The sequence below is a fragment of the Ruegeria sp. CJ3 genome, assembly GCF_056536725.1.
Window position 1 is genome coordinate 111,435 of sequence record NZ_JBQFQE010000003.1, and the last position, 399,877, is coordinate 511,311.

Genomic DNA, 399,877 nt, shown 5'->3' on the forward strand with positions numbered 1-399,877 from the left:
GGATCGGGCTTTTGACCCCCTGCTTGCGCATCAGGCGGCACAGTTCGCGCCCGTCAGTGTCGGGCAGGCCAACGTCCAGAATGACCAGATCATAAATCGCCTCACGCGCGCGCTCCATCGCAGAGGTCCCGTCTGACGCTTCGAACACATCAAAGTCCTCGGTCATCACGAGTTGCTCACTGAGCGCCTCGCGCAGATCCTCGTCATCATCCACCAGCAGGATTTTCTTGAGCTGTGCCATGTCCGGTCCTCCTAAGCCTTTTCCATCACTTGCGCGCGAATGATGCAATCAGCAAGATTTGCTGCAATCGTCTCACGCCCTCGTGTCCAGGCGATAGGAATTGTTTCACATTCCGTGATGATCAGAGTAGGAAAAGAGCCGGAACGTTACAGGGTAACATGCATGAGTCTCTTTCCCGACATCACCGAACTGCTGGCGCGTGCGCGGGCTGACCAGCGCATGGGCGTGCCTGTTGTGCTGACCGATGACAGCGGGTTCAGCGTTCTTGCGTTGGCCTCAGAGACACTGAGCCCGCAGCGCTTGGCTGATCTGCGGGGCTTGGGGGGCGAACCTGTCGTCGCCATCACTGTCCGACGGGCCGAGACATTGAAGGCGCGGGCTTATGACGGTGATCTGGCGCGGGTTCTGATCCCGGCGGATGTGGATCTGGGCTGGGTGCAGGCGGTGGCCGACCCTTCGGATGACCTGAACGCGCCGATGAAAGGCCCGCTGATGACCGAACGGCAGGGCAATGCAAACCTTCACCGCATCGCCATTGCGCTGACGAAATCGGCGCGCCTGCTGCCTGCCGCCATCGTCGTGCCGATCGAAGATGGCCGGTCTTTTGCCACCGCGCATGGCCTGACATGCATTGATCACACAAGCGCAACGCCCCATCTGGCCGATCGCAGCACCTTGCACCCCGTGGTCGCCGCGCGCCTGCCGATGGAAGTGTCCGAGGCAGGCCGCTTGCATGTCTTTCGCCCCGAAGACGGTGGCGAAGAGCACTATGCCGTCGAAATCGGCCGCCCCGACCGCGACAAACCCGTGCTGGCCCGGCTGCATTCGGCCTGTTTCACCGGCGACCTGATGGGCAGCCTGAAATGCGATTGCGGGCCACAATTGCGCGGCGCTCTGGCCCAGATGGGGGCTGAGGGATCGGGTGTGCTGCTTTACCTCAATCAAGAGGGGCGCGGGATCGGGCTAGCCAACAAGATGCGCGCCTATTTCCTGCAGGATCAGGGTTTCGACACCGTCGAGGCCAACCACCGGCTGGGGTTCGAGGATGATGAGCGGGATTTCCGGCTGGGTTCGGACATCCTGAAATCTCTGGGCTTCGGCTCGGTGCGGCTGCTGACCAACAACCCGGCCAAGATCGCGATGATGGAGCGGACCGGGATCGCCGTGACCGAACGCGTGCCGCTGAAGGTGGGCGAAACCGATCACAATCGCGGATATCTGGCAACCAAGGCGGCCAAATCCGGCCATCTGCTGTGACCCCCGGTGATCTGGTCCTGACACCGCTTGGCGTCCGGTTTCTGGGGCGTATTTTCCCCTGCGCCATTGGTAAGGGAGGTCGAAGCCCCCGGAAGCAGGAAGGCGACGGTGCGACGCCGGTCGGGACCCATCATATTGTCGGGATGCTCTATCGCGCGGATCGTATGGTCCGGCCAGCGTCGTGGGCCCGTCCCATAGGACCCGGTGATCTATGGTCTGATGATGTCCGGGATAGCGCGTACAACCATCTTGTCCGGGCACCTTATAAATACAGTCATGAAAAGCTGCGCCGCGCCGATCCGCTTTATGATCTGGTGCTGATCACCGATTGGAACTGGCCAGACGCGACCCCCGGGCGCGGTTCTGCGATCTTCCTGCATCAATGGCGGCGCCCACGTTATCCGACCGAAGGCTGCATCGCCTTTCGCCGCGATCACCTGAAATGGATTGCAAGCCACATCACGCCCGGCACACGCCTGGTTATTCCTCAGGTCTGACGCGCGCGCCGAAGATCGCCGACCCGACGCGAACATGGGTAGCCCCTAGCGCGATGGCGGTCTCGAAATCGCCGCTCATTCCCATCGACAGGCCGGTCAAACCGTTGCGCTCGGCGATCTTCGCCAGCAGGGCAAAATGCAGCGCCGGTTCTTCATCGACGGGCGGCAGGCACATCAACCCGCGCAGCGGCAAATCAAGGCCCCTGCATTCCGCAATGAAGTCATCCGTTTCAGCCGGAAGAATCCCGGCCTTCTGCACCTCTTCGCCAGTGTTGACCTGAACGAACAAATCCGGGCAACTGCCGGTTTCCTGCGCCAACCGGGCCAGCGTCCGCGCCAGTTTGGGACGGTCGACCGAGTGGATGGCATCACACAGCTCCATCGCCTGCCGCGCCTTGTTCGTCTGCAGCGGCCCGATCAGATGCAGATCGACATCGCCATACCGCTCCCGAAAGGTTGGCCACTTGCCGGCGGCCTCCTGCACCCGGTTTTCGCCGAAACACCGATGGCCCTGCTGCAAAACGGCTTCGACCCGGTCATCGGGTTGGACTTTGGACACCGCGATCAGCGAAACCGACCCCGCAGCGCGGCCCGCTTTGGCTTCGGCTTTGGCAATGCGGTCGGTGATTTCTTGCAGCGACATGGGGCCTCTCAACTATGGGATTCGCCGCAGGAAAACACCATGTCGGCACAAAAGAAAAGGGCAGGTCCAAAGACCTGCCCTTAAAACTTGGTGCTTCAGATCAACTTAGAAGTTGAAGTTGACACCGAAGTCTGCACGAACTTGGCCGTCTGCGTCGCCAACTTCAGTGTTGCCAACGCCGCCTTTCAGCGAAACGCCGCCGCCCAGGTCGTAGATGGCGCCGATGCCATACTGCTGGGTGTCGCCGTCAGCCGAACCGTCGCCGTAAGCGGCCAGAACGGTCAGAGCCGAGTTCACGTTGTAAGCAGCCGACAGACCCCATGCGGTGCCGTCAGTTTCTTCACCAGCGTCGTTCAGCGGAGTGTCGTCGTCGTCAGCAACAAACGCGGTCACGTTCCAGTCGCCAAAGTCAGCACCCAGGGTGAGGACCAGCAGGCTCGGATCGTCAGCACCAGAAGCAGCCGAATCGGTCTGACCGTAGGCCAGCGCTGCGGTGATGTTGTTGAAGGTGTAGGTCAGGCTCAGATCCCACGAGTCGGCGCCAGCCAGAGCTGCGTTGCCGTTCAGAGTGGAGTTCTGGTCATACGACGCACCAAATGCGAAGTCGCCAACTGCGTACTGGAAGAACACAGCGTTTGCGCCTGCGCCGGTCGACGAGAAGGCCAGGAATTCATAGTCAACACCGGAGTACTGACCGATGAAGAATTCCAGACCGGGCTCGTTACCGTAGTAGTTTGCCAGGTTGTCGATGGCACCCGATACGTTGCCCGCGTCAACACGCAGACCACCGTAGATGGCCGAGAAGCGTGCACCGCTCAGTGCAGCTGCGCCAGCTTCGCCGGTGCCGGCGTCTTCGTCAGCCTGCAGACGAACACGAGCCGAGAACTCAACGCCGCCATCGGTTTCTGCGGTGCCGTCGATGTTCAGACGGAAGCGCGAGATCAGGATGGTGTCGTCGATATTGTCGTTGGTTTCCGAACGATCTTCCAGGTAACCGATACCAAAACGGCCATAGCCGCTGAATTTGATGTCGGCTGCAGCAACGCTTGCAGTTGCCAGCAACGCGGTCGTTGCGAAGAGAACTTTTTTCATCTTGTTTCCCTCGGTTTCAAAGATTTTTCTACTCGACACATGCAAGGCACGCGTCTCAGCACGGACACCGTTTCGCTCTTTTTGCCCCCATTGCGCAAGCTTGGCATAAACGCCCTGCCGTCATTCGGCCCAAATTGGTGCAAGGATGCCACAGTCGGAAATCGGCCGGATCGCGGGGTCCGCTCACGCCCATATGTAAAGAATAGGCTTGTTGCTGCACGGGTCCTTGTCTAGGAGTATCATCCGACAGTGCAAAACAAGTGATACGGGGCTTTTCGACAATGCGCCTGCTTACGATTCCGGGTTTAATCATGGCGATGGCCGCCGTCTCGGCCTGCGGGGGAAAGCCGCCTCCGGGCAATGCCAGTATCCTGACTGCCGATGGCAGTTCATCCGAAGAACGGGAACTGAACGATCCGAATCGCTCGTCGATCTGGGATGTGTTCGGCCCCGACACATCGGAACAGGTCACGCAGGTGAATCGCTACCTGTGGTCGGCCTCTCTGGATGTGTTGAACTTTCTGCCCGTGCAAGAGGTCGATCCGTTTACCGGTGTTATCGTAACGGGTTACGGCACCCCGCCGGGCGGCGGACGCCAATATCGCGCCACTGTGCATATCAGCGACCCGGCGCTTGCCGCGCGGTCGCTTTCCGTCTCGCTGCAAACCAGCGGGGGCGGCGCGGTCAGTGCGGCAACCACCCGCGCGGTCGAGGATGCGATTCTGTCACGCGCCCGACAGCTGCGGATTGCGGACAACAAGCTCTAGCCACCCGCCGAAAATCACAATATTACCACGCCGGGCTTTGACCCGGCGTTTTCATTCACGAAGGACCGCACGATGTCGCGCTACTCGGCCACCGAAATCGAAGCAAAATGGCAAGAGGCCTGGGACAAGGCTGGAATCTTCGCCGCCAACCACAAGGCGGACAAGCCGAAATACTACGTGCTTGAGATGTTCCCGTACCCGTCCGGCCGCATCCACATGGGGCATGTGCGCAACTACACGATGGGCGATGTGATCGCGCGGCACAAGTTGGCGACGGGCCACAACGTGCTGCACCCGATGGGCTGGGACGCGTTCGGGATGCCTGCCGAGAACGCCGCGATGGCGATTGGCGGTCATCCCAAAGACTGGACCTATGGCAACATCGCCGACATGCGCGGGCAGATGAAACCGCTGGGCCTGTCCATCGACTGGTCGCGCGAATTCGCCACCTGTGACCCCGAGTATTACGGCCAGCAACAGGCTTTGTTTCTGGATATGCTCGAGGCCGGCTTGGTCTATCGCAAGAACGCCGTGGTGAATTGGGACCCTGTCGATATGACCGTTTTGGCCAATGAACAGGTGGAAAACGGGCGCGGCTGGCGCTCGGGCGCTTTGGTGGAACGCCGAGAACTGACGCAGTGGTTCTTCAAGATCTCAGATTATTCCGAGGAACTTCTGGACGCGCTGGATACTCTGGACAACTGGCCCGCAAAGGTCCGGCTGATGCAGGAAAACTGGATCGGCAAGTCGCGCGGGCTTCAGTTTTCCTTTGATCGCACGGATGGCGCAGACCCGATCACGGTATATACGACTCGCCCCGACACGCTGCTGGGTGCATCGTTTGTCGGTATCTCGCCGGATCACCCGATTGCCAAGCAGCTTGAGGCTGAAAATCCAGAAGTCGCTGAATTTGTTGCCGAATGCCGCAAGGGTGGCACCACCGAAGAGGCCATCGAAACGGCTGAAAAGCTGGGCTATGACACCGGTATCCGCGTCAAACACCCGCTGGACCCGAATTGGGAACTGCCGGTCTGGATCGCGAACTTCATCCTGATGGATTACGGCACCGGCGCAATCTTTGCCTGCCCTGCGCATGACCAGCGCGATTTGGATTTCTGCCGCAAATACGGCTTGCCCGTGGTGGACACCTTCTTTGCGCTCGACGATGACACGCCCGTCGACAAAATCGCTTTTGTTCCGCCGAAGACCGAGAAAGTTCGCTGGGTGAACCATTTCGCTGGCCTGACCGAAGCGACGGGTGAAGAAGCCATCAACGCCACCGTCGATTTCGCCGAAAAGGCCGGTTGGGGCGAAGGTGTCACCAAATATCGCCTGCGCGACTGGGGCCTGAGCCGCCAGCGCTATTGGGGTTGCCCGATTCCCGTTGTGCATTGCGATGCCTGCGGCGTGGTGCCTGAGAAGAAAGAAAACCTGCCGGTTCGCCTGCCCGATGATGTCACATTTGACAAACCCGGCAATCCGCTGGATCGCCACCCGACATGGCGTGATTGCGAATGCCCCTCCTGCGGCGCCGCAGCCAAGCGCGAGACCGACACGATGGACACGTTCGTCGATTCGTCATGGTATTTCGCCCGTTTCACCGCCCCGCGCGCCGATACGCCCACCGATCTGGCCGAGGCCGAATACTGGATGAATGTTGACCAGTATATCGGTGGGATTGAGCATGCGATTCTGCACCTGCTCTATTCCCGCTTCTTTGCACGGGCCATGCAGATCACCGGCCACCTGCCACAAAAAGCCATCGAACCGTTTGATGCGCTGTTCACGCAGGGCATGGTGACGCACGAGATTTACCAGACCCGCGACGCTAATGGCCGCCCGGTCTATCACCTGCCCGAGGACGTGACCGACGGCAAACTGGCCGACGGTACCGAGGTCGAAATCACCCCCTCGGCCAAGATGTCGAAATCCAAGAAAAACGTGGTGGACCCGGTCAGCATCATCTCGGCCTTCGGCGCAGATACAGCGCGCTGGTTCGTCTTGTCCGATTCGCCGCCTGAGCGCGACGTGGAATGGACCGCGTCCGGCGCGGAAGCTGCGTTCAAGCATCTCAGTCGCGTGCACCGCATCGCCTCAGAAATTGCAGAATCAAATGTTCCAGCCAATGCCGAGGACGAAACGCTGCTGCGCGAGATGCATAAGGCGATCCACGATGTCTCGGGTGGGGTTGAATCCTTTGGCTTCAACGCCTCAATCGCTAAACTCTATGCTTTCACCAACACTCTGGCGAAATCCAAGGCAGGCACCGGCGCCAAGCGTCAGGCAGCCAAAACGCTGGCCCAGCTGATGTCACCGATGACGCCGCATCTGTCCGAAGAGCTTTGGCAATTGCTCGGCGGCGAAGGTCTGGTGGCAACCGCACCATGGCCGGTAGCAGACGAAGCGATGCTGGTTGATGACACCGTCACCCTGCCCATCCAGATCAACGGCAAGCGCCGCGCGGAAATCAGCGTCGCCAAGGATATGGACAAGGCAGAGGTTGAAAAAGTCGCGCTCAGCACCGAAGCTGTGCAAAAGGCGCTGAACGGTGCCACACCGAAGAAAGTGATTGTCGTACCGGGCCGGATCGTGAATGTCGTCGTTTGATCGCAGAACCCTGTTGCTGATGCCGCTGGCGCTGGCCGCCTGCGGTTTTCAACCGGTCTATGCGCCCGGCGGATCGGGCGCGGCTCTGGACGGCAAAGTGGCGGTCTCGGCCCCGAAGGATGTCGACAGTTTCCTGCTGGTTCAGAACCTTGAACGCCGACTGGGTCGCAGCGCCACATCGGGCAGCGACTATGCGCTGGACGTACAGGTCTCGACCGTGACGCGGCGGGCGGCAATCACCACCACAAACGAAACCGACCGCTATACCATCGACGGACGCGCCACCTATGCGCTGAAATCCAACAGCACCGGGCAGGTTCTGTCGTCGGGCACGGTGACCGAGTTTGTGGGCTATTCGGCTGCCGGCTCGACCGTCTCGACGCTGGCGGATGAGCGGGACGCCAAAGAACGGCTGATGGTGATCCTGTCGGACCAAATCGTGACCCGCCTCTACGCCACCCCGGGACTGACTACATGAAGCTGAACCCGCGCGAGGCCGACGGCTATTTCGCCAAGCCGGACGCGAGCAAGACCGGTCTGCTGATCTACGGGGCCGACGCGATGCGCGTGGCGCTGAAACGGCAACAGGTTCTTGCGGCCCTGCTAGGCCCCGGCGCAGAGGAAGAGATGCGCCTGACCCGCATCCCCGGGGGAGACCTGCGCGGCGACCCGGCGCTGTTGCTGGACGCGGTCAAGGCTGTGGGCTTCTTCCCCGGGCCACGCGCCGTCTTTGTCGAAGACGCAACCGAAACCGCCGCCCCCGCGATCCTTGCCGCGCTGGAAGACTGGGCCGCGGGCGATGCGCAGATCATCGTCACGGCAGGGCAGCTCAAGCCCAGCTCGAAAATCCGCAAGGCGTTTGAGGGGCACGCGAACGGCTATGCGGTGGGTATCTATGACGATCCGCCTTCGCGGGCCGAGGTTGAACGGATCGTCTCGCAGGCCGGGTTGCAGAACATCCCACGCGATACGATGTCGGCGCTGAGCGAGTTGGCTTTGTCGCTCAGCCCCGGAGACTTCGCGCAAACGGTTGAAAAACTGGCGCTTTACAAGCGCGGGGATACGTCCGAACTGAGCCTTGAAGATATCGAAGCCTGCGCCCCGCGCTCGACCGAAGCCGCTTTGGATGACGTTCTGAACGTGGTTGCCGAGGGTCGCGCCGGTGAGATCGGGCCGCTGATCCGGCGGCTGCAGGCACAGGGCACCAATGGGGTGACGCTGTGTATCGGGGCGACGCGACATTTCCGGACGCTTTACGCCTGCGCCGCCGATCCCGGCGGTGCCGCGCAAGGCATCGGCAAGCTGCGCCCGCCGGTCTACGGCAAACGGCGCGACCGCATCCTGCGGCAGGCGCAGGGCTGGGGTGCGGCCAAATTGCAGACGGCGCTGACGGTGCTGACGGATACCGACCTGTCGCTGCGGTCCGCCGGTCAGACCGCGCCTGCGATGGCGTTGGTTGAACGCGCGATGATCCGTCTGGCGATGCTGGCACGCTCAGGCTGAGCGCGCGTCCAGCCAAGCCGCCGCCGACCGTCCGGCCCAACGCCCCGTGGCCAGGCAGGCAGTCAGCAGATAGCCTCCGGTCGGGGCGTCCCAGTCCAGCATCTCTCCGGCGCAGAACACTCCGGGCATTGCATTTAGCATCAGGCGATCGTTCATGGCAATGCGAGTAACGCCGCCTGCGGTCGAGATCGCCTCGTCCATTGGTCGCAGCCCTGCGTGTCGGATCGGCAGGTGTTTTAGCGTCGTGATCCAATCAGCTTGGGTCAGCGTCTGGCCGTTGGTCATCTCATGAAACAAGGCAATTTTCTGCGGCGGCAGGCGCAGAGTGTTCTTCAACCAATGCGACATGGTCGCCTTCGGCTTTTTCGCTGCCAGACGTGCTTGCAACGTCTCAACAGTGACATCCGGGACCAGATCGACGAACAACGCCGCGGCATCCCGCAGGGCGGGTGTCAGCGAATACACGCCGCCGCCTTCCAGGCCCTTGGCCGAAATCGTGGCCTCACCCCGGCCGGCCAGATCACCGGCCATCCAACGCAACGATTTCAGCGCGGCCCCGAAATGGGGCCGCATGTAGGGGCTCCAATCCACCGACAGCGCCGAATTCGACGGCGCAAAAGGGGCCAGATCGACGCCCTTTTCCTGCAGGGTGGGGGCCCATGCGCCATCCGACCCCAACCGCGCCCAGCTGGCCCCGCCCAGCGCCAATATCGTAGTGCCTGGATTAAGCGCCTGCGCGCCATCCGGCGTGTCAAACACCAGCGCGCCATCTTGCCAACCGACCCAGCGCCAGCGGGTGCGAATCCGCACTCCACCAGCCTCCAGCCGCGCCAACCACGCGCGCAGAAGGGGTGACGCCTTCATCGCTTTGGGAAACACACGGCCCGTCGAGCCGGTAAACATCTCCTGCCCCAGTTCCTGCGCCCAGGCGGTCACCGCCTGCGCATCAAACTCCCGGATCATGGGGTGCAACCATGCCCCAGCTTCACCATAGGCAGTCATCAACGTGTCAAAGGGTTCATCTTTGGTCAGGTTCAACCCCGATTTCCCCGCCATCAGGAACTTGCGCGCGACCGAGGGCTTTGCGTCGGCCACCAGCACCTGATGCCCGGCGCTGGCCAGTTGCTCAGCCGCCATCAGACCCGCCGGGCCTGCACCGATCACCACTGCTTGCGCCATTGCGCCCCTCTTGCCCTGCCCGCGCATAGGCGCGAAATTACACCTATGGCGAATCCTGATCCGATCTGCCCGCTCTGCGACCGCCCGATCCCCGAGGGCGGCGGCAGCCTGCACCATCTGATCCCAAAACTCAAAGGAGGCAAGGGCGGGCCGACCGTCCTGCTGCATCAGATCTGCCACAAAGAGGTGCACGCGACCCTGACCGAGGCCGAACTGGCCCGCAGTTTCAACACGGTCGAGGCCCTGCGCGGCCATCCGAGGCTTGAAAAATTCCTGAACTGGGTCCGCAAACGCCCGCCCGGGTTTCGGTCCAAGGTGCCCGGCAAACGGCGGGGGCGCTGATCAGGCAGGCAGCAATGGATCGCCGAAAGCGTCTTGCTGTTCGGCCTCCAGCCCCTCGATTTCGATCCCAAGATAGTCTGGAACCGGCGCGAATTGCGCCCCGGCGATGTGCTGGAACTCAAGCGTCGTATAGGGGCGTTTCCACAGCCATTCGCGGTTTTCCACGGCCCAAGGATCGGGGTTAGGCGGGGTCTCATCCGTGAAGGCGTAGAAATGCAGGTCGAACCCATAGGGCGCGACGTCCTGCATCGACAGCAAGCGCATCCCGAGTTCGCGGCACAAGGAATCCTCGGCGGTGATATCGCCGGTGCGCAGGGTGATCTGACCGATACATGCATCCGCAAACGGCGCATCGGCTTTTGCGGCGCCCGCGGGCCGATTGCCTTCGAAATCATGTTGCAGCAATTCGATTGAAAAGCCTTCGGGATCGCTCAGGTGGCACATATAGCCGATGTCCAGAAACTGACGCGGATCGCTGACCGCAACGCCCCTCTGGCGCAAGTGCGCGGCAGCCATATCCACGTCCGGCAGGGTGATCCCGATCTTCCAGTATCGTTGCCCGCGATCAGACGCATAGCCACCGCCGCCCGGGATCAACAGGAGTGCAGCCCCTTGCCCCGGATAGCTGAGGCGACGATTGGCCCCTTCGACCTGAACCGACATGCCAAGGGCATCGCGATAAAACGCAGCGAGGCGGTCCGGATCGACCACCCGCAGATGCAACGCCGCAATCCTCATGGGCAGAGCCTCGCGATCCCCGCAGCAATCGCGGGGTCGGCGGCCACAGAATCGGCCATCAGTTCGCGGGCTGTTGGCATCAGTTGGTCCGGCTCGACCACCCGGTCTACCAACCCAAAGGAATAAGCCTCATCGGCAGCGATCTTCTGCCCCGCCATCAGGATCAACTTGGTCCACGCCGGGCCGATCAGCGCCGCCATGCGTTTCGGATCAGAGGGTTGCGGCAGAAAGCCCAGCTTCATCACCGGATAGAAGAACTTGGCCGAGGGCACCGCAATGCGCAGGTCGCAGGCCAGCACCATGCCGTTGGCCCCGCCGGCCAGCGTGCCATTCAGCGCGGCGACGGTCAGGCAGGGTAGCGCTGCGATGGCGCCCGACAAACGCTCCCACAGATCAGAGGTGGCGAGCCCGGCGCGCGCTTCGTCCAGATCAGCACCGGCGCTGAATACGCGGCCCGCGCCGGTCAGGATCAGGGCACGGGCTTCAGTGGCGGCCTCGGCGATCCGCAATAGCTCGGTCAGCATCGCACCCGTCAGTGCGTTGGCCTTGTCGGGGTTGTTCAGCGTAACAGTCCACAGACCATCCTCTTGCGTCAGGTCAATCACGTAAGGCCGATCCTTTTGCGAATGTCTTCGTTGCGTAGCGAGATCTCGGTGCCCTGGAATTCATCCGCATCCGCCGAACACATCCACAACAGCGCCCGCGCGGGCCAGTCGGCGGGGATGTGATCGTCCCAGTCCAGCTGGCTGACCGGATTTATGCCGCTGGCCTTGATTACCCGCTGCATATCCGTGGCCACTGTCCCCGGCGACAGGCCCATGGCGCGGATGCCATGATGCGCCTCTTCCAGATGCAGGCATTCGGTCAGCATCTTGGCCCCGGCCTTGGAAGCACAGTAATGGCTCCAAGCCTCAACCGGGTTCGAGGCGGCACCAGATGAGATAGTCAGCACAGTACCGCCGCCCGCGGCGCGCATGATGGGCAGGGCGGCGCGCATGCCGTAGAACACCCCCTTGAGGTTGATGTCGATTGCTGCGCTCCAAGACGCGACATCGGCGTTGGACATATGAAAGATCGGATCGATCACACCCGCGTTGCCCACCAGCACATCCAGCGATCCGAACCGGTCAACACAATCGGCCACCACCTGTTCCACCTGCGCAAAGTCGCTGACATCGCACGCCAGTGCGATTGCAGTCTCGCCAAGCGCTGCGGCCAAAGCCTCGATCTGATCGCGGCTGCGCGCGACCAGCACGACATTGGCCCCGGCTGCGGCAAATACGCGCCCGGCTTCGGCGCCTATGCCCCGGCTGGCCCCTGTGATCAGTACGGTTTTCCCTTGCATCTGCATCGCTTAAACCCCTGTGTCTGAATTTGAATAAAGTCGTACAGCGGAAATGGGGAACTGGTCCACCCCTTGCCCCTTGACGCTGACCGCCGCAGGCACGACGATGCCCGCAAAATTGATCAAGAAGGGTTCTCTTATGACTGTTTTCCTTCGCCGGAGCTGCGGCCCGGCGCTGGCCTATGCCGTTGCCACTCAGGGCGCATTTGCCGATATCACCGCCGCTGACGTTTGGGCCGACTGGCAGGCTTATCTGGGCGGCATGGGCTACGAGGTGACCGGCGACCAGAGCACATCTGGCGATGTCACCACCATCGCGAACATGACCATGGGCATGGCGCTGCCAGACGCCGAAGGTCAGTTCAACATGACCATCCCCGAGATGACCCTGACCGAGAACGGCGATGGCACCGTCAATATCGGCTTCCCCGACAGCTTCCCGGTGTCGATTTCGGGCGAAGCCGATGGTGAGGCGTTCTCGGCCGAGCTGCTTTACACGCAAGACGCGCTGGACATGGTCGTGTCCGGCACGCCCGAAGAAATGACCTATGACTACACCGCAAACAGCCTGACACTTGGGCTGGATTCGATGAAGTTCGGCGAGGAAACCGTGTCGAAAGACATGCTGGCGCTGAATGTTCACATGGACACGGTCGCAGGCTCGTCGCAGATGAAAATCGGCGAGATGCGCGACATTGCCCAGCAGTTCACCGCAAGCAAGCTGACCTATGATCTGGCCTTTGACGAGCCCGACAGCGATGATACCGGTCGCATCAGCGGCAAGCTGAACGATCTGACCTTTGACGGCGACACGATTATCCCGCCCGGCTTTGACGTGGCCAACGTGCAGGACATCTATGGCGCGGGCTTCGCCGCCTCGGGCACCTTCACCTATGGCTCGGGCAACACCGAAGTGGCCGGAACCGCCGAGGGTGAGGCGTTTTCGATGAGCAGCAGTTCCGAAGGCGGCAAGTTCATCGGCAGCATCGATGCCGAACGCCTTGTCTATAACCTCGTGCAGAACAGCTCGAAACTGGCGGTCACGACGGCTGACCTGCCTTTCCCGATCGAGATCGCGATGGCCAATGCCGGGCTCAAGCTTGAGGTGCCGGTGCAGGCATCGGAAGAAATCCAGCCCTTCGGCTTTGGCATGAACCTGACCGATTTCACCATGTCCGACGTGTTGTGGAGCCTGTTTGACCCCGCAGGTGCCCTGCCCCGCGATCCGGCAACCATCGCGCTGGACGCCACCGGCACCGCCAAGGTTCTGGTCGATTTCATGGACCCCGAAGCTGTGGAAGAACTGGAAACCTCGGACGCCGCGCCGGGTGAGCTGCATTCACTGAAGATCAACGAATTGCTGATCTCGCTGGTCGGCGCAGAACTGACTGGCGATGGCGATTTCAAGTTCGACAACACCAATACCGAGGCCTTTGACGGTCTGCCCGCCCCGGCGGGCATCGCCAATCTGAAGCTGGTGGGTGCAAACGCCCTGCTGGATACGCTGATCGGCATGGGCTTTGTCTCGGAAAACGACGCACTGGGCGCTCGGATGATGATGGGTCTGATGGCCGTTCCGGGCGAAGAACCCGACACGCTGAACTCGACCATCGAGTTTACCGAAGATGGTCAGATTCTGGCCAACGGACAGCGGATCAAGTGACGCATACACCGGGGCGGGCCGCAGCGGCGGCCTGCCCCACCCATAGCGGGCCGCTGAAATGGGCCGCAGCCCTTGCGGCACACCCGCTCCGAGGCTAGGTCAAAGGCATCAAGACCCCCGGAGGCCTCATGAACAGAACACCCCAAGATATCAGCCATGATCTGCTGGACGCCGCGCACAAAGCCGGGGCCGAGGCGGCGGATGCCATTGTTATCGATGGCTCATCTGTATCGGTCGAGGTGCGCGGCGGTGCTTTGGAACATGCCGAGCGGTCCGAGGCCACCGATCTGGGGCTGCGCGTCTTTCTCGGCAAACGTCAGGCGATCGTCTCAAGTTCCGACAGCCGCCCCGAGACACTGGCCGCGATGGCCGAACGCGCCGTCGCCATGGCCGCCGAAGCGCCCGAGGACCCGTTCACCGGCCTTGCCGATCCCGATCAGCTGATCACCAGCTGGGATATGGACGCGCTTGAGTTGTTCGATCCGACCCCCGAGCCCAGCGCCGATGCGCTGATGCCGGATGCGCTGGCTGCCGAGGCTGCGGCGCTTGAGATTGACGGGGTCAGCCAGGTCTCGGACGCGGCGGCGGCTTATGGCACCCATCGCGTGCATCTGGCCGCAACCAACGGCTTTTCCGGGGGGTATGCGCGCAGCAGCCGGTCGACCTCATGCGTGGCCATCGCGGGCGAAGGCACGGGGATGGAGCGGGACTATGACGGCGACAGCCGCAGTTTCCAATCCGACCTGCGCAGCCCGTCCGAGATTGGCCGCACCGCCGGCGAACGCGCCGTTTCACTTGTGGGCGCGCGCAAACCGCAGACCGGCAGCTTCCCGGTTCTGTTCGATGAACGCATTTCTTCGTCGCTGATCGGGCATCTGCTGGCGGCCAGCAATGGGGCCGCCATCGCGCGCGGGGCCTCGTGGCTGAAGGAAAGCCTTGGCGAGCAAGTCCTGCCCGCGCATCTGTCCCTGATCGAAGACCCGCATCGCCCGCGCATTTCGGGCTCGCGCCCGTTTGACGCCGAAGGTCTGGCGACCGGGCGCCGGGCCATCGTGGAGGACGGGGTTCTAACCGGCTGGACTCTGGATCTGGCCAGCGCCCGAAAACTGGGCATGGCCTCGACGGGGAACGCTGCGCGCGGAGTGTCCGGGCCTCCGTCCCCCAGCAATTGGAACCTCAGCCTGACGCAAGGCACCCACAGCCGCGCCGACCTGCTGCGCGACATGGGCACGGGGCTGCTGGTGACCTCGATGATCGGATCGACCATCAACCCCAATACCGGCGACTATTCCCGCGGGGCCTCGGGCTTTTGGGTGGAAAACGGAGAGATCACGCATCCGGTCAACGAATGCACCATCGCGGGCAATCTGCGGGACATGCTGATGCGGATCGTGCCCGCTAATGATGCACGGCCTTACCTGTCGCGCGTCGTGCCCTCGTTGCTGATCGAAGGGATGACACTTGCCGGCAACTGACCTGCCCTTACTGATCGACGCCGCACTTGAGGCCGGAAAGATCGCCACACGCTATACCGGCCCGCAGGCCCAGCGCTGGGACAAACCCGATGGCGCAGGCCCGGTGACCGAGGCCGATCTGGCCGTCAACGCCATGCTGGAACGCGACCTGCAAGCGGCGCGGCCCGACTATGGCTGGCTCAGCGAAGAGACCGAGGATACCGACGACCGCCTGTCCCGCGACCGCGTGTTCATCATCGACCCGATCGACGGCACCCGCAGCTTTGCCGAAGGCTCGCGCACATGGGCGCATTCGCTGGCCATCGCTGAACATGGCGAGGTCACAGCCGCCGTCATCTACCTGCCGCTGCGCGATCTGCTATATGCAGCCGCACGCGGCCAAGGGGCCACATTGAACGGGACCCCGATCCGGGTCTCGGGCCAGACCCAAATGTCCGAGGCCGAGATACTGGCCGCAAAACCCAATCTCAAACCGCATCACTGGCTGGCAGGCGAACCGCCCGCGTTTCAACGTGTCTATCGCCCCTCGCTGGCCTATCGCATGGCGCTGGTGGCCCAAGGCAGGTTCGACGGGATGCTGACCCTCCGGCCCAGCTGGGAATGGGACATCGCCGCCGGAGACCTGATCCTGCGCGAAGCGGGCGGGCTGTGCACCGACCGCATGGCACAACCCCTGCGCTTCAACAATACCCATCCACGGCTTGACGGCGTCGTCGCCGCAGGACCTGCCCTGCACGCAAGGCTGCAAACGCGCCTTGACCCCGACAGCGCAGGCATCCCGGCATGAGCAAGGCGCGGTCTCTGAGCCTCGCGGCCTATCGGGTCCTGTCCTGGGGTGTTCCGCGAGGGGCCCAACGCCCGGACGGCCCCCGGCCCGAGGGAGAGGTTCTGTGGATTCATGTCAGCACGCCTGACCGGCTGCGCGCGGTCGATGATTTCTGCCGCCGCCTGTTGCCCACCCGCCCGGGCCTGTCGCTGTTGCTAACCGCACCGCCGGATGCCGATCTGTCCGTGTGGGACGGCTGTTCAGGGCCGATCACCAAACTGCCCACCGAACAGGCCGGAGCCGCCCGCAGCTTTCTGGAACACTGGAATCCTGACATGGGCCTATGGTTCGGCGGCGGGCTGATGCCCAACATCATCACCCGCGCGCAGGAACGGGGCGTACCTATGATCCTGGCCGAGGCTGTGGTCGACGTCAAAGCGGCCCCCGGCGGGCGATGGTTGCCCGATATCACGCGGTACACGCTGGAGTGTTTCACCTCAATCCTTGCGACCAATGACGATATCGCGCGCCAAATCCGGCGGCTGGGCGTCACTTCCTCCAAAGTATCCATCGCGCCTGCGCTGCATCTCAGCCCCAATCCCCGGCCCTGGCCCGAGGACGAGTTGATCGAAACCAATCACGCGCTGGCCGGACGCCCGGTCTGGCTGGCCGCCTGGGTACAGGACAAAGAGTTCATCTCGGTCCTCAGCGCCCACCGGCAGGCGCTGCGAATGCTGCCACGACTGGCTCTGGTTCTGCATGTGGCGGATATGTCCGAGGCTGCCCCACTGTACAAGCGGCTCGCGGCGATGGACCTGCGCTGTGCCAACTGGGACGACGGCCACCCGATCGAGGACACCACGCAGGTCATTTTGTCGGCCATGCCCGAAGATCTGGGCCTATGGCACCGCGTCTCGGCGGTGACGTTCATGGGCAGCACGATGGAACGGGGCGCGGGCGGATATGATCCGCTGATCGCCGTTGCCCTTGGATCGGCCGTGATCCACGGCCCGCATGTCAACCGACACCGTGCGGTCTATGACAGGCTGGATCACGAGCGCGCCGCGCTGACGGTCAAATCCGCCACCGAACTGGGCGACAGCGTTGTCGAGCTTCTGGCCCCGGATCGCACCGCCGATATGGCGCTGGCGGGGTGGCAGATCGTGACCGAGGGCGCCCCGCAGGCCGACCGGCTGATCGAGATGGTGCAGGACATGCTGGACCAGCGGAGGGCACCCGATGCGCGCACCTGAATTCTGGAATACCGCACCGGACCAGCTGGACCTGCGCGCACGGCTTCTGGCCCCTCTGGGCCGGATCTATGCAGCCGCCACCGCGCGCCGGATGGCAGGCGGTGGTGGTATCTCCCCCGGCGTGCCGGTCATCTGCATCGGCAATCTGAATGCGGGCGGCACTGGCAAGACACCCACCGTGATCTGGATGCTGGAGCATCTGCGCGACCGCTGGCACCGCCCCCATGTGGTCACCCGCGGCCATGGTGGTTCGCTGGAAGGACCGGTGCAGGTCGATACCGGAAAACACACCGCCGCGCAGGTGGGGGATGAACCCCTGCTACTGGCCGCCTTTGCAGATGTCTGGGTCGCCAAGGACCGCGCGGCCGGGGCCCGGGCCGCAGCGGCTGGTGGGGCGACGGTCATCGTTCTGGACGACGGGTTTCAGAACCCGGCGGTGACCAAGGATTTCTCGATCATCGTGGTCGATGCCGGACGTGGCTTCGGTAATGGGCTGTGCCTGCCTGCTGGTCCCCTACGTGAACCCGTCGCCGTTGGCCTCAAACGCGCCGATCTGGTGTTGTCCCTCGGACCCGCCCACGCGCAGGATACGTTCTCAGACCACTGGGAGTCCGTGCTGGGCCTGCCTCGGGCCCAGGGCGAGGTTCGCCCACTGCAAACCGGCATGGACTGGAGCGATACGCCGGTTCTGGCCTTCGCCGGGATCGGCCACCCCGAGAAATTCTTTGCCACGCTGCGCCAGCAGGGCGCCACGCTGTTACGGGCCGAGGCGCTGGACGATCACCAACCGCTGACGACGGCCCTGATGACACGGCTGGAAAACGAAGCCCGCGCGATGGGCGCGCAGATGGTCACGACCGAAAAGGATGCCGTGCGCCTGCCTACGGCCTTCCGCAGCAAGGTGCTGACGCTTCCGGTGCGCTTACAGATCGATCAGGATGACGAGATCACAGAGATGCTGGCGCGGGTCGCGCCATCTCCGTAATGCAGAGGCCAGCCCGGCAGAGGGCTGGCCGCGCGGATCTTAGCTGCCCAGTTCCGCTTCGATCAGTTTCTTGAAGTCGTCATAGGACTGGTTCTCGACCTTCTTGCCGTTCACGATGAACGAGGGCGTTGCCTGAATCCCGTCACGCTCGGCGTTTTCCTGATACCAGGCCACCAGCGTCTGCGCACGGGTACCGTCCTGCAGACAGGCCTCAAGCTGGTCATTGTCGATCCCGGCCAGACGCCCGATCTTGCGCAGCTCGTCCACGATCTCGGCAGGGCCGCCGGCGCGGGTCCATTCGGACTGACCGCCATAGATCAGGTCGGTGATGCCAAAGAACTTGTCGGGCCCCGCACATCGCGCCACCATCGAGGCCCACAGGCCATAGCGGTCGAAATAGACCTCACGATAGGTGAACTTGACCTTGCCGGTGTCGATGAACTCTTCCTTCAGTTGCTTGTACGGCCCCATGTGGAAATTCGCGCAATGCGGGCAAGTGTACGACGCATATTCGATGATCTCGACCGGCGCGTCCTCGGCCCCCTGCACCATCTCGACGATGGTCGAGGTGTCCAAATCGGCCTCCTGCGCCTCGGCGCTGCCAACCAGAGGGTTGGCGGTGTTCGACTGTGCCAGCCAGTAACCACCGGCGGCCACGGCAACAGCCGTGCAGATTACGGTTGCGATACGGCTCATTCCTCAGCCCTTTCTCAGCTTTTGTGTTTGGATAAAACGTTGCGGCCCAGACGTTCAAGGGCCGCGCGCAGATCCGCGTTATGAACATCGCGCGACACTTTGTCTGCCTCGGCGACGATTTCGGGTGCAATGCTGGGTTTCGCCTGCTTCGGCTTGTGGTCGAAACTGGCCTGCCCCTCGGCAAATCCGGTCGGAGCGGTCTGGGTGATGCGGATGCGGCTGATGGCGTTAAAGCCGTAAACGGCGTTCACCTTGCTGCGCAACTGTTCCTTCTGCATCTCAAGCATCGGGGCCTGCGGCCCGGTGGTCAGCACCGTCAGCGTCGCCCCGAATCCGCCCTTGCCATAACCCACATTGACGGGTCGGGCGATGGCGGCGATGTCCTGCCCCACGATCTCGGCCCAATGGGTCAACAAGCGCGACACGGCGAACCCCCGGCTTTCACCGGCGCGCCTGATCTGGTCGTTCAGCAAGGTCGCGGTGCGTTTGAACCCGCGGGTCGAGGACCGTTTGCGCTGCATCTGGTTTCCAACTCCTGTCCCGCTATTGTAATGGGCACGAGGCAGGGTGCCAGCGAAACCCGACAGAGAGATGTATAAAACTTGCGTGACTTTGGTGACATTGATGTGAGCCGCGTTTTGTTGGGCTGGTATGACCGCCACGCCCGCACGATGCCGTGGCGAGTGGGGCCCGCGGACCGCGCCGCAGGCGTGCGGCCTGATCCCTATCGCGTCTGGCTGTCCGAGGTGATGTTGCAACAGACCACCGTGGCTGCGGTGCGCGATTACTTCATGCGGTTTACGGCGCGCTGGCCGGATGTTGCCGCGCTGGCCGCCGCGCCCGATGATCAGGTCATGGGCGAATGGGCCGGTCTGGGCTACTACGCCCGCGCCCGTAACCTGCTGAAATGCGCCCGCGTTGTGGCGCAGGATCACGCGGGGCAGTTCCCAGACAACTATGAGGCGCTGCTGAAACTGCCCGGCATCGGGCCCTATACGGCCGCAGCGATCTCGGCCATCGCCTTTGATCGGCCCGAGACGGTGCTGGACGGCAATGTCGAGCGCGTCATGTCGCGGCTCTATGACATCCACGACCCGCTGCCCGGCTCGAAACCCCTGCTCAAAGAAAAGGCCGCCGGTCTGACACCCGCAAAACGCCCCGGAGACTACGCTCAGGCCGTGATGGATCTGGGGGCGACGATCTGCACGCCGAAATCCCCGGCCTGCGGGATTTGCCCTCTGCGCGATCCCTGTCTGGCGCGCATTGCGGGAACGCAGGCCGATCTGCCCCGCAAGACGCCGAAACAGCCCAAACCCACCCGTTTAGGGCATGTCTACATCGCCCGGCGCGCGGACGGGGCGATGCTGCTGCAGCGCCGCCCCGACAAAGGGCTGCTGGGCGGGATGCTCGGCTGGCCCGGCTCTGACTGGTCCGACGCGCCGGATCCCGCGCCGCCCTTTGCGGCGGATTGGCAGGTGCTGCCCGGCGAGGTGCGGCACACTTTTACTCATTTCCACCTGATCCTGCGCCTCTGGACCGCCGAACTACCTGGCGGATTGACGCCCGAGAACCTGACCATCATCGACAAACACGCCTTTCGCCCCAGCGACTTGCCGACCGTGATGCGCAAGGCCTATGACTTGTGGCGCGGCCAATAGCCCGATGGGCAAATCCCGCGCGCGGAGCTAGCTTGCCCATACTCGCCTCCGGAGCACCCCGATGATCGCAAACACCACCCTATCCCGCTGGCAATCGGCCCTGCCGTTCTGGATTTCCTATCTGCTGGTCCCGCTGATCTGGGTCACCTCGGCCGCCGGGGGATGGTGGGTCCTGCTGGTGCCCCTTTCGACATGGTGGGCCTTTGCCGCGCTCGACCGCTTGACCGGCCTGAACCTTGAAAACGCCGACCCCGAGACTCCAGACACCGACCTGCGCTGGTACATCCTGCTGACGAAGCTCTGGGCACCGGTGCAGTTCCTCACGCTCTACGGGCTGATCTGGTACGTGACCCGGTCCGAGACGTTCTCGACCGCAGAAAAGATCGGCATTTTCTTCGGCATGGGCGTGATCTCGGGCACGATCGGCATCAACTACAGCCATGAGCTGATGCACCAGAAAGGCCGGTTCGAACGTTGGCTGGGCGATGTCCTGCTAGCCATGGTGCTGTATTCCCATTTCCGGTCCGAACATCTGCTAGTCCATCACCGCTACGTCGGCACACCCCGCGATCCGGTGACGGCGCGCTATAACGAAGGGTTTCACCGTTTCTATCCCCGCGTCCTGCGTCAAAGCTTGCGCTCGGCCCTCCGCGCCGAGGCCGACAAGCTAGCCCGCAAAGACCGGCCCTGGACCGACCGCGCAAACCCGTTCTGGCGGTACTGGGTGCTGCAAGGGGCCATGCTGCTGCTGGCGCTGCTGATCGGAGGCTGGTCGGGGCTTGGCCTGTTCGTGCTGCAGGCCGGGGTGGCGATCTGGCAGCTGGAACTGGTCAACTATGTCGAACATTACGGGCTGACGCGCAAATATCTGGGCGACGGCAAATACGAACACATCCGACCGTGCCATTCGTGGAACGCGTCGCAAAAGGCCTCTAACTGGCTGCTGATCAACCTGCAGCGCCACTCGGACCATCACTACAAGCCGAACCGCCGCTTTCCCCTGCTGCAACACCACGCACAGGACGCCGCACCGCAACTGCCCTATGGCTATCCGGTCATGACCATCGCCGCGATGATCCCGCCGCTGTGGCGGCGCGTGATGAATCCCCGCGTTCGCGCATGGCGGCGGCAATACTACCCCGAAATCACCGACTGGAAGCCCTATAACAAGGCGCTGAATCCCCAGTCCGCGTAACCCGCAGCGCGCTTGCGCGCTGCCCGGCCCAACGGGAGGTGCTGCATCTTCGATGCTGCGCCGACAGGCGGGAGCCGCTACAGCACCCAGATATCCATCGGCTCGGCCACGCCTCGCACTGTTTGCCCGGCCTTGGCGGAAAAACCTGACATCAGGCCCTTGACGTCCGTCTCCTCACTCTGAACCTGCGCCCGCACCGCCTCGCTGATAACAACGCGCGCGCTGAAGTCGCGGGTCAGCGCCTCGAGCTTGGCGGCGACATTGACCGCATCACCGATCACCGCAAATTCCAACCGGTTCGCGCCGATATCGCCCAGAACAACCGGCCCGTAATGCACCCCAATACCCACGTGAATCTCGGGCTCACCTGCGCGCCGACGCTCGAGGTTCCAGCGGTCGATCACCTCGACCATCGCCCGCGCGCAGCCCAGTGCGTTGCTGGCATCCAAGGGCGTGGGCACCGGCGTTCCGAAGGTCGCCATCAGCCCGTCGCCCAGATATTTGTCCAGCGTGCCGTGATGGCGAAACACCTCTGTTTCCATCCGCGCGTGAAACCCGCGCAGCACCTCGATCACCTCATAGGGATCGCGCCCGGCCGCAAAGCGGGTAAAGCCCACGATGTCGATGAACAGAACCGCCACATCCTCTTTGCGGACCTGCTTGAGCGGTTCGTCATTCTGACTCAACTCCTCCACCACGTTGGGCGAGAAATACCGCGACAGGTTGGCCCGTTCCCGTTCGAGCCCGGCATTGGTCATCAGCAACCGGTTAAGCCGCTGCATCGACAGGCCCAGTGTCACCGCGACCATGACAAAGACAATCACCTGCTGGATGCGCTGCGGCACCATGAAGCTGTTGGGATCCAGTAACTCGGCCACATCTGGATAGCCCTGCAACGCCTCCGCAACGCGCTCACTGATCCCGGGAATGGGGGTCGAGACCCACCACGCGATGATCCAACCCGCCGTCCACATTCCCGCGGTCCATGTGCCTAGGGCGATCACCGTGCGCCAGGAATAAGCCAGCGTTCCTGCCGCAAGAATGATAAAGAAATACTGGAAATTATCGAACCGGTATTGCATCGCCAAAGGCCGCACATCATCGCTGAACGGGTTTGGCACGATCATGCCCAGCGTCATGATCAGCAGGTCGACGAAGATCAGCAGCAGCTCGGTCCGCGACTGCCCCACGCGTCCTGCCCGACGGATCAGCCAGCCATTGGCGCAGATCAGCAGCAGGATGAAGTGATACCACAGCACCTCGAGGTGCGGGTTCAGATAGATCAGCAGCACCGCCGTCAACCCCATGGCGATCCATCGGGCGCGCACGGCAAGCTCCAGCCCTTCACGCTTGTGCCGTTCCAAGGCGGCCTCGGTGTATTTGTTGTCCAGATCGAAGTTATCCGGCTGTGTCAGGAACATCCTGTCTATGCGGGGTCTGCGCGCGGTGGTCTCGGTCATGGCCGTGATCTTTCTTGCGACATATCGGGGTGCCCCATGCAATCATTCCTGACGCAAAAACAAAAGACCCCGCCGGATCATCGGCGGGGCAAGGCATAGTGCCTTGTGTCAGGCCACAGGCACCGGCGGTATTCAGTTGTGCATCTCTGCACGGATCTGCTGGCGCAGCACGTCGATGGGCACGGTCTTGCCATCGCGTTTGAAGCACCAATAGGTCCAGCCATTGCAGGACGGCGCATTTTCCAGATGCGCCCCCACCTGATGGATCGAGCCCTTTACGTTGTCGCCCACCAGTGTGCCATCGGCGCGCACCTTGGCCTTATGGCGCTGGTTCACGGAATACAGCTCTTCGCCCGGGCGCAGCATGCCGCGTTCGACCAGTTGGCCGAAGGGCACACGCGGCTCGGCGCGTTTGCTGGCGCTGACTTCCAGCGCCTCGCGGTCGAATTTGCGGACCTTGGCGATGCGTTTCTCGGCCACCTTTCGATAGCTTTCCTCGCGCTCGATCCCGATGAATTCACGGCCCAGCATCTTGGCCACGGCACCGGTCGTACCGGTACCGAAGAACGGGTCCAGCACCACATCACCGGGATTGGTCGAGCCGATTAGAACCCGATGCAGCAGCGATTCCGGTTTTTGCGTCGGATGCGCCTTATCGCCGTTTTCATCTTTCAGGCGCTCATGCCCGGTGCAGATCGGCAGAACCCAGTCGCTGCGCATCTGGACACCTTCGTTCAGCGCCTTCAGCGCCTCGTAATTGAACGTGTATTTCGCTCCTTCACGCTTGGACGCCCAGATCATCGTCTCATGCGCATTGGTGAAGCGTTTACCGCGGAAGTTCGGCATAGGATTCGACTTGCGCCACACCACGTCGTTCAGAATCCAGTAGCCCGCATCCTGCAGGGCAGACCCCACGCGGAAGATGTTGTGATAAGATCCGATCACCCAGATCGCCCCGTTGGGTTTCAGCAGACGATGCGCCGCCTTCAGCCACTCGCGGGTGAACTGGTCATAGGCCCCAAAGCTGGAAAACTGATCCCAGTGATCATCGACCGCATCAACCTGAGAGTTATCGGGCCGATGCAACTGCCCTTTCAGCTGCAGGTTATAGGGCGGATCCGCAAAGATCAGGTCAACCGATGCCTCGGGCAGACTGTTCATCACGTCGATGCAGTCCCCGGATAGAATCGTGTTTAACGGGGGCGCCTTTGCGCCCTTTTTGGTGGTCGTAGTCATATCACTGCCTCAAGTGTCCACGGCGCTTTTGCGCTCATTTGGTTGAGACAAGGATGATTCAAACCTGATTCGCCGTCAAATTCTTTTTTGAATCAGCGACTTACGATTTACTCTTGATACAAGATATTGTGGACCGGCTTGAACGAACGTCTATGGTGTGGGGTCACGCCAAGATTTCGCAACGCTTCGCGATGTTGTTTGGTCGGATAACCTGCATTTGCCTCCCACCCATAGCCGGGATGCTGTTGCGCCAAATCCACCATCACCCGATCGCGCCAGGTTTTCGCAACGATCGAGGCCGCCGCAATAGACATCGACCGGGCGTCTCCCTTCACCACCGCTTGCGAGGGCAGCTTCATGCCGCGCGGAATCAGGTTGCCATCGATCAACAGGAAGTCGGGGGCCGGGTCCAGCGCCTCAACCGCACGCAGCATCGCCAGATGCGAGGCACGTAGAATGTTGTGCTGATCAATCTCGGCGACCGTTGCTTCGGCCACCGCCACCTCTGCCCGGGCGCGCAACGCCGCGTCCAGCGCATCGCGACGCTTGGCGGTCAGCTTCTTGGAATCGTTCAGACCTTCGGGAATATCCTCGGGGTTCAGAACCACAGCCGCCGCCACAACCGGCCCAGCCAGCGGGCCGCGACCGACCTCATCCACCCCGGCGATGCGAAGATATCCACGCGTTAGCAAGGCCCGTTCGAGTTCAAAATCAGGTGTCGACATGCCTCTGGCAAACCGCGTTTCTTGGTCGGGCGCAAGACAAAAGAAGAGGGCAGCTTGCGCCACCCTCTTCCAGCGCGGCGCTTCTTTGGCGCCACTCCTGCTCGAAACCGGTTACTGGTAAACGACGCGGTATCCTTTCTGGCGCAGGCAGGCGGGTTCGTATGCCCGTTTTACCTTTTTGCCATTCCAGAAACCAACCTTGCATTGGTGAGGCAGGCTATTGGCATATTTGTAGTGCTTCTTGAGGCAGTTCGGCCCAAGCAGCGGGTGTTTTTTCGAATAGGCGTTGAACGTGCGCAAGCAACGCTGCGGAAGATTGTAACGAGCGACTCGATTGGGTAGCGGGCGAACGTGGGGCTTATGGACCTTCTTCTTGGCGTGCTTCTTCTTGTGTTTGTGGCGCTTCTTCTCTTCTTCGCGCTTTTCATCCTGATAATGATGTATCGCCGCACCGAGAATGGCCAATGCGGCCAACCCGCCGAGAATATCTCTGGTATCCGCCGCCCGCGCCTGAGATGCGGATATGCCGGTGATGGCGACGGCGGTAGCGACGATCAGAGCGATGAATTTGCGATGCATGATGCGTGTCCTTTCGGATGATGGGCAGGCCCGGATCGGACCGCGTATTTGATGCCCCGACCCTGCGATCACCCCGCTCAGACAAGCAATAACGGCACAATGTTATCGAATATCAGGGCTGCAAACCCCTTGTGGTTATTGAATATCCGCCCAACCCATGCGCAGGATGCAGCCCATGAAACAGATCCTCTCTTCTCTGGCTCTGACGGCCCTGATATCGGTTGGGTCGCAGGCCGTCGCGGCAGATTGCTATGCCGATTACAAGGCCAAGCAGGACAATCCCCTGCGGCTGCATTATGGCGTCATGCAGGTTTCAAGCTGCAATAAAGGGTCGGCCCAGAAAGAGGTCGCGAAGCGGCTGAAATCGAATGGCTGGACCCTGTTGAACGTCATGTCCGTATTCGAAGCGGACGGGTTGGATCAAAGGAAGGCCAATGCCGGAAAATTCTATCTCCGTTACTGAAGCGCGTCGTTCGGGGGTTCGGCTGGTGGGTGCGGGGATCGCCGCCATCGTGGCCATTCTGGTGACCGCCGCCGTTTTCCTGTTCTGGACCCTGCCCGACGCCAACGCCTTCAACGCGCGCGTCGAGCGTCTGTTTGTCGAGGCTGACCTGACCTCCCAATCCGAAATCCGCCTGCTTGAGATTCTGGCCCAGTCCGGCACCGCCTTTGCCGACACGCTGTCCAGCTATCGCATGGTCATCTTCGTGCTGCTGGTCTTTGCCAGCGCCATGCTGATCGCAGCGCTGGTCTTTCTGGTCATGCTGGTGCTGTTCAACCGCCGCATGGCCCAGATCGAGCGCACTGGGATACAGGTCACCTCGCTGCTGATCAGCCGCGAGGAGAACACGGTGTACCTCAACAACATGGATTTCAAACTGACCCCGGCCGCAATGGAAACCCTATCGGTTCTTGCCGAATCCCGGCTGGATGACGAGGTTCTGTCGGGCGTGCAGATCGAGGCGATGATATCCGGCAAAAACGCCGCCGACTGTGATGAGGCCGCAGGGGCCACCCGGATCAAACGCCTGCGCGATGCACTGGGCAATCAGATGGTCAGCGAGTTGCTGGTGAAGAACATCGCCAAAAAGGGCTATATGCTGTCGATCGAAAAAGACGTCATTCAGATGGTCTGAGACGCGCTGGCTGCTGAAATTTCAGGCTTACCCTTGGAATTCCATCCGTCAGGGCCCATCCTATAGGGGCTTGGCCACGGGAGGTTGCCCATGAACGTCCACGCCACTCCGAATGTCAAAGGCTATGGGATTTCCGTCGAACCGCTGCACGGGCGGGTAGCGATTTATCGTGGCGAAACCCTGCTGGCCGAAAGCCAAAACGCCAAGGTCATGTATGAAACGCGACTGCCACCGGCGATATACATTCCGCGCGAAGACCTGTGCGTTGACCTTAGCCCCGAGACCGAGCTGCAGACTTTCTGCCCCTTCAAGGGCACCGCGACATATCACGACATCAGCCTGCCCGAAGAACGCCTGACCAACTCGATCTGGGCCTATGAAGACGCCCTGCCCGAAAGCAAGGCCATTCAGGGCCATATCGGTTTCATGCCTGACACCGCCACCCGGATCGACCTTGGCGACAACACGCTGCAGCAACCCGATGACGGCAATATCAGCGGCCCCCTGATCGACTGGCTGATGCGCGGCGCGTCCGAGGTGGACACCCCCGATGGCTTTACCAAAGCGCTGGCCGAGAAGATGCTGGAACACGGCATCGCCATTCAACGCCTCAGCATTCTGGTTTGGTCGCTGCACCCGCTGATCGCAGGCAAGCACTATGTCTGGGAAAAGGGAGAAGATGAGATCTCGACCTTCACCCCCACTTACGAAATCCACGACCACCCGGCCTTTACCAACAGCCCGCTGCGCCATGTCTCGAACGGGCTGGGGGGTGTGCGCCAACGTCTGAATGACGACAACCCGCATAACAGTTTCCCGATCATCGAGGACCTGCGCGCCAAAGGGGCGACGGACTACGTCGCCATGCCGCTGCCCTTCTCGGACGGGCGGACCAACGTACTGACCCTGACCTGCGATCACCGCGATGGTTTCACGACCGAAAACCTCGGGCTGGTTTTTGAGTGTTCCTCGGTCATCGCGCGGTTCTACGAAGTATTCATGCAACGCGAAAATGCGCAGGTTCTTCTGGAAACCTACGTGGGCAAACGCTCGGGCGCGCGGGTTCTGGGCGGCGAGATTCGCCGCGGTGACGGCGACGATATCGATGCCGCGATCATGTTCTGCGATCTGCGGAACTCGACCGCGCTGGAAGAGGAATTGGGCCGCAGCAGCTATATCACGGTCCTGAATGCCTTTTTTGAAACCGTCTCGGGTATCGTGCACGACCATGATGGCGAGGTGCTCAAATTCATCGGCGATGCTGTGTTGGCGGTGTTCCCCGCTGGCGATGAAGACGCGGCCACCGCCCGGTCTAACGCGCAACAATCGGCTGTGAAGATTGTCGAAAAGCTGGCCGAGTTGCGCAAAGGTGAGAGCGATCACCATTGCGACTGCTCCATCGGCGTCGCTTATGGGCGCGTGACCTATGGCAATGTCGGCTCGCAAGAGCGGCTGGACTTCACGGTGATAGGACAGGCGGCCAATGTCGCAGCGCGATTGGGCGAATACGGCAAAACGGTGGGCCATCGGATCGTCGTATCTCGGGATATCGAACCAGCCTGTCAGCACACGATCCCTTTGGGGGCCGTTAAGCTGCACAATGTTTCGCAACCGGTTACGTCCTTCGCCATCCGAGCGCCCGCAGACACGATATTGGACCGCTGACCAGTCCGAACTCTGAGCCCATGACGATCCAGCAGTGTGCGGCGGGCTGCTCTCGATCACTGTTGAAGCCGAGGAGCACCATCCGGCAAGAACCCTTCTTTGCCCCTCAGCCAGCCGCGCCAAGCAATATCAGCGCCGTCTGCGCCGGAGAAACTGTCGCCTGAATCTGCGCGATCTGACTACGGGCCAGATAAGTATCCGTCAGTTTTTCGATGGCATCGGCATTCGAGAACTGCGAAAGGTCCGAAGACCCGGTCAGTCGATGCAGCCGGTCCTGAAACACCTCAAGCTGCTTGTCGATATCCAGCTGGGCAAATGTCGCAGGCAGACCCAATGCCGTTTCCATCATGTTGCGCAACGGAGGTGAGCCCATCAGATCGAACCATTTTCGATTCTCGCTGCCATCCTGAGATGCGATTTCAGCCAGCGCGTGCTGCGTAAACAATGCGATCCGCATGGTGTCATCCACGTCACCCACGGCGATCTCAAACCCGGCGACAAGACTGGCTTCGGCGATCTTCTTCATGGCGTCCGGCGAACCGTTCTGACGCAGCTCGCCCGGCCCAAAGCCAAAGGCATCGGCAAAATCTCGGTACCTGCTGTCCGCCAACCGGTTTGCCAGCGCATCATCTGCCCGGGTGCCGTCCGAGAGGACCTTCTGGATGAAAAAGCGGTTATCAAGATCCTGCTGCAAACCGAACGCTCCCAGAGCCACCTGCAACAGGCGCCGGTCTGACACCAGATCCTCGACGGATCGGACCTTGCCGATATTTTCAAGGAAATACTCCGACTCTCTTTGTCGGACGGCAGAGGCAGAGTAGGTTTCAAACTGCGCGTCATATGTGCGCTGCAAAAAGCGCCAGCCCACCAGCCCGCCCGTTGGCACGACTGGCTGAAACGTCATCTTTGATACGCCATCAGGCGCTCCTCTCGTGGGAGCAGGGATCGCAACGCTTTCAGGCATTTATAGTACTGTTCAGCAACCAGAGCTTCGGTCGCCTCGGACAACACCCGGCGGCTGTCGGCGTCCGTGAAGACCTGGCTTAGCTCCTCGACCCGGCGCAGCAATTGCTGGCGCGCCTGCCCCGGTTCGGTATCACCGGACAACACCAGCTGAGCAGCATAACACACCCGGCGCACCGGGGTGTTCGCCTCTTCCGGATGGATTGCATCGCGCAGGCGCAGCACGTTAGCTTGCGGGGTCATGATCGAAAACCGGCTGCGGCGATCTCCGTTTTCAATGACCACTCCGTTGATCAGGACCCGCTCTTTCGGGGCGAGTTTCAGAACCAGTCCTCCCATCAGGTGCCCCTCATCTGACGCAGGCCGCGCAGAACCGCCATGTTGATCTCCAGCAGGGGTTCGATCGCTGCCTTGTTGCCTAGTACCTGACTGCTGTGCTGCTCGGTAAACTCGGCGAGATAGAAGATCCTAGCGCGCAGATCGTTGGGCAGTGCGTTGTCTGTATCCGCGACGCCGGTTGCCAGAACGCTCCACAAGCGGCGGTTTTCGTGCAAAGCCTGCACGAACCCCCCATAATCCGCCGCCTTGCGGGCCGCGGCCGCTTTCAGACGATGGGTGATTCTCGAGATTGCCTCATATTCCGTATCCCGCGGCGTGCGCGTCGGAGCGGCGGACTGCGCGTATGCGCGTTGAGCCAGCGTTTGCGGTGTCACTTGAAATCCTTCCAATGGTCCATCAGGGGGCGGTCAGTGCCGGGGCGCGATGGCCGCGCCCCGGGTCAGAGTTCCAATTAGCGGAACAGCGACAGGATAGACTGCGGCGCCTGATTGGCGATCGACAGTGACTGGGTCGCCAATTGCTGCTGCACCTGTAGCGCCTGCAAGCGGGCCGAAGTCTCTTCCATATCGGCATCCACCAGCGAACCGATACCCGACTTAAACGAGTCCGCCAGGTTCGAGATGAACTCTTTCTGGGTCTCGATCCGGCCCTGCGACGAACCAAAGGCCGCCGACGCGTCAATGGCCGTGTCGATCAGGGTTTCGATGGTACCCAGTGCTGCCAGGGCGCCCGCATCGGTGGAGACATCAATCGAGTCCAGAGCTCCAAGGCCACCTGCGCCCGCATTGGTGAACTGGGCCGCGACGGTGACATCACGATCCGCATCCGCGCCCGCAGCTGCGGCGCCGGTCACGAAGCTCAAGCGCCCCGGATCGCCCGAGTCATAGTCAACGGCAACACCTGTCACACCCAGAGAGTCGATCTTGTTCTTCAGACCCACAGCCACAATCGCGTCGGTATAGGCTGCGTCATAAGTACCCGACGGATCCAGGTCTGCATCCTGAATGGTGTAGGTTGCCACCTGATCGCCAACGGTAATGGACACCTTGTCGCCCGCTTCAAAGTTGTCGGTCGAGCTATCGATTACGATATCACCGGTACCGCCGGCCTTATCCATCGTGAAACCAGCCGTGTCGTTGTCGGTGGTCACGTTATCCGAACCCGCAAGAACACCTTTGGCCGTGTATCCGCCAACCGAAAGGTCCTGTGCAGCAACGCTGATCGACGAGGCCGTGACGTCACCGGCTGCATCCCGATCGAGCGACGACAAGATAGAAGCCGGACCCGAAGACCCGTTTACCAGGTTCAGACCGTTGAACTGGGCCGCTCCGACAACAGATTCGATCTGGTCCTTCAACGCGCTTACGTCTGCGTTGATCTTGCCACGATCCACGTTGTCTTCCTGCGCCGCGACGATCTTGCCTTTCATCTGGTTCAGCAGATCGGTCACGGTTTCAGACGCGTTCCGGGCCACCGCAACGGTCGATTCACCCAGCGCCAGGCTGTCCTTGATCGCGTTGAAACCATTGACATCAGACTCCATCACTTTCGAAATCGCCCAAACGGCCGAGTTGTCCTTGGCCGTGGCGACGTCCTTGCCGGTCGAGATCGCGTTCTGGGTCTGCGCGAGGTTCTTGTTGACCGATTTCAGTGTCTGCAGCGCAACCATCGCGCCGTTGTTTGTCAGAATGCTGGACATATTTGTCATCCTTTTCGTGTTCGGGCGCATTTGACGCCCATGTTGGACCCGCCACACCGGCAGGCATTCTGTCGTTCTGACCTTTGCGTTATGCCTTGCGGCCCTCGCGCCATCCGCTGATTTCGGATGCAACGCCACCTTGACCCCCGATCCCCTAACGGAGTGCTAAGACACCTCCGCGCGAAATTTCGGATTTGAATCAAACCTGGCCTAGGCGCGCTTTTCCAATTTCGCTCGATCGCGCATGGCAAACCCCTGACGTTGGCCCGAGGCATCATAGGTGCTGAATTCCTGCCGAACGCGGCGCAGCTCCGACATGCGTCCCGCCACTGCGCGGATGCCTTCTGCCGCGCTATCCAGCAAGGCCTGATTGCGCTCGACCTTTTTCTGCACCCGGATCAAATCAGCGGTTTCCAGAACATCCAGCACGCCGATTTCTTGTATCAGCCTCTCCTTTTCGGGCGTTGTCTCACCCAGAACATTAAGGTCGCCCTGCATCAGCGCCACGCGCTCGGCATCCAGAAGGGTCTCGAGCGCGTCGATCCGATCATTGCTCATCCGGTCTCTCCATCATTGCGTTGAAAAGAAGTTCCGACAGGCCGATACCGCCCGCCTGTGCAATCTGCTGCGCCTGCTGCTGCACCAGGAACGAGGCGAACTGATCCTCACCCGCGCCGCCACCAAAAGAGTCGCGTGCAGCACCAAGCCCCGCAGATTTCAACATCTCGGCCAGAAAAACAGCCTCGAGCCTGACAGAGGCGGCTTTCATGCTCTGCGCCGTTATCGCCGGTTGAGGTGCGGCCGCCGTGTTTGAACTGATCATCGGTTTCTCCGAAAATTGCTTCGAACTTTCGTGATCAAAGGGCAAAGCGGTTAAAATAAACGTAACCTCCGTGGCTGCATGATGCTGGGCAGATTGAACGGAGCCCGAGCAAGAATGCCCAACGCGCTGACATTGACAATGACCGCCACAAGAGCCGGAACCGCGACCTCCCGCAGCACCGAACAGGGCAGCGACGGCACATTTGCTTTCGAGGATGCGTTAAATGAAGAGGCCGGATCGCAGGATGCCACGCCCGACACCGAAGCGGACGTTTCGACCAATCCCGATTCGGTAACCCCGCAGACCCAGGACGAAACCGGGATCGTACCGAGCGCGCCTCTTGATTCGAAACTGGTTGAGCCTGTCCTATCGCAGGCTCACAACTCTGCGGCGCACGTGCCGGGCAGCCAACCGGACGTCACGGTGGAGGAAACTGGCCCCGCTGGTGCGCATGCAGACAGGGCGCAGCCAGCGGTGACCCAATCCCCTGCCGCACAACCCTTTCGCACCGCTGAGCCCCCGGTCGCAAAGCCAGAGCCGCTCGTGCCTGACAGGAATCCGGCCATCAACGATCCGCCCGACCATGGACCTGTTGTTGTCGGCGCTCAGAATATGCGTGAACCGGTGACTCCGCAGGCCCTGAGTCTGACATCCAAGCTGCAAGCGTCGTCGAACCAGATCGAACGGCAAGCAAATCGTTCCATCAGCGTTGAAGCCGTCGGGAAAATCGCTGTCGCAAGCCGGGTCACGCCGCAGACCTTGGTTCCGCCGCCTGCAGGACAGGCTGTGCTGGCTCAGGTTTCAAGTGCAGCGCAGACCAGAGATGCGGTCGAGGCGCTTTCATCCCCGGAAAGCGATGAACTTCCCCCGCTCAGGGACGGGCCCTCCGGACAGACCATGCGGGATATGCCCTCTGGTCTTCCACCTGCCGCCGCGCGGGCCGAGACCACGCGCGCCGTTGCTGGTCAACTGGCCGCCGTTATCTCGGCGCGACCAGGTGCGGGCGGCGTGGAAATCGCCCTGAACCCCGAAGAACTTGGTCGCGTTTCGATCACGCTGAATGGCCGGGATGACGGGATGCATCTGATCATCATGGCCGAGCGGCCGGAAACTTTGGACCTGATGCGGCGGCACATGGCAATTCTGTCCGCCGAGTTCGAGCGGCTGGGTTATGGCGACCTTTCCCTTGATCTGGGTATGTCCGGAGATGCGCCGCATGACGGCGACACATCCCAACAAGACCCTGCGTTCTCACCAACCGAGGCAGGGGACACCGCCGAAACCCTTGCCCGCCCGATTCCCACCAGCCCCGAACAGGGCCTGGATATGAGGCTTTGACCCATGATCCCAGCAATCTCTGCTGCCGGGCAGACCGGCGCACCCGTCAATGCGGAACAAAACACGCAACGCTCGGCACTCGCCTCGGATTTTGAGACCTTTCTGCGCATGTTGACCGTACAGGCACGGAATCAGGATCCGCTTGAACCACTGGATTCCTCGGAATACGCCTCGCAACTGGCGCAATTTTCGATGGTTGAACAGCAGGTTAAGGCCAACGAGCTTCTCTCTGGGCTGACGCAGGTTCTTGGCGCAGTTGATCTGAACCAACTGGCGGGCTGGGTCGGAATGGACGTGAAAGCTGCAGCGCCGTTTCGGTTTGAAAACAGCCCCATCACCCTGTTTGCACAAGCGAACCCCGCAGCGGACCGAGCCGAGCTGGTGATCCGGAACGCACAGGGCACAGAGGTCGACCGCATCAAAGTCCCAACCGATCAGAGCGCATTCGACTGGGCCGGAGCCGATGGCTCGGGCCAGCCCCTGCCCGCCGGCACCTATGCCGCCTCGCTGGAAAGTTTCAGCGGAGACAAGTTGCTATCTAACGCACCCGCAGCGGTCTTCAGCCGCGTGGTCGAGGCTAAAACGGATGACGGCACCGTGGCACTGACGCTCGACAGCGGGGCCGAGGTGCTGGTCAGCGAAGTCACGCAAATCCGCACGGGCGCTTGATCTGGGCGACAGAGCGGGCCAAAGCTTGGCCCAGCGCGACTCACCCACAGAACCGGGGCCTCTTCTGTCTGATCGAAACCAACCCCCAATTGGCCTGATCCAGCAACTTGGCGCCGAAGGGCTGATCAGGCCCGGTGCTCGGTTCAGAACACTATATGGCGGACGGACCAATCAGGTCTGGAGGGTACTCTCGGGCAACAGCGACGCAGTGCTCAAGCTTTACACTTCAGCCCTGCGCAACCCGCTGTTTCGCAACGACGCAATGCTCGAAGCCCGGTGTCTGACCGCGCTCGGCGACACTGGCTTTGTGCCCAACCTCCGCGGAACCGGCACGTTCGAGGCCGCCGATTGGGTCTATTACGATCACGCACCGGGCACGCCATGGCAGGATCGGGTTGAAACCGTCGCACAGTTGCTGAGACGTCTGCACCAGTCACGGGTTGAGGTCGACGCCCCGCCCGGATGCAATGGCAGCGATGATCTCGACCAGCACACGCAGCGAATCCTGGCCGCCTGTCCCTCAGGGGAAAAAACGCGGCTGATGGCGGCGCGACCGCAAACCCCGGTCGGGCCTCTGGCGCAAAGATGCCTGATCCACGGCGACCCCGTTGCGGGCAACATTCTGCAGGCCCCTTTGGGTCTGACGCTGATCGACTGGCAATGCCCCGCCTTTGGCGATCCCTGCGAGGATCTGGCGATGTTTCTGTCACCTGCAATGCAACAGCTTTACCGCGGCGCGCCCCTAACTGACAGCGAGATGCGGGACTTCCTTGTGGCCTACGACCGCCCGGACATCACCGAACGCTACCTTTCGCTGCGCCCCTGGTACGCCTGGCGCATGGCTGCCTATTGTCTCTGGCAGATCGAACACGGGGCCCCCGACTATGCCCGTGGCTATGAGCTCGAAATCACCGAGCTCACGACATACTCAGTCGGCTGATGGCCCGCGCGATCGGTCAGCGCATCCTCTCCAGCAGCATCAGCGACGGATAGCCGTCCGGCACCAGCCCCTGCGCTACCTGATAGGCCCGCACCGCATTGACCGTGTTCGGGCCGGTGCGCCCGTCGATGCCCTGCGTGTCAAACCCGGCACGGGTGAGGCGTTGCTGCAACTCCTTGCGCTCGGTGAAGCTGAGGATCCGGTCGCCGCGCGGCCATCCGGCCTGAAATGGCCCGCTTCCGGCAAGGCGGTCGGACAGGTGGCCGATCCCGATGACATATGCGTCGGCGCCGTTATAGGCCTCAATCACTTGGAAATTTTCGAAGACCATCAGCGCGACACCCCGTCCACCCGCGGGCAGCAGGATCGCAGCCGGGCCATGATCCGGGATCGCCCGGCCATTATGCGCCACCACCCCGCGTGCGGCCCATTCCGACGGCAGCCGCAGATGATCCCGCCGCGCAGTGGCGTAATCGAACCCCTCAGGCAAAGTCACCTCAACCCCCCATGGCTGACCCTTTGTCCAGCCATGCCGCGCCAGATAGGCTGCCGCCGAGGCCAGCGCATCCGTGGGGTCATCCGACCAGATATCGCGCCGCCCGTCGCCATCGAAATCCACCGCATGATCCAGAAACGACGTCGGCATGAACTGCGTATGCCCCATCGCCCCGGCCCAACTGCCCATCATGTTTCCCGCACCGACATCCCCGGCCTGCACGATCCGCAGGGCCGCAATCAGTTGCGTTTCAAAAAACGATGCCCTCCGTGCATCAAAGGCCAGCGTCGCAAGCGAACGGATCGTCTGGTTGCTGCCTCGGAAGGATCCGAACGAGGTTTCAAGCCCCCAGATGGCAACGACGACCTCTTTTTCGACGCCATATTGCGCCTCGATCCGGGTCAGCGTCTCTTGGTGCCGCTGCAGCCCCGCGCGACCATTTGTGACGCGCGTGTCCGAGACGGCGGAATCCAGATACTCCCAGATCGGTTTGGAAAACTCGGCCTGGTTGCGGTCACGCCGGATAACGTCCTTGTCGTATCGCAAGCCCGCAAGGGCGTGATCCAGCGTGGCCGCCGAAATACCCTGGGCCATGGCGCGTTCACGGAACGCACCCAACCATGCCTGAAACCGCGCGTTGCCCTCAGCCGACACGGGACGCGCCTTTACTTCGGGTCGCACAACCGGCCGGATCGACACTGTCACATCCGCCGAGGCCAGTTGTACGTTTTCGACCTGAGGCCGGGCCAGAGGTCGTATGGATTTGTCCGCTATATCCGCCTGCACTATGGATGCCCATAATGCAGCGGTCATGACGCCGCTTGCGCATTTATGCATTCCGTTTTTCCTGATTACTGCTCGGGTTCAGGATAGCGCAGTTTGGCGATTTCACAAAGCGCTCAAGTCTGCGCTGCCTGGTCCTGTGCATCGCGTTCGGCACGAATACGCGCAATGGCATCCCGCAGCAGAGGCACACGATTGGGACGAAAGCTGTGATCGGTGATGGTCATCTCGTGCATGCGGTCCAGCCGGAACACCCGGAAATCACGCCGCAGATGGCACCAGCTGAGCAGAACGCTGGCGCGATCCATGTAAACGATGCTTAGCGGATTGACCTTTCTGCGGGTGGCCGCGCCTTTGGCATCGGTATAGGCAAACTCGACCGCACGCTCGTCCCACGCGGCCTGCCGCAGCTCGGCAACCTCGATGGTTGGCGTTGCAGGCCGGTCGAAACGCGTTGCGGTCAGCACCGCATGGCTCAGCCGGTGCGACTGGCGCGGCGGCAGCCGCCCCTGCAACTTCCGCAGCGCCGCGCTGGCCGCGTCCGACAGGGCCGGATCGCCGATCAACTGCACCTCACGCAGACCCAGAACCAGCGCTTCCAGTTCGTCATTGGTAAAGCCAAGCGGCGGCAGAGTGGCGTCTTCGATCAGGGTAAAGCCAAACCCCGCCTCGCCATCGATCACCGCACCGAGCCCACGCAATGCCTCGATATCCCGATGGATCGTCCGCGGGGATACGTCCAAGTCCTGCGCCAGTTGAACCGACGTTCTGGGCGACGGGCCAGAACGCAGGGCTTGCATCAATTGGAACAGGCGGGCGGTGCGAGACATGGTGACAGTTAACCTAACTCTGATGACGGAAACTGTCATCAGGTCGATGTATCCATCCCTCATCCCTATGATGGAGCACAACATGCTGACCCTACTCACCTTCCCCTCTGCCTTTGGCCAGTTCAGTGCCAGCCCGTTCTGCGTCAAGACCGCCCTGATGTTGCAAAGCGCAGGCCAACGCTGGAAGCGGTCCGATATGCTGGACCCACGCAAGATGCCGCATCAGAAGCTGCCGGTCCTGCGCACGCCCGAGCGGCTGGTCCCCGACAGCGACCTGATCCGCGAGTGGCTGGAGGCACAGGGGGCCAATTTCGATGCCGGTTTGAGCGACGTACAGAAGGCCCACTCCCGCGCGCTGATCCGTCTGGCCGAGGAACATCTGTATTTCCACATCGTGCAGGACCGTTGGGCCAATGATGAGGTCTGGCCGATCCTGCGGGATACGTTCTTCACCATGATCCCGGCGCTGATCCGCAAACCTGTGGCCAATTCGATCCGCAAATCGGTGCTCAAAGGGCTGTCATTTCAAGGCGTATCGCGGTTTTCACCGGCCGAACGGCACGACAGGCTGGAACGCGATCTCGACGCGATTTCGGCCTATCTGTGGCAATCCCCCTATTTGGTGGGCGATTCCCCGACCTCGGCTGACATGAGCGTCGGTCCCATGCTGGCGGCGATGCGCGCGACGCCTGCGGATACTCCGCTGACCCGCCGGATCAAACAGGATAAGCTGCTGGACAGTTACGTGACCCGGATGGAGCAGGCGATCCCCCTATGACGCCCTTTGAAAACCCCGAAGTGGCCGCCGCTTATGATGCGCTGCCGGAGAAAACCCGCGCCGGGGCCTTGGCCCTGCGCGGACTGATCTTCGAGACTGCGGCGGCCCTGCCCCGCGCCCAGCCGCTGCAAGAGGCGTTGCGCTGGGGCCAGCCTGCCTATCTGGCACCAAAAGGCTCCACGATCCGGTTGGGCGGGCATAAGGCGGCGCCTTTTGCGCTGTTCGTGCATTGCCAGAGCCGGTTGATGGGCGAGTTCACCTCGGCCTTTCCCGGCGAGGATCGGATCGACGGCAACCGGGCGGTGTTGTTTGACGATCCCGCGCAGATCGACGCCACGCGTCATGGCTGGCTGATTGCGCGGGCGCTGACCTATCGCGTTAAGGGGAACGCCTGAGAAAGACGCATCACCTCTGACGGCGTTTGCGTTCGACCTTGCGCTTGATCTTGTCTTTCTTGCGCTTGTTGCTGGCCGCCTTGCGCCGCGTCGCCCTTTTGGCCGGTCCCCGCCCGCGCGGCAGGGCCTGATCGTCGATGGACAGCAATTCCAGCTCCAACCCACCGGTAACCGGTGTCGCCGCAGTCAGCCGCACAGTGACACGCTGGCCGATGGCGATAATCAGGCCGGTGTCCGACCCCATCAGCGTCCCGGCCTCGCGGTCGAAATGGAAAAACTCGCGCCCCAAAGACCGCACCGGAACCAACCCATCCGCGCCGGTTTCATCCATCTTCACGAAGGCCCCAAAGCGCGCTATGCCGCTGATCCGGCCCGAGAACTCGTTGCCCACCCGTTCGCTGAGATAGGCGGCCAGATAGCGGTCGGTTGTATCCCGTTCCGCCATCATGGACCGGCGTTCAGTGTCCGAGATATGCGTGGCGGTTTCCTCCAGCCGCCCGATTTCATCCTCGGTCAGCCCGTCCTTGCCCCAGCCATGGGCCGAAATCAGCGACCGATGCACGATCAAGTCGGCATAGCGGCGAATGGGAGAAGTGAAATGCGCGTAATTCCGCAGCGCGAGGCCGAAATGGCCAAAATTCTCGGGGTTGTAATAGGCCTGCGCCATCGAACGTAGCGTGGTCAGGTTGATCAGCTCGGCATCCTCGGTCCCCGCAGCAGCGTTCAGCAGCGCGTTCAGGTGGCGGGTCTGCAGCCCCTGCCCTTTGGCAAGATTCAGCCCCGCCGCCTGAGCCGTTTCCCGCAGGCTCTCCAGCTTTTCGGGCGCGGGTTCTTCGTGGACGCGGAACAGCAGCGGGTGGCGCTTGGCGATCAGCGTTTCCGCAGCGGCCACGTTGGCGAGGATCATGAATTCTTCAATCAGCTTATGCGCATCCAGCCGGTCGCGGAAGGCCACACCGGTCACTTCACCGGTGTCGCTGAGCACAATCTGGCGCTCGGGCAGGTCCAGTTCCAGCGGCTGCCGCTCGGCCCGCGCCTTTTTCAGCGTGGCATAGGCGGCGTAGAGCGGCCTCAAGACCGTCTCCAACAGTGGCCCGGTGCGGTCGTTGGGCGTACCGTCGATAGCTTCCTGCACCTCGGCATAATGCAGAGACGCAGCCGAGCGCATCAGGCCGCGCACAAAGCGATGGCCGATTTTGTTGCCGTCTGCGTCGATCTGCATCCGCACCGCGATACAGGCACGCGGGACGCCTTCGTGCAGTGAACACAGATCACCCGACAGACGATCCGGCAGCATCGGCACAACACGGTCCGGGAAATAGCTGGAATTGCCCCGCTTGCGCGCCTCGCGGTCCAGCGCGGTGCCGGGCTGCACATAGGCAGCGACATCGGCAATAGCGACCCAGATCACATGGCCGCCGGGGTTCTTGGGGTCATCATCCGCATGGGCATAGCACGCGTCGTCATGATCCCGCGCATCCGAGGGGTCGATGGTCAGCAGCGGCATGTCCCGCAGGTCCTCGCGGCCCTTCAGGCCGACGGGTTTGGCCTTATCGGCCTCATCGATCACCTTGTCAGGGAAGTCATCGGGGATACCGTGCTGATGGATCGCGATCAGCGAGACCGCCTTGGGCGCGGTGGGGTCACCCAGCCGTTCGACAATCCGCGCGCGGGGCAAGCCCATACGGTTCTTGGGTCCGGCCTGCTCGGCCTCGACAAGTTCCCCATCCTTGGCACCCAGCAAAGCCCCTTCGGGCACCAGCCATTCGTTTTGGCCGGCCTTGTCGATGGGCACGATACGCCCACCCTCGGCCCCTTTGCGGAAGATGCCGACGATCTTGCGCGGGTTGGTCCCGATGCGGCGGATCAGGCGGGCTTCGTAGTTGTGGTCTTCCTCATGCACCACGGTCAGGCGGGCCAGAATACGGTCGCCCTCGCCCAAAACCGGGTCGCTGGCGCGGGTGATCAGCAGGACGATGGGCTCAACCCCTTCGCCATGCCATTCCAGCGGGCGGGCAAACAGATCCCCGTCGGCGTTCGGGGCCTTCACCTGCAGCACACTGACCGGCGGCAGCCTGTCCGGATCGCTATAGCTGCGTTTGCGCTTTTCCAGATGGCCGTCCGCCTCTAGCTCGCGCAGAATGCGCTTCAGGTCGATCCGCGCCGCGCCCTTGATCCCAAAGGCCTTGGCGATGTCACGTTTCGAGGTCAGGGTGGGGTTCGCCGAGATCCAGTCCAGGACCTCCTGCTTCGAGGGGATGCGAGTCATATCTTCGGCCTAGCACGGGTCTGCGACGGCGTCATGACCAAAAAGCGCTCAGGGGTTCAGATCGGCCACCGTATCCACGTCGCGCAGATGATCCAGCAGCGCCACCCGAAGGCCGGGCACCGAGGCCAGCGTGTCCGCCAGCGCATCTTCGGTCGACCAGCGCACATTACTGAACAGGCTCGAAGGCAGCGCGGCGTACCGTTGCGCACCGACCAGCCAATAACCGCCGTCAGGTGCCGGGCCAAACACCATCTGGGCTTGACCCAACACACCAAAGGCACCCGCGATATGATCGCGCGTGATATCTGGAATATCTGCCCCGATCAGGCAAACCGGCCCCTTCGGCATGCCGCGCAGCATCCGCCCCATGCGGTCGCCCAGATCACCCGGCCCTTGCGCCGCGCGCGGCAGGTCGGCAGGCCAGATACGGCTGCTCAGCCCCTCGCGATCCGGTGAAACCGCCAGCACGATCTGCCAGCGCGGGTCACGCAATCGGCGGATCAGCCTGCGCGTCTGGTGACGAAACCACCACGCCGCACCGACCATGCCGATGTCGCGGCCCAGCCGGGTCTTCACCCGCCCCGGGCGTGGTTCCTTGACCATGATGACAAGGGTGCGCCTCACCCCAGATCCAGCGCCATGTCGCGGTGATCGATCCCGGCATCGTCATAGACCGGGCCATAGGCGGTAAAGCCCAGCTTTTCGTAGAACCCGATCGCATCGACCTGCGCGCCCAGCTTGACGGTGCGGATGCCTCCCTGCGCTCGGGCGACCTCGATTGCCCTCTGGATCAGCGCGACGCCCAGCCCGGTTCCGCGCGTCATCTGCCGGACGCACACCCGGCCGATTTTGGCGGTGTCGTCCAGAAACACCACCCGCGCCGTGCCCACCGCAGCCCCATCAAGATGCGCCAGAAGATGCGTCGCCGTCTCATCCAGCGCGTCGCGCTCCTCTTCGATGGGCACATTCTGTTCCAGCACGAATACCTCATGCCGCAGGGCATAGCAGGTGTCATGGTCGCGGGTGATATCAACGGTGGCTGTCATCGGAAATACTCCTGCAGGATGCGGGTATAGACCGCCTTGAGCTGATGAATGTGGTCAACCTCGACGCATTCATCGACCTGATGCATGGTGCGGCCCACAAGGCCGAATTCGACAACCGGGCAATGCGCCTTGATGAACCGCGCATCCGAGGTGCCGCCTGTTGTGGATAGTTCGGGCTGAAGGCCGGTTTCCGCCTCGACCGCGCGGGCCACCAGATCCGACAGCGGGCCGGGCGGTGTCAGAAAGCTCTCGCCTGAGATCTTGATGCGGGTATCGACTGTAACGCCAAAGGTCTCGGCCACTTGTGCAGCCTCGGATCTCAGCCAGTCACTAAGGCTGGCCCCCGAATGCAGGTCGTTGAACCGGATGTTCACCGCACCGCTGCATTGGGCCGGGATGACGTTGGTCGCCGCGTTACCGGTGTCGATGGTCACCACGGCCAGCGTCGAGGCATCGAAATGCGCCGTCCCCTGATCCAGTTCATGACTGGCCAGCCGGTCCATCAGTCGCGCCATCGCCGGCAGCGGGTTCTTGGCCCGGTGCGGATAGGCCGAATGCCCCTGCACACCGGTCACCGTAAACCACGCGGTCATCGAGCCCCGCCGTCCGATCTTGATCATCTCGCCCATGCGCTCGGGACAGGTGGGTTCACCCACCAGACAGACCGACATCCGCTCGCCCGTCTGATCCATATGATCCAGCAGAGCGGTTGTGCCGTCCAATGCATCGCCTTCCTCGTCTCCGGTGATCGTCAGGATGACAGCCCCGTCGGGCGGCGTGTCTCGGACGAAATCAATGGCGGCCGCGGCAAAGGCCGCCACGCCCGATTTCATATCTGTCGCCCCGCGCCCGTACAACACGCCTTCGTGGATTTCGGCCCCGAAGGGCGGACGTGTCCATGCAGCTGCATCGCCCACCGGAACAACATCCGTGTGGCCATTGAAACCGAAGCTGCGCGCGTGGTCCTTCCCGCCCCAGCGCGCAAACAAATTGCTGATGCCGCCGCGATCCACGCGCGTGCACTCGAACCCCGCCTCGGACAGCACACGGTCCAACAACAGCAGGGCGCCGCCTTCCTCGGGTGTGACCGATGGGCAACGGATCAGGTCTGCGGTTAGCTGGACAGGGTCGATCATGGCGGGCCTTTCATGGCTGGGGGTGCCGGTGTTCCCGCACAGATTCAACGAATTGACCGGATTGCCAACCCCGAAGCGGCAAAATTCCGGGGCAAACGGGCCGTGATCTCGGTTTGACACCCCAACAAAACATGCGACCTGACCCGGCGATCATCTTGCCGCGCTGTGATAAATTGCGATAAGGGGCCGCGAAACAGGTGCCGACCCATGACCCGCAGCCTCTTCGCATTGATCTGCCTGACCTTCGCCGTCTTCGCGCAGCAGAGCCAGGCCCAGACCCTGACGGTTACCACGGTGACCCGCCCTCCGTTCTCTTCTGTTGAAGACGGAGCGCAAACCGGATTCTCGATGGACCTTCTGGCCGCGCTGGCCGAGTCGCTGGGCTGGGACTACGACATCAACCGCGTCGAAACCTTCGGCGAGATGCTGGGCGCGGTGCAGGATGGCAGCGCCGATCTGGCAATCGCCAATATCTCGATCACGGCGGCGCGCGAGACGCAGATGGATTTCAGTCAGCCGATCTTTGAAGCGGGGCTGCAGATTATGGTCCCCTCGGACGCCGCGCGCAGCCCGTCGCTGCTGCAGGCGTTACTGTCGCGCGAATTGTTCATCGCCATCGGGCTGGCCTTTGCCATCCTGCTGGGCGGCGGGATGCTGATGTGGGGGTTCGAGCGCCGGGCGCAGCCCTATTTCGACCGCAAACTAAACGAGGCCTGGTTCCCTTCGTTCTGGTGGGCGTTGAACCTTGTGGTCAATGGCGGGTTCGAGGAACGTATGCCGCGCACCCCGTTTGGCCGCCTGCTGGGCGTGGTGCTGGTGGTGTCTTCGCTGTTCATCGTGTCGGTCTTTACCGCGCGCATCACCTCGGTCATGACGGTGGATGCCATCACCGGCAACGTGAACTCGGTCAATGACCTCTATGGCAAACAGGTTGGCACCATCAACGATTCAACCGCGGCCAGCTTTCTGAACCGGCGCGAGATCGACTTTACCGGCTATGCCGGACTGCAGGAGATGCTGGAGGCCTTCCGAAACAAGGACCTGGATGCGGTGGTGTTCGACGCGCCCATCCTGTCTTACTTCGCCAGCCATGATGGGCGCAGGATCGCCTCGATGACCGGTGGGATTTTCATGCGCGAAAACTATGGCATCGCCTTTCCGACCGGTTCGCCTCTGGTTGAGGACGTCAATCAGGCGCTGCTGTCGCTGCGTGAAGATGGCACATATGACGAAATCTACCGCAAGTGGTTCGGCAGCCGGAACTAGGCCTGCGCCTCGTCGCCGAAAAACGGTGTCATCTGCGCGACGATCACCGCATTCTCGTCCAGTGCGCGTTGCATCAGGGCGCGCTCGTCCGGGTCGATCTCATGCCCCTGCGCCTCACGCTCGGCCAATGTGCCATATCCCGTGACATCCAGCGGCGCGGTGTCGGCCTGTTTCAGGATCGCCACCGTCTCGCGCACCGCCTCGGCCTCGTCCACGCCGCTGGCAAAACACATCAGCGCTGCCCCGGTGGCGCCTTCGGGCAGCCCGTCGCCCTCTTTCCGGCCGATCTGGACGAGAAGGGTATAGACTTGCTGGCGCGACAGTTTCTTTTTCTTTTCCATAGTTGGGGCCATAGCCCTGCGCCCTTGCCCGGTCAAGCAATTGCGCGAACGCAGACAGGTCGTCATAGTGACCACGCCGCGAATGAGCAAAGGTGCCATATGACCTATCCAGATTTCATCACTGACTTTCCCAGCCTTGACGTCCCCTTTCCCGAAGACGTGGTGCAAACCGCCGTCATCCGTTCGGACGCCGGGCTGGTGGCGTTTTTCACCTTCCTGCAGGACTTTGAACTCCCCATACATTCGCACAAAGCGCAATGGGGCACCGTGGTTGAGGGTGAGATCGAACTGACCATCGGGGATGAGACCAAAACCTATGGCCCCGGCGACAGCTATTCGATCCCATCAGGGGTTGAGCATGGGGGTAAGATCAAAGCGGGGTCGCGGGTGATCGATGTGTTCGAGGAACCCGATCGTTACCCAGTCAAAAGCTGAAAAAAAGGCCGCAGCACTAAGCTGCGGCCCCACATTCGGATACTGGCGGTTCAGTCGCGCAGCAGCTCATTGATCCCGGTCTTGGACCGGGTCTTTTCATCCACGCGCTTCACGATCACCGCGCAATAGAGGCTGATGTTGTTCTTCGATGGCATCGAGCCCGCAACGACCACCGAATAGGGTGGCACCTCGCCATAGGTGACCTCGCCGGTTTCGCGATCGACGATCTTGGTGGACTTGCCGATGAACACGCCCATGCCCAGGACCGAGCCTTCGCGAACGATGCAGCCCTCGACCACTTCGGAGCGGGCACCGATAAAGCAGTTGTCCTCGATGATAGTCGGACCGGCCTGCATGGGTTCCAGCACGCCACCGATGCCGACGCCGCCCGAAAGGTGCACGTTCTTGCCGATCTGCGCGCAGGACCCGACGGTGGCCCAGGTGTCAACCATGGTGCCCTCGTCCACATAGGCCCCGAGGTTCACGAAGGACGGCATCAGCACCACGCCCGGGGCAACATAGGCCGACTTGCGCACCACGCAATTCGGCACGGCGCGGAACCCGGCGGCCTGCCATTGGTTCTCACCCCAACCGGCGAACTTGCTGTCCACCTTGTCCCACCAGCCACCAGCCTGCGGGCCTCCGGTCTGGATTTCCATGTCCTTGATACGGAACCCCAGCAGAACCGCCTTCTTGGCCCACTGGTTCACATGCCAGTCACCGCTGTCCAGCTTTTCGGCCACCCGCAACGAGCCGCTGTCCAACGCGTTCAACGTATCCTCGATCGCCTCTCGCGTCTCGCCCTTGGTGGCGGGGCTGATGGTGTCGCGCGCCTCCCAGGCGGCTTCGATGGCGGCTTCCAATTGGGCGTTGGACATTTCGGGGCTCCCTGAAGAATCTGTTCACGTTCGTTTGGCGTATAAGCAAGGCCAAGCCGTGCTGCAATGCGACGTAGAACGCGCGAATTGCGTCTGTTTCCCGGATCGTCAGCCTGCAAACGGGTCCGGCGCGATGTTGCCGCCACAAACCAGCACCGCCACACGCTCGTTCGGTGCGGGCTGATACGCGCCCGAAACAAGTGCCGCCAGCGCGGCTGCGCCCGCGGGTTCCACGAGGATGCGGTGCGCCTGCCACAAGCGCTTTTGCGCCTCGGCGATAGCTGCATCCGACACCAGAACCGACTCCATCCCCTGCGCCAAGTCAAAACAAATCGACCCGATCCGCCGCGCGCCCAGCGCATTCGCGGCAATGCCCGAGACCGAAACGTCAACCGGCTCACCTGCCTGCAACGCGGCATTCAGTGCGCATGAAGTCTCGGGCTCGACTGCCACAACCTTGCGCGCGCCCTGGAACCACGCCAGCGCTCCGGCGATCAGGCCGCCACCACCGACTGCGACCAGAACGGTATCGGCCTGTAGCCCCTGCGCCTCCCATTCGGCAAAGCAGGTGCCCTGCCCTGCCACGGTGGCAGGGGCGTCATAGGCATGGATCTGCATCGCGCCGGTCTCGGCTTCATGCGCCTGCGCGCCCATCAATGCATTGGCATATTCACCGGATACAACGCTCAGATCGGCACCGGTTTGCTCGATCAGAGCGATCTTGGATGGCCCCGCCAATTCCGGAACGAATATCTTGGCCGGATGGCCCAGCGCCTTCGCTGCATAGGCCGCCGCGGCCCCATGATTGCCGCCCGAGGCCGCCACGACCCCGGCCTCGGGCACATCGGAACTCAGCAACGTATTAAACGCCCCACGCGCCTTGAAGCTGCCGGTGTGCTGCATATGCTCCAGCTTCATCTCAACCGGATAGCCCAGCATCTGGCTTTCCATTACCGGCGTCACTTGCGCATAACCGGCGATACGCGCACGCGCAGCGGATATTTCACTCTTCCAATCCATTACTTGTCTTTCCGTGACTGGCACTCTGCCCGCGAACCCTATAGCTGTTTGGGAAACACGCAAGCAGGGATCGATCACCCATGAGAGAAGACCGCCTCAGCCCCTTCCGCGACGCGCAGACCGACCGTTCGACCGCCAGTGAGGTGCCAGACACGCCGCAGACCCGTTCCCCGGCCTATCGCCTTGCCTTCGCCGATGACGATTTCCTGTGCCGGGACGAGCTGCGCCCGGTACGCCTGCAGCTCGAGCTGCTAAAACCTGAGATGATCATGTCCGAGCGTCAGATCACCTCGACCATCGTCATGTTCGGCGGCGCGCGCATCCCCGAGCCATCGCAGAAACACACCGCGCGGACAGAAACGCTGGCAGGGCTGTCGCAGTATTACGACGAAGCGCGCGAGTTCGCCCGGCTGATGACCGAAAAGTCGAACGAGACCGGCTGCCGCGAAAACGTTATCGTCACCGGTGGCGGCCCCGGTGTGATGGAGGCCGGAAACCGCGGCGCGCAGGACGCGGGCGGCTGTTCCATCGGGCTGAACATCGTACTGCCGCATGAGCAGGCGCCGAACCTGTATGTGACGCCCGATCTCAGCTTCAACTTCCACTATTTCGCCATCCGCAAAATGCACTTCCTGATGCGCGCCCGCGCCATCACCATCTTCCCCGGTGGCTTCGGTACCATGGATGAACTGTTCGAATCGCTGACCCTGATCCAGACTGGCCGGATGGAGCGTGTGCCCTTCCTGCTGTTTGGCCGCGAATTCTGGGAAAAGGTCATCAACTGGGAAGCGCTGGCTGACGCTGGAACGATTTCCGAAGAAGACCTCGATCTGTTCCGGTTCGTAGATACGGCGCAAGAGGCGGTTGAGATCATCGAGAACTGGGAACCCGCCCCGCCCCGTGACGAAATCCCAGGGCGCTGAGTCATGGCCCCCAAGACCGGAGAGATGCTGCACCTGCGCGGGAACGCTCTGAACAAGGGTGAGCCGGTGGCGCTGCCGCTGACCCAAAGCAGCATGTACCACCTGCCGGGTGCACCGGACGGGCACGCGACCTATGGCCGGGTCGACAATCCCACATGGGTGCAGCTGGAACACGTCCTCTCGCATCTGGAGGACGCGCCCTGCCTCAGCTTTCCGTCCGGGATGGGGGCGATTTCGGCAGCATTGTTTGCCACTCTGCAGGCAGGGTCGCGTCTGCTGATCCCATCGGACGGCTACTATGTCACCCGCCTGCTGGCTGATCGCTTCCTGTCGCGTCTGGGTGTCGAGGTCGAGGAACGCCCCACCACCGCCTTCACCCAAGGTGGATTTGACGGGTTCGATGTGGTCTTTGTCGAAAGCCCCTCGAACCCCGGTCTGGACATGATCGACCTGCGCGCCGTGGCGGATCAGGTTCGGGCCACCGGTGGTGTGACGATTGCCGACAACACCACTATGACTCCGTTGGGGCAGCGCCCGCTTGATCTGGGCATCGACGTGGTTGTGTCCTCCGACACCAAGGCGATGGGCGGGCATTCGGATATGCTGATGGGCCATGTCGCCAGCCGCAACCCGCAGATCATGGAACGGGTTGAGGAGTGGCGAAAGGTCTCGGGCGCAATCCCCGGCCCGCATGAGGCATGGTTGCTGCATCGCGGGCTTGAGACGCTGGACGTGCGGTTCGACCGCATGTGCGCCTCGGCGCAGGTACTGGCGGAACGGCTGGCGGCACATTCCGCCGTCAAACACGTGCGCTATCCCGGCCTGCCGGGTGATCCGTCGCACGAATTGGCCAAGGCGCAAACCACGCGGTTCGGGTTCCTGCTATCCCTGACACTGGACAGCGAAGAAAAGGCCGAAGCCCTCATCAACACCTGCCCTCTGCTGCGCCCCGCGACCTCCTTCGGCGGCGTCCACAGCTCGGCCGAGCGTCGTGCGCGCTGGGGCGACGATGTCGATCCCGCCTTCATCCGCCTGTCGGTCGGATGTGAGCCAGTCGAAGAACTGTGGCAGGCGATCGAAGCGAGCCTGAACGCGTTATGATTTCTTCCGGGGCTCACGCAGTTCGGTGAATACATAGATCGGCAGCACCACGCTGGCGATCAAAGCCCCCAACCAGACCAGCAGCGTTGCCGCCAACAGGTTCGAGAGACCGCCAATGGTCAGCCCGTTTGTCACCAGATCGGTAACCAGCAGGCCCACAAAGGTCACGATCAACGCAATCCCGCCCTTGATCGACGGCGCGCGTTTCTCGCCCAGCTTCAGGATCAGCGGCTCGGCCACAACCTGCACAAGGGTGAAAACAATCACCACCACGATGAACGAGATCGGACGGATCGCAAATTCCGAAAGCAGCAAAGCCGCCAGCAACAACCCGATGGCATTCCCGGCCAGCAGGGCCAGAACCGACTTGAGTCTGCGCGTCATGAAAACACTCTCCGTCAATGAACACTCTCAAACATCCTGATATTAACAGGGCCTGCGGATTTTGCGAGGCATTTCAGCCGCCTCTTCTTTTTGACCTGTTGAAATCGCATGATAAAATACCTTCATCAGGATAAGCCCTTCCCCCATCCGCGAGAGGTGAGATGAGCGACGATCCCTATACCATCCTCGGAGTCGCCAAAGACGCCAGCGAGACCGAGATCAAGAAAGCCTATCGGCGCATCGCCAAGGAGTGCCACCCGGACCTGAAACCGGGCGATGCCGAGGCCGAAGCGAAGTTCAAAGCCGCAGCCGCAGCCTATGACCTGCTGAAAGACCCTGAGAAGCGGGCGCAGTATGACAGAGGCGAGATTGACGCCTCGGGTCAGGAACGCCCGCAGCAGCAGTATTACCGCGACTATGCCGAGGCCGCCGGAAACCCCTATCGTGGGCGGCAGGCAGACCCGGACGATATGTCCGACATCTTTGCCGAATTCATGCGCGGACGCGGTGGGTTTGGCGGCCAGCGCACACAGGAATTCCACGCGCCCGGTCACAACCTGAACTACTCGTTGCGGATCAGCTTTCTGGATGCGGTCTTTGGAGCAAGCCAAAAGCTGACCCTGCCCGATGGCGACCGGATCGAGGTCAAAATCCCCGCAGGGATCACCGATGGCCAAACCATCCGCCTGCGGGGCAAAGGCGCGCCGGGCTATGGTGAGGGGCCGCCGGGCGATGCGCTGGTCACCGTGTCCGTCGCGAACCATCCGGTCTTTGACCGGCAGGGTGACGACATCCATATCTCGCTGCCGATCACGATTGATGAGGCTGTGCTGGGCGGCAAGGTCCCGGCCCCAACTATCGATGGCGGGGTCAATGTCAGTGTCCCGGCTGGCACCAGCAGCGGCAAAACCCTGCGTCTGCGGGGCAAAGGGGTCAAGAAACGCGGCTCGTCCGAGCGCGGTGATCAGTTGATCGAACTGACCGTTACCCTGCCCGACACGGTGGACGAAGACCTCAAACAGTTCATGGAGACGTGGCGCGAGACCCACCGCTATGATCCGCGGAAAGGAATGCCGTCATGAGCCTGACCGAAAAGCAACTGATCGAAACAGTCACCCGCCTGACCTCGGACCGGCTGACCGAGTATCTGGCCGCCGAGATCGTGATCCCCGAACAGTCAGACGATGGGCTTGTGTATCAACGGATCGACGTTGCCCGCCTGGAACTGGCCTGCGAGTTGCATGACCAATACGACATGGAGGCCGATGCGCTGTCGATGATGATCTCCCTCATCGACCAAATGCACGGGTTGCGCGCGGAACTGCGAGAGGTGTTGAACGCGGTCGAGGCACAACCGGAACCAGTACGCCAGCAACTGGTCGAGGTCATCGGCACAGCGCGGTTCCGTCGCAGATAACGGGGTTTTGGCGGCGCGGGATTTGGCGTAGAAGGCGCGCTTGATCCAATGCCCGGTAGTCCGATGCCCCAGTCCCGATCCGAATTGCTGATGCCTGCGGGCAATCTGCGCAAGCTGAAACTCGCCATCCTCTATGGGGCCGACGCAGTGTATCTGGGCACACCGGATATGTCGCTGCGCACGAAATCCGAGTTCTCGCTGGAAGAGGTGATCGAAGGGGTCGAGTTCTGCCACAGCCATGGACGGCGCGCCTATCTGACGCTGAACCTGTTCTCGCACAACAAGGACATCCCGAAACTGGACGAGTACATCGACACCGTCCGCAAGGTGAAACCCGATGGCCTGATCATCGCCGACCCCGGTGTGTTCCAATATGTCCGCGAACGGGCACCCGAACTGCCGCTGCATATCTCAACCCAGGCCAATATCTGTTCGTGGCTATCGGTGAAATTCTGGCAGGATCAGGGGGCCGAGCTGGTGGTTCTGGCGCGCGAGGTATCCTATCCCGAACTGGTCGAAATTCGCGAGAAATGCCCTGACATCAAGCTTGAGGCGTTTGTGCACGGGGCTATGTGCATGACCTATTCGGGACGCTGCCTGCTGTCGAATTTCATGGCCGAGCGTGGGGCGAACCAAGGCAACTGTGCCAATTCCTGCCGCTGGAACTATGGCGTGAAGCTGCGCCTCAAGGACGGTACCCATCAGGAACTGCGTATTACCGAAGACAACGCCGACCTGTTCGAATTCCTTCTGGAAGAGGGCTGCCGCCCCGGTGATCTGATGCCCATCGAAGAGGATGATCGCGGCTCTTACATCCTCAATTCCCGCGATCTGTGCATCATGCCCAAGCTGGATGAATATCTGAAGATCGGGGTCGATAGCCTCAAGGTCGAAGGGCGTGGCAAGTCGGAATATTACGCCGCCATCGTCGCGCGGGCCTACCGGATGGCCATTGATGACTATTTCGAAGACCCCGAAAACTGGGACCCCAAGCCTTACATGCGGGAACTCGAAACCGTCGGAAATCGCGGCTATACATTGGCGTTCCACGAAGGGCGATTGACCAATTATGCCCATGATTACGAGCACACCGCCGCCATCGCGCAGTGGGAATATGCCGGGATCGTCACCGAGGTTACCGAGGATGCCTTTCTGGTCGAGGTGAAGAACAAGCTGGAACCGGGCGACGTGCTGGATTTCGTCTCACCCATCTCGCGTAAGACGGTTCTGCTGCGGGTCTACGATTTCGAACGGGCCCAGGACGGTGCGCGGCTGGAGGTGGTGCATGGCAGCACCAAAACCGTGATCCGCCTGCCCTTTACCCTGTTCGATCACGAGGACCCGGATGATCTGCGCGCCCGTTTCCCGGTCTATTCAGTGCTGCGCAAGGAACGCGCGCTGACGGACGAACATTGGAGCCGCATCCGCTTTGACAAGCTGGTACAGGGGCTTGAAACCTCGGGCCGTGACAATCCCAAAGCCTATGCCCGCCGCCGGGATGAGCTGGTCGAGAAGATTGGTGAGGACGGCAACGAACGCCGCTTCAAGACCAACCGCATCGGCACCGAGGGCTGCTGCGGCAAGGGGTGCAACGGTTGCCTGATCTTCTGGCAGGATGAGAAATACGCACTGGCCCGCGACGTACTGTCAAAACGCAAACAAGGCGAACAGCTCAGCCGCAGCGAAGCAACGGCATTGAAACTGCCTGACGCGATCTGAGGATCAGTCGGTGCGATACTCTTCGGCGATGTAATCTTCGGGCACGTAAAAGGTGTAATCCCGGTCCGCCACGGCCTCGTGACAGTCATGGCAATAGGCCACGGCCCCCGCGCGAAACCCCATCGTATCGCCGAACAGCGACCCGTCTGGCATTACCATGATATAGCGCCAATCGGCGGTCACGGGGCTGGTTCCGGCGGCCAGTTTCTCCATCACGAACAGCGCGCCGGGGTGGATGTTGCCTTCGTCCGTCACCGTCATGCTGTCCTTGGCCAGAACCGAACCAGGAGGCAGCACCTCGCCCTCGGCCAAAGTGGCATAGTTATGCGCCATCCGGTTGGCATAGCTGTTCACATAGCGCTGCCCGTGCGTGGCCGAGATATAGGGCGCATCGTTGAACAACGGCCAGTTCTGATAGTTGCGCAGGATATCCAGCTGCGCCGCCGCATAGCCACGCGCCATACGCCGGATCAGCCCGCGATAATGATCCCGCGCCTCATCCTTGGACAATTCAGCCGGATTTTCGATCGCCAGATGCGCCTCTTGATCCGTGGTCTGCGCCAAAGCGCCTGTGGCCAGCGCACAGAATACTGCGCCGACAAGATAGTTTTGTGTTCCAATCATTTTCATGGCCCATCCGATAAACGGTTTCGCCCGAACGCCCCCATCATTCCCTGAAATAAAGGATAGGGCGCTTGAAATAACTTGCTATGAGCCGGATCACAGGCTCACCGTCTTGTGCGTATTGGTGAGCTTCCATCCCCGCCAGTACGGGAACAATCATATCAAATTAGCGCGGAATGTTCACATTAATTCTTAATGTTCAGCCCAAACCGGCCTCGGATTCAATCTGTTTGCGCGATTTCCGGGCACGTTCGGTGGCTGATTTCAACTGACCGCAAGCGGCCATGATGTCCTCGCCCCGCGTCTTGCGGATCGGTGAGGCATAACCCGCCTGATAAATGATGTTCGCAAAAGCCCGGATACGGTTGTTCGAGCTACGCTTATACGGCGCACCGGGCCATTCGTTGAACGGGATCAGGTTGATCTTGGCCGGGATTTTATGGCGCTTGATATGGTCGATCAGACGATGCGCGTCTTCGTCACTGTCATTCACACCGTCCAGCATCACGTATTCAAACGTGATCCGTTCCGAGTTCGACACGTTGGGATAGCTGGCCAGCGCGCCCAGCAATTCCTCGATGTTCCAGCGCTTATTGATCGGAACCAGCACGTCTCGGGTCTCATCCGTAGTGGCATGGAACGAGATCGCCAGCAGACAGCCGATTTCCTCAGCCGTGCGCGCAATTTCGGGTACCACGCCAGATGTCGACAGGGTGATCCGGCGGCGCGACAGAGAAATCCCCTCGGGGTCCATCGCGATCTTCATCGCATCGCGGACGTTTTCGAAATTATAGAGCGGCTCGCCCATGCCCATCAGCACGATGTTCGACAGCAGGCGGGTTTCATCCTTGGGCGCGCCGGGTACGGGCCATTCCTCAAGGTCATCTCGGGCCATCATCACCTGCCCGACGATTTCCGCGGCCGTCAGGTTGCGCACCAGTTTTTGCGTGCCGGTGTGGCAGAAGGAACAGGTCAGCGTGCAGCCCACCTGAGACGAGATACACAGCGTGCCGCGATCCTCTTCAGGGATATAAACCACCTCGACTTCATGCCCGCCAGCGATACGGCACAGGTACTTGCGGGTGCCGTCCTCGGACACCTGACGGGTCACCACCTCGGGGATTTCGAGCACGAAATTCTCTGCCAACTGCGCGCGGTAGGCTTTGGCCAGGTTGGTCATCTCGGCAAAGTCGCGCACGCCCCACTGATAGATCCACTGCCATATCTGCCCGGTGCGCATCTTCGCCTGTTTCTCGGGCGTACCATGTTCGATCAGCACTGCGCGCAGCTGGTCGCGGGTCAGACCGACAAGGTTCACCTTCCCCTCAGCCAATTTGCGCGGGATGGTCATGACGTCTTGAGTGATCGGCGCTTTGGGCGACATGGGGCTATCTCGAGTGGATTCTGGCTTGGGATGCGCCTCTATATAGGACTGCGACGAAAGATCAAAAGGAATCGTCAGAGTCAGGTGCCATATCGCAGCAATTCATCCACCCGGGCGCGGCCCAGATCGATGCGACAGGCCGTGATGCCGATACCCGTGCCTGATCCTCCGCCGAACATGGCCCCGACTGCATCGCAATGGGCATCCCGATAGGCGAGCCATGCGGCTTGCGATGCTTCGATGGCGGGCAATGCCACGGGCCGGCCCGTCGCATCATCCAATTGCGTGGCCGCTTGCACCGCAAAGCCATATGCCACGTCCAAAGCTGCATTTACGCGGTTTTCCATATCCGCAACGCAAGCCCCAATTTCCACCTGAGATCCAGCATCCGGGCATTCCAGTGTGGGATCGGCGAAACCGATGGCGGGACAAAGGCAAAGCAAGGCGGCATAGCGCATCTGGAACCTCCTATGGATAACCCGTTCAGGTTACCACAGGAAACAGCCACCGCGTCAGGAAAACCGGATCAGTTGGTGCAGCGTTTCTCGGCGTCTTCAATGGCTGCGGTAAAGCCCAGCAGCGAGAACGTATCCTTCGTCTGGGTGCCGCGTTCCGAACGCGCGGTTAGAACCGCCTCGGTGCCGCGCTTCATGGCGGTGACGATCTTGGCATCATCAGCGGCGGTAGCGGGCCAGGCCCATTCGCCATCGGTGAACAGCTCAAACTCGCTGCCGTCGACCACCAGATTGACGGTCGAGCCCCCGGCAAACGGATAACCGCCGGTGAACGTCACCTGGCCTTTGACCTCGGCATTGGGGCGATAGAACACGAACAGCAAAATATCACTGCGTCGGACCGAAACCACACGACCGCCACGCGTATTCACGGTTTCCTTGGGGGCCGAGACGCTCCAGCATTCGGTCGGGTCTTCCTCGACGAAGACGCTCCAGTCGGTCTTGGCCGCGACGCGGTTGGTGCTGGTCGCCTGCTGAGCGGTTGCAGTTGTGGCTATCCCCGCCACGCACAGGCCCGCGATCACGCGGACGAGCTTTGATCCCATCTGTCCAGCCTCCTAGCCCGACCAATACCTCATACCCATCGGAACCGCCTGCGAACTCTGCCGGTTCGTCTGTAAGTTGCGTCTTCCGATGATTGTCGACATACACACACTAACGCAGGTTTCGCCACAGGCGAAAGGGCGATTGGCAGATTTTTGCGCATCCCGCAGGAGGTGGACATGACACAACCCGTAGCAATGACCGAACTGTGGCGCGGGCCGCTACTGGAAAGCCTGCATCTGGGCCATGCGGTGATCTGCGATGACACCGGGCAGATCGTGCGCAGTTGGGGTGATCCGAATGCGGTGATCTATCCGCGATCCTCAGCCAAGATGATACAGGCGCTACCGCTGATCACCTCGGGCGCTGCCGCGAAATACGGCCTGACATCTGAACATCTGGCGCTGGCCTGCGCCTCGCATAGCGGCGCGCATATCCACACCGACCGCGTGTCTGCTTGGCTGGATCACCTTGATCTGGCCGAGCCCGACCTGCGGTGCGGCCCGCAGGAGCCTCAGGACATGGCGGCCCGCGACGGGCTGATTCTGGCCGATGACACGCCCTGCCAGATTCACAACAACTGTTCCGGCAAACATTGCGGTTTTCTGACCGTGGCGCAGCATATGGGCGCGGGGCCGGAATACCTTGAGATCGACCACCCGGTTCAGCAGGCCTGTCTGTCGGCGTTAGAGGACACCACAGGCGAGACCAGCCCGTGTTACGGCATCGACGGGTGTTCCGCGCCGAACTTTGCCACCTCGTTGGTGGGGTTGGCGCGGTCGATGGCGTGGTTCGCCTCGGCCGCTGACCGCTCGGACCGGGCCAGCGATGCAGCGCAGCAGCTAACAGCGGCGATGATGCAGCACCCCGAACTGGTCGCGGGCGAAACCCGCGCCTGTACCGAGTTGATGCGCGCCATGGATGGCCGCGCCGCGATCAAAACCGGGGCCGAGGCCGTTTTCGTTGCGATCATCCCGGAAAAACGCATGGGCGTCGCGCTCAAGATCACCGATGGCACCACTCGCGCCAGCGAATGCGCCATCGCCGCCATTCTGGTCAGCCTTGGGGTGCTTGAGGCCGATCACCCGGCCACGCGCAAGTTCCTGAATGCCACGCAATTCAGCCGTCGCGGGCTGGAATGTGGCGTGATCAAGCCTGCACCGGGTTTCCCCGGTTAAGGCTCACATCTCGATCTCATGCACCTCGGCCACTTCGACCGAGCCTGATCCGTTCACGACCATCGGGCAGCCCTTGGCCATCTCGGTTGCAGCATCGATGCTGTCGGCCTTGATGACCGTAAAGCCCGAGGCCGGGTTCGCGCCGCCATTGTCGACCACACCGGTGCTGCTGACCGTATAGGACTGGCCCACCGGATTGCCGGGGATGTCCAGCGCCGCGCCCATGCCGCCAAACCATGCGCCCCAGGCGGCCATGGTCGCCTCGATGTCGGCGGGGTCGGTGGGGGTGTGGCCCCCGTGATAAACAAACAAATATTGGGGCATAACGCTCCTCCCTGTTGAAAATCTATTTTGCCAGCGCTTCGAGCTTGCGCAGCGAAGACGTCCAGCCCTGATTGTGGTTTGTCGCCGCCTCGGCATCCGCCAACTCGCGGTGATCCAGCGTCAGGCGCGATCCGGACTCTGTGGCGACCACCGAGAAGGTCACATGGCTTTCGGCCCCGCGCTTGTCCTGATCGTCATGCCAGCCCCATGTGAACCCCACCGAATGCGGCGGATCGACATGGGTTACATGGCCCGAAACCTTGAATTTCTGGCCTTCACCGTTCTTCATCACCGAATACCACGGGCCCGTGCGCGAGAAATCCAGATCATGTTCTGGCACATGCAGCCCTTCAGGCCCCCACCATTGCAACAGTTTTGCCCCATCGCTGATCCATGCAAAAAGCACCTCGGGGGTGACGGGGAAATCCCGTTCGAGTTTCAGGTCGGCCATGAATTTTCCCTTTCGATAATCTCGCTCAGACGGTCGAGGCTGTTTTCCCAGAATTGCCGTTTCGAAATGGTCCATTCGGCAATCGCGCGCAGCCCCTCGGGCCGGATCGAATAGATCCGCTGCGTACCTTTCACGCGCTGTTGCACCAACCCGGCCTCGCGCAGCACTTTCAGATGGCGCGAGATCGCGGCACCGGACATGCCCCGCCCTTCGATCAGGTCACCGGCAGGCAGCTCTCCGTGCTCCATCAATTGCTCGACGATCGAGAATCGTGTGGCGTCGGACAAGGCAGAAAAACTAGTCAGAAGCGTGTTCATGACCATTATTTAACAGAAATGTTAAATTAAAGAAAGCCCGTTAGCTATCGACGAATTCAGAACGGGCATATCCCTGTACATACAGCAGTGCGGTCAGGTCTCCGTGGTTGACCCGCACATCGCATTCCGCCGCGACCGAGGGTTTGGCATGTAGCGCAACCCCCGTCCCCGCACGGCCCAGCATCCCAAGATCATTGGCCCCGTCGCCGACGGCGATCACGTCCGCCTCAGCGATGCCTAAACGTGTGGAAATCTGCTCCAGCGCTTCGATTTTGGCCTGCCGTCCCAGAATGGGGCGCTGCACGTCGCCAGTCAGCTTGCCATTTTCGACCAGCAACGTATTGGCCCGGTTCTCGTCAAAGCCCAACCGTTCAGCCACGCGCGCGGTGAACGCAGTGAACCCGCCCGAAACCAGCGCCGCATAGGCCCCATTTGCGCGCATCGTCGCCAGCAAGGCCTTGCCGCCGGGCATCAGCGTGATCCGGTCGTTCAGAACTTTGCCAATCACGCTTTCATCAAGCCCTTTCAGCAAACCAACCCGTTCGGTCAGCGCGCCTTCGAAATCCAGCTCGCCATTCATCGCGCGGGCGGTGATGTCCTTGACCCGGTCGCCGACACCGGCTTCATCGGCCAGTTCGTCGATGCATTCCTGCTGGATCATCGTGCTGTCCATGTCGGCCAGCAGCATCTTCTTGCGGCGCCCTTCGGCGGGCTGCGCGATCAGGTCCACGCCCATCTGCTGCAGATCGGCCCAGACCTCCCACAGGTTGCCGGGCATCTCGGACAGCGTGAACTCTGCCGCCTCATCGGGGCTGAGCCAGGCTCCATCGCCCCCGCCCCACGCGTTGCGCAGCGAGTCGACCAGTGCCTGATCCAATGTCGGCGCGGTCGGGTTGGTCAGCAGGGTGGCAACGTACATCTTCGATCTCCGGCAAGCTCACCTGCGGGATATCGCAGGTGCAGCATTTTCGCCAGAGACAGTTTGATCTAGCCCAGAATACCCGGCAGCCGCAGCCCGTGTTCGCGGGCGCAATCCTTCGCGATCTGGTACCCCGCATCCGCGTGCCGCCAAACGCCTGACGCCGGATCGTTCCAGAGCACCCGTTCCAACCGCCGCGCGGCATCCTCGGTCCCGTCGGCGCAGATCACCACGCCCGCGTGTTGGCTAAAGCCCATGCCGACGCCTCCGCCATGGTGCAGCGACACCCATGTCGCGCCGCTCGCGGTATTGATCAGCGCATTCAGCAGGGGCCAGTCGGACACGGCATCGGAACCATCCAGCATCGCCTCGGTCTCGCGGTTGGGGCTGGCGACCGAGCCGGAATCCAGATGATCGCGTCCGATCACAACCGGCGCTTTCAACTCGCCATTTGCGACCATCTCGTTGAACGCCAACCCGGCGCGGTGGCGGTCCCCCAGCCCGATCCAGCAGATCCGCGCAGGCAGGCCCTGAAAGGCAATCCGGTCCTGCGCCATATCCAGCCACCGATGCAGGTGCTCGTTCTCGGGGAACAGCTCTTTCATCTTGGCGTCGGTCTTGTAGATGTCCTCGGGGTCGCCAGACAGGGCGCACCAGCGGAACGGGCCGATCCCCTTACAGAATAGCGGGCGGATATAGGCGGGCACAAAACCGGGGAAGGCAAAGGCGTTCTCAAGCCCTTCATCCTGCGCCACCTGACGGATGTTGTTGCCATAATCCAGCGTCGGAACGCCCGCATTCCAGAAATCGACCATCGCGGCGACGTGTTGTTTCATCGAGGCGCGGGCGGCCTTTTCTACCGCTTTAGGCTCTGTTTCGCGTTTCTCGCGCCATTGCGCCATGGTCCAGCCCAGTGGCAGATAACCGTTAATCGGGTCATGGGCGCTGGTCTGGTCGGTGACGATATCAGGGCGCATGCCGCCCTCGGCCATGCGGCGGTAAATCTCGGGGAAGATGTCCGCCGCATTGCCCAGCAGACCGACGGATTTCGCCTCACCCGCCTTGGTCCAGCGGTCGATCATCTCAAGCGCTTCATCCAGCGTTTCGGCCTTTTCGTCGAGATACTTGGTGCGCAAACGGAAATCGATCGAGTCCGGATTGCATTCCACCGCCAGACAGCAAGCCCCGGCAAAAACAGCAGCCAAGGGTTGCGCGCCGCCCATGCCGCCCAGACCGCCGGTCAGAATCCACTTGCCGGTCAGGTCGCCGTCATAGTGCTGACGCCCGGCCTCGGCAAAGGTCTCATAGGTGCCCTGCACGATGCCCTGCGTACCAATGTAAATCCACGAGCCCGCGGTCATCTGGCCGTACATCATCAGGCCCTTGCGGTCCAATTCGTTGAAATGATCCCAAGTCGCCCAATGGGGCACGATGTTCGAATTCGCAATCAATACCCGCGGCGCATCCTTGTGCGTGCGGATGATCGCAATCGGTTTGCCGGACTGGACGATCAGCGTTTCGTCCTCTTCCAAATCCTTCAAACCCGCGACGATACGGTCGAAATCATCCCATGTGCGCGCGGCACGCCCGATACCGCCGTACACAACCAACTCATGAGGGTTCTCGGCCACATCGGGGTGCAGGTTGTTCATCAGCATCCGCAGCGGCGCCTCGGTCACCCAGCTTTTGGCGTTCAGTTCGGTGCCGGTCGGTGGAAAGATGTCGCGGGTGTTCTTGCGGGGATCGGTCATGAGGTCAACTCCAATGCGGTGTCTTGGATCGCGTCCAGAATGTCGTGCAGCCAGCGGCGCAGGCGCGCGGCTTTGTCGGTGTCATAGGCCCACGGCGCGGTCTCCGCGCTTAGATAGGTGGATTGGGCCAGTTCCATCTGAATGGCGTGCAGCCCTTCGGACGGGCGACCATAGTGGCGGGTCGTCCAGCCGCCCCGGAAGCGACCGTTCAGCACCGTGCTAAACGGCGAGGACGCGGAGAATTCGTGGGTAATAGTCTCGATTTCCGGCGCGCAGGTCGCGCCCCCATCAGTACCGATGTTCAGATCGGGCAGCGTGCCATCGAACAGGAACGGGATGCGGCTGCGGATCGAGTGGCAGTCGAACAAAACCGCAATCCCGTGCTTGGCGCGAACCCGTTGCAACTCCTGCTCCAGCGCGGCGTGATAGGGCGCGTGATAGGTTTGGCGGCGGGTCTCGATTTCGTCGACCGAGGGGTCCTGCCCCTCAACCCAAATCGGTTGCCCGTCGAAATCGGTCAGCGGTACCAGCGTGGTGGTGTTCTGTCCGGGGTACAGGGATACTCCCGCCGGGTCACGATTGCAGTCGATCACATAGCGGTGGATATGCGACTGCACCACGGTTGCACCGCCCAGAAGACCGCCATAGAGCCTGTTTATGTGCCAATCCGTGTCCGCCAGCGCCCGACCGTTCCGGTTCAGGCGGGCGGCGATTTCATCAGGCACGATGGTGCCGCCATGGGGCTGACCCAGAACAATCGGCCCGTCGCCTTGGGAAACGCTGAACACCTGCATCAGACCAACCCGGGCAGCGGCAGGTCTACTGCATCCAATAGGGCCGCATCAGCCACTAAGGCCCGGGCAGTTTCCAGATCGGGGGCCAGATAGCGATCCTCGGCCAGCGCGGGCACATCCGCACGCAGCCGCGCGATCACGCGGGCCAGCGGGGCGCTGGTCGACAGCGGCGCGCGGAACTCGATGCCTTGCGCGGCGCAGAGCAGTTCGATCCCCAGAATATAGTTCAGGTTCTCGACCATCCGCGTCAGCCGCCGCGCGCCGTGGGCAGCCATCGAAACGTGATCCTCCTGATTGGCCGAGGTCGGCGTGCTGTCGGTGGCGCAGGGGTTGGCCAGATGCTTGTTCTCGCTCATCAGCGCGGCGGTCGTCACCTCGGCGATCATCAGGCCCGAGTTCAACCCCGGTTCGGGCGTCAGGAAAGGTGGCAGATCGAAGCTGAGCGTCGGGTCGACCATCAGGGCGATCCGTCGTTGCGCAATGGCACCGATCTCGGACAGCGCCAGCGCGATCATGTCGGCGGCAAAGCCCACCGGCTCGGCATGGAAATTGCCGCCCGAGACGATGATATCGGCCTCAGTCAGCACCAGAGGGTTGTCTGTGGCGGCATTCGCCTCAACCTCGAGCGTCGCGGCGGCCTGCCGGATGATATCCATCGCCGCGCCCGTCACCTGCGGCTGGCAGCGGATGCAATAGGGGTCCTGTACGCGGGTATCGCCGTCTCGGTGGCTTTCGCGGATCTCGGACCCGTCCAGCGTGGCGCGCATGGCGGCGGCGGCCTCGATCTGGCCGCGATGACCGCGCAGGGTGTGAATTTCAGGTTGCAACGGTGCGGTCGAGCCCATGATCGCGTCAGTCGAAGCGGCAGAGATGACCAGTGCATTCTGTGCCGCGCGCCATCCCTCGAACAGCCCCGCCAGAGCGTAGGCGGTGGAGAACTGGGTGCCGTTGATAAAGGCTAGCCCTTCTTTGGGGCCCAACTGAATCGGCTCTAATCGGGCACTTTTCAGCGCTTCGGCCCCCGGTAGGATCGTGCCGTTTACCTCGGCCTCGCCCTCACCAATCACCACCGCCGTCATATGTGCCAGCGGGGCCAGATCGCCGGACGCGCCGACAGAACCCTGGGCTGGGATCACCGGCGTCACACCACGCGCCAGCATCTGTTGCAGCAGATCGACCAACTCCCACCGAACGCCCGACGCACCGCGCCCGAACGAGAGCAGCTTGAGCGACATCATCAGCAGCGCCAGTCGCCGGGGGACCGCAGGGCCAACGCCGCAGCAATGGCTGAGGATCAGGTTGCGTTGCAGGGTCGAGGTATCTTCAGCCGCGATCTTGTGGCTGGCCAGCTTGCCGAAGCCGGTATTGACGCCGTAGACCGCCTCGGACCCCTCGGCGGCGCTTGCGATACGGGCGGCGGCAGCGTCGATCCCGGCGCGGCAGCCATCGTCCAGCGTGATCGGGGCCTCGGACCAGTAAATCTCGGCCAGTTGCGCCAATGAGACCTGACCGGGTGTAAGCGACAAAGGCGTCATGCCTGACCTCCGAAGATACGTGTGTGCAAGGGGTTGAACCCGATGCGATAAGACAATTCAGCCGGGTGGGTCACATCCCACACGGCCAGATCGGCGCGCAGACCGGCTGCGATCTGACCGGTATCGGTCAGGCCCAGCGCCTGTGCGGCGTTGCGGGTAACGCCCGCCAGCGCCTCTTGCGGGGTCAGGCGGAACAGGGTGCAGCCCATGTTCATCGTCAGCAGCAGCGAGGTCAGCGGCGACGAGCCCGGATTGCAGTCAGTCGCAAGCGCCATGGGCACGTTGTGCTGCCGCAGGGCGTCGACCGGCGGGGCTTGCGTCTCGTGCAGCGTATAGAACGCGCCCGGCAGCAGGGTGGCGACGGTGCCCGCCTCGGCCATGGCCGCAACCCCCTCGGCGTCCAGATATTCGATATGGTCGGCGGACAACGCGCCATAAGACGCGGCCAGTTTTGCGCCACCCAGATTAGACAATTGCTCGGCATGCAGTTTGACCGGCAGGCCCAACTCGGCGGCCACGTCGAACACGCGGGCGATCTGGGTCGGGTCAAACGCAATGCCTTCGCAGAAGCCATCCACCGCATCGACCAGACCCTCGGCATGGGCCGCGCGCAGGGTCGGGATGCAGACCGTGTCAATATAGGCATCTGCGCGGTCGGCATACTCGGGCGGACTCGCGTGAGCGCCCAGAAAGCTGGTCCGGACCCGCACGGGCCGGTCCTGCGCAATCCGGCGCGCAGCGCGCAGCATCCGCAGCTCGGTCTCAGTGTCCAGCCCATAGCCGGACTTGACCTCGATGCAGCTGACACCCTCGGCGATCAGAGTGTCAACGCGCGGCAGGGCATCGGCCAGCAAGGCGTCTTCGGACGCGGCGCGGGTCGCGGTGACGGTGGACAGGATGCCCCCACCGGCGCGGGCGATCTCTTCGTAGGTGGCGCCGTTCAGACGCATCTCGAACTCGACAGCGCGGTTACCGCCAAAGACCAGATGGGTATGTGCGTCAATCAGCGCGGGGGTGATCAGTCGGTCGCCGTAATTCTGCTGCGGCCACCCGGCATATTCAACGGGCAGCTCGGCCAGCGGCCCGACCCAGCGGATCTGCGACCCGTCGACGGCAATCGCGGCCTGTTCGATCAGACCATAGCCCGCGCGCCCGGTCATGGTGGCAACCCGCGCACAGCACAGAACGGATTTTTTCGTCATGGCGATTCTTTTGGGCTCCCCTTGGCTTTGGATTTTTCGTATACGTATAAAAAATTAAAGTCTACACAAAATGGAAATGCGATGACGATCCACGCCAAAACCGCCTTGTTGGGCTCTGACTGGGTGATAAACCTGAGAGTCGAGGTCGATCAGGGGCGGATCACGGGGCTGCATACCGGGGCTCAACCGCACCCTGATGACGTGCGTGTCGACGTGCTGCTGCCTGCGCTGGCGAACCTGCACAGCCATGCGTTTCAGCGCGCCATGGCCGGCATGACCGAGGTCCGCGCCGCCGGACGCGAAAGCTTCTGGACCTGGCGCAACCTGATGTATCGCTTTCTGGATCGCCTGACGCCCGAGCACATGCAGGCCATCGCCGCGCTGGTCTATATGGAGATGCAGGAGGCCGGGTATGCCTCGGTCGGAGAGTTCCACTATGTCCACCACCAGCCCGGCGGTGCCCCCTATGCGCGCCTGTCCGAGCTGAGCCAGCGCATCTTTGCAGCGGCCGAACAGACGGGAATCGGCCTGACCCATCTGCCGGTGCTCTATACCTATGGCGGCGTCGCGCAAGAGCCGCTGGCGGGTGGGCAACAGCGGTTCGGCAACGATGTCGACCGGTTTCTGGACCTGATCGCTGACAGCCGGGGGGCGCTGCCACATGCGGACTCGGTTCAGGGCATCGCGCCACATTCGCTGCGGGCAACCTCGCCCGATGACTTGCGGCGGGTGCTCCAGCAGGTCTCGCAAGGCCCCGTGCATATCCACATCGCCGAACAGACCAAAGAGATCGTCGATGTGCAGGCCGCCCTTGGTCAGACCCCGGTGGCATGGCTGCTGGACAATGCGGATGTGAATGACCGTTGGTGCCTGATCCACGCGACCCACATGACCGATGCCGAGACCATTGCGCTGGCCCGCTCGGGCGCGGTGGCCGGTCTGTGTCCGATTACCGAGGCCAATCTGGGCGACGGTATCTTCAACGGCGTGCCTTATGTGAAGCACGGTGGGGCCTTCGGGGTCGGGTCAGATTCGAATGTGCGGATTTCGCTGCCCGAAGAACTGCGGATGCTGGAATACTCCCAACGTCTGCGCGACCGGGCGCGGACCGTTCTGGTGCAGGGCGAAGGCTCGGTCGGGCATGCGCTCTATACCGGCGCGGCGCTTGGCGGGGCGCAGGCGCTGGGGCGCGACGGCGGAGAGATCGCGGTCGGCAAGCTGGCCGATCTGGTGGCGTTGGACCCAGGGCACGCCACGCTCTGCGCGCTGCGCGACGATCAGTTGCTGGACGGGCTGTGCTTTGCCGCGCCAGACGGGCTGGTGACAGACCTGTGGTCAGCGGGGCGGCATATGGTGCAGGGCGGACGGCACGTGGCGCGGGATGCGATCCTGCCCGCCTATCGCGCCGCGCTGGACGACCTGCTGGCTGACGCCTGAGATACCTGATGTTAGAGACGATATGACCCAGCCCAGCGATACCACCAGCTACAAGGACATCAAGCAGACGGTGCTTCATCGCATCCGCTCGGGCCAGTGGCGGCCCGACACGCTGTTGCCCAATGAACAGGAGCTTGCGGTCGAGTTCTCGTGCACCCGCACCACCGTCAACCGCGCCCTGCGGGAACTGGCGGATGAGGGGTTCCTGGAACGCCGCCGCAAGGCCGGCACCCGCGTGCTGAGCGCGCCCCAACGGCAGGCGCGGTTCACCATCCCTCTGGTCCGGGACGAGGTCGAGGCGGCGGGCGGCACCTATCGCTATGCGCTGGTCTCGGCCGAAACCAAGCCCGCCCCGGACTGGCTGCGCGCCCGGCTGGCGCTAAAGATCGGGCAGGATGTGATGCAGGTGCGCTGTATGCATTACTCGGGGAATACGCCGTTTCAGTATGAAGACCGCTGGGTCGTGATCGACAGCGTACCCGAGATCACGCAGGCCGATTTCTCAACGACCGGCCCGAATGACTGGCTCGTGCAGACGGTGCCCTTTACCAATGTGGAACTGACCTTTCTGGCCAGCCGCGCCGATGCCTCGGTCGCCGGATTTCTGGACGTCCCCGAAGGTGAGCCCATTTTCACCGCCGAGCGGATCACCTGGTTGCAGGGTCAGCCGGTGACGCTGGCCAAGCTGTATTTCGCGGCAGGCTACCGGATGACAACACAGATCTAACCACAGCGCGGTTTTGCGCATTGGGGGCTTTACCCCTCGCGATTTCCCCGACAGGGTCAGGGCAAACGGGTCTGTGAAAAGGGGAAAGATGGGCAACCTGCTATATGATCGTCTGTTCGGCATTCATGCAGGCAAAGAAACGCCGTTTCTGCACCTGCCCGACGGCCAGACCCTGACCCATGCCGCGTTTCTGGACATGGCCTCTCGATTGGCCAACACGCTGACGGGGTTCGAGCTTGAGCCCGGCGACCGGGTCGCCGTTCAGGTGGAAAAATCACCCGAGGCGCTGGCGCTCTATGCTGCTTGCGTGCAAGCGGGGTTGATCTTTCTGCCGCTGAACACGGCCTACAAGACCGCCGAACTGGCCTATTTCATCGAGAACAGCGGCGCATCCGTCGTGGTCTGCGATGCGGCGCAGCAGGACGGGCTGCAGCCCATCGCGCAGGCGCAGGGCGCGCGGCTTGAGACGCTGAACGCCGATGGTTCGGGCAGTCTGATGCGCCGCGCGCTGGGAATGCTGCCCGCGTTTGAGCCGGTGCGGCGCAGCTCCGACGATCTGGCCGCGTTCCTTTACACCTCGGGCACCACGGGGCGGTCCAAGGGCGCGATGCTGTCGCAGGGCAACCTGCTGTCCAATGCCGAAACGCTGGTGCAGGAATGGCGGTTCACCGATACAGACGTGCTGCTGCACGCGCTGCCAATCTTTCACACGCACGGGCTGTTTGTGGCCACCAATGTGGTGCTGGCCTCGGGCGGATCGATGATCTTTCTGCCGAAGTTCGACACAGACGAGATGCTACGCCTGATGCCGCAGGCCACGTCGATGATGGGTGTTCCGACCTTCTACACCCGCCTGTTGGACGACGACAGGCTGACGCGCGACCTGACCGGGCACATGCGGCTGTTCATCTCGGGCTCTGCCCCATTGCTGGCCGACACCCATGCGCAGTTCGAAGCCCGCACCGGCCAGCGCATCCTCGAACGCTACGGCATGACCGAGACCAACATGAACACGTCGAACCCCTATGACGGCGACCGACGGGCAGGCACGGTTGGCCCACCCTTGCCGGATGTCGAGCTGAAGATCACCGATCCTGAAACCGGCGCGCCGCTGCCCAACGGCGAGACCGGCATGATCGAGGTACGCGGCCCCAACGTGTTTCAGGGCTATTGGGAAATGCCCGAAAAAACCGCCGCCGAACTGCGCGAGGACGGGTTCTTTATCACCGGCGATCTGGGGCGGGTCGATGCGGATGGCTATGTTCACATCGTCGGGCGCAGCAAAGACCTGATCATTTCGGGCGGCTACAACATATATCCCAAGGAAATCGAGCTGCTGCTGGACGACCAGCCCGGCGTGCTGGAAAGCGCCGTGATCGGTGTGCCGCACCCGGATTTCGGAGAGACCCCTGTGGGTCTACTGGTGCCCGAGCCCGGCCAGACGCCGGATACGGACGCGATCATGGCGGCGGTCCAGGCCGATCTGGCGCGGTTCAAACATCCCCGGCACCTGATCGTGCTGGACGCCTTACCGCGCAACACCATGGGCAAGGTACAGAAAAATATCCTGCGAGACCGGTACAAGGACCTGTTTACGCCGGATTAGGCTCTAATGGTACCCGCCCCGCCTCGGTCAGCTGCCAGCAGCTGCGCCCTTCGAACACGGCCACGCCTGCCGCGCGGCCATAACCCGCGCCGCTGTCCAGATTGACGTGATTGCCGAAATGCGTCACGCGATCGACCGGGGTATGACCGTGCACGATCAGCTTGGGGTGCGCGCCGCTATGAGCATTGAAGGCCTGCCTGATCCAGACCAGATCATTCTCGTGCTGTTCGTTTAGCGGCACGCCGGGTCGGATCCCGGCATGGGCAAAGGCCAGATCGGGCGTCTGGTGCAGATTGGTCAGATCGCGCAGAAACGCCAGATGCGACGGAGGAACCGCCGCGCGCGCCGCCGCGTGGACGTCCTCAAGCCGGACTTGCGGACCAACCTCGACGCCATAGCTCAGCAACGTCTCAACTCCGCCCAGCCGCTCGTGCAGCCAGTGGTAGCCCACCAACAGATGCGGATCGTGACGCGGCGTGTTCTCCATGAACCAGGCAAACATCCGGTCGTGATTACCCCTGAGTGTCACCCATGGCCGGCCCGCATCGCGCCCGGCAATCAGCGCGTCCAGCACGCCGCGGCTGTCGGGCCCACGATCCACATAATCGCCCAGAAACACGATCTGCGCATCAGCACCGCCATCGCGCCCGATCAGAGACAGGGCGCGATCCAGCTCGGCCGGGTGTCCGTGTATGTCTCCGACCGCGTAGATAGGTGTATTCATCGGACCCTCCGCAACATTGCCCCTGTTCTGACGTAAAATCCCGTGCCGCGAAAGACACGACCCGCGCCGGTGCCAGCGCGGGTCGTGATTTGTTTCACAAAGGCGACAGCCCGGATCAGGCCACGTCGAACTCGAGCGGTTTGATCTGGGTGAACAGCCCGGTCTCGGCCAGCTTGGCCCGCGCCTCGGCCGGAACCGGCTCGTCGACATAAAGCAACGCAATCGCCTCGCCGCCCGCTTCGGACCGGCCAAGGGTAAAGTTGGCGATGTTGACGTTGTTCGCCCCCATCGTCGCGCCCAGCGCACCGATGATGCCCGGCACATCTTCGTTGGTGGTGTAGAGCATGTGCGCGCCCACCTCGGCATCAATGTTGATCCCTTTGATCTGGATGAATCGCGGCTTGCCATCGGTGAACACGGTGCCCGCAATCGAACGCTCGCGTTTGTCCGTCACCACCGTCACCTTGACATAACCGTCAAAAACGCCGGACTTGTCCTGATTGGTGGTCGAGATCTTCACACCCCGTTCCTTGGCCACCACCGGGGCCGAGACCATGTTCACCTCGGGGTTGACCTTTTTCATGATGCCCGCAACGACCGAGCAATTCAGCGCCGCAAGATTCATATCCGCTGCAACACCGTCATAGAGGATGTTGATCGCCTTGATCGGCTCGTCCGTCATCTGGCCGATAAAGCTGCCCAGATGGCCCGCCAGCTTGATCCATGGACCCATGACCTTGGCTTCCTCGGCGGTCACGCTGGGCATGTTCAACGCATTTTCCACCGCGCCCGTCAGCAGATAGTTCGAGATCTGCTCGGCAACCTGCAGTGCCACGTTCTCCTGCGCCTCGGTCGTGGCCGCGCCCAGATGCGGCGTGCAGACCACATTTGGCAGGTTGAACAGAGGGTTGTCCTTAGCCGGTTCAACACTGAACACATCGAAGGCGGCACCGGCCACGTGACCCGATTGCAGCATCTCGGCCAGAGCCTCTTCATCGACCAGACCACCACGGGCGCAGTTGACGATGCGCACGCCTTTCTTGGTCTTGGCGAGGTTCTCACGGCTCAGGATGTTGCGGGTTTGATCGGTCAGTGGCACGTGCAGAGTGATGAAATCGGCGCGCGCCAGCAGCTCGTCCAGCTCGACCTTCTCGACACCCATCTTGGCGGCTTTCTCTTCGCCCAGAAACGGATCATAGGCGACGACCTTCATCTTCAGGCCAAGCGCGCGTTCGCAAACGATGCCGCCGATATTGCCCGCACCGACCACGCCAAGGGTCTTGTTGGTCAGCTCGATGCCCATGAACTTGGACTTTTCCCATTTGCCCGCATGGGTCGAGGCACTGGCCTCGGGGATTTGCCGCGCCACGGCGAACATCATCGCAATGGCGTGCTCGGCGGTGGTGATCATGTTGCCATAGGGCGTGTTCATCACGATCACACCCTTCTTCGAGGCCGCATCCTTATCGACATTGTCAGTGCCGATCCCGGCGCGACCGATCACTTTCAGATTGTCAGCCTTTTCCAGCAGGGTAGGCGTGACTTTGGTGGCCGAGCGGATGGCAAGGCCGTCATACTGCCCGATCACTTCGGCCAGTTTTTCCTTGTCCTTGCCCAGATCGGGCATGAAATCCACGTCAATGCCGCGATCGCGGAAGATCTGCACGGCGGTTTCGCTAAGCTTGTCAGATACGAGTACTTTGGGGGCCATACCTCTGGTCCTTGAATATTTGGGAGATGTCCGGGCCACAGACGGGCCCAGATTTTTCGTCGAAAAATCTTGTCAGGCAGCTGCCGTTTGCGCAGCGATCTCGGCCTCGAAGGCCCATGCGAGCCAGGGTAGCATCGCTTCGATGTCCGAAGTCTCGACCGTGCCGCCGCACCAAATCCGCAGACCTGCAGGCGCGTCGCGATATGCACCGATATCCAGCGCGATATTCTCGGCCTCCAGCCGTTTCGCAACGGCTTTGGCAAATGTCGCACCATCCCGAATGCGTGCATCGGTGAATTTCAGGCACACCGATGTGTTCGACCGCGTCGCCGCATCCTCGGCCAGATTGGCGATCCAGTCATTCTGCGCACAGAACCCATGAACCGCACCGGCATTGGCATCCGCGCGGGCAATCAGGCCCTGCAGCCCACCAACCGAGCGCGCCCAGTCCAGCGCAAACAAGTAATCCTCAACCACTAGCATCGAGGGCGTGTTGATCGTGGCACCGGTAAAGATGCCATCGATCAGTTTGCCACCTTTGGTCAGGCGGAAAATCTTGGGCAGAGGCCATGTGGGTGTATAGCTTTCCAGCCGTTCAACTGCGCGGGGGCTCAGGATCAGCATCCCATGGGCCGCCTCTCCACCCAGCACTTTCTGCCAGCTGAAGGTCGTCACATCCAGCTTGTCCCACGGCAGGTCCATCGCAAAGGCGGCGCTCGTCGCGTCGCAGATCGTCAGACCCTGTCGGTCATCCGCGATCCAGTCGCCATTAGGCACCCGCACGCCCGAGGTCGTGCCGTTCCACGTGAACACCACGTCATTGGCGAAATCGACCGAGGCAAGATCCACGATCTGTCCATAGTCAGCAGTCTTCACCTCGGCGTCGATTTTCAGTTGTTTGACCACATCGGTCACCCAGCCGGCACCAAAGCTCTCCCAGGCCAGCATCTCAACCTTGCGCGCGCCTAGCAACGACCACAAGGCCATCTCAACCGCGCCCGTGTCCGAGGCCGGCACGATGCCGATTTTGTAATCTGCCGGAATGCCCAGCACCTCACGCGTGCCTTCGATGGCCGCTTTCAGCTTGTCCTTGCCGACGGCGGCGCGGTGCGAACGACCCAGCGCAGCATCGGCCAGTTTGGACAGCTCAAATGTGGGGGGTTTGGCACAAGGGCCCGAGGAAAAACGCGGATTCGCCGGCCGCGTCGCCGGTTGTTGAGTGCTCATCTGTATTACCCTTCCAGATACACGCCCCTCGTTGGGGAGGGGTGTCCCACGGACAGGGGTATGGGGCGTTTCTTCAGGCGGCAAGCAAAAAAGACCCTTGGCCGCCAAAAAACGACACCATGCAGGGCCGCAGATCGGAACACAGGTTTCCGATAAGCGAAAACCCCGCCGATCTCTCGGCGGGGTTCTGGGATTATTCTGCGGCCTCTTCGTATTCCGACATCGGCGGGCATGTGCAGATGAGGTTTCGGTCGCCGTATGCGTTATCGACGCGGTTGACTGGCGACCAGTATTTGTCGACGCCCATGGATCCCGGAGGGAAGCAGGCCTGTTCGCGGCTGTAAGGCCGGTCCCAGTCGCCAACCAGATCGCGCACCGTGTGGGGGGCGTTTTTCAGCGGGTTGTTTTCCGCGTCGATCTTGCCGTCGATGATGTCCTGCGCCTCGGCCCGGATGGACAGCATCGCGTCGCAGAAGCGGTCCAGCTCGTCCTTGGGTTCCGATTCCGTGGGCTCGACCATCAGGGTTCCGGCGACAGGCCAAGACATAGTCGGGGCGTGGAAGCCTGAATCGACCAGGCGCTTGGCGACGTCATCCACGGTCACATGCGCCTCGGCATCCAAGGGACGGGTGTCGAGGATACATTCATGCGCCACGCGGCCGGTCTCGGACGTATAGAGGATCGGATAAGCATCCTGCAGACGTGCCGCGATGTAGTTGGCGTTCAGGATCGCCACTTTGGTCGCCTGCGTGAGACCCGCGCCACCCATCAGCAGCACATAGGCCCAGCTGACCGGCAGGATCGAAGGCGAGCCAAAGGGTGCGGCCGAGACCGGACCCACGGCGGTGCCGTATTCCGGGTGGCCGGGCAGATGCTCTTCCAGATGCGCCTTGACGCCGATCGGACCCATGCCGGGGCCACCACCGCCATGCGGGATGCAGAAGGTCTTGTGCAGGTTCAGGTGGCTGACGTCGCCGCCAATGTCACCGGGGCGCGACAGGCCGACCATGGCGTTCATGTTGGCGCCGTCGATATAGACCTGACCGCCGTGGTCATGGGTGATCTGGCAGACCTCCTGCACGGTGGTCTCGAACACGCCATGGGTGGACGGATAGGTAATCATGCAGCCGGCCAGATGGTCCGAGTGCTTTTCCGCCTTGGCGCGGAAGTCATTCAGGTCGATATTGCCGTTCTCATCCGACTGCACCGGCACCACCTGCCAGCCCACCATCTGCGCCGAGGCCGGGTTGGTGCCATGGGCCGAGGTCGGGATAAGGCAGACATTGCGGTGCCCTTCGCCGCGCGCGAAGTGATAGTTGCGGATGGTCAGCAGCCCCGCATATTCGCCCTGCGCGCCCGAGTTGGGCTGCTGGCTGATCGCGTCATAGCCGGTGATCTGGCACAGCTTGTCGTTCAGATCGTCGATCATCTCGTGATAGCCCTGCGCCTGATCTTCGGGGCAGAACGGGTGCAGGTTGCCGAACTCGGGCCAGGTGACCGGGATCATCTCGATCGTGGCGTTCAGCTTCATGGTGCAGGATCCCAGCGGAATCATCGCCCGGTCCAGCGCCAGGTCGCGGTCGGCCAGACGGCGCATATAGCGGGTCATCTCGGCCTCGGCCCGGTTCTTGTGGAAGATCGGGTGGGTCAGATACGGCGTTTCGCGCAGCGCGTAGTCCGGCAAGCGATAGGCCACGTTCGAACTGTCATCCTGACGGTCGATGCCAAAGGCACCCCAGACGGCCTCGATGGTCTCGGCCCGGGTCTGTTCGTCAAGGCTGATGCCCACTTTCGTGTCACCCACCTTGCGCAGGTTAACACCACGGGCGACGGCGGCCTCCATGACGGTGGTCTGCAAATGACCGACCTCGACCGTGATCGTGTCGAAGAAGACCTCGGGCTCAACCGAGAAGCCTGCCTCCTCCAGACCGGCTGCCAGACGCGAGGTCTTGCGGTGCACCGATTGCGCGATGGACTTGATCCCGTCGGGGCCGTGATAGACTGCATACATCGAGGCAATGACGGCCAGCAGCGCCTGCGCGGTGCAGACGTTCGAGTTGGCCTTCTCACGGCGGATATGCTGCTCGCGGGTCTGCAAGGCGAGGCGGTAGGCTTTGTTGCCCCGGCTGTCGATGCTGACACCGATGATCCGGCCCGGCATGGCCCGCTTCAGCTTGTCGGTGGTCGCCATGTAGGCAGCATGGGGCCCGCCATAGCCCATCGGCACACCAAAGCGCTGGGTCGAACCGATGGCGATATCCGCGCCCATCTCACCCGGTGACTTCAGCAACGCCAGCGACAGGATGTCGGCGGCGACAACGGCAATCGCTTTGTGTTCATGCAGCGCCGCGATCTCGGCGGTGAAGTCGCGCACATGGCCATGGGTTCCGGGGTACTGGAAGATCGCGCCAAAGACAGCACCCGCGTCGAGGCTGTCGGGATCGCCAACCTGCACATCGATGCCCAGAGGCTCGGCCCGGGTCTTGATCACCGCGATGGTCTGCGGGTGGCAGTTGCGGTCGACGAAGAAGGCCGCGTTATTTGCCTTGGACCGACCGCCGCGCTTGGCCATCGCCATCGCCTCAGCCGCTGCGGTGGCTTCATCGAGCAGCGAGGCATTGGCCACGTCCAGCCCGGTCAGGTCGCTGACCATGGTCTGGAAGTTCAGAAGCGCTTCAAGACGACCCTGGCTGATCTCGGGCTGATAGGGCGTATAGGCCGTGTACCAGGCCGGGTTTTCCAGGATGTTGCGCAGGATCGGCGCCGGGGTGGTGGTCCCATAGTAACCCTGCCCGATCAACGAGGTCAGAACGGTGTTTTTCTTCGCCACCTGCTTCATGTGGAAAAGCGCATCGCGTTCGGTCATCGCAGGACCCCAGTCCAGCGGCTCGGTCTGCCGGATTGCGGGCGGCACAGTGGCGTCAATGAGTTCGTCCAGCGTCTTGAAGCCGATCACCTTGAGCATGTCGCGCATCTCGGTCGGGCTGGGCCCGATATGGCGGCGGTTGGCGAAGTCATAGGCTTCGTAGTCGGTCAGTTTGAAAGCCATCGTTGCGCTCCTCACGGATAGGTCAGACCCGGCGGAGACTGCGGGAGCCTCCGGCGGGGATATTTTTGGCCAGATGAAGGGTGGATCCGCAAAGGGACCCACCGTTTGGTTTTAGCCGATGAAAGCCTTGTAGCCGGCTTCGTCCATCAAATCTTCGAGCTGCGACGCGTCGGTGATCTTGATCTTGTAGATCCACGCCTCGCCTTCGGGGTCTTCGTTCAGCGCACCGGGATTGTCGGCCAGCGCCTCGTTGACCTCGATGATCTCGCCATCGACCGGGGCGTAGAGTTCCGACGCGGCTTTGACCGATTCAATGACGCCGATCTCGCCGTCTTTCTCGAATTCCTCGCCCGCTTCCTGCTGCTCGACAAAGACCACATCGCCAAGCTGTTCTGCCGCGTGTTTGGTGATGCCGAGCGTCGCGGTATCGCCATTGACGTCGATCCATTCGTGTTCTTCGGAATAATAGGTTGCCATGTTGTCTGTCTCCTGGCTTCAACGCTTGTAATTCTGGGTGACGAAAGGCAGCGCCACGATCTGCGCGGGTTGCGGCTTGCCCCGGATGATCAGGTTCACCTGAGTGCCGGGCGCGGCGTGTTCTGACGCGACATACCCCATCGCCACCGGGCCGCCGACGGTGGGGCCGAAACCGCCCGAGGTGATCTGACCGATCATATCGCCGCCCGGGCTTTGAATGTCCACACCCTGACGAGCGGGGGCGCGGCCTTCGGGCTTTATACCGACCAGCTTGCGTGCGGTACCTTCGGCCAGTTCGCGCTGGATGCGGGCCGCGCCCGGGAAGCCGCCCTCTTCCTTGCGGCGCTTCTGGATCGCCCAGCCGAGGCTGGCTTCGATGGGTGAGGTGCTCTGGTCGATGTCATTGCCGTAAAGGCACAGACCCGCCTCGAGCCGCAGGCTGTCGCGCGCGCCCAGACCGGCCGCTTCGCAGTCTTCATGCGCGAGGAAGGCGCGGGTTACTTCAATCGCCTTGTCCTCGGGGATGGAAATCTCATAGCCATCTTCGCCGGTGTAGCCGAGGCGCGAGATGCGGCAATCGACCCCCAGGATCGGCGCCACGGTGGTTTCCATGAATTTCAGATCGCGGGCGGCGGGGCACAACGCCCCCACCACATCCTCGGCGCTGGGGCCCTGCACGGCGACAAGGGCACGGTCGAAAATCTCGGTAACCTCGACGCCGTCGAGATTGTCGCGCATATGCGGGATGTCCTGATGGCGCAGCGCCGCGTTCACCACCACAAAGTAATGATCGCCGGCGTTCGACACGATCAGGTCATCCATGATCCCGCCATCGGCGTTGGTAAAGAACCCATAGCGCGCTTTGCCGTCTTTCAGGGTCGCATAGGCCTGCGGACACAGAGCTTCCAGCCTATGGCCCACATCTTCGCCCCGCAGGATCACCTGCCCCATATGGCTGACGTCAAACAGAGCGGCCTTCTGACGGCACTGATTGTGTTCGCCCATGATCCCCAGCGGATATTGCACCGGCATTTCCCAGCCTGCGAAATCCACCATCTTGCCGCCGAGCTCAACATGCAGATCATAAAGCGGGGTGCGTTTCGGGGCGTCGGTCATGATGGGTACCTTCTTTTGTCAAAGTGTCAGAGGGCATGGTCCGCAGTCTGAAGCAAGCCACGTATTTTGCAACGGTCCTGTCCCCGCAGCCGGGGCGCCACGAGACGAGTCAGCGGCGGGCCGTATACGGGCGTATGCCGCAATAATGTCTCCTATAGGAAACTTTTTTCCCTTACGCAACACCTGAAGCAGGCCTCTGATCCGGTTCTGGTCGTGGGGTCGATGCGTGGCCGTACCACGAGAATCGCGGCCAAACTAATGACCTTTGTTTTGTGCGACTTAACAAAAGTCATGCCCCATCAACCAGGCAGGCTTTTTATTGCGTATTCCAACGCCTTCAACCCGGCGATCAGGTCGCCCTCGGCCGTGTCCTCGGCAAAATCGTGGCTGATTCCGTCGATCGAGGGGACAAACAGCATCGCCACCGGCATCAGGCGCGACACGTTGGTGGCGTCGTGCAGCGCCCCCGAAGGCATCCGGCGCCAGCAGCCCGGCGCGATCCGTTCCGCGCCTTGCTCAAGCGCCTGTTGCAACTGCGGGTCCATCGCAACGGGTTCCAGCCCCAGCATCGGGCCGAACTCCAGCGCCATGGCGCGCTGATCCGCCACTTCCTGCGCGGTGGTTCGGATAATCTCCTCGATCCGGGCCAGGCGCCCGGGATCACCGTCGCGCCATTGCATCGAGAACCGCGCCCGGCCGGGCACGATAGAGGACGCATTGGGGTGCAGATCGACATGCCCGATGGTCCAGACCGTCCGCGGTGTGACCACGTTGCGCAGCCGGTCGTTGATCAATTCGCTGAACGCCGCCAGCGCCTGAAACGCGTCGCGGCGCAGGTGCATCGGGGTGGTGCCTGCGTGGTTCTGCTGGCCTTCAAAGGTGATCTTCATGTCGCGGATACCGACGATATCGGTCACGACGCCGATCTGTTCGCCTTCGGTATCCAGCACAGGACCCTGTTCGATATGCATCTCGATGAACCCCGAGAACCGGCCCGGATCGACAAAGGGCTTGGCCAGATCAGCCATAGCGGCCCGCGCCGTGCCAAACGTGATGCCCGCGTGATCGCCAAGGCCATCCGCCTGCGCCAGATCAAGCCCCCCGGACCAGACGGCCGAGCCGGTGGTGACGCCGAACCGCCCCTCCTCATCCTGAAAACTGACGACCGAGACAGGGCGGTCGCTGCTTCGCGCAACCTCAAGCGCGGCGATCACGCCCAGGGCACCATCCAGCCAGCCGCCCTCGGGCTGGCTGTCGGAATGGGATCCCAGCAGCAGAGAGGGCGCATCACTCAGCCCGAACAGGTTTCCAACCGGGTCGAAATGTGGCTGCAGCCCGGCCTCTTCCATCCGTCCGGCCAGCCAGCGGCGCGCAGCAATATCGGCCTCGGAATAGGCTGGGCGGACAACGCCCTTGTCGGCGCCAGAGGCGCCGAATGTGCGCAGCTTGTGCAGATCGGCCAGAAACCGGTTTTCATCGACCGCCATGACATCCCCCATTATGCCTTGGTCCAACCATACGCCCCGGACATGAACCCGCAAGCCATCGCGGCGGCGTCAGGGCCGATTTTTCGCCTGCCCCTCTGGCACCGGTCCCGAACCTGCCCTAAGACATCTGCGCAAGAGGGATCGCCATGTCACATATCACACTGGTCCGCCACGGGCAGGCCAACACCGCAGCGCGCGACGAGGTCAGCTATGACCGCCTCAGCCCGCTGGGCCACCAGCAGGCGCAATGGCTGGGCGCGCATCTGCACGATACGCGGGCGCATCATCCGCGGGTCTATTGCGGCACGCTGAACCGGCATGTGGAAACCGCCGCCAGTATGGGCCTGACCGCCCCGGTGCGCGACGCCCGGCTGAACGAGATCGAATACTTCACCCTCGCCCAGCTTTACCAGCAGCAGCACGGGGTCAAGATTCCGACTGACCGCGAGGGCTTTGTCGAACACCTGCCCCGCACTTTCACCGCCTGGGCCAATGGCGAGATCGAGGGCGCGCCCGAGACATTCGAACAGTTCGAATCCCGCGTCCGCGACGCCCTGCACGAGATCGGGACCGATGGTGGGGCTGCCATCGTTGTGACCTCGGGCGCGCTGATCTCGATGGTGGTGCGGCAGGCCATGGGGCTGGACATCCCGTCTATGGCGCGGGTGGCCCTTGCCATCATGAACACGTCGATGCATCGTCTGCACCCGATTGGCGCACAGCTGAGCCCGGTTCTGTTCAACGCGGTGCCCCATCTGGAAGCACCCGACCGGCAATACGCACAGACCCACCTGTAAGGAGGCCTTGAATGCAGCTTTATTACGCCCCCCGTACGATCTCGGTTGCCGTTGCGATTGCTTTGGAAGAGGCCGGGCTGGAATACGAAGCCATCAGGCTGGACTTTGCCGGGGGTGAGCAGACCAAGCCCGCTTACAAGCAGATCAACCCCAAGGGCCGGGTTCCGGCGCTGGTGGTGGACGGAGGTATCCTGACCGAAACCGGCGCGCTGCTGGACTACATCGCGGCAGTTGCGCCGCAAGCCGGGCTGGTCCCCGATGATCCGGTGATGGCAGCGCGGATGCGCGAGGTGATGTATTACCTCGCCTCGACCATGCATGTGAACCACGCCCACAAGCTGCGCGGCCACCGTTGGGCGGACAATGAAGCCAGTTGGCAGGACATGGCCGGAAAAGTGACCGAGACGATGACCGCCTCCTGCAGCTATATCGTATCCGGCGGATTGCGCGGGCCGTTTGTACTGGGAGACGCGTTCTCGCTGGCGGATGCCTATCTCTATGTGGTGTGCAGCTGGCTGGAAGGCGACGGCGTAGATGTCTCGGCCTTTCCCAAGATCATCGCCTTCCGCGAGACGATGGAGGCGCGGGCTTCGGTTCAGGCGGTGCGTGCCGCCGGAATGCTCTGACATAAAGGAATAGCAATGACACATCTCTGGGTCCGGGCCGAGCAGCGCCAGAACGAGGAACGGGTCGGGCTGACCCCCGAAGGGGCCGCCGCACTGATCGCGGCGGGTCTGCGGGTGACGGTCGAGGAAAGCCATGTCCGCGCCATTCCGATTGACGGCTACAGGGAGGCGGGCTGCGAGATTGCGGCTGAGAACAGCTGGCCCGAGGCTCCGCTGGACGCGGTCATTTTCGGCCTCAAGGAACTGCCCGAGGATGGCACGCCCCTGCCCCATCGCCACATCATGTTCGGCCATGCGTTCAAGGGTCAACATTCTGGCCGCGCGCTGCTGCAGCGGTTCAAGGCCGGGGGCGGCACACTCTATGATCTGGAATATCTGGTGGACGAAGATGGCCGCCGGGTCGCTGCCTTTGGCTATTGGGCCGGGTATGCGGGGGCCGCCGTCACCCTGAAAACATGGGCTGCGCAGCAACGGGGCACGCAATGCCCTGCGGTTGGCGTCTACCCCAGTCAGGATGCGCTGAATGCCGAACTTCGGGCCGAGCTTGACGCCATCGGCGCAAACCGCCCAACCGCCATCGTCATCGGAGCCCTGGGCCGCGTCGGCTCGGGTGCCGCCGATCTGTGTCAGGCGATGGGTGTTCACGTCACCAAATGGGACATGGCTGAAACCGCCAGCGGCGGGCCGTTTCCCGAAATCCTGAATCACAATCTGTTCCTGAACTGCATCTTCGCCCGCCCCGGCACACCCGTCTTTGTCCCGCGCGAGGCTTTGACCGCCCCGCGCACCCTGACGGCCATCGGCGACGTGGCCTGCGACCCGGACAGCGACTACAACCCGGTTCCCGTCTATGACCGCGCAACCACATGGGACGCGCCCGCCCTGCGTGTGGCGGCTGATCCGGTGATGGATGTCATGGCCATCGACAACCTGCCCTCAATGCTGCCGGTCGAAAGTTCGGAAGACTATGCCGCGCAGCTGCTGCCGTCCTTGCTGTCCCTGACCGATCCGGGCAGCGGCGTCTGGGGCCGGGCAGAGGCAACCTATAACACCCATATGAGAGGGATCTGAGCGATGACGATTCACTGGTGCGGCACCGGCCTGTCCGCCATCCCCGGCCTGCGCCGTCTGATCGAGGGCGGGCATGATGTCACCGTCTGGAACCGGACCATCGACAAAGCCCGCGCCGAGGTCGGAGACCTGACCGGCGACATCCGCGCTTTCGACATCGACGCTCTGGGCGCGGTGCTGGCAAAGGGCGATGTCATCGTCTCGATGCTGCCCGGCGACTGGCATGTGCCTTTGGCAGAACTGGCCATCTCGAAACAGGCCAATTTCGTGTCATCATCCTACATCGCCCCCGAAATGCGCGCGCTGGACGCTGCCGCGCGCGCGGCTGGCGTGGCACTGGTCAACGAGGTCGGGCTGGACCCCGGCATCGACCACCTGATGGCGCATGCTCTGGTGGCGGATTACCGCGCCTCAGACGCGTTCGACGCGCAAAACCACCTGAGCTTCATTTCCTATTGCGGCGGCATCCCCAAGAACCCGAACCCGTTCCGCTATAAGTTCAGCTGGTCCCCGCTGGGCGTGCTCAAAGCACTGCGCTCGCCGTCCAAGTCCATCCGCGATTATGCCCCGCTGGACGTCGCCCGCCCGTGGGACGCGATCACCAGCTACATCGCGCCGCTGCCAACCCCGGAAAGCTTCGAGGTCTATCCCAACCGCGACTCGCTGCCCTTCATGGCCGAGTACCAGTTCGAGGATCACTGGACCGTCAAGGAATTCGTCCGCGGCACCCTGCGCCTGAACGGCTGGGCCGATGCCTGGTCGGACATTTTTGCCGAAATCGAAACGTTGTCCGGCCCAGAGGGCGATGCCCGCCTCAAAGAGATGTCGGATCAGTTCTGGGCAGAAAACGCCTATGACGAAGGCGAGCCGGACCGGGTGGTTCTGTGCGTTGGCCTCAAAGCCGAACGCGGTGGCACCGAAGTATGGCACAAGACCTATGTCATGGATGCCTGGGGCGACGCGCGCGGCACCGCGATGGCGCGCTTGGTATCGGTCCCGGTCTCTTTGGCCGTCGAAGCAGTGCTGACCCGCGCCATCCCGGCGGGCGTTCACGCCGCCCCAAGTGACCCGAAGCTGGTGCAGGGCTGGATGACCCAGATCGACCGGCTGGCACAGCACCTGCAGATCGTGGATCACCTTGGTTAAAACAAAAAACAGCCATTCCAGCTAATCTGGAATGGCTGCTGCTGCGATGCGCGCTCAGATGAATTGCGCAATCACCGCTTCGATATCGACGCGATTGATCCCCAGCTCCGACAGCTCGCGGTCAGATAACCGATTCAACTCCTGAGCCGCGCTGACGATGTCTCGCCTGATCGCACGCATTTGCATCGCCCGGTCGAACAACACCAACGCACTGCTCAAAGGGCACTGATCCCAAGTCTGGCTTGTATCCAGCATGGTTCACCTCCTCCTGTTGGCAACGGCAAGGCCGCAGGCTCAGCCCTGCGCCCGATAGGGTCGGTTATGATATACGCTTTGATAGGCCTGCTGCCGGATTTCACCCCGCGGGACACCAATATCTTGCAGCTGGCGATCGCTCAGACGTTCCAGATCGCGAATGGTCTTAGCCAGCCGCTTGCGGCGAAAGGTTTCAACCTTCGCTTCGGCATAGGTGTCGAACAGCCCCCAAAAGAACGGTTTCTTCTGAACCTCAGCAGTTTGTGCATATGTCATCAGACGTCCTCCAAATCTGAATTGTGTTTCCCTTCACACATCAGATAAAGGAGGCCCGCGTTAACGGCACCCGACCGATAGATTAAGGTTCGTTAACCTTGCCCGCCCGATCCACCAGCCGTTTCGAAAGCCCGCGCCAAGTAAACAGACCTCAACTGCAAGCAACAAAAAAGACCGCAAAAACGCGATCCTTCATCTGGCCATAAATATCCCGGGGAGCGCGAGGGGCTGGCCCCTCACTCCGACACGCGCCCGCAGGTACCTACATCAAATCGTTCTCGACATCCTCTGCCGAGATTCCCAAGGCATCCAACCCGTTCTCAAGGTGATCCGACAGATGCGGCGTGCCGATCAGATAATCCGCGCAAGGGGTCGAGGCCTCGGATTTGGCGGTGGCGATGGCTTCGGCCAGGTCTTCGGCGAAAAAGCTCTCGCGACCGATCCACATGACTGCGACCAGTTCCGCCTGCTCATCCTCGCCCATCCGATCGATGAACGCACGCAATTCGCCCTCGGCCCGATCCAGCTCGCGCCCCATCATGGCGACCTGGGCGATTTTTCTTGCCGAGATTTCCAACATCTGTCCCAACTCCTCGTCTTCGCGGTTCAGACTTATCTGAACCACGCCAGAAGACACCCGTCTTTGATCTTACGCAAGCCGGCGATGTTTACTGGCGCGAGCGTGAAACAGGCCGATCCGGCACCGGGGCCGTGCGAAACGGGCTGAACCGCGCCTTCTTGAGCCACAGCTTCAGCGCCTGCCAATGGATCAGGAACACCGCCCGCCGCGCCCCGAAGGGCCGCCGCCAAAGCGAGCGCAGGATCACCCGGTCGCTCAACGGCGCACGCACCCCGGTCAGCGTCGCGATCAGCCCGCCCCGTTCGCGGCCATAATCAATCCAAACCCCCACCCGGTCCGGGCGATAGTCGAAACGGAAGGTATAGGTGCCTTCGATCTGCTGAAACGGCGAAACGTGCATCAGCTTGTCGGCCAAAATCCGGTCGGTCGGCTCGATCGGCGACAAATCAGGCTTGTGGCACAGATAGCTGTGGCGCGTGCCGTAGGTGTTCGTCACCTCAGCCACCACCGCATAGAGGTGATCTGCCTCATCGAAGCAGAACCAGAAGCTGACCGGGTTGAACACATGACCCAACACGCGCGGCTGCGTCAGCAACGCCATTCGCGCAGGTTGCGGCACCGCCTGCTCGTCAAACCGTTCACGCAGCCAGACCGCGCCGCGGCCCTGACCGGGCTCACCGCCATGATCGCGGTCCCGCCAGTTGGTCAGGTTGCGGCGGTTGAGCGAAAACAGCGCCGGGGTCTCGGGCCGCGCCTCGGGATCGAACAGGATGTAGTCGACCGAATAGCGAAACGCATTTTCGATCGCGCCTTTGCGCCCGTGATAGGTATGACCCGCTATATGATCGACCCGGTCCATGTTTTCCGATCTGCCCGTAAACTGTTCAAACGGCGCTGTTTTCCACACATGCACCTGTTCTATATTACGATACCTAGCGCAGTTTGGATGAAAATAAGCCTGCAAACTGATCCGGCTTGGGCTGCGCCGCGTATTGTGATTATGTTTACCGAGACTGACACCGTGACTCTGGACGAACCGGCGGCCGAGGCTGCTCCGAAACGTGCCATGCGCGGACCCAGACGCAGCAGGGGCAGGCCGGTGAACGGATCGAAGAACATATGTGACACGCGGCAGGACTGGGCGGATCATGTAAAACGCATCCGCGATGCGCAGGATCAGGCGGCGTTTGCCGAGCTGTTTCAGCATTTCGCGCCCCGGATCAAGGCGTTCCTGATGAAGTCAGGGTCCGACGCCACGATGGCCGAGGAATGCGCGCAAGAGGTGATGGCGACCCTGTGGCACAAGGCGCATCTGTTCGATCCGACACGGGCCACCGTGGCCACATGGGTGTTCACAATCGCGCGGAACAAGCGCATCGACGTGATCCGCAAACAACGCCGCCCCGAGCCCGAAGATCTGGGATGGGGCCCCGAAGCCGAGCCGGAACAAGAAGACGTTCTGGCACTACGACAAGAAACAGCGCAGTTGCGCACCGCGTTGACCGCGTTGCCAGAGGCGCAAAGACAGCTGATCGAGAAAGCCTATTTTGGTGATCTGAGCCATCGGGAAATCGCATCTCAGACCGGATTGCCACTGGGCACGATCAAATCACGGATACGGCTGGCGCTGGACCGCCTGCGCCATGCGATGAACTGAGATGAAGATGATGGAACAAACGATCAAACATCACCTGACAGATGACCTGTTGATGGCCTATGCCGCAGGCAACCTGCCCGAGGCCTTCGACCTGATGGTCGCCACGCACCTGTCGCTCTGCGACCATTGCCGCGCCCGGGCCGAGAGCTTTGATGCGGTGGGCGGCTGCGTGCTGGACGAACAGCCCGGTTCGGCCCAAATGGGGCAAGATTCGCTAGCAGCGACCATGGCGCTGATTGCGCAGGGCGCGCCAACACCCAGACCCACACGCCCCGCCTGTTCGGTGCTGCCCGCCCCGCTGCGGGATTATGTCGGCGGCGATGTGACCGCGATCAAATGGAAGCCCATCGGCATGGGCGTCAAACAGGCCATCCTGCCCACCACGCGCGAGGCCACCGCCCGGCTTTTGTTTATCCCCGCAGGCGCGGCTGTGCCCGATCACAGCCACCATGGCACCGAGCTGACCATGGTCCTGCAGGGCGCGTTCTCGGACGAGGTCGACCATTTTGCCCGCGGCGATGTCGAGATCGCCGACGAGGACCTGCACCACACCCCGGTCGCGGACATGGCCGAGGATTGCATCTGTTTCGCGGTTACTGACGCACCGCTGAAGTTCACCAAACTGATGCCGCGCCTATTCCAACCGTTCCTGCGCATCTGATCGACTGTGATAGACTGCAGCGGACGTATCTGATCGTACGGAGGTCGCTGTCATGATCAAACCCCTGACCCTGTCATGCTGTCTGTTGTTTTGCGCCAGCAGCGTGTCGGCCCAGATGACCGCCGACGTAAAGTTCCAGCCCGGCAATTTCGGGACGATGGTGAACGGAACTATCATCGGTGACGAATATTTCGACTACAAGCTGGGCGCGAAGGCGGGGCAAGAGATGTTTGCCGACCTCAAGGTAAGCGACACCAACGGCAATGGTGTAATCTATTTCAACATCCTGCCACCGGGCAGCGACGGTGTTGCGATCTACAATGGTTCGATTGACGGCAATACCGCCCGGATCGACCTGCCCGAGGATGGGGATTACACGATCCGCGTCTACCTGATGGGCAATGATCGCGATACCGGCAAGACGGTCGGTTACAATCTGGACCTGTCGATCCAGTAGCGCCTAACCCTCGGTCTTGCCCAGTGGCACCACGTTTGTGTGATCCTCGGGGGCCAGTTCCTCGAAATCGAAATTGTCCAGCCGCTGCGCCCGACGCCCGGCCTTTTCGGCGCTGATCTTGATTTCAGAGATATCCTTGGCCGCCTGCCCGAAATGCCGGTCAAGGTTGGACACACGGTCGCCCAACCGGTCCACATCCTTGTGCAACATGCCCAGCTCTTTACGGATCGCGCCCGCCTGTTCCCGCATCCGCGCGTCTTTCAGGATCGCGCGCATGGTGTTCAGCGTCGCCATGCAGGTGGTCGGCGACACGATCCACACCCGCGCCGCAAACCCCTCGCGCACGACATCCGGTAAGCGCGCGTGCAGCTCGGCATAGATCGCCTCGGACGGGACAAACATCAGCGCGCCGTCGGCGGTTTCGCCGTCCAGGATGTATTTCTCGGATATCGCCTTGATATGCACCTTTACCGCCGCCCCAAAGGCGCGCAGGCATTTGTCGACCTCTTCACGGGTTTGGGCCGCGGCCAGCGCCTCAAAATCCTCGAGCGGGAATTTGGCGTCGATGACGATGGGTCCCGGCGGGTTGGGCAGGTGAATCAGGCAATCGGCACGCTTGCCGTTCGACAGGGTGGCCTGCAGCGAATAGCTGTCGGCGGGCAGTGCCTTGGAGACGATATCGTTCAGCTGAATCTCACCAAACATACCGCGTCGCTGCTTGTTCGACAGGATATCCTGCAGAGACAACACATCGCCCGACAATTTGGTGATATTGTCCTGCGCCTTGTCGATGGCCGCCAGACGCTCCTGCAATTGCGTCAGAGACGTCGCAGTCTGTTTTGACGAGCCATGCAGGGTCTCTTTCATCCGCTCCTGCATCTCAGCCAAGGCGCGCGCCGATTTCATCGCATTATCCGCCAGCCGGTCGTTCATCTGCTGCTGCACCGAGGACAGGCGCGATTCCACCGTCTGGATCACCTGCACCTGTGCATTGGCCTGCGTGTCCGAGACATGCTGCAACCCGCCGCGCAACTGCTCCTGACCCTGACCCAATTGCTGCACATGCTGACCCAGATGGGCCATCTGCCGCGCCAGAGGTTCCGCCATCCGGGCCGAGCGATTAGCCGCGCGCAGAGACAGAAACAGCAGCAGCAGGATCAGCGCCACAACGCCGCCTGCGGCCAGGATCACAGGGTCGTTCAGCGCCACTTGGGTTCCAGCAATCTCGATCATGTCGCCTCAGATGTTCTTGTTTTATTCTTCATAGCCCGGTCGCGCGCCGGGATCAACTGCGCCCGAACAGACGCTCGATATCGCTGAGCTTGAGTTCCACATAGGTCGGGCGCCCATGGTTACATTGGCCGGAATGGGGCGTCGCCTCCATCTCACGCAGCAGGGCATTCATTTCTTCGGCCCGCATCCGGCGGCCCGACCGGACCGAGCCATGACAGGCCACGCGGCTGAGTATCACCTCGATCCGTGCCTGAACTGTCTGGCTTTCGCCCTGATCCGCCAGCTCGTCGAGGATATCGAGGATCATCGCACGCGCATCGACTTCGCCCAGAATGGCCGGAGTTTCGCGCACGGCAATGGCTCCGCCGCCGAAGGGTTCCAGCGTCAGGCCGAGGCGCGACAGATCGTCGGCAACAGCCATCAGACGGGCACAGTCGCCTCCGGACAGTTCCACGATTTCCGGGATCAACAACGCCTGCGCCGCGACGCCGTTTTGGGCCATTTGGGCCTTCAGCTTTTCATAGACCAAACGCTCATGTGCTGCGTGCTGGTCAACGATCACCATGCCATCGGCGGTCTGGGCGATGATGTAATTCTCATGCACCTGCCCGCGCGCGGCCCCCAAGGGCAAATCATCCACCGGAGCCTCGGCGACGGGTGCGGGGTCTGGCGCGGGTTCGACAATGCGACCGCTGTAATCCTGCGACAGTTCGGCAAAGCCAGGGGACTGGGCCCGGTACGCTGCCTGCCGTGCGGCAGGCGAGGGGCGGTCCATCTGATAGACCCGCGCGGGGGCGGTCGGTGCGGTCTCGGGCCGCATCGCGCCCAAGGTCGCATTGGCCACGGTCGAGGACGCCCGGTGACCGGCCTCGGCCAGCGCATGCCGCAAGGCCGAAACGATCAGCCCGCGCGCGATGCCGGGATCGCGGAACCGAACCTCGGATTTGGCGGGGTGAACGTTTACATCCACCAGCGTCGGGTCACAGTCGATGAACAGCGCGGCCGCCGGGTGGCGGTCACGGCTGAGGAAATCGAAATATGCCGCGCGCAGCGCTCCGGTCAGCATCTTGTCCCGCACCGGGCGGCCATTGACAAACAGGTATTGCGCCACCGCTGCGCCCCGCGAATAGGTCGGCAGCGCAGCGTAGCCATACAGCCTGATCCCCTCACGCGTGGTGTCGATGCGCAGGGCGTTCTCGGCAAACTCGCGTCCGATCACCCGCGCCAGGCGGGCGTGCAAGGCGTCGAACAAATCTCCATTCTCGCGGTCGGCGCGGAAGGTCACGCGCCCCTCGCCCCCGCCCGATACATCACGCAGGGTGAAGGTGATCGCAGGTTCAGCCATCGCCAGACGCTTGACCGTATCCGAGATCGCCTGCGCCTCGGCCCGGTCGGTGCGCATGAATTTCAGCCGCGCAGGCGTAGCAAAGAACAGATCGCGCAGTTCGACCACCGTGCCGGAGCGCAGTGCAGCGGGTTTCACCGCTTCCATCTGCCCGCCAGCCACGCGAACCTGCGCCGCCTCGGCACCCGGCACCCGGCTGGTGATGGTCAGACGGCCCACCGCGCCCAGCGACGGCAGCGCCTCGCCCCGAAAGCCAAATGTGTGGATATTGAGCAAATCCGAGCCATCGATCTTGGACGTCGCATGGCGCGACAAAGCCAGAGGCAAATCTTCGGCCGCAATGCCACACCCGTCATCGGTGACGCGAATCAGGGTCTTGCCGCCGTCGGCGATGTCGATGGCGATGCGCGTAGCCCCGGCATCGATGGCATTTTCGACAAGTTCCTTGACCGCCGAGGCTGGGCGTTCCACCACTTCACCGGCGGCAATGCGGTTGATCGCAGCATCGTCAAGCTGCCGGATCACCGGGCGATTTTCGCTGATATTGGGGTTTGCCTGCGCCATACCACCAGACCTAGCACAAGCCTGTGCGATTCTGCCACCGGTTTGATAAGGAGTGAGAGCCCGAAAATGAGGCGTCCGGACAGTTTCACCATGCCAATAAGGGGGTCGCGGCAACGGTCAGAACTGCCCGGACAAGCCAAAGTGAGTGGTGGTCATCCATTTAACAATTGAAGGACTTGTAGCATGTAAACCGGAATAAATCTTGTTAAGATTTAACGATTGTTTCCATCCGGCAGAGTTTGGCCGATCTCCTGCGCGCGCAATTGGCACAAAAATGCCGGGTCAAGCCGCCCCGGGTGCACCGGATCGGGTGCGGCAGGGACCGAAGACCGCCGTTGCCGCCAGTATCAGCCCCGACACCGTCGCAATCATCCCCGCCGCGCTGACCGCATCAGCGCCACCCAGCCAGAGCGGCCCGTAGCCGGCCAGCACATAACCCAATACGGCGGAGAGGATGGCAAAGAGGACGCTCCAGGCGATCTGCGCCTCCAGCCGGTTGGTCATCATCCGCGCGGCGGCGGGCGGGCAGATGAACATGGCGATAACGATGATCGAGCCGACGGCGTCAAACGCCGCCACCGCAGCGATCGCCGCGGTGAGGATCAGCGCCAGACCCAGCGGGCCGGTGCGGATACCAATGGTGCGGGCAAAGCCTTCGTCGAACGTGGATATCTTCAGGGGCCGCCAGAACAACCAAGTGAACAGGATCACGCCCACCAGCGTCAGCGCGATGCGTGGCAACTCGGGCGGCAATCCGGCCAGCGCCTGCAGGTCCAGCACCGAGGCCCAACCGGTTGCGTCCAGCCAGATCAGGCTCTCCAGATTGCCATACAGCGCATGTTCCACATCCAGATGCACGGTCGAGGTGTCGGTCTGCTCCAGCAGCAGCACACCGCCTGCGAACATGGTGGTGAACACAACGCCCATCGCCGCGCCGGGCTCGATCCGGCCCAGCCGCCGGATTGCCTCGATCATCACCACGGCGACCACGGCAGCGCCCGCCGCGCCCAGCATCATGGGCCAGGTCGAGATCGCTCCGGTCAGCAGAAAGGCCACGACGATGCCCGGCAGCACCACATGGCTTATCGCGTCACCGATCAGGGCCTGTTTGCGCAGCACCAGAAAGTTGCCCGGCAGCGCGCAGGCGATCGCCGCGAAGGTGCCGATCAACAGGGGCGTCAGCGACAGAGGGACGAATTCTTCACCACTCATGGCAGAACCCCTTGCGGGCCGCCGATGCGGCGGTCGATTTCGGCAATCTGGTCGCGGGTCAGTACGGTCTCGATATCGCGCAACCCGTCATAGAGCGCGGCGGTCGCCTCATGCGCCTGATCGGTGCGGACGATTTCCCAGCGCTTCTCATCCCGCAGGGCCTTGGCGGCGCGGGCCTTGCCCGTCTCGGTCGCCACGCCGTCGGCACGGGCCAGCCCGGCGCGGCGCAGCAAGCGGATGGTCAGCGGTTCATAGATCGTCTGCCCCTGCGCCAGCGCCAGCAGCCCCTGCCGGATATGCACCCGGCGCTGGAATCGCAGGTGGCGTAGCACGGCGGCCAGCACGCCGCGCACCGGGGCCAGCAGCAGCGACAGGGCAAAGAAACCAAAGCTGACCAGCACGATGATCGGCCCCGTGGGCAGGTTCGGGGCCGAGGCCGATAGCGCCGCCCCCAGATACCCGGCCAGACCGCCCGCCAGACCGGCCAGCAGCACCACCCGGTCCGAGCGTTCGGTCCAGAAGCGCGCGGTCACGGGCGGGATGATCAGCAGCGCGACGATCAGGATCAGGCCGACGATCTTGAGGCCCACCACGGTCACCGCCATGACCAGCCCCATCATTGCCAGATCGATCCGGTGCACCGGCAGCCCCCGGGCGGCAGCATATTCGGGGTCGAACGCCACCAGCGTCATCGGACGGCGCAGGATCATCACCAGCGCCAGCGTCGCCGCCCCTCCGATGGCGATGACCAGCGCATCGGCCCACAGCATCCCGGCGGTCGAGCCCAGCAGGAACCCTTCGAGCCCAGCCTGACGGCCCACGCCCATGGTCTGAATGATCGTCAACAAAACGATGCCAAAACCGAAGAACACCGACAGGACCGCTCCGATCGCCGCATCTTCGGCCAGACGTGTGCGGCGGGTCAGCCAGTTCAGGCACAGCAACCCGACCCATGCAGACAGGGCAGATCCCGCCAGCAAGCCCGGCAGATTGCGCCCGTCACCGCCCAACGCGACCAACACCATGAAGGCCAGACAGACCCCCGGCAGGGTCGCGTGGCTGATCGCGTCGCTGACCAGCGCGCGTTTGCGCAGAAACAGGAATGTGCCGGTCACCCCGGCAGAGACGCCCAGCAAGCTCGCACCGATGGCGACCAGCGTAGCGTTATAGCCAAGCTGCTGGGTCAGCGCGTCCCACAACATGACCTAGCCCAGCGCGCGCGAAATCTGGTCGATCTGCGCGGTGGCTAGACGGCCTCCGTACGCGGCTTGAAGGGTCTCGGCGGTGAAGGCCTCGGCTACGGGGCCTTCGGCTACCTTGCGGGTATTGATCAGGAACACATGGTCGAAATAATCGGTTACCGTGGCCAGATCGTGATGCACCACGACAACGGTCTTGCCCGCCTCTTTCAGCGATTTCAGGACCGCGATGATGGCCTTTTCGGTGGCCGCATCGACCCCGGCAAAGGGTTCGTCCAGCAGATACAGATCGGCCCCCTGCGCCAGTGCGCGGGCCAAGAACACGCGCTGCTGCTGGCCGCCGGACAACTGACCGATCTGGCGGTCGGCGAAATCATGCATTCCAACGCGGTTCAGGCAGTCTATCGCGCGCGCCATGTGCCGGGCACGAACGCGGCCCAGCAGACCCAACTCGCGCGACAGGCCCATCAGCACCACGTCGATCACGCGGGTCGGGAAATCCCAATCCACACTGGCACGCTGCGGCACGTAAGCGATGCGGGCGCGCTGCTGCCCGAGCGGTTTGCCATCAACCGTCACCTGTCCGGACAGAGGTTTGACGATCCCCAGCGCCGCTTTCAGCAGCGTCGACTTACCCGCACCATTGGGGCCGATGATCGCGGTCATCGCGCCGGGCTGCACGGTCATGTCGACCGAGAACACTGCGGGTTTCTGACCGTAGGAAACAGTCAGGCCACGAATGGCCAGCGGGCTGGTTTCAACGCCCTGCCCCGCGACCGCTACGCCCTGATCCGATGCCAGTTTCAACATGGCCTAAAACCCCGCCGACAATTTGCCGTCCATGCCACCGCCCGGCGCGTCCGCGCCCAAAGCGCCCGCAATCACGGTGATATTATGGTCCAGCATCCCGACATATGTGCCCTCGTAAGTGCCAGGCTCGCCCATCGCGTCCGAGAACAGCTCACCGCCCACGCGGACCTCATGCCCCTTGGCCGCAGCCCCTTCGATCAGCGCGCGGATGGAACGATCAGAGACCGAGCTTTCCACAAACACAGCCGAGACCTGACGGTCGACCAGCAGATCGACCAGTTCGCCGATCCGGTTCAGACCGGCCTCGGACTGGGTCGAGATGCCCTGAATGCCCATCACCTCGAACCCGAAACTGTCGCCAAAATAGCCGAACGCATCATGCGCCGTGACCAGCACCCGCGCATTGTCCGGCACTGCGCCCAGCGTCTGCTGTGCATAGGCCGACAACCGGTCGAGATCAGCCAAATGCGCCTGCGCGTTGGCGGCAAAGCTGTCGGCGGCCTCGGGGCGGGCCTCGGTCAGGGCGGTTTGCACTTCGATCACCACATCGCGCCACAGGTCGGGCGTCATCCACAGATGCGGGTCGTATTTGTCGGCGTAATCGTCATGAGCGCGCAGTTTCGACGTGTCGATACCTTCGGCCACGGCCACCACGGCGCGTTTGCGGCCGAGGTCATGGAAGAAGTCCTCCATCTGCGCCTCAAGATACAGGCCATGCCACAGAACCAGATCGGCGCGGGTCATCGCCACGATGTCGCTGCGGGTCTGGCGATAGGCATGGGGATCGACGCCGGGGCCCATCAGGCCCTTGACCTCGACCAGATCGCCGCCGACCTGACGGGCCGCATCGGCAATCATGCCGGTGGTGGCGACCACTTTCAGCGGCGCCTCGGCCCACCCGGTCACGGGCAACGTTACGGCAAAGGCCAAAGCCGCTATGAAGCTGCGACGAATCATGTTCAACCCCAAGTCATGTGATGTGGTAAGACTGAATATGCGAACCATTCGCAACTAAGTCAATGCTATTGAGAATTATTCGCAATAAATCGCCTGTTTTTGTCCATTTGGTCAAAAAAGATGCCCATCGGTGGTGCCCTGTGTCTTCCATTCCACGGCATGTCATGCGATTTTGGCGCAAACCTCCCAAAGGATGTGAAGATGGAAACGCAGAGCTCAGAAAGCCCCGTGCGCACCGCGCATCTGCCACAAGTGACCGAGCCCCGCAATCCGGGCATGGCGCTGGATGTGGACTGGGTGCGCGCCGTTCAGGCCAACACCTCGGCCATTGAACGCCGCGCGGCGACCCTGCCGGGGCGGCGGTCGGTGAAGAAAGACTATCAGGCGGCGTGGCTGCTCAAGGCGATCACGATGATCGACCTGACCACGCTGGCGGGCGATGACACGGTGGGCCGCGTGCGCCGTTTGTGCGCCAAGGCCCGCCAGCCCGTTTCGCCCGCGCTGTTGCAGGCGCTTGACATGCCGCCGATCACCACCGGCGCAGTCTGCGTCTATCACGACATGATTGAACCCGCCGTTGCGGCGCTAAAGGGCACCGGCATTCCGGTGGCCGCCGTCTCCACGGGTTTCCCGGCCGGTCTGTCACCGTTCCACCTGCGCGTGGCCGAGATCGAGGAAAGCGTGAAAGCCGGTGCCGAGGAGATCGACATCGTGATCTCGCGCCGCCATGTATTGTCGGGCGACTGGCAGGCTTTGTATGATGAGATGAAAGCCTTCCGCACCGCCTGCGGCGATGCCCATGTAAAAGCCATTCTGGCGACCGGAGAGCTGGGCAGCCTGCGCAACGTGGCCCGCGCCTCGGTCGTGTGCATGATGGCGGGGGCGGATTTCATCAAAACCTCGACCGGCAAGGAAAGTGTGAACGCGACGCTGCCGGTGTCGCTGGTGATGATCCGGGCGATCCGCGATTATTATGACCGCACCGGATACCGCGTGGGGTACAAGCCCGCAGGCGGGATTTCGAAAGCCAAAGACGCACTGGTCTATCTGTCGCTGATCAAGGATGAACTGGGCGACCGCTGGCTGGAACCGGACCTGTTCCGGTTCGGTGCATCATCGCTGCTGGGCGATATCGAGCGGCAGCTGGAACATTATGTCACCGGGGCTTACTCGGCTGGCTATCGTCACTCCATGGGCTGAGGGCAAAACAATGACAGTCAAAGAAATCTTCGACACCATGGACTATGGCCCCGCCCCCGAAAGCGCCGCCGAGGCGCTGGCCTGGCTGGTCGATCAGGGCGACCGGTTCGGGCATTACATCGATGGGGCCTTCACCAAGCCCGGCAAGGGCTTTGACAGCCGCAACCCGGCAACGGGCGAGGTTCTGGCCACGCTCACCCAGGCCACGCAGGCCGAGGTAGATGCCGCCGTGGCCGCCGCGCGCAAGGCGCAGCCGAAATGGGCCGGGCTGGGCGGCGCGGGCCGGGCGCGGTATCTTTATGCGCTCGCAAGGTTGCTGCAGAAACATGCGCGACTGTTCGCTGTGCTGGAAAGCCTCGACAACGGCAAGCCGATCCGCGAAGCGCGGGATATCGACGTGCCCTTGGTCCAGCGGCATTTCTACTATCACGCGGGCATGGCACAGCTGATGGAGAGTGAGCTACCCGATGCCGAACCTCTGGGCGTGTGCGGCCAGATCATCCCGTGGAACTTCCCGTTGCTGATGCTGGCGTGGAAGGTTGCGCCTGCGCTGGCGATGGGCAACACGGTGGTTCTGAAACCGGCTGAATATACCTCGCTGACCGCATTGCTGTTTGCCGATATCTGCACACAGGCCGGGCTGCCCAAGGGCGTGGTCAACATCGTCACCGGCGACGGCGCGGTGGGCGAGATGATCGTGGCCTCGGATGTCGACAAGATCGCCTTTACCGGCTCGACCTCGGTCGGGCGGCGTATCCGCGAGGCGACCGCCGGGTCAGGCAAGGCGCTGACGCTGGAGCTGGGCGGCAAGTCGTCCTATGTGGTGTTTGACGATGCCGATATCGACTCGGCCATCGAGGGGCTGGTCGACGCGATCTGGTTCAATCAGGGTCAGGTCTGCTGTGCGGGCTCGCGCCTGCTGGTGCAGGAGGGCATTGCCGAACGGTTCTATGACAAACTGCGCGCGCGGATGGACAAGCTGCGGGTGGGCGATCCGCTGGACAAATGCATCGACGTGGGCGCGGTTGTGGACCCGATCCAACTGCAGGCGATCACGCGGATGGTTGACGGCAACACCGTGGGCCAGATGCACCGCGCCGCCTGTGACATGCCCGAGAACGGGTGTTTCTATCCTCCGACGCTGATCACCGGGCTCGAGACCTCGGACCCGCTGATGCAGGAGGAGATCTTTGGCCCGGTGCTGGTATCGTCGACCTTCCGCACCCCGGCCGAGGCGGTCGAACTGGCCAACAACACCCGCTATGGGCTGGCCGCGACCGTATGGACCGAGAACGTGAACCTGGCGCTGGACATCGCACCCAAGCTGGTTGCGGGCGTGGTCTGGGTCAATGCCACCAACCTGTTCGACGCCGCTGCCGGGTTCGGCGGCGTGCGCGAAAGCGGCTTTGGCCGCGAGGGCGGTTGGGAAGGGCTGGCGGCCTATACCCGGCCCAAGGGCAAGGCCAAAGCTTTGACCAAGGTCGAGGCGGCTTCGGGTCAGGGGGCCTCGGTTGATCCCATCGACCGGACCGCCAAGATGTATGTCGGCGGCAAGCAGGCGCGGCCCGATGGCGGCTATTCAAAACCTGTCTGGAGCAAATCGGGCCTGCTGGGTCATGTCGGGCTGGCCAACCGCAAGGATGTGCGCAACGCGGTCGAGGCCGCGGCGGGCGCAAAAGGCTGGGCCAAGACCACGGGCCATTTGCGGGCGCAGATTCTGTATTACATCGGCGAGAACCTCTCGGCCCGCGCGGGCGAGTTTGCCGCGCGCATCGACGCGATGACCGGCAAGAAGGGCGGCGCGCAAGAGGTCGAGACCGCAATTCAGCGCCTGTTCACCGCTGCGGCCTGGGCCGACAAGTATGATGGTCAGGTGCATGGCGTTCCGATCCGCGGCGTGGCGCTTGCGATGAAAGAACCAGTGGGCGTGATCGGTGCGCTTTGCGCCGATGACGTACCGCTGCTGGGTCTGGTCTCGGCCCTGGCTCCGGCGATTGCGATGGGCAACCGGGTGGTGCTGGCCGCATCCGAGCCCTACCCGCTGGCGGCGACCGATTTCTATCAGATTCTCGAGACGTCGGACGTGCCCGCAGGCGTGGTCAACATCCTGACCGGCAGCCATGCGGAACTGGCCGGACCGCTGGCTTCGCATCTGAATGTGGATGCGGTCTGGTCCTTCTCGTCCACCGACCTGTCGGCGCAGATCGAAAAGGCATCCGCCGGGAACCTCAAGCGCACATGGGTCAATAACGCGACGGCATTTGACTGGACCGTGGACCATTCGCGCCGCTTCCTGCAGGCTGCGACCGAAGTGAAGAACATCTGGGTGCCCTACGGCGAGTAGGGCTCCCGTCAGGGAGGCCCATATGGATTTTTCAGGACAGACAGTCATCGTCATCGGCGGCACCAGCGGCATCAACCGAGGCATTGCCGAGGCCTTTGCCACCGCAGGCGCGAAGCTGGCCGTGGCCAGCCGGTCGCAGGACAAGGTGGACGATACCATCGCCGCGCTGAAAGCCGCCGGCGCGCAGGATGCGACCGGTGCGGCGTTTGACGTGCGCGAGCCGGACGCGGTGGCCGCTGGCCTGAAGCAATTCCATGATGTGTTTGGCGATTTCAACGTGCTGATCTCGGGCGCGGCGGGCAACTTTCCGGCGCTGGCGGCGGAGATGTCGGTCAATGCGTTCAAGACGGTGATCGACATCGATCTGATGGGCACGATCCACGTAATGAAGGGCGCCTATCCCTATCTGAAACGGCCCGGAGCCAGCATCATCAACATCTCGGCCCCGCAATCCTATCTGCCTTATGAAGGTCAGGCCCATGTCTGCGCCGCCAAGGCCGGGGTCGATCAGATCACCCGGACGCTGTCGATGGAATGGGGGGTCGAGGGCATCCGCGTGAATTCGGTCGTGCCCGGTTTCATCGAGGGTACCGAAGGGGCCAAACGCCTTGCGCCCACACCCGATGCGGGCGAGGCGCTGCGCCGTGACGTGCCCTTGGGCCGGTGGGGGCAACCGCAGGACGTCGCCAATGCCTGCCTGTTTCTCAGCTCGGACATGGCCAGCTATGTCAGCGGTACGGTACTGGCGGTCGATGGCGCGCTGTATCAGCGCGGGTCCGGCAAGTTTGGCCAGATGATGGGGCAGATGCTGCGCGAGGCAAAAAAGGGCTGAGCACCGGCTCAGCCCCTGTTGGTCAGTTCGTGGTTTCCAGCCCTTCGGGCTTGCCCACGACGGTGAAATGCAGTCCCTCGGGATCCAGCAATTCCGCGGCCACCCGGTTCACCTCATCCAGCGTTACCGCGTTCACCTTGTCATTGCGGGTGGCGATGTAGTCGATGGGCAGGTCTTCCATCTGCATCCCCACCATGATCCCGGCGATCTGGCCGTTGCCATCAAACCGCAGCGGATAGGCTCCGGTCAGATAGGTCTTGGCATCGTCCAGTTCCTTCTGTGTCACGCCCTCGGTGGCGGCACGGGCCCATTCGGCGCGGATCACCTCAACCGCGTCGGCAATCCGGTCATTGGCCGAGGACACCGAGCCCAGATAGACCGAGGCCAGATCCTTGGGCACAAGGAAGGTCGAAACGCCATAGGTCAGTCCACGCTTTTCACGCACCTCGTGCATCAGACGGCTTTCGAACCCGCCCCCGCCCAGAATGTGATTCAGGATGAAGGCGGCAAAGAAGTCGGGGTCGTCGCGGTCGATCCCCGCATGACCGAACAGAGCCACCGATTGCGGCGTGTCGAACTCGACCACACTGACGCCGCCGGGAATGTTGACCTCGGCCTTGCCGGGGATCGGCTTGCCGGTATCGGGCAGATCGGCCAGCAGCGTATCCAGCAACGCGCCCAGTTCTTCGGCGGTAATGTCGCCCACGGCGCCCACATAGAGCTGGTCCTTGGCAAACACGTCGTTATAGGCGGTCACGATATCGTCGCGCGTCAGGGCCGAGACGCTTTCGATCGTCCCCTTGCCCTCGGTCCCATAGGGATGATCGCCATAGGCCATCGCCGCGAAATTCCGCCCGGCAATGTCATTCGGATCGGTCCGGTCCGACCGCAGGCCCGAGATCACCTGTGCGCGCACCCGATCAATCGCATCCTGATCAAAGCGCGGTTCGTGGATGGTGATGCGCAGCAGGTCGATCACCGCGTCCCGGTTCTCGGTCAGAAACCGCGCCGAAATCGACACGGTGTCATCCGTCGCGCGATAGCTGAACGAGGCGGCCAGCGATTCCAGCTGGCGCGCATAGGTACGGGCGTCCATCTCGCCCGCGCCCTCTTCGATCAGACCGCTCATCAGATAGACCGCACCGCGCTTGTCCGGATCGTCCAGCGAGGTGCCGCCGCGGAAGCGCAGCTCCAGCGCGGTGAAGGGGATGGCGTGATCCTCGACCAGCCAGGCGGTGATGCCGCCGGGCGAGGTGACCTCTTGAATCTCGATCTCGGCCCAGGCGGGCAGCGCGATGACGAAAGCAATCAGGGTTGCGAAAATCCGTTTCATTGCGTCACCTCATCGTCGCGCATCAGCCAGCCGGTGACGGATGTTTCGGGTTGCAGCACGTCGCGCGCGGCGGCGATGATCTCATCCCCGGTCACGGCCTGCAGGATATCGGGCCAGGCCTGCACATCCTCGACCGTCAGACCGCTGGTCAGCGCCCGGCCATAGCGGTTGCCGATGCCGTCCACATTGTCCCGTGCATAGGTCTGCGCAGCGCGCAACTGCATCTTGATCCGGTCCAGATCATCGGGGTTCACCCCTTCGGCGATGAAATCCGCCACCACCTGATCCATCGCATCCTCGGCCTCTTGCAGGGAAACCCCTTCGGCCGGAACAACCAGCAGATCAAACGTCGTGTCATCCAGCGACACGCCGCGATAGAACGCCCCGGCATAGACAACCTTCTGCTGCTCGAACTGCAGTTTCTCGTTCAGATACGAGGTCGTGCTGCCGCCCAGCAACTCGGCCAGCAGAAACAGCGCGGCGGCTTTCTCTTGCGCGCCCGCGTCGCGTTCGGGGGCCAGATAGCTGCGCTGCACGTAAGGCTGTGCCACGCGCGGGTCCTTGAACGTCAGACGCCGCGCCGAGGTTTGCGGCGGTTCCTGCGACCGCACCCGTTCCGGCAGGTCTGGGTTGGCCGGGATCACGCCATAGTACTTCTCGGCCAGGGTCCGGACTTCATCGGGGTCCACGTCTCCGGTGACGACCAGAATGGCGTTATTGGGCGAATAGTGGATCTGGTAGAAGGACAGTGCGTCCTCCATGTCCAGCGTCTCCATCTCGTGTTTCCAGCCGATGATCGGCACGCCGTAGCGGTGGTTTAGATATTGCGCCGCATTCATCTGTTCACCGAACAGGGCGCGGGGATTGTTTTCGGTGCGCTGGTTGCGCTCCTCCAGAATGACGTCGCGCTCGGTAGCGATGTCGTCCTCGGTCAGGCGGATGTTGCGCATCCGGTCCGCCTCCATCCGCATCATCAACTCCAGCCGGTCGGCGGCGACGCGTTGAAAATAGGCGGTGTAGTCATACGAGGTGAAAGCGTTGTCATTGCCACCATTGGCCGCGACAGTGGCCGAAAACTCTCCGGCCTCAAGATCGTCGGTGGCCTTGAACAGCAGGTGTTCCAGAAAATGCGCCACGCCGGACGATCCGATCGGTTCATCCGCCGATCCGGCCCGATACCAGACCATATGCTGCACAACAGGCGCGCGGTTATCCTCGACCACGACGACATCCATGCCGTTGTCCAGCGTGAAGGTTGTGACCGCCTCGTGGCCTTCCTTGGCCCACAAAGGGGTCGCGGTCAGCAGGGCAGCCGACAGGGCAAGGGCCCGAACCATGGGGCATCCTCCGTTTGTTTCCTGACGTTCAAACTACGGTGGTGCAGGCTGCGTTCAAGACCGATGACGGAAAGTTAAGAAGATTTCATTCCAGCGGCGGGGCCGAAGGTGTCTCGATCCCGCGCTGGCGCGCGGCCTCGTTGGCGTTGTTGGCATCGATGGCCTGACGCCGATAGGCCTGCGCGTAGCGATCAACCGGGAACAAGCGCAGGCGGGTGAAACGTTCCTGCCGCTTGCGGAAGGCCGCATCCTCTTCAGCCAGCACCTGCCGCGTATCGGCGGCAACACCATAGCGGCTGGACGCCGTCACCAGCGCCGCATCACCCGAGGGGATCGCCCCATTGGGGTTCAGCGCCGTTTCCTTGCCGCCCAGTGCAACGACCGCATCCGCCTTGGGGTTCGGATCGGTCAGATTCGCACCGCCCGGCGTGGGAGCTGGCAGAAAGGCGTAATCCTTGGGCTCGGTCAGCGGCTTCACCGGCAGCACCGAGAACTCATCCGGGCCCTGCCCCGGCGCGCGCAGATTGCGCAGACCGATATCGGAACAGCCCGCAACCGCAAGCGTCAGGATCAGAATGGCGTGCGGCGTCCGCATGAGTGTCTCCAGCCAGTTTCCACGCGCTTTTATCCCATTTGAACGGGCGCGTCACGAGGGCTTTTTGCCCTCAAACAGCACCAGCCCGATTGCGCCGGCAAAAATGAACACATCCGCCAGATTGAACACAAACGGGTTATTGATGCCGCAGCAGGACATATTGAGAAAGTCCAGAACATAGCCGTAAAGCACCCGATCCACGACATTTCCCAGCGCCCCGCCGATCAACAGGCCGCCGCAGATGGCCATCAGCTTGGTCGGGGCGGTGCGCCCCAGCCAGATCAGAACACCAACGCAGATTGCGACAGAAATCCCGATCAGCACCCAGCGCGCAGCCTCGCTGTCGCCCTGAAACAGGCCGAAATTGATGCCCCGATTCTCGCCGTATTTGAACACCAGAAGCGGCGGCAACACATCGATATCGCCCTGCGCCACGCGCATTACGTGCACGACCAGATATTTGCTGATCTGGTCGGTCGCAAAGGCAGCCAGCGCAGCCCAGAGAAGCAGCGGATTGCGCATCAGTGCCGGAAATGCCGCATGCCGGTGAAGACCATGGCCAGTCCGGCCTCATCCGCAGCGGCAATCACCTCGTCATCGCGCATCGATCCGCCGGGCTGGATCACGCAGGTCGCACCGGCCTCAGCGGCCTCCATCAGACCGTCGGGGAAGGGGAAGAACGCATCCGACGCCACCGCCGAGCCGATGGTCAGCGGTTGCGGCAGGTCCAGCACATCGGCCATGCGTTCGGCCTTCTTCGCGGCAATCAGGGCCGAGTCCACGCGGCTCATCTGCCCTGCGCCCACGCCCACGGTTGCGCCGTCTTTTACATAGACGATGGCGTTGGATTTGACGTGTTTCGCAACTTTCCACGCAAACAGCAGGTCGCGCATCTGCTCGTCGGTCGGGGCTTTCTTGGTGACGACCTTCAGGTCATCCATGCCGACAAAACCGTTATCCTTGTCCTGCACCAGCAGACCTCCGGCGACCTGACGCACGGTTTTGCCACCGGCGGTCACATCCGGCAGGCCCTCGGTCGTCAGCAGGCGCAGGTTCTTCTTGGCGGCAAAAATCGCCTTGGCCTCGTCTGAGGCACCCGGAGCAATCACCACCTCGGTGAAAATCCCGGTGATCTCTTGCGCGGTTTCCGCATCCAGCGGCTGGTTCAGCGCCACAATCCCGCCAAAGGCCGAGGTGCGGTCGCAGTCGAAGGCCGCTTTGTAGGCGTCCAGCAGGGTTGCGCCGTTGGCCACACCGCAGGGGTTGGCGTGTTTGATGATGGCACAGGCGGCACCTTCCGCCGGGTCGAATTCGGCCACCAGTTCGAACGCGGCATCGGTGTCGTTGATATTGTTGTAGCTGAGTTCCTTGCCCTGATGCTGCACGGCGGTAGCAACGCCGGCGCGGCCCGAGCCATCGGTGTAGAAGGCTGCCGTCTGATGGCTGTTCTCGCCATAACGCAGGGTCTGTTTCAGCTCTCCGGCAAAGGCGCGGCGTTTGGGGGCCTCAAGTTCCAGCGCCTCGGCCAGCCAGTTCGACACGGCGGTGTCATAGGCGGCGGTACGGGCATAGGCCTTTTGCGCCAGCTTGCGGCGGAATTTCGGGCAGGTTGCGCCGTTGTGCTGGTCCATATCGCCCAGCAGCTTGTCATAATCCTCGACATCCACAACCACGTTTACAAAGGCATGGTTCTTCGCCGCCGCGCGGATCATTGCCGGGCCGCCAATGTCGATATTCTCGACACATTCGTCATAATCGGCACCTTTGGCCACGGTCGCCTCAAACGGATAGAGGTTCACCACCAGCAGGTCGATCGCACCGATACCGTGTTCCTCCATCGCAGCGATGTGCGTGTCGTTGTCGCGCAGCGCCAGCAGGCCGCCATGCACCATCGGGTGCAGCGTCTTGACCCGGCCATCCATCATCTCTGGGAAGCCGGTGACCTCGCTGACATCCTTAACGGCAAGCCCCGCATCCCGAAGCGCCTTTGCCGTGCCACCGGTCGACAACAGCTCGACCCCGCGCTCTGCCAAGGCCTTGCCCAGCTCGATCAGCCCGGTCTTGTCGGAAACGGAAAGCAACGCGCGGCGCACGGGGTGAAGATCGGTCATGGGTCCAAAGGTCCTTTTGGCGTCAGTCGAATACGGGCTCATCCCGGTGCGTGTCCCGCACGGCATAGGCTGTATCCTGAGCCTTCCGCAGCGTCCACCGGATGCGCGTCGCATACTCCATTGCGCGGCCAGAGAGAACGATCTGTTTTGTCGCGCGTGGCTTCAGGCGGCCCTTTTCAAGATAAACACTTGGTTCGACTGACAACTTTCCGATGTTGTCATGGCGAAAAACCCAGATCTCGCCGCTTTTGAGTGCCATCGACACCGCAGCACCCCCCAGATCCAGCGCCGCATCCACGTCGGGATGCAGGTGAAAACGGATATCAAAGCCGATCCCTTTGAGGTTCGCCGCGTCCATCGCCCGGTCAAACTGCCGCTTGGCCTTGTCAGTGGCGGTCAGCAGAATATCCTCGCCCACCAATTCGCGCCCGTCAAAACGCAGTTCAAGCGTCCGGGCGTGGGTCAGGCCGAAGACCTTGGCGTACCCGTCGTGACCGGCCATGAACCGGGTGCCTTCGAAAGCGTCCTCGAAATCTACCGGCACGTCTTGCGGGCCATCGACCATCGCCTCATGCGCGGCACCTTTCATCGGCGCGGCAAGGCGGGCGCTGGAATATCTGTCCACGCACAATGTCGAATGTGAGGGCGTCGCCCGGCCCGCCCGGCGCCAATCCTGTCCGAAACTGCCGCCCGAGCCGCAATTCACGATCAGCGGACGGCGGCCCGAGGTCAGCTCGAACGCAAGGGTCGAGGCATGGGCGTTGTAAGACGCGGCCCCTTTGGGTGGCGCGCTGGCATCCACCAGAACGGTGGTCCGCGACGCCGCCAGCCGTGCGAAGCCCATCGACAGGTCCGAATGGTCCTGCGGTTTCACCCCACTGTGGGCCAACGCCTGATCCAGCCGCCCTTCAAGCCCCCGCCCACCACCATGGAACCGCGCCAGCGCGCCATCCGCATGGCGTAGGTTGCGCAGAGTCGGCGCGATCCGCCGGATCGCCTCGGTCTGGGCCGCAGGTGTGCCACGCCCCACCTCGCTCAGCGCGGCAGAGGTCCAGGCTAGCAGCGTGAAAACCTCAAGCAATTCTTCAGGGTTCCGGGTCGGGATACCCCCTTCGGCATCAATCTGACGCTCGCATTCACGGGCCAGCGCCTTGAGCGCGGGGTCCGCCATCTGCTCCAGCCCGTCCAGCGCCAAGCCGGCCTGTACCAGACCGCCCAGCGCCTCGAACCGCGGCAGACCCGGCGTGGCCGAGGTCCAGCGTTTGGACAGGAACCATGTCTGCTGCGCCAGCGACCGGAAGAACAACTTGCTGTGCGCCTCATCCATCCCGCGCAGCAGGAACAGGGCGTGGTTGATCCAGCGCATCACACGCCGCCCGGTCAGATCGGGGGCCCAGCCGGGGCCATGCCCCCGCCCATGCGCCTCGATCCAGCCCCAGACCCAGCGCTGCGCCTTTTCGCGCGCGCGGTAGTCTCCGACGGCGGCCAGATCGTCGAGCCATGCGAATCCGTGGCGCTCATTGTCGAAATCGGCGCTGGGGGCGATGACGTCCCAAAGCTCGGTATCTTCGGCCTCGACCAGATAGCCCGCAAACAGCAGGTTGCCGGCCACCAACTGCCGCCCGCGCGCGAATGAGCCGACCGTGCGCGGCTCGGGCTGGCCGACGAAACCGGCGACCGGCTTTCGCCTTTGGCTCAGACGCGCGTAGAGACGGTTCTGAAACCGTGTCCAGCGATTGGCCATTGGGTCCGAGTTTGACATGACGCTTGCGATTCTGCCCCTTGCGCTCTGCGGGCGCTTGAGCACACGATAGACCGGTCCGTTCGTCAAGTCATCGAAAAGCGTCGCCTCAGGCGGATTTGTTCAGACAGGCGATATAGAAGCCGTCCATGCCGCCTTGCTCGGGCCAATAATCAGGTCGCAGGCGCAACCCGCCTTCCTCGGTGATCCAGTCGCTTTCAATGCCCGCAATATCCAGCGCGGCACGGTCAGTTTGCATATCAGAATGCTGGTCCAGCGCCTCTTCGATCTGTACCTCGCCCTCGTCGGGCAACAACGAACAGGTGCAATAAACCAGCCGCCCTCCGGGTTTGAGCAAAGACCACGCATGGGCAAGCATCCGCGCCTGCAGATCCATCAGCCCGCCGAATTCCGAGCCGTCCTTGGCAAAGGGCAGGTCCGGGTGGCGGCGAATGGTGCCGGTTGCCGAACACGGCGCGTCCAGCAGGATGGCGTCGTACTCGCCCTGATGGTCCAGCGCATCACCGGCGATCACGGTGGCCTTCAGGCCCGTGCGTTTCAGGTTCTCATGCACCCGCGCCAGCCGCGCCTCTGAGATATCCAGCGCCGTGACCTCGGCCCCCGCAGCCGCCAGTTGCAAAGTCTTACCCCCCGGCGCAGCGCAAAGGTCCAGCACCTTTTCCCCCGCCTTCGGGGCCAGAACCCGCGCAGGTAATGCCGCCGCCGCATCCTGCACCCACCAATCACCCCGGTCATATCCCGGCAAGGTCGACACCTGACCGGCCTCGTGCAACCGGACCGAACCGGTGGGCAAGGCGTCTCCGCCCGGGGCCTCAGCCCCCGGTTTCAGGGTCACATCCAAAGGTGCGCCGTGGAATTGGGTCTGCTCCATGCCCTTCACGGCATCCTCACCCCACGCCATAATCAACGGATCGCGCAGCCACTCCGGCAGGCGAGGCACGCGCATCTTGGGCCATGCCTCGGGGCCGTCGGCCGCGATCTTGCGCAGAACTGCGTTCACCAGCCCTTTGAGCCGCCCATGCTTGCGTGACCGCCCGATGATCTCGACCATCGAATTGACGACCCCATGCGCCGCCTCGCCCTGACACAGCTCGACCGTGCCCAGCCGCAAGGCGTTGTGAACGGTCAGCGCAGGTGTCTGCCGCAGGTGATCCGCCAGCAGCCGGTCGGCGCGTTCCAACCCGCGCAAGGTTTCGATGGTCAACCGTTGCGCCCGCGCACGATCTTCAGGAGCCAGTCGATCCAGCGCGCCCGCGGCCAGACATTCGGGCAGCAGCCGCCCCTCGCCCAGTATCTGATCCAGCAGATAGATGGCGCTGCGGCGCGCGGCGGTTGCGGAATTTGACATGATGCTGGTTGCCCCTGATGACCTTTGCCCGCATTGCCTTGGGCGGACGAGGGCGTATATCAAGGCGCGGAACGGAAAGGAACCCGATCTCATGAGTGACGCGCACCAAGACCTGCCCCCCGCCGCCCAGCGCGCCTTGGCCGAGGCTGAAGCCCGTCGTAAAAAAGCCGAGGCCGAGGCGAAAGAGCAACCCAAAGAACTGGGCGGGCGCGACGGTCCCGATCCGGCCCGCTATGGAGATTGGGAGAAGAAGGGCATCGCCATCGACTTCTGATCAGTCCGCGCCCCGCAGCGCCTGCAGAAAATCGTCAATCAACGCCCGCTGGCGTTTCGACCGCACCCGATCCTCGGGCCAAGTCAGCCAGTAGCCATCTTTGGTCTGCAGCTCAGGCAGGTCCAGACGGCACAACCGCCCCGTCTGCAGGTTGCCCGCTGCCAAAGGCACCGAGCCCAACACGATCCCCATCCCTTGCCGCGCTGCCGTGATCGCGTGGCCAACGGAATCGAAACTCAGCCGCCCCGTCGGCAAATCTTCGACCCCCGCCACCCGCACCCAATCCTGCCATCCCGGGCGCTCCCCGCGCAGATCGATCAGCGGTGCACCCCATTCGACACCAGGCGCAGCCATCGGGGCCAGTACCTCAGGCGAGATCAGTTTCGCCTCGCGACCAGCCCACGACCCGCGACCATAACGTAACTGCAACCATGTCCGCTCTTCCTCCAACGACGATCGGCGCGCCATGGAATCGGTCATCACCCGCACCTTGGGCCGTACATCCAGAAACGCGGGCAACGCAGGCAAGACCAAAGCATGGATGTGCGACGACAACCCCGCCACCCGCAACTCGCGCGGGGATTTGCCGAACAGGTCCTCGGTATTGCGCTCCAGCGCCTGCAGGCTGTCCTGCACCAGCGGCAGATAGCTTTCGCCCTCGATAGTCAGCGACACCCCGCGCGCCTCGCGCACGAACAGCGACCGGCCCAGCCATGCCTCAAGGTTCCCAATCCGCTGGCTGACTGCCGCCTGCGTCAAGCCGAACTCGCGCGCGGCAGCCGAGAAACCGCCCAAACGCCCAGCGGCCTCAAACACACGCAGCCAATCCAGCGGCGGCAATCCGATCTGTTTCTTAGCCATAAGATTTTCCAAGCCTCAGTCGCAATAAGGATTAATTGTGGTAATGCCACGAACCGCGTATCTCCTCAACCAAAGCCGCGCTGAACAGGAGAGACCCCATGCTGCGCACCGCCACCTTCGATCCGTCCGTTGTCACCGTAGACTTCGCCGATGGCACACGCTCCCGCTTTCACGCCATCTGGCTGCGCGACAACGCGCTGGACCCGGAAACCCGCGCGCCGGGCAATGGCCAGCGCCTGATCACCATCGGTGACATCCCCGCTGATACTGCGATCAGTGCTGTCGAGATTACCAATGGCGATCTGCAAGTCACCTTCCAACCCGAAGACAAGACCGTCACTTTCCCCGCCGACTGGCTGGCCGCGCACCGCTATGACCGCGATCAGAGCACCGAATTCGGGCGCATTGCCCCCGGCATCACTACATGGGCGCAGGGCATCGACGCCCCAAGCGGCGACTGGACGCAGGTTCACACGGACCCCGCCGCCAAGCGCAACTGGCTGGCCGCCGTCGCCGAATACGGCTTTGCCAAGCTGACAAACGGCCCGACCACGCCGGAATCGCTGCTGCAGGTGGCTGACCTGTTCGGCTATGTGCGTGAAACCAATTACGGCCCCTATTTCGAAGTCCGGACCGAGGTGAACCCGAACAACCTCGCCTTTACCGGGTTGGGCCTGCAGGCGCATACCGACAACCCTTATCGCGACCCGGTGCCGACGCTGCAGATCCTCTATTGCCTCGAAAACAGCGCCGAGGGCGGCGATTCCATCGTGGTCGACGGGTTCCGCGCCGCCGAGACGCTGCGCGATCAGAACCCCGAGGGCTTCGCCCTGCTGGCGGGCTATCCCGCCCGGTTCGAATACAAGGGCTCGGACGGAGTCTGCCTGCGGTCGCGCCGCCCAATGATCGAGTTGTCACCCGATGGAGAACTAATCGGCATCCGCTTCAACAATCGGTCCTCGGCCCCGTTCGTGGACGTGCCGTTTGACAAGATGGAGGCCTATTACGCCGCCTACCGCCAACTGGGCGACATCATCGACGACCCGGCGATGGGCGTGTCGTTCAAACTGGAACCAGGTGAGAGCTTTATCGTCGACAACACCCGCGTGCTGCATGCCCGTCTGGGCTATTCAGGCGCAGGCTCTCGCTGGCTACAGGGATGTTATGCTGACAAAGACGGGCTGCTTTCGACGCTGGCGGCAATGGAGATGACGCAAACGGAGGCGGCGGAATGAGGCCCGATTTCTCAACCCTGAACCGAGACAACATCGTGGCCTTCATCGGCGATATCTTTACCCGCCGCGGCGGCGAGGAATACCTGGGCGAACCCGTCACCATGGCCGAGCACATGCTGCAAGGCGCAACCATCGCCGAACAAAACGGCATGCCCGAGGAAATCATCGTCGGCGCGCTGCTGCATGACATCGGCCACTTCACCTCGGAATTCGGCACCTACCAACCTGACGACACCGAAGACCGGCATCACGAAGATGCAGGGGCCGAAGTGCTGGAGCAGTTCTTTCCCTCTGTCATCACCGATTGCTGCCGATACCATGTGGCGGCCAAGCGATACCTCTGCGCCACTAAGCCCGAGTACTTCAACCGCTTGTCGACCGCCTCGGTCCACACGCTGGAACTGCAGGGCGGCCCGATGAGCGCCGAAGAAGTCACCGCCTTCGAGGCCAACCCGAACCTGAAAGAGATCATTCAGGTGCGATATCTGGACGAGGCCGGAAAGCGCGCTGATATGGAAACCCCCGATTTCGCTCATTTCGCCCCGATGGTGCAGCGTATGGTCGACAAACATATGGAGGTCGCATGAACGCCCCCGAATATATCTTTGAAGCCAGCACCAAGCCCTCACTGCCCTGGCACGAGGTGCCTCTGATCCGCGCCACCGACGAATCTGTCAAAGGCTATGGCTGTCTGGTCGATGACCCCGAGGGGTTCGAGATCGAAATCACCCGCTGGCCGCAACAGGGCTGGCGCCCCATAGATGAGGGCACCGGGGATGAAGGCGGCTGGGTCGAGGGCACCTTTCACGGTGAATGGAAGGGCGATGTGCTCTATGGCAAGAACGAGGCGGTCGGTGGCCACTATGTTCTGGGCTGGTCCACCGACCCGCAGCAGGCGCAGGCGGACCGGCAAACCGCGCCCCGGGATCAGGTCCTGCTGTGGCATATGAATTACCACCCCGATGGCGGTCAGATGTTCTGGCCGTTAGACAACAAACCCTTCATCATCCCCGCTGCCCTGCCGGGTGACAATCTGACACCTGAAAAGGTGGTGGCTTTCTGGTGCGACGGCTCCAAAGGCCTCTATATCCATCCCGGCATCTGGCACGAGGGGATTTTCCCGGTCGAAGACACCCAGCGGTTCCTTGATCGCCAGGGCGCAGTTCACGCTCGGGTCAGCGCCGATATCGGCAAAGAGTTCGGCGTCTATCTCGCCTGTCCGCTGCGTGCGAACAAGATCAGGGATCTCTAAGGATACATCCTTCGGGGCGTGTTTTCAGATTCCCTTAACCTTTGCGCCAAACTTCTGCGATACTCTCCTTGTGCGTGTTGTGAGGAGGCGCAGATGGCTTTGAATCGACGGAAACTGGTGCAATTGGGAACCGCAGCCACCGCAAGCGCGCTGGTGCCGCAAATTGCACTTGGCGCAACCGGTCAGAATGAGGCCTTCGAAGCGCAGTTTGCCGATACGCTGAACCGCCTGCGCGCGGGTTTTGCCGCGCTTGGCTTTGCCGAGGCACAGCCGCTGCCGATCAGCACCGGTGATACGAGCTATAACGGCGGGCTGCGGCATGATTTCGATCAGAGCACGCTGCCCACCGAAGCATTCATCATTCAACCTCTGGCCCGCGTCGGCGATGTCGCCGAGAAAACCCGCCCCGATGTCCTGCCCCTGTTTCACGAGGTCGGCTGCCATCCGGGCGGCTTGATTACCGGTCAGGACACGACCCATCTGATGCTGCACCTTCTGACCGAGACCTTCGGCCTCGACCCCGCGCGCATCGCCTTTGTCAGCGTGCCGCAGGCAAACGATATGCGCCCCGTTCTGGACGGCCTGAACCTACCCTTTGCGGAAAAGGTCCTGCTGCGCGACGAGGCCGAAGCGCTGGCCGCCCGCGATGCCTCGGGCTATTTCTTTCCCGACCCGTTTGGCGACGACTATCTGGTCACGATGGGCGTCTATTACCGCGTCGGTGACCAACCCGAACCGGCACCTGCCGCCTATCCCCCTTCGGCCAACTGGACCGAGATCGGAGAGATCATCATCGGCGGTGAGGTCGCACCTTTGGGCATTTCTATCGGAGCTGAACGCCTCACATATGCTCTGACCGGTCAGTTCCCGACATGGGATCAGCGGTTGGGCGCATTGTTTGCGCAGGTCGAGCAGGAGGGTGCCGAACCGCCCGGTCTGACCGCGTTTCGGTAATCTGCATTTTGCGAAGGGTATGAGGAATCTTATTTGCTGACTTTGTTCTTAATTATGTTTGGGTTTGTGTTCATCATGAGCCTGACATGCTGGATCGCCACGATTTTTCTGACTTCGGTTTTCCCGATATTCAAATTTAAGGACGAGTTTATCGAGTTCTGGATCAGAACAAGAGGCGAGCCACCATCACGCAAGCGATTGCTTCTGAACGCTCATGGAGCATGTAATATTTGGTTCAGGACTGAAATATGTGACGATCTGAACGTACCCAATGGGATACGGATTATCCCGAATGCCAACTACTTCCATTTTTTCATGATACACTTTCTATCGCTTTTCGCAGCTGTGGTATTTTGGATCGTGATGTTCTTTCTTTATGTTCTTGCGCGCGCTTACATCTAGCCGTAGCCCCTACAACCCCAATACATCCACCATATCATACTGACCCGGCGCCTTGCCCTGCCCCCACAGCGCCGCCTTGAGCGCGCCGCGGGCAAATATGGCGCGGTCGGTGGCCAGATGGCGCAGGACGATGCGCTCGCCGGGGGCGGCGAACAGGACGTCATGCTCGCCCACGATGTCTCCGCCGCGAATGGCGTGGAAGCCGATATGGCCGCGCTGACGCGCGCCGGTGATGCCGTCGCGTGCTCGGTCGGACACGTCCGCCAGATTGACCCCGCGCCCTTCGGCGGCGGCCTCACCCAGCATCAGCGCCGTGCCCGAGGGCGCATCGACCTTGTGGTGGTGGTGGCCCTCAATCACCTCGATATCGAAATCTTCGTCCAGTGCAGCAGCGACCTTTTTTGTTAGCTGAACCAACAAGTTGACGCCTAGACTCATGTTGCCCGCCCGAACGATCACCGCATGGCGCGCGGCTGGTTCCAGCGCGGCGATCTGTTCGTCACTCATGCCGGTGGTGCCGATCACATGCACACAGCGCGCCTGTGCCGCCAGCGCTGCGAACTCCAGCGTTGCCTCGGGCGCGGTGAAATCGATCACCGCTTGCGCCCGCGCAAAGGCTTCCAACGGGTCGTCAGTGACCGTGACGCCCAACGCCTGACCACCCATCGCCGTGCCCACATCCTGACCGATCCAGTCATGCCCCTTACGCTCGACCACGCCGACCAGACGCGCCTGATCGCTCTCAGACACGGTCTTGATCAGCATCTGCCCCATCCGGCCCGAAGCCCCTGTGATGACGATCCCCGGAATATGGGTCATTACGCTGGTCCTTTTCGCTAAGTCGGCTCAAAGCCTCCTACCCCGTTCGCACCCGCTTGGCAAAGCCCAGCTTTGCGCTTAGATCGGGGATTATGGCAAAGAACAAATTCCACGATGGCCCCGGCCCGTCCCAACGGCAACTGCGCGTCGGCGAACTGATCCGCCGCACCCTGTCCGAGGTTCTGGCGCGCGGAGATGTCCACGACCCCGACCTGAACCGCATGTCGATCACCGTGGGCGAGGTGCGCACCTCGCCCGATCTGAAAATCGCCACCGCCTATGTGCTGCCCCTGGGCGGCAAGGGTCAGGAGGACGTGATCGACCTGCTCGCCCGTAACAAGGGTGAATTGCGGCGCGTGATCGGCAAGAAGCTGAATCTGAAATTCTCACCCGATCTGCGGTTCCGTCTGGATGACACGTTCGACCGTCTGGACGACACCCGCCGCATGTTCGATCAGGACGCGGTGCGCCGCGATCTGGACGAGTGATCCGGGCATTCGCCACATTGGGCGCGGTCCTGTGGGCCGCGCAGGCTGGTGCGGTGACCTGCGAGAAGGTTACCCATGAAGACAAGCGTTTTACCATCTGCGAGGCAGATGCGTCCGAAGATCTGCGTCTGTTTTTGAACGGCGCGGACGGCGACGTACTGGGGCATTTTTCCTCAGTAAACGAGGCTCTGGCCCCGGAAGGCAAGCGTCTCGCCTTTGCAATGAATGCGGGCATGTATCACGACGACCGTTCGCCTGTCGGTCACTATGTGGAAAATGGGCAAGAACAGATGCGCGTCATCGCCAACCCCGGCCCCGGCAATTTCGGCCTGCTGCCCAACGGTGTGTTCTGCATCCGCGACGGGCGCGCCGATGTATTCGAGACGCTGGATTATGTCGACCAGGCCCCAGATTGTCGTTTCGCCACCCAATCCGGCCCCATGCTGGTGATCGACGGAGAGTTGCACCCCCGGTTCCTGCCCGATTCGACCTCGCTTTTCGTGCGCAACGGCGTGGGCACCAGCGATGATGGCAAGCTTGTGGTGTTTGCGATCTCTGAGGACTACGTCACATTCCACGAATTCGGCCTGCTGTTTCGCGACGTGCTGCAAACCCCGAACGCGCTGTTCTTCGACGGCAATATCTCGCGCCTCTACGACCGCGCGGGCAACCGGTCGGATATCGGGTTCTCGCTGGGGCCGATCGTGGGTGTGGTCGAAGACGTCCCTGCAAATTGACAGGGCTGAGGCGATCCGTTACCCCGCGCGCCTTGGCAAGATTCTGGGTGTGACATGGGACGCAAACGCAAGGGCCGCGATATCTCGGGTTGGCTGGTGGTGGACAAGCCTGCGGGCATGACCTCGACCGCGGTGGTCAACAAGGTGCGTTGGGCGATGGACGCGAAGAAGGCGGGCCATGCAGGCACGCTGGACCCCGAGGCGACGGGTGTTCTGGCGGTGGCCTTGGGTGAGGCGACCAAGACGGTTCCCTATATCACCGACGCGCTGAAGGCTTACACCTTCACCGTGCGTCTGGGGCAGGCCACCAACACCGACGATGCCGAGGGCGAAGTGATCGCATCCAGCGATCTGCGCCCTTCGGATGACGACATCAAACAGGCGCTCAGCCCGTTTCTGGGTGAGATCATGCAGGTGCCGCCGAAGTTCTCGGCCGTGAAGATCGACGGCCAGCGCGCCTATAAACTGGCCCGCGATGGCGAGGATGTGGAACTGGCCGCCCGGCCCCTGTGGGTCGAGGAACTGATCCTGGTTGACCGTCCCGACACCGATCATGTGGTGCTGGAGATGACCTGTGGCAAGGGTGGCTATGTGCGGTCCATCGCCCGCGATCTGGGTGAGGCGTTGGGCTGCCATGGCCATGTCCGGGAACTACGCCGCATCTGGTCCGGCCCGTTTGAGGCCGAGGATGGGCTGAGCATTGAGCAAATCGACGAGATGGCCAAAACCACCGCGCTGGACGACTATCTGCACCCGCTGGAAACCGGTCTGTCGGACCTGCCCGAGCTGAAATGCACCCCCGAAGGGGCCACCCGCCTGCGCAATGGCAATCCGGGCATGGTGCTGGCCTCGGACGTGGAATATGGCGATGAGGCTTGGGCCTCGCTGGATGGCAAGGCCGTGGCCGTGGGCATCTACAAATCCGGCGAATTGCATCCCAGCCGGGTGTTCGTCGCCTAACCCTCGTGATAGGCGATAGGGCATGATCACCCGAACGCATACCAAGGGCGACGCGCCCTCGACCGCCATCTATTCCGACTGCGAAAAGTATCGATATAGCCTGACCCGTGTCTGGGATGCGGCGGGGCGAAAAGCGCTGTTCGTGATGCTGAACCCGTCAACCGCGACCGAGGTGCAGAACGACCCGACCGTCGAACGCTGTGAGCGCCGCGCAAGGGCGCTGGGGTTCGGGGCGTTTCAAGTCACCAACATCTTCGCCTGGCGCGACACCGACCCACGCAAGATGCGCGCCGCAGCCGATCCGGTCGGACCCGCCAACGACGCGGCCATTCTGGACGGCGTTAAATGGGCCGATCAGGTCATCGCCGCATGGGGCACCCATGGCGCGCATCTGGATCGCGGCCCGGCGGTCGAATGCCTGCTGCGCGGCACCGGGCAGCCGCTGTTCCATCTGGGGCTGACCAAGGACGGGCATCCGAAACATCCGCTCTATATCGCCTATACCCAACAGCCCGAGCGCTGGTGACGAAGGGTTAACCACACCTCCAACTTGGCTTTGACCAAGCACCTGACAACATGGGATATTTCACACTCGGAGCATTCTGCGTGCGGAGGGGTGTCATGTTTCTGATCGGGTTGTTTGGACTGGCTGCCGTTGGCGGCGCAGCTTACGCGATGGGGGATATCCTTGCCCCCGTGGAAGAGGATGAGGATGACCACATCGAAGAGACGCCCGACGAGGATCTGCCCGAAGGCAACCTGTTGGATCCGGACGAAAACATCGAAGAACCAACTGACCCCGAAGAGGTCGGCACGGGTGAAGTGATCTCGGACCACGAGGGCGATCTGATCCTTGCAGGCAGCGAGGGCACCGACGCGCTGACTGGTCAGGATGGCGACGATCAGATCAACGGATATGGTGGCGATGATCTGATTGACGGCGGTGCGGGACATGACGTTTTGCATGGCGGTCAGGGCGATGACATCGTGGCTGGCAACGCGGGAAATGACCTGCTGCACGGCGAGGCGGGCGCGGATGAATTGCTGGGTCAGTCGGGGGATGACACGCTCTATGGTCATTTCGGCGCGGATCATCTGATGGGCGGCGAAGGGGACGATCAGCTTTTTGGCGGGCAGGATGACGACAGGCTTGACGGTGGCGACGGCGACGACGCGTTACAGGGCGGCAAGGGCGCGGATTATCTGGCGGGCGGAGAAGGTGAGGACGCGCTGTTCGGCGGCGATGGAGACGACGTTCTGACCGGCGACGATGGTAAGGGCGAGGAAACCCGCGATTTCCTCAATGGCGGCGCGGGGGATGATGTTCTGCTGGCCTATGGCGGCGATGTGGTAACGGGCGGAGAAGGCGAGGACGACGTCGTCATCCAGGCCGAGCCCGCGCAAGACAGTGTCACGATCATGGACTTCCAGTTGGGGCAGGACAAGCTTCTGGTCACCTGGGAGGGGCCCGGTGAACCCGATATCGAGATCGAAAAAGACAGTGAAAATAGCAGCTTGACCCATGTGAGCCTGAACGGGGAGCAGATCGCCCGGCTGCATGGAGTTGATGGTTTGACCATCGAGGATATTCAACTGGTGACCGAGGCGCATCTGGCCCAGCTGACCGCCACCGGCTGAGCGGGCAGAAACCCTTTGCCATCCGCGCCAAAAGCGCCTATACGCGCCCATCCGCATCGGAATCGGTGCGGTTTTCTCCATGGGCCTGTGCTGGACGACATCCCGGCCTGCGCCATCAACCTCAACCTTTTTAAAGGAGACCCCGATGTCGATTACTGCCGCTGAAAAAGCACGCGTCATGAAAGAATTCGCAACCAAGGACGGCGACACCGGTTCGCCCGAAGTCCAGGTTGCCATCCTGACCTCGCGCATCACCACCCTGACCGAGCACTTCAAGACCCACAAGAAAGACAACCACGGTCGCCGTGGTCTGCTGAAGATGGTCGCCCAGCGCCGTAAGCTGCTGGACTATCTGAAGGGTAAAGAAGAAGCACGGTACCAGGACCTGATCAAAAAGCTGGGCATCCGCCGCTAAGCGCGTTTTGTCCGGATTGTACAAGCTCTGAGAGCAACTTTGTGCAATTTGTACGTTTTTACGCCCGCCATTTTGGCGGGCGTTTTTCGTTTGCTGGGGTCCCGGTTTCATAAACCCAGCGGCGACCGGTGCCCACACATTGCGCGCGCAACGACGTTAACCTTTCATTAACGATTGCCCTGCCACCATCGGGTGCTATCCATTACTCAAGTGTTGATTTCGGGACATTGATTTCATGAAGCTTAACAGATTCCTGTGTACCCTGCTGGTGGCCGGGGCGGGGCAAATCGCGTCGGCACAATCGGAACCCACGCCCGAACCGGGGCCGAACCTGACGCGGCAGACGATGGAGCGGATCACCCTGAATCCGAACGCCTTCACGGAAGAGGCGATCCGGCAGCTGTTCCACTACTCCCCCGATGGAGAGCTGACCCGAGACGCCATCGCGGTGCACGAGGCGATGCAGACAGCGCGGCAGCGGGCCAGCGCCTTGGGTCGTGTATTTGCGTTCGATCTGGATGGCGACATGGAGGTCTCGACAGCTGAGGTCGAGCGGCAGCTGCCCTATCTGAACCAAGGTCAGTCGGTGGCGCTGCAGACCCTTCTGGCAACCGCAGATCGCAACCGCGACGGCAGTTTGTCGCTGACCGAGCTTTGGCAAGACGCGATGTCGCGCGAGGCGCGGATGCGGCCGGACCGGAAACGGATGGAAGAGCTTTTGCAGTTTGACGCCAATCAGGACGGCAAGGTCACCCCGGACGAGATCGCGCAGACCGTCGAAAAGATTGCAGCCAACGAAGTGTCACCGAACGTCACCCCGCCACAGTCCCTGCGCCAACCCGTAGCCGGACAGTCTTGCGAATTTCCCGAACCATCGGCAGAGGCCGAAATCCTGCTGCTCGGCGGGTATGAGGGCTATGCCGTTTCCAACATGGCAATGTCGGGGCTGGACCGAGAGACCTCGGCGGCGGTGATCCATATCGAAGAGGGCGATGCGCCGCTTTATATCCTAGCGACGGCATTCGACTCGATCGTCTGGAAAATCACCGGCGACACGGACCGGGTGGAACGGTTTGTTGCGCCGGCCACCGCGCGGGGTGTCGGCGTTGCCGGGCTTGCGCCCGAGGTCGTTCATTTCGAACCCGGGCGCAACTGTTTGCCCAAGTATTTCAAGGACCGCGACTCGGGCGAAGCGATCGCCGCCAAAGGACGGGTCTCATCCAAGCTGAAGCGCAGCGTGGACCATATGTTCGGGGCCTATACGCTGGGCGAGATTCACCTGCCCTCGGGCGCACATAAGGGCATCACGGGCGGCGGCACCAAGGCGAACGGGCTGACCATCATCAAGAACAACCGGCGTTACCTTGTGACCGATGACGGGGTGCAGGTTCTGGACCCGCCCAAGGACCAACAGGTTGGCGATCTGGAGCGCAAACTGCAGAAGCTGTTGCTGCGTTATTACAGAGGGGGGATTCTGGAATTTGCCGAGGGCGAGGTTGTGGCCTCACATCAAGCCCAGCCCTATGACGTGCTGCCGCAACAGGCAGGGTTGCTGCAACTGGCCCGACAAGGCGCGCTGAGCCAGACGCCGGATGGCTATTTCAAGATCGACAAGCCGATCCCGCGGTTCCCGGCGGGTCTGAACGGCGGGCATTCGGTCCGGTTCATCTTGTCGACCGGCGTACCGATGCCGGGCGGTTCACCCGGGCATTCGACCGTGATCCGCGAGGAAGACGGAACCTGCGTCGCGGGGCACAGGTGCCCCTGAGCCGGAGGGCTCAGTCGGGGTGGGCGCGCTCATACTCCATACGCGCGGTTTTGACCTGATCCATCTGCTCGTGCGACCAGTAGACCAGCGGCTTGAGCAAGCCTAACAGGCTGCGGCCCAGAGGGGTCAGCGCATAGGACACCGCAACCGGCGGGCCGGGGTCGACGGTGCGGGTCAGATAGCCGTCGCGCTGCAACCCGCGCAGGTTTTCGGTCAGCACCCGCTGGGTGACGTCGCCGATGCAGCGCTTGATCTCTCCGAACCGTTTCGGTTCGTCCTCAAGCGCCAGAATGATGATCATCCGCCATTTGCCGGTGACGTTCGACAGAACGGAACGGATTGAGCAGTTTGACGCTTCGGCCTTGCTGTTGACGCCGATGGGAAGCATGGGGACCTCTGGTTCGATTTAGATACTTGCAGCGATCATAATACTATTAGTCGACAGCGCAAAGCATTGTTTTGCATGGCAGTATCCTGAAAGTAACTACGTGATTTTAAAGTGCGTAATTGTAATGTGGTGCGTTTTTAATACTTACTATCGCCACAACACGAATCATCAGGAATTGACCCATGACCCCCAAAGAGCTTGTCCTCGCCCTGTTCTCGGCCGCCTTTGTCGAGCATGACCCCGACGCCGCGCGCCAGATGGTGAGCCCCGACTATATCCAGCATAACCCGCAGGTGCCCACCGGTGCCGAAGGGCTGATGGGTCTGATCCCGCTGGTTGCACAGTCGGGCATGACAGCCACCACCCATCGCGTGATCACCGAGGGTGACATGGTTGTGCTGCACAACACCTATGACAATGCGGATGCGTTCGGGGCCTCTTCGCTGGCGGCGTTTGACATCTTCCGGGTCGATGACGGGAAGGTTGTCGAACATTGGGACAACCTGCAGCCCATCCCAGACACCACTGCATCGGGGCGCGGCATGACGGACGGGCCCACTCAGATCACCGATCTGGACAAGACGCAGGAAAACAAGGCGCTGGTGCTGGGTTTTGTGCGCGATGTGCTGGGCGGTGCCGCGCCCGAGAATGTCGCGAATTACATGGACCCCGAAGTTTACATGCAGCACAACCCCTCGATCGAGGACGGGCTGTCGGGCCTGATGGCCGCAATTGAAGCCTTTGCCGCGCAGGGTATGGTGATCACGAAGTTCGAGCCCCAGTTTGCGGTGGCCGAGGGCAATTTCGTCTTTGTGGCGACGGACGCGATTATGGGCGGTGAGCCTTGGGCGTTCTTCGATCTGTGGCGGGTCGAGGACGGCAAGATTGTCGAGCATTGGGATGTCGTCTCGCCCATTCCGGCGGAGATGGCGCATGGGAATGGGAAGTTCTGAGGCGTAGGCGCAGGGGCTAAAGCCTTTATTCTTTACAACTAGGGAAAACGCCCGCCAATTCGGCGGGCGTTCTTCATTTGGATGATCTCCAAGCAGTCATTCGCTGGGCTTGCAGCGCAGAGCCCAAGACCCGCACCAACGAAAACAATGCGGACGTCGCAAGATAAAGTGCAGGGCATGATCCGGACCTTCTGTGCCACCACATTTGCTGTGTTGCGGCTTTCCTAACGCACACATCCAAGAACGCACCTTACTCTAGCCTGCTACGAGAGCCATGCAACGAGCAGGATAGTGCTTTTGATAGTCGCCTAATTGAAGCTACTTTAATCTTCTCAAGTCTTGTGGTCGGGCTGCAATCAACCACCAACGCTGAGAACCCCCCCCTAGGGAAGAACATTTCGGGATCAAATGCCATCTCAACCATAACAAATAGGCCATCACAGCATTGACTCACCCTCTCCGATGCTGCATTAACTGAGATATGGAAATCTCAGCATCACAGATTCAGGGTCGGCGCAAAAAATTAGAGCAAGATATCTCTGATTTAATGAAGCGCATTGAAGACAAAAAGACGGAGCTTAGTGAGCTTGAAATCGCTGAGCGCGTGTTCAGAAGCTTGTCTGCTCCATCAACAGTTGATGGCCGCTCAAGTAAGCCTCGAACGCCCGTTTATGCCCAGACGCCAGCTGTGGAAAAGTATTCGGCTCCTTCGACGCCGACATTGACAGTAAGACAAATTATCTTTGAGGCACTGAAAGTTGCACAGCAACAAGGCAAGCCTGGATTGGCTCCTAAAGACTTTAGAGAATACGCTCGAGAGAAGTATGGACGTGATATCGGGCCGCAGGCAAATACCGTATCTTCACGTATGTGGCGTGATGCAAAGGAAATCGACAAGAACGTAGAGACTGGGTTGTTCAGTTTACTGCCTAGGAATGAAGACGCTGACAGAAACCTTGGCCGGGATACATCAGCGCCTTCTCTTTTCCAACCACCTGCGAAAGACCGTGAAGCCGGTTCGGGAGGTGGTCCATGATAATAGACTAGCTTCTCACCATGGCGGCTCTCGCGAAAGCGGGGGCCGTTTCAAAACCTTGAGCGGCAACTCAAGGAAAAATTAGACCGTTGTGCAGCCCAACTTCTCTTAGGAATATGCGATTTTTCGCTGAATCCGTCAACTGTATAACGGTCGCAGCATCATGGAGATATTGATGCACGACTGCAAAGTGACGCCTGCCATGGCGTCCGTAATCAAACTGGCACGCGAACAGCGCATCCCCTACTCGTGGATTACTGGGTACTACACTGGCCTCAATTTTGGTCGGATCGCGGACGTGATGAAGGGGCGCTTGTTTCCTGACGTACCGCCAGCTCAGGCGCTTCCACCTGACTTCCCAACGTCGGTGTAAACTACGAGGGCGGCTCATAGGCCGCCCTCTTTCGGCACCCAATGCTAGTAAGGACCGTTTCATTCCATCGTGGTCATCTGTCAAACTGACCGCAGTACTAACTACCGCTCTCTGAGATGGCAAAGTCGGAAATTGGACTAATCTATCTGACTGCCTGCAGTACGTTGTCTACACTGGAACGGCGGCACAGGGCTCATGGCATTCCTCTACCTCTGAAAAAACGCCCGCCAAATGACGGGCGTTTCGTGTTGGTACAACCAAGGCCTACATCTTGGCCCGCTCTGATTTCAGCGCCAGCCACAGGCAATAGCACATCACCAGAACAACCAGCGTGAACGGGATGCCGGTCGAGACCGCAGCCCCCTGCAACGCGGCGAGGCCTCCGCCCAGCAGCAGCGCGATGGCAACCAGACCTTCCAGCGTACACCAGAACACCCGCTGTACCACCGGCGCATCCATCTTGCCGCCTGCGGTGATCGTGTCGATCACCAGCGAGCCCGAGTCGGACGAGGTGACAAAGAACACCACGATCAGCACCAGTGCGATGGGTGCGACAATGCCGTAAAGCGGCAGTTCTTTCAGGAAGCCGAACAGCGCGCCCTCGGGGGCGTAGCTGTCGATCACCGTGGCGCGAACGCCTTCCGCTCCGCCTGCGTTCAGCATGTCGATGGCGGCACCGCCGAAGGTCGACATCCACAGCGCGCAAACTGCCGTGGGAGCCAGCAGGGCGCAGAGAATGAACTCACGCACTGTGCGGCCCTTGGAGATACGGGCGATGAACATGCCGACAAAGGGCGACCACGCGATCCACCAGGCCCAGTAGAAGGTTGTCCAGCCGTGGAAATAGCTGGTGTCTTCTCGTCCGAACGGATTCGACAGCGCCGGAAGGTGCGTCACGTAATCTACCATCACGTTGAAATACCGCGCGATGGCGGTGCCGACGCCGGTGACGACGATGACAAAGATGAACAGGCCCACGGCCATGATCATGTTGATCTCGCTCAGCCGTTTGACACCTGCATCCATGCCCATCAGGACCGAGCCCAGCGCGATCAGCGTGATGCCGATGATCAGCAGGACGGTCACGGTCGGGCTGGGTTCGATGCCGAACACCTCGTTCAGGCCTGCCGCAACCTGTTGCGCGCCAAGACCCAGCGATGTGGTCAGGCCAAAGAGCGTAGCAAAGACCGCCAGCGTGTCGATCATGTGACCCCACCAGCCCCAGACACGCTCGCCCAGGATCGGATAGAACGCCGAGCGCAGGGTCAGCGGCAGATCCAGGTTATAGGCAAAGATCGCAAGGCTCAGGCCCACGGCCGCATAGACCGCCCAGCCTTCGAGGCCCCAATGGTGGATGGTGCCGACGATGCCTGCATATTCATTGCCCGGCACCGCGATATCGATGCCCAGAGGCACCGCGTTGCCGCCTTCCGCAAAGTTGTAATAGACCGGCTCCATCACGCCGAAGAACAGCAGCCCGATGCCGATACCGGCGGCGAACATCATCGCGATCCAACCAGCATAGGAATAGTCTGGCTTGGCGTCCTTGCCGCCGATCCGCACCTTGCCCACTGGCAGGATGATCAGCACCAGACAGAACAGGGTGATTGCATCGACCGACAGGACCAGGAACCAGTCAAACGTGCTGGTCAGCCAGGGCCGGAGCCAGCCAAAAAAGGTTGCCGCGGCCTCCTGATTGGCGAGTGCGATCAGAACGAACGCAAAGATCAGGATGCTTGAGATCAAAAAGACCGGGTTGTGAATATCCAGACCGAAAGGCCGGACGTTATCCTGCCCAAGCTCATATTCGGTCTCGAAGTCATAAATCCGGGGATCCGGATCCAGCATTTTCTTGGTTTGTGCCATTCGTCTGCCCTTCTGTTCGACAAGTGCAAACGCCAAGGTATTCGGCCAGCGGACGGAGAGGAGAGTATTGTCCCTTGGCGCATTTCCGTCATATCGACCGCAAGCTTCGTGGTAACAGCCTATACCGACATGAAAATTTCACAAAATATATTCCTCACTAGGAATGTTAGCGAGCAAAACACATCCGTACTGTCTGACCGTCCCGCGCTGGACCAGCTTACCTCTTTCAAAGAGTCTCACAGGTCGCTAAGTCTTCGACGCTGATGTCGTTCCCCATTTCAACCGTTCGATCCCGCCCAAAACTGCAGCATTCTTAGGCAAGTTGAGGACTCTGATGCGTGTCTTATTCTCTTTTGTGATAGTGCTTTTATCTGCGTGCTCCGCTGATCTTCTTTCACCTGAAGCCCTATCCTCCAAAGTCGCTCAGGCATCGACGTCAGAATTGTGCGCTGCCTATTTTCAGCCGCGAACCACATCCCGTGGCAAACTCATGATCGAAGCGGAACTGGCCGAGCGCAAGGTCAACCAATGTGCTTTGGGCAACTATGGTCAGTTCAGTCTGTCGAACGCTGGAAAGACGATCTATTCAAGGCCCGCTGCCGCTGGCTTGGACCAATACGACTGTGACGACTTTCCAAATGGCGCAGCAGCTCAGAAGTTCTTTCTGGCTTCCGGTGGTCCAATCTCAGATCCGCATAACCTTGATGGTGATGGCGACGGTCTGGCCTGCGAGTGGAGCGCACAGATCCGAAGGGTGTCGACGTACCGCCGACCTGTACCTAGCGCCAGACGATCCTATTCCAGATGCTATACTGGTCCACGCGGTGGGACCTACACGATAACCGCTAGTGGCAACAAGAATTACAGCGGTTGTTAATCGGCACACCTTCCGCCGTCTTGTCCCTTCCCTTCGCGCGCATTCTCATGTATGCGCGCGGGTATCTGAGACGTTGTGCCCTGACCTCGGCACTCGAATGGAAGATAAACTGGGGTCGGCGGCAATGGGGCCGCCATGCAAACCGGAGACCCGCAGGGGCGGGAGTGCTCCGTTCTAGGATACGCATATGTTTGATGTAACGAAGAAATCAATGCAGTGGGGCGAAGAGACGCTGACACTGGAAACCGGCAAGGTTGCCCGTCAGGCTGACGGCAGCGTGATTGCCACGCTGGGTGAAACCAGCGTCATGGCAAACGTGACCTTTGCACGGGCGCAAAAACCGGGTCAGGACTTTTTCCCGCTGACCGTCCACTATCAGGAAAAATACTATGCCGCCGGTAAGGTTCCGGGCGGCTTCTTCAAGCGCGAGGCGCGCCCGACCGAGAAAGAGACGCTGACCGCGCGTCTGATCGACCGCCCGATCCGCCCGCTGTTCGTTGACGGCTTCAAGAACGAAGTTCTGGTGATGTGCACCGTGCTGTCGCACGATCTGGTCAACGATCCCGATATCGTGGCGATGATTGCTGCCTCGGCTGCTCTGACCATTTCCGGCGCGCCCTTCATGGGCCCGATCGCCGGTGCCCGCGTTGGGTTTGAGGATGGTGAATACGTTCTGAACCCGACCGTCGACGACATGCAGGACCTACGCCTGAACCCTGAACAGCGTCTGGATCTGGTTGTGGCCGGCACCAAAGACGCCGTGATGATGGTGGAATCGGAAGCCTACGAGCTGTCCGAGGCCGAAATGCTGGGCGCGGTGAACTTTGCGCATGCGCAGATCCAGCCGGTGATCGACCTGATCATCTCGCTGGCTGAAGATGCCGCGAAAGAGCCGTTTGACTTCCAGGCCCCCGACTATTCGGACCTGTACGCTGCCGTCAAAGCTGCCGGTGAAGAGCAGATGCGCGCCGCCTTCGCGATCACCGACAAGCAAGAGCGCACCGCCGCTGTTGCCGCTGCCCGTGAGGCGATCAAGGAAGCGCTGACCGAAGAGCAGCTGGAAGACGGCAATCTCGGTTCCGCGATGAAAAAGCTGGAAGCTGGCATTCTGCGCGGTGACGTCGTCAAAGGCGGCAAGCGGATCGATGGTCGTTCGACCACCGATATCCGCTCGATCGTTGCGGAAACCTCGATGCTGCCGCGGACCCATGGTTCGGCCCTGTTCACCCGTGGTGAAACGCAGGCGCTGGCCGTGACCACGCTGGGCACCGGTGACGATGAGCAGTTCATCGACGCGCTGCACGGCAACTTCAAATCGAACTTCCTGCTGCACTACAACTTCCCGCCCTACTCGGTTGGTGAAGTTGGCCGCGTGGGTGGCCCGGGCCGTCGTGAAATCGGCCACGGCAAGCTGGCATGGCGCGCCCTGCAGGCGGTTCTGCCTGCGGCAACCGACTTCCCCTACACGATCCGCATCGTGTCCGAGATCACCGAATCCAACGGCTCCAGCTCGATGGCGTCGGTCTGCGGCGGCTCGCTGTCGATGATGGATGCGGGCGTTCCGCTGAAAGCACCGGTTGCCGGTGTGGCCATGGGTCTGATCCTGGAAGATGACGGCAACTATGCCATCCTGTCGGACATTCTGGGTGACGAAGACCATCTGGGCGACATGGATTTCAAAGTGGCAGGTACCGAAAACGGCATCACCTCGCTGCAAATGGATATCAAGGTCGCGGGCATCACGCCCGAGATCATGGAGAAAGCCCTGGCGCAAGCCAAGGACGGCCGGATGCACATTCTGGGTGAGATGGGCAAAGCCCTGTCCGAGACCAACGAATTCTCGGTCCACGCCCCGCGCATCGAAACCATGAACATCCCAACCGACAAGATCCGCGAAGTGATCGGTTCGGGCGGTAAGGTCATCCGTGAAATCGTTGAAGTGTCGGGCGCCAAGGTCGACATCAACGACGACGGCGTTATCAAGATCGCCTCGCCCGATGGTGAATCGATCAAGAAGGCATACGAAATGATCCACTCGATCGTTGCTGAGCCGGAAGAGGGTCAGGTCTACACCGGTAAAGTGGTCAAGATCGTCGACTTCGGTGCCTTCGTGAACTTCTTTGGCAAGCGCGACGGTCTGGTCCACGTGTCCCAGATCGAAAACCGCCGCCTGAACCACCCTTCGGATGTTCTGAAGGAAGGTCAGGAAGTAAAGGTCAAGCTGCTGGGCTTTGACGATCGCGGCAAGGTCCGCCTGTCGATGAAAGTGGTCGATCAGGAAACCGGCGAAGAGATCGTGCCTGAGAAGAAAGAAAAGAAAGAAGACGCAGAGTAATCTGTTCTTCCCTCTCAAATTAAGAAACAAACCCCGGCTTCGGCCGGGGTTTTTTCATGATCTCGAATAAACCCACGCAGGATCAGCGGCCATCCGGTCCGATGTTGCGCGGTTTCCGGATTCCTCGTTATAGTCAACCACAAGTGTTTTAATCGTTTTCTCAAGAAACGCCGGGGCCACCCGGTGGAGTCGTTTAATGGTCCTTCGGTGCTTTAGCCAGATTTCTTCCCCAAAGCTGAATTTCGACATCATCATCGTTGGCTCGGGTCCGGCGGGCCTTTCCATCGCCACCGAACTTCTGGGCTCGGGGCTGAACGTTGCGGTGCTGGAAAGCGGCGACACCACCCGCAGCGCATCTGGCGACGAGTTGAACGCATTCGAACAGGTCGGACAGACCAGGGCCCCCCATGCCGAGGTGTCCTGCCGCGGATTCGGCGGCACAAGCGCGCTGTGGACTGGGCGTTGCGGCGCATTCGACCCCATAGACTATGCCCGGCGGCCGTGGCTGCCCGGCACGGGCTGGCCAATCGGGCGCGAGACACTGGCGCCGTATTACCAGAGAGCGGGCCGGTTCCTTGGCCTCGCCCCGACCCGGTCGGCAGAAAAGGCACAGCACGAACTGGGCAAGGCCTTTGACACGCCGCCCTTTGCGTCCTCGATGTTCAAACCCGTCATCTGGCAATTCAGCAAGTCCAACACCGGTGATGCCTCGGACATCAGACATTTCACACCCGAGGGCGACATGCCCGGCGACATGCTCCAGCACACCGGAGCGCCGACATCCATCAATGTCGGCGAACGCCACCGGGCCGAGTTGGAGGCCAGCGAAACGGTTCAGATACTGACCTCAGCCACCGTGACCGAAATTCTCACCACCCCGGACCAGGGTCAGGTGTGCGGCGTGCAGGTGATGAACGACGCCGGGGCATCGGTCGAGATCGCAGCGCCGCGCGTGGTGCTGGCCTGCGGCGGCATTCAGACCCCCCGGCTGTTGCTGGCATCACGATCCCGGAACCCCGCAGGTCTGGGCAACGCGCATGATCAGGTCGGGCGTTACCTCGCCGATCACCACTTCACCGAGGTCGCCGCATTCGACAAGGGGAAAGGCACCCAAGTGCGCAAGCGTCTGGGAAACCGCTGGCACCCCCGGTTCGGATCGCATCATGTTCATTGTCTGGGTCTACGCCTGTCGGATGACATTCAACGCGAACAAGGCCTTCTGAACGCCGCCCTGCATCTGGCCGAATTCGGGTCCGAGGTGAACCCTCTGTCCACGCTGGCCCGCGGCTTGCGCGGCCTGAAGGGCGGGACCGGAGGGCTGGCCGATGTCGCAGCGGCCTTGCGGCATCCTTACGGTCTGGCCACCAGCGCTCATGCCCGGCTGGTCACGAAGGTGCCGCCCCTGAACCGCCCCGACCGCAGCGTCGTCGGCTGCGTTGTCGAACAAGAGCTGCAACCGGACAGCCGTGTCAGCCTTTCCGACCAGACCGACCGGTTCGGGGTCCCGCTGGCACGCATCGACTGGCGCATTTCAGAGCGCGAATACCAGACCGTACGCGCCGTCGAAAACGCCTTTCATTTGGAAACCCGGCGTCTGGGCATTGACGATGCCTATCAGCGCCCCGCCTGGCTGGAACAGGGGTTCGACGCCTGGCGCAGCGGCCTTCTGGACCTGGCCCACCCTGCCTGTTCCGCCCGCATGGCGCTGGATCCGTCCGATGGTGTTGTCGACGTCAATTGCCAGGTTCATGGTGTCGAAGGCCTGTTCATCGCAGGCAGTTCCGTGTTCCCCACCAACAGTCACATGAACCCGACGCAAACGCTGGTCGCCCTGTCGCTGCGGCTGGCTGACCATATCCACGTCTCTGCGCGGAAATCGGCAGCCGCGGCAGTTGCACATCAACCAGATCGCTGCCGCGTCGGCTTTGTAGGCGGCGGTGACCGCGTCCGGTCGATCTATGCGCCAGCCATGCAGGCGCTGTCGCACGAGGCTGATATCTGCGGCGCGGTCACGGCAAGCGACGCAGGGGCGGAGCGGTTGGCCGACTTGACGGGGTGGTCCGTGGGCACAGATCTTGACGCTTTGATCCGGGACAAAAACCCCGAGCTTCTGATCGTCGCGGTGCCGCCGGATCAGATCGACTGGTTCTATCCGGTCATGGCCGACCGGGGTATTCCGCTGTTGCTCGAGACGCCATTTTGCTGGAACGAACGCGCAGGCCGCAAACTACTGAGCAAAATCGAAAACCACAACGCGCTGGTCGGGATTGCCGAACAGTTTCCTTTCCTGCCCGAAATCCGCCTGCAGAAAAAGATGATTTCTCTGGGTCTGATCGGAGACATCACGTCGGTCGTCAACGACTTCGCCGTGTTCGACTATCACGGCATCGGCCTGATGCGAGAGCTGCTCGGACGGGATCGCCAACCGCAGTCCGCGCAGGCCGTGCGTTCGCACATGGTGTCGGATGAATGCTGGATGCGCGGGACGGTGACATTTGACGATGGCAGCTTCTTTATCCATCGGTTCTCGCCCGACTACGAAAAGTCCCCGCACCGTAATGCGCCGCGCATGATCACCTATGGTTCAAGCGGCACCTTGCTGCCGGGTGAAGCCAGGTTTGCCGCGGGCACCGGGCCGGCCATGGTCAGCACGTTTCAGCGCTTCGAAGACGCCGCAGGGCTCAAGGCCATCCGCGTCGAGATGCCGGACGGGGTGGTTGAATGGACCAACCCATTGGCGGGCCACAACCTAAATGACGAGCAGATCGCCGTCGGATGCCTGGTTCAGGCCATGGTCCGGGCCGTCCGGGATGGTGGCGAGCCCGCATACCCCGCATGGGCAGGCCTCGAAGATGTGGAAATCCTGAATGCGCTCGGCTATTCCGCTGACCGGGGCGGCGCGCGGATTGGCCTGCCTGCCTCGCGCCTGTTTCAAAGGGCACTCATCAAAACACGCAACCGGCTTGCCATCTGAACGCAACCTCGGCGTCAGTTCGCGCGTCCATAAGGCCTGCGCACCGCAAAGCCCGAAAACCGCCCGCCTGCTTCATCTGGCCAAAAATATCCTCGGGGGGGATCGCGCCCATCCGGGCGCGATGGGGGGCAGACAGCCCCCCTGACCAGCTTTCAAATCAAACCGGTGCCTTGGTTTTGCGCAAGTAAGGAAAGATCGTCTCGAACTCTCCGAACTTCTCCTTGGCATCCTCATTCGACACCGCAGGAGGAATGATCACATCCTCACCCGGCACCCAATTGGCAGGTGTCGCGACTCCTTTGGACGACATCTGCAATCCGTCCAGCGCGCGCAGGATCTCGGCAAAGTTGCGGCCCACGGTCATCGGATAGGTCATCGACAGCTTCAGCTGCTTGTCCGGCCCGATGATGAACACGGACCGCACCGTGGCGCTGTCGGCGGGGGTGCGGCCGTCGGGCAGGTAAGCTTCGGCAGGCAGCATGTCGAAGGCTTTCGACACGGCCAGACCATCATCGGCGATGATCGGGAAGCCGGGGTTGGCGTTGCCATAGGCTTCGATGTCTTTCTTCCACTTCTTGTGGTCCTCAACGCCATCGACCGAGACGCCGATCACCTTGGTGCCGCGTGCGGCCCATTCGTCATTCAGTTGCGCCACCGCCGAAAACTCGGTGGTGCAGACAGGGGTGAAATCCTTGGGGTGCGAGAACAGGATGGCCCAGCTGTCGCCGATCCAGTCGTGGAACTGGATGGTTCCCTGATCGGTTTCTGCTGTGAAATTCGGGACGGTATCATTTATGCGCAAACCCATGGGGCGTCTCCTCTGTCTTGGTTCTTGGCCGACTCGGCTGCTGCCAACTTAGTCACTTTGCGGTCAGGTTAAACCTCTCATTCCTGACGCAAGGTAAGTCTGCCCCCGGCTCGCAGGCCCGAAGCTTTCCCCTTGCCCCGGAGCACCGGCGATGACACTGTTGGAAATAAACCGACCAGACGGTCGATTTCTTGCGATGCGGAGGCACAATTCATGATCGAAAAGCGCGATTTCTACATCAACGGCAAATGGGTCCCGGCGGCAGAGCCAAATGATTTCCACGTCATCGACCCGTCAACCGAAGAGCCCTGCGCGGTGATCTCGCTGGGTACGCAGGCCGATACCGATGCAGCGGTCGCGGCAGCCAAGGCCGCCCTGCCCGGCTGGATGGCAACTCCGGTCGAGGACCGCATCGCGCTGGTGGAAAGGCTGGTCGAAGTCTACAGCACCCGGACTGAGGATCTGGCACAGGCCATGTCGCATGAGATGGGCGCGCCGATCGATATGGCGCGCACCCAGCAGGTGGGCGCGGGCATCTGGCACCTGAAGAACTTCATCCGCGCCGCCAAGGCGTTTGAATTCGAGCGCCCGCTGGGCGATCACGCCCCTAATGACCGGATCATCTATGAGGCCGTGGGTGTGGCCGCCCTGATCACGCCCTGGAACTGGCCGATGAATCAGGTCACGCTCAAGGTCGGTGCGGCGGCGATTGCGGGCTGCACGATGGTTTTGAAGCCGTCGGAGCAGAGCCCGCTGAACGCGATGATCTTTGCCGAGATGATGGATGAGGCGGGTTTCCCTGCGGGCGTGTTCAATCTGGTGAACGGCGATGGCGTGGGTGTCGGTTCGCAACTGTCCGGCCACAAGGACGTGGATATGGTCAGCTTCACCGGCTCGACCCGCGCGGGGACGGCGATTTCCAAGAATGCCGCCGAGACGCTGAAGAAGGTGCATCTGGAACTGGGCGGCAAGGGCGCGAATGTGGTCTTTGCCGATGCGGATGAAAAAGCGGTGAAACGCGGCGTGCTGCATATGATGAACAACACCGGCCAAAGCTGTAACGCGCCCAGCCGGATGCTGGTGCAGCGCCCGATCTATGACAGGGCGGTCGAGACTGCGGCTGAGGTGGCCAGCAAGGTCTCGGTCGGGCCTGCCATGGACGAAGGTCGTCATATCGGACCCGTCGTAAACGAGGTACAGTGGACCAAGATTCAAGACCTGATCCAGAAGGGCATCGACGAAGGCGCGCGGCTGGTTGCGGGCGGCACCGGACGGCCCGAAGGTCTGAACAAGGGGTATTTTGTCCGCCCCACGGTTTTTGCCGATGCCAACAACCAGATGACAATCGCACGCGAGGAGATCTTTGGCCCGGTCCTGACCATGATCCCCTTTGATACCGAAGAAGAAGCGATCGAGATCGCCAATGACACGCCTTATGGGCTGACCAACTATGTCCAGACGCAGGACGGCGCGCGCGCAAATCGTATGGCGCGGCATCTGCGGTCAGGAATGGTCGAGATGAACGGGCAATCGCGCAGCGCGGGGTCTCCGTTCGGGGGGATGAAGCAATCCGGCAACGGGCGCGAGGGCGGTGTTTTCGGGCTGGAAGATTTCCTTGAGGTCAAGGCCGTCGGCGGCTGGGCTGCCGAGTAAGCGCCCTTCGTGATCCAGTTGTGAGGCACCCTGCAGGGTGCCTCGCTTTATTATTTCAGGCGGGGCGGACCACCAGCTGCGGCTCTCCGTCCGAGGTGCGCCGAGTCGAGCGGCCGTCCCAGCCGATCTCTCCGGTCACGCGCTGGCGCAGCGATGAGAAACTGTCGAACCGCACCACATCCACGGGCGTGTCGAACTGCAATGTCACCCGGCGCTGTTCCCCATTGCTCAGCTTTGTCATCCCGCGAATTTCCGCTGTGAAGGGCTGCCCCAGATACCGGCCTTCGACGCGGTTCCCGACCTGCAGGTCCACCCGGTTGGCCGCCATGGCGCGCAGGGTGTTCCAGTCGCGCAGCCCGTGCTGATGGGCCAGCAGTTCAAGCGCCGCGCTATGCGACAGGGCAATGCCTTCGGTCTGCAATCGGGCACGCAGCCGTTTGGCCTGCGTTTTCAGCTTCGCCACCGGAGCGATATCGTGTGATTTGGTCATGGTATGCCTCGTTTCCTTGAACGGGCGCGACATCAGGACGGGGTTCGCATTGCCATCCGCGCGCCAGGAAAGGGCAACAGATGTGGTGTCATCGGGTTTCACCAAAGCCAAAGGGCCGCGAACGGCAGGAGACCCGAACCTGCGGCGGCTTCTGACACCGATGGCCCATGTTGTCAATCAAGCCTCGGCCTGCGCTGCCTCGTAGGCCAGCATGGCGCGTTTGACCGGCAGGCCCCAGTGATAACCACCCAAACCGCCGGATTTGCGCAAAGCCCTGTGGCAGGGGATCAGCCAACTGACCGGGTTTCGACCCACCGCCGTGCCTACGGCGCGCACCGCCTGCGGCGAGCCCACGCGCTGCGCAATCTCGGAATAGGTGGTCACTTGACCCGATGGGATATGCATCAACGCCTCCCACACCTTGATCTGCAGGGGTGAGCCGATCAGATGCAGCGGGGTTTCGGACCGGTCGGCGCCAAACGCGCCTTGCACCCATGGGTGCAGGCGCGCGGAATTTTCCAAAAATTCCGCTTTCGGCCAGCGTGAGACCATGTCCTCCATCGCCGCCGCTTCGCCGGTCTCGGACCCGAAGGCGATACCGCAGATGCCCTTGTCGGTGCCCATGACCAGAGCGGGGCCGAAGGGGCAGTCGAACCAGCCCCAATAAATCGTCAGCCCTTCGCCCTTGCGGGCGTATTCGCCGGGGCTCATGGATTCCCATTTCAGGAACAAATCATGCAGGCGACCGCTGCCCGAAAGACCCACGTTATGCGCTGTCTCCAGCGTGGTGAACCGTTCACGCAGCAACGCCTTGGCGTGGCCCAGCGTCAGGTATTGCTGATACCGCTTGGGCGACACACCAGTCCAGCGCGAGAACAGGCGCTGGAAATGGGCGGGGCTCATGTCCATCTGGCGGGCCAGCTCATCCAGGCTCAGCCCCTCGCCGCCCTGATCGATCAGGTCGATGGCGCGGCGCATGACGTTATAGTGATAACCGCTTTCGGGTGTCTGGACATTCATGGCGTTCACCTCGGTTCGTTTCCAAAAACCATAGCGCGCGCACCGGCCCCCTGCGACCCGGAACTTGCGCATTGGCTTTGGGCTTGTGTCACGGCCCCTTGGTCGGCATTAAGGCGCGCATGGCAAAGCAACTTGATTACCACACGATCCGCGAGATCTTTACGCGTTTCCACGACGCCGACCCCGAACCCAAGGGTGAGCTGGACCATGTGAACGTCTATACTCTGGTCGTTGCCGTGGCGCTGTCGGCGCAGGCCACCGATGCGGGCGTCAACAAGGCCACGAAAGAGCTGTTCAAGATCGCCGACACGCCGCAAAAGATGCTGGATCTGGGCGAAGAGGGTCTGATCGAGCACATTAAAACCATCGGCCTGTTCCGCCAGAAGGCGAAGAACGTGATCAAACTGAGCCGCATTCTGGTCGAGGACTATGATGGCGAGGTGCCAAACTCGCGCGCCGCCCTACAATCGCTGCCGGGTGTCGGGCGCAAGACGGCCAATGTGGTGCTGAATATGTGGTGGCGTTATCCGGCGCAGGCGGTGGACACGCATATCTTTCGCGTCGGCAACCGCACCGGCATCTGCCCCGGCAAACACGTGGACGCGGTGGAACGCGCCATCGAGGATAACATCCCGACCGACTTTCAACTCCATGCGCATCACTGGCTGATCCTGCATGGGCGGTACCATTGCAAGGCGCGCAAGCCGCAATGCCCGACCTGCATCATCCGTGATCTCTGTCAATTCGAGGACAAGACCCAATGAAGACCTACCAACTCACCGGTATCGGAAACGCCGTTGTGGACGTGATTTCCCAGGCCGATGACAGTTTTCTGGAACTGATGGGCATCGAAAAAGGCATCATGCAGCTGATCGAGCAGGAGCGCGGTGAGGTGCTGTATGCCTCGATGGAGGGTCGGGTGCAGACACCCGGCGGCTCGGTTGCGAACACGATTGCCGGGGCCGGTGCGCTGGGGCTTGACGCCGCGTTCATCGGGCGTGTGCATGATGACGCTTTGGGCCGGTTCTATGCGGATGCGATGAACGAGGATGGGGTCGATTTCGTGAACCCGCCGGTGCCGGGGGGCGAGTTGCCGACCTCGCGTTCGATGATCTTCGTCTCGCCCGATGGCGAGCGGTCGATGAATACCTATCTGGGGATTTCGTCCGAGCTGTCATCGCAGGACGTTTCCAGCGAGGTGGCGGGCAACAGTCAGATCATGTTCCTTGAGGGCTATCTGTTCGACAAGGAAAAGGGCAAGGCAGCATTTCTTGAGGCGGCGCGGAACTGTCACGCAGGCGGCGGCAAGGCGGGGATCGCGATTTCCGATCCGTTCTGTGTGGAACGTCACCGGGTCGATTTCCTGCTGCTGATCGAGAATGAACTGGATTTCGTGATCGGCAACGAGGCCGAGATCAAATCGCTGTTCGAAACCGACGATCTGGAAGAGGCGCTGGCAAAAACCGCCGCGATCTGTCGGCTGGTTGTGTGTACGCGGTCCGGGGATGGAGTGACCGTGTTGTCGGAAGGGCAACGCATTGATGTGCCCGTCGAAAAGGTGGTGCCGGTGGATGCGACCGGCGCGGGCGATCAGTTCGCCGCCGGGTTCCTGTTCGGCATGGCCACGGGGCGCGACTACGAGACCTGCGCGAAGATCGGAAATGTCTGCGCGCGCGAGGTGATCAGCCATATCGGCCCGCGCCCCGAGGCGAATATGCAAGAGTTGCTGCGGGCGGAAGGGTTGCTGTAAAGCGCTGACGCGGCGGCCTGCGGCCTTGATTCCGCGCCGTTAAGAACCCGCTGCCGCGTCGTTCAGGGCCCAGTTGTATTCATAGGCGCTCACGCGGGCTGTGTCCTGTAGGCGGGCGCGCAACTCCGGCTCGGCCGCCGTTTCCAGATAGGCAAGCACGGCCTTCTCATTCACCCCGAAATCCTCGCGGAACCAGATGTAGATTTTCGACAGGATCAACCTGCCCCGCTGATCGAACCGCACCCCGCGCGGGTCGTTGACATAGGCGCGCTCGGCTGCGGCAAGGTCGCGTTCCAGCGTCTGCGCCTGCCATGCGCGATCCATCAGGTTGGGGCAACCCACAGCGGCGCAGTTCAGGGCATAATGGATGCGCGGTTCCTCAAAACTGGGGCGGATGATGCGGTGTTCGATATCGTTCAGCGTCAGGCTCTGCCCCGCGACCATCGCCAGAGGGCGGCTCCACGGGCCGATCGATAGCGGCCCGTCCCTGATGTCGCGGATCGAGGCGACGGGGTAGTTCTCCAGCACCACATCCACGGTCAGCGCATTATAGAGGTTGATCCAATAAGCCAGTTGCTGATCGCGGGTCAGTACGGCGGGATCAACCGATTGCAGCCGCGTCAGATATCCGTCCAGCCGCGCCCGGTCCGCCTGCGAGACCTGCCCGTAGGCCACCCGGTTCACCCCCTGCGCATCCGGCGCGACATAGCGGTTCAGAAACGCGGTCCAGTCGCGGTGATCGACCCGCTCGCCGGGGGGCGATGCGGTACGGGTCAGGGCCGTGTTTTCAAGCGGGGCGGCGGCGGGCAGGGCCAGACGCTCGACACTGGCGCAGGCGGCCAGAAGCGGCAGCAAAAGCAGGATCAGCAGCACCCTCATGACGCGGCCTTTCGGGCGGTCTGTTGCGCGCGCAACTGACCTTTGAGCTTTTTCAGCGGCGCCCGCGCCGGATCGCGCAGGCCGGGCAGATCAGGGCTGTCGGACAGATCGCGAGAGGCCGCGTTCCACCACTGGGGCCCTTGGTCGCCCTCGATCCGGTCGGGGGCGGTCAGATGGCGGTCGCGCTGCGCGTTATGGGCGCACATCGACAGAGGGCCATTGGCGGTGGCGACCATGAAGACACAAGACGCGCAGCGGTCCTGATCCAGCGCCTCGGCGGACATGAAGTTGTGAATGAACACCGCCTGCCGCCGCACCCGTCCGCGCAACAGCCCGGGGCCCAGTCGCAGGGCACAGGCGGCCAGATGCGCACCCGCGCGCAGGGCAACGAGCGGGTGACGCAGCACCAGCCGACGCAGCCCGTCGCGGATGTTCAGATGCCCGTCCTGCGAGCGATCCTCGTGCTCCAGCGTGTCGATCACGCGGTGCACAAGGCGGCGGTTCGACAGCACCGATTTCGCCCTGCCTCCGGCGGTCAACACGCTGGCATAGCGGTTGCAGCGGGAATGGCCCACCGCGGCGGTGTCGAAATGCAGCGGGGTCTCGTACCCCGCTTCGACCGCGCGCATCACGCTGTCCTGCGTGATCATCTCGGGGCGTTCGCGCAGCACCCCGCGCCCGGTATCGGCCTGCATCTGGAATGAGACAAAGGCGACCTCGGGCCGGTCGCGCAGGAAACGGGCCAGGGCAGGCAGTTCGTCGAAATTGCCTGCAAAGACGGTGGTGTTGAACAGAATGCGCAGCCCCAGCCCCCGCGCGCGGCGGATATAGGCGCGGCGAACGGTGTTCAGATCAGCCTCGGTGTCGAACCCGCGACGCTCCTGCGTCAGATCGACATGGAAGGCCACATCGTCCAGCCCCGCCGCCGCCAGCCGTGTCAGCTTGGCCCGACTGGCGCGGATGCCGTTGGTCATCAGGCAGGACCGCATCCCCAAGCGGCGAATCTCGCGGCACAGCGCCTCTAGGTCTTCGATCTTGCGCAGGGTCGGATCGCCGCCCGTCAACTGCACCGAGACGCCGGGGCCATAGTGGCTGTGGATCGTCGCCAGCCGCGCGAACAGGACCGAGAGCGGGGGGTCATAGGTCATCTCGGCCCGGTCCGAGAGGTAACAGAGCGTGCAATCCAGATTGCAGCGCTGTGTCACCTCAAGCGCAACGCAGGCGATGGGATAAAACCGGCCTGCAGTCTGGCCGGGGCCGTATTCGCCCGCGGACCAAAGCCCGTCCCGCAGCGGCGCGCGGCGGTCAGAGCCATGAAACCGGCGACCGGCAGGGGTGCATTGCGTGAAGGTCGGGATGTGGGGATCAACGGTGTCTTTCATACCCCCGAGGCTAACCACACCCAAAGCCCCGCGCCACGGCCCCTCACGGCGATTTGTCGCGCGGTGAGTGTTCAGCAAACCGTGTTGCAATTCTGTGCGTAGCCTGCACTCTGCAGGCAAGGTCAGAAAGTGAGACGTACGGATGCAATGGCTGCTTCAGGAGTTTGAAGACACCCAAAAACTCTCCCATGCGCTGGATCAGCTGGACATCCCATATTCGTGGCACAAAGTCGTGCCGTTTGTAGGCGACTTGACCCCCGAACCAGATATTGCAGACCGGAGTGCCGTTGTTCTGTTCGGGTCCTATACTCTTTGGCGGTATGCGGCTTCTCGGAACCTGAAGCCCGGAGTATTCAAGCTGCGGCCTTATGTGCACGAGCAAGCGTGGCACCCGCATTTGTTGAACGGGGCGGGCTCGGTGTTTCTCACGCTCCGCGACATCCCTGACGCGCTATCCGATGACGGGCAGTTGTGGTTCTTTCGCCCCGTGGATGACAGCAAAGAAATCGCAGGAACCGTCAAATCTGCTGACGAAATCATCACACTTGCACAAACCGTGCTGGCATTGAATGAAGATGTGATACCAAATGGATCGCTACGCCATGACACTCAACTGATGCTGAGCCGACCAGCCCGTATCCTCAAGGAATGGCGGCTCTGGGTGGTCGATGGGAAAGTGGTCACATATTCCCTGTATAAAGAGGGTGCGCGCGTTGTGTACCGACATGAGATCGACGCCGATGCGTTAGTTTTTGCGCAGAGGATGGTGGACCTCAATCCCAGCTACTCACAAGCTTACGTGATCGATATCTGCCGCACGGGTGATGGACTGAGAATGCTTGAGACGAACTGCATCAACGCAGCCGGGTTTTATGCGGCAGACCTGATGCGGTTGGTTACGGCCATCGAAGCCTTGGGCGAATAGCCCTCAGCTCAAGTGTTCCGCAAACGCGGCCACGACCTGTTTATACACTTCGCGCTTGAAGGGGACGATTTCGGCGATTAGGCGCGAGGGGTCCTGCCATTTCCAGCGGGCGAACTCGGGGTGGGCAGTGTCGATGTTGATGTGATCGTCGCGGCCGGTAAAGCGCAGCAGGAACCATTTCTGTTCCTGCCCACGATAGCGGCCTTTCCAGATTTTCGGCACGATGTCGTGGGGCAGATCGTAGGGCAGCCAGCCGGGGGTCTCGGCGATGATCTCGACCAGATCGGGGGTGACGCCGGTCTCCTCCCACAGCTCGCGCAGGGCGGCATCGCGGGGGTCTTCGCCCTTGTCCACACCCCCCTGGGGCATCTGCCATGCGTCCCGGGGGCCGTCGTTGCGCAGGCCCGTGAATATCCGGCCTTCCGCATTCATCAGCATCAGCCCGACGCAGGGGCGATAGGGCAGTTTGGCGATCTGGTCGGGGGTCATGCGCGGCCTCTTGGGTTGTTTGGCCCCTCTGTATCAAGCACCACCCCGGCGGCAAAGGGGATGACGTTAGGTTTCGCGTGACAAAGGTGACGCGCGCGTCAATCTAAGCGCCGAAACAGGGAGAGTTCGCCATGACCGCGTACCCAAACATGCTGGCCCCGCTGGATCTGGGCTTTACCACCTTGAAGAACCGCGTGCTGATGGGCTCGATGCATACCGGGCTGGAAGAAACCGGCGACTGGAACCGGGTGGCCGAGTTCTATGCCGATCGGGCGCGCGGCGGTGTGGCGCTGATGGTGACGGGCGGGATTGGCCCGAACCTTGAAGGCTCGGTCCTGCCCGGCGCGTCGATGATGACCAATGACACAGAGGTCGCGAACCATTCCATCGTGACACAGCGGGTGCATGAGGCAGGCGGCAAGATCGCGATGCAGATCCTGCATGCGGGGCGGTATGCCTATGGTCCGAAATGCGTGGCGCCCAGCCCGGTGAAATCTCCGATCTCTCCGTTTCCGCCGCATGAGCTGGATGAAGACGGGATCGAAAAACAGATCGGCGACATCGTGAATGCGGCCCGGCTGGCACAGAAGGCGGGGTATGACGGCGTCGAGATCATGGGGTCCGAGGGGTATTTCCTGAACCAGTTCCTGGTGACCCACACCAACAAACGCACCGACCGCTGGGGCGGGTCGTATGAGAACCGGATGCGCCTGCCCATCGAAGTCGTGCGTCGCACGCGCGAAGCGGTCGGGACGGATTTCATCATCATCTATCGGCTGTCGATGATCGATCTGGTCCCCAATGGCTCGACCCATGATGAGGTGGTCGAGCTGGCGCAGCGGATCGAGGCTGCGGGGGCCACGATCATCAACACCGGCATCGGCTGGCACGAGGCGCGGATACCGACGATTGCCACATCTGTGCCGCGGGCGGCGTTCGCATGGGTGACCAAGAAACTGATGGGCAAAGTCGGGATTCCGATCATCACCTCGAACCGGATCAACACGCCCGAGGTCGCCGAAGAGGTTCTGTCGACGGGTTGCGCCGACATGGTGTCTCTGGCCCGCCCGATGCTGGCGGACGCGGATTTCGTGAACAAGGCCATCGCGGGTGAGGCGGCGCAGATCGCGCCCTGTATCGCCTGCAATCAGGCCTGTCTGGATCACACGTTCAGCGGCAAGCTGACGTCTTGCCTTGTGAATCCGCGCGCCTGCCATGAGACCGAGTTGGTGATCACCAAGGCCGAGATTGCCAAGACTGTTGCCATCGTTGGGGCTGGCCCGGCTGGCCTGTCCACCGCGATGACCGCCGCCCAGCGCGGCCATGACGTGACCCTGTTCGACCGGGCGGCTGAAATTGGCGGTCAGCTGAACATGGCCAAACAGGTGCCGGGGAAAGAGGAATTCTGGGGGCTGGTCGACTGGTACCGCACCATGATGGACGACCTGGGCGTCAAGGTGGAACTGAACCGCGAGGTCCGCGCCGATGACCTGACCGGTTTTGACGAGGTGGTCATCGCCACCGGCGTCACCCCGCGCGATCCGCAGATACCGGGGCAGGATCGGGACAATGTGCTCAGTTATATCGAGGTGCTGCGCGACAAGGCCGAGGTCGGCAAATCCGTGGCCGTGATCGGCGCGGGTGGCATCGGGTTCGACGTGTCCGAGTTCCTGCTGGAGGACGGCCACAGTGCGACCACGGACCTGCTGCTGTGGATGAAGGAATGGGGGGTCACCGACCCGTCCGAGCACCGCTCGGGTTTGGCATCGGAAGGTCCCCAGCCCGCCGCCCCGGCGCGGCAGGTCTCGTTGCTGCAGCGCAAGGCTCAACGGCATGGCAAGGGCTTGGGCAAGACCACAGGCTGGATTCACCGCGCCACGCTGAAGATGAAAGACGTCAACTTCGTAGGTGGCGTGAATTACGAGCGCATCGACGAAGATGGCCTGCATGTCAGCTTTGGCGAGACCCGCGCCGATCCGACTGTGATCCCGGCGGAAACGATTGTCTTGTGCGCGGGTCAGGTCTCGGACCGGTCGCTGGCTGATGAGCTGAGCGCGCGCGGTATCGCCTGCCATGTGATCGGCGGCGCGGATGTTGCGGCAGAACTGGACGCAAAGCGGGCGATCAATCAGGGCACACGGCTTGCGGCAGGGCTGTAGCGGTCATTCAACGGTAATCGTAATCACCTCGGACACGATCGGCGTCGCGTGGGGCACATGGCCCGCATCGCCCAGCACCAGCTGCAGCGTGTGTTCGCCCGGCGTCATATCCAGCGTGACCTCGGTCTGGCCGCCGCCAAAATGGATGTGGTTGTCATCGGCGGGCAGGCCATAGGCCAGCTCATCCGCGCCATCCTCGCCCTGCCCGATCGGCGGGCGGTCGATCAACAGGTGGTGGTGGCCGGTGTTTTCAGCTTCGGTGCCGGCCGGCGCGACGCCCATACCGCTGAGGCCAAACACAATTGTTACGGGTGATTGCACCGTGTCCCCGTCCGACAGGTTGACGAAATAGAGCTTTGCGTCGGGATTCGACGGTGTCTCGCCCCCGGCCCAGGCAAGCGTGGCGGTCAGACACAGGGCGATGGCTGTAAAAAGGGCTCTCATACTCTCCTCCGTGGTCACAAAATTGCCATCCTGATCATAGCACAATCGGGAAAAAGTCCAGAAATCGGGGATTTGCAAGGGAAGGCATGATCCGCCACACGTTCATCTTAGCGTTTCCCAGTCGCAAACGATCCGATTCAAAACCCTGATATTATCCCATGTCTGCCCAGTTCTCGCCCAGATTGATCGCGATAAAGAGACAACGAACAGAAGACCTGGGGAACGAGAATGGATCGACTGACCGAAATGGAGGCCTTTTCCAACGTGGTGGACCAGGGTGGTTTCACCGACGCGGCCAAGAAAATGGGGATCTCCAAATCGGCCGTATCCAAACACGTGTCGAGCCTTGAGGCGCGGCTGGGTGCAAGACTGCTGAACCGCACCACACGCCGCGTATCACCGACCGAGATTGGATTGGCCTATTACGACCGTGCCCGCCGCGTGCTGAACGACGCGGGTGAGGCGGATGCGCTGGTAACGTCGATGCAATCGGCGCCTTCCGGTCTGCTGCGGATCAGCGTGGCGACGGATTTCGGGGTCAATCACCTGTCGCCGGTGCTGTCGGAGTTCCTGTCGGTCTATCCCGACATCACCGTGAACATGGTACTGAACAACCGCTATGTGGAGTTGATCTCCGAAGGCTTCGACGTGGCCGTGCGCATCGGAGAGCTGGAAGACAGCACCCTGCGCGCCCGCAAGCTGACTGAGACGGTCAAGCGTCTGGTTGCCTCGCCGAAATATATCGAACAGTTCGGACGGCCCCAAAAGATCGACGATCTGAACGAACACAAGCTGCTGCATTATTCCAGCCAGTCCTCGGGCAGCGTCTGGAAACTGACCGCGCCGTCCGGTGAAAAGCGCCAGGTGCGCACGGCCGGCTGGCTGAGTGTGAATGACGGGCAATCGTTGCTGAACGCCGCGATCTCGGGCCTGGGGATCGCGCATCTGCCCAGCTATCTTTATGCGGACGCACTGAAGTCTGGTGAGGTCGTAGATGCGATGCCGTCGCTGCCCGATGAGGTGCAAGGCGTCTATGCGGTCTACCCGCCGGGCCGGTTCACCCAGCCCAAGGTCCGGGCTTTCATTGATTTTCTCGTCGCGTCCTTTGCTGAAAAAGGCCCGATGGATTGGTAGAATTCTCCCTGTGGTACCTTGATGGCCCGTGTTGAAAGACACGGGCCTTTTTTTACTCGATCACCGGCAGACCCATGGTGCGGGCGACGGCGCGCAGGCTTTCGGTCAGGACGGTTTGACCCGGCAGCGGGGTCTCGGCGGGGCGGGCCAGCAGGGCGATGTCGCGGTTGGCGTTCGGGATCGACAGGGGGCGCAGGCGCACTTCGTCGCGGTAGATGCCCTGTCTGCGGGCATAGAGGTCGGGCAGAATCGCCACGCCGACGCCCGAGGCGGCCATCAGGACGATGGAATCGAGCGTCGTGCCCTCGTATTCATCTGACACCACGCCGCCGCATTCCGCCGCCAGCGCATAGACGATGCGCGACAGGCGGTGGCTTTGGTCCAGTGTCAGGAACAGGCGGTTTTGCAGGTCACCGGCGCTGACGCCCTGCAGGTCCTGCGCCAGCACGTCGTCGACGGCCACCGCAACCCAGAGGGATTCGTTGAACAGGCGGTGCTGCAGGGTGTTGGGGTGGTCCTCGGGCGTGGACAGGATCAGGTCAAAGCGCCCGGTCTTGAGACCCTGTTCCAGATCGCGGGTGTTTTCCTCGCGCACGATGATGCGCAGGCCGGGGCGCAGGCGGTGGACCTCTTTGATCACCTGCGGCAACAGGTAGGGCCCGATCGACGGCAGCACGCCCAGCCGCAGCCGCCCGCCCACCGGCGTGTCGCTGGACATGGCGTGGCGCAGGTCTTTGACATCGGCGAGGATTTTCTGCGCCCGGGCGATGAAGTCTTCGCCCTTGGCCGTCACCTGCACGCCGCCACGATTGCGGTCGAAGATGCGGACGCCAAGCTCCTGTTCCACCGTCGCAATCTGGGCTGACAGGCTGGGCTGGCTGACATTCAGCACATCGGCGGCAAGGCTGAACCGGCCCAGGCGGCTGACGGTGACGATATATTCCAGTTGGCGCAGGGTTGGGCGCATCTCATAGCCTGAAACTAAGCAAAACTTAGCAAGATAGTATTGGGCGAAATCAATTTTGCAAGGCACCTAGCCCGAAACCCGAGGGAACAGGAGCGCAAAATGCCCGGAGTGATCGAGACGCTGTCCAGCAATCTGCTGGTGCCGACCATATTGTTTTTCGCCCTCGGGCTGCTGGCGGCCTTTGTGCGCAGCGATTTGTCGATCCCGGCGGGGGCGGCGAAATTCATGTCGCTTTACCTGCTGCTGGCCATCGGGTTCAAAGGCGGGGCCAGTCTGGCCGAGCATGGGATACATCTGCAGCTGTTCCTGACGCTGATGGGCGGGGTTGTCCTGTCCTTTGCGATACCGTTTGTGGCCTTTGGCCTGCTGCGGGTGATGACCCGGCTTGATCCGCTGAACGCAGCAGCGGTGGCAGGGCATTACGGCTCGATCTCGATCGTCACCTTTGTCACTGCCACCAGCCTGCTGGATCTGGTGGGGCTGACCCATGACGGGTTCATGGTGGCCGTCGCCGCCGCGATGGAGGTTCCGGCGATCCTGTCGGCGCTGTGGCTGGCGCACAAGGCGGGCAACACCGGTGTGAAAGATGACAAGCTGTGGCGCGATCTGCTGGCCAATGGCTCGATCGTGTTGCTGACCGGCGCGTTCCTGATCGGGGTGATCACGGGCGGCGAAGGGATGCAGATGATCGCGCCCTTCATCGTGACACCCTTCACCGGCATCCTGTGCCTGTTCCTGCTGGATATGGGCCTGTCGGCGGGGCGTAGCCTGATCACCAACCGGGACAAGCTGTCGGTGGGACTGTTTGCCTTTGGGGTGCTGATGCCGCTGATCGGGGCGCTGATGGCCTGGGCCGTGGGCGCGCTGATCGGATTGCCGCAGGGCAGCCTGTTTTTGTTCATGGTGCTGGCGGCCTCGGCCTCTTACATCGCGGTGCCTGCGGCGATGAAGATCGCGCTGCCCAAGGCGGAAGCCGGGATTTACCTGACACTGTCGCTGGGGGTGTCGTTTCCGTTCAACATCACGGTCGGGCTGCCGCTGTATCTGTGGTGGGTCAGTTGACCAGCAGCACCGCCTCGACCCGGCGGTTGATGTCGCGACCCTCGGGCGTGGCGTTCGAGGTGATGGGGGCGAGATAGCCCGCGCCCTGCGCCTCGACCCGGTCGGCGGCGATGCCGTGGGCCTCGATCAAGCGAGCGCGCACGGCGTCGGCACGCTTGGTGCTAACCGCGATATTGGCCTGCAGATCACCGGTGTCATCGGTGTGCCCGACCAGCGCAAGGCGGGTATCAGGGTTCTCGGACAGATAGCCCGCCAGCAGGGCCAGCGAGGCAAAGGGCCCCTCGCCCAGCGCGACCTCGCCGGTGCGGAAATGCAGGTCATCAAGGATGACATGACCTTTGCTGCTCAGCTCGGTCAGCAACCCGACGGCACCGTCCACGGTTTCCTCGATCACCAGCGGCGGGGCGGGTTGGGTGCCAACGGGCGTGACCCGGATCATCTGTGCATAGCCGTCGGGCGGGTTGCGGCTGATCAGCAGGCTGATCACGTTGTTGCCGCGGATGGCGGTCAGAAAGCGGTAATCATGGATCGCCACATACATATCGGGGGTTGGCACGACCTCGGTGCCAAAGCGGAAATCAAAACCGCCGCAGCTGCGGGCCTCGCATTCAAAGATGATCTCATACCCCTGCGCCAAAAGCTGGTCACGCAGCGGTGTGAGGATTTGCAGCGTGGTGCTGGACCCGGCTTGCAGCCGCCATGTCAGGCGTTCGACCTTGCCTTCAACCGTGCGAGAGGGCACCGCGTTGTCAGCAAATACCGCAATCGGCACGTCATAACTGTCAAACGCGCTGGTCCGGTCCGAAATCTGACGCGCGCTGGAGGGCAGCACCAGTTCCTGCGCGAGGGCCGGAGCGGCCAGCAGAACAAAGCAGAGAACAAGAGGTCGGATCATCGGGACTGGGCGTGATATTCGGGGTTCGGGGCCATCGCGGTGGCGCTGGCCACGCGGTTGGTCATGTTGAAGAAACCAGTGACATTGGCGATGTCCCAGATATCACGATCCGAGAATCCGGCATCGCGTAATTGCTGGCGGTCGGGTTCTTCAATCGTTGTGCTGGCGGTGGTCATCTTGGCGGCAAAATCCAGCATCGCGCGCTGGCGGTCGTCCAGCGGAGCAACCCGGTAATTCATCACCAGCATCTCGCCCAGTTGCGGATCACCCGAAAGCTGACGCACCGCCGCGCCATGGGCTACGAGGCAGTAGAAGCACTTGTTGATGGACGAGACCACAACGGCGATCATCTCGCGTTCCAGCTTGCTCAGCCCGCTGTCGGCCAGCATCAGGTCGTTATACATCGCCGTGAACGCGTTCAGCTTGTCGATATCGAAGGCATAGGCGCGCAGCACGTTGGGGACCATGCCCAGCTTTTCGACGCAGATATCGAAGTACTTCTGCGTCTCGGGCGGCAGCGGGTCCGCCATCGGCAGGTTCAGGGCGGTGGGCATATCCTGTGTGGTCAATTCGCTCTCCTCAGACCTGCTGGCGATAGTGGTACTCGCCGACAATCTCCATCCCCAGCGCCTGATAGAGCCCGTTGGCCCCGACATTCGCCTTGGTACAGATCACGCTAAGGGTCTCAGCGCCATTGTCCAGCGCCCAGAAGGCCGCAGCGCGCATCGCCCATGCACCCATGCCCTGACGGCGGTGATCGGGCAGGATTTCCAGCGCGTGCACCATGGCGATGCCATCATGAATAGCGACAAACCCGGTGCCCGCAGGTTGATCGCTGCGGCGCATCAACTGGCCGGTTTTGGGCCCTTGTGCCCGGTCCATGATGGCCAGCCGTTCCGGACCGATGCCGCCCTGCGCCCAGATTTCCCGCATGATGGCCAGCGGTTCCCAGACATTGAACACGGTCACGCGCGGGATCGGGATGTCGGTCAGATGTCTCGCCGGGCAGGCATAGATGTTGACCGGATCAAGGATGTCATAGCCACGATCCGCAAGTTGGACGTCCAGCGCCTCATCCCCGGGCCAGAGACAAAAGAGGCGTTTTTGATCCATCGCCTGCATCGCGGTCTCGGCAGCGTCGATATCGGCGTCCGTGACCTCGCCCATTCGGCTGGCTGCGGACACGCGCGACCCGCCACCCTGCCCCTGCCGCAGCCGAAACGGCCCCAGCCTGTCATAGCCAGCGGCGGGCCAGGTGCCGTCGACAATCGCGGACCAGTTGGCGTTCAAAGTTCAATCTCTTTCGCGAGACGGGTGATGGCGGCATCGACACGCGCGCCATCGGTACCGCGTACAACAACATTGGCGCCAAACACGCCATTGGTCTGGAACGGGTAGCAGCCGATCGACAGATCATCGAAATCCTCGGCCAGCGTGGCCAGAGTTGCTGCGATATCCCCTTCGCCCCGGTCGACGCGCAGGGTTTGCGACAATAGCGGGCTGCCACCGGTCAGCGCAGGCAGGACGCTGGCGACCATAGCCTGAAACACCAGCGGCACCCCGGCCATAACGTGCACATTCCCCAGCGTGAAGCCCGGTGCGGTCGAGACCGGATTGTCGATCAGCGCCGCCCCATCGGGGATGCGCGCCATGCGCAGGCGAGCGGCGTTCAGTTCCAGCCCGGACTTGTCGTAATGCGCCTCGAGCAGGGCGCGGGCATCGGCGCGCACGTCAATATGCGCCCCAAAGGCGCGAGCAATGCAATCGGCGGTGATATCGTCATGGGTGGGCCCGATGCCGCCACTGGTGAAGACATGGTCATGCGCCTCGGACAGCGCCTTGACCGCAGATTCGATCGCCGAGGCATCGTCGCTGACGATCCGTACCTCGTTCAGATCGATGCCCTGTTTGGTCAGTTCTCCGGCCAGAAAATGCATGTTGGCGTCGCGGGTGCGGCCCGAGAGGATCTCATCCCCGATCACCAGCATTGCAGCGGTTGGATTGGCCATGGCGCGCCCTCCCTCTTGATCGGCCCTTAGGGCAGGTATAGGCCCTTGGCCATGCGATTTGAAACCCCCCTTGTTCCCGCCCGCCTGATCCGCCGCTACAAACGCTTTCTGGCCGATTGCACGCTGGAGGACGGGCGCGAGGTGACCGCCCATTGCGCCAATCCAGGATCGATGATGGGGCTGGCGGAACCGGGCGAGAAAATCTGGCTGGAGCCCAATGACGATCCGAAAAAAAAGCTGAAATACGGCTGGCGGCTGGTCGATCATGAGAACGGGCATTTCACCGGGGTCGATACCTCGCTGCCGAACCGGGCGCTGCGGGCGGCGCTGATGGCGCGCGACATCCCCGAACTGGCCGCCTATGAAACCGTCCGCCCCGAGGTGAAATACGGTGAAAACAGCCGCATCGATTTCCTGCTGACCCAACCCGGCCTGCCGGATGCTTATGTCGAGGTCAAAAGCGTGACGCTCTCGCGCCAGCCCGGTCTGGCCGAGTTTCCCGACAGCGTGACCGCGCGCGGCACCAAACATCTGGGCGAGTTGGCGGCGATGGCGGCACAGGGGCATCGGGCGGTGATGCTGTATCTGGTGCAGCGCACCGATTGCGACCGGTTCACGCTGGCCGCCGATATTGATCCGGCCTATGCGGCCGCGTTCGAGGCGGCCAAGGGGGTTGAGCGGCTGGTCGTCGGTACGCGGATCTCGCCAGACGGCGTTTGGGCTGATCCCATGCGACACTGGGAATTTTCCTGAGTTCAGTCCTCAAACCGAAAATTCCCGATCAACGCGCCCGATTTCGGAAACTGACCGCGATATCCGCCATCCGGCAGCCGTCCGACCCGCGCGCAAAGCTGGCGACCCTGCTGAAACGATTTCCAGCGACTGCACAGCTTGTCACCATCCAGCCACCAAACGCCACTATCCTGTCCCAATCGCGGGATAAGGACCTTAAAGGTTTCATCCGCCCTAAGGGTTGCCGTCCCGGAATAGTGGAATCTGTCAAACGCGATCTTGCGATCTTTGGCCAGCAGCGCCTTTATCTCGGACCCCGACAGAAGCGTCACCTCATCCCGGCAGCCGGATAGTGTCAGAACCAGCAAAACCGCGATCCATTTCTTCATCACATTCCCTGCATCGATTCTGAGGCGTTTCGTCACCCTATCCGAGATTTCGATCAGTCAAAGATTGAACCCGGCCCGTTCAACGCCATTTGAACGGTCGAAAACCGCACCCTCTGGAACTTTCTGCACAAGCAGCGTAAAAGGGGCGCTGCGCGAAATATTTGGAGCTTGGCGTCGATGAAAGAGCATCGTGGCCGTCTGACCAAGGACGGTATCCGCATTTACGAACAGGGGGACTTTGCCGGGATGCACGCGGCAGGGGCCTTGGCTGCGCGGATATTGGATGACATTGCCGATCATGTGTTTGTGGGCCAGACCACAGGAGCGATTGACGGGCTGATCACGCAGATGGTCGAGGATGCTGGCGCAGAGTCTGCCACCATCGGTTACAAAGGGTACAAGCACGCCAGTTGTATCAGCGTGAATCACGTAGTCTGCCACGGCATTCCCGGCGACAAGAAGCTGAAGGATGGCGATATCCTGAATATCGACGTCACCGTCATCGTCGATGGCTGGTTCGGCGATACCTCGCGCATGTATGTGGCAGGTAAACTGCCCCGCAAGGCGGAACGGTTGATTCAGGTGACCCATGACGCGCTGTTCAAGGGCATCGAGATGGTCAAGCCGGGCAATACATTCGGCGATATCGGCCACGCCATTCAGGCTTATGTCGAGGCACACCGGATGAGCGTTGTGCGCGATTTCTGCGGTCACGGGCTGGGCCGGGTGTTCCACGCGCCACCGAATGTGCTGCATTACGGGCGTCCGGGCACCGGCGCGGTGCTGGAAGAGGGCATGTTCTTCACCATCGAGCCGATGGTTAATCTGGGACGGCCCGAGACCAAGACGCTGGCCGATGACTGGACCGCCGTAACCCGCGACAAATCACTGTCGGCGCAGTTTGAGCATTCGGTGGGTGTAACGGCAGATGGGGTCGAGATTTTCACCCTGTCACCGGGCGGTAAGTATCACCCGACCTATTCGTCCTGATCGCGCAGCAGTTTCAGCAGCAATGTCTCATCCCGCCACGGGATCACCGCGTCGTGGATGAACACCGGCGCGCGCATCGGGTTGGGCGGCGGCCCTGTGGTGGTGTCGGTATCCTTCGAAAAGGCCCAAAGCGGAGGTGAGAGAGCGCGGTCCATGGCCGGACCTTACCATGTTTCGCGCTCAGAGTCCCAAAAGCCCGGGCACTTGTGACATATCCGTGAAGACCTCGGCCCCCAGCGCGGCCAGACGCGCGCCGTCGTCATGGGCGGCGTAAGCCAGGCAGCGCATATCGGCCCGGATCGCAGCGGTGACGCCGTTTTCGCTGTCTTCGATAACCACCGGGTGCTGCGCGCCGAAATGCTGCGCGGCGGTCAGGAACAACGTGGGTTCGGGCTTGCCGGCGCCCAGTTCATGGGCCGAGAACATCACGTCCCTGAACCGCTCCCACAGCCCATTCTGACCAAGGGTGATCTGCATCTTCTCGGGTCGGCCATTCGAGGCGACGCAATAGGGGATGGCCTGCGCGTCCAGTTGCGCCAGCAATTCGGGAATGCCTTCGACCAGCGGCGTGCCTGCTTTCAATGCCGTATAGATTTCCGCGTAAATCTGCTCGGTCCAGTCATCCGGCAGATCCGCCCCCAACGCCCGCGCCTTGTCGCGCACGCCGGTCATGGTTCCGCCGACAAACAGCGCCATGCATTCGGTGAGGCTCAGGTGCAGGCCATAGCGGGCGAAATTGTCGACCATGACCTGATTGGACAGAACCTCGCTGTCGACCAGAACGCCGTCACAATCGAAGATGACCAGATCATGCATTCGGATCGTCCCTCCACATCAACGAGATATGCGTGTCGCCATATTTGCGTGTGTCGCTCAGGGTGAACCCGTCGGGCGCGGCCATGGGGGCGTTTTCCTCCCAGACGATCAGGGCGTCGTCGGCCAGCCAGCCGCCGGACAGGGCGGCGATTGCTTTCTGGCCCAGCGCCTTGCCGTAAGGCGGGTCGAGGAAGATCAGATCATAGGGCGCGCCGGGGTTGTCGCCCAATCGGGTTGCGTCGCGGCGGATCATTTCCGTGCGAGTCTTGCATCCCGTCAGGTCGATATTCTTGCGGATCAGACCCTGCGCCACGCGCCCGTCATCGACAAAGGTGACGTGCGCCGCGCCGCGCGACAGCGCCTCGAGCCCCAACGCGCCGGTGCCTGCGAACAGGTCCAGAACGCGCAGACCGTCGAAGTCGATCTGGTGGCTGAGCACATTGAACAGGCTTTCGCGCACCCGGTCCGTGGTGGGGCGCAGATGTGCGCCCGCATCGCCTTTGCCGACCGAGGCCAGCGCCCGACCCCGGAAGTCTCCGGCGATGATCCTCACGCTTTGAGCAGCGGTTTGAGGTCCGCATCCGGGTCGGCGACCACCGCCGGATCAGCGGTTTTGCCCGCGTCGATCAGGCGCTTGCCAACCATATAGGCGCGCGGGTCGTTCATCGCGTCCACGGCAATCAGCTGATCGCCCTTGTAGTACCAGAAAGACACCGTCGCGCCCTGCCCCTTGCGGGTCACGACGCGGTCATAGCCGGTGTTCAGGCCAGCGATCTGCAGCTTGACGTCATACTGATCCGACCAGAACCATGGCGTCGCCACGTAGTCCTTGGCCGCGCCCAGCATGTTCTGAGCCACAATCTCGGCCTGATCGATTGCGTTGGGCACGCTTTCCAGACGGATGCGGCCTTCGCCATGCGGGAAGGACGCGCAATCGCCTGCCGCCCAGATCGAGGGATCCGAGGTGCGGCCATGGGCGTCGGTCTTGATCCCGTTATCCAGCTCCAGACCCGCCATCTCGGCCAGTTGGGTCGCGGGCGCGATGCCCACGCCGACAATGACGAAATCCACCGCCAGTTCCGAGCCGTCCGTCAGGACGGCCCCCGTCACATGGCCATCTTCCCCGATCAGACGATCCAGCCCGACCCCTTCGCGGATATCGGCGCCGTATTCGGAATGCAGAGCGCGGAAATAGTCGCTGGTCTCGGGTGCCGCGACCCGCTGCAAGATACGCTCGGCCATCTCGACCAAGGTCACCTTGACCCCGCGCTTGGCGCAGACGGCTGCGGCCTCAAGTCCGATATAGCCGCCGCCCACGATCAGCGCGCGCGCGCCGTCTTTGACACCGGGCTCCAGCGCGTCGATATGGGCCAGATCGCGGACCACATGGACGCCCTCCAGATCGCCGCCGATCGCCGCTGGCAAGCGGCGCGGATCGGACCCGGTGGTCAGGGCCAGTTCGTCGTATGAGATGACCTCATTGCCCAGCGAAACCGTCTTGGCCTGCGGGTCGATGCCGGTGACGCGCTGACCCAGACGCAAGGTGATATTATTCTCGGCATAAAAGCTTTCGGGCCGCAGGAACAGGCGGTCCAGCTCCATCTCACCCAGCAGATAGGCCTTGGACAGCGGCGGGCGCTGATAGGGCAGATGCGGCTCGGCCCCGATCAGGGTGATGTCACCCGCGAACCCGTCCTTGCGCAGCCGCGCCACCAGCGAGGCTCCGGCCTGCCCGGCACCGATCACGACAATATGGCTCATGTTTCACCCGCTCTGCAGAATTCACGTGGTCACTTTGTTTCGACCACCTATATTGCGGCAAAGCCCGACTCTGCAAATCCAAATGACAGGAGCATAAAAATGATTTCAACAGGTGACATGCTGCCCGAAGCGACCCTGATCCAGATGGGCGCGGAAGGCCCTGAGGAGGTTCGGATTTCAGACAAAACCAAAGGGCGCAAGGTTGTGATCTTTGCCGTGCCCGGTGCGTTTACCGGAACCTGCACAACCGCTCATGTTCCAAGCTTCATGCGCACCAAGGACCAGTTCGATGCCAAGGGTGTCGAGGAGATCATCTGCATCTCGGTCAACGATCCGTTCGTAATGGGAGCGTGGGGGGAAAGCACCGGCGCAACAGCCGCCGGGTTGACCATGCTGGCCGATGCCGCGTCCGAATTCACCAAGGCCATCGGCATGGATTTCGACGCCCCGCCCGTAGGGCTGATCGCGCGTTCCAAACGCTATGCGATGCTGGTCGAGGACGGCAAGGTCGTGGCGCTCAACCTCGAAGACAACCCCGGCGCCTGCGAGATTTCGGCAGGTGAGGGCCTGCTTGAAACCATCTAAGATGTTCGGCCCCGGCAAGACCGGGGCCGCATGAAGCGCAATTAACTTGATGCAACATCCCGATGTGCCAATACTTGGCGCATACAACCCGGGAGTTCATTGATGCGACTTAGATTTCTGACTTTGCTTCTTGGCGCAACAGGCGCGTTGGCCGCCTGTGGACCAGCATCCACACCACAGCAACAGGCCGCGCGACAGCACGAGATTGCGTGTTTGAGCGGCACATTGGGCGGCGCCCTGATCGGCGGCGCAATCGGCAATCAGTTTGGTGGTGGCTCGGGTAAAACCATTCTGACTGCAGCGGGCGCAGCAGCGGGTGGCTTTGAAGGCCAGAGATACGCGTGCTGAGGAGAGGTAAGATGAAACATGCATTTATCGTAGTCGCCGCGCTGGCGATGGCCGGGGTGGCCCATGCCGAGAGTGTCTCGGAGCTTAACGAAGCCGAGCTAAATAATATCGACAAGAACAATGATGGGTTCCTGTCGAAGGACGAGTTCAATGCTTTCTCGGACTACGCCTTTCAGGCGATGGACGAGGACAAGAACGGCACACTGGGCCTGAACGAGGCCAAGCCGTTTCTGGATATCGAACAGTTCCAAGCGGTTGACCGGGATGGAGACAGCCTTATTTCCAAGGCAGAGTATGCCGCGCAAATGCAGAACGATTTTGAGGCGGCGGATCAGGATGGCAATGGCCGGTTAGATTAGCACCCGGCCCGAACATGCAGGAGGCATCATGCGGATTTGGATCGGTTTGGGGGCGTTGGCGGTACTGGCGGCCTGTGATGTGCCGCAATCTCCGGTGGTGACGGGCCCGGACGGGCAGGCGCGCATTCAGATCAACACCAGCGGGCTGACCTGTTACGAGACGCGCTGTCTGGACATCAACCCGGCCAGGCGCAGCGTCCGGTCCATCGGCAACCGCACGATCCGCATTCCGAGCAATATCGATGTCAGCAGCGGCACCGTCACAGTGGCCGAGTTCAAACAGCTTGGGACAGCAGCCCTGCTGGCTGGTGGTGTGGGATCACAAAGCGACCGCGGCTAGATCAGGCTGTCCATCTTTCGGGCCAGCTTGGCATCCTGCGCAGACAGGCCGCCAACATCATGGGTGGACAGAACGACCTCGACCGTGCGGTAGACGTTGGACCATTCCGGGTGGTGGTTCCACTTTTCGGCAAAGATCGCCACCTGGGTCATCCAACCAAAAGCTTGCACGAAATCTTCGAAGATGAAGGTCTTGGTGATCGCATCGCGGTCCTCGACCATGGTCCAGCCATTTCTGAACAGCGGGTCCAGCAGCGGGCCGCGGGTCTCGGTCGACAGAAGTTCGGTCATTGCTGTTCCTCCGGGTTCGATTTCCTGAACGGGCCGTAATCCGTCAGAATCTCGATCTCTTCTCCCACCGCGTGGGCCTCGGCGTCCAGAAATTTCTGAACGGCATCAGCAAAACCCGGATCACCGACCCAATGCAAGCTATGCGTGCGCGTGGGCAAATAGCCGCGCGCCAGCTTGTGTTCGCCCTGCGCCCCGGCCTCGACCCGGGCCAGCCCGTGAGCAATGGCAAAATCGATCGCCCGATAATAGCACAGTTCGAAATGCAGGCAGGGGTGGTGTTCGACGCAGCCCCAATAGCGGCCATAAAGCGTTTCGCGCCCGATGAAGTTCAGCGCACCTGCAACCGGATGCCCGTTGCGCTCGGCCAGCACCAAAGCCATGTCATTGGCCATAGTTTCTTGAGCGATATCAAAGAATTGCCGCGTCAGATATGGCGCACCCCATTTGCGGGCGCCAGTGTCCTGATAGAACTGCCAGAACGCATCCCAATGTTCAGGGCACAGATCGTCGCCGGTGATGGTGCGAATCTGGCCGCCGAAATCGCAGGCCTGCGCGCGTTCCTTGCGGATATTCTTGCGTTTGCGCGAGGATAGCGCGGCCAGAAACCCGTCGAAATCCGTATAACCATCATTCAGCCAGTGGAATTGCTGTGAATGCCGCACCATCAGGCCCATCTGTTCACCTGCCAGCGCCTCGGCCTCGGTGCAGAAGGTGGCGTGCAGGGACGAGATACGGTTTTCAGCCGCCAGCTGTACCGCGCCCTGAACCAGCGCCGAAATGCCGATGGCGTCATAGTCGGGCCGCACCAGGAAGCGCCGTCCTGTGGCCGGTGTAAACGGCGCCGCGATCTGCAGTTTCGGATAATAGCGCCCGCCTGCGTTCTCGTAGGCATGGGCCCAGCTGTGGTCGAAGATATATTCCCCCTGCGAATGCGATTTCGCATACATGGGGGCAGCGGCAATCAGCATCCCGTCCAGATAGGCGGTCAGGTACTGAGGCTGCCATCCGGTGCCCCGCCCGACGGATCCGCTTTCTTCCAGTGCAGACAGAAACCGATATGTGGTGAAAGGATCAAGGGGTCGCCCACCATCTGACGCCTCAGGGCAGGCGCAGCTGTCCCAGTCGCTCGCCGAGATTTGCGAGAGCGATGTCAGAACCCGAACCTCGATCTGTGACTGATCCATGTGCCCTCCGCCTAACCTTTATCTGTGATCAGGCGCGCCGGGATCAAGCGGGATGTGCGGCCATGTACCCTTCGAAGGTCACATTGTCGGCAACCTTGCGCGCCTGCGCCTCTTGTTCAGGCGAGCGGACGGTCCAGCACAGGATGGGTACGCCCTGCGCCTTGATCTCGGCGACGCGGGGGCGGGTCAGATCGGCGGCCTCATGGCTGATGAAGCTGGCTTTGGCGCGGTCGAAATCGGGGATGGTGCGCAGGTGATCGCAAATCTCGGTGAGCAGCAGTTCCACCTTTGGATCATAAGAACAGGTGACAAGCCCGCGCGGCAAGCCCGGCGCGATCCGCGCCAGTTCAACCACCGAGTTGGGGTTGAACGACATCAGCGCCACCGGACCGTCATAGCCCTGCAAGGCACGCACAGTATCCGCTTCGAGTGCGCCGACATTGAGACCCATCGCGCCGTCCTGATCCTTGAGTTCGATCAGCAGGGGCACGCGGCCTGCGACAATGTCCAGAATCTCGTCCAGAGTCGGGATGCCTTCGCCGTCGGATTGCAGCAGCGTCAGCGCCTGCGCCTGTGCAGCGGTGATCTGCTGGATCGGGCCGGGCTGGCCGGTCAGACGCCGCAGATCATAGTCGTGAAACACCATCGCACGACCGTCCGAGGTGAGCTGCAGATCGATCTCGATCCCGTAACCGGCGTCAATGGCGGCGCGAATGGCGGCCCGGCTGTTCTCGGGTCGCTGATCGGTAACATCGTGCAGCGCCCGATGGGTTATCGGGCGCTGCAGGAATTCGGAAGGCAGGGGCGGCGTCATTGAACCTCGAAGATACCTTCGATTTCGACAGCAACACCCAGCGGCAGCGAGGCCGCGCTGACGGCGGAACGCGAATGACGACCGGCCTCGCCCAGTGCTTCGACAAGGAAATCGGATGCGCCGTTGATCACCTGCGGCTGCGCGGTGAAGTCGGCGGTCGAGTTCACGAATCCGGTCAGCTTGATCACGCGCACCAACTTGTCGATATCGCCGCCACAGGCTGCCTTAACCTGTGCCAGCAGGTTGATGGCACAGACCTTGGCCGCCGCTGCGCCCGCATCCACATCCATGTCATCGCCCAGCTTGCCGGTGATCAGATCGTCCGCTTTGGAAATCTGACCCGAGACATAAACGATATTGCCGATCCGCACGAAGGGCACGTAATTCGCCGCAGGGGCGGGCGCGTCCGGCAGGGTGATGCCGAGGCTGTCGAGTTTTGCTGCGATGCTCATGAATAAGGTCTCCCACGGTTTGACTTTGGCCGGACGCTAACCGGGAACGGCGGTTTCGGAAAGCGGGAAAGCGGCATTTTTCCGATTGCCCGCGATCTGGGCATCTCTCCTCTTATTCAGGATGTGTTGATATCGTGTCACTTTACCCGGCCCTATCGGCTGGGGTAGATGCGAGTTGTTGTTTCAAATCGCGCGCGAACGGTCTATGTCGGACCAATTGCAGCGCAAAGACCGCAAAGGCCGTATTGATTGAAGGCCCGGCCCCACCACCGGGTAGTTTTTTGGAGTACCGAAGACCGTGCCACGCCCCATCCGCCTGACGCACCTGATCATTCTGACCGCCATGACGGTCCTGTCCGCCTGCGCATCGCAGCCACAGGATGCCGCGGCCCGTGGAGAGATTTTCGATCCCTACGAGAACGCAAATCGCGGTGTTCACAAGTTCAATCTGGGCGTTGACCGATTCCTATTCCGGCCGGCCTCGAAAGGCTATGTGAAGATCGTGCCCGATCCGATGGTCACCAGCTTCAGCACCTTTGCCGAGAATATTTCATTGCCCGGGCAGGCGGTGGACTATCTTTTGCAGGGCAACCCCAAGCAGATGGGCAACGCGCTGCTGCGCTTTGTGGTCAACATGACCGTGGGTGGTTTTGGCCTGTCGGCCCCGGCGGATGAGCTGAACCTGCCGCCCGTCGATACCGATTTCGGCGAAACGCTGCATGTCTGGGGCTTTGGTGAAGGAGCCTATGTCGAACTGCCCTTCTATGGCCCCTCGACCACCCGCGATGCCGTGGGTGTGGTGGTGAACCTGTTCTCGAACCCGATTAATTTCAGCCCCACGCGGCCCGCCGACAACCTAGGCGTCTATGCCGAGGTGGTCCGGCGCATGGGCGACCGGGGGCGGTTCTCGGATACGGTCGATTCGATTCTGTATGACAGTGCCGACAGTTACGCGCAGGCGCGCACGATCTATCTTCAAAACCGCCGCTTTGAACTGGCGCGCGACGACGAGGATGCCTATCTGGGGCTGTATGACGACCCTTATGCCAATACCGGGACCGACCCTGTCAGGGACCCTTTCCTAGACCCCTACGAGGACCCCTATGCCGAGTAATCTGATGCACCGCCGCCAGTTTGTCACCACCGCCCTGACCGGGCTGACGGTAGCTGCCCTGCCCCTGCCCGCCTTTGCGCTGACCGAAGCCGGGGCGACGCAGCTGGTCAATTCCGTGGTGTCCGACATCACCCGGGTGATCGAATCCGGCAAATCCGAAAAGGCCATGCTGCGCGATTTTCAAAAGATCTTTGTGCAATATGGCGATGTGCCGATCATGGCGCGCTATGCGCTGGGTGTCGAAGCCCGCAGCGCTTCACCGGCACAATTGCGCCAGTTCACCAAGGCCTTCGAAGGCTATATCTCGCGCAAATACGGCCGCCGCTTCCGCGAATTCATCGGCGGCGAGGTCACCGTGCGCAACGCCCGCAAGATCAAGGCAGGCTATGAGGTGCGCACCTCGGTCAAACTGCGCGGCTCGTCGCCCTTCGAGGTGACGTTCCTGGTGTCGGATAAATCCGGCAAGGGCAAGTTCTTCAATATGTTCATCGAGGGCGTGAACCTGCTGCTGACCGAACGCACAGAGATCGGCGCAATGCTGGATGCACGCGGCGGCGATCTGAACCGGCTGATCAAGGATCTGGACAAGGTGGGCTGAGCCTTTCGGCACCATCGCGGGATAGGTGGATCTGTGATTCAGTCCGGATCGCGCAGCGGAAGGATGCCTTCGATATCGGCATAGTTTGACCGCGGGAACCAGCGGTCGATGCTGCGTTCCAGAACGGTGTCGCCGGTCATGAAGAACCGGCCCGCGTCGGTCTCGCGTGCAAATGTCGAGCGGCCAAAGAAGATCGCGTTCAGCGACAATTGCGAGGTCTCAATAAACAGATCAACCTCGCTGCCGGGCAGGTCGATGCACAACTCGACATCCTTGCCCGGTTCATGAATCAGCCAATAGGTCGATACCGCTTCGGGCTCATCCGGAAAGCGAAACCGGATGACGGTCCGCTTGGCCGGTAACTCGGACGTGTTCACCGCTTTGCGAAAGCCCCACATCAGATCGCCGATATCGGCCCCGGTCATGGCGATTTCCGCCTCGATATTGCGCTGCGCCCATCGGGACAGGGCGTTCATCGCCTCTTCGAGGTCCTTGGCCTTGTCGGTGCGCACATAATCGACGGTGCCGCGCGCGCGGTCTTCGATCCGCTCGACCAGCCCGTTGCGCTCCATCTCTTCCAGCCGTTTGGACAGCACCCCGGGCGAGACGCCGCCCACGGCGCGGCGTATGTCGTTGAACCGGCTGTACCCGTTCCACAGCTGGTTCAGAATCGGCAGGGTCCAGCGGGGTTCGAGGATCTGACAGGCCTTCGAGATCGAGCAGATATTGCCATAAGGCTTGGCGGACATGGATGCATTCCTTTCCGGGCGCAGGATATCGCACCCGCCGCGCCTGCATCCAGTACGAAAAGCGTACCACCTCGCTTCTGTTCGCTCACTATCCGGTTCGGTCTGTGCCGGGCGAGACTGTCAGCACATGCAGAAGGAGGACGAACATGGCCCAGACAGACACCATTCTTCATCGCCCGAACGCGCAGCAGCCACAGGCCTTCGGATGGTACAGAGCGCTTTGGTCCAGTTGGAAAAACCGGCGCAAGAGACGACAAGGGGCGCAGGCCCTGAACGCGCTGCCCGGGCGGGCGCTCAGGGATATTGGCCTGACGTGCGCGGATGCTGAGCGGGCGCTGCACGACACCGCATCTCAGACGCAATCCGGCCGGCTGTACCGGGCAGCGAAACAGCAATCGGGCAACTGGTGAGGCTGCCCGACCGGATCAAGTTGCGGCGGCTCAGTTCAACCGCTCGCCCGTTTCCTGGGCAAAATACGACACCTTGCTCATGTCGAAAGCCAGATTCAGCATCTGACCCGCCTGCGCGCTGGTTTCGGCATGCAGACGCGCGGTGACCTGTTTGCCGCCCAGTTCCGAGACCACATAGGTGTCCGCCCCGGCGGGTTCGACCATATCGACCATGCAGGCGGCCTCTTGCACGCCTGCGCCGGCGCGGAAGCCGGCCTCGGCGATATCTTCGGGGCGCAGGCCGAGGATGACGTCCTGCGGCAAGCTTGGCGCGCGGGTGTCGGTCAGCACGATGGTGTCACCGGTTTCGCGCGTGATCGAGATTTGCGTGCCCGACCCGTTGCTGGAGGCCGTGGCCGGGATCAGGTTCATCGCAGGTGAGCCCATGAAATCAGCCACGAACAGGTTGGCGGGGTTGTTGTAGATCTCGGCCGGGCTGCCGATCTGCTGCACGATCCCGCCTTTCAGCACGACGATCTTGGTGGCCAGCGTCATGGCCTCGATCTGGTCATGGGTGACATAGACGATCGAGGCATCCAGCGTCTGGTGCAGCTTCTTGATCTCGGTCCGCATCTCGACCCGCAGCTTGGCGTCGAGGTTCGACAAAGGCTCGTCAAACAGGAACAGCTTGGGGTCGCGCACCAGCGCCCGGCCCATCGCCACCCGCTGGCGCTGACCGCCAGACAACTGGCTGGGGCGGCGGTTCAGCAACTGCTCGATCTGCAGCAGCGAGGCGACCTCGTTCAGTTTGGCCTCTTGCGTGGCGGGATCGACCCCGCGCACTTTCATGCCAAAGGTGATGTTCTTGGCCACCGACATGGTCGGGTAGAGCGCGTAGGACTGGAACACCATGGCGATGTCGCGGTCCTTTGGGCTGACATGGGTCATGTCCTTGCCGCCAATGGCCAGCGTGCCGCCGGTGATCGGTTCCAGCCCCGCGATACAGTTCAGCAGGGTGGATTTACCACAGCCCGAGGGGCCGACCAGAACCAGAAAGTCGCCCGGCTCAATCGAGATGTTGATGTCCTTCAGAATTTCGACATTGCCGTAATTCTTGTAAAGGTTGTTGATGTCGAGAATAGGAGCCATGGGTCTTATCCCTTCACTGAACCGGCGGTTAGGCCGCGGATGAAATACTTACCGGCAACGACATAGACGAGCAGCGTCGGCAGGCCCGCGATGATCGCGGCGGCCATGTCGACGTTGTATTCTTTGACGCCGGTGGTTGAGTTTACGATGTTGTTGAGCGCAACGGTCACGGGCTGAGTCCCGGCCTCGCTGAAGGACACGCCAAACAGGAAATCGTTCCAGATCTGCGTGAACTGCCAGATCACGGTCACCACGATGATGGGCAGCGACAGCGGCAGGAAGATCGACCAGAAAATCCGCAAAAATCCGGCCCCGTCGACGCGGGCCGCTTTGACCAGTTCCACCGGGATCGTGACATAGTAGTTGCGGAAAAACAGTGTGGTGAAGCCAAGGCCATAGACCACATGGACGAAGATCAGGCCCGGAATGGTTCCCGCAATCTCCATCAGGCCAAGCACGCGGGCCATGGGCAGCAGGACGACCTGAAACGGAATGAAGCAGCCAAACAGCATCAGTGAAAAGATGATGTTGGCCCCTTTGAACTTCCATTGCGCCACGACATAGCCGTTCAACGCGCCCAGCAGGGTCGACAGCGCCACCGCAGGCACCGCGATCAGGACCGAGTTCCAGAAATAGGGCCGCAGGCCTTCGCACTGGATACCTGTGCAGGCGCCGGACCATGCGGTTTTCCAGGCCTCAAAGCTGACCTCTCGCGGTAGCGACATGAGGGAACCGGTGCGGATTTCCTCAAGGCTTTTGAGCGAGGTCGTGAGCATCACGAACAGAGGCATCAGGTAATAAAGCGCAAACAGGCCCAGCATGATGTACAGCAGCCAGCGCAGGGCAATCTTGCTTGTGGCGCTTTGGGTGCGGGTTTCGCTTTGGGGCATCGACAGATCAGTCATTTTTAGCCCTCAATTCTGAGTAGAGATAAGGAACCACGATGGCAAAGACGACCAGCATCATGATCATCGCAGACGACGCCGCCTGACCGATATCGCCGCGCGAAAACGCCATGGCGTACATATAGGTGGCGGGCAGATCGGTCGCGTAGCCCGGACCGCCGCCGGTCAGGGCGATGACCAAATCAAAGCTTTTGATCGCCAGATGCGCCAGCACGATGAAGGCCGACAGGAAAATCGGAGCCATCGAGGGGATGATGATCGCCGTGTAGATGCGCCATGTGGGGATACCATCGACCTGCGCGGCCTTGATGATCTCTCCGTCCACCGACCGCAGACCGGCCAGAAACAGCGCCATCACAAAGCCCGAGCTTTGCCAGATCGCGGCAATCACGATGGTGTAGATCGCGTAGTCCGGGTTCACCAGCCAGTCGAATTCGAAGTTTGGAAAGCCCCAGCCCTGCACCATGGCCTCGATCCCCAGACCGGGGTTGAGGATCCATTTCCACGCAGTACCGGTGACGATCATCGACAGCGCCATCGGGTACAGGTAGATCGTGCGGATCGCCCCTTCGACACGGATTTTCTGATCCAGCAGGATGGCCAGCAGCAATCCCAGAAGCATCGCGATCACGATGAACAGCGCGCCGAACAGGTACAGGTTGTTGATCGCCGTATCCCAGCGGGGCGAGTCAAACAGGCGTTCATATTGGATGAAGCCCTTGATCTCGTATTTCGGCAATAGTTTCGATCGGGTTAGCGACACCCATGCGGTCCATCCGATAAATCCGTAGACAAAGATCAATACGGCGATGAACGACGGCGCCAGCACCACCTTGGGCAGGTGGTTTTCCAGCCATTCAGACATTTCAGCCTCCGGGGAAAGATGCTCTGCCCCGCGTTATCCGGGGGCAGAGCGTATTGGATCAGTAGCTGTTGGCCACTGCGTCCGCCAGTTGCTGAACCGCGTCAGCCGAGGACATATCCGAGTTGAAATGCGCGGTCACAACATCGGTGATCGCACCGGCCTGCGACCCGCGCAGCGCCATGCCATGGGCATAGGACGGCAGCAGCGAACCACCGGCCGAAGTGGTGCCCATATCTTCAGCCGAGATTTTGGCACAGATGTCGAATGCATCCAGCGCCACATCGGTCCGGGCCGGGATTGAGCCTTTGTTGAGGTTGAACACCTCCTGGAAGTTCGGACCGACGATCAGCTTGGCCAGCAGTTCCTGACCGGCGCGGTTGTCGTCGCCTTCCACTTCGAACATGGCAAAGCTATCGACGTTATAAAGATAGCCATCGCCGGGGGTCGAGGCACACAGGAAATCCTCGCCGGGCTTCTTGCCTGCGGCCAGGAATTCACCCTTGGCCCAGTCACCCATGATTTGGAACGCCGCTTCGCCATTCATCACCATGGCGGTGGCAAGGTTCCAGTCACGACCCGAGAAGTTTTCGTCCACATGACCACGCAGGACCCGCATCTGGTCAAAGACCTGCACCATCGTGTCCGAAGTCAGCGCCTCGGGGTCAAGATCGACAAGCGCTTTCTGATAGAACTCAGGCCCACCTAGACCCAAGGCAACCGCTTCGAACACGGTCGCGTCCTGCCACGCCTGACCGCCATGGGCCAGCGGGATCACACCGGCGGCCTGCAGCTTCTCGGCAGCGGCGTTGAACTCATCCCATGTGGTGGGCATCTCGATGTCATTGGCGGCCAGAATGTCGGCATTGGCCCAGATCCAGTCGATGCGGTGGACGTTCACCGGCGCCGCGCACCATGTGCCTTCACATTTCATGTGACCGGCGATCGACGCAGGCAGGACATCGGCCCAGCCTTCAGCCTCGGCTACGCTTGAAATATCGGCCAGAACGCCCTCTTCATACCATTCCTGAATTGCAGGGCCCTTCAGCTGAACTGCGGTGGGCGCGTTACCGGCCAAAACGCGGGCGCGCAAAGCGGTCATCGCAGCATCACCGCCGCCGCCCGCCACAGGCATGTCGGTCCATGTGCCGCCGTTCGAGGCGAATTCTTCCTGCAGAACGCCAACCGCCTTGGCCTCACCACCAGATGTCCACCAGTGCAGAACCTCGGCCTGCGGCTCGGCCACAACGGACGACCCCGCCGCGACGGCCAGTGTCGAAACGGTGGCAAATGCAAAACGCTTCATAATCAGTCTCCTCCCTGAGAACTCACATGCCGCCCTTTGGGCAGCGATGCGGGATATTCTGCGGCTCGAACGCCCGCTGGCAACGCGAAATCAGGGGCAAGGCGCGGACAGGGTAGAAATTTTCAACAGTTTTGTTACCGCGTGTTACGTTGGCCTTGAATCCGTTTCCATTCGTTACAAACGAGGACAACGGAGAGGGATGAGGAGGACAGGCAGAGTGGGCATTCCCCGACTTCTGGTGGTGGACGACGATTCGGAGATGCGGTCGATGATGACCCAGTTCTTTCAACAGAACGGGTGCATCGCCTTACCTGCCAGTTCAGAGCACGAGATACGCTCGCATCTGACCTCGGGCCGGATCGATCTGATCCTGCTGGATGTGATGCTGGGGGATGAAAACGGCGTCGAAATCTGCGCACGGCTGCGGCGAGAACAGGATGTACCGATCATTCTGGTCTCGGCCCTGTCGGCGGATCATCAGCGCATGGCAGGCTATGAGGTCGGCGCGGATGACTATATCGCCAAGCCGTTCAACCCGCAGCTTCTGCTGGCCCGCGTCCGGGCCGTGATGCAGCGGGCGCAGCGCACGCCCTCGCTGGCCTATCGCCGCCGCACCCGGACCTTTCGTTTCAACGGCTGGCTCTATGACGGCAAACGCGATGAGGTGCACTCGCCCGAGGGGTTTCAGGTTGCGCTGTCGCAGCGGGAATCCGCGCTGCTGAAGGTGTTGCTGGCCAATCCGCACATCCCGCTGACCCGGGATGAGATCGCCGCCGCACTGGATGTGACCGGCGAGACCGACAAGCCCGAGGCACAGGGCCGCGCCATCGACATGCTGGTCGGGCGGCTGCGGTCCAAGATCGAGGCCAACCCCAAAGACCCGCAGATGCTGCGCACCGAGCGCGGGGTCGGCTATGTCTTCACTGCCGACATCACGGTGGACGAAGACGAATGACCCTGCGCCTGCGTAGTCTTGGCTGGCTGTGGACCCTGTCCGCCTTTGCCGCCGGTCTGCTGTCTGCCGGGATGTGGTTTGCCTCGGCCGACGCCTGGAACCGGTATCTGACGCAGTCATTCGTGGCCGGGTTCGCGGTTTATGAAGAGCTGCGCACCGGCATGGCCCCGCCGCCCGGCCTTGTGATCACACCGCTGAACGCCGAGGCCGCCGCGCTGGCGAATACGGGCGCGTTTCAGCAGATGCAGGGTTTTGCGGGCCGCCGCTTTGTCACCAACCTGTCGATCCTGACCGATAGCTCGGCCCCCTTAAGCGGGCGCGAACTGACGCTGGCGGTGCTGTCGGATCGACTGGTCTATCCGGTGTCGGACATCGTCTCGGGCAGCGACCAAACGGGCCCCGAGAAGATGGGCAATCTGACCCGCCTGCTGGCCACCTATTGCAGCGAGCCGATCCTGATCGCGCGGTTCGGACGCGGCGCGTGGCAACAGGTCGACGGGACGCAGATCTGGGGCTGCGGTGCCGCACCGACCGACCTGCGGCTGCCCGCCATCCTGATAGGGATTGTGGCGCTGGCGGTGCTGCTGACTTCGGTCGGCAATGTCTCGGACAGTTTTACGCGCTTTGCCCACGCTCTGCGCGACCGCAAGCGTCGGGGCGGGCCGCAAAGCTACGACGCCGACGGCCCGGAAGAGCTGCGCGATATCGTGTCGGCGGTGAACGACCACCTTGAGGCCGAGCGCGCACAGCTTGAAAAACGCGCCATCGTGCTGTCAGGCGTCAGCCACGATCTGGGCACACCCGCCACCCGCGTCCGTCTGCGCGCGGCGCTGATCCCCGATGCTGAGCTGCGCGAAAAGCTTGAGGCCGACGTGGATCAGATGACCGGCATGATCGAAAGTGTACTGACCTATACACGCTCGGAGCTGAGCGTTGAGGAGCCGCGCCAAATCTCGCTGACCTCGCTGGTTGAATCGCTGGTGGCCGACTATCAGGATATGGATCGGCCGGTGACGCTGAAAGCCGTCGATCCGGTGGCGATTGAGGGCGCGCCGTCGCTGTTCATGTCGCGCCGGGGCCATGGTTCCCTACCCGAGACGCGGCGCATTCTGGTGATGGGACGCCCGATCTCACTGAAGCGGGCGCTGACCAACCTGATCGACAACGCCCTGAAATACGGACGCCGGGCCGAGCTTGCTTTGGAAACCGATGCCCAAACCGCCTCGATCATTGTCGAGGACAAGGGCACCGACCTGTCTGTCGCCGATATCGAGGCGCTGTTGACCCCGTTTCAGCGCGGCTCGAACACCGGCTCGTCAGACGGGTTCGGGCTGGGGCTGACCATCGCCAGCACGGTTGCCGAACAACATGGCGGCACGCTCAGCTTCGAGGCCGGGGATCAGGGTCTGCGCGCGCGGCTGCAGATCACCCGACACTAGGATCAGGGCACATAGCTGCGCACCAAAGCGCTGGCGATCAGCGCCCAGCCATCCGCGATGACGAAGAAGGCCAGCTTGAACGGCAGCGATACCGTGGCGGGTGGCACCATCATCATGCCCATCGACATCAAAACCGCCGCGACCACCAGATCGATGATCAGGAAGGGCAGGAAAATCAGAAACCCGATCTGAAACGCCCGCGCGATTTCAGACAACATGAACGACGGCATCAGAACCGACAGCGGCGCATCGGGCGACAATTGCATCCCTGCCCCATCAGGCCGCAGCGCCGCCATGGCTTGAAACGTCTCAGCATCCAGACGGGCGGCCATGAAACTGCGAAACGGCTCTAACGCGCGCTCCAGCGCCGGTTCTACGTCCAGCGTTTCATTAACCATGGGCTGGATGCCAACCTCCCACGCTTGGGTAAAGACCGGCTCCATTATGAAATAGGTCAGAAACAGCGCCAGACTGACGATCAGCATATTGGGCGGCGATTGCTGCAACCCGATCCCCTGCCGCAGGATCGCCAGCACGGTGATCAGGAACGGAAAACAGGTGATCATGATCGCCAGCCCCGGCGCGAGGCTGAGCACGGTGATCAGCAGGATCAACTGAATGGTCCGGGCCGAGATCGACCCATCATCGCCCAGCGACAGAGACAAGTCCTGCGCGCCCGCAGCCGATGGCAGCAGCAGGATTGCCAACCAAAGCGCCAGACGCATCAGCCGATCCCGTTCTGCAGGTCCGAGATTTCGGTCAGCCGCACGGCCAACTGCCCGGCCTGATCGCCCTCCATCTCTTCCAGCAGACCGCGGGCAACCAGTTGGTCGCCGACATAAAGGTCCACCGGATCCTCGATCCTTCTATCCAGCGTCAGAACCGCATTTTCACCCATGTTCAGCAAGTCCCGGATCAGGGGACGTGCGCGCCCGACTGAAACGGTCACTTCGATCGGAACAGCCTCGAACGGGTTGGACTTTTCGGATTTGGGTTGGGGATCACTCATTTGACAAAGCCTCTTTTGCTTCAAACAGATATGCGTCGAAGGCCCCGGCGATGGCTGTCAGCAGGGCGGCGCAATCCACCTCGCGCCGGGAAATGCCGACCTGCAGGCGAGCCTGACCGGGGTTCAGCGCGGGATCTTCTACGACCTGCGGCGCAGGCGACAGGTCCGGGGGCAACAGCGCCTCGATCTGTTGCGCCAATCCGGCAGGCACCAGCAGTTGCATCGGCTGCCCGATCTGTTCGCACGCCATTTCGGTCAGCTGTTCGGTCAACCGGGTGGCAAAGCTGCGTTCGACAGCGTCGGGTAACACGACATTGATCAGGCTCTGAAACAGGGGTTCCAGCGACAGGGTCATGCGGCTGAGCGCCTCTTGATAGGTAAACGAGAGGTCGGATAGGGTGGCCGCCAGATCGGCCCCCAGCTGATCGCGCCCCTGTTCCTGCGCCTGAACCGCATCGTCCCAGCCCGCGCCATAACCCTTTTCGAACGCGGCCAGGCGTTGTTCCTCTAACGCGTCCTCATCCAGCAGATGCACCGCGCCGCCGCCGGTATGGAGGGCGAAATCTTCAAGGAGATGGGCAATCGACATCACACCTTCTCCTCGCTTTCCTCAAGCCAGCTGCGCAGGATTTCGACCGTTTCCTCCTGCTTGTCGCCGATCATGGCGCGCAGCCGGTCGACGGCCTCTTCCCCCGGCGCGCTGGCGATTGCCGGAACCGAGCCCTGCAATGGGTCGGCAAGCGGGGCAAAGTCAGAGGACTCCGCCGTCGCAATCTCGCCGGTCAGATAGGCAGCCTCGGCCTCGGGCGTGGCTGCTGCAGGCAGCAAGGCCGGGGACGTTGTCACATTTGTCAGGATTGGCCGGATGACAAACAGGCCCAGTACCAGCGAGACCAGCGCCAGCACCGCCATCTGGATCAGCGACATCGCGTCCAGATGGATCTTCGACCAGATCGAGGCCGCCGCGACCGTGCCCTGCGGCTCAACCACCGGCAAATCCAGCGATTTGAGCGTGATCACATCCCCCCGGTCGGCGTCATACCCCACCGCCGAGGCGACCAGCTCCTCCAACGCGTCCAGCTCGGGCTGCGGCATCGGCACAAATGTTTCGGTGCCATCCGCGCCAGCCTCGCGTGCGCCATTGACCAGCACCGCAACGGTCAGGCGCTTGATCGCGCCGGGTGCGCGGTGCACCTCCAACTCGGTCTCGGAGACCTCGTAGTTCACCCGCTCACGGGTCTGCGTGGCGTTCGAATTCGATTCGTCCCCGCCCGCGCCATCGCCATCGGGCAGGTTCGAGGCCACTGTCACATCCGCAGACTGGTTGCGGGCGCTGTCCGAGCGTTCCTCGATATCCGTGCTGATCGCGACGCGGCCCTTGGGGTCAAAGCGACGTTCGCGGATCGATTCGGTTTCGGTCACCGTATCAACACTGACCTCAACCACCGCATTGCCCGCCCCGACGCGTGCCTCGACCAGCCGCAGCACACGGTCGCGCAGCTGGCGTGCCTTGTCATCGGCAGTGTCAGCCGCCACGGTCGTTTCCTGCGCGCCGATCACAGTCCCGTTCGAATCGATCACCGCGACGTTTTCAGAAGCCAGCCCGCTGACCGCCGAGGCCACCAGAAACCGGATCGCCTTGGCCTGATCGCCGGTGATCTGCGCCCCCGACGGTACCAGATAGACCGAAGCCGTCGGCTCGACGCTGCGCTGAAACGGGTTTGAAGCGCTATTGGCGATATGCACCCGCGCCTGGCTGACATGCGGGCTGCCGACGATGGTGCGGGCCAGTTCGCCCTCTTTCGCACGCCAATAGGCGGCATCGAACATCTGCGAGGTGGTGCCAAAGCCGCTGAGCGAATCCAGCAGCTCGTACCCGCGATTACCGTTCGCAGGCAGGCCCTCGCTGGCCAGCGTCATGCGCAGCTCATCCCGCTGCGCGCCGGGCACATAGATCGAGCCACCGCGGATCTCATACGCCACGCCGCGCTGATCCAGCGCCCGCACGATATCCCCCGCCGCGCCGCTTTCGAGCCCAGCATAGAGCAAAGTCATCGACGGCGCGGTCACGATCCGCGACATCGCAAGCACGCCCAGAAACACCAGCGCCACGGCACCGGCCACGATGATTTGTTTACGCCTGTCCAAACTTCCCCAGACAGTTCCGATCTGCTGCACGCTCACCTCCGACTCACCGACATTCTGTTCGGCTCAGCCCCTGTTTGGACGATTGCCCTTAACAATCGGTTAGTCCCTGCGGGGTTATGACAGATGCAGAACGGATGGATGAGGACGTCATGACCGACGCAACTGCAGATGAAGCCGAAGCCCCTAAGAAATCAGGGAAAAAGGGCCTGATACTTGGGCTGATTCTGGCCGTCGTCGGGGGCGCGGGCGGGTACTTCACAACCGCATCTGGCTTGCTGCCCATCGGCGGGGGCGAGGCGGTGAAAACGGCGGAAAAGAAGGGCGATATGGCCTCTGTCGGGGCCTTGCCCGAAGTCACCTTCGTCGACCTTCCGCCAGTAATCGTCTCTGTCAACACGGGCGATTCGCGGCATCTGAAATTCCACGCTCAGCTTGAGGTGAACGCAGGCTACGCCGCCGATGTTGAGAAGATGCAGCCGCGAATCATGGACGTGCTGAACAGTTATCTGCGGGCGGTCGAACTGTCTGATCTTGAGGATTCGCTGGCACTGATGCGCATTCGCGGCCACCTGCTGCGGCGCATCGGGATCGTCACCGGCGAGGGCCGTGTGCGGGACGTTCTGGTGATGGAATTCGTATTAAACTAGGAGGCGAAGTTGGAGCTGATTGCCGATATTCTGCTGGTCGCTGGCGCGCTTGGGGCGGGGCTGTACTGCTTTGTCCTTGCCCGCAGGCTTAGGCGCTTTACCGATCTGGAAAAAGGCGTGGGCGGGGCCGTTTCGGTTCTGTCGGCGCAGGCGGACGAGTTGAAGAAAACCCTGGATACCGCGCGCGCGGCATCGGACGAGTCGGGCACGGCCCTGCAAGGCCTGACCGAACGGGCCGAGACGGTGGCCCAGCGGTTGGAGCTGATGATGGCCTCGATGCATGATGTCGTGCCAGAACCGCCGGTCGAAGCCGAAGCCGCGGCCAAGGGTTCTGAGGCCGTTGAGGATGAAGTCAAAGATCAAAAGCCCGAGGACGAGGAACCGGCCGGTAAAGACGAAACTTCGACCGCCGAGGCTTCAGCCGCGGCACCCGACGCACCGGCCCAGAAACCCGAAGGGTTGATGTTTTTCCGCCATGCCCGCGCGTCGGGCGGAGCGGCATCATGAAGCGCGCACCGGTCAAACCCGGGGACGCGCGGGCGCGCAGCGGCGTGCTGACTGTGATCTCTTTGCTGATGATCGGCTCTGCCGTCATTCGCATCGGGTTAGAGGCCGGGCCCGCGCTCGCGCGGGGCGCTGAACCTGCCGCCCCGCAGGACCAACCCGCCGAGACCGGCCCCCAAGCTGCAGATCTGCAGCTGGTATTGAACGAATTGTTGCGCCGCGAGGACGACCTGAACCGGCGCGAGGCCGCGATCGTGGACCGTGAGCATGCACTGAAAATCGCCGATCAGGCCATCGAGACCCGTCTGACCCTGCTGCAAGAGGCCGAGCAGTCGTTGCGCGAAACCGTCACGATAGCCGAGAAAGCTGCCGAAAACGATCTGACACAGCTGACCGATGTCTACCAAAACATGAAGCCAAAGGATGCCGCCGCCCTGTTCGAGACGATGGATGCGGTCTTTGCCGCCGGCTTCCTGTCACGAATGCCACCCGAGGCGGCGGCCAATGTGATGGCCGGGCTCAGCCCAGAGGCTGCCTATACCATTAGCGTCGTCATGGCCGGGCGCAACGCCCGCGCCCCGCAGGAGTAGCCATCATGCGCCCCACCCTTCACAACCTTGGAGATCGCTCATGATCGGGATCATTGGAATTGCCGTCATCTTTGTCATGGTGTTCGGCGGCTATCTGGCCGCGGGCGGAAAGATGGCCATCATCCTGAAGTCGCTGCCGTTCGAAATGATGATGATCGGCGGGGCCGCTGTCGGGGCTTTCCTGATCAGCAATGACATGGGAGGCGTCAAGCACACGGCCAAGGATATGGCCAAGGTTTTTAAGGGGCCGAAATGGAAGCCCGAAGACTATCGCGACCTCTTGTGCCTGCTGTTTTCGCTAATCCGGATCGCGCGGGCCAACCCGGTCGAGGTCGAGCAGCATGTCGAGGACCCCGGAAACTCGCCCCTTTTCTCGGCCTATCCCAGGATTCAGGCCGATAAAGAGGCGGTGGACCTGATCTGCGACACCATGCGGTCGGCGGCCATGAATTATGACGACCCGCATCAGGTCGAAGAGGTTCTGGAAAAGCGGATGGAGGCGAACTTCCATCACGCCATGCATTCCAGCCACGCCTTGCAAACCGTCGCAGATGGCCTGCCGGCGCTGGGGATCGTGGCGGCGGTTCTGGGGGTGATCAAGACCATGGGCTCGATCGATCAGCCGCCCGAGGTGCTGGGCAAGCTGATCGGCGGTGCTCTGGTCGGCACCTTTCTGGGCGTGTTCCTGGCCTATGGCCTGGTGGGTCCGTTCGCGGGCAAGCTGAAGGCGGTGGTTGAGGAAGACAATCATTTCTATCAGCTGATCAAAGAGGTGCTGGTCGCCAATCTGCACAACCACAACGCCGCCATGTGTATCGAGGTCGGGCGTCAGAACACGCCGACGCATAATCGCCCCGGGTTCTCTGAGCTGGAGGACGCGCTGAAACAGATCAAGCAGGCGGCGGCATGATCCGGAGTCTTACGGCGATCCTGATTGTTCTGGGCGCATCTGCTTCGGCGGAAACGCTCCGGGTGCGGTCGGGCGAACATGATGGCTATACGCGCCTTGTGGTGCAGGTTCCGCCGGGAACCGGCTGGAGGCTGGATCAGCACCAGGGCGGCGCGCGGCTGAGCATCGCGCTGAACGATGTCACATTCGAGACCCGCTCGGTCTTTGACCGGTTGTCCGGCGACCGGCTGGCGGCGCTGTCGCAACCCGCTCCGGGGGCTCCGCTGGATCTGACATTCGGATGCGAATGCACTGCCACCGCATTTCTGCACCGCCAGACCATGGTGGTCGTAGATATCGCGCCCGGCAGATTTACCGGGTCGGGCATTGCTGCAATGGACCTGCCCGTCACGCCAACGGTGCCGGTGGCCGTCGACCTGCCAGCAGATGCGCTTGCGCTGCCGCTGCTGGAATTGGATCGTCAGGGTTTCGAAGATCGGCTTCTGTCGCGTATCTTGCAAAGTGCCGACCGTGCCGTGGTCGATCTGGAACTGGCTGGCGTGGGGCGCAGGCCAACGGCGCGTTACGGCCCGGTGCGGGTACCACCGGACGGGGCGTCGAACCTGCGCTTATCCTCGGTTCTCGACGATATTCGGGGCCTTGACCAGCTTGCGCTGCCACAGCTCGACACGCAACCCACCTGTATCACCGACAGCGAGCTTGCGTTTGAGACATGGTCCGGGCCTGCGCCCTTCTCCACTCAGGTCGCGGAATTGCGGGCAGGGTTATTTCAGGAGTTCGACCGGATCGACCAGCGCCGCGCGCTGCGACTGGCGCGGCTCTATGCGTATCACGGATTTGGGGCCGAGGCGCTCCAGGTTCTGGCGATGTTGCCCAAACGCCCCGCCGAGGCGGACCGGCTTGCGGCCATCGCCTTTGTCATGGATGGGCTGCCCAACCCTGCACCCAACCCGTTCGAGGGGCAGCAGCACTGCGATTCAGCGGCCGCATTTTGGGCTGTTCTGACCGAGGGCGCACTGTACTCCGACGCACGACTTAATGCGATTGAGCAGGCATTCGCACGGCTGCCCCGGCATCTGAGGCGTCAATTGGGTCCGTCTCTGTCCGATCTGCTGGTCGCGGCCAACCGGCCTGAGGCCTCCCGACGTGTCTTGCGGGCCACCGAGCGGGCGCTGGACACGCCGCCTGCGGACGTCACTTTGGCCAAGGCGGGAGTTGCGGCGGCGGCGGGTGGTCCCGCGACCGCCGAGACCCTTCTGAACGAGGTCACGTCAGACCCCGCCGCGATGATCGAAGCGCCACTGGCACTGGCCCGGCTGGTCGAGAAACGCTGGGCCGATCGCGGCGCGATATCCCCGCGCGATCTGGACCTGGCCGCCGGTTATGCACGAGAGTTCCGCCGATCCGAACTGGGCCCGATGATGGCACAGACCCACGTGCTGGCGCTGGCTCTGTCGCAGGATTTCGGCGGCGCGCTGGACCGTATCGAAAGGGCTGAGAGTCCCAAAGACTGGCGCAGGACGCATGATCAGGTTCTGCACCTTTTGACCGAAAGGTCCAGCGACATAACGTTTTTGCGGCATGTCCTCGGCCTGCAGGATGAGGGGCGTGACGCTATAGCGATCGACGCGGCAATCAAGATCGCAGACCGCCTGGCGGATCTGGGCTTTGCGGGCCATGTTCACGCGCTGGCAAACCGACCGCAAGATCGGACCCACCGTCGCGACCGGGCACGGTTGCGCGCTCGCGCAGCCCTGTTGGGCCAGCGCCCGAACCAGGCGTTGCTGGAAATAACGGGGGACGCGTCGCCGTCCGCTCAGGGCCTTCGGGCACAGGCCATGATGCGCCTTTCGGATTTTGAGGCGACCGCTCAGCTATTACAGGCGATCGGCCAGACAGAGGCTGCAGATCGCCATTTCTGGCTCGCTGGAGCCACGGAAGACGCGGCGGGACGAACGGGCGATTTTGGCGATCTGATCCGGATCGCGGCTTCACTCACAGGGCCGGTCGCGCGGCAGACGGACAAACCGCTGGCGGACGCCGTCGCATTGCTACAAGACAGCGCGACGGCGCGAGACCGGATCGTCGACATGCTGAATATCGTCGGTGAGCCATAGCTTTATCGGTCGCTGCGGCGTTCGACCGGCACCCCAGCGGGGAGCGCAGGGCCAACTCGCCCTACCAGGTATCGGACTGTGACGGTTGGCGCCCGATGATGTCCCGGAAACCGCCGGACCGACGCGGACCCTATCCGGCGGGCCGATCATATAGCAGGTTGGCAAGAGGCCGGAAGCGCGCGCCGGAGGTATCCAATCCAAGGGTCGCATCGGCGATCTGGCTTGCGCGGTCAGGGCCCAGAACGGGGGCCGCAAAATCGGTGAACTTGTCGATCACCTCCTGCCGGCTGAGTGGCAGGTCAGGACCACCGCGCGCGTTGAGGTCACCGGAATGACAGCGTGTTCCGTCCTGTGTCTCAATCTCGACATCGGCCCAACGCCCTTCGGGAAACCGGGCCGAGTGGCGTGGGTTTTCCGACACCTCGACCCGGGTCAAAACATCAGCGACGGTTCGGTCGGTCAGGCCGGACCCCGAGATATGCTCAACCCCGATCCGGCCATGGACGGCCTGTATAGCCACCGCAAAAGGCAACGAATACTGCGCCTGCGATGTCGTCTGGGGAAGACCGGGAAAAAGACAGGCCGCCTCATGGAAGCTTTGGACGCGGATCGCTTTGATCTGCTGGTGCGACAGGTCGTACCGCTGCATCAGTAACCGGACACCATCAATCGCTGCGTGGGCCCAGCGGCAGATCGGGTAGGGTTTGATATATTGCTGCCCGGTCTGCCAGACTTGGCCGAGGTCTGCCCAGAACGGCTGGGCCTCTGGGGCCTCGATGGTGATGGCAGGGGCTCCGGTGAAACCGCGCTCGGCCAGAATGGCGGCGGAAAGCCCAACCAGAGCGCCCCAGCCCGACCCGTCATGCAACATTGTGGGATTGGCAATTTCGCGCATCATCTGACTGCGTGGGCCGTGATATTCGGCAATCCCCAGCGCCTGCCTGAACTGCGCAGGGGCATGACCCCGAAGGCGCGCGGCCATGGCCGCCACGCCCAGCGCGTTCCACGCGCCTGAGGTATGATAGTCGCTGACGGTCGCGTGCAGGGCAAGGCCCGCGCGGCCCGCAATCTCATACCCTGTGATCAGAGCCATAAGGGCCTGAGAGCCGCTCAGGTCCGGGCGCTGTTCGGCCAGCGCGGCCAATGCCGGGACAATGGCAACGCCGATATGGCCTTTGACCGGGTTGAACCCGTCATGAGCATCAAGATTGTCGGTCTGCGTGGCCCCCGCATAGGCCGCCCCGGCAAGGCTGACACTACGGCCGTCAAATAACATGCGCGCGCTATATTTAGACTCTGAACTGGCATAAAGCAGCGCGGCGGTGTCGCGGGCGATCCGCCCGGCCTGCATCGGACCAGCGGCGATCACGACGCCGAGCGTGTCCAGCAACAGCAGGGCAGCGGTAGTACGTATGGCTCGCGGTGTGTCATCAGGCCCAAGTTCCAGCGTGAAGGCGGCAACGCGGTCGAACGTATCGGTCATCGGGCGGCTGCTACGGAGGGGGATGCGCCCCACAGGCGGGTACCGGCGGGATCGAAAGGTGGCGCGCTCAGAATGCGGGCCGTGTGGGGGCGGCCCAGGATGAAGATATCCACCACGTCGCCGGGACCCGCGACATCGGGATCGGCAAAGCCCAGCGCCAGCGATTTGCCCACCGAATAACCGTAAGCGCCCGAGGTGACCCGGCCGACGGGGCGGCCATCTGGGGTGAAGATCGGCTCACCCCCCGCAGCGTCGGCGGTGTCGGCGTCAACCTCGAAGATCGACAGGACCTCTCGGGCGGGGCGGTCCTTGACCGCCAGATAGGCCTCTTTGTGCAGGAAATCCTTGTCGAGCTTGATCAGACGGTCCAACCCGACCTCTTGCGGCCAATACTCCTGCGAATACTCACGCCCCCACGAACCATAACCCTTTTCGATGCGCAGCGATCCCAGCGCGCGGCTGCCGACCAGGCCGCCGTCAAGATGCGTAGAAGCCTTTATTAGAGCCTGATACAGGGTGACCTGATCCCGTTCGTGACAATAAACCTCCCATCCCAAATCGCCGGTATACGACACCCGCAACGCAGCGCATTGCACACCTGCGATCTCAAGCGGTTTGGCGTGCATGAACCGGAAATCTTCTGCCGCCAGAGAGGTATTGGTCAGCGATTGCAGGGCTTCGCGGGATCGGGGCCCGGCGATGTTAAAGCCGCAGGTTCCGTTAGTGCGGCTCTCGAAAATGGTGCCGTCCGGCAGGGGGACCATATCGAAGAAGCGTTTATGAAAGCGTTCAGCCATGCCCGAGCCGATGACCCAGAATTCATCGGGGGCCATTCGGGTGACCGTAAAGTCTCCGGCGATGCCGCCGCGTTTGCTGATCATCGGGGTCAGGCAGGCCCGCCCGACCTCGGCGGGCATGGTGTTCGCAAACACGCGGTTCAACCAGTCTGCCGCGTCGGGGCCGCGGCAGACATATTTGGCAAAGTTCGAGATGTCGATCACGCCGACGGTTTCCCGCAGCATCCGCGCCTCGCGCCCCACCGGGTCCCACCAGTTCTGACGGGTGAAGCCTGTGGTCTCGACCGCGCCGGGTTCATCGGCAAACCAGAGCGGGTGTTCCCAGCCGCAGTTCAGGCCAAAGACTGCGCCCATGGCCTTTTGCAGCTCATATGCGGGTCTAACGCGAGCCGGACGGCCCGCGCTGCGTTCTTCGTTAGGGAAATGAATGGCAAAGCGGTGGGCATATTGATCCTGCACCCGCGCCTTGGTGAACGCCTTGTCCGCCCAGTCGTCAAACCGCGCCAGATCCCAGGCGAACATATCGTATTGCGGCTCGCCCTCGATCATCCATTGGGCCGAGAGCAGCCCAAGGCCGCCCGATTGCGAAAAGCCCGGAATGATGCCGGTGCAGCAGAAATAGTTCCGCAGTTCCGGCACCGGCCCCCAGAGCGCATTGGAATCCGGTGACCAGATCATCGGGCCGTTGATCACCCGTTTGACGCCCGCTGTCGCCGCAAGCGGCACCCGTTCGGTGGCGCGGATGACGTTTTCCATGATCCGATCCAGATCGTCGGGAAACAGGTCATGGGCAAAATCCAGCGGCGTGCCGTTTTCGGCCCAAAACCGCATGTCTTTCTCGTAGGCGCCGATCAACAGCCCGTTGCCTTCCTGCCGGAAATAATACTCGCCATCGCGGTCAGCGATCGAAGGCAGGCGACGGCCAAGGGCTGCAACTTCGTCGATGGCTTCGGTGACGAAATACTGATGCTCGGTCGGTTGCAGCGGCAGTTCGATCCCGGCCATCGCCGCAACCTCGCGCCCCCAGAGACCGCCTGCGTTCACCACCCATTGCGTGTGAATATCGCCCTTCGCTGTGCGGACAATCCACGACCCATCAGGTTGCTGTTCAGTCCCTAACACAGGGCAGAACCGTTCGATCGTAGCACCCAAAGCGCGGGCCCCTGCAGCATAGGCATGGGTCACGCCGGACGGGTCGACATTGCCGCCATCGGGTTCGAACATGATGCAGCGGATGTCGTCGAACTGCGCAAGCGGGTGCAGCGCCCGAGCCTCATCGCGGCTGATTTCATGGAAGTTCAGGCCGTAGAATCGGGCCTTGGCCTCTTGCAGGCGCAGCTGATGTTCGCGGTCCTCGGACTGCGCCAGATAGAGCGAGCCGGGCTGGAACACACCGCAGCCCTGCCCGGTTTCTTTCTCCAGCTCTTTGTACAGGTTCATCGTATAGTGCTGGATGCGGGTGATGTTGTTGTTGTCATGCAGCCCGTGGATGTTGGCCGCCGCGTGCCAGGTCGAGCCGCTGGTCAGTTCATCACGTTCCAGCAGCATCACATCGGTCCAGCCGAGCCGCGCCAGATGATAAAGGATCGAACAGCCGACCACGCCGCCTCCGATCACCACGGCTTGTGCATGGGTTTTCATGGCTGTGCTCTCCTCATGCTGATCATCGCCCTTTGGCAAAGTCAGCCACAGGACCGGAGCGGGAGATGCTCTGTTCCCGACGCGAAATGTCGGTAACGCGCGTCAGAGCGGCGGAAATATACGCAGCGTCGGCGGATGATCGCCGCCCGGGACCCTGCGCGCGATGTCGTGAGCATCTGTGTATTGAATTGAGACCCACCGATTCTTTCATTGAGTCCAAGGCCCGAAAAATGGGCCAGACAGGTCGAAAAGCGACGGGACAGGCTGATCTGAAACGCGGAGCAATCCGCCCCGATCAGCGGAAATCTTGAAAAAGTTCCTAAAATGTTCTATATTTGTTCTGCGGAGAGTCTGACGCGGAACGGAGGTATTCGAGCCATGACCCACGCTGCCCGTCAAAGCTGGTATGACGCACCCAGCAACGATTATCACATGCTGCCTGTCACCGACCGGCAAATGCGCTATGCCCGCGCGATCGCCGAGAAATCCGCGCTGGAAATCCCGGTCGAGGCGCAGCGCGACCGCCGGTCCTTGTCGAACTGGATTTCGGCCAACAAGCCGGATGATCCGTCGCCCTTTGCCAATTATCCCACCGGCAAGCAGGTGGCCTTTGCCGAGCGCATCTCGCGCAGCAAGCGCCGTCCGATCCCGGCGGAATGTTTCCGCGACAAACAGATGATGTCGCGCTGGATTGATCAGAACAAATAGGGCGGCATCATTTGCCGTGGTTGCGCGCATAAATCGCGACCGCGGCAGCGACGAACAGGCCCAGCAGGATATAGCCCGTGACCGCCTCGGCCACGGCCAGCGCACGGCAGAGACCGGTTGGCGACATATCTCCGTAGCCGACGGTGGTGAAGGTCACATACGAGAAATACAGGATATCAGCCGGCCCGTTGGCCCCGATCACGCAATGATCGTTATATCCGAACGCGCCATAGACCGCCGCGAAGAGGAACGGCACCACCTGAATGAAGGACACCCCCATCAGGAACAGCAACCGGCGCGGAGATTTCACCTGGGTCATGTAATACCAGGCTTGCGATACGATCCAAATCAGCAAACCAACTGATGCAATCGTGCCGATCGTGTCGCCCGCCGTCGCCTCGCTGAGGCGTGACAGACCATACCACGCAAGAAAACTGGCCAGAACAAGACCCAGCGAGGCCAGAAAGGTCGATTTCCATTCGTTCAGAGTTCGGGGTTCGTGGGTCATGGGCGCTCCGTCAGACTGACCTGAGCGTGATCATCCGAATTCCGGCGTGGCCTGCAAGCGGAATTCAGTCGGACCCCAGATGCGCCCCGCCCCGGGCGCGGGCCAGCTGGATCTGTTTCTGACGTTCGCGAAAGCGTCGCTTGTCCGCCTCGGAGGTCTGATCAATGCACTGATGGCAGGACACGCCATGTTCGTATTCCGGGCGCTTCATATCCTCGGGCAGGATCGGGCGGCGGCAACCATGGCAGAGCTTATGTGGTCCCTCGACCAGCCCGTGCCCGACCGAGACGCGGTTGTCGAACACGAAACACTCGCCCTGCCACGCGCTGTCTTCGGGTGGCATGTCTTCCAGATAGCGCAGGATGCCACCTTTCAGGTGATAGACATCCTCGACCCCCTGCCCCAACAGGTAGTTGGTGGATTTCTCGCACCGGATACCACCGGTGCAGAACATGGCGACACGCTTGTTGTGAAAGCGGTCCTTGTTCTGTTCCCACCAGGCGGGAAAATCGCGGAAACTGGCCGTATCAGGGTCTATTGCGCCTTCGAACGTGCCGATTGCCACCTCGTAATCGTTGCGGGTGTCGATCACCACCACGTCGTCCGAGCGGATCAGGTCGTTCCAGTCCTCGGGCTCGACATAATGGCCGACGCTGGCGCGCGGATCGACATCGGGCTGGCCCATGGTGACGATCTCTTTCTTTAGCCGTACCTTCATCTTGCCAAAGGGTGGGTGATCCGACGACGCCTCTTTCCAGTCCAGATCGGCGCAGCCCGGCAGCGCGCGGATATGGGCCAGCACCGCATCGATCCCGGCGCGGGGGCCGGCGATGGTGCCGTTGATCCCCTCGCCCGCCAGCAGCAACGTCCCCTTGACGGACTGGGCCCGGCACAGGTCCAGCAACGCGGGGCGCAGCGCGTCGGGGTCGGCAAAGCGCGTGAAATGATAGAGGGCAGCGATCGTATACATGGGCGCGATCTAATGCGACGGGCCGGAACTGGCAAGAGATCGCATTGACGGCCCCCGCCCCACGCCATACCGATAAGGCAACTGAAGGAGGCCCCATGTCCCACGCCCTGCTTGTCATCGATGTCCAGAACGATTTCTGCCCCGGCGGCGCGCTGGCCGTGCCCGGAGGGGACGAGATTGTCGCCCCGATCAACGCGCTGATGCAGGATTTCGACGCGGTGATCCTGACGCAAGACTGGCACCCGGCGGGGCATTCCTCATTTGCCAGCGCCCATCCGGGCAAAGCCCCGTTCGACATGACCCAGATGCCCTATGGCCCGCAGGTTCTGTGGCCCGATCATTGTGTTCAGGGCAGTCAGGGTGCCGCATTCCATCCCGATCTGCGCACCGATGGCGACTTGATCATCCGCAAGGGCTTTCGCCCTGCCATCGACAGCTATTCGGCGTTTTTTGAGAACGATCAGACCACCCCAACCGGCCTGAAGGGCTATCTTCAGACGCGCGGAATCGAGCGACTGACGCTGGTCGGGCTGGCGACGGATTTCTGTGTGCATTTCTCGGCGGTGGATGCGGCGCGGCTGGGCTTTGATGTCAGCGTACGCACCGATCTGTGTCGCGCCATCGACATGGACGGATCGCTGGAGGCCGCCAACGCGGCGATGCGCGCCGCTGGCGTTACGTTGGTTTAGGGCGCGGCCCCTCTTTCAGCCAGATATTTCAGGATCACGAACACGATCACTGCCAGACCCAGCGCAAAACCGATGCGCCCCGGGACCGAGCGGCGCTCAGGCGGCTTGGCAACGGGCCGTGGCGGCCGCAACGGCCGCGGCTGTTCCTTGGCCGGGGCGGCGCCCGGCTTTGCCTCCCGAACATGGTTCAGAAACTGGTGAAAATCGAACTCGCCGCTATATTCACCCTGCACCCCCATGTTGCGGATATTCGCAAACAACCGTTTTAGAATCAGATCGCGATCCACCATATCCTCGGGTGAATAATATCCACGCGCGGTATCCCCCTCGCGCGCGTCCAGACTGAACCCAGATTCCAGAAAAATCCTGCGTATCTTCGGCGAGGCCGCCCGCAGCGCATCCGCAGTTTTCACATCCCGAAACAGCGCCCGCACCGGAGGCCGCCCCGTCACCGCAGAATGACCATGTTCCGGATCATGCTGATCCGGCGCAACCGCCACTATGTCAAAATCGTACTCGAGCCCCATTCACTACATTCAACCTTCGCTACCATCCCACCCCCTCACTAAAACGTGAGGGATACTCATAATATGCCCGCAATGTGACTTGTCATGGGCATTGTTACCAATTCCGCGACTCTTGCCAATCAGCGCGCCGATTGATCTAACAACGGAAATCGCAGGAGGTCCCCATGGTCGACATCGCGACGCGGGTCTACAATCATAAATGGAAAATTGACCCGATTATCCGGTCACTTATCGATACAGACTTCTACAAACTGCTGATGTGTCAGTCAGTGTTTCGCAATAAGCCCCAAACAGACGTGGTTTTTTCACTGATCAACCGGTCGAATCACGTGCCATTGGCGAAATTGATCGACGAAGGCGAGCTGCGCGAGCAGTTGGATCACATCCGCTCGCTCAGCCTCAGCCGGGGGGAAAGCACGTGGCTCAGGGGCAATACGTTCTATGGAAAAAGGCAGATGTTCCGCCCCGATTTCATGGAATGGTTCGAGAATCTGCGCCTGCCGCCCTATCATCTGGAACGCAAAGGCGACCAGTATGAACTGACCTTTGAAGGCAAATGGCACGAGGTCATGCTTTGGGAAATCCCGGCGCTTGCGGTGTTGATGGAGCTGCGCTCACGCGCGGTTCTGAACGACATGCGCCGGTTCGAGCTGCAGGTGCTCTATGCCCGCGCGATGACCCGGGTGTGGGAGAAGATTGCCCAGCTGCGCCAGATCGACGGGCTGGGCATCGCGGATTTCGGTACCCGGCGGCGGCATTCCTTCCTGTGGCAGGATTGGTGTGTGCAGGCGATGATCGAAGGGCTGGGCCCGGCCTTCACCGGCACCTCCAACTGCCTGATCGCCATGCGGCGCGAGGTTGAGGCCATCGGCACCAACGCGCACGAACTGCCCATGGTCTATTCCGCACTGGCTGAAGACGACGACGCGCTGGCGCAGGCTCCGTACGATGTTCTCAGCGACTGGCATGACGAACATGATGGCAACCTGCGCATCATCCTGCCTGACACATACGGCACGCAAGGTTTCCTGGACCGCGCGCCGGATTGGCTGGCTGGCTGGACCGGTATTCGCATCGACAGCGGCGACCCCGCCGCCGGGGCTGAGATCGCCATCGCGTGGTGGAAATCGCGCGGTGAGGACCCCAGACAGAAGCGTATCATTTTTTCGGACGGGTTGGACGTGGACAAAATCCGCGAGTTGCACGCCCAGTTCGCGGGGCGGGTCAATGTCTCGTTCGGTTGGGGCACACTGCTGACCAATGACTTCCGCGGGTTGGTGCCCGATGAGGCGCTAGCTCCGTTTTCGCTGGTGTGTAAGGCGGTCTCGGCCAATGGCCGTCCGACGGTGAAGCTGTCGGACAACCCGGAAAAGGCGATGGGCCCGGCGGATCAGATCGCGCGGTACAAGCAGGTGTTTGGCGTTGGCGCACAAGAGGCGATCGAGGTGATCGTCTAGCCGTGATAGGCGGCCACCGTTTTCAGTTGCGAAAAACCATACAGCGCCTCGAACCCCTTTTCGCGGCCATGGCCGGATTTGCCGACGCCGCCAAACGGCAGCTCAACCCCGCCCCCCGCACCATAGTTGTTAATGAACACCTGCCCCGAGTGCAGCGCCTTGGCCAACCGCATCTGCCGCGCGCCATCGCGGGTCCAGATGCTGGCAACTAGGCCATATTCGGTCGAGTTGGCTATTGTTAGAGCCTGTTCTTCGGTGTCAAACGGGATCAGCACCTGCACCGGGCCAAAGATTTCATCCCGCGCGAGGACGTGATCGGGCGGCACGTCGGCAAACAATGTGGGCCGCACATAGGCTCCGTTTCCGGGCGCATCCTCAACGATCTGCCCCTGCCCGGCGATGGTCAGGTCGCGGCCTTTGTCCAGAAAGCCGCTCACAATCTGCCGCTGCCGGTCCGAAATCAGCGGCCCCACGCGCAAATCCTGCATCGCCGGTCCAACGGTCAGTTGCGCATAGGCCTCGGCCATGCGGGATTTGACCTGCTCATAGACTCCGCGCTGCACCAGAATCCGGGACGATGCCGAGCAGGTCTGGCCCGCATTCTGGATGCCCGCATTCACCAGGAACGGCAGGGCGGCGTCCAGATCGGCGTCGTCGAACACCAGTTGCGGAGATTTCCCGCCCAGCTCCAGCGTCACGGGCACCACATTGCGCCCCGCCGCCTGCTGCACCAAAGCGCCGGTGGCAACTGAACCGGTGAAAGAGATATGGTTTACGCCCGGATGCCCCGACAGCGCCGCGCCCGCCTCTGCCCCCAGACCGGGCACCACGTTCAACGCACCCGCCGGCAAACCGGCCTCGACCGCTAGATGCGCAAAGGCCAGCGCGGTCAGGCAGGCCTCTTCGGCGGGTTTCAGCACGCAGGCATTGCCCATCGCCAGCGCCGCCCCAACCGAGCGGCCAATGATCTGCATCGGATAATTCCACGGCACGATATGGCCCGTCACCCCATGCGGTTCCCGCAGGGTATAGACGGTGTAGCCCTCTAAATAAGGGATCGTCTGTCCCATCACCTTGTCCGCCGCACCGCCGTAAAACTCGCAATACCGCGCCAGTGCGACCGCATCGGCCCGCGCCTGCGTGAGCGGCTTGCCCACATCCATCGCCTCCAGCCGGGCCAGATCGTCAATCCGACCCGCCACCAGTTGACCCAGCCGGGTCAGGATGCGCCCGCGCTCGGTCGCGGTCATGCGACCCCAGGCTCCGTCGCGGGCGGCCTGAGCGGCCTGGACTGCGGCGTCGATATCGGGGGGTATGCCGCGGGCGATGCGGCAGATTTCTGTTCCATCCGACGGATCCGTCAAGGGCAGGGTTCCGGCGGAGGCCGGCGCGGACCATGTGCCGCCGATCAGACACAGGCCGGGGTCAAACCAGATTTCGTCTCTCATGCGGGCTCCTAATTTAGGGTCTAATTCGGGAAATCATGCCGCCCCGATCCGGGGCAAGACCGGAGCGGCGGCGATCAGGTTTTGGGTATAGGGGTGCTGCGGATCGGTAAAAACGGCCTCGGTTGCGCCTTGTTCCACGATCCGCCCGGCGCGCATCACCATGACGCGGTCGGTGATGGTGCGCACCACGCTCAGGTCATGGCTGATGAACAGATAGGTCAGATCATAGGTGGCGCACAGCTCGGCCAGCAGATCGAGAATCTGCGCCCGGACCGAAACATCCAGCGCCGAGACCGCCTCGTCAAACAGGATCAGTTCGGGGCGGATGATCAGGGCGCGGGCGATGGCGATACGCTGCCGTTGGCCGCCCGAGAATTCGTGGATGTACTTGTTCGCATCGTCGGGGCCGAGGCCGACGGCGATCAGCATTTCGGCGATCCGGTCCTGCCGTTCGGACCCGATGGGCGGCTTATCCAGCAGGTGAAACGGTTCGGTGATCAGGCGGGCGACGCGGTGGCGGGGGTTGAAGCTGCCGAACGGGTCCTGGAACACAACCTGCATCTTGCGGCGCACCGCCAGATTGGGCGTGTGGCCCGAGAAAACCGGCTGACCGTCCAGCTGGATCTGGCCAGCCTGCACGTCTTCCAACCCCAGAATTGCCCGCGTTAGGGTCGATTTACCACAGCCGGACTCTCCGACCAGACCCAGACGTTCTCCCTTGTTCAGAGTAAAGCTGACCCCGTCCACGGCGCGGTGGTGACCCGGTCGGGCGAACAGCCCGGTGCGGGGCAGACGGTATGCGCGCACCACATCCTCAACCTGCAGCAGCGGGCGCGGCTGCGTCGGGTCTGGCAGGGCGACCTGATGGTCCGACGCCTTGAACAGCATCCGGGTATAGGGGTGCTGCATGTGGCGCAGCAGATGGTCGGTGGCGCCGGTCTCGACCACTTCGCCCCGGCGCATCACAACGATCTGATCGGCCATATCCGCAACCACCGCCAGATCATGGGTGATCATCAGCAGGCCCATGCCGTATTCCGTCACCAGCCCCTTGAGCAGGTCCAGAATCTGCGCCTGCGTGGTGACGTCCAGCGCGGTTGTCGGCTCGTCCGCGATCAGCAAGCGGGGGCGCAGGGCGATGGCCATGGCGATCACCACCCGCTGACGCTGCCCGCCCGACAACTCGTGCGGATAGCGAGACAGGGGGAAGCGGTCTGGGGGTAGGCCGACCCGGGTCAGGACCTCTTGCGCGCGCTGACGCGCGGCGGGGGCGGGCATGGCCTTGTGGATCAGGATGGTTTCGGTCACCTGATCGCCGATGGTCTTGACCGGGTTCAGGGCCGTCATCGGTTCCTGAAACACCATGCCCACCGAGGCCCCACGCAGGGCGCACATCTGCGACTCGGACGCGGCCAGCAGGTCCTGCCCGTCCAACCGTACCGCGCCCTGTGTCTGCGCCCCGTTGGGCAGCAGCTGCATCACCGCCAGCGCGGTCATCGACTTGCCGGAGCCGCTTTCCCCCGTGACGGCGACGATCTGGCCGGGTGCGATGGACAGGCTGACCCGGCTCAGGATCGGCGCGCCGTGGATCGTCAGCGACAGGTCTTCGATCTGCAGCAAGCTCATGCGCGGGCCACCCGAATGCGGGGATCCAGCCAGTCGCGCAACCCATCGCCCAACAGGTTCAGGCCCAGCACCGTGACAATGATCGCAAACCCCGGAATCAGAGCCAAATGCGGGGCAAAACTGACCATTGTCTGCGCGTCGGCCAGCATCCTGCCCCAGCTGGGCGTCGGAGGCTGCGCGCCGAGGCCGACATAGGACAGGCCAGCCTCGGCCAGTATCCCCAACGAGAACTGGATGGTGCCTTGCACGATCAGCAGATTGGCGACATTGGGCAGGATATGTTCCGCCGAAATCCGCGCCGCGCCCTTGCCTGCGACACGGGCGGCAAGGATGAACTCACGCTCCCACAGAGACAGCGCGGCGCCCCGGGTGATGCGGGCGAAGACCGGGATGTTGAAGATGCCGATGGCGATGATGGCGTTTATGGCGCCTGCCCCGAAAACGGCGGTGATCAGGATGGCAATGACCAACGAGGGGAAGGCAAAGACCAGATCATTGCCGCGCATGATGACCTCGTCCAGCCACGACCCCTTGCGCGCGGCAGCGGTCAGGCCCAGCGGTACGCCGATGCCGATACCGATCCCCACCGCGACCAGCGCCACAGCGATAGACGTCCGCGCGCCGACCATGATCATCGAGAACATATCGCGCCCGAAATGATCCGTGCCGAACCAGTGCTGTGCATTGGGCGGCTGCAGCTTGGCGGGGATGTTCAACGCCGCATGATCGTAGGGCGTCCAGACAAAGGACACCAGCGCCGCAAGCAGCACCAGCGACGACAGCGCCGCGCCCAGGATCAGGTTGCGGCTCATGTCCGGCCCCTCAACCTAGGGTCGACGGCAGCATAGGCGAGATCGACAAGGAAATTCACAGTGATCACCGCAAAGACCAGCAACATCACCACCGATTCCACTACGATCAGGTCACGGGCCGAGATGGCCTGAAACACCAGTCGCCCGAGACCGGGCAGGTAGAACACCTGCTCGATGATGATCGCCCCGGCCAGCAGGAAGGAAAACTGCAAACCGATGATGGTCAGCACCGGGATCAGCGCGTTGCGCACCCCATGCCGCCACAGTGCCTGACGGCGGGTCAGACCCTTGGCGCGGGCGGTGCGCATGAAATCCTCGCCCAAAATATCCAGCAACGATGACCGCATCACCCGCGCCAGAATCGCGGCCTGCGGCAGGGCCAGCGCGATAGCGGGCAGGGTCAGGGAATGCAGGCCGGTCCAAAGGCCATTGTCCCAGCCCGCGAACCCGCCGGCGTTGAACCAACGCAGGTTGATGGCAAAGATCAGCACCAGCATCATGGCGAACCAGAAATTCGGCACTGCGATGCCCAGCTGGGTGGCCCCCATCACGGCCACATCCCCCGGTTTGCCCCGGCGTGCGGCAGCATAGATCCCGGCGGGCAAGGCAATCAGCGTCGATAATGTCAGCGCATACAGCGCCAGCGGTAGCGACACCCACAGCCGGTCGCTGATCATCTGCGCCACCGGCGTACGATAGGTGTAGGAGGTGCCGAAATCCCCAACCAGCATCCCCGAAACCCAGTTCAGATAGCGCTGTGTCTTGGGCACATCCAACCCCAGCTCGGCCCGCAGCGCGGCCAGCGTGTCGGGCTGCGCATTCACCCCCAGCATGAACGAGGCCGGATCGCCGGGTGCAACCTCGATCACCGCGAAAATCACCACCGAGGCAACCGCGAGGCTGACAAGCAATGATATCAAACGTTTGAGGGCGTAACGAAGCATCAAAGCCACGTTAGGGATGCGCGTGGGGCGGGTCCAGCGTTAAGACCCGCCCAATCGGGCCTATTCGCTCCAGCTGATCGCGGTCAGGTCGATGGCAGCCGTTGGCGCGTTTTCCCACAGGCCCTGCACCCCGGCGCGGGCGACCCCCAGCTTGGCCAGCTGGAACAGGTAGCCGTTGACATAATCGTTCGAGATCAGCCGCTGCGCCTCGCCCATCAGGCGGGCGCGCTCGTCCGGGTCGGTGGTGGAATTCAGCGTGTCCATCAGCGCCTGAAAATCGGTGCTGTCATATTGGAAGTAATAATCAGGCCGGGCGTAGATGCCGATATCCATAGGCTCGGTATGGCTGACGATGGTCAGGCCGAACTCTTTGCCCTTGAACACCGATTCCAGCCATTGCGCCCATTCGACATTGATGATCTCGGCGGTGATGCCGACCTCGGCCAGTTGCGCGGCAATGATCTCACCACCACGGCGGGCGTAAGAGGGCGGCGGCAGGTGCAGCGTGGTCTCGAACCCGTCGGCGAACCCGGCCTCGGCCAGCAGCGCGCGGGCCTTGTCGGGGTCATATGCGGATTGGCCGGTCAGATCGACATAGGCCGGGTTATGCGGTGCGAAATGCGTGCCAATAGGGGTGCCATAGCCGAACATCGCACCATCGACGATGGCCTGCCGGTCAATTGCGTGGGCCAGCGCTTGCCGCACGCGGATATCGTCGAACGGGGCCTGTTTGTTGTTGGTGGACAGGATCGTCTCGCCTTCGGTCGAGCCGACAAGCACCTGAAAGCGCGGATCGGCCTCGAACTGGGGCAGGTTTTCCGGCGCGGGGAAATTGTCGAACACATCGACATCCTCGGCCATCATGGCGGCGAAGGCAGCTGTCGGGTCCGAGATGAATTTGAACGTCGCAGTCTCTAAACTGGGCTGATCGCCCCAATAGTCGGGATTACGGTTCAGGGTGATGCTGTCGCCCTGAACCCAGTCGCCAAAGGTATAAGCCCCGGTGCCCACCGGGTTGGTCTTGATAGTCTCGATGCTTTCGGGCGCGACAATCACGGCATCGCCCCAGGCCAGGTTAAACAGGAAATTGCCGTTGGGTTCCGCCAGCGTGACCTTGACGGTCAGCGGGTCCACGACCTCGACGCTTTCGATCCCGGCAAACAGCGCCTTTTGCGCGTTGGCACTGTCTTCGGCGCGGGCGCGGTCGAGGCTGAACTTGACGTCCTCAGCATCCATGGTGCTGCCGTCGTGGAAGGTAACGCCATCCTGCAACGTGAAGGTATAGACCTTTCCATCGTCCGAGATTTCCCAGCTTTCGGCCAGGGCGGGCACCACAGACCCATCGCCCATGAACCGGGTCAGGCCTTCGAAGATGTTGGTGTAGACCACCGAATCAATCGCCTGAGCTGCGGCGCTGGTGGGGTCCAGATGCGGCGGTTCAAGCTGCATGGCGATGGTGATGTCGGATTTGGCCAGCGCCGGGCCGCCAATCAGCCCTGCAACAACTGCCAGAACCGACGCAAAGGACCGAAACGTCTGCTGTGTCATGTAAATCTCTCCCCGCTGATGATGCGTGGCCCGTTGTTTTTTGGGCCATTCGAGGACCAATGTCCCTTTAAACCCAAGGTCAATCAAGGAAATGTTCGCGCAACCGGGGTTCCTCAGACCTGTTTCGATCTGTTATGCCGCGCTGCAACATGACCCCCGCAAGGACCAAGCATGAGCGCCACAGCCCGCAAAACAGCCCCCAACGCCCAGGACATCCGCGCCCGCAAAGGCGGTGCTCCGCTGGTTTCGCTGACCGCCTATACCACGCCGATGGCCCGGCTGATGGACGCCCATTGCGACTTTGTTCTGGTCGGGGACAGCGTCGGCATGGTGCTGCACGGGCTGACCTCGACGTTGGGCGTGACGATGGAAATGATGATCCTGCACGGTCAAGCCGTCGCCCGCGGGCTGGAGCGTGCGATGATGGTCATCGACATGCCCTTTGCCAGCTATGAGCACGACCAAGCGCAGGCCTTCCGCAACGCGGCCCGGCTGATGTCAGAAACCGGCGCGGGCGCAGTCAAGCTGGAAGGCGGCGTTGAGATGGCCGAGACCATCCGCTTTCTCGTCAATCGCGGCATCCCGGTGATGGCCCATATCGGCCTGACGCCGCAATCGATCAACACGCTGGGTGGCTACAAGGTGCAGGGCCGCGATGAACAGGCCGAGACCGTGCTGGCCGACGCCCGCGCGGTGGCTGAGGCGGGTGCGTTTTCGGTCGTGTTAGAGAAGATTCCGCAAGGCTTGGCTGACCGGATCACGCGTGAGGTTTCGATCCCAACCATCGGTATCGGTGCATCAGTAGGATGCGACGGCCAGATTCTGGTGGTCGACGACATGCTGGGCTTTTTCACCGCGTTCAAACCGAAATTCGTCAAACGCTATGCCGATCTCGGGCCGCAGGCCGAAGCGGCCATCGCGGAATACGCGGCAGAGGTCCGTACCCGCAGCTTCCCGGCTGATGAGCATGTTTTTGCAGATCAGGCCCCTGCCAAAGGCAGCAAGTCATGAGCGCGCCGATCCTGCGCAAGCTGGCCGATCTGCGCGCGCTGACCGCCGACTGGCATCGGGGCGGTGCCTCGATCGGTGTGGTCCCAACCATGGGGGCCCTGCATCAGGGGCACCTGTCGCTGGTCGAGGCAGCCAAAGCGGGCACGGATCGCGTCATCGTCACGATCTTTGTGAACCCCAAGCAGTTCAACAACCCCGAAGATCTGGCCAGTTACCCCCGCACCGAACATGACGATGCCGAAAAACTGGCCCCCTATCAGGTCGACGCGATCTATGTTCCCGACCCGGATGAGATCTACCCGCAGGGCTTCGCCACCACCGTCTCGGTCGCCGGGCTGACCGATGTGATGGAGGGCGAATTCCGCCCCGGCCATTTCGACGGCGTGGCCACGGTTGTGGCCAAGCTGTTCCTGCAGTCGCAGGCGGATCGAGCCTATTTCGGCGAAAAAGACTATCAGCAGCTGATGGTCGTGCGGCGCATGGCGCGCGATCTGGACATCCCCATCGAAGTGATCGGTTGTCCCACCGTGCGCGAGCCTTCCGGGCTGGCGATGTCGTCGCGCAATCAGAGGCTCTCGGCCGAGGGGTTGCGGATTGCCGCCGAAAAGCACCACATCATGCGCACGCTGGCCGAATCTCTGGCAAATGGGGCCGGTTTCAAGGCGCTGGCCGCGCAGGCGCGCATCGATCTGCTGGCCGCCGGTTTTGCGGATGTTGAGTATATCCAACTGCGCTGCGCCGACACGTTAGAGCCACTGACCCATGCAGATCGTCCCGCGCGGCTGTTCGTGGCGGCCTGGGCCGACGGGGTTCGGCTGATCGACAACATTCCGGCCTGAACACTCTGGCCCCGGCGCCACTGTTTGCGCTAAAGTCCCGCAAAACCAATGCAGGAGCAGTGCGGGCATGACCTATATTCTGGCCATTGATCAGGGCACGACCTCGTCGCGTGCCATTCTGTTTGACGCGCAGATGCAACGTGTCGGCACGGCGCAGCAAGAGTTTCCGCAGCATTTCCCGCAGGAAGGCTGGGTCGAACACGACCCCGAGGATATCTGGAACAGCGTTCTGCATGTCTGCCGCGAGGTGATCAAGACAACCGGCGTCTCTGTTGATCAGATCGCCGGGATCGGCATCACCAACCAGCGTGAAACCACTGTGATCTGGGACCGCGTCACCGGCCAGCCCATTCACAACGCGATTGTCTGGCAGGACCGCCGCACCGCCGAGATTTGCGCCCGTTACAAACAGGCGGGCTGCGAGGATGACGTGACCGCGCAAACGGGGCTGCTGCTGGATCCGTATTTCTCGGGCACCAAGGTCAAATGGTTGCTGGATACCGTCCCCGGGGCCCGCGACCGCGCCGCCGCCGGAGAATTGCTGTTCGGCACCATCGACACCTTCCTGATCTGGCGCCTGACCGAGGGCCGGGTCCACGCCACCGATGCCACCAACGCCGCCCGCACCCTGCTGTTCGACATCCACAAAGGTGAATGGAGCGCCGAGATCTGCGACCTGATGGACGTCCCCATGACCCTGCTGCCGAAGGTGCAGGATTGCGCGTCAGACTTTGGGAATACGACCCTGTTTGAGGGGAATATCCCCATTCTGGGCGTCGCGGGCGATCAACAGGCGGCCACCATCGGGCAGGCCTGTTTCAAGCCGGGGATGATGAAATCGACCTATGGGACCGGCTGTTTTGCCTTGCTGAACACCGGGGCCCAGCCGGTGATCTCGCAAAACCGTCTGCTGACCACGATTGCCTATCAGTTGGACGGGAAGCGCAGCTATGCGCTTGAAGGCTCGATCTTCATTGCCGGGGCTGCGGTGCAGTGGCTGCGGGACGCGCTGCAGATCATCGCATCAGCCCCCGAAAGCGGAGAGCTGGCGCAACAGGCTGACCCCAATCAGCACGTCGTGCTGGTGCCCGCCTTCACCGGTCTTGGCGCGCCCTATTGGCAGCCAGATTGCCGGGGGGCCGTGTTTGGCCTGACGCGCAACTCGGGCCGGGCGGAATTCGCCAAGGCGACGCTCGAAAGTATCGCCTTCCAGACCCGCGATCTGTGGCACGCCATGCAGGGCGATTGGGGGGCCGAGACCGATGTCACCCTGCGCGTGGATGGCGGGGCCAGCGCGTCGGACTGGGCGATGCAGGGGCTGGCCGATTATCTGGGCGCGGCGGTCGATCGCCCCGTGATGCAGGAGACCACGGCTTTGGGGGCTGCGTGGCTGGCCGGGATGAAAGCCGGCATCTACCCCGATCAGGCCGGTTTTGCAGCAACCTGGGATCTGGACCGCCGGTTCGAGCCGGAAATGACCCAGACAGAGCGCGACGCCGCTTATGCCCGCTGGCAGCGGGCGGTTCAGGCAGCGATGGCGTTCTGAGGCAGAGGAAGGATCAGCTGTGATCTTTCATCAGGCGCTGCTTTTGGCGTGACCAATCGCGCTTGGCCTGCGTCTCGCGCTTGTCGTGCAGCTTCTTGCCCTTGGCGATGCCGATCTTTAGCTTGGCCCGACCCTTGTGGTTGAAATACAGCACCAGCGGCACCAACGTCATGCCCTTGCGCTGAGTTGCATTCCACAGGGTCGACAATTCCTTGCGTGACACCAGCAGCTTGCGGCGGCGGCGTTCGTCATGTTTGAACACCTTCGCCTGTTCATAGGGCGCGATATAGCTGTTGATCAGCCACAGCTCTCCGCCATCGACCGAAGCATAGCTTTCAGCGATGTTCGACCCGCCCGCGCGCAGAGACTTGACCTCGGACCCTTCCAGCACGATGCCGCACTCGATATCGTCTTCGATCGCGTAATCGAAGCGCGCGCGCCGATTTTCGGCGATCACCTTGTAATTCGGGTCTGTCTTCTGCTTGGCCATGGGGCGTTGATTTAGGCCGCTTCGGCGCCCCATGCAAGACGGGGTCAGGACTTGGCCGAAATAATCAGGTCCGGGCCAAAGATCGTGTCGGCGTGATTATGCAGGTAAATCTTCAGCCACGGCGTAAAGCGTGTCGGGTGACGCTGCACCTCGGCCAGCAGATCGTGGTAGTCGATCCAGCGAATCTCCATCACTTCGTCCGGATTAGGCTCGATTTTCAATGACCCGCGCACATGGGCGAGGAAGACGTCGACCACCTCATTCTCGACCAGCCCGTTGCCGACATCCGCGTGATATTCCAGCCGGTGCCGGTATTCGGGATAGAGCCCGGTAATTCCCAACTCTTCGCGCAGACGCCGTACCGCGCAAGCCGAAGCGCTTTCGTTCCAGTCCGGATGGGTGCAGCAGGTATTCGCCCATAGGCCCGGCGTGTGATATTTGCCCAGCGCCCTACGCTGCAGCAAAATCTCGGTACCGCGAACCAGAAAGACCGAAACCGCCTTGTGTTTCAGGCCCTTTTCATGCGCCTCCAGCTTGTCGACCGGGGCCAGTTCGCCCTCGACCCAGGCCGGGATCATGATGCCCATCTGTCGTCTCCTGTTGTCGCTGGACCGTCTGGGTCCGCACCTTGCTGCCGTGATCCCAGAGTGGCGTTGATGCAGGTTCGGATCAATCGCACGAAAGGCCGCAGGGACTGCGGCCTTTTGCACCTGACAACAGGGTTTGCCTGCGGGTGTTATTCGCCCGAGACGCTTACGATATAGGCATAGACGTCCTCGCCACCCTTCTTCAGCTTGAAGGTCATCTTGGATTTGGCGGCGGTGTCATCCAGATAGGTTTTCAGGAAGGCCTTGGGGTCCTGCGCATATTCCACGAATGTGGTTTCATCCCAGACCAGACCGTTCTCACCGGCTGCCACGATGCTGTCGCCGTATTTGAACCCTTCGACGGTTCCCGCGGTGCGGCCAGCGATTCCATAAAGGTTCGGGCCGGTCTTGCCGCCCTTGACGATGACCTCACCGGCGGGATCGGCGATCATGTGGCAGGATTTGCATTTGTTGAAGGCTTTCTTGCCCGCTTCTGCGTCACCTTCGGCATAGGCAGGAAGGGCCAGCAGGCCGGCAATTGCGGTGGCGAGGATACGATTCATAGCTTTTTGCTCCGATACGAATTGGCTGCGCCGAATGGACCGTCGCCGCAGCAGAGAGTCAACGCGCAGATTGCCGCGCGAGGGCACTGTGTCACAGACCTGTTCCGGTCGTCCTTAACTTATGTCATGGACCTGCGACCAGCAGGGCAACAGGTCGCCGGGCGCCGGGGTGGCCAGAAAGATAGCGCGGGCGATCGCCCGAGCAAGGCAGATCGATGCGGCATGACCGATCATCGCCATCGCGCCGGGATCGGCGGTGCGCCCGCCTGTGCTGACCCCGAAGACAAGATCTCCGTCCCCCGGCGTGTGGGCGGGAACGATGGCCCGGGCGATGCCGTCATGGGCCGCCATGGCCAGGCGCTGACATTGCGGCTTGGACAGGGCGGCGTCGGTTGCAACTATGGCGATGGTGGTGTTGGTGCGATCCGGCGGGGCCGGATGCATGGCCTGCGCCTTGCGGCTGGGCTGTACATGACCAAGGTTCGACGCTGGGTCAGGTCCAAGACCGCCGAACTCGGCATCAATCTCGAACGGCGCCGCCCAGAAATGGCGGTCGCCGGGGGTAGTCACGCTGCCCAGAGGGTTGGCCGCGACCAGAGCACCCACCGTGATGCCATCGTCCAGCACCAGCGAGGCCGAGCCCAAACCGCCCTTGTGCATCGCAGCCAAGGCTCCGGTGCCCGCCCCGGCGGTGCCCAATTCAAACTGTTGTGCGGCCGCCAGATAGGCCGCCTTGCCCAGCGCGCGGTAGGGATTGTCGGCCCAAGACTTGTCGCCACCATTGAGAAGGTCGAACAGGATCGCACCCGGCACGATGGGAACGATGGCCGGGCCCACCTGAAACCCGCGCCCGTCGGCTCGCAGCGCATCCGAGACGCCGGAACAGGCGTCGAGCCCAAAGGCCGAGCCACCCGAGAGGGCAATGGCGTCCACCCGGTCGACCGATTTATCGGGGGCCAACAGGTCGGTTTCACGCGTTCCGGGCGCACCGCCCATCACATGCACCGAGGCGGCAAAGGGCTGGTCTGCGGTCAGGACGGTGGTGCCGGATTTGAGCCCATCATCCTGTGCGTTGCCGACCTTGAGGCCGGGGATATCGGTGATCAGGTTTCGCGGTCCGGGGGTCATGTCGGTCTTTGGCGTTGGCGGGGGAGCGCGCTGGCGCGCGCTGCCTCCGGCGGGGATATTTTTGGCCAGATGAAGGATGGATCAGATACAGCGGCCACCGTCCACCTCTAGGGCTGTGCCGGTGATCATGCTGGCTTCGTCCGAGCACAGGAACAGGGCGGCGTTGGCCATGTCTTCGGGGGTGGAGAAGCGGCCCAGCGGGATGGTCGACAGGAATTTGGCCCGGATTTCGGGGGTGTCCTCGCCCATGAAGGATTTGAGCAGCGGGGTTTCGCCCGCCACCGGGCAGATGGCGTTGACCCGGACACCCGAGGGGGCGAGTTCGACGGCCATGGTTTTTGTCGCCGTGATCATCCAGCCTTTGGAGGCGTTATACCAGTTGAGATTGGGGCGCGGCGACAGGCCCGCCGTGGAGGCCACGTTCAGGATCGCACCTGCGCCGCGCGCTTTCATGTGGGGGACAAAGGCGCGGGCGGTCAGGTAGACGGATTTCATGTTCACGGTAAAGACGCGGTCGAAATCGTCCTCGCTGACGTCTTCCAGCGGGGTCGGCAGATGGGTGACGCCCGCGTTGTTGACCAGAATGTCGAGTTGGCCATAGGCGGCATAGGCTGCGTCGGCCATCGCCTGAACCGAGGCCCTGTCGCCCACATCCACCTGCTGCGCGATGGCGTTCGAGCCCAACTGAGCGGCCATATCCTGCGCGGCGTCGCCGTTGATATCAGCAATCATCACGCTGGCCCCTTCGGTCAGGAATTTCTGCGCGATACCTGCCCCGAAACCAGACGCACCGCCGGTGACGATTGCGGTTTTGCCCTCTAACCTCATGATCTTGCTCTCCCTTGCCGGGGTCAGACTAGCAAGGCCGCGCAAAGTTACCAGATTATTCTTCCGAGACTTTGCCCCGCAGCGCCTTGACGTCTCCGCGCGCCTTTTTCGCCGCAAGCCGCCGTTTGACGGATCCATAGGTCGGCTTGGTCGCGATCCTGCGCTTGGGTTTGACCAATGCACGGGTGATCAATTCGGCCAGACGGGCACGAGCGATCTCGCGGTTGCGGGCCTGAGACCGGGTTTCCTCGCATTGTATGATGATCGCGCCGTCCTTGGTCCAGCGGCGACCGGCCAGACGTTTCAGCCGCGATTTCACCGGGTCGGGCAAGGAGGGTGAGCGCGCGGCTTCGAACCGCAGTTCGACGGCAGTCGAAACCTTGTTCACATTCTGCCCGCCGGGGCCGGACGACCGCACGAAGCTTTCCGTCATTTCCCAGTCTTGCAGGGCGATATCGTCGGTGATGTGCAACATAGGCGCGACCTTAACCGGCGTGGGTAGAAACAAAAAGGGCCGCCCCGGCGGGACGGCCCTTCGAAAGTTCAGGAGGTCGGGTCGGTTAGATCAATCGACCAGCCAGAGCGAGTGCTCCGCCAAGGGCTGCCCTAGCAGGCGATCCCCCCGGTTGTTCCGACACCTCTCTCCAATCTCTTTCTCGACACTGGATCACCTCCTTTTCTATCTGTTGCGGTTGAGAAGGATGGTGACACAAGATGCGCCATTCTCAAAGAACTTTTTTATGCGGGCTGTACGGCCGTCAAACGGGCGACAATGACCTTGAAGGGGATCAGGGCGATGAGCGCCAGCGACAGTTTCACCAGCCAGTCTGCAAATGCCAGTGTCACCCACAGCGGTACCATCGGGCCAGACAGCATAAACGGCACCGGCTCCCACGCCCAGTTGATCGCGGCATCGGCGTTTGCGCCGAAGAAGGTGACCGAGGCCGAGAAGGCCAGCGTGAAGAAGATCGCGGTATCCAGTGCCGAGCCGACCAGTGTCGAGACCAGCGGCGCGCGCCACCAGCGGCCCCCGCGCAGCGAATTGAACACGGTCACGTCCGTCAGTTGCGCGATTAGGAAGGCAGTGCCGGATGCCACGGCGATGCGCAGCGGCACGGCGGCATAGGTGAAGCCGTCGCCCTGCAGCATGATCTGGCTGCCGATCAGCGAACAGATGATGCCGGTGATGAAACCTGCAAACACCACCTTGCGGGCGGTGGCCACGCCATAGACGCGGTTCATGATGTCGGTGACCAGAAAGGCCAGCGGATAGGTGAAGGCACCCCAGGTCAACAGCCCGTCAAAGATCAGGAATTGGACCAAGATGTTCGAGGCCACGACGATGGCGGCCATGGCAAGAATGCCGGGAATAAAGCTGCGTTGCATGTTTTGATGCCCGTTTTGACAAGGTAGCGGCGACTTGGCCAAGGGATCGTCCCAAGGCAGGCCGTGCGTTTAGACCTTTGGCCGCGCCCTGTCAATCGGGCAGCAGATATTCCACCAGTTCGGTCCGTTGCAGGGTCAGGAAGTTGTCGTCCGAGATCATGGTGGCCCGCAAACGGCCCTGATCGTCGCGCCAAACCGACAGGCCTTCGAGGTTGTCATGGGTGCCGGTTGTGGTCTCGAACAGGGTTTCTTCGGCATGGGGGGCGTCGTCGGCGATCTGCCAGCGGCGCAGGCGGGATCGGAAACCGGTCACCGACACCGCGCGTTCCAGCAGATAAAACCGCCCATCTGGGCCGAAATCAGCCGAAACAGGTCGGAAACTGCCACGCGGCGGCAGCACGAAAGGGGTCGACCAGCGGGTGCCGTCCCAGCGATAGACCGGGATGGCGCCCTGTCTGGTCCGGTTTTCCTCGGGCAGCGTATACACGCGCCCTGCAGCATCGATGGCTAGTGCTTCGAGGGATCCGTTGCCGTCAAGCTGACGGAATTCGCGGGGCCTTGGCAGAACACGGGCCCGGTCCCCGGGGGCGGCGTAGCGTGCTACCCGGTGGACGCCCTCGAACGAAATGTAGATGCCGCCGTCAGGGGCAACCGCGATTCCTTCGGAATCCCCCACGTAGCCCGGTAGCCGACGGCCTTGGCTGGACAAAACGGGCCAATGCCCCTGCACCTGCACGCCCGAGACCTGATCATCACGATCAATACGGGCCTGAACAAGCACCGCGCGGTCGCTCAGCACGATCATCTGCCGGCCATTCTCCGAGATATGGAGGGCGGAGAAGCCGCCAAACCAGTCAGCGGGGTGGTGCCAGGTGAAACTGCTCAGATGCGTCGCGGGCCTGCGGTCGACAGCGCCCGCAGAACCAGCCAGCAGCAGCGCCGCGATCAGTTGGACTGCAAAACGGCAGTGCATTGCTGCGGCAGGTCAGCCAGACGATATTCGCTGCGTTTCTTCGGTGGCGGCGCGTTCGGATCCGGTGGCGGCGGGTTGAGGATATTCTTCACCCATTGCTGCGCCTCTGCACAGCCATCACCTTTGGGCGGCGCATCCTGATTGACGCATCCGCGCGACCCTTTGGGACACTTCAGACGGACATGGAAATGATAGTGATGCCCCCACCATGGCCTGATTTTGCGCAGGTAAGCACGGTTGCCGGTCTCATCATTGCACATCTGCACCTTGGCACCGGGAAAGACAAAAATCCGCGCCACACGCTTGTCCTTGGCCGCTTCGCGCAGCACAGCATGGTGTTGCTTGGTCCAATTGCCGTTCACGTAGGCCCCATTGGCGCGACGCAGGGAAATGGACGAGATATTTTCGCGCGCCTTGCGGGAAAGACGCATATTGTCGCCCGGCAGCATCCAGATATCGATATCAAGCCCCAGTTGGTGCGAACGATGACCCGAGGTCATCGGCCCGCCCCGCGGTTGGCTGATATCTCCGATATAGAGACCATTCCATCCGGGCTGTTTCGCCGCGAACCGGCTAAGGTCCTGCACGTAATCGATCGCCTGCGGATGCCCCCAGTTGCGGTTGCGTGACAGGCGCATGGCCTGCCATGTGGGTCCCGTCTCAGGCAGTTGCACCGACCCGGCGGCGCAACCGCGCGAATAACTGCCGAACGCGGCTGATTTTTGCTGCGACCCTGCCTTTTGCGCCCCGAACAGTTGCTTGGCCAGGGGCTGAGCCGTGGCTGTACCAGCCAGTGTCATTGCGGCCAGAACGGCCAAAAAACGTAATATAATCATCTGCTCTGATCCCCTTCCGGTTTCACCCAGCGCATCAGGAATAGGCCCAGAATAAACAACAGAATGATCGGTGACACCCCCAGCCGTGCGCTGCCGGTGGCCGCGGTCGCGATGCCGATCAGCATCGGCGCTGCAAAAGCGGTAGCCCGGCCCGACAGGCCGTAAAGGCCAAAGCTTTCGACCGGGGTCGCGGGATCGGTATGGCGCACCATCATCGAGCGACTGCAGGATTGCAGGATACCGCCCATCCCGCCGATCAGAACGCCGCAGCCGAAGAATACCAAATCCGACAGGCTCGACCCCGCCGGCAGCGACAGGCCAAAGACCTGCGTTCGGTCCATCGACACCACGGTGATGCAAACAAAGATCAGCACCCAGATCGACACCAGAATGACCGGTTTAGGGCCGAATTTTCGATCCAGCTTGCCTCCGACCCATGCAAAGACGGCCGAGGCCAGAACGCTGACAATCCCGAACACGCCGATCTTGATCAGATCCCATTCCAGCACCAGTCGCGCATAGACTCCGCCGAAACTGTAAAGCCCGTTCAGCGCGTCGCGGTAGAACATGGACGAGCCCAGATAGCTGGCCAGACTGACTCGGTGGCGCAGCGCAGCCACGGATTTACCGAGCAGCCGCAACGCCTCACCCACGCTGCCCTGTTTCTGGGTGTCCGGGTCATCGCGCACCCAAAGGAAATAGGGCACCATGAACAGCACGAACCAGCCCGCCGTGAACGGCCCGACAAAGCGCGTACCCTCTTGCGCGGCCGCATCCAGCCCAAAGATCGGCGCGATCCCGATCAGCGTCTTGCCATTGGGCTGTTCGACAAACAGCGTCAGCATGATCGCCAGTGAAATCAGCCCGCCGAAATAGCCAAAGGCAAAGCCCGAGCCCGAAATCTCACCCACTTCGCTGTCATCCCCAAGGTCAGGCAGCTGAGAATTGATGAAGATCAGCGCATATTCCGCACCCACAAAGCCCAGACCAAAGGCCGATAGCATCAGCCACATATTCGAGCCGTCGGGCAGCGTGTACCACAGTGCGGCTGAGCCCACCGCGTACATGACCGAAAAGCCAAAAATCCAGGGAATGCGCCGCCCCGATACATCCGCCATCGCCCCCAGAAACGGCGCGCCAAAGGCAATGATCAGCCCGGTGATGGTCAGGCAGTTCGCCCAGACCGTTTGCGCCTGCGCGGCGGCGGTTTCAGTGTCTAACCCGGTATTTGCATAGTATTGCGCCGCCACCCCGGCGAAATAGGGGCCAAAGACAAACGTCACCAGCAGAGTATGAAACGGCTGACTGGCCCAGTCGAAGAACCACCAGCCCCAAATACGCTTGCGCTTGGAAATCTCTGCCATCTCTGCCCCTGTTTTTGTTGCCTTCATAAGACGGAGCTTTGAGCAGTTTCGCAAGCGCTGAGTGCGCCGCTCTTGCTCTTTGCCGCCCCGGCGCTTAGGTCTCAGCCAACAAAGATACGGAGTGCCCATGCTGTCGCTGATCCAAATCCTGCTGCTGATCCTGGACATTGTCTGGTTCATCATCCTTGCCCATGTGATCATGAGCTGGCTGATCAATTTTCAGGTGCTGAACCTGCATCAGCAACTCGTGGCGCAAATCTGGTACGGGTTGAACCGCATATTAGAGCCTATCTATGGCCCGATCCGCCGCATCCTGCCCAATATGGGCGGGCTGGATCTGACACCTCTGGTGGTGCTGATTGGGGTCTATGCACTGCGGATCATCCTGATCAACAATGCGGTCTATTTCTACTGACCACTTGTTCACCAAATCTTAGTATGTGATGGTTCTGTCTTAAGAGCAGATAAACCTTAATACAGGGCCTTCCGACGCATGTTCGACTCCGCACCCTTGTTGCGAGACGTCTTTGGATTCGACGCCTTCCGGCCCGGGCAGGAAGAGATTGTCGATGCCGTGACGGCGGGTGAAAACGTGTTGGCAATCATGCCCACGGGCGGCGGGAAATCCCTTTGCTTTCAACTGCCTGCGCTACTGCGCGACGGGGTGACGGTAGTGATCTCTCCGCTGATCGCCCTGATGCGCGATCAGGTGCGGGGGCTGCAGGAGGCCGGGGTTGAGGCCGGGGCTCTGACCTCCGGCAACACGCCCGAAGAAACCGATGCGGTGTGGGAGGCGTTGGAGGCCGGGCGGTTGAAACTGCTTTACATGGCCCCCGAACGTCTGGCTGCCGGGTCGGCCTTGGGTATGCTGCGGCGGATCAATGTTAGCCTGATCGCCGTCGATGAGGCGCATTGCGTCAGCCAATGGGGCCATGATTTTCGCCCCGACTACCTGCGGATCGGAGAGCTGCGGCGCGCGCTGAACGTGCCTCTGGCCGCGTTCACCGCGACGGCAGACGGCGAAACGCAGGACGAGATAGTCGAGAAACTGTTCGACGGCTCAGCACCGCGCAAGTTCCTACGCGGATTTGACAGGCCCAACATTCATCTGGCCTTTGCCGCCAAGGACGGGCCACGCAAACAGATCCTCGATTTCGCCGCCGCCCGCAAAGGTCAATCCGGCATCGTCTATTGCGGCACCCGCAACAAGACCGAGGTGCTGGCGCAGGCGCTACGCGCTGAGGGTCATTCTGCCTGCCACTATCACGGCGGCATGGACCCCGAGGATCGCCGCATCGTCGAAACCCGCTTTGCGCGCGAGGATGGCCTGATCGTGGTCGCCACTGTGGCCTTTGGCATGGGCATCGACAAACCAGATATCCGCTGGGTCGCTCATGCGGATCTGCCGAAATCGATCGAGGCTTATTATCAGGAAATCGGACGCGCCGGGCGCGATGGCGGACCCGCAGAAACGCTGACCCTGTTTGGACCGGACGATATCCGTTTGCGACGCTCTCAGATTGACGAAGGCCTCGCCCCGCCGGAACGGCGCATGGCCGATCATGCGCGCCTGAATGCCTTGCTCGGTTTGGCCGAAGCGTTGGTCTGCCGCCGTCAGACGCTGTTGGGATATTTTGGCGAGCAGACCGAGCCTTGTGGCAAATGCGATCTGTGCGATACCCCACCCGAGGTGTTCGACGGAACCACGCCCGTCCGCATGGCGCTTTCCGCGATCCTGCGCACCGAGGAATGGTTTGGTGCAGGACACCTGATCGACATCCTGTTGGCCAATGAAACTGACAAAGTGCGCGCGCGTCGTCATGATGCCTTGTCCACATGGGGCATCGGCAAGGACTGGTCGCGCCCGCAATGGCAGGCGATTTTCCGGCAGATGATGGGCCACGATCTGGTCCGTCCCGACCCTGACCGCCACGGTGCGCTGCGCATGACCGAAGCCGCGAAGCCGATCCTGAAAGGCGAGGCCCAGATCAACCTGCGCAAGGATACGATCCGCAAAGCCACCCGCCGCCCTGCGGTGAAGGCGATGGTCGCCGAAGAAGATGCGCCGCTGCTGTCTGCGCTCAAAGCTAAACGCCGCGCGCTGGCGGAATCCGCCCGCGTTCCGGCCTATGTCATCTTCCCCGACCGTACCCTGATCGAAATGGCCGAGAAACGCCCGATGACATTGGACGACATGGCCCGGATCGGCGGCGTGGGCGCGAAGAAACTGGAACGCTATGGCGATACCTTCCTTGAGGTGATCGCCGGAGAGGCCGAGGCCTTGCACCCCGCCCGCCGCAAGCTGGCCGGGCGCGAACAGGGTGACATCTATGATCAGTTGCTGGCCGTTCAGAACGACCTGGCGCGCGGACCGGAAGGGATCGACAAACCGCTGACCTGCTCGGCGTCGCTGTTGGCAAAGGTCGCACAACTGCGTCCCGACGACCCGCGTAGGATGGAACAGGTGCTGGGTGATCAGCGTCACGAAAGGTTTGGCGCCGCCTTTCTGGACGTGCTGCGGCAAGCGGGCTAGATACCGCTTATCAGGCAAGGAACGAGGGCGGATATGCTGGTAGTGATTTCCCCGGCCAAAAGGCTGGACTGGGTCGAGCGCGACGTTGATGTTACGCAACCCAATTTTCAGGATGACGCGATCCGGCTGTCGAAAACCGCCCGCAACCTGACGCTCGGTGATCTGAAAAAGCTGATGGATCTGAGTGACGATCTGGCGCGCCTGAACCGCGACCGGTATCGCGCTTTCTCGGATGCGCCCGAGGCCGAGGCCACACGTCCCGCCGCACTGGCCTTTGCGGGTGACACCTATCAGGGGCTTGAGGCGGCTTCGCTGGATGCGGACGAAATGGCGTGGGCGCAGGATCATCTGCGTATTTTATCGGGGCTGTATGGCGTGCTGCGCCCGCTGGATGCAATTCAGCCCTATCGGCTGGAGATGGGAAGCAGACTTAAGACCCGCCGTGGCAAGAACCTGTATGAATATTGGCGCGATCAGCTGAGCAAGGCGCTGAATGCGCAGGCCGAAGAGGTCGGCTCGGACATTTTGGTCAATTGCGCCAGCCAGGAATATTTCGGCGCGGTTGATCCCAAAGCGCTGAAACTGCGAGTGATCACGCCGGTGTTCATGGAAGACAAGGGCGGCACCCCGAAGATCGTGAGTTTCTTTGCCAAGAAAGCACGCGGCGCGATGGCGCGCTATGTCATTCAGCGCCGATTGACCGACCCTTCGGGTTTGCTGGAGTTTGACACCGGGGGCTATGCCTATCGTCCTGATCTGTCTGAGAGCGATAAGCCGGTGTTTGTGCGCCCCTATAGCGCATAGACGCGGTCAACCTTGTTAGTTTTGGCGAGGGCCGGAGCGAGGGGCCAGCCCCTCGCACTCCCCGGGATATTTTTGGCCAGATGAAGCGGGGGACCACGGATAGTCCTTCGGGCTTTGGGTTAGCTGGTGGTTTCCGTGGATTCCATGATCGGGTAGGTGCCATCCGGGTGGTGATCTTGGATCATCTGATGGATCAGGGTTTTGTGCAGTGGTTTGGTCAGGTAGTGATCAAGGCCCGCGGCCAGAATGCTCTGGTCGTCTCCGGCCATAGCGTGCGCGGTCAGGGCCACGATTGGGACACGGCGGTTGGTTCCGATTTCGCGGCGGCGGATTTCGGTGGTTGCCTCTTTCCCGTCCATCTTGGGCATTGAGATATCCATGAAGATCAGATCAGGGTCGAACTCGGCACTGAGTTTGACCGCTTCGAGCCCGTTAGAGACGAATCTGAGGTCGATGTTCAGGTCTTTTGTCATCTTCTTCAGGATCAGTTGGTTGGTCCGGTTGTCCTCGGCGGCGAGAACGCGCATCAGCCTTTGATCCTGCGGGGCCTGTTGCGGTTGCTTTATGCCGGATTCCGGAGGGGCTTCGCGCGTGGGTTTGAAAGCCGGAGCACCCAAAGCGGTCAGGCGAGAGTAAAGCTCGGCCCTTGGGATGGGTTTTTGCAACACACCTTCAATCAGGTGCCGGGCCGGATCGGCGTGGATGACACCGGGATTGGCGGACATCACCACGATCGGCACATCGCCCCAGCCCTTGTCTCGCAGGGTGGTGGCCAATTCCAGCCCGTCCATGTCCGGCAGGTCGTGATCGCACAGGATCATGTCGACGGTATTATCCACCTGCGTCAGCGCTTCGGCCCCCGTGGCGCAGACCGAGACGCGCGCGCCAAGGCGCCCCAGTTGCTTGGTCAGGATGGCGCGATTCACCGCCAGATCCTCGACCACCAGAACGTGGCGCAACTTCCCGTCCAGATCGGGCGGGGAGGGTTGAGGGCCCCCGGCTGTGGGCAGAGTGATGCGGAACCCGAAGCACGAGCCTTTCCCGGCCTCGCTTTCAACCCAGACGCTGCCGCCCATGATGGTGATCAGGCGTTTGGTGATAGCCAGGCCCAGACCGGTGCCTTCGAATTGGCGGTTCTGGGCGTCTTCGACCTGATTGAATTCCCCAAAGATATGGGCAACCTTGTCGGCCTCGATACCGATGCCAGTGTCCTCGATGGCCACATGGATATCGCAGATTTGCGTGGTTGCATCGGGCACGCCGGTGACGCGGATCAGCACATGGCCCGTCGTGGTGAATTTGACCGCATTACCCACCAGATTGGTCAGAATCTGACGTATCCGCCCTGGATCGCCGACAAACAGCGTGGGCAGGAACAGGTCGTAATCCACCAGCAGGGTCAGCCCCTTATCGCGGACACTGGGCTGCAGCAGCATCGCCACCTCAAGGATGCAGCGTTCGAGATCGAATTGCTCGGGGTGCAGGGTCAGCTTGTCGGCCTCGATCTTGGAATAATCCAGGACGTCGTTGATGATGACCAGCAGCGCCTCGCCCGAGTTGCGGATCGTGTTGACGTAGAGCCGTTGTTCCTCGTTCATCGGGGTCTCGGTCAGCAGTTCGGTCATGCCAACAATGCCGTTCATCGGCGTGCGTATCTCGTGGCTCATGTTGGCGAGGAAGGCGGATTTGGCGCGGTTGGCGGCCTCGGCCCGTTCGCGAGCGGCGTTCAGTTCAGCCTCGTGCCTGACCGAGGCGGTGATGTTCAGCGCCAGGCTCAGCACATCGCCGCCATGGCCACGCTGGTCGATCAAGCGTATATACTGGCCGTTCCAAAGCTGGATCACCTCGGGCTCGGGGTGCGGCTGCGCCCAGCGGTCCAGCATGCGGGCCTGCCAGCATTCGATCGCCTCGGCACCGATATCAACGATCCCTTCATGTGTCAGAATTTCGAGAATGCGGGGATAAGTGATACCGGGCGCGACCTCTTCCAGCCCGTCAAACACGCTCAGATACGCGGCATTGGCCCCGATCAGCGCGTTGCTGCCATCGAAAAAGGCAAACCCGTCGGGGATGGTCTGAATCGAGTGCCACAGGCGGCGTTCCGCCACCTCGATCTTGGCGTTCGCCACGGTCAGGTCGGATTTCACCTTTTCGTTCTCGACACGCACCGTTGCGACCTCGGCCTGCGTTTCATCGATCTGACGGGTCAGGGCGATGGCGTGGCGGCCCAGTTTGCGATTGGCCGCCGACAACTCGGCCTGTTTTTGTTGCAACAGGCGTTCAGCGGCCAGACGCGCGCGCCGTTCCTGTGCCAGTTTTTCCGCAAGACTCATGAGACTTTCCGCACTGCTTCGGGCACAGCATCGCGGCAGAGCGTGAAAAAGTGCTTAAACGCGGTTAGTGCCGCCCCTCGCGCAGCCAACCGCCCAGCAGGAAACCACCGGCCAGCAGCAGCACGAGCCATGGAGGCAGCAATCCGGCCTGCGTGACATCGCGGGTCTCATAGGCGTTGCGCGGGGTCAGTCCGATCCAGCCGCGCCCGGCTGCGGGACGTCCGGCACGCACATTGCGGATCACGGGCAGACCGTCTTCGACGCGGATGGTGCCGCCACGCAGGGCGGCCAGCGTCGGGTCCAGAATCTCGTCCGTGGCGATGGTGCGTTCGAATTCTTTCGGGGCTGCCGGGCCCAGACCGATGACGGCCGAATGCTCACCCTCCTGCAGGCGATAGAGACCGATTTCGGGGCCGAAATACTGCGCTTCGAACCGACCGGGGGACACCTCGTCCAACGTGATCTCAAGCGTGTCGCCATTGGGGCGCGTCACGGTGACCGGGCCGACCTCGTCCGAGAGGGTCTGGCGGATGATGCGCATCGACTGGCCATTGGCCTCGGCCCACAGGGCCTCTTCCTCAAGCTCCGGCTCTTTCATCATCCAATGGGCCAGTCTGCGCAGCAGTTCCAGCTGCGGGCCGCCGCCTTCGAACCCACGACTCCAGAGCCACGCGTGATCCGAGGCAATCAGCGCCACGCGCCCCTCGCCCACACGGTCCAGCACCAGTAGCGGGCGGTCATCAACACCGGTCATCAGCATCTCGCCGGACCGTTGCCGCACGTCCACCTGCCGCAGCCATGCGCCCCAGTGTTCCGCATCGCCCAGATCTGTGGTCACCGGATGGCGCTCCCCCAGGTCAGAGACCATCGGCACATAGCGTTCCTCGATGACACGAGCGGTGGGTTGCGCAGGGATCATAGGACCCAGCGGGGACCGAAAGATACTGTCGGCAGTTGCGAAATCCGGCCCGGCATTGACCAGCACCGCGCCACCGCCTTCGATATAGTTGGTGACATTGTCCAGATAGATCGCAGGCAGGATGCCGCGCCGCTTGTAGCGGTCAAAGATGATCAGGTCGAAATCGTTGATCTTTTCCAGAAACAGCTCGCGCGTTGGAAAGGCGATCAGCGAGAGTTCGTCGACCGGTACGCCGTCCTGTTTCTCGGGCGGGCGCAGAATGGTGAAATGGACCAGATCGACCGAGCTGTCGGATTTCAGCAGGTTGCGCCATGTGCGCCCGCCCGGATGCGGTTCACCCGAGACGAGCAGAACACGCAGCCGGTCCCGTACGCCGTTCATCTGGATCAGGGCAGTGTTGTTGCGGTCGGTCAGCTCGCCCTCGGCCTCGGGGACGGTGAACTGGATGACGTTGCGCCCGCCATGGGGCAGCGTGATCGGCAGTTCCACGTCCAGACCGATGGGGATGGTAAATTGCTCTGGCTCGGCCCCGTCGACCGAAATCTCAAGCGGCGCGGTTGTGGTACCTGTGGGGGCTGCTCCGGTGTCCTCGACCCGTAAAGTCAGGGTCACGGGTTCGCCGATAATGGCGAAGGCGGGGGCGTTGCGGACGATCAGGTGGCGGTCCCAGTCGGTGGTCCGTCCGGTTTGCAGCAGGTGCATCGGAGCAGGCAGATCGGGGGCCTGATCGGCGTCGTGGACGATACCATCCGAGACCACCAAGACGCCCGCAATCCGCGCGCGCGGTTCTTCGGTCAGGGCGGCGTTCAGGGCGGCCATGATCTGCGTTCCCTCGTCTCCATCGCCATCGCCGACCTTGATCCGGCGCAGTTCGGTGTTGTCGCGGGACTCGATCTCAGCAGCGAGGGCATCGGCTGCCTGCACCGTTTGCTCGGCCCGGTCCGAGAGCGTCTGACTGGCGCTTTCATCCTCGATCATCAGCACGATGTCTGTCAGCGGTGCGCGATCCTCGACCTGATAAACAGGACCGCTGAGCGCCCCAAGGACCACCAAAGCCGCCAACCCGCGCAGGGCCCAGCCCGACAGGCCGCGCCACAGCGCCAGCACGACGCCCGCAAGCGCAATTGCGGCCACGGCGACCAGCACGGGCCATGGAATCAGCGGATCAAAGATGACGGTTCCGGTCATTGTCCCAGCCTGTCCAGAAGGGCGGGCACGTGCACCTGATCGGATTTGTAGTTCCCCGTCAGCACATGCATCACCAGATTGACGCCAAAGCGATTGGCCAGTTCCCGCTGCCGTTCCCCGGCATAGCCCCGACCCACAGGCAGCAAAGATTGACCATTGCGATCCACAGCCCAAGCCCCGGCCCAGTCATTGCCGCCGATCACCACCGGGGTCACGTTGTCGTTGAGGTTGCGGAACGGCATCCCCTCGATCTGTTCGGCATCGGGCGGCGCGGCCTCGACCCAGACCTCGGTGCCGGAATAGCGACCGGGGAAATCCTGCAGCAGATAGAAGGCACGGGTCAGGACATGATCGCGTGGAACAGGCTCTAACGACGGGATATTCAGCGGCCCGGCCAGTTGCTGCAACTTGCGTCCGTTCGGGCTGGAGGCACCAAAACCGGCGATATCGGCATCGCGCGTATCGAACAGGATCATCCCGCCCGAGCGCAGATAAGCGTTGAGCTTGGCATAAGCCTCGACCGAGGGTTGCGGCTGATCGGGCGTGATCGGCCAGTAGAGCAGCGGGAAAAAGGCAAGCTCATCGCGTTCCAGATCGACGCCGATTGGGTCGGCGGGCTCGACCGAGGTGCGGAAATGCAGTGTCTGCACAAGCCCCCGCAGCCCGGCCAATGCGATATCATCGACCTGAGAATCTCCGGTCAAAACATGCGCCAGCACCAGTTCCTGCGTTGCACTCAGCGCGAAATCGGTATCGTCGGGCGTCTGCGCCTGCGCATCCGGTGCGATCAGCAACGCGCCCAACGCCACGGCTGTTGCGCGCGCCAAGCCCAACCGCCCGGACAGCGCCAGCGAAGCGATGACATCGATCGTCAGCAACACCAGCGCGAGGCTCAGCAACAGGCCCGCCAGCGGTGTTTCGGTCGTCACCTCCTGCCCCCGGATCGGGACATCGGCGGGCCAGACCGCAGGCGTCAGCACCGCATCCTCGGCGAGCACATTTCGCGCAAGCTTCTGCTTGCCGCTTTCATACAGCCCTGGACGCAGGTCTGGCCCAATCTGGCCCGAGACCAGATCAACCCCATCGACCCCGGCCAGCGTTCCCGCGTCGGTCAGGGTGCCGAAGCCGTCCAGTATCTGAACAGGTTCCCACACGGTGCCCTGCATCTGCGCCTCTTGTCGCGATTTGGCCGCCGAGGCCACAGCCAGCCGGTCCAACATTTCGACAAACAACCCGGACAACGGCAGGCTGGACCATTCCGCATCCGCGGTCACATGGAACAGCACCACCTGCCCCAGACCCAGCGGTTTACGAGTCACCAGCGGCGTACCATCGGAGAGCGACGCGATCACCCGATCGGCCAGATTAGGGTCTGGTTGTGCCATCACCTGCGTGGTCACGGCCACATCTGCGGGGATATCTAACCCATAGAACGGTGAGTTTTCGGGGAACGGCGCCAACCCTTTGGCCTCGCCCCAACTCATGGCCCCGCCGACCGAACGACCACCGCTGCGCAGTCGAACCGGCAGCAGCGTGTCTTCCTCATCGCGACCCAGATCGCTCGCCGCCATGCGCGGGCCGGCAAAGCGCAGCAGCAACCCGCCCTGCTCGACCCATTCGATCACCCCCGCCTGTTCCGTGTCAGACAGCTTGGCCACATCGGCCAGCGCAATGACATCGGGGTTGGCGGGCAAGACCTCGGCCAGACCGCCTTCGACAAAGTCAGCGGTCGGGATCAACACCTGTGTCAGGTAATGCAGCGGCGACAGCAGCTCCAGCCCCTCGCGGTTCAGGCTGCCTGCAATCAGCGCTACCTCGCGCCGCCGCAGGCTGTCATCGGTCAGAGTAACAGCACCGGCCGAGCGTTGGCCCTGCAGTTCGAACCGGGTGATCCGCGCGCGCAATTCCGAAGGCAGCGCAAGATCAATTTGCGCCTGTGTAGAGCCACTTTCGAACTCCAGCGGTGTGGATTGCAGCACCCGCATCGCACCCGCCGGATCGCGCCCCTGCGCCAGAACGGTGACGGTTTCTGCGGGGCCCGGATTGGCGCGCAGCACGCTGAGCTGGATCGCGCCATCCTGATAGCTGGCCGGCAGAATCGCGGTGACGGGACCGGAGGATTGGTAGACGATCACATCTCCACGCTCTTTCAGGGCTGCGGTCAGGCGATCATGCCCGGCATAGTCCAGCCGGTCGCTGAACCAATGGGTATCAAAGCCGCCCTCAACCTGCGCAAGCGTTGTCATTGTCTGGTCAATCTGCGCATCGGTGGGTTGCCACGGCATCGGAGTCAGGCCGGGCAAACGCCCGCGCCACGCCTCGGCGGCCTGAAAGACAGGGGTTTCCGGTTCGGTCAGGTTCAGGATCGAGACCGGGCGGCCCGCGCGTCCGGCCTCGGTCAGTTGCGCGTCGATCTGATCCAGTGTCGATGACCAGCGCGTCGCCCCTGCCCAGCTGGCATCCAGCACCAGCAAGAGCGGCCCCGACCCGGTTTCATCGCGCGAGGGGTTCAGCACCGGACCCGCCAGCCCGATGATGATCGCCGCTGCCGCCAGCATTCGCAGCAAGAGCAGCCACCATGGCGTGCGGTCCGAGACGCTTTCGTCATCCTTCAGACCCAGCAGCAGGGTCACCGCCGGGAACAGGCGACGGATCGGAGCGGGCGGCACCGCGCGCAGGATCAGCCACAGGATCGGCAGGGTCAAAAGCCCCAGCAGCACCCATGGCGCGGTAAAGCCGATGCCTGCCAAAACCGTCATCGCGAACCCCCGTCGAGCGCGCGATAGAGCCACAACAGAGCCGATTGCGCGCTGTCGCCGGTGTGGTGCAGACCCATTTGCCAACCCGTCGCGCGGCACAGCTGCGTCAGCGCATCCTTGCGCTGTGCAAGGCGATCCAGATAGCGATCACGCAGGTCTGCGGCTTTCAAGGTTTCATGGCGGGCGGTGCCGCCGACGCTTTCAAAGATCGTGCGCCCGGCATAGGGAAAGGATTCCTCGCTGGGATCCAGAACCTGCAGCAACACCCCGCGCACGCCCCGGTCAGCAGCCTTGGTCAGCGCCAGTTCGACCTCATCCAGCGGGCCGAGAAAATCGGATATGAACACGGCGCGGGCATGAGGGATCATGGCGCGGTGTTCGGGCGGGGCATAATCCGTCTGTGAGTCCTCGGACCATGCCTGCGCCAGACGGATGATCTGCGCATTACCGCGCCGAGGCGGCAGGGTGGTGCCTGTCAGGCCCACACGTTCTCCGCCCCGCACCAACAGGATGGCGGTGGCCAGCCCGAGCAGACGCGCGCGCTCTGCCTTGGTCGGTAGGTCCTTTTCGGACGCAAACCGCATCGATGCGCCCTGATCGACCCACAGCATGATCGACTGGGCAATCTGCCATTCGCGTTCGCGCACAAACTGCTGATCGCCACGGGCCGAACGCCTGTGATCAATCAAACGCCGACTGTCACCGATCTGCGCCGGGCGGTATTGCCAGAAATCATCCCCCAGACCCGAACGCCTGCGCCCATGGTCACCAAGTAACACGGTTCCGGCCAGATGCTCGGCGCGCGCCAAAAGGGGCGGCAGCCGGGACGCTTCGGCCTCAGATCGTTCGCGTAGGGTCTGGGCGGCGTTCACGCCGCGGCCTCGGTGCGGATCAGGCCCATGGCGGTCGAGTCGATCAGATCCGCCAGACTGTCACCGCGCGCCCGCGCCGCAAAGTTCAGCGCCATCCGGTGGCTGAGCACCGGACGGGCCATCGCCAGCACATCCTCGGCATTGGGGGCCAGACGCCCTTGCAGCATCGCACTGGCACGAACGGTCATCATCAGCGCCTGCGCTGCGCGCGGACCGGGGCCCCAGGCAACGGTTTCTTTCACCCGTTCGGACACGCCCGCCTCGTCCGGGCGGAAAGCTCGGACGAGATCGAGGATCAGTTCCACCACCGACTCACCCACCGGCATCCGGCGCAACAGAACCTGCGCGGCCAGCAGCTCTTCTTTGGTGAAAATCTGATGCGCCTCGTCTTCCTCGACGCCCGTGGTCGCCAGCAGAATGTCGCGCTCGGTATCGCGGTTGGGATAATTCACATCGACCTGCACCAGAAACCGGTCCAGCTGCGCCTCGGGCAGCGGATAGGTGCCCTCTTGTTCGATCGGGTTCTGCGTCGCCAGCACGTGGAACGGCACGCCCAGTACCCGGTCCTCACCCGCCACGGTCACGGTACGTTCTTGCATCGCCTGCAGCAGCGCAGATTGGGTACGGGGGCTGGCACGGTTGATTTCGTCCGCCATCAGCAATTCGCAAAAGATCGGGCCGGAAATGAAACGGAAATGGCGACTGCCGTCCTCGGCCGTATCCAGAACTTCGGAGCCCAGAATATCGGCAGGCATCAGGTCCGGCGTGAACTGGATGCGGTTGCCATGCAGGCCCATGACGGTCGACAGCGTTTCCACCAGCCGCGTCTTGCCCAGCCCCGGCAGGCCGATCAACAAAGCGTGACCGCCACACAAAAGCGCGGTCAGGGTCAGGTCCACCACCCGCTCCTGCCCAATGAACCGGCGGGTGATCGAGGACTTGGCCTCTTGCAGCTTATCTTCCAGCGCTTCGATCTCGGCGACGAGGTCGGCGGGTTCGGTCATGACTTTCCCTTCCGTGGACTATTATGGTTGAAGTGTATCGCGCTGAGAGGAAATGGCAAAAGCAATGAGCGGACAAAAACCTGTGAAACCTTCTGCCGATGATCTGGCAGCCTCGGTCCGGGCGGCCAAAACGCGGGGCTTGCCGCCCGTTCACCTGTGGACTCCTCCGTTTTGCGGCGATCTGGACATGCGGATCGCCAAAGATGGCACATGGTTCTATATGGGGTCGCCAATCCGGCGGGTCGAGCTGGTGAAGCTATTTTCCTCAATTCTTAAGAAAGAAGAGGGCCGCTATTACCTCGTGACCCCGGTCGAGAAGGTGGGAATCACCGTCGAGGACGCCCCGTTCGTGGCCGTCGATTTCGATATCGCGGGTCAAGGCACGGCGCAGGCGCTGAGCTTCACGACCCATGTGGGCGACACGGCCGTCGCGGGTCCCGATCATCCGATCCGCATTGTTACCGATCCGGCAACAGAAGAGCCCTCACCTTACATACTGGTGCGCGCTGATCTTGAGGCGCGGATCGACCGCAAGAGCTTTTACCGCCTTGTCGATATTGGCACGCATCACGACGGCTGGTTCGGCGTCTGGTCGGGCGGGCAATTCTTCGGGCTGATCCGATCAGAGGCACTGGGCTGAACCATCCGGCGGTCCTGCGCCAGCAGCACCGCCAGCGCCACGATCCCGGCGCCCAGCGCGCGAGTCCAGTTCCACTCATCCCCCAGCACCACCATGATGACCATCACGTAAAAAGGCGCGACGTTGATGTGAAACGACGCCAGCGCCACGCCCAGCCGCCCGACCGAGGCGACGAACAGAAACTGGCTGAGACCAAAAGACACCAGCGCATAGATCATCAGCATCCCCAACTGCGGCGCATCCACCGGGCGGTCGGGCCGGATGTCCAGCCCCGCCAGCGCCGCGCCCGAAATCAGGACGACCGCGGTGACCAGCCCTCCGGCCAGGGTGATCGTGCTGCGGCCCATCGGGCCGAGCTCGGGGAAATCCCGCGCCGTGGCCATGCTGGCCCAGCAGAACAGCGCCGTCGACACTACGGCACAAAGCGCACCCAGCCCCAGTTGCGCCGGAGCCACTGCGCTGGTCGCGATCAGGCCGCCAAGGATCGAGACCCCCACGCCCAGCGCAAACCGCCACCGCAGCCTCCGGGTGCCCGCCATCAGTTCCAGCAATGTTGCAATCAGCGGCGCGCAAGAGGCGATGATGGCGACCGTCACGGGATCAGTAAATTTCTGCGCCAGAATGATCAGGAACATGCCCGTCCCCAGCACGCCGCCCACAAACAGCGCGTGGCCCCACCGCGCCCGCAGCACCCGCGCAGGCCCGTCCAGCCACAGCCACAGCGGCACCATCACCGCCACCGCCAGCACCAGCCGCGCGCCAAACAACGCAATCGGCGGCCAGCTTTGCAGCAGGATCTCGGCCGCCGGAAAACCCGCCGCCCATGTCAGCATCGATCCCACCGCCAGACCATTGCCCGACAGCGCCGAGGACCGCCCGGCAGGCGCAGCAAGGGCGTGCCCGCGCGCGGGTTCAGGGCTCATCGCCATAGTGTTCAGACCTTCTCGTGGGCGCGGCATCCGTGAAATGACCTGCCGCGATGGCCAGAGCCTGACTGATTCGACCCACCCGATCTGGCCGATTTTCGACAATCTGTCGTTTTCAGTCCCTTTCGCCACCCTCGCCCGGCGGCTAGACTTACCGCTGCACCAACCGGGACCACTCATGCCCAGATATGCCGCCAATCTCTCGCTGCTCTTCACCGAGTTGCCCTATCTCGACCGGTTCACCGCCGCCACCCAAGCGGGATTCGAGGCGGTCGAAATCCTGTTCCCCTACGATCTGGCCGCCAAGGAAACCCGCCGCGCCCTGCTGGCCAGCGGGCTGGATCTGGTGCTGATCAACGCGCCGCCCCCCAACTACACCGGAGGCGAGCCCGGCTATGCCGCCGTTCCGGGTGGCGAGGGCCGGTTCAGGTCCGATATCAAACGCGTCCTGCGCTATGCTGAAGTGTTGCGACCCGGCCTGATCCACATAATGTCGGGCTACGCCTCAGGCCCCGAGGCGCTGGAGTGTTTCGTCGAAAACCTGCAATGGGCCGCCGACAACGCGCCACATCAGCGGTTCACGATCGAACCGCTCAACCCCGTCTCTCAACCTGGCTATTTCCTGAACGATTACGATCTGGCAGCACAGGTGTTGGACCGGGTGAACCGCCCCAATCTGGGCCTGCAATATGACAGCTTCCACGCCCAGATGATCCACGGCGATGCGCTGGCGGTCTGGGACCGCTTTTATGACCGCGCTCTCCACGTCCAGATCGGCGCAGCCCCCGACCGCGCGGAACCCGGTTCCGGCCCGACCGATTTCCCTGCGCTGTTTACCGCCATCGACGCCAGCGGCTATACCGGCTGGGTCAGCGCCGAATACACGCCCTCGACCCCACGCACCGAGGCCTCGCTGAGCTGGATGCGACACTAAGGCTCGACGCCGCACTGGCCATCACATATCGCATACCGCATATGTGCGGGGTGCCGACCGAAGGAGACGCCCATGATTCCCGCCCGCTTTGCGACCGCCCTGTTCGGTTTCATCATGTCCGGGCTGATGTCCTGCATCGTCACCGGCATCGCCACGGTCAAGGCCATCGGGTTCGGCCCCTCCACCTTTGGCGACTGGATGGCGTCATGGGCGTTCTGCTGGCCCATCGCCTTCACCGTAATCCTGACGCTGGGCCCTGCCGTCAAACGTCTGGTCGCACACCTTGTCAGGCCCGAGGCCTGACCGCTGCGAAGAGGGCCCGCCGGGCCTGATGAGCAGCGACCCTAGTGCGCCTCGGCCCAGTTCGCGCCCTGCCCTGCATCCGCGACCAGCTTGATATCCAGCTTCACCGCCGGGTCTGCCGCCCCCTCCATGACATCCCGCGCCACGCCGATCACCTGATCCACCGCGTCTTCGGCCACTTCGAACAGCAATTCGTCATGCACCTGTAACAACATCTTTGCGGGTAGGCCCTCAATCGCCCCCGGCATCCGCACCATCGCCCGCCGGATCACATCCGCAGCCGTTCCTTGTATCGGCGCATTGATCGCGGCACGGCGCGAGAAACCCGCATGGGGGCCCTTGGCATTGATCTCGGGCGTGTGGATTTTGCGTCCGAACAGGGTCTGGACGTAGCCATTCTCCTTCGCGAAGGCGACCGTGTCGTCCATATAGGTCCGAATACCTGGGAAGCGTTCGAAATAACGGTCGATGAACCCCTGCGCCTCGGCGCGCGGGATGCGCAGGTTCCGCGCCAGACCAAAGCCTGAAATGCCGTAGATCACACCAAAATTGATCGCCTTGGCCTGCCGCCTGATTTCCGGCGTCATCTCGTCCAGCGGCACGTCGAACATCTCGGACGCGGTCATGGCGTGAATGTCCAGCCCATCCGCAAACGCCTGTTTTAGGGTCGAAATATCGGCGATATGGGCCAGAATCCGCAACTCGATCTGGCTATAGTCCAGACTGACCATCACATTACCCGGCTCGGCGATGAACGCCTCGCGAATGCGCCGGCCTTCCTCGGTCCGCACCGGGATGTTCTGCAGGTTAGGATCAGTCGAGGCCAGTCGCCCCGTGTTCGCGCCGGTGATCGAATAAGACGTGTGAACCCGGCCCGTATCGGGGTTGATATGGGTCTGCAGCGCGTCCGTATAGGTCGATTTCAGCTTGGACAACTGCCGCCAATCCAGCACCCGGCGGGGCAACTCGTGCTCGGTGGCAAGGTCTTCCAAAATATCCGCGCCGGTCGAGTACTTCCCGGTCTTGCCCTTCTTGCCGCCCTCAAGCCCCATCTTGTCGAACAAGATCTCGCCCAGTTGCGCGGGGGAGCCGACGTTGAAATTCTCGCCGGCCAGTTCATGAATCTCAGCCTCTAACCCGGCCATTTTCTGGGCAAATGCGTTGGACATTCGAGACAGGACATCGCGGTCGACCTTGATGCCGTGCATCTCCATTTCCTTGAGCACCGGCACCAGTGGGCGTTCCAGTGTCTCATACACGGTCGTCACCTGCACCTGATGCAATTGCGGCTTGAACAGTTTCCACAGGCGCAGGGTGATATCCGCGTCCTCGGCGGCATAGGCGGTGGCTTCGTCAATCGGAACCTTGTCGAAGGTGATCGCCGACTTGCCCGATCCCAACAGCGGTTTAATCGGGATTGGCGTGTGGCTGAGATAGCGCTCGGACAGGGTGTCCATGCCGTGCCCATGCTCACCGCCATGCATCGCGTAGGACATCAACATCGTGTCGTCGATGGGGGCCACGTTGATACCGTAACGCGCGAAAATCTTCGCGTCATATTTCATATTCTGCCCGATTTTCAGGATCGAAGGATCCTCGAACATTGGTTTCAGCAGGTTTAGAGCCTGATCTAGCGGCATCTGCCCCTCGGCCAGCGCGTCGGTTCCAAACAGATCATCTGTCGCGCTTTCGCGGTGGATCAGCGGGATGTAACACGCCTCACCCGCCTCAACGCACAGCGAAATGCCCACCAGTTCAGCGATCATTTGGTTCAGGCCGGTGGTCTCGGTATCCACCGCGATCCAGCCGCGTTCATACGCCTGATCGATCCATTTCTGCAGCGCCGCAGCGTCGCGTACGCATTCGTACTTCGACGCATCGAACGGAACATCTTCTACCTCGGACACCACCTCGGGCGCAGGGGCATCAGCGATGACCGGAGCCTCGGCGCCCAGCTTGTCAGCGATGCGTTTGGTGAGGGTGCGGAACTCCATCTCGGCCAGAAAGCCCAGCAATGTGCCCGGCTCGGGATCGCGGACCTCAAGATCATCCAGCGTGAAATCGAGCGGCGTCTGTTCATCCAGTTGCACCAGCTTTTTCGACAACTCGATCTGGTCACGCTTTTCGATCAAAGTCTGGCGGCGCTTGGGCTGTTTGATCTCTTCGGCGCGGTCCAGCAGGGTTTCGAGATCGCCATATTCGTTGATCAGCAGCGCCGCCGTCTTGACCCCGATGCCCGGTGCGCCCGGTACGTTGTCGACTGAATCCCCGGCCAGAGCCTGCACATCAACCACGCGTTCGGGACCAACGCCAAACTTTTCGAAAACCCCGTCGCGGTCGATGCGTTTGTTCTTCATCGCGTCCAGCATCTCGACGCCGTCGCCCACGAGCTGCATCAGGTCCTTGTCGGAGCTGACGATGGTCACACGCCCCCCCGCCTCGCGGGCCTGAACGGCAAGCGTCGCGATGATATCGTCGGCCTCATAGCCCTCCAGCTCCTTGCAGGCGATGTTGAACGCCTTCGTCGCCTCGCGGGTCAGGGGCATCTGCGGGCGCAGATCCTCGGGCATCGCCTCGCGGTTGGCTTTGTAAAGGTCGTAAAGGTCGTTGCGGAAGGTATGGGAGCCCTTGTCGAAGATCACCGCCACGTGGGTCGGCGCATCCGGCCCCGCGTTATCCTCGACATATTTTTGTAGCATATTGCAGAAGCCCGACACCGCCCCAATCGGCAATCCATCCGACTTCCGCGTCAACGGCGGCAGCGCGTGGTAGGCACGGAAGATAAAGGCCGATCCGTCAATCAGATGCAGATGGCAGCCTTTTCCGAATTGCGTCGTGGTCATATGAGGGCTCCTGCGCTGGGTTGCGCCAAGTTGTACCGAATGCGTTGGCAAAAGACGAGGCCGCTCAGAGCTCTATCAGCGGCCTGAGAATTTGCGCTCCGACGGGTCCCAGACCAGCCCGGATTTCTGGGCGATGACCGCGAATTGTTTGCTGAGCGAGCGATCATTCAGACGTTTGGACATGCTGCGCAGAGGGACAAGGTTGCGCTCTCCGTAGCCGTCGATCAGGAAAAAGGCCGGGGCACCGCCGCGGGTGCCATAGACGATATTTGAGCGCTTGACGTCGCGGGCAACGATCTGCAGATCGAACATCCTGGCGACAAAGGCGTTCAGATCCTGCAGAAGCGCATCTGTCAGCCGGTCCGGCGCCAGCAAAGGGCTAAGCTTTTCGGCGAGGCCGCCATCCGGCCCGCTGATCCGTTCCACCGCAACGCCGGGGCCGCGGCTGGTCTGCACCACGCCCAGCATCCGCGACAGCGGAGACTGGCTGATCCGATCACCAAGCCTGAGCGCGACGCGCAGCTCGCATTCGATCTCTTTCAATATGCTGCGATAACGCGCGCTTGGTACCAGCTTCCACGCCAGGCGCTTGCCCCAACGATGCGAGACGCGATCCTCGGCGCGAGTAAATACCTTGATCAGCAGATCGGGCTGGCCGGGAAACTCATAGACGCTGCGGACGGTGCCGTTTGCGATGGGCTGCTGATCGGAAAGGTCGATGGTCGTGGCTGCAAACAGCATCCTCTGTCCTTTCCGGTCACACGCGGCCGATCAGCCCTCATGCCCTTTCAGAACGTATTTGCAGTCGCAATACGGGCATTCGACCCAGCCGGTATCCTCGGGGATTTGCAGCCAGACGCGCGGATGGCCCAATGCCCCTTCGCCACCGTCACAGGCGACGCGAGAGGTTTCCACGATCTTGGTTTCCGGCGCTTCGATGGTCACGGCTGGCGATCCTTCTTCGGTTGTCGGCCTCGCGGGCATGGTTTAGGTGCGTTTATGAGCGATGAGCAAACCGGGGGCAAGAGCCACATGGCCGATGCGGCAATCAGGATCGAAGGGCTGCGCAAAACCTATCGCGGCAGCAAGGGCCAGCCCGAGAAGCAGGCGTTGAAGGGGATCGACCTGACGATCCCGCGAGGATCGGTCTTTGGGTTGCTGGGGCCGAACGGGGCCGGGAAATCGACGCTGATCAACATTCTGGCGGGGCTTGTGGTCAAGACCTCGGGGCATGTGTCGATCTGCGGCTATGATCAGGACCGCAACCCGCGCCAGTCGCGTGCCGCCATCGGCGTGATGCCGCAGGAACTGAACCTTGATCCGTTCTTCACCCCACGCGGCGCGTTGGAGGTTCAGGCTGGCCTGTACGGTGTGCCCAAGGCCGAACGCCGCAGCGACGAGATTCTCGAGCTGGTGGGCCTCAGCGACAAGGCCGAGGCTTATGCGCGCACGCTGTCGGGCGGGATGCGACGGCGGCTGCTGCTGGCCAAGGCGCTGGTGCATCACCCGCAGATTCTGGTGCTGGATGAACCGACCGCAGGCGTCGATATCGAATTGCGGCAGATGCTGTGGGCCAACGTGCGCAAGCTGAACGAGCAGGGCATGACCATCATCCTGACCACGCATTATCTGGAAGAAGCGCAAGAGATGTGCGACGAGATCGCCATCATCAACCAGGGCGAGAAGGTCGCGCAGGACAGCACCGCCAACCTGCTGGGCCGCATGGACAGCCGCACCATGGTCATCATCCCCGACGCGCCCATCCAGACTTTGCCCGACGCCGAAGACGTGACCGCCGCGCTGCGCGACGATGGCGATCTGGTGCTGCAGTATCACAGCAACCAGACCAGCGCCGAACAGGTGCTCGAGGCGGTGCGGCAAGCCGGTATCCGCATCCGCGACGTCCGCACCGAAGAGGCCGATCTGGAAGACGTCTTCCTCGCGCTGACCTCAAGCCGGTCCGATGATCTGCCTGCGGACGACCCCGATCAGCCGCACCGGGGAATGCACCGCGTCAAGCTTTAGGCGCGGTCAATCCGCGCGTGATAGCAGTTGTTCAGAGCTGATCGGATGTGGATATAGGCCACCTCGGCGCGGTCAAAGATCGCCTCGGCGGCCTCGTGCAACTGCGCCTGCGGCGTGATGATGCCGGTGCCGTAAACGATCCGATCATCGGCCCCATATCCCTTGATCAGGTAGTTGGGTGAATCGGCCAGAGCCTCAGGCAGATCCATCGAGGCATCGTAGCGCTCGCACGGCTCTGCACAGAGGTAAATCGGCCCTGTTTCGGCAAAAGGCTGCGTTTTGGGAAAGGGCCTGTGGGCCAGCACCAGCATCTCTTTGCCTTCGGGAATATAGGTCAGACAGTGGCGGCAGGGATTGCCTGCGCCGTTGGACATGGCCCGTTCGGGCGGGTTGCCATAGCCGTCCAGAGCGCCGCGCCGGTAGGCCTGAACCTGATCAGTGGGAAGGGCAGAAATCTTTTGCATGATACGTCTCCTTGCTTTGGGATGATAATGATTGCAGCGCATCTGCGCCTCGACCCGTTTCCTGCGCAAAGCGCCGGTTCAAATGGCTGTACGCGCTCAGCGCCCTAGTATAGCACTGGGGCTTAGAAACGCAGCGGACGCCCATGATTCAGAATATCTGGCTACATATCGGCACGGCCAAAAGCGGCACCACGGCGCTGCAGCATTTCTGCGCCGATAACCGCGCACAGCTTGAAGCGGCGGGCCTTGGCTATGTCACGATCGATGGCCACAGCTCGGTGAACAAGCTGGCGATCGCGATCAACAAGGGGCGCGAAGCACAGCTGGCGCAGTTTCAGGATCAGATCAGCCGGCACATCAGAAACAGTCGGGCGCGAACGGTGCTGATTTCATCCGAGATGCTGTTCGGGATGGCCCCTGAAAACATCCTGAAGGCGTTGCCGGTGCTGCAGGATTATCCCCTGAACCTGCTGGTCTATCTGCGCCGTCAGGACCGCTATATCGAGAGCAAATATCTGCAAAAGCTCAAAAATGGCCGGTTCCGCGGTACAATCTGGGACTATATCGACAAATTCGACGGATCGGGGTCGGATTATTATGCCGAGCTGCGTCCGTGGTTCAATCTGGACTGCGACGTGCACCCCCGTATCTGCGAACGCAGCGCACTGATCGGCGGGTCGACCGTCACCGATGCGATGGCGGTGATGGGGTTTGATGAACTGGCGCAGGCGGTGCCCGAAACCCGGGTCGAAAACGTCTCGCCCTCGCTGGGGCGCATCCAACTGTTGCAGGCGCTGAGCGATGCGGGCCATCCGAAGACCCGGCGCATCCAACGCGCGTTGCCGCCGGACCCGAACGGCAAGGCCCGGTTTCTGACGCAGGCGCAGCGTCGAACTTATGTCGCCCAATACCAACGCAGCAACGAGGCGATACGCCAGTCGTTCTTTCCCGCGATGCCACAGCTTTTCGCCACCGACGATCTGGAGGGCCCGGACGCTGCGCCACCGGAAGGATATACGCCGGAACAGATCGCCGAGATCACAGAGCTGTTCAAGCTGGTCCTGCAAACTCAGACTTGATCGCGGACCCTGCCGGCGCTTTGGGGTTAGACCATCTGATATGTTAGCGGTAAAATTTCCTCTATCCGCGCCGGGAATTTGGGTCTAAGCAGGCCGCAAAACCCCAAACTTACCGAGGCCTCAGCCATGCGCACTCAGGACAGCACCCTTCGCGGGCTAGGTTTTGCATTTCTGGGATTCGCCGTCTTTGCCACCCATGATGTGCTGATCAAAGTTCTGGGTGGCACCTATTCGGTTCTGCAGATCATCTTTTTCGCGACGCTGTTTTCCTTCGTCCCGATGGCAGTCACGATTCTTGCCGACCGCACCACCGCCAATTTCCTGCCGCGTCATCCATGGCTGATCCTGTTACGCTCGGTCCTGATGATCACGGCCATGTCCTGTGCCTTCTTCGCCTTCTCTGCCCTGCCATTGGCCGAGGTCTATTCGCTGCTGTTCTCCTTCCCGCTGATCGTCACGGTTCTGTCGATCCCGATACTGGGCGAGGTTGTCCGCGCCCAGCGCTGGGCCGCGGTCGGCGTCGGCCTGATCGGTGTTCTGATTGTTCTGCGCCCCGGCGCGACCGAGATCACGCTGGGCCATGTCGCTGCCCTGACGGCAGCGTTCTGCAGCGCCTTCGCCTCGGTTCTGGTGCGTAAGATCGGGAATGAAGAACGCTCGGCCGTGCTGATCCTTTATCCCATGCTGCTGGCCATCGTGGTCATGAGTATCGCGCAACCCGCCGTCTACCAGCCGCCATCCCTGCTGCATCTGGCGATGATGGCGCTGGTCGGCGTATTGTCGGTCATCGCGCAACAGCTGATCATCCTCGCCTATCGCGCCGCACCTGCCGGGGTCGTTGCCCCCAGCCAGTACAGTCAGATCATCTGGGCCACGATCTTCGGTGTGATCTTCTTTAACGAGCATCCCGACATCTGGGTCGCGGTCGGGGCCAGCATCATCATCGCCTCGGGCGTCTTTGTGGTATGGCGCGAGAGCCGCGCCAACACGTCGGCCAACACGCCCGTTCTGCGGGTCCGCTCACCACGCGCAGACACCGGGGCATCGCGACCGGGGGGCTAATGAAAAACGGCGCAGGATAAACCGCGCCGTCTCAGAAAATAGCCTGATTAGGGTCTTAGTACACAACCACCGATCGGATGCTTTCGCCTTTATGCATCAGATCGAAGCCGTGGTTGATGTCGTCCAGACCCATGGTGTGGGTGATCATCGGATCGATCTCGATCTTCCCTTCCATGTACCAGTCGACAATCTTGGGCACATCGGTCCGGCCCCGCGCGCCGCCGAAGGCGGTACCGCGCCACGACCGGCCTGTGACCAGCTGGAATGGGCGGGTCGAGATTTCGGCACCGGCAGGTGCCACGCCGATGATGATCGATTCACCCCAACCCTTATGTGCCGATTCCAGAGCATCGCGCATCACGCCCACATTACCGGTGGCGTCGAACGTATAATCCGCACCGCCTTTCGTCAGATCGACCAGATAGGGGACCAGATCGCCCTCGACCTCTTTGGGATTCACGAAATCGGTCATGCCGAACTTGGTGGCCATCTCGACCTTGGCGGGGTTCAGGTCGACGCCAACGATCTGATCGGCCCCGGCCAGACGCAGGCCCTGAATGACGTTCAGACCGATGCCACCCAGACCAAACACGATCGCGCGGCTACCGATTTCGACCTTGGCGGTGTTGATGACGGCCCCGATACCGGTGGTCACACCACAGCCGATGTAGCAGATCTTGTCGAACGGCGCGTCCTCACGCACTTTGGCCAGCGCAATTTCCGGCAAAACCGTATGGTTCGAGAAGGTCGAGCATCCCATATAGTGCAGGATCGGATCACCATCCAAGGTCGAGAACCGGGACGTTCCGTCTGGCATCAACCCCTGCCCCTGAGTCGAGCGGATCGCCTGACACAGGTTGGTTTTGGGATGCAGACAGTATTCACACTCACGACATTCCGGAGTGTAAAGCGGGATCACGTGATCGCCCGGTTTCAGGCTTGTCACACCGGGGCCGACCTCAACCACCACGCCCGCGCCTTCATGGCCCAGAATGGCGGGGAACAGACCCTCGGGGTCGGCACCCGACAGGGTGAATTCATCGGTGTGGCAGATGCCGGTGGCCTTGATCTCGACCAGAACCTCACCCGCCTTGGGGCCTTCGAGGTTCACCTCCATCACTTCCAAAGGTTTGCCCGCCTGAACGGCGACGGCGGCACGGGTACGCATTCGGCTTGTCTCCCTGTCTTATTTGCCCCGACCCTGCGTCAAATACAGGGTGTTTTCAACTGCACTTTCGTGACAGGTTGGCTAAATCTTTGATATTTCAGAAACGACATTGCCGGAAAAAGGAACGCCAATGCACCGATTTATTCCGATCCTGTGTCTGCTGGCCGCCTGCGCCGAGACGGCTGCAGTTGATGACACCTTGCCCACGCCCGAGACCTCGCCGGTTGATCTGGCCTTTTGCAAGGGTGAGCCCTTTGCCGATGCCATTGGCCAGCCCGTCTCGGACATTCAGGCACAACTGCCTGAACGCTCGCGCATCCTGGGCCCCGACGCCATCGCTACACAGGATTATCGTATTGACCGGCTGAATGTGTATGTGAACGGTGCGGGCGTGATCCAGAGGCTCACGTGCGGCTGACGTCACTTGCCGCGATAGATCAGAATGTCCGGCAAATAATCGATCAGCCGTATCGCCCATGAAAACGGGGCCGGGAAATCGGTGCGAAAGCGGCGGCGGGACATGGCGCGCAGAACGCGGTCGGCGGCATCCTCGGGCGTCATCAGCATCGGCATCTTAAAACTGTTCTTTTCAGTCAGACGGGTCTTGATAAAGCCCGGATTGACGATGCGCACTGTCACGCCGGTACCTGCCAGATCATGCCGCATGGTTTCAGCCAGTGAAATCAGCGCCGCCTTGCTGGCACCGTAAGAGATCGCGTTGGGCAGACCGTGATACCCGGCCAGCGACCCGATCAGGGTGACATCGCCTCGGCCTTCGCGCACAAACCCAGGCACCGTTTCGCCCAGCACACGAAGCGCGCCAGAGTAATTGACATCGCTGATTGCCAAAGCAGCCTCGGTATTCCAGTCGGCGGTTCGGATCGGGTCGTAAGCGCCTGCGTTGTAGACCAGCCCGTCGATCTCGCCGGTTTCGGCCACGGCACGGCGGACAGCCTCAAGGTCGGTCACATCGAACGGCACAGCCCGGGCGTTGGGCAGGGTCTGACATATCTCGGCCAGCCGCTCGGCATTGCGCGCTGAAAGAACCAGATTCGCACCCTTCTGGCTGAGCGCCTCGGCCAAAGCATGGCCTAGCCCTTCGCTGGCACCAATGATCCAATAGGTTTTTCCGCTGAAGCTGCTCATGGTTGGGCCATTTCGGTCATGTTGGGGACAATACGGCCCGGTGAAACAGTTGGATCACACCGCAATTCGTGAACCCCGCGGCATGTAACCAGACTTCACAACATAGTGCGTCCGCGAAAAACTTCTACGCCGATTGATCCAGCCCCTCATATCCTGCGTATCCCATTGTAAAATGCCGAATAACGAGGATGGAATGTTCGACGAAACCCGGGGCGTACGCAAGAAAATCGCAGTAGTTGGCGCAGGCATTTCAGGTCTCTCCGCAGCTTATTATCTCTCTGAGAACCACGACATTACGGTGTTCGAGGCCGAACCCCGTCTGGGCGGCCACGCTCGCACGGTCATGGCAGGGCGCAACGGCGATCAGCCAGTCGATACCGGCTTTATCGTGTTCAACTATGCCACCTACCCCTATCTGACGCGCCTCTTCGATGAGCTGAACGTCCCGGTCAGCAAAAGCGAAATGAGCTTTGGCGCAACCATAGACAATGGCCGCATCGAATACGGGCTGAACAACCTGCGCACCTTGACGGCGCAGAAACGCAACCTTGCACGGCCCGCCTACTACAAGATGATCGCCGACATTCTACGCTTTGGCAAAGAGGCCCCGGCCGCGGCCCAAGACGATGACACCACGATCGGAGAGCTTGTGGATCAGCTGCGCCTTGGTCACTGGTTCCGGCACAATTATCTGATGCCCATGTGCGGCGCGATCTGGTCAACCCCGGTCGAGTTTGTCGATCAGTTCCCGGCCCGCTCGCTGGTGCAGTTCTTCCGCAACCACGCGCTGCTGGCCTCGGGCCGCGCCAATCAGCACCAGTGGTACACGGTCAAAGGTGGCAGCATCGAATATGTGCGCCGGATCGAGACTGCATTACGCACGCGGGGGGCTGACATCCGTCTGGCCTCGCCCGTTCAGCGGATCGAACGTCATGATCTGGGTGTCACGGTGCATGCGGGCGGCGAAGCCGATCTGTTTGATGAGATCATTCTGGCCACCCACTCCGATCAGTCCCTCGCCATTCTCGGCGACGCGGCGACCGAAGACGAGAAAGCCGCGCTTGGCGCGATTAAATATCAACCGAACACAGCGATCCTTCACTGTGATCCCCGGCAGATGCCAAGGCGGCGCGCCTGTTGGTCCAGTTGGACCTATCGCTCGCAAAAGGGCAATGTTGGGGTCACATATTGGATGAACCGGCTTCAGAACATTCCAGACAGCGATCCGCTGTTTGTGACGCTGAACGCCGCCTCAGAAATTCCCGCGGACAAAATCTATGATCAGGTCGAATTCGCCCATCCGGTGTTCGATAAAGCCGCCCTGCGTGCACAAGGGCAGATCCGCGAGATGCAGGGACAGAACCGAACCTGGTTTGCCGGGGCCTATAACAGGCACGGCTTTCACGAAGACGGGATTGCCAGCACGATGCATGTTGTCGAACGCATCACCGGCACCCCGCAGATTATCGGAGCTGACAATGGCATTTCTGACAAAGAACCCGCTGTCCCCGCGTCGGCATAACGTTGGCGCAGCACTTGTATCGCTGATGCTGCTGGTTCCCGGAGGGCTGGCGGCGTCACCTGTTTTTGGCGCCCTTAATGATGCCGAGCTGCGCGGAACGGCCACCTATCGCTATCTGGGCTTTCCGCTTTATGATGCCCAGCTTTTCACCCAGGGCGGCGCCCCCCTTAACTGGAGCGACGATTTCGGTCTCGAACTGCGCTATCGCCGCAACGTGACCAAAAAGGCGCTGATCAACTCGACCTTGGACGAGATGAAGCGCATCGGACGCGCAGCCCCCGTGCGCAAACAGCTTGAGGTCTGTTTCAACGCCGTCAGCAAAGGCGACCGCTATCTGGCGATCTCGCAAGGGCCAAACAAGGTCGGGTTCTGGCTGAACGGGCAGAAGCTCTGCACCATGTCTTACCCGGGCATCAAACGCAGCTTCATGTCGATCTTTCTGGGCGAAAACACCCGGTCAGCGGCCTTTACGCAGGCGTTGCGAGGGAATTGATGCTGTATCCGCGGGTCAGCCTCTATGCGTTGATGCTGGCAGCGGCCGGAATCCCGCTTTACATCCACCTGCCGCGGTTTGCGGCTGTGAACCTTGGCATAGGGTTGGGCATGATCGGCATTGTGCTGTTGGTGATCCGGCTGATCGATCTGGTTCAGGACCCGCTTATCGGCTGGGCGATTGACCGTTGGCCCGGGGCGCAGGTTTTGTTTGCCACAGCCGCCGCGCTGGGTTTGGCGATCGGGTTTCCGTTGCTCTTTGGCCTGCCCGATGGGGCCAGTATCGCCGCATTAGTGTCTGTTTTGATCTTGCTGTTCTCGGCCTACAGTCTTGGCACCATCCTGCTTTATGGCCGCAGCGCGACGCTGGCCAAACACGCCACGCCGAAAGAGCTGATGCGGCTGGCCGCCTTCCGTGAGGGCGGGCAACTGACCGGTGTTGTCATTGCCGCAGCCGCACCCGCATTGTTCGTGGCGCTGGGTGCCGGCGCGCAGGGATACCCGGCCTTCGGCCTTTTCCTTGGCATTTTGGCCGTAGTGACCTTGGTCGTGACCCTGCCGATGTGGAGGCGCAGTCCAGTCACCGGACAAGCGTTGTCGTTTTCAGGGCTGGGACAAGCCGGGGCATTGCGACTGCTCGTTCTGGCACTGGTGAACAGCCTGCCTGTGGCTATCACCTCGACCCTGTTTCTGTTCTTTGTCGAGGACCGGCTGCAATTGCCCGGAAAAGCCGGACCGCTTCTGATCCTGTTCTTCCTCAGCGCGGGGCTAAGCGTGCCGTTCTGGGCCAAGCTCAGCAACCGGATTGGCCCGAAACAGACTCTGATTATCGCGATGCCGCTGGCCATTCTGGGCTTTGTCGGGGCCGCGCTTCTGGCCCCGGGAAACCTGACCGGGTTCGCCCTCATCTGCCTCGCATCAGGTGCCGCTTTGGGCGCGGATATGGTGGTTCTACCCGCCATGTTCTCGGTCGTGCTGACCCGCGCGGGGCTGAACGCATCCGCCGCTTTCGGCATCTGGTCTTTCGCAGGCAAGCTGGGGCTTGCTTTGGCCGCCTTTTTCACTCTGCCGCTGCTGGAACGCAGCGGTTTCACACCGGGACAGACCAACTCGGCCGAGGCGTTGAACACGCTCACCCTCGCCTATGCCGTGCTGCCCTGCATTCTCAAACTCGGCGCGTTCGGGATGGTTCTAACGCTGCCGACGGAGGTCACCGCCAAATGAAACTTCTTCTGATCTGCCTGCTGGCCGTCTTTGCGCTGTTCGCCGCCAAGGGCCGCTTTCTCAGCTTTCGGTCACAATCTCCCACCGATTACACCGGGACGGGGCCCGCGTTTTCGCTGAAGGATAACCTGAATGGAGAGATCCTGTCCGAAGGGCTGATCTATGGCCCCAACGGCAAGATGTCGAACAGCTTCGTTGCGCGTATGGTCGGCGAATGGGACGGCAATACCGGGACGTTGTCCGAATACTTCACCTATTCCAACGGCAAACAGATGACCCGCAAATGGTATCTGACGCTGGGCACTGGCAATACCTTCACCGCGACGGCCGACGATATCGTGGGTGAGGGCAAAGGCGTAATCTCGGGCGCGACCGTGAAGCTAACCTATCGCATCATCCTGCCCGAGGATGCGGGCGGGCATACGCTGGATGTGACCGACTGGATGTACCTGACTGAAAACGGCGCGATAATGAACCGGTCTGAGATGCGCAAATTCGGAATCAAGGTGGCCGAGTTGGTCGCCACGATGCGCCCGGCCCCCGAGGTCAAACCGGCTCATCTGCATGGGGCAAATGGGCGTGATGCAGAGTCTGAACTGAGGGTTTTGCAATGATTTCGCGCCGCACTCTTGTTGCTGTCGTCGCCCTTGCGGGACTGGCGATGCTCACCGCCTGCTCGGCTAAACCGCGCGTACCCAAGACATTCCTTTCCGATCGTCAGTTGAACCTTGAGGAGTTCTTTGACGGTAAGACAGTGGCCTACGGCCAGTTTCAGGATGTGCTGGGCAACGTCCCGCGTCGCTTTACGGTCGAGATCGACGGGACGTGGGATGGAGAAACGCTGACGCTGGTTGAAGACTTCGTCTATGATGATGGCGCCACCGAGCAACGGATCTGGACTCTGACCAAGACCGGCGAAGACACCTGGACCGGCACCGCCCCCGGTGTGCTGGGCACCGCCAGCGGGATTGAGCGAGGCGATACGTTCAATTGGAAATACAAGATCGACCTGCCCACCAAAGACGGCACTATGCGTGTCGATTTCGATGACTGGATGTGGCTTTTGTCCGATGATCGTCTGCTGAACAGAGCCTATGTCTCGCGTTTTGGCGTGCGCTTGGGCGAGGTCATTCTGTTCTTTGAAAAGAAATAAGCACCCCGCCAAAGCAACCGGCGGGGTGTGATATGATCAGACGGTGCCGCCCAAACTGCCCTCAAGCTCGACCATCTCCTGACCACCGGCCATCAGGTCCTGCAGCTCTTCGGGCGTGATCTGGCCACGCTGCGCCGTACCCAGCGTCTGACCGCGGTTGAGAACCGTAAAGCGATCCCCTACAGCCAGCGCATGGCGGACGTTATGGGTGATGAAGACAACCGCAATGCCCTGCTTGCGCACCTTGTCTATGGTTGCCAACACGTTGGCAGTCTGACGTACACCAAGCGCCGAGGTCGGTTCGTCCAGGATCAGAACCTTGGCCCCGAAGTGAACCGCACGCGCGATGGCAACGGTCTGGCGTTCACCGCCCGACAGCGTGCCAACGGCCTGATCAGGTCCACGCAGGTTGATGCCCATCTTTTTCATCTCTTCCATCGTGACGTTATTTGCGTAGTCATGATCGAAGAAGTGGATCGGGCCAACTTTCTTCACCGGCTCGTTGCCCATGAAGAAATTGCGCGAGACAGACATCAGAGGGATCATCGCCAGATGCTGGTGCACCGTCGCAATCCCGGCCTCGATCGCATCGCGCGGATCGGTGAAGTGCATGGGTTTGCCTTCGAACAGGATTTCTCCGTGCGTAGGCTGATGCACGCCCGACATGGTCTTGATGAAAGTCGACTTGCCGGCACCGTTGTCACCAAGAAGGCAGTGACATTCGCCAGGGAACACGTCCACCGAGACCCCCGCCAGCGCGATCACGCTGCCGAAGTGTTTTTCGATGTTCTTCATCTGGATAATGGGTGCATGTTCGGGATTCATATCAACGCTCTCCCGTAATGATGCGGCGGATATAGGTGTTGAGGATCACAGCCCCTAGCAAAATCACGCCTAGAAAGACCCTAAACAACGAGCTTTCGACACCCGCAAAGAACAGCCCCTGCTGCACCACGCCAAAGATCAGTGCGCCCAGCGCCGCCCCCAGAACCGAGCCGTAGCCTCCGGTCAGAAGCGCGCCGCCGATGACCACGGCGATGATCGCCTCGAACTCTTTCAGCAGACCGCGGTCGGCACCGGCCGAACCGAACTCCATCACCTGGCAGACTGCGAAGACGGTGGCGCAGAAGGCAGTGAACATGAACATCAGGATTTTGACCCGGTTCACAGGCACACCCGAGTTGCGCGCTGCCTCGGCATCGCCGCCCGATGCGAAGATCCAGTTACCGAACCGTGTCTTGGTCAGCAGTACATGACCAAAAATGATCAACCCAATGGCCCAGACGATCAGCATGGGCACACCGTCCACAACCGGCTGGCCCTGACGCGTGCCGCGTTCAAACACCGCGATGATCCCAGCGTCGCCCAACCACTGGAACAGACCTTGCAGGATTTTACCGCCAAAGATCGGGGCCAGCCAATCACCTTCGGCTGCGTCTTTCACACCGCCAATGATGGTTTTGCGCTCGATCACCTGCGGCAGGAAGATGGTGAAGCCGCGCAGGATGAACAGGAAGGCCAGCGTCACGATAAAGCTGGGCAGCCCGGTCCGAACCACGATCCAGCCATTCAACGCCCCGATCGCTACAGCCATCGCGAAAGTGACAATAATTGCCATCCAAACAGGCCAGCTGAGTGTGACCGAGAAGATCGCGATCATCATCCCGGAAAAGCCGATCATCGAACCGACGGACAGGTCAAACTCACCCGCGATCATCAGAAGGCACGCGCCAACCGCGATGATCATGAACTGCGCCGAGACAACCGACCAGTTCATCATGCCCTGGGCGTTGAACATGCCGCTGTCGAAGGCGAACAGCAGGAAGAATGTGAATACGGCTACGGTGCCGACCATCCCACCAAGTTCGGGCCGGATCAGGGCCTTGCGCAGGGGCGAGATCTCTTTGATCCGTTCGTCGTTTAACGTCGTGTTTTGAGCAGACTCGCCCATGAGAGCGCTCCTCCGGTAAAAGCAGTGATTTGCGTCAGAAAACTGTCAGCGGGCGCCCCTTTGGCAGGGCGCCCGCGTTGCAAGAATTAGCGGTACTCGCCAGCAAATTCTTCGATCTTGGTCAGGCCATCAGCGGTCACGAAACCGGGGCCCGAGTTGATGTTGTTGCCGGGCAGAACGCCGTAACGGTGGTAGTTGGCCATTACAACAACCGGCAGATAGGCCTGCAGGAAGGGCTGCTGGTCAATACCCCACTGGATCACACCGGATTTGATGCCTTTGACGATCTCGCCACCCAGATCGAAGGTGCCGAAATAGATGTCACCGGCCATGCCGTTTTCTTCCAGCGCCAGAATGGTCGGGTCAGCCGAGGTCGGACCCAGCGTCAGAACCGCGTCTGTCTCCGGGTTGGCCGACAGATAGGCCAGCACGCGGTTCTTGATCTCAGCCGGGTCCTGACCGGCATCGATCATCTGATCGCCCAGTTCAATGCCCAGACCATCCGCAAAGCCCTGGCAGCGCTCCTGGCTGGAGGGCTGAACGATATAGTGGTTCACACACAGGAACGAGCCGATGCCGTCACCCTTGGCCCGCTGGCCTGCTGCGAAACCGGCGTCATATTCGGGCTGACCCACGTACATAAGCGCCCCAACCTCACGCGCCTGATCCGGAGTACCGGTGTTCATGATGATCACGTCCACACCCGCATCCACAGCCGATTTGATCGGGCCGCTCAGCACGTCATAATCCGCCAGCGTGGTGATGATCCCATTCGGACCAGAAGCTGCCGCCTGATCGATGATCCGCGCCATATCAGCAAGGTCACCAGTGGGCGGGTTGCGATATTCAACCTCAACACCCATGTGCTCGCCCGCCAGCGCGATGCCGTTCTTGATCGTGTTCCACCAGCTGTCGCTGTCCGGCGCATGGCTGACCAGAATGTACTTTTCACCTTCCGCCGCAGCGCTCGTGGCTGCGATCAGCGGCGTCGCAGCGACCACCGCCGCCAGCGCCAGCTTCTTCGTCAGTGAAGTCATGATGTCCTCCCAAAAACTCATGTTATCGCGGATTGAGGCGGTTCTTCGCACCTCTCCGAGTCGTGTTAGAGCACATCCTTCAGTATTTTGCAACCGGTTGCAAAAGATATCCGAAGTGTTTCATACTGTATCTGCCAGAGAATACAGGTAAAAGGACTGCCACTAAGCTCGGGAAGGTCAGACGGATCATGGCTGTCACATTGAAAGAGGTTGCAGAACGCGCTGGCGTTTCCCGCTCGGCTGTGTCGCGCACCTTTACCGACGGGGCCTCGGTGTCCGACAAGATGCGCCGCAAGGTCGAGAAGGCCGCGCACGAGCTGGGCTACAGCCCCAACGCGCTGGCCTCATCGCTCACCACGGGGCGCACCAAGCTAATCGGGTTGGTGTCGAACAACTTTCACAACCCGATCTTTCTGGAGGTCTTTGACCTTTTCACCCGAGGGCTGCAGGATCGCGGGCTGCGTCCGCTGCTGGTCAACCTCACGGATGAGGTCGATCCGGCCAATTCGGTCCGGATGTTGCGGCAATATTCAGTGGATGGCGTGGTTGTCGCCTCTTCAACCCTGCCACCTGGCTTTGCCAAGGCGTTCCGGGATGCGGGCGTGCCAGTTGTCCATAGTTTCGGACGCTATTCATCCTCGCCACAGGTTCATGTGGTCGGGATCGACAACGTGGAATGCGGGCGCATGGCCGCGCGCGAGCTGGTGGTGCGCGGCTATGGCAAGGTGGCCTTTCTGGGAGGGCCCGAAGCCGCAACATCAACGCAGGATCGCCATGCGGGTTTTATGTCGGAAATGTCGCTGCACCCTGAGGTCACCGTGACCTGCTCTTTCGCCGAGGCTTACTCGTTCGACGCGGGCCGACAGGAAATGCTGCGGCTGCTGGAATCCGAACGGGCCGAGGCCTATTTCTGTGGTGACGACGTGTTGTCCATCGGCGTCCTGTCGGCGATTTTGGACAGCGGCCTGAACGTGCCCGAAGATATCGGCATCATCGGTCTGAACGATATGGAGATGGCCCGGTGGGAGAACATTGACCTCACCACCATTCATCAGCCGATCAGACAGATCGTCAGTTCGTCGATCGAGCTTATGGTGGCGACCCTGCAGGAACCCGACCGCTATCCCGAGGCACGCATTTTCCCCTGCTCGGTGGTGGAACGGGGCACCTTGCGCCCCGTACCCGAAAGTTAACGGAACATCGGTGGACGGGCATCCATCCACGCGCTGCCCTGCTTGGCAGACGCAACCGCAGTGTGCACCGCAGCCATCGACCGCACACCATCTGCTGCATTGGGCAACCCATCGCGGACCTCTCCGGCAATCGCGTCCGCCAGATCGCAATAGATATTCGCAACCGCCAGCGGGAAGCCTTCGGGATGCGCAATCGCCACGCGGCTGAGACGTTGCGCATCTTCATGCAACCCGCCCTCACCCTTTTCGATGATCTGCAAGCGTCCACCAACGGGCGTATAGATCAACTGGTTCGGCTGCTCGGACGCCCAGCGCAGGCCACCGGTTTCTCCGAACACCTGAATGTCGAACCCGTGTTGGCGACCGATGGCCACCGAGGACGTCCATAGGCGGCCAACTGCGCCTTTGGCCGTTCGGAAGTTGACCATGGCGTCATCTTCCAACTCGCGGCTGACGATGGTCGAGGCGAAGTCTGCAGACAGAGACTCGACCTCATCGTCGGCGATGAAACCAGCCATATGCATCGCGTGGATGCCGCAATCGGCGAACTGGCCGGACACGCCCGCCATCGCCGGATCATAACGCCAGCGGACGCGCGGATTATCAGCATCGGTGGCGTCGCCGTGATGGCCGTGGCTGAAATTGGTGACGACCAGACGGACCTTGCCGATCTCACCTGCGCGCACCATCGCACGGGCCTGCCGCACCATGGGATAGGCGGAATAGCAGTAGTTGACCGCGCAGATCTTGCCGGATTTCTCGGCCACTTTGACGATCTCTTCGCCCTCTTCCACGGTCATGGTCATGGGCTTTTCGCACAGCACATTGAACCCGGCCTCCAGGAAGGCTTTGGTGATCTCGAAATGTGTCGCATTCGGCGTGGCCACGGTGACCAGATCAATGCGGTCATCGCGCCCGCGCTCACCTTCCAGCATTTCGGTCCAGTCGCCATAGGCCCGGTCTGCCGCGATGCCCAACCGTTGCGCATATTCGCGCCCGATATCGGGTCGGTGATCCAACGCTCCGGCAGTGAGTTCGAAATGCCCGTCTGCCAGTGCGCCCAGACGGTGCGCCGGTCCGATCTGGCTGCCTTCTCCGCCACCGATCATGCCCCATTTCAGTTTGGTCATGCACTGGGCCTCCTTAGCTGAAACCAATGGATTCAAGGTATTCGCGGTTCTTCCGCGCATCGCCGACCGGGTCGGGATCCAGCGTCGGGTCGCAATCCTGTTCGACCGTGCACCAACCGGTAAATCCTGCATCCAACAGCACTTGACGGACGGTCGGAAAGTCCACGTCCCCCTCACCCAGATTGCAGAAAATCCCCTGCCCGCAGGCATCGTAAAAGCCGGTCCGATTGGCGATCACATCCGCCTTTACGGTCGGTGAGATATCCTTGAAGTGCATATATGAGATCCGGTCAACGTAACGCTGCATGAAACTCACGGGATCAAACCCGGCATAGGAATGATGCCCGGTATCAAAACAGATTTTCAGCAGGCTTTCATCCACCTCATCCAGCAGCCGTTCCAACTCGGGCTCGAAATCCATGAAGCCCGCCGCGTGGGCGTGCATGCCCACGGTCAGCCCGTATTCCTCGGCCCCGATGCGCGCGCTTTCGGCAAGGCGATCCCGGAAGGCTGTCCACTCGGCCTTGTCCATTTGCTCGGCCTCATTCGCGCGGCCAGCGGTGGGCGCACGACGGGGTGAGATCGCGTCGATCAGCACCAGATGCTGCGCACCATGCGCCTTCAAAGCGCGGGCGGTGCGGTGAGTGGCGTCCAGTACGTCCTCCCACGCGTCGGGGTCGTGATAGTTGCGGAACACCACGCCGCCGATCAGTTCCAGATCATGCTCGGCCAACGCGTCGGCGAGGATCGCAGGGTCTTCGGGCATGAAACCAACCGGGCCGAGTTCGATGCCCTTGTACCCGGCCGCAGCGCAGTCGCTGAGAACGGTTTTCCAATGCGGGTTGCGCGGGTCCTGCGCAAATTCCACGCCCCACGAACAGGGCGCATTACCAATTCTGATGCTCATCTTGTCTTGTCTCCGATGCTCAGAAATCTTCGATGTTTTTCCAGCTTTCATCCGCCGACGACGCCAGCGCCGCAGCGACGATCCGGTTGACCTCATGCCCGTCGCGGAAAGTCGGCCAGACCGGTTTACCTGTCTCGATTGCGCGCAGGAAATCGCGCGCTTCGATGATGATCTGATCCTGATAGCCGGTGCCGTGGCCGGGGCCCTGACAAAACGGCTCATAGTCGGGGTGCGCTGGGCCGGTCAGGATTTTACGGAAGCCACGTTCAGCCTCGGGACCGTCCATGCGATAGAGCCACAAGGCATTCTGATCCTCTTGATCAAAGCGGATCGCACCCTTAGTGCCGCTGATCTCATAAGCGTAGCCCATCTTGCGCCCGGTCGCGATGCGGCTGAAATACATCGACCCCATCGCTCCATTGGAGAAACGTACCATCATCTGGGCGTGATCGTCATTGTCGACCTCACCGCCCGGACGGGTTTTGTGCACGGTCTCGACCTCAGCCATCACGCGGTTGATCGGTCCGATCAATGCCAGCGCGGCGTTGATCATATGCGGGGCAAGATCGCCCATCGTGCCGTTGGACATGCCCGAAGTGCGCCAGGTCGCGGGGGCCTGTGGATCGGCATAGAAATCTTCGGTGTGCTCGCCGCGGAACCATGTGACGTCGCCAATCTCTCCGTCCGCGATCAATTGGCGGGCGTATTGGCTGGCGGGCGTGCGGATGTAGTTGAAGCCGACCATGTTGGCCACGCCCGAGGCTTCGGCTGCCGCCACCATCGCAGCGCCATCTTCCATCGACGCGCCCAGAGGTTTCTCGCACAGAACCGGCTTGCCCAGCGCAATTGCCGCCAATGCGATCTGGCGGTGCGTTTCCTGAGGGGTCGCGATCACAATGGCCTCGACCCTGGGATCATTCACCAGCACCTGCCAATCGTCGGTCGCGCGGGCGAAGCCATAGGCCTGACGATAGCGTTCGACACTTTCTGCCGAGGACGCGCACACCATCTCTAACCGAGGACGCAAAGCGGTGTTGAACACCACCCCAACCGAGGACATGGCAACCGCATGGGCCTTGCCCATATATCCGCCGCCCAGAATGCCAATGCCGATCTCTGCCATTCCGACGCCCTCCTTCGCTTTTTCTTGAAAACCATTTGCAACCGGTTGCAAAACTTGTATCGTGAGAATAGGACTCTCGCAAGCTGCATTCGGCACAGCACCGCAATTTTCCTAAAGGAGCCCGCAGGCATGTCCGCGCAACACGACACTGTTTACCTGACAACGGCGCAGGCGATCATTCGCTGGCTGTCGAACCAGTTCATCGAGATCGACGGGCAGGAGTACCGCTTATGTGGCGGAGGGTTCGGGATTTTTGGCCATGGCAACGTGACCTGCCTTGGCGAAGCGTTGAACACGGTGCGGGATGAGCTGCCGCTCTATCGCGGACAGAACGAACAAAGCATGGGGTTCGCCGCTGCGGGCTATGCCAAACAATGGCTGCGTCAGCGATTCATGTTCTGCACCGCCAGCGCGGGGCCCGGTACTGCGAATCTGCTGACAGCTGCCGGGCTGGCCCATGCCAACCGCCTGCCGATGCTGATGCTGTGCGGAGATACGTTCATCACCCGCCTGCCGGACCCGGTTCTGCAGCAGATGGAGAATTTCAACGATCCGACTTTCGGCCTGAACGACGCATTCAAACCGGTCAGCCGGTATTGGGACCGTATCACCCATCCGGCGCAGGTTATTCAATCGCTACCCGCTGCCATCGCGACGATGCTGGACCCGGGCGATTGCGGGCCTGCCTTCCTGGGGCTGCCGCAGGATGTTCAGGGCTGGACCTATGACTATCCGGTGAAATTCTTCGAAAAGAAGGTGCATCGCATTCGTCGCCAAGCGCCCGATGCGGATGAGATTGCCGATGCGGCAACCGCTCTGGCTGGTGCTAAACGTCCGATGATCATCGCAGGTGGCGGCGTGCAATATTCGCATGCCGTGGCTGAACTGACTGCGTTCGCCGAAAAGCACCAGATTCCGGTCGTCGAAACCATCGCAGGCCGCGCCAATATGCTGGCGACCCATCCGCTGAATATCGGCCCGATTGGCGTGACCGGATCGGACAGCGCCAACGCGATTGCGGAGCAGGCCGATGTGATCGTCGCCATCGGAACGCGCCTGCAGGATTTCACGACCGGATCATGGACGGCTTTTGCCAAGGATGCTCAGTTCATCTCGATCAACGCCGCGCGGCACGATGCGGGCAAGCATATGTCGCTGCCGGTTGTTGGGGATGCCAAGCTGTCGATTCAGGCTCTGACACGGGATGTTGACTACACAGCGCCGCAGGATTGGGTTTCGCTGGCGCAAGATGAGCGGCAAAAGTGGGATGCCTATGTGGCCGAGAATGTCTCATACGGAAACCGCCCGAACTCCTACGCACAGGCCATCGGCGTAGTAAACGATCTTTGCGATACCCGCGACCGCGTGGTGGCCGCTGCCGGAGGCTTGCCTGCAGAAGTCACCGCCAACTGGCGCACATTGGATATCGGCACAGTCGATGTCGAGTTCGGCTTTTCCTGCATGGGGTACGAGATCGCAGGCGCATGGGGCGCGCGCATCGCCCAATCCGAGCGCGAGCCGGATAAGGACACCATCACCTTCTGCGGCGACGGCTCTTACCTGATGCTGAACTCGGACATCTATTCCTCGGTTCTGAGCCGCAAGAAGATGATCGTTCTGGTGCTGGACAATGGCGGTTTTGCGGTCATCAACAAGCTGCAGAACAACACCGGCAATGAAAGCTTCAACAACCTGCTGGAAGACTGCCCCACCATTCCCGAAGCCTTTGGCGTTGATTTTGCGGCCCATGCGGCCTCAATGGGGGCGACCAGCGAAAAGGTCGCGAACCCTGCAGAACTGGCCGAGGCGTTCCAGCGCGCCAAGGCCAGCGACAAGACTTATGTGATCGTGATGGATGTGGACGCCTATGAAGGCTGGACAACCGAAGGCCATGCCTGGTGGGAGGTTGGAACCCCCCACACCTCGGCGGATGAGAAGGTCCGCGATGCGCATGTTGAATGGGAATCCACGCGTGAGAAACAGCGCAAGGGGGTGTGATGAGACGGTTCACAGCAGACACAGCCGATCCTGATGTCATCGTCGATGAATTGCTGAATGGCGGTGGCGCGGTTGCCATATCGGGCTTGTTCACACCCGAGGAGGTGGCCGAGGCACGCGCCATCATTATGGCCGAATCCGAGACAGCCGCCGAGAAAGTGACCCATTTTCAGGGCGCTGCAGAAGAAGACGGCAAGCTGAATCTGCAACGCCGGGTGTGGAACCTGTTGGCAAAGGGCGACGTGTTCTCACGCATGGCAGCGCATCCGGTGCTGATGAAGATCCTGCGCAAGTTTCTGGGCACCGAATTCATCATGGGCTCGATCGCGGCCAACCGCATCCTGCCCGGCGGACCGGGGCAGGAACCGCATGTTGATTATCCCTATTGGGATTTTCACAGCCCCGAAACGCATCCTGTCGGTCTGAATGGCTCGTTTCCGATGAACGCACAGGTGTCGATCCTGCTGGACCCGTTCACCGAGGAAAGCGGCGCAACAGGTTATGTGCCGGGGTCGCAGAAAGAGCTGCGCTATCCAACGCCCGAGGACAGGTTCTATGACAGATGCGAGCAGATGACCGGTGAGCCCGGCGATGTCGCGCTGTTCTACGGTGTCACATGGCATTGCGCGATGCCGAACAACGCAGAGCACGACCGCAGTGCGATCCTGATCCAGTACCTGCCCAAATGGGTCAAACCGATGGAAGATATGCCCGCCGCCCTGCCGCAGGATTTCCTCGATCAGGCCAGCCCTGACATGAGGCAATTGCTGGGTCTGAACTATCCCTACCCCGAGGTGCTGGACGCCGCACGGGCAGGCAATACCGAGGGGCGCAAGTGACTCTGATCGAAGGCATCAAAGGCAATCGCTTTGCCGTGTTTGGCCGGGCCGGGATGGATATGTTCGCCGATCCGGTCGGGACCAAAAGCGAAGACGCACAGGTGTTCCGTGCCGATCTCGGTGGATCGAGCGCTAATATCTGTGCGGGGCTGGTCAAGCTGGGGTCGCAAGCGGCGCTGATCACCTCGGTCTCGGATGACGCAGTTGGGCGGTTCTGCGTGAACCGGTTGCAGGATTACGGTGTGGATACCCGTTTCATCCGCGCCGTGGGGGGCGAGGCACGCACCTCGCTGGCCGTTTATGAAAGTTGTATCGAGGATTTCCAGAACGTCATCTATCGCAACGGGGCGGCTGATTTTCAGGTGACCGAAGCGGATATGGACGCGGTCGATTACTCCGCGTTTTCGGCCTTGATCACGGCGGGTACGGTATTTGCAGCCGAGCCTTCCCGCTCAGCCACGTTCCGCGCGTTTGAAAACGCACGCGCCGCAGGCCTGCCGGTGATCTTCGACATCGATTATCGCCCCTATAGCTGGCCGTCGCCGGACGTCGCCTCAGAGGTTCTGACCCGCGCAGGCAACGAAAGCGATCTGATCGTCGGCAATGATGAAGAATTCGGTTTCATGGCGGGTGGCATCGAAAAAGGGTTGGGTAAGGCCCGCGAACTGGCGGCCAACGGCAAAATGGTGATCTACAAGATGGGTCACGAGGGGGCCATCACGCTGGCAGACGGACAAGAGATCCGCACCGGCATCTACCCGGTCACCGCCGTGAAGCCCAACGGTGCGGGCGACAGTTTTCTGGCGGGTCTTCTCGCCTCAATCGCTGCCGGGCACGAGTTGCGCGACGCGGTGCTGCGCGGCTCGGCCTGCGCGTCCATTGTCGTGTCGAAACCCGGTTGCGCCGGGGCCATGCCGACCACGCCCGAACTGGACGAATTTCTGACCCGACACCCGGGCCCCACGGATACCTGAAAGGAGACGCAGATGCATATCGCGCCCCACGACAACCAGAACAAACCCATTGTCGATGCCGACCATGATCTGGTGCCGCTGAACTATTTCAACATCGTCAAACTGAAAAAGGGCGAGGTGTTCGAATACGCCGTGCCGGGCTATGAAACCTGCATCGTGCCCGCCACCGGTACCGTGGATGTCGATGTGGACGGCGCTGCGTTCACCAATCTAGGCAACCGGACCATCGACGTCTGGGATGGCGAGCCCGAAGGCGTCTATGTGCCCGTCGGCGCCAAGGTGCATATCACCTGCGTGACGGATGAAACCGAGACCTTCATCGCTGGCGCAAAATTCGACCGCGTGCTGGAACCTTTTGACGTCCGCGAGCCCGAGCTTGATCTGGTGCAATACGGCTCGGACGACACCAAGACCCACCGCAAGATCAAACACATTCTGGGCGCGAACCACCACGACAAGGTGGGCCGCTTGCTGGTGTCCGAGCTTTATACCGTCGGTCAGGGCGGCTGGTCCGGCTTTCCCAGCCACAAACATGACACCGACCGCAAAGGCGACGATGGCGAGATGATCGAAACCCGCCATGACGAGACCTATAATTTCCGCTTCCGGCCCAACCATGGCTCGGGCGTTCAGATGCTGCAGCGTGAGGATAACAAGCCGGGCGATGCCTATCACATCATGGACGGCTCAACGATCCTGCTGGACAAAGGGTATCATCCCTGCGCGGTTCTGCCGGGATACGAGATGTATTATTTCACCATCCTCGGTGGCCTCAGCCAACGCTCACTGAAGCAGTATTTCCAGCCGACCCATGCGGATCAGTTGCATACGATCCCCGGCATCATGGACATGGTGGCCAAGTTCAAATGAGCCTTGTGACATTATCGGACGTGCTGCAACCCGCGCTGCGTGATGGCTATGCCGTAGCCGGGCTGGTGACGCTGGGCTGGGAAGACATGCGCGCCTATGTGGCTGCAGCCGAGGCCGAAGACGTGCCGATCATCCTGCAAGCCGGCCCGTCCTGCCGCGAGCACACGCCGCTGCCAATTCTGGGCAAGATGTTCCGTCATTTGGCCGAAGGGGCCAGCGTACCGGTCGTGGCCCATCTGGATCACGGGTATACTCATGAGGACTGCCGCATTGCCATCGACAGCGGATTTACCTCCGTCATGTTCGACGGCTCGCGCAAACCTCTGGCCCAGAACATTTCTGAAACCGCTGCGATTGTCGAAATGGCCCATGCCGCTGGCGTGTCCTGCGAGGGCGAAATCGGCTTTGTCGGCTATTCCGGGGGCGAAGGCTCGGATGGCACCGACCCGGACGAGGCGGCGCAATTCGCCCGCGAGACGGGCGTGGATGCAATGGCGATCTCGGTTGGCAATGTCCATCTGCAGCAGAACAAGGAAGGCGGTCTGGACGAGGCCCGCATTCGCGCGATTGAGGCTGTTACCGAGGTGCCTTTGGTGATCCATGGCGGATCAGGCGTGCCGGTGGCGCAGCGCACGGCGCTGGCGCGGGGCTCGAAAATCTGCAAGTTCAATATCGGAACCGAGCTGCGAATGGCCTTCGGCCACGCCCTGCGCGCGGCGGTGAATGCCGACCCGGACCGGTTCGACCGCGTACTTATCCTCAAAGACACACATGAACCGGTGGTCGAGGCGACCCGCCGGGTCCTGCAAGCGTTCAAAGGGGCATGACATGCTGAATATCGGGCTATTGGGATGTGGACGGATCGGGCAGGTTCACGCGCGCTCGGTCGGGCAGATTGAAGGGGCACGGGTGACTGCCGTTGCGGATGCCTTCACTGATCCGGCCCGCACGCTCGCAGACAAAACCGGTGCACAGATATTGTCCGCCGAAGACCTGATCGAAAGCGCCGATGTCGATGCGGTGGTCATCGGCACGCCGACCGACACACATTATGACCAGATCCACCAGGCTGCGCGGGCCGGCAAAGCGATCTTCTGCGAAAAACCGGTCGACCTGTCAGCCGACCGCATCCGTGACTGCATCAAGGTGGTCGAAGACTCAGGCGTCCCGTTTATGACTGCCTTCAACCGCCGCTTTGACCCAAGCTTTGCCAATATCCAGTCCCGCATCGCAGCCGGAGAAATCGGTGAGGTCGAGATCGTCACCATCCTGTCCCGCGACCCATCACCGCCACCGATCAGCTATATCGAAAGCTCAGGAGGGTTATTCCGAGATATGATGATCCACGATCTGGACATGGCCCGTTTCCTGCTGGGCGAGGAACCGGTCAGCGTGTATGCCGTCGGCTCGGCGCTGGTCGACCCCGAGATCGGCAAGGCCGGAGACGTCGATACCGCCGCCGTTACACTGACCACCGCCAGCGGCAAGATTTGCCAGATCTCGAACTCGCGCCGCGCCAGCTATGGCTATGACCAACGCATTGAGGTGCATGGGGAAAAAGGCCTTCTACGGGCTGAAAACATGCTGGAAAACGCAGTCGAGGTCGCAACGCCCGACGGCTTTCGCAGGGCCCCTGCCCAGCATTTCTTTCTGGAACGCTATGAGGCGGCCTATCGGGCGGAGATGACCCATTTCATTGAGGCGGTTGGCACGTCCGGGAAGGTTTCTCCCGGGATCGAGGACGGGTTGCGCGCGCAGGTTCTAGCAGATGCGGCGGATCGCTCCTTGAGACAAGGAACCGCGGTTGACCTCGGCTGAGATCAGCCCCTGGGCCAGGCCCGCTGGGTGCGACGCACCAAACTCGTACCCCCTCAAGAAATCGTCAGACATCTTCCAGGCGCGCCGCCCTTGCGTCGTATCCATCTGAGATGTCGGGAATGTGTCTGACAGATTAATTTTGCGCGCTACGGGGAACCCCCAATATTCGCTCATCCGGGAATGCAGTAGCTTGACCATAACGGACCACTTACACCGATCCGTTTATCCCCTTGAGAGGGGCTGGCCCGACCCCCTCGCCAGCCCCTCGGCAAGGTAAGACCACCATGTACTTCGTCGTCTGCTGCGGATCGGTCGAGGGATGTGACTCGTCATCAAGATCTTTGTTGCGGTGTTTGATTTCACGATCGATGGTTCGATCGGGCACCGTTTACGCGTCCATCAAAAGGACCAAATCGGGCAGGCGGAACCGAGCGGGTAAGATTATCTTGGACACGTCCGAAGCCCCACCTCAGAACACGGGGCACATACCGTGTGTCTATGCCCGCGTAACACATTCGTCGCGGCATAACCAACCACGCATCTTTACTTCTGACCAAGCGGCCCACTACATCTCAACTTAAGGCTGCATAAAGACTACATCTAAGCGCGGGAGTGCCTGCGCCCGGGAGAGCCTAATAAAAAAATCTAGATTTCGTCATGTCAGATTGGCAGATCACAGGATATTGTGGCCGGGGCCGAATCGCGAATATGAGCCAACAAGAGCCCAAAGGACGCCGCATAGATGAGTAGGCAATTGGCCCCAGAACTCGGATCAGACGACGATCCGCGAACCGGCGTAGCGGGATTGATTAGCTATGATGATATTCATGTGTCGCGTTCGACCTTCCAAAACGGCTTGGCTAATCGAGTACACAGGTGGTTTCGGCTGACACCCAGCTTTGGCCCAGAGCTTGTTCAAGAAATGGTCAACCGGCTGGATGTAAAAGAAAATGAAGTCATCCTCGACCCTTTCACAGGTGCCGGAACAACCCTGATCGAAGCCAAACTGCGGGGCAGGACCGCCGTCGGATTTGAGGTCAACCCTCTTCTTCATTTTGTCAGCGAAGCTTGCCTGGAGTGGGATGTAAGCCCAGATGCCTTGCTGGACGAGTTACCTAGGCTGGAAGCTGCAATAAGACAGGCCGAAGGCGTCGAAATCGACGATCTGGAAGAGCATGGCCTATCCATCCCACCCATTCACAATCCAACAAGATGGTGGCGGCCTGACGTCCTAGTCAAATTGGTCTTTCTTCGCCATGCCATTTTTTCGACCAAGGACCAGCATGTTCAGCGCCTGCTATTGCTTGCCCTAGCGGGCGCTTTGGTCCCGGATCTGACAAATGTTACCCTCGGACGTTTGCAATTGCATTTCATCGACCGATCCGATGACGATATTGACGTTTGGGGTACCTACTCGGCACACGCAGCCCAGATCGCTGACGATCTTCGATCCCTCTGCGAGGCCGGAGTTCATCTTAAGGGGCAAGCTTGCTGTTGTCACCGGAACAGTATGGATCTGTCAGGGCTGGATCTCGACCGCAAGGTTTCCGCGGTGATTACCTCACCCCCATATCCAAACCGCTACAGCTATGTCTGGAACACTCGTCCGCACCTCTACATGCTCGGTTTGATGAGCACGCCCAGAGAGGCTTCTGATTTGGACAAGAAGACGATCGGCGGCACGTGGGGCACCGCAACCTCAGAGTTGTCCAAAGGGGTATTCGAACCCGCAAACGAAGCTGTGCAAGCAACACTGGCGCCGGTTGTCGCGGAAATTCGCGAGCGGGACAACCTGATGGCCAACTATGTCATGCACTACTTCAACAGGCTGTCTGTCCAAATTGCCGAAATGGAGTCCATACTCACCGAGGATGCCCGCATCGCCTACGTAGTAGGAAATTCGTGGATCAAAGGCGTGTATATTGAGACAGATGTTCTCTTGGGTGAGATCATGGAACGAATGGACCTAGGGTACAGCGTTTTTGACGTTCATCGTTTCCGCCGCCGTCACAGCGGGGTAAGGCTGCACGAGTCCATCGTCTACGCTAGGAAGTAACCTCTGCCGATAGTCGCTCGACAGCCACCTGACTAAACGCGTGCGAGGTGAATATGCTTGCCATAAGTTGTCGTACTTCCTCGTGCACCCGCTCTTGTACTTCTGATCGCTCTAGGATGCCCAGGAAGTCTGCGCCAAAAAGCTCGTTTGTAAAGTTAGAGGCGTCATCGCCTTGAAGGAAGTGCCAACCCGCGCGCGTCAAACGTGCGATGGCTTCATCCCTGGGGCTGATTGCTGAATAGATCAAGTACAGCGGGAACAACCCTTCTTCTTGGATGTAATTCGCCATATCCACGTCTTTGCGCAGGCGGGCACTGTCGTTTGGATTGAAATTGTACCTTATCTCAATGCCTACCCCGGTTTCGGAACCATCGGCCCCGTGATTTGCAAGAACATCCAACAGATGTTGGCGGTCTTGCTCCGACAGAAACTCATATCGCAATCCGATATCAAGCTCCAATCCATTGAATTTTTCAGCAACCCGCTCAGGTGCTACATCGAATCTCGCAGAGGCAACGAAGCGCGGGAGTTTGTCGTAAATCTCTCCAAGACGACGACCTATGCTGATGCTTATTCTACCCATCAAACGCACTAAAACGTACTCAGGGCAATCAAAGGCGAATTTGGCGTAGACCGGATCGCCAGCGAGCTTTTCGAGCTCGGCATCGTAGGACTCCTTGCCGAAGTCGCCGTCAATCTTTCGTTTCCAACCTGCGAGGTGATGACGAATAGCGTCGAGGAACTTCTTCTCGGTTGGGTCCAGGCGGTTGTCTGAGGTCATTTCATCCATGTGTGATGAGTATCGACATCTGGTGATCTATGCCACCGACTATTGCACTGAGTGGGGCCGAAGGGCAGATGTTTCATTCAAAATTGAATCAAAGAGATGGGTTGTTCCATCAAGGTTGCAGCGATCACTCGCCGAGCGCTTTGACGCGTTCCAGAACGGCTCCAAAACCGAAGCGATACAGCTTCTATGATCCGCGCAAGTGGTTGCTTGAAGGAAAAAAGTGGTGAGCCGTGCAGGATTCGAACCTGCGACCCACTGATTAAAAGTTAGTTCAAACGGCTTTTCTACGGTTTTCTACGCTGCGCCACGTTGGTTTATAACCAATTGAAATATCTACGTTTTTATTGAGATTCGTCCGCGCCCTCCTCATACTGTTTTTCACAAAGTGCTACGCTCGGTGGTTGCTAGGTGGTTGCCGTGGCTATTTTTGAGGAACGAGAGCCAATGAAATTAACCAAACGACAAATCGAAAACGCCACATGCGATGAGAATAAAGCCAACTATCTTTGGGATGGCAGTTTAACTGGGTTCGGCGTCAAGTTGCTGCCCTCGGGAGCAAAGCGGTACGTCGTCAAATACCGCTCTTACGGTGGTGGGCGCAGCGCCAAACAGCGCTGGGTGACGATTGGTACTCACGGCCAAATCCCGTTTGACCAAGCAAAAGAGCATGCACGTCAAATATTGGCGGCTGTGAAACGTGGTGTTGATCCGCAGGGAGAAAGACTAGCCATACGAGGCGCACCAAAACTTGTGGACGCGTGGGAGAAATTTGAGCACGAGGAACTGGTCAACAAGAAGCCAGCTACCGTCCGAGATTACACATCGTGTTGGGAGCGGCATATTTTCCCAAAGTTGGGCAACACTAAAGCCGTAGATGTTTCGCGTTCGGAAGTTAGCCGGTTACATCAGTCGCTGAGTGACACACCGTACCTAGCAAATCGGACGCTAGCCTTGTTGTCTTCATTGATGAACCGATGCGAAGCGTGGGAATGGCGAGAACAAGGAACCAACCCATGTCGCTACGTTAAGAAATTTGAAGAGCAATCCAGAGAACGGTTCTTGTCCAATCCGGAACTGGAACGGCTCGGGAAAGCACTGCGCGATTTGGTAGACGAAGGCGCAGTTTGGCCGGATGTAGCCAACCTATTCAGGCTGCTATTGCTGACAGGGGCTAGAAGAAACGAAATCGCCACGTGTGAATGGGAATGGATAGATTGGGAACGGCAAGTCATCTTGCTACCGGAGAGTAAGACCGGGGCAAAGCCACTGTTCTTGGGGGATAGCGCACTTCAGGTCCTACAATCACAGAGGGTGACCACCCGCGACCCTGACTCATGTTACGTGTTTCCCGGCAAAAAACAGGATGCACCGCTGGTCAACCTGTCGAAGCCTTGGAAAATGATCTGCAAAGCTGCGGATCTGAAAGACATCAGGATACATGATCTTCGCCATACCGCCGCCAGCATCGCTGTGGGCCAAGGCGTTGCCCTTCCTATTATCGGACGCTTGCTGGGTCATACACAGACTCAAACTACGGCACGATACGCTCATGTTGATAGTGACCCAGCATTGGCTGCGGCAAATGCTATTGGTGACGTTGTCGGCACGTCCATCCGATAGGTACAAAGTTCAGCAACGGTTGGAATTGAGATGGCTGATCACGACTCTAAGTAGGTATTCCGTTAGAACCCGGCAATGACGAAGCGGACATTACGGTTTAGGCTGCCAATGCAAGTAAGCCACCAAGTAGACCTTCGCTGCGATTGCAGCTTCAAGCGTCCCTAACGGCAGATATGTGCAGAAAGCAGACTTGATGTTGTTGCAGCCGGGAGCGAAGTTGGCGCTGGTGTTCGGATAGAATCAACATCTCGAACTCCGGATTTTTCTGTCTTTGGTTGAGTGGTCGGTGGTTTTGCGACAAGGTGCAGAAAGAACAATATTTTTGTTGCAGGACAAACAGATGGCTAAACGACCAACGCCTAGGCCGAGCTTGGATGAGAAAGAGCAGGCAGAAGCGGCGATCGGGAGACTCGAACAAACCGTCAAGTTTCTCGCGACTGACTACACTGTGGAATTCATCGCCAACAAACTCCGCGAAAATGAATACTATGTCCCCGAATACCAACGGGAGCTGGTTTGGAAAAACGAAGTTCAATCGAGATTCATCGAGTCATTGCTGATGGGACTGCCGATCCCCTATTTGTTCCTATGGCAGGCCGACGATGGGCGGCTCGAAATCGTTGATGGATCTCAAAGAATGAGAACCATGCTACGCTTCATTGATGACGAGCTTGTGCTTACAAAGTTGGATTTACTACCGGAATTGAGAGGTTTCCGTTTCTCAGACCTAGAGCGCAGTCGCCAACGAAAGTTCGGCAACCGCAATGTCAGGGGAATTGTCTTAGACAATTCGGTCGAACAAGTAACGAGGACTGAAATGTTCTACCGGATCAACACTGGTGGAACCAAAGCAAATGACGCAGAAGTTCGCCGCGGCTCCTTGCCTGGAGCCTTTACAAATTTGGTAACAGAGTGCGCTAACATGGAGGCCTTCCTCGAGTTGACGCCCATTTCCGCGAGCTTGGTCAAAGCTCGAGAGAGAGAAGAACTGGTTGTTAGGTTCTTTACCTTCCTCGAAAAATTAGAAGTCACGAACGGAGCCATAGATATGCCAGGATGGCAAGATCGCCCCCGTGAGTACTTCTGGGCGTTTGTTGAGGATGCCAATGAAACGGCACAAAATGATCCCGATTTCATTCCGCGTCTGCGCCAAGAGTTTGTGCAGATGACGCAGTTTGTTAGCGGCGCATTCCCATTTGGGTTTAGGAAAACTCAGAATGCAACGCAGGTACCTCGGGTCAGGTTCGAAGCCATTTCAGTTGGTTCTTCTGTGGCGATCCGAGAAAACCCAGCTCTCCTCCAAGCGCCTTTTCCAGCAACCAATTGGACTAACGATGACGAGTTCGCCGCGGTTACCACGTCGGATGCTGCCAACGTAAAATCAAAGCTCATTCGTCGCATTCAATTTGTCAGAGATATCCTTCTTCAATGAGAGATTTCACACGGATTTTAAATGAGAGAGAGGCAGAGGTGTCTGCCCACCTTTCGTTGGTTGCACGCTTAGAAGCTGCTGCGACCGGACGTAGTACCGGCCTAACACCACCGATTGAAACGGAGCCGGTAAACATTCTGAAAAGCGGGTACATCGTTCATTTGTACAATGTCGTCGAAGCGGTGATGACAAAGATCATTGAAGAAGTCGCCGTAGCTGCAAAAGCCCATCCGCCAAAAAACTGGTCTGATGGCCTAATTCGAGAGTGGTCTCGCGGTCGCGTCAACATGAAGCGGGATATCGAAATTCACAAGATAGAAGATCGTGTATTCAATCTTCTAATTGAGACGGCAGACAGAGAGCCCGTTTCCAGAGTCCCGATCGGAAAAGAGTCAGGAAACTGGGCAAACGAGGAAATTTCGAAACTGGCAGAGAAGTTAGGCTGTAGTCTCGCGATCGCAGCTGACATTGATAAGGCGGCTTGTACTTTGCCATTTTCTGACGGCATGGCACCGATGAAATTTCTCCGTCATAAACGCAACATGCTGGCGCATGGAAATGAGTCATTCGCTGACAGCGTAAGTTCGTTCACAACAGCACGCCTGGCAGAGTTGAAGGAACCAGCATTAGACTATATGAAGGCAGTAGCTACGTCATTTGATCAATATCTTGACGACAAGGGCTTCTTGGTGTCTTAGAAGGTATGGTTGCCTCTGACGTAAGAATTCAAGCTGTTGACCTGTTCTGCGGGGTGGGTGGCCTCACCCGTGGACTGTCAGATGCTGGCATAGAAGTTCGCTTGGGCGTTGATATAGATCCAAACTGCAAATTTGCTTACGAGAGCAACAACTCCGCTGAGTTTTTCGAAGCAGACGTTTGCGAATTGAAACCTGAGCGGATCATCAACCACTTCGATGATGGCGCGATTTCCTTGTTGGCTGGCTGCGCTCCATGTCAACCTTTTTCCACGTATTCTAGGAGCCTCAAAGGTCCCAAGAAAGGTGATCGTGCGGGCAGAGGGAAAGCAGACGACTGGAAATTGGTCAGACACTTTGGAGAGTTGGTTCGCGATGTTCAACCCGACTTGGTGACCATGGAAAATGTACCGCCACTCGCTGATCAACCTGTGTTTGGTGAGTTTTTAGCTAGCTTGGACGGCTACTCAGTTGATTATGCCATTGTTGATGGTCGGACAGTTGGCCTGCCGCAGAGTCGGCAACGCCTAGTTCTTGTCGCGTCAAAGTTGGGAGCCATCAAACTTCCTGCGGCTTCAAAACAACAGAAAACTGTTCGAGACACTATATCCAACCTTCCAAAGTTGGCAGCCGGGCAATCCGACCCGAACGACGCCTTGCACTGTGCTAGCAGGCTGAGTGAAACTAACCTAGCTCGCATACGTCACTCAAAACCCGGGGGGACTTGGCGAGATTGGCCATTTGAACTACGAGCTGCGTGCCATAGGAAAGAAACGGGCGCGACCTATCCGTCCGTTTATGGTCGGATGGAGTGGGACAAACCCAGCCCAACCATCACTACCCAGTGCTTTGGATACGGCAATGGCAGGTTCGGGCACCCGGAGCAAGACCGTGCTATATCTTTACGGGAAGCAGCCATGTTGCAAGGCTTTCCCAAGAAATACTCATTTCTCGCACCAGGTCAGAATCCGAATTTTGCGGTTCAAGGCAGATTAATCGGAAATGCGGTTCCTGTGCCTTTGGGCGCATATATTGGCGAAGTTTTCTCGGAACATGCTGGTCTTCATATGGGTTCTGCCGGTTAACGGCTCGTGACTTTGCAAAGTACGCTTCCTGCACTTTTCCCACCTACTGCATGAGCGAAATATTCAACTGCACCGGAAGTCCAGAAAGGGCTCTTACCTCCTATCGATGCCCACCGCAGAGAATGGCAGCAGCGAGCCCATACTTTCCAATGCCGCAATCCAACCGAATGGCTGCAAACAAAGCTTCAAGGCTGTAAACGACAACATCGCTCAGTTCAAAATATCGGCGAATGCCCCTATCAAGTTCAGCACTTCATGCGTCTCACGATTTACTTCGTAAACGTAGTCTCCGGCTCTCACGTAATATCCATTGCGCCGTAGCCCCCAACGACCGGGATCATCAATGCGGACATATCCATCATATATGTAATCGCCACGCCGGTATTTCTTAGCCTGTCCAGGCGGTATGCACGGGACCGCCTTTTTCGCCAAGCCCGGGGGACAATGCCCGGATTTGGATTTCACATGGATCGGCGCGGTAGCGTCGATTCCTCTAATTTGTCCTATGCTCTCACCCCACAAGCTGTGACTTGCGTTTGCAAACGACGCACCTTGCGTGGTCACCACAATCGCCAAAACTCCAACGGCTATTTTCATTCCCTGCGCCTTTCTTGGATTCGCAACCTAGATAAGGCTTTGAACGGGCATTGGCGAGTTCATCGGCGAAGAGTCGCGTTCCACTTCGGAAATGGACCAGCGCTCTCGCAGAAACCGAGTGTGGAGCCTGCTCATCTCAGGCCTCACCTAATGCACCAAGACCGGAACTTCTTCGCCCGCCAAACAGCCCATTCATTCCTTTGTCTTTATTTCGCGAACAACATTAACTGAACGTGAACAATGTATTCTCAAAGTGTTCAACCAAGCTAATGCATAGTGCCCATGTTGGGTCGAACGCGTGGTAAACCGTTTGATCGCTGACAAGGGGAAACGCATGATAAAGTCTGCCTTTGTGACTAAAGAGCCCAGCACAACAGCTGTGATGCAAACCTCCGGCAAAACTGCCGTGGAACGTTTGCCAACCACGACCAAATCGAGCAGTGGTCGCTTCCCTCCTATCGAAAATGCACTGACAGAGATCGTCAAAAACAAGCGGCTTTCCGAGGCACATAACAAGGTCTGAAGGCAGTTCAGCAGACCCCCATACAATTCCCGATATTCGTCCTAGATTTTGGAATTGAAAACTGAACCCCGCTCCGGTTTCGGAGCGGGGTACCTTTCTTGCATACCCTCCGGAAAAATAAGCGTAACCTTTGATCTGAGAAAGCAAATGCGGGCCAGCCGCTTTCCATCCTGTGATGCAACTCGGCTGGCCCTGCTTTCAGTACTTCCGTGAGTAGTCAGCACTGAGGGTTGATTGACGCGAAGAGGCTGTGGTCTTTCGTTACAGTCCCAACAGCGCCTTAACTTCTGCTTCAACGGCATCGGTAACAGGTTTGTTGGCTGCGGCCTCCAAGGCTTCCCGCTCGGTCAATTCCTGTTCTTCAACCAGATCGGCCAGTTCCTGCACTTGTTCAGTCGCTTCTTCGTAGTCGACGGCAGCCTGCCGTTCATCGTTCAGGTCCTGTGCCTCTTCGACCGAACTGTCCAAATCCGCACGCGCTTCTTCCAGCTCTTTCTCGATCTCGGAATCAGTTCCACCGGCCTCTTCGAGTGCTTGTTCAAGGTCTTCGACCTTCTCTTGATTTTCCTGCACATCATCCAATGCAGCTTGCAAATCTTCCTCGATTTCGGGAACAGTCCGCTCAGGCGGCTCCAAGCCAGCAAGCTCTTCCAGCTGTTCAGAAAGTTCCTCGCGCAAGGGTTCTCCGGCCAATACGGTGTCTCGATAACTGGCAATTCGACCCACTCGGGAGTTAGGCGCTGCGTTCTCCAGTGCAGTTACGCTGGCATTCGCCGCATTGAGCGCGCCCAGTTCAGATGGGTGGGCACCAAGAAGTGTGGCCATCTTGTTGCCTTTAGTTCGAACGGCAGGGCGAATAGATTCTTCGACAATTACGGATTTCGAAGGTTTTTTGTACGTCTTAGGCTTTTGCTGGCCACCGCTGGTGGCCGAGCCTTTCTTGGAGGCGGCACCTGCCTTTGATTTGCCATTGCCGCTAAAGATGTCCTTCAGAGAAAAACGACTGCCCTTGCCAGAAGCAGAGCGTGTAGGTTTCGACTTCGAGTTACCGAAAGAGGATTTCCCGGCACTTCGGTTGGCACGGCTTTTGTCGGCTCCTTTCTTTCCACCTTTGTTACCGGCGGAACTGTGGTCACTACGGTCTCCTTTACCACCACCATTGCCTTTATCGCCGCCTTTGCCGTTACCTCCACCGTTGCCATTGCCTTTACCTTCCTTTGCAAAGGCAACATCTGGCACGGCAACTGTGGCTACAATGGCTGTTGATCCCAGCAACGCGATTGCCAGAGTCGATGCTCGTAGCATTCTCAAACTAGTGGTTTTCATATCAACTTCCTCGGAAATCAGCAGACATTAGTTTTTTTGAACCGACTCGCTGTGTTCTATCGTCTCGCTTCACGCACGAATCTTCAAAGCTCCTGGCCATTTAACTTGAGGATGCTTGAACGCAGGGCTAACTGCTTGTTCATCATCGGTTCATGTCGAAGAACGTAGTCTCTAGCCGCAAAACGCGAGGATTTTCATGCGTGCGAAGGTGATCTTGGTTGCTGCAAGCTTGCTTGTTGCCTTGCCCATCGGGCAAGCGGCTGCCCAGACACGCGAACTCAAACAAGGCGAGCTGCGCAAGGCTACCTTGAATGGTGACACACTCCGTTTGAAACGGGTTATCAAAGGGGTCGAGAAAGCCTATGGCGGCACCCCCGTCGATGCGCGCGCGTTTCAAGCCGATCAGATATACTATCGCATCCTTGTCAAAAAGCCTGATGGAAAAATTGTCAGCGTCATAGTGAATGCCCAGACCGGTACGGTGGTGTCCAATCGGTCCAGTGTCGGCCGACAAATATCGAAAGCCGCACGTTCGGCCCCTGCCAACGCCAACAACAGTCGCAATTCCAACGGCAACCGTGGTGCCTCTGCGAACCGTGGAAACAGCGGCAATGGCAACGGTGGTGGGAACGGCAACGGCGGCGGTAACGGCAACGGTGGCGGTAACGGCAATGGTGGCGGGAATGGCAACGGTGGCGGGAACGGCAACGGTGGCGGCAACGGCAACGGTGGCGGGAACAGCGGTGGTGGCAATTCTGGCGGGAACGGCAATGGCAACAGTAAAAAATAAGGCTTAAACCAAAGCCGTTGTGATTGTAGCTTTTGAATATGAGAGTACTTCTGGCCGAAGATGAGCCGCAGCTAAGCGAGCAGATTAAGAGACTTCTAAGTGCAGAAGGTCGCGTGGTCGATGTGGCCAACAATGGAACCGATGCCCTGCACTTGGGTGCGACCGAACCTTACGACATGATCATCCTCGACATAGGGCTGCCAGAACGCGACGGTATTTCTGTCCTGCGTGAATGGCGAAATGCGGGTGTTACGACGCCAGTGTTGATCCTGACGGCACGCGATGGGTGGAGCGAGCGCGTGGACGGCCTTGATGCAGGCGCCGATGACTACATGACCAAGCCGTTTCACATGCCCGAATTGGCTGCACGTGTCCGCGCCATCCTGCGCCGACAAAGTGGTCAGTTGAATCCCGTGATCGAAATGGGGGATGTCTCGCTCGATACGCGAAACGGGCGGGTCAGCGTCGGCGGAATTCCTGTCGATCTGACCGCGCAAGAGATCGCCGTGCTGACCTATCTTGCGCACAACATGGGGCGCATGGTTTCACGCACCGAATTGTCAGAACATATTTACGAATACGATGGTGATCGGGACTCGAACACCATCGCCGTTTTCATAACCCGGCTGCGCAAGAAACTGGGCTCTGAGCTTATCACAACGGTCAGAGGGCGCGGCTATATGATCGATACGGCCTGATGTTATCGCTGCGCCAGCGCGCTTTGATTGGCGGCCTCGCGACAGGTGCGCTTTCCGTCGGCGTCGGAACGCTGGTTGTGTTTTCATACATCAATACCCGTGTGCTTGAGCAGTTCGATGAGACACTGCGCGACAGGCACACACAACTCGTTGTCGGGCTGAGTGCGACGACGGACAGCCCCGAGGCGTTGCGTGATCTCATGTTCGATCCTGCCTATGGAACGCCGTACTCAGGCAGATATTGGCAAGTGACAGACGGTAGCGGCGCCACATTTACATCTGCCTCACTCTTTGACGAAACAATTTCCGAACCTGCACGTGTGAGGGAAGAGGCCGTCATCTGGAACACTTCTGGCCCGGATAATGAGGCGGTTCGCAGTGTCTATCAGAAAATCACTTTCGAGGACGGGACCCAATGGGGCGTGACGGTCGCTGAAAGCAGACGAGAGTTGATCGGCGAACGCAGGGCCGCACAGAACAACTTGCTTCCGGTGTTTGGGTTGGTCGGCTTGATCGGAGCTGCCGGTTCACTGTTGTTGATGTCAGCAATCATCGCCCCCCTCAGGAAGCTGCGTGCGGATGTAGCACATCGTTGGGATAAAGGAGACGATTTGATCCCAGCAGATTACCCAGAAGAGGTTTCTCCGCTTGTTGAGGACCTCAATAAGTTGCTGCACAGAAACCGTGAAATTGTGTCTGGTTCCCGACGACAAGCGGCGGATCTGGCACATGCGCTCAAAACGCCGACAGCAATACTTCGAAACGAACTGACAAGCTTATCGGACTCAGGCGCAGATACCGAACCTGCAGATGACGCGTTAGACAGAATTGACGCACAGTTGAAGCGTTCTCTTGCGCGTATGCGTGCGTCAAACACCGCTGAACTTACGCAGTCACGAACTGATCTTTCAGATTCGGTGGCCAGACTATCCAGATTGTTCTCGGTCATGGCAGAGCGCGAAGGAAGATCACTGGCGACAGACTGCGAGGATGGGCTTCAGGTCCGAATGGATACTCAGGACATCGAAGAGGTGATTGGAAACCTTCTCGACAACGCACTTAAGTGGTCTCGATCAACAATTCGCATCGCCGCAAAACGTGTTCAGGGCGGCATTGAGATTTGCATTGAGGATGACGGACCCGGAATTCCGGAAGACGCGCGTGAAGGGGTAATTCGATCCGGGGGTCGGCTGGATACCTCTGTCAGCGGCACGGGATTGGGTCTGGCCATCTCTGTTGATCTGATGAACGCCTACGGCGGCACACTGAAACTGGAAACTTCAGAGAACCTTGGCGGCTTGGCCTGCCGCATACTGATATCAAACTAAGAGTGGCTGCATCTGGTTGGAAGCGGTCGTTGATTGCAAGCAATTGAAGCGCGGCATTGTCCGCTCTCTCGCCTTTCCAGTCTGCGAAAGCCAACGACCGGTTTTTCTGCGTTCACGACATGCTGCGCTAGCAAAATCAGTGGTGCTAGCGGAGGTCTGGAAACGGCTCTTATGTCCAATTGAGATGACGAGAGCGCGGCGCTGACGCACAAACTTAATGGCAATGCTGCAATGCTATGCGAAATTGCTGAACGGCCATGCTCTGCGCTTTAGAATGCCGCTCAGCACTTACTCCCTGCTAACAATGACTTAGCACTTTTGCTGCCGTGTATTTGTGCGAAAGGTTTTGAGGCCACGCGGGGCGTCAAAACAACAGTTCTTGAAACTCCAGCCATGCTTGCCCGTCGTTGTATGACTTCGAGTATTCGACCCGGCTGTTGTGGTTGGTCGTCCAAGTAGCCCGACCAATACAAGTGACTTCTCGGGATGACTGAGATTCCGTCGATATGTTCACCAGGTCTCGCATGGCAACGCCATTGTTTTGCGCGGCCTGATCTTTTGACAATGCTATGATCTCGTCTTGAATGCTCTCGCAGTCCAGATTGCCGACCTCAATATCCATCTGCCGCAAGAGATTGGTCACCATTTCCACTGGATTTGGCGGTTCACCCTGAGATAGCCAGTTCAGCCCATAGGTTAAAACAAAGCTAGTCGCCACGAAACCGACCACCACTTTCACAAACCCAAAGGCGCTGCTTGAAGTGGGTCCGTGATCATCCTCAAACTGCAATGGGGCTCCACAATGAGGGCAAGATGCAGCGCGGTCTGAAATTTCAGCTTCGCATTCGTAACAGGTTGTTAAGGCCATTTTTCACTACTCGTTTTGTATGTCGGAATTGTTTGTTGGTTCGAGCCAAAGGCCTCTGCGGCAATCTTGGGGCGCACTGTGAGCGGAGCGCTGCGCTTGAATGTGGATCTACCTCGACCACCATGCAGGCTCGTGCTCGACCTTCTCGCTCGTCGGTCAATGGCTACTTGGCGGACAAAATCATCGCCATGCCGATCAGTGGGACGAGCATGAATTGGATTGAGCAAATTATGCGGAACCATCCGCTGATCTTGTAACCATTGGTCTGCAAGCGCATCCCACTGCGGAACATCCATTGCCCAAGATAGAAACAGACCGACATTGCGATCGCACCGATCAAGAATTTCATTCTAACCTCTACTTCTTAGTTGTCTAAAACATGGCCTGGCCGGGAGCGCCGCCGCCAAAATCGGTCCCGTTTTGTCACTCAGGTCTATGACTCGTTTTCGTGCCTGGGTTTCGAACCGGAACGACTGCATGCCCTTCGGGCCTCATTGCAGCATGAATGCGCAGGAGTGCGATATGTCGGGGTAGAGCGAGCTAGACCCACGTTTTTGCCCGGTCTGCAATCCAAAGTTGATCATCTGATCCATACACGGAACAAGCTGCTCCGCTATTTGCCTAAGCTGGCCAGATTGCAGCATCGCTGTCAGCTGGGCATCTGAATGGATGAGCGCAGAATAGTAATTTCCTGCCGTCGATAGTTTGGTCGCATGTGTTGCGCTTTGCCAATCGGAAAACCGTGCTTCGAAAGGAAGCGGGTTCAGAACCCAGCTTGTGAAATCATCACAGTCGGCACACTCATTGGCTTCCCCAAAGATTAGCCCTTGCGCCGCCCCAGCAATGAGGAAGTCGAGAAAGTGCTGTGCATCAGCTTCTGTTTCTATCGATAGCCCGGTGCCAATTTCGTTCAGCATAAAGAGCGCCGCCAATAGTGCTTGCTCGGTTCCAGCGCCCCAAAGACCGTCAATTTTCTGCAGGTACAAATTTTCCTGTTGAAGTTCGGCTTGCGCCTGTTGGCGTGAAGTATCGTCGAGCCCACGGAATGCAGCTTCAAGGTTGTGACGCTCGGTCGCTGTCTGGGCACAAGCAATGCTGCCAAGAGAAAACCAAAAGAACGTAAGTATAATTCTCAACAAGTTAGTCAGCCTTATTCCAAAATGGGATTATTCTAACTTGGGATTATCAGGTCGCAAACGACTGATCAATACGGCACCTGACATTGAAATCCCTCAGAACCAGAGAGCATCAGATTTTGATAGCTGGCCTCAAGGAAGCCAGAGTCCAAGCGGGCTTGACGCAAGCTGCGCTTGCTAAACGTTTGGGCACGGTTCAGTCGTTCGTCGCTAAGTCTGAAACCGGTGAAAGACGGATGGATGTAGTCGAGTTTGCCAGATGGGCTGATGCAACAACGGGCGCGGAGGCTTTCTGCAAACTGCTCACCAAAATGATTGAGCGGTGACAAGCAACATACGCAAAGCCGTTAAGTTTGCCCGACCATTGCGGGGTATCTAGCGGTATTCTCGTTCAGACGATGACGGCGTGACGGCTAGAAGAAACTCAATACCCATCAAGCTTGGCGCTAGTAACCTCACCTCCACCTCGGGCTCAAAAGGGTTAACTCCAAGGGGTTTCGGGATGGTAAACTCAAAATGGTCAAATATTCCAATAGCCTGTAAATCGTGTGCTATGTGAAGTTCGCTGTTGTCACTGTAGCTCTCGGCTACCGGCGATCCATATCCACCGCTGTCAATTTGATGAGCAACTGATTTCCGAAGTGTCACTTTCAAAGGAAATCCGCCAAGGTCGCGCAGTTTGTGAGAAATATCTTCTGCAATTTTCGACCACTGTTCTCGGTCAGGTTGAACGACTGGAATATTTGGAACTTTTACATCGATTAGAGAAAGATAACTCTTATGTGGCATCGGATGCCTCGCACCGACCCCCGCGATTTCCTGAAGCAGCGTCGTGTCTGGGCTTCGCTCAGACCACACGGTCTTTTGCCATAGTTCATCAAGAACAAGCGCTTCTGTATGACCGATGCGAGATAAAAACCCTGCAAATATGACGTCTCGGGCTCGAAACTGCTGTGAGCTGTTGAGCAACAGCCTCGCCCACTTGTCGCGCAGTAGCTCATCGTCTTCCAAAGCTACATGCTTAGTCCATTCCGCGATTAACTTTGGCGGCTTTGGCGTGATAGGGATGCTTTCCTGCTCAGCAATTTCCTTTGACCGTCTGAGCGTTTCGGCGATGTACAGCATGCTTCGCCGCTCTGCCCAGAGGTTGATACCATTTCCTACCTGTCGGAAAGAGGATGTGAACGGAGAAACGAGATCCAGCACGGCTTCAACTACCTTCGCTGGTACGTTCAGACCCTTGTTTTCATCATTCCACTCTATTTTGAAGTTGTCGTTGGTCACTAGTTCGGGCTCGTATCAAGGTTTCATCTTCGTACAGAGGATTACGAAGGTCTTTATCCGCAAATTTTCAATATGCTCAGCCAATTTAAGCACAGATACCTGAAAGCAAATGGCACCTATTGACCGAGTCAGTCTAGGAAATTCTTTTGAATGGTCGTGCCTTAACCGCAGCCAGTGAACAACAAATGCGGACATGGTCCATGTGGGGCTAGAACGACCGCCTTCGGGATTAAAGCTACCGTTGATACGCAAAATACCAACGTCCACTTGCTATCGATTTCCGTAGTTATGCCATAGTTCAACTGTATTCGACCGCTATGCGGACGTTTTTGACAACACTCTTCTTCTTGCTCTGTATGATGAGTACGCTTTCGGTCGCGGTAATGTTCATTTCTCCGTTTCAAAGTCAGGACTTGTTTCTTGCAGTTGTGATGGCAGGACTCACGGTCGCTCTGTATACCGCCCGCTATGCGTATCTGGTCCGATTTGGACGACTGGGGCTATTAAAGCCAACGCTATTTTGGAAGCCTCTCAAGCCAGAGGTCAGAAAACTGGCCGTGGGTGCATCGGCCGCTGGACTAGCCATGACTGCGATCAGTCACAGGTCGAACCTCTGGTCAGATGGAGTTGATGCCATCACGACGAAAGAAATGATTAAAATCAAAGAGCTTGGCTTTGGTAGAAAATCTCGGTCAGATGACGAATTGCGCTCAGAAAACCAACTGCGTCGCTTTATGGATATCGGAAAACAAGACCGCCACTCACCTCCAAACCAAGAACTTAAGAACGTCCGGCGTAAAGATGTATTCTTGCGGATGCGCAAAATTGTTGATGATTGGTATGCCGAGCGTGCTGATAGAAATCAGGCCTATCAGGATTGGTTGGCTGAAGTTGGGGAGACGGATCAAACTCATATGCTGAACGATGGCTGGATTCCCTTCCTAGAAAGTCTGCCTGGTCCGGACATTAATCTTTGGCACGGGGTCGCTACTGACTTTCACGACTTATATGGTGACCGCTTGGATGCAGCATTCTGGATTGTTCAACAAGACGTATGCGACAAGGCGACTGTGTCAGATTTCATTTCGGGATATCTGTATTTCCATCTCAGTGCGGACTACTCAGACATTACAGTGCGTGACGAACGACTTGAGCTCTTCTTGTCAGTTATCGATGCGTATAATGCGGGGATGTATAAAGCGCATTCCATCACAGCTGGAACATTTGTCGGGGTCGACTTAGATGACATCGCCGCAGCCGAAATTTTGACTAAATATGAGGGTGCACAGGGTTTGACCAACCTGCCACGCCCAAAAGGATTGATGAACGGAACGATTCCGCCCCGCGACTCCAACGCCCGCAGCTACGCTTCACCCTATGCGTTTTGGGACGATGCCGGGCTACACCTCCGATATCCGGGGCCAGACTGGCGCAATTTCGCTTGACGCCTCGATGGAAAGGCCTGTCTTCCGAACCCAATTGGTGAACACAATCCTTGAATGGAGACAAACGCGCGACGTACAGCATCTGTCACTTTGGGCTCTTCAAGTTTCTTCGCCACTCGAAGCTCGAACACCCGTTTTCGGAGATCGCGGCCATTCGCACTGCACTCGGCGAACTAGCAAGGAGCGGACGAACCCGCCTTTTGTTCGCGCGGCTATTGCTGACGCAGCATTTGTTCGCAGGCGCGGCGCGCCTGTCGTTGCGGCGCGGCAAAAATCTCCGATCCGGTCATTCGCGGGTGTCAATTCCGCTCGAACCGAGATCGACCTTTCACCGCGACCTAGTCAGACCATCGAGGTGCGGACGAACCGGACTCTCGCTGCGGGTGAACGAGCTTCAGCTCTAGGCATTTCGGCGTAGGAAGTAACCTCACCGCGATTTCGAGACCGCAGCTTAGGATACTACATTCAAAAGCTGTTTTTCTTGCTCGGCGCTCAGCCCGCAAATCAGAGCCTTCCCACGCCTTGTGCGATCCCATCTCAGGAGGGGTTCGAGTGTTTCCCGCAGGGGCCGGGATTTGAGACCTGCATTTCTGGCGCGACCGGCATCCACTTCGAGAAAATGGCGGAAAGCAGGTGCCTCGGGAGCCATAAGAGGCACATCTGTCCAAGGCTCGGCGCCTGCTTCCAAGAAAACATTGGCAGAAACCCAGTGAATTTCACCCGCTGATGCTGTGGTTTCATGAATCTCGTTGAGTAGATCCTGCATCGCCATGACATCGCCGTTCACATTCCAGATGCCGCCGAGGTCGTCTTCGGCACAGAGCACTGCGAACCTTGCTGCGTCACGCACATCAAGCACCTGAACAGGGCGGTCAGTAGGCAGCGGTGCAAACACTGTTGGGCTTTTTGAGCGCCCGGCTTCATCAATTCGCCGAACCCACCAAGTAAGTCGGTCGGTATAGTCTCCTGTGCCGACGATTAAACCTATCCGCAGCGCAGTTGCTCTGTCTCCAAGTTTCTGTTCTGCAACCATCTCGCAAGCGCGTTTCAGCGGGCCATACGATGGTCCGTAGGCAGCAGCAGACCCACGGTCTTCAAGCAGCACTGTGTCTGCCCGTTCGAAATCAACTTGGGTCGCCTCTGGCACTTCAGCGGCTTCAGTCAGTCCGGGTTTGTCGTAACAACCATATGTCGAAAGTGATGAAGCGAGAACGTAACGCTTGGGCTCATTGTCCAGTGCATCCAGCAAAGCTGACACCGCATCTGGCGTGAATGCACAGGTATCGAAGACCCAGTCGAAATGTCGCCCCTTAAGCGCGCTCAAGCTTCCATGGCGATCAGCACTAATGACTTCAACACCTTCCGAAAGTGTTCGCGCGGTAACACCCCTAGAAAGCACAGCGACCCGATGACCACTCTCAACAAGCGCGTCAACAATCGCACCGCCAAGGAAACCCGTTCCACCAACCACAAGTCTTTGAGCATCGCTTTGCACCACCAATCTCCCGAAAGTCTATTGAGCGATCAATCGCACCATATGAGACATTCGCTGCGCCGCCAACGCCGGGTGACTATGGGCTCGATCCGAACCACTACTGCGGATGGGCTGTAGGTCCGATCTGGATTGGCGAACGGCATGTGCCGCCCGCCAACATAATTCAGATGTCGATTTGTTCGGCGATACTCAGGGCGTCTTCAAGTTCGACGCCAAGGTATCGGACAGTGCTGTCGACCTTTGTGTGTCCAAGCAGCAATTGAACCGCTCTGAGATTTCCCGTTTTCCGGTAAATTTCTGCCGCCTTGGTCCGGCGCAGCGAATGGGTGCCGTATCCGCTCGATTCCAGCCCAATCGCGGTCACCCAATCCCGCACAAGTCGGCCATACTGGCGGGTCGAGATATGCGGGCGGTCATGAAACCGGCTCGGAAACATGAAACGGCAGCCCATCATTTCCGGCGATTTGATCCACGCCGCAATCGTATCACGCGTGTTTTCGGAGAGCTCGAACTGAACGGGCCGGTTGGTTTTGCTCTGGATTACGGACACCCTCTCGCGAACGCGATCATCCCTCACCAAATCGATGACGGCCAGTTTCACCAAATCGCATCCACGAAGCTTGCTATCAATCGCCACGTTGAACAATGCGAGATCGCGCAGGTTGCCCGCCAGTTCGAGCCGCGCGCGGATCGCCCAGACCTGTTTCGGCAACAGCGGTCGTTTCTGGCCGATGATCCGGCCCTTGTTCCAGGCTCTTCGTTTCGAGGTGATAGCGGGAAGTTGGACTCTTGGCATAGTGGTCCCTCCAATCCTCCCGCCAGGCCCAGACATCAGCACCGCGCCGACGCCTGAATTTTACCATCGGTTTGAATGGCCGTTGTCCGATTGCCTTTTTTGTTGAGAAACGCCGCGAGCATTGGGCCGGTCTGAGCCCAAACTGGGATATGCAGACTCAGATCATCATCGTATCAAAGCTTGTATCGTGCGTACTCGAAGTCCATATACGTGAGGCTTACGTTTTTCTTTTTCGACCTGCTGTCTCCTCAATTCGGCGTTCAGTCTTTCGATTCAGACCGACCACGCCGAGTCGCCGCAATGATGCGGGCGGCAAGTATTTGGAGACTTCCACCATGGCAAATGGCACAGTAAAATGGTTCAACTCAACCAAAGGTTTTGGCTTTATTGAGCCTGAAGATGGTAAGCGCGACGTGTTCGTGCATATCTCAGCAGTTGAGCGTTCCGGCCTAAGCGAATTGAAGGATGGCCAAAAGGTCACTTTCGACGTCGAAGCTGGCCGTGACGGACGCGAAAGCGCCGCCAACCTGGCACTCGCCTAACCTTTCACGGGCACCCCATAAGGGTGCCCGTTTGAACAATGGGCGACAATAAGCCGTCGGAGACCAAGTAAGTTGCAACCTAAAGACTGGACGCGGGTGCTCGCGCAATACCGTGTGCCCGATGCGAAGCGCAGTGTTTTTGAACTTGCGATCACTGTTGTCCCCTTATTCACGCTATGGGCCCTTACGTGGTTTGCGTTATCATTTAGCGTCTGGATCGCAATTTTACTGGCTGTTCTGAACGCCGGATTTCTGGTCCGCATCTTCATCATTATGCATGATTGTGGCCATGGATCTTTCTTCAAAAACCGCAGCGCATGCAATTGGACCGGCAGGGTTCTGGGTGTTCTTACCGTGACACCCTATGACGTTTGGCGACAAAGCCATGCGATTCACCATGCCTCAACCGGTAACCTTGATCGGCGCGGTATGGGTGACATCCCTACATTGACCATTGAGGAATACTTGGAGCGGAATTGGTTCGGGCGTGCCGCTTATCGTCTGACCCGGAGTCCCGTCTTCCTTTTCGGTGTTGCGCCGATCTATACGTTCTTTGTTCAATACCGCTTACCTGTTGGCTTCATGCGGTCAGGCTGGTTGTACTGGGCAAGTGCGATGGGAACAAACGCCGCAATTGCAGGGTTGTTGGCTCTGATTTTGTGGGCCGGAGGCTTTGAGGTGTTGGCGTGTGTTTTCCTGCCAACCGTGGTTGTCGCGTCGTCAATTGGAATTTGGCTTTTCTACATTCAACACCAGTTTGAACACACGACCTGGGAACGGGAAGAGTGGTGGAATCTTCAGAACGCCGCATTCTACGGAAGTTCTCACTATGCCCTGCCCGGCGTCCTGCGTTGGTTCTCTGGCAATATCGGTGTGCACCATGTGCACCACCTCGCCAGTCGCATACCATTCTATCGGTTAAACGAGGTTTTGCGTGACCATTCTGAGTTGGAAAATTGCCAGCGTATTACTCTGTATGAGAGCCTGCATTGTACACGATTGCATCTTTGGGATGAAAAAAGTCAGCGCCTGCTGACATTTTCCGAGGCTTTGTCGAATGCCAATTCCAACAAGAGTTTAGTGTAGTCTGGCGCGGACCAAATAGGCTTCGACCGTATCACCGCCGAGGGCGCGGATGGCCTCTAGTCGGTGAAGACCTTCAATCAGCACGAACCTTTTGTTGTCAGCGCGTATCTGGATCGGGGTCTTTTGACCGTTCTTCAGGATATCTTCGGCCAGCGTCAGGACTTTTTGCTGATCAAGTGTTTTTGCACGCTTCACAGGTACATAGATCAGGTCGAGCGGGTATGGTTTCTTCTCCAGCATAAGCTACGTGTGCAACCTTTCGTGCATTTGGTACGGTCAGGAACTCTCTTCGGAATCAGGTGCTTGATTTTGCGTCATAGGACCGAACGAACAGCATCACGCAGTTCCTGATGCATAATCCAAGTTGCTGGCTCATCGTCACTTTCGATGTGAGAAAATGCCAGAACCTGCGCGGCGCCATCATTCTGTGCCGATCCGGCTTCGGGAAGTTCGAGCTCCAGATATTCTGCGATCATTAGTCCTATTTTCTTGAAGACCTTGATGGAGGCCTCACGCGATTTGTAACCGGCTGCCTGAGACAAGTGACCAATGGTCAGACCGTCCTTGCCTGCGATTGTAAGTGCTTTGAGCATTGTGACCTGCGCAGGGGTCAACCTGATCTGGCGCAATGCCTCGGCATATTCTCTTTCACTGGGAACGAGTGTGCCGGAGTTTCCCTCCAAACGGCGTTGACCGCTACGCTTCCTGTCCCGTTCTTCGAGAATTTCCTTTAAGGTTTCAATGGCCAATGCCGGTGTTTCACCTACTGCATCGGCAATCATTGCCTGTGTTTTGGCTGGTGGCTTGGGAAATGCGCGCGCAACGCTGTTGCCGCTCAGAATACCAGCCTTAATCAAGTACTTTCCGAACTCTTCTTCGACCACTCCTGATACGTCAGCGTTCCGCGCCTTTCGAACACTGCGGTCCTGAAATGCTCTTTGTTCCAGACCACGAGCTGATGCCTTTGAACCGGGAAGGGTTACTTGAGGGGCATTTTTACGCATCAGAGAAACACCACAACAACTATCGCCGCAACAAACACCACTATCGCGATAATCATCTTTACTCTGTAGGACCAGCGATGCGCCTTTTCGGCTTTGAGCATTTTACCCAAGTTTTCGTCAATCGAGTTATGGTTCACGGCTTGGTCCTTCCGGATATTTCAGGCGGTATTGATTTCCACCAACCTATTGTCGCGGCACATTTTCGGCGCACTTGTCATTCTGTCTCGTGAACGGCCGATTGCATTCCCAACCGTCACCTCTTCGATTTAAGTGAGCGTTGGAAGGGACAAAGATCGCAACACACCTGCCCTGGTTCGCGCGAAAACCACGCTCACACTTCCATCCAGAATATGTGTCAGACGCGAGGTATGCGTGATCGGGAACGATCACGAAGTCACAGCCACCTTCCGTCGCTTTGAACCCTCTCAGACACACCCAGCCGTCAGCGCTTCGCCTGTCAGATAAGCGCCCGTTCTCGGGAACTTCTATTGCAACGCACTCCCGGCCCTCTTTGCGAAAACCCCAGTGGCAATGTGCTTCTTGAGCACCAAATCGTGTTTCGACGAACCCGTTTTCAGGCACAAACACTTCTTCACATCTATCTTCGACACGTTGGAACAAGCGATTGCACTTCCATCGATCTCCGGTCGATGCAAGATATGCGTTTTTAGGAACGGCTATTTCCTCACAAAGATCTCCAACACGCTTGAATCCATGGTTGCATTCCCAACCTGGACCATAGGAACTGCCGGTCAAATGCGCATTTTCAGGTGCGTTTGCTCTTTGACACGATCCGTTCTTGTTTTCGAAACCTTCGTCACAAACCGATCCTTCGGCATTGCCTGCAACTTGGGCAGTAAGCGGCGTACCTGAGAGCAACACCAAAAGTGTCGGGATCAAACAAAGAATGCAGCGCGTAAACACGATGAAAGACTGATTGAAACGGAGCCTGAGACCTGATCTATCGGTCATTAAGCACGCAATTTACGGGCCATGTGCTGTTCATACGGCGCCTTCTTTCCTAGGTCACGCGGTGACAGGGGCATGTCAGGTGACAGTTGCGAATGCTTGCGAGGAACGAGCTCATAGCGAAGACCCCAGCGAAACCCGTTCCAATGCTGGGGCACATGCTACAATTAGTCTGAAGGCCATTGGGTTGTCGCAACCGGCAGCATCGCGGCGACGAGAAAATCTTACCAATGCACACTTGTGGTTCCTAGCCGGTGAAGAGTCAAGGACGCACCCTCGTCACGACACGGCCGCGCAACGAAGCCGAACACTGTTAGAGGAGAATCAAAAGGCGACTTCGTTCGCGACCTGTTTATTGGCCGGTCCATCTTCGCCGCATCGAACATCAACGACCGGTTTGCCCGCCGCGCAGCGGCGTCCGCAACTTCGCAATTGCAGCGATTTTCCCGCTGCGTGCGCGCGCAGCACAAAAATCAAAGGTACAGGTCGGGCTCTTAGCGACCTTAGCCGCATACCGCTCGAATGGCGGCTTCCGATGTGATCACCATCTTCTTCTCAGAACACCATAGGCGGGATGTTACTCCCGCCTAGATATCTATCACTTACGTTTTGTGGGCTTTTTCCATTTAACCTTAAACGGCCGGTAGTTCTTAAACCGCTTGTTATCGGCATAGAAGCGCTTGAACACATTGTTGATCCGGTGTCCAAGTTTGACTTCGGTGCCCTCTCTCTGTGATTGCCATTTCTTAAGGCCAGAGACAATTTTGTTTCTGAGCTTGGTGCCGTCACGCACGCCGAAGATCGTCTGTTCCATCGGCACCTTTGCACAATACTCAAACAGCCGAAAATCATGGTGTTTGTTCAACTCCCGCGACGGGAACAGACAAGGTTCACCCGTTCCAAATTTACGGTAATCAACCTCTTTACCTAGGTAGGGTGGCTTAGTCATGTACCGTCCAAGTTTGCTGAAACTGCCTTCAAGAACGGTTGCCGTTTTGGAGAGTATCGGCAAGTCGGAGATGTTGCTCTTGAAGCCTTTAGCATGATCCATGAGCGCCTTGGGGTCACAAGTATCGTATCCCCAGCAGAGGACGTGAGCATGTAGAGAAAAGAACTTCCCTTTCTGGTCTTTGGGATAGTTTTTCATCGCCTGAACTTCGAGAACGCCAAGGGCGCTCATAGACGTGTAGTTGCGGATTGCTGATTGAACCTTTTGCTTAAACTTAAATACCTGAAACGTGCCGCGTCTCTCGTTGACCATGTTGGCTTCATCAACGAAGGTTATCCAATACACCTTCAGAAGCGGATCTTTCTTGGCTCTGAGATGAAGTTGATGGAGTTGATCAATCGTCAATTCTCCAAACTTTTTCCGCAACTCAAGATCACTGGCTGGCATGTGATCTGCGTAGAGGCCGTTGCGGCCCAACAGCGCATCAAAGTCTGAAATATCAGTTTTTACAAACCTGCGCTTCTCGTAAGAACTGAAAACAGTTTCGCTGTACTTGTCGCAAGTTTCTCTGTGGATTTCTTTGCTGTGAGCCCGGTCATCGTCGAAGCGTGTAACATTATTTTTTAGGCTGAGTTTAGGGTGGGAAGTACTGATATCCTTTAGTGAACTCCCTAAATTAAAGCGTGTATCCCAATATTTAGACTGTTTCTTAGTATTACTCGTTGCCTTACAAGCATTGTCGCTTTTTTCCTTCTCCTGACGCTTCTTCTTCGTTGTTCGAGTAGGCTCAGATTTAGAGTTTTTTTTCTCGGGTCGCATCTTTGGATGCCCTCTTTGAATGGCAGCCACACCTTAGCCAGCGGTTACAAAGGCAACCGTTTAGTTCTGCGCTGAGGCTGGGCTGTTTGATTTGGTGGCAACCGACCAGAGGGAAGGACTTCGTCAATGCTCTGGTCGGCCTCTTGCCGACACGTCTACAAATTTGCTGTTTGCAAGCTTTACAATCTAAACGGATCGGGCGTTAGAAACGTACCTTAGTTCCAGAGCTAGATTTCCAATCTCTTGAAGTGGCGACACATTGGTCAGCCCTTTCTACATCCTGCCCAGTAAACTGGCGGCTTGATTGCGAGATGTAGTTTTGAAGATCGGCGATGGGATAACGGATAGCTTGACCAAATTTCTTCCATTTGGGCCCACTCCCGTTTGATCGGCACTTTCTTAGCCATTGCACCGACATATTGAGATAGGATGCGGTTTGCTTCTCAGACAGAAATGCCGGTGCGACTGCTCCTCTGGGCTTAGTCCGGCAAATTTCCTCTAGTCCCATTTCTGGGTTCAATTTCTTCTCCTGTCTTGGCGTCTTACTGAGACTATCTCGTGCGATTGAAACACTCAGCTTGAGCAACAAGGCAGCTCGGCACTTTAGCTTGTATGACCTAGACTTTACTTTCGCCTACATTGCTCCACCGATGCATACAGTAACTTTGGTAAATATTCTCCTAAGCCGCTGGACGCTGTTTCACCAATTGGAAACTCCGCAGTAGCCCCCGCCTTGGGCTTCTAGAGTATCAACTTCTTTCCGGAAGTACCTGGGAACAAGACTCTGATGATTTCAGTCAAGTTACTAGAAAAGGAGTTTTTGCAAACCTCAAAACGACAAAAGCCAGCTCTCCTTCGAGAACTGGCTAGAAAACTCAATATTCCGTGGACAGCAAAACTGCCATATGCCTTGTCGTCTGCAGCGGGTCCGTCGAATCTGGGGATTCATCATCGAGGTCTTTGTTGTAGTAGTTGATTTCCCAGTCCACCGTTCGGTTGTTCACCTTGATTGAACCCACGTCATGTTCGCCGCCAGATTCTACGCTTTTGTCGCCCGCATCCCCGGCAAGCTGTTTCATGATCGCGTCAACGGTCGCTCTTCCTAGAAGATGGATCCCCATGGAGATCATGACAACCCCGCCTTCACCTGTCTTTCGGAAATGATCGTTCAAAATTCGGTTCTTCTGAGTGGGGGACATATCTGCTGACAGTTTGACATGCGAAGAGATTTTGCTGTCCGTCATGGAAAGCTCCTGTGCTATTGAGATTTTGATTGTTGTGATGAGGTACAGGCAGGCACATCTGCGCATTTTGGGCGCAGCCGTTCTAGTTTTCCGTGCTGTTTTGGAAGTTGCACGCGACAGTCAATTGCCGCTCTGTACATAGTCAGTGTACCAAAAGCTCTTCGAATTGTCAAGAAACACCAAAATAACAATGCCTTACGGCTTTATGAAAAGAGGAAAGTCACGCGTTCAATGAAACGTTTTTCTACACGTTTCTACGTCAATCTATGCCGCGTGGTTGCTAGGTGGTTGCTGTAGGCGCGGAAAAATCTCGCCTATTCTTGCTAACCCTTTGAAAAAAGTGGTGAGCCGTGCAGGATTCGAACCTGCGACCCACTGATTAAAAGTCAGAAACACCATGGACTGTCACGAAAATCGCCTACAGTCTCACCCCGTCGCATCTCGCCGCAAAATTCCCTATGAAAAAGGATATTTCCGACGCTCTCACTGTTGTCCCCTGAGCAACTGGCGTCTAATCTAGTATCAAATCGTATCACTCAATCTCGGGCATTTTGTCCCCCATGAGTCCCCCAGAGGCGAAACTGTGAAGAAAGAGCTTACCAACGCCCACCTTATGAAGCTCAGGCCCCCGACCGATGGGCGGGACGAGATATCGGACACCAAGCGCGCCGGGCTGCGGCTGCGGATTTACCCTGCCCGCGCTGTTTGGATGTATGAGAAGCGCGTGAAGGGCGGCGCGAAGCGCAAACATACGTTTGGCACATATTGCACATGGTCCCCCACTGGTAAGCGCGAGGATGGGGCGCTTGGGCTGGCAGAAGCGCGCGCGTTAGCTCTTGAGATAGAAGCCGAAGCCGCGCGGGGCTTTGACCGCGTGTTGGAGGCGAAGCAGACGCGCAGGGAACAAGAGAGAGCCGCTGCAACGGCCCAGACGCTGCAAGACGTACTGGACGCCTATGACGAACTGCACCTATCCAATTTGAAGCGTCAGGGGGAAAGAAAGCGCCAGCTTGAGGACGCACTGAGAAAACACCTTACCCAACCTATCGGGGATCTGACGCGCGCCAGCCTGCAAAAGCCAATTGACGACAAGGCCAAGGAAGGCAAGTTGTTCATGGCCAACCGGATCAGGGCGGCGCTCAAGCATTTCACGCGATGGGCATGGCGTCGGGAATATCTAGATCAGGATATCGGGGATCGCCTTGAGCGCGCGACTAAAGAGCAAATCCGGGAACGGGTACTCAGCCTCGATGAAATCCGCGCCATATGGAAAAAAACCTATGAACTAGGAGATTTGTGGGGGCCTCCTGTCCGCCTCTTGATGCTGACGGTTCAGCGGCGCACCTCGATCAACAACTTGCGCAAAAGCGAACTGGAACTTTCAAAGGCCAGGTTCAAAAAGGCGACTTCACAGGAAAAGAACGACCGGGGACATATCACCCACCTTTCGGCCCCTGCCCTGTTAGAAATCAGGGCTGTGCTTTCCCGCCAAGAGGCGGCGAAGGCCGAGGCCAGAAAAAGTAAAAAAACGGGAAAGGCTCCTGCTACATCCGCTACATCTGCTACATCAGACCTCTTGTTCACCACAACAGGCCGCACACCAATATCCGGGTGGAGCAAGATGAAAGCCCGACTTGATGAACTGCTTGGCGATGAATTCGAGCCTTGGCGGCTACACGATTTCCGAACCGCGTTTGCAACACACATGGCTGAGCGCGGCATATCGGAGTCTGTGGTGGACCGGGTGTTGAATCACGCCGCTACAGCCTCAAAAGCCAGCGCTGTTGCCCGTGTCTACAATCAGGCTGAATTGCTGGCTGAGCGCGCCGTCGCGCTGGACAAGTGGGCCGAACTAGTAACGCAGGAAAGCGCTGACGTAGTTGAGATTGGTGGTCGATTGTGACGTGGGAATTCGGAAAAAGGCTCAACCGATTGGACAAAATCCGCAATGAGGAAGTTGAGCGCTTCGATAGGGCAGCAAAGATTGCTGAGGAAACTAACTTCGCACATTCGGACCGCAACCACCTGCTTTCTAAGGAGTGGTTCGAGGCATCCGAGGCGTTACTTAAAGAGTGCCGGTTGTGGATATCGAAACAGCCCAGCGGGACCTCGATTGCCGATGAGGGGTTAGCGCGGATCGAAGGGATATTGCACCATCTATCTCAAGGGCTGATGCCCGACCCTATTCGGTTGGCCACACTTAAAGACGGAAATCCAATGTGGCCCGGAGAGAGGCACGATATTGCTATGGCCGTATTCTATGCTCAGGCGGCAAAGCGCGGTGAAATAAGCGACCGAAAGCACAACAAAACTATCAGAAATCTGTACTCAGTCGATGACAGTACAGTCAGGCGATGGATAAGGGGGGCGGATGAGATTTGTGCGAACATTACCCAGCCTGAAGCAAGTAAGTTAAGCAACGCAATTCAAATCGCAGGTCAAAGGTACTCAACACTCCGAACTGGCCGAAAGAACAACCCTTAGTTAAATCAATGCTATAGGCCGGGTATTTTCAACCCCGATAGTACCCTCACTGCATCGTCTGGCAGCACCTAGCCTCAACACGTCGCAACTAACCGCGAGATGTTGAAAATGAACGCAATCACAGCAGACCGCCTTCTTTCGGTGAAAGACACCGCAGCCATTCTTGGTTGCAGTGTCGCCACCGTTTGGCGCAGGGCCGCAGCCGGGAAAATCCCGCAGCCGGTCAAGTTGGAAGGGACCACGCGCTGGTCTGAATCCGAAATCCAAAATCTTGTTGAGGAAGCCAAGGCGCAACGCGCTGCCGCTTAAAACGAAACCCGCGCCATGGGGCAACATGGACACGGGAACATTTCGCTTTATCAGTCTCGGCAACGACTCCAAGAAATGTAACGTGTTCTGACCCATTGCGCAAGCAAGAGGTATCCGAGCATGGAAACCATAACACCAGAAAAACTCCTGAAATCGGCACTGTGGGTCACCAAGTGGCGTGACCTTCCCCCTCAAACCGAGCCCGCCGAATATCAGGTCACGACCGAGGCAGGCGAGATCCGGCAGTTCTGGGTCAGCAAAAATAAGCGCCGTCTTGTTGACGCCCTCATTGATGGCCCTGTGCATTGTGCGAGCCCCTGCCGTTTGAGCCATTTCGTCATGGGGCTTCGTGAGGATCAGGGCCTCAACATCGAAACCGTTTGGTTCGACAACGACCCCAAAGCCGGGCGCACTCGCTGCGGCATTTACAAGCTCCTGGATAGCGTCACCCGCATTGATGGTGGGGAGGCGCGGTCATGAGAACGCGCAAGCTGCAAGCCCGCACCCTCCGCCGCAAGCACGGCCTCTCTGAAACCGCTGCACGTCTGATTGCCGCCCTGCACTATGGGGAGGTCAAGTCGTGAGCATCACCATTCAGAAAAACACTCAGGAAGAAATCAGGATCAGCCGCCAAGACTACAAAGGGCATGACGTTGTTAATGTCCGTGTCTGGTATCTGGCCAAGGATGGGGAAAAGCACCCGACGAAAAAGGGGGTGGCGTTCAGCGCCGCTCTGCTGCCCGAGATTCAGAACGCACTTACCGAGCTTTCCAAGCAGAACGGGGGCGCGCCATGAACGCTGAATCCGTCACATTCAAGCTCGGCGGTGTCTGGCGTAATGGGCGGGGCTCTGCGCCCTGTCCTGTCTGCCAGCCCGAGCGCCGCCGTGACCAAACCGCCCTATCAATCTCGGAGGCCGGGGGCAGGTTGTTGCTGCACTGCTTCAAGTCGAACTGCGATTTTCGGGAAATTGCCGACGCAGCGAATGTGCCGGCCAGTTCGGCGCGGATCGACCCGATAGCACAGTTGGAGGCTGAACAGAAACGCAAGGAATACGAAGCGAACAAGCTCAAGCAAGCCCAAGGCATCTGGGAAGCCTGTCGCAACATCGAGCGCACCAAGGCCGAGGCATATCTACGCGGGCGTGGTATCACCTGTGACCTGCCCCTGTCTCTGCGCTTTGCGCCGGATATCTTTCATAGCCCGACAACCTCATGGTGCATGGCCATGGTGGCTCAGACCACGACCGGCGGCATTCACCGTACATTCTTCGACAAGCAGGGCAACCGGCTTGAGAAAAACGCCAAGATGATGCTGGGGCCGTGTGCTGGTGGCGCTGTGGTGCTGTCACAGGCCATAGGCCCTCTGGTGGTGTGTGAGGGCATCGAAACCGGCTTGTCGCTGCTGTCCGGCCTTCTGGACGGCCCTGCGACAGTCTGGGCCACGCTCAGCACCTCGGGGATGAAAGCCGTGCGCCTGCCGGATCGACCGACGAGCCTGATTGTTGCGACTGATGGCGATGACGCCGGACGTGAGGCCGGTCACTCATTGGCCAGCCGCGCCAATTCCCTTGGCTGGAAAGTATCGACCATGCCCGCACCTGATGGGCAGGACTGGAATGACATTTTGCAAGAAGGGGCAAAGGTATGACAGTGATCCAGCCCAAACCATTCATTGAAGAAGGCCCCCAGCCCTTGCTGCGGGAAATCCCGCGTGGTGATGAGTACCCCGTTGACGCACTGGGGCCGCTCAGGGGCGCTGTTCTGGCCGTTCAGCAAGCTACTCAGGCCCCGGTGGCAATCGCGGCTCAATCGGCCCTATCTGTGGCGTCTCTGGCGGTGCAGGCACATGCTGATGTTGAGACCCTGGCCGGGTATTCACCAACGTCTCTGTACTGCCTGACGGTCGCACAATCGGGCGAACGGAAAAGCGGATGCGATAAGCTGGTGATGAGCGGCTTGCGTGAGTTTGAGCGGGAGCAGACAGCCCAGCATAAAGAGGACATGGCCGAATGGCAGCTTACGCAAAAGCTGTGGACCGCCAAGCGCGACCGGCTGTTGAAAGAGGCGTCCGGGGCAAAGCCAGACAAGGCCGCAGCAGCCGAAGCCGATTTGAAAGCTATGGGGCCGGAGCCCGCGCAACCTCTATCACCGAAGCTGACTGCCTCTGAACCCACGATTGAGGGCTTGGTGAAGCTGTACCTTGTGGGCCAGCCCAGCCTTGGCCTGTTTTCGGATGAGGGCGGCGGGTTTCTTGGTGGCCACGCCATGAACAGCGACAACCGCATGAAAACCGTCGCCGGGCTGTCTAAGCTCTGGGACGGGGAACCGCCGGACAGGGTGCGGGCTGGCGATGGTGCTGTCAGTCTCTATGGGCGCAGGTTGGCGATGCACCTGATGGTGCAGCCGGTCGCGGCAAGGCCCCTGCTATCAGATCCGATTGCATCCGGTCAGGGGTTCTTGGCGCGCTTCCTGATTACTGAGCCCGCCAGCAATATCGGGGCGCGATTGAACCGGCCAAACGCGGATTTAGCGGGATCAGCGAAATTAGCAATGGCCGGACGCCTGAATCAACTTTTGACGCACCCCAAGCCGCTTGATGAGGATAAGCCGCAGGAACTCAAGCCAAGGGCGCTACATCTGTCTGGCGCGGCAAAAGACCTGCTGTTTGAATACTACAGCGCTACAGAGCTTGCACAGGGCCGCGGTGGTGACTTCGAACACGTCAAATCGTTCGCGTCCAAATCTGCGGAGCAAGCCGCGCGGACCGCCGGCGTCCTGACGCTGTGGCACAACCATGAAGCCGCCGAGGTGTCACTTGAGGCCATGACGGACGCCATACAGCTAGCGCAGTTCTATCTAGGTGAAGCCAAGCGGCTGGCAGAGGCGGCAACGATATCAGAGCGGATCGAACAAGCCGAACAATTGCGGCGGTGGATTCTGGATTGCTGGCCGGAACGGGCGCGCGGCCTAAACCGCACCCCTCAAACGCTTCTGCCGGGCGATGTTGTTCAGTATGGCCCCAATGCTTTCCGCGAAACACGCAAGGCCAAGGAATTGCTGAATGTGCTGGTGGAGCACGGTTGGCTGCACCAACTCGAAGCCGGAACCGTGGTTGATGGTGCAAACCGAAATCTCGCGTTTGCAATAGTGATGGGGGTTAGCCGATGACGTTCTTTTTCGATGCTCGGGCGGTAGCTGCAAAAATTCAAAATCAGCAGGCCACCCCTGCTAATCCTGCTAAACTCGCTAAACAGGACACCAAAATCGACCCCCGTTTAGCGGATTTAGCGGTTTTAGCAGCCCCTATCAGCCAAATTGCAAAAAACGAAGATGAGCGGAATCCGCCCATTTCCGAGCCCCCGCGACTGGATGAAAGCCCTGACAAGACGGACGTCGGCGGCAGGCCCGTCACATGGACCGGCAAGATTGTCAGTCTGGATGATTGGCGAAACCTGACCGAATGGGAAAAGCACGGCCCAGACGGGCGGGTGTGGAACGGCAAAACTCAGCAGTGGGAGAAAGCCAATGGATAGGATTCAGATTGACTGCGGTATTGATGCCAGCGAACCGAACGAGGGGGAACAGATTTACCTTGTCTCGCTCAATCAGGATGGTGCTGAACTCACGCTCTGGGACGGCCCCAGTTACGGCAGGGCATTGCTTGAGGGGCAATTGTGTTCTGCAGGCTTCGGGTTGCCGTTGGTGAATGCAGCGGGCGGTGAGCCCAATGGATAGCCCGCAATACCTGCCGCCTGACGAATCCAAGAACCTACTGGCCGGTATCCTGCTGGATTTTGCAGAGCAAGGGGCTGAGGAACTGGGTAAGTACCTGCTCCACATTGGGTTCGATATCTCGGCCATATCCAGCACCGAGGATTTGCTGCCCGCGTTCTTTGGTCACTACAGGATCGGTCAGGGCACCTATGACACCGACCGGGCGGCGCGTGACCTTCTGACATGGCCCCCGATTGCAGCTGAGGTTTTCAGGTTGATGGAAAGCCGGGGTTTAGCCAAATGATTTGTGAGCGCGTTGAACAGGCCCGTATAGGCGATTTCAATACTCAGGGCCGCGAATGGGTCATGGTGGCTGGGCAGCGTATCGTGCTTGATCGAACCCCCTGCAACTTTGGCGGCAGTCGCGCTTGGTTCCTTTGTCCGTCATGTGGGCGGCGCTGCGGTGTTCTGTATCCCGTGCAATGTCGGGTGTGTCTCGGGCTTCGATATGCTTCCGAGTTAAAGGGCATACAGGATCGAGACTATCAGCAAGCATTCAAGGTGCGGCGCAGGCTCGGCCAGGCAATTGGCGGGCTTGAACAACCTTTCCCGCCAAAGCCGCGGTTGATGCGCTGGCACACGTACTTGCGGATGCGGCTGCAGGCACAGACCAGAGAGGCCCGGATATTGGGCAGACTAACCGCTACGCTGCCCCCATGGGCTTAAACAAACTGACGGTTAAATGGAGGCGGTCTATGACAGAGTGTAGACATATCCCCGGTCAATTCGCCCGCGCACGATATGGGGTGTTACGTCACTATTGCGCGACCGATGCACCCCAGTTCTCGTGTCTCTTATCAGATTGCCGGATTTCACAGTCGGTACAGGGGTATTCAGAATGATGCCAACAGGCGCAGATATCAGGGCCGCCAGAAAGGCGCAGGGGCTCAATCAAACGGAACTGGGCAAGCTGGCTGGCTGTGGCAGGCACACGGTCAGTTATTGGGAATGCAAAACCACCTTAACCCGGTTCGGAGCCTGTGCAGCCATTTGTCGGGCCTTGGGTGTTCATGTACCAAGCAGACTGGAGCGCCACCGAAAGTCAGACGCACAGCAAGAGGCGATGGATAATAGGTGGCGGGCAGAGCTTCATCGCGTCAGAGCGGCTGAGGAACGGGAGAAAGCAACCCGCCGGGTGGTATGTGGTGCAAAGACCCGCAAGGGCCGTCCCTGCCGCGCTCTATCGGAGCCGGGAAAGCGGCGTTGCAAGTTTCATGGTGGCAAATCAACAGGCCCGACAACAGAGGCTGGAAAGAAGCGGATTGCAGAGGCGCAAAAGCGGCGCTGGGCTGCGCACCGGGAGCGAGCAATAGACAGTACTGAGGGCTAGTCTTTTGGATCTTCAACGAAGGGTGTCCGCGCAAATTGAAATTGGTCGTACGGCAGTACTACATCAATTGAAAACGAAAGTCGCGAAATGCTCTCATTAGCGTGTGAAACCTTCCCTCCCAATGATGCATCCACTACCCACAGCCCGACCTTAGCATCAGCCCCGCCCTCTTTGTCTTGTTTGGCCGAAAGAGCGATATCGAAGTTTAGCGTTGTGCGCGCAGCAATCTGATTGTCATTGCTATAAGTGCTTGGATTCACCAGGCCCCCCGCATCTTTCAGTTTTTCATCCGCTTCGGTCACTCCCTCCGAGATTTCGGTTATGGTTGAGACTATGAAATCCTTCAGGTTCATTCAGTGCTCCAAAATCCTTTATCAGTACGATATACAATTCGTTGAAATCCCTACAGTCGTGCAGTTGGTGTAGGTGTTGGGTTGGTAGACAGGAGTGGGCTGGTAAGTCGGTACAGGAACGTATTCAGGCCTTTTTGACTGTGCCGCAATTATAGCACTGTCATCAGCCTTCGTACTTTCGCAGGCAAATTGATGTATTTCCTCTGCGCTTATTGGACTGACTGCGTTTCCTCCGCGATAATTTGCAAATTTTCCATATTGGGCACAGTGCTTTACGGCAACGTCACGAGCCTGGGCGGTTAGTGTTGGTACTGAATCGTATGCACTATATCGAAGACTGATACCGCTTTCAGATGCAAACTCCGGTACTGGGGCGGTGGGGGAGCAGGCTGCAATACAAAGCAGTCCCGTGGCCATTAGTGCCGCTCTCATAGCTATTTCTCATTCCAGTTGGTTTAAACTGTCAAACTGAGACCATTGAACCTTTCGCGTGTAAACCCTCAATGTCAGTTGCCGCCATTCAAAAAATTTAATCAGTGTATTCTATAATCATGAAATGGAGTCGCCACCCCCACGCGGAAGCTATCCGCAATCAAAAAGTTCATTATACGTTCCCTCTGTTTTGCTAAGCTCACCGAATGTGCGGAAGAATCGGCAGGCCGGATTTGACGTGGGCAGAGCTTTATGCCCTGCATAACTTGTTTGTGGGCGATGACCCAATCCCGACACAGCGCGATCCCAACGCCGAAGACCTATCCATGAGTTGGAACGTGAAGCCGACGCAGATGCTTGATATCGGGCTCCTTCATGATGACCGGTTTATAAGCACTACGGCCCGTTGGTGGCTGGTGCCGCACTGGTTCAAGGATGACGTGAAAGCGTGGAAGCACAGCCGCTGCATCATCCCTGCCAGCTTCTACTATGAATGGACGGGTTCCAAGGGCGCAAAGCAGCCATGGGTCATCAAGACCGATGCCAACGATCCCTGCATGTATTTCGCCGGCCTCTACAGCCGCCTTGCCTCTGGCTTGCATACCTGCACGATCCTGACCCGCCCTGCCCTGCATCAAATCGAGCATATCCACAAACGGTCACCCATCATTCTATCGAACGAGAACCTGATGCCTTGGATGTCTGGTGAGATTGGCCACGACGAGGCGCAGGAACTGGGCACCGAATGGGATGGCCGTATGCGCTATCACAAGGTCGCGCCAATTGGCCGTGATGATGACGGGCCTGAGTTGATCGAGGAGTTCGAGTCTTGACGACCGCTGGAACAAAAGTCACAGGCTTAACCCCATTGAGAGGTTTTAGTCAGATGGAGATTGGACGTTGAGGTTGATCGTTTTTGTTGCGCTAATTTCGATGGTTGCTGGGCAACTTGAAGCTAGACAGAAAGTCGTTGCAAAAGCTGGCGATTGGAACATCGCATGCAACAAGAAAACGACTGAATGCGTAATCGGTCAGGATATAGAACAGAATGGTCAACGGATCGCGAGCGTTTGGGGGCACCCTGTTGACCAAGCAAGCGCAGCGGCGGCTCTCTTCATGTCGCTGCCAGCAAATGTAAACCTGAGCCAAGGCGTCGTCATATCAATCGACGGAAAGCGGCCCCGGAAATACAATTATCACTTCTGTGAGCCTAAATTTTGCAATGTAAGTATTGGCCTCAGTCAAAAAACACTCAATCAATACAAAGGCGGCACTAAAGGAGAGGTGACCTATTATCTCGCCAACTCACCAACGATAGCTCGCTCGTTTTCATTCTCATTGCGTGGTTTTTCTGCGGCGCTATCAGAGGTGAGAAAGCGGGGATTTCCGCGAAACTAAAACGATGGTCACGCGCAGCAGATCCCCAAAGAAAGCCGCAGACGAAAAGTATTTCCCCATCAGGGTCCGTGTGAGGGTTCCTGAGGAAGGGTTCGGCCACAAGCTTGATGAGATGTTCTCGTGGCTTGATGCACATGCTGGCCGGGGACAATGGGGCTGGAATGCTGACAACGTACCTTCACGCGGCGCTCGGGATGCGACCTCGTTCTGTCTCACAGATGCGAACTTGGTTGCCCCGTTCATTGAGTTCTTTGGCATGGACCTTGCGCAAGCTGACGCTGACCTTTGCGGTGAAGGCTCATTCAAGCTCTTGGCGGTTTCGTCGGCATCTTGGCATATTGGCCCATCGCATAGGTAAGCAGCGCGAGAGCCATGGATATCCCGATCCTAACAACCACTGAACCGACAGTGACGGCATTGCTTGAGCCTGAAAATAGAATTGCGCCAATAATCAGCGCCCCAGCCAATCCGCCATAAATCAAAGCTTGCCACCAACTTTTGGCGAAACAACCAGCAACGATAGCTACTATGAGGCCACCCATTCAAATACTCCTCGTGATGTTCAACAGTAACTGGCCCGCTTGATCCGAGACTTGGCCTCTAAGGTTTCGAGGTGCCTGTATCGACCACCGGAATATCGGGCGCAATCCAGAGCATGCCCAGAAGAAATAACGGAGGCACTCAGGTTTTCGTCGCCGATATAGCAGGTGCCGATATGGCGGTCTCCGTTCATCTCACCTGTCAGGTCGCATCGCACGGTTTTGCTTCGCAGGTAGCCAATCATCCACTGTTTGCCGTCCAGTCCCTCTTGGGTATCCAGTTCGGGCGCATCCACGCCTTCAAAGCGAACGGGTATCCCCTTTTTTCCATTCAGGACAATCGTATCTGCGTCCCGGACATAGATATCAGATGACACAATTCCAGCGGTATCGCAGGCGGTTAGTATGGCTATCAGGCAGAGAAGGCGTTTCATCGGTTGGAAATGTCCTAAAATATCTAAGCAATCAGGTATGCGGCTAGCTTCGTCTTAGCAAGCCGTTTGCGCTGAACGAATACTCTTCTTTTTTCCCGATGATAACGTGGTCATGAATGAGGATGCCCAAAGTGTCGCAGGCGTCCAATACCCGCTGAGTCATGTCGATATCGGATTTGCTGGGCGTTGGATCGCCGGACGGATGATTGTGTACCAGGATGAGCGAACTAGCACTCAGTTCCAATGCGCGTTTGACTATCTCGCGCGGATATACCGGCACATGGTCAACAGTGCCCTTGGCTTGTTCCTCGTCGGCAATGAGAACGTTTTTTCGATCCAGATAAAGGACTCGGAATTGTTCAATCTCGCGGTGCGCCATCGCTGTGCGGCAATAGGCAACCAGGGCATCCCACGATGACATAACGTCCCGCTGCATAACCTTGGCCTGCGCCATTCTGTGCCCGAAAGCCTCAACGACGCGCAGGTGATAATAAACCCAATCATTGGCCCCACCCACCTTGAGGATTCGATGCTTTGACGCGGCAATGACTCCGTTCAGGTCGCCAAACTCCGCAAGCAATCGCTTTGCCAACGGTTTGACGTCGATCCGGGGAATAGCGTTGAACAGCAGCAGTTCCAATAGCTCGTATTCCGGCATAGGGTCATGACCGCCCTTGAGAAAGCGTTGTCTCAGGCGCTCACGGTGTCCCCAATAGTGGGGACGCTTGGCCCCGTCACCATCTTTTATCAAGCCGCCGCCAGCCGCGTTTTGAGGTGACAGGCGGTCGCGGTAGACAAATGGTGGTGCGTAGGCCGGTTCTGTCGCTGCGTCGGGCGGTGGTGTCCGCGCCTCAAGGTCCTTGAGACCTTGCATAGCATCCTCTGAAAAGCCGCCTTGCCCGTCATGTTTGACCAGCTTACCGAACTTTTTTCGGTCCCCGGCAATGACCTGTCTAAGTTGGTCGACAATTTGGCTTTTCATCACCGCTTCCAGTTCAAGAACCATTTGCCCGACGATGCCCAAAGGTCGGTTAATAAACGGTAAATGCCCTTATCCTGCTTTCCGCTGCCTGTGATCCGCACCCTAAGATTACCCTAAGGTTTCTTGGGTGAATGTTCCCGCCTCGTTCTTGCCATTGGCAGCCTTTCATGATACCTAAATCCTGCACGGCCTCAGAAGCCACAAAAACGAAATCGCTTGAATAGCGGGCAGTTTAAACTTCTGAGAGGCACGTAGATGCAACCATCACAAAGCACCGAAAAACCGTCAAAGCAGAAGGCGCAACGCATGTTGCCGTCTGATGAACTTGGGCAGGACGAGTTTGAGGAACTGGCCGGTGAAGCAGCGGCGGGCTTAGTCCGCAGTGGGGACGTTCAGTACTGGCAACTCAACGACACAATGAGCGTATTCACTCAAAGCGCCCTTCCGGGTGTGTGGCAGCTCGAAATTCACTTTGGTGAACGTCAGGGTGGCGACGATCCGGCGGCAGAAATGAAGGCCCTTCTAACGGATTTCTGGGATGCCCAGCAGCCTGAGTACATCACAGCCCAAAGCCCTGCATATTGGCCCGTTGTCTGCCTGATGCAGCAGGCCGGTTTTCAGAACGTGGGCATTCTACCTCTAGCGGACGGCCCGCTTATGACTTGGGGGTGGCGCAAATGTCATTGAGGGATCGAAATACGTGCGGAGCAAAGCTGAGAGATGGCAAACCATGCCCCGCCGAGCCTGTAGAAGGCAAAACGCGGTGCCGCGTGCATGGTGGGGCGTCAACGGGACCCAAAACACCAGAGGGGCGGCAGCGTAACTCTGAAGCGCTCAAATCCCGCTGGCGGGAAATTCACAAAGCATTGGCGGTGGCCCAAGCCAGAGGCCAGACAGACAGCGAGGTACGGCCATGACTGGGCAAGCCAACAACCAACAGAACAAATTCGTTTTCGGTGGCGACACGGGAATGAGCTATGAGCAGCTACAGGCGCGGAAAAAGATTGCCGAGTCCTTGGCTTCAAACGTCTTTGGTCGCGCACCTCAAAACATCGGTGAAGGCTTGAATGCTGTCGGCAACGCCCTGCTGTATCGCGGCATGATGAACAAGATTGAGAAAGGCGAGACGCAGGGGCGAGGCAAGGCGCGTGAACTGATTGCCGCGGCGCTGCAGGGCCGAGATCCCAACACTTCCAGCACCGGGCCAATGACGATGTTTGGTGCGCAGGGACAAACAGCAGCCCCGTTTTACCCACCGGGAGCCAGTTCCTCCGTCAGCCCCGCGCCCCCACGTACACCGGAGCAGGAAATCGGTGACGACACGATGGCTGCGCTCGGCAAGGACGGCGCGATGTCGAATGAGGGGCGCATTCTCAAAGGCCTGACGGATCGAGGCTTGCCCGAGCATGTCGCGCAAGGGTTCCTGATGAACTTCCGTGATGAGTCTGGACTGAACCCCGGAATCAACGAGCAAAACCCGATTGTGCCTGGTTCTCGGGGCGGCTTTGGTCTGGCTCAATGGACCGGCCCCCGCCGCCGCCAGCTTGAGGCATTTGCCGCCCAGCAGGGTAAACCCGTTTCAGACTTGGACCTGCAATTGGACTTCCTTATGACCGAGTTGCAGGGTTCGGAGGCAAAGGCGGGGCAAAGCATTCTTTCGTCGCGCAATGCGCCAGAGGCCGCCACAGCGATTGTAAACGACTTCCTGCGCCCGGCAGAGGAACACCGCGCGCGACGAGCGGCGCAGTACGGAGGCGGAACGCCGGAACCCCAGCAATCAGACTACAGCGATTTCTATGCCGCTCTTTCAAGCCCATGGGTGGGCCAGGAACAGAAAGCGATGCTGATGTCCGAGCTTGAGGACCGCAAGGCGGCTGACAGACGGGCTTATGACCGCTGGGCGCGAGACAGTGACCCATTGCGTCAGATGCAGCTTGAGCGTGGCCGCCTTGAGCTTGAACAGATGCGGAATCCACAGCCGGGGTTCTCGATGTTGACGCCCGAGCAAGAAACGCAGATGGGTCTTGATCCTGCAGGCAGCTATCAGCGCGGTGCAGACGGTAAGATTTCACGCATTGGCGGTGGTGGAACCCATGTAAACGTCACGACTGGCAGCGCTGAGCCTGACCGTTACCTATACGGCACCGACGCAGGTTTGCCGCAGGGTTGGCGCTATGACCGCGAGGCTGGAACGGCAGAGCCAATTCCGGGTGGCCCCGCTGCCGTGGAGGCTCAGGAGAACGCCGGTAAGGAGGCAAACAAAAATCGGCAGGCCAAGCTAAAGCTCGGAACATCGCTTACCTCAATTGGCCTCAACCTCGCTGAAATCGAAGACGGCGGTTTGCCTGTGACAGGTGCTGTTGGTGATTTGCGACGTACAGGGGTCGGTCAATTCCTGACCGGTTCTGCCGCCGTGGACTTTGGCAACCGAACAAACCAAATCACGGACTCGGCGGCATTCGCAGAAATCCAGAACATGCGAGATAACAGCCCGACAGGCGGCGCGGTTGGTCAGTTGACCGACAAGGAACGCGCAGCCATCGGTAACGCGGTGACAGCGCTAAACAACTCCACCAGCGCAGAGGAATACACTCGTGCAGCCAAAGCTTATCGCAAGCTGGCGCTGGACCTCTCTTACGGTGAGGGTCAGTGGCAAATGCTGAATGACGGCACTTTCGAGGCAGTCACAGAGGGATCGGCTCGGCCCGCAATCACGCAACAATCTGGCGGAAACGTCCCACAAGTCGGGGTTATCGAGGATGGCTACCGTTTCCTTGGTGGAGATCCGCAAAGCCCTGAAAGCTGGGAGAAGGTAAACTAATGGCTGGACCGTGGGAAAAATACAAAACACCTCAGGGCAAGCCTTGGGAGAAGTACGGCGCACAAGCTACAGAGGCACCTTTGGGTGATGGCTCGACAGTCGCGCCCTATGAGCCGTCCTTGTTTGAACGGGCAATGACCGGCTTGCGTCAGAGCGGAATTGTGCCCCGAGCCAATATCCGGGATTTCGAACGGATCGGCGCGGGCGTACGGGCGGCTGGCGATACCGCCTTGTTTGGGTTCGGTGACGAAGCGCAGGCGCTGCTCAAGACTGCTGGTCCAATGGCCTACGGGATGCCACCCGGCTTATTTGGCCACGAATCCGAAAGCTTCAGTGAAAACCTTGCCGAGGAACAGGCCCGGTCCAAAGCCGCGCGGGTGCATAATCCCACCGCTTCGACTGTTGGCGATGTGGCAGGACTTGCAACTGGTGTGGCCGGTATCAGTAAGGCAGGTTTGAGCCTTGCCACGAAGGCAGGGACGCCGGGCAAGGTGATTGCTGGCTCGGCTGGCGACGGCTTGCTGTATGGCGGTCTTGCAGGTGCTGGGCACACAGACGGCGACCTTGCAGAAAGAGGTATCGGCGCACTTGAGGGCGGCGCAATTGGTGCTACTGCTGGCGGTGCAGCATCGAGCGTAGCAACTGGCCTCCCAGCGGCAAGAAACTTCGCGGCCCGCCGCGTCGGCGAGCCCGTCTCTCAGGCCAAGGCACGAATTGCACAGGCCCTATCACCCGATACAGCGGCCAAGCTGGATGACCTCGGCCCTGATGGCATGCTGATCGACGCCATGGGCGAACGTGGGCGCGCTCTGGGGCGCGCTGCGGCCAATTCCAGCCCTGAGGCCCGCGAGGTACTGGAAAGCGCTTCTAAGGCCCGTATGGCGGGCCAGAGCGACCGAATGACCGACAGCCTATTGACCGCTTCCCGCATGGATCAGCCGCAATCGGTTGACGACTTGGTAAGCGCCATTCGCAATCGCACCCGACCGGGTATCAACGCTGCCTATGACGAGGCCCGCTCACTCGGGCATGATATCGACATATCGACCTTTGACGACCTGTTTCAGACGGACATGGGACGGAAAGCCCTGCAACAAGGCCAGCGCCTTGCGCGGGACCGCATGGCCGCAGAGGGTGTCACAGGTGATCCGTCTACGCTGGCGGTGCTGGACGAGGCCAAGAAAGCCTTGGACGACATGGCGCGGCCTTCACTCGGTCAAGGTCCGAGCAATGAGCAGGCGATTGCTGGTATGCTGTCAAAGCAGGTACGCCAACGCATTGATAGCTTGATGCCAGAATATGGCGGAGCGCGAGAACTGGCCGCAAGTGCGCACAATCGCATGAACGCCGTGAGCATCGGCGCAGAAGGTGCAAAGCCTCGTGTATCAGCGGATTATGCCCGGCGCGCAGAGAAAGCAGCCGTTGCCCACCCTGACGAGGTTGCCCAAGGCTATGCCAGTGGCAAGATTGACGCCCTGCAGAACCGCAGGGACACGCCGGGCGCACTGGATACCCTGTTTGGCCCCCGTCGCCAGCAGGACGCCATGCAAGCCGCTCTGGGGCCAGAGGGCGCTAATACCGTGCGCAACCAGATTGCCAGCGAACGCGCCTTTGGCGAGACGCACAGAGCCCTTACCGGCAATTCGTCCACGGCCCGCCAGTTGATTGAACAAAGCCTGATTGGCGGAGCTGGTGGTACTGCGGGATTTGCAACCACTGGCGACCTTACCGGCGCAGGTGGCGGCGTTGCAGCGGCTCTATTGGCAAGACGCGGTGGCGCGGTGGCCCTTAAAGGCATGACGGCAGGACGTGAGGCAAAGGTTGCCCGTGTCATTGCTGAAATGCTGACAAAGGCAGGTGTTCCGGTTCAGATGCAGCAGGCCATCGCGCACGCCCCGAACAAGGCCAAAGAGGCAATCGTTCGCGCTCTGATGATGAATGCAACCGGTCCTCAGTTGAAGCCAGAATAAAGGATATAGGCTCCGTATAGCGCGGGGCCTATTATTCCTATCACCCCTGCAAAACTCAAAGCGCCCCAACCAAGCAACGAAAGCTGTCGGTCTGCGTCATTGGCCACAATCCAAAGTGACCAGCAAATGAAACCGAACAGTGAAACAGACGCCGCAATCACGCAATAGAGTTGGAAGATAGTCAGGTCAGCAACAGTCATGCCAACAACATGGACGCCGGCAAACGGCCTGTAAAGCCCGGAGGGGGGGTAGCTTCTAGGTGGGCTTTGGATCGTGGTGTTTCGCTAGCGGGGAGGGTGGCAGAAAGCAGCCGCCGCCTCACTTTTGCCAAGTTTTTCTTGTCTGCATGTGAGCCAATGTGACAAGCTGACACCTAAAAACTAGACGTATCGTAGGCTATTTAGGTGAAGCGAGCCGTCGAACAGGGAGAAAAGAATGGGTGAACTTTTCCGCATCGGTGGACGCAAATGTCCATATTTTATTGACACTTTTTGTACGCGTAATTAATGCAGCGACAACTTTTTTGTTTGTATGGGTCTTACTATGAATTACCAAGATGACATCGAGCTACTGAGATTCCGCAGGATAGTTGAGGATCTCGCGCGCGATAAAACAGGTGAGATTTATGCGAACACGGGTGAGCAGCACGCGAAAATCGTCGTGGAGAAGCTGCTGAACTCTGCCCAAAAAACAGCAGTTGTATACTCGGGCTGCTTAGATGCCAAGGTTCATGACTTGGGGTTATATGAGGCGTTGGTGGACCGTATCGGAGCCGAGAATGTTCGCGTTGTGGTGAGTGGAGAGCCTGGAGAGCTTAACCATGAACTCATCTCGTTCCTGCAGGGCCGCAATGCAGAAGTTCGAAAGTTTGAAGAGATCGGAACACATCTCATAGTTGTTGACGGTGCCGCTTTCAGAGTCGAGGACAATCTCAAAGATATGAAGGCGCTTTTTGCATTTGGCGGAGACCGCCCAAAACTGTTCCAGAAAACCTTCGAGCGTATCTGGGGCAATGCAACGAAATTGGGTGATGCTCCAGTAGCTGCTTGATAATTCGCCATATTTACACAAACTCGAGAGAGGGGTGGGTAAGTCCCCCCTCTCAACCGAAATTACGGAGACGGCTAGATGGCTGCAACAGCTATTGAGTCATTAGTTACTCTCTTTGCATCTTCGACCGCGCTCAATATGGCGTATGTGGCTTTGCCGGACTACAGATATCGAAACAACATTACCGAGTACCTGGAGCACTTGGTTGACCTGAAGTACCAATCGGACGAACCCACATCTGGGAAACAGAAAGTATCCTCACTCCTTGATGATGCGCGAAGAAGGCATAGCCGCAAGACTAACGGTGAGGAGTATTGGCTACAGTTTCTTACCGCAGTCCACACCTTTCCAAGGGGCCACAGCCCAAACGAGATAATTGACTACCCGCTTGAAGGCAAAAAAGAACCGCACTGGCTTCAAAAACCACTCGGGAAGGTATTCCGAAACCTTTACATGCGACACTTCGACAACGTTATTTGCATAACCTTGGCGATAGCCGGTTTGGTATTCACTGTCGCTGTCCAGTGGATGTCCATCTTCCAGAATGGCAGTATTGCCCAGTGGTTCGAGCCTATCGCAAAGAGTAACCTGGTAGTGTTCTTCATCGCTGGTGTGCTAGGAATCTTAGCTCCATCTTCATTCGCTTTTCTTGGTCGTGTTTGTGTATGCCATACTGCTCGAGCATCAATAGACCGTGCTGTTGAAAGCCTTCTGGGAGATGCAACTGACACCAACTTGGAGCAAATGGAGAGTCGGCTTCCTTAAATCTGACATTTCTTCCTGTCACAAAGCGCGTCGGCAAAATTGCTGATCCTGGTCTGGCATTCCGTGCAGATATGCATGGCCTCGCTCCACGGTGGAGCATATCCCATGTAGCGAATGTAGCGGATGTAGCGGGGGGGGAAGGTTCAAATCTGAGTTTTTTGGCTTTCCCCGAATAACCGATACCGACAACTCGGCAGCGCCGGTTATTACCGGGGAATACCGGCTCGGCCAGTACGTCACCGCGTCCTGTTCTTACAGGGAAAAACAGGAGCGCTGGCTTGAAAAACAATCAACGTATTCAAGAGGCCGAACCGTAGATACGGACCCACAATAGGTGCTCCGCCATTGGCGGTTGGCCGTTCTGCTCATCTACATAGGGTCTGCGCAAAATTGCGCGCACCCCCTTCCTAGCGGTGAATAGCTGCCCCCGGATGTAAAGAGCCCTAATTCAAGGCTCCTATGCAGTAGTGCGCGGTTTAGCAGGTTTAGCGGTTTTAGCAGGGGTAGACCGTCGAAACCGGGTTTTCTGCGCAATTCCCCTGAGAGGGAAATCGGTAGCCTCGGTCAAATCTAGGGTAAGAAAACGGGGCGCACCCACCACAAGCACGCCCCAAGGACAGGGAGGAAAGTGAAAAAAACTGCGCTCTCAACACAACATGAGCGCCAACTCTTTAACTATTCCGAATATGGCTAGATTCGGTGGGGCGTTCAGTAATCCGGGTTACACAGGGTAGTTTTTGTGATTTCCGAAGCCTGCATTCACCTACCACTGGTTTAATTGCGATCCGCCCCAAACCTTGTCGGCATCGCTGGCACCATGATCCTCGTCCACGTATGACAGGCTGTCAGCGTAGGCATCAAGGTCGTGAATGTCGTAGAGTCTATTCGCGCCGCACATCTTGGTTGGGATACCCAAGGCCCGAAGCTTCGACGCTGAGACACCAAGGTAATGGGCCGCGGCTTTCGCCTGCATCAGGCGGGGTGGAAAGAAAAATGACAATCTCTATTCCTTAGACGGGAGATTCAGTCCGAGAGTTAGGACGCCTTAGCACCCTTCATTAGGGCCAGAAACCCTTGGTAATCCTCGGGCGTGGCATCTCCGTCTGCAACATCGATTAGAACGACAATCAGATCCCAAATCATCGTTCTCTGCTGCAACAGTTCATCGGCCAACATCTTTACCGCCTTCACGTTACCCGGCTGAGCCATAAGGGCGGTAGCAATGCGCTTGCCTTCCTCAAGGAAAGGCTCCGCCTGCTCAAAATCCAATTCGCAGCGCCGCACCGCCACGTGTTCAGGCTCACCAGTTGCCAACACAGCAGCGTATCCAGCGCAGCAATAGACGGCGTGGTTCAGGAATTGTTGACGCGCGTCATCCTCTGTTGTCGACGCCTCAACGAACGACACATCCTCGGCAGTGAATGCACCCAGATTGCCCGCGTCCGGCTCTATCGTAACGGTAGCGCCGTACCTGTCGGGGAACAGGCGCACGAAGGCGACGGCGTGGCCCGCCTCGTGAATCGCTGTTCGGTATAGCTCTGGGTCAGTCATTACCCACCCCCGCTGCCGCGTTCGCCACTGTCAGACCTGTCACGCAATCGAACCCCATGCCCACCACCGTTTTCGGGTATGAAGTCTACCCCAGCGCCTTCTAGCGCCCGAATAACGGCTTCCTCCGTCTCTTCCGAAACCAAGCCCTTGTGCGAGGGCCTGCCCTCTAGCCTTCGCAAAGTTATCAGAGGCACATCTGCCATTGCACACAATTCTTGTTGCGTAAGGTCTACCAAAACTCGGGCAGCTTTAATCGGTTTTTTCATCTTCCAACCCTATGAGAACTTTTTCTCACTGTGCACTTGTTATCAGTAGTGTCTAGTGATATAAAGCTATCAGTCGATAGCACAAGGTAAGGGTTTCCGCCATGTATAACCGCCAGAACATCATGAACCGCGCTTGGGCCATCATGGCGGGGCGCAAGTTTCACCGCGTGTTCTGGCGGCAGGCACTGTGGCAGGCATGGGGCGAGGCGAAGGAAGCGGTCCGCCGCGCCAGTATGACCGAGGCAGACCACATCCGCGAAGCCATGGACATGCTGCAGAACAAGGACACATGGACAGAGGCCGATTATCGCAAGCATGACGAACTGGCACTGACCCTGCGCACCGCTGAGGATCACGAGGCTAAGGCAGAGGACTATGCTGCCAAGCGCACCCTGATTACCAAAGCCAAGGGCCGGTTTGTTTCCGTCACCTTCACCAAGGGCAACGGCACAGAGCGCACCATGCGCGTACAGCCTGCAACCCTGCGCCAGCACGTCAAAGGCAAGGCGGCATCGAAAGCAGCCCGTACAGCCGTTGAGACGCGCACACGTCGGCATCCCCACTTGTTGGCGGTTTGGGATACCGAGGCACAGGCCCCGCGTTCTGTGAACCTCGCGACCGTGTCCCGCATCGCGGCAGACGGACACGTTCACCACTTCACTCAATAGGAGGGCCAGATATGCCAACCACATACGACCTGCAGACCAGTGCAGTCACCCTGAAAGGACTGACGCAGGCACTGAACGCCCTGACATGGGAAGGTACCCCCGAACAGTGGGGGCCAACCGCCGCCCTGATCCGCACCATCAACACACAGGCCAAAGACCTTTGCGACAGCTTGGCGGGCCTGCCTGACGAAACCTGAAAGGAGCCACACCATGATTGACCGCCGCCAATTTCTGAAAATCTCGTTGCCCGTCACGGCGGGCGTGGTTGCAACGGGTGCCTTGGCCACGGATTCGCTGGGGGACATCGACGAAACCGATCTGGAACGCCTTAGGCGGGCTATGCGTGATGCCGTAGACATTCTGCAGGCCGCTTTGCCAGCCGGTGCCACGCTGGGCGGAATCTACTGGGGTGGAGCCAAGGGCTCGGAGAAGCTCGGAGCATGGGGTCTGACCGGCGACGAACAACTCAACTTCCACGACCATCCGGGCAGAAGTGAAATCACTTTCACCTAACTAATCACTTCAAATTTCATGAAGGGACACACGTATGACTATTCACCGTCGCACATTGCTGAAATCAAGCATCCCCGCTCTTGCCGTTACGACAGCCCTTGGCGCAGCCGTACAGAAAGGAGGCCACGACCACTGGTCCGACCTGACGGCAGCCGACGACAAGCGCCTGCGGGTTGCTTTGAAGGCCCTGCGCGAAGCCACGGGTCAGAGCATGGATCAATGGGCAGACTGGCTCTATGGACTGCCGGTCGCGGAAGTCGAGCGGATTGCGGAAAATGCCGCCCGTCGGCGCAAGGCCTTCACGGGTGAGGTGGTGGAAGATCCGCACCCGGAGTGGCTTGCGCGCTGGAAGGGCCTAAAACACGACTTCAAGCGGATCGAAGCACAGTGGAAGGCGGGCGATTTATCCGACGGAGATTTTGAGGACGCGGCTGATATCCGCCTTAACCGCCGTTGGGATTTGGTGAAGGTCGCCGGTATCACGCCAGCAAACACCGTTCCAGGCGCTGCGGCGATGGCTGAGATGTTCGATTTGGAGTTCGGCATCGATGCATTTGGTAAGAACCAGCGCTGTCCTGATGGTCAGTTGCTCACTAACTTGGTCAACAGCCTGCAGGGCATGGCGTAGGTGAGGCAGCCCGGGCCATGTTCCATCCACTATGAGCCGCCCCTTGAACCGGGCGGCTTCTTTGCGTTTGCCCGTTCACGATGACTTACGCGCCGTATGGAGGATTGGGATTCTTTCTTATCCGCGCGGATGCAGACGGAATCAGAGGCTTTGAGGTGTCATTCGAGTTTGGACAACCCGTCGCTCTTGCATACGGCTATACAATCCGCCGTTTTTTAATGGTGAATAACGGGCATTAACCGTTGCAGGCACATCCTGGCCCCTTGTGGCAGGTATAGCTCCGATTGATGCAGCTATTGCCACAAGCTTTGCCCTTTCGGCACACCTTACAGCAGGCGGCTTTGTAAACTTGGGCGTCAGGCGCGCTATTCATCAAGTTCCAAAAAGACTCTGTGCTCACAGGTGCTTTGTCTGCGGCCTTAGGCGTATTCTGGGCAAGGGTAGCTGAAGACAAAAGGACAAACGCGAGCGTGCTGGCTGAAAAAAGCGTTTTCACAAGCATTCTCCGTTAACAATCTGTTAACCTTTGCACGGGATCTCAGAGCTTGGAAAAGGCATTATTAAGGTATCTTTTTGACACTTATGTTGAGTGGATTTGGAGATGAATTATGAGTGGACTAAAAGGCCAATGCGCCGAATGCGGATGGATTACACGCCGCAGTCTCAAGAACAGGAACAAAAAACCCTGCCCCAAGTGTGGCGGGCCAATCTACGTTCACGAGGAAGATAGAGGGGCCGCAATTCTTGTTCTGGTAGCCGTTGCTGTCGCGACAGTCATTCTTGCAGCCATTTCCGGCAATTGGTAAAGCGAGGCATCTCACCCACCTTTTTATAATGGTGAAAAATGGGCGCTGGGCGAGGTTTCACCATAAGCGGCCCGATTCCCGCAGAGACGCAAAAAATCGGTGCTTTGTCCCCCATGAGTCCCCCAGCGCAAGAAAGCAGGGCACAGGACGTAAAGGCCATATCTTGTAAGCTATTGATTTTGCAGTGGTGAGCCGTGCAGGATTCGAACCTGCGACCCACTGATTAAAAGTCAGTTGCTCTACCAACTGAGCTAACGGCCCACTCTTTTTTGATGGATCTGCATGATCCGTGGCGCTCTGTAAGGTATTTTCCCGACCGGGTTCAAGACCTCAATTTGCACCTCGTTTCGCCAGCATTCAACAGGATACCAGCGCCCCGATAGGCGGCCTAATTAGGCAGGTGGCGCGGGGGGGTCAAGCCCTTTTTTGAGGAATCTGCGCGACGGGGTGGATTCATTTCGGGCCCGGCGTTATATGCCCGCCATGCAACGCACAATCGATACCGGTTTGCCCTTCATGAAGATGCACGGGCTGGGCAATGACTTTGTCATTGTTGACGCGCGCGCGCACCCTGTTCCGATCACCCCATCTCTGGCAAAGGGAATCGGGCACCGGCAGTTTGGAGTAGGGTTCGATCAGCTCGCCGTGATCGAAACAGGTGGGGCTGATGCGCATCTGGTGTTTTATAATGCCGACGGATCCACCTCGGCCGCTTGCGGCAACGCCACGCGGTGCATCGCGCGGTTCCTGATGGACGAGACCGGGGCATCCGACCTGACGCTTACCACCGAACGCGGCACCCTGTATGCCCGGGATGCAGGCGATGGGCTGACCTCGGTCAACATGGGCCAGCCGCAGACCAATTGGCGCGACATCCCGCTGGCCGAAGATGTGGATACGCTGGAACTGCCCATCGAGGGCGGGCCGACCGCCACCGGCATGGGCAACCCGCATTGCACGTTTTTCGTAGATGACGCCGAGGCTGTCCCCCTGACCGAATTCGGATCGCGCTATGAGCATCATCCGCTCTATCCCCAGCGCACCAACGTGCAGGTTGCACAGGTCATCGGGCACGACCACATCCGAATGCGGGTGTGGGAACGCGGCGTGGGAATCACGCTTGCCTCAGGCTCGTCCTCTTGTGCAACGGCTGTCGCTGCCGCACGACGCGGGCTGACCGGGCGCAAGGTGCAGATCGATCTGGATGGCGGCACCATCTGGGTTGACTGGCGCGACGATGGCGTCTGGATGACCGGGCCAACAGCGCACGTCTTCTCGGGCACGTTGACGCCCGAGTTCCTGAGGTCGCTGGGATGAACCCGCCCAAATTCACCACACTGGGCTGCCGCCTGAACGCCTATGAGACCGAGGCGATGAAAGAGCTGTCGCAGCAGGCCGGGCTGGAAAACGCGGTGATCGTGAACACCTGCGCCGTCACGGCCGAAGCCGTCCGCAAGGCTCGGCAGGAGATTCGCAAGCTGCGGCGCGAGAATCCCGATGCGCGCCTGATCGTCACCGGCTGCGCCGCCCAAACCGAGCCTCAGACCTTCGCCGCGATGGATGAGGTCGACGCCGTCATCGGCAATACCGAAAAAATGCAACCCGAGACTTGGACAGGCATGGCGGCGGATTTCATCGGCCAAACCGAAGCGGTACAGGTCGACGACATCATGTCCGTCACAGAAACCGCCGGGCACCTGATCGACGGCTTCGGCACCCGGTCCCGCGCCTATGTGCAGGTCCAGAACGGCTGCGATCACCGCTGCACCTTCTGCATCATACCCTATGGCCGCGGCAACTCGCGCAGCGTCCCGGCGGGCGTTGTGGTGGATCAGATCAAGCGGTTGGTGGACCGGGGCTATAACGAGGTTGTTCTGACCGGGGTCGATCTGACCTCATGGGGCGCGGACCTGCCCGCCCAGCCCAAATTGGGCGATCTGGTGATGCGAATCCTGAAACTGGTGCCTGACTTGCCGCGCCTGCGGATCAGTTCGATCGACTCAATCGAAGTGGACGAGAACCTGATGCAGGCCATCGCGACCGAGCCGCGCCTGATGCCCCACCTACACCTGTCCCTTCAACATGGCGATGACCTCATCCTAAAACGCATGAAACGCCGCCACTCGCGCGACGATGCCATCCGCTTCACCGAAGAGGCCCGCAAGCTGCGCCCCAACATGACCTTCGGGGCTGACATCATCGCAGGTTTCCCGACCGAGACTGACGCGTATTTCGAGAACTCTCTGAAGCTCGTCACCGACTGCAACCTGACATGGTTGCACGTCTTCCCCTACTCCAAACGCGAAGGCACCCCCGCCGCCCGTATCCCGCAACAGGTCAACGGCAGCGTCATCAAGGACCGCGCCGCCCGCCTGCGCGCCGCTGGTGATGCACAGGTCACCCAACACCTGGCCGCTCAAATCGGCAAAACCCACCGCATCCTGATGGAAAACCCCCATATGGGCCGCACCGAACAATTCGCCGAGGTCACCTTCACCACCCCCCAACCCGAAGGCCAGATCGTAGCTGCCCCGATCACCGGGCACACGACAACCCAACTACAGGCCTGATCCACGCTTCATCTGGCCAAAAATATCCCGGGGATGAATTGGCCGCAGGCCAAGAAGGGGCTGGCCCCTTCAACCCGCTCTCAACAAAAAACCCCCGCTGCCAGTGGCGCGGGGGCTTTCATCCAAGCGGATCGAAAAACGCTTAGTCTTTCTTGCCTTTCACCGGCGCCCACAGACGCTTGTTCACAAGATACAGCAGCACCGACAGAACCGTCAGGAACAGAACGCCCACGAAACCGGCATTCTTGCGCTCCATCATTTTCGGCTCAGCGGTCCACATCAGGAACGCGGCAACATCCTCGGACAGGGCCTCGACCGTGGCCGGATGACCGTCGGCAAATTCGACCTGATCCTCAGACAGCGGCGGGGCCATCGAAATCCAGCCGCCGGGGAAGGCTTTGTTCTCATAAAGAACCGTACCGGCCTCTTCCTTTTCTTCACCGGTATAGCCATCCAGCAGCGAGGCAATATACTCCGCGCCACCCATGCCCTTGACCAGCTGGTTGATCCCCAGACCGTAGGGCCCGTGGAAGCCCGCGCGGGCCTTGGCCATCAGGCTGAGGTCCGGTGCGCCAACACCGTCATTGGCCGGGAAGTGGTCGGTCGGGATGGCCGGGCGGAAATCGTCCAGCTCGGGGTCGAACACTTCGAAGTTGCCTGCCGCGTAAGCGATGACTTCTTCTTCCGAATAACCCAGCGCTTCCAGATCACGCAGAGGCACGTAGCGCAGGCCGTGGCAGGCCGCGCAGACCTCGGTATAGACCTGAAGGCCGCGCTGCAGCTGATTCTGATCCCAGGTCCCGAACGGGCCCTCGAACGAGAACTGGAAGTCCTCGATATGCTGCTCACCGCCACCTGCCGCAAAGGTCGAGGCGGGCGCAAGGGCCAGAGCGAACGCGGCACCGATTGCAAGTTTCTTGAACATGATTGCGGTCCCTCTTCTTACTCGGCCGGCGTGGCGTCAGCGTCAGCCTTGCCATAATGCGCGTTGAAGTCTTCTTCGATGGTCTCGGGCTGCGCCTCGGGCTTCTCGATCACGCCCAGGATCGGCAGGATCACGAAGAAATAGGCGAACCAGTAGGCAGACGCGATCAGCGAGAAGGTGGCATAGGGCTCCTCGGCGGGCATCGCACCCAGCCACATCAGGGCAAAGAAGTCGATGATCAGCAGATAGAACCACCATTTGAACATCGGACGGTATTTGCCTGACCGTACGCTGGAAGTGTCCAGCCACGGCGCCAGCGCCATGGCAAGGATCGCACCGAACATCGCGATCACACCAAAGAACTTGGCGTCGATGATGCCGCCGGTGATGAAGCTTGCGATCTGAACAACCCAAACCTCACCGGTAAACGCACGCAGGATCGCGTAGAATGGCAGGAAGTACCATTCGGGCACGATGTGTGCGGGTGTGACCAGCGGGTTGGCCTCGATGTAGTTGTCGGGGTGGCCCAGATAGTTCGGCATGTAGCCGACAACGGCCCAGAACACGACCAGAATAACCGCAAGCGCGAACAGATCCTTGATCACGAAGTACGGCCAGAACGGCAGTGTATCTTTCTCGGCTTCGGCTTTCGAGCCACGGCGCACTTCAACACCTGTCGGGTTGTTGTTGCCGGTGGTGTGGAAGGCCCAGATATGCACGATCACCAGCGCCGCAATCACAAACGGCAGCAGATAGTGCAGCGAGAAGAAGCGGTTCAGCGTGGCGTTATCCACCGCAGGTCCGCCCAGCAGCCAGGTCTGGATCGCCTCACCCACAAACGGGATCGCGCCAAACAGGCCGGTGATCACGGTCGCACCCCAGAAGGACATCTGACCCCAAGGCAGAACGTAACCCATGAAGGCTGTGCCCATCATCATCAGGTAAATCAGCATCCCGATGATCCACGTGATCTCACGCGGGGCTTTGTACGAACCGTAGAACAGGCCACGGAAGATGTGGATGTAAACCGCAACAAAGAACAGCGACGCGCCGTTCATGTGCAGATAGCGCAGCATATAGCCGCCATTCACGTTGCGCATGATGTGTTCGATGCTGGCAAAAGCCAGATCAACATGCGGGGTGTAGTGCATCACCAGAACGATACCGGTGACAATCTGCAGCGCCAGGCAGAACGCCAGGACGATGCCCCAGATCCACCACCAGTTCAGGTTCTTGGGGGTGGGGATCATGATGGTGTCGTAAATCAGGCCGACAACGGGCAAGCGGCTGTTCAGCCACTTTTCGCCGTTTGTCTTCGGCTCGTAATGATCGTGGGGAATTCCGGACATCTGGGTCTCCCTTAGCCGAGTTTGATGGTGCTGTTGTCGACCCACTCAGCGGGCGGGACAGGCAGGTTTTCAGGCGCGGGGCCCTTACGGATACGACCGGCTAGGTCATAGTGCGAGCCGTGGCAGGGGCAGAACCAGCCGCCAAAGTCACCGGCATCACCCAGCGGCACACAACCAAGGTGGGTGCAGACACCCATCTGAACGATCCACGCACCGGGCGCTTCGCCCTCGGGCGAGGGCATCACGCGGTTGGCGTCGGTCGCAGGCGCATCAGCCGGCTGGTTGAAGTTGCGGGCCAGCGGATCAGGCAGCGCATCGACACCTTCGGCATCCTGCTCTTTTGCCTTCTGGATCTCGGCACCAGTGCGGTGGCGGATAAAGACGGGTTTACCCAGCCATTTCACGGTCAGCTGCGTACCCGGCTCGACCCCGCTGACATCCACGCGGATCGACGACAGCGCCTGAACGTCTGCCGATGGGTTCATTTGATTCACCAGGGGCCAAACGGCTGCCCCCGTCGCAACGACACCTGCGCCGCCTGCGACGTAGTAGAGGAAATCTCTGCGGGTGCCTTCGTGGTCTTCTGCGTGGGACACGAGGTTTTCTCCGATTCCGACGCCCGGGATTTCGGGCAAACATGCATAAGCACCGCATCAAAGCGGCATCATATCGCGGCTATCTAGCCGGGAGAAATCGGTTCGTCCAGCGGTCAAAGGCGCGCACTACGCCGCATCTGGGGATTCATGTCACTACGAAGGGGGGAAATTTCAAGTTCAGCGCCCGGTTTCGGCGGCTGGCCCCACAAGACCACCGAATCATCTGGCAGATGATTCGGCCCGCGCTCACCGGCGATGCCGCATCTTTCGTCTGGCAATCGAGAGGCCTTGAAAATGGCGCGGTGTCGCCCGGGTTTCGTCACGGATTTGTCAACGTGTTTTCAATTTTCAGGCGATGCGATGCCTCGTAAATAACTAGTCCAAAATAGATATTTCACGATCCCCGGTTCCCACCAGATTTCGGTTGCACTTTATACGCGAGCCGTCCAACCCGATCCGCAACTCCAACTCGCAACACGGGAAAAGCCATGTCAAAGATCACAGCCATCGCCGCGCTGCTTGCGCTCGTCACATCCGGTCATGCCCAGGCCGCCGGAGACCCCGCGAAAGGCGAAAAGCTCTATAATCGCTGTTCCTCCTGCCACGCGATCATCAAAGACGGCGAGGTTCTGGTCAAAGGCGGCATCACCGGTCCGAATCTCTATGGGGTGGTCGGGCGCACAGCCGGCACTGAATATGACTACCTGAATGGCAGCGAACGCCTGCCTGTTGGCATGTTTACCGACGACATGATCCGCGCCGGTGCCGAGGGGCTGGTGTGGACCGAAGAAAACATCGCGGCCTATTCCAAAGACCCGATCGGCTTCATCAAGGACTATCTCGACGACGACACCGCCCGCCCGAACATGAGCGTCAAGCTGAAGAAAGGCGCCGAAGATATCGCGGCCTATCTGGTCACATTCAGCGACCAATAGGCCCGGATCAACGGGCGACGATCAAAGGTCGCGCATCAGCGCGGCCAGTTGCCCGGTTTCAGACCCGATGCCACTGGCATCAACCTGATCTGCCGCCGCCTGCCGCACCGCATCCGGTTTGTTCTGGCTCAGCTTCCAGGTGCCCTGAATATCCTCGACCACCAGACAGCAGGGCACGATCATCCGCATCATCCGGTCCAGCGCCCCGGCGGTCATCTTGCGTGTCATCCAGGGTGGCTTGGGCAGCAGACGGTTTTCAAAAGCCGCCGACTGCCGATCCAGCAACGCCCTCAAGTCTTCGGCGGGCCGCGATTCCAGACGGCCTGTCAGATGCACCGCCACATAGTTCCAGGTGGGCACCTGATCTTCGATCCCGTACCAATCGGGCGAGATATAGCTATCAGGCCCCGACACCGCGATCCGCGCTGGCTGGGCCTGTTGCAGCGCCCGCACAATCGGATTCGACCGCACCAGATGCAGCTCGGCCAGCGTTGCATCCTCGTTCAGCAGAAACGGCACATGGCTCAGCAGCGGCGCATGGGTGCCAGAGACGGCCAGCACACCGAAACCCCGATCGCGGGCAAAGGCGACATGACGCGCGCGGTCCTCGGCGCGGAAGGCAGGGTTGGGGTGCATCGGCGGTCCTCCTGTCAAATCTCTTGCAGCGCGCCCCGGTCCTTGGCAAGGTCCATCTTGTTCTCAGGGCGGGGCGGAATTCCCCACCGGCGGTATGCGGGCGATGACCCGTAAGCCCGCGAGCGGCCTCGGATCATCCGAGGTGTCAGCAGATCTGGTGAGACGCCAGAGCCGACGGTCATAGTCCGGATGAAAGAGAACGTGCAGCGTGTCGCACAGCGGCGCGTCTGCCCGTGATCGCCTTGGGTGACGTGTCTGTTGCGAAAGGAGATCACCATGACACACACCCGCTATGCTTTCATCAAAGCCAACTGGCATTCCGACATCGTTGACCGTGCGCTGGACGGGTTCCTAGAACTCATCCCCGCCGACCAGATCGACGTCTTTGACGTCCCGGGCGCGTTCGAGATGCCTCTTCTGGCCCGCGATCTGGCCCAAACCGGACGCTACGCCGCGATTGCCAGCGCCGCCTTTGTGGTGGATGGCGGCATCTATCGCCATGATTTCGTGGCCCAAGCCGTGGTCGACGGCCTGATGCGCGCGGGGCTCGACACCGGCATACCCATACTGTCGGTCTCGCTGACCCCGCACCAGTATCAGGAAACCGACCACCACAACGCCATCTACCGCGATCATTTCGTGCAAAAAGGCCGCGAGGCCGCGCAAGCTGCGCTCAACATCACAAGAACCCGGCTGGCCCTGAAAGCGGCCTGATCCTTCTTCTGTTCAAAAATACTTCGGGGGAGTCGCGCCTGCGCGACGGGGGCAGCGCCCCCTCCCCCGCTTTCCACATGCAAATCCACTTGAGGCCAAAGGCTCTCCCCGCTAATCACAACCCCGCAAAGGAGCACGCCCCATGTCGATGAACAGTTTCGGACATCTCTTCCGCGTCACCACCTGGGGCGAAAGCCACGGGCCCGCCTTGGGCGCGACGGTGGATGGCTGCCCTCCGGGCGTAACAATCGACGAAGCGACGATCCAGCACTGGCTGGACAAGCGCAAACCGGGGCAGAACAAGTTCACCACCCAGCGGCGTGAACCCGATCAGGTCAAAATCCTGTCCGGCGTGTTCGAGGGCCAGACCACCGGAACCCCGGTCCAGCTGATGATCGAGAACACCGATCAGCGCTCGAAAGACTACGGCGATATCACGGACAAGTTCCGCCCAGGCCACGCCGATATCACCTACTGGCAGAAATACGGCATCCGCGACTATCGCGGTGGCGGGCGCAGCTCGGCCCGTGAAACCGCATCCCGCGTCGCCGCTGGCGGGCTGGCCCGCGAGGCCATCAAACAGATCGCGCCGAATGTGCAGATCACCGGCTATATGACGCAGATCGGACCCCACAAGATCAACCGCGCCAATTTCGACTGGTCGCAGATCGAACAGAACCCCTTCTGGACCCCAGATGCCCAGGCCGCCCAGGACTGGGCCGCTTATCTGGACGACCTGCGCAAATCCGGCAACTCGGTCGGTGCCGTGGTCGAGGTCGTGGCCCGCGGCGTTCCCGCCGGGATCGGTGCGCCAGTTTACGCCAAGTTAGACACTGATCTGGCCTCCGCGATGATGTCGATCAACGCGGTCAAAGGCGTCGAGATCGGCGAGGGCATGGCCGCCGCCGAACTGACAGGAGAGGCCAACGCAGACGAGATCTTCATGGGGCAGAACGGCCCGCAATACAGCTCAAACCACGCGGGCGGCATTCTGGGGGGCATCTCGACCGGGCAGGATGTCGTGGTGCGCTTTGCGGTCAAACCGACCTCATCGATCCTGACCACCCGCAAGACCATCACCAAGTCCGGCGAAGAGACCGAGATCATCACCAAGGGCCGCCACGACCCTTGCGTCGGCATCCGCGCCGTGCCGGTCGGTGAGGCGATGATGGCTTGCGTGATCCTCGATCACCTGCTGCTGCATCGCGGTCAGATCGGCGAGAATCGTGGACATATCGGCTGATCTGCGCACCCGCCTGCGCGGCATTGTTGCCCAGCGGATGGAAACTGATCCGGCGCATGATCTTGCGCATCTGGACCGAGTCTGGATCAACGCGCAGGCCATTGCGGATGCAGATACCGACAGGGCGGTTCTGCTGGCGGCCAGCTATCTGCATGATCTGGTGAACCTGCCCAAGAACGACCCTGAAAACCATCTGGCCTCACGGCAATCTGCGGCAAAATCAGAGCCTATTCTGCGGGAACTGGGCTATTCTTCGGCTCGGATCGCTGCCGCGCAACACGCGATTGAAGCGCATAGTTTCTCGGCCCAGATCCCCCCGGAAACGCCCGAGGCCCGCATTCTGCGCGACGCAGACCGTCTGGACGCGTTGGGCGCGGTCGGGATCGCGCGTACTTTTTCGGTAGCAGGCGCGCTGGGTCGAGCGCTTTACGATTCCGCAGATCCTTTTGCCGAGAACCGCCCGCTGGATGATCTGCGTTACTCGATCGATCACTGGAAGGTGAAGCTGCTGACGCTGCCCGGGGACATGCTGACCGATGCGGGGCGGGCCATGGCGCAGGACCGGGTGGATGTCATGCTGCGATTTCTTGAGGAATTTGCCCGGGAAGTCGCCGCCACGTTGCCAGCGGATTGGAAAGCCCACTAGCCGACCGTTGATCTTTTGACCGTAAAAGCGCAGGTTCGCGCCCATGGCAAAACCCTTAACATCGCATCGACCCGTCCTGGCCGTGGTCCTGAAGCTTTGTGCCTTGTTCCTGTTCACCTCCATGGGCGCACTGGTCAAGGCGCTCTCGGCCGAGTTCCCGCCGGGCCAGATGGTGTTCTTCCGGTCCCTGTTTGCGATTCCGGTCATCATAGGCTGGCTGCTCTGGCGCGGGGAACTGGCGCATGGCTTTGTGGTGAGGAAACCCATGGGCCATTTCTGGCGCGGTGTGTTGGGCACCGGTGCCATGGGTCTAACCTTCACCGGCCTCAGCCTGCTGCCGCTGCCCGAGGTGACCGCGATCGGCTATGCCACGCCGATCTTCACCCTGATCCTCGCCGCCGTGATGCTTGGCGAGCGTATCCGGCTGATCCGCATCGGTGCGGTGGCCGTCGGCCTGCTTGGGGTGCTGATCATGATCTGGCCCCGACTGGGTGGTAACAACATCGAAGCCGCGGCAACGATTGGCGCGCTCTGCGTTCTCGCAGCGACCATCGCCCGCGCATTTGTGCAGATTCACATCCGCCAGCTGGTGCAGGTCGACCACCCTGCCGCCATCGTGTTCTATTTCTCTCTGACCGCCACGTTGCTGTCGGCGCTGACCGCGTTCTGGGGCTGGACGATGCCGAACTGGCAGCACGCCGCCACGCTGATGGCCATGGGCCTGACCGGGGGTGTGGCGCAGATCCTGGTCACCTCGTCCTATCGGTTCGGGCAGGCGTCGATGCTGGCCCCCTATGACTACACCACAATGCTGTTTGCCATCGTCATCGGTTACATCTGGTTCGACGAATTGCCGACGCTGGTGATGCTGGCGGGTGCGGCGCTGGTGATCGCGGGCAATGTGCTGGTGATCCTGCGCGAACGGCAACTGGGGCTGGAACGCGGCAAGGCGCGGTCGGTCACCGATCCCAAAGGCTGATCTTTACCTTTCCCGAACTTCGCTTACGTTGGGCCGGACAATCAACAGAGGTTTCCCGATGAGCGACGCGCAGGACCACAAGGAAAAGATGCAGAAGGTGCAGGCCCAGCACCGCAAGAAAGTGTCCGAGGCCATTGATCCGGGCCGCGGTCTGGTGCTGATCAACACCGGCAAGGGCAAGGGCAAATCTTCGGCCGCGTTCGGCGTGGTGATCCGAGCATTGGGCTGGGGTCAGAAGGTCGCCGTGGTGCAGTTCATCAAGGGCAAGTGGAAAACCGGCGAGCGGCGGTTCTTCGAGGACCGCGATCTGGTCACATGGCACACGATGGGCGAAGGGTTCACCTGGGACACCCAGGACCGCGAGCGCGACATCGCAGCCGCAAACGCCGCCTTTGACAAGGCCTGCGCGCTGATGGAGAGCGGGGAGTATGATCTGGTCGTTCTCGACGAGGTCAACATCGCGCTGCGCTACGAATACCTCTCGGTCGCGCAGGTGATCGACGGGCTGAAGGCCCGTTCGGACAAGACCAGCGTGTTTCTCACCGGGCGTGATGCACCGCAGGACTTGCGCGATTATGCCGATCTGGTGACGGAAATGACCGAAGAGAAGCACCCGTTTCAAGCTGGAATCAAAGCCCAGCGCGGGGTGGATTTCTAACCTTTTGGTCTGTTCTCTTTCGCCGCTGGATCGACCGGTGGTTGCTGTTGATCGCGCTGGCGGCAGCGTTCGGCGTCGCAACTTTTGTGATCCAGATAGGCCGCGACGTCCAGCGCCAACCCGTCGCAATCGCAGGACGTACAGCAGGGATCAGCCAGCAGTTCTTCGAATCGGTCGCGCAACCGGGCCTCCTTTGGGTCGTTTCCGGGGCGGTGGCGGGCCGTCACCTTCAGTTGCTAAGCCTGCTGACCGCCCCAGAACCGGGGGCTTGATGCCGGTGCATCTGGCGTTGCGCTATATCTGATTGTTTTTGTCAGCTTTTTCAAGTTCGAAATTTCAGCCCCCAAAAACCTTTGTTATCGCCAAGTAATGAGCCGCGCGTGGGCAACGCGCGGCTCGAAACAACGACGGACAGTGTATGGGATGGCTCACGCCGCCGCTGTTTGCTCGGGCGCGCTCAGCGAGATCACGGCCACCACGGCGGCACCGTTCAGCCAGTAGAACCATGCGTCCAGACCCGTAAAGCCGAACAGGCTGGGCGCCAGCAGGAACACGATGCCAACGGTCAGGTCCACGGCCAGGTGGAACTTGTAGGGCAGCACGCGCCAGATCCCCAGATGGTGATCGGTCAACACGGTCAGCACAAAGGCCGCGACGCCAGTGACAACCGACAGCCACAGCGCCAGCGGGTTGGATTGCCCCAGCCCCAGCAGAAACGGCAGCCCCATCAGCGCAAAGGCGACGGGATAATCGAGATACGCATGGACCGAGCGGGTGACGAAACGCAGGGACATCTGAACTTCCTTTCCTGAAACAGTGATACCCCAAAGATAGGCCCGGATTCGGGACCCGTGCAGGCCAGATCGTTTCAGAGATATTGCCAATCGTTCAGAAGTTCAGGCGGATCAATGCATCGCCCGGTAAGCCGCGGGCGACAGGCCGACCTGTTTCTTGAAGACGCGCGAAAAGGCGGCCTCGGACGCATAGCCGACCTCGGCCGCCGCATCGGCCACGTTCCAGCGGCTTTCAGTCAGCCCGTGGCAGGCGATCTGCATCCGCCAGTCGGTCAGGTATTGCATCGGCGTTGTGCCCATCTTCTCGGCAAAAAGCTGGGCAAAGGCGGTGCGGGACATCCCCGCCTCGCGCGCGAGGGTCGCCACGCTCCAATCCTCGGCCGGAGATTGATGAAACGCCGTCAGCGCGCGCGAGATACGGGGGTCGGCAAACCCGGCCAGCGCCGCACCATCGGGGCTTTGGTGTTCCAGATAGGCGCGGATGGCCTGCGCAAACAGCACTTCGGACAGTTTCAGTGCGATCAGGTCGCCGCCGATGCGCGTGCCCGACACCTCGGATCCGATCATGCGCAGCGTGGCCTCGATCCACGCGCCGGCCTCTTCGCCGTAATTCTCAATCAGGATATAGGGCGGCAGACGGTCGATCAGCATATGCCCGGTGCCGCCGCGCCCTGCCGGACCGGTGAACGAGAAATGGCCGCAGATCAGCTGCGTGTCGCGCTCTTCTTCGTTACCGCCATAGATCAGAACGCCATCCCCGCTATAACCCGCCAGTTCCAGCACCTGCTCGAGCGGCAGGGCATCGACGGGCTTCACCTCATTGCACAGCAGGGCATGGGCCGCACCGTGGGGGATCAGGATCAGATCACCTTGCCGCAAGCGCAGGGTCTCGCCCGTAGTCGAGACATACACTTTCATCTCGCCGCGCTGAACGAAATGAAACCGCGCCACGTTTTCGAACGCGGGCACCTGAATGCCAAAGGGCGGCGTGAAGGAGGTGCGGAAATAAAACGTGCCTCGCAGGGACAGGCGGGTGAGGATATCGCTGAGAAGGTCCAACATGGGCGTCATGTTAGGGGTTTCCGCGCGTTCGTCCAGTCAGCGGGACGCTCTGCACGGAAAATTGCACGGGCTGCAACAAGAACCCCCGCCGGGGCGGGGGTTCGTTGGTCAGGCTCGGACCAGCTTCTCGTAATCTTCGGCGATCTCACGGGTCAGGTCGCCAACCTCGAAGGTATAATCGCCGATCTGCCCGACCGGTGTGACCTCGGCCGCGGTGCCGGTCAGCCAGCATTGTTCGAAATCAGCCATCTCCTCAGGCCGGATGCGGCGTTCATGGACGGTGATGCCCTTGTCTTTCAGCATCCCGATCACCGTCTGGCGGGTGATGCCGTTCAGAAAGCAATCGGCCAGAGGGGTATGCACCTCACCATTCTTGACGAAGAACACGTTCGCTCCGGTCGCTTCGGCCACATTGCCATTGAAATCCATGAACAGCGCGTCCGAGCAGCCCTTGGCCTCGGCCTTGTGCTTGGAGATGGTGCAGATCATGTAAAGGCCCGCCGCCTTGGCGTGAACGGGAATGGTTTCGGGGCTGGGGCGTTTCCATTCTGCAATATCCAGCTTGGCCCCCTGCATCTTGGCGTCGCCGTAATAGGCCCCCCACGGCCAGACCGCGATGGCCATCCGCACCGGGTTCTTGGCAGACGCGACACCCATATCCTCACCCGAGCCGCGCCAGACCAGCGCCCGCACGTAAGCGTCCTGCAACCCACTGGCTTTCAGCGCCGCGTCCTTGGCGGCCTCGATCTGGTCCACGTCATAGGGCATCGGCATGTCCAGCGCCTCGGCCGAGGCGATCAAACGCTCGGAATGCTCGCGGCTTTTGAAGATCTTGCCGTTATAGGCGCGCTCGCCCTCGAACACGGATGAGGCATAGTGCATCGCGTGCGACAGGATGTGCACGTTGGCCTCGCGCCACGGGACAAGTTCACCATCCATCCAGATGACACCATCACGATCATCATATCCCGCCATGCGAACCTCCTGCGCCGGGTTAGATTTACAATTATTGCGCAAATTAAGTCCGATCCGGTCATAAAATTGCGCAAATTCTGCGATTCGATACCTGTTCGCTCTTGGAATGTCAACAACACTGACATAAACTCTGACACAGGAACACACGAGGCCCATCATGTCCGACACCCGGCCTGCCCCGGTTTTTGGGGGCGAAAGTCTTCTATTTCTGACGGATGAGCAGCTTCGTCAGGGGATCGAGGCGATGTTTTTCGCCTATCGCGGCTTTACCGCCGACCCTGACCGCATTCTGGCCGAAATGGCCTATGGCCGCGCCCATCACCGGGCGATTCACTTCATCAACCGCGCACCGGGCACGACGGTCAACAATCTGCTGGCGATCCTGGGGGTGACCAAACAGTCTCTGAACCGGGTATTGCGGGCGCTGATCGAGGACGGTTTGGTCGAAAGCCGGGTTGGAACGGTGGACAAACGCGAACGGCACCTATTTCTGACTCAGAAGGGCATGGCGCTGGAAGCCACTCTGTCGGACGCCCAGCGCGCCCGGATGCGGGCCGCCTACAAGGATGCGGGCCCCGAGGCGGTAGCCGGGTTTCGTAAAGTGCTTGAAGCGATGATGGATGCTGATATGCGTCGTGCATACACCAAACTGCGGGATACCACCTCATGAGCGATATGGACGCCCATCTGCTGATCGTCGACGATGATGAACGCATCCGCGACCTGCTCAAGAAGTTCCTGATGCGCAGCGGCTTTCTGGTGACTTCCGCCCGCGATGCGGCCCATGCGCGACGGGTGCTGTCGGGGCTGGATTTCGATCTGATCGTGCTGGATGTGATGATGCCCGGCGAGGACGGGGTCAGCCTGACCCGCGCTTTGCGCGAGAGCAACGCAACGCCGATCCTGCTGCTGACCGCCAAGGGGGAGACCGAGCATCGCATCGCGGGGCTTGAGGCCGGGGCGGATGATTATCTGGCCAAACCGTTCGAGCCCAAAGAGCTGCTGTTACGGATCAACGCGATCCTGCGGCGGATGCCCGAGACCCCGGCGCAGGAAACCGCGGCCAAGATTCTGACTCTGGGGCCGATCCGGTATGACATCGAACGCGGAGAGATGTGGCAGGGCGAGGATCCGGTGCGTCTGACCGCGACCGAGAGCCAGTTGATGAAGATTTTCTCGGCCCGACCCGGTGAGCCGATCAGCCGTGCCAAGCTGGTCGAGGATCTGGGCCGCGACAAGGGGCAGGCGCAGGAACGCGCGGTGGATGTGCAGATCACCCGTCTGCGGCGCAAGATCGAGCAGGACCCGAAACGGCCCCGGTATCTGCAGACCGTTCGGGGCGCGGGGTATATGCTGGCGCCCGATTGATTTAGCCGCTGCGCGGCGATTCTTGCCTTCGGCGAGGATATTTTTAGCCAGATGAAGAGGGGATCCCGATGGCAACCGCGCTTTTGACCCATGCCGATTGTCTGGGCCATGTGACACCGGATGGGCATCCGGAGCGGGTGGCGCGGTTGGAGCATGTGTTACATGCGCTGGAAGGGTTGGACCTGAAGCGCGTCACCGCCCCGTTGGCCGCCGAGGACGATCTGTTGCGGGTGCATCCGCAGAGCCATATCGACGAGATACGGCGCAGCAGGCCGGTTGACGGTTTCACGCAGATTGATGGCGATACGTTCATGTCACCGGGCTCGGTCGACGCGGCTTATCGCGCGGCGGGGGCCGTGGTGCGGGCGGTGGATCTGGTGCTGGGCGGAGAGGTGCGGAATGCGTTCTGTGCCATTCGTCCGCCGGGGCATCATGCGGAATCCGAGACGGCGATGGGGTTTTGCCTGTTCGGCAATGCCGCGCTGGCTGCGAAACATGCGCTGGAGCACCATGCGCTGAGCCGCGTGGCGGTGGTGGATTTCGATGTGCACCATGGCAATGGTACGCAGGACCTGTTGTGGGATGAGGGTCGTGCGCTGGTGATTACCAGCCAGCAGATGCCGCTGTGGCCCGGATCGGGGCGACCGGATGAGACCGGGGCGCATGACACTGTTCTGAACATCCCTCTGGCCCCCGGTACCGGTGGGGCCGAGATGCGGGCGGCCTACATGGCGCAGGCCTTTCCGCGCCTGCGGGCGTTCCGGCCCGAATTGATCATTGTCTCGGCCGGGTTCGACGCGCATCAGGACGACCCGCTGGCCAGTCTTAACTGGTCCACCGGCGATTTTGCCTGGCTCACCGCCGAGTTCTGCAAGATCGCCGATGAAGTGTGTGAGGGCCGTATCGTCTCGACTCTGGAAGGCGGGTATGATCTGAACGCGCTGGCCGAGGCGTCCCGCGCCCATGTAGAAGAACTGATGAAGGCAGCCCGATGACCGATACTCCCGTAGATCAGATGACGTTTGAACAGGCGATGAAAGAGCTTGAGGCCGTGGTCGGCCAGTTGGAACGCGGCGACGTGGCGCTGGATCAGTCTATTGCCTTGTATGAGCGCGGCGCGGCGCTGAAGAAGCGCTGCGAGGATGAGCTGAAGCGGGCCGAGGAAAAGGTGGCCGCGATTACGCTGGATGCAGGTGGGCAGCCGACCGGGACGACACCTGTCGACGGCCAGTAAATGTTTCGTGAACGATTGGCGCAGGATGCGGCGCGGATTCAGGATCATTTTGATCTGGTTCTGGGGGCGTTTGACGATCTGGAGGTGACGCGCGCAATGGCCTATGCCACGCAAGGCGGCAAGCGACTGCGCGGGTTTCTGGTGCTGGAAAGCGCGCGGCTGCATGATGTTGATGGATCCCGCGCGATCTGGCCTGCCGCAGGGATCGAGGCGCTGCACGCCTATTCACTGGTGCATGACGATCTGCCCTGCATGGATGACGACGACCTGCGGCGCGGACGGCCCACCGTGCATGTGAAATGGGATCAGGGCACCGCTGTTCTGGCCGGCGATGCGCTGCAGACGCTGGCCTTTGAGCTTTGCACCCGGCCCGAGGTCGGGGATGCCGAAATACGTGCCGATCTGGCTCTGACATTGGCCAAGGCGAGCGGCGCGCAGGGCATGGTTTTGGGACAGGCGTTGGATATTGCGGCGGAAACGGCGGCAGCGCCGTTGACGCTGGAACAGATTACACAGCTTCAGGCTGGAAAGACCGGCGCGCTGATCGAATGGGCGGCCTGCGCGGGTGCGCGGCTGGCACAGGTCGATCCGGAACCGTTGCGCCAATATGCCCAAGCCCTTGGGCTTGCCTTTCAGATCGCCGATGACATTCTGGATGTCGAGGGCGATGCCGAAAAGGCCGGAAAACGGCTGCAGAAGGATGCAGATGCGGGCAAGGCGACCTTTGTTTCGCTGCTGGGTCTGGGCGCGGCGCGGACCCGTGCTGCCGAGCTGGTGGATCAGGCCTGCGCCGCGCTCGACACCTATGGCGCGCGCGCCGAAACCTTGAAGGACGCCGCCCGCTTCGTTATTGCCCGGGACAGCTAAGCCAGGAACGCCAAATGTCTGACCGCCCGAATACGCCTCTGCTGGATCTTGTGCACCGCCCCGCGGACCTCAAGCAGTTTTCGGATGCGCAGTTGCATCAGGTGGCGCAAGAACTGCGGACCGAGACAATCTCGGCAGTGTCCGTCACTGGTGGTCATCTGGGCGCGGGGCTGGGCGTGGTAGAGCTGACGACGGCGCTGCACGCGGTCTTTGACACGCCGCGCGACAAGATCATCTGGGATGTGGGGCATCAGTGTTATCCGCACAAAATCCTGACCGAGCGGCGGGATCGCATCCGCACCCTGCGCATGAAAGACGGCCTCAGCGGTTTCACCAAGCGCAGCGAAAGCCCCTATGACCCGTTTGGCGCCGCCCATTCGAGCACCTCGATCAGCGCGGCATTGGGCTTTGCGGTCGCGCGCGATCTGGGCGGTGTGACGCCCGAAGGGCTGGGCGATGCGATTGCCGTCATTGGCGATGGCTCGATGTCGGCGGGCATGGCTTTTGAGGCGATGAACAATGCAGGCCATCTGAAGAAACGCCTGATCGTCATCCTCAACGACAATGAGATGAGCATCGCGCCGCCAGTGGGCGCGCTGTCGAATTACCTGTCACGCATCTATGCCGAAGAACCGTTTCACGAGCTGAAGGCCGCCGCCAAGGGCGCGGTGTCGCTGCTGCCCGAACCGTTCCGCGAGGGGGCCAAGCGGGCCAAGGACATGCTGAAAGGCATGGCCATGGGCGGCACCCTGTTCGAAGAGCTGGGTTTTTCCTATCTGGGCCCCATCGACGGGCATGATCTGGACCAGCTGCTGCCGGTGCTGCGGGCGGTCAAGGCCAAGGCGACCGGCCCGATCCTGATCCATGTGCTGACCAAGAAGGGCAAAGGCTATGCCCCCGCCGAGCAGGCCCGCGACAAGGGCCATGCCACCGCGAAGTTCGACGTGGTCACGGGTGAGCAGAAAAAGGCGCCGTCGAATGCGCCATCCTATACCTCGGTCTTTGGCAAGACGCTGGTCGAGGAAGCGGCGCGCGATGACAAGATCGTGGCCGTCACTGCCGCGATGCCGGATGGCACCGGGCTGAACCTCTTTGCCGAGCGTTATCCGTCGCGCTGTTTCGACGTGGCAATTGCGGAGCAGCATGGGGTGACCTTCTCAGCAGCACTCGCGGCAGGCGGGATGAAGCCGTTCTGCGCGATGTATTCGACCTTCCTGCAGCGCGGTTACGATCAGGTGGTGCATGATGTGGCGATCCAGCGCCTGCCGGTGCGCTTTGCCATCGACCGTGCGGGGCTGGTGGGCGCAGATGGCGCGACTCATGCGGGCTCGTTCGACATCGCCTATCTGGCCAATCTGCCGGGCATGGTGGTGATGGCCGCCGCCGATGAGGCAGAACTGATGCATATGGTCGCCACCGCCGTGGCTCATGATAACGGCCCCATCGCGTTCCGCTATCCGCGGGGCGAGGGCGTGGGCGTCGACCTGCCCGAACGTGGCGAGGTGCTTGAGATCGGCAAGGGCCGGATCATCCAGACCGGCGCACGGGTGGCGCTGTTGTCCTTCGGCACCCGTCTGGGCGAAGTGCAAAAGGCGGCCGAGGCTCTGTCAGCCCGCGGCATCACCCCCACCATTGCCGATGCACGCTTTGCCAAGCCGCTGGATCGAGACCTGATCCTTGATCTCGCCGCGAACCATGAGGCCCTGATCACCATCGAGGAAGGCGCGGTCGGCGGGTTCGGGAGCCATGTGGCGCAGCTGCTGGCGGATGAAGGCGTGTTTGACACAGGGCTGAAGTACCGCTCGATGGTATTGCCGGATACCTTCATTGACCAGGCCAGCCCGGCGGATATGTACGCGGTGGCGGGCATGAACGCAGAACAGATCGAGGCCAAGGTGCTCGCGGTTCTGGGTGTCACGACCATCGGCGAACGACGCGCCTAGGCGGTGCTGATCTGAGTCTCGGATTGACGTGAGGCGTTGAAAACGCCCGGAAATACGCATTTTCGACTCACCATTATGCAAACCTGCCTGAAAAATAAACTTTTTCAAAAATGACATAAGTCAAGTAGCGGCCTTCCCGCCTGCGCTAACAGCAGACTCAGGGCGCATCCAACCACCGCCCCACCGCACAAGGTCGCAAGCGTATGAGTAAGCTAGCCAGCCGCCGCGCATTTCTACGGGGAGAGGTGCTGCGGTCCGACAAGGCACCCATCTATCCCCCGGGGGCAGAACCCGATTTTACCGGGCTGTGTACGCAGTGCGACGAATGCCGTGAGGCCTGCCCCGAGGATATCATCACCTTCAACGCGCAAGGCTGGCCAGTGGTCCAACTGGATGCGGGCCCCTGCACCTTTTGCGGTGATTGCGTCAGCGCCTGCCCCACGGGCGCGCTGAATTCCGATCTGATGGCCGACTGGCCCTGGCGCGCCCGGGTATCCGCCTCGTGCCTGTCGATGAACGGCGTCAGCTGCCGCGTCTGCCAGGATGTTTGCGACCACAACGCCATCCGGTTCCGCCTTCAGACAGGCGGCCGCGCCGAACCGGTTCTGGACACCGATAACTGCACCGGATGCGGGGCCTGCGCCAGCGCCTGTCCTGCCGGATCCGTTAGCTTTGAACGCCATACCCCAACCGCGCCGGAGGTTACCTTATGAACATTTGTGGTTGCCTCGTGCACGTGACACCTGAAACCACCCAAAGCGCGCAGGACGCGATCGCGCGCACGAACGGGGCCGAAGTTCACGCGGCGGCCGAGGATGGCCGCCTTGTTGTCGTGGTCGAGGATACGCCGGAAAAACTGGCGTCCGAGACGATCATGGATCTGCATCAGATCCCGGGCGTGATCTCTCTGTCCCTGACCTATCACCATTTCGAAGACCTTGCGGAAACCCGTCCGCACCTCAACGCTTCTCGCCAGATATAAAGCCGGAGACCCATGTCATGACCATCTCTGAATCCCGCCGGACATTCCTGAAATCAACCGCCGCCGCCGCAACGGCCTCGGCCGCCGGTCTGCCGCTTGCGACCGGACAGGCCAGCGCGCAAGTCGGCAACCCCGACATCCGCTGGGACAAGGCAGCGTGCCGGTTCTGCGGCACCGGCTGCTCGGTCCTGATCGGCACCAAGGACGGGCGCGTCGTCGCCACCCAGGGCGACCCGGATGCGCCGGTGAACCGCGGACTGAACTGCATCAAGGGCTATTTCCTGTCCAAGATCATGTACGGCAAGGATCGTCTGACCACACCGATGCTGCGCAAATCCAATGGCCAGTACGACAAGAACGGCGAGTTCGAGCCCGTTTCGTGGGACGAAGCCTTCGACGTGATGGCCGCCAAGTGGAAAGAGGCGCTGGCCAAGAAAGGCCCGACCAGTGTCGGCATGTTCGGCTCGGGTCAGTGGACCGTCTGGGAAGGGTATGCCGCCGCCAAGATGATGAAGGCAGGCTTCCGGTCCAACAACATCGACCCCAACGCGCGGCACTGCATGGCGTCTGCCGTGGTGGGCTTCATCCGCACCTTCGGCATTGATGAGCCGATGGGCTGCTATGACGACCTCGAGCACGCGGATACCTTCGTGCTGTGGGGCTCGAACATGGCGGAAATGCACCCGATCCTGTGGTCGCGCCTGACCGATACACGTCTGACCAAACCGGGTTGCGAAGTGCATGTGCTGTCGACCTATGAGCACCGCTCGTTCGAGCTGGCCGACAATGGCATGGTCTTTGCACCGCAGACCGATCTGGCGATCCTGAACTACATCGCAAACTACATCATCCAGAATGGCGCGGTGAACGAAGAGTTCGTCAAGAACCACGTCAACATCACCAAAACCGCCACTGACATCGGCTATGGCCTGCGCGACAATCACCCGCTGCAGGAAGCCGCCGAAAACCCCAATGTCGGCAAGATGGAACCGATCAGCTTCGAGGAATATGCCGAAGCGGTTTCCAAATACACTCTGGAATATACATCCGAGCTGTCCGGCGTCCCCGCCGCATCGCTGGAACGTCTGGCCAAGCAGTACGCCGACCCGAACCGCAAGGTCATGAGCCTTTGGACCATGGGCTTCAACCAGCACACCCGCGGGTCGTGGGTGAACTCGCTGATGTATAACGTGCACCTGCTGGTCGGTAAGATTTCGGAACCCGGCAACTCGCCCTTCTCGCTGACCGGTCAGCCCTCGGCCTGTGGTACGGCGCGTGAGGTCGGCACCTTTGCCCACCGTCTGCCCGCAGACATGGTGGTGATGAACGACAAGCACCGCGAGATTTGCGAGAAAGCCTGGAACGTGCCCGCCGGCACCATCCCGGCCAAACCGGGCTTCCACGCTGTTCTGCAGCACCGCAAGCTGAAAGACGGCGACCTGAATGCCTATTGGGTGCAGTGTACCAACAACATGCAGGCGGCGCCGAACATCAACGAAGAAGGCTATCCCGGTTACCGCAACCCGGAAAACTTCATCGCCGTATCGGACCCCTATCCGACCGTGACCGCGCTGTCGGCGGACCTGATTCTGCCCACCGCGATGTGGGTCGAAAAGGAAGGCGCCTATGGCAACGCCGAGCGCCGCACCCAGTTCTGGCGCCAGCAGGTGAAAGCACCGGGCGAGGCCAAGTCGGACGTCTGGCAGGTCATGGAGTTCTCGAAACGCTTCACCGTCGAAGAGGTTTGGGGCGAGGAACTGCTGGCCACAATGCCCGAGCATCGCGGCAAGACCATGTATGATGTGCTGTTCGCTAACGGCGTGATCGATAAGTACCCGCTGTCGGAAACCGCCGAAGGCTTTGACAACGACGAATCCGAGCACTTTGGCTATTACGTCCAGAAGGGTCTGTTCGAGGAATACGCCGAGTTCGGTCGCGGCCACGCGCACGATCTGGCTCCGTTCGAAGTGTACCACCAGGCGCGCGGTCTGCGCTGGCCGGTCGTGGACGGCAAAGAGACGCTGTACCGCTTCCGCGAAGGCTATGACCCTTACGTGCCTGAAGGCGCAGGCGTGCAGTTCTATGGCAAGAAGGACGGCAAGGCGAACATCATCTTTGCGCCTTACGAACCGGCGGCCGAGGAACCGGATGCGGAATTCGATCTGTGGCTCTGCACCGGGCGTGTGCTGGAACACTGGCATTCGGGTTCGATGACCCGCCGGGTTCCGGAACTGCACCGCGCATATCCGTCTGCCGTGGTCTACATGCATCCCGAAGACGCACGTGATCGTGGTCTGCGCCGTGGACAGGAAATCGTGCTGTCCACCCGCCGGGGTGACGTGACCAGCCGGGTCGAAACCCGGGGCCGCAACAAAGTGCCGCGCGGTCTGGTCTTCATGCCATGGTTCGACGAAGGCCAGCTGACCAACAAGCTGACGCTGGACGCAACCTGCCCGCTGTCGAAAGAGACCGACTTCAAGAAATGCGCTTGTAAGGTCGAGCGCGCGTAACAGGCAAGCAAGGCAAAGGTTGTCCCCATGTCTTCTGCAGGCAAACCCCTTGCGCCAAACCGGCGCCGCTTCCTTCAGGATGCGGCGCGGGCGGCGGGTGGCTGTGTGGCCGCCGGATCATTGCTGGCCTATCTGGCCCGCGATGCAAGGGCCTTGCCTGCCGAGGCATTGCGACCCCCCGGTGCCCTGCCTGAACAAGAATTCCTGTCCGCCTGTATCCGCTGTGGTCTGTGCGTGCGGGACTGCCCCTATGACACGTTGAAACTGGCGGAACTGGGTGTCGATGCGGTTGCCACCGGCACCCCCTATTTCACCGCCCGCGATGTGCCGTGTGAAATGTGCGACGACATCCCTTGTGTTGCTGCCTGCCCCACCGGGGCGCTGGACCCCGGTTTGGATAATATCGACGACGCCGAGATGGGTGTGGCCGTACTGGTCGATCAGGAAAACTGCCTGAACTTCCTCGGCCTGCGCTGTGACGTCTGTTACCGCGTCTGCCCCGTCATCGACGAGGCGATCACGCTGGAAACCGAACATAATGCGCGGTCGGGCCACCATGCGGTGTTCATCCCGACGGTCCATGCCGACCGCTGCACCGGCTGCGGCATGTGCGAAAAAAGCTGCGTTCTGCCCGAGGCCGCGATCAAAGTTCTTCCGACGCGTCTGGCTCGCGGCAGCAGCGCAGATCACTACCGCAGGGGCTGGGAAGAGAAAGAAGCCAAGGGCGCGCCGGTTGTCGAAGGCATCATTGATCTGCCCGACCGCCTGCCGGGACCGGGTACCGACAATCTGGTCGCACCGGGCGGGTTCGAGCCCAGCTTCAAACTGCCGGAGGTCACGCAATGACCGCCCGCACACATCTGCCGCTGGGACAAGAGGCCATTCAGGTCAAGGGCTGGGTTGGAGCGCATAAATACCTGCTGCTGCGCCGCGCGAGCCAGCTGTTCTTTCTGATACTGTTCCTGCTGGGTCCGTGGTTTGGCATCTGGATCGTGCAGGGCACGCTGGCGGGGTCGTTGACCCTGGGCGTACTGCCGCTGACCGACCCGTTTGTGTTCCTGCAAAGCCTTGTGGCCGGACACTGGCCCGAACTGACCGCCGCCCTTGGCGCGGCCATCGTGCTGGTTGCCTATGCGCTGATCGGGGGCCGCGTCTATTGCTCGTGGGTGTGCCCGATCAACCCGGTCACCGACGGGGCGCACTGGCTTCACCGCAAGTTGGGGCTGCAAAAGGGCTGGCAGCCCAAGCGCGCCACCCGGATCTGGATCATGGCGACCGTTCTGATCGTATCCGGCCTGACCGGCGTTATCGCGTGGGAGCTAGTGAACCCGATCACAATGCTGCATCGCGGGCTGGTCTTTGGCATGGGCTTTGTCTGGGCCATGGTCACGGCCATCTTCCTGTTCGACCTGTTCGTCTCGCGCCATGGATGGTGCGGCCATGTCTGTCCGGTTGGTGCGTTCTACGGGCTGGTGGGTCACAAGGCGATGCTGCGGGTCAGCGCCACCAACCGTTCGGCCTGCGACGATTGCATGGATTGCTACGCGGTTTGCCCCGAAAACCACGTGATCTCTCCGGCGCTGAAGGGCAAGGGGGACAGCACCCCGTTGATCCTGTCTCCCGACTGCACCAATTGCGGCCGCTGCATAGATATCTGCGCCGTGGACGTTTTCAAATTCACCCATCGGTTCGACGAGCTGACCGTCGCGCCACCGGAATCAACCGCCGCGCCCGAGCCGCGCGCCTCAAGACCTTTTTGAAGGAGTGAGAAGATGAAGAAATCGATCTTGTTGGGCCTTGCCCTGATCCCGCCGCTGCTCCTCGGTGGCCTGGCCCTTGCGCAGTCCAGCGGGGTGTCGACCTTGCGCGGCGCAGAAGTCGACGAACCGGTCATTCTGGATCAGGTTCACCGCAATGCCGAAGGCCGCGTGCAGCGCAACTACCGCCAGCAGCCGCCAGTGATCCCACACAAGGCGGACCAGTACCAGATCGACCTGCGCACCAACCAGTGCCTGTCATGCCATGACTGGACCAAGGCGGGCGAGCGCAACGCGCCCACCTTGTCGATGACCCACTATCTGGACCGCGACGGCAACGAGTTGGATCAGATCGCCGGCACCCGGTATTTCTGCAACCAGTGCCACGTGCCGCAGGCCGATGCACCCCCGCTGGTCGACAATGTCTTCCAGCCGTCCAACTGATCCACTGATTGTCTGAAAGGAGCACCAATATGGCCGACTCCCCCGAAAAACGCGGCTGGCTTGGCCGTCTCTGGAACGGGTTCTGGACACCGGCGGTGATGTTCAGCTCGGGGTTCTTAATCCTTGCCGGCTTTCTGGCGGGTATCCTGTTCTGGGGCGGTTTCCACTGGACGCTCGAGATGACCAACACCGAAGAGTTCTGCGTGTCCTGCCACACGATGGAAACCAATCTGGGCGAATACCGCGAGACGGTTCACTACAACAACCACTCGGGCGTACGCGCGATCTGTTCGGACTGCCATGTGCCGGATGAATGGAACCACAAGATCAAGGCCAAGATCATGGCGGTCAAGGATGTCTATCATGAACTGGCCGGAACCATCAGCACGCCCGAGAAATACGAAGAGCATCGCCTGAGCATGGCCTCGGCCGTGTGGAAAAAGATGAAGGCGTCGGACAGCCGCGAATGCCGCAACTGCCACAACTTCGACTATATGGACTTTACCATTCAGGAAACCCGCGCCGCCTCTGAGCACCAGCGCGCCATCGACAACGATATGACCTGTATCGACTGCCATCAGGGCATCGCGCACAGCCTGCCGCCGGACTATCTGGAGGAATACCAGAACGTCACCGAGGCGCTGAATGCCGAAGGCAAGGCCCTGCAGCAGCAGGCCGCGGTGGACGGAGACGACATCCGCACCTTCCTGAACACCAGTACCGATTAAGGCGGGGGCACAGATGCTTGAATTACTTGGAACCATCGGCGGCAACATCCTGAGCCTGCCGGGCATCCTGGGCCTCGGCCTTGGCATGATGACGCGTCAGATCTGGCTGGGGGCCCTGTTGGGCGGTCTGGTCGGAGTGCTGGAAACGCTGGTCTTTGCGGGTTGGCAGTTTTCCCATGTAGAAGGGCTGGAACTGGGGATCGCCATCGCTGTCGGCCTGTGCGCAGGCAGCCTGGGCAGCGTCATCCGCCGCAAGGGCACCGTCGCCGCCTGAAACAAGCCGGTCCGGCGGCACCGCCGGGCCAGCCTTTAGCGGCCCCAGTTTTCGGCCGGGTCGCTTTCTGCATAGTCCCGCAACAGCGAAACATCCGATATTTCGGCATGGTTGCGGTTGATCTTCACGCCCACCGCCTTGAGCCGCGAAAACGCCCGGCTCAGGCTCTCGGGTTTCATCCCCAGACGCCCCGCGATCAGCATCTTGTCATAGGGCAGCGCCACATCGCAGGCACCCTGCTGATCATCGCACAGCCCAAGCAGGAACTCGGCCACTCGCTGCGCGCCGGTCTGCGCCTTCAACTGTTCCAGCTGCGCCACCAGCGAATGCAGATGGGTAAAGGTGGCCGCCAGGATCGAGATCCCGATCTCGGGGTCCTCTTTCATCAGTGAGGTCAGGATCGGGCTGGGGATGTGCATCACATCGCAGGCCGATACCGCCTCGGCCGAGACCGGGTAGGGCACATTGCGCAGCGCCACCGCCTCGCCGAAGCTGTCGCCGCGGGTGAACACGCTGACCACCGCCTCAGCCCCGGTGGGGGTCATGCGGAACAGCTTGACCCAGCCGTCCAGAACCACGTGAATGGCCTGTGCCTCTTCCTCTTGCAGAAAGATGGTCTCACCCCGGTCATACTGGCGCCAGATCGCGTGGCTCAGCAATGTCTCGACATGCTGATCCGGCAGACTGCGCAGCAGCAGCGATTGCCGCGCGATCGCCTTTTGTGCCTCATGAGACATGAAAACACCCCCCTTATTCCTGCCGACGCTGATGCGCGGTGGGTCCATCCCTGTTTCTGCTATGACAGAACCTGCCTGCGTTCGCCATCCCATTATACGACCCGAACTTGACTATTGTCATGTTACGGAGTCTGCCGCTGGCCTAAACTCACCTCAAAGCCAGTATTCCGGGGAGCAAGCAAGATGGACTACGAGCGATTTTTTGACCAGAGCCTTGATGCCCTTCGGGATGAAGGGAATTACCGTGTTTTCATCGACTTGCAACGCCGTTGCGGTGCCTTCCCCAACGCGCGCCAGACCGATGGAGCGGTCGAGCGTGACGTGCGGATCTGGTGCTCGAACGATTATCTGGGCATGGGACAGCACCCCGCTGTGATCAACGCCATGCACGACGCCCTGGACCGCTGCGGCGCGGGTGCGGGCGGGACGCGCAATATCTCGGGGACGACCCATGATCACGTCCTGCTGGAACGTGAACTGGCCGATCTGCACGGCAAGGAAGATGCCCTGCTGTTTACCTCGGGCTACGTGTCGAACTGGGCGGCGTTGGGGACGCTGGCCGCAAAAATTCCCGGTCTGATCGTTTTCTCTGATGCGCTGAACCATGCCTCAATGATCGAAGGCATCCGCCACTCACGGGCGCAAAAGGTGATCTGGAAACACAACGATCTGGAAGACCTTGAGGCGAAGCTGGCCGCCGCCGATCCGGACGCACCGAAGATGGTCGCGTTCGAGTCCGTTTACTCAATGGATGGCGACATCGCCCCGATCAAAGAGATCTGCGATCTGGCCGACAAATACGGCGCGATGACTTACCTCGACGAGGTCCACGCCGTTGGCCTTTACGGCCCGCGCGGTGGCGGCATTGCCGAACGCGAAGGTCTGATGGATCGTCTGACCGTAATCGAAGGCACGCTGGGCAAGGCGTTCGGCGTGGTGGGCGGCTATATCGCCGCGTCGACCGCGCTGTGCGATTTCGTGCGCAGCTTTGCCAGCGGTTTCATCTTTACCACTGCTCTGCCGCCGTCGATTGCCGCAGGTGCTGCAGCCTCGATCCGCCATCTGAAGCAATCGAACGCTGAACGCGATCTGCAGAAGGCCCGCGTGGCCGAGGTACGCGCCCGCCTGGATGCCGAAGGCATTCCGCATCTGCCCAACCCCAGCCATATCATCCCTGTGATGGTGGGTGATCCGGTGAAATGCAAATTCATCTCGGACACGCTGCTGGAGGAGTTCGGTATCTATATTCAGCCGATCAACTATCCCACCGTGCCCAAAGGCACCGAACGACTGCGCATCACACCCTCGCCCGTGCATACGGATGAAGATATCGACCATCTGGTCGGCGCACTGTCGGCCCTGTGGCAACGCTGCCAGATCGCGCGTATGCCGATGGCGGCCCAATAACCAAAGCTCCCCCTCGCTTGGAAAAGCGCCGCCCTTCCGGGGCGGCGTTTTTCTTTGGTCAGATCAGGTAGAGGCCGAAGACGGTCAACGCAAAACCCGTCAACACCATGGTAAAGCCCCGCAGCCAGGCGGGGCTGGTGGCAAGCTCGAGATAACGCGCAAGGATGATGCGGGATTTGGTGAGTGCCAAGATCAGGATGCAAGCGCCAAGGAATTTGGGGGATATCGGCAGCAGCGTCAGGATCGCGGATGCGATGCTGAGCGCCAGAAGGGTGAGCCATGCGCCTGTGAGCGAGCTCGGGAGCCTCCGGCGGGAGTATTTTTGAAAAGATGAAGGTGTGGGCATCGCGCTTATCCCAACAGGTAGATCACGGGGAAGAGCATGATCCAGACCAGATCGACCATGTGCCAGAACTGTGCGCCAGCCTCGATGTTTCGTTGATCGTCGCGCCACGCGACCAGCAGCAGGATGGCGACGCCGGCCAGCACATGGGCCGCGTGAAAGCCGGTGAGCAGGTAGTAGAACAGGAAAAACGGGTGGGTCTCGTAGGTGATGCCTTGCGCGGCTTTGCCTGCGTATTCCGCGCCTTTGATAATCAGGAATACAACGCCCAGCCCAGCTGCCGCGATCAGCGCCAGACGGGCGGCGGTGCGGCGGGCGGCTTGTCGCCAGTGCAGGGCCTGTGCAGCGAGGTAGCCGGACGTGATCAGAACGGCAGTATTGAGCGCCGCGCCGGTGCGGTAGAGATGTGATTGTGCTTCGGCAAAGCCCGCAGGGTCGGCCAGGCGCACGCCCATGAACGCGATCAGGCCGGCGCCAAAGACCAGCAGTTCCGAGATGATCAGCACCCACATCAGCAACTCGCCCGGAAGCTCGTCGATCAGGGAAGTGTCGCTCATGCGCCGACCAGTTGGCGGTAGATCTGTGGCAGCGCCATGGTCAGGCGGTGCGGGTCGGGGATGACGGCGAACCCGCCTTGACCGAACATGCGCGGAAACCAGCTTTTGCCGGTTTTGTCGATGGTGACGCCAAAGACCGATTGCCCGGCGCGGCGGGCCTCGCGGACGGCCATGCAGGTATCTTCGATGCCGTGGCGACCTTCATAGTGATCCAGATCGTTGGGTTTTCCATCGGTTATGACCAGCAGCAGGCGGCGTTTTCGGGATTGCTCTGCCAGATCTGCCGAGCAATGGCGGATCGCAGCGCCAAGGCGTGTGTAGTGGCCGGGGCGCAGCGAGGCGATGCGTTGTTCGACGGTTGCGCCCATCGGCTCATCGAACCGTTTGCAGCGCTGGACATAGACGCGCTGGCGTTTCAGGGAACTGAAGGCGTGAATGGCGAAATCGTCGCCGCAGGCGTTTAGGCCCCAAGCGAGCGCGGCCAGCGCCTCGCGTTCGATGTCGATCACGGCGCGGCCCGTTACGGCGCTTTCGGTCGAGCGGCTGACGTCCAGCAGGATCGAGACCGCCAGATCGCGCGCCTCGGGGCGGGATTGCATCCAGATGCGTTCGTTGCCTTCACCGCTGGCGTGGCGGTCGGTTTCGGCGCGCACGGCGGCTTCGATATCCAGCTGATCACCGTCCAGATGGCCACGCGTCATGACGCGGCCCGGGCGCAGGGCCTCGAACTGGCGTTTGACGGCGCGGATGCGGCGGGCGGTGGCGAGGTCTTTACCGAACTCGGCGGCATCCTCGCGGATGTCGGCGTCGGACAGCAAGACGTTCACATGGTCCGGAAGGTATTGCCCTGTGCGCACATCCCATTCGGGATAGAGGATGCGGCCAGACAGGCGCTCGCGATTCACGTCCTCGGGTGCCAGATCCAGATGCAGTTTCAGCTTGGTGGGCGGGGCTTTTGAGATTTGGCCCAGCCCGATTTCTTCTTGATCATCGGCGGCCTTTTTGGCGTTGTCGGGATCGTCATCATCAATGCGACGGTTGATATTCAGGAACTCGGCCCAGCTCAGGATGGCTTCGAATTTGTGCAGGATGAAACTGTCGCTGCGGTTGGCCTGATCCGATTTGCGGCGGCGGGCGCGGTGGGTTTTCTCGCCGGATTCCTCGGGCTCGCCTTCGGTGTCGGGGTTTTCGACCTCGTTATGTTCGGAAAAGCCAACGGCGCGCAGCTCGGGCCACAAGGGTACCGGCCGCATCGGTTGATAGCCGCGCGGGGCGGTCAGGTCGTCGTCCAGCGTCAAAAGCTGCTCGGCCTTTGGCGACAGGGGGGCCGGGTCGCCCAGCTTGTGCCGGATCAGTTCTTCCACTGCGGCCTCAACAGGGGGAAGGCCGGGAATATCGCGCTGATGCAGGACACCTTTGCACAGCTCGGTATAAAGGGGACGCAGGCCGGGGGCGTCGTCGAGCGTCGCCACAACCATGTCCTGCGCTGCCATCAACGCGCGCAGATCGGCGCGCAGCGGATCATCTTCGTCAATGCGGGTTCCGGCATGGGCGGCAGCAGCGGCCAGCCAGACATAAAGCGCGCCATTGGCTTCGCGCGCAGGGAATACGGCAAGCCGGTCGGGCAGGCGCAGTACCTCGCCATCGAAGGACGCGCGCGGCATCAACTCGGCCTCGGTCGCCAGTTTGCGGCGCCAGCTTAGGCGATGGCGTGAAATCTCGGGTGAGACCGGGCGCAATTCAACGCCCGGGCTACCCCCAAGTCCTCGGAAGAGGACGGCCAGCCGCCCCGCGACCTCTGAGAGGTCGACCGCGGCTCCAACATGCACCTCAGGTGCATCGAGGCGGCTGGCAAGGGTGTGCCACAGTTTCCCGATCGTTTCTTCGGGTTCCCATGGCTCAAAATCGATCCTGACCATCGGCCGGCCTCACCCAAAGACAGCCGTGACAAGATCGAGGAGCCCGCGTTTGATGTCCTCGTCATCCGTCAGAGGTTCAACCATAGCGGCAAGGATGGCGCGGTCGGTGGACATGCCTTGCGCGATCAGCGTCGCGGCATAGACAACCAGACGGGTGGAGACGCCTTCCTCAAGGTCCTGACCCTTGAGCCCGCGCAACTTGTTCGCCAGCCGGATCAGCGGCTTGCAGCGCTCCAGCGCCAGCCCGCTTTCCTGGGCGACAACCTCGGCTTCCATATCGGGCGATGGGAAGTCGAATTCCAGCGAGATAAACCGCTGCCGGGTCGAGGGTTTCAGGGTTTTCAGGATATTCTGGTATCCGGGGTTATAGGAGGCAACCAGCATGAAGCCGGGCGCGGCCTCAAGCTCTTCTCCGGTGCGGTCGATCGGCAGGATGCGCCGGTCGTCGGTCAGCGGATGCAGCACGACGGTGACGTCTTTACGGGCCTCGACCACCTCATCAAGGTAGCAGATCGCGCCTTCGCGCACCGCGCGGGTCAGGGGGCCATCGACCCAGACGGTTTCTCCGCCTTTCAGCAGGTAACGCCCGATCAGGTCGGCGGCGGCCAAGTCATCGTGGCAGGCCACGGTGTAAAGCGGGCGGCCAAGCTTGGCGGCCATGTGGGCCACAAAGCGGGTTTTGCCGCAGCCTGTCGGGCCTTTCAGCAGAACCGGCAGGTCATTGGTGTAAGCGGCGCAGAAGACGTCGCATTCATCGCCCTGGGCGAGGTAGAAGGGGGCGTCAGCCGCCCCCTCAGTCAGTTTCATGGAGCCGTCCATAGTCATCACTCCGCAGGGGTTTCGGCTGCGCCGGGTTCAATGATCTCTTTCCGGGGAACCCAGATCGAGTAGATGAACAGCAGCGCACCAAGGACCACGACGATGCCAGAGCCAAGGCGCATCCAGTAGAAGATGGCGACCTGATCCTGCACATCCATGAAGTAGTCGCCTACAACACGTTGCATGTGCGTCTGAACGGTACCTGCGAAGGTCAGCACGAAGGTCATGAAGACCATGCCGCTGGTCATCAGCCAGAACGAGCCCATGTTCAGAACCTGATTATAGGGATCGCGGTTCTTGAGGATCGGCATCGCATAGCTGAAGATCGCCAGGTTGAGGCAGACATAGGCACCATAGAAGGCCAAGTGACCATGGGCTGCGGTGATCTGCGTGCCGTGGGTGTAATAGTTCACACCGTGCAGCGTATGCAGGAAGCCCCAGACACCAGCTCCGAAGAAGGCCAGCGTGGCACAACCCAGCGACCACAGCAGAGCAGCCTTGTTGGGATGGTCCCGGCGGCCTTTCCAAACCATGACGAAGGCAAAGGCCATCATTGCGAAGAACGGGATCACTTCGAGGCTTGAGAAGATCGACCCGATCCACTGCCAATAGCCGGGGGTACCGATCCAGTAATAGTGGTGGCCGGTGCCAAGGATGCCCGAGAACAGTGCCGCGGCAACGATAACATAGAGCCATTTCTCGACGATCTCACGGTCCACACCTGTCAGCTTGAGCATCAGGTAGGCCAGGATCGAGGCCATGATCAATTCCCACACACCTTCAACCCACAGGTGGACAACGTACCACCAGTATTGCTTGTCCAAGGACAGGTTGCCGGGGTTGTAGAAGGCAAACAGGAACAGCAGCGCCAGACCCCACAGACCCAACAACAGGATGTTGGTGATGGCGGTCTTCTTGCCCTTCAGAACGGTCATCGACACGTTGTAAAGGAAGATCAGCGCGGCCACGACGATGCCCGCCTTGACCCATTTGGGCTGTTCAAGGAACTCGCGCCCCTCTTTGCCCAGCAGCCAGTTGCCTTCGAACAGGTTGAAGACATAGGTCACAACCACGCCCAGCGTGCCGACCACAAGAATGATCAGCTGCAGATAGGCCAGCTTGGTCGAATGGATCTCACGTTCGGCCTCTTCCGGGATCAGGAAATAGGCAGCCCCGAAGAAGCCAAGGATCAGCCAAACGATCAGAGAGTTGGTGTGCAGCATCCGCACGATGTTGAACGGCAATAGCTCGCTCAGGAAGTTCGGGAAGACATAGATCAGACCGGCCAGAAGGCCGCCGATCACCTGTATCGCGAACAGGGCCATGGCTACGGCAAAGTAGGCGTAGGCGATTTTTTGGGATTCGTATTTCATTGTCCTTGTCCCTTTCTCAGCCTGCCTCGTTGGGCGGCCAGCCCTGCGCGTCGATATTGTCGGTCCAGATCAGGAAGTTTGCCAGATCACGGATCTCTTCGTCGCTGAGGTTGAAGTTGGGCATTTGCCGGCGACCGGGAATACCGGTCGGCTGTGCTTCCATCCAGCCCTTGAGGGATTCAAAGGCCGATTCCGGGTCGTCCAGCACACCCCAACGGGTCATCACATTCGCGACTTCAGGCGCATAGTAAGCCCCTTCACCCATGATCGTGTGACAGTTGATGCAGGCGTGTTTTTCCCAGACATGCTTGCCCCGAACCACACTTTCATCGAGCTTTGCCGAGTTCTCGGAATTCACGATGTAATAGTGCGAATGGGCCGACAAGGCCAGAAAGATGAGGATGAAGAACAGTGACCCGCCATAGAATATGTTGCGAGCCATGCTCTTTGTCATGACTTCTCGCATTGCGCTCTCCTTTGCGCAGATTAGTTCGTATGGTGACAATGGCGGTTGGGCCGCGCAGCTGCCTTAACGAAAGTCAAGACTGCACAAGGGAATAGCTAAAGCACGATAATATATGAATATTCAAGCCGCACGCGGACCGGTCAGGGCCGACCACATGGCAATCAGATAGAGCGCAAAGGCCCCTACCCACAGACCGTCCACCAGCAACATCACCGTCAGATAGCCGGTGTTCAGGTCCGATCCTACCCATCTGAGAATCGCCGCCAGTGCCATCAGCCCATAGGCCACCGCCATCGGTGTCGGAGCAATCAGCGCCCGCCCGCTGTGTCCCAACGCGGCGCGGCTCATGACCGCCAGAGTCATGCCGCCAACGCAGCCGATGCCCAGTACATGCAGCGCCGCGATTTCGTTGCCGATGCCCAGCAGGGACAGGCCCCACAGGATCAGACCCAAGGCCAGCATCCCCAGCCCGACATGCAGCGCGATCAGGATCGGCTGCCGCAGCGCCCAGGCCGACCGCCAGCGCACCATGCGCAGGATTTGAATCACACCAAGCAACAGCGCAACCGCTCCGGTCACGGGGCTGAGGCCCAGCAACAATGCGCACAGCGGCAGAAGCAGGGCGATGATCATTCCTGCCTTGTCCAGCGCCGCCACCGAGACGGGCCACGCCGCCTCGGGCGCGCCGTCACGTTTCATTGCGTTGCGGGTGAAGGCGGGGGTGATCCGCCCGCCCAGAATCGCGATCATCGAACATAAGGTCAGCAATCCTGCGCGCAGGCCGAGATTCAAGGTGCCACCCGTAACCCCGCTCCATTCCAGATGGGTCAGAAGATTGGCAACCCAGATCAGGCTGAGCAGTAGCAGGAACACCATGTTCTGCGGTTTGGGACGTCGGATCAGCTGAGTCGCGATCTTCGCCGCAAGAATCGGCACGAAGGCCAGATCAAGCACCGTCACCAAAACCGGCGGCACCACGCCCGAGAACCACATCGCCAGACGGCCCAGCAGCCACAGGCCCGCGGCCAGCATGATGAACCGGGCGCGCGCCTCGGGCGCTCCGGTCCAGTTTGGCACGGCAGTCAGGAAAAATCCGCCCAGCGCGGCGGTCGAATAGCCAAAGATCATCTCATGCGCATGCCACATAGGTGGGGTCATTGCGTATGAGGGATCAGCGTATGGCACCGCTCCGGTCTGCGTCATGAGCCAGATACCCCAGACGCCGCCCACGAACAGGCCATAAAGCCCGGCGGATAGGAAAAACACCCGAAACCCCTCGCCCAAAACGCGTGCGATGACTGCCGACATGCCTGCTCTCCTCGGCCCTGATGGCGTTGGCGCAAACCCTAGCGAGGATTGAATCGGGTTAACTTAACCAAGATCAAGAAGGGCAAAAGATATCTCGAAAACCTCTGTTTTACAGGACCGTTTTTTGGCCGGGCCACTCAGTTTGCGCGCCTTCCGTTGACTTTCGTCAAGGATGACATCCGCGTGATGTCCCACCCTAGGACCTGCCTCACCAGCAAACGGAGAGTGATCATGTCACTTGGAATCAGCTACAATAAAACTGGCCGCGCCTTCGGGGTTGGTTTGGCAATGCTGTTGGGCAGCGTCGCTGCACCGACCTTTGCCGAAGAGCCAACCCTGAGCAAGGAAGCCTTTGAATCGTCTAAGCAACTTTACTTTGAACGCTGCGCCGGTTGCCACGGCGTGTTGCGCAAAGGGGCGACAGGTAAAAGCCTTGAGCCTTTGGTCGAAACAAAGAACGCCGATGGAACCGTGACCGAATCCGGCACCCTGAAACTGGGTCAGGAACGTCTGGAAAAAATCATCGCGTGGGGTACCGAAGGCGGTATGAACAACTTCTCGGACGTTATGACCGAGGACGAAATCCGCGATATGGCGACCTATATCCAGATGGAGCCGCCCAAGCCGCCGGAAATGTCGCTTGAGCAGATGATGGCGACCCGCAAGGTTTACGTCGAACCCGAAGATTACCCGTCCGAGCCGCTGCATGGCCGCAACTGGGAAAACTTCTTCGTGGTCATCGAACGTGACGTGGGCAAGGTGGCCGTGATCGACGGCGACACCAAAGAAGTGCTGGCGCACATCCCCACCGGTTACGCGGTGCACGTGCTGAAAGCCTCCGAGCACCATAAACTGGAAGAGCCGGAAAACCCGGGCCGCTTCTGGTACACCATGGGCCGCGACGGCAAGATGACCAAGATCGACCTGTGGCAAAACCCCGAGAACATGCTCGTGGCCGAGGTCACCATTGGTTATGACGCCCGCGACGTGGCCGTATCCGGCGACGGTAAATACGTCATCGGTGGGGCTTATTGGCCTCCGCATTTCGCGATCGTCGATGCCGAAACCATGGAGCCGAAAAAGGTCGTGTCGACCCGCGGTGTGAACGTGGACGGGGACTATGTGGAAGAAAGCCGCGTGGCCGCCATCTACACCACCCCGAACGAGCCCACATGGATCGTTGCCGTGAAAGAGCTCGGCCAGCTGTGGCAGGTGGACTACACCGACCTGGACAACCTGCGGATCGACAAGATCGACAGCGCCAAGTTCCTGCATGACGGGTTCTTCGACCCGACAGGCCGTTACTTCCAGATCGCCGCAAACGCGTCGAACAAAATGGTTGTGGTCGACACCAAGACTCACAAGCTTGAAGCCTTGATCGACACTGCACCGTTGCCGCACCCCGGCCCCGGCGCCAACTGGGATGACCCGAACTGTGGTCCCGTTGCCGGTACAACCCACCTGGGTGAAGGCACCGTGACTGTCTGGGGCAACGACCCCGAAGGTCGCCCGGACGACGCCTGGAAGGTCTGCTACGAAGTGGAAACTGACGGACCCGGTCTGTTCATCCGGACACACCCGGAATCGGACTACATCTGGGCCGACCAGACCAAGCACCCCGAGCCTGAGATCCAGCAATCGGTGCAGGTCATCGACAAAGCGACCGGTGAGATCGTGAAAACGATCCAGATCACCGAAGAGGAAGGCAACGTCGCCGTCCACTTCGAGTTCAACCAGGACGGTTCCGAAGTCTGGGTTTCCAAGTGGAACCGCTCGACCTCGAAAGAAGCCAACGGTGAGATCGTGATCTTCGACGCCAAGACGCTGGAAGAGATCGGTCGCGTGAAGGGGCTGTTTGCTCCGACCGGCAAGTTCAACGTCTACAACCGTTCGAACCACGTCACCTGACGGGTTCAACTCCAAAAACCGGAAAGGGCGGGCCCCTCGCCCGCCCTTTCCACGTTTGACACATCAGCCAAATCCACAGGCCTGACACCGAAGGCCAGAGAAGAAAGCCAACGGAGACCGGATATGACCTCCGAACCGGAAAAGAAAAAACCAATCTGGCGCCGGTATTTCCTGTGGGGAATGCCCGTGGCCGGCATCGCCGCGGCCTTTGCCGCCGGCATCATCTTCTGGGGCGGGTTCAACACCGCCATGGAAGCCACCAACACCAAAGAATTCTGCGTCTCGTGCCACGAGATGCGCGATTTCGTCTACGAAGAATACACCGGCACGATCCATGACGTGAACCGGTCTGGCGTCGGTGCCGTCTGCTCCGACTGTCACGTGCCCAAAGACTGGACGCACAAGATCATCCGCAAGATCAAGGCCAGCAAAGAGCTCTATGGCAAGATGGTCGGCACCATCAACACGCGTGAGAAATTCGAAGCCAAGCGCGTGCATCTGGCCATGAACGAATGGGAGCGGATGAAGGCCACCGACTCGCGTGAATGCCGCAACTGTCACGATTTCGAATCGATGATGCCCGAGTTCCAGAAACCCCGCGCACGTCAGCAGCACCTGAACGCGATGACCGTGGGCCAGACCTGTATTGACTGTCACAAGGGGATTGCACACTCGGATGCGCGGGACCGGGCCGAGGAAGAGTATCTGGAAAAACTCGAAGCCCCGAACCCTGACTTTATCCGCGAGATCCCGGCCGAATATCTGGCCAGCCTTGAGCGGATCGAAGCCAAGGAAGCGGCTGAAGCCGAGGCTGAGAAAGCCGCCCGCGCAGCGCAGCAAGAGGCCGTGCAGGCGCAGATCGCAGCCGCCGTTGATGCAGCTGTGGCCGAAGAACGCGCCAAGGCCGCTGGCGAGGAAGCCGCAGCGCCCGCAGGCGGCGGTGGCGGCGGCGAAGTCGCGACCAGTTTCGACTGGAACGCGGTTGCCAGCGCCGACATGAAACTGTTCTACCCCGGTCAGGCTTCGTTTGAATGGGTGCAGAACGGCAAGTTCCACGGCGGTGCGCGTCCGCTGACCAAGGGCGGTGATCAATGCACCACCTGTCACGCCAAGGAACTGGATGCGATCGGCAACAAGATCGTCGCCGGTGGCGAGTTGGAACCAACGCCGATCCCCGGTAAGCGTGGCGTTATCGATGCGACCGTGCAAGCGGCCCATGATGACGAGAACCTGTATATCCGTCTGCAATGGCCGGATGCGGGCCACAACCCGGTACCCTTCGTCGATGGCGGCAAGATGGACCCCGAGAACCAGATCAAAGTGGCGATGATGATCACCGGCACTGGCATCGAAATGGGCGATCAGGTGGGTTGCTGGGCCTCGTGCCACGCAGACAATACCTATATGCCCTTCGCGCCAGAGGCGGACGCAATTGCCGCCAACGGGGATGTATCGGGCCGTCTGACCGCGCAGGATACGGTGACCAAATACATCAGCGAAAGCCGCACCGAGGTCGACACCAAAGGCCGCCGCGGCAAGCCGATGGGCGGCTGGGACAAGCTGCACGCCGCCGAACAGATCGAGCAGTATCTGGCCGACGGCACCTATCTGGACCTGATGCGTGTCTATGCCGATGGCAGCGCCACCAACGGGTATCTGCTGGAACAGCGCGTGGTCAATGACGGCGAGATCGCCGCCTCGGCCAGCCTTGACGGCGGCATCTGGACGGTGGTCTTCACCCGGCCGCTGAACTCGGGCGCAGCCGGTGATGTGCCACTGGAGGCGGGCAAAACCTACACGGTTGGGTTTGCCATCCACGATGACTTTGCCGCCGCGCGGTTCCACCATGTTACACTGGATACCAGCCTGGCGCTGGATGATGACAGCGCCTTCATTAACGTGGTCAAACAATAAAGGATGGGGCCGGGCAATCCGGCCCCTTTCCACAAGAAGAGGAGTGATCGATGAAACCCCAACACCTTCTTCCCGCGCTGTTGCTTTTGGCGTCCCCCGCGCTGGCCGCAGATGACGACATCGCCGCCACCTGCGCTGAGGCCGAAGAGCGCTATGTCGAACTGTTCGGCCAGCCCTCATCGGCGGTCGAAGATGCCGAGGTGGTGCTGATGTACAAATACCTCTTTTGCCCGGTTGAACTGACGGTCAAGGCAGGCACCACGGTACGCTGGGTGAACGTCGACAAACGCACCAGCCATTCGGTTCTGCTGAAAGACGGCAGCGAACCCGAAAGCGACCGGCTGTTTCCCGAGGAATCGGTGGACATGACTTTCCTCACTCCCGGCCCGCAGGATTACCTGTGCGGGCCGCATTGGGAGACACAGAACATGATCGGAATGATCACCGTCGAACCCTAAGCCGAGGCAACCATACAGGCACGAAAGAGGAGCGCGGGCGCAAAACCCGCGCTCCTTAACTTTAGTCAAGGAGGTTTGTTTTCGATTCCGCCAGTCTGCCCCTATGACACGCCCGGTTCACCCAGCAACGTCCTCCGTCCTGCCCCTTTGTTCGCAGGGCCTGCCGGACGGACCGGGCGCGGCAGAGTTTCAGAACAAGCGAGTGTAGACATGAGCGGTAAGGTTTTTCTGATTGGCGCAGGTCCCGGAGACCCCGAACTGATGACCCTGCGCGCCCTGCGGATGCTGCAAGAGGCGGATGTGGTGGTTTACGACCGTCTGGTCTCGGCCGATATCCTGAACCTGCACGCGGATGGCGCGCGGCTGATCCCCGTCGGGAAGGCCCCCAAGTGTCATACGGTGCCGCAGGATCGTATCAATGACATCCTCGTTGAAGAAGCCAGCGCCGGTCACACAGTTGCCCGCCTGAAAGGCGGCGATCCGATGATCTTTGGCCGTGGCTCGGAAGAGGCTGCCCACCTGATGGCAAACGGCATCCCGGTCGAATACGCGCCGGGGATCACGGCGGCTCAGGGCGCGTCCTGCTCGACCGGCGTGCCGCTGACCCATCGCGGGCTGGCGACCTCGGTGCAATATGTCACCGGGCACCGTCAGGCCGACAAGGTGCTGGATCTGGACTGGAAACGCCTGGCCGACCCCGACTCGACGCTGGTCGTCTATATGGGAGTGGCCAATATCGGCCAGATCGCCATGGGGCTGATGACCGAGAACCTGCCCGGCTCGACCCCCGTTCTGGCCGTCGGCAAAGCCACCACCCCGGACGAGCGCCGCATGGTGTCCCGACTGGACCGGCTGGCGGCGGATGTGCGCGAGGCTGATCTTAAAGCGCCCACGCTGTTCATCATCGGCAAGGTGGTTTCGCTATACGCAGAACAGCCTGTGGCTGAGTTACTGGAGCAGGCTCATGGCTAAGCTTGGCTCTAAGAAATTAGGGTCGCGCCCGACCCTGGGTGGGCGAGAAGCGCCCTCCCGGGGGGAGGGTCGGGCGCGGCCCGGCGTTGCCGCCGGGCGATCCGGTTGGACCGCGCGCGCTGTTCTTACAACCGCAGTACTTGTGGCCACAACAGCCTTTGCTGCAGACACACTCGACCCCAACGCCCTGAAACGCCTTGTTCATCAGGATTGCGGCTCGTGCCATGGGCTGTCGCTGAAAGGCGGCCTCGGCCCCGACCTACGGTCCGAAACCCTTGAACACTATGACGCCGAGGTTCTGACCGGCGTGATCCTCGACGGCATCCCCGACACCGCGATGCCCCCATGGCGGCCCCTGATCAGTGAAGAAGAGGCCGAATGGATCGCCCGTTACCTGCTGGCACAGGAGGCACAATGAAACAGCTTATCCTCACACTCGCCGCTACCCTGCTGATGACCACCGCACAGGCGGAACCGACAGCGACCGGAGATCTGGGACTTGTGATCGAACGCGCCAAGGGCTCGGTCCTGCTGGTCGATCAATCCGACCGCGCCGCGCTGGCCCGGATCGAAGGGCTGGGCGATTTGTCCCATGCCTCGCTGGTCTATTCGCCCGATGAACGCTTTGCTTATGTCTTCGGCCGTGACGGCGGGCTGACCAAGGTCGATATCGTCACCCGTCAGATCGTGAACCGCGTGGTGCAGGCTGGCAATGCCATCGGCGGTGCGATTTCGGATGACGGTAAACTGGTCGCCGTGTCGAACTATGAACCCGGCGGCGTGCGCGTCTTTGATGCGGACACGCTGGACATGGTCGCCGACATCCCCACCGACAGCAAAACCATCGGTCTGGTCGACGCGCCGGGCCGCCGGTTTGTCTTTACCATGTGGGATACGGGCGAGACCTGGATTGCCGATTTCGCCAAGGGCGCGCCCGAGATCACCAAAATCCCCGACATGGGCAAAAACCCCTATGACGCGCTGATCACCGCCAATGGTCGCACCTACATCACGGGCCTGTTTGGCGAAGATGGCCTGACCGCACTGGACCTGTGGGCCGAGACGCCCGAACCGATCCGCGTGCTGCCCAACTATGGGCGCGGGCAAGAGGAGATGCCGGTCTACAAAATGCCCCATCTGGAAGGCTGGGCGCTGACAGGCCGCGAATTCGTCCTCCCCGCCGTTGGCCACCACGAGGTTCTGTGGATCGACGCCGACACCCTGACCGAGACCGGGCGCACGCAGACCCACGGCCAGCCGGTCTTTGCCATGGCACGGCCTGATGGGCGGCAGGTCTGGGTCAACTTTGCCCACCCGCTGAACGACACGATCCAGGTGATCGATTCCGTCAGCAAACAGATCATCCACGAGTTCAAACCCGGCCCTGCCGTGCTGCATATGGAGTTCACACCACGCGGGCATGAGGTCTGGATCAGCGTGCGCGATGCCAACAAGGTCATGGTCTACGACACGCAGAGCTTCGAGAAACTGCGCGAGATCGACGCCGACAGCCCCTCGGGCATCTTCTTCACCGCCCGCGCGCACAGAACGGGGCTGTAAGCGATGCAACACATCACCGACCCCATCGATTGCCGTCTGCTGGACGAGTTCCAGCGCGATTTCCCCATCACCACGCGCCCGTTTCAGGTTCTGGCCGACGCGCTTGGTCTGGAGGAGGCCGAAGTGCTCGACCGGCTGACGCGCATGCGCAAGACCGGGCGCATCACCCGGGTGGGCGCGACCATTGCTCCCGGCGCGGTATCCGCCAGCACCCTTGCCGCTGTCGCCGCCCCTGACGCGCGACTGGAAAAGGTTGCTGCCCTGATCGACGCGGAACCCGGTGTGAACCACAATTACCAGCGCGAGGATGACTGGAACCTCTGGTTCGTGGCCACCGGCCCGGACCGCGCGCATGTGAACGAAACGCTTGCTCGGATCAGCCAACGCACCGGGTTGCGGGTTCTGGACCTGCGGCTGGTGCGCCCGTTCAACGTCGATCTGGGCTTTCGCATGTCGGGGGAGACCCGCAACGTACCCGGCCCGCGCAAGGTGGACCGCTCGGCCATGCAGGACGGTGATCGGCCCTTGTTACAGGCGCTCAGTTCCGGGCTGTCACTGGTCGCAGAACCCTATGCTGCACTGGCCCGGTCCCTGAGCCGCAGCATGGTCGATGTGATGGAGCGGATCGAGGCATTGCACCGGGCCGGGATCATCTCGCGCCTGGGTGTCATCGTGCGCCACCGCGCTTTGGGCTGGTCCGCCAATGCGATGGTGGTCTGGGACATGCCCGCCGATCAGGTCGGCACCGCCGGTCCGGCGCTGGCTGCCCATCCCGGAGTGACGCTCTGTTATGAGCGCAACCCGGTCGAAGGCGTCTGGCCCTATCGTCTTTATTCCATGATCCATGCGCGTTCTCGCCCCGAGGCGATGGAGGTTCTGGCCGGGGCCGCGGCGCTGCCCGAGATGGCAGGGGCCCGACACAAGGTTCTGTTCTCGACCCGCTGCTTCAAGCAAACCGGCGCACTGATTCAGGCGAAAGAGGTGGCGGCATGACACTCGACGACATAGACCGTGCCATCCTGAACCGGATGCAGGACGACTTGCCTTTGACCTCGCACCCCTACGCGGTGATCGCCGAGGAGTTGGGGATCGCGGAAACCGAGCTTCTGAGCCGTCTGACCCGCATGAAAGAGGACCGCGTTATCACCCGCTTTGGCCCCTTCTTCGACGCCGCCGCCATGGGTGGGGCGTTTTGCCTGTGCGCAATGGCGGTACCTCCGCAGGATTTCGAAACCGTCCTAACCAAAGTCAATGCGCATCCGGAGGTCGCACATAATTATGAGCGCACGCACCGGCTGAATATGTGGTTCGTTCTGGCGACCGAAACACCCGAGGGGGTCGCAACCGCAGCCGAGGCTATCGAACGGGAAACCGGGATCGCGGTCCTGCAATTCCCCAAACTTCAGGAATTCTTCATCGGCTTCCGGGTGGCGGCATGATCGACGCAAAAGACAGAGAGATCATCGAGGCGCTGCAAGGCGGCCTGCCGCTGGTGCCCGCGCCTTACGCGCAGGTGGCAGAAGGGTTGGGTCTGGACGAAGACACCCTGATGTTCCGTCTCGCCGACATGAAATCGCGCGGCGTGATCCGGCGTATCGCGGCGGCCCCCAATCACTACAAGCTGGGCATGACCTCAAACGGGATGACCGTGTGGGATGTGGCGGATGATCAGGTGGCCGAGATGGGCACCCAGATCGGCCTTCTGCCCTTCGTCACCCACTGCTATGAACGCCCCCGCGCGCTGCCCGACTGGCCTTATAACCTGTTTGCCATGGTCCATGGTACCGACCGGGCCGAGGTCGAGGAGAAACGCGCCGAAATCGCGGCCATCCTTGGTGAGGCCTGCCGGGCGAAAGACATCCTCTATTCCACGCGCATCCTGAAAAAGACCGGGCTGCGCCTGAAAACGAAAGGCTGAGATATGTTCCGCCTGACCGAATACATGCACCAACTGGTCAAACCGACCCCGGTGCGCAAACGCCGCCCCGGTCCCGTGAAGCCAGTGGTAATCTGGAACCTGACCCGGCGCTGCAATCTGAAATGCCGCCATTGCTACACCGTCTCGGCGGATGTGGCCTTCCCCGGCGAGCTCAGCCACGAGCAAGCCATGGTAACCCTTGAGGATCTGGGCCAATTTCGCGTCCCGGCCCTGATCCTCTCGGGTGGGGAGCCGCTGGACCGGTTCGATTTCTTCGACATTGCCAAACGTGCGCGTGACCTGGTGCCGATGCTGGCGCTGTCCACGAACGGCACCCGGATTTATGATGAAACCGCTGACATGATCGCCGATGTGGGGTTCAACTATGTCGGAGTCTCTCTGGACGGGATCGGGGCCACAAATGACTGGTTCCGGGGCGTCGAAGGTGCCTTTGCCGATGCCCTGCGCGGCGTGCGTGAATGCAAGAAACGCGGCATCAAGGTGGGCCTGCGCTTCTGCTTGACCGAAGGCACCCAGCATCATCTGCCCGACCTGTTGAAGCTGTGCGATGACGAGGGTGTCGACAAGTTCTACCTGTCCCACCTTGTCTATGCCGGGCGCGGCGACAAGAACCGGGGCGAGGATGCCGAACATCTGCGCACCCGCACTGGTCTGGACCTGCTGCTGGAACGCGCGTGGGAGGCCGCATCCGGTGGCCGCCCGCTGGACATCGTGACCGGCAACAATGATGCCGATGCCGGGTATTTCCTGAACTGGGTCCGGGCGCATTTCGACGCCGATAAGGCAGCGCATGTGCGAGAGCATCTGGCGGCGTGGGGTGGAAACTCCAGCGGGCTGGGCGTGGCCAATATCGACAATCTGGGCCGCGTGCATCCGGATACCTATTGGTCCGATTACACGGTCGGCAATGTGAAGACCAAACCGTTTTCCGAGCTGTGGACCAGCGATGACCCGATGCTGGCGATGTTGCGCACCCGTCCGCGCCCACTCAAAGGGCGCTGCGGGGCCTGTCAGCTCAAGGACGTCTGCGGCGGCAATACCCGTATTCGGGCGTTGCAATTGACCGGCGATCCGTGGGCCGAGGACCCGGCCTGCTATCTGTCAAATCAAGAGATCGGTGTTGAAGATGCAGGCGAGCGCCTGCAGGTCACGCCGTTCCGGGGGAAAAGCCATGATCCGGCGCATCAGTTCTTTTAACACCCTGAAAATCAGTGCATTTTGCTCGCTCTTGCTGACGGGCGCAGCCTGGGCCGATGCTCCATCGGACTATGCCGAATTCTGCGCCTCATGCCATGGCGAGAACCGGTTGGGCGGCGTTGGTCCTGCGTTGATCCCTGAGACATTGAAACGGATGAGGGGACCTCGTGTGGCGGCGGTGATTGCTGAGGGGCGGACAGCGACGCAGATGCCGGCGTTTTCGCACGAACTGGACGCTTTGCAGATCGAGGAACTGGCGGGGTGGCTGAAATCCCCGCTGGAAACCAACCCGAACTGGGGTGAGGCCGAAATCATGGCCAGCCGTACTCTGGATGAGGACTATACGCCGGTGGACGCACCCGTCTGGGACAGCGATCCGATGAACATCACGCTGGCGGTTGAGACCGGGGATCACCATGTCAGCGTGCTGGACGGGGATACGTTCGAGGTTTTGGACCGGTTCGAGACGCCTTTTGCCGTGCATGGCGGGCCGAAGTTCAGCCCCGATGGGCGCTATGTCTTCATCATGTCCCGCGATGGCTGGGTGCAGAAATATGACATCTGGGCGCTGAAACAGGTGGGCCGGGTGCGCGCGGGTTTGAACAGCCGCAACATCGCCATGTCGGGAGATGGCAAATGGGTCGCCGTGGCGAATTACCTGCCGAACTCGCTGACGCTGCTGTCGACAGAAGATCTGTCGGTGGCCAAAGTCATTGAAGTCAAAAGTAAAAAAGGCGTTCCCAGCCGCGTCTCTGCCGTCTATCAGGCCCCGCCGCGCGAAAGCTTTGTGCTGGCGCTGAAAGATGTGCCCGAGATTTGGGAGGTGTTTTACGGCGCCAACCCTCCGCAATTCGGGCTGGGGCATGATTTTCGCATCGAGGGGCAGTTCAAGAACCCCGATCCGTTCCCGGTGCGCAAGATCACCACGCCTGACTATCTGGACGATTTCTTTTTCGACCAGAGCTATGAATACGTCATGGGTGCCTCGCGCGATGGCAAAGGCGGGCAGGTGATTGATCTGGTGATCGGTCATAAGGTGGCCGATCTGGACCTGCCGGGGATGCCGCATTTGGGCTCGGGGATCACCTGGAAACATGGTGACACAACCGTGATGGCGACCCCGCATCTGACCGATGGCACCGTGTCGGTGATCGATATGGAAAGCTGGGAAACGGTCAAGCGGATCAAGACCGAAGGGCCCGGTTTCTTCATGCGCAGTCATGAGAATTCGCCATATGTCTGGGCCGATGTGTTCTTTGGCCCGAACAAGGACGCGATGCATGTGATCGACAAGCAAAGCCTTGAAATCGTAAAGACTTTGCGCCCTGCGCCGGGCAAGACCGTGGCCCATGTTGAGTTCACCAAGGATGGCAGTCACGCGCTGGTTTCCATCTGGGAAGACGACGGCGCGGTGATCGTTTATGACGCGCAGACGCTGGAAGAAGTGCGCCGCCTGCCGATGCGCAAACCCTCTGGGAAGTATAATGTCTGGAACAAAATCACCTTCTCGGAAGGCACCAGCCACTGAGGGCAAATGGCCGGTCTGGAAACTGGCCGTTTTGCTTTACCCGGCCACGGCTTTGACCGTGGCCATCAACCTGTTTTTTGCCGGTCTGATCTCACACGGATTGGGCTTTGGTGGGATCGGTCCGGTGCCCGCAATCCTGTGGTCAATCCCCTTGGGCATACCCGCCGCTTGGCTGGCCGGACGGTGGGTGCGTGGATTGATGGATGAGGCAGATAATTGATTATAAATGCAAATCCAGGAATACGATTAATTTTTGATCGCCCTGAAAGCAAATGACCTAAGTCAAGTATCCACCCAGGCGAATCCCATACCACAGAGGCATAGCTTCCCGAGTCGGAGACTCCATGCCTGCCCTGAACCCATTGCACAATCTCCCTGCCCGCGCGGTTCGCGCGGCGGTCGGGTTGGCGGGCATCGTCCTTTTGTTGTTGCAGACCTTTGGGCCGGCGCTGGCGAGTCCCGGTGAAAGTGTCTGGGTGGAGATCTGCTCGGAAGGCGGCGCGGTCTGGGTCGAGGTCGACCTTGAGGAGGGTGCCGAAGACCCGACCGCGTATTGCCCCAAATGCGCCGATTGCGCATTGTGCGCGATCACCGGCGCGGCACCCATGCCAGAGCTGCCGCTGGTGGCTCACGCGGAAATCGTCCGATTTGTACAGGTTCAAAACAGCACATCTTCCGTTTTGTACAATTCGAATTGGCTGTGGCCCGAAACCCGGGGACCCCCGTGCGCAATCCAAATAGAATCTGAACGCGCCCCGCGCGCGTCCATGGCGTTCACCCAAATTACCGGAGGTGCGCCGTGGTCGTAAGTCGCGCAATCCATTTCCTGCTGGCCTTTGTCCTGTCCTGCCTGATGGCGATCAGCGCCCATGCCGACAGCCTTGCCAGCTTCTTGCCCGAGATTGATCCCGCCGATCTGGCACCTGGTGCCGATGCCTTTGGCCCGGTGCGCGATGATGTCATGGTTGCGCCCGTCCTGAAGGGGGGCGAGACCGTGGCCTGGGCCTTCCTGACCTCTGACTTCGTCGGCACCACCGGGTATTCCGGCAAGCCCATTCATGTGGTCGCCGCCATCGATGATGAGGCCGTGCTGACGGGTGTGCAACTGGTCAAACACTCCGAACCGATCGTGCTGATCGGCATTCCCAATTCCCGCATGGTCGAGCTGACCGAAGGCTATGCCGGGCTGGACCTGAAGGTTGAAGCCGAGACGGGCGGTGAAGGGCATGACCTCGATATCATCTCGGGTGCGACCGTCACGATCATGGTGATTGATGACAGTCTTGTGCGTGGCGGCATCAAGGTGGCGCGCGCACTGGGGCTGGGGGGGCTGGCGCCTGCGCAGGCCGACGGGCCCAAGCGCGAGGTCGATATGGCACAGGACGCCATCTATGACTGGACCACCCTATCCGGCGACGGCTCGGTGCGGCGGCTGACGCTGGATATCGGGCAGGTCAATGCGGCGTTTGAAGCCACCGGCGATCAACGCGCCATCAAGCGCCCTGAACCCGGCGAACCTGATGACACCTATATTGACATGCATATGGCGCTGGTCTCGGTGCCCTCGATTGGCAAATCGCTGCTGGGCGAGGCCGAATATCAGAACATGGTCGACTGGCTGGACGAGGGCGAACAGGCCATTCTGGTGCTGGGGCGCGGGGCCTATAGCTTCAAGGGCTCGGGCTATGTCCGGGGCGGGATTTTCGACCGGATTCAGTTGATCCAGGGCGACAACTCGGTGCGGTTCTTCGACAAGCAGCAGCGCCGTCTGGGCGAGGTTGCTGCGCCTGATGCCCCAAGCTTCACCGAACTGGACATCTTCAAGATCCCCGCCGATGCCGAGTTCGACCCCGCCGAGCCGTTCCGCCTGCAACTGCTGGCGCAGCGGGCCGTGGGCGCGGTTGAGAAAACATTCCTGACCTTCGATCTGGGCTACAAACTGCCCGAGCAGTATCTGCTGCCCGTCGCGGCCCCTGTCGTTGTCGATGACGCCACCAGCGAGGCGGCAGCGAAAGCCGAGTTGTGGAAACGCATCTGGAAGGACCGCACGGTTGAAATCGGGGTACTGGGCGCGATGCTGCTGGTGCTGACCGCGACCTTCTTCTTCCAGTTCCATGCCACCATGAATGCGCGGGTCTTTTACTGGTTCCGCATCGGGTATCTGACCATGACGCTGTTCTTCATCGGCTGGTACGCCAACGCGCAGCTGAGCGTGGTGAACCTGATGGCGCTGGCGGGCAGCCTGCGCACGGGCTTCTCGTGGGATGCCTTCCTGCTGGACCCGCTGGTCTTCATCCAGTGGTTCGCCGTCGCTGCCGCGCTGCTGTTCTGGGGCCGTGGGGCCTATTGCGGCTGGCTGTGTCCGTTTGGTGCGTTGCAGGAGTTGACCAACAAGATCGCACGGGCCTTCAAGGTGCCGCAATGGACCTTGCCATGGGGTCTGAACGAACGCCTTTGGCCTGCGAAATACATGATCTTTCTGGTGCTGTTCGGGATCAGCTTTGTCTCGATCCCGTTGGCCGAAACCTATGCCGAGGTCGAGCCGTTCAAGACCGCGATCATCCTGAAATTCATGCGCGACTGGCCGTTTGTGGTCTTTGCGCTGACCCTGCTGGGGATCGGGCTGTTCGTGGAACGGTTCTACTGCCGCTATCTGTGCCCGCTGGGCGGCGCGCTGGCGATCCCGGCCCGTATTCGTATGTTCGACTGGCTGCGCCGCTACAAGGATTGCGGCACCCCCTGTCAGACCTGCGCCAATGAATGCCTCGTTCAGGCAATCCACCCCACCGGTGAGATTAACCCCAACGAGTGCGTCACCTGCCTGCATTGTCAGGTGCTCTATCAGTCCGAGGACAAATGTCCCGTCGTTATCCGCCAGCTGAAACGGCGGGCCAAGACAGGGTCGGTCCAGATGAAGACCCCGCTCGGACAACCACCGGCGAACCATCCGAACGCCAAACCGCAAACCGTTTCCTAAAAGGAGGGACGATCATGTCGGAACATGACAAGAAACTGAACATCACACGCCGCGGGATGCTGGGCGCGACCGCAACCGGCGCGGTGATTGCTGGGACGGGCCTCGGCTCGACCCTGATGACCGCGAAAGAGGCCAGCGCCGCAGCCAAGCAGCATCTGGAGCCCGGTGAACTGGACGAGTATTACGGCTTCTGGTCCTCGGGCCAGACCGGTGAGCTGCGTATTTTGGGTGTGCCCTCGATGCGCGAGCTGATGCGTGTACCGGTGTTCAACCGCTGCTCGGCCACAGGCTGGGGCCAGACCAATGAATCGCTGAAGGTTCTGACCGAAGGTCTGCTGCCGGAAACCAAGGATTTCCTGGCCGCAAACGGCAAGGTCACCTATGACAACGGCGACCTTCACCACCCGCATATGTCGTTCACCGATGGCACCTATGACGGCCGCTATCTGTTCATGAACGACAAGGCCAACACCCGCGTGGCCCGTGTGCGTTGTGACGTGATGAAATGCGACAAGATCATCGAGATCCCGAACGCGCATGACATCCACGGCCTGCGTCCGCAGAAATACCCGCGCACCGGCTACATCTTTGCCAATGGTGAGCATGAGGCCCCGCTGGTGAATGACGGCCAGATCCTCGACGATCCGTCGCAATACGTGAACATCTTCACCGCGATTGACGGCGACACGATGGAGATCGCATGGCAGGTGATGGTGTCGGGCAACCTCGACAACACCGACTGCGATTATCAGGGCAAATACGCCTTCTCGACCTCGTACAACTCGGAAATGGGTATGAACCTGGCCGAGATGACCGAGAGCGAACTGGACCACGTGGTCGTGTTCAATCTGGCCGAGATTGAGGCCGGTATCGAGGCGGGCAACTATCAGGAGATGAACGGCGTCAAAGTTGTGGACGGCCGCAAGGACGCGGGCAACAAGTTCACCCGCTACATCCCGATCCCGAACTCGCCCCACGGCGTGAACGCAGCACCCGACAAGAAACACATCATGATCAACGGGAAGCTGTCGCCGACCGTGTCCGTGATCGATGTGGAAAAGGTCGACGCGCTGTTTTCCGAAGATGCCGATCCGCGCTCGGCCATCGTTGCCGAACCGCAGCTGGGTCTCGGCCCGCTTCACACCGCGTTCGACAACAAGGGCAACGCCTATACCACGCTGTTCCTGGACAGCCAGATCGTCAAATGGGACATCGCCAAGGCGATTGAGGCCTATGCGGGTTCGGACGTCGATCCGATCCTCGACAAGGTGGACGTGCAGTATCAGCCGGGCCACAACTCGACCTCGATGGGTGAAACTGCCGAGGCTGATGGCAAGTGGCTGATTTCGATGAACAAGTTCTCGAAAGACCGCTTCCTGAACGTGGGTCCGCTGAAGCCTGAAAACGAGCAGTTGATCGACATCTCGGGCGACAAGATGAAGGTGGTCCATGACGGCCCGACCTTCGCCGAGCCGCACGATTCGATCATCGTACACCGGTCGAAGGTGAACCCGGTCAATGTCTGGGATCGCAACGACCCGATGTGGGAAGAGGCCCGCAAACAGGCCGAGGCCGATGGCGTCGATCTGGACGAAGGCGCTGAGGAACCGATCCGCGATGGTAACAAGGTGCGGGTCTACATGACTTCGACTGCGCCTGTGTTCAGCATGGAGAAGTTCACCGTCAAGCAAGGCGATGAAGTCACTGTCTATGTCACCAACCTGGATGATGTGGACGACGTGACCCACGGCTTCTGCCTGTCGAACTTCGGCGTCGCGATGGAAGTTGCACCGCAGGCCACCGCCTCGGTCACGTTCATTGCCGACCGTCCGGGCGTGCACTGGTTCTATTGCCAGTGGTTCTGCCACGCGCTGCACATGGAAATGCGCGGCCGGATGTTCGTTGAGCCGCGGAGCGCGTAAACATGCGTTGGTCCCTGCTCATACCGCTCCTGCTCGGCTCGCCCCTTTGGGCGGCGGACTGGGATGTGCCCAACCGGGCGGGGGCCATCAACGAGATACTGGCGCAGGCGGCGGATGGAGACACTCTCCGCCTGAGCCCCGGTGTTTACACCGAAACGCTTGTTCTGGACCGGCCCGTCACGATTGACGGGCTGGGACAGGCCACCATTGACGGACAGGGTGAGGGCAGCGTCATCACCGTGACCGGGCCCGGCGTGATCGTGCGCGGGCTGACGGTGATCGGATCAGGCGACAGCCATGACGGGATCGACAGCGGTATCCAGCTGACCAAGACGGCCACCGCGCCGTTGATCGAGGATAATGTGCTGCTGGGCAATCTTTACGGCATCGACATCCACGGGGCCAAGGACAGTATCGTCCGGGGCAACCGGATCGAAGGGCGGCAAGACCAGCGCATGAACGAACGCGGCAATGGCGTCTATGTCTGGAACGCGCCGGGTGCGATGGTTGAAGGCAATGACATCCGTTATGGCCGCGACGGGATTTTTGTGAACTCGTCCAAGAAGAACACCTTCACCGGCAACCTGTTCCGCGATCTGCGCTTTGCCGTGCATTATATGTATGCCGACAATTCTGTGGTCAGCAACAATGTCTCGATCGGCAACGATCTGGGCTATGCGGTGATGTTCACCTCGAATGTCAAAGTCACCGACAATGTGTCGATTGACGACCGCGAGCATGGCGTGATGCTGAACTATGCCAACAAGAGCGTCATCACCGGCAATGTGGTGAAAGGTGCAAAAGAGAAATGCACCTTCCTTTATAATTCGAACAAGAACGAATTCACCGATAACTGGTTTGAAGGTTGCGGCATCGGCATCCACTTTACCGCCGGCAGTGAACGCAACCGGATCGTCGGCAATGCCTTTGTTGGCAACCGGACGCAGGTGAAATACGTCTCGACCAAATGGGTCGAGTGGTCAGAAGACGGGCGCGGAAACTATTGGTCCGATTTCGCCGCCTATGATGTGGATGGCAACGGCGTGGCCGATGCCCCCTATCGCCCCAACGATTCAATGGACCATGTGCTGTGGACCCAACCCGCAGCCAAACTGCTGCTTGGCTCGCCTGCCGTGCAGCTGGTGCGCTGGTCGCAATCGGCCTTCCCGGCACTGTTGCCGGGCGGTGTGATGGACAGCAATCCCTTGATGCAAGCCCCTGAACCCCCAGCTATGAAAAAGGTGCCTCATGACGGATAAGGCCCTGACGATTAACCAAGTCTGCAAGGACCGTGGCAAGACCCGCGTTCTTGACGATATCACCCTGTCTCTTGCCCCCGGTCAGCGAGTCGCGCTGCTGGGCCATAACGGTGCCGGCAAATCGACCCTGATCAAATCCATCCTCGGCCTGATCCCGATTGAGGGTGGCACCATTCGCATCGGAGACGCCACCCCCGGCAGCGCGCAGGCGCGGCGCGAGACGGCTTATCTGCCCGAGGCGGTGTCGTTCCATCCGGCGCTGACGGGACGCGAGCAACTGACCCTGTTCGCCCAGCTGTCGGGCGCGAAGGCGGATGTACCCGGCCTGTTGGAGCGGGTTGGCCTGAGCGATGCGCTCGACCGCCGGATTGGGGCCTATTCCAAGGGGATGCGGCAACGTTTGGGTCTGGCGCAGGTTCTGCTGGGTCAGCCGAAAGTGGCCTTGCTGGATGAACCCACATCGGGTTTGGACCCAATCTCGCGGCAGGATTTGTACGCCATTATCGATGAATTGGCCGGGCAAGGCACGGCAGTTCTGATTGCATCTCACGCGCTGACCGAGGTCGAGGCCCGGACCGACCGCATCGCCATCATGCGCAAGGGTCGGATGGTGGCCGATGACACGCTGACCAACCTGTCTGCGCTGGCCGGTCTGCCGATCCGCCTGAAAGTGCGCGCCAGTGCCAACGCTGACGCCTTGGCCGCCGAACTGGGTGGCAGCCGGATCAACGGGGCGTCGGTGGAGCTGCTCTGCACCCCTGAAGACAAGATGGAGGCCCTGCGCCGCATCGCCGGACTGGGCGATGCGGTGGCGGATGTCGAAATGACTCCGCCCAAGCTGGAAGATCTCTATCGCCATTATGCACAGGAGGAGAGGCTATGACCCGCTTCCTCGCCATCACCCGCACCGAAATGCTGATCCTGCGCCGCAACCGCTGGCTGCTGGTCGCGACGCTGATCATGGTGCTGTTCGCGCTGGCGCTGACCTTTGCAGGCAGCGCGCCAACCGGCACGTTAGGGGTCGATATGCTGACCGTCTCGGTCGCGTCGATGACCACGCTGTCGGTCTACCTTGCGCCTTTGCTGGCGCTGATGATTTCTTTTGATGCCATCGCCGGAGACGTAGACCGGGGCAGTCTTTCCCTATTGTTGTCCTACCCCGCGGGGCGCGGAGAAATCCTGTTGGGCAAATTCACCGCCCATCTGGCGGCGCTGGCTTTTGCCATGACCGTGGGGTTTGGCACCGCAGGCGCGGTGGCCGCCTTCTTCGGTGGCGCGGGGCCCGAGAGCCTGATGGCCTTGGCGCGCCTGATCCTCACATCCATCCTGCTGGGCGCTGTCTTTCTGGCGCTGGGATACCTGCTGTCCGCATTGGCTAAGGGCGCCACGGCGGCGGCGGGTCTGTCGGCCGGGCTCTGGCTGGTTTTTGTCGTCCTCTATGATCTGGGCCTGTTGGGGGCCGTCGTCATGGACAAGGGCGGCGTCTTCACCCAATCCGTCTTTCCATGGGTGATGGTGGCCAACCCGGCCGACGCATTCCGTCTGTGGAACATCGCCGCAACCGAAGGCGTCGCTATGGCGTCCGGCATGACCGGGGCCGCGCAGGCCCTGCCGGTCTGGGCCGCGCCTGTATCGCTTTTGATCTGGCCGGTGATTGGCTTTGCCCTCGCGCGGCTGGCGTTCCGGAGGGTCGAACCATGAAACGCCTGTGCCTGATTGCCCTGATCGCGCTGAGTGCCTGTAAGGAAGAGGTCGCCGAGGCCCCCGACCCTGTGGACCTGACCCCTGGCGCGCTCAGCTTTTTCTGCCAGATGAACATCGCCGAACATGGCGGGCCCAAGGGGCAGATCCATCTGGAAGGCTACCCCGCGCCCCTGTTTTTCGCACAAGTGCGCGACATGGTGGCTTACCTGAAAAGCCCCGAACGTGACGCCAAGATCACCGCCGTATATGTCAGCGACATGAGCGTCGCGCCCAGCTGGCGGCAGCCGGGTATCTCGAACTGGATCAACGCGGATGAGGCCAGCTTTGTCGTTGGTGCCAATGTGGCGGGCGGCATGGGCGCACGCGAGGTTGTGCCGTTTGGCGATCCCACCGCGGCCGAGGCCTTTATGGGCGAGTATGGCGGCGCGCCGCTGTCCCTGTCCGACATCCCCGACGCCGAGGTTCTGGGCCCCGTCGATCTGACCCTGGTTCTGGAGACACCGGAATGACACAGCTGTCCCGCCGCCGCTTTCTTGCCATCTCGGCCGCCTGTGCGGCGGTCCCGGCCTCGGCCGCCAGCAGCGCCGCGCACTGGTCCGGCATCGCGCTGGGCGCACCGGCCAGCCTGCGGCTTGAGGGTCTGTCGGACGCACAAGCCGCGCCGATCTTCGCCGCCGTCGAGGCAGAGCTGAACCGGCTTGAAGAGATCTTCAGCCTCTACCGCCCCACCTCGCAAATCAGCCATCTGAACCGCACCGGCCTGCTGCAGGCCCCTGCGCCCGAGCTGCTGAACCTGCTGAGCCTGTGTTCGGCGATCCACGACGCCTCGGGCGGGGCATTTGATCCCACGGTTCAGCCGCTGTGGCAGGCACTGGCCACCGGGGCCGACGTGGACCGCGCCCGGCGGCTTATCGGCTGGAACCGGGTCTATGTGGGCACAGATGCGATCCGTCTGCCCGACCCGGGCCGGTCGGCCATCACCCTGAACGGAATCGCACAGGGGGCCATCACCGACCGCATCGCCGACCTGCTGCGCAGCTACGGCCTGCGCGACGTTCTGGTCGATATGGGAGAGGTCGCCGCCCTCGGCCAGCGCGCAACGCGCGACCCCTGGCGCATCGGGCTGGCAGGGCCTGACGGCAGCGTGATCCGGCGCATCAGACTGCAGGACCGCGCCGTTGCCACCTCGGCCCCCGGCGGCACGATGCTGCGGGGCGAGCAGGGCCACATCCTTGGCCCGCAAGGCCAAAGGCCGACCCATCAGGCGATCTCGGTCTCGGCCCCGCAAGCGGCTACGGCCGACGGTCTGTCAACCGCGCTGTGCCTGATACCAGAGGCTGAAATCCCGGCAGTGCTGGCCCGGTTTGGGCAGGCGCGGATTGAGATGATGATCTGAACGGAGGGAGGCCCTGCGTGGAAAATCTCTGATGTCAGAACGAGATTTTTGTGTCTCCGATCGTCTCGATCAGCGGTGTAAGGTGAGATTCGTAGTTGCGCCATTTCTCTTTTGACGAGCGGTACAGCGGTTGGCGCACTTGCTGAACGCTTGCGGTGCGAACGCGGCGCGTTCCTTTGTAGAACTCGAGACAACGATCATCCCATTCGAGACCGCAAAAGGCGATCAGGCGTCGTGCTTCGGAATCGATGTCTTCGATCAGATTTTCATAGTGAATTGTGTGGAAACTGTCTTCTGGCAGCACAGCCTTCCAATGTCGCATAACACGTACATAGGCATTGAAATACCGGCCCAGCTCGACCTGATCATAGCTGTGAAGCTGGCTGCGCTGAAACACCCGGGTGAAACAAGACAGGCACGTATCCAATGGGTTACGCGCGATATGCACGATCCGTGCATTGGGCATGACCGCGTGGATCAAGCCAACCATTAGAAAGTTGGCAGGCATTTTGTCGACGATATGTGGTTTTCCAGGTGCGTGCGCATCGAGTTGCTGGAGATACCGTTGGGTACGTCTTGAAAGCTCACTCTCTGACAGGCTGGCGATCAGGCTGCCGGTCTTCTTGTTGCCGCCGCGCTGCTGATCGGCAAAAAGCTTGTGCAAATAGCTCAGCTCTCCGGCACCGAAAACATCCGGATGGCTGGCAAGGATTGCTTCGGTCAGGGTGGTCCCCGATCTTGGCATACCCACGACAAAGATCGGCTGACTGCTGTCGACGGCGCTTTTGCGCAAGTCGGCAATCAGCTCCGGCGTAAAGCTCGAAATCAGGTCCCCGGCGGTTTCCTCGATCTCGTCAGCATCGAAATCGATCGTGCTGCGCTTGATCGCAGCCCCCTTTGCGAAATGCGGAAACGCTTTGTCATAGTGCTTGAGGTCCTCATAGCACTTTCCCAGCGCGTAATGGTACGAAACCGCCTGTTCGGGAAGCATCTTTTCGGCCTCGGGCAATGCCGTCAGCAATGCTTGAAAATCGGGGTTGTCTTCGGTGACCTTGTCCAGCCGGACCAGCGCGATCTGAGCATTCATCCGCGCGGACTCTTTTTCCGCAGCCTTGTTGAACCAGCGCCGGGCCGCATCAAAATTGCCGCGCTCCATTTCCAGATGGCCCAAGGCGATCATCGAAGCGGCAAAATCCGGTTTGAGCTCGAGTGTCTTTTCGTAATTGGCAAAGCCTGCATCTATGTCGCCCAGATGCGATTTACAGACGGCGATATAGTGATAGGCCGGCGCGTGCCCGGGATCTATGCGCTGCGCTTTCTCAGCCTCCAGAAGGGCAAGATCATGCAGGTTTTTTTCGGTCAGGACCTGTGCAAGGCCGACATAAGATTCGGGCTTTGCATCATCCAGCGAAATCGCATTGCGGAACCGGCGTTCGGCCTCGTCCCATTCGCTTTGCAAGACATGAAGCCGCCCGCGATTGCGATGCAGTTCCGCGGAAACACTGCCGCGCGCAAGGTAGTCATCGGCCAGCACCTGCGCCTCGTCGGCGGCCTCGGCTTCAATCAGAACGGATATCAGATTGTTGACGCTTTCCAGGTGATCAGGGCGCACCTCAAGAACCTGACGATAGAAAGAAATCGCCCCCGCCTGATCCTCGTTGTCGCGGGCGATCGAGCCAAGATTGTTCAATGCTGCGACAAGATCGGGCTGTAGCGCCAGCGCTCTTTTCTGGGACGCCTCGGCTTCGGACAGGTCGCCCATATCGTAATAGGCCAGCCCAAGATTCGAATGCGCGCTTGCAACACCGGGGGCAAGCTGAACTGCACGTTTGCCGACCTTGATTGCCTCTTCAGGTTTTCCGTTCGTGCGCAGCACCTCGGTGAAATTCGCCAGAAACCCGGCATTGTCCGGCTGCAGCCGGATCGCTTCGCGCATGGCATGTTCAGCCGGGCCGGGCTGACCCGTCTGAAACGCGATCACGCCAAGAAGCTGATGCGCGGGCGCATAGGTGGGGGCCGCCTGCAGAACCTGGTTGAGGACATTTACCGCCTGTTTCAGCTGCCCCGCTTCATAGGCCTGAAGCCCCTGATTGTAGGCCTCGCCGACGGGCAGGGTCTGGTTCTTTGACATCCAAGTAACTCCGGACTGGCGCGCGACGAAGGCTTAATCTCTACGCCGCAAAGTTGCCGCATTGTGTTGCAGTTTTCCTACGGATTTCCAACAGCAACCGATCATCTTATGCAATGCAAAACTGGTAGATTGCATATTTGTTAACGGCTTTTTAACAGCTTGTAAGCGGAGCCGATCGCGTAGGCGCGGCGAGCTTCGAACAAAAAAGACAAAAAAATCTAACGGGATAGTATATGTCTAACAATGGATCGGGGGCGGACGCCTCCAAGCTCCGTGGGGGGCGCCTTTTCAAATGGAAAGGTCAAATCGTCAGTGCGGCACCCGCTGCGTTGCTGGCACAGGTATCGATGATCGCGCTGTCCACCGGGGCGGTATACGCGGACACGATTTCGACGGTGGTCACGACCCCTCTTACCACTTCGTCCGATAGGGATCACGAGATAACCGAAAGCGGCGCGATCGAGATCACGTCCACGGCCGCCGCTGCCCTTACAATTGCGACGGATTATTCCAGCACAGCAACCAATAACGGGACAATTTCGGTCGTTGCGTCCGATACCGATACCGCGACAGGCCTGCGGCTGGATGGGGATCTGCTTGAAGGCGGTGAACTGGTGAACAACGGCACCATCTCGCTGGATATCACGGGGTCGGATCCGCAGGATATCTATGCGATACAGGTCAACGGTGACGTTGCCGGTTCAATCGTGAACAACGGCACCATCGAGATTGATGTGGAATCGACGAATGACGACATCGAGGCCTGGGGTATCTATGTCGACGGCGACCTTACTGAGACCGGTGAAATCATCAACACCGGCACGATCAAGCTCGATGGGCTAATCGACACCGCTGCTGGAAGCACCGCGTCACTCTATGGCATCGCTGTCGATGGCGATGCCGGGGGCCTGATCAAAAACACGGGTACGATTGATATCCGCTCGAGATCATTCGCCGACGAATATGCCTATGCGTGGGGGATTTATGTCGAGGATGATCTGCTGGAAACGGGTCAGATTTTAAACTCCGGTACCATCAAATCCGTCGCCATAACCAAGATCGACAGTACCGCGTCTGCTTCGGGGATTTACGTCGATGGCGATGCGGCCGGTGTGATCGTGAACACGGGCACGCTGGATATCATGGCGTCGGCTCCGGAAACTTACGAAGCGACGGCTTATGGTATTCATGTCGATGGTGATCTGTCGGGCCGGATTGAAAACAGCGGTACGGTCAAGGTCACAGCAATTGCGGTTGAATCCGACGCTTCGGCTTATGGTATCCACGTCGATGATGATGTGCTTGAAGGCGCGACCATCATCAACAGTGGTACAATCACCGCTTTTGCAAGTGCCGATACCGACGATGAAGCCTACGCGGGCGGTATGTATCTAAAAGGTCTTGTATCCGGAACCGTGATCAACTCGGGCACCATTACCGGTACCGCCGAGTCGCTTAACACCGCGAGCGAAGCAACAGCGACGGGCATCTATATCGGGGATGACGTCTCGGGATCAATCATCAACTCGGGGACCATGACGCTGCGCGCCGAGGCGGCCGAAGACTCTGCCACGGCAGCCGGCTTGTATCTGACCGATGACCTGAGTGGGACTATCACCAATTCCGGCATCATCACCGCGACGGCGATCTCGCACGATTCCGAGGCCGAAGCATATGGCGTATACGTCGACGACATGCAGGGCTCATTCTCGAACACCGGAGAGATCACCGCCCATGCAACCGGCGCCACCGGAGCCCGCGCGGCAGGTATTCAGTTCGACAATTTCGATGGCACGATCAACGATCTGGGGACCATTCGCGTTTCGGGAAATGACGAGGTTTATGCCGTCTATCTGGGAACGGGTTCGGGCACGCTCAACGGCGACACCAAGGATGACGCCCAGGGCATCATCCGGGTCAACGCGCACAACGTCAATCTCGACGCGCAGGGCGGCAGCGCCGTGTTCCGCTTTGAAGATGTGGCCCCCGGCGCAGGCGCGTTCGTGACAACCGTGTCCGACGAAAGCTCGGCTTGGTTTGTCGACGATGAGGGCGGATCGGCACCGGTTTATGCGGCTGTTGATGCGGACGACATCGCGTTCTCGGGCGATATCGTGGCCTTCTACGGAAGTGTGGTCGGCACCAGCGGCAACGCGCTGAACTATGCGTCATCACCGCAGGTCGCGCAGGGCGCAACCGCGTTCGGCTTCCGGCCCTATGCGATGATCAACGGGGAATATCGCGAATTCGACATGGATTCCGGTGCCGAGACGGACGTATCGCTGCTGAATGGCAGCGCCGGCTTTAGCGGACGGATGGACAATGGCCTTGCATTGGCCGTTGGCATGGGCGTGTTCACGGCGGACGGCGACAACCCCTCGACCGACTTTGATACGACCGGCTTCTACCTGGACGCTGCGGTGGGCCGTCAGTTTGGTGGCTATACGCTCGAGGCGGGGCTTGGCTATGGCTGGCTCTCGACGGATCGCACGCGCCATATCGGCGGCGGCGACGATGCACATGCCGACTATAACAGCAGGTTGCTGACGGCGCATGTCGCGGTTGAGCGTGGTTTCAACGTGAGTGGCGATTTCGAACTGCTTGGTTTTGCAAGCGCCCGCTATACCAACCAGAAAGACGATGGCTATACCGAAACACGGTCGGCCGCCAACGCCACAGTCGGCGATGTCACCACCGAGGTCGTCGAAGCTCAGCTGGGTATGGAGATCGAGAGGCAGTTCGAAAACGGCGGCATTCTGAGCGCGCAGCTGAGCGGTATTCTGCGGCGTGATCTGGGAACCAGTGAAACGGATGTGACCGTGTTCTCTACGACCCAGTCGCTGGTCTTTGCCTCGACCGACTTCACTGGCGCCCGCGCCGGGATCGGCTTCGAGAAAGAGGTGGTTCAGGACATGCTGTTCGAGCTGAATGCCGAGCAGGAAATCGGCAGCGACGCGCAGGGCCCGTTCCTGCGCGCCGGGCTGCGCTGGTCATTCTAACCACGACCCTGTCTGCGGCACCCTTCTAAGCGGTGCCGCAGAAACCGCCCTGGGGATGGTCGGGACAGAGTTTCTGGCTGTAGCGGACACCTGTTCTTGCGTCTTTAGATCGTCAGCAGTTATCCCAACTGCATCGGCCCGGATATCTGACGACAAGCACGCACCTGTTTCTTGGGTTTACGAGAGTTGGCATTTTCGGGAACTTGGTCCGAAGCATCTTACCGGGAGAGCAAACTATCGCGACTTCTCGAGGAATCATCAGGCGTTGTTCCGAGAGGCTATCAATTTCGAGCAGGACCCGGACTTTCTTTCAGAGCCTTAGCATGGAGCGCGCTCAGCCACACTATTCTGGGTTAATAGCAGTCTTAGCGTTCTCGCGGATCGTCGCATTGCCCAAAGCACCACCGCTGCGATAAGAGCTATTATCAATAGAGCCGCAGACAGCTAAGATGGCCGTTGGAAAAACACACGGCGAGGGGACATTCTCGAATGCTTGCAAATCCTCCAACGCTGCGCGTTGGTTTCGAAGATCAGTGAAGACCCTTCTGGTGATATCCTTGTCATTAATGGCGGCTTCGGCGCTGTCTGCTCAGGAAATCGCACTGGGGGATGGTCAAAAACTGTTTACCTACGAATGGGACGATCAACGCCTAAGGACACATGATCTTGAAGCTGTTTTGACTTTTGAAGGGCAAGACAGCGAACCAGTTTATCGGATCGTACTTTCTGAACCAGCGGCTGGAATACGCACCACCCAAACTTTCCCGCAAGAGCCGGGACAGCTGGAATTAGCAGCATTCAATCGCGCGAACTACTGCGGCGAAGACATCATCTTTTTGACTGTTCGATACGCACCACCGCGCTTTGCGGATATCAGGCAATTTCGGTTTGAAACTCATGCGTTTCATGCTGGTACGCTTCTCTATCTGGATTCAGTCCCGCTCGCATTTGAAGCAATCGCGCTTCAGGAAATCGGCGCCGATCTCGGCTGGCGTTACATTGCCCCACAACCCTATCAGGTAAGGTGCCAAACTGGCCCAGAGAGCTTTGCGCTTGAGCTCGTCGAAAGTGGTGAAACGCCGTAACTTCAATTTCACCCTGCCAGTTCCCTGTTCGAGTAGCCCCCCCGACTATAGGATTCGAGGGGGCGCATCATGATCTGCGCCGACCGCTGACCTAGCGGTAACGATACCCCCAACATTGACCGCCTTGCCAATCCTAAGCGGGGCATAACCCGAAGGTCTGAAAGTCAAAAGAGCAAACGTCACCAGGCGGGCTTTCCAAAGGCGCTTATTCCAGTGATCAATTTGGTGGTGTATCGAGAGGGGGATTGCTCAAGAGCGAACCGCAACAACGACCGACCTACCATATTCGGAGTAGAAAATTGCCTCCAGCGAGTTGAAGATATCCTCAATGCTAATTCTCCTTGGGGTTTGGACGCGAGTTCATCTACTCCCGTTGTTCAGCCCCACCTAGGAGGTCAAAATTGATTGTTAGTGCGTAGTGGGCCGCCGAAATCGCCCCTTATCTGGTTCTCTGTCATCAAGCACATCCTGCTTCTCCAAAACCGGGTCTGATAGAAGGTGTCTCGCAGGCACGTGCATATCTATACTCATGATCAGATCGCAGAACTGCGTGACAAACGTGCGAGCGGCACTCGGATCAAATATGCACATGACTGAATGCGGCCTCTCCTATGCTACCTTCTGCCCCTATCTTACCGAAATGGAGCCTAGGCGCGACTCTGTAGCCCCGGTCTGAGCCTAGCACCTCGTTCTGCACCCCGCCGCAATCGACCTTGGTGGTGCAGCTCACCGCAAAGGCACCAAAGCGACGACGTTCAATGGTCAAAAGTTTGCAACAGATTCCGGGTTGATTCTTGTGCCAGCCGAGGGATAGGACCGAGGAGTAAATCTTGGAGGCATTATGGGACTGTCGAAATCAATTCGTCGGCGCTTGCAAATAGTTGAGGGTGATTCAATCTCGACATCTTTGAAAATTATTTTTGCAGATCGAGAAACAAGACGTGCGTACGAATACAGTAAGTTCGGGCGCTATCTGAGCGAAGACGAGCTTTCATCCAGCGGTCAATTTCGAACTGAAGCAGATGCAATATCCGCAAATTTAGATCCCATTTGGTACGCGCAAACCCATAACCTTAGTCAATCACAGTCTTGTTTCGATCACTATCGTGATGAAGGACGAAAGTTTGCATTCGCACCCAACAACGCTCTTGCGGGGGAGGACGGGAAGTCACTTTCTGCTTGGGGTTTGGAATATGTGGTTCGGTGCGGGATAAAAATTGGTTGCCGAGGGGAACATGCGTTGTCTCCCGATGACGACCAAGTGTTGGACCCCTTCAAAATTACAAACTCGGGCGGAAAGAAAATCGCCGTCGTCACTGCCATCTTCGGTGACTATGATGGTCTGATGCCGTTTGATCCAGCATGGAAGAACGCATCGGAGTTTTTCGTATTCTCGGAAAGGAAATTCGACTCACTTTCTGGCTGGCAACAGGTTCATTCGCCGTATCACCATGTCGATCCTCGTCGTAGGGCGCGCTTCGTAAAGCTATGCCTTCCAGTTTTTTTCCAAGATTTCGAATGGGTTATTTGGGTGGATGGAAACGTATTACTTTGTCGAGATCCTGAAGATGTGATCGCAGGCATTAGCGACACAGCATTCGACTTTGCAACTTTCAAGCACTCTTCTCGCGGCAGCATAATTTCAGAAGCTGCGGCATGTGCCAGGTTGGGTAAGGAGAATGCGATAGAACTCGCTGAACATCTTGCGCGCATCGATTACCCCTCTAGAAAAAAAACCGACAACCTGTATGAGACAATGGCAATGGTTCTGAGACCATCATCTTCCGCGGTGCAGAAAATGTTTGCTAAGTGGTGGGGTTTGTTGTCGAGGGGGTCTAAACGAGACCAATTGTCTCTTCCGCTGGCTATGGCGGAAGTTCCCGAGATCAAGTTTACGCCGCTGACTGAGACTATTGATTGTTCTGCCGAATTCTTCCGAATGAAACACTACGCAAAATCGGACAAAAAATAATGCACACCCCGACAAGCAGGACCCCTGCAGATGTTATCGTTTGTGTTCACAACAGCTTTGGCGATGTGAAAATTTGCCTCGAATCCGTCTTGCCTACACTCGGGCCCGAAGATCGCCTAATTATTGTCGACGATGGGTCGGAAGCACAGACAAAGGAGTTCTGTGAAGCTGTCGCGTCTAACAACTTAGACCATGTACTTTTGATCCGCCGTGACAAAGGTAGCGGGTTCTGCAAGGCCGCCAATGAAGGTTTGAGGCAGAGTGATCGTGATACAATCATTCTCTTGAACAGCGACACGATCGTTGTGGGTGATTGGATCAACAAGATACACAATTGTCTGCACGCACACCCGCTTATTGGAATCGCGGGACCGCTCTCGAACGCGGGTGGGTGGCAGTCCATTCCTGACATGCCAGGTCCGAATGCGTCTCCAAACCTGGTCAAATCGGACACTGAGACACTGCAATCAATTAACAAGTTCTGCGCTGAAATTGCTACTCGATTCACGTATCCGGTCGTTGAACAAATCAACGGGTTTTGCCTGGCAATCAAAAGGACTGTTTTGGAGACTGTAGGCCTCTTCGATGAGGTCCGGTTTCCTAAAGGGTACGGTGAGGAAAACGATTTGAATCTACGCGCCCAAGAGGCAGGCTTTTTGTGCGCCGTGGCGACAGATTGCTTCGTTTATCATGCTAAAACAAAGAGCTATTCTTCCGAACAAAGGAAGAAACTCACGGAAAATGGTCAGGCACAACTACGTGCGTTGTATGGCGAGAAACGGATAAAGAACGCTGTGCGCGGAACGCAACGAAATCCAATACTGCTTGAAATTCGCTCGATTGCCCGAGATGTATTTCAGGAGAAAGCTTGGACGATCAGCACACAGGAAACGCAATAACAACGTCAGGCCCCACTCATTGCACGGAAATCAAAGGCCGATCAATGCGCGCTTGGCGCGTGAGCAATTTTGGGGCCCCTCGCTCGGCGCACTTGCCCGAAACGTCGACAACGAAAATTGACACCGGACCTACTAGCCTCCCGCTACTAGTTAGGGTGCCTCGGGACTTCCGCAAAGGGATATTCTAACTTAATCCAGCAGTCGTTCGAGATACTTACCGTACGAGGACTTTGCGTACAATTGTGCCCGCTTGGCCAGAGCTTCGTCGTCGATCCAGCCGTTCGCCCAGGCGATTTCATCTAGGCTCCCGGTTTGCATACCTTGCCGGTCGGTCAGAGTGCGCACAAAGTTGCCAGCATCCAGCAAAGACCCATGGGTGCCTGTATCCAGCCAAGCAAAACCGCGACCCATTTTCTCAACTCCCAGCAACTCTTCTTTCAGATACATTTCCAACAGCGATGTGATCTCCAACTCACCGCGCGCCGAGGGTTGCACCTGACGGGCACGAGCGGGGGCGTCGCCATCCAGAAAATACAGTCCGGTCACCGCATAATGTGAGGGTGGAACCTTGGGTTTTTCGATGATAGCACGCGCCCTTTTGCCCTCGAAATCCACCACACCGTAACGTTCGGGATCGGACACGCGATAAGCAAAGACCGTGCCTCCCTTGTCCTTAATGTCCGCCTCGCGCAAAAGGTCGGGCAGGCCGTGGCCGAAGAAGATGTTGTCACCCAGAATCATGGCAGACGGTGCACCGTTCAGGAAACCCTCTGCCAGAGTATAGGCCTGTGCCAGCCCGTCGGGAGATTTTTGCGTGATCCATGTCAGCGACAGGCCGTATTGGCTACCGTCCCCCAACAGTCTTTGAAACTGATCCTGATCCTGCGGTGTCGTGATGATCGCGATCTCACGGATATTGGACAACATCAGAACGCTTAAGGGGTAAAAGATCATCGGCTTGTCGTATATCGGAAGCAACTGCTTTGAGATCGCCATAGTGATTGGATAAAGCCGGGTTCCGGACCCTCCGGCCATAATAATGCCTTTACGCTGCATAAATGTTCCTCTCAGAATTTCAGTCGCCGCCTTCTGCAAGCTCGGCCAGAACATGGCCCAAACCCGTTTTCCAATCAGGCTGCGGAATGTTAAAAATATCAGCCAGCCGCGAGCAATCCAGTCTTGAGTTCAAGGGTCTGGGTGCCGAGGTCGGATAGTCACTGGTTTGGATGTCCTGAATCTGAACATCCAAACCAGCCTGTTGAGCAATTTCGCACGCAAAACCGGCCCAGCTCGTATCGGGCGTTCCAGAGTAATGGAACAACCCGCCTTCTTTGGTGATCCCGGCTTTGGCCATGACCAGGAGGGTGTCGGCAATATCGGCCGCCGGGGTCGGCCCGCCGATCTGATCAGCTACGATTTTCAGGTGGTCGCGGTTTTGAGCCAGCCGCAGGATGGTCTTGACGAAATTCTTACCATGGGCGGAAAAAACCCAACTCGTGCGCAAGATGGCATGCCAGCCCCCTGCCCCTGCCACCTGAGCTTCACCGTTCAGTTTGGAGCGGCCGTAAGCACCCAAGGGCGCCGTCGGATCTAGTGTTGTCCACCGGTGCGTACCGGAACCGTCAAAGACGTAGTCGGTTGAGATATGAAGAAACGGCAGGCCGCGCTTCGCCGCGGCCCGGGCCATCGCTCCGGGAGCGTCGCCGTTGATCAGTCGGGCCAGATCGGGTTCGTCTTCGGCCTGATCGACGGCTGTATAGGCGGCTGCATTGATAACCACCTGCGCGTCGGTCTGGGTCACAATTTGAGCGCAAGCGTCGGGATCGGAAAGCTCAGCAGCGTTGCGGTCCAGCGCTACAAGTGAAACACCATGCAACCGGGCGCGCCGATGCAGTTCGGTCGCCACTTGACCGTTGCGGCCAAAGACCAGCGCCTTCATCCTGCGGTCCCCAGGCGCTGGCCCACTCCACTACGCGTTTGCAAGGCATGCAGCCAGTCGCCGTTGTCCAGATACCACTGCACCGTCTGCTCCAACCCGGTTTCTGGGGTGTAGGAAGGGCGCCAGTTAAGTTCGGTCCGGATGCGCGTCGGGTCGATCGCATACCGGCGATCATGTCCTGGTCGATCGGTGACAAATGTAACCTGATTGGAGTATGGTGCTGCTGCCGGTTTCAGCCGGTCCAGAATGGCGCAGATCATTTCGACCAAATTCAGGTTGGTCATCTCATTCTCGCCGCCAATATTGTAGCTGCGCCCGGTTTCACCATGCTGTAAAACCAACAGAAGGGCCTCGGCGTGGTCTTCCACATGCAGCCAGTCGCGAATATTGTCCCCTGCCCCATAGATTGGAATAGGTTTGCCCGCCAGCGCGTTCAGGATGACGACCGGGATCAGTTTTTCGGGAAACTGATAAGGTCCGTAATTGTTCGAACAATTGGTCAGCACAGTCGGCAGGCCATAGGTTTCGCGCCAGGCCCGCACCAGGTGATCAGACCCGGCTTTGGATGCCGAGTAAGGTGAATTGGGTTGGTACGGGCTGTCTTCAGTGAAAAACCCGTTCTCACCGAGCGAGCCAAAAACCTCGTCAGTCGAAATATGATGAAAGCGAAATGTTCCCGGCCGCCCCGCTCGAGTCCAATAGGCGCGCGTGGCCTCAAGCAGCACATAGGTTCCCGTCACATTGGTGTCGATAAACGCAGCAGGACCGTCGATTGAACGGTCAACATGGCTTTCGGCAGCCAGATGCATGATCGCGTCAGGGCGGTGCCGGTCCAGAATTGCCGCCATCGCATCAGCGTCACGGATATCAGCCTGCTCAAAACTGTAGCCCGGCGTGTCCGCGACCAGGGCCACATTGTCTAGGCAGGCCGCGTAGGTAAGAGCGTCAACATTGACGACCTCATGCCCGTCCGAGATTGCCCGTCGAATGACAGCAGAACCGATAAATCCTGCTCCACCCGTTACAAGGATCTTCATTAGGCAGCCTCGAATGCAAAAGGGGTGTCCAGGTCGCGCAAAAGAGGTGCCACCTTATCTTTGTTTGATAGGCGCGGCTCAGCCCCATACAGCGGCCATTCAATTCCAATATCGGGATCATCCCAGCGAACCGCGCCCTCCGCTTCCGGCGCATAGGTATCGGAACACTTATAGACAATCTCGGTATCCGGCTCCAGCGTCACGAATCCATGGGCGAACCCGGCGGGAACCAACAGCATTCGGCCATTCTCAAAGCTCAACTCTGCCCCGACCCACTGACCGAAACTGGGTGAGCCCTTTCGGATATCAACGGCCACATCAAACAGCCGCCCACGTCCGCAGCGCACCAACTTGGCTTGAGCCCGTGGGGGCGCTTGAAAATGCAAGCCTCGCACCGTTCCCACAGCCTTCGAAACCGAGTGGTTGTCCTGCACAAACACTGTTTCAATACCGTGGCGGGTAAAGTCGATCTGGTTATAAGTCTCTTCAAAAAAACCACGATCATCGCCAATACGGCGCGGCGTGATCAGCCTAATATCCGGGATGGCAAGAGACACTAGTTCCATAGCTGTTAGCTTTCTTTCCCGCAATTTGTGCTAAGTTCAAGGACGACTTTCTAGCAGGTGTTGCGGTGCCGCCAAGGGGATAATTGACGTCCAATATTTTTACGACCCCAGAGAGGGAAGGCCCGAAGTACGACAAGCCTGGACGGTCAATCTTCCTGCATTGCATGGTGGGTCGTAGCTTAACGGAGCAGATGTTACCTTCATCGACTGAGTGGCTGACAAACCAGGCTGGGGCGGAGATCAGCTCTGCAGAAGAAAGACTTGAGGCTTTACTTTCTTCACGGTCAAGGGGCGGGGGCTTCGACTCTTGAGATCTTGTTTCGCCAATAACGGCCAACGGTGAAGCTGCGCGCGCCGTTTCGCGAAGGTTTTGGACTCCAAGAAACGCTTTGCCATCTGAGGATATGTGGCAATGCACTTTGATTGCAAAACATCCAGATGGTCGGAGAACGCATCGACTGAACCCATGTTTGGCACAGGTTTGCCCATGGTGACATCTAGATTATCGATAATGTCTGCTTGAATGTTGTTGGGAGACTCTTCTCCAAAATAGATGTAGTCCGAAAGACTTTCCGCTACATCTCGTTCTTTTGGGGAGATGTCAAATACCTGAGAAGCATTTGCAATGTCATGCGAAATAGCGTTGGGAATTATTGACTCCTGGATGTTGTCCTGCGGATAGATTGGATTATACCGCATAACGGGTACGCCAGCCATGAAACCTTCAATCGCAGTGGTGCAGCCCGTATGGATCATGCAGTGGCAGGATGGAAAAAACGCTGTCGTAGGTCGCTTAGTTTCAACTTTGACATCCAAATCAAACATAGCGTCTTCCCAAAACATCATATCTTCGATCGGATGAGGTCGTAGAACAATCTTAAATGGCTTGCCGCGCTGGTTATTCTGCGTCGCCAAATCCCGTATGAAGTCGACGTATTGCTCGATTAACGCGCCATAATATTTCTGACGGCTTTCGAGGAAACGACGATCTTCGAGCCCTGTTTCCGTTCTCTGTTTCTCGACCATCTCGACATAGGTCTCGCGAATGGTTTTCGATAAATTCGCTGGTCCGAAATTGGTATTAATCAGAATTACATCGCGTTTTCGATCTTTGCTGCACGGCGACGGGTGGATGCGAGCATTGCCTGTCATGTGCAATTTGGTCGAAATTTGGGGAAATGTATTTGCAAGAATATTGTGTTGCAGCGGGCCCCAAGTAAAGATTGCATCAATCTGGTCAAGAAATTCGCCAGTACCGATGCGATGACGCAAATACCACCGCGAAGATAGGAAAATCAAACCTTCTTCATCTAAGCAAACGAGACGCGTCCCAACCTTCTTTGCCGGCATGAGTTTTTTCTCGATGACGGAGTCGCTATGAGCTTTATAAAGTAAAACTCCTCCTCCCAACTGATGGGCAAGATTCACAACATCATTGAACCGCCCTAGGATAACTTCCCAGTCTTTGGCGACCATTTTTGCAGTCAGGTCAAGCCGCACGTCAAATTCTCGGTTTTGAATTTCGATGGGGAGGTAGATCCGTTTTTCAACGTCCCAGGGTTGACGTTGCCTCCTGAAATCAGGCCACTAAAGAAATATTGGGTATTCAAGTTGATACACACTCGGATGCTAACTGATACATCGTTGCCAATGATGTGTTAGACTTAAAAACCTTGAGGATGGAGCGCAGGCAACTATGCGAAGGAGGCGTTCGTCTCGTGCTGACAGTTTGGTAAAGCACCGCGCCGTTAACGCCGAACGGCAGACATTCTTGTCAGCTTCCAAAAGCTATGACGAGTATGATGCGCGCTCCAGAAATTTGATATGTCCTAACTGCGCGAGTGCCTGCAACACATCTATTTCCATCTCTGGGTCGCAATGATTCTGCGTGTATTTAGCCATGTCGTAGGCTACTACAGCATTGTCGGAAAATCGTACTGACGTGGTCGCCCCCTCCACTTCCATTGAGAAACCTGCGAGCGTTAAGCTTTTGGCGTTTGTGCAAGATATCAACATCGCCAGTGCCACGATACCTGATCGCGGTGGTTTGCTTGTTTTGTTCTCAGTTTCCAGCGCGGGCACCTGTTCGGATAGAACATCAAACGCTCGTTTCGGAAACTTCTTTTCATAAAAACTACAATCCGCGCTCTGGTCTTTAAAAAAAGATCTGTTCTTTTCTGACGATAGGATAAAAGTGTCGTGTTCAAGGTGCTGCATCGCCTCAACGTGGCGCTCCAGCATCGTTGCGCCTACAAACCTCACATCCGTTCGCGTGCCGAGGTCCTGGCTATTTTTGGATGGGTCGGTAAGATTGAGCCGTATGACAACGTCGAAACGATCAATCTCTGCACCCAGGTTCTGCCCCAGCAGGTTGGGAGAATTGCCAACCAGAACCACAGAGCGCCGTCTGAAGCGTTTATACCATCGATAGAATTCCACTGAGGTTAGCATCGCGTTCGGATCTGCGGCAAATATCTTCTCATATTCAGCTTTGTGTTTGCGCCATCGTTCCCGAGACTCGCTGAACTTGCTGTAAAAGCTAGCAATCATTTTCACCACACAATTACGTCCGTTGGGAGGGGCACTGAGCAAAAGTTTCTGCGGCGCACCGAGCGTTCATCTACGCTTGGCAAACTGCAAAGATCGTGTCGGTTCGGTCTATTTTAGAAAGCTGGGCTTCGTATTCATGATCGAGTGTCTCGGACACTAAGAAACTCCAGTGCGCCTGACCTCCGGGGGCGCCTTTTGCGAGCCAATACAGATGATTGGCAAGCGGATAGCGTTGCAGACCGCTCACTTCGATGTTGTTGAAACCTGCGCATCGCAGCAGACTGGCAAGGCTCTGGCGCGTATGCAGAACCAGATGCTCGCTCCAAAAGGTGAATTTCTTGAACGCATCGCAATCATAGGTATGAATCAGAGCATCGCGGGCGTGCGGGACTTCGCAGATAAGGGTGCCACCCGGGCGCAGCTTGCGCCTAAGGTCCTCTGCCGTGCCGATTGGATCAGTTAGGTGTTCAAAGGTATGGAATACCGTGATGCAATCAAGTGAGTTGTCAGCGATGTCTTCGATGCTTCCCACGATTTCGTGGCCCTTGGAACGGCAAAAATGCGCCCGTTCCTCGTTGGGCTCAAGACCAACGGTACTTTCAGCGGCACCCGCCATCTCATCCAACATGCCACCCAGACCACTACCGAAATCAAGCCAGCGCTTGCCTTTGATATAGGGTTTGAAGACCTTGCTCCGGCGGGCATTGTCCTCCATCTTCGGCGTTTTGATAACCGAGTCCTGCACTATTGTGCCATTGGTCTCATTACGTTCAATGTAATATTGGATGTCAATGTGATCGAAGCGCGAGAGAACAATCACCTGGGTCACAGGATCAATCAAAACAGCGATGTCATCGTGATCGCGGACTTTGGGAAAGAACGGCTTCAATCTGTTCTGCGAGACACATTCACTGCGTTCCAACTGCACCATGAGCGGGTGTTTCATAGTCGAGGTTCTTTCGGTTTAAGTCGCCAGGGAACGGGCGATAGTCTGCATGTTGGCAAGGGAGCGCTCCCAACACAAATTCTGAGCTTCGGCGACGGACTGTCTCAAGCGCGCCGGGTTAGATGCGGCCTGATCGATGAAAGCATCGAGGGTTTCGGAAAACTGGGGGTCGCCGATATCGTGGCCCCATTCCGGGTGGCCAATGTCATCCAGGAAAAAGCGCATCTTGTTATGGCTGATTATGGAAAAGATAGGGCAGCGCATGCCAAAGGGAATCATCTGCGCGTGACCACGCATGCCCACCACGAGGTCAGGCTGGGTATAGTAGTCGATCACGTCCATGTAGCCAGCTTCGGTCAAATCGAATGTGTCAAAAGTAACGCCTTTGTCGGCGAGGTATGGAGCGACCTCAAGATCCTTGGTTTTATGCGCAACCAGATGGATTTGCCAACCTTGTTCTTCGGCACGTTTCATCGACAGGGCGATAGTCTCTAGCGCGGCTACTTTGGTCTCACCAAACCGCAAGGATTCGCGGTCGAAGGCGGTATTAAGGGTCAAGATCGGCTTAGTATTGGCCGGACGTGTTTCAGCGGCTCGCCGGGAGTCTGGGTACAATTGCCAGATCACCGTGGTTGGACACTGCTGAAGACAGATCCGTTCCGCAAGTTCTGCTTGCACATAAGATTTGACGGCCGCGATTGAGCCATGGTTGCGCAAGCCAAAAAACTTGCTCGCGCGCAGGGTCGCCGCAATATGTTCGGCGAAAACCGGATCAAAGTCCTCCTGCCCGCGGAACCGATTGTAACCCACTGCAAAGAAATATATCGGCACACGCAGTGCTTCGACCGCGGCAATCTCGCTATTCCATTGCCAGCCACTATTGGAAGTGTCGCTACCATCCTGATCTCGCAGCAAAAGTCCACCACCGCCGATAACAATACCGTCGTAGCTTTCATTAGCTACTTTAGCATCATCCACACTGAAAGGATCCCAAAGCTGGCGATAATCCCACGTGCAATCCGACACTTGATCTTCAAACAACGCACGCACAACGGGGAATAGCACCGTGTCCCCCGCGTTTTTGTTCTTTGAGTTATGGATGCCGATATGTAGCAGTCGTGGCATGATCTTTATTTACTCTCTTGGGCACGCGATGCTAATCTGATGGCCCTGTCACGAGGTCCGACCAGCCAGCGTTTTTGACCCAGCGCGCGAGCGCGAGATCTTCCGGTGTGTTGACGTCAATAGCACTAAGCGCGCTCATTGGAAAACCCAGAGCGCCGGGCAAATGAAATGTTTCTTCCGCTTTCAAAAGGTCGCTCCGTGCCAGAAACATTGCGCCTGTCACTCCGTAAAGCGATGCAACACCTTGACGCTGTTGATTGGGCGAAACGTCGGAAGCCACGCGTTCGAGCAGATGGCCATTCATATAGCGCAGGTTGGTCATATGTTTACCCAAATCCGTAACGCCAATCACCGCTGGGGCATTCGTGGTCAAGAACATTTGCGCCGCCTCTTCGACATGGCGGAAGGTGCGCAAGGGACTCGTTGGCAGCAGCATCATGACCCCAAACGGCAAATGTCCCTTTGACTCCTGGTACCAATCAAGTGCGTGCAGCACCGTATGAATGGCATGAACATTATCCTGGGCAAGCTCCGTCGGTCTCAAGAACGGTACGTCAGCGCCCCATTCTTTCGCTATTTCGGCGGTTTGCTCACTCTCGGTCGATACAATAACGGCATCAACCGCCTCTGCTCCTAAAGCGGCCTCTATCGTCCAAGCCAAGAGAGGTTTACCAGAAAACTCTACGATGTTCTTTCCCGGAATACCCTTGGAGCCCGCACGCGCTGGGATCACGCATAGAATGTCGCGATTGGAGGGCACAGCCGTCTCACTCATAGCGCGAAGGCCTTTTCGAGACGATCAAGCGCGATCCAGAAGCCTTTGCCTGCATTTTTGTGGCCCTGCCAAATCTCAGGAATGAATGTGGCCTCAGGGCAGGTTGTTGCCAGAGCACGCCCGAGCGCGACAAAGTCAATCTCGCCATCCCCGATTTGCAACCCCTCGTCGCGGGTGCCGCGGGCGTCTACGATATGCAGATGAGCTGAGTAAGGCCCAACCGTTTCTGTAAAGGTCTGAAGCGACAGGTGAAGCTGATTACACGCTAATTTCGAATGCGAGACATCGTAGCACAACCGCACGCCGTAACGCTCACAAAAGTCCTTAATCTCGTCCGGGCGCACAAAGAGGTTGTGATAACGCTGCCCACCAAAGTGCCAAGGATACGGCGGCATGGTCTGGATAATAATCTCGACACCATCTGCGTCGACTGCAGCCAACGCATCTGCCACGCGCGAATACATCTCAGGCCGGTCTTCATTGGTCAAGAACGTATCAGCGCTAAAGCCTCCTGCGTTGATTACGATCACTGGGCGCTCAGTCTTGGGAAAAAACGGTTTGAGTTTGCGAGTCTGATCAACCACGCGGCGCAATTCATCGATAGAACGCGAACGATAGGCCTCGTCCGAAGAGGCCAAGTCCATTATGTGATCACCTTCAAAAAGTTCCGGAGCATGTACGGCAAGGCCGCAGTCGAACGGTTCAGCGGCGTAGTCGTTAATATCGAGATCAAGGTCGCGGTAGCTAAAGTGGATTTCGACGAAGTCTACTGGCGCGACTGCAACCAACGTCTCAAGGTCATGGTAGCGCACAGGAATACCCCAGGGACGGTCAAACGCGTAGGCCCGGGGTGCAATTCCTTGTCCAGCGATATCGGTCTCGAAGAAAGGCGTACCGGTTTCAACATCACGCGCAAGAGTGGCACCGATCAGGTCCTCGAGACGTGAAGGCTGAAGTCCTTGTCCCGGACTCTTAACATCAATATCGGCCCGCGTGATAACGTGGCCTGCCTTTAGCTTACGTTTAGCCATCAGAGATTTTGCGAGCACCTCCCGATTGAGGCGCTCACCCTGAGACAACTTACGCGCCTCATTGTTGCCTATGGCATCTTCAACATTGCGAATGGCCTTAACCATGTCCCCAAATTCCTGCGGCAGAAGGCTCACTCGGTGGTCGTTACCCTCCAGCGTACGGTCAACGGTGAAGTGTTTTTCAATGATCTTTGCACCCATTGCGACTGCCGCAATACAGGCTTCGTAACCGCGTTCATGACCAGAATATCCGATTATTCCACCGCTGATGTCTTTCAAACGCGTCAGGTACGACAAGTTCACATCTTGCATTGGTGCTGGATAGGCTGAGTTGCAATGCAACAGAGCAAATTCCGCACCCTTGCTCTTGAGCAACCCGACAGAATCCTTGACCTCATGCTCGAATGACATACCGGTGGAAACAATCAAGGGTTTACCAGTCTGCGCCGCCGCAGCCAGCAGTGCATGGTTGGTCATATCCGCCGAAGAGATCTTGAAACCTGGTACGCCGTAGTCATTGAGTTGGCGCAGGCTTTCCTCTTCCCAAGGCGTACAAAGCGGGACTAGGCCTTGTTCACGCGAGTAGTCGAGGAGCTCGAACATCTGATCAGGCGCCAGCTGATATTTACGGAGCAGATCGTCAGTGTATTCGGCACCGAGATCGCCGGTCTTGTTAGCCCCCGCCGCGCCATAGAGCGAAGCAAAATCCCGCAATTGGAATTTGGCACAATCCGCCCCTGCCTGGACAGCGAGATCCACTAAGTGTTTGGCCAAATCCATATCGCCGTTGTGGTTGTTCCCAATCTCGGCGATCACGAACGCGGGGCAGCCCTCGCCGATATCGCGTTGGCCCATGCGCATCGTACCAACGTCGCCCCAAGCAATCGCAACCAGGCGCCCGCCGTCATCAACTAGCGGGATTGACGTGATCTTTTGCGAGAACAAGCTCTCAATATAGGAGGCGCTGTCGCCGACAGAAGCCCGGACACAAGAACTATTCATCACCTCCAATACGGGACGGTCTATGGAGATTTCGGGCAGCGAGACAATCCAGCGACGAAAGTCGCCATCTGTCAAAAGCCCCTTCAACATACCCGATGCCGTGACAACAAACACTTGGCGCGATTTGTTTTGATTAATCTTTACAAGAGCCTTGCGAACGGGGTCGGTGTCGACCACGATGTGCTGCTCCAGATTGCGCGAAAATCTCATATCGCCTCTCAAATTCGTTCGCCCGTAGTTCCTTGCCTAGGTCGATCTAGTACATTCATCGGAGGAGGTCTATCAAATCTCCACCTTAGCTAAAGTCAGTAACCTGATCGCATTGCCATGCACGGCTATACGCCTACGCAAAACAGTCGTTACCTGCCCGCTTTAGAGGTAGCCCAAGACATTTCCAAGTTGCTTGATATCGTTTGTGAAGAGCTGTGGATGGCGCTAGGCAGGTAGTGATCGCCAGGACAGGCCTCCATGGCAACCAAACACCGAGGTTGTCAGGAGAAAAAGCTGAGAAACGGCGCTTGGTTTACTCTTTCGAAAGGCGATAGACCCATCGGTGTGGGCACTGTGGATATGAAACAACGCGGTCCAGAGATCCGCCCAGTGCCCCCGATGCAATCCTCCTCAACCGCAGGCTGTGTGTTCGACCTCGTCACCTCCCTGAGCGGTCGCAAAAGCACGCCTCGCTCTGTTTGCGATACGCTCAAGGCGCTTGGGGATGAGCTCTGCACTTCTCCTACCTTCCAGTTATTATGTTGCATGTAGCCCTAATAGACACCCGCACCCGAGGTAAACTGCAGCGCACGCGACAGGAAAATATCGGACAAACCGTCATCATAGATCTTGCTAAAACAATCCACTTTCATCCTTGATCGGACGCAACCAAATGATGAAGTGGTGCCTCAAGAGGGACTCGAACCCCCGACCTTGTCCTTACGAAGGACCTGCTCTACCAGCTGAGCTATTGAGGCGCTGCGCAAGCCGTTTACCCGCAGGGCGCAGGCGGTGCAAGGGTGGATCGTGCCCGCACCCCGCGGTTGACCGGTTTGATTTCATCCCGCATCCTGCCCCCGTTGGGCCGGGCGTTGGGGTTCGGGTGTTTTATCAGATATTTGACAAGGTCATTTGAATGCCCGGAACGTCGCAGAAGACATATGTGCTGGATACTCATCGGATGCGCGACCCGGAACAGACCCTCGCCATCGTGAAGCCGTTCCTGCAGGGCATGGGCATCACCCGGATCGCCAATCTGACCGGGCTCGACCGGATCGGGTTACCGACGGTGATGGTGACACGGCCCAATTCACGCTCGGTCGCGGTGTCGCTGGGCAAGGGGCTGTCGCTGAGCGCTGCGCAGGCCTCGGGCGTGATGGAGGCGATCGAATCGTGGCACGCCGAGCGGATCGAACTGCCGCTGCGGCTGTGCAGCTATACCGATCTGGACCCCGATCACGTGGTTGATGTGGACCGCCTGCCGCGCGTGACCGGCGGGCAGTTCGATCCCCATAGGGCGATGTTGTGGGTGCAGGGGCGCGATCTGAACGCCGGGGCCGCCTGCTGGGTGCCTTATGAGATGGTGGATACGGATTACACCACCTCGGCCAGCGCGGCGAGCCGGGCGTTTCCGCGTACGACGAACGGGCTGGCCTCGGGCAATGACGTGACCGAGGCCAGTTGCCACGCGATCTGCGAACTGATCGAGCGGGACGCCACGACACTGTCGCACCACCGCGCAGCAACGCCGCGGGTGAATCCCGAAACGGTGGACGATCCGCGCTGCCGTCAGGCGATGGACCGGATCACCGCAGCCGGGCTGGATCTGGGGATGTGGGAGACGACCTCGGATGTCGGCATCGCCAGCTTTCGTTGCGCGATCTGCGAGGGCAACGAGGCGGCGGGTCATATCGGCATCGGCGATGGCTGTCACCCGGACCGCGCCATTGCGCTGCTGCGCGCGCTGACCGAGGCGGCGCAGACGCGGCTGACCTATATCTCGGGCGCGCGGGATGATCTGGACCCCGAAGAGTTCTCGGACGCCGCCCGCACATGGCGCAGCGGGTATGTGCGCGAACTGATTGATGGCGCGCCGGCGACGGGGGATTTCGGCGATTGCCCCTCATATGTCACCGCATCGTTTGGCGAGGATCTTGAGCTATTGCTGACGCGGTTGGCGGCGGTGGGCATGGATCAGGTGGTGACGGTCGATCTGTCCCGACCCGGGATCGACATCGGCGTGGTACGCGCGGTGATCCCCGGGCTCGAGGCCCCCCATGACGATCCCGATTTCATCGCCGGACCCCGGGCGCAGGCGGTATCGGCATGAGCGTGGTGATCTTTGTCGGCCCCACCCTGCGCCCCGAGGTGGTGCGGGCACATCTGGACGCCACTCTGCTGCCGCCCGTGCGGCAGGGCGATGTGTACCGCGCGGTGCGCGACCGGCCCCGCGCCATCGGGATCATCGACGGTTATTTCGACGGGGTGCCCTCGGTCTGGCACAAAGAGATTCTTTGGGCGCTGGAACAGGGCATTCCGGTTTTCGGCAGCGCCAGCATGGGCGCGCTGCGGGCGGCGGAACTGGCAGATTTCGGGATGATCGGCGTCGGGCAGGTGTTCGAAGGCTATCTGAGCGGCACGCTGGCCGATGATGACGAGGTGGCGGTGGTGCACGGCCCCGCCGAGCTGGGCTTTGTACCGCTGAGCGAGCCGATGGTGTCGATCCGCGCCACGGTGGCGCGGGCGCAGGCCGCCGGGGTGGTGCCGGATGCGGCGGCGCAGGGGCTGACGGACGCGGCCAAGGGGCTGCACTATCGCGACCGGAGCTGGGACAAGGTGATGGCAGCGGCGGACATGGCGGACGATCTGAGCGCATTTCGGGATTGGCTGCCCAGCGGTCAGGTGGATGCCAAGGGCGATGACGCCCGCGCAATGCTGGACCGGATGGCGCAGGCTCTTGCGGCGGACGAGACCCCCTCTGCCACGTCGCGGGTCGAGCGCACGCTGGTCTGGCGTGGATTGTGCGACCGGGTGGATTCGGAGCGCGCGCCCGAGGAAACGGATGCGCAGGGGCTGGTCGATGAGCTGCGGCTGAACCCCGCGCTTTATGCCGATCTGCGCGACCGGGCGGCGCTGAAGCTGCTGGCGCGGGACGAGGCGCATCGGATCGACCGCCAGCCCGACCGCGATGCGCTGCTGAAGCAGATGTCGGACCACCGGATGCAGGCCCGCCTGCCCCGGCAGGCCGATCTGATGGCGTGGCTGCAGGACAATGACCTGACCCCCGACCAATACGAGGCGATGCTAGCCGACCGCGCCCATAAGGATGCGGCGATCACCGCCCGCGCGGATGCGATGGACGCCGCCCTGCTGGCCGAGCTGCGCGAGCATGGCAGCTATGGCGCGCTGCGGGACCGGGCGCGGCGCAAGGTCGGTCATATCGGGGGGCTGGACCGGGTGAACGGCGCGGGCCGAACCCGGTCGCTGATCTGGTTTTTTGAAACACGGCTTGACCAGACGGTACCGGATGATCTTGAATCCTATGCAATCGCGCTTGGACTTGAGGGGCGCGAGGCGTTTCTTGATTTGATTGAAGCTGAATTCATGTTTTGCCACGCTGGTGGCGACCCCAAGGATCAGACGCCCTGAACAGGCGCAAAGATCCCGCCGGGACCATAACGGGAGGAGACATTGACGATCTGGCCCGACCCATCGGACGCTGAAACACCGGGCACCCGGTTCCTGCTGTATCCGCAATCGCCCTTTCTGGAACCGGATGCGCGGCCCGAACTGGTCGAGATCTCGGCCCCTCAGGGCAGCATCGGCGCAGGCCCTGCAGGGCCGCGCATGTATGCGTCAAACCCGGTGGGCAAGACCACGCCCTATGGCGCGATGATCCCCGGCCCGGGCGGGCCGCAGATGTATCTGCCGCCCTGGGACGGCTATATCCAGCCGCCGCCCGAACCGGACGCGTTTGGCAATTTCGCCCATATCGACCCCGACGATCCGTCCTTTGAGGCCGCACATCTGTTCGGCTCGGCCCATTTCACCATGGATGTATGGGAGGGGTATTTCGGCCGCCCGATCCCCTGGCATTTCGCCCGCGATTTCGACCGGCTGGAACTGTCGCTGCTGCCCAGCCTCGACAATGCCCATATCGGCTGGGGCTTTCTGGAAACCGGCGGCACCTGGGAGCATGGCGACGAATACCGCCCCTACAGCCTGAATTTCGACGTCGTTGCCCATGAGATCGGGCATTCGATCATCTACAGCGTCATCGGGATGCCCTCGGACGGGGATGCGGGGGGCGAATATTACGGCTTTCACGAATCGGCGGCCGACATGGTGGCGCTGCTGGCGTCGCTGCATTTCGGCTCGGTCGTCGAGACGCTACTGGAGAACACGCGCGGCAATCTTTACACCTTCAACCGGCTGAGCCGGTTTGCGGAACTGTCGGGCAATGCCCAGATCCGCATGGCCGCCAACAACCGCGTGCTGTCCGAGTTCGCCCATGGCTGGTCCAGCGAACACGCGCTGTCCGAGCCCCTGACCGGTGCGATGTTCGACATCTTCGTCGATATCTATCACGAACGGCTGCTGGTCCACGATCTGATCCCCCCCGAGATGGAGGACCTGTCGGACCGGCTGGAAGGATCGCCGGAATACAGCGCCGTGATGCAGCAGATGTTCGATGCCGCCTATGGTGCCAACCCCGAAGGTTTCCGCATCGCGCTGATCGAAGCGCGGGACTTTCTGGGCTCGTACCTGGCCGACGCGTGGGAGATGCTGGACGCGGATATGCTAAGCTATTTCGGGGTTGAAAAGGCGCTGCTGGCGGTGGATCACGAGATCACCGGCGGAGCCTTCCGGCAGATCATCGAGGGCAACTTCCGAATGCGTGAAATCGGCCTGGTCGAACCCGGCCCGCGGCTGGCCGAGGCCGATGCCGACAGCCACGCCCATTCGGTCCGCACCCAGGTTCCGTCATGAGCCCTGCAAGAGTCTTTGATTTTAAGATGTTTTGTGGCATTTTACCCGTGCGGGATGATATTTTTTGAAATTAGGCACGCGCTGGACGCGGGCCAACAAAGGGGGGAGATGAGGTCCTGGACGTCGTCGATCCTGTCATAGGGAGATAGTGATATGTCTGAGTCCTTGCTCAGTTTTTCAGAAGTGCTTTTGTTCGGGCGCGAAATTGAGGACATCGAGGTCAAGCAACAGACCGACGTGCGACTTGCCATCGAGACAAATGATACCGCTCTGCCGTCGATAGGCGGCGAAATTGACGGTGTTGATGTGAAGGATGGAGATCATGTCCTCGTACAAATCGACGACAAGGCGCTGTCGGGAATCTACACGGTTTCCAAATCCGGAACCACTTTTACACTTACCGGTCGCGCAACGGTGGACAAGAACAGCTTTGTCTATGTCGAAAAAGGCAAGACCTTCAAGAAAACATTTTGGAAACAACGACTAGAAAAAACAGGAGAGCAGCTGTTTAAGAACAAGGGAAAACGTAGACGTGGAAAAGGCAGAAACAACTTTGTCGGCGATCAATTTGCAGGTGATCCGCGCCTAGCCCGCATCTATGGTTTCTCGTACGAAGGCACATTTTATGAGCTTCCCGAGCCCACTATTTTCCTGGTTCACGGCAAAGGTGCTAGCGCTACAAATAAGAACAAACCCGGAGATTTGGCTTCGCGAGCGCCAAACGATCCGTCGCTCAGTGGCGTTGCTGCCGCAGACTATCAGATCGCCGACGACATCTTAGTTTGGGAATATGACAAGGCCGATTACACCGTCCGCATGGATGTGATGTCGGGTCAGTTCGAACAGGTCCTGCTGGATCTGTATTTCGGCTTTGACAGCCCGGCGATCAGCGGCGCGAAGGTGAGCGGCGCCAAAGTCAGTGGGGCCAAGGTGAGCGGCGCCAAAGTCAGTGGTGCCAAGGTCAGCGGGGCCAAGGTGAGTGGTGCCAAGGTCAGCGGCGCGAAGGCGCATGGCGACTGACGTCACCGCAAGGAACGGTATCAGGGCGCGCGGTCAGCGCGCCCTTTTTTGTGGCTGAGGCGGATCAGAACCCTGCCTTTTTAAGCCCCTCGACAAAGTGCTGGGTGTCATCCTCAAGCCGGTCGGGCAGCACCCTCGCCCAGCGCGTCAGCGAGAAGTTAGGATGCGCCGCGCGATGCTTGTCGGCGATCTGGCGGGCCAGATCCATCTGGCCCAGTTGGGCATAGCTGGCCGCCAGCATCCGCTGCCCCTCGGTCGGGTTGTTCATCTTGTTCACCGACGCGATGACATCGTCATAGCGTTTGAGGTTGTAATAGGCCCCACCCAGATGCCACAGGTACTGATCCGGGAAGTACGGGTTCAGCCGCATCGCCTGCTGCAGGTGCTTGATCGCCGTCTCGTTATCCCCCGAATGGGCCAGCGCGTCGGCATAGTCCGAGTGCATATCCGCATCGTTGGGGTTCAGCTGCAGGGCGCGTTTATAGGATTCGATCGCCGCGTCATGTTCCTTGCGATAGAGCTGAACATAGCCCAGTTCGCCAAAGCCGCGGGCGTCGGTCGGGTCCAGTTCGACCGCGCGCTGCGCCAGCGTCAGGGCCTTGTCCAGTGCGCTGCTCGGGTCCTCGGTCCAGGAATAGCGCCAGTCGATATTCAGCGTGCGTGACAGCGCCGCCGCCGCCCGGGCATAGCCGCCATCCCGCTCGAGCGCCGATTCATAGCAATGCTGCGCCTTGCGGTTGTCGCTGCGGGTGTATTTGAAGATGTGATGTTGACCCTGCAGCACCGAGCCATAGGCCTCGAGATCGGACGGAGTGTTCTGCACCATCCGCTGCTTTTCATGGGATTCGATCATCACCGCCGAGGCCGCGACGATGCATTCGGTCACCTCGTCCAGAATGTCGAAGATATCGTCGATCCTGCGATCGAACCGTTCGCCCCAGATGGTGCGTTCGGTGTTGGCATCGATCAGTTCTGCGGTGATGCGGATGCGGCTGGCCGAACGGCGGACGCTGCCGCGCGCCACATAGCGGACATTCAGCCGCCGCGCCGCCTCTTGCGGGGCCATCGACTGGGTCTTGAAGAAAAAGGACGAGTTGCGGGCAATCACGAACAGGTTCCGGAACTTGGACAGGTTCATGATGATGTCGTCGGTCAGGCCTTCGGCGATCCAGCTGTCATCCTCGTTGCTGCCCTGGCTGGCAAAGGGCAGGATCGCGACCGAGGGCAGATCGGGCCGTTCCAGCACCTCAAGCTGCATCTCGGGGCGCAGGGTGGCGGCCATGGTGGCGCCTTCGACCTCGCTGCGGACGCAGTAGGTGGCGACCGGCGACAGGATGTTCTTGAGCTGTTTGGGGCCGAGGAATTCATACCCATAGCGCAGGCGATTGCGGATCTGTTCATAGACCGCGGCGCTGACATAGACGCGCTCGGGCTCGGCGATTTCCTGCAGCCGTGCGGCGATGTTGACATTGTCGCCGTGAATGCCGCGCTCATCCAGCAGCACCTCGCCCATATGGACACCGGCACGGAACTTGATCTGCTGATGCGCCATGCGCGCCTGATTGTGCTGGCTGGCAATGCGGTGCAGCTCGATGCTGAATTCAACTGCGCTGGTGGCGGTCTCGAACAGCGCCAGAATGCCGTCGCCGCGCACCTCGATGACCTGACCCTGATATTGCGGGCAAAGCTCTTCAAGCTGGGACAGCAGAGATTTCAACGCGTTATACGTATCCATCTCGTTCTCGCTCATCAGTCGGGAATAGCCGACGACATCGGCAAAAAGCACCGCGCCAAGCTTCTGTCTGATGAAAGGGTCCGAACCGGTCGTGTTCACTGGCAATACTCGATTATGGCGTCTCGTCGAATCCGACAGGACCGTTGTAGCAAACTCTGCGCGGAATTTCGCACTCTTTCAGCCATCACAGCCCTGTTGAGGGGGCCAGCACCACCCGGAGGCGGATTGCGAACCGAAGCTGACAACCGTTTCCGGGCCCAGTTCGCGCGCCAGAACTTGCCGGCGCGCGGCCCAGTCCTGCTGCAGCATACCGACCACCACCATGTCGTGAAACTGACCGTCGGCGAACCAGGCCTGCCGCATGGTGCCTTCGATCTTGCAGCCGACCTGGGCGATCAGATCGCGGCTGCTGTGATTGTCGGCGCGGTAATATGAGGTGATGCGGTTGAGCCCCAGCTGCCGGAAGGCAAAATCCAGCAGCAGCGCGATCGCGCGCACCGCAACCCCCTGCCGCCGCACGGATTTATCGATGAAGATCGGCACCACCGCATCGCGGTTGATGTTCGACATCGCCTCAAGCCCGATCATGCCGACCGGTGTGCCGTCCCCGGATTCGATGACAAACCAGCACTTGCCGCAATCGCGGGTGGTGCAGATCGCATCCTCCCATATCTGTTCGGTCTGCAGAAGGTTCAGCGGAACCCGCGAGGTACGGTCGAAAAAGGCAAGGTCCTGAACGTCCTGAAACCATCGGGCGACGGTGTCCATATCCGCTTTTTCAAGGGGGCGCAGCCGGAACTGCCGGGATGTGGAATCGGGCAAGGGAAAACGACCTCCGAATACAAATGCACAAATCTATTCGCGCGATAGTAGCACAAAATATTCAAAAAAAAGAAATCACTTGTTTCCGCCCGTCCCGGCGCGGGATGGTCAGCGTCTTTCCGCGCGGATCAGGAAGATATTGCGCAGATAAATCGACAGGCCCATCGACTGACCCAGAATGAACACCGGATCGCGGCGGTAAATCGCATAGCTGAGCAGGATCAGGCCGCCACCAATTGACAGGTACCAGAAAGCCATCGGAATGACCGATTTCTTGGCCCGTTCCGAGGTGATCCACTGAACAATGAAACGGGCGCTGAACATCAGCTGCCCGGCCAGACCGATGGCGACCCAGATCGCCTCGGTCGGGCTTTCGACATGCAGGATTTCGAGAATGGTTTCTTTCACGACCGGGGTGCCTCTTGTGCCGAGACCGATTTCGCGCGCCGCGCCAGCCACACCACGCCGAGCAGGTCCCAAATGCCCACCATGGCGCGGCCGAAATTGGTGTATTTCGACTGCCCCGACAGGCGTTGCTGATGCGCCACGTCAACCAGCGCGATGTTCCAGCCATAGGCCCGGAACAGAGCGGGCAGATAGCGGTGCATGTGATCGAAATAGGGCAGGTCCAGAAATGCCTGGGTCCGGAATGCCTTGAACCCGCAGCCGGTGTCGCGGGTGCCGTCCTTCAGCATCCAGCCCCGCAGCGCGTTGGCAAAACGCGAGGCCAGCTTTTTCGACATCGTGTCCTTGCGCCCCAGCCGCTGCCCGGCCACAAGCCCGATGGTTGCATCCCCGCCCGAGACCAGCGGCGACCAGATTTTCGGCAGCTCGGCGGGCGGGTTCTGGCCGTCACCATCCAGCGTGCAGCAAATCTCGGCCCGTGCGGCCTTGACCCCGGAGTGCACCGCCGCGCTTTGGCCGCCGGCGGTTTCGTGTTGCAGGATGCGCAGCTGCGGGCAATCGCGCTGAAAGCTGCGCAGCGCTTCATAGGTGCCGTCGGTCGAGCCGTCATCGACGGCAATGATCTCGAACCCGGGAAGATCCGCGGCCGCGTCGCAGATGCCCCGCAGCAAATCGTCGACGGCCCCCTGCTCGTTATGCATGGGGATGACGACCGATACGGCGGGCCGGGTATCGGCAGGGGCAGCAGGATCAGCTTGCATCACAGACGATTTTTCTTGTTCCGTTCCCGAAGGCTTGTGATTGATCCGGGCTTGAAATTCAAGTAGCCAACGTGCCGCAAAGCAGGTTTCAGCGCAACAAACCACGAGGCAGCAGCCGTGACCGACAAGTCAGCATTGAACCATGTGCAGACAAGCGGCTGGGGGCCTTACGTGGTCACCGGCCTTGTTATCATGCTGTTGTGGTGCTGGTACATGATCGGTCTGGGTGAGGGTGGGTTGTCCAAGATCGACGAATTTTTCACCTATGACCGCAGTCTGGGCTTTGCCCGCAACAACGACTGGTTCACGGTCTTTTCGCAAAACGCCCCCAGCCTGAAAAAACCGCCGCTGCAATACTGGATGACGGCCCTGATGATCGAGGGCGGGCTGCCGCATATGCTGGCGCTGCATCTGCCTTCAATGCTGTTTGCGCTGGGGGCCTTGGTGGCCACCGCGCTTCTGGCGCGGATCATGGTGCCCGATCAGCCCTGGCTGATGCTGCCTGCGGTGCTGCTGATCTCGAGTTCCAAGAACTTCTGGAGCCACGCGACATCGGCCATGCTGGACAGCGGTGCGATGCTGTTTTCGACCCTTGGGGTTGCCGCCATGCTGGCCGCGTTCGAGCGCCCGCGCCTGTGGCCCATGTTCGGGGCCATCGTGTTTCTGGCCGGGATGCAGAAAAGCCCCACCCCGCTTGCCTTTCTGGCGCTGGCGCTGGTGACGCTGATGCTGACCCGCAGATGGCAGGACCGGCCCGTCGGCGAAATCCTGACGAACCGCACCTTCCTGTGGACCATGGCGCTGTGCATTCCGCTGGCCTTTGCCTGGCCGCTGTTTCAGTATCTGCGGTTGGGCTTCGGGGCCGAGTTCCAGGGCAGCGTCCGCACCGAGATGTTGGATCGGTTTGCACCCAGCGTGTCGGACCGCAGCCTGCAGAAACTGTCCGAGATCATTCTGGGTAATGCCCCGGGTCTGCGTCTGGCCGGGTTTGCCGGTCTGTGCGTGTTGCCCTTTGCATTGAAGCGCCCGCGCCTGCTGGCGGTCACCGGGATCGCGGTGAGTTTCGTTCTGGCCATGTGGCTGGCATCGGGCAAGGTCTATGACCGATATACGCTACTGATCCTGCCCATGCTGATGGTCGGCGCTGCGGGCGGTATCATGCTGCTGGCAGAACGGCTGTGGCTGCGTGCCCTGCTGGTGGCGGTGCTGTGCCTGTCCGAGATGGGCCCGCTCAAGCGCAGCGAGGATTACGATTTCCCATCAACCGAAACGCAGTTCGGCCTCAGCCTCGAGGCGATGCTGTCACCGCTGAGGTCGGCCACGGGGCCGGACGAAACACTAGTGGTCTGCGGCTTTGCCCACCGGCACCGGATGCCCATGGGCGCGGTCGCCGTCTATGCCGCGCCGGACCGACCGTTTGTGTACATGAGACACCCGGATCTGCGCGGCTATCTTGAACGGTCGGGCTATTCCACCGGGCCGCTTCGGGGGCTGTGCCGCACGCAGGAGCTGGAGAAGATCGCAGATGATCTGACCGGGCTGGATATCGAGCCGGTGGCCGGCACCCAGCATGTCTATTGGACCGCCACCGGGTTGCAGGTTGACTGAGGCCTTTACCGCAGCACGCAGCCGTAGTCGTAACCGCTTGCGATCAGCGCGGTCAGTTCAGCGTCGTCCTCGCCATCAAGAATGCGGATGCCGGGCTGGGGCACCCATCGCGGCGACACCAGATAGGCCAGCCGGTATCCCGCTTCGGTATACCGGTCACGGTCGACGCCATAAGTCAGCTGACCGTCGCCCCAGACATGCGAACAGATGATGTCGGGCCGCTGTGAAAACACGAAATCGGGGTCAAACTTGTTATGGCCAGGATTGGCCCCGCGCGCCTCGGTAAAGGCGATCTCGGGCGTATTGAGGCCCAGCATGTCCAGCGTTCGAAGCCCGCTGTAATAAGGTATCTTCCCGGCCGCACCGGTGGCCAGATAGGCGCCCTCATGACGGTCGGCAAGAAAACGGCCCAGTTCCAGCCATCGATCATATTTGGGGTATTCAAAGCGATAGTCGAGGCGCGGATCCAGCGCCACAGAGGTCAAAACGCCAAACAGGATCGCCGCAGTCGCCGATGCGGTCACCCAGGCCGATCCCAGCGGCACCAGCACCCGGAACAGCAGTACCAGACCAAGCGGGTAGGTGATGATGATGAAGCGCTCGCGGTAGATGTCGCCACCCACCATGAAGTAATAGGCGATCACCGCAGCAAAGGCGAAGAGTTCAAAGCTTGGCGGGTTCGCGATAATGCCGCGGCCCTCTTTCAGCACACCCCGAAAATAGGCGAAGGCGGCCAGACCGGCCCCCAGCGCGGGAAAGACAAATCCATTCTTGTAGCTGACCCCCGCAAGGTATCTGGCCGCCACCATGAACCGATCCAGCAGCGGGCCACTGGCCTTGACATAGGCCGGAAGCGGTAGCGGCAGCCCGTAGTACCACAGGCGGAATGCAGTCAGCGCCCCGACCACGACGGCGCAGGTCGCAACCACCGCAGCGGCCTGAATCCGCTGACCTGACCACAGCAGCCACGCGCCGGCGATCATTGGAAAGAGAAAGCCATCGACTCGCAGCGTGATCAGCAGCGCCGAGGCCAGCACAAGGGCGGCCAACCCGCCGCCATCGCCCCGGGCCAGCCGCACGGCCGAGAGCCAGACGATCACCTGCAAGAAGAACACAAACGCAGTCTCGAGACCCGAGGTTCCGTGTATCCAGAGCGGCGGCAGGGCGGCCAAAACCAGCGCGATGGCGATCCCTGCCCGGCGGTTCAGGGTCCGGGCAACCTCGATCCCGATCATGGCAATTGCAGCGGCCACCGCCAGCGCACCAAGAGCTGCCATCGCCGGGTACAGCAGATCCGTGCCCAGGAACCGGTAGACAATCGCCGACAGCACCACATGCAGCGGGTTCGAGTACCCTTCGACCAAGCGGGGCTCTTCGATGTTGAAGGTCGGCAGGCCGGCATCAATCAGATTCTTCGCATAGCGGTAGCTGATGAAGGAATCGTCGTTTCCGACCGAAAAACCGCTTTGGCCGCCGAAGTAATAGCCAAAGAGCGCATGGAACAGCGCCAGCCCCAGAAAGGCGACAACCGCAACGGAAAGTCCGATCTTCTGGCCGCTCATAGAAACCATCTTTTTTCGCAGAACACTCGATACCAATTGCATTGTCCGTCCAATCCCGCCGATTAGATACGCCGTCCCTGAGGAACGCAAGAAGTTGTTCGGAAGCTTGGCGTTCCAGACAGGGAACTGGGTTCATGCCGCGCGCGTCTGCCCCCAGGCCGCGCCCAGTGCCATCTGCGCAGCCGTCCCAATACGGCGCCAGGGTATTGATTTATATACACACTGCGACAAGGTCACGATCCCAGAGGCGCAACTGTCCCCATCGGGTGGCGGCCTCTGAAACACGTGGAGCCGGTCACAGAGATTGTTGCGGAGACGGAGTCAATTGCCAATCCTGCGCACGGTTGTTCAAGATCCGACGATCCCCAGAACCTTGCCTCATACGCCTGCGGTCAGGCCGGTTCAGCCCTCCTCTTCGGGTGAAAAATAGCTGCTTTCGATCCAATCGCGCAGGTCGCGAACGTCAGGCTGATCTGCGATTTCTTTGATCCGCCGGGTGTGCCGGTCGACGCAGAGCTGATGCAGCCGCGCGGTTTCCGCATCGTTCAGAAGGTCGGCCCAGACCGCGCGCGCGGCGGGTAGTTGGTGGGCGATCCAGTTCTCGGATTCGTTGCCTCGCGCCCGTACCCGGTAGTACTTCCGGTTCACCTTGCGCCACTTGGCGACCGCATCGCCTCGGTCCATCTTGATCATATAGGAATCCACCGAGCGCAAGGCGTGATGGTTCAGCGCCACCAGATCATATGCGCCGCGGCAATCATAGCTTTTGAGCGTGCCGTCGGTGACGAACTCTTCCGGCACAGGGCGGGCTGAGCCGTCCAGCCAGATCAGGTTCGGCTGGGAGCCCGGGTGAATCTGCGGCCGGTGGTTGGCCACGCGTTCAAAGGAGGACAACCCGTGCAGGATCGTCTTGACGCCGCGCCGCGCCCGCCAAGGGCCCGGCTTGTGGGTTTCGTGGACGGTATAGTCCTCGGTCAACCATCTGTCCTGATAGGTCTGATGCCCGCCGGATGAGAAATTCAACTCGGACATGGACAGGGCGTGAAACGGGCCGGCGGCGCGCAGCAGATCGGTGAATTGTCCGTTGCCAACGCGAATATTGACGAACTCATCGACATCCATGGAGATGATGTAATCGGACCGCCTGACCACCGGCATTTGCAATGCATATTTGATCGCAATGGGATGATAATAGGTCTTTTCCATCATCACCGCGGGGTTTTGCAGATGAGTCAGAACGCCTCTCTCGTCCAACCGGTCGAGCAGCAGATCGGTTCCGTCGGTGCAGTGATTGGTGAAAATCACAAAGTTCTTGATGCCGATGGATTTGTGAAACGCGAGCCACTCGAGAATGAAGGGCCCCTCGTTTTTCATCACCGTGAAAACCGTAACTTCGGGGTCATCCAACTTGTGCGAAGGGTCCGGCATTTGGCGGTTGGCCATGGGCGTGGGGGCGGAGCTGCCTGCCATCATCCTAACCCTCCTCAGGTGCGGCAATCCGGTATCCCAGATTGCGCAGGCAACGGGCAGCCTTGCCGCGCAGATCAGGATTCTGCCGCAAAAAGCGCGTCATGCTTCGCCTCATATGACTGCCGGCAAGCACCTCGTCATACTTTGCCTCCAGCACATCAAGCGGCATTCGGTTGCTGTCCTTGAACGGCGCAGCCCGGCCTTCGGCATCGGAACCGATGAAAATCGGAGTGATATGCCCGCCACCAAAGGCCACCGCGTGTTCGGTTCCGCTGCTCTCAAGATAGGACAGGGCGTTCTGGACGGCCGGATAGATGATATGGGTGTCGTCGAACACCACGATGCATTGCGCATGCATCACCGTCAGCACACTCAGAAAATCTGCAAAAGCCGCAGCGATGGTGTGCTCTCCGTCGATGAAGGCCAGATCAAACCGATCCGCAGGCGGGTCCGAGCATAGCGACGCAGAGGTTGTCTCACGCGTGGACAGTTTCTGCATCTGGCTGTCGCTTGCATATTGCCGCCGCCCATCCAACATATGCCGGGTGGTAACATGCTGATACTGGTCCAACGCACCCTGCTCATCCGGGGTCCTGCCCGGCCGCAGGTCGATCGACAGCGCGCTGAAGCAATCGTCGTCCATCACATGCGGCTGAAGGGATTTACCCAGATACGAGCCTATCTCGAAATACCGGTATGGACCGTCGTTGGAGGCAATTTCCTGCACGTTGATCAGAGTGCGAGTGCCGCGGATACCGACCTGTCCGCGCAGTTTGAAATCGTCAATCGACAGCGTATTCGGCGCAACCATCGTCAGCGCACCTCAGCTTTCATCCGAAGCATCGACCAACTCCTGCGCAAGCTTCAAAAGCGCTGTGTTGATGGCGGGCTCGCTGTCAAACTCGCCCTTGTCGATCAGGGTTTGCAACCTGCCCCAGCGTTTGGCCAAGATGCAGCGCGACATGGCAGGCGGAAACAGCTCGGCCTCGGCGCCGGCTTGCGCCCAAGCTTGCAGCAGCGGAGGTTTCGGCGCATCCCCGTCCACGCACCAAGTATGCTCGAACAGCGTCATGATGAACCGCAGAGGGGCCTGTTTCGGATGCCTGCGATCTGCGACATAAGGCAGCTTGAAGACATCCGTCACGATCTCGTAGGACGGCCAATAATACAGGACGCCGTCATCCCTGAATTCGCGCACCACCTCGTCCAGCGCAACCCGCAGCACACTTTTCGACACAGAGTTCGAGGTCAGGCAGGAATTGTCGCGGAAAGTCGCGATCAGCGGGATCGGCGACAGGGTGAACAGGATCTTCGCATCCGGGCGGTGTTTGCGGATCAGGTGATAGATCGCGCGCAGATTGTCCTTGTTTTCCCCGACCGTCGAAACGCGGAACTTGTGACGGGACGGGTCGTAGACATCCTTGGGAATGGTGCGCCAGAACACATTACCGGTGACCTCGTCATACCAGATCTCGGACAGGCCGAAGGTCAGGATGAAGACATCTGTCTCGTCAAAGATACGCTTGGTTTCGGCCTGAATCTCGGGGTCATAGCCGTAGGACTCGGCCTTGTAGCCATGCCACAGCTCTTCATCGAAAACCTTGTTCTCCCACGCCCATTCGAATTGCTGGCGGATGACGAATGAGTTCACCATGCCTTCGCCGCAGGTCACGACATAGGCATCCTTGGCCTTTTCATCCTTGTTCAGCACCCGGTAGTTCCGCCGCGACAGCCATTCCGAGATATTGGCCGCAAAGCAGCTGCCGAAGGCGGTGATCTGGGTGTCGGGGGTGATGAAGGGCTGATCGGGGGTCCAGCCTTTCAGTACGTATTTTCCAACCGCATCCGCAGGGATCATCCGGGCCACGGTAGGATTGGCGTTGGTGTGTTCGCCGCGAAACCATGTTCTGAATTCGGGCGTGTGCTTGTTGGTGCGCTGAAAATTGATATGCCGCGCCCGGTTCGATCTTGCCATGTCGCCCTCAACTCTGTTTGCCTCGGCGCTTATCGTTGCCTATGCGCTGCACCTTTATTATCGGTATATATCTACCCTTAACGCCCGCCGTGTTCCAGCGATGTTTTATCGCGCGCGCCGGCCTTGCTGGACGCCCCCGCCGCGATCCAATAGAGTTTGCGAAAAATAAACTGCTTTGGGTCTACCAGAGCGCATCCCGGCGAGGTTTCAGAGCGTGACATGACAGAGCTTCATCAAATCGGAATGCTATGGATGCGCGGATCGCTGAGCTTTCTTGAGCAGCTTTGCGTGCAGTCCTTTCTGGATGCCGGGCATCATACGATCCTATACACCTACGAAGATGTCGACCGCGTGCCCGACGGGGTCGAGTTTCGCGACGCCGCCGACATCCTGCCCGAGACCGGGTTTCTGGTGCATGAGCGCACGGGCTCTCCGGCGCTGCATTCCGATCTGTTCCGCTATCACATGCTGCGCGATGCCGATCGGATGATCTGGGCCGATACCGATGCCTATTGCTGCAAGCCCTTCGTCACCGAGACCGGGCATTTCTTTGGCTGGGAAAGCAAGAAACACATCAATGGCGGCGTGCTGGGCCTGCCGCGCGACAGCGAGGCGTTGGGCCTGTTGCTGGATCACTGCTCGGACGAGTTTGCGATACCGACCTGGTATGGCGAGAAATATGTCAAAGAACTGGAAGAGAAGAAAGCAGCCGGAAACCCCGTGCATGCGGGCGAGCAGCCCTGGGGGGTGTGGGGGCCACATGCGGTTTCTCATTTCCTCCACAAAACGGGCGAGGATCGCTATGCCTTCGCGCAGGACGGGCTGTATCCCTATACGTTCAAGGACCGCCGCAAGATCGTTAAACCCAACAACCGGATCAGCGATTACGTCACCGAAAACACCTATTCAGTACATCTTTACGGCCGGCGGATGCGCAAGTTTCTGGCCGAGCAGTACCAAGGCGTTCCCGACCCGACCGGTCTGCTGGGGCAGCTTCTGATCCTGCACAAGATCAACCCACTGGATGCGCCCCTGCGGGATTATCCGAACCCCGACCCCGACAGCGCCTTCGCCAAGGTGTTCCGGGAAGAGATTGACGGCAAGCAATATGCCTCGGCCACGCCTGCAACCGACGATGCTGCACCGTTGAATTCGGTGGTCGGCGTGACCACAATGAAGAACGAAGGCCCCTATATTCTGGACTGGGTGGCGTATCACCTGTGGTTGGGGTTCACCCATTTCCTGATCTACACGAACGACTGCTCGGACGGCACGGATGAGATCCTCGATTGTCTGGCCCAGCGCGGGCTGGTCACCCGCGTCGACAATCCCGCGCGCATCGACAAGGACGAACGCCCGCAGCGCGTGGCGCTGGCGCTGGCGCAGGATCATCCGGTCATTCAGGCGGCGGACGCGTATATGGTCTTTGACGTGGATGAATACATCAACATCCACACGCCCGAAGGCACTTTGCGCTCGCTGATGGAGGCCACCGGCAACCCCGAACTGGTTGCGATGACCTGGCGGTTTTTTGGCTGTTCCGGTGTTGCTGATTTTGCGGATACCCCGGTGCCGCTTCAATTCGACCGCTGCGCACCGCAAAAGGTGCGGGTGCCCCATCACAACTGGGGCTTCAAAACCTTCGCCCGCAGGCCGTCGAGCTATTCGAAATTCGGCATCCACCGCCCCCTGGAACCCAAGACCGACACCATGCCCCGCTGGGTCAACGGATCAGGCACTCAGATGCCGGACCGTTATCACGAGAAAGGCTGGCGGTCGTCGCTGGAAAGCTGGGGTTATGATCTGGTGACGCTGAACCACTACTCGATCCGCTCGCTCGACAGCTATCTGGTCAAGCGTGACCGGGGGCGCACCAATCATATCAACCGCGAACAGGGTATCGGCTATTGGAATATCCATAACCGAAATGACGAACAGGACGGATCGATCCGGTCGCATTTCGAGAAATCCCGATCCGTGCGCGACGACCTGCTCTCGGACCCAGGACTGAAAGAACTGCATGAGGCAAGCTGCAACTGGCACCGTGCACGGGCCAACGCGTTGAAAAACCTGCCCGAATACAATCAGCTCTATCAGACCCTGTCGCAGGATATCCTGTCTCATAGCGTCTCGGATGAGACCCAGCCGGAGTTCGTGCCGCTTACCCACGCTACCCTGAGCGGCGCACCTTTTGTCAGCGACAAACCCGCACCCGAACCGCCTGAAGAGCCGGAGCCAAAAGAGGAAATCCTGCAAGCCTCGGGCCACCCCATCTTGCTGGGGGACGACGCGCAAGAGGCGTATGAGAGCATTCGAAAACGCGTCGAAACCCTGTTCTCGCCACTTCAACCGGTTGCCCCGCTGTCGCGCGACAGGATCACACTTGTGACCACGATGCGGAATGAAGCGCCCTTTTTGCTGGAATGGGTGGCCTATCACCGCTCGATCGGGGTGACGGACTTTCTGATCTACACCAATGACTGCACCGACGAGACCGTCGAATTGCTGGACCGGCTGCAGGCGCTGGGATATGTGACGCGGCTGGATAATCCGTTCAAGGGCGACAAAGGCCAAAAACCGCAGCGCGGTGCGCTGAACCACGCGATCACCCACCCTCTGATTTCAGAGGCGGACTGGTATATGTGCATGGATTGTGACGAGTTCATCAATATCCATGTGGGCGAAGGCACCCTGCCCGAGCTGTTCGCGGCGATGAACGAACCCAACCTGATTTCGATGACGTGGAAACTGTTCGGAAATGCAGGCGTGACCGATTTCGAGGACGCTTGGGTCATCGAAACCTTCGACCGCTGCGCGCCCCAGTTCATACCCAAGCCCCGCATGGGCTGGGGCTTCAAAACGCTGGTCCATAAATCCGCGCCTTATGGCAAGATCGGCGTCCACCGGCCACTGAACCCGGATCACGAGCGCCTGCCCGAGGTGCGCTGGGTCAATGGCGCGGGACGCGAGATGCCGGAGCAGGTCCATACCTCGAACAGCTGGCGGTCGACCAAGCGGTCGCTGGGCTATGATATGGTGACGCTGAACCACTACACCCTGCGATCCGCCGACAGCTATCTGGTCAAGCGAGATCGGGGCCGGGTGAACCATGTGGATGAGGACATGGGCGGCTATTACTGGGATCGCCGGAACTATAACAGTGAACGCGATGATCGTATCTGCCGGCACGTGCCGCGCGCCCGCGAGGAACTGGCGCGGATGATGGCCGACCCGCAGGTTGCAGCGCTGCACCGATCCGGCGTCGAGACGCATAAGCGCAAGGTGGCGGAACTGAAGGCGCTGCCTGAATATGCGCGGCTCTATGAAAAGATATCCGCCCCCGACCAGCCGGACGCGATCTTCATGCCCGAACGCACCGAAGCCGAGGTCGCCGACTAACGCTGCTTGTCAGCTTGGATCGCCTGGCGGATCGACATCAGTTGGCCCCACATGCGCCGCTGGGTGCTCATCGGCAGTACGCGGGTGGGGCCGATCTGGCAGATGCGGGCATAGGTGTAGAACATATCCGACTGCTGTAGCAGCGCCCGGATCTGCGCCTGCCGCCATGCGACGGACCGGATGTGCAGCCGGTCCAGCTCGGGGTCGGCGCGCAGTTCGGCCATGCCTTGGGCTATGGCATCGGCGTGACGCTGGATCGCGGTATCCTCGACCTGATTGAAATCGCGGTCGATCCAATAGGCCAGATCGATCGGGTCCTCGCTGTGATTGGGGCGACCGCGTTCGGCCTTGACCAGATAGTTCTCGACCGCGCCCAGCGCATAGTGGTTCAGCTGCGCCAGCCCGTATCGGGGGGCGACGCTGGGAATGACCGTGCCGGGAACGGCGGGGGCCGGGTCGCCATTGCCATCAACCATCGTGAACGCAGCCCCGTCCTGCAATCGGGGCCGGTGCACGCCGAGCCGGTCCAGACGGTGGTCGGCGCGGAACAGGGTCTTGAACTGCACCGCACGCCACGGCCACAGCAGCGTTTCGGGGGCGGCGCGTGTGAACAGACCCGTCACCGGCTGATCCTGAAAACCCACCTGCTGATTATGCCCGAACATGCGCCACGGCACCGCAAACGCATCCGCATCAGGGCGCGCAGCGATCAGGTCGGTGATCTGACCGTCGCCTTCATGAATGCACAGAAACTCATCCACGTCCGAGACGAGTATCCAGTCGGCCTGCTCCACCAGCCGGTGGTTCGAGGCCCGGCTGAGCGCCTGCCACTGCACCGTCTTCTTACCTTTGCGCGGGTTGGGCTTGTGGCAGATGATCTTCAACGCGTGCAGACGGTCCAGAATGGCGTCGGTGCCATCGTCGCAATCATTGCTGAAGATCAGGAAATCGGTCACGCCGATGGCGCGGTGATAGGCGATCCATTCCAGAATGAACGGCCCTTCATTGCGCATCGAAGTTACGATCAGGCAGCGCATCCCGCTCACGTCAATACGCCGCCTCTGATGCTTCGGGCAGCAGCAGGCTCAGTTCGCCTTCCGGGAAATCATCAAAGGACAGATCCCAGGTCGCCCCGGGCCAGAGCAGTTGCAGCTGCTTTTTCGCGGGCCGGTAGACAGCGGTGTAAAGCGTGCCGAAGCCGGATTTGAACGCGGTGGAATAAAGCGGCGGGCGCAGGAAGGCATCGACAAAGCGCTTTTCGCTTTCGGGGTGCTGGTTCAGGCGGTTCAGCAGGAACCGTTCGCGTTCGACTGTCGCGGTGAACCGTGCGTGTTTGGACCATTCCACATGGCCCTGATGGTTGGTCGCGACCGGCACGTCCGAGATCTGCGGGTGCCGGTCAGGCGCAAGATACACCGTGCTGTGGTTGTATTTCGCATCCAGCACGGTGACGTTGTAACTCATGTGGCAGGGGATGCGGCAAAGGGCATCAACCGCCTGAGCCGTGGTTTCGCAGGTTTGCAGCACATAACGCAGGATCAAAGGCACGCCGAACCCGTCGCCCACCTCGCGCCGTCCACCGAAGGTCAGGGATACGGCCAGACCGGCATCGTTGATGCCGTCGAGCAGGCCCAGAATGCCGTCGCTCATCCCGATCACACCGCGCCCGTCCCAGCGGGTTTTCAGCATCGCCGCATCGAAGGTTTTCGGGTGATAGTCGTAGTTGCGCACAAGAAACGGCGTCTTGCCGCGCCAGATCGCCTGACTGCAGCCCGACAGGTATTTCGGCGGGCAATAGAAGCTGAGGAACCGCGCCTGACTGTCGCTGCCGCCGACCAGTTCGACCACCTGATCGTATAGCGGCACAATCTCGGGCATGTGCCGTTCCAGTGCCCGCAGGCATTCGCGATAAGTGGGGCGCGCCGAATACCCCTCCTTCGCCCACCATTTCCGGTAGGCGGGCCAGTATTCGGCAAACAGCCCGGCCAGCTTGGGGCCGGGCTGTTCCTCGTCAATTGAGCGAAAAACAAGCGCCATGGGGCTTTCTACATGATTTTGAACGCGGGGTCTTCCATCGGTTGCGCCGCGGGCAGCGGTTCTGCCGCGTAAGCCGATGTAATGCCGTGAATCCACTTTTTAGAGTTCTCGGTCAGCTTGAAGCCCTTGGTCATCGACCGGCCTCGGGTCACCAGAATACCCAGATCGGCCCCTTCATAGCGGTAATCACCGACATTCGAGATACGCAGGAAGAACGCCTCGTTCTCGCCCACCGCACGGCGGTGATAGTCGAACCGGTCGAACACCACACGGCCATCTTCCAGCATCTTGTAGATGCCCGATTGCGGGGCCTGCGTGATGCGGTCGACGCTGTCATCGGTGTGTTTGATCACCATCTGCGACCAGCTGTCGATCATGTCCGGGTCGGCCCAGCGGGCATTGAGCTCCTCGACATCCAGCTGGAAGGGTTTCTTCGAGAACTCCAGCAGGTGGAACAGGAACAGCGGCGCATCCGCGTGGGCAAAAGCGGCGTGGTTGGTCATCGAACTGGCCCCGGTGATGCGGGGGTTCAATTCGCCCAGCCACAGCTCTCCGGTTTTCTTGTCGATCAGGAAATCGAGTTCGAAATAGCCGCGATAGCCGGATTTTCGGAGTTCCTCGCCGAACTGGAACGTCAATTGCCGCGCCTGTTCGCGAGCTTTGGGCGGGAAAGCGGTCGAGAAAATCTCATTCCCGCACCAGCCGCCGCGATAGGGGGTAAGTTCCTTGAACCCCACAAGCTCAGTCATCAGCGGGCCTACAATCGTGCCTTCCGAGGTGGCACAAGCCTCGATCGCCGCGCCGCGACAATCGATCCGCTTCATGATCTTGATCTCGCCTTCGCCGATGATCTCATCCTTGTGCTTGTTGAAATCAGCCTCGGACTTGATGAAGAACGTGGTGTGGCCACTGTCACCAAAGGCCGATTGCAGCACCAGATCGTGGCCCAGCCCGGCCTTGTCACAGATTTTCTTCAGGTGATCATAGCTTTTGACCACACTCAGAGTGTTGGGCACCGAAGGTACACCCGCCTTGTTGCCGATACGGACCGTTTCGATCTTGTTGTCGCATTTGGTGCGCAGCTTGGCCTTGGGGAACCACAGCTGACCGCCCAGTTCCTTGACCAGTTTCTCGGTCGTCTCGTCAAACATCAGGAACACAAACTTGGGCTTGCCGCCGCGCCGCTTGATCAGGTCGATGACCTCTTTGTGCTGCAGCAAATAGTTGTTGATGTCCTCGATCGACTGGAATTCGTCATGCGGCATCTCGGAAGGAACGAACACGTTCGGATGCCGCCCGTCAAAGCAATCCATGTAGCAGATATAGGTGAAATTCATCACCCATTCATCCAGCCCCAACAGGTTGAAATTGGTCGCCGACACGAAATAGATCGGGTCCTTGTTGGTGTGGAAATACCGGCGGATTTCCGAGATGTTCTTCAGCACCTTCTTTGGCATATGGTCCTCCCAGTCCCTTATGTTTTCTTGACTGATTTCAAAGCGTCTTCGGTAAAAATGCGCAGGCCCAGATCGGCGCGGAAACCGTGGATTTCCGACACGTCCAGCTCTTGCATGAATTTGAGAATTTCGGGGCTGATCACCTGCCCCGGCACCAGAATGGGAAAGCCCGGCGGATAGGGGATCACGAAGGTGGCCGAGACCATTTCCTCGCCCGCTTCCAGCCGGTCCAGCATGTCCTTGTCGGGTTCCACGTAATCGCAATTATCCTCGTCATAAGACAGGAAGAACGCGGTGCGGATATCCCCGGCCTCGGTGCCGTCAACACAGCGGAACGCGTCGTGGAAGCGGCTGAAATCAGGCAGCGGCGGGACGTGTTCGCTTAAGGCTTTGACGCGTTTTTCGAAGGCGCGTTTTTCCATCTTGGACGCGTCGTCCATCAGATCGTCCAATTCCTTGGCAATCTCGACCAGAACCTCGATCAGATAGGCGACCGAGCTGCGCGTGGTGCCGATATTGGTCATGAACAGCACGGTATTGCGCGAGGTCTTGTTGATCTGGATGCCGTATTTATCCATCAGGATCTTGGTCTTGAACGTATCGCCATCCCAGCCTGTCGCGCCCACATGCAGGGTGATGCGGGTGGCATCCAGCACAAATTCATCCTTGGCCCAGCAATCCCAGACGTCCGCCCAGCCCTGATCGGGATCAAAATAGCTGGTCATGCCGCTTTCGCGGTATTCCTCGGGGATCATGTCGCCCGCGGTGACCAGCCGGAAGTATTTCCTGAGCAATGGATGGGTCGTCACCGCCCTTCGGATCGCCATGGCGCTTTCGACTTGTCGCTGGACGAACTCATAGCCTTCGATCTCGACCTGTCTGCGGCCAACATCCAGCGAGGCGATGATCTGATAGTTGGGCGAGGTCGAGGTGTGGGTCATGTAGGCCTCGTGAAAGGCCTCTTCGACCGCGCCTTTGAATTGCTGGTCGTTGACGTGGATCATCGAGCCCTGCCGCAGCGCGGTCAGCGTCTTATGCGTGGATTGCGTGGCATAGACCCTAACCCGCGCATCCGGCGGCGCGATCAGGCGGGTGTTGAGCAATGTCTCGTCATCCGCGCCTTCCAACTCGGCCTGCTGGGCGGCGTACGCCTCGGCGTGCTCGGCGGTGCGGAACTTGTCACGCAGCAGGTTGGCCGAGCGCATCGCCGTGCGCACGCGGGTGTTGGGGGCGAAACGGGCATAGCCGAACCAAGCCTCATCCCACAGGAATACAAGGTCTTTCTTGATCGCCAGGCATTCTTGCATCACCCGCTGGACGTTGTAGACGATGCCATCGAACGTGCAGTTGGTCAGTAGCACCATACGCACCTGATCCAGCTTGCCTTCGGCCTTCAGAGTCAGCAGCTTGTGCTTGATCTCGCGGATCGGCACCGCGCCGTACATCGAGTAGTCATGCAGCGGGTAACTGTCCATGTAGACAACGCTCGCGCCTGCCAACACCATGCCGTAGTGGTGCGATTTGTGGCAGTCACGGTCGACCAGCACGATGTCGCCGGGGCGCACCAGCGCTTGCACCACGATCTTGTTGCAGGTCGAGGTGCCGTTGGTGGCAAAAAACGTCTGTTTAGAGCCAAACGCGCGGGCGGCGGCCTCTTGCGCCTCTTTGATCGGGCCGCGCGGTTCCAGCAGTGAATCCAGCCCGCCGGACGTGGCCGAGGTTTCGGCCATGAAGATGTTCGAGCCGTAGAACGCGCCCATATCCTGAATCCAGTGGCTGCGGCTGATGGATTTGCCGCGGCTGATCGGCATTGCATGGAACACGCCGGTGGGCTGTTTGGAATATTCCTTGAGCGCCGTGAAGAACGGCGTCTTATACCGCCGCTGCACACCGCGCAGGATGTTCAGGTGCAGTTCCAGAAAGTCTTCCTGATTGTAGAACACCCGCCGGCACAGACCCAGATCAAGGCCTGCGATATCCTCGGCAGATCGGTCGGTGATCAGATAGGCATCCAGTTCCGGGCGCAGCTTGCCGATGCGGCGGCAGGTTTCCGGTCCGTACTCCGAAGGCGACAACGCATCCAGATCGGCCCCTTCGCCATAGAGGCTGACATAGCGGCCCAGCACATTGGTTTCGTTCTTGGACTTCAGGCTCAGACCCGGACGAACGATGACGGCCTGCACATTCTGGTTGAAAAGAACGCCGATCAGCGCGTCCTCGACGCTGGGGACGACGACGGTTTCGTAGATGAAGGGATCTTCGCTGCGGCGCATCCGCTGCAGGCTGGTTTGCAGGAACCGCTCCTGATGTTCGTTGACATTGTCGACGATCATCACCTCGAAATAAGGCCGCCCCAAAGTGCGGGCCTCGAGGCTTTGGGCGGTTTCGTCCTCGAACTCATCGACATCTGCCTCGTCCGCGATCAGCGGGATCGAGCGGCGGCGATATGCGCCCGAAGTCAGCGCCCGCGACACCCGGCGCACGGCGGTCGAGAAATCGGCGAAATTGTCATGTTCCAGCAGGCGGCGCAGATGATCGAAGGCGGACGGCCCCGGAAAGGCGAAATACATCTCGATCGGGGCCAGCGCCTGAAGCAGGCGGCGCGCACGGTCCCGGTCCTTGCCATCGCCACCCTGATCCAACGATTCCGCCGTTTCCCGCAGCGCGCTCCACCTGTCCGCCCTCAGTTGCGAGGCGCTGTAGTAGTCCGAGATGGTGTGGAGCTTTTCGCTGTCGGATAAGCCGTGCATGAAATCTATGTCCTTTCTGCCGATACCGAAAAGCTGCCCCGGTATCAGTCTGTCCCTGAGCGCCCTTTGTAGAGATAGAGATTATCGGGCTTTTTCGCGGCGTCTTCGCTGTAGCCCAGCGCCGTTCTGGGGTCGGATGCGGCAACGCCTGCAACGTCGCCTTTCTGCGGAATGCGCAACGGGCCCAGCGTGTGCAGATAGGCATCTGCATCGCTGTTGCGGTCATAGACCGGGAAATCCGCCTCGCGGTCGCGGAAGCTTTTGAGGACCTGACCCAGACCTTTCAACCCGACCTCGCGCTGGCGGCGGACCTGATCCAGATCGATCTCGATGGGGAAGATATCCTCTTGCCCCGCCGACTGGTGCAGGACGGTTGCCGAAGGATCGACGACTAGCGAACGGCCCACGCCGCCTGCGGCCAGCCCGTTCACGTCGAACACGTAGCACTGGAACTGTGCCGCAGTGGCCTTGGCGATCGACAGCTCGGCCTCGCGGTCGGTGGTGCCGGTCAGAACCGGGTGCAGCAGAACCTCGACCCCCTGGCTGGTCAGGTGGCGGGTGGTTTCGGGGAACCAGATGTCATAGCAGATCGACAAGCCAAACCGGCCCACATCCGGGACATCAAAGATGCAGAACTCGGTGCCCGACGAGATACTCTGCTCATAGGGTTTGAACGGGAACATCTTCGAGTATTTCGAGATGATCTCGCCATCCGGGTTGATCACCACAGACGTATTGAAAATCCGCCCGTCCTCGTGCTTTTCGAACATCGATCCGGGGATCAGCCAGATGCCATAGCGCCGCGCGGCGTCCTGAAAGCGTGACAGGTCGTCATTGGGGAAGGGCTGGGCAAACCGGTCGAGCGGCCCGTAAGGGGCCAGTTCGCTGAACAGCGCCATCTGGGTCCAGGGGAACCGCGCCATCATCACGTCGATCCGGTGCAGCATCGCCTCGACATTCGAATGCATCGCGCCAACGTGCATCTGGATTCCGGTTATCGCAAAGGGGGTCATTTTTCGTTTCTTCTCTTTTTCTTGCCGATTGCGACTGCCGTGGTGATCCGGCGTTCTTCATCGGAACATAAAACCGCGTGTTAGCGCAAGCCCGCTGTCCGCAGGCGATTGATTTATCCGGCCTCTTCCTCGGCGACGTCCTCGCCAAGTGGTTCCACAAAGTCGATGTCGTTACGAACCCAGAAGAACCGGAACCCGCAACTGCGCAGCCATTTCTCCAACCGGTCCAGACTGGACCATTCCCGGCGCAGACCACGCGTGGATTCGACCAGCGCCCACTGGCCATCGACCAGAAAATAGACCGTCCAGGTGTTGGGATGCGCCGACTGGTTGGCAAAGCCACCGCTAACCACCTCGCGCGCGGTGCGCACGGCGACCGGATAGTCTCCGATCCGGTTTTCAGCGGCGAGGATGGCCAGATCGTTCTGGCGGATCGTGAAAGTGGGAAGGGGTGCGTCGTTCATGATTTGCCTGTTAAAGAACACACCCATTCCGGTACCTCACGATCCGTCTTCTGATCAACCTCTGACGGGCTCACGCGGCCTCGGTCTGTTCAGCCGCCTCAGTGGTTTCGACCACGGCTTCGGCGTCTTGATCCTGAATCGCCTGGAACAGCGCCTTGCGGCGCTCGCTGATGTCTTCGGATTTCAGGTTCTCGATGCGTGTCGCCAGCGTCCAGATATGGCCGAACGGGTCGGCGACAGTGGCGCAACGTTCACCCCAATAGGTATCGTTTGCATCCGCGATCAGGGTCGAGCCATTTTCCAGAGCGTTTGTCAGCGCGGTATCCACGTCCTCGACATACATATGGTGACCTACCGGAATCACAGTGCCGGGAACGGTCGGAACATGCGCGCCCCAGCCGGCGGTGACGAACAGCATCGAATTGCCGATCTTGATCGCTGCAAAGCCCGGAGCTTCTTCCGCGTCATAGGCCTGAATCTTGGCGTCAAAGGCGTTTTCATAAAAGGCCAGCGCCGCAGGAACATCGGCAACGGCAAGCGATGCAGTGCAGGTGCGATAGCCGCGGGGCAGGGTGGCAGGCTTCTTTTTCATAACTCAAGTCTCCGAATTGGGCGGGGGTTGCCCGTTGGAACATGCGGGGAAACTCCCGCACTATGCACCATACTGTGGATCAACTCGGCGAATATTGCAACACTATGATGCATAGTGCTGAGATTTCTGTGCTGAAAGTCAGAATGTCGGGGGGGTACAGGCGCTGACGACCCGGCATTTTTCCGGGCCCACCTGCCGGAACCGGTGCGGCGTGCGGCTGTCAAAGTAATAGGCGTCCCCTGGCCCCAGCACTTTGCGCTGATCGCCCACCGTGACCTCGACGCGACCCGAAATCACGATGCCGCCCTCTTCGGCCTCGTGCCCGTACATGACCCGCCCCGTATCTGCGCCCAGATCATAGGTCTCCTGCAGGATCATCATCGCGCGGCCATAAAGGTTCGAGCCCACCTGCCGCAGCGACAGCCCGCCCTTGCCGATCTCGGTCAACTCTTCGGCGGCGTAGAACACGGTCTGTTCGCTTTCGATCTCGAACGAGAAGAAATCAGACATGCTGATCGGAATGCCCTGCAATATCCGCCGCAACGCCCCGACCGAGGGGTTCATCTTGCCCGACTCGATCAATGAGATGGTCGAGTTTGGCACATCCGACTTCTTAGCCAATGCCCGCTGCGACAGGCCCGCGCGTTCGCGCAGGGTTCGCAGGCGCAATCCAAGGGTCAGATCATCCTGATTGGCGTTCTTCATGTTCACTATCCGCATCACTTGAGGGGTGCCGGGACCGTAAATCAAGGGCTTATGATTCACAAGAAACAGGCTTTCGCCTGAGGCTGTGGGCATTACAGTCGCGCGGTCAGATTTGCGGGCACGCGCCCGATAACCCGAAAGGACGCAAGATGCTGAATGCTCAGATTGCTGAACGCCGCAACACCTCGATCGCGCAGGGCGTGGGAATGCAGACGCAGGTCTATGTCGACCGCGCCGCAAACTCCGAGGTGTGGGACGTCGAAGGCAAGCGCTATATCGACTTCGCCGCAGGCATCGCCGTTGTGAACACCGGGCATTGCCACCCCAAGGTGATGGAGGCGGTGCAAACACAGGCCGCGAACTTTACCCATACCTGCCATCAGGTTCTGCCCTACGAAAATTACATCCGTCTGGCCGAGCGCCTGAACGAGAAGGTGCCGGGCGATTTCACCAAGAAAACCGTCTTTGTCACCACCGGTGCCGAGGCGGTCGAAAACGCAGTCAAGATCGCCCGCGCCGCAACTGGCCGCCCTGCCGTGATCGCCTTTGGCGGTGGCTTCCATGGCCGGACGTTTATGGGCATGTCGCTGACCGGCAAGGTGCAGCCTTACAAGGCGGGCTTTGGTGCGATGATGCCAGACACTTATCACGTACCGTTCCCGGTTGAGCTGCACGGCACCTCCACCGAGGATTCGCTGGGCGCGCTGACCAAGCTGTTCAAGGCCGATCTGGACCCGGGCCGCGTAGCCGCAATCATCATCGAGCCGGTTCAGGGCGAAGGCGGCTTCTACCCCGCCCCGGCTGAACTGATGCGCGGCCTGCGCGCGCTGTGCGACGAACACGGCATCGTGCTGATCGCCGACGAAGTGCAAACCGGTTTCGCCCGCACCGGCAATCTGTTTGCGATGGACGCCTATGACGTGGCCGCCGACATCACCACCATGGCCAAAGGTCTGGCAGGCGGTCTGCCTCTGGCCGCTGTCACCGGTCGCGCCGATCTGATGGATGCCGCGCAACCGGGCGGCCTGGGTGGCACTTATGGCGGCAACCCGCTGGGCATCGCCGCGGCCCATGCCGTGATGGATGTGATCGAAGAAGAAGACCTGTGCGCCCGCGCCAACGAGATGGGTTCGCGCTTGAAACAGCGTCTGGAATCGATCCGCGCCCGCACGCCTGAAATCGTCGACATTCGCGGCCCCGGCTTCATGATCGCGGCCGAGTTCAACACCACCGACGGCTCTGCTCCGAACCCCGAGATGGCCAACGCCGTGCGCGCCGAGGCGCTCAAGCGCGGATTGATCCTGCTGACCTGTGGCGTATATGGGAACGTAATCCGTTTCCTCGCGCCGCTGACGGTGCAGGACGAGATCTTCGCCGAGGCGATGGATATCCTCGAAGCCTCGATCGACGCTGTCAAAGGAGCCTGAATATGCTGGATACCAAAGTGACCAAGCTGGAGCTGAAAGATCCCAGCCTTCTGGAAACCCGCGCCTATATCAATGGCGCATGGGTCGAGGGCGAGGCGACGTTTCCCGTGTACAACCCCGCCACCGGTGCTCTGATCGCCAATGTGACCGATGTCAGCATCGAAGGGACCGCGCAGACCATCGACGCGGCTTACGCGGCCAAGAAAGAATGGGCTGCTCAGACCGGCAAGGAACGCGCCGCGATCCTGCGTAAGTGGTTCGATCTGATGGTCGAAAACGCCGATGATCTGGCCACGATCCTGACCGCCGAAATGGGCAAACCCTGGGCCGAGGCGCGGGGCGAGATCCTGTACGGTGCGTCGTTCATCGAATGGTTCGCGGAAGAGGCCAAGCGTGTCTATGGCGACGTCATCCCCGGCCACCAGCGTGACAAGCGCATCGTGGTGCTGAAACAGCCGGTGGGCGTGGTGGGCTCGATCACCCCGTGGAATTTCCCCAACGCCATGATCGCCCGTAAGGTTGGCCCTGCACTGGCCGTGGGCTGTACCTTTGTGGCCCGTCCCGCAACGTTGACACCTCTGTCGGCACTGGCCATGGCCGTACTGGGCGAACGCGCTGGCATCCCGGCGGGCGTGTTCAACGTCATCCCCGGCACCGACAGCTCGGGCGTCGGAAATGAGCTGTGCACCAATGACAAGGTTGCCAAGATCACCTTCACCGGTTCGACCCGTGTGGGCCAGATTCTGATGCGTCAGGCGGCGGGCACGATCAAGAAGATGTCGCTGGAACTGGGTGGCAACGCACCCTTCATCGTCTTCGACGACGCCGATGTGGATGCGGCTGTGGACGGCGCGATGATCGCCAAGTTCCGCAACAACGGTCAGACCTGCGTCTGCGCTAACCGTATCTATGTTCAGGCGGGCGTCTACGACGAATTCGCCGCGAAGCTGGCCGAAAAGACCAAAGCCCTGAACGTGGGCGACGGATTTGGCGACGGTGTCACCACCGGTCCGCTGATCAACGACGCAGCGGTTGCCAAGGTCGAGGAACATATCTCGGACGCGGTCTCCAAAGGCGCGACTGTGACTTTGGGCGGCAAACGCTCGGGCCTCGGCGGTACGTTCTTTGAACCGACCGTTCTGACCGGCGTAACCTCTGAAATGGTCGTGGCCAAGGATGAAACCTTTGGCCCAGTTGCGCCCCTGTTCAAGTTCGAGGATGAGGACGACGTGGTCGCGATGGCCAATGACAGCGAGTTCGGTCTGGCCTCCTACTTCTACAGCCGCGACCTGGCGCGGGTCTGGCGCGTGGCCGAAGGGCTGGAATCAGGCATGGTGGGTATCAACACGGGCCTGATTTCGACCGAAGTTGCGCCGTTTGGCGGCGTCAAACAATCCGGTCTGGGCCGCGAAGGGTCGAAATACGGCACCGAGGACTTCCTTGAGATCAAGTATCTCTGCATGGGCGAGATTTCCTGACCCCCGGCGTTGGGGTCTGACCCCAATCGCCACGACAAGGACCGGGCTTGGCACGAGCCCGGTCCTTTTTGTTATGACATATTCGAGACGACTTC

General features: G+C 60.3%; 401 protein-coding genes, 3 tRNA genes and 1 riboswitch (1 of these 405 running past the window's edge). Of the genes, 202 read left to right on the top strand and 202 right to left on the bottom strand.

Features of this window, described 5'->3' with window-relative positions; all coding sequences use genetic code 11:
- On the bottom strand, positions 1 to 241 hold the 5' end (the start) of the coding sequence (locus tag ACR0J1_RS06270; RefSeq protein WP_480530564.1) for a response regulator transcription factor. Its footprint begins 446 nt before the window's first position; 241 of the gene's 687 nt are visible here — the first part of the coding sequence; the start codon lies at positions 239 to 241; the stop codon falls past the left edge of the window.
- A 162-nt stretch (positions 242 to 403) separates the two neighbouring features.
- Here ACR0J1_RS06270 and ribA point away from each other — a divergent pair, with 162 nt between their 5' ends.
- On the top strand, positions 404 to 1,498 hold the full coding sequence (ribA, locus tag ACR0J1_RS06275; protein WP_480731469.1) for a GTP cyclohydrolase II: 1,095 nt from the start codon (positions 404 to 406) through the stop codon (positions 1,496 to 1,498).
- Positions 1,495 to 1,995 (top strand): L,D-transpeptidase family protein, encoded by a 501-nt coding sequence (locus ACR0J1_RS06280; RefSeq protein ID WP_480731471.1) that lies wholly within the window; start codon positions 1,495 to 1,497, stop codon positions 1,993 to 1,995. The genes ribA and ACR0J1_RS06280 overlap by 4 nt, the downstream gene beginning before the upstream one ends.
- Here the strand turns inward: ACR0J1_RS06280 and ACR0J1_RS06285 are convergent.
- Both ACR0J1_RS06285 and ACR0J1_RS06290 read right to left on the bottom strand, forming a co-directional pair.
- Positions 1,979 to 2,638 carry a YggS family pyridoxal phosphate-dependent enzyme gene (locus ACR0J1_RS06285; RefSeq protein WP_480731473.1) on the bottom strand — a complete coding sequence of 220 codons (660 nt, stop codon included), beginning with the start codon at positions 2,636 to 2,638 and terminating at the stop codon, positions 1,979 to 1,981. The two genes, ACR0J1_RS06280 and ACR0J1_RS06285, sit on opposite strands and share 17 nt — an antisense overlap.
- A 105-nt stretch (positions 2,639 to 2,743) precedes the next feature.
- Positions 2,744 to 3,730: a porin gene (locus tag ACR0J1_RS06290; RefSeq protein ID WP_480731475.1), complete on the bottom strand. Its 987-nt coding sequence runs from the start codon at positions 3,728 to 3,730 to the stop codon at positions 2,744 to 2,746.
- Between the two features lie 281 nt (positions 3,731 to 4,011).
- On the opposite strand from ACR0J1_RS06290, the gene ACR0J1_RS06295 reads away from it, so the two are divergent.
- The 4 genes from ACR0J1_RS06295 to holA all read left to right on the top strand — a co-directional run bounded on the left by ACR0J1_RS06295 (position 4,012) and on the right by holA (position 8,607).
- Positions 4,012 to 4,497 (top strand): DUF3576 domain-containing protein, encoded by a 486-nt coding sequence (locus tag ACR0J1_RS06295; protein ID WP_480731477.1) that lies wholly within the window; start codon positions 4,012 to 4,014, stop codon positions 4,495 to 4,497.
- 72 nt (positions 4,498 to 4,569) lie between these two features.
- Positions 4,570 to 7,104, top strand: a complete 2,535-nt coding sequence (gene leuS / locus ACR0J1_RS06300) for a leucine--tRNA ligase (RefSeq protein WP_480731479.1) — start codon at positions 4,570 to 4,572, stop codon at positions 7,102 to 7,104.
- Entirely contained in the window at positions 7,091 to 7,582 is a 492-nt protein-coding gene (gene lptE / locus ACR0J1_RS06305; RefSeq protein WP_480731481.1) for an LPS assembly lipoprotein LptE, read from the top strand. Before leuS ends, lptE begins: the two co-directional genes overlap by 14 nt.
- A complete protein-coding gene (gene holA, locus ACR0J1_RS06310) occupies positions 7,579 to 8,607 on the top strand; it encodes a DNA polymerase III subunit delta (RefSeq protein WP_480731483.1) in 1,029 nt (342 codons plus the stop codon). Before lptE ends, holA begins: the two co-directional genes overlap by 4 nt.
- Here the strand turns inward: holA and ACR0J1_RS06315 are convergent.
- Positions 8,599 to 9,786 carry a TIGR03862 family flavoprotein gene (locus tag ACR0J1_RS06315; RefSeq protein WP_480731485.1) on the bottom strand — a complete coding sequence of 396 codons (1,188 nt, stop codon included), beginning with the start codon at positions 9,784 to 9,786 and terminating at the stop codon, positions 8,599 to 8,601. The genes holA and ACR0J1_RS06315 overlap by 9 nt on opposite strands.
- A 45-nt stretch (positions 9,787 to 9,831) precedes the next feature.
- On the opposite strand from ACR0J1_RS06315, the gene ACR0J1_RS06320 reads away from it, so the two are divergent.
- Complete coding sequence (locus ACR0J1_RS06320) at positions 9,832 to 10,128, top strand: HNH endonuclease (RefSeq protein ID WP_480731486.1); 297 nt, start codon at positions 9,832 to 9,834, stop codon at positions 10,126 to 10,128.
- On the opposite strand, the gene ACR0J1_RS06325 is transcribed toward ACR0J1_RS06320, so the two are convergent.
- From ACR0J1_RS06325 to ACR0J1_RS06335, 3 genes are read right to left on the bottom strand one after another with little or no spacing between them, the layout of a single operon-like run.
- Positions 10,129 to 10,866 carry a VOC family protein gene (locus tag ACR0J1_RS06325; protein WP_480731488.1) on the bottom strand — a complete coding sequence of 246 codons (738 nt, stop codon included), beginning with the start codon at positions 10,864 to 10,866 and terminating at the stop codon, positions 10,129 to 10,131.
- Complete coding sequence (locus ACR0J1_RS06330) at positions 10,863 to 11,471, bottom strand: enoyl-CoA hydratase/isomerase family protein (protein WP_480731490.1); 609 nt, start codon at positions 11,469 to 11,471, stop codon at positions 10,863 to 10,865. The genes ACR0J1_RS06325 and ACR0J1_RS06330 overlap by 4 nt, the downstream gene beginning before the upstream one ends.
- The gene (locus ACR0J1_RS06335) at positions 11,468 to 12,217 is read right to left on the bottom strand and encodes an SDR family oxidoreductase (protein ID WP_480731492.1); all 750 of its coding nucleotides are present in this window, start codon (positions 12,215 to 12,217) and stop codon (positions 11,468 to 11,470) included. Before ACR0J1_RS06335 ends, ACR0J1_RS06330 begins: the two co-directional genes overlap by 4 nt.
- 133 nt (positions 12,218 to 12,350) lie before the next feature.
- On the opposite strand from ACR0J1_RS06335, the gene ACR0J1_RS06340 reads away from it, so the two are divergent.
- The 5 genes from ACR0J1_RS06340 (at position 12,351) to lpxK (ending at position 18,353) form a co-directional block, all read left to right on the top strand.
- Positions 12,351 to 13,874 carry a DUF2125 domain-containing protein gene (locus tag ACR0J1_RS06340; protein ID WP_480731494.1) on the top strand — a complete coding sequence of 508 codons (1,524 nt, stop codon included), beginning with the start codon at positions 12,351 to 12,353 and terminating at the stop codon, positions 13,872 to 13,874.
- Positions 13,875 to 14,002: 128 nt separating this feature from the next.
- Positions 14,003 to 15,349 carry a TldD/PmbA family protein gene (locus tag ACR0J1_RS06345; protein WP_480731496.1) on the top strand — a complete coding sequence of 449 codons (1,347 nt, stop codon included), beginning with the start codon at positions 14,003 to 14,005 and terminating at the stop codon, positions 15,347 to 15,349.
- Positions 15,336 to 16,136, top strand: a complete 801-nt coding sequence (locus ACR0J1_RS06350; RefSeq protein ID WP_480731498.1) for an inositol monophosphatase family protein — start codon at positions 15,336 to 15,338, stop codon at positions 16,134 to 16,136. Before ACR0J1_RS06345 ends, ACR0J1_RS06350 begins: the two co-directional genes overlap by 14 nt.
- Positions 16,133 to 17,368, top strand: coding sequence for a 3-deoxy-D-manno-octulosonic acid transferase (locus ACR0J1_RS06355; RefSeq protein ID WP_480731499.1), 1,236 nt, complete (start codon positions 16,133 to 16,135; stop codon positions 17,366 to 17,368). The genes ACR0J1_RS06350 and ACR0J1_RS06355 overlap by 4 nt, the downstream gene beginning before the upstream one ends.
- On the top strand, positions 17,355 to 18,353 hold the full coding sequence (gene lpxK / locus ACR0J1_RS06360) for a tetraacyldisaccharide 4'-kinase (RefSeq protein WP_480731501.1): 999 nt from the start codon (positions 17,355 to 17,357) through the stop codon (positions 18,351 to 18,353). Before ACR0J1_RS06355 ends, lpxK begins: the two co-directional genes overlap by 14 nt.
- A 39-nt stretch (positions 18,354 to 18,392) precedes the next feature.
- Here the strand turns inward: lpxK and ACR0J1_RS06365 are convergent, their stop codons facing one another.
- Both ACR0J1_RS06365 and ACR0J1_RS06370 read right to left on the bottom strand, forming a co-directional pair.
- Entirely contained in the window at positions 18,393 to 19,049 is a 657-nt protein-coding gene (locus tag ACR0J1_RS06365) for a DsbA family protein (protein ID WP_480731503.1), read from the bottom strand.
- Positions 19,050 to 19,063: 14 nt separating this feature from the next.
- Complete coding sequence (locus tag ACR0J1_RS06370; protein ID WP_480731504.1) at positions 19,064 to 19,570, bottom strand: DUF721 domain-containing protein; 507 nt, start codon at positions 19,568 to 19,570, stop codon at positions 19,064 to 19,066.
- A 105-nt stretch (positions 19,571 to 19,675) separates the two neighbouring features.
- Between ACR0J1_RS06370 and mutY the strand changes: the two genes are divergently transcribed.
- Both mutY and ACR0J1_RS06380 read left to right on the top strand, forming a co-directional pair.
- A complete protein-coding gene (mutY, locus tag ACR0J1_RS06375) occupies positions 19,676 to 20,707 on the top strand; it encodes an A/G-specific adenine glycosylase (RefSeq protein ID WP_480731506.1) in 1,032 nt (343 codons plus the stop codon).
- A gap of 61 nt (positions 20,708 to 20,768) precedes the next feature.
- Positions 20,769 to 21,902 (top strand): alkane 1-monooxygenase, encoded by a 1,134-nt coding sequence (locus ACR0J1_RS06380; RefSeq protein ID WP_480731508.1) that lies wholly within the window; start codon positions 20,769 to 20,771, stop codon positions 21,900 to 21,902.
- A 77-nt stretch (positions 21,903 to 21,979) separates the two neighbouring features.
- Here the strand turns inward: ACR0J1_RS06380 and ACR0J1_RS06385 are convergent, their stop codons facing one another.
- The 4 genes from ACR0J1_RS06385 to ACR0J1_RS06400 form a co-directional block, all read right to left on the bottom strand.
- On the bottom strand, positions 21,980 to 23,362 hold the full coding sequence (locus tag ACR0J1_RS06385) for an adenylate/guanylate cyclase domain-containing protein (RefSeq protein WP_480731510.1): 1,383 nt from the start codon (positions 23,360 to 23,362) through the stop codon (positions 21,980 to 21,982).
- Positions 23,363 to 23,494: 132 nt separating this feature from the next.
- Positions 23,495 to 24,598 (bottom strand): DNA methyltransferase, encoded by a 1,104-nt coding sequence (locus ACR0J1_RS06390; RefSeq protein WP_480731512.1) that lies wholly within the window; start codon positions 24,596 to 24,598, stop codon positions 23,495 to 23,497.
- Between the two features lie 107 nt (positions 24,599 to 24,705).
- A complete protein-coding gene (locus tag ACR0J1_RS06395; protein WP_480731514.1) occupies positions 24,706 to 25,323 on the bottom strand; it encodes a ribonuclease HII in 618 nt (205 codons plus the stop codon).
- Positions 25,324 to 25,434: 111 nt separating this feature from the next.
- Positions 25,435 to 25,902, bottom strand: a complete 468-nt coding sequence (locus ACR0J1_RS06400) for a hypothetical protein (protein ID WP_480731516.1) — start codon at positions 25,900 to 25,902, stop codon at positions 25,435 to 25,437.
- A 175-nt stretch (positions 25,903 to 26,077) separates the two neighbouring features.
- Here ACR0J1_RS06400 and ACR0J1_RS06405 point away from each other — a divergent pair, with 175 nt between their 5' ends.
- The 3 genes from ACR0J1_RS06405 to ACR0J1_RS06415 all read left to right on the top strand — a co-directional run bounded on the left by ACR0J1_RS06405 (position 26,078) and on the right by ACR0J1_RS06415 (position 28,703).
- Positions 26,078 to 26,365, top strand: coding sequence for a hypothetical protein (locus tag ACR0J1_RS06405; RefSeq protein ID WP_480731518.1), 288 nt, complete (start codon positions 26,078 to 26,080; stop codon positions 26,363 to 26,365).
- The gene (locus ACR0J1_RS06410) at positions 26,337 to 27,038 is read left to right on the top strand and encodes a winged helix-turn-helix domain-containing protein (RefSeq protein ID WP_480731520.1); all 702 of its coding nucleotides are present in this window, start codon (positions 26,337 to 26,339) and stop codon (positions 27,036 to 27,038) included. The genes ACR0J1_RS06405 and ACR0J1_RS06410 overlap by 29 nt, the downstream gene beginning before the upstream one ends.
- A 90-nt stretch (positions 27,039 to 27,128) precedes the next feature.
- Positions 27,129 to 28,703 (top strand): DUF427 domain-containing protein, encoded by a 1,575-nt coding sequence (locus ACR0J1_RS06415; RefSeq protein ID WP_480731522.1) that lies wholly within the window; start codon positions 27,129 to 27,131, stop codon positions 28,701 to 28,703.
- Positions 28,704 to 28,809: 106 nt separating this feature from the next.
- On the opposite strand, the gene ACR0J1_RS06420 is transcribed toward ACR0J1_RS06415, so the two are convergent.
- The 6 genes from ACR0J1_RS06420 to ACR0J1_RS06445 all read right to left on the bottom strand — a co-directional run bounded on the left by ACR0J1_RS06420 (position 28,810) and on the right by ACR0J1_RS06445 (position 32,527).
- The gene (locus ACR0J1_RS06420) at positions 28,810 to 29,607 is read right to left on the bottom strand and encodes a DUF1217 domain-containing protein (protein ID WP_480731523.1); all 798 of its coding nucleotides are present in this window, start codon (positions 29,605 to 29,607) and stop codon (positions 28,810 to 28,812) included.
- A complete protein-coding gene (gene flbT / locus ACR0J1_RS06425; RefSeq protein ID WP_480731525.1) occupies positions 29,604 to 30,005 on the bottom strand; it encodes a flagellar biosynthesis repressor FlbT in 402 nt (133 codons plus the stop codon). Before flbT ends, ACR0J1_RS06420 begins: the two co-directional genes overlap by 4 nt.
- Positions 30,005 to 30,379 carry a flagellar biosynthesis regulator FlaF gene (flaF, locus tag ACR0J1_RS06430; protein ID WP_480731527.1) on the bottom strand — a complete coding sequence of 125 codons (375 nt, stop codon included), beginning with the start codon at positions 30,377 to 30,379 and terminating at the stop codon, positions 30,005 to 30,007. The genes flbT and flaF overlap by 1 nt, the downstream gene beginning before the upstream one ends.
- A 77-nt stretch (positions 30,380 to 30,456) precedes the next feature.
- A complete protein-coding gene (locus ACR0J1_RS06435) occupies positions 30,457 to 31,704 on the bottom strand; it encodes a flagellin N-terminal helical domain-containing protein (RefSeq protein WP_480731529.1) in 1,248 nt (415 codons plus the stop codon).
- A 210-nt stretch (positions 31,705 to 31,914) separates the two neighbouring features.
- Positions 31,915 to 32,262 carry a flagellar biosynthesis protein FlgN gene (locus ACR0J1_RS06440; RefSeq protein ID WP_480731531.1) on the bottom strand — a complete coding sequence of 116 codons (348 nt, stop codon included), beginning with the start codon at positions 32,260 to 32,262 and terminating at the stop codon, positions 31,915 to 31,917.
- Positions 32,252 to 32,527, bottom strand: coding sequence for a rod-binding protein (locus ACR0J1_RS06445; protein ID WP_480731532.1), 276 nt, complete (start codon positions 32,525 to 32,527; stop codon positions 32,252 to 32,254). The genes ACR0J1_RS06440 and ACR0J1_RS06445 overlap by 11 nt, the downstream gene beginning before the upstream one ends.
- 138 nt (positions 32,528 to 32,665) lie before the next feature.
- On the opposite strand from ACR0J1_RS06445, the gene ACR0J1_RS06450 reads away from it, so the two are divergent.
- The 3 genes from ACR0J1_RS06450 to ACR0J1_RS06460 are packed head-to-tail and all read left to right on the top strand — an operon-like array spanning position 32,666 to position 35,474.
- The gene (locus ACR0J1_RS06450; protein ID WP_480731534.1) at positions 32,666 to 33,865 is read left to right on the top strand and encodes a flagellar hook-length control protein FliK; all 1,200 of its coding nucleotides are present in this window, start codon (positions 32,666 to 32,668) and stop codon (positions 33,863 to 33,865) included.
- Between the two features lie 3 nt (positions 33,866 to 33,868).
- Positions 33,869 to 34,534 carry a flagellar hook capping FlgD N-terminal domain-containing protein gene (locus ACR0J1_RS06455; RefSeq protein ID WP_480731536.1) on the top strand — a complete coding sequence of 222 codons (666 nt, stop codon included), beginning with the start codon at positions 33,869 to 33,871 and terminating at the stop codon, positions 34,532 to 34,534.
- Between the two features lie 25 nt (positions 34,535 to 34,559).
- Positions 34,560 to 35,474, top strand: a complete 915-nt coding sequence (locus ACR0J1_RS06460; RefSeq protein ID WP_480731538.1) for a phosphotransferase — start codon at positions 34,560 to 34,562, stop codon at positions 35,472 to 35,474.
- A 16-nt stretch (positions 35,475 to 35,490) separates the two neighbouring features.
- On the opposite strand, the gene ACR0J1_RS06465 is transcribed toward ACR0J1_RS06460, so the two are convergent.
- Together ACR0J1_RS06465 and ACR0J1_RS06470 are read right to left on the bottom strand one after the other, a co-directional pair.
- Entirely contained in the window at positions 35,491 to 36,807 is a 1,317-nt protein-coding gene (locus ACR0J1_RS06465) for a lytic murein transglycosylase (protein ID WP_480731540.1), read from the bottom strand.
- A 62-nt stretch (positions 36,808 to 36,869) separates the two neighbouring features.
- On the bottom strand, positions 36,870 to 37,583 hold the full coding sequence (locus ACR0J1_RS06470) for a helix-turn-helix transcriptional regulator (RefSeq protein WP_480731542.1): 714 nt from the start codon (positions 37,581 to 37,583) through the stop codon (positions 36,870 to 36,872).
- 82 nt (positions 37,584 to 37,665) lie between these two features.
- On the opposite strand from ACR0J1_RS06470, the gene ACR0J1_RS06475 reads away from it, so the two are divergent.
- The gene (locus ACR0J1_RS06475; RefSeq protein WP_480731544.1) at positions 37,666 to 38,361 is read left to right on the top strand and encodes a glutathione S-transferase family protein; all 696 of its coding nucleotides are present in this window, start codon (positions 37,666 to 37,668) and stop codon (positions 38,359 to 38,361) included.
- Positions 38,358 to 38,756 carry a DUF1801 domain-containing protein gene (locus ACR0J1_RS06480; protein WP_480731546.1) on the top strand — a complete coding sequence of 133 codons (399 nt, stop codon included), beginning with the start codon at positions 38,358 to 38,360 and terminating at the stop codon, positions 38,754 to 38,756. The genes ACR0J1_RS06475 and ACR0J1_RS06480 overlap by 4 nt, the downstream gene beginning before the upstream one ends.
- Before the next feature lie 10 nt (positions 38,757 to 38,766).
- On the opposite strand, the gene rnr is transcribed toward ACR0J1_RS06480, so the two are convergent.
- Genes rnr through dapE form a run of 4 tightly spaced genes read right to left on the bottom strand, consistent with a single transcriptional unit; the run spans position 38,767 to position 43,207 of the window.
- A complete protein-coding gene (rnr, locus tag ACR0J1_RS06485) occupies positions 38,767 to 41,025 on the bottom strand; it encodes a ribonuclease R (protein WP_480731548.1) in 2,259 nt (752 codons plus the stop codon).
- A 48-nt stretch (positions 41,026 to 41,073) separates the two neighbouring features.
- On the bottom strand, positions 41,074 to 41,649 hold the full coding sequence (locus ACR0J1_RS06490; RefSeq protein WP_480731549.1) for a TIGR04282 family arsenosugar biosynthesis glycosyltransferase: 576 nt from the start codon (positions 41,647 to 41,649) through the stop codon (positions 41,074 to 41,076).
- The gene (locus ACR0J1_RS06495) at positions 41,646 to 42,071 is read right to left on the bottom strand and encodes a GNAT family N-acetyltransferase (protein WP_480731551.1); all 426 of its coding nucleotides are present in this window, start codon (positions 42,069 to 42,071) and stop codon (positions 41,646 to 41,648) included. Before ACR0J1_RS06495 ends, ACR0J1_RS06490 begins: the two co-directional genes overlap by 4 nt.
- Complete coding sequence (dapE, locus tag ACR0J1_RS06500) at positions 42,068 to 43,207, bottom strand: succinyl-diaminopimelate desuccinylase (protein ID WP_480731553.1); 1,140 nt, start codon at positions 43,205 to 43,207, stop codon at positions 42,068 to 42,070. The genes ACR0J1_RS06495 and dapE overlap by 4 nt, the downstream gene beginning before the upstream one ends.
- Positions 43,208 to 43,414: 207 nt before the next feature.
- Here dapE and ACR0J1_RS06505 point away from each other — a divergent pair, with 207 nt between their 5' ends.
- On the top strand, positions 43,415 to 44,473 hold the full coding sequence (locus ACR0J1_RS06505) for a transporter substrate-binding domain-containing protein (RefSeq protein ID WP_480731554.1): 1,059 nt from the start codon (positions 43,415 to 43,417) through the stop codon (positions 44,471 to 44,473).
- On the opposite strand, the gene ACR0J1_RS06510 is transcribed toward ACR0J1_RS06505, so the two are convergent.
- A complete protein-coding gene (locus tag ACR0J1_RS06510; protein ID WP_480731556.1) occupies positions 44,470 to 44,814 on the bottom strand; it encodes a hypothetical protein in 345 nt (114 codons plus the stop codon). The genes ACR0J1_RS06505 and ACR0J1_RS06510 overlap by 4 nt on opposite strands.
- A 99-nt stretch (positions 44,815 to 44,913) precedes the next feature.
- Here ACR0J1_RS06510 and ACR0J1_RS06515 point away from each other — a divergent pair, with 99 nt between their 5' ends.
- Complete coding sequence (locus ACR0J1_RS06515; protein WP_480731558.1) at positions 44,914 to 45,249, top strand: cupin domain-containing protein; 336 nt, start codon at positions 44,914 to 44,916, stop codon at positions 45,247 to 45,249.
- Positions 45,250 to 45,299: 50 nt separating this feature from the next.
- On the opposite strand, the gene dapD is transcribed toward ACR0J1_RS06515, so the two are convergent.
- Positions 45,300 to 46,127 (bottom strand): 2,3,4,5-tetrahydropyridine-2,6-dicarboxylate N-succinyltransferase, encoded by an 828-nt coding sequence (gene dapD / locus ACR0J1_RS06520; protein ID WP_480731560.1) that lies wholly within the window; start codon positions 46,125 to 46,127, stop codon positions 45,300 to 45,302.
- Between the two features lie 108 nt (positions 46,128 to 46,235).
- The gene (locus tag ACR0J1_RS06525; RefSeq protein ID WP_480731562.1) at positions 46,236 to 47,147 is read right to left on the bottom strand and encodes a threonine/serine dehydratase; all 912 of its coding nucleotides are present in this window, start codon (positions 47,145 to 47,147) and stop codon (positions 46,236 to 46,238) included.
- 80 nt (positions 47,148 to 47,227) lie between these two features.
- On the opposite strand from ACR0J1_RS06525, the gene ACR0J1_RS06530 reads away from it, so the two are divergent.
- Positions 47,228 to 48,070, top strand: a complete 843-nt coding sequence (locus tag ACR0J1_RS06530) for an LOG family protein (RefSeq protein WP_480731564.1) — start codon at positions 47,228 to 47,230, stop codon at positions 48,068 to 48,070.
- 3 nt (positions 48,071 to 48,073) lie between these two features.
- Complete coding sequence (locus ACR0J1_RS06535) at positions 48,074 to 49,171, top strand: cystathionine gamma-lyase (protein WP_480731566.1); 1,098 nt, start codon at positions 48,074 to 48,076, stop codon at positions 49,169 to 49,171.
- Here ACR0J1_RS06535 and ACR0J1_RS06540 read toward each other — a convergent pair.
- Positions 49,166 to 49,555, bottom strand: a complete 390-nt coding sequence (locus ACR0J1_RS06540; RefSeq protein WP_480731568.1) for a hypothetical protein — start codon at positions 49,553 to 49,555, stop codon at positions 49,166 to 49,168. The two genes, ACR0J1_RS06535 and ACR0J1_RS06540, sit on opposite strands and share 6 nt — an antisense overlap.
- Before the next feature lie 161 nt (positions 49,556 to 49,716).
- Between ACR0J1_RS06540 and ACR0J1_RS06545 the strand changes: the two genes are divergently transcribed.
- From ACR0J1_RS06545 to ACR0J1_RS06555, 3 genes are all read left to right on the top strand, one after another.
- Positions 49,717 to 50,637, top strand: a complete 921-nt coding sequence (locus tag ACR0J1_RS06545; RefSeq protein WP_480731570.1) for a DnaJ C-terminal domain-containing protein — start codon at positions 49,717 to 49,719, stop codon at positions 50,635 to 50,637.
- Positions 50,634 to 50,972 (top strand): hypothetical protein, encoded by a 339-nt coding sequence (locus ACR0J1_RS06550; protein WP_480731571.1) that lies wholly within the window; start codon positions 50,634 to 50,636, stop codon positions 50,970 to 50,972. Before ACR0J1_RS06545 ends, ACR0J1_RS06550 begins: the two co-directional genes overlap by 4 nt.
- A 63-nt stretch (positions 50,973 to 51,035) precedes the next feature.
- Positions 51,036 to 52,691 (top strand): U32 family peptidase, encoded by a 1,656-nt coding sequence (locus tag ACR0J1_RS06555; RefSeq protein ID WP_480731573.1) that lies wholly within the window; start codon positions 51,036 to 51,038, stop codon positions 52,689 to 52,691.
- Between the two features lie 3 nt (positions 52,692 to 52,694).
- Here the strand turns inward: ACR0J1_RS06555 and ACR0J1_RS06560 are convergent, their stop codons facing one another.
- The 4 genes from ACR0J1_RS06560 to ACR0J1_RS06575 form a co-directional block, all read right to left on the bottom strand.
- A complete protein-coding gene (locus tag ACR0J1_RS06560) occupies positions 52,695 to 53,315 on the bottom strand; it encodes a cytochrome P460 family protein (RefSeq protein WP_480731575.1) in 621 nt (206 codons plus the stop codon).
- Between the two features lie 199 nt (positions 53,316 to 53,514).
- On the bottom strand, positions 53,515 to 54,699 hold the full coding sequence (gene rlmN, locus ACR0J1_RS06565) for a dual-specificity RNA methyltransferase RlmN (protein ID WP_480731577.1): 1,185 nt from the start codon (positions 54,697 to 54,699) through the stop codon (positions 53,515 to 53,517).
- An 80-nt stretch (positions 54,700 to 54,779) separates the two neighbouring features.
- Positions 54,780 to 55,157, bottom strand: a complete 378-nt coding sequence (locus ACR0J1_RS06570; RefSeq protein ID WP_480731579.1) for a lysozyme inhibitor LprI family protein — start codon at positions 55,155 to 55,157, stop codon at positions 54,780 to 54,782.
- Between the two features lie 68 nt (positions 55,158 to 55,225).
- Positions 55,226 to 55,759, bottom strand: coding sequence for an invasion associated locus B family protein (locus ACR0J1_RS06575; protein ID WP_480731581.1), 534 nt, complete (start codon positions 55,757 to 55,759; stop codon positions 55,226 to 55,228).
- 177 nt (positions 55,760 to 55,936) lie between these two features.
- Here ACR0J1_RS06575 and ACR0J1_RS06580 point away from each other — a divergent pair, with 177 nt between their 5' ends.
- Positions 55,937 to 56,935 carry an asparaginase gene (locus ACR0J1_RS06580; protein ID WP_480731583.1) on the top strand — a complete coding sequence of 333 codons (999 nt, stop codon included), beginning with the start codon at positions 55,937 to 55,939 and terminating at the stop codon, positions 56,933 to 56,935.
- 3 nt (positions 56,936 to 56,938) lie between these two features.
- On the opposite strand, the gene ACR0J1_RS06585 is transcribed toward ACR0J1_RS06580, so the two are convergent.
- The 8 genes from ACR0J1_RS06585 to hutI all read right to left on the bottom strand — a co-directional run bounded on the left by ACR0J1_RS06585 (position 56,939) and on the right by hutI (position 64,228).
- A complete protein-coding gene (locus ACR0J1_RS06585) occupies positions 56,939 to 57,259 on the bottom strand; it encodes a YciI family protein (RefSeq protein ID WP_480731584.1) in 321 nt (106 codons plus the stop codon).
- A 22-nt stretch (positions 57,260 to 57,281) separates the two neighbouring features.
- Positions 57,282 to 57,710 carry an SRPBCC family protein gene (locus ACR0J1_RS06590; protein WP_480731586.1) on the bottom strand — a complete coding sequence of 143 codons (429 nt, stop codon included), beginning with the start codon at positions 57,708 to 57,710 and terminating at the stop codon, positions 57,282 to 57,284.
- The gene (locus tag ACR0J1_RS06595; RefSeq protein ID WP_480530438.1) at positions 57,698 to 58,027 is read right to left on the bottom strand and encodes an ArsR/SmtB family transcription factor; all 330 of its coding nucleotides are present in this window, start codon (positions 58,025 to 58,027) and stop codon (positions 57,698 to 57,700) included. The genes ACR0J1_RS06590 and ACR0J1_RS06595 overlap by 13 nt, the downstream gene beginning before the upstream one ends.
- A gap of 40 nt (positions 58,028 to 58,067) precedes the next feature.
- The gene (gene serB, locus ACR0J1_RS06600) at positions 58,068 to 58,946 is read right to left on the bottom strand and encodes a phosphoserine phosphatase SerB (protein ID WP_480731587.1); all 879 of its coding nucleotides are present in this window, start codon (positions 58,944 to 58,946) and stop codon (positions 58,068 to 58,070) included.
- Positions 58,947 to 59,014: 68 nt separating this feature from the next.
- On the bottom strand, positions 59,015 to 60,697 hold the full coding sequence (hutU, locus tag ACR0J1_RS06605; protein WP_480731589.1) for a urocanate hydratase: 1,683 nt from the start codon (positions 60,695 to 60,697) through the stop codon (positions 59,015 to 59,017).
- On the bottom strand, positions 60,694 to 61,491 hold the full coding sequence (hutG, locus tag ACR0J1_RS06610) for an N-formylglutamate deformylase (protein ID WP_480731591.1): 798 nt from the start codon (positions 61,489 to 61,491) through the stop codon (positions 60,694 to 60,696). Before hutG ends, hutU begins: the two co-directional genes overlap by 4 nt.
- Entirely contained in the window at positions 61,491 to 63,026 is a 1,536-nt protein-coding gene (hutH, locus tag ACR0J1_RS06615; RefSeq protein ID WP_480731593.1) for a histidine ammonia-lyase, read from the bottom strand. Before hutH ends, hutG begins: the two co-directional genes overlap by 1 nt.
- On the bottom strand, positions 63,023 to 64,228 hold the full coding sequence (gene hutI / locus ACR0J1_RS06620; protein WP_480731594.1) for an imidazolonepropionase: 1,206 nt from the start codon (positions 64,226 to 64,228) through the stop codon (positions 63,023 to 63,025). Before hutI ends, hutH begins: the two co-directional genes overlap by 4 nt.
- An 81-nt stretch (positions 64,229 to 64,309) precedes the next feature.
- Between hutI and ACR0J1_RS06625 the strand changes: the two genes are divergently transcribed.
- The 3 genes from ACR0J1_RS06625 (at position 64,310) to ACR0J1_RS06635 (ending at position 67,998) form a co-directional block, all read left to right on the top strand.
- Entirely contained in the window at positions 64,310 to 65,665 is a 1,356-nt protein-coding gene (locus tag ACR0J1_RS06625) for a formimidoylglutamate deiminase (RefSeq protein WP_480731596.1), read from the top strand.
- A gap of 22 nt (positions 65,666 to 65,687) precedes the next feature.
- Complete coding sequence (locus ACR0J1_RS06630; RefSeq protein ID WP_480731598.1) at positions 65,688 to 66,392, top strand: UTRA domain-containing protein; 705 nt, start codon at positions 65,688 to 65,690, stop codon at positions 66,390 to 66,392.
- Positions 66,393 to 66,480: 88 nt separating this feature from the next.
- Positions 66,481 to 67,998, top strand: coding sequence for a malonate--CoA ligase (locus ACR0J1_RS06635; RefSeq protein WP_480731599.1), 1,518 nt, complete (start codon positions 66,481 to 66,483; stop codon positions 67,996 to 67,998).
- Here the strand turns inward: ACR0J1_RS06635 and ACR0J1_RS06640 are convergent.
- From ACR0J1_RS06640 to ACR0J1_RS06670, 7 genes are all read right to left on the bottom strand, one after another.
- Entirely contained in the window at positions 67,985 to 68,722 is a 738-nt protein-coding gene (locus ACR0J1_RS06640; RefSeq protein ID WP_480731601.1) for a metallophosphoesterase family protein, read from the bottom strand. The two genes, ACR0J1_RS06635 and ACR0J1_RS06640, sit on opposite strands and share 14 nt — an antisense overlap.
- Before the next feature lie 115 nt (positions 68,723 to 68,837).
- Positions 68,838 to 70,433: a phosphoglycerate dehydrogenase gene (gene serA / locus ACR0J1_RS06645; RefSeq protein WP_480731602.1), complete on the bottom strand. Its 1,596-nt coding sequence runs from the start codon at positions 70,431 to 70,433 to the stop codon at positions 68,838 to 68,840.
- A 72-nt stretch (positions 70,434 to 70,505) separates the two neighbouring features.
- Positions 70,506 to 71,660, bottom strand: a complete 1,155-nt coding sequence (locus ACR0J1_RS06650; RefSeq protein WP_480731604.1) for a phosphoserine transaminase — start codon at positions 71,658 to 71,660, stop codon at positions 70,506 to 70,508.
- A 193-nt stretch (positions 71,661 to 71,853) separates the two neighbouring features.
- On the bottom strand, positions 71,854 to 74,709 hold the full coding sequence (gene gcvP, locus ACR0J1_RS06655; protein WP_480731606.1) for an aminomethyl-transferring glycine dehydrogenase: 2,856 nt from the start codon (positions 74,707 to 74,709) through the stop codon (positions 71,854 to 71,856).
- 111 nt (positions 74,710 to 74,820) lie between these two features.
- On the bottom strand, positions 74,821 to 75,186 hold the full coding sequence (gene gcvH, locus ACR0J1_RS06660) for a glycine cleavage system protein GcvH (RefSeq protein WP_480731607.1): 366 nt from the start codon (positions 75,184 to 75,186) through the stop codon (positions 74,821 to 74,823).
- Between the two features lie 18 nt (positions 75,187 to 75,204).
- Positions 75,205 to 76,302, bottom strand: coding sequence for a glycine cleavage system aminomethyltransferase GcvT (gene gcvT / locus ACR0J1_RS06665; protein WP_480731609.1), 1,098 nt, complete (start codon positions 76,300 to 76,302; stop codon positions 75,205 to 75,207).
- A gap of 299 nt (positions 76,303 to 76,601) precedes the next feature.
- A complete protein-coding gene (locus tag ACR0J1_RS06670; protein WP_480731610.1) occupies positions 76,602 to 77,789 on the bottom strand; it encodes a Zn-dependent hydrolase in 1,188 nt (395 codons plus the stop codon).
- 146 nt (positions 77,790 to 77,935) lie between these two features.
- On the opposite strand from ACR0J1_RS06670, the gene ACR0J1_RS06675 reads away from it, so the two are divergent.
- Genes ACR0J1_RS06675 through ACR0J1_RS06690 form a run of 4 tightly spaced genes read left to right on the top strand, consistent with a single transcriptional unit; the run spans position 77,936 to position 81,429 of the window.
- Positions 77,936 to 78,586: a histidine phosphatase family protein gene (locus ACR0J1_RS06675; protein ID WP_480731612.1), complete on the top strand. Its 651-nt coding sequence runs from the start codon at positions 77,936 to 77,938 to the stop codon at positions 78,584 to 78,586.
- Positions 78,587 to 78,597: 11 nt separating this feature from the next.
- Entirely contained in the window at positions 78,598 to 79,212 is a 615-nt protein-coding gene (locus tag ACR0J1_RS06680; RefSeq protein WP_480731614.1) for a glutathione S-transferase family protein, read from the top strand.
- Between the two features lie 15 nt (positions 79,213 to 79,227).
- Positions 79,228 to 80,283, top strand: coding sequence for a saccharopine dehydrogenase (locus ACR0J1_RS06685; RefSeq protein WP_480731615.1), 1,056 nt, complete (start codon positions 79,228 to 79,230; stop codon positions 80,281 to 80,283).
- 3 nt (positions 80,284 to 80,286) lie between these two features.
- Positions 80,287 to 81,429 (top strand): saccharopine dehydrogenase C-terminal domain-containing protein, encoded by a 1,143-nt coding sequence (locus tag ACR0J1_RS06690; protein ID WP_480731617.1) that lies wholly within the window; start codon positions 80,287 to 80,289, stop codon positions 81,427 to 81,429.
- A 54-nt stretch (positions 81,430 to 81,483) separates the two neighbouring features.
- On the opposite strand, the gene ACR0J1_RS06695 is transcribed toward ACR0J1_RS06690, so the two are convergent.
- The 4 genes from ACR0J1_RS06695 to ACR0J1_RS06710 form a co-directional block, all read right to left on the bottom strand.
- A complete protein-coding gene (locus ACR0J1_RS06695; protein ID WP_480731618.1) occupies positions 81,484 to 81,684 on the bottom strand; it encodes a DUF1127 domain-containing protein in 201 nt (66 codons plus the stop codon).
- Between the two features lie 39 nt (positions 81,685 to 81,723).
- Positions 81,724 to 81,960: a DUF1127 domain-containing protein gene (locus ACR0J1_RS06700; RefSeq protein ID WP_480731620.1), complete on the bottom strand. Its 237-nt coding sequence runs from the start codon at positions 81,958 to 81,960 to the stop codon at positions 81,724 to 81,726.
- Between the two features lie 262 nt (positions 81,961 to 82,222).
- Complete coding sequence (locus ACR0J1_RS06705; protein WP_170408475.1) at positions 82,223 to 82,540, bottom strand: DUF3775 domain-containing protein; 318 nt, start codon at positions 82,538 to 82,540, stop codon at positions 82,223 to 82,225.
- Between the two features lie 88 nt (positions 82,541 to 82,628).
- A complete protein-coding gene (locus ACR0J1_RS06710) occupies positions 82,629 to 83,399 on the bottom strand; it encodes a DUF1365 domain-containing protein (RefSeq protein WP_480731621.1) in 771 nt (256 codons plus the stop codon).
- Between the two features lie 141 nt (positions 83,400 to 83,540).
- Between ACR0J1_RS06710 and ACR0J1_RS06715 the strand changes: the two genes are divergently transcribed.
- Genes ACR0J1_RS06715 through ACR0J1_RS06725 form a run of 3 tightly spaced genes read left to right on the top strand, consistent with a single transcriptional unit; the run spans position 83,541 to position 85,315 of the window.
- Positions 83,541 to 84,197, top strand: coding sequence for a sigma-70 family RNA polymerase sigma factor (locus tag ACR0J1_RS06715; protein WP_480732142.1), 657 nt, complete (start codon positions 83,541 to 83,543; stop codon positions 84,195 to 84,197).
- Positions 84,198 to 84,207: 10 nt separating this feature from the next.
- Positions 84,208 to 84,858 carry a ChrR family anti-sigma-E factor gene (locus ACR0J1_RS06720; RefSeq protein ID WP_480732144.1) on the top strand — a complete coding sequence of 217 codons (651 nt, stop codon included), beginning with the start codon at positions 84,208 to 84,210 and terminating at the stop codon, positions 84,856 to 84,858.
- A 52-nt stretch (positions 84,859 to 84,910) separates the two neighbouring features.
- Positions 84,911 to 85,315 (top strand): hypothetical protein, encoded by a 405-nt coding sequence (locus ACR0J1_RS06725; protein ID WP_480731623.1) that lies wholly within the window; start codon positions 84,911 to 84,913, stop codon positions 85,313 to 85,315.
- A 3-nt stretch (positions 85,316 to 85,318) separates the two neighbouring features.
- Here the strand turns inward: ACR0J1_RS06725 and ACR0J1_RS06730 are convergent, their stop codons facing one another.
- From ACR0J1_RS06730 to ACR0J1_RS06755, 6 genes are all read right to left on the bottom strand, one after another.
- Complete coding sequence (locus tag ACR0J1_RS06730) at positions 85,319 to 86,548, bottom strand: DNA recombination protein RmuC (RefSeq protein WP_480731625.1); 1,230 nt, start codon at positions 86,546 to 86,548, stop codon at positions 85,319 to 85,321.
- A 52-nt stretch (positions 86,549 to 86,600) separates the two neighbouring features.
- Positions 86,601 to 88,457, bottom strand: coding sequence for a DNA mismatch repair endonuclease MutL (mutL, locus tag ACR0J1_RS06735; protein ID WP_480731627.1), 1,857 nt, complete (start codon positions 88,455 to 88,457; stop codon positions 86,601 to 86,603).
- A gap of 282 nt (positions 88,458 to 88,739) precedes the next feature.
- Positions 88,740 to 89,669, bottom strand: a complete 930-nt coding sequence (locus tag ACR0J1_RS06740) for a metal ABC transporter permease (protein WP_480731629.1) — start codon at positions 89,667 to 89,669, stop codon at positions 88,740 to 88,742.
- On the bottom strand, positions 89,666 to 90,871 hold the full coding sequence (locus ACR0J1_RS06745; protein ID WP_480731630.1) for a metal ABC transporter permease: 1,206 nt from the start codon (positions 90,869 to 90,871) through the stop codon (positions 89,666 to 89,668). The genes ACR0J1_RS06740 and ACR0J1_RS06745 overlap by 4 nt, the downstream gene beginning before the upstream one ends.
- A gap of 3 nt (positions 90,872 to 90,874) precedes the next feature.
- Positions 90,875 to 91,678 carry a metal ABC transporter ATP-binding protein gene (locus tag ACR0J1_RS06750; protein WP_480731632.1) on the bottom strand — a complete coding sequence of 268 codons (804 nt, stop codon included), beginning with the start codon at positions 91,676 to 91,678 and terminating at the stop codon, positions 90,875 to 90,877.
- Between the two features lie 3 nt (positions 91,679 to 91,681).
- Positions 91,682 to 92,635, bottom strand: coding sequence for a metal ABC transporter solute-binding protein, Zn/Mn family (locus ACR0J1_RS06755; RefSeq protein ID WP_480530378.1), 954 nt, complete (start codon positions 92,633 to 92,635; stop codon positions 91,682 to 91,684).
- Positions 92,636 to 92,836: 201 nt separating this feature from the next.
- Between ACR0J1_RS06755 and deoC the strand changes: the two genes are divergently transcribed.
- Genes deoC through ACR0J1_RS06770 form a run of 3 tightly spaced genes read left to right on the top strand, consistent with a single transcriptional unit; the run spans position 92,837 to position 97,011 of the window.
- A complete protein-coding gene (gene deoC / locus ACR0J1_RS06760; RefSeq protein WP_480731634.1) occupies positions 92,837 to 93,835 on the top strand; it encodes a deoxyribose-phosphate aldolase in 999 nt (332 codons plus the stop codon).
- A 10-nt stretch (positions 93,836 to 93,845) separates the two neighbouring features.
- On the top strand, positions 93,846 to 96,179 hold the full coding sequence (locus tag ACR0J1_RS06765) for an aldehyde dehydrogenase family protein (RefSeq protein WP_480731635.1): 2,334 nt from the start codon (positions 93,846 to 93,848) through the stop codon (positions 96,177 to 96,179).
- Positions 96,180 to 96,201: 22 nt separating this feature from the next.
- Positions 96,202 to 97,011, top strand: a complete 810-nt coding sequence (locus ACR0J1_RS06770) for an SDR family oxidoreductase (protein ID WP_480731637.1) — start codon at positions 96,202 to 96,204, stop codon at positions 97,009 to 97,011.
- Between the two features lie 22 nt (positions 97,012 to 97,033).
- Here the strand turns inward: ACR0J1_RS06770 and ACR0J1_RS06775 are convergent, their stop codons facing one another.
- The 7 genes from ACR0J1_RS06775 to ACR0J1_RS06805 form a co-directional block, all read right to left on the bottom strand.
- Entirely contained in the window at positions 97,034 to 98,344 is a 1,311-nt protein-coding gene (locus ACR0J1_RS06775) for a M16 family metallopeptidase (protein ID WP_480731639.1), read from the bottom strand.
- Entirely contained in the window at positions 98,341 to 99,681 is a 1,341-nt protein-coding gene (locus tag ACR0J1_RS06780; protein ID WP_480731641.1) for a M16 family metallopeptidase, read from the bottom strand. Before ACR0J1_RS06780 ends, ACR0J1_RS06775 begins: the two co-directional genes overlap by 4 nt.
- 85 nt (positions 99,682 to 99,766) lie before the next feature.
- Positions 99,767 to 100,276, bottom strand: a complete 510-nt coding sequence (locus tag ACR0J1_RS06785; protein WP_480731642.1) for a DUF3035 domain-containing protein — start codon at positions 100,274 to 100,276, stop codon at positions 99,767 to 99,769.
- A gap of 51 nt (positions 100,277 to 100,327) precedes the next feature.
- Positions 100,328 to 100,798: a signal peptidase II gene (gene lspA, locus ACR0J1_RS06790; protein ID WP_480731644.1), complete on the bottom strand. Its 471-nt coding sequence runs from the start codon at positions 100,796 to 100,798 to the stop codon at positions 100,328 to 100,330.
- Positions 100,798 to 102,387, bottom strand: coding sequence for a bifunctional phosphoribosylaminoimidazolecarboxamide formyltransferase/IMP cyclohydrolase (purH, locus tag ACR0J1_RS06795; protein WP_480731645.1), 1,590 nt, complete (start codon positions 102,385 to 102,387; stop codon positions 100,798 to 100,800). The genes lspA and purH overlap by 1 nt, the downstream gene beginning before the upstream one ends.
- A 22-nt stretch (positions 102,388 to 102,409) precedes the next feature.
- The gene (locus ACR0J1_RS06800; protein WP_480731647.1) at positions 102,410 to 104,149 is read right to left on the bottom strand and encodes a heparinase II/III family protein; all 1,740 of its coding nucleotides are present in this window, start codon (positions 104,147 to 104,149) and stop codon (positions 102,410 to 102,412) included.
- Between the two features lie 88 nt (positions 104,150 to 104,237).
- Positions 104,238 to 105,497, bottom strand: coding sequence for an RsmB/NOP family class I SAM-dependent RNA methyltransferase (locus tag ACR0J1_RS06805; protein WP_480731649.1), 1,260 nt, complete (start codon positions 105,495 to 105,497; stop codon positions 104,238 to 104,240).
- A gap of 91 nt (positions 105,498 to 105,588) precedes the next feature.
- Here ACR0J1_RS06805 and ACR0J1_RS06810 point away from each other — a divergent pair, with 91 nt between their 5' ends.
- Complete coding sequence (locus ACR0J1_RS06810) at positions 105,589 to 105,771, top strand: DUF1674 domain-containing protein (RefSeq protein WP_480731651.1); 183 nt, start codon at positions 105,589 to 105,591, stop codon at positions 105,769 to 105,771.
- Here the strand turns inward: ACR0J1_RS06810 and ACR0J1_RS06815 are convergent, their stop codons facing one another.
- Positions 105,772 to 106,632, bottom strand: coding sequence for a LysR family transcriptional regulator (locus tag ACR0J1_RS06815; protein ID WP_480731653.1), 861 nt, complete (start codon positions 106,630 to 106,632; stop codon positions 105,772 to 105,774).
- 98 nt (positions 106,633 to 106,730) lie between these two features.
- Between ACR0J1_RS06815 and tmpA the strand changes: the two genes are divergently transcribed.
- The 4 genes from tmpA to ACR0J1_RS06835 all read left to right on the top strand — a co-directional run bounded on the left by tmpA (position 106,731) and on the right by ACR0J1_RS06835 (position 110,073).
- The gene (gene tmpA / locus ACR0J1_RS06820) at positions 106,731 to 107,867 is read left to right on the top strand and encodes a 2-trimethylaminoethylphosphonate dioxygenase (RefSeq protein WP_480731655.1); all 1,137 of its coding nucleotides are present in this window, start codon (positions 106,731 to 106,733) and stop codon (positions 107,865 to 107,867) included.
- Positions 107,864 to 108,454, top strand: a complete 591-nt coding sequence (gene tmpB / locus ACR0J1_RS06825) for a (R)-1-hydroxy-2-trimethylaminoethylphosphonate oxygenase (protein WP_480731657.1) — start codon at positions 107,864 to 107,866, stop codon at positions 108,452 to 108,454. The genes tmpA and tmpB overlap by 4 nt, the downstream gene beginning before the upstream one ends.
- Positions 108,451 to 109,119: an ureidoglycolate lyase gene (locus tag ACR0J1_RS06830; protein WP_480731658.1), complete on the top strand. Its 669-nt coding sequence runs from the start codon at positions 108,451 to 108,453 to the stop codon at positions 109,117 to 109,119. Before tmpB ends, ACR0J1_RS06830 begins: the two co-directional genes overlap by 4 nt.
- Positions 109,120 to 109,212: 93 nt before the next feature.
- Entirely contained in the window at positions 109,213 to 110,073 is an 861-nt protein-coding gene (locus ACR0J1_RS06835) for a hypothetical protein (RefSeq protein WP_480731660.1), read from the top strand.
- 411 nt (positions 110,074 to 110,484) lie between these two features.
- On the opposite strand, the gene dapB is transcribed toward ACR0J1_RS06835, so the two are convergent.
- Positions 110,485 to 111,294: a 4-hydroxy-tetrahydrodipicolinate reductase gene (gene dapB / locus ACR0J1_RS06840; protein ID WP_480731662.1), complete on the bottom strand. Its 810-nt coding sequence runs from the start codon at positions 111,292 to 111,294 to the stop codon at positions 110,485 to 110,487.
- Between the two features lie 92 nt (positions 111,295 to 111,386).
- Between dapB and rbfA the strand changes: the two genes are divergently transcribed.
- The 7 genes from rbfA to ACR0J1_RS06875 all read left to right on the top strand — a co-directional run bounded on the left by rbfA (position 111,387) and on the right by ACR0J1_RS06875 (position 117,300).
- The gene (rbfA, locus tag ACR0J1_RS06845) at positions 111,387 to 111,782 is read left to right on the top strand and encodes a 30S ribosome-binding factor RbfA (RefSeq protein WP_421597987.1); all 396 of its coding nucleotides are present in this window, start codon (positions 111,387 to 111,389) and stop codon (positions 111,780 to 111,782) included.
- Positions 111,779 to 112,519 (top strand): phosphodiester glycosidase family protein, encoded by a 741-nt coding sequence (locus ACR0J1_RS06850; RefSeq protein ID WP_480731663.1) that lies wholly within the window; start codon positions 111,779 to 111,781, stop codon positions 112,517 to 112,519. Before rbfA ends, ACR0J1_RS06850 begins: the two co-directional genes overlap by 4 nt.
- 54 nt (positions 112,520 to 112,573) lie before the next feature.
- Entirely contained in the window at positions 112,574 to 113,479 is a 906-nt protein-coding gene (gene truB / locus ACR0J1_RS06855) for a tRNA pseudouridine(55) synthase TruB (RefSeq protein ID WP_480731664.1), read from the top strand.
- 22 nt (positions 113,480 to 113,501) lie between these two features.
- Positions 113,502 to 114,005: a DUF1643 domain-containing protein gene (locus tag ACR0J1_RS06860; RefSeq protein ID WP_480731666.1), complete on the top strand. Its 504-nt coding sequence runs from the start codon at positions 113,502 to 113,504 to the stop codon at positions 114,003 to 114,005.
- Positions 114,006 to 114,100: 95 nt separating this feature from the next.
- Positions 114,101 to 115,117 carry a calcium-binding protein gene (locus ACR0J1_RS06865; protein WP_480731668.1) on the top strand — a complete coding sequence of 339 codons (1,017 nt, stop codon included), beginning with the start codon at positions 114,101 to 114,103 and terminating at the stop codon, positions 115,115 to 115,117.
- 145 nt (positions 115,118 to 115,262) lie between these two features.
- Positions 115,263 to 115,532 carry a 30S ribosomal protein S15 gene (gene rpsO, locus ACR0J1_RS06870; RefSeq protein WP_008757925.1) on the top strand — a complete coding sequence of 90 codons (270 nt, stop codon included), beginning with the start codon at positions 115,263 to 115,265 and terminating at the stop codon, positions 115,530 to 115,532.
- A gap of 235 nt (positions 115,533 to 115,767) precedes the next feature.
- Positions 115,768 to 117,300 (top strand): EF-hand domain-containing protein, encoded by a 1,533-nt coding sequence (locus ACR0J1_RS06875; RefSeq protein ID WP_480731670.1) that lies wholly within the window; start codon positions 115,768 to 115,770, stop codon positions 117,298 to 117,300.
- A gap of 10 nt (positions 117,301 to 117,310) precedes the next feature.
- On the opposite strand, the gene ACR0J1_RS06880 is transcribed toward ACR0J1_RS06875, so the two are convergent.
- Positions 117,311 to 117,688: a winged helix-turn-helix transcriptional regulator gene (locus ACR0J1_RS06880; protein WP_480731672.1), complete on the bottom strand. Its 378-nt coding sequence runs from the start codon at positions 117,686 to 117,688 to the stop codon at positions 117,311 to 117,313.
- 182 nt (positions 117,689 to 117,870) lie between these two features.
- Here ACR0J1_RS06880 and ACR0J1_RS06885 point away from each other — a divergent pair, with 182 nt between their 5' ends.
- Together ACR0J1_RS06885 and ACR0J1_RS06890 are read left to right on the top strand one after the other, a co-directional pair.
- Entirely contained in the window at positions 117,871 to 118,641 is a 771-nt protein-coding gene (locus tag ACR0J1_RS06885) for a nuclear transport factor 2 family protein (protein ID WP_480731674.1), read from the top strand.
- A gap of 481 nt (positions 118,642 to 119,122) precedes the next feature.
- Positions 119,123 to 119,677, top strand: a complete 555-nt coding sequence (locus tag ACR0J1_RS06890) for a hypothetical protein (RefSeq protein ID WP_480731676.1) — start codon at positions 119,123 to 119,125, stop codon at positions 119,675 to 119,677.
- A gap of 637 nt (positions 119,678 to 120,314) precedes the next feature.
- Here the strand turns inward: ACR0J1_RS06890 and ACR0J1_RS06895 are convergent.
- Positions 120,315 to 121,916 carry a BCCT family transporter gene (locus tag ACR0J1_RS06895; RefSeq protein WP_480731678.1) on the bottom strand — a complete coding sequence of 534 codons (1,602 nt, stop codon included), beginning with the start codon at positions 121,914 to 121,916 and terminating at the stop codon, positions 120,315 to 120,317.
- Positions 121,917 to 122,406: 490 nt separating this feature from the next.
- Between ACR0J1_RS06895 and ACR0J1_RS06900 the strand changes: the two genes are divergently transcribed.
- The 3 genes from ACR0J1_RS06900 (at position 122,407) to ACR0J1_RS06910 (ending at position 128,102) form a co-directional block, all read left to right on the top strand.
- Entirely contained in the window at positions 122,407 to 122,793 is a 387-nt protein-coding gene (locus ACR0J1_RS06900) for an excalibur calcium-binding domain-containing protein (protein WP_480732146.1), read from the top strand.
- 187 nt (positions 122,794 to 122,980) lie between these two features.
- The gene (gene pnp / locus ACR0J1_RS06905; protein ID WP_480731680.1) at positions 122,981 to 125,128 is read left to right on the top strand and encodes a polyribonucleotide nucleotidyltransferase; all 2,148 of its coding nucleotides are present in this window, start codon (positions 122,981 to 122,983) and stop codon (positions 125,126 to 125,128) included.
- 196 nt (positions 125,129 to 125,324) lie between these two features.
- Positions 125,325 to 128,102 (top strand): FAD-dependent oxidoreductase, encoded by a 2,778-nt coding sequence (locus tag ACR0J1_RS06910; protein WP_480731681.1) that lies wholly within the window; start codon positions 125,325 to 125,327, stop codon positions 128,100 to 128,102.
- A gap of 157 nt (positions 128,103 to 128,259) precedes the next feature.
- Here the strand turns inward: ACR0J1_RS06910 and ACR0J1_RS06915 are convergent, their stop codons facing one another.
- Positions 128,260 to 128,910, bottom strand: coding sequence for a peroxiredoxin (locus ACR0J1_RS06915; protein WP_480530310.1), 651 nt, complete (start codon positions 128,908 to 128,910; stop codon positions 128,260 to 128,262).
- Between the two features lie 213 nt (positions 128,911 to 129,123).
- Between ACR0J1_RS06915 and ACR0J1_RS06920 the strand changes: the two genes are divergently transcribed.
- A complete protein-coding gene (locus ACR0J1_RS06920) occupies positions 129,124 to 130,563 on the top strand; it encodes an aldehyde dehydrogenase family protein (protein ID WP_480731683.1) in 1,440 nt (479 codons plus the stop codon).
- Positions 130,564 to 130,618: 55 nt separating this feature from the next.
- On the opposite strand, the gene ACR0J1_RS06925 is transcribed toward ACR0J1_RS06920, so the two are convergent.
- Both ACR0J1_RS06925 and ACR0J1_RS06930 read right to left on the bottom strand, forming a co-directional pair.
- Positions 130,619 to 131,053: a glyoxalase superfamily protein gene (locus ACR0J1_RS06925; RefSeq protein WP_480731685.1), complete on the bottom strand. Its 435-nt coding sequence runs from the start codon at positions 131,051 to 131,053 to the stop codon at positions 130,619 to 130,621.
- Between the two features lie 177 nt (positions 131,054 to 131,230).
- A complete protein-coding gene (locus ACR0J1_RS06930) occupies positions 131,231 to 132,073 on the bottom strand; it encodes a methylated-DNA--[protein]-cysteine S-methyltransferase (RefSeq protein WP_480731687.1) in 843 nt (280 codons plus the stop codon).
- Between the two features lie 119 nt (positions 132,074 to 132,192).
- On the opposite strand from ACR0J1_RS06930, the gene nth reads away from it, so the two are divergent.
- Both nth and ACR0J1_RS06940 read left to right on the top strand, forming a co-directional pair.
- Positions 132,193 to 132,837: an endonuclease III gene (gene nth, locus ACR0J1_RS06935; RefSeq protein WP_480731689.1), complete on the top strand. Its 645-nt coding sequence runs from the start codon at positions 132,193 to 132,195 to the stop codon at positions 132,835 to 132,837.
- Entirely contained in the window at positions 132,834 to 133,823 is a 990-nt protein-coding gene (locus tag ACR0J1_RS06940) for an adenosine kinase (RefSeq protein ID WP_480731691.1), read from the top strand. The genes nth and ACR0J1_RS06940 overlap by 4 nt, the downstream gene beginning before the upstream one ends.
- A 39-nt stretch (positions 133,824 to 133,862) precedes the next feature.
- Here ACR0J1_RS06940 and ACR0J1_RS06945 read toward each other — a convergent pair whose 3' ends face one another.
- Both ACR0J1_RS06945 and ACR0J1_RS06950 read right to left on the bottom strand, forming a co-directional pair.
- Entirely contained in the window at positions 133,863 to 134,702 is an 840-nt protein-coding gene (locus ACR0J1_RS06945) for a DUF547 domain-containing protein (RefSeq protein ID WP_480731692.1), read from the bottom strand.
- Complete coding sequence (locus ACR0J1_RS06950; protein WP_480731694.1) at positions 134,699 to 136,084, bottom strand: radical SAM protein; 1,386 nt, start codon at positions 136,082 to 136,084, stop codon at positions 134,699 to 134,701. Before ACR0J1_RS06950 ends, ACR0J1_RS06945 begins: the two co-directional genes overlap by 4 nt.
- A gap of 142 nt (positions 136,085 to 136,226) precedes the next feature.
- Between ACR0J1_RS06950 and ACR0J1_RS06955 the strand changes: the two genes are divergently transcribed.
- Positions 136,227 to 137,009, top strand: a complete 783-nt coding sequence (locus ACR0J1_RS06955) for an ATP-grasp domain-containing protein (protein WP_480731696.1) — start codon at positions 136,227 to 136,229, stop codon at positions 137,007 to 137,009.
- Positions 137,010 to 137,012: 3 nt separating this feature from the next.
- Here ACR0J1_RS06955 and ACR0J1_RS06960 read toward each other — a convergent pair whose 3' ends face one another.
- Positions 137,013 to 137,498: an RNA pyrophosphohydrolase gene (locus ACR0J1_RS06960; RefSeq protein ID WP_480731698.1), complete on the bottom strand. Its 486-nt coding sequence runs from the start codon at positions 137,496 to 137,498 to the stop codon at positions 137,013 to 137,015.
- 131 nt (positions 137,499 to 137,629) lie between these two features.
- On the opposite strand from ACR0J1_RS06960, the gene ACR0J1_RS06965 reads away from it, so the two are divergent.
- Positions 137,630 to 139,657, top strand: a complete 2,028-nt coding sequence (locus ACR0J1_RS06965; protein WP_480731700.1) for an FAD-dependent oxidoreductase — start codon at positions 137,630 to 137,632, stop codon at positions 139,655 to 139,657.
- 3 nt (positions 139,658 to 139,660) lie between these two features.
- Here ACR0J1_RS06965 and ACR0J1_RS06970 read toward each other — a convergent pair whose 3' ends face one another.
- The gene (locus tag ACR0J1_RS06970) at positions 139,661 to 140,101 is read right to left on the bottom strand and encodes a DUF4399 domain-containing protein (protein WP_480731702.1); all 441 of its coding nucleotides are present in this window, start codon (positions 140,099 to 140,101) and stop codon (positions 139,661 to 139,663) included.
- 228 nt (positions 140,102 to 140,329) lie between these two features.
- Between ACR0J1_RS06970 and ACR0J1_RS06975 the strand changes: the two genes are divergently transcribed.
- On the top strand, positions 140,330 to 141,235 hold the full coding sequence (locus tag ACR0J1_RS06975) for a LysR family transcriptional regulator (protein WP_480731704.1): 906 nt from the start codon (positions 140,330 to 140,332) through the stop codon (positions 141,233 to 141,235).
- Between the two features lie 52 nt (positions 141,236 to 141,287).
- Here ACR0J1_RS06975 and ACR0J1_RS06980 read toward each other — a convergent pair whose 3' ends face one another.
- Complete coding sequence (locus ACR0J1_RS06980) at positions 141,288 to 142,202, bottom strand: hydrogen peroxide-inducible genes activator (protein ID WP_480731705.1); 915 nt, start codon at positions 142,200 to 142,202, stop codon at positions 141,288 to 141,290.
- 99 nt (positions 142,203 to 142,301) lie between these two features.
- Here ACR0J1_RS06980 and ACR0J1_RS06985 point away from each other — a divergent pair, with 99 nt between their 5' ends.
- A complete protein-coding gene (locus tag ACR0J1_RS06985) occupies positions 142,302 to 143,264 on the top strand; it encodes a sodium-dependent bicarbonate transport family permease (RefSeq protein WP_480731707.1) in 963 nt (320 codons plus the stop codon).
- Here the strand turns inward: ACR0J1_RS06985 and ACR0J1_RS06990 are convergent.
- From ACR0J1_RS06990 to ACR0J1_RS07005, 4 genes are read right to left on the bottom strand one after another with little or no spacing between them, the layout of a single operon-like run.
- On the bottom strand, positions 143,257 to 144,159 hold the full coding sequence (locus ACR0J1_RS06990) for an OmpA family protein (RefSeq protein ID WP_480731709.1): 903 nt from the start codon (positions 144,157 to 144,159) through the stop codon (positions 143,257 to 143,259). The two genes, ACR0J1_RS06985 and ACR0J1_RS06990, sit on opposite strands and share 8 nt — an antisense overlap.
- Complete coding sequence (locus tag ACR0J1_RS06995; protein ID WP_480732147.1) at positions 144,156 to 144,713, bottom strand: peroxidase-related enzyme; 558 nt, start codon at positions 144,711 to 144,713, stop codon at positions 144,156 to 144,158. The genes ACR0J1_RS06990 and ACR0J1_RS06995 overlap by 4 nt, the downstream gene beginning before the upstream one ends.
- 25 nt (positions 144,714 to 144,738) lie before the next feature.
- Positions 144,739 to 145,449, bottom strand: coding sequence for a GNAT family N-acetyltransferase (locus ACR0J1_RS07000; RefSeq protein WP_480731711.1), 711 nt, complete (start codon positions 145,447 to 145,449; stop codon positions 144,739 to 144,741).
- A complete protein-coding gene (locus tag ACR0J1_RS07005; RefSeq protein ID WP_480731713.1) occupies positions 145,446 to 146,168 on the bottom strand; it encodes a competence/damage-inducible protein A in 723 nt (240 codons plus the stop codon). Before ACR0J1_RS07005 ends, ACR0J1_RS07000 begins: the two co-directional genes overlap by 4 nt.
- Positions 146,169 to 146,219: 51 nt before the next feature.
- Here ACR0J1_RS07005 and sfsA point away from each other — a divergent pair, with 51 nt between their 5' ends.
- The gene (gene sfsA / locus ACR0J1_RS07010) at positions 146,220 to 146,921 is read left to right on the top strand and encodes a DNA/RNA nuclease SfsA (RefSeq protein WP_480731715.1); all 702 of its coding nucleotides are present in this window, start codon (positions 146,220 to 146,222) and stop codon (positions 146,919 to 146,921) included.
- Positions 146,922 to 146,923: 2 nt separating this feature from the next.
- Here sfsA and ACR0J1_RS07015 read toward each other — a convergent pair whose 3' ends face one another.
- Positions 146,924 to 147,289 (bottom strand): hypothetical protein, encoded by a 366-nt coding sequence (locus ACR0J1_RS07015; RefSeq protein ID WP_480731717.1) that lies wholly within the window; start codon positions 147,287 to 147,289, stop codon positions 146,924 to 146,926.
- A 177-nt stretch (positions 147,290 to 147,466) separates the two neighbouring features.
- On the opposite strand from ACR0J1_RS07015, the gene map reads away from it, so the two are divergent.
- Positions 147,467 to 148,279 (top strand): type I methionyl aminopeptidase, encoded by an 813-nt coding sequence (gene map, locus ACR0J1_RS07020; protein ID WP_480530266.1) that lies wholly within the window; start codon positions 147,467 to 147,469, stop codon positions 148,277 to 148,279.
- On the opposite strand, the gene ACR0J1_RS07025 is transcribed toward map, so the two are convergent.
- From ACR0J1_RS07025 to ACR0J1_RS07040, 4 genes are read right to left on the bottom strand one after another with little or no spacing between them, the layout of a single operon-like run.
- Positions 148,267 to 148,434 carry a hypothetical protein gene (locus ACR0J1_RS07025; protein ID WP_480731719.1) on the bottom strand — a complete coding sequence of 56 codons (168 nt, stop codon included), beginning with the start codon at positions 148,432 to 148,434 and terminating at the stop codon, positions 148,267 to 148,269. The genes map and ACR0J1_RS07025 overlap by 13 nt on opposite strands.
- A 25-nt stretch (positions 148,435 to 148,459) precedes the next feature.
- A complete protein-coding gene (locus ACR0J1_RS07030) occupies positions 148,460 to 149,095 on the bottom strand; it encodes an HAD family hydrolase (protein WP_480731721.1) in 636 nt (211 codons plus the stop codon).
- Positions 149,088 to 149,648: a 16S rRNA (guanine(966)-N(2))-methyltransferase RsmD gene (gene rsmD, locus ACR0J1_RS07035; protein ID WP_480731723.1), complete on the bottom strand. Its 561-nt coding sequence runs from the start codon at positions 149,646 to 149,648 to the stop codon at positions 149,088 to 149,090. The genes ACR0J1_RS07030 and rsmD overlap by 8 nt, the downstream gene beginning before the upstream one ends.
- Positions 149,645 to 150,856 (bottom strand): NAD(P)/FAD-dependent oxidoreductase, encoded by a 1,212-nt coding sequence (locus tag ACR0J1_RS07040; protein WP_480731725.1) that lies wholly within the window; start codon positions 150,854 to 150,856, stop codon positions 149,645 to 149,647. The genes rsmD and ACR0J1_RS07040 overlap by 4 nt, the downstream gene beginning before the upstream one ends.
- A 99-nt stretch (positions 150,857 to 150,955) precedes the next feature.
- Here ACR0J1_RS07040 and ACR0J1_RS07045 point away from each other — a divergent pair, with 99 nt between their 5' ends.
- The 4 genes from ACR0J1_RS07045 to ACR0J1_RS07060 all read left to right on the top strand — a co-directional run bounded on the left by ACR0J1_RS07045 (position 150,956) and on the right by ACR0J1_RS07060 (position 152,488).
- Positions 150,956 to 151,441, top strand: coding sequence for a redoxin family protein (locus tag ACR0J1_RS07045; RefSeq protein ID WP_480731727.1), 486 nt, complete (start codon positions 150,956 to 150,958; stop codon positions 151,439 to 151,441).
- Positions 151,442 to 151,543: 102 nt separating this feature from the next.
- The gene (locus ACR0J1_RS07050; RefSeq protein WP_480731729.1) at positions 151,544 to 151,789 is read left to right on the top strand and encodes a glycine zipper 2TM domain-containing protein; all 246 of its coding nucleotides are present in this window, start codon (positions 151,544 to 151,546) and stop codon (positions 151,787 to 151,789) included.
- Positions 151,790 to 151,800: 11 nt separating this feature from the next.
- Positions 151,801 to 152,148, top strand: a complete 348-nt coding sequence (locus ACR0J1_RS07055; RefSeq protein WP_480731731.1) for an EF-hand domain-containing protein — start codon at positions 151,801 to 151,803, stop codon at positions 152,146 to 152,148.
- 28 nt (positions 152,149 to 152,176) lie between these two features.
- Complete coding sequence (locus tag ACR0J1_RS07060) at positions 152,177 to 152,488, top strand: hypothetical protein (protein WP_480731733.1); 312 nt, start codon at positions 152,177 to 152,179, stop codon at positions 152,486 to 152,488.
- Here ACR0J1_RS07060 and ACR0J1_RS07065 read toward each other — a convergent pair.
- From ACR0J1_RS07065 to ACR0J1_RS07080, 4 genes are read right to left on the bottom strand one after another with little or no spacing between them, the layout of a single operon-like run.
- Positions 152,485 to 152,778, bottom strand: coding sequence for a 4a-hydroxytetrahydrobiopterin dehydratase (locus ACR0J1_RS07065; protein ID WP_480731735.1), 294 nt, complete (start codon positions 152,776 to 152,778; stop codon positions 152,485 to 152,487). The genes ACR0J1_RS07060 and ACR0J1_RS07065 overlap by 4 nt on opposite strands.
- Positions 152,775 to 153,962 carry a GNAT family N-acetyltransferase gene (locus ACR0J1_RS07070; RefSeq protein ID WP_480731737.1) on the bottom strand — a complete coding sequence of 396 codons (1,188 nt, stop codon included), beginning with the start codon at positions 153,960 to 153,962 and terminating at the stop codon, positions 152,775 to 152,777. Before ACR0J1_RS07070 ends, ACR0J1_RS07065 begins: the two co-directional genes overlap by 4 nt.
- A gap of 43 nt (positions 153,963 to 154,005) precedes the next feature.
- Positions 154,006 to 154,776: a glycerophosphodiester phosphodiesterase family protein gene (locus ACR0J1_RS07075; RefSeq protein WP_480731739.1), complete on the bottom strand. Its 771-nt coding sequence runs from the start codon at positions 154,774 to 154,776 to the stop codon at positions 154,006 to 154,008.
- On the bottom strand, positions 154,773 to 155,228 hold the full coding sequence (locus ACR0J1_RS07080; protein ID WP_480731741.1) for a RidA family protein: 456 nt from the start codon (positions 155,226 to 155,228) through the stop codon (positions 154,773 to 154,775). Before ACR0J1_RS07080 ends, ACR0J1_RS07075 begins: the two co-directional genes overlap by 4 nt.
- A 298-nt stretch (positions 155,229 to 155,526) precedes the next feature.
- Here ACR0J1_RS07080 and ACR0J1_RS07085 point away from each other — a divergent pair, with 298 nt between their 5' ends.
- Positions 155,527 to 156,342 carry an MlaA family lipoprotein gene (locus tag ACR0J1_RS07085; RefSeq protein WP_480731743.1) on the top strand — a complete coding sequence of 272 codons (816 nt, stop codon included), beginning with the start codon at positions 155,527 to 155,529 and terminating at the stop codon, positions 156,340 to 156,342.
- Positions 156,332 to 156,940, top strand: a complete 609-nt coding sequence (locus tag ACR0J1_RS07090) for an MlaC/ttg2D family ABC transporter substrate-binding protein (RefSeq protein WP_480731745.1) — start codon at positions 156,332 to 156,334, stop codon at positions 156,938 to 156,940. Before ACR0J1_RS07085 ends, ACR0J1_RS07090 begins: the two co-directional genes overlap by 11 nt.
- A gap of 38 nt (positions 156,941 to 156,978) precedes the next feature.
- Here the strand turns inward: ACR0J1_RS07090 and ACR0J1_RS07095 are convergent, their stop codons facing one another.
- Positions 156,979 to 157,689 carry a winged helix-turn-helix transcriptional regulator gene (locus ACR0J1_RS07095; protein ID WP_480731747.1) on the bottom strand — a complete coding sequence of 237 codons (711 nt, stop codon included), beginning with the start codon at positions 157,687 to 157,689 and terminating at the stop codon, positions 156,979 to 156,981.
- A 146-nt stretch (positions 157,690 to 157,835) separates the two neighbouring features.
- Between ACR0J1_RS07095 and ACR0J1_RS07100 the strand changes: the two genes are divergently transcribed.
- Positions 157,836 to 158,099 (top strand): DUF1127 domain-containing protein, encoded by a 264-nt coding sequence (locus ACR0J1_RS07100; protein WP_480731748.1) that lies wholly within the window; start codon positions 157,836 to 157,838, stop codon positions 158,097 to 158,099.
- 30 nt (positions 158,100 to 158,129) lie between these two features.
- On the opposite strand, the gene ACR0J1_RS07105 is transcribed toward ACR0J1_RS07100, so the two are convergent.
- Genes ACR0J1_RS07105 through ACR0J1_RS07120 form a run of 4 tightly spaced genes read right to left on the bottom strand, consistent with a single transcriptional unit; the run spans position 158,130 to position 162,300 of the window.
- Positions 158,130 to 159,227 carry an ABC transporter ATP-binding protein gene (locus tag ACR0J1_RS07105; RefSeq protein WP_480731750.1) on the bottom strand — a complete coding sequence of 366 codons (1,098 nt, stop codon included), beginning with the start codon at positions 159,225 to 159,227 and terminating at the stop codon, positions 158,130 to 158,132.
- A 5-nt stretch (positions 159,228 to 159,232) separates the two neighbouring features.
- A complete protein-coding gene (locus ACR0J1_RS07110) occupies positions 159,233 to 160,132 on the bottom strand; it encodes a carbohydrate ABC transporter permease (RefSeq protein WP_480731752.1) in 900 nt (299 codons plus the stop codon).
- The gene (locus ACR0J1_RS07115) at positions 160,125 to 160,997 is read right to left on the bottom strand and encodes a carbohydrate ABC transporter permease (protein ID WP_480530231.1); all 873 of its coding nucleotides are present in this window, start codon (positions 160,995 to 160,997) and stop codon (positions 160,125 to 160,127) included. Before ACR0J1_RS07115 ends, ACR0J1_RS07110 begins: the two co-directional genes overlap by 8 nt.
- Before the next feature lie 58 nt (positions 160,998 to 161,055).
- The gene (locus ACR0J1_RS07120; RefSeq protein WP_480731753.1) at positions 161,056 to 162,300 is read right to left on the bottom strand and encodes an ABC transporter substrate-binding protein; all 1,245 of its coding nucleotides are present in this window, start codon (positions 162,298 to 162,300) and stop codon (positions 161,056 to 161,058) included.
- A 217-nt stretch (positions 162,301 to 162,517) separates the two neighbouring features.
- On the opposite strand from ACR0J1_RS07120, the gene ACR0J1_RS07125 reads away from it, so the two are divergent.
- On the top strand, positions 162,518 to 163,255 hold the full coding sequence (locus tag ACR0J1_RS07125) for a response regulator transcription factor (RefSeq protein WP_480731755.1): 738 nt from the start codon (positions 162,518 to 162,520) through the stop codon (positions 163,253 to 163,255).
- The gene (locus ACR0J1_RS07130; protein WP_480731756.1) at positions 163,252 to 164,694 is read left to right on the top strand and encodes a sensor histidine kinase; all 1,443 of its coding nucleotides are present in this window, start codon (positions 163,252 to 163,254) and stop codon (positions 164,692 to 164,694) included. The genes ACR0J1_RS07125 and ACR0J1_RS07130 overlap by 4 nt, the downstream gene beginning before the upstream one ends.
- Before the next feature lie 2 nt (positions 164,695 to 164,696).
- Here the strand turns inward: ACR0J1_RS07130 and fliP are convergent, their stop codons facing one another.
- The 4 genes from fliP to fliF are packed head-to-tail and all read right to left on the bottom strand — an operon-like array spanning position 164,697 to position 167,881.
- Positions 164,697 to 165,419, bottom strand: a complete 723-nt coding sequence (fliP, locus tag ACR0J1_RS07135) for a flagellar type III secretion system pore protein FliP (RefSeq protein WP_480731758.1) — start codon at positions 165,417 to 165,419, stop codon at positions 164,697 to 164,699.
- Positions 165,419 to 165,703: a FliM/FliN family flagellar motor switch protein gene (locus ACR0J1_RS07140; protein ID WP_480731760.1), complete on the bottom strand. Its 285-nt coding sequence runs from the start codon at positions 165,701 to 165,703 to the stop codon at positions 165,419 to 165,421. Before ACR0J1_RS07140 ends, fliP begins: the two co-directional genes overlap by 1 nt.
- Positions 165,696 to 166,292, bottom strand: a complete 597-nt coding sequence (locus tag ACR0J1_RS07145; protein WP_480731762.1) for a FliH/SctL family protein — start codon at positions 166,290 to 166,292, stop codon at positions 165,696 to 165,698. Before ACR0J1_RS07145 ends, ACR0J1_RS07140 begins: the two co-directional genes overlap by 8 nt.
- Entirely contained in the window at positions 166,292 to 167,881 is a 1,590-nt protein-coding gene (gene fliF, locus ACR0J1_RS07150) for a flagellar basal-body MS-ring/collar protein FliF (protein ID WP_480731764.1), read from the bottom strand. The genes ACR0J1_RS07145 and fliF overlap by 1 nt, the downstream gene beginning before the upstream one ends.
- Before the next feature lie 119 nt (positions 167,882 to 168,000).
- Between fliF and ACR0J1_RS07155 the strand changes: the two genes are divergently transcribed.
- Genes ACR0J1_RS07155 through ACR0J1_RS07175 form a run of 5 tightly spaced genes read left to right on the top strand, consistent with a single transcriptional unit; the run spans position 168,001 to position 172,619 of the window.
- Positions 168,001 to 168,498 carry a flagellar basal body-associated FliL family protein gene (locus ACR0J1_RS07155; protein WP_480731765.1) on the top strand — a complete coding sequence of 166 codons (498 nt, stop codon included), beginning with the start codon at positions 168,001 to 168,003 and terminating at the stop codon, positions 168,496 to 168,498.
- Positions 168,499 to 168,507: 9 nt separating this feature from the next.
- Positions 168,508 to 169,005 (top strand): hypothetical protein, encoded by a 498-nt coding sequence (locus ACR0J1_RS07160; RefSeq protein ID WP_480731766.1) that lies wholly within the window; start codon positions 168,508 to 168,510, stop codon positions 169,003 to 169,005.
- On the top strand, positions 169,002 to 169,592 hold the full coding sequence (locus ACR0J1_RS07165) for a MotE family protein (RefSeq protein WP_480731768.1): 591 nt from the start codon (positions 169,002 to 169,004) through the stop codon (positions 169,590 to 169,592). Before ACR0J1_RS07160 ends, ACR0J1_RS07165 begins: the two co-directional genes overlap by 4 nt.
- A 40-nt stretch (positions 169,593 to 169,632) precedes the next feature.
- Positions 169,633 to 170,502: a flagellar motor stator protein MotA gene (gene motA / locus ACR0J1_RS07170; protein WP_480731770.1), complete on the top strand. Its 870-nt coding sequence runs from the start codon at positions 169,633 to 169,635 to the stop codon at positions 170,500 to 170,502.
- Positions 170,499 to 172,619, top strand: coding sequence for a hypothetical protein (locus ACR0J1_RS07175; protein ID WP_480731772.1), 2,121 nt, complete (start codon positions 170,499 to 170,501; stop codon positions 172,617 to 172,619). Before motA ends, ACR0J1_RS07175 begins: the two co-directional genes overlap by 4 nt.
- 130 nt (positions 172,620 to 172,749) lie before the next feature.
- On the opposite strand, the gene ACR0J1_RS07180 is transcribed toward ACR0J1_RS07175, so the two are convergent.
- Together ACR0J1_RS07180 and ACR0J1_RS07185 are read right to left on the bottom strand one after the other, a co-directional pair.
- A complete protein-coding gene (locus ACR0J1_RS07180) occupies positions 172,750 to 174,102 on the bottom strand; it encodes an MmgE/PrpD family protein (protein ID WP_480731774.1) in 1,353 nt (450 codons plus the stop codon).
- The gene (locus ACR0J1_RS07185) at positions 174,099 to 176,540 is read right to left on the bottom strand and encodes a GcvT family protein (protein WP_480731776.1); all 2,442 of its coding nucleotides are present in this window, start codon (positions 176,538 to 176,540) and stop codon (positions 174,099 to 174,101) included. The genes ACR0J1_RS07180 and ACR0J1_RS07185 overlap by 4 nt, the downstream gene beginning before the upstream one ends.
- 378 nt (positions 176,541 to 176,918) lie before the next feature.
- Here ACR0J1_RS07185 and ACR0J1_RS07190 point away from each other — a divergent pair, with 378 nt between their 5' ends.
- Complete coding sequence (locus tag ACR0J1_RS07190) at positions 176,919 to 177,248, top strand: hypothetical protein (RefSeq protein WP_480530201.1); 330 nt, start codon at positions 176,919 to 176,921, stop codon at positions 177,246 to 177,248.
- Between the two features lie 7 nt (positions 177,249 to 177,255).
- On the opposite strand, the gene ACR0J1_RS07195 is transcribed toward ACR0J1_RS07190, so the two are convergent.
- Positions 177,256 to 177,756, bottom strand: a complete 501-nt coding sequence (locus ACR0J1_RS07195) for a potassium channel family protein (protein WP_480731778.1) — start codon at positions 177,754 to 177,756, stop codon at positions 177,256 to 177,258.
- Between the two features lie 64 nt (positions 177,757 to 177,820).
- Positions 177,821 to 178,726 (bottom strand): oxygen-dependent tRNA uridine(34) hydroxylase TrhO, encoded by a 906-nt coding sequence (gene trhO / locus ACR0J1_RS07200; RefSeq protein ID WP_480731780.1) that lies wholly within the window; start codon positions 178,724 to 178,726, stop codon positions 177,821 to 177,823.
- Between the two features lie 95 nt (positions 178,727 to 178,821).
- Between trhO and pncA the strand changes: the two genes are divergently transcribed.
- Positions 178,822 to 179,415, top strand: coding sequence for a bifunctional nicotinamidase/pyrazinamidase (pncA, locus tag ACR0J1_RS07205; RefSeq protein ID WP_480731782.1), 594 nt, complete (start codon positions 178,822 to 178,824; stop codon positions 179,413 to 179,415).
- Here pncA and ACR0J1_RS07210 read toward each other — a convergent pair.
- Entirely contained in the window at positions 179,412 to 179,942 is a 531-nt protein-coding gene (locus tag ACR0J1_RS07210; RefSeq protein ID WP_480731784.1) for a hypothetical protein, read from the bottom strand. The genes pncA and ACR0J1_RS07210 overlap by 4 nt on opposite strands.
- Before the next feature lie 164 nt (positions 179,943 to 180,106).
- Between ACR0J1_RS07210 and pncB the strand changes: the two genes are divergently transcribed.
- Entirely contained in the window at positions 180,107 to 181,399 is a 1,293-nt protein-coding gene (gene pncB, locus ACR0J1_RS07215; RefSeq protein WP_480731786.1) for a nicotinate phosphoribosyltransferase, read from the top strand.
- Here the strand turns inward: pncB and ACR0J1_RS07220 are convergent.
- From ACR0J1_RS07220 to ACR0J1_RS07240, 5 genes are read right to left on the bottom strand one after another with little or no spacing between them, the layout of a single operon-like run.
- A complete protein-coding gene (locus tag ACR0J1_RS07220; protein WP_480731788.1) occupies positions 181,396 to 182,847 on the bottom strand; it encodes an aldehyde dehydrogenase family protein in 1,452 nt (483 codons plus the stop codon). The genes pncB and ACR0J1_RS07220 overlap by 4 nt on opposite strands.
- A gap of 33 nt (positions 182,848 to 182,880) precedes the next feature.
- Complete coding sequence (locus ACR0J1_RS07225) at positions 182,881 to 184,473, bottom strand: ABC transporter ATP-binding protein (protein ID WP_480731790.1); 1,593 nt, start codon at positions 184,471 to 184,473, stop codon at positions 182,881 to 182,883.
- A complete protein-coding gene (locus tag ACR0J1_RS07230) occupies positions 184,470 to 185,285 on the bottom strand; it encodes an ABC transporter permease (protein ID WP_480731792.1) in 816 nt (271 codons plus the stop codon). Before ACR0J1_RS07230 ends, ACR0J1_RS07225 begins: the two co-directional genes overlap by 4 nt.
- The gene (locus ACR0J1_RS07235; protein WP_480731794.1) at positions 185,282 to 186,229 is read right to left on the bottom strand and encodes an ABC transporter permease; all 948 of its coding nucleotides are present in this window, start codon (positions 186,227 to 186,229) and stop codon (positions 185,282 to 185,284) included. The genes ACR0J1_RS07230 and ACR0J1_RS07235 overlap by 4 nt, the downstream gene beginning before the upstream one ends.
- A gap of 60 nt (positions 186,230 to 186,289) precedes the next feature.
- A complete protein-coding gene (locus ACR0J1_RS07240; protein WP_480731795.1) occupies positions 186,290 to 187,777 on the bottom strand; it encodes an ABC transporter substrate-binding protein in 1,488 nt (495 codons plus the stop codon).
- 171 nt (positions 187,778 to 187,948) lie between these two features.
- Here ACR0J1_RS07240 and panB point away from each other — a divergent pair, with 171 nt between their 5' ends.
- The 3 genes from panB (at position 187,949) to glpK (ending at position 191,173) form a co-directional block, all read left to right on the top strand.
- Positions 187,949 to 188,788, top strand: a complete 840-nt coding sequence (gene panB, locus ACR0J1_RS07245; protein WP_480731797.1) for a 3-methyl-2-oxobutanoate hydroxymethyltransferase — start codon at positions 187,949 to 187,951, stop codon at positions 188,786 to 188,788.
- Positions 188,785 to 189,627, top strand: a complete 843-nt coding sequence (gene panC / locus ACR0J1_RS07250; protein WP_480731799.1) for a pantoate--beta-alanine ligase — start codon at positions 188,785 to 188,787, stop codon at positions 189,625 to 189,627. The genes panB and panC overlap by 4 nt, the downstream gene beginning before the upstream one ends.
- 67 nt (positions 189,628 to 189,694) lie before the next feature.
- The gene (glpK, locus tag ACR0J1_RS07255; protein WP_480731801.1) at positions 189,695 to 191,173 is read left to right on the top strand and encodes a glycerol kinase GlpK; all 1,479 of its coding nucleotides are present in this window, start codon (positions 189,695 to 189,697) and stop codon (positions 191,171 to 191,173) included.
- A 13-nt stretch (positions 191,174 to 191,186) separates the two neighbouring features.
- On the opposite strand, the gene smpB is transcribed toward glpK, so the two are convergent.
- From smpB to ACR0J1_RS07305, 10 genes are all read right to left on the bottom strand, one after another.
- A complete protein-coding gene (gene smpB, locus ACR0J1_RS07260) occupies positions 191,187 to 191,663 on the bottom strand; it encodes an SsrA-binding protein SmpB (RefSeq protein ID WP_480731803.1) in 477 nt (158 codons plus the stop codon).
- A gap of 44 nt (positions 191,664 to 191,707) precedes the next feature.
- Positions 191,708 to 192,250, bottom strand: coding sequence for an isopentenyl-diphosphate Delta-isomerase (gene idi, locus ACR0J1_RS07265; RefSeq protein ID WP_480731805.1), 543 nt, complete (start codon positions 192,248 to 192,250; stop codon positions 191,708 to 191,710).
- A gap of 149 nt (positions 192,251 to 192,399) precedes the next feature.
- Positions 192,400 to 192,813 carry a c-type cytochrome gene (locus tag ACR0J1_RS07270; protein WP_480731807.1) on the bottom strand — a complete coding sequence of 138 codons (414 nt, stop codon included), beginning with the start codon at positions 192,811 to 192,813 and terminating at the stop codon, positions 192,400 to 192,402.
- 114 nt (positions 192,814 to 192,927) lie between these two features.
- Positions 192,928 to 193,941 carry a P1 family peptidase gene (locus ACR0J1_RS07275; RefSeq protein ID WP_480731809.1) on the bottom strand — a complete coding sequence of 338 codons (1,014 nt, stop codon included), beginning with the start codon at positions 193,939 to 193,941 and terminating at the stop codon, positions 192,928 to 192,930.
- 81 nt (positions 193,942 to 194,022) lie between these two features.
- Positions 194,023 to 194,769 carry an SDR family oxidoreductase gene (locus ACR0J1_RS07280; RefSeq protein WP_480731811.1) on the bottom strand — a complete coding sequence of 249 codons (747 nt, stop codon included), beginning with the start codon at positions 194,767 to 194,769 and terminating at the stop codon, positions 194,023 to 194,025.
- Between the two features lie 55 nt (positions 194,770 to 194,824).
- Positions 194,825 to 195,244 (bottom strand): alternative ribosome rescue aminoacyl-tRNA hydrolase ArfB, encoded by a 420-nt coding sequence (gene arfB / locus ACR0J1_RS07285; RefSeq protein ID WP_480731813.1) that lies wholly within the window; start codon positions 195,242 to 195,244, stop codon positions 194,825 to 194,827.
- A gap of 263 nt (positions 195,245 to 195,507) precedes the next feature.
- On the bottom strand, positions 195,508 to 196,155 hold the full coding sequence (locus ACR0J1_RS07290; RefSeq protein ID WP_480731814.1) for a queuosine precursor transporter: 648 nt from the start codon (positions 196,153 to 196,155) through the stop codon (positions 195,508 to 195,510).
- 91 nt (positions 196,156 to 196,246) lie between these two features.
- Positions 196,247 to 197,128, bottom strand: coding sequence for an esterase-like activity of phytase family protein (locus ACR0J1_RS07295; protein ID WP_480731816.1), 882 nt, complete (start codon positions 197,126 to 197,128; stop codon positions 196,247 to 196,249).
- Positions 197,101 to 197,964, bottom strand: a complete 864-nt coding sequence (gene mepA, locus ACR0J1_RS07300; RefSeq protein ID WP_480731818.1) for a penicillin-insensitive murein endopeptidase — start codon at positions 197,962 to 197,964, stop codon at positions 197,101 to 197,103. The genes ACR0J1_RS07295 and mepA overlap by 28 nt, the downstream gene beginning before the upstream one ends.
- On the bottom strand, positions 197,961 to 199,529 hold the full coding sequence (locus ACR0J1_RS07305; protein WP_480731820.1) for an MFS transporter: 1,569 nt from the start codon (positions 199,527 to 199,529) through the stop codon (positions 197,961 to 197,963). Before ACR0J1_RS07305 ends, mepA begins: the two co-directional genes overlap by 4 nt.
- On the opposite strand from ACR0J1_RS07305, the gene ACR0J1_RS07310 reads away from it, so the two are divergent.
- The 3 genes from ACR0J1_RS07310 to yaaA all read left to right on the top strand — a co-directional run bounded on the left by ACR0J1_RS07310 (position 199,456) and on the right by yaaA (position 202,665).
- On the top strand, positions 199,456 to 199,743 hold the full coding sequence (locus ACR0J1_RS07310; RefSeq protein ID WP_117871642.1) for a YggT family protein: 288 nt from the start codon (positions 199,456 to 199,458) through the stop codon (positions 199,741 to 199,743). The genes ACR0J1_RS07305 and ACR0J1_RS07310 overlap by 74 nt on opposite strands.
- A gap of 78 nt (positions 199,744 to 199,821) precedes the next feature.
- Positions 199,822 to 201,861: a DNA helicase RecQ gene (recQ, locus tag ACR0J1_RS07315; RefSeq protein WP_480731822.1), complete on the top strand. Its 2,040-nt coding sequence runs from the start codon at positions 199,822 to 199,824 to the stop codon at positions 201,859 to 201,861.
- Between the two features lie 33 nt (positions 201,862 to 201,894).
- Positions 201,895 to 202,665: a peroxide stress protein YaaA gene (gene yaaA, locus ACR0J1_RS07320; protein WP_480731824.1), complete on the top strand. Its 771-nt coding sequence runs from the start codon at positions 201,895 to 201,897 to the stop codon at positions 202,663 to 202,665.
- Between the two features lie 119 nt (positions 202,666 to 202,784).
- Here yaaA and ACR0J1_RS07325 read toward each other — a convergent pair whose 3' ends face one another.
- The 5 genes from ACR0J1_RS07325 to ACR0J1_RS07345 all read right to left on the bottom strand — a co-directional run bounded on the left by ACR0J1_RS07325 (position 202,785) and on the right by ACR0J1_RS07345 (position 211,740).
- Positions 202,785 to 204,998, bottom strand: a complete 2,214-nt coding sequence (locus ACR0J1_RS07325; protein WP_480731826.1) for a response regulator — start codon at positions 204,996 to 204,998, stop codon at positions 202,785 to 202,787.
- Between the two features lie 64 nt (positions 204,999 to 205,062).
- Positions 205,063 to 207,105 carry a hypothetical protein gene (locus ACR0J1_RS07330; RefSeq protein ID WP_480731828.1) on the bottom strand — a complete coding sequence of 681 codons (2,043 nt, stop codon included), beginning with the start codon at positions 207,103 to 207,105 and terminating at the stop codon, positions 205,063 to 205,065.
- Positions 207,102 to 209,864: a DUF4159 domain-containing protein gene (locus ACR0J1_RS07335; protein ID WP_480731830.1), complete on the bottom strand. Its 2,763-nt coding sequence runs from the start codon at positions 209,862 to 209,864 to the stop codon at positions 207,102 to 207,104. Before ACR0J1_RS07335 ends, ACR0J1_RS07330 begins: the two co-directional genes overlap by 4 nt.
- Positions 209,861 to 210,736, bottom strand: a complete 876-nt coding sequence (locus ACR0J1_RS07340) for a DUF58 domain-containing protein (protein WP_480731832.1) — start codon at positions 210,734 to 210,736, stop codon at positions 209,861 to 209,863. The genes ACR0J1_RS07335 and ACR0J1_RS07340 overlap by 4 nt, the downstream gene beginning before the upstream one ends.
- Positions 210,733 to 211,740, bottom strand: coding sequence for an AAA family ATPase (locus tag ACR0J1_RS07345; protein WP_480731834.1), 1,008 nt, complete (start codon positions 211,738 to 211,740; stop codon positions 210,733 to 210,735). Before ACR0J1_RS07345 ends, ACR0J1_RS07340 begins: the two co-directional genes overlap by 4 nt.
- A gap of 64 nt (positions 211,741 to 211,804) precedes the next feature.
- Between ACR0J1_RS07345 and ACR0J1_RS07350 the strand changes: the two genes are divergently transcribed.
- A complete protein-coding gene (locus ACR0J1_RS07350) occupies positions 211,805 to 212,380 on the top strand; it encodes a DUF1285 domain-containing protein (protein ID WP_480731836.1) in 576 nt (191 codons plus the stop codon).
- Here ACR0J1_RS07350 and ACR0J1_RS07355 read toward each other — a convergent pair.
- Positions 212,308 to 213,339 (bottom strand): DMT family transporter, encoded by a 1,032-nt coding sequence (locus ACR0J1_RS07355; RefSeq protein ID WP_480731838.1) that lies wholly within the window; start codon positions 213,337 to 213,339, stop codon positions 212,308 to 212,310. The two genes, ACR0J1_RS07350 and ACR0J1_RS07355, sit on opposite strands and share 73 nt — an antisense overlap.
- A 145-nt stretch (positions 213,340 to 213,484) precedes the next feature.
- Here ACR0J1_RS07355 and ACR0J1_RS07360 point away from each other — a divergent pair, with 145 nt between their 5' ends.
- Both ACR0J1_RS07360 and ACR0J1_RS07365 read left to right on the top strand, forming a co-directional pair.
- A complete protein-coding gene (locus ACR0J1_RS07360) occupies positions 213,485 to 214,240 on the top strand; it encodes a hydroxypyruvate isomerase family protein (protein WP_480731840.1) in 756 nt (251 codons plus the stop codon).
- Positions 214,241 to 214,312: 72 nt separating this feature from the next.
- Positions 214,313 to 214,543: a DUF2798 domain-containing protein gene (locus ACR0J1_RS07365; protein ID WP_480731841.1), complete on the top strand. Its 231-nt coding sequence runs from the start codon at positions 214,313 to 214,315 to the stop codon at positions 214,541 to 214,543.
- Between the two features lie 41 nt (positions 214,544 to 214,584).
- On the opposite strand, the gene polA is transcribed toward ACR0J1_RS07365, so the two are convergent.
- The 3 genes from polA to ACR0J1_RS07380 form a co-directional block, all read right to left on the bottom strand.
- Positions 214,585 to 217,386, bottom strand: coding sequence for a DNA polymerase I (gene polA, locus ACR0J1_RS07370; RefSeq protein ID WP_480731844.1), 2,802 nt, complete (start codon positions 217,384 to 217,386; stop codon positions 214,585 to 214,587).
- Between the two features lie 75 nt (positions 217,387 to 217,461).
- On the bottom strand, positions 217,462 to 218,127 hold the full coding sequence (locus ACR0J1_RS07375; protein WP_480731846.1) for a YrbL family protein: 666 nt from the start codon (positions 218,125 to 218,127) through the stop codon (positions 217,462 to 217,464).
- 30 nt (positions 218,128 to 218,157) lie between these two features.
- The gene (locus ACR0J1_RS07380; protein WP_480471943.1) at positions 218,158 to 218,331 is read right to left on the bottom strand and encodes a zinc-finger domain-containing protein; all 174 of its coding nucleotides are present in this window, start codon (positions 218,329 to 218,331) and stop codon (positions 218,158 to 218,160) included.
- 87 nt (positions 218,332 to 218,418) lie between these two features.
- On the opposite strand from ACR0J1_RS07380, the gene ACR0J1_RS07385 reads away from it, so the two are divergent.
- Positions 218,419 to 219,411, top strand: coding sequence for an ABC transporter ATP-binding protein (locus tag ACR0J1_RS07385; RefSeq protein WP_480732149.1), 993 nt, complete (start codon positions 218,419 to 218,421; stop codon positions 219,409 to 219,411).
- Here the strand turns inward: ACR0J1_RS07385 and ACR0J1_RS07390 are convergent.
- Positions 219,408 to 219,875 carry a DUF1203 domain-containing protein gene (locus ACR0J1_RS07390; RefSeq protein WP_480731848.1) on the bottom strand — a complete coding sequence of 156 codons (468 nt, stop codon included), beginning with the start codon at positions 219,873 to 219,875 and terminating at the stop codon, positions 219,408 to 219,410. The genes ACR0J1_RS07385 and ACR0J1_RS07390 overlap by 4 nt on opposite strands.
- A 143-nt stretch (positions 219,876 to 220,018) precedes the next feature.
- On the opposite strand from ACR0J1_RS07390, the gene ACR0J1_RS07395 reads away from it, so the two are divergent.
- Complete coding sequence (locus ACR0J1_RS07395; protein WP_480731850.1) at positions 220,019 to 220,954, top strand: hypothetical protein; 936 nt, start codon at positions 220,019 to 220,021, stop codon at positions 220,952 to 220,954.
- A gap of 126 nt (positions 220,955 to 221,080) precedes the next feature.
- Positions 221,081 to 222,016, top strand: a complete 936-nt coding sequence (locus tag ACR0J1_RS07400) for a DMT family transporter (RefSeq protein WP_480731852.1) — start codon at positions 221,081 to 221,083, stop codon at positions 222,014 to 222,016.
- A gap of 55 nt (positions 222,017 to 222,071) precedes the next feature.
- Here the strand turns inward: ACR0J1_RS07400 and ACR0J1_RS07405 are convergent, their stop codons facing one another.
- Complete coding sequence (locus ACR0J1_RS07405; protein WP_480731854.1) at positions 222,072 to 223,184, bottom strand: S-(hydroxymethyl)glutathione dehydrogenase/class III alcohol dehydrogenase; 1,113 nt, start codon at positions 223,182 to 223,184, stop codon at positions 222,072 to 222,074.
- Between the two features lie 130 nt (positions 223,185 to 223,314).
- Here ACR0J1_RS07405 and ACR0J1_RS07410 point away from each other — a divergent pair, with 130 nt between their 5' ends.
- A complete protein-coding gene (locus tag ACR0J1_RS07410; protein WP_480731856.1) occupies positions 223,315 to 223,602 on the top strand; it encodes an I78 family peptidase inhibitor in 288 nt (95 codons plus the stop codon).
- A gap of 2 nt (positions 223,603 to 223,604) precedes the next feature.
- Here ACR0J1_RS07410 and ACR0J1_RS07415 read toward each other — a convergent pair whose 3' ends face one another.
- Positions 223,605 to 224,330, bottom strand: a complete 726-nt coding sequence (locus tag ACR0J1_RS07415; RefSeq protein WP_480731858.1) for an SDR family NAD(P)-dependent oxidoreductase — start codon at positions 224,328 to 224,330, stop codon at positions 223,605 to 223,607.
- 193 nt (positions 224,331 to 224,523) lie between these two features.
- On the opposite strand from ACR0J1_RS07415, the gene ACR0J1_RS07420 reads away from it, so the two are divergent.
- From ACR0J1_RS07420 to ACR0J1_RS07440, 5 genes are read left to right on the top strand one after another with little or no spacing between them, the layout of a single operon-like run.
- A complete protein-coding gene (locus tag ACR0J1_RS07420; protein ID WP_480731860.1) occupies positions 224,524 to 225,852 on the top strand; it encodes an NAD(P)/FAD-dependent oxidoreductase in 1,329 nt (442 codons plus the stop codon).
- Positions 225,809 to 226,345 (top strand): hypothetical protein, encoded by a 537-nt coding sequence (locus ACR0J1_RS07425; RefSeq protein WP_480731862.1) that lies wholly within the window; start codon positions 225,809 to 225,811, stop codon positions 226,343 to 226,345. Before ACR0J1_RS07420 ends, ACR0J1_RS07425 begins: the two co-directional genes overlap by 44 nt.
- Positions 226,345 to 227,568, top strand: a complete 1,224-nt coding sequence (locus ACR0J1_RS07430) for an MFS transporter (RefSeq protein ID WP_480731864.1) — start codon at positions 226,345 to 226,347, stop codon at positions 227,566 to 227,568. Before ACR0J1_RS07425 ends, ACR0J1_RS07430 begins: the two co-directional genes overlap by 1 nt.
- Positions 227,565 to 228,182: a DUF3833 domain-containing protein gene (locus ACR0J1_RS07435; protein ID WP_480731866.1), complete on the top strand. Its 618-nt coding sequence runs from the start codon at positions 227,565 to 227,567 to the stop codon at positions 228,180 to 228,182. The genes ACR0J1_RS07430 and ACR0J1_RS07435 overlap by 4 nt, the downstream gene beginning before the upstream one ends.
- Complete coding sequence (locus tag ACR0J1_RS07440; RefSeq protein ID WP_480731868.1) at positions 228,179 to 228,721, top strand: DUF3833 domain-containing protein; 543 nt, start codon at positions 228,179 to 228,181, stop codon at positions 228,719 to 228,721. The genes ACR0J1_RS07435 and ACR0J1_RS07440 overlap by 4 nt, the downstream gene beginning before the upstream one ends.
- 36 nt (positions 228,722 to 228,757) lie before the next feature.
- On the opposite strand, the gene ACR0J1_RS07445 is transcribed toward ACR0J1_RS07440, so the two are convergent.
- The 3 genes from ACR0J1_RS07445 to ACR0J1_RS07455 form a co-directional block, all read right to left on the bottom strand.
- Entirely contained in the window at positions 228,758 to 229,546 is a 789-nt protein-coding gene (locus tag ACR0J1_RS07445; protein ID WP_480731870.1) for an ATP-binding cassette domain-containing protein, read from the bottom strand.
- 1 nt (position 229,547) lies between these two features.
- Positions 229,548 to 230,672 (bottom strand): ABC transporter permease, encoded by a 1,125-nt coding sequence (locus ACR0J1_RS07450; protein ID WP_480731872.1) that lies wholly within the window; start codon positions 230,670 to 230,672, stop codon positions 229,548 to 229,550.
- Positions 230,673 to 230,758: 86 nt separating this feature from the next.
- Complete coding sequence (locus ACR0J1_RS07455; protein ID WP_480731874.1) at positions 230,759 to 231,709, bottom strand: sugar ABC transporter substrate-binding protein; 951 nt, start codon at positions 231,707 to 231,709, stop codon at positions 230,759 to 230,761.
- 188 nt (positions 231,710 to 231,897) lie between these two features.
- On the opposite strand from ACR0J1_RS07455, the gene ACR0J1_RS07460 reads away from it, so the two are divergent.
- Positions 231,898 to 232,902: a LacI family DNA-binding transcriptional regulator gene (locus tag ACR0J1_RS07460; protein ID WP_480731876.1), complete on the top strand. Its 1,005-nt coding sequence runs from the start codon at positions 231,898 to 231,900 to the stop codon at positions 232,900 to 232,902.
- Here ACR0J1_RS07460 and ACR0J1_RS07465 read toward each other — a convergent pair.
- From ACR0J1_RS07465 to ACR0J1_RS07475, 3 genes are read right to left on the bottom strand one after another with little or no spacing between them, the layout of a single operon-like run.
- Entirely contained in the window at positions 232,899 to 234,032 is a 1,134-nt protein-coding gene (locus ACR0J1_RS07465) for a Gfo/Idh/MocA family protein (RefSeq protein WP_480731878.1), read from the bottom strand. The two genes, ACR0J1_RS07460 and ACR0J1_RS07465, sit on opposite strands and share 4 nt — an antisense overlap.
- 13 nt (positions 234,033 to 234,045) lie before the next feature.
- The gene (locus ACR0J1_RS07470) at positions 234,046 to 234,939 is read right to left on the bottom strand and encodes a TIM barrel protein (protein WP_480731880.1); all 894 of its coding nucleotides are present in this window, start codon (positions 234,937 to 234,939) and stop codon (positions 234,046 to 234,048) included.
- Between the two features lie 19 nt (positions 234,940 to 234,958).
- Positions 234,959 to 236,062: a Gfo/Idh/MocA family protein gene (locus ACR0J1_RS07475; protein ID WP_480731882.1), complete on the bottom strand. Its 1,104-nt coding sequence runs from the start codon at positions 236,060 to 236,062 to the stop codon at positions 234,959 to 234,961.
- 129 nt (positions 236,063 to 236,191) lie between these two features.
- Here ACR0J1_RS07475 and iolD point away from each other — a divergent pair, with 129 nt between their 5' ends.
- From iolD to ACR0J1_RS07510, 7 genes are all read left to right on the top strand, one after another.
- Positions 236,192 to 238,060, top strand: a complete 1,869-nt coding sequence (gene iolD / locus ACR0J1_RS07480) for a 3D-(3,5/4)-trihydroxycyclohexane-1,2-dione acylhydrolase (decyclizing) (RefSeq protein WP_480731883.1) — start codon at positions 236,192 to 236,194, stop codon at positions 238,058 to 238,060.
- Positions 238,060 to 238,899, top strand: coding sequence for a phytanoyl-CoA dioxygenase family protein (locus ACR0J1_RS07485; RefSeq protein ID WP_480731885.1), 840 nt, complete (start codon positions 238,060 to 238,062; stop codon positions 238,897 to 238,899). The genes iolD and ACR0J1_RS07485 overlap by 1 nt, the downstream gene beginning before the upstream one ends.
- A complete protein-coding gene (gene iolC / locus ACR0J1_RS07490; RefSeq protein ID WP_480731887.1) occupies positions 238,896 to 239,873 on the top strand; it encodes a 5-dehydro-2-deoxygluconokinase in 978 nt (325 codons plus the stop codon). The genes ACR0J1_RS07485 and iolC overlap by 4 nt, the downstream gene beginning before the upstream one ends.
- Positions 239,874 to 239,885: 12 nt before the next feature.
- Positions 239,886 to 240,743 carry a 5-deoxy-glucuronate isomerase gene (locus tag ACR0J1_RS07495; protein ID WP_480731889.1) on the top strand — a complete coding sequence of 286 codons (858 nt, stop codon included), beginning with the start codon at positions 239,886 to 239,888 and terminating at the stop codon, positions 240,741 to 240,743.
- A complete protein-coding gene (locus ACR0J1_RS07500; RefSeq protein ID WP_480731891.1) occupies positions 240,740 to 241,570 on the top strand; it encodes a class II fructose-bisphosphate aldolase in 831 nt (276 codons plus the stop codon). The genes ACR0J1_RS07495 and ACR0J1_RS07500 overlap by 4 nt, the downstream gene beginning before the upstream one ends.
- Before the next feature lies 1 nt (position 241,571).
- Positions 241,572 to 242,561, top strand: a complete 990-nt coding sequence (iolG, locus tag ACR0J1_RS07505; protein ID WP_480731892.1) for an inositol 2-dehydrogenase — start codon at positions 241,572 to 241,574, stop codon at positions 242,559 to 242,561.
- Between the two features lie 742 nt (positions 242,562 to 243,303).
- Positions 243,304 to 244,617: a DNA methyltransferase gene (locus ACR0J1_RS07510; RefSeq protein WP_480731894.1), complete on the top strand. Its 1,314-nt coding sequence runs from the start codon at positions 243,304 to 243,306 to the stop codon at positions 244,615 to 244,617.
- Here the strand turns inward: ACR0J1_RS07510 and ACR0J1_RS07515 are convergent.
- Complete coding sequence (locus tag ACR0J1_RS07515) at positions 244,607 to 245,407, bottom strand: hypothetical protein (protein ID WP_480731896.1); 801 nt, start codon at positions 245,405 to 245,407, stop codon at positions 244,607 to 244,609. The two genes, ACR0J1_RS07510 and ACR0J1_RS07515, sit on opposite strands and share 11 nt — an antisense overlap.
- Before the next feature lie 221 nt (positions 245,408 to 245,628).
- Positions 245,629 to 245,688: transfer RNA gene (locus ACR0J1_RS07520), tRNA-OTHER, on the bottom strand.
- Positions 245,689 to 245,851: 163 nt separating this feature from the next.
- Here ACR0J1_RS07520 and ACR0J1_RS07525 point away from each other — a divergent pair.
- The 5 genes from ACR0J1_RS07525 to ACR0J1_RS07545 all read left to right on the top strand — a co-directional run bounded on the left by ACR0J1_RS07525 (position 245,852) and on the right by ACR0J1_RS07545 (position 251,359).
- A complete protein-coding gene (locus ACR0J1_RS07525; RefSeq protein ID WP_480731898.1) occupies positions 245,852 to 247,027 on the top strand; it encodes a tyrosine-type recombinase/integrase in 1,176 nt (391 codons plus the stop codon).
- A 340-nt stretch (positions 247,028 to 247,367) separates the two neighbouring features.
- The gene (locus tag ACR0J1_RS07530) at positions 247,368 to 248,459 is read left to right on the top strand and encodes a DUF262 domain-containing protein (protein WP_480731900.1); all 1,092 of its coding nucleotides are present in this window, start codon (positions 247,368 to 247,370) and stop codon (positions 248,457 to 248,459) included.
- On the top strand, positions 248,456 to 249,157 hold the full coding sequence (locus tag ACR0J1_RS07535) for an MAE_28990/MAE_18760 family HEPN-like nuclease (protein WP_480731902.1): 702 nt from the start codon (positions 248,456 to 248,458) through the stop codon (positions 249,155 to 249,157). The genes ACR0J1_RS07530 and ACR0J1_RS07535 overlap by 4 nt, the downstream gene beginning before the upstream one ends.
- A gap of 5 nt (positions 249,158 to 249,162) precedes the next feature.
- Entirely contained in the window at positions 249,163 to 250,239 is a 1,077-nt protein-coding gene (locus tag ACR0J1_RS07540; protein ID WP_480731904.1) for a DNA cytosine methyltransferase, read from the top strand.
- Between the two features lie 931 nt (positions 250,240 to 251,170).
- Positions 251,171 to 251,359: a hypothetical protein gene (locus ACR0J1_RS07545; protein WP_480731907.1), complete on the top strand. Its 189-nt coding sequence runs from the start codon at positions 251,171 to 251,173 to the stop codon at positions 251,357 to 251,359.
- Between the two features lie 261 nt (positions 251,360 to 251,620).
- On the opposite strand, the gene ACR0J1_RS07550 is transcribed toward ACR0J1_RS07545, so the two are convergent.
- The gene (locus tag ACR0J1_RS07550) at positions 251,621 to 252,685 is read right to left on the bottom strand and encodes a hypothetical protein (RefSeq protein ID WP_480731909.1); all 1,065 of its coding nucleotides are present in this window, start codon (positions 252,683 to 252,685) and stop codon (positions 251,621 to 251,623) included.
- Between the two features lie 196 nt (positions 252,686 to 252,881).
- On the opposite strand from ACR0J1_RS07550, the gene ACR0J1_RS07555 reads away from it, so the two are divergent.
- Genes ACR0J1_RS07555 through ACR0J1_RS07565 form a run of 3 tightly spaced genes read left to right on the top strand, consistent with a single transcriptional unit; the run spans position 252,882 to position 255,501 of the window.
- A complete protein-coding gene (locus ACR0J1_RS07555; protein WP_480731911.1) occupies positions 252,882 to 253,475 on the top strand; it encodes a PepSY domain-containing protein in 594 nt (197 codons plus the stop codon).
- Between the two features lie 38 nt (positions 253,476 to 253,513).
- Positions 253,514 to 254,173, top strand: coding sequence for a response regulator transcription factor (locus tag ACR0J1_RS07560; RefSeq protein ID WP_480731913.1), 660 nt, complete (start codon positions 253,514 to 253,516; stop codon positions 254,171 to 254,173).
- The gene (locus ACR0J1_RS07565) at positions 254,173 to 255,501 is read left to right on the top strand and encodes a sensor histidine kinase (RefSeq protein ID WP_480731914.1); all 1,329 of its coding nucleotides are present in this window, start codon (positions 254,173 to 254,175) and stop codon (positions 255,499 to 255,501) included. Before ACR0J1_RS07560 ends, ACR0J1_RS07565 begins: the two co-directional genes overlap by 1 nt.
- Before the next feature lie 364 nt (positions 255,502 to 255,865).
- Here ACR0J1_RS07565 and ACR0J1_RS07570 read toward each other — a convergent pair whose 3' ends face one another.
- The 3 genes from ACR0J1_RS07570 to ACR0J1_RS07580 form a co-directional block, all read right to left on the bottom strand.
- Positions 255,866 to 256,291 (bottom strand): hypothetical protein, encoded by a 426-nt coding sequence (locus ACR0J1_RS07570; protein WP_480731916.1) that lies wholly within the window; start codon positions 256,289 to 256,291, stop codon positions 255,866 to 255,868.
- Positions 256,292 to 256,532: 241 nt separating this feature from the next.
- Positions 256,533 to 256,718 (bottom strand): hypothetical protein, encoded by a 186-nt coding sequence (locus tag ACR0J1_RS07575; RefSeq protein WP_480530063.1) that lies wholly within the window; start codon positions 256,716 to 256,718, stop codon positions 256,533 to 256,535.
- Positions 256,719 to 256,860: 142 nt separating this feature from the next.
- Entirely contained in the window at positions 256,861 to 257,505 is a 645-nt protein-coding gene (locus ACR0J1_RS07580; protein ID WP_480734504.1) for a hypothetical protein, read from the bottom strand.
- A 119-nt stretch (positions 257,506 to 257,624) separates the two neighbouring features.
- On the opposite strand from ACR0J1_RS07580, the gene ACR0J1_RS07585 reads away from it, so the two are divergent.
- Positions 257,625 to 257,831, top strand: coding sequence for a helix-turn-helix domain-containing protein (locus tag ACR0J1_RS07585; protein WP_480732151.1), 207 nt, complete (start codon positions 257,625 to 257,627; stop codon positions 257,829 to 257,831).
- A gap of 49 nt (positions 257,832 to 257,880) precedes the next feature.
- Here the strand turns inward: ACR0J1_RS07585 and ACR0J1_RS07590 are convergent, their stop codons facing one another.
- Positions 257,881 to 258,789 carry an Abi-alpha family protein gene (locus ACR0J1_RS07590; RefSeq protein WP_480731919.1) on the bottom strand — a complete coding sequence of 303 codons (909 nt, stop codon included), beginning with the start codon at positions 258,787 to 258,789 and terminating at the stop codon, positions 257,881 to 257,883.
- Positions 258,790 to 259,172: 383 nt separating this feature from the next.
- Here ACR0J1_RS07590 and ACR0J1_RS07595 point away from each other — a divergent pair, with 383 nt between their 5' ends.
- Positions 259,173 to 260,234, top strand: coding sequence for a hypothetical protein (locus ACR0J1_RS07595; RefSeq protein WP_480731921.1), 1,062 nt, complete (start codon positions 259,173 to 259,175; stop codon positions 260,232 to 260,234).
- 451 nt (positions 260,235 to 260,685) lie between these two features.
- On the opposite strand, the gene ACR0J1_RS07600 is transcribed toward ACR0J1_RS07595, so the two are convergent.
- Both ACR0J1_RS07600 and ACR0J1_RS07605 read right to left on the bottom strand, forming a co-directional pair.
- The gene (locus ACR0J1_RS07600) at positions 260,686 to 261,729 is read right to left on the bottom strand and encodes an NAD-dependent epimerase/dehydratase family protein (RefSeq protein ID WP_480534990.1); all 1,044 of its coding nucleotides are present in this window, start codon (positions 261,727 to 261,729) and stop codon (positions 260,686 to 260,688) included.
- 163 nt (positions 261,730 to 261,892) lie between these two features.
- Positions 261,893 to 262,525 (bottom strand): tyrosine-type recombinase/integrase, encoded by a 633-nt coding sequence (locus ACR0J1_RS07605; protein WP_480534992.1) that lies wholly within the window; start codon positions 262,523 to 262,525, stop codon positions 261,893 to 261,895.
- A gap of 335 nt (positions 262,526 to 262,860) precedes the next feature.
- Between ACR0J1_RS07605 and ACR0J1_RS07610 the strand changes: the two genes are divergently transcribed.
- Both ACR0J1_RS07610 and ACR0J1_RS07615 read left to right on the top strand, forming a co-directional pair.
- Complete coding sequence (locus ACR0J1_RS07610; RefSeq protein ID WP_170328727.1) at positions 262,861 to 263,067, top strand: cold-shock protein; 207 nt, start codon at positions 262,861 to 262,863, stop codon at positions 263,065 to 263,067.
- A 72-nt stretch (positions 263,068 to 263,139) separates the two neighbouring features.
- Complete coding sequence (locus tag ACR0J1_RS07615) at positions 263,140 to 264,153, top strand: fatty acid desaturase (RefSeq protein ID WP_480731923.1); 1,014 nt, start codon at positions 263,140 to 263,142, stop codon at positions 264,151 to 264,153.
- On the opposite strand, the gene ACR0J1_RS07620 is transcribed toward ACR0J1_RS07615, so the two are convergent.
- The 5 genes from ACR0J1_RS07620 to ACR0J1_RS07640 all read right to left on the bottom strand — a co-directional run bounded on the left by ACR0J1_RS07620 (position 264,145) and on the right by ACR0J1_RS07640 (position 269,138).
- Positions 264,145 to 264,393, bottom strand: a complete 249-nt coding sequence (locus tag ACR0J1_RS07620) for a ParB N-terminal domain-containing protein (protein WP_480473583.1) — start codon at positions 264,391 to 264,393, stop codon at positions 264,145 to 264,147. The two genes, ACR0J1_RS07615 and ACR0J1_RS07620, sit on opposite strands and share 9 nt — an antisense overlap.
- 74 nt (positions 264,394 to 264,467) lie before the next feature.
- The gene (locus tag ACR0J1_RS07625; protein ID WP_170670427.1) at positions 264,468 to 265,157 is read right to left on the bottom strand and encodes a hypothetical protein; all 690 of its coding nucleotides are present in this window, start codon (positions 265,155 to 265,157) and stop codon (positions 264,468 to 264,470) included.
- Positions 265,157 to 265,294: a hypothetical protein gene (locus ACR0J1_RS07630; RefSeq protein WP_170670428.1), complete on the bottom strand. Its 138-nt coding sequence runs from the start codon at positions 265,292 to 265,294 to the stop codon at positions 265,157 to 265,159. Before ACR0J1_RS07630 ends, ACR0J1_RS07625 begins: the two co-directional genes overlap by 1 nt.
- A gap of 1,430 nt (positions 265,295 to 266,724) precedes the next feature.
- Positions 266,725 to 267,894: a hypothetical protein gene (locus ACR0J1_RS07635; protein WP_480731926.1), complete on the bottom strand. Its 1,170-nt coding sequence runs from the start codon at positions 267,892 to 267,894 to the stop codon at positions 266,725 to 266,727.
- Between the two features lie 875 nt (positions 267,895 to 268,769).
- Positions 268,770 to 269,138 (bottom strand): DUF3768 domain-containing protein, encoded by a 369-nt coding sequence (locus tag ACR0J1_RS07640; protein WP_480731927.1) that lies wholly within the window; start codon positions 269,136 to 269,138, stop codon positions 268,770 to 268,772.
- Between the two features lie 583 nt (positions 269,139 to 269,721).
- Here ACR0J1_RS07640 and ACR0J1_RS07645 point away from each other — a divergent pair.
- The 11 genes from ACR0J1_RS07645 (at position 269,722) to ACR0J1_RS07695 (ending at position 277,037) form a co-directional block, all read left to right on the top strand.
- The gene (locus tag ACR0J1_RS07645) at positions 269,722 to 271,041 is read left to right on the top strand and encodes a tyrosine-type recombinase/integrase (protein ID WP_480731929.1); all 1,320 of its coding nucleotides are present in this window, start codon (positions 269,722 to 269,724) and stop codon (positions 271,039 to 271,041) included.
- Positions 271,038 to 271,622 carry a hypothetical protein gene (locus tag ACR0J1_RS07650; RefSeq protein WP_480734501.1) on the top strand — a complete coding sequence of 195 codons (585 nt, stop codon included), beginning with the start codon at positions 271,038 to 271,040 and terminating at the stop codon, positions 271,620 to 271,622. Before ACR0J1_RS07645 ends, ACR0J1_RS07650 begins: the two co-directional genes overlap by 4 nt.
- A gap of 108 nt (positions 271,623 to 271,730) precedes the next feature.
- Positions 271,731 to 271,931, top strand: a complete 201-nt coding sequence (locus ACR0J1_RS07655) for a helix-turn-helix transcriptional regulator (protein WP_480731932.1) — start codon at positions 271,731 to 271,733, stop codon at positions 271,929 to 271,931.
- Positions 271,932 to 272,051: 120 nt separating this feature from the next.
- Entirely contained in the window at positions 272,052 to 272,411 is a 360-nt protein-coding gene (locus ACR0J1_RS07660; protein ID WP_480731934.1) for a hypothetical protein, read from the top strand.
- 100 nt (positions 272,412 to 272,511) lie between these two features.
- Entirely contained in the window at positions 272,512 to 272,727 is a 216-nt protein-coding gene (locus ACR0J1_RS07665) for a transcriptional coactivator p15/PC4 family protein (RefSeq protein ID WP_480731936.1), read from the top strand.
- Positions 272,724 to 273,581 (top strand): toprim domain-containing protein, encoded by an 858-nt coding sequence (locus ACR0J1_RS07670; RefSeq protein ID WP_480731938.1) that lies wholly within the window; start codon positions 272,724 to 272,726, stop codon positions 273,579 to 273,581. The genes ACR0J1_RS07665 and ACR0J1_RS07670 overlap by 4 nt, the downstream gene beginning before the upstream one ends.
- Positions 273,578 to 275,101, top strand: a complete 1,524-nt coding sequence (locus ACR0J1_RS07675; RefSeq protein WP_480731939.1) for a YfjI family protein — start codon at positions 273,578 to 273,580, stop codon at positions 275,099 to 275,101. The genes ACR0J1_RS07670 and ACR0J1_RS07675 overlap by 4 nt, the downstream gene beginning before the upstream one ends.
- Positions 275,098 to 275,466 carry a hypothetical protein gene (locus tag ACR0J1_RS07680; RefSeq protein WP_480731941.1) on the top strand — a complete coding sequence of 123 codons (369 nt, stop codon included), beginning with the start codon at positions 275,098 to 275,100 and terminating at the stop codon, positions 275,464 to 275,466. The genes ACR0J1_RS07675 and ACR0J1_RS07680 overlap by 4 nt, the downstream gene beginning before the upstream one ends.
- Entirely contained in the window at positions 275,459 to 275,668 is a 210-nt protein-coding gene (locus ACR0J1_RS07685) for a hypothetical protein (protein ID WP_480731943.1), read from the top strand. The genes ACR0J1_RS07680 and ACR0J1_RS07685 overlap by 8 nt, the downstream gene beginning before the upstream one ends.
- The gene (locus ACR0J1_RS07690) at positions 275,661 to 275,951 is read left to right on the top strand and encodes a hypothetical protein (protein WP_480731945.1); all 291 of its coding nucleotides are present in this window, start codon (positions 275,661 to 275,663) and stop codon (positions 275,949 to 275,951) included. Before ACR0J1_RS07685 ends, ACR0J1_RS07690 begins: the two co-directional genes overlap by 8 nt.
- Positions 275,952 to 276,548: 597 nt before the next feature.
- Positions 276,549 to 277,037 carry an HGGxSTG domain-containing protein gene (locus ACR0J1_RS07695; protein ID WP_480732153.1) on the top strand — a complete coding sequence of 163 codons (489 nt, stop codon included), beginning with the start codon at positions 276,549 to 276,551 and terminating at the stop codon, positions 277,035 to 277,037.
- On the opposite strand, the gene ACR0J1_RS07700 is transcribed toward ACR0J1_RS07695, so the two are convergent.
- Positions 277,034 to 277,390: a hypothetical protein gene (locus tag ACR0J1_RS07700; RefSeq protein ID WP_480731947.1), complete on the bottom strand. Its 357-nt coding sequence runs from the start codon at positions 277,388 to 277,390 to the stop codon at positions 277,034 to 277,036. The two genes, ACR0J1_RS07695 and ACR0J1_RS07700, sit on opposite strands and share 4 nt — an antisense overlap.
- A gap of 665 nt (positions 277,391 to 278,055) precedes the next feature.
- On the opposite strand from ACR0J1_RS07700, the gene ACR0J1_RS07705 reads away from it, so the two are divergent.
- Positions 278,056 to 278,655, top strand: coding sequence for an SOS response-associated peptidase (locus ACR0J1_RS07705; protein ID WP_480731949.1), 600 nt, complete (start codon positions 278,056 to 278,058; stop codon positions 278,653 to 278,655).
- A 67-nt stretch (positions 278,656 to 278,722) separates the two neighbouring features.
- Positions 278,723 to 279,220, top strand: coding sequence for an invasion associated locus B family protein (locus tag ACR0J1_RS07710; protein ID WP_480731951.1), 498 nt, complete (start codon positions 278,723 to 278,725; stop codon positions 279,218 to 279,220).
- A gap of 302 nt (positions 279,221 to 279,522) precedes the next feature.
- On the opposite strand, the gene ACR0J1_RS07715 is transcribed toward ACR0J1_RS07710, so the two are convergent.
- From ACR0J1_RS07715 to radC, 3 genes are read right to left on the bottom strand one after another with little or no spacing between them, the layout of a single operon-like run.
- On the bottom strand, positions 279,523 to 279,762 hold the full coding sequence (locus ACR0J1_RS07715) for a hypothetical protein (RefSeq protein ID WP_480731953.1): 240 nt from the start codon (positions 279,760 to 279,762) through the stop codon (positions 279,523 to 279,525).
- 20 nt (positions 279,763 to 279,782) lie between these two features.
- Complete coding sequence (locus ACR0J1_RS07720) at positions 279,783 to 280,193, bottom strand: thermonuclease family protein (protein WP_480731954.1); 411 nt, start codon at positions 280,191 to 280,193, stop codon at positions 279,783 to 279,785.
- Positions 280,194 to 280,236: 43 nt separating this feature from the next.
- Positions 280,237 to 281,199 carry a RadC family protein gene (gene radC / locus ACR0J1_RS07725; RefSeq protein ID WP_480731956.1) on the bottom strand — a complete coding sequence of 321 codons (963 nt, stop codon included), beginning with the start codon at positions 281,197 to 281,199 and terminating at the stop codon, positions 280,237 to 280,239.
- A 231-nt stretch (positions 281,200 to 281,430) separates the two neighbouring features.
- Here radC and ACR0J1_RS07730 point away from each other — a divergent pair, with 231 nt between their 5' ends.
- From ACR0J1_RS07730 to ACR0J1_RS07755, 6 genes are all read left to right on the top strand, one after another.
- Positions 281,431 to 281,862, top strand: coding sequence for a hypothetical protein (locus ACR0J1_RS07730; RefSeq protein ID WP_480731958.1), 432 nt, complete (start codon positions 281,431 to 281,433; stop codon positions 281,860 to 281,862).
- Positions 281,853 to 282,092: an HGGxSTG domain-containing protein gene (locus ACR0J1_RS07735; protein ID WP_480731960.1), complete on the top strand. Its 240-nt coding sequence runs from the start codon at positions 281,853 to 281,855 to the stop codon at positions 282,090 to 282,092. Before ACR0J1_RS07730 ends, ACR0J1_RS07735 begins: the two co-directional genes overlap by 10 nt.
- Complete coding sequence (locus ACR0J1_RS07740) at positions 282,089 to 283,996, top strand: phage tail tip lysozyme (RefSeq protein WP_480731962.1); 1,908 nt, start codon at positions 282,089 to 282,091, stop codon at positions 283,994 to 283,996. The genes ACR0J1_RS07735 and ACR0J1_RS07740 overlap by 4 nt, the downstream gene beginning before the upstream one ends.
- On the top strand, positions 283,996 to 285,966 hold the full coding sequence (locus ACR0J1_RS07745) for a hypothetical protein (protein ID WP_480731964.1): 1,971 nt from the start codon (positions 283,996 to 283,998) through the stop codon (positions 285,964 to 285,966). The genes ACR0J1_RS07740 and ACR0J1_RS07745 overlap by 1 nt, the downstream gene beginning before the upstream one ends.
- Positions 285,967 to 286,509: 543 nt before the next feature.
- Positions 286,510 to 287,016, top strand: coding sequence for a hypothetical protein (locus ACR0J1_RS07750; RefSeq protein ID WP_480731966.1), 507 nt, complete (start codon positions 286,510 to 286,512; stop codon positions 287,014 to 287,016).
- 78 nt (positions 287,017 to 287,094) lie between these two features.
- Positions 287,095 to 287,781: a hypothetical protein gene (locus tag ACR0J1_RS07755; RefSeq protein WP_480731968.1), complete on the top strand. Its 687-nt coding sequence runs from the start codon at positions 287,095 to 287,097 to the stop codon at positions 287,779 to 287,781.
- A 763-nt stretch (positions 287,782 to 288,544) separates the two neighbouring features.
- On the opposite strand, the gene ACR0J1_RS07760 is transcribed toward ACR0J1_RS07755, so the two are convergent.
- Both ACR0J1_RS07760 and ACR0J1_RS07765 read right to left on the bottom strand, forming a co-directional pair.
- A complete protein-coding gene (locus tag ACR0J1_RS07760) occupies positions 288,545 to 288,781 on the bottom strand; it encodes a DNA-binding protein (protein ID WP_480731970.1) in 237 nt (78 codons plus the stop codon).
- A gap of 35 nt (positions 288,782 to 288,816) precedes the next feature.
- A complete protein-coding gene (locus ACR0J1_RS07765) occupies positions 288,817 to 289,332 on the bottom strand; it encodes a hypothetical protein (protein ID WP_480731972.1) in 516 nt (171 codons plus the stop codon).
- A 367-nt stretch (positions 289,333 to 289,699) separates the two neighbouring features.
- Here ACR0J1_RS07765 and ACR0J1_RS07770 point away from each other — a divergent pair, with 367 nt between their 5' ends.
- From ACR0J1_RS07770 to ACR0J1_RS07785, 4 genes are read left to right on the top strand one after another with little or no spacing between them, the layout of a single operon-like run.
- On the top strand, positions 289,700 to 290,266 hold the full coding sequence (locus ACR0J1_RS07770; RefSeq protein ID WP_480731974.1) for a hypothetical protein: 567 nt from the start codon (positions 289,700 to 289,702) through the stop codon (positions 290,264 to 290,266).
- 11 nt (positions 290,267 to 290,277) lie between these two features.
- Positions 290,278 to 290,463, top strand: a complete 186-nt coding sequence (locus tag ACR0J1_RS07775) for a hypothetical protein (RefSeq protein ID WP_480731976.1) — start codon at positions 290,278 to 290,280, stop codon at positions 290,461 to 290,463.
- A 13-nt stretch (positions 290,464 to 290,476) separates the two neighbouring features.
- Positions 290,477 to 290,779, top strand: coding sequence for a hypothetical protein (locus tag ACR0J1_RS07780; RefSeq protein WP_480731977.1), 303 nt, complete (start codon positions 290,477 to 290,479; stop codon positions 290,777 to 290,779).
- Between the two features lie 34 nt (positions 290,780 to 290,813).
- Positions 290,814 to 291,407 (top strand): hypothetical protein, encoded by a 594-nt coding sequence (locus tag ACR0J1_RS07785; protein ID WP_480731979.1) that lies wholly within the window; start codon positions 290,814 to 290,816, stop codon positions 291,405 to 291,407.
- 991 nt (positions 291,408 to 292,398) lie between these two features.
- On the opposite strand, the gene ACR0J1_RS07790 is transcribed toward ACR0J1_RS07785, so the two are convergent.
- Positions 292,399 to 292,474, bottom strand: a tRNA-Lys gene (locus ACR0J1_RS07790).
- Between the two features lie 213 nt (positions 292,475 to 292,687).
- On the opposite strand from ACR0J1_RS07790, the gene dapF reads away from it, so the two are divergent.
- The gene (dapF, locus tag ACR0J1_RS07795) at positions 292,688 to 293,530 is read left to right on the top strand and encodes a diaminopimelate epimerase (protein WP_480731981.1); all 843 of its coding nucleotides are present in this window, start codon (positions 292,688 to 292,690) and stop codon (positions 293,528 to 293,530) included.
- Positions 293,527 to 294,783 carry a tRNA (N(6)-L-threonylcarbamoyladenosine(37)-C(2))-methylthiotransferase MtaB gene (gene mtaB / locus ACR0J1_RS07800; protein WP_480731982.1) on the top strand — a complete coding sequence of 419 codons (1,257 nt, stop codon included), beginning with the start codon at positions 293,527 to 293,529 and terminating at the stop codon, positions 294,781 to 294,783. The genes dapF and mtaB overlap by 4 nt, the downstream gene beginning before the upstream one ends.
- 142 nt (positions 294,784 to 294,925) lie before the next feature.
- On the opposite strand, the gene ACR0J1_RS07805 is transcribed toward mtaB, so the two are convergent.
- The 3 genes from ACR0J1_RS07805 to petA are packed head-to-tail and all read right to left on the bottom strand — an operon-like array spanning position 294,926 to position 297,653.
- The gene (locus ACR0J1_RS07805; RefSeq protein ID WP_480731984.1) at positions 294,926 to 295,708 is read right to left on the bottom strand and encodes a cytochrome c1; all 783 of its coding nucleotides are present in this window, start codon (positions 295,706 to 295,708) and stop codon (positions 294,926 to 294,928) included.
- A 17-nt stretch (positions 295,709 to 295,725) separates the two neighbouring features.
- Positions 295,726 to 297,057 carry a cytochrome b gene (gene petB / locus ACR0J1_RS07810; protein ID WP_480731986.1) on the bottom strand — a complete coding sequence of 444 codons (1,332 nt, stop codon included), beginning with the start codon at positions 297,055 to 297,057 and terminating at the stop codon, positions 295,726 to 295,728.
- A gap of 11 nt (positions 297,058 to 297,068) precedes the next feature.
- Positions 297,069 to 297,653 carry a ubiquinol-cytochrome c reductase iron-sulfur subunit gene (gene petA, locus ACR0J1_RS07815; protein WP_480731988.1) on the bottom strand — a complete coding sequence of 195 codons (585 nt, stop codon included), beginning with the start codon at positions 297,651 to 297,653 and terminating at the stop codon, positions 297,069 to 297,071.
- A gap of 488 nt (positions 297,654 to 298,141) precedes the next feature.
- Between petA and ACR0J1_RS07820 the strand changes: the two genes are divergently transcribed.
- Positions 298,142 to 298,588 carry a c-type cytochrome gene (locus tag ACR0J1_RS07820; RefSeq protein ID WP_480731990.1) on the top strand — a complete coding sequence of 149 codons (447 nt, stop codon included), beginning with the start codon at positions 298,142 to 298,144 and terminating at the stop codon, positions 298,586 to 298,588.
- Between the two features lie 21 nt (positions 298,589 to 298,609).
- Here ACR0J1_RS07820 and ACR0J1_RS07825 read toward each other — a convergent pair whose 3' ends face one another.
- Positions 298,610 to 299,224, bottom strand: a complete 615-nt coding sequence (locus tag ACR0J1_RS07825) for an FMN-binding negative transcriptional regulator (protein ID WP_480731992.1) — start codon at positions 299,222 to 299,224, stop codon at positions 298,610 to 298,612.
- Positions 299,225 to 299,279: 55 nt separating this feature from the next.
- Positions 299,280 to 299,429, top strand: a riboswitch (FMN riboswitch).
- Between the two features lie 71 nt (positions 299,430 to 299,500).
- Between ACR0J1_RS07825 and ACR0J1_RS07830 the strand changes: the two genes are divergently transcribed.
- The 5 genes from ACR0J1_RS07830 (at position 299,501) to cobO (ending at position 303,464) form a co-directional block, all read left to right on the top strand.
- Entirely contained in the window at positions 299,501 to 299,938 is a 438-nt protein-coding gene (locus tag ACR0J1_RS07830; RefSeq protein WP_480731994.1) for a 6,7-dimethyl-8-ribityllumazine synthase, read from the top strand.
- 142 nt (positions 299,939 to 300,080) lie between these two features.
- The gene (gene aroC, locus ACR0J1_RS07835) at positions 300,081 to 301,181 is read left to right on the top strand and encodes a chorismate synthase (RefSeq protein WP_480731996.1); all 1,101 of its coding nucleotides are present in this window, start codon (positions 300,081 to 300,083) and stop codon (positions 301,179 to 301,181) included.
- Positions 301,165 to 301,827 carry an HD domain-containing protein gene (locus ACR0J1_RS07840; RefSeq protein WP_480731998.1) on the top strand — a complete coding sequence of 221 codons (663 nt, stop codon included), beginning with the start codon at positions 301,165 to 301,167 and terminating at the stop codon, positions 301,825 to 301,827. Before aroC ends, ACR0J1_RS07840 begins: the two co-directional genes overlap by 17 nt.
- A gap of 43 nt (positions 301,828 to 301,870) precedes the next feature.
- Positions 301,871 to 302,806 carry a DMT family transporter gene (locus tag ACR0J1_RS07845; RefSeq protein WP_480732001.1) on the top strand — a complete coding sequence of 312 codons (936 nt, stop codon included), beginning with the start codon at positions 301,871 to 301,873 and terminating at the stop codon, positions 302,804 to 302,806.
- Positions 302,807 to 302,864: 58 nt separating this feature from the next.
- Positions 302,865 to 303,464 (top strand): cob(I)yrinic acid a,c-diamide adenosyltransferase, encoded by a 600-nt coding sequence (gene cobO, locus ACR0J1_RS07850; protein WP_480732003.1) that lies wholly within the window; start codon positions 302,865 to 302,867, stop codon positions 303,462 to 303,464.
- Here the strand turns inward: cobO and ACR0J1_RS07855 are convergent.
- The 4 genes from ACR0J1_RS07855 to ACR0J1_RS07870 form a co-directional block, all read right to left on the bottom strand.
- Complete coding sequence (locus tag ACR0J1_RS07855; RefSeq protein ID WP_480732005.1) at positions 303,461 to 303,646, bottom strand: hypothetical protein; 186 nt, start codon at positions 303,644 to 303,646, stop codon at positions 303,461 to 303,463. The genes cobO and ACR0J1_RS07855 overlap by 4 nt on opposite strands.
- 246 nt (positions 303,647 to 303,892) lie before the next feature.
- Complete coding sequence (locus ACR0J1_RS07860; protein ID WP_480732007.1) at positions 303,893 to 304,258, bottom strand: hypothetical protein; 366 nt, start codon at positions 304,256 to 304,258, stop codon at positions 303,893 to 303,895.
- Positions 304,259 to 304,369: 111 nt separating this feature from the next.
- Positions 304,370 to 305,320, bottom strand: a complete 951-nt coding sequence (locus tag ACR0J1_RS07865; RefSeq protein ID WP_480732155.1) for an AraC family transcriptional regulator — start codon at positions 305,318 to 305,320, stop codon at positions 304,370 to 304,372.
- A gap of 108 nt (positions 305,321 to 305,428) precedes the next feature.
- Positions 305,429 to 306,295, bottom strand: coding sequence for a branched-chain amino acid aminotransferase (locus ACR0J1_RS07870; protein ID WP_480732009.1), 867 nt, complete (start codon positions 306,293 to 306,295; stop codon positions 305,429 to 305,431).
- 157 nt (positions 306,296 to 306,452) lie between these two features.
- Between ACR0J1_RS07870 and ACR0J1_RS07875 the strand changes: the two genes are divergently transcribed.
- The 14 genes from ACR0J1_RS07875 to ACR0J1_RS07940 all read left to right on the top strand — a co-directional run bounded on the left by ACR0J1_RS07875 (position 306,453) and on the right by ACR0J1_RS07940 (position 318,402).
- Positions 306,453 to 306,965, top strand: a complete 513-nt coding sequence (locus tag ACR0J1_RS07875; RefSeq protein ID WP_480732011.1) for a MarR family winged helix-turn-helix transcriptional regulator — start codon at positions 306,453 to 306,455, stop codon at positions 306,963 to 306,965.
- Entirely contained in the window at positions 306,962 to 307,663 is a 702-nt protein-coding gene (locus ACR0J1_RS07880; protein WP_480732013.1) for a response regulator, read from the top strand. The genes ACR0J1_RS07875 and ACR0J1_RS07880 overlap by 4 nt, the downstream gene beginning before the upstream one ends.
- Before the next feature lie 68 nt (positions 307,664 to 307,731).
- Positions 307,732 to 308,658, top strand: coding sequence for a histone deacetylase family protein (locus ACR0J1_RS07885; protein WP_480732015.1), 927 nt, complete (start codon positions 307,732 to 307,734; stop codon positions 308,656 to 308,658).
- Entirely contained in the window at positions 308,655 to 308,897 is a 243-nt protein-coding gene (locus ACR0J1_RS07890; RefSeq protein WP_480529979.1) for an exodeoxyribonuclease VII small subunit, read from the top strand. Before ACR0J1_RS07885 ends, ACR0J1_RS07890 begins: the two co-directional genes overlap by 4 nt.
- Positions 308,898 to 309,764: a polyprenyl synthetase family protein gene (locus ACR0J1_RS07895; RefSeq protein ID WP_480732017.1), complete on the top strand. Its 867-nt coding sequence runs from the start codon at positions 308,898 to 308,900 to the stop codon at positions 309,762 to 309,764. It abuts the gene before it with no gap.
- Positions 309,765 to 309,778: 14 nt separating this feature from the next.
- Positions 309,779 to 311,707: a 1-deoxy-D-xylulose-5-phosphate synthase gene (gene dxs, locus ACR0J1_RS07900; RefSeq protein WP_480732019.1), complete on the top strand. Its 1,929-nt coding sequence runs from the start codon at positions 309,779 to 309,781 to the stop codon at positions 311,705 to 311,707.
- A gap of 203 nt (positions 311,708 to 311,910) precedes the next feature.
- Positions 311,911 to 312,420 carry a ferredoxin-type protein NapF gene (gene napF, locus ACR0J1_RS07905; RefSeq protein WP_480732021.1) on the top strand — a complete coding sequence of 170 codons (510 nt, stop codon included), beginning with the start codon at positions 311,911 to 311,913 and terminating at the stop codon, positions 312,418 to 312,420.
- Positions 312,417 to 312,689 (top strand): chaperone NapD, encoded by a 273-nt coding sequence (locus ACR0J1_RS07910; protein ID WP_480529971.1) that lies wholly within the window; start codon positions 312,417 to 312,419, stop codon positions 312,687 to 312,689. The genes napF and ACR0J1_RS07910 overlap by 4 nt, the downstream gene beginning before the upstream one ends.
- A 17-nt stretch (positions 312,690 to 312,706) precedes the next feature.
- The gene (gene napA / locus ACR0J1_RS07915; RefSeq protein WP_480732023.1) at positions 312,707 to 315,199 is read left to right on the top strand and encodes a nitrate reductase catalytic subunit NapA; all 2,493 of its coding nucleotides are present in this window, start codon (positions 312,707 to 312,709) and stop codon (positions 315,197 to 315,199) included.
- A gap of 27 nt (positions 315,200 to 315,226) precedes the next feature.
- Positions 315,227 to 316,045, top strand: coding sequence for a ferredoxin-type protein NapG (gene napG / locus ACR0J1_RS07920; protein WP_480732025.1), 819 nt, complete (start codon positions 315,227 to 315,229; stop codon positions 316,043 to 316,045).
- Positions 316,042 to 316,959 (top strand): quinol dehydrogenase ferredoxin subunit NapH, encoded by a 918-nt coding sequence (gene napH, locus ACR0J1_RS07925; protein ID WP_480732027.1) that lies wholly within the window; start codon positions 316,042 to 316,044, stop codon positions 316,957 to 316,959. The genes napG and napH overlap by 4 nt, the downstream gene beginning before the upstream one ends.
- A 12-nt stretch (positions 316,960 to 316,971) precedes the next feature.
- The gene (locus tag ACR0J1_RS07930) at positions 316,972 to 317,400 is read left to right on the top strand and encodes a nitrate reductase cytochrome c-type subunit (RefSeq protein ID WP_480529962.1); all 429 of its coding nucleotides are present in this window, start codon (positions 316,972 to 316,974) and stop codon (positions 317,398 to 317,400) included.
- Positions 317,401 to 317,429: 29 nt separating this feature from the next.
- Positions 317,430 to 318,128, top strand: coding sequence for a NapC/NirT family cytochrome c (locus tag ACR0J1_RS07935; protein ID WP_480732029.1), 699 nt, complete (start codon positions 317,430 to 317,432; stop codon positions 318,126 to 318,128).
- Between the two features lie 13 nt (positions 318,129 to 318,141).
- Positions 318,142 to 318,402, top strand: a complete 261-nt coding sequence (locus ACR0J1_RS07940; RefSeq protein ID WP_480529958.1) for a hypothetical protein — start codon at positions 318,142 to 318,144, stop codon at positions 318,400 to 318,402.
- 35 nt (positions 318,403 to 318,437) lie between these two features.
- Here the strand turns inward: ACR0J1_RS07940 and ACR0J1_RS07945 are convergent, their stop codons facing one another.
- A complete protein-coding gene (locus tag ACR0J1_RS07945) occupies positions 318,438 to 319,139 on the bottom strand; it encodes a Crp/Fnr family transcriptional regulator (RefSeq protein WP_480529956.1) in 702 nt (233 codons plus the stop codon).
- 183 nt (positions 319,140 to 319,322) lie between these two features.
- Here ACR0J1_RS07945 and hemA point away from each other — a divergent pair, with 183 nt between their 5' ends.
- Entirely contained in the window at positions 319,323 to 320,546 is a 1,224-nt protein-coding gene (gene hemA / locus ACR0J1_RS07950; protein WP_480732031.1) for a 5-aminolevulinate synthase, read from the top strand.
- A 58-nt stretch (positions 320,547 to 320,604) separates the two neighbouring features.
- On the opposite strand, the gene ACR0J1_RS07955 is transcribed toward hemA, so the two are convergent.
- The 7 genes from ACR0J1_RS07955 to ACR0J1_RS07985 all read right to left on the bottom strand — a co-directional run bounded on the left by ACR0J1_RS07955 (position 320,605) and on the right by ACR0J1_RS07985 (position 327,331).
- Positions 320,605 to 320,892, bottom strand: a complete 288-nt coding sequence (locus ACR0J1_RS07955; RefSeq protein WP_480732033.1) for a nitric oxide reductase F protein — start codon at positions 320,890 to 320,892, stop codon at positions 320,605 to 320,607.
- Between the two features lie 5 nt (positions 320,893 to 320,897).
- Positions 320,898 to 321,446 (bottom strand): cytochrome c oxidase subunit 3, encoded by a 549-nt coding sequence (locus ACR0J1_RS07960; RefSeq protein WP_480732035.1) that lies wholly within the window; start codon positions 321,444 to 321,446, stop codon positions 320,898 to 320,900.
- Positions 321,443 to 323,365, bottom strand: a complete 1,923-nt coding sequence (locus ACR0J1_RS07965) for a nitric oxide reductase activation protein NorD (protein ID WP_480732037.1) — start codon at positions 323,363 to 323,365, stop codon at positions 321,443 to 321,445. Before ACR0J1_RS07965 ends, ACR0J1_RS07960 begins: the two co-directional genes overlap by 4 nt.
- A 9-nt stretch (positions 323,366 to 323,374) precedes the next feature.
- Positions 323,375 to 324,184 carry an AAA family ATPase gene (locus ACR0J1_RS07970; RefSeq protein ID WP_480732038.1) on the bottom strand — a complete coding sequence of 270 codons (810 nt, stop codon included), beginning with the start codon at positions 324,182 to 324,184 and terminating at the stop codon, positions 323,375 to 323,377.
- Between the two features lie 5 nt (positions 324,185 to 324,189).
- Positions 324,190 to 325,557 carry a cbb3-type cytochrome c oxidase subunit I gene (locus ACR0J1_RS07975; RefSeq protein ID WP_480732040.1) on the bottom strand — a complete coding sequence of 456 codons (1,368 nt, stop codon included), beginning with the start codon at positions 325,555 to 325,557 and terminating at the stop codon, positions 324,190 to 324,192.
- Between the two features lie 16 nt (positions 325,558 to 325,573).
- Positions 325,574 to 326,023: a c-type cytochrome gene (locus ACR0J1_RS07980; protein WP_480732042.1), complete on the bottom strand. Its 450-nt coding sequence runs from the start codon at positions 326,021 to 326,023 to the stop codon at positions 325,574 to 325,576.
- A 120-nt stretch (positions 326,024 to 326,143) separates the two neighbouring features.
- Positions 326,144 to 327,331 (bottom strand): NnrS family protein, encoded by a 1,188-nt coding sequence (locus tag ACR0J1_RS07985; protein WP_480732044.1) that lies wholly within the window; start codon positions 327,329 to 327,331, stop codon positions 326,144 to 326,146.
- A gap of 231 nt (positions 327,332 to 327,562) precedes the next feature.
- On the opposite strand from ACR0J1_RS07985, the gene ACR0J1_RS07990 reads away from it, so the two are divergent.
- From ACR0J1_RS07990 to ACR0J1_RS08085, 20 genes are all read left to right on the top strand, one after another.
- Positions 327,563 to 329,239 (top strand): cytochrome D1 domain-containing protein, encoded by a 1,677-nt coding sequence (locus tag ACR0J1_RS07990; RefSeq protein WP_480732045.1) that lies wholly within the window; start codon positions 327,563 to 327,565, stop codon positions 329,237 to 329,239.
- A gap of 123 nt (positions 329,240 to 329,362) precedes the next feature.
- Positions 329,363 to 331,153, top strand: a complete 1,791-nt coding sequence (locus ACR0J1_RS07995) for a NapC/NirT family cytochrome c (RefSeq protein ID WP_480732047.1) — start codon at positions 329,363 to 329,365, stop codon at positions 331,151 to 331,153.
- A gap of 50 nt (positions 331,154 to 331,203) precedes the next feature.
- Complete coding sequence (locus ACR0J1_RS08000) at positions 331,204 to 331,611, top strand: cupredoxin domain-containing protein (protein WP_480529934.1); 408 nt, start codon at positions 331,204 to 331,206, stop codon at positions 331,609 to 331,611.
- 210 nt (positions 331,612 to 331,821) lie between these two features.
- Complete coding sequence (gene cobA / locus ACR0J1_RS08005; protein WP_480732049.1) at positions 331,822 to 332,583, top strand: uroporphyrinogen-III C-methyltransferase; 762 nt, start codon at positions 331,822 to 331,824, stop codon at positions 332,581 to 332,583.
- A gap of 142 nt (positions 332,584 to 332,725) precedes the next feature.
- Positions 332,726 to 333,001: a c-type cytochrome gene (locus ACR0J1_RS08010; RefSeq protein WP_480732051.1), complete on the top strand. Its 276-nt coding sequence runs from the start codon at positions 332,726 to 332,728 to the stop codon at positions 332,999 to 333,001.
- A complete protein-coding gene (locus tag ACR0J1_RS08015) occupies positions 332,998 to 334,143 on the top strand; it encodes a cytochrome D1 domain-containing protein (RefSeq protein ID WP_480732053.1) in 1,146 nt (381 codons plus the stop codon). Before ACR0J1_RS08010 ends, ACR0J1_RS08015 begins: the two co-directional genes overlap by 4 nt.
- A gap of 3 nt (positions 334,144 to 334,146) precedes the next feature.
- The gene (gene ahbB, locus ACR0J1_RS08020; protein ID WP_480732055.1) at positions 334,147 to 335,136 is read left to right on the top strand and encodes a siroheme decarboxylase subunit beta; all 990 of its coding nucleotides are present in this window, start codon (positions 334,147 to 334,149) and stop codon (positions 335,134 to 335,136) included.
- Positions 335,133 to 335,582 carry an Lrp/AsnC family transcriptional regulator gene (locus tag ACR0J1_RS08025; RefSeq protein ID WP_480732057.1) on the top strand — a complete coding sequence of 150 codons (450 nt, stop codon included), beginning with the start codon at positions 335,133 to 335,135 and terminating at the stop codon, positions 335,580 to 335,582. The genes ahbB (ACR0J1_RS08020) and ACR0J1_RS08025 overlap by 4 nt, the downstream gene beginning before the upstream one ends.
- On the top strand, positions 335,579 to 336,061 hold the full coding sequence (gene ahbB / locus ACR0J1_RS08030) for a siroheme decarboxylase subunit beta (protein ID WP_480732058.1): 483 nt from the start codon (positions 335,579 to 335,581) through the stop codon (positions 336,059 to 336,061). The genes ACR0J1_RS08025 and ahbB (ACR0J1_RS08030) overlap by 4 nt, the downstream gene beginning before the upstream one ends.
- Before the next feature lie 3 nt (positions 336,062 to 336,064).
- Positions 336,065 to 337,279, top strand: a complete 1,215-nt coding sequence (gene nirJ / locus ACR0J1_RS08035) for a heme d1 biosynthesis radical SAM protein NirJ (RefSeq protein ID WP_480732060.1) — start codon at positions 336,065 to 336,067, stop codon at positions 337,277 to 337,279.
- On the top strand, positions 337,254 to 338,807 hold the full coding sequence (locus ACR0J1_RS08040; RefSeq protein ID WP_480732062.1) for a cytochrome D1 domain-containing protein: 1,554 nt from the start codon (positions 337,254 to 337,256) through the stop codon (positions 338,805 to 338,807). Before nirJ ends, ACR0J1_RS08040 begins: the two co-directional genes overlap by 26 nt.
- The gene (locus ACR0J1_RS08045; RefSeq protein WP_480732063.1) at positions 338,764 to 339,027 is read left to right on the top strand and encodes a hypothetical protein; all 264 of its coding nucleotides are present in this window, start codon (positions 338,764 to 338,766) and stop codon (positions 339,025 to 339,027) included. The genes ACR0J1_RS08040 and ACR0J1_RS08045 overlap by 44 nt, the downstream gene beginning before the upstream one ends.
- Before the next feature lie 124 nt (positions 339,028 to 339,151).
- Positions 339,152 to 339,616 carry a DUF2946 family protein gene (locus tag ACR0J1_RS08050; protein ID WP_480732065.1) on the top strand — a complete coding sequence of 155 codons (465 nt, stop codon included), beginning with the start codon at positions 339,152 to 339,154 and terminating at the stop codon, positions 339,614 to 339,616.
- A 44-nt stretch (positions 339,617 to 339,660) separates the two neighbouring features.
- Positions 339,661 to 341,784: a 4Fe-4S binding protein gene (locus ACR0J1_RS08055; RefSeq protein ID WP_480732157.1), complete on the top strand. Its 2,124-nt coding sequence runs from the start codon at positions 339,661 to 339,663 to the stop codon at positions 341,782 to 341,784.
- A gap of 14 nt (positions 341,785 to 341,798) precedes the next feature.
- A complete protein-coding gene (nosZ, locus tag ACR0J1_RS08060) occupies positions 341,799 to 343,706 on the top strand; it encodes a TAT-dependent nitrous-oxide reductase (protein ID WP_480732066.1) in 1,908 nt (635 codons plus the stop codon).
- A gap of 2 nt (positions 343,707 to 343,708) precedes the next feature.
- Positions 343,709 to 344,965, top strand: a complete 1,257-nt coding sequence (locus ACR0J1_RS08065) for a nitrous oxide reductase family maturation protein NosD (RefSeq protein ID WP_480732068.1) — start codon at positions 343,709 to 343,711, stop codon at positions 344,963 to 344,965.
- Positions 344,955 to 345,848 carry an ABC transporter ATP-binding protein gene (locus tag ACR0J1_RS08070; RefSeq protein WP_480732070.1) on the top strand — a complete coding sequence of 298 codons (894 nt, stop codon included), beginning with the start codon at positions 344,955 to 344,957 and terminating at the stop codon, positions 345,846 to 345,848. Before ACR0J1_RS08065 ends, ACR0J1_RS08070 begins: the two co-directional genes overlap by 11 nt.
- Positions 345,845 to 346,666, top strand: coding sequence for an ABC transporter permease (locus ACR0J1_RS08075; protein ID WP_480732071.1), 822 nt, complete (start codon positions 345,845 to 345,847; stop codon positions 346,664 to 346,666). Before ACR0J1_RS08070 ends, ACR0J1_RS08075 begins: the two co-directional genes overlap by 4 nt.
- Positions 346,663 to 347,178: a nitrous oxide reductase accessory protein NosL gene (locus ACR0J1_RS08080; RefSeq protein ID WP_480732073.1), complete on the top strand. Its 516-nt coding sequence runs from the start codon at positions 346,663 to 346,665 to the stop codon at positions 347,176 to 347,178. Before ACR0J1_RS08075 ends, ACR0J1_RS08080 begins: the two co-directional genes overlap by 4 nt.
- Positions 347,175 to 348,065, top strand: a complete 891-nt coding sequence (locus ACR0J1_RS08085; protein ID WP_480732075.1) for an FAD:protein FMN transferase — start codon at positions 347,175 to 347,177, stop codon at positions 348,063 to 348,065. Before ACR0J1_RS08080 ends, ACR0J1_RS08085 begins: the two co-directional genes overlap by 4 nt.
- Before the next feature lie 34 nt (positions 348,066 to 348,099).
- Here the strand turns inward: ACR0J1_RS08085 and ACR0J1_RS08090 are convergent, their stop codons facing one another.
- Positions 348,100 to 350,196 carry a sulfotransferase gene (locus tag ACR0J1_RS08090; RefSeq protein ID WP_480732076.1) on the bottom strand — a complete coding sequence of 699 codons (2,097 nt, stop codon included), beginning with the start codon at positions 350,194 to 350,196 and terminating at the stop codon, positions 348,100 to 348,102.
- A gap of 395 nt (positions 350,197 to 350,591) precedes the next feature.
- On the opposite strand from ACR0J1_RS08090, the gene ACR0J1_RS08095 reads away from it, so the two are divergent.
- The 4 genes from ACR0J1_RS08095 (at position 350,592) to ACR0J1_RS08110 (ending at position 357,151) form a co-directional block, all read left to right on the top strand.
- On the top strand, positions 350,592 to 353,195 hold the full coding sequence (locus tag ACR0J1_RS08095) for an autotransporter family protein (protein WP_480732078.1): 2,604 nt from the start codon (positions 350,592 to 350,594) through the stop codon (positions 353,193 to 353,195).
- A 449-nt stretch (positions 353,196 to 353,644) separates the two neighbouring features.
- Positions 353,645 to 354,280: a hypothetical protein gene (locus tag ACR0J1_RS08100; protein ID WP_480732080.1), complete on the top strand. Its 636-nt coding sequence runs from the start codon at positions 353,645 to 353,647 to the stop codon at positions 354,278 to 354,280.
- 841 nt (positions 354,281 to 355,121) lie between these two features.
- Positions 355,122 to 356,252: a glycosyltransferase domain-containing protein gene (locus tag ACR0J1_RS08105; protein ID WP_480732082.1), complete on the top strand. Its 1,131-nt coding sequence runs from the start codon at positions 355,122 to 355,124 to the stop codon at positions 356,250 to 356,252.
- Positions 356,252 to 357,151 carry a glycosyltransferase family 2 protein gene (locus tag ACR0J1_RS08110; RefSeq protein ID WP_480732084.1) on the top strand — a complete coding sequence of 300 codons (900 nt, stop codon included), beginning with the start codon at positions 356,252 to 356,254 and terminating at the stop codon, positions 357,149 to 357,151. Before ACR0J1_RS08105 ends, ACR0J1_RS08110 begins: the two co-directional genes overlap by 1 nt.
- 189 nt (positions 357,152 to 357,340) lie before the next feature.
- On the opposite strand, the gene rfbA is transcribed toward ACR0J1_RS08110, so the two are convergent.
- From rfbA to ACR0J1_RS08165, 11 genes are all read right to left on the bottom strand, one after another.
- Positions 357,341 to 358,207 carry a glucose-1-phosphate thymidylyltransferase RfbA gene (gene rfbA, locus ACR0J1_RS08115; protein WP_480732086.1) on the bottom strand — a complete coding sequence of 289 codons (867 nt, stop codon included), beginning with the start codon at positions 358,205 to 358,207 and terminating at the stop codon, positions 357,341 to 357,343.
- 19 nt (positions 358,208 to 358,226) lie between these two features.
- Positions 358,227 to 359,090 carry a dTDP-4-dehydrorhamnose reductase gene (gene rfbD / locus ACR0J1_RS08120; RefSeq protein ID WP_480732087.1) on the bottom strand — a complete coding sequence of 288 codons (864 nt, stop codon included), beginning with the start codon at positions 359,088 to 359,090 and terminating at the stop codon, positions 358,227 to 358,229.
- Entirely contained in the window at positions 359,087 to 360,127 is a 1,041-nt protein-coding gene (gene rfbB, locus ACR0J1_RS08125; protein ID WP_480732088.1) for a dTDP-glucose 4,6-dehydratase, read from the bottom strand. Before rfbB ends, rfbD begins: the two co-directional genes overlap by 4 nt.
- Positions 360,127 to 360,693: a dTDP-4-dehydrorhamnose 3,5-epimerase gene (gene rfbC / locus ACR0J1_RS08130; RefSeq protein ID WP_480732089.1), complete on the bottom strand. Its 567-nt coding sequence runs from the start codon at positions 360,691 to 360,693 to the stop codon at positions 360,127 to 360,129. Before rfbC ends, rfbB begins: the two co-directional genes overlap by 1 nt.
- A 240-nt stretch (positions 360,694 to 360,933) precedes the next feature.
- Positions 360,934 to 362,232, bottom strand: coding sequence for a surface carbohydrate biosynthesis protein (locus ACR0J1_RS08135; RefSeq protein WP_480732159.1), 1,299 nt, complete (start codon positions 362,230 to 362,232; stop codon positions 360,934 to 360,936).
- A 249-nt stretch (positions 362,233 to 362,481) separates the two neighbouring features.
- Complete coding sequence (locus ACR0J1_RS08140) at positions 362,482 to 363,243, bottom strand: glycosyltransferase family 29 protein (RefSeq protein WP_480732161.1); 762 nt, start codon at positions 363,241 to 363,243, stop codon at positions 362,482 to 362,484.
- Positions 363,244 to 363,313: 70 nt separating this feature from the next.
- On the bottom strand, positions 363,314 to 364,189 hold the full coding sequence (locus ACR0J1_RS08145) for a class I SAM-dependent methyltransferase (protein ID WP_480732090.1): 876 nt from the start codon (positions 364,187 to 364,189) through the stop codon (positions 363,314 to 363,316).
- Between the two features lie 18 nt (positions 364,190 to 364,207).
- The gene (locus ACR0J1_RS08150; protein WP_480732092.1) at positions 364,208 to 365,314 is read right to left on the bottom strand and encodes a polysaccharide pyruvyl transferase family protein; all 1,107 of its coding nucleotides are present in this window, start codon (positions 365,312 to 365,314) and stop codon (positions 364,208 to 364,210) included.
- A 31-nt stretch (positions 365,315 to 365,345) separates the two neighbouring features.
- A complete protein-coding gene (locus tag ACR0J1_RS08155; RefSeq protein WP_480732093.1) occupies positions 365,346 to 366,089 on the bottom strand; it encodes an acylneuraminate cytidylyltransferase family protein in 744 nt (247 codons plus the stop codon).
- Complete coding sequence (locus ACR0J1_RS08160) at positions 366,086 to 368,332, bottom strand: N-acetylneuraminate synthase family protein (protein WP_480732095.1); 2,247 nt, start codon at positions 368,330 to 368,332, stop codon at positions 366,086 to 366,088. The genes ACR0J1_RS08155 and ACR0J1_RS08160 overlap by 4 nt, the downstream gene beginning before the upstream one ends.
- Before the next feature lie 682 nt (positions 368,333 to 369,014).
- Positions 369,015 to 369,090, bottom strand: a tRNA-Thr gene (locus tag ACR0J1_RS08165).
- Between the two features lie 158 nt (positions 369,091 to 369,248).
- Between ACR0J1_RS08165 and ACR0J1_RS08170 the strand changes: the two genes are divergently transcribed.
- The 4 genes from ACR0J1_RS08170 to ACR0J1_RS08185 all read left to right on the top strand — a co-directional run bounded on the left by ACR0J1_RS08170 (position 369,249) and on the right by ACR0J1_RS08185 (position 374,122).
- A complete protein-coding gene (locus ACR0J1_RS08170) occupies positions 369,249 to 370,442 on the top strand; it encodes a YcaO-like family protein (RefSeq protein WP_480732097.1) in 1,194 nt (397 codons plus the stop codon).
- On the top strand, positions 370,439 to 371,761 hold the full coding sequence (locus ACR0J1_RS08175) for a TfuA-like protein (RefSeq protein WP_480732099.1): 1,323 nt from the start codon (positions 370,439 to 370,441) through the stop codon (positions 371,759 to 371,761). Before ACR0J1_RS08170 ends, ACR0J1_RS08175 begins: the two co-directional genes overlap by 4 nt.
- Positions 371,762 to 371,803: 42 nt before the next feature.
- Entirely contained in the window at positions 371,804 to 373,102 is a 1,299-nt protein-coding gene (locus ACR0J1_RS08180) for a gluzincin family metallopeptidase (RefSeq protein ID WP_480732101.1), read from the top strand.
- Positions 373,103 to 373,255: 153 nt separating this feature from the next.
- Positions 373,256 to 374,122, top strand: a complete 867-nt coding sequence (locus ACR0J1_RS08185) for a pentapeptide repeat-containing protein (RefSeq protein ID WP_480732103.1) — start codon at positions 373,256 to 373,258, stop codon at positions 374,120 to 374,122.
- 64 nt (positions 374,123 to 374,186) lie between these two features.
- Here the strand turns inward: ACR0J1_RS08185 and ACR0J1_RS08190 are convergent, their stop codons facing one another.
- The 4 genes from ACR0J1_RS08190 to ACR0J1_RS08205 all read right to left on the bottom strand — a co-directional run bounded on the left by ACR0J1_RS08190 (position 374,187) and on the right by ACR0J1_RS08205 (position 377,845).
- Positions 374,187 to 375,908, bottom strand: a complete 1,722-nt coding sequence (locus ACR0J1_RS08190; RefSeq protein ID WP_480734638.1) for a tetratricopeptide repeat protein — start codon at positions 375,906 to 375,908, stop codon at positions 374,187 to 374,189.
- Positions 375,909 to 376,034: 126 nt separating this feature from the next.
- Complete coding sequence (locus ACR0J1_RS08195; protein WP_480732107.1) at positions 376,035 to 376,679, bottom strand: GNAT family N-acetyltransferase; 645 nt, start codon at positions 376,677 to 376,679, stop codon at positions 376,035 to 376,037.
- A gap of 108 nt (positions 376,680 to 376,787) precedes the next feature.
- On the bottom strand, positions 376,788 to 377,087 hold the full coding sequence (locus tag ACR0J1_RS08200; protein ID WP_480732109.1) for a lipid-A-disaccharide synthase N-terminal domain-containing protein: 300 nt from the start codon (positions 377,085 to 377,087) through the stop codon (positions 376,788 to 376,790).
- Positions 377,084 to 377,845, bottom strand: coding sequence for a glycosyltransferase family 2 protein (locus tag ACR0J1_RS08205; RefSeq protein ID WP_480732163.1), 762 nt, complete (start codon positions 377,843 to 377,845; stop codon positions 377,084 to 377,086). The genes ACR0J1_RS08200 and ACR0J1_RS08205 overlap by 4 nt, the downstream gene beginning before the upstream one ends.
- Before the next feature lie 117 nt (positions 377,846 to 377,962).
- Here ACR0J1_RS08205 and ACR0J1_RS08210 point away from each other — a divergent pair, with 117 nt between their 5' ends.
- Positions 377,963 to 379,453 (top strand): ArnT family glycosyltransferase, encoded by a 1,491-nt coding sequence (locus tag ACR0J1_RS08210; RefSeq protein ID WP_480732111.1) that lies wholly within the window; start codon positions 377,963 to 377,965, stop codon positions 379,451 to 379,453.
- A gap of 5 nt (positions 379,454 to 379,458) precedes the next feature.
- On the opposite strand, the gene ACR0J1_RS08215 is transcribed toward ACR0J1_RS08210, so the two are convergent.
- The 4 genes from ACR0J1_RS08215 to ACR0J1_RS08230 all read right to left on the bottom strand — a co-directional run bounded on the left by ACR0J1_RS08215 (position 379,459) and on the right by ACR0J1_RS08230 (position 384,460).
- Positions 379,459 to 381,015 carry a hypothetical protein gene (locus ACR0J1_RS08215; protein WP_480732112.1) on the bottom strand — a complete coding sequence of 519 codons (1,557 nt, stop codon included), beginning with the start codon at positions 381,013 to 381,015 and terminating at the stop codon, positions 379,459 to 379,461.
- A gap of 402 nt (positions 381,016 to 381,417) precedes the next feature.
- Positions 381,418 to 382,488 (bottom strand): glycosyltransferase family 2 protein, encoded by a 1,071-nt coding sequence (locus ACR0J1_RS08220; protein WP_480732114.1) that lies wholly within the window; start codon positions 382,486 to 382,488, stop codon positions 381,418 to 381,420.
- Between the two features lies 1 nt (position 382,489).
- Positions 382,490 to 383,296, bottom strand: a complete 807-nt coding sequence (locus tag ACR0J1_RS08225) for a class I SAM-dependent methyltransferase (RefSeq protein ID WP_480732116.1) — start codon at positions 383,294 to 383,296, stop codon at positions 382,490 to 382,492.
- Positions 383,297 to 383,308: 12 nt separating this feature from the next.
- Positions 383,309 to 384,460 (bottom strand): GSCFA domain-containing protein, encoded by a 1,152-nt coding sequence (locus tag ACR0J1_RS08230; RefSeq protein WP_480732118.1) that lies wholly within the window; start codon positions 384,458 to 384,460, stop codon positions 383,309 to 383,311.
- Positions 384,461 to 384,679: 219 nt separating this feature from the next.
- Between ACR0J1_RS08230 and ACR0J1_RS08235 the strand changes: the two genes are divergently transcribed.
- The gene (locus ACR0J1_RS08235) at positions 384,680 to 387,859 is read left to right on the top strand and encodes a glycosyltransferase family 2 protein (RefSeq protein ID WP_480732119.1); all 3,180 of its coding nucleotides are present in this window, start codon (positions 384,680 to 384,682) and stop codon (positions 387,857 to 387,859) included.
- On the opposite strand, the gene ACR0J1_RS08240 is transcribed toward ACR0J1_RS08235, so the two are convergent.
- From ACR0J1_RS08240 to ACR0J1_RS08275, 8 genes are all read right to left on the bottom strand, one after another.
- Positions 387,856 to 388,896, bottom strand: coding sequence for a glycosyltransferase family 2 protein (locus tag ACR0J1_RS08240; protein WP_480732165.1), 1,041 nt, complete (start codon positions 388,894 to 388,896; stop codon positions 387,856 to 387,858). The two genes, ACR0J1_RS08235 and ACR0J1_RS08240, sit on opposite strands and share 4 nt — an antisense overlap.
- A gap of 10 nt (positions 388,897 to 388,906) precedes the next feature.
- Positions 388,907 to 389,896 (bottom strand): C45 family autoproteolytic acyltransferase/hydolase, encoded by a 990-nt coding sequence (locus ACR0J1_RS08245; RefSeq protein ID WP_480732121.1) that lies wholly within the window; start codon positions 389,894 to 389,896, stop codon positions 388,907 to 388,909.
- 8 nt (positions 389,897 to 389,904) lie between these two features.
- On the bottom strand, positions 389,905 to 391,353 hold the full coding sequence (locus ACR0J1_RS08250) for a biotin carboxylase (RefSeq protein WP_480732123.1): 1,449 nt from the start codon (positions 391,351 to 391,353) through the stop codon (positions 389,905 to 389,907).
- 17 nt (positions 391,354 to 391,370) lie between these two features.
- Positions 391,371 to 394,103 carry an aminotransferase class I/II-fold pyridoxal phosphate-dependent enzyme gene (locus tag ACR0J1_RS08255; protein WP_480732125.1) on the bottom strand — a complete coding sequence of 911 codons (2,733 nt, stop codon included), beginning with the start codon at positions 394,101 to 394,103 and terminating at the stop codon, positions 391,371 to 391,373.
- 44 nt (positions 394,104 to 394,147) lie between these two features.
- Complete coding sequence (locus tag ACR0J1_RS08260) at positions 394,148 to 395,116, bottom strand: carbon-nitrogen hydrolase family protein (RefSeq protein ID WP_480732127.1); 969 nt, start codon at positions 395,114 to 395,116, stop codon at positions 394,148 to 394,150.
- Positions 395,117 to 395,229: 113 nt separating this feature from the next.
- Positions 395,230 to 395,580: a hypothetical protein gene (locus tag ACR0J1_RS08265; RefSeq protein WP_480529864.1), complete on the bottom strand. Its 351-nt coding sequence runs from the start codon at positions 395,578 to 395,580 to the stop codon at positions 395,230 to 395,232.
- A gap of 70 nt (positions 395,581 to 395,650) precedes the next feature.
- Positions 395,651 to 396,172, bottom strand: coding sequence for a VOC family protein (locus ACR0J1_RS08270; RefSeq protein WP_480732129.1), 522 nt, complete (start codon positions 396,170 to 396,172; stop codon positions 395,651 to 395,653).
- 138 nt (positions 396,173 to 396,310) lie between these two features.
- Positions 396,311 to 396,877: a cupin domain-containing protein gene (locus tag ACR0J1_RS08275; RefSeq protein ID WP_480732130.1), complete on the bottom strand. Its 567-nt coding sequence runs from the start codon at positions 396,875 to 396,877 to the stop codon at positions 396,311 to 396,313.
- A 149-nt stretch (positions 396,878 to 397,026) separates the two neighbouring features.
- Here ACR0J1_RS08275 and ACR0J1_RS08280 point away from each other — a divergent pair, with 149 nt between their 5' ends.
- Together ACR0J1_RS08280 and ACR0J1_RS08285 are read left to right on the top strand one after the other, a co-directional pair.
- Positions 397,027 to 398,304, top strand: coding sequence for a 4-aminobutyrate--2-oxoglutarate transaminase (locus ACR0J1_RS08280; RefSeq protein ID WP_480732132.1), 1,278 nt, complete (start codon positions 397,027 to 397,029; stop codon positions 398,302 to 398,304).
- Between the two features lie 2 nt (positions 398,305 to 398,306).
- Entirely contained in the window at positions 398,307 to 399,782 is a 1,476-nt protein-coding gene (locus ACR0J1_RS08285) for an NAD-dependent succinate-semialdehyde dehydrogenase (protein WP_480732134.1), read from the top strand.
- Positions 399,783 to 399,877 lie beyond the last annotated feature (95 nt).

What these genes read in the sequence shown, in the direction of transcription:
- ACR0J1_RS06770 (WP_480731637.1), top strand. Translation starts at nt 96,202, where the DNA reads ATGGATTTTTCAGGACAGACAGTCATCGTCATCGGCGGCACCAGCGGC.
- ACR0J1_RS08055 (WP_480732157.1), top strand. Translation starts at nt 339,661, where the DNA reads ATGGCGATCAGCGCCCATGCCGACAGCCTTGCCAGCTTCTTGCCCGAG.
- ACR0J1_RS06510 (WP_480731556.1), bottom strand. Translation starts at nt 44,814, where the DNA reads ATGGAAAAGAAAAAGAAACTGTCGCGCCAGCAAGTCTATACCCTTCTC.
- ACR0J1_RS07775 (WP_480731976.1), top strand. Translation starts at nt 290,278, where the DNA reads ATGCCAACCACATACGACCTGCAGACCAGTGCAGTCACCCTGAAAGGA.
- ACR0J1_RS07780 (WP_480731977.1), top strand. Translation starts at nt 290,477, where the DNA reads ATGATTGACCGCCGCCAATTTCTGAAAATCTCGTTGCCCGTCACGGCG.
- lspA (WP_480731644.1), bottom strand. Translation starts at nt 100,798, where the DNA reads ATGCGCAATCCGCTGCTTCTCTGGGCTGCGCTGGCTGCCTTTGCGACC.
- ACR0J1_RS06370 (WP_480731504.1), bottom strand. Translation starts at nt 19,570, where the DNA reads ATGCAGCGCAAACGGTCCTCGACCCGCGGGTTCAAACGCACCGCGACC.
- ACR0J1_RS07495 (WP_480731889.1), top strand. Translation starts at nt 239,886, where the DNA reads ATGCATATCGCGCCCCACGACAACCAGAACAAACCCATTGTCGATGCC.
- gcvP (WP_480731606.1), bottom strand. Translation starts at nt 74,709, where the DNA reads ATGGCTTTCAAACTGACCGACTACGAAGCCTATGACTTCGCCAACCGC.
- ACR0J1_RS06965 (WP_480731700.1), top strand. Translation starts at nt 137,630, where the DNA reads ATGACCGCGTACCCAAACATGCTGGCCCCGCTGGATCTGGGCTTTACC.
- trhO (WP_480731780.1), bottom strand. Translation starts at nt 178,726, where the DNA reads ATGTATACGATCGCTGCCCTCTATCATTTCACGCGCTTTGCCGACCCC.
- ACR0J1_RS07635 (WP_480731926.1), bottom strand. Translation starts at nt 267,894, where the DNA reads ATGCGACCCGAGAAAAAAAACTCTAAATCTGAGCCTACTCGAACAACG.
- ACR0J1_RS07365 (WP_480731841.1), top strand. Translation starts at nt 214,313, where the DNA reads ATGATTCCCGCCCGCTTTGCGACCGCCCTGTTCGGTTTCATCATGTCC.
- ACR0J1_RS06635 (WP_480731599.1), top strand. Translation starts at nt 66,481, where the DNA reads ATGGGCAACCTGCTATATGATCGTCTGTTCGGCATTCATGCAGGCAAA.
- ACR0J1_RS07405 (WP_480731854.1), bottom strand. Translation starts at nt 223,184, where the DNA reads ATGCGTACCCGTGCCGCCGTCGCCGTTCAGGCGGGCAAACCTTTGGAA.
- ACR0J1_RS07565 (WP_480731914.1), top strand. Translation starts at nt 254,173, where the DNA reads ATGTTATCGCTGCGCCAGCGCGCTTTGATTGGCGGCCTCGCGACAGGT.
- ACR0J1_RS07530 (WP_480731900.1), top strand. Translation starts at nt 247,368, where the DNA reads ATGGCTAAACGACCAACGCCTAGGCCGAGCTTGGATGAGAAAGAGCAG.
- cobO (WP_480732003.1), top strand. Translation starts at nt 302,865, where the DNA reads ATGAGCGACGCGCAGGACCACAAGGAAAAGATGCAGAAGGTGCAGGCC.
- ACR0J1_RS08050 (WP_480732065.1), top strand. Translation starts at nt 339,152, where the DNA reads ATGCCTGCCCTGAACCCATTGCACAATCTCCCTGCCCGCGCGGTTCGC.
- ACR0J1_RS06705 (WP_170408475.1), bottom strand. Translation starts at nt 82,540, where the DNA reads ATGTTGGAAATCTCGGCAAGAAAAATCGCCCAGGTCGCCATGATGGGG.
- ACR0J1_RS07625 (WP_170670427.1), bottom strand. Translation starts at nt 265,157, where the DNA reads ATGCGTAAAAATGCCCCTCAAGTAACCCTTCCCGGTTCAAAGGCATCA.
- ACR0J1_RS06985 (WP_480731707.1), top strand. Translation starts at nt 142,302, where the DNA reads ATGCCCGGAGTGATCGAGACGCTGTCCAGCAATCTGCTGGTGCCGACC.
- napG (WP_480732025.1), top strand. Translation starts at nt 315,227, where the DNA reads ATGTCTTCTGCAGGCAAACCCCTTGCGCCAAACCGGCGCCGCTTCCTT.
- ACR0J1_RS07875 (WP_480732011.1), top strand. Translation starts at nt 306,453, where the DNA reads ATGTCCGACACCCGGCCTGCCCCGGTTTTTGGGGGCGAAAGTCTTCTA.
- ACR0J1_RS07190 (WP_480530201.1), top strand. Translation starts at nt 176,919, where the DNA reads ATGACCCACGCTGCCCGTCAAAGCTGGTATGACGCACCCAGCAACGAT.
- ACR0J1_RS07960 (WP_480732035.1), bottom strand. Translation starts at nt 321,446, where the DNA reads ATGAGCGACACTTCCCTGATCGACGAGCTTCCGGGCGAGTTGCTGATG.
- ACR0J1_RS08080 (WP_480732073.1), top strand. Translation starts at nt 346,663, where the DNA reads ATGAAACGCCTGTGCCTGATTGCCCTGATCGCGCTGAGTGCCTGTAAG.
- rfbC (WP_480732089.1), bottom strand. Translation starts at nt 360,693, where the DNA reads ATGGAACTAGTGTCTCTTGCCATCCCGGATATTAGGCTGATCACGCCG.
- ACR0J1_RS06465 (WP_480731540.1), bottom strand. Translation starts at nt 36,807, where the DNA reads ATGCATAAATGCGCAAGCGGCGTCATGACCGCTGCATTATGGGCATCC.
- ACR0J1_RS07730 (WP_480731958.1), top strand. Translation starts at nt 281,431, where the DNA reads ATGCAACCATCACAAAGCACCGAAAAACCGTCAAAGCAGAAGGCGCAA.
- ACR0J1_RS06780 (WP_480731641.1), bottom strand. Translation starts at nt 99,681, where the DNA reads ATGGTTCGGGCCCTTGCCCTGTCGGCTGCCCTGCTGACCGCGACCCCT.
- ACR0J1_RS06800 (WP_480731647.1), bottom strand. Translation starts at nt 104,149, where the DNA reads ATGTCAAACTCGGACCCAATGGCCAATCGCTGGACACGGTTTCAGAAC.
- arfB (WP_480731813.1), bottom strand. Translation starts at nt 195,244, where the DNA reads ATGTTGCACATCACCGACGATATCGCCCTGCAAGACTGGGAAATGACG.
- panC (WP_480731799.1), top strand. Translation starts at nt 188,785, where the DNA reads ATGAGCGCGCCGATCCTGCGCAAGCTGGCCGATCTGCGCGCGCTGACC.
- ACR0J1_RS07055 (WP_480731731.1), top strand. Translation starts at nt 151,801, where the DNA reads ATGAAACATGCATTTATCGTAGTCGCCGCGCTGGCGATGGCCGGGGTG.
- ACR0J1_RS07095 (WP_480731747.1), bottom strand. Translation starts at nt 157,689, where the DNA reads ATGTCCGCCAAGCCTTATGGCAATATCTGCTCGATCTCGAAGGCCTGT.
- ACR0J1_RS08270 (WP_480732129.1), bottom strand. Translation starts at nt 396,172, where the DNA reads ATGAAAAAGAAGCCTGCCACCCTGCCCCGCGGCTATCGCACCTGCACT.
- ACR0J1_RS07235 (WP_480731794.1), bottom strand. Translation starts at nt 186,229, where the DNA reads ATGCTTCGTTACGCCCTCAAACGTTTGATATCATTGCTTGTCAGCCTC.
- lpxK (WP_480731501.1), top strand. Translation starts at nt 17,355, where the DNA reads ATGCGCGCACCTGAATTCTGGAATACCGCACCGGACCAGCTGGACCTG.
- serA (WP_480731602.1), bottom strand. Translation starts at nt 70,433, where the DNA reads ATGGCCCCCAAAGTACTCGTATCTGACAAGCTTAGCGAAACCGCCGTG.
- ACR0J1_RS06345 (WP_480731496.1), top strand. Translation starts at nt 14,003, where the DNA reads ATGAACAGAACACCCCAAGATATCAGCCATGATCTGCTGGACGCCGCG.
- ACR0J1_RS07595 (WP_480731921.1), top strand. Translation starts at nt 259,173, where the DNA reads ATGTTCATTTCTCCGTTTCAAAGTCAGGACTTGTTTCTTGCAGTTGTG.
- dapE (WP_480731553.1), bottom strand. Translation starts at nt 43,207, where the DNA reads ATGATCGACCCTGTCCAGCTAACCGCAGACCTGATCCGTTGCCCATCG.
- ACR0J1_RS07275 (WP_480731809.1), bottom strand. Translation starts at nt 193,941, where the DNA reads ATGACCCCCGGACCGCGAAACCTGATCACCGATATCCCCGGCCTCAAG.
- ACR0J1_RS07140 (WP_480731760.1), bottom strand. Translation starts at nt 165,703, where the DNA reads ATGAGTGATCCCCAACCCAAATCCGAAAAGTCCAACCCGTTCGAGGCT.
- ACR0J1_RS06775 (WP_480731639.1), bottom strand. Translation starts at nt 98,344, where the DNA reads ATGAAACGGATTTTCGCAACCCTGATTGCTTTCGTCATCGCGCTGCCC.
- ACR0J1_RS07395 (WP_480731850.1), top strand. Translation starts at nt 220,019, where the DNA reads ATGATTCAGAATATCTGGCTACATATCGGCACGGCCAAAAGCGGCACC.
- ACR0J1_RS06315 (WP_480731485.1), bottom strand. Translation starts at nt 9,786, where the DNA reads ATGGCGCAAGCAGTGGTGATCGGTGCAGGCCCGGCGGGTCTGATGGCG.
- tmpA (WP_480731655.1), top strand. Translation starts at nt 106,731, where the DNA reads ATGCTGCGCACCGCCACCTTCGATCCGTCCGTTGTCACCGTAGACTTC.
- ACR0J1_RS08285 (WP_480732134.1), top strand. Translation starts at nt 398,307, where the DNA reads ATGCTGGATACCAAAGTGACCAAGCTGGAGCTGAAAGATCCCAGCCTT.
- ACR0J1_RS07175 (WP_480731772.1), top strand. Translation starts at nt 170,499, where the DNA reads ATGATCCGGAGTCTTACGGCGATCCTGATTGTTCTGGGCGCATCTGCT.
- ACR0J1_RS07975 (WP_480732040.1), bottom strand. Translation starts at nt 325,557, where the DNA reads ATGAAATACGAATCCCAAAAAATCGCCTACGCCTACTTTGCCGTAGCC.
- ACR0J1_RS07550 (WP_480731909.1), bottom strand. Translation starts at nt 252,685, where the DNA reads ATGAAAACCACTAGTTTGAGAATGCTACGAGCATCGACTCTGGCAATC.
- ACR0J1_RS06550 (WP_480731571.1), top strand. Translation starts at nt 50,634, where the DNA reads ATGAGCCTGACCGAAAAGCAACTGATCGAAACAGTCACCCGCCTGACC.
- ACR0J1_RS07460 (WP_480731876.1), top strand. Translation starts at nt 231,898, where the DNA reads ATGGCTGTCACATTGAAAGAGGTTGCAGAACGCGCTGGCGTTTCCCGC.
- ACR0J1_RS07220 (WP_480731788.1), bottom strand. Translation starts at nt 182,847, where the DNA reads ATGAGAGACGAAATCTGGTTTGACCCCGGCCTGTGTCTGATCGGCGGC.
- ACR0J1_RS07455 (WP_480731874.1), bottom strand. Translation starts at nt 231,709, where the DNA reads ATGACTTCACTGACGAAGAAGCTGGCGCTGGCGGCGGTGGTCGCTGCG.
- ACR0J1_RS08070 (WP_480732070.1), top strand. Translation starts at nt 344,955, where the DNA reads ATGACGGATAAGGCCCTGACGATTAACCAAGTCTGCAAGGACCGTGGC.
- mutL (WP_480731627.1), bottom strand. Translation starts at nt 88,457, where the DNA reads ATGGCGCAGGCAAACCCCAATATCAGCGAAAATCGCCCGGTGATCCGG.
- ACR0J1_RS08155 (WP_480732093.1), bottom strand. Translation starts at nt 366,089, where the DNA reads ATGAGTGAGACGGCTGTGCCCTCCAATCGCGACATTCTATGCGTGATC.
- ACR0J1_RS07110 (WP_480731752.1), bottom strand. Translation starts at nt 160,132, where the DNA reads ATGACTGATCTGTCGATGCCCCAAAGCGAAACCCGCACCCAAAGCGCC.
- ACR0J1_RS07360 (WP_480731840.1), top strand. Translation starts at nt 213,485, where the DNA reads ATGCCCAGATATGCCGCCAATCTCTCGCTGCTCTTCACCGAGTTGCCC.
- ACR0J1_RS08045 (WP_480732063.1), top strand. Translation starts at nt 338,764, where the DNA reads ATGTCTGGAACAAAATCACCTTCTCGGAAGGCACCAGCCACTGAGGGC.
- ACR0J1_RS07060 (WP_480731733.1), top strand. Translation starts at nt 152,177, where the DNA reads ATGCGGATTTGGATCGGTTTGGGGGCGTTGGCGGTACTGGCGGCCTGT.
- ACR0J1_RS08105 (WP_480732082.1), top strand. Translation starts at nt 355,122, where the DNA reads ATGGGACTGTCGAAATCAATTCGTCGGCGCTTGCAAATAGTTGAGGGT.
- ACR0J1_RS07375 (WP_480731846.1), bottom strand. Translation starts at nt 218,127, where the DNA reads ATGCTGTTTGCAGCCACGACCATCGACCTTTCCGATCAGCAGCCCATC.
- glpK (WP_480731801.1), top strand. Translation starts at nt 189,695, where the DNA reads ATGACCTATATTCTGGCCATTGATCAGGGCACGACCTCGTCGCGTGCC.
- ACR0J1_RS06950 (WP_480731694.1), bottom strand. Translation starts at nt 136,084, where the DNA reads ATGAAAGACACCGTTGATCCCCACATCCCGACCTTCACGCAATGCACC.
- ACR0J1_RS07785 (WP_480731979.1), top strand. Translation starts at nt 290,814, where the DNA reads ATGACTATTCACCGTCGCACATTGCTGAAATCAAGCATCCCCGCTCTT.
- ACR0J1_RS06525 (WP_480731562.1), bottom strand. Translation starts at nt 47,147, where the DNA reads ATGGATTGGAAGAGTGAAATATCCGCTGCGCGTGCGCGTATCGCCGGT.
- ACR0J1_RS06835 (WP_480731660.1), top strand. Translation starts at nt 109,213, where the DNA reads ATGGCTTTGAATCGACGGAAACTGGTGCAATTGGGAACCGCAGCCACC.
- ACR0J1_RS07880 (WP_480732013.1), top strand. Translation starts at nt 306,962, where the DNA reads ATGAGCGATATGGACGCCCATCTGCTGATCGTCGACGATGATGAACGC.
- ACR0J1_RS07350 (WP_480731836.1), top strand. Translation starts at nt 211,805, where the DNA reads ATGAGCGGACAAAAACCTGTGAAACCTTCTGCCGATGATCTGGCAGCC.
- ACR0J1_RS06745 (WP_480731630.1), bottom strand. Translation starts at nt 90,871, where the DNA reads ATGTTGTGGGACGCGCTGACCCAGCAGCTTGGCTATAACGCTACGCTG.
- ACR0J1_RS06885 (WP_480731674.1), top strand. Translation starts at nt 117,871, where the DNA reads ATGACCCCCAAAGAGCTTGTCCTCGCCCTGTTCTCGGCCGCCTTTGTC.
- ACR0J1_RS07560 (WP_480731913.1), top strand. Translation starts at nt 253,514, where the DNA reads ATGAGAGTACTTCTGGCCGAAGATGAGCCGCAGCTAAGCGAGCAGATT.
- ACR0J1_RS06585 (WP_480731584.1), bottom strand. Translation starts at nt 57,259, where the DNA reads ATGCCCCAATATTTGTTTGTTTATCACGGGGGCCACACCCCCACCGAC.
- ACR0J1_RS07385 (WP_480732149.1), top strand. Translation starts at nt 218,419, where the DNA reads ATGGCCGATGCGGCAATCAGGATCGAAGGGCTGCGCAAAACCTATCGC.
- ACR0J1_RS06860 (WP_480731666.1), top strand. Translation starts at nt 113,502, where the DNA reads ATGATCACCCGAACGCATACCAAGGGCGACGCGCCCTCGACCGCCATC.
- ACR0J1_RS06505 (WP_480731554.1), top strand. Translation starts at nt 43,415, where the DNA reads ATGACCCGCAGCCTCTTCGCATTGATCTGCCTGACCTTCGCCGTCTTC.
- ACR0J1_RS06625 (WP_480731596.1), top strand. Translation starts at nt 64,310, where the DNA reads ATGACGATCCACGCCAAAACCGCCTTGTTGGGCTCTGACTGGGTGATA.
- ACR0J1_RS06940 (WP_480731691.1), top strand. Translation starts at nt 132,834, where the DNA reads ATGAAGACCTACCAACTCACCGGTATCGGAAACGCCGTTGTGGACGTG.
- ACR0J1_RS07120 (WP_480731753.1), bottom strand. Translation starts at nt 162,300, where the DNA reads ATGAAGCGTTTTGCATTTGCCACCGTTTCGACACTGGCCGTCGCGGCG.
- rpsO (WP_008757925.1), top strand. Translation starts at nt 115,263, where the DNA reads ATGTCGATTACTGCCGCTGAAAAAGCACGCGTCATGAAAGAATTCGCA.
- ACR0J1_RS07025 (WP_480731719.1), bottom strand. Translation starts at nt 148,434, where the DNA reads ATGGACCGCGCTCTCTCACCTCCGCTTTGGGCCTTTTCGAAGGATACC.
- hutI (WP_480731594.1), bottom strand. Translation starts at nt 64,228, where the DNA reads ATGACGAAAAAATCCGTTCTGTGCTGTGCGCGGGTTGCCACCATGACC.
- ACR0J1_RS07435 (WP_480731866.1), top strand. Translation starts at nt 227,565, where the DNA reads ATGAAACTTCTTCTGATCTGCCTGCTGGCCGTCTTTGCGCTGTTCGCC.
- yaaA (WP_480731824.1), top strand. Translation starts at nt 201,895, where the DNA reads ATGCTGGTAGTGATTTCCCCGGCCAAAAGGCTGGACTGGGTCGAGCGC.
- rbfA (WP_421597987.1), top strand. Translation starts at nt 111,387, where the DNA reads ATGGCAAAGAACAAATTCCACGATGGCCCCGGCCCGTCCCAACGGCAA.
- ACR0J1_RS08220 (WP_480732114.1), bottom strand. Translation starts at nt 382,488, where the DNA reads ATGATGGCAGGCAGCTCCGCCCCCACGCCCATGGCCAACCGCCAAATG.
- ACR0J1_RS06900 (WP_480732146.1), top strand. Translation starts at nt 122,407, where the DNA reads ATGATCGAAGCGGAACTGGCCGAGCGCAAGGTCAACCAATGTGCTTTG.
- ACR0J1_RS07930 (WP_480529962.1), top strand. Translation starts at nt 316,972, where the DNA reads ATGAAGAAATCGATCTTGTTGGGCCTTGCCCTGATCCCGCCGCTGCTC.
- ACR0J1_RS06685 (WP_480731615.1), top strand. Translation starts at nt 79,228, where the DNA reads ATGACACATCTCTGGGTCCGGGCCGAGCAGCGCCAGAACGAGGAACGG.
- dapB (WP_480731662.1), bottom strand. Translation starts at nt 111,294, where the DNA reads ATGACCCATATTCCGGGGATCGTCATCACAGGGGCTTCGGGCCGGATG.
- ACR0J1_RS07555 (WP_480731911.1), top strand. Translation starts at nt 252,882, where the DNA reads ATGCGTGCGAAGGTGATCTTGGTTGCTGCAAGCTTGCTTGTTGCCTTG.
- ACR0J1_RS06975 (WP_480731704.1), top strand. Translation starts at nt 140,330, where the DNA reads ATGGATCGACTGACCGAAATGGAGGCCTTTTCCAACGTGGTGGACCAG.
- ACR0J1_RS07620 (WP_480473583.1), bottom strand. Translation starts at nt 264,393, where the DNA reads ATGCTGGAGAAGAAACCATACCCGCTCGACCTGATCTATGTACCTGTG.
- ACR0J1_RS06880 (WP_480731672.1), bottom strand. Translation starts at nt 117,688, where the DNA reads ATGCTTCCCATCGGCGTCAACAGCAAGGCCGAAGCGTCAAACTGCTCA.
- ACR0J1_RS07410 (WP_480731856.1), top strand. Translation starts at nt 223,315, where the DNA reads ATGCACCGATTTATTCCGATCCTGTGTCTGCTGGCCGCCTGCGCCGAG.
- ACR0J1_RS07870 (WP_480732009.1), bottom strand. Translation starts at nt 306,295, where the DNA reads ATGGCGGGATATGATGATCGTGATGGTGTCATCTGGATGGATGGTGAA.
- ACR0J1_RS08110 (WP_480732084.1), top strand. Translation starts at nt 356,252, where the DNA reads ATGCACACCCCGACAAGCAGGACCCCTGCAGATGTTATCGTTTGTGTT.
- polA (WP_480731844.1), bottom strand. Translation starts at nt 217,386, where the DNA reads ATGACCACGACGCAATTCGGAAAAGGCTGCCATCTGCATCTGATTGAC.
- ACR0J1_RS07885 (WP_480732015.1), top strand. Translation starts at nt 307,732, where the DNA reads ATGGCAACCGCGCTTTTGACCCATGCCGATTGTCTGGGCCATGTGACA.
- ACR0J1_RS07165 (WP_480731768.1), top strand. Translation starts at nt 169,002, where the DNA reads ATGAAGCGCGCACCGGTCAAACCCGGGGACGCGCGGGCGCGCAGCGGC.
- motA (WP_480731770.1), top strand. Translation starts at nt 169,633, where the DNA reads ATGATCGGGATCATTGGAATTGCCGTCATCTTTGTCATGGTGTTCGGC.
- ACR0J1_RS06675 (WP_480731612.1), top strand. Translation starts at nt 77,936, where the DNA reads ATGTCACATATCACACTGGTCCGCCACGGGCAGGCCAACACCGCAGCG.
- ACR0J1_RS06405 (WP_480731518.1), top strand. Translation starts at nt 26,078, where the DNA reads ATGAAACAGATCCTCTCTTCTCTGGCTCTGACGGCCCTGATATCGGTT.
- iolG (WP_480731892.1), top strand. Translation starts at nt 241,572, where the DNA reads ATGCTGAATATCGGGCTATTGGGATGTGGACGGATCGGGCAGGTTCAC.
- ACR0J1_RS07070 (WP_480731737.1), bottom strand. Translation starts at nt 153,962, where the DNA reads ATGGATCAGTCACAGATCGAGGTTCGGGTTCTGACATCGCTCTCGCAA.
- ACR0J1_RS07715 (WP_480731953.1), bottom strand. Translation starts at nt 279,762, where the DNA reads ATGGGTGGCCTCATAGTAGCTATCGTTGCTGGTTGTTTCGCCAAAAGT.
- ACR0J1_RS06335 (WP_480731492.1), bottom strand. Translation starts at nt 12,217, where the DNA reads ATGCAGATGCAAGGGAAAACCGTACTGATCACAGGGGCCAGCCGGGGC.
- ACR0J1_RS06650 (WP_480731604.1), bottom strand. Translation starts at nt 71,660, where the DNA reads ATGAGCACTCAACAACCGGCGACGCGGCCGGCGAATCCGCGTTTTTCC.
- ACR0J1_RS06325 (WP_480731488.1), bottom strand. Translation starts at nt 10,866, where the DNA reads ATGAGGATTGCGGCGTTGCATCTGCGGGTGGTCGATCCGGACCGCCTC.
- ACR0J1_RS07450 (WP_480731872.1), bottom strand. Translation starts at nt 230,672, where the DNA reads ATGGGCGAGTCTGCTCAAAACACGACGTTAAACGACGAACGGATCAAA.
- ACR0J1_RS07700 (WP_480731947.1), bottom strand. Translation starts at nt 277,390, where the DNA reads ATGAACCTGAAGGATTTCATAGTCTCAACCATAACCGAAATCTCGGAG.
- nth (WP_480731689.1), top strand. Translation starts at nt 132,193, where the DNA reads ATGGCAAAGCAACTTGATTACCACACGATCCGCGAGATCTTTACGCGT.
- mepA (WP_480731818.1), bottom strand. Translation starts at nt 197,964, where the DNA reads ATGATTATATTACGTTTTTTGGCCGTTCTGGCCGCAATGACACTGGCT.
- ACR0J1_RS08015 (WP_480732053.1), top strand. Translation starts at nt 332,998, where the DNA reads ATGAAACAGCTTATCCTCACACTCGCCGCTACCCTGCTGATGACCACC.
- ACR0J1_RS06815 (WP_480731653.1), bottom strand. Translation starts at nt 106,632, where the DNA reads ATGGCTAAGAAACAGATCGGATTGCCGCCGCTGGATTGGCTGCGTGTG.
- ACR0J1_RS07155 (WP_480731765.1), top strand. Translation starts at nt 168,001, where the DNA reads ATGACCGACGCAACTGCAGATGAAGCCGAAGCCCCTAAGAAATCAGGG.
- ACR0J1_RS07195 (WP_480731778.1), bottom strand. Translation starts at nt 177,756, where the DNA reads ATGACCCACGAACCCCGAACTCTGAACGAATGGAAATCGACCTTTCTG.
- ACR0J1_RS06545 (WP_480731570.1), top strand. Translation starts at nt 49,717, where the DNA reads ATGAGCGACGATCCCTATACCATCCTCGGAGTCGCCAAAGACGCCAGC.
- ACR0J1_RS08140 (WP_480732161.1), bottom strand. Translation starts at nt 363,243, where the DNA reads ATGATTGCTAGCTTTTACAGCAAGTTCAGCGAGTCTCGGGAACGATGG.
- ACR0J1_RS07090 (WP_480731745.1), top strand. Translation starts at nt 156,332, where the DNA reads ATGCCGAGTAATCTGATGCACCGCCGCCAGTTTGTCACCACCGCCCTG.
- ACR0J1_RS07745 (WP_480731964.1), top strand. Translation starts at nt 283,996, where the DNA reads ATGGCTGGACCGTGGGAAAAATACAAAACACCTCAGGGCAAGCCTTGG.
- ACR0J1_RS07765 (WP_480731972.1), bottom strand. Translation starts at nt 289,332, where the DNA reads ATGACTGACCCAGAGCTATACCGAACAGCGATTCACGAGGCGGGCCAC.
- ACR0J1_RS06810 (WP_480731651.1), top strand. Translation starts at nt 105,589, where the DNA reads ATGAGTGACGCGCACCAAGACCTGCCCCCCGCCGCCCAGCGCGCCTTG.
- ACR0J1_RS07185 (WP_480731776.1), bottom strand. Translation starts at nt 176,540, where the DNA reads ATGAAAACCCATGCACAAGCCGTGGTGATCGGAGGCGGCGTGGTCGGC.
- ACR0J1_RS06970 (WP_480731702.1), bottom strand. Translation starts at nt 140,101, where the DNA reads ATGAGAGCCCTTTTTACAGCCATCGCCCTGTGTCTGACCGCCACGCTT.
- dapD (WP_480731560.1), bottom strand. Translation starts at nt 46,127, where the DNA reads ATGTCCAACGCCCAATTGGAAGCCGCCATCGAAGCCGCCTGGGAGGCG.
- ACR0J1_RS08025 (WP_480732057.1), top strand. Translation starts at nt 335,133, where the DNA reads ATGACACTCGACGACATAGACCGTGCCATCCTGAACCGGATGCAGGAC.
- ACR0J1_RS07430 (WP_480731864.1), top strand. Translation starts at nt 226,345, where the DNA reads ATGCTGTATCCGCGGGTCAGCCTCTATGCGTTGATGCTGGCAGCGGCC.
- ACR0J1_RS07845 (WP_480732001.1), top strand. Translation starts at nt 301,871, where the DNA reads ATGGCAAAACCCTTAACATCGCATCGACCCGTCCTGGCCGTGGTCCTG.
- rnr (WP_480731548.1), bottom strand. Translation starts at nt 41,025, where the DNA reads ATGACTCGCATCCCCTCGAAGCAGGAGGTCCTGGACTGGATCTCGGCG.
- ACR0J1_RS06890 (WP_480731676.1), top strand. Translation starts at nt 119,123, where the DNA reads ATGGAAATCTCAGCATCACAGATTCAGGGTCGGCGCAAAAAATTAGAG.
- ACR0J1_RS06365 (WP_480731503.1), bottom strand. Translation starts at nt 19,049, where the DNA reads ATGAGCCGTATCGCAACCGTAATCTGCACGGCTGTTGCCGTGGCCGCC.
- ACR0J1_RS07240 (WP_480731795.1), bottom strand. Translation starts at nt 187,777, where the DNA reads ATGACACAGCAGACGTTTCGGTCCTTTGCGTCGGTTCTGGCAGTTGTT.
- ACR0J1_RS06440 (WP_480731531.1), bottom strand. Translation starts at nt 32,262, where the DNA reads ATGAGCAATGATCGGATCGACGCGCTCGAGACCCTTCTGGATGCCGAG.
- ACR0J1_RS07210 (WP_480731784.1), bottom strand. Translation starts at nt 179,942, where the DNA reads ATGGGGCTCGAGTACGATTTTGACATAGTGGCGGTTGCGCCGGATCAG.
- ACR0J1_RS07500 (WP_480731891.1), top strand. Translation starts at nt 240,740, where the DNA reads ATGAGCCTTGTGACATTATCGGACGTGCTGCAACCCGCGCTGCGTGAT.
- ACR0J1_RS07540 (WP_480731904.1), top strand. Translation starts at nt 249,163, where the DNA reads ATGGTTGCCTCTGACGTAAGAATTCAAGCTGTTGACCTGTTCTGCGGG.
- ACR0J1_RS08160 (WP_480732095.1), bottom strand. Translation starts at nt 368,332, where the DNA reads ATGAGATTTTCGCGCAATCTGGAGCAGCACATCGTGGTCGACACCGAC.
- ACR0J1_RS06805 (WP_480731649.1), bottom strand. Translation starts at nt 105,497, where the DNA reads ATGTCAAATTCCGCAACCGCCGCGCGCCGCAGCGCCATCTATCTGCTG.
- ACR0J1_RS06875 (WP_480731670.1), top strand. Translation starts at nt 115,768, where the DNA reads ATGAAGCTTAACAGATTCCTGTGTACCCTGCTGGTGGCCGGGGCGGGG.
- ACR0J1_RS08145 (WP_480732090.1), bottom strand. Translation starts at nt 364,189, where the DNA reads ATGAAACACCCGCTCATGGTGCAGTTGGAACGCAGTGAATGTGTCTCG.
- ACR0J1_RS07675 (WP_480731939.1), top strand. Translation starts at nt 273,578, where the DNA reads ATGACAGTGATCCAGCCCAAACCATTCATTGAAGAAGGCCCCCAGCCC.
- dapF (WP_480731981.1), top strand. Translation starts at nt 292,688, where the DNA reads ATGCCCGCCATGCAACGCACAATCGATACCGGTTTGCCCTTCATGAAG.
- ACR0J1_RS08225 (WP_480732116.1), bottom strand. Translation starts at nt 383,296, where the DNA reads ATGGTTGCGCCGAATACGCTGTCGATTGACGATTTCAAACTGCGCGGA.
- ACR0J1_RS06695 (WP_480731618.1), bottom strand. Translation starts at nt 81,684, where the DNA reads ATGCTGGATACAAGCCAGACTTGGGATCAGTGCCCTTTGAGCAGTGCG.
- ACR0J1_RS07860 (WP_480732007.1), bottom strand. Translation starts at nt 304,258, where the DNA reads ATGTCCCTGCGTTTCGTCACCCGCTCGGTCCATGCGTATCTCGATTAT.
- ACR0J1_RS07545 (WP_480731907.1), top strand. Translation starts at nt 251,171, where the DNA reads ATGATAAAGTCTGCCTTTGTGACTAAAGAGCCCAGCACAACAGCTGTG.
- ACR0J1_RS07825 (WP_480731992.1), bottom strand. Translation starts at nt 299,224, where the DNA reads ATGCACCCCAACCCTGCCTTCCGCGCCGAGGACCGCGCGCGTCATGTC.
- ACR0J1_RS07100 (WP_480731748.1), top strand. Translation starts at nt 157,836, where the DNA reads ATGGCCCAGACAGACACCATTCTTCATCGCCCGAACGCGCAGCAGCCA.
- ACR0J1_RS06630 (WP_480731598.1), top strand. Translation starts at nt 65,688, where the DNA reads ATGACCCAGCCCAGCGATACCACCAGCTACAAGGACATCAAGCAGACG.
- ACR0J1_RS07805 (WP_480731984.1), bottom strand. Translation starts at nt 295,708, where the DNA reads ATGTTCAAGAAACTTGCAATCGGTGCCGCGTTCGCTCTGGCCCTTGCG.
- napH (WP_480732027.1), top strand. Translation starts at nt 316,042, where the DNA reads ATGACCGCCCGCACACATCTGCCGCTGGGACAAGAGGCCATTCAGGTC.
- ACR0J1_RS07015 (WP_480731717.1), bottom strand. Translation starts at nt 147,289, where the DNA reads ATGAAGAAATGGATCGCGGTTTTGCTGGTTCTGACACTATCCGGCTGC.
- ACR0J1_RS07695 (WP_480732153.1), top strand. Translation starts at nt 276,549, where the DNA reads ATGCCAACAGGCGCAGATATCAGGGCCGCCAGAAAGGCGCAGGGGCTC.
- ACR0J1_RS06730 (WP_480731625.1), bottom strand. Translation starts at nt 86,548, where the DNA reads ATGATCGAGATTGCTGGAACCCAAGTGGCGCTGAACGACCCTGTGATC.
- ACR0J1_RS06640 (WP_480731601.1), bottom strand. Translation starts at nt 68,722, where the DNA reads ATGAATACACCTATCTACGCGGTCGGAGACATACACGGACACCCGGCC.
- ACR0J1_RS06700 (WP_480731620.1), bottom strand. Translation starts at nt 81,960, where the DNA reads ATGACATATGCACAAACTGCTGAGGTTCAGAAGAAACCGTTCTTTTGG.
- ACR0J1_RS07230 (WP_480731792.1), bottom strand. Translation starts at nt 185,285, where the DNA reads ATGAGCCGCAACCTGATCCTGGGCGCGGCGCTGTCGTCGCTGGTGCTG.
- ACR0J1_RS08265 (WP_480529864.1), bottom strand. Translation starts at nt 395,580, where the DNA reads ATGAACGACGCACCCCTTCCCACTTTCACGATCCGCCAGAACGATCTG.
- dxs (WP_480732019.1), top strand. Translation starts at nt 309,779, where the DNA reads ATGTCTGACCGCCCGAATACGCCTCTGCTGGATCTTGTGCACCGCCCC.
- ACR0J1_RS07080 (WP_480731741.1), bottom strand. Translation starts at nt 155,228, where the DNA reads ATGAGCATCGCAGCAAAACTCGACAGCCTCGGCATCACCCTGCCGGAC.
- ACR0J1_RS08280 (WP_480732132.1), top strand. Translation starts at nt 397,027, where the DNA reads ATGCTGAATGCTCAGATTGCTGAACGCCGCAACACCTCGATCGCGCAG.
- ACR0J1_RS06720 (WP_480732144.1), top strand. Translation starts at nt 84,208, where the DNA reads ATGGAACAAACGATCAAACATCACCTGACAGATGACCTGTTGATGGCC.
- ACR0J1_RS07865 (WP_480732155.1), bottom strand. Translation starts at nt 305,320, where the DNA reads ATGTTGGACCTTCTCAGCGATATCCTCACCCGCCTGTCCCTGCGAGGC.
- iolD (WP_480731883.1), top strand. Translation starts at nt 236,192, where the DNA reads ATGTCCGCGCAACACGACACTGTTTACCTGACAACGGCGCAGGCGATC.
- hutU (WP_480731589.1), bottom strand. Translation starts at nt 60,697, where the DNA reads ATGACCGATCCCCGCAAGAACACCCGCGACATCTTTCCACCGACCGGC.
- ACR0J1_RS07475 (WP_480731882.1), bottom strand. Translation starts at nt 236,062, where the DNA reads ATGGCAGAGATCGGCATTGGCATTCTGGGCGGCGGATATATGGGCAAG.
- ACR0J1_RS07610 (WP_170328727.1), top strand. Translation starts at nt 262,861, where the DNA reads ATGGCAAATGGCACAGTAAAATGGTTCAACTCAACCAAAGGTTTTGGC.
- ACR0J1_RS08215 (WP_480732112.1), bottom strand. Translation starts at nt 381,015, where the DNA reads ATGAGCGGCCAGAAGATCGGACTTTCCGTTGCGGTTGTCGCCTTTCTG.
- sfsA (WP_480731715.1), top strand. Translation starts at nt 146,220, where the DNA reads ATGCGATTTGAAACCCCCCTTGTTCCCGCCCGCCTGATCCGCCGCTAC.
- ACR0J1_RS06480 (WP_480731546.1), top strand. Translation starts at nt 38,358, where the DNA reads ATGACGCCCTTTGAAAACCCCGAAGTGGCCGCCGCTTATGATGCGCTG.
- ACR0J1_RS06925 (WP_480731685.1), bottom strand. Translation starts at nt 131,053, where the DNA reads ATGACCAAATCACACGATATCGCTCCGGTGGCGAAGCTGAAAACGCAG.
- ACR0J1_RS07515 (WP_480731896.1), bottom strand. Translation starts at nt 245,407, where the DNA reads ATGGATGAAATGACCTCAGACAACCGCCTGGACCCAACCGAGAAGAAG.
- ACR0J1_RS07660 (WP_480731934.1), top strand. Translation starts at nt 272,052, where the DNA reads ATGGAAACCATAACACCAGAAAAACTCCTGAAATCGGCACTGTGGGTC.
- ACR0J1_RS07145 (WP_480731762.1), bottom strand. Translation starts at nt 166,292, where the DNA reads ATGTCGATTGCCCATCTCCTTGAAGATTTCGCCCTCCATACCGGCGGC.
- ACR0J1_RS06750 (WP_480731632.1), bottom strand. Translation starts at nt 91,678, where the DNA reads ATGTTGAAACTGGCATCGGATCAGGGCGTAGCGGTCGCGGGGCAGGGC.
- ACR0J1_RS06570 (WP_480731579.1), bottom strand. Translation starts at nt 55,157, where the DNA reads ATGCGCTATGCCGCCTTGCTTTGCCTTTGTCCCGCCATCGGTTTCGCC.
- ACR0J1_RS06955 (WP_480731696.1), top strand. Translation starts at nt 136,227, where the DNA reads ATGCAATGGCTGCTTCAGGAGTTTGAAGACACCCAAAAACTCTCCCAT.
- leuS (WP_480731479.1), top strand. Translation starts at nt 4,570, where the DNA reads ATGTCGCGCTACTCGGCCACCGAAATCGAAGCAAAATGGCAAGAGGCC.
- ACR0J1_RS06395 (WP_480731514.1), bottom strand. Translation starts at nt 25,323, where the DNA reads ATGTCGACACCTGATTTTGAACTCGAACGGGCCTTGCTAACGCGTGGA.
- ACR0J1_RS06990 (WP_480731709.1), bottom strand. Translation starts at nt 144,159, where the DNA reads ATGATCCGACCTCTTGTTCTCTGCTTTGTTCTGCTGGCCGCTCCGGCC.
- pnp (WP_480731680.1), top strand. Translation starts at nt 122,981, where the DNA reads ATGTTTGATGTAACGAAGAAATCAATGCAGTGGGGCGAAGAGACGCTG.
- fliP (WP_480731758.1), bottom strand. Translation starts at nt 165,419, where the DNA reads ATGCGTCTGGCGCTTTGGTTGGCAATCCTGCTGCTGCCATCGGCTGCG.
- ACR0J1_RS07225 (WP_480731790.1), bottom strand. Translation starts at nt 184,473, where the DNA reads ATGAGCTTGCTGCAGATCGAAGACCTGTCGCTGACGATCCACGGCGCG.
- ACR0J1_RS07290 (WP_480731814.1), bottom strand. Translation starts at nt 196,155, where the DNA reads ATGCAACGCAGCTTTATTCCCGGCATTCTTGCCATGGCCGCCATCGTC.
- ACR0J1_RS07750 (WP_480731966.1), top strand. Translation starts at nt 286,510, where the DNA reads ATGAATTACCAAGATGACATCGAGCTACTGAGATTCCGCAGGATAGTT.
- ACR0J1_RS06865 (WP_480731668.1), top strand. Translation starts at nt 114,101, where the DNA reads ATGTTTCTGATCGGGTTGTTTGGACTGGCTGCCGTTGGCGGCGCAGCT.
- ahbB (WP_480732058.1), top strand. Translation starts at nt 335,579, where the DNA reads ATGATCGACGCAAAAGACAGAGAGATCATCGAGGCGCTGCAAGGCGGC.
- ACR0J1_RS07325 (WP_480731826.1), bottom strand. Translation starts at nt 204,998, where the DNA reads ATGAGTCTTGCGGAAAAACTGGCACAGGAACGGCGCGCGCGTCTGGCC.
- ACR0J1_RS07130 (WP_480731756.1), top strand. Translation starts at nt 163,252, where the DNA reads ATGACCCTGCGCCTGCGTAGTCTTGGCTGGCTGTGGACCCTGTCCGCC.
- ACR0J1_RS07895 (WP_480732017.1), top strand. Translation starts at nt 308,898, where the DNA reads ATGTTTCGTGAACGATTGGCGCAGGATGCGGCGCGGATTCAGGATCAT.
- ACR0J1_RS08275 (WP_480732130.1), bottom strand. Translation starts at nt 396,877, where the DNA reads ATGAAGAACGCCAATCAGGATGATCTGACCCTTGGATTGCGCCTGCGA.
- ACR0J1_RS06710 (WP_480731621.1), bottom strand. Translation starts at nt 83,399, where the DNA reads ATGGACCGGGTCGATCATATAGCGGGTCATACCTATCACGGGCGCAAA.
- ACR0J1_RS06995 (WP_480732147.1), bottom strand. Translation starts at nt 144,713, where the DNA reads ATGCCCACCGCCCTGAACCTGCCGATGGCGGACCCGCTGCCGCCCGAG.
- ACR0J1_RS07445 (WP_480731870.1), bottom strand. Translation starts at nt 229,546, where the DNA reads ATGAATCCCGAACATGCACCCATTATCCAGATGAAGAACATCGAAAAA.
- mtaB (WP_480731982.1), top strand. Translation starts at nt 293,527, where the DNA reads ATGAACCCGCCCAAATTCACCACACTGGGCTGCCGCCTGAACGCCTAT.
- ACR0J1_RS06290 (WP_480731475.1), bottom strand. Translation starts at nt 3,730, where the DNA reads ATGAAAAAAGTTCTCTTCGCAACGACCGCGTTGCTGGCAACTGCAAGC.
- rfbA (WP_480732086.1), bottom strand. Translation starts at nt 358,207, where the DNA reads ATGCAGCGTAAAGGCATTATTATGGCCGGAGGGTCCGGAACCCGGCTT.
- ACR0J1_RS08185 (WP_480732103.1), top strand. Translation starts at nt 373,256, where the DNA reads ATGTCTGAGTCCTTGCTCAGTTTTTCAGAAGTGCTTTTGTTCGGGCGC.
- ACR0J1_RS07995 (WP_480732047.1), top strand. Translation starts at nt 329,363, where the DNA reads ATGACCTCCGAACCGGAAAAGAAAAAACCAATCTGGCGCCGGTATTTC.
- ACR0J1_RS07005 (WP_480731713.1), bottom strand. Translation starts at nt 146,168, where the DNA reads ATGGCCAATCCAACCGCTGCAATGCTGGTGATCGGGGATGAGATCCTC.
- ACR0J1_RS06435 (WP_480731529.1), bottom strand. Translation starts at nt 31,704, where the DNA reads ATGTCCAGCATTCTGACAAACAACGGCGCGATGGTTGCGCTGCAGACA.
- ACR0J1_RS08255 (WP_480732125.1), bottom strand. Translation starts at nt 394,103, where the DNA reads ATGCACGGCTTATCCGACAGCGAAAAGCTCCACACCATCTCGGACTAC.
- ACR0J1_RS07040 (WP_480731725.1), bottom strand. Translation starts at nt 150,856, where the DNA reads ATGAGCCATATTGTCGTGATCGGTGCCGGGCAGGCCGGAGCCTCGCTG.
- ACR0J1_RS06340 (WP_480731494.1), top strand. Translation starts at nt 12,351, where the DNA reads ATGACTGTTTTCCTTCGCCGGAGCTGCGGCCCGGCGCTGGCCTATGCC.
- ACR0J1_RS08090 (WP_480732076.1), bottom strand. Translation starts at nt 350,196, where the DNA reads ATGTCAAAGAACCAGACCCTGCCCGTCGGCGAGGCCTACAATCAGGGG.
- ACR0J1_RS06980 (WP_480731705.1), bottom strand. Translation starts at nt 142,202, where the DNA reads ATGCGCCCAACCCTGCGCCAACTGGAATATATCGTCACCGTCAGCCGC.
- ACR0J1_RS07465 (WP_480731878.1), bottom strand. Translation starts at nt 234,032, where the DNA reads ATGACCAAACTGAAATGGGGCATGATCGGTGGCGGAGAAGGCAGCCAG.
- ACR0J1_RS07990 (WP_480732045.1), top strand. Translation starts at nt 327,563, where the DNA reads ATGTCACTTGGAATCAGCTACAATAAAACTGGCCGCGCCTTCGGGGTT.
- ACR0J1_RS07970 (WP_480732038.1), bottom strand. Translation starts at nt 324,184, where the DNA reads ATGGACGGCTCCATGAAACTGACTGAGGGGGCGGCTGACGCCCCCTTC.
- ACR0J1_RS07510 (WP_480731894.1), top strand. Translation starts at nt 243,304, where the DNA reads ATGAGTAGGCAATTGGCCCCAGAACTCGGATCAGACGACGATCCGCGA.
- ACR0J1_RS07305 (WP_480731820.1), bottom strand. Translation starts at nt 199,529, where the DNA reads ATGATCACATGGGCAAGGATGATGAACCAGACAATGTCCAGGATCAGC.
- aroC (WP_480731996.1), top strand. Translation starts at nt 300,081, where the DNA reads ATGTCGATGAACAGTTTCGGACATCTCTTCCGCGTCACCACCTGGGGC.
- ACR0J1_RS07050 (WP_480731729.1), top strand. Translation starts at nt 151,544, where the DNA reads ATGCGACTTAGATTTCTGACTTTGCTTCTTGGCGCAACAGGCGCGTTG.
- ACR0J1_RS06915 (WP_480530310.1), bottom strand. Translation starts at nt 128,910, where the DNA reads ATGGGTTTGCGCATAAATGATACCGTCCCGAATTTCACAGCAGAAACC.
- truB (WP_480731664.1), top strand. Translation starts at nt 112,574, where the DNA reads ATGGGACGCAAACGCAAGGGCCGCGATATCTCGGGTTGGCTGGTGGTG.
- ACR0J1_RS07335 (WP_480731830.1), bottom strand. Translation starts at nt 209,864, where the DNA reads ATGACGGTTTTGGCAGGCATCGGCTTTACCGCGCCATGGGTGCTGCTG.
- ACR0J1_RS06530 (WP_480731564.1), top strand. Translation starts at nt 47,228, where the DNA reads ATGAGAGAAGACCGCCTCAGCCCCTTCCGCGACGCGCAGACCGACCGT.
- lptE (WP_480731481.1), top strand. Translation starts at nt 7,091, where the DNA reads ATGTCGTCGTTTGATCGCAGAACCCTGTTGCTGATGCCGCTGGCGCTG.
- ACR0J1_RS06410 (WP_480731520.1), top strand. Translation starts at nt 26,337, where the DNA reads ATGCCGGAAAATTCTATCTCCGTTACTGAAGCGCGTCGTTCGGGGGTT.
- ACR0J1_RS06445 (WP_480731532.1), bottom strand. Translation starts at nt 32,527, where the DNA reads ATGATCAGTTCAAACACGGCGGCCGCACCTCAACCGGCGATAACGGCG.
- ACR0J1_RS07940 (WP_480529958.1), top strand. Translation starts at nt 318,142, where the DNA reads ATGCTTGAATTACTTGGAACCATCGGCGGCAACATCCTGAGCCTGCCG.
- radC (WP_480731956.1), bottom strand. Translation starts at nt 281,199, where the DNA reads ATGGTTCTTGAACTGGAAGCGGTGATGAAAAGCCAAATTGTCGACCAA.
- serB (WP_480731587.1), bottom strand. Translation starts at nt 58,946, where the DNA reads ATGTACGTTGCCACCCTGCTGACCAACCCGACCGCGCCGACATTGGAT.
- ACR0J1_RS07030 (WP_480731721.1), bottom strand. Translation starts at nt 149,095, where the DNA reads ATGCATGATCTGGTCATCTTCGATTGTGACGGCGTTCTGGTCGACAGC.
- ACR0J1_RS07980 (WP_480732042.1), bottom strand. Translation starts at nt 326,023, where the DNA reads ATGCGAGAAGTCATGACAAAGAGCATGGCTCGCAACATATTCTATGGC.
- hutH (WP_480731593.1), bottom strand. Translation starts at nt 63,026, where the DNA reads ATGACGCCTTTGTCGCTTACACCCGGTCAGGTCTCATTGGCGCAACTG.
- gcvT (WP_480731609.1), bottom strand. Translation starts at nt 76,302, where the DNA reads ATGACCGACGCCCCGAAACGCACCCCGCTTTATGATCTGCATGTTGAG.
- ACR0J1_RS06765 (WP_480731635.1), top strand. Translation starts at nt 93,846, where the DNA reads ATGACAGTCAAAGAAATCTTCGACACCATGGACTATGGCCCCGCCCCC.
- ACR0J1_RS06830 (WP_480731658.1), top strand. Translation starts at nt 108,451, where the DNA reads ATGAACGCCCCCGAATATATCTTTGAAGCCAGCACCAAGCCCTCACTG.
- ACR0J1_RS07720 (WP_480731954.1), bottom strand. Translation starts at nt 280,193, where the DNA reads ATGAAACGCCTTCTCTGCCTGATAGCCATACTAACCGCCTGCGATACC.
- ACR0J1_RS06690 (WP_480731617.1), top strand. Translation starts at nt 80,287, where the DNA reads ATGACGATTCACTGGTGCGGCACCGGCCTGTCCGCCATCCCCGGCCTG.
- ACR0J1_RS07065 (WP_480731735.1), bottom strand. Translation starts at nt 152,778, where the DNA reads ATGACCGAACTTCTGTCGACCGAGACCCGCGGCCCGCTGCTGGACCCG.
- ACR0J1_RS06725 (WP_480731623.1), top strand. Translation starts at nt 84,911, where the DNA reads ATGATCAAACCCCTGACCCTGTCATGCTGTCTGTTGTTTTGCGCCAGC.
- ACR0J1_RS06715 (WP_480732142.1), top strand. Translation starts at nt 83,541, where the DNA reads ATGTTTACCGAGACTGACACCGTGACTCTGGACGAACCGGCGGCCGAG.
- ACR0J1_RS06475 (WP_480731544.1), top strand. Translation starts at nt 37,666, where the DNA reads ATGCTGACCCTACTCACCTTCCCCTCTGCCTTTGGCCAGTTCAGTGCC.
- ACR0J1_RS07270 (WP_480731807.1), bottom strand. Translation starts at nt 192,813, where the DNA reads ATGAATCGTATCCTCGCCACCGCAATTGCCGGCCTGCTGGCCCTTCCT.
- ACR0J1_RS07180 (WP_480731774.1), bottom strand. Translation starts at nt 174,102, where the DNA reads ATGACCGATACGTTCGACCGCGTTGCCGCCTTCACGCTGGAACTTGGG.
- ACR0J1_RS06285 (WP_480731473.1), bottom strand. Translation starts at nt 2,638, where the DNA reads ATGTCGCTGCAAGAAATCACCGACCGCATTGCCAAAGCCGAAGCCAAA.
- ACR0J1_RS07640 (WP_480731927.1), bottom strand. Translation starts at nt 269,138, where the DNA reads ATGACGGACAGCAAAATCTCTTCGCATGTCAAACTGTCAGCAGATATG.
- ACR0J1_RS08065 (WP_480732068.1), top strand. Translation starts at nt 343,709, where the DNA reads ATGCGTTGGTCCCTGCTCATACCGCTCCTGCTCGGCTCGCCCCTTTGG.
- pncB (WP_480731786.1), top strand. Translation starts at nt 180,107, where the DNA reads ATGGTCGACATCGCGACGCGGGTCTACAATCATAAATGGAAAATTGAC.
- ribA (WP_480731469.1), top strand. Translation starts at nt 404, where the DNA reads ATGAGTCTCTTTCCCGACATCACCGAACTGCTGGCGCGTGCGCGGGCT.
- ACR0J1_RS08150 (WP_480732092.1), bottom strand. Translation starts at nt 365,314, where the DNA reads ATGCCACGACTGCTACATATCGGCATCCATAACTCAAAGAACAAAAAC.
- pncA (WP_480731782.1), top strand. Translation starts at nt 178,822, where the DNA reads ATGTCCCACGCCCTGCTTGTCATCGATGTCCAGAACGATTTCTGCCCC.
- ACR0J1_RS08170 (WP_480732097.1), top strand. Translation starts at nt 369,249, where the DNA reads ATGCCCGGAACGTCGCAGAAGACATATGTGCTGGATACTCATCGGATG.
- ACR0J1_RS07770 (WP_480731974.1), top strand. Translation starts at nt 289,700, where the DNA reads ATGTATAACCGCCAGAACATCATGAACCGCGCTTGGGCCATCATGGCG.
- ACR0J1_RS08260 (WP_480732127.1), bottom strand. Translation starts at nt 395,116, where the DNA reads ATGACCCCCTTTGCGATAACCGGAATCCAGATGCACGTTGGCGCGATG.
- ACR0J1_RS07310 (WP_117871642.1), top strand. Translation starts at nt 199,456, where the DNA reads ATGCTGTCGCTGATCCAAATCCTGCTGCTGATCCTGGACATTGTCTGG.
- ACR0J1_RS07280 (WP_480731811.1), bottom strand. Translation starts at nt 194,769, where the DNA reads ATGAGGTTAGAGGGCAAAACCGCAATCGTCACCGGCGGTGCGTCTGGT.
- ACR0J1_RS07440 (WP_480731868.1), top strand. Translation starts at nt 228,179, where the DNA reads ATGATTTCGCGCCGCACTCTTGTTGCTGTCGTCGCCCTTGCGGGACTG.
- holA (WP_480731483.1), top strand. Translation starts at nt 7,579, where the DNA reads ATGAAGCTGAACCCGCGCGAGGCCGACGGCTATTTCGCCAAGCCGGAC.
- ACR0J1_RS07655 (WP_480731932.1), top strand. Translation starts at nt 271,731, where the DNA reads ATGAACGCAATCACAGCAGACCGCCTTCTTTCGGTGAAAGACACCGCA.
- ACR0J1_RS06555 (WP_480731573.1), top strand. Translation starts at nt 51,036, where the DNA reads ATGCCCCAGTCCCGATCCGAATTGCTGATGCCTGCGGGCAATCTGCGC.
- ACR0J1_RS07755 (WP_480731968.1), top strand. Translation starts at nt 287,095, where the DNA reads ATGGCTGCAACAGCTATTGAGTCATTAGTTACTCTCTTTGCATCTTCG.
- ACR0J1_RS07330 (WP_480731828.1), bottom strand. Translation starts at nt 207,105, where the DNA reads ATGACCGGAACCGTCATCTTTGATCCGCTGATTCCATGGCCCGTGCTG.
- ACR0J1_RS06945 (WP_480731692.1), bottom strand. Translation starts at nt 134,702, where the DNA reads ATGAGGGTGCTGCTGATCCTGCTTTTGCTGCCGCTTCTGGCCGCCTGC.
- ACR0J1_RS06560 (WP_480731575.1), bottom strand. Translation starts at nt 53,315, where the DNA reads ATGATTGGAACACAAAACTATCTTGTCGGCGCAGTATTCTGTGCGCTG.
- napA (WP_480732023.1), top strand. Translation starts at nt 312,707, where the DNA reads ATGACCATCTCTGAATCCCGCCGGACATTCCTGAAATCAACCGCCGCC.
- ACR0J1_RS08075 (WP_480732071.1), top strand. Translation starts at nt 345,845, where the DNA reads ATGACCCGCTTCCTCGCCATCACCCGCACCGAAATGCTGATCCTGCGC.
- ACR0J1_RS07115 (WP_480530231.1), bottom strand. Translation starts at nt 160,997, where the DNA reads ATGTCTGAATGGCTGGAAAACCACCTGCCCAAGGTGGTGCTGGCGCCG.
- ACR0J1_RS08085 (WP_480732075.1), top strand. Translation starts at nt 347,175, where the DNA reads ATGACACAGCTGTCCCGCCGCCGCTTTCTTGCCATCTCGGCCGCCTGT.
- recQ (WP_480731822.1), top strand. Translation starts at nt 199,822, where the DNA reads ATGTTCGACTCCGCACCCTTGTTGCGAGACGTCTTTGGATTCGACGCC.
- ACR0J1_RS07690 (WP_480731945.1), top strand. Translation starts at nt 275,661, where the DNA reads ATGGATAGCCCGCAATACCTGCCGCCTGACGAATCCAAGAACCTACTG.
- ACR0J1_RS06910 (WP_480731681.1), top strand. Translation starts at nt 125,325, where the DNA reads ATGGTCCTTCGGTGCTTTAGCCAGATTTCTTCCCCAAAGCTGAATTTC.
- ACR0J1_RS07420 (WP_480731860.1), top strand. Translation starts at nt 224,524, where the DNA reads ATGTTCGACGAAACCCGGGGCGTACGCAAGAAAATCGCAGTAGTTGGC.
- ACR0J1_RS06740 (WP_480731629.1), bottom strand. Translation starts at nt 89,669, where the DNA reads ATGAGTGGTGAAGAATTCGTCCCTCTGTCGCTGACGCCCCTGTTGATC.
- ACR0J1_RS07415 (WP_480731858.1), bottom strand. Translation starts at nt 224,330, where the DNA reads ATGAGCAGCTTCAGCGGAAAAACCTATTGGATCATTGGTGCCAGCGAA.
- ACR0J1_RS06455 (WP_480731536.1), top strand. Translation starts at nt 33,869, where the DNA reads ATGATCCCAGCAATCTCTGCTGCCGGGCAGACCGGCGCACCCGTCAAT.
- ACR0J1_RS07045 (WP_480731727.1), top strand. Translation starts at nt 150,956, where the DNA reads ATGATTTCAACAGGTGACATGCTGCCCGAAGCGACCCTGATCCAGATG.
- ACR0J1_RS06895 (WP_480731678.1), bottom strand. Translation starts at nt 121,916, where the DNA reads ATGGCACAAACCAAGAAAATGCTGGATCCGGATCCCCGGATTTATGAC.
- ACR0J1_RS07470 (WP_480731880.1), bottom strand. Translation starts at nt 234,939, where the DNA reads ATGAGCATCAGAATTGGTAATGCGCCCTGTTCGTGGGGCGTGGAATTT.
- cobA (WP_480732049.1), top strand. Translation starts at nt 331,822, where the DNA reads ATGAGCGGTAAGGTTTTTCTGATTGGCGCAGGTCCCGGAGACCCCGAA.
- ACR0J1_RS06515 (WP_480731558.1), top strand. Translation starts at nt 44,914, where the DNA reads ATGACCTATCCAGATTTCATCACTGACTTTCCCAGCCTTGACGTCCCC.
- ACR0J1_RS06380 (WP_480731508.1), top strand. Translation starts at nt 20,769, where the DNA reads ATGATCGCAAACACCACCCTATCCCGCTGGCAATCGGCCCTGCCGTTC.
- ACR0J1_RS07910 (WP_480529971.1), top strand. Translation starts at nt 312,417, where the DNA reads ATGAACATTTGTGGTTGCCTCGTGCACGTGACACCTGAAACCACCCAA.
- ACR0J1_RS06385 (WP_480731510.1), bottom strand. Translation starts at nt 23,362, where the DNA reads ATGACCGAGACCACCGCGCGCAGACCCCGCATAGACAGGATGTTCCTG.
- ACR0J1_RS06295 (WP_480731477.1), top strand. Translation starts at nt 4,012, where the DNA reads ATGCGCCTGCTTACGATTCCGGGTTTAATCATGGCGATGGCCGCCGTC.
- tmpB (WP_480731657.1), top strand. Translation starts at nt 107,864, where the DNA reads ATGAGGCCCGATTTCTCAACCCTGAACCGAGACAACATCGTGGCCTTC.
- ACR0J1_RS06575 (WP_480731581.1), bottom strand. Translation starts at nt 55,759, where the DNA reads ATGGGATCAAAGCTCGTCCGCGTGATCGCGGGCCTGTGCGTGGCGGGG.
- nirJ (WP_480732060.1), top strand. Translation starts at nt 336,065, where the DNA reads ATGTTCCGCCTGACCGAATACATGCACCAACTGGTCAAACCGACCCCG.
- hutG (WP_480731591.1), bottom strand. Translation starts at nt 61,491, where the DNA reads ATGCAGGTGTTCAGCGTTTCCCAAGGCGACGGGCCGATTGTTCTGGGT.
- ACR0J1_RS07670 (WP_480731938.1), top strand. Translation starts at nt 272,724, where the DNA reads ATGAACGCTGAATCCGTCACATTCAAGCTCGGCGGTGTCTGGCGTAAT.
- ACR0J1_RS07965 (WP_480732037.1), bottom strand. Translation starts at nt 323,365, where the DNA reads ATGGTCAGGATCGATTTTGAGCCATGGGAACCCGAAGAAACGATCGGG.
- ACR0J1_RS07830 (WP_480731994.1), top strand. Translation starts at nt 299,501, where the DNA reads ATGACACACACCCGCTATGCTTTCATCAAAGCCAACTGGCATTCCGAC.
- ACR0J1_RS07535 (WP_480731902.1), top strand. Translation starts at nt 248,456, where the DNA reads ATGAGAGATTTCACACGGATTTTAAATGAGAGAGAGGCAGAGGTGTCT.
- hemA (WP_480732031.1), top strand. Translation starts at nt 319,323, where the DNA reads ATGGACTACGAGCGATTTTTTGACCAGAGCCTTGATGCCCTTCGGGAT.
- panB (WP_480731797.1), top strand. Translation starts at nt 187,949, where the DNA reads ATGAGCGCCACAGCCCGCAAAACAGCCCCCAACGCCCAGGACATCCGC.
- ACR0J1_RS06580 (WP_480731583.1), top strand. Translation starts at nt 55,937, where the DNA reads ATGACACAACCCGTAGCAATGACCGAACTGTGGCGCGGGCCGCTACTG.
- ACR0J1_RS07680 (WP_480731941.1), top strand. Translation starts at nt 275,098, where the DNA reads ATGACGTTCTTTTTCGATGCTCGGGCGGTAGCTGCAAAAATTCAAAAT.
- ACR0J1_RS07820 (WP_480731990.1), top strand. Translation starts at nt 298,142, where the DNA reads ATGTCAAAGATCACAGCCATCGCCGCGCTGCTTGCGCTCGTCACATCC.
- ACR0J1_RS08245 (WP_480732121.1), bottom strand. Translation starts at nt 389,896, where the DNA reads ATGGCGCTTGTTTTTCGCTCAATTGACGAGGAACAGCCCGGCCCCAAG.
- rfbD (WP_480732087.1), bottom strand. Translation starts at nt 359,090, where the DNA reads ATGAAGGCGCTGGTCTTTGGCCGCAACGGTCAAGTGGCGACCGAACTG.
- ACR0J1_RS07985 (WP_480732044.1), bottom strand. Translation starts at nt 327,331, where the DNA reads ATGTCGGCAGTCATCGCACGCGTTTTGGGCGAGGGGTTTCGGGTGTTT.
- ACR0J1_RS06680 (WP_480731614.1), top strand. Translation starts at nt 78,598, where the DNA reads ATGCAGCTTTATTACGCCCCCCGTACGATCTCGGTTGCCGTTGCGATT.
- ACR0J1_RS07605 (WP_480534992.1), bottom strand. Translation starts at nt 262,525, where the DNA reads ATGCCAAGAGTCCAACTTCCCGCTATCACCTCGAAACGAAGAGCCTGG.
- ACR0J1_RS06420 (WP_480731523.1), bottom strand. Translation starts at nt 29,607, where the DNA reads ATGACGTTTCAGCCAGTCGTGCCAACGGGCGGGCTGGTGGGCTGGCGC.
- ACR0J1_RS08250 (WP_480732123.1), bottom strand. Translation starts at nt 391,353, where the DNA reads ATGCCAAAGAAGGTGCTGAAGAACATCTCGGAAATCCGCCGGTATTTC.
- ACR0J1_RS07355 (WP_480731838.1), bottom strand. Translation starts at nt 213,339, where the DNA reads ATGCCGCGCCCACGAGAAGGTCTGAACACTATGGCGATGAGCCCTGAA.
- idi (WP_480731805.1), bottom strand. Translation starts at nt 192,250, where the DNA reads ATGGGCATCATGATCCCGGCCTGGGTCGAGGGCGAACTGGCCCCGGTC.
- gcvH (WP_480731607.1), bottom strand. Translation starts at nt 75,186, where the DNA reads ATGGCAACCTATTATTCCGAAGAACACGAATGGATCGACGTCAATGGC.
- ACR0J1_RS07075 (WP_480731739.1), bottom strand. Translation starts at nt 154,776, where the DNA reads ATGACGCCGCCCCTGCCTTCCGAATTCCTGCAGCGCCCGATAACCCAT.
- ACR0J1_RS08205 (WP_480732163.1), bottom strand. Translation starts at nt 377,845, where the DNA reads ATGCAAGCTGATCCTGCTGCCCCTGCCGATACCCGGCCCGCCGTATCG.
- ACR0J1_RS06495 (WP_480731551.1), bottom strand. Translation starts at nt 42,071, where the DNA reads ATGACAGCCACCGTTGATATCACCCGCGACCATGACACCTGCTATGCC.
- ACR0J1_RS07945 (WP_480529956.1), bottom strand. Translation starts at nt 319,139, where the DNA reads ATGTCTCATGAGGCACAAAAGGCGATCGCGCGGCAATCGCTGCTGCTG.
- smpB (WP_480731803.1), bottom strand. Translation starts at nt 191,663, where the DNA reads ATGGCCAAGCAGAAGACAGACCCGAATTACAAGGTGATCGCCGAAAAT.
- ACR0J1_RS07345 (WP_480731834.1), bottom strand. Translation starts at nt 211,740, where the DNA reads ATGACCGAACCCGCCGACCTCGTCGCCGAGATCGAAGCGCTGGAAGAT.
- ACR0J1_RS08100 (WP_480732080.1), top strand. Translation starts at nt 353,645, where the DNA reads ATGGCCGTTGGAAAAACACACGGCGAGGGGACATTCTCGAATGCTTGC.
- petB (WP_480731986.1), bottom strand. Translation starts at nt 297,057, where the DNA reads ATGTCCGGAATTCCCCACGATCATTACGAGCCGAAGACAAACGGCGAA.
- ACR0J1_RS06415 (WP_480731522.1), top strand. Translation starts at nt 27,129, where the DNA reads ATGAACGTCCACGCCACTCCGAATGTCAAAGGCTATGGGATTTCCGTC.
- purH (WP_480731645.1), bottom strand. Translation starts at nt 102,387, where the DNA reads ATGACCGATCTTCACCCCGTGCGCCGCGCGTTGCTTTCCGTTTCCGAC.
- ACR0J1_RS06390 (WP_480731512.1), bottom strand. Translation starts at nt 24,598, where the DNA reads ATGACTACGACCACCAAAAAGGGCGCAAAGGCGCCCCCGTTAAACACG.
- ACR0J1_RS06595 (WP_480530438.1), bottom strand. Translation starts at nt 58,027, where the DNA reads ATGAACACGCTTCTGACTAGTTTTTCTGCCTTGTCCGACGCCACACGA.
- ACR0J1_RS06920 (WP_480731683.1), top strand. Translation starts at nt 129,124, where the DNA reads ATGATCGAAAAGCGCGATTTCTACATCAACGGCAAATGGGTCCCGGCG.
- ACR0J1_RS07400 (WP_480731852.1), top strand. Translation starts at nt 221,081, where the DNA reads ATGCGCACTCAGGACAGCACCCTTCGCGGGCTAGGTTTTGCATTTCTG.
- ACR0J1_RS08040 (WP_480732062.1), top strand. Translation starts at nt 337,254, where the DNA reads ATGATCCGGCGCATCAGTTCTTTTAACACCCTGAAAATCAGTGCATTT.
- ACR0J1_RS06470 (WP_480731542.1), bottom strand. Translation starts at nt 37,583, where the DNA reads ATGTCTCGCACCGCCCGCCTGTTCCAATTGATGCAAGCCCTGCGTTCT.
- ACR0J1_RS07525 (WP_480731898.1), top strand. Translation starts at nt 245,852, where the DNA reads ATGAAATTAACCAAACGACAAATCGAAAACGCCACATGCGATGAGAAT.
- deoC (WP_480731634.1), top strand. Translation starts at nt 92,837, where the DNA reads ATGGAAACGCAGAGCTCAGAAAGCCCCGTGCGCACCGCGCATCTGCCA.
- ACR0J1_RS08235 (WP_480732119.1), top strand. Translation starts at nt 384,680, where the DNA reads ATGACAGAGCTTCATCAAATCGGAATGCTATGGATGCGCGGATCGCTG.
- ACR0J1_RS08240 (WP_480732165.1), bottom strand. Translation starts at nt 388,896, where the DNA reads ATGCGCTGCCTGATCGTAACTTCGATGCGCAATGAAGGGCCGTTCATT.
- napF (WP_480732021.1), top strand. Translation starts at nt 311,911, where the DNA reads ATGAGTAAGCTAGCCAGCCGCCGCGCATTTCTACGGGGAGAGGTGCTG.
- nosZ (WP_480732066.1), top strand. Translation starts at nt 341,799, where the DNA reads ATGTCGGAACATGACAAGAAACTGAACATCACACGCCGCGGGATGCTG.
- ACR0J1_RS06535 (WP_480731566.1), top strand. Translation starts at nt 48,074, where the DNA reads ATGGCCCCCAAGACCGGAGAGATGCTGCACCTGCGCGGGAACGCTCTG.
- ACR0J1_RS07105 (WP_480731750.1), bottom strand. Translation starts at nt 159,227, where the DNA reads ATGGCTCCTATTCTCGACATCAACAACCTTTACAAGAATTACGGCAAT.
- ACR0J1_RS06400 (WP_480731516.1), bottom strand. Translation starts at nt 25,902, where the DNA reads ATGCATCGCAAATTCATCGCTCTGATCGTCGCTACCGCCGTCGCCATC.
- ACR0J1_RS07890 (WP_480529979.1), top strand. Translation starts at nt 308,655, where the DNA reads ATGACCGATACTCCCGTAGATCAGATGACGTTTGAACAGGCGATGAAA.
- ACR0J1_RS06590 (WP_480731586.1), bottom strand. Translation starts at nt 57,710, where the DNA reads ATGGCCGACCTGAAACTCGAACGGGATTTCCCCGTCACCCCCGAGGTG.
- ACR0J1_RS06540 (WP_480731568.1), bottom strand. Translation starts at nt 49,555, where the DNA reads ATGACGCGCAGACTCAAGTCGGTTCTGGCCCTGCTGGCCGGGAATGCC.
- ACR0J1_RS06960 (WP_480731698.1), bottom strand. Translation starts at nt 137,498, where the DNA reads ATGACCCCCGACCAGATCGCCAAACTGCCCTATCGCCCCTGCGTCGGG.
- ACR0J1_RS07425 (WP_480731862.1), top strand. Translation starts at nt 225,809, where the DNA reads ATGGCATTTCTGACAAAGAACCCGCTGTCCCCGCGTCGGCATAACGTT.
- ACR0J1_RS07735 (WP_480731960.1), top strand. Translation starts at nt 281,853, where the DNA reads ATGTCATTGAGGGATCGAAATACGTGCGGAGCAAAGCTGAGAGATGGC.
- flbT (WP_480731525.1), bottom strand. Translation starts at nt 30,005, where the DNA reads ATGGGAGGACTGGTTCTGAAACTCGCCCCGAAAGAGCGGGTCCTGATC.
- ACR0J1_RS06755 (WP_480530378.1), bottom strand. Translation starts at nt 92,635, where the DNA reads ATGATTCGTCGCAGCTTCATAGCGGCTTTGGCCTTTGCCGTAACGTTG.
- ACR0J1_RS06930 (WP_480731687.1), bottom strand. Translation starts at nt 132,073, where the DNA reads ATGAATGTCCAGACACCCGAAAGCGGTTATCACTATAACGTCATGCGC.
- ACR0J1_RS06355 (WP_480731499.1), top strand. Translation starts at nt 16,133, where the DNA reads ATGAGCAAGGCGCGGTCTCTGAGCCTCGCGGCCTATCGGGTCCTGTCC.
- rfbB (WP_480732088.1), bottom strand. Translation starts at nt 360,127, where the DNA reads ATGAAGATCCTTGTAACGGGTGGAGCAGGATTTATCGGTTCTGCTGTC.
- ACR0J1_RS06450 (WP_480731534.1), top strand. Translation starts at nt 32,666, where the DNA reads ATGACCGCCACAAGAGCCGGAACCGCGACCTCCCGCAGCACCGAACAG.
- ACR0J1_RS07685 (WP_480731943.1), top strand. Translation starts at nt 275,459, where the DNA reads ATGGATAGGATTCAGATTGACTGCGGTATTGATGCCAGCGAACCGAAC.
- ACR0J1_RS06670 (WP_480731610.1), bottom strand. Translation starts at nt 77,789, where the DNA reads ATGGCGGTCGATGAAAACCGGTTTCTGGCCGATCTGCACAAGCTGCGC.
- ACR0J1_RS07955 (WP_480732033.1), bottom strand. Translation starts at nt 320,892, where the DNA reads ATGCCCACACCTTCATCTTTTCAAAAATACTCCCGCCGGAGGCTCCCG.
- ACR0J1_RS07390 (WP_480731848.1), bottom strand. Translation starts at nt 219,875, where the DNA reads ATGCAAAAGATTTCTGCCCTTCCCACTGATCAGGTTCAGGCCTACCGG.
- ACR0J1_RS08175 (WP_480732099.1), top strand. Translation starts at nt 370,439, where the DNA reads ATGAGCGTGGTGATCTTTGTCGGCCCCACCCTGCGCCCCGAGGTGGTG.
- ACR0J1_RS06320 (WP_480731486.1), top strand. Translation starts at nt 9,832, where the DNA reads ATGGCGAATCCTGATCCGATCTGCCCGCTCTGCGACCGCCCGATCCCC.
- ACR0J1_RS08000 (WP_480529934.1), top strand. Translation starts at nt 331,204, where the DNA reads ATGAAACCCCAACACCTTCTTCCCGCGCTGTTGCTTTTGGCGTCCCCC.
- ACR0J1_RS07935 (WP_480732029.1), top strand. Translation starts at nt 317,430, where the DNA reads ATGGCCGACTCCCCCGAAAAACGCGGCTGGCTTGGCCGTCTCTGGAAC.
- ACR0J1_RS07295 (WP_480731816.1), bottom strand. Translation starts at nt 197,128, where the DNA reads ATGCACTGCCGTTTTGCAGTCCAACTGATCGCGGCGCTGCTGCTGGCT.
- map (WP_480530266.1), top strand. Translation starts at nt 147,467, where the DNA reads ATGAAAGAGCATCGTGGCCGTCTGACCAAGGACGGTATCCGCATTTAC.
- ahbB (WP_480732055.1), top strand. Translation starts at nt 334,147, where the DNA reads ATGCAACACATCACCGACCCCATCGATTGCCGTCTGCTGGACGAGTTC.
- ACR0J1_RS07740 (WP_480731962.1), top strand. Translation starts at nt 282,089, where the DNA reads ATGACTGGGCAAGCCAACAACCAACAGAACAAATTCGTTTTCGGTGGC.
- ACR0J1_RS08230 (WP_480732118.1), bottom strand. Translation starts at nt 384,460, where the DNA reads ATGGCAAGATCGAACCGGGCGCGGCATATCAATTTTCAGCGCACCAAC.
- ACR0J1_RS06785 (WP_480731642.1), bottom strand. Translation starts at nt 100,276, where the DNA reads ATGCGGACGCCGCACGCCATTCTGATCCTGACGCTTGCGGTTGCGGGC.
- rlmN (WP_480731577.1), bottom strand. Translation starts at nt 54,699, where the DNA reads ATGTCGCCCAAAGCGCCGATCACTCAAGACGTCATGACCATCCCGCGC.
- ACR0J1_RS07575 (WP_480530063.1), bottom strand. Translation starts at nt 256,718, where the DNA reads ATGAAATTCTTGATCGGTGCGATCGCAATGTCGGTCTGTTTCTATCTT.
- ACR0J1_RS07485 (WP_480731885.1), top strand. Translation starts at nt 238,060, where the DNA reads ATGAGACGGTTCACAGCAGACACAGCCGATCCTGATGTCATCGTCGAT.